Source organism: Nostoc sp. UHCC 0302 (genome assembly GCF_038096175.1).
In the GTDB taxonomy this organism is placed as follows: Bacteria; Cyanobacteriota; Cyanobacteriia; order Cyanobacteriales; family Nostocaceae; genus UHCC-0302.
On record NZ_CP151100.1, the window covers coordinates 57,672 to 383,299 of the forward strand.

A 325,628-nucleotide genomic window follows, 5' to 3' on the forward strand; every position below is an offset into this window, starting at 1 on the left:
TTTCAGCTATTTGCAATTCTTGAACTTTTTTCAACAAAGTTTGGTAAGTAGATTGAGCAACTTCTAGTTTACGTTCTAGCTCACGCTGTTTTTGTTCCAACTGCGGTATGATTTTCACTCGCTGTTCATAGGCAGACCTAGAATTATACAAAGAAGTAAGTTTTTGAGCTAAACCTAGACCCTGAACTTGTGATTGCAGAAAATCTTTAATTAAGTTTTGTTTTAGTTCTCCAATCTGCAATAATCCTTGCCGAACTTTTGTTGTTCCACCACTAATTTGTGCAACTTCTTTTTGTAAAAGAGTTGTTAAATTAGCTTTTTTTGCTTCTAGGTTAATAACTATGGGGGTGTTATCCAGGAAACGACTGCGTTCAGTTGCTAACTGCCGATCTATATCTTGAAGTTGAGTGAGAACTCCCTGCACAGCAGGGGATTGACTCAGAGCACTAGTATAGAGTGCTTGTTGGGAATTTATATTTACTTTCTGGTGAAGTTCATTAGTTTGAGCATTTGCCTGGTCTAGTTCAGCCTTAGCATTATTAATCTGACTATCTAAATTAGCAATAATTGCAACTGCTGACTTTGTCTCCTCTGATAGATTTACAACATTGTTCTTCTGTTTAAATCTGCGGATCGCTACTTCTGCTTCCTGAACCTCTGCTTTACTTTTAGGGAGCTGCCTTTCCATCAATTGTCGAGTTGCCTTTGCCTCCTCACGACTTGTCAGAATATCATTTTCTAAATAAAGTTTCATAATTGTGTTGACTACTGCCGCTGCCTCTTCGGGATAACGACTTTTATATGTAAGTTTCAACACATCTGTACCGCCAATAATTTTGAGAGTCAAGTTTTGTACTAGTGCTTCAACTTCTAGCGGTTCACCTTTTTCATCTGTGAGTTGTAGTTTGTTTATAGTCTGCTGTAATAGAGAATGAGAAGAAATAACTTCTATCTGAGTTGAGATAGGATTTTGAGTTGCTACCAACGGTCTCAAATCTCTTTTTTCTCCCCCTTCAGATTGACTAGGTAGGAGACTAGAACCTACTATGTTAAAAGAAGGAACTTTGAATAATACTTTTCCTCCTGCTTCATAGGATGGACTTATGAACATTGCAGTAAAGACACTAAGACCAACTGTAGTTGCAAAGATACTTGCTGCTAACCACCACCGCCTTTTCAGCATTAATAAGTAATGATTAAAATCCACATCAACTGATTCTCTAGCTTCCATAGTTGCATTAACCTCAAAGTTTAAATTGTATTAACGTTTAGGAGCCTGATCAAAAGCACGAGCAATGGCATTCCATGCTAACTTGCGGTTTATATCTGCATCAAGCGGTAGAGGACGAACTGGCAAACTATCTGGTCTGGCTTCAAATTCTGAAATCCATGTATATCGATCACTCAATCCCCAGGTAATGACTGCTGTCACTGCTGGCTCGTCTAGCACTACTGAAAGATAATCTTCATAAGTAGCAGCGACCAAGCGATCACGAATGTTAATATTCACAGGTAATTCTTTGTCTTTTACATCCAGCTCGCTAATTAGGATTTTGAGACCCAAACTGGCTACATCACTAAGGAACTTCTGGAGCTTTTGGGGATTAAAGCGAGTTTCACTGGCCGATAAGTGAGCTTGGATTCCGAGGGCATGAATTGGTGTACCCCTAGACTTCAATCTTTTTAGTAGTTTCAGCACAGCAGTTCTCTTAGCATCAGCTTCGGGAGTGTCATAGTCGAGTCCATAGTCGTTGTAGACTAACAATGCTTTAGGATCTGCTTTAGCTGCTGCCCGAAAAGCAAGTTCAATATAATCTGAACCCAAAAATTTCAGCCACGGTGTCTCTCGCAGTCCATCAGATCGTCCATCTTTGACGCTAATTGCCTCATTGACTACATCCCAAGAATGAATTTTTCCTGCATAATGACCTACAACCGTTGCAATATGTTCTAGCAATATTTGCCGAGCATTTTGACTATTAACAATTGAAAACCACTCAGGCAAAGCATGAGGCTCATGCCAAACTAAAGTATGTCCGCGGAATAGCATCCGATGAGTTTGTGCAAAAGCAGCCAACCAATCAGCAGGGGCAAAATTAAAAGTATTCGGTTTCGGGCGAAGGAAATTCCACTTTAGCTCCCATTCTGGTACTAGCATGGCGCACTCACGGGTAAACCTTGCTGCCAACTGGGCATCTGAAGATAAGGCATATTTTCTGACTGCTGCACCATAAATTAATCCTTTAGCAGCAGCTCGTCGAGCTAAAGGAAGGTTCCCACTTGCTGCAAAGTTTCTCTTTTGATGATTACTAGCTTGCTGAGGCTTCAATGTACTTCCTAGCGCCAGAGTACTCATACTAACAATGCTACCCAAGCCTAACAACAATGTCTGCCGTCTATTGAATAAATGTTTTTTATTCATAGATTTTTGTCCTTAAAAAAGTTAGTTATGTACAAATTTTATGAGTTCATGTTAATTCCTGAGCCAACGACGCTGGATACTTTTCCAGCCTTCAAGTAAAAATAGTTTCAATAAAAACCACGGCTCAATCAAGTAGCGTCGCCACAGCCGTCCTGGCTCAGCTACTAAGCGGAATAACCACTCTAAACAAGTTTTTCCTGCCCACCTTGGCGGAGTAGGAATTGCACCCGCAACATAATCAATAGCTGCTCCACATGGCAGAATAACGTTAGCTGAAATCTGTTCTAAATTATCTAATATCCAGTTTTCTTGTCGCGGCATACCCATACCAACCATCAGCACGTGGGGCTGATATTGATTTATTTGTTCTAATACAGCTTGATTTTCTTTGTTATCGTGACGAGCATCAAAATAACCATGTGCTGTAGTTATTCGCAAGCCGGAAAACTCTTCCCGTAAAATTTTTGCACCTTGTTCTGCTACCCCTGGTTTTGATCCCAGATAAAATATTCGCCAACCTCGGTATGCAGCTTCTGCCATTAAAGGAGCCATCCAATCTGCATATGTCACCCTTTGCTGCCTTTGTAAAGAAAAACCTAAAAGCTTTCCCAAAAATACTAAAGACATGCCATCTATATGTGTAAATTCAGCCTTAGCGTAAAAGGCACGCATTTTGGGATTACGATGGTAAAGATAGATGCTATGTAAATTTTGATGGGCAAATATCCACTTTTGTTTTTGTCTAACAGCTTCAGTAATTAAAGCATTAAGTTGAGAAATAGATAAAGGATGAATAGTAACATCTAACATCTGAAGTGCTTGAGGAATGTTAAATTCAATTAAAGAGTTCTTCATAAGATTCAACCATTTTTTCCAAAGAAAAAAGATATGCACGTTTTAATGAACATTCACGCATGTGATTGGCAAGTTTTGAGGAACCTAGAACCTGTCGAATTGCTTTAACTATTTCCTCCACGCTGTTGGCAGGTAAAAGTATACCTGCATCACCTAAAACTTCCTGCATTGCAGGTATGTCGCTAGCTACTATTGGTAAACCCAAACTCATAGCTTCTAATAAAGCCATAGGCATTGCTTCATATAAAGAAGGAAATATAAATATGTTGGCAATAGACAGTAATGCCAGAACATCGTCTGATTTCAGTTCCCCTAAGCAGTGAACTCTTTCTTTAAGTCCCAATTCTGCTATTCTATTTTCTAAAAAATTACGTAGTTCACCATCGCCTAAAAGTAGTAGATGGGCTTCTGGTATCTGGAGTAATGTTTCTAGAATAATAGCTTGATTCTTCTGTTTAGCCAGTCTACCTATATTGATAAGTAAAGGTACATTTTCTGGTAAACACCACTGGCTATGAACTTGTATAGGAGAGTTTCCAACTTTTAAAGCTGGAATGCCATTGTAGATTTTTTTGAGAAGCTTTTTATATCCAATAGGATAATTAACTACAGAATCTACTACTACTTGGGAAACAGCAATATTAGCAGAGTAAAAACCTGTAATACCCATAGTTAAATCAACCAAAGCTGCTATTTTAGGGTAGGTGAATACTGGATTATGCTGTACTGCTATTCGCTTACGTATGCCACATAAACGAGCAACGAACTGTCCTAATACATTGGCGTAATGAGTATGAGTGATCAACACTTGTGGCTGATAGGAGCGGAGATACTCATTTAGCTTAATAACTATCTTTATATAATCTAAAAGTGAGGGTTTATGCTCTAGTAAAAACTTTACACCATGAGAATCTAAATAAATAGGGCGTTTAATATATAAAAAACATATTTCTACTTCGTGTCCTCGGTTGCGTAGAGCATCAGCCAATAGCATTGCTACTTTTTGTGCTCCTCCAGCTTCCATCTGAGTAATTATTTGTAAAATTTTCATATTCTGACTGATTTTTCAATTAATGTGTAATTTTCTCAGTTGATTAAAGTTTGCTTGAGCTTGAGTTTATTTGATGAAAATTAACTTTTAATTTATACGGTGTTAAAGTTGCACAAGCTACTGATATATACAAAATCCAAACAAAGCTATTTGAACTCAACAAGGTAGTTTCACTTATATTTGCGATCACTATATATGTGAGATGTGCCACTGGCCAAAAGCTTTCTACTGTCTTACTTAAACGCACCCAGACTAATACTCTAATAAGACTTCTCCAAAACCCGATTAGATATATTAAGACTCCTAACAAACCTAAATCAAGCCAAAGGGCTAATAAACCGTTGTGAGGATGCGTTGGATTCCATCCTGTTGAGAACCATATGTAAGAAGATTCACCATCCCAACCTTGCCAAAATCCACCATATCCATAGCCTAGCCAGGGACGTTTTTGAATCATATCCCAAACAAACTCCCAGACAGCTGTACGTCCTGTAAGTGTCGGGTTTTTACCTATTGAAAGCAAGAGTGCATCTGCATTATCCATAAGCCATATAGATGAGCTTGTAGCTGCTATTGCTATACATATAAAAACAGGAATCATTAAAATAAAACGCAATCTTAAAATCTTAAATATTAACAATGCAATGAGAATTAGTACAAGATTTACTATAGATGCAGTTGATTTTGAAAGTAATAATAAGACTATCGATAAACCTAAAAAAAAACCTATACCTACAAGCAAATACTTTTTTTTATTATCTATAAGTAAAAATAAAAATACTATAGTACTAGTTACCATCCTTGCACCCAAAGCATTTTTATGTATATATATGCCTCGCCAAGCTCCAGTATGCAAATCACTCATAATCCCATAGTGGGGCATTAATAAGCCAAATATTATGCTTAAAAATATAGCTAAACTAAACATATAAGCAAGTAGTTGTAACTGCTGTTTGATGCTGTAACGTGTAGCTAAGTAAATTCCAAATATGCTAGATCCAACTAGAGCTACACCATCTTTCAGAGTTGTTGCCGGTGCAAAAGACCAAAATATAGAGATTACAGCTAAACTTGTCAATATCCAGATAAATATATCTTGATTGAGTATATAAACAACCTTCCGCCAACGTATGAGCAGTAAGAAAAAAGTTACTAAATATATTAAGAAATAAAAGATGCGAATAATAGAGGTATCATAGGTTACTTCTACGTCAGCCTGATTTGCACCTCCAGAGATAATTAGAGTTAGCGGTCCTCCTGAATAAATTAGTAGGGATATAATTGTAAATCCCTGTTCTATAAAACCTAGAATTTTTCTCATATTTTTCTTTAAGATGGTGTTTATTATGTATTGAGCAAGGTAAGAATGCTTAGTCAAAAGTTTATAAACACCTTCTAAAAGATATTTTTACTATTAATAGCTTTTCTATAAATTTCCACCGTTTGAGCAGCAATTTTTGACCAATTCAAATCTTCTTGACAGCGATTTAGAGCAGCTTTTCGGAGCCGATTTTGTAAGTCGCGATCGCTCAACAATCGAATGATACTATCAGCTAGTGCCCGAGGATCGCGAGGAGGAACCAACAGCCCGTCTCGTTCATGTTGAACCATCTCGCTTAATCCCCCTACATCAGAGGCTATTACTAATGTTCCCATTGCATAAGCAATTGCGGCTACTCCACTCTGGGAGGATTCAATATAGGGCAAAATTGTTATGGTACTGCGTTGAAATAAAGCTGCTACAGCTTCATCAGGGATAAATTTATTCAAGATTTCGTAATGTTCGCGATCGCAGACATCAGGGAGATATTGCTGTAGGTTTTCTCCCTGTCCAGCAATAATCAGTTTGACTTGAGGAATATGTTCAGCGATTAAGGGCATTGCTTGCAGCAAATATTTTAAACCCTTGTAAGGCCATATCCGACCAAAAAATAGAAGTGTGTAAGGCTCACGAGCTAGTGTAGTATTACCTGCTAGGCACTTGTACGAGCTACCTAATTCTCCATGCGCTATAACATTAACTTTTTGTTGGGAAACCCGGAATTGCTTAGTTAGAATCTGTTTCAGCGGTTGAGCGTGGACAATTAGCTGTTGTGAGCGATAAAAAGCGATACGCTTACTGTACTCTGTACCAGGGGTTGTAGCTCGATCTCCAGGGTGACGCAGTACATCATGTATAGTTGTAACTAAAGGTGGCATCTGATTAAGTAAAAGTGTCAAGTCATACCAGTAATTAAAAGTTTCCTGAACGTGTAACACATCCGGTCGTAACTCTCGAATAATTTTCATCATGCTCATCATCGAGCATACATTACGCAAATCGCGGCTTGAAGGTTTATCAAATGGTCGAATACGAATTCGTGAATCAGCTATTTTTTGACAAATACTAGACAGTTTTGCTGGATGAATCAGTGTGACGTCAGCGTAATCTATCAAGCCATTTGCTAATTCTACGCTATACTCTGTAAAACCGAAATGTAGTAAAGCAACTAACATAAAACTTCCTCCATTTATATAAAGTTACTATTAATTTTTTGGCAAACTGTACTTTATTTTAAAAAGCTAAAAGCCTTCTGTGTTTACTCAGAATCTAGAAAATATTTTTATTTGATTGCACCCTAATAATCTATTCATAGGACTTACTATATTTTCTGTATTTCATCAAAACTTACCTTATTCTAAAAAAATTTTTTTTAATTGCTTTAGCCTAGTTTTCCAGCGAAATCTAGTACTAACGCGTTTTATACCCCGCACTAAATCATTGCGATTTTGAGACTCAAACAAAGGTATCAAGCTAAGATAGTTTGCTTCATCATCTAAATCTTGAGGGTGTGCTTGCTTTAGTAGCAGTTCTTCAGAAATATAATGTAATGGAAAAACATTTGTCTTTTTTAGTGCACCCAAAGCTGCAAGTGCCGCCACTGTCACAGAACATTTACCACATTGACCACAATTTAAATAACCATGTGGCAAAGTTAACTGATCACAAACTCTAAGATTTTGCAAGCCGACGTCCCAATCCGCTAATAATTTAGTTTTATCTAGCCTTGATAAGGCTATATTGTCATGCTTAATCTGCAAATTGTAGCTACTGTAGTTTGGATCTAGTAAAGGATGTGTTCCCCAAGGGCTTACATAATTAATTGCAAAGCTAGAGGCGACATAGACTAAACCTAGCCTCTTATTAAAAGCATGGGCAACTGCTGCCAGAGCAGCGGCACTAAAATAGTATTTCCAAAACTTAAAATTGCTAGATTCTAAATCTTTAACATGTGCATAAATGTTGGTATAAACTGGAATCAAGTTTATTCCAGCATCTTTAGCTATTGGTGACAGCGAAATAATTGCTTTTTCAAAACTATCTAGAGTAGTATTTGCTATTCCGTAAATTATTAAACCATCTTTGATAGAAGCAGGATGCTCCAATCCAAATTTAAGACGGTTAGTGCGTAAAGTAGCTAGGGCATCAATGCCTCCAGAGAAGAACATACCTGCCCTATTAACTTTGGGTATAGTTGGTACATCCAGTTTAGTTTTTGCTTCAATTTGGACAAGCTGACGCTCTAATCCATACCAAGAGAGCATCCAACTCATTGCCGTAACTAGCCCATCATGTAACTCCGGGCAAATCTCTGCATCAATGAAAACCCTTTTTTCACCATAGTAAAAGGCCACCATAATGCAAGCCAGTAAAAAACTATTGGGATTGCAGGATAAATCTTGAGCAAATTCGGCAGTAGTTTCAATATAAATTTCTGCTACTGGGCGATCAATATCTTCCCAAACTACATTAGCTGAAACTCTTGTAAAATCTCTATTATTTACTAGTTTTAACTGTTCGATTTTCATAATTTGCCTTCTGTAGTAATTTCTCTAGTTCTAAATTTCTAAAAATTAAACTTCAACCTTGAAATGATGTTGTTTTTTGTTTTTTGTAAATATGTTTAAATATTACTATTTATTCTTTCTAAAAAATACTAAATATTTAAAACTGTTTCCATATTTTTTTAGAAAACTTCTCCAAATGTTCTTATCTTTTACGAAGATATTAATAATAACTACGCTTACAAATAAGCAATAAGCAAGAGTTAAGACAACTAATTTCACTAAAAAACTTATGTCCATTTTCTCTAAAATAATTAACACAAGCATTATCAAAGAGCTAACCAAAAGTGGACGACGGATAATACGCCATAAATTTAATGAAAACAAACGATTGTAAACAGTATACATAAATTGACTAAAAGCTGATAAGCTCATTAATAGCCACATTATGGCTGCACCTAATAATTTATATTGGGAAACTAAGAATGCTCCTAATAAGCATCCAAGTATAGTAGTACATATCACTTCACGTAAGTTAATTCTCTCCAAATCATTAGCAACAAGCAAATAACTAAGTGAGCGATTGAAAGGAGATAAAATTAGTGTTAATGCAGTTACTTTTAATGCTAGAGTTGCTTCTATAAATCTTAAATCATAAACAAATATTAGTAAATCTTGTCCCATAAATAATAAGCCAACCAAGAAAGGTAAAGCTATAATCATGAGCATTTCAATAAAAACTTCAGTTATCTGACGCTGTTTTTCCCGACCTGACTCTAGTGTTTTAGACATGGCAGGGAAAAAAGCTATAGCTACACTATTAGCAATAAGTAGAAAAGGTTGCATTAATTGTGTAATGCCACCAAAAAGACCAATTAGAAATTCGTTACCTAATAGGGAAAGGATCAAAATCTCAATTCTGTTACTAAATGCCCCTATCCCTTCAATCAACAAGAATGTACGAGCAGCTTGAAGTATATGTTCAATAAAATTTCGATTAATTTGCAGTTTAAGTTTAACTGTTCTAGTAAGCAAAAACCACTCAAACACAAAAATCAATGCTTCTGAAATAAACATTACTCCGGCTAAATGTACTGTATTATAATTCAGTTGCATTGCTCTGATCATTACTAGTACTCGGAGAATATAAACTGGTATTGTTAAAATAGCAATTATATGCATTTTTTCTTGAGATGTAAAAACTGCCTCCGTAATATTGGAAAGGGAAAAAGGAATAATTGTTAAACCCATTATGTAGCAGATATTTGAAGTGTCATCATTATAAGGAAGTAAAAACACTATAACAACTAGTACTATATAACCAATAATAGCAAAGATAAACTGCAATAAAGTCCCATTTACCAAGTAAACTGATGTGTCTAATTCCTTACGAGATAGTTCTCTTATAAAAAAGGTCTTTAGTCCTTGAGAGACAATACTCATAAAGATATAGTAGTAGCTAAATGCTAATAAGTATTTTCCTAATTCTTCTGCTCCTAATATACGTGCGATCGCTGCTGATAGTATAAAACTGGCAATGCTTTGTACTAGCCTGCTTAAGAGCATTGATATAGAATTTACTACTAATTTTTGTTTAGTTGACATTGTTCATTATCCTCTTACAACTATATAAATCGACCTAAATAAGACATGAATAGTTTTAGATTAGCAATTTTGGCGTAGGAGATAATCTTTGTTTCCAATCTAAATAAAGTTACTATAAACGTAATTACCAAGGTTTATTTAATCCGATATAACATACTAAATGCATATTTATCACCCAAGATATAATAGTTAAAACGACGACTTAAAATCGTTGATAGTTGTTTCATGAAATGTATAAAGAAATAAGGATTACGGATCATTTGTCTTAAAGAGATTAAAATTTTCTTCTGTTTTAAAGGTTCGATAACATTATAATAAGCTTTATACTTCTTAAGTACTGCCAAACTTTTATACAAACTGGCGACCAATTGAGGATTATTTTGTACGCTCTCTTGCTTTAGTAATTTTGTAATTACCTCAATAAACTCATTAATATGGCTCACTTTACTTTTAGTTACCAGTGAGCCTGGACGAGAGCGATAGAAATAATAAGGTTTAGGTGAGAAGATGAAACGAGCACCCTTAACTAAGCACTGCATGAGTAAATATAAATCTTGAATAACCGGAAAAGTTTCATCGTACTCAATGCCATACTTGATGAGAAACTCTCTTTTAAATAGAGGTTTAGATAGACCGAGGTGTAAGCCTGTTTGTCCATATATACCTGTTTCAACAACATATATCGGATCTATTTGTTTGAGTGCAGTAATTTCCTCTCCGCTTTCGTTTAGCAAAGTACTCCAGGGCAATTCAGCATTGTTTTGAACCAGATATAAATCCTCCGCAACTATATCTGCATCTTCTACTTCTGCAATCTGCAAAAGTTTTTCCAGTCGTTCTGGTGCATACCAATCGTCTGAGTCAAGAACAGCAATCCATTTGCCTTGCGCCTCTCTGAGAGCACGATTACGTGCACCACTCACACCTAGATTTTTTTCATTTACTAATACCTTTAGTCGCTTATCAGTAAAGCTTTTTGCTATCTTTGTGGTATCATCGCAAGAAGCATCATCTACGACGATAACTTCAATATTATTTAGAGTTTGTCCTAAAGCTGATTCTATTGCCTGAGCAATGTAAGCTTCAGTATTGTATGCCGGCACTATTACAGATACTTCGGGTTTCATAACTGTATCTCCAAGTGTAAAAAACGGTTAAAGATAGTAACTGAGACTTAGGAAGGATGAGGAAGATGGAAGAAAGTAGTTATCAAAAAGCTTCCTCATCTTCTTTATTTTCTATAAGCTATTTCTAAATGCAAGTTGGGATGAATTCCTCAGCAAAGGTTTGCCTTCAAAGTAGTCAGGAATAGGTGCCCCCATTAATTGCAAAATTGTCGCAGGCAAATCTACAGCTTCACTCTCTGGCAAATTCAAACCAGGAACAATATCTGGTCCCTTTACTATTACAAATCCTCGGTTCCAGTGAGATCCAGCGCGAAAGTAAGTTAGAGGGCCAATGCGTCCAAAGTCAGGACTATCAATGACATCAGTCATTCGCTCATGCCATACAACTATCACGTCAGACTCTGGCAGCTTAGGATCATTATCATGAGCAGATTGCCGTGTCCGCACTACTTGTTTAACCATGAGTTCTCCAGTTCTAGCGTCTTTGAGACGATATAGTACCTGGGTCAGTTCATCACACAGAGCCTGATACTCAGAAGCTTTAACAAAGCCTTCTGCTTCTCTTCCTTGTAGGTTGATGCGAATATGTCCGTTAGTAAAAGAGGGTAGAGCAAAAGCCTTCATTTGAGGCCAGAGAGGTTGATACCATCGAGCAGGCATCCAACCCATAGGAACTGACTGTTCCATCAGTGGGTAAGGAGAAGCCAAACCATTTTGGCTTGAATGTAAAAACTGACTGGGAGTCCAAGGTTTTAAAAGGTGTTTAATCGGATTGGGTTCGTAGTTCTTGCTCCACACTTCTCCCGGCCAAGAATTCCTAATGGGATTTGTAACTATTGGTGGAGGAGTAAGCCCCAATTTGCCTGGGGCAATTGCTACTTTTGTAGGGAAATTAAACCGATACAGTATTTCAGGTAAAAACGCTGCACTCAGCATATCGCTGTAGCCGGGCCCCATACCGTGAAGTGAAAAACATAATACATAAGCATCTTCAGGAACTTCAGTTAATATCTTTCCTATGGCTTGATCAATATTTTCGTAGGCTTCGAGTAATGGGTCAGAAGCAGTGGCATTTTTACTTAGGTAGGGATATAAAGGATGATCTGACTGACTGTAGTTGTATATGTCATGACCAGCAGTGTGCGACTCACCAAAAACTGCTAAAAACAAATCCCAAGGTTGTTGTCTCAGTAAGTCGCAACAAATCGCTGCCCGATTAGCAGTACTCTGTTTAAGTGCTTGCTTCAACCATTTGATGTAAGCTTTATCCCACCAAATACCATTATCATTAAAGAGAATCGGATTTTTGCCATATTGATGAATAATTTGTGGTAAAAGTTCAGGAGGTTTAGAATAGCTAGGTGTGTAGGGATAATGCCCTCCCCAACCTAGAATTTGAACGCCATTTACTTGTTCAGAAAGCCTTGTTACAGGTAAATCAAATACTGCTACTTTGTAACTATCTCCTAGAGCATAAAAGGGAGGATATTCTTTATAGTCATAACCACTAAGAGCTAGATCACATGCAATATCATATTTTTCTGGATGATAGTTAAAGCTCTCCCAGTAACCGGTTGTATTAGGTTTACAACCTGTGGAAAATGTTGCCCATAATGGCTCAGTTACCGAAAATTCTGTTGGATTACCGCAGTATTTGACTGTATTTTTGAGATTACTGTAAGTTCCTTGCTGTTGCAGTTTTCCAATATTTTTCAGATATCCTTGCGATATCCACTTTTTTATTAATACTGGATCTGCTGCATCTAACCCAATAGCAATTACAGGTTTTTTCATTTTTTTTCTGAATTGTAGTCAATTTTCAAGTAATTATTGATGACTAATGTTGTTCCATAGCATCCATTAGTTAGTACGCACCTTTTTTCTTAAGGATCACCATAACTGTTTTAAACAAAATATCCAAATCTAATTGAAGCGACCAATTTTCAATGTATCTAATATCCAAATCTATTACTTTTTCAAAGTCTATAATTTCAGAGCGTCCTGAAACTTGCCAAAGACCTGTAATACCGGGTAAAATTTCATGTCGGATGAAATGATGTTCAGAAAACTTATCTACATCTCTAGTTGGTAAAGGGCGAGGACCAACTAGGCTCATTTCTCCACGCAATACGTTAAAAAGCTGTGGTAATTCATCTAAGCTATAACGACGAAGGAATTTGCCTATACGGGTGATACGAGGGTCATCTTTAATTTTGAAGAGTATCCCATCTTTAGTTTCATTTAAAGCTTCCAATTCTTTTTGGAGCTTTTCTGCATCATATCTCATTGTACGGAATTTCCATACTTTAAATGGTCGTCCGTGCAAACCTATACGAGTTTGTTTGAAAAAGATGAGACCCGGAGAATCAAGCTTAATAGCTATAGCAATTGCTACATATACAGGGAACAATAACATCAAAAGCAGGGTAGTAGCGCAGATATCAAAAACCCTCTTGATTAAAAAATCTTTTCCTGGAATTATAGGACACGAAAAAGTTAGGCAATTTATTCCTCCTAACTTAGCAGACTTTAAGTCTCTGTTAGTTGGTTTTAATTCCATTGGTACAATATATATTGTTATACCATATGCATGAAATAGCCAACAGACAAACATTCTATTTTTTATGGCATCCCATGAGACAAAAACCTCTGTTACATTTAATTGCTTAAGCTTTTCTAAAGTTGCACGGCGAGAATTTTTGTCTAATGCTTTAGCGCCTGCTATTCCACCTATAGTATAACGGTTTTCCCTTCTAATCATACTAATAATTTCTTCGCTGCTTTCAGGATTACAAATTATAAAAGCAGGATTTAAATTAACCGATTTTTGCTTCTTCTTTAGATATTCAAGAGTAATGTTGAATACTACTCTGCCCGTGCAAATAAAAGTAATACTCATCCCTAAAGAAAATAATAGCTGTGGTTGATTTACCTCGATGATTGGTTTGTATAGACAAGAAATTAGTAGGATTAAGCCGTGAGCAAAAGTAATTGATTTGATGAGATTTAAATAATCATAGTGCTTTTGATCAGCTTGATAACTTCCCTGGATAAATAGTAATCCTATTTGAATAACGCTAGTTATTAACAAACGTATATAATTGTTTGGTGCATCCCAAGGTAAATGTACATAATCAGTATGATATTCAGCTAAAAGCCAAGCAAGGGATAGAAGAGTATAGTCTACTAAAACCAATGTTAGTAATTGCCATGCTTCTCTCCGCAGCATAAAAAATGCAGGCGCGCGTAAATCTAGATAAGCTTTGCTAGATTTGCTAATTTTATGATTAATTGCAATATTTTGATTGTTCATGATTAATGGCACTCTGTAGAGAGGATTCGACTATGGTAGATTTCCTTTTTTTAGGAGAATGTATGGAAAGATGAAAACCGTAAGCTTGAAGTATAGCTCTTAAAAAATAAGAGCATTTACAAGTTTGATAATCATTCTACTTTGTGGCTATACCCTTTTTAGGATAATCTAGGGAAAGGCTCAAAATCGGGAGCATCCCAGTCTTTTGCTAAGAGGGTAAGAATCAGGCATAACCTTAATTTCAGAAGCTTTTATAAATACACTACTGTAATGCCTGAATTATCAAATCTTCTAACGTGAATGATTAATTAACAGCTAGTTTAGACTAAGTTCAAACTAATTGTTAGTCTTATGCAATCTCGCTGCAACAAGAATTAAAGTTAATGCTTATATACTTATTATCTTACGTATTAAGTCTGGATTTTAACATACACTTGTAAAAGACTAAATACTAGTAATTTATAATGCTGATTACACTTTTGTAAAAGACTAAATACTAGTAATTTATAATGCTGATTAACACCTTTGTAAAAGACTAAATACTAGGAATTCAAAAAACTTCTAAGAGGATGTTTGAAAAGTTTTTAGAGGTCAGAAATTATGCTGAACGCCTCACCATGATACGGATCATGGCAATATAAATAAAAGTCTCCGATGTTTCAGGTAGTAGTTCATAATCTCGAACTAATCGGCGACATCCCATCAACCAACCAAAAGTGCGCTCGACAACAAGGGCGTTTTTTGAGCAAAATAAATCCCTTGGTTTGTTCTGGGCGCAAAACTACCTGCACAATCCAACGGCAAAAATTCATCACCCATTGCATAAATGGTTCGCCATCAAAGCCACCATCAACCCAGATAGTCGTCAAGCGAGATATCTTTTGATTGGACTGTTTAACCCGTTTGAGAACTTATTTTCCTCCTTCTCTTTCACCGACATTAGCTGCTGTCACTAAAACCCTCAACACTAATCCCAAGGTATCGACAGTCATAAATCGCTTACGTCCTTTCAGCTTTTTACCTGCATCAAAACCAACTGACTGACTCACCATTGCTGCACTTTTAACGCTTTGACTGTCAATGATTGCCTCGGATGGGCTTGGGTGACGTTCTATCTCAATTCGAGTCCAATCTCTGAGTTGATCGTGAATCATGAGCCAAGTCCCATCAATGCGCCAATGCTCAAAGTAATGTCAACGGGATTTGAGATACAAGAAGAGTAAAACTAAAACATCTTTTGCAGCCAGCGTAGATAGCTTTGATATTACCAGTAGGTTTCAGGAATACTTCACAAAAGTGAAAGACCCCAGAGTGGAAAGGACGAGATATCATTTACTCACTGATATCATTACCGTAGCGATTTTGGGAGTAATAGCAGGAGCGCAAGGTTGGGAAGATATCGAGGAGTATGGAATTAATAAACAAGAGTGGTTAGAGACGTTTCTAGAACTACCATTCGGAAAGTATGTAAATGCTCTGTGGCGTGGTAAAAGTCAAGTAACTGGTGTGTAGATTGTAAGGAGCAACCAAGGCGTTGTAGTAGCGGTGGGATATGTTGCCAAATCCACTTTGCACCCTTCGGGTTCGCCAGTTCGACGGGACGGAAACCGACACCGCCGACTGGACTCACCATCTGCAATTAATAAAACCTCAGATGCAAAATTGATTCCTAAACGTCAATACCTTAGCCAAAAGAAGAGGGTGAAGAGATAGGGCGCTTTGTAGTAGAGTTATTGTCTCTCACAACGACAACTCAAAAACTACAAGCCACCCATGCCAGACATCCTATCACTGTTACAATGCCTGCTACCGCAGATCAACGCGACGACGATGCGCCGAATGAACCAGATAATTCTGGCCATGTTACCAATGAGCGGCCGAGTGACCATGTTGGGAATTTCTCGTTGGGCAGGCGTTGGCGGTAGTTATAGGACGATGTTGAGGTTCTTCCATACAGTAATACCTTGGGCAACGTTGTTTTGGTTGTTTTTTCGCAAGCATTTATTTCGTGGGAATGAGGTATATTTGCTAGCAGGAGATGAAGTTGTAATAAGTAAATCAGGGAAACAAACTTATGGGCTGGATAGATTTTTTTCTAGCTTGGTTAGTAAACCCATATCAGGGCTATCTTTTTTTACATTATCATTAGTCAGTGCTGAGCAAAGGCGCTCATTTCCGATTCAGATAGAACAGGTGATAAAGAGCGATATAGAAAAAAGTAGCCTGTCACCAACCAAAGAAATAAAACCGCAACAGAAACGTGGGCGTGGACGACCAAAAGGAAGTAAAAACAAGAATAAAACCCAGGTAATTCTCACATCTGAATTACTCCGAATTCAGAAAATGATTAAGTCGTTATTTAAGTTATTAGCTAAATTTATTCCCCTTACTTACTTAGTCTTAGATGGTCATTTTGGAAACAATAATGCCTTACAGATGGCTCGACAAGTTAACTTACACATAATTTCCAAGTTGCGCCATGATTCGGCGTTGTATATACCCTATCAAGATCCTGACTCCAGTAAACGCTCTCGTCGTAAATACGGTGATAAGGTTGACTGCTTTAACATACCTGACAAGTATTTGTGTAAAAGTACTATTGAAGACGATATCAAAACTGATATTTATCAATGCACTCTCCTCCACAAAGAATTTGCCCAAGCACTGAATATAGTTATTTTAGTCAAGACCAATCTTAAAACTAATGCTCGTAGTCATGTAATTCTATTTTCCAGCGACCTAAAACTGTCATATGAGAAAATAGTTGACTATTACAAACTGCGCTTTCAAATCGAGTTTAACTTCCGTGATGCCAAACAATTTTTGGGATTGGAAGATTTTATGAATCTAAGCCAAACTGCTGTGACTAATGCTGTTAATCTAGCATTCTTTATGGTTAACTTATCCCATCATATTCTTGCAGATTTTCGTCTCCTTAATCCTGATGCCGGCATTCTTGATCTTAAGGCTCACTATCGCGGTTTTCGATATGTCCATGAAATTTTAAAAATGCTTCCTGAAATGCCTGAGCCTATTTTATTAACCCAGATTTTTACCAAGCTTACTTCTTTAGGACGTATTCATCCCGTTTCTACAGGCATTGAAACCTCGTAAATTGGCTAAGGTATTGAAACGTACCAGATGCATTTCTAACAGTGACAAGAAAGGTTGAAGTTTGCCATAAGTACCGTCATTGGTTACAGGAATTTCAGTAGTATTGACGCGTTGACCATCCTGATCTACTACATAAATAGTTAGTAGCTTTGGTTCAGTCCATTCACCTTTATAACCATGACGATTAGTTGTCTGATGACTTTTACCAACGTTGTTTTTCCGAATCCGAGTCCGTCCTCCATCTACAGAAATTACCACTCGATGACCTTTTAAAACAGGTGTAATTTCTAACGTCCTCTGTTTAAAATGGAATAATTGAGAGTTACGCACACTCAACCCTTGTTTATTGAAATGGTAGGTTAAACGCTCAACTCGTCTAATACTCATAGCTATGCCCCAATCAGCAAGTGTCTGCTGGGCAATCGCTTTCTTAACCACTCACTGACCCATTAAATGCCACAGTAGACCAAATTAAAGGCGTAATACCTTCTTTCATGCTTAACCATCTTAAAAACGGACAAAACCCCTGTCCTTTTGTTTTTCGACGTTTCAGTCCTACTTTTTTTGACCGTTCTACTACATAAGGTAGCCGCAAAGATACTATAACATTATCCAAACATAGTACTTGCCGTTCAACTCGCCCATTCCCTTGGCTTTTTGGATGCCGCCATCCTTGTGTTTGTTGTTTCGCTGTCTTTATTGCTTCAGGTGAATTTGACAGATTGTTTAATAGCAAAGCAATACATTCTCCTGCCAATATTAAGGCTGCTTGTCTAATTTTTTGTTCACGCTCACGCAGTGTCCGCCCATCCCACTGGGAAAGATCAGATAGTGACATTGCTTCAGCGATTGTTTGAGAGAAGTTTTTTAGGGATTGAGCTAGGTCTAGTGTTGTAGGTATAGTGTTATTACTTTTCAATGTAGGAACTCCTGGTCGCTTGGGTATCATCCCAAACATCGTTTCCAGGCATCCTACTTTTTTTTGTGCCTTTCACGCTACCCTTCATTACCCAACTTTTTGAGGTTGCACCCATATGATTTCTGTGTTGGCCGCTGCTGTCTCAAACTCTGATTCCGTACTATTATCCGCCTGTCAATAGGGTTTGAGACGCGCTAACCCTGTCTATTCATACCAGTAGTATTATCCTTGATAAACTTGAAGAATCGAGTGTCAGTGTCATCGCCATTCCCTCCCATGCTGTAAGAAATTCCTCTAACAATGGGAAATAGAAGGTTTCGGCGTTGGCTTTGGGATTATGAACACGCTCCATCTGGCTACGGGCTTTGCAGCCCCAATGAATCAGATAGGGCAATCAGTAGCTCAGACAGGTACTATGAGCTTGTAAAATTGCTGTCACATTTTTACAAAACACTTTTAGATGTCTTTGGTCTTGGGGATGAATCCATTGGCTTACTTGAGTTTGCAATTGGTGATAAAGATGGGGGACTGACATGGGGGGAGCTTTTTGTGTGGAAACTTGAGCATCCCATGCTGTCCCCCTCTACGTCACCCTTTTCTCCGTAAAATTCCCCATATATGAATCATCCAAAACTTTTTTGCACCATTAAGCGTTAGGACTATTTTGTAGAATGCAGATACAGTTTTTTATCGGATTTTAAACAACAAACTTTTACCGCGCACTACCTGTGGCCATCGCAATTTTTTCTAGATTAACTTTTTTGTCTTTTGTTCTCGTTCCTTTTGTCCTCGTTCCCTTCGAGCTATATTTGCCAGGGCTTTAATCCTACAAACCGCGTGATGTTTAGGATCTTTGCCTACATAGATTTCTATATCTTTATAAAGGTTAATCAAATCTAATTGAATAGAGTTGGTTGTACTTCGGTCTTTGAGCCACCGATAGTATTTTTTCACTGCTGTGTCTATGGCTTCTGTAGTGGTCAAAATTGCTAAATATTTACCAACAATCCTGTTAGTTTGTCTTTTTGATAAGCCTGTTTCTGATATGGTGATTTCGTCGATAAAATCTTTATTGGTTTCTTCAATTTCTAAAGAGTTAAGCGCGTCAATCCATGTTTTTTCTCTGTTTAAAATCACGAGAAACCTCACATCGTCTACGGTTAATCCGCTTTTCGCTGCTAATTTTTTGAGTTGGACAATCGTTGCTGTCTCAATTCATATTTTACTCGCGTAAAGCTTATAAAAAAGAAAAAAATTGATTTTTGAGTGGTTTTTTAAGCAGATGCCAAAGCCTTTCAATAGGGTTGAGTTCAGATGCTGATGGTGGTTGAAACAGAGGGATAATGTTTTCTGTACCACAAATCGCTGAACTTGTATGAGCAGGTGCTTGGTCGATCTGCAAAATAGCATGATCGTCACCTAATTGCAGGGATAGTCAATTTAAAAACTGTTGAAAGCACTCACCATTGAGTTTTGGGTACTCATAAAGAAAGTAGTCTCCAGTTAATGGTTCAATTGCACCATAAATCCAAAAGTTGTCCCTTGTCCATTTCACCTCAACAGTAGGTTTAACGCCTGAAACAGTAATCACTTTTCCTGTAAGAGTTTTGAGTCCTACTTTAGTTTCATCCTGATACAGGTAGCGAACACACTTTCCTTTGGAAAACAGTTTTGAGAAAGTTGATAAAATTATACCGAGTTTTTTTTATTCTGATATCAACTCTTCGTCCTGCTGGCAACTTTAAGGACGTGGTATGGCAATGGACAGGAAGCTTAGGACAACAATCAATTCACAATGTATGTTGTTGAAGGTGCGTTTATCGCTGACTTGTCCTAACTTTGATGGCTACGGCTATACTTTTTATTTCGCACCCCATCGATATCGAACCAAAACATAGACTGTCCCATACTCAACATCCAAACCATATTGCCGTTTCAACCACTCGACTCAAGAAAAGCTACAAAGGAAATACAAAAACTTTAGATGCCCACTTATTAAAAGACATTGCTTACATCCTTGCTTTTAGAAACTGCATTACTAAAATTTTCAAATTATCAAGTCTCATGACATGAATAATTGATTAATAACTACTTTATGCTAGCTTCAAGATAATTGCTAACCAAATGCAATTTTAGTGCAACAATAATTTCGTCTTCTCAATAAGCGACCAGCTTGATACTGTAAATAGTAGCAAATGACTATTAAACAAGATACTCATATGCATCAATTATGAAATATACCTGGCACTGTCAGCTGATTGTACAGACTCACTACTGTTCCCAATCAACCAACACCCCATCCACACAAGCAATCCCCCACTGCGGAAACTTCGTTACCAACTTCTTGACCACAATCTGCAAAGCAGGATCATCATTCCAACATTCCGCAAGAAACTCAAACCCTGTATTTTCCCTCAATACTTCCGCCAGCTTAAGTTTCTGCATCCGCCCTGGCCGAGCCTTAGACCGTGCTGCGATCGCTTCATTTGACCATTTGTCAGCACAGAGGGCAGACGCGGCGGAAACTGGGTCAACGTTATCTGCTTTGACTTCTACACGAAAAACCGAATTTTCAACCGTTAACGAAGTGGAAAGGCTAGGTGAGGCTGGTTCTTCAAAATCAGGGGCAACGGGCGCGGCAGAATAAGTGCCTTCATGAGGATTTTTCGCCTCAACACGACAATCCTGCTTTTCTCCCAGCAACAAAGCAGACTGACCTTGTACAGCATCCACGAGCGCGAGCGAAGTACAGTCCGTTACCGCAGGTAACTCTTTCTCTTCTTCCACGCTCTCGAGAGTCTGAGGCGACGCGCCCCCAAAAGGCGCGTCAGCCGTCACTTCATCACGCGTATTTTCCTTTTGCGTGGAAGAAGTACACCTCACCAACTCTTTTGGAGAGTTGGTGAGGTGTTCCTGAACAGTTCGTGAGGGTTCCTGAAACCCTTGCTCTGACTGACTTTGATCTGAGATAGATGCTCTGTACAAAGCACGTATTTCTTTAGAACCAGCATCCATCTCTGTATTCTCAGAATTTGGTGCTTGTTTTTCAGCATCTGTTTTTTGTGACGCAGAATCAATTCCCTCCCAAAACTCCTTCATTCTGCTGCCATGCAAATTCCGAATCATCCAACCAACAGTTTCACGCCCGTCCTGGATCGACTTGTCCGGCTTGAAAATGAATAGCCCACTGTCAGACAAAATTTTCTTCGCAGCGATGAAAGTACTGTAACCCAGCCCAGTAGACAAAGGCATCCACCGGGAACCGTAAGGGTCAGCCGTCCAACATTCCTGCCACAGTTGTGTAATTGAGTATTTTTGTTGGGAAGCCCATAACATGTCTTCTATTGGAATAATCACGTGAAACCTCTTGTATGGGGATTGGGGAATACTTGCGGCGGAAGACTTTTTGGACTTGGGACGAGTGATAGTTGCAGTCATATTTCAATCTCTTATTTATGTTGACACACGAAAGCTTGCCCCCTTTAGGGGTGCGAGTATTCATATTTAGTTGCTTAAAAAATCACTCTCTGCTTTGGCAGTACAACTAGCAAGTTTGTTAAAATGTTGCTGTTGTCTACCATTTGCGGCGGGGACACATTTCAAAGGGTGGTTGCAGAGTTTCTAACGCTTGCAATCGCTCTAGCCGATAACCTCTCCTACTCAGTTATGCGGTCGCCAGAATCGCAACTCGTCCCTGGAATAAGTCTCAGTCTTTTTTAACTCATTGCGCCAATGCTCCCAGGCGACAACTACTGTTTCCCCTAGCTCTTCCACAACTTCGCCCCTCTGCAAATACAGAGTTCGGTACGGGTCAGCGTGGGCGACAATGGAACCAACGCCAATGGTGCTCTTTTCAGTAGATGAGTTTTCTAGAGATTTGATTAACTCTGTTTCCTGAGTGGTCAATTCCGCCCAGTAATCCGATTTAATTACCTCATATTCTTGGGCAACGCTCCGAAAATCTTGCCACGTACATCCAGCCTTGGACAACACTCGCCTAATATCGCTAACTGCCTGGGGCAACATTTCTAATTGCTCGGCGCGGTAGGCTATCGCTTCGGGAGTTGGGCTACTCCCCAGAATTATTGCCGCAGCTTCGAGCGCTTGGGTGTTGTTCATCGCACTGGCGAGATTCTTCAAAGCCATACCCATGAGCCGTAGACATTCCTGGGCATTCTCTTTGGGTGGTTCCTGGGCGAGCGATCGCAAATCAATTGTCTTCTCCAGCACCTGTTTCACCTGCTTGTTCAGTGCCTTGGTAGCTTGAGTCGTCATGGTATTGCCCCACTGCTGGGCAGGGCGTTGTTCTACAGCGTTTTCCAATTCCTGAATACGTTGTTGCAATCGCTGATTCTCCAGTTCCAGTTGCCTCAACCCCTCCATTTCGTCTAAGCGCTGCTGTAACTTAATGTTCTCTGACTTTTGCTGCTGGTAAAGTTTTTGGGATGATTCAAGTTGTTCTCTTATTTGTGCTTCGGCTCTGGCATTAGCTTCTGTTTGCAAGCCAATCCTCAACTCCTGCTCTAGCCGCTCTAGCTCGATTCTGTGCTGAACTTTTAGCTCAGCAATTACTTCGGCGTATTCTTCGGGGTATCTGCGCTCGTTGGAAAATGACGCAATTGTGTCATTTTCATCAGTCAAATCACGATTGTTAACCAGCAGTCTCTCGCCATCGCTGAAAGTGACAATCTGCTGTGAAGTGTTTGGTGCATCTGCCTCAATCACCCCGGATTCACCATAACGGGGATGAGATTGTGATGAAACTTTGACCGTTTGGCACAATGGTTGCTGAGCGCAGTCGAAGCATTGCGTTTTAGACTTTTCCTCTGTTGTGTTACTGTTAGCAACTGGATTTGACGTATTTTTAGGTACTACCTCCCTTACTGCTTTAGCAAAATCTGCGGCAGTGGGGAACGGTTTTTCTTTAGAGGCGATCGCAACGACTTCCTGTAACTTGTCAGGTGTTTTGACCAGCCGGAGTAGGGGACGAGTTTGAGAGGGTTTGGTAATCTTTTCCCTAAGTGACTCTGGCAGAGTGTCAACAACCTTAGAAGCTGCGAGTAAATCCCTTACACGGCGGTATCCGCCATATCTGGTCAGTTCTTTCTCGCAATAGCTTTCAAAACTGGTGTACCCAGCATCCTTAAAATAGCGATTGTCCCTCATCAGTCGTAATTCCTCTATTGCCTGCCACTCGAAACGGTCGATGGCGGCTAAGGTATCGAGTATGCTGCTGTTAAGGCTGCTGTAGTCAAATTCTGGGGTTTGTTCGGGTTCTTGTGTCAGCATAGCTCTCTCCTGCTTTCAGAGATAGGAGAGGTGCTTGAAATCACCTTATGCGATAAGTATGCATCACCGTAAATAATACAATTTAACCCTGTGCATCCGACAAGAAGATTTGGTATCGTTAAGTAATTCATAGCCTTAAAAGTTGGTTATGTACTGTCCCCGCTGGTAGCCTCAGAAACTGGCCAGTGGGGCTTTTAATTTATTGGCTGTAGCTGCTCTCTTCCCTTAAGTATTTGGGCTTTCAATTCTCCTTTTGTACTTGGTAAACCCTGGTGTTTGTGGTAACCCTTTAACTTCAGTTCTTTAATAATCCTCCTTAACATTTTTCTCTTTTTAGGTTACCACGGTTAACCATAGGTTTACCATGTATTAGTGTTAAATGATAAACCCGCCTTACCTGTTTGGTTGGGGCGGGTCTTCCTTTGCAAATTGTTGTATCTGTTTTAGCTTTTGCCTCAGGAGGCGATTCTCGTCCCTGAGGCGATTAATTCCCCCGATCGAACTTGCTTTAATTCTCTGATTTCCTCTTCAAGCCTTTGCAGTCGAGTGTTAATATCGCTTTCTATTTCCACCTCTCCACCAATAAATTGCAAAACCAATGCTAATAACGCCTGGGATTCAGTTTTTCCTGACTTCCTAGCTTTTTCATTAAAAGCATCTTTTACGGTCTGTGTAACGCGCACGGCTAGACGTTTGTCTGCTTTTTCTTCTGTATTCATACTTCTACTGTCTATCTACTTTATCTGTTTACCAAGGTGGTAAACACGAGCATAGCACTGTAAACAGGAATATTCAGCTTTTTGGTAACCAGTGGTTGACATTTGGTTACCAAAAAGTTACCATGTATTTAGAAACAAAATAAAAGACGACCGCCACAGTCTCGTAAACAAAGCGATCGCCTTTTAGATTTCCCACCCTCTACAGATGGAGTAACCATAATAATGACACACGGAACGTATACCCAACAACAGCTGCAACTCAAATCCATAGCTCGGCTCAAAGAAATCTACAGTCAGATTGGTGCTACCGTTGAAGTTACAGACAAACGCTGCAAGGATGCCTGGATCAACGCAATCAACGCTCACCAATCCTCCCAACTCCACAAAGTCGATGAACAAGCGATTGCCCAAGCCCAACTAGAGCATCACATCGAAGCACAAGCGCAAGCTGTAGCACCGGAAGAATTTACAGTTGTTGAAATCAGCTTTTACGATCACGAAATATATTGCGCTTCAAAGTTGATTGCAACCATAAGCTACGACGACAATCACTTGACTCAACGTTGGGTGGTGATGGTCAACGGCAAGGAAGTATTCCGCCGTGGCTGGTGGCAAAAGTGTTTCAACGATATCTGCTGGCATTACAAGCGAGGAACATTATTCGCTCTGTTACCTGACACCGTTCAATCACCAGCTAGTGAAGAACTCACCCCGGCAGACGACACTACAGAAATAACCACAGCACAGCAACCCCTGGGTGAATGGGACTTCAGCATTCCCAAGTGGAATTCACCCGCCGCCATCTGCCCTACCTGCAATGGAAGTGGCTGCGGTAACTGCAATTATCACGGGATTCGTGCGGTGGACTTGTGCCAGCCTCAAGATGACTTTCGGCTCCACTACCTGGGACGTACTGATATTCAGACTGCTTACAATGTTTACAAGGGCGACGAACACCTGGGGATTGTGTTCAGAGTGCGTAACAGTGATTGCTTTTGGGAAAATGACTCAGCCGCGCATTATTGGCTGAGTCAAAAAGGTGTAAATTGTATCTCTGTAAAAGATGCTATCAAAGGTTTAAAACCAACGGAAGTTCATCTCGAACCTTGAGGGGGGACAAAAAGGGCTAGAATGCAGATAAAATAAGCCTCATAGCCCTTTCTCCTTGTTGATAATACTTACGCTTATTAGGAGCTAGTGTCATTAACTCAGCCACCAATTCATAAGAATTTTCCATGAAATCGACCCAGTTAGACCCCTTCGGGTTCGCAGTCGCCTGCGGAGGGAAACCCTCCCGCAGCGCTGTCTCACCATATAATCCAATATAAAAACTACTATGACGGCGAACTGTTCGCCCAGATTCTTTAATTCTACCGACGTATTTTTGAACACCCATGCGTTTAATTTTTTGACCAGATATAGTTGCAGCCGTATATGCGAGTGAGATTAATAATATTAGGGAAATTAGCCTTTGACCTGATACATTAGTATCTTCTAAATTATAACCACCGCTTTTAAAATCTTTAAACATTTCCTCAATATCAAAACGTTGTTTATAAGCCTTAATAGCCGAATCTAAATCATCTAAATTAGTCAGAATAAACCAGCCCTCTTCCGGCGCAACTCCAAAACGTTTGCGTTTCCATTTGCTAGCAAGATTAAAGCTAATAAATCCTGTAGACTTTGTATATTTAATACCTTGATAAAAGAAAGAAAGACCAGGTGCTAAACCCAAATCTCTTAGTTGCAGCCAAATTTCTGGTTCTATTTCTATAAATGCGTCCTTTTTTAAGCGTAAGCAGAAATATACTTTCTGCTCTGTGAGCCAGAAAGCGGCGCTTTACCGAACAAAATTCGCGGTCTCCTAACACTACAGTTTTATAATTATTAAAAAGCGGCAATGCTTTTTTGAATACTGCTTCTTGTTCATCAAAATTGCTTGAACCCAATTTGTCTAATAGCTTAAAATATATTGGGATAGACCTTTTATCCCAAACCACACTAATCATTAACAGATTAATACGCCCCCAGTTAGTCCGGTCAATTACTAAATAAATAACTTCATTTAAGGGGAAATATATTTCTAACCAGCTTTTAATAATTGGGAACCAAATTTCTTCAATATTGATGTAATTTAAAGATAAAAACCGCTGAATTCTTTTCCTTCTACTTTCAAATAGTATTGGTATTGGTAAAGCAGTCGCTAGCGCCTCAAGGCTAACAGTTTTAATAGATTGTAATAAATAAATGAGGAGTTTTAGTAATAAGTATTCAGTACGTCCAAGCTCTCGCTTGAGGTGTGTCTCGTAGAATTCAGGTAATATTATCATTAAATAGAGCTTATTGCGAATGGATGCTCTTTTTGTTTTACCATAAATTGCTACACTCGTTGCCCTGTATCTATCTCAGGGTATTTTGTCCCCCCTCAAGGTTTTTGTATTAGATAAAAACAAGCAACCACTCGACCCCTGCCATGCAGCAAGAGCGAGAGAATTATTAAAACAAGGGAGAGCAACAGTTTATAAACAGTATCCGTTCACAATAATAATTAAAGACCGAGAAGTAGGTCAATCAGTGATACATCCACATCAGGTAAAGATAGCTCCAGGCAGCAAAGTTACAGGTCTAACTGTACTCCAAGAAAATACGAATAGATGTGTATTTGCTGCTGAAATCAGCCATCGTGGGTTTCAAATTAAGCAAGCACTGTTATCAAGAAGGCAATTAAGACGTTCTCGACGCTTACGCAAAACACGTTATCGTAAACCACGTTTTCTTAACAGAAAACGTAAGAAAGGTTGGCTACCACCATCACTGCAATCTCGGATTGAGAATGTTTTAACTTGGGTAAACCGATTGCGTCATGTTTGCCCCATAACTGCAATTTCTCAAGAGCTAGTCAAATTTGACTTACAGAAACTCGAACAACCAGAGATACAAGGTGTAGATTATCAACGTGGTGAGTTATTTGGTTTTGAAGTTAAAGAGTATCTTTTGACCAAATGGGGGCATCAATGTGCTTATTGTAGTGTTAAAGATGTGCCATTACAAATTGAGCATATTGTCGCTAAATCTCGTGGTGGGACTAATCGTGTTAGTAATCTCACGTTAGCTTGTCAAAAATGTAATCAATCCAAAGGTAATCAACCAATCATCGAGTTTCTTAAAAAGAAACCTGAATTATTAAACCGGATTTTATCTCAAGCTAAAAAACCTTTAGTTGACGCTACTGCTGTGAATGTAACTCGTTGGGAATTATACCGAAGACTTCAACAAACTGGTTTACCAGTCGAAGTTGGTAGTGGTGGGCAGACTAAGTGGAACCGAACCAATCATAGAATTGAAAAATCTCACTGGGCTGATTCGCTGTGTGTGGGAGCTAGTACACCCAAAAAGTTGTTAATAAAGGGCATTAAACCTCTAGCGATTACAGCCAAAGGTCACGGTACTCGTCAGCGTTGCCGTACAAACAAGTTTGGATTTCCAAAAGCTCATGCACCTTCATCTAAATACTTTCAGGGTTTTACCACTGGCGATATTGTTAAAGCCAATATTCCAACTGGTAAATTCGCAGGGACTTATATAGGCAGAATTGCTATTAGATTCCGCCCTAGTTTTGTTCTATACTTTTTAGATAAAAAATTTGATGTTCATCCTAAATATTTGAATACTAGACAAAAGGCTGACGGTTATGAATATAAACAATAGTGATGTTCGATAAAACAGTTTTAATATTCTCGGAGATATTTACCTATAAAATTAACAGATATAGCAAAAATCTTCTTTTCATATTTAATATAAATAGCGCAATGTGTTAAAGTTATAGTAAATAAAAGTGTAAGACTATAGACAGATAGCGTTCATCAAACTTGCCAATTTTTATGCGGCAATAATAAAGATTTTCCTCTTACGAGTGACAGTAGTTTAATATTATAAATTAGAAATTATGCCATTAGTTTTAGAAGATTGGATAGGCCAATCCAGCAATCTCAAGAACCAATGTGAAAAGATTCGGGGAGCAACCATAAGTGAGCGCACTTGGCGCGATTGGGAGCGACTTGCGGGTGCAGTTTATCCCTTGAGGGGATACGAAATACCCTGAAATAGATATAGGGCAACGAGTGTAGCAATTTGTGGTAAAACAAAAAGAGCATTCATTCGCAATAAGCTCTATTTAATGATAATATTACCAGAATTCTACGAGACACACCTCAAGCGAGAGCTTGGACGTACTGAATACTTATTACTAAAACTCCTTATCTGTTTATTACAATCTATTAAAACTGTTAGCCTTGAGGCGCTAGCGACTGCTTTACCAATACCAATACTATTTGAAAGTAGAAGGAAAAAACTTCAGCGATTTTTATCTTTAAATTACATCAATGTTGAAGAAATTTGGTTTCCAATTATCAAAAGCTGGCTAGAAATAAATTTTCCTTTAAATGAAGTTATTTATGTAGTTATAGATCGGACTAATTGGGGATGCATTAATCTATTAATGATTAGCGTGGTTTGGGACAAAAGGTCTATCCCAATATATTTTGAGCTATTAGACAAGTTAGGCTCAAGTAATTTTGATGAACAAGAAGCAGTATTTAAAAAAGCATTACCGATTTTCAAGGATTATAAAATTGTAGTGTTAGGAGACCGAGAATTTTGTTCAATAAAGTTGGCTAACTGGCTCACAGAGCAGAAAGTATATTTCTGCTTACGCTTAAAAAAGGACGCATTTATAGAAATAGAACCAGAAATTTGGCTGCAATTAAGAGATTTGGGTTTAGCACCTGGTCTTTCCTTCTTTTACCAAGGTATTAAATATACGAAATCTCAAGGGTTTGTTAGCTTTAATCTCGCTACTAAATGGAAACGGAAACGTTTTGGAGTTGCGCCGGAAGAGGGCTGGTTTATTCTGACTAATTTAGATGATTTAGATTCGGCTATTAAGGCTTATAAACAACGTTTTGATATTGAGGAAATGTTTAGAGATTTTAAAAGCGGTGGTTATAATTTAGAAGATACTAATGTATCAGGTCAAAGGCTAATTTCCCTAATATTATTAATCTCACTTGCATACACGGCTGCAACTATATCTGGTCAAAAAATTAAACGCATGGGTGTTCAAAAATATGTAGGCAGAATTAAAGAATCTGGGCGGACAGTTCGCCGTCATAGCAGTTTTTATATTGGATTATATGGGTCTAACTGGGTCGATTTCATGGAAAATTCTTATGAATTGGTGGCTGAGTTAATGACACTAGCTCCTAATAAGCGTAAGTATTATCAACAAGGAGAAAGGGCTATGAGGCTTATTTTATCTGCATTCTAGCCCTTTTTGTCCCCCCTCAAGAGTTTATCCACAAGGCAAGAAGGTGTCCGAGCGCTCCTACACGCCGGAACAAACGGAATTACTGTTGTGCTTGGCGTGGTATCGCAAGTGCTATCCCCGCGTGAAAGTCACATATCGGAGCTTGAGAAACTACTGGCAAAGTAATGAATACAAACTTGATGAGGTATTTGATGCTTTCTGTGAAGCAGTAAATTCTCCACAAGAGAAACAACCTCCTACACCTGCTCCAAAACTCATAGCGTTGTCGAGCGTGAAAAAGTCATGTGATCAGATCATGAACCGCTGCATCTCTAGGAATTGCTGGGCTAGTTGGAAGCAGTTTTTGGGAATACCAAAGTATGAACGCTATGTGGAGGAGGGGCTAGCATCAATACTTGTGTATATGGCCTGCTGGAGGCATGACAATCCTACAAAAAAGTTTCCCTCAGTCAACCGTTTGATCACAATGATGAAACATTGGTCACGTCGAGCGATGACACTTGAAACCAATTCGAGTGGCAAGATGTATTATCGATGGCAGATGCGGGGGTGTCTTGGCAAAGATTTAGCTAAATACTTAGCAGCCTATGGGTACAAAATTTCAACACGCACACTATATAAGTGGGGTCATTTCAGCCAACGAAGGCATTATTCACCTTCAGAACTATCGGAGTGGAAGAATATAGCAGCTAAAAAAAGGTGTGCATGATTCGATTACTAGACGGACTTAATACAAGAATACATTTGTCAGAGTTGAGTCCTTCAGAATTGAGTCCTTCAGAATGATTAAATATCTTTACTGCTAAAGCCAGATTTTTGACGAATGTGTTCTGAATTCTAATCACTAAGGAGTAAAACATGGCACGTAAAGGCTCTGAATTGACAGTATCAACAGAAGAGACATCAATAGATAAACAACCCAAAAGCATTACTAAAGCTAAAAAGATAGAGATTAATGCTTATCAAGAACAAACCTCAGCACAGGCGATTGAAGAATTAGAAGTTGCCTTTGACTTTGACTTACGAATGGCAATTATTCAGAGATTAGTGCAAGACAAATACATAATCCTCCAACAAAAAGACAAAGAACGCTCAATTACAGAAGCACTAGAATTAGCCAGATTAGAAGCTATAGAGCTTGCGCGTGAGGAGGGGAAACAACAAGCTAGAGCTAAAATGGCTCAAAAGAAGGCACAACAAAAAGCTGCGGCACAACAACATTTTATTGATGTAGAGTTAGAGCAACTAATTGATAGTTGTGATTACTTGCCGTTTGAAACAATGAAACAGACCGTTAATACTTTTGCAAATCGTATCGGCGTAACTCTTGAGTGGAAAGATTTAGACGATGGACAATTCGAGTGCATACCTTACATCACCTGAAATTCAGGAGTTTATTGACACAGTAAACTCTGGCCGTGAAGTTGCTGGAATTACCCAAATCATCAGCCAGGAGGTACAACGACAGATTGAGACCCAGTTGGCGGAATTCCAGGCAGCGATCGCACAATCTAACTTAGCCATGATTGATGTGATGCACGGTGAGCTAACACGCCTCAAAGAAGAATCTGCAACGGTCAAAGGGGTAATGGAGCGATTGAAGACAGCTGTCGCTCCTGACATTCCATCTTCAGAGGATGAAGTTGTCAGCTTTCGTCAAGCGATTGAAAATCTGGAGAAGTACGGCAGCATAATTCCTACAGAGAAGGATATCGTTGCTGCCCAACTGAAATGGCGAAACCAACAAGCTTGGTCGTTGGTATGGCAATCTGTCGCCAAATTACTAATAAGAAAAATGGAGAAAACATTTTGCAAACCGCCCACTTCCACAGAGCATACTGGTGTTACGAAAACAACCTTGGAATAGCCAAGATTCATTACGAACAATTAGGAATTTTCGCCCTGTTGTTTGAAGAAGGTATTCCCAAGATTAATGTTAATTTCCTCGACAAGAAAGAATTCTCCTATTACTGGCAAAAATACAAGAAAGCGGGAGTAACTTTATGTCTGGGTGTGATGATTGACCGGGATGTTGAATTAACTAGGGTAATTGAAAAGGAGAACGTATTTAAGTTTCCTGAAATCAATCTGGAAGTCAAGCTAGAAAACAATATCCGTTACTTTCGTTCGATTGGAGGAGAATGGCTTGAGTTTGAAGATGATGTGTTTGTCGAATATAAGCCTTGTAATTCACTAATTGATGTTAGATAATAATGCCTAAACCAACACCTCAAAAGCCAGAATCGCCAAAAAATAACGGTTTAAATATCTCTGATTTAAACGGTGATGTAAGTAAAGCTCTAGTCTTTAAAGATTCTCACTTTGGTTTAGAATCAGCAATTTGGGAGAATGCCCAACGTATTGCTGATATGTTGCCTGTCGATATTAAAGTCTTTGGTGACCTCAGCGAAGAAGATGTGGCAACTGCTCTTGAAAAAGCCAAGGGTGCAGAGTTTCAAGCTAAAAACTGGGCAGAATATTCAACTGCTGTTAGTCGCTACCTCAAATCTTTCTACAAAGTTCGGGAGAAGCAAGCGGAAGTCTCTGAAAATATAGCTGAAGCGCGAGTGCAGAGCGCAGAACTAGAGAAAAACCTCTCGACTACTTTAGCTAATTTAGAATCCAAATTCCGCCAAACAATTGGTTCAAATCGTTCTGCTCTAGCCTCCGTTCAAGATGACCTGGCAATCAGCTTGGGGCGAATTGCTTCACAGTACTCAGAGACAAAAGCGAAGAAGCAAGAAAAAGTACAAACCGAAACCGCCAAGAAAGAACCTACGCCCTACGAAGAACAGACAACTTCTTTGGTTGATAGATTCCGTCAGCTTCGTGAAGCTCGTTATTCCGGCTCATCACTGGGAATTACACAACGTATTAAATCAGCTAACAGCTAACGAGGGGATAAATGTCACAAGTCTGTAAGTTACTCATCTGGATATGTGGCTTTTTAATCGCAAGTGCAACTGCACAACTTATCAGTCTACTGCCCTGGTCTTTCCTAGTGATTGGTGTGATATCAGTTATTACTTATACCAAAGGAAAGGCTGACAATTCAATGCTCTTGCAAATCATTACTGTTGGATTAACTTTTGGATGGTGCAAATGTTATTTCCTTGGTTAAAAATCGGGGGCAGTGGGTTAGTAGCTCTAACTTTAATGTTATCTACCAACCCCAAGGATTTGAAGTCGTTCATTCCTTTTAATATAAGTGCGATCGCTCTTGCTAGTTACGCTGGGGTCAAGCTGCGACAACTGGAAAAATTCTATAGCGATAAAGAGCGCGAAGAAGATATGTTAGCCGCCATGAAGGATACTCAGGCGGAGGAGCAATTGCAATTCCTTTCCTCAGCTGCCGAGAGGAAGCGGTCATTTGAGGAGGCGGATAAGCAAACCGAAAGGCAGCTCAAGCTCTTGCAACAGACAGCACCCTTGTTCAGTGATGTTCTTAATATTACCGGACGTAACGGTGCTATCGAACGCATGGCTTTAGGTATGCTGCAAAATGGAGAACCACTTGGTAATGTTTTGCTGGCGGCAAGTGAAGCAGAAATGCAGCTTGAAACTGCCAAGCTTGCTGCTCAGTTCAATACCAGACAGTTAGAATTGCAAACACAAGTGGCGCATCAACAACTGAAGAATGCTGATGTTGTATTTACCCCAAGCACTACAGCGGTTATAGAACCACCCAAATTATCAAAGATTGACGGGCTTACTAAAGCTGCAACCGTTGTTGGAATCAACACCCAATGCCTGCGTGTTGACATTGCCCCTAGCTATGAGAGATTAGTATTCTCTGTCAAAACAGAAGATTTCAATTTACTACCGAAATTTAAAGCAGCAAGCAAGCTGGCACTGGGCATTAGTGAGAAAGAAGATTTACCCTTTTACATTTATGCCCCAGAACAGATTGCTGTGGAAGTGCCTTTGCCACCACAGCAAAGGACTTATTATGATTTTCCCACTCGTCAGTGGAATAGCGGTGAGCGCCTGATTGTTTTGGGTCAATCCTTAGATGGCGAAGTCATCGTTAATTTAGCCTCGGAAGACACACCACAAATATTAGTGGTAGGCGTAACCGGCTCTGGTAAGTCCAACTTCCTTCGTGCTGCGGCTTATTGTCTGCTAATGCAGGGTGCAAGAGTCGATGTCTGTGGTGGTAAGGTCAGCGATTACGAAGATTTTGCCGAGCGCTTCCCTACTATCACTATGAACGATATGGGGAAAACTTTTGAATTTGTCGGTGAGTATTTTAATGAGTGCGATCGCCGTAACTCCATGACTAAAGCGCAATTAGACTTAGAACAGCCTTGGATATTGCTTATTGATGAGTATAAAGGCACAGTCCCGCTTGAAGATGCCTTACGTAAAGCATACGACCAACAGTTGTGTGAAGTCGGTCGCCGGGGCAGAGGTTTAAAAATCCACATCGTTGTTGGTTTACAGCGTGGAGCTAAACGTAGCAAGGAAGATCCACAAGGACTGCCACCTGATTTACGTGATAATCTGCCCTGCCGTATTGCGTTTCGTTGTGTTGACGCTACTTCGGGACGCATGATTTTGATGCGGCGGGGTGAAGCTGTCACTTCACTTCAAGGTCGTGGCGACGGTATTGTGCAGTCTGGTTTGTTGGATCAAAGATTTCAAGCTTATCGATTTGATACTATTCCCGCTTAGTTTTACCGGAGAAAATTAAATTATGTCGAATTTATTGGTATTCGAGTTTGAAGGTAGAGAAGTTCGTTTCGTAGGAACAGCAGAAAAATTGGAATGGATTGCTGCTGATATCGTAGCTATTCTCTATCCACAAGCAGATCCAAGAAATTATTCTAATTACTTGGGTAAAGTTCCGGCACACTGGAAGGATCATAAACCAATTATGACCCCTGGTGGAACACAGAAAATGGCTACTCTCTATGAACCAGGGCTTTATTATTTTATTAGTCGTTCCGATAGTCCACTGGCTGTACCATTTCAGCAGTGGCTTTACGAAGAAGTTCTTCCTTCTATACGTAAACATGGTTTTTATCAACTTCACCCATCTTCATCACCAACTCAAGCCGCCATTGTTCCTTCGCTCAATGAGCTTGTAGACATTGCACAAAGGTTACTTGCTACCACTAAGCTCAGTCCGGAATTACAAACCATAAAATAATTCGTAATTCGTAATTCGTAATTCGTAATTGTTGTACAGGTAGAAAAAGAAAATGTTTGATTACCTCGCAAGCAATATCTAATACACGCCTACACCCAAAAATTATGCTCCCCTCTAAATTTGTCGAAGCTGCCGGGTTTCCTATGCCCTGGCAAGAAAAACACCTGCAACAGTATTTGAGCGATCGCTTAACACAACGCGGTTTCCACACCCAAGTTGAAGCTCCAGCTAATGGCGGTAGGGCTGATATTGTTACCAGTTGGCAGGGAGGGGTGATCGCGGAAGTGAAGAAGTACCTTGACCGCGACACCATCTACCAAGCAGTTGGTCAACTCAACCTTTATGGACTGAACAATACCCATAAGCTGATTGTTATGGGTTTTCTTACACCTGATGCTAAGGCGCAACCATCTGCCCTCAAGACTGCTTCAATGGTGGAGCAAGATCCAAGAATTAGTGTCATCTTCGTGAATCTCGAATCGGAATGGTTACCAGGGAATAAAATTATGTTTTCTTGGTTTCCACGGTTTTTCTCATTACCAAAACTCTCGTTACCACATCTGCCCCTTCATGAATGGCGTTGGTGGTTGGGGATTACTCCCGGATTTCTCACAAAGCCGGAGAAAAGAGGAGTCAAAAACTGCCAAAATATCTATTGCACATGAATTCCAGCAGTTTTAAGCATGACCCCTCAGAAAACAGATTGTATACCGGAACAGTTCAAATTTGAACAAGTTAAATCATGTCCAGTCGTAGTTAATTTCAAGGGTGAGAGGGTAACATCAGATGCAGGATTGACTTTAATTGCGGAGCTAGACCGAAAAAGAGAAATTACATCGCGAGTAGCAAGATGTTTTAAAGATTACCGAGATTCCAATAGAATTGACCATTCAGTAGAAAGCCTAATCACGCAGAGAATATATGGTTTGATAATGGGTTATGAAGACTTAAACGACCACGAGGAACTGCGTCACGATCCAATGTTTATCCTGGCGCTAGGGAAAATAATGGGTTCAGAAAAAGAACTACCAGTCCTAGCAGGTAAAAGCACTTTAAATCGTATCGAACACTGTCCAGAAACTGTTGAATCAAGAGCATCAAGTCGATATCATCGCATTGGACATGATGCAGAAGCTATAGAGAAATTATTAGTTGAAATATTTTTAGAATCCTACTCCAAAGCACCACGACAGATAATTTTAGACTTGGACGTGACTGATGATTTAGTGCATGGCAATCAAGAAGAAGTGTTTTTTAACCCTTATTATAGAGGATATTGTTATGCTCCACTTTATATTTTCTGCGGTAAACATTTAATTGCAGCAAAGCTTCGTGCTTCTAATGTAGATCCAGCGTCGGGTGCATTATCAGAATTGCAACGAGTAATAAAACTAATACGTTTACGTTGGGATAATGTGAAAATTATTGTACGTGGAGATAGTGCGTATTCGAGAGAAGATATTATGAGTTGGTGTGAATCTCAAGTTGGAGTAGATTATGTCTTTGGGTTAGCCCAGAATAGTCGGTTAATTCAACTATCCCAACCAACCCAATACCGGGCTTATCTTGAATATTCGCAAAAACTGGAAACTGTAGTAGAGTTTTTTGAAACTTTATTTACTCCGTCAGATGACTTGAAAAAACAAGCAGCAGCCTTTGTTGATAACTCAGTTTGGTATTGTTCGCTTGATTATAAAACTTTAAAATCTTGGAGCCGTAATCGCCGTGTTGTCTCAAAAATTGAGTATAGTAAGTCAGGGGTAAGTACTCGTTTTGTTGTCACTTCACTCCCTACTAAATTAGTGCCTCCAGGACGACTTTATACCCAGAAGTATTGCCCACGAGGTGATATGGAGAATCGTTTAAAAGAACAGAAGTTATCACTAAAAAGTGATAGAACTAGTACTCATACATTTGCTGGAAATCAACTACGTCTGTGGTTTTCTTCTGTTGCTTATATTTTGATAAACGCTCTCCGAGAGCAATGTTTAACAACAAGCGAACTCAAAAATGCTACTGTTGGAACTGTTCGTACAAAGTTACTGAAATTGGGAGCCGTTATTACTGTTAATAGCCGATATATTTTAATCGCTATTAGTAGAGATTGTCCATACAAGAATATTTTTGCAACAGCTTACAGCTATTTATCTCGGCTAAACTGTTCTGGTTGATTTTCAGCTAATTGGAATTATAGTTATTAGCTTTAACTTGGGTAGATTTCATTGATTTAACCCTAGCTTTAGGCTGTCTATTTATCATTTTCAATAATCTTTGCTTTAGTATTTATTGTTTAGAATGTATCATATTTGTCTTTGTAGTTTCGGTTTACACGTTGTCATAATCTGTTGTTGATTATAGTTTAGTGTTGTATAAAATAATTTACTTTAAGTTTTACTCATCTCAATGATTTTTTCTCACTTGTGAGAAATCCGGGTACTAAGGACAATCCCTTGCTGTTGGTTTTAGCTGTAGCTTTGCTGTGTGTCACATTTGAGCAAATGAAGCGAGAGTATACCCAATGTCAGCAGACTGGGCAGTTGTTGAATTGTTTATTTTCTTCATCAAAGCCATAACCTTAAATTATCCCTGTTTTGTCACTTTGGGAGAATGCAATAGCCCAAAGGGTTGCGGGGCTTTAGTTTCCAGTTTTTGGCTATAAGTTTTAGTTTTTATTAGGAAATAAAGCCTCAAATGTTGATGAAATCAAAACCTCAGAGCAAGGCTTTGATTATTGTTTTCCGAGAGTGACAAAACAGGGTTATGATCTCTACTGCAATCCTTCATAATCAAGAGATAGCTGAAAACCTTGTTAAAATCTACTTAATTAACCAATAGATTAGTATTGACAAGAACTAGCCTTGAGTTCTGTTAAGCATTAACAGTAAAATAAGACAATGCAAGAAGTTGAATTTACTAAATCTGAATTGCTCCAATATTACTGGCAACGGCTCAATCTGATAAACGATCCACATATCAGAGCTAATCCAAATCTCAAAAAAGATTTTCCAGAAGTAATTTCAGACCCCCTAAAATGGTATACATTTGATATTGCTGTTGAACTTCAGAGAAATAACTCTAAGCTTTGGTTAGATTAACTCACTTTCATTTTTTTAATTCACTCTTTTAAAATTTTAAAAGGGTGAATATTTTCAATTAACATTATAATTTTCTTTTTATTTAAATGATTAACAAAATTCAAACCATAAAAACAATTGTGTTCTTCCTTGCAATCGCCACATCCACAGCCGCTTTGATTTTTGCTGCAAATAATGAAAACCTGACACCCGAAATGGCTTTGGCGTATCGGATATGCAACATCAATACGTGGATATGTGGCATGGTATATCTGGGATGCACTTTTGGGATTGAGTTTCTACAACAATCAAATATAGAAAATGAAGATTTTGACGGCTGAAAATAGGTAAACAAGATGGATACTGAACGAGATTTCTTATTTTACAACCCTCGAATAGCTACCAAATATAATCCTTTCTACGAGGGGGAGTATCTGATAATTCAGACTTATCCTCGTGAGCATAAGTTAATAGTTGAGCATCGCAGTTTTGATTATGTTGATGCTAAAAGCCATTGCGAACTAGAAAATTTAGCTAACGATTATACGTCATTTAGCTTGAGAATCTTCTGCGATTCAAAACTATGGGACGTGAACTACGAAGGCAAACGAGCGAGTATTTCCAAGCAACAGAACTGGAGAATTGCCCAAGAATATCTAGAAGCTCACTACGATCCGCATACTGATGGTGAGGTGGTCGTATGCCAATGCAGTTACCCTTATTTTTCGTCACTCACTAGTTATATTAACAACAATGGTGAGTCCACTACTTCGTGGCAACCGCTCACTTGTCTAGTTACAGGCAAGGGGCAAGATATCCAAACCTGCCCCAACTGTAATACATCCTTAGTTCGAGTAAATGAATCGGAGGATGATGATTTTGATTTTGATGATCAAGTTAGCCGACCAATAGCTTGTATCGGTTGTGCTAATTACCACGGTCAAGAGTACGGGGGCAATGTGTTAGTGTGCGCGATTCACGCGCATGGGTGGGATAACGAGAATTGCCCAGATTTCAATGAGAATATCTAATCTCACCCCAAGCGATGGCGCTGCTTCGTCCGCCTGTGGCGGGCGCTAATTAATTAAAACCGCTTAAAAATTGCTTTGGTAGACCCTTTAAGATTTCTCCAATTTCGCGAGTAATCGAATTCCAATCTTCCCCTTCTTTAGCTAAGGCGCGTGGATTGCGATTCTCCCAGTAATCAGTTTCATCTACAACTTCTTCAAGTATTCCCAATGACTGCGCTTTATCAAGTAGAGCCACAATCATAGTGTGAGCAAGTATAAAATTAGGAGTTCCACCATGTTCAGGCAGTTGAGCATACTGTGTTTTGCAGTTGGCGTGTGCAACCCAATCGTTAGAATCTTTATAGCGACACAGAAAAATGTCTAGCTCCTCTGCCCCTCGTCTTGGCAAAGATGTAAAACCGATAATGTGAACCGGGTATTCTTCGCGCTCAAGATTCGAGATATCAAACTTCATTGCTCGAATTTTCAGCAGACTCCACTTATCTTCACCCGAACCTGTCAAATGACATTCTTCTCCAACTAATTCAACAATTTCCTTGTCCAGAAATTCAAAAGGTAAATCAGCAGCAGTTGAATGGAGTTCTTCAATGAGGTGACGAATTTCGGTCAAAGGGCGAGAGCCTGCATCGAAGTGGTAGTGAATGGTGAGTCCCATGTAATTTATTGCATTTAATTTAATTTAATTTGAAATACCCTTGTTTTACCTTAAAATCATTACTTGTTCACACTGTTTGCATCCAAATTTGAAAATGCGAGTGTGAATTTTACGCTGGCGCGCTCTAACAGTATACTATTTGACTTCAATTATATTGCTGGGCATTAATTAGTAAAGTATCCTTGCTTCTTAACAATAGTTTTGTAATCTGAGTACATCATATTACTGAAACAGTAATAACTGCCTAAAGCATTTCTATTTAATCAAGTAAGTACTCTTGGATGTCATTGTGATGATGGCGAAGAATATTTATCGCCTTTATTTGAATTTGACGAATACGCTCTCGGCTGAGGTTGAGTTGTTTACCTATCTGAGCGAGATTGATTTGATGATCATTCTCTAGCCCAAAACTTAAAGTCAACACTTGACGTTGAATAGGTGTCAGGGGTGCTAACAGTTTAACTACGTCTTGGCGTAAAAGTTCAGTTGTAATCAGTTTTTCTGGCGAAACGCTCTCTGAGGCTAAAATTTCCCCTAATTCTGTTTCCTGCTCATCTCCCACTTGTTTGTTTAAAGAAATGGCTGTTCGAGAAACGCTAAGATACTCTCGGATCTGTTGAGGGGTTAAGTTTAAAGCTTCTGCAAGTTCTTCGGTAGTGCCAAAGCGTCCAAGCTTTTGGAACATTTCTCGCTGTACTTTCTTAATTTTATTAAGTATTTCAGTTAGATGAACAGGCAATCGAATAGTGCGGGATTTTTCCGCGATGGCGCGTGTAATTTCTTGACGAATCCACCAGTAAGCGTAGGTTGATAATTTATAACCCTTGTTCGGGTCAAATTTTTCTATACCCTTTTGTAAACCAATTGTGCCTTCTTGAATTAAATCAAGTAAGTCTAAGTTGCGATTTTGGTACTTTTTGGCAATCATTACTACCAAACGCAGATTAGCTGTCACCATTTTCTCTTTAGCGCGTTGACCGAGCTTCAGGATTGATTGTATTTCAGTTTCACTTTTGTTGACAGCAGCAGCTATTTCGGATAATTCAGGAGAATGTTGAAGTTTTTGAGCAAGTGTTTCTTGTTGATGAACAATTGCAATCATTTGCTGCACAATCCGTGCATACGAAATTTCTTCATCTGGGGTGAGCAGAGGGTAGCGACCAATTTCTTGTAGGTAACAACGAACTAAGTCAGGAGTTGGGCTAGCCATTATTGATTAGTGAATGGTTGATAAAGTTTCAACGAAAGGAACATCAATTTACAGCAATATCTAAACAGTTAGCAATGCTTGCTTAACTTAAATTATTCTCTTGCCAAAATTTAATGTTTTGTATTTAATAAATATCTGTAGATATCAAATGCAAAATATAAGTTTATTTAATATTTTTGGATTAACAATTGCGGCACATCGAAAATAAAATATCAGGCTGTATAATTTGCGATTGAGAGACCGAAAAGCTACTTTACTCAGAGAAGTTATATCACTTGTCACCAATAAAAGTACGGGATGTAGCAGTATTAGCTGAGCATTAAACTGCTAGTGACGGAACTTACATAGTATAAAAAAGTACAGTAATTTTATCATCTCCCTATACTCTACCCCAGACTCTAGTTTTGGTCAATTTATTGAGAGTGCTTCGTGAAAACCCTCTTCATCGGAAAATAAGGCTTGAACGCCCAAGGGCATTGAAGGCTGAAAACTATCCTAGTTTTTTAGAGAATTCACTGCAAACCTCAGATTTGTCAGCTCAAGATTATAAGCAATTAAATAAACTCGCTTACAAAAATACAAATTAAGCCAGTGTATTTTTTACGAATGGAGTCCAGGCACTTAAAAAAATACACATAGTAGCGATCGCTTAATAAAACGTGGTTTTCACACCCAAATTGAAGCAAGAGCTAACGGCGGCAGGGGGAGCAATCTGCTCCTAGCAATGCATTGGAGGTTTAAACTAAAAATAAAAACATGGATTATTCAACAGAATCGATTGAAGACTTAGCGCGGCGGCTCGAAGAAGTCAAGAATAAATTGTTTACCCTCCAGGATCAAATCGCGCTGGAAAAGAAATCTGGCACAGATTGCACAGAGGAAGACACAATACGCCTAAAGAATCTACGTACTGACTGCCGCAAGATTGTTCGCACAATCGAGCATATATTTGCCAACACAGGAAAAGAAAAACTAGAAAAAGAAACAGATATGATCTGTGTTTTTGCTCGTGGCGACATTGACGCGGATCACAGCGACGTCATGGACGAATGCATAGCAGAAGCAGACCAAGCTGGGCTTTCACCAGAACGACACGTGAAATTTATAACCAAAAGCTACAAATATTACCCTCAAAACCAAGCCGAAATAGGATTTGTTTTAATATCTAAGCGATTACAAACCTATCTTGACACCCTAGAAGATCCCTTTGATTAGTAGTTGACCAACCCTTGCATTGCTGTGTAGGTCGAGCTTTCTTGATCTGGCGTTGCGGGGTCAGCAGGGGAGGCATGAGAGGAATTGGGATCTCTTGAGGCAGGGGTAGAATTGGAGGAAATATTGAAGGCATTTTTTAATTCTTCTTCCATTTCCTCAAGAGCTTCCATTTCTCCCTCTGTCCCTCTTCTCCCCCTGCTTATCCGAACCGTATTGGCACGACCTTAACAAGTCTTAAACACAGCCCAATTATAATAATTGTAGGTTGAGTATTGAACAAAACCTAACACCATATCGACCTGTTTCGTTAGCTTTCAACCTGCTGTAAAACAGAAATACTATGACAAATGGCTACTACTAATACAAGTTATGTTAGCTTTGAAGCATTCGTAGCTGGCTATCTCGATGATGTACACTACGAGTTAATCGATGGAGAACTAATTGATTTGGAACCGACTGGACTCCATGAACAGGTGGCTGGGTTAATTAATCGTAAGCTAAATGTAGCAATTGACCAGCTAGATTTGCCTTGGTTTATTCCGATGAAATGTCTAATTAAACCATTAGGTTTAAATTCGGCTTTTAGACCTGACGTTGTAATTCTTGATCAGACAGCTTTGGCGAATGAACCATTATGGAAAACTGAGCCAGTAATTACGCTAGGTAGCTCTGTGAAATTGGTAGTTGAAGTTGTCAGTACCAATTGGCAAAATGACTATGCCCGTAAAGTAGAAGATTATGAAGCACTTGGCATTCGGGAGTATTGGATTGCAGATTATTTGGGATTGGGAGGTAAACGTTACATTGGCTCATCTAAACAACCTGTGATCACCATTTATGAGTTAGTCGATAACGTTTACCAAGCTCATCAGTTTAGAGAAACAGAACAAATCATCTCCCCAACTTTTCCCAACCTGAATTTAACTGCCCAACAAATATTTGCGGCTGGTCATATTTGATAAAGAATGCACAGTTGAAATCCCCACTCAAGTGTGAGTGATGTCAATCGACAAGCCAACAAAGGCGCGTCTACGCCTACCCTTTGACAAAATCACCCCGCTATACCTTTGCCACTCTTGTAGTTCATCGCTCTGGGCTTCCGTTTCTTTAGAGGGACTACTGTTGCTTTCTTGGGTGCTTGTGGTGCGCGGCATTTTTCACAGTAGAGCGGTCGCGGGCCAAAGGTTTCTCTTTGGGTGGGTTCTTGGCACTGCTGACAAATAAAGTTAAAAACGCGGGTGTGGATCTGTCTTTGATGCGCTCTGACGGTGTACTCTTTTACTTCAACTATTTTGCTGGGCATTGGCTAACTTTATGGCTCTACTTCTCTAATAATAGTTTTTCATCTAGGTTACGCAATATCCGTGCATCTAAATACTAAAACAGGGATAATTGCCCAGGCGATACCAATTCGCAATTCGCAATTCACAATTCGCAATTGAAAACGTAAATTGTGAATTAATTGGTTAGTTGCCTAGAAGCGAGTATAAACTCCACTACCATACTGTAGATTGATGGTCAACAGGAAAGTGCTGGGTACAAGCCCTCATTAATTATCTTAATTGCGAATTGCGTTAGCGGAGCGGGGCGTTAGCCCATTGCGAATTGCGAATTGGATTGGCAGCTACTGCACAACGGGGCAAGGTTTTCTGGACGGTTATCTTCGGGGTCGAAGTTGTAATGATGAACTTGAAGGTTATAAACCCGACGTTGGGATAAAGATAAACCAACAGGCTTTTCATCTGGGCGTAGACAAGGGCGATCACACCGAGAGCAACGCCAATCAGAAGAATTCTTTACAGCAGTAGCAATTGGTTTCCAGTTCGATGGATAGCGGCTTTGGCTCATAGCCTCTAGATTAGCCAAGTAAGCCTTGGGGTCTCTGCGAAATCGATACTGTTCAATTCTGGCAATGCTGGTGTTTTTGCAATTAAGAGCGGAATTCGAGCCAAGTATCTTATTGTGTTCTTTTCATAAATCAAATCGGATTCCTATATCTTAAAAAAGACTCAAAGATATAGTTTTTTTACGTTTTGCCCCAGAAACATCGTTTTGAGGTTTAGGAGTGTGAAGGTGTAACTGACCAAAACCTTACACTCCTATACCCTTATCCTCTAACACCCAGTCTCAATAAAGAAAATTCATGCGTAAGTGTTGAGCAGGTTGTCTAAAGATAAGGGAGATCCAAGAAATAAAATGTCCAGCCGTATCAATAATATTTTTGGCAAAACCGAGGTATCTAGGCGCTTTCGCCCTTCGGGGCGAAAGCGACGGCTGGACATTTTATTACTGGGAAGGGCCTAAATCAAATTGTTACGTAAAAAAGCTACAGATATTAGCGGCTACTGCTCTCTCAACTTAGGCGACAGTAGAACTAGAAAAGCTATGTTTGAGCAGGAATACAGCTAAGACGATGCCCACAATAGCTAATACTGTAGTCGGATAGAAGAAGACAGTGTAACTACCGAATATATCTCTAATTCTTCCAGCCAGCAAAGTTCCACCTAAAGCACCAGCACCATAAGCAGTGAAGACAATGCCATAGTTTTTGGCGTAGTTTGCTGATGAAAATAGGATTAGGGTAGTGGTAGGAGCGATCGCTAACCATCCCCCAAAGGAAAAGTAAAATAGGGAAAATGCAACTAAATAAGTAGTTACCGCGCCTTGGCCTGCTTTGAGCATCATTAAAGAAGCAATTAATACCAATGTAAAAGACACAATTGCCCCCAACTTAGGACTAAAACGGTCAGTAAACCAACCAAAAAACAAACGTCCCAAAGCATTAAATACGGCAAATAAGGAGACTGTACTAGCTGCTGTTGCCGCATCTAGTTTAATAATTTCTTGGGCTAATGGGCTGGAAATACCAATTGCTGCTAGTCCAGAGAAGGTGCCGATGCTGTAGCATAGCCACAAGCCGTAAAATCCTTGATTTTGTACCATTGCACCTTGATTGTGGTTAGATACATCGCCTTCTTTTGTGGTAACTGGATTCCATCCTACAGGTTTCCAGTCTTGTGGCGGTGTCTTTAATACAGTAGCGATCGCTAAAATAATCGCTGTAAAAGCTACGCCTAAAATCATAAAAGTCTGCCGCACTCCATAACTATCAATTAGAGATTTGGCTAATGGTGCAGTAATTAACGGCGACAAACCAAAACCAATGACAGTTAAGCCGACAGCAACACCTTTTTTATCAGGAAACCATTTAGCAACAACCGCTAAAGGAACTCCATAAACTATACCCACACCTACACCTGCAATCACACCGTAAGTAAGATTCAGTAATTGTAAGTTACCATTTATACTTGAAAAGATATAACCTAGTCCCACAATCACACCACCAACTGCTGTCACCACACGAGAACCAAAGCGGTTGATGTAAAAACCAGTAATTGGCATCAATATCGCAAACAGGACTAGCAAAACCGTAAATGGCAATAAACTTTCTGTGGCATTAATGCTCAATAATTTTTCTAGAGGTTTTCTGAAAATACTCCAGGAATAGACAGTTCCCAGGCAGAGTAAAACGGTTGCACCAAGGGGAATAAGCAGCCATCTGCCTTTTTCCGCGGGCATACCAAAAAGCTGCATATTTTGCATCTACTTTATGGGATTATTTTTCCCTTAGTATCTCACCTTTTTGGTTTTACAGATGTATTAGTTAATATGTTTGTACGCAAGTTAAATACTTATATAGGGCTGTAGGATTCATATTTAATTTTTGGAATTACGTAGGATTGCTATAGACACGATAGTGTCTATCTGACTTTTTAAATAATTAGGTTGGCATCCCCAATTATATCTCGTTACTCCAGGGCATTGTGTTTGTGATTTGCTAGCCTAATCCCAGTTGCAAAGTTTGCATTTCCATTTCTGGGAGGAGTCATTTTAAATAAGTCAATTCTAATTAATTAAGATACTCCTTAATGTCGCTTTGTTGACGACGAAGAATAGTAAGTGCTTTATTTTCAAGCTGCCGAATTCGTTCCCGACTCAAGTTAAGGCGTTCTCCAATCTGAGTTAAGCTCAGTTGATGGTCATTTTCTAACCCGAAACGTAGAGTTAGTATTTCTCGTTGTATTGGGGGCAGCGATGCTAGCAACTCTTTGAGATTCTGACGCATCAATGAAGAGTTTAATTCTTCCAATGGGGAAACGTTTTCGTCAGCTAAAAGTTCGCTTAATTCCGTGTCTTGTTCACTCCCAACGCGCATTTCTAAAGAAACTAGCTTTCGGTCTGCTTGAATATATTCTCGAACCTGCTCTGGTTTAATTTTCAATTCTTCAGCAATCTCTACTACAGTTGGTTTACGACCCAATGACTGAAACAATTCTCGTTGTATTTTCTTGATTTTATTTAGCTTTTCGTTAATATGACTGGGCAAACGAATAGTACGAGATTGCTGTGCAATGGCACGTGTAATTGATTGCGTGATCCACCAAAAAGCATAAGTTGAAAGTTTATATCCTTGGTTGGGGTCAAACTTCTCAACGCTACGGTATAAGCCGAGTGTACCTTCTTGAATCAAGTCAAGAAATTCCAAATTGCGATTCTAGTACTTTTTAGCGACAGAAACTACCAGCCGTAGATTAGCAGTAACTATTTTCTGCTTCGCACGTTCCCCCTGGTGAAGAATTGACTCCACTTCGGCTTCAGTTTTACCAAGAGCCGTAGCTAATTCTCCTGCGGTTGGTTGTCGGTTGAGTTGAAGTGCAATCGCTTGCCGCTGCTGTTCAATTGTCATCATCTCTTGCACAAGCCTAGCGTAGGAGATTTCCTGTTCAGGAGTCAGCAGAGGATAGCGAGCGATTTCTTTTAAATACGAGCGAACTAACTCAGTTCAGCTTGACGGCACAGTCCTTAAGACTCTCATTCTCGAAACAGAACTTCGTTTTCTCACCTTCTTGCTGCAAGGTGAAATTGAATGTCTCTTGGCTCGGCGCAAGTTTCTTAGTGTAATTGTACTGTCTGTTACAACTGTCTTCGCTGCTCGTTGTGCCTGCCTCGTAGATGAATGTGACGCTTGAGCCTTTGACGACAGTTCGCCCAGTCTTCAAAGTTTTTAGCCTTCTTGTACAACCGTATTGAGCTTGTTGAAGAAAGAAAGTATGGATCAAGCTACCGTCTGGCTTAATCTCGTATTCAGCAATCATACCATTTGCATCACCGATGGCACCACTGCTCGGATTTACTGGAACGAGGGAATTCATATGACTAACCTGCCATCTGCCTTGAAGTTCGGCAAGTACAGAGCCAGCACTATTTTTACCTGCCTGACTGGTACTAGAGTTAAGAACAAGGCTAACGCTGAGGGTTAAACCTATAGCATTCGTAGCGAAAATCCGGGCAGGTTTTATTAGAGAATGAAGTTGCTTGCTGAGCATATTTAAGTACTAATGATTTTTATACAAAATTTATTGACTCACTACGAGCTTGCTTTTTCTAGGTAGTTTCTAGATTTCCTCTTCGGTCAATGTTTTGAATTTAGGGAGCAATCGGGAAGAACTAGGGGAGAACGAGCGCAATTCCTCAAAAAATTTTCAGCAGCTATTAGGCAGGCGAAACTGCATAGTAAAGTCCTTACTAATTGCTAACTCTTATCTGAAGACAAGCGTATAGGCGACAATCGGCACAGTCCAAAAATTAAACTTAGCCCACCCATACTGAAAGCTGCCCAAGGTGTAAATGATTCAAATGATTGCACTTCATGCGCGGTAGTTGCTGGTTGCTTAGGATCGTAACGAACAGCTACTATTTTGCCGTTACTAGCTCTGTAGGATTCATACCGACCTGTAAAGCGAATCAGGGCGCCTTTAGCAGGAAACTCGATAATCGGCGCATAGGTGTCTTTTAACTTATCCTTACTATCGCGCTCACGATGATGGACGATATCTATTACTTTTCCCTGTGTTTGAGTGAAGGTAGCATGCTCATGTGTAATTTGGTTGTTTGCGTAAAAACCTGCGCCCATCATTAGTAATCCAAACAGCACAAGATAAACTCCATTCCATTTATCTTCAAATGTAATTTGGCGAAGTTTCACATTCATGGCTTTGACAATCTCGGAAAATAAATTTTATTACAGCATTTGGTATCGCTTGATTGCTCACGAGTGCTAACTATTCATTTAACGGTAAATTTATCATCAATTTAAACTAAAGCTGCGCTCCTAATAGTGCGCCAAGGAAACTTTGCATGGTAGTTAACTCCAGGGGCAGAGGGGCAAAGGAGCAGAGGGAAAAACTTTTATAATACTCTCTCCTGCTCCCCCGCCTGCCTCCACCTAATATTTTTGGGTTGGCAGACTACTAGCACGGTAGCGCAAACGCATCTCAAGTATAAGAATCTTGTAATGGTAAGGGTTTGAGCGTTTGATAATTTAGCCGATTTTTTAGTCAAATTCCTTATCTAGCAGGAGTTTCAGAAATGCCGTGCGAACGCACAGTGAATAGGGATTGAGCAATTAGAGCTAATCAAACTACTTCTAATTGCTTTTTTTTTACAAGATTTCACTGAGAAGTCAGCGTTAATTCTTCACGTTTACTGGCATTAACCATTCTCATTAAGCGTCCATTGAGATAACTTTGGGCAGAGATGTACAGGCTCTCCCAAATTTCATGATTACGGCAGATTTTTGCCCCGACTGTATTCCCGGCTGTTTTCTCTGCGATTAAGTATTTGCGGAAATAATTGTTCCACAGATGTTGTAGGAAATCTTCAGCGAACTCATCAAACGGTAGAATCCATTTGTAGTCTTTGTCTAGAAATACTCTATACGCCGCAACTATCGGCAACGCTAGTTCTGCTGGCGCTCCAAAACCAAATGAGTATTTGCTGTCTGGTAGCAGGGTAGTTTTCCTGGTATCAATTGAAGCTAAGTCATTGACACCTTTTCTTCTTGGGCTAGTGATGTGTTCTTGGATAATTTCGTATAATCTTTGCTCTATCCACAAACCTTGTTGCAGTAGTGGCAGTAGAGTTATGAACCTTTCTCGCTCTTTGTCTGTAATCACAGAAGGGGTTTTACTGACTGGCGGGTGTTTAGTTCTTGTTCTACCATCTGGGTTGTATTTGTTTCTATCTAAGCAGTTAAGCAGCTTAAACAAATGGTTAACGTTACATTGCCCATTTTTGGGAGCGCCACTTTGATTCTGGTAATAGGCAATGCGGAATTTTCTATTTTGCTCCCGCTCCAAATGAGCTAAGTACTGCTTGATAAATTTGTAATCACCTAGAGCGTTGACTTTGGAACGGGAATCTACAGGTGACGTTGTATTTGATGCCAGCGCTATGTCTTTTGCTTCTTCTTCGCCTAGCCCTATATGAATCGTAACTTTTACTCTTGCCTTACTGAGGTCACATTTATAATTTTTCGCTTGCTCAAAAGCTAAAACTGTATGACCTCCGTTGATGATGCCATCACTGCCTCCCTCTGATACTTCCTCTATCTCTAGCTCCAATGAAGTCTTGTTCTTATTGGGCTTAACTTGCGAGGCTGACAGCACAATCCCACCGTGACGCGAGAAAAATAATTCGGGTTGTGTCGTCAACGAGTCAAAGATTTGCTTATATGTCGCGCTTTTACGGTTAGGTTCTCTGATGTTGGGTTCTAACGGCAGGTCTGTTGGGAACGTGTCTACATGAGCAGTCGCTATCAGGCAATGGGGGCTGGCTTGAAAATATTTATCTATCTTAATATTCCAAGTCTTAGGCATAGTTTCTCTGGCAATAAAATTAATCGCTTAACGCTACTGTATCTCTAATCGTTCTCGAATTATGCCATCGCTGTTCCTGTTAACCAAATGGTTGACCCCAACGCTGCCAGTTTTCTTTATTAAACGGCGACTGCCATTTCAAAATTAAGTTTAACTCCAACTCTTGCCGAGAGCGTCGTTCAACTGGAGCATCCCACCAAAACGCTGCGTTTACTGCTGTCTTTATTCCATAGCGATAATGCAAGTCTTGGTACATGACAATGTAATCTTTACAGCCATGAATCCCTTTCCACCGTTTATTGCTACAGCTGGTTTCTCCTACATACAGAATCAGATCAGCAGCAGAGTCAATAATGAAATAAATACACGCTTCACCTGGGCTGTCTGCTGGCATCCGGTAAAACGACATTGGCACAAGGGGTAGTGAAAGTGGCTCTATTGCATCTGGGTTACAGTGTTTTGGCGCTAGAGCGAATAATGTTGCTTGAAGGGGTGGCTTGGTTTCCCTTATTTGCTGTTGATAGTTGAGAATATGAGATTTCCATTCCAAGAGCGATTGTTTGCTCATCACCAATGTCTCTGCCCGAACTGCTGGTGTCGGCGAAATATCAGAGAATAGGTTTAGTTGATGATTTTCCTGTTTCATCACTGTTAGCTGACAAGCACCTTTTTATGTTACAAAACCAAATGTAGTTAATCAGGCTTTCATCGTAGCATGGTTAAAAATAGCGTTAATAAAAATCCAAATAAAACACTTAAAAAGCGGCATCGCTTTTTTCTCAATCCTTATAGTGATTGTGCGTTCACTAAATGTCCTAAATGCGATAGTAAAACTAGGTTACGCAAGTTCCCTTTGGTAATCCACATTGAACCTAAACAGCTATTTTTACTAAACAAACAGTGTAAGTATTGCCCAGGCTGCGACTTAATTATTGCTAAAAAACAGGAAATTGAGCCATTGATGGCTGCTGCTTTTGTCCAAACAAATCCTCAAATTTTAGGTAATCACTATGTAGTTATGGGAACAGTTGATAAAAAAGATTGGAACGAAGGCGACAAAAACTTACTTTCTCCATCAGAAATGATCGGACGCGTATACATCTTCAAAGATGTTTGGAATTTTGAAGTCATTCCGGCAGGTTGGTATCCTAATGAAGGAAAACAATAACATTAAAGTTCTTTCCCTATTCCAGTCTAGCTATCTGCAATCATTGGTAGATATTGAATGAGGTTGAGATTGTGGCTTCTAATATTGTTCACAACAGGGAAACAAACATGAAGTCATTACAAAAATTTTTGATTACCTTAACTGCGCTCACCATAGCAAGCGCCATCACTGTAACGATTTTCTACAAATGGGATAATTCATCTATTTCTTTAACTGAAGAATGGGCTGTTACTGATGTGGCAGATGGAAACACAATCACGGTCAGACAAACCGATGGTAGTCAAATGGAAGTTAAGCTTTGTGGTATTGAGCTTCTATCGGTTAAGCAAGGTCAACTATTGAGCGATGAGGCTAATAAGAAACTACGAGCGTTGATTGCTGCTGCTGATAACCAAGTCATGATTATTCCAGTTGCAAGACATACTCAGGGACATACTGTTGCAGAAGTGGTGACTACTGGCAAGGATGGAATTGAGATTAGTGTCCAAGAGGAGATGCTAAAAAGTGGCTTGGCTTATCACGATAAAAATACGTTGAATTGCCCAAATGCTTTAGCTTTTTCCAAAGCTCAAGAAATAGCTAAAGCATCCAGAGTTGGAGTGTGGAGACAATCAAAATTAGCAGACACACCTTAAAATATTTTATTTAGGAGGCGCAATAGCCTTTATGCTTAGGCGGGAGCTTATCGCTATAGTTAGCAATACCACCTTTCTACAAATTCTATGTGTTTTCGTTTGATTCCTAACCAGTTGTAGAGCGGTGACTGAACCCTATTGAGTACTGTAGCAGTTATGTAGAGCGGGAGCTACAGCACTATGCTACAACTGGCTAAGAGCGGAACAAGTTATGCAGGGCTTTAACTGTGTTCCGCGCTTTTGATATCTCTATTAAAACTGCAACAGCATAATATCAGTTGCCAATTTGCCAAAATCTGTAATTTATCTAGCGCTTAAGTACAAGTAATCTCAGAAATTAACAGCGAGGATTTTCCTCGATAAAGGCTGCTAGTTGAGCTATTGACTCCATCCAGCCCAGTAAATCACATTTAACTGTGCTGCTAGCTAACACTTGCTTAGCGACTAATCATCAATCCCTTAGCTTTAGCCTCAATAAGCACCAGTGTTGTTTTCCTTAACCTAATTTTAGCAAACGAATGCTACTGTTCTGGGTGAAGTATTTTTTACTAAACCAGCTTTTATATCAATAGTCAGAAATTCCCTGCATTTATCTATCAAAAAAGTTTTATTAGTTTCTGACAATACAAAAATCTGTCATCAATTTATGTATTCTTGCTGACATCATTTAAATGAAATGACACCGATTATAGAACTAGACGCTCAAGCCTATGCCAGAACCTTTGCTAAATGTTGAGCATTGTTTGAAGAAATTATCTAAACAAAAAGCAACAATAATGGAAATTACATTGACGACATCAGAGATTCGGGAAATCCTTAAAGGATGCCAACAAACCCTGCGACAATCACAAACTATGCAAGACACTCATGAAGTTGAATCTTCTCAAGATTTTACAGCTTTGGATGCAATGATCCTAGACAAAACTGCTAATGTACTTTTTGAAGTTATTGAAGCTATTGATGACTCGAATGAAATAGTACTTAATGATACTGTAAATGTACTTTTTCAAGTCATTGGAGCTATCAGTAACTATGAGAGTGAGACTAAACGACAACTTCAACAAGTAGGAAATATTTAAAATAAATTCTCTGACTCAAAACAATTTTTATATTTTCAAACCGCAGTATTCTATTATTCCAATACCCTATACCCCTTCAGATAAATCCCTTTGCCTCTATCAAACTTTTGAACAAGTATCAAGATTAACAGTTAATAAAGATAATAGCTTTGTTCCCAATTCTTGAACACTTACAGCCGAGAGGAGGAGGTGTAGATAAGATTCTAGACTGCACGCATCTCAAACATCTCTTCCACCTACCTACTGTTTGACACCAGCCGTCAGCAGAAAAATCCTCTCTAAGCTACACCTAATTCTTCATCTGCTGGCTGTTGTTGCTCCTTTGCAGCACTCAATTCCTCAATAAAAGCGTCAATTGCCTTGGCTGCCGACTGCTTGCCTGTTTTCAACTTAGAAAGGATATTTTCGCGTATTGCTGAATAATCTGGTACGACTTGCTGTTCAACAGAACTGTCTTCTTGTATGGGTAGAGCAACTCCACCATTACGCTCATCTATTAAACCCTTTATCTGGGTGATCGCTTCGGCTAATTCCTGCCTAATCACCTGTTTTATCTCTTCCCCATCAGGTGTAGATGCAGCTAAAGCAATTACTTCCTGTTTAACTATTTCCTTAATCTCATCACCATCAGATAACGCCAGCCCAGCCTTTGACTGACCCAGGATTCCCTGGAGAAGTCTTGTCGCTGTGTGATTTAATGACTCATTTTCCGAAATCTGCATTGCCGATAAAGCTTTGATTTCTGCATCAGTTAGCCCAATTGAAATTGTCACCTTAGCCATAGTTTTGATTCCTGTAAATATTAATCTTACGCATCACCAATCTGGAATTTTACTGTTTGTATACAGTTTCTTTGACAGTAGTTCTCTTGCTTACCTAGAATCTGTGTGTGTCAGCAAGTTTTCGACTATCCTACTTACAAAAACTTCGCCACTTGACTACTTTTTATCTCAGATGGCTTGATCTCGTCTTAAATTAATGAAGTTGCCATTAGTTAAATTCTAACGCACACTTATTTAATAGTTATACTTAGTCAAAATATAGCTATTAAGGTTAGAAGCTACTCACTTTTTCTTAGAGCGATTTTTTCGACGAGATTGTGCCTGCATTTTTTTCTTGTTTTTAGCTTGAGTTTTAGCTTTTTTTGGTGTCCAGGAAATTAATTCGTCTGGGTTAATATAGAGGGTATCCAGTTGTGGAAACCTTGATTGTTGAAAACAGTCCCAATTTTTCGTTTCTGATATCACATCTTCAATAAAAGAGTAACGCGAATTATCCCGCAGTTTTTCTAAAGCCCCTTCTATCCCCAGTTCAAAATAATCATTGACATCTTCCTGCTCTATAAAAAACTGGTCAATTAAATCTTCTTCAAAAACTTTATCAATCTGTGGCTTAAGTTCAATTGCACAAAGCTGGGCGCTATTGGTTACTAAATTAGTCCAAATATAATCAAATTCTTCCCCAACTCCATTTGAGAAAAATTTGGCATAATATTGTATAACTTCTTCTCTAGGAGTAACTCTTTGAGCTACCAAAACTAGCAACGACTCTAAAGCAGCATTTCTCACATACTCGTTGACTTGTTGGTTTTCTATTATTTGTTTTAATGGTTCAATGTTTCCGTGACTAACAGAAGCAAGTATTCTCCCTAAATCTTCAGTCACTATATCTCCGATCAGATCCATTGAGATTTCACCTGGAGCCGAAAAAAACTTGATGATTAAAGGATATGCTAATGGTTCTCTAAATTGTGCTAGTAAATACAAAGCATAAATGTGTAGTATGTAATCATTTCTATCTGATAACTCTTCCGGGTTGTTACTGAACTTTTCTAAAGCTGTTAATAATATGGGAGTTATCGCTGTTCGTTCTTCAATAGCTCTTTCTAAAGCTAAACGGGGAAATTTCCCTGTATTGTTTTCTAATTGGGATAAAATTTCTTCTAGTTCCATCTTTTCAAATTTAGCTGTCTTTTTAATAAACGGCAGTGATTCAAGTCCTTAACTTTCCTCAAACTAAAACTAGTTTACCAAGGTTAGTATCTCCACAGTTCACACTTTTTGTATCAAAAATTCACTGACGTTGCAAGGGTGAGAACTTTATTAAACTCTTGCTTAGTTTGCTGTGTGCTAGGGTTAGTTCTTATCTTTTGGGCTAACTTTTACCTACAAAAAACCAACTGCAAGTCCAATTTCAGTATGATAATTGATGGTTGAGTACAGTCAAGGGACTATATATTGTCACTAACACGTTCTGATCTCGAATCTAGATGCTTGCAGCAGACTATCCTACGTTTACTGGCAGATGTCCCCAGTGTGACGGTGAATTTGACCGGAACTATACCTATTGGGTGCATTGGGACTGCGCCAACTCAGAATACGGGTTGGATGGATGATTCAGCGTAAGGTGCGATCACCCAGGCGCGTTGGTATAGCCATCCATCGCTTTTTCTTACTTCTTTGCACTTAATGCCTGTTGACTCAATTGCATCACAATATTTTGAGGCAATGGGTCTATGACAGCATCAGTTGGCAGTGATTGGATAAAAGCTGTCACCTCTTCTTGGGTTTTGTATTTCCCTTCACTCCAAGCTGAGGCTATTTGTTTAGCCAAGAGATTAGCCTCATCTCGATTGTTGTGGGCAGTAATACATTGAATATCATGTCCAGTAAATGATATCCATGTCTGCCAAAGTCCCGTTACTGGATGTTTTACAATCCCTGTGGTCAGTTCATTATCCTCAAGCACTGATTTTTTCTTTGGGCGACCGAATCCTTTAAACATGGCTATATTGAGTAAACGCTATCTTTTCAGAATGCCCGGAATAAATGCAGCGATCGCACTTTTTTTACATCTGCAACCCAACACCCACGTCCCCCCTGCCGTTGCCCCACGCTGTCTTGAGAAAATCGAGCGCGACAGCAGGAGCAGTGATTCGATTGCTTGACCACTAGCAATAATGCATCTATGGCGCTACTTTTTCTTTGAACAGCTTCCCTGGAGAAAATCCAGGAACTCTAGTAGCTGGAATAGTCATTGTCTCTTGGGTTTTGGGATTACGCCCCTCGCGCTCGGAGCGTTCACGCCGCTCAAATGAGCCAAACCCAACTAGCGTTATCTTCTCCCCATTCGCTACAGCTTCGGTCACGACTTCTAAAAAAGCACTAATGATTCCATCAGCTTGCTTTTTTGTGACGTTGGCCTTTGCCGCTACAGCATCCACTAATTCGCCTTTGTTCATAAATCACCCTGAAGCATTGCAGAAAATCTAGCATTATTACCCCTAGTTAGGAAAGGGGAAAATGAATAACAATCAAGCAGCATACCAAAGTTAACAATGCACAGCTACTGCTGTGGCGACTTTGAATTAATGGGTACAGCCAGTTGAGTTTTAGCAGAGCAGTTACTGTAGTCAAACAGTCAGCAAAAGATTGAGCTAGATTATTTGCGTTTTTCATACGTGCCGAACCGCAGATTTTGCACAATTATCTCTAAAGTTCTTGCTCCCAATCTTCAATTGCAAGTCCATTAACTCGACGAAACTCTTCTACATTGTGTGTCACTAGTGTTAAGTTATTCACTAACGCAATTGCTGCAATTTGCAAATCATAAGGGCCAATTGGTGTACCGAGTGCTGCTAGTTCTGCCCGTATTATGCCAAAAGTCCGAGCGGCTCGATCATCAAAGGGCAACGATATAAAATTATTCAAGAATGCTTCTTGTAGTCCTAAAGTCCGTGTTGGATTGTTACTTCGCATTGCACCATAAAATAGTTCAGCTTTTACTATTGAACAAACAGCAATATCTGCGGGTGAGAGCGACTCTAACCTTTGCCTTACACTAGACATCGGACGATTTAGATAAACAATACAAGCATTAGTATCTAACAAATATCTCACTCGAATTGCTCCCTAGTGTCATACTCACCTTGGGGATATCTTTGGATTGGATCATCTGCTAATGCTCCGGCTGTTTGCTCAAAAAATCCTGGTGGCCATCCCAATTCTTGAGGTGTTTTTGAGGGTGCTGATGGTTCTATCTGTTGATAAATCACCACGACTTCCATTTCTTTGTCTGTGATGCCAACGGGAATCTCAAGGTGCAAAATGCCATCAGCACCAACATGAGAACATAACTTAATACTTTGCATTACTACTTTCTCCTAGTCCTTGGTTGATTGAGAATTAAGTACTATCTCATCTATGTTGCCGTATTCAAACTCAATCAAATTCAACAGCTTCTCTTCAAACGCCGTCAAATACAGTCGCTTCACCTCACCTAAATGCTTTAACACAGTATGAGCAGCTTCTTCTAGTTTATCGCTCTCCTGTAATCTACTAATGCAATCAGCTCTGGCGCTTGCGTTCCGCCATCGCAAATCAAGCTCCTTGCCCCCAGGAATGGGGATGACTCCTCTTAGGTACAATCCATTCCACACATACTAAAAACTCCTTGCAGGGCTTTCTTACAAGGGGTGGGTTAGGGGGAATCTCCAGAAAATAAAATGCCCTGCTATCGCGTTGCACCTGGAGGCGCAACGCCCACCAGTCCTTGGGCTTATCCAAAATGTATTTGATAGAGCGGGACATTTTATTATTTGGAAAGGCAGGGGTGATAAGAGCAAAGACAGAGGCAAGATACCCTTGTTTTTGACTGTTAGCTTAAATTTCCAGTTTCCTGAACAACTCTCTTTAACTGCTCAAAGGTAATACTACCGTCTTTATCGCCGTGCATAGCTAGCAATTCCTGGGGACTACTCACACCCGTTTCTGCCGAAATGATCGCACTTAAGCCAGGGCTAAAAAAAAGCTCATTTTTAGAAATTTTGCCATCTTGATCGCTATCCAAGGTATTAAAAAGAGATTGAAGCTCTTGCTCAGTTGCCATAATTTTTTTATCTGAATTCATTTTTCAATTTAATATCCCAGAATTTTAACAAAGACACAAGAACAGTTAATAAAAACTTAATCACTTATTCTTAATCGCTTTTTAAGTTTGACTTCTATTTACTCACCTGTGCTTATTATCACACTAAGTTTTGTTCTCGTTTGCCTTAAGAAGTGCTAAAGAGCTTCGTCATCCTGGGGAGTGATGAGATAATGTATGGGGATAAGGTGATCAGGGCGATTAAGTGGTCTTAATTCGCCAAGCTAGTAGTTGTTTTTGATTCTATAAATCAATATTAACTCATATCTTGCACCTCTACGTACAACCCCAGGTAAAGTAAAAAGATGCGTGATAAAGCTACCTCATTTATATAAGTTTTTAACGCTAAATCAATGGTTTCAAATTTTTACTGAGTAGTAAAATTACATCAATTCTTCTTGGTGCAAGATGTGAGTTAAGGTAAAAAACTTTAGAATATTCTAATTGTTTTTCTTCAATGGCTTTTCTTGTTTCGATATTAATTAACTCGGAAAATCTTGTTTGACGCCAAGTTCTATTAATCATATTTTCTTCACTTAACTAAATAATAAAGCTAATAATAATGTCCTGGCATATACCTTGTTCCGGAAATTCTGGGTTATTCTAGATTTCAGGCATCTGAATATTCTTATCTGCGGGTAAGATTGTAGAATTTTTGTTAGTTAGATATTTACATTTAATGTTAATTAAATGTTGAAACTCTTATAATTTCGTTGATTATTCTAAAAGCATAATTTTTGGCAGTTCTCAAAACCTCACATGATAAGAGACGTTTTCAATTCATATTAGTCATTACTTATAATTCTAGAGGCGTTACGCTTTATGTAAGGAAATAAATTTAGTTAAGATTCCAAAATGTCCTCACCACAAATCCAATCCTACGGTTGTAATAGCTCTTTAGACCAGCCTTCATCCACTCTGCCGTCGTGGAAAATCAAACTGCTGTATGATGGTCAATGTCCCTTGTGTCTGCGTGAGGTTAACTTTTTGAAGAAGCGGGACGCAGGTCGAGGACTGGTAGCGTTTGTAGATATTGCAGCTGATGACTACAGCCCCCAAGCACATGGCAATGTTGACTATGAAACTGCAATGGGGCGTATTCATGCTGTGTTGCCAGACGGAACGCTAGTTAAAAATGTTGAGGTTTTCCATCGCATTTACGAAATTCTGGGGATGGGTTGGGTCTATGCTGCAACTTCCTTACCAGTTATCGGTGCTATTGCCGACTTCCTATATGGAATTTGGGCAGATTGGCGACTTTTCTTAACAGGACGACCAGATTTAGCGACTATTGTACGAGAGCGTTCTTCTCGACTTGCTTGCAAGACCCAAAGCCGTTGTCGCTTAATGGATGGAGATGACTAAGCCCAGTTTCACAATAAACGATGTTTTACTAAAACTGAAGTCACAGGTGAACAGGTGTAGCACATCATTGAGGCGCTGCTGGAAAAATTGGTAGTGATGGTGCAGGAGTAGGGGAATGTCGGGGCGATTGCTCTACTCCTACTCAAGCAGTTTTCCGTATTGCTTCAAGTTCCTCACCACAATTACACTACTGTGTTGGTTGGCTATGAGGCACAATGGTTACCTCGCCTCAGAGCGATACTACCAGACAAGCTGTTTGACTTTGGTGTGCGTAAACGGTTGAACCTGCCTTAAACCACAGCATGATTTAATTTGGTAACTAATTCGGAACTCCAGTTGCTCTCCACAGTAGCAATGTCTAGTATTAGGGGCTGGCTGGAGTTACAGATGGTGCTGAGGGTGATGGTGATGCTGGTGGTGTTGTTGGAGCCTCTGTAGTAGACTGACAGGCCCCTATAAGTACACTTAGCCCAAAAGCTGAAACTAGAAAAATAAATTTTTTGTTCATCATTCCTATGCGAATAACTTACTTGAGATGAGCAAATCATCTCTGAAAATATCGCTATGTAATGCTGAGTTTTTCATATTTTACGTCTCTGTGGTCAGTTCATTATCCTCAAGCACTGATTTTTTCTTAGGGTGACCGAATCCATTAAACATAGCTGTATTGAGTAAACACAATTAAATGCCCAAAATCAACACAGCGATCGCACTTGTGCAACATCTGCAATTCCACACTCACGTTGCCCCATGCTGCCTTTATAACAGTGCGACAGTGGGAGGAGCAATTGTGATTGCTAGTGGTAAAGCCAATGCATCTATGGTGCTACTTTTTCTTTGAACAGCTTACCTGGAGAAAACGCAGGAACTTTGGTAGCTGGAATGGTCATTGTTTCTTGGGTTTTGGGATTACGCCCCTCGCGCTGGGAGCGTTCCCGCCGCTCAAATGAGCCAAACCCTACCAGCGTTACCTTCTCCCCATTTGCTACAGCCTCTGTCACGACTTCTAAAAAAGCACTGATGATTTCATCAGCTTGCTTTTTTGTGACGTTGGCTTTTGCTGCTACAGCATCCACTAGTTCGCCTTTGTTCATAAATCACCCTGAAGTATAGCGATCGCTTGTGACAAAGCAGTACACTTGCTATGTACAAAAAATCAAAGAGTGCAATGGCGTACCCACCCGCCGTAGGCTATGAGTATTGTGTAGGGTGATTTATTTCTCTCATGCAAATTTAACCTTAACTTACCTGAATGCAACCTATACTTTAGCTGTATTTTCTAACAAAGAATTTTATGCTGAAGTTACATTCTTTCGCTAAGTTTTCTTTATTAACACTATTATCAACAATCCTGATTTGGCAGTACCCAGCTTTTGCTTGGAATAAGTCTGGACACATGGTTTCAGGAGCGATCACCTACAGCGAACTCAAGCAGAATCATCAAGAAGTAATTGAGAAAATGGTTGCCATTTTAAAAGAACACCCTGAATACTCTAAATTTGAGCAGCAGTGGAATTCCCTCAAACAATCTAATATTTCTGCTGAAAATAAAAATTTGTACTTGTTTATGTGGGCGGCAAAATGGCCAGATGAAGCCCGTGGCAATCAAACATTTGATCACCCTACTTGGCACTACATAAATTTTCCTTATCAACCAGGCAGTTCTTCAAATTCAATTCCTCGTCAAATTCCTGGTGAAGAAAATATTATATTTGCTTTTCAAAAAAATCTTGATATTGTTCAAAGTAATGCCACTAACAGCGAAAAAGCAGTTGCGATATGCTGGCTATTCCATCTAGTAGGAGATGTGCATCAGCCATTGCATACCACCAAATTAATTACTAACCAGTATCCAGAACCAGAAGGTGATAGAGGCGGTACACGTTTTTATATTAGAGTTAAACCAGATAGTCAAACAATTAGTTTGCATAAATTCTGGGATGACCTCATACTAGGCTCAGAAAATTTTCAAACTGTTCGCAACACCGCAACCAAGATAAGAGCCTCCTATCAACGCAGTAAATTACCAGAATTAAGAGAAACTCAATTTAATAATTGGGCAAAAGTAGAGAGTTTTAATATCGCTAAACAAAAAGCATATCTCAATGGGAAACTTTCTGGCAGTAGTGATAAAAGTGATGGAAAGCCGTTACCGCCAAATTATGCTGCTACCGCCAAACCAATAGCAGAACGTCGGATGAGCTTGGCAGGCTACCGTCTAGCTGATGTGCTTAACAAACTGTTCGGCAAGTGATAAAAGATATACAATCTCTTTTGCTCTCCACTTACATGATGTGGGTGGTTTTTGATTTTACTAGAGTGATCGTCTCACCCTAAAAATACAAGCGTTCGCATGATTGCGTCTCGTAGAGAGGAAAAATTGGGAGTGCGATCGCATCATCTGAGGTTTCCGCCAGAATCGTTAAAAAGTTCAGGAACGACGGGGTTGTCAAGTATTAAAAAGCGCTTACAGTAATCAAAGCTCTTACACCATGCTACAAAAAGCGGTGATGGTAAGTTTTAATTTCTTGGGCATACCGTTTCGTTTCTAAATTATTGGTTAACTAAAACTGCAACAGCACATTCGTGTTCTGGTATCCCAGTTGAGGGTAAACATTACGTTTATCCAGAAATGGCCAATAATCAACAAAAGCAATGCCAACTCTGCCAAAGACAGATGGAATATTTGACTGTCCATCACTTAGTTCCACGACAAAATACCAAACGCAAAAAACAAGACCCAGGCCCAACAGCAAATATTTGTTCTGCCTGCCATCGCCAGATTCATGTTTTATTCGATAATAAGCTGCTAGCCCTTGAACTCAACACTTTAGACAAGCTTAAAGATGAACCGCAAATGCAGAAATTTTTGGTTTGGGTAAGAAAGCTTTTCCCCAGGGAAGCGGGTATCAGTCCATCGCTAAAAAATAAGGTAGGATGGCGTAAGCGCGTTGCTCCCGGCGAATATGCGATCACACGACTTGTACCCTAATGATAGATACGCTCTTGAATTTAGAGTAGTAAGCAAGGGTGATATCAGTTATTGCAAACATTACTATGACTAACCCTCAACCTCTACTGCCACAACCCGAACTAGAAAGAGCAGGAATTACATTTGAGCAGTATGAAGAATTTACTCCCGAAAAGTTGGAACTCTGGGACGGATACCTGGGCTACAGCTCCCAAAATCAACTTGGGTTTCATTTGGCTATTTTGAGAAATATGGGACTACTGACAGCAATTCGTCACACAGAATTGTCACTGTGGATAGAAGCCCTAAACCGTCATATTCGAGAAAAACTACAAATCGTTGATGCCCCACCAGAAGTAATCGAAATAATGTTAGATCGCCTAAATCAAGCAGTGTCAGATTTGACCGCAGTGGCAGAGTATTTGGAGGAATAATGTGGCAGATGTCGGGGCAACCATGCTGGGTAAGGCAAAGACGTTTTAATATTGCTGTATTCTTATAGTCAATGTTTTTACTTTTAAATACCCACTTAATAATGCATCATTCATACATTGCATGGCTTGTCCCAGCAGTCTTGGCTTTAATTGGTTTTGGGCTAGATATAAAAAGTGCGACAGCACAAACTAATTACAAATTCAATGCCACTTATGACGTATTCTCCACATCTAAGCCTGTCACGTTGGATGTTTCAGCAACAACTATTTCAGGGCAAAGTATTGATGCTGCTTATGATTTAACGAAAGTTAGCGGTTTAACATACAGCCAAATTAACTTTGCTACTGGAGAGTTCCGTTTTAACACAGATGCTGTTACATTTGGCTTACAAGGCTTGCCAGTAGGCGAAGTAGTGTTGTTTGGTAAAGGCAGTAATAAATTGTTTGGCACAAATAACGCTACTGGAGTAATTGACTTCTTCTCCTCAAAAGGGACTGCTACAAATATTTTTACTATTACTAGTGGCGAAGGTTTATTTAAAGGCGCTGTCGGCACACTCACACTTGAGGAAGTTTATCAAATCAGTCTAGACCCAAATATTCCTACCACAGGCACATCGAAAGTAAATGGAACTATCCAGGTATTTGAGGAAACAGTTCCAGAGCCAAATACTGCCACTACCTCGGCTCTTATAGGCTTGATGGGGGCGGCTTTTTGGCTACGACGGCAAAGAAATACGCCCACTTCTAGCTGATAAAAGAACATAACCCTGTTCTGTCACTTTGGGAGAAACCAATGCCTAAAAGCCTTTAAGAGCCTGTCAAGAAACAACTTTTACAATTTGCTACCTAAAAAGCTTACTAAGAAAGCATTTCTAACTAAAAAGAAGGAAGGTTGTTTTGTGACAAACTCTAAGAGCTTTATTTTCCAGCTTTTTGCGGAAAATTTTAGTTCTAGGAGAAAATAAAGCTTTAAACTTTGACTAATTCAAAGTTTCAGAATCAGGCTTGGATAATGTTTTCCAAAAGCGACCAAGAAGGTTAAGTAACAAAATTCCTAGTTGAGTCTACAGCTTGCAGTAGGTTCTACATTCAAGAAAGTTCCTTCGCGGGATGTAATTGAACGCAACTGCTGGATAAAAGCCTTAAATCTGGCATCAGTTATGCCGAAGCCAGCTTCAGCACAAGCAGATAACCCACCTTCGATGGGAATTGGAGCGCCTTCTCTTGGGCTATATACAATAAATTTATCAACAGTACCAGTACCAACCGCAAACCCGATAACTTGGCGAACTGTTCGCAAAGCGGCATTATCTAATGCACCACCAATACTGCCAATACTGATATTAACCGCACGACTTTCAGCTAATGCTGGCGTACTCATCGACAATACTGCCCCGACAATCATCAAACAGGCATCAGTGAGAGGTTAGAGTGATTGCACTTTTGTCAAGAGGGTGCGGGAAAAGGCGATAAATCCAGCTTGGAGACTGGTTTTCGCAGGGCTTTAACTACTCCTAAATCTTGATTTTCTTTGGCAGCGAAGTACTTAATTGGGTCATCCGCCTTACCTTTATCATAGGCGACACTAAAATGATATAAACCACGAAAAATCATCTCTAAAGAAATGCGGTCAAATGGCAAAGATAATTCGTCTGCAACCGCATCTCCCAAGTCAACCAATACTGCATAAAAGAGCCAAGTTGCCCACACTTGTAACTTCACACCATTAATAGAACCAGTCCATAAATATGACAGTCCCAATAAACGCTTGACCACGTAAAAAGCTTCTTCAACTCTCCATCTTCGGCGATATAAATCTGCGACAACGTAAGGAGGTAAGATTTGTGGGTCGAGGACAGAAGTAATCCCGGATTTCTCACAAAGCTTGAAGGAATAGGGGTCAAAAACTGCCAAAATGTATATTGCAAAAGAGTTTCAGCAGTTTGAAGTATGACCCCAAATAAAAACGATTGTATACCGGAACAGTTCAGATTTGAACCTGTAAAGTCATGTCCAGTTATAGTTAATTTCAAGGGTAAACCTGTAACATCGGATGCAGGACTAATACTAATTGCGGAACTGGACAGAAAAAGAGAAATAACATCACGGCTGGCAGCATGTTTCAAAGACTACCGAGAGCCAAATAAAATTCTGCATCCAATTAATAGCTTAATTGCACAAAGAATATATGGCTTAATCATGGGCTATGAAGACTTAAATGACCACGAAACTCTACGCCATGATGCGATATTTGCACTTGCAGTTGGAAAAGTGATTAATTCGGAGCAAGAATCAATTACATTGGCGGGAAAAAGTACCTTAAATCGTATCGAGCATTGTCCAGAAAACGTATCATCAAGAGTGGATAGTCGATATCACCGCATTGAACATGATGCAGAAGCGATAGAAAATCTTTTGGTTGAAATATTTTTAGAATCCTACCCAAAACCTCCACGAGAGATAATTTTGGATTTAGATGTTACTGATGATTTAGTTCATGGTAATCAAGAAGAAACATTTTTTAATCCCTATTATCGGGGATATTGTTATGCTCCACTTTATATTTTCTGCGGTCAACAAATACTAGCAGCAAAACTTCGTGCATCTAACGTAGACCCAGCAGAAGGGGGATTGTCAGAATTACAACGGGTCATAAAAATAATACGTTCACGATGGAAGGATGTGAAAATTATTATTCGTGGAGATAGCGCTTATTCTAGAGAAGATATTATGTCATGGTGTGAATCTCAAACTGAAATTGATTATGTGTTTGGACTGGCACAAAATCCGAGGCTAATTCAGCTATCTCAATCAATAAAGCATCGTGCATCTGAAGAATACTCAGGAAGGCTTAAACCGATAGTCGATTTTTTTGAAACCTTATTCTCCCCATCACCAGATTTAACAAATGATGCAGCAGCATTTGTTAATAACTCAGTTTGGTATTGTTCTCTTGACTATCAAACTCTAGATAGCTGGAGCCATAGTCGTCGTGTTGTTGCCAAAGTTGAATATAGCTATGAAGAAGTCGATACTCGCTTTGTAGTCACTTCGCTCCCTGTTAATAAAATCCCGCCAGGGCGACTTTATACTCAAAAGTACTGCCCGCGCGGGAATATGGAAAATTGTTTAAAAGAACAAAAGCTAGGGTTACATAGTGATAGAACAAGTACCCATACGTTTGAAGGAAATCAATTACGTTTGTGGTTTGCGTCTATTGCTTATATTTTGATGAATGCTCTACGAGAACAATGTTTAGCAAAGACGGAATTCAAAAATGCAACTGTTGAGACTATACGCACAAAATTATTGAAGCTAGGAGCCGTCATTACTATTAGTCAACGACTAATTTTAATCGCAATTAGTAGTGCCTGCCCTTATAAAGAGATTTTCGCAATGGTTTATAAGAGTTTATCTCAATTACCTTGCCCTGGCTGATAATGACCTAATTGAATTCATAAGTAATAACTGATTTTGATTTTTAATAGCTGGTTTTTAGGGTTATTTTACTTGATTTAAACCCATGACTTGGCATATCAATTTTTATTACTAGAAGTTAGTCTTTTCAGTATTTATTGCTTTTGATGTATTTTATATATCTTTAATGGGGTCGGTCTTTACTTTGAGTTGCCCACGTTCTGGAGGTATTTTGATGATGTATTAATTAAATCATCTTAAATTTGGCTAATCCAAGCATTTTTTTTCTCACTTGTGAGAAATCCGGGTAATATAAGAATAGCTAGTTTTACCAACCTTAATTTCTATTAAACGTAAAGTAAGCACTGGTGCACCACGACGAACAGTTCCAAGTTGAATCAATCGGTCTTTAACTGAATGGTCATAGCTGAAAATTTTTAAGTACTTAATAGATGCTTTGGCTTTTAAACGAGTAATAAAATGAACTTCTTGGTTAATGAGTTGTTGTAAAAAGTGGAAATGATAAAAACCTCTATCAAGTAAGATCAGAGTTTTAGCAGGTAGTAGTTTCAGCAATGGAGCTTCAAAGTTAGTTTCTGATGCAGCAGGATTAGTGTGAAACCAAACTTCAATAGGTAAGCGATTGACTAAATCAATAACTGTACAAATCTTTCCTGCTAATTGACCTGTTTTCAAGTCTTCTAGGCTTTTTAGCTTTCGGAATAAGGCTTCTAATGTAGACCCGTCAGCTATCCAAATTCGTTCAAAATTAAGAAGTGCAAATTTAACACTATCAGGAAGTGGTCGCTTCAGCCGTCGTTGCCAATTAAGTTGTAACTGAGGTAGTAAATCTTTAAATACTCGCTCAAATAATTCAGATGGGAATACTAAAAATCTTTCAGAAAGAGATTGTTGAGCAATTATTCTAGAACGACACCACAATAAATCTTCTCTTGCTAAAAGCCTTGTTAATTCTTGAACTCCAGGAACTTGTCGCCACAATAAAGTTAATACTGCTGCTACCATGAAGGATAGGTTGATAATTCTATCTCGTAAACCTAACTGCTTATAGTATTTTTGTTGAGCAAAGATAGCTGGAGTTAGTAACTCTTCTAAATGCGACGCAATCGCTTCATTATCTATGGTAGGAGTATTATGCTTTTGCGCGTGGTCGGAGTTTCGTTTTGCAGCTTTGGGCATAGTAGTCAACAAGCACTTTTCATTACCGCATTTGATTACTGAATTTACAATAATAATGAAACTCACTTTTGAAAAATTTATTCTCTCGTTACAATACTTTTTTGCCTCACATTTTAGCCGTTAAAAACTTATAGATAATGATAATCAAATAGAGAGGAAGGAGGCGAGTGTCGCTCGCCTCCTTCCCCTCCCCCACGCACGATTATCATTTTCATTAAAGTTTTTTTGAGTATTTTAACTGATTGACAAAATTTACTTTATTCTAACCTCTCACCGATGTCAAACAGGTGAAACTCTTCATTTTCTTCCCTCATTCAGACTTGAACTTATGTATTTACAAAAACATAGACTTATTAGTTAATAAGTACTTAAGCAAAATTAATTTTATATTATGTAAATAGTAATTTAAAATATCTTCTGGTTGTCAATAAGGTCAAAAAATGCGATTTATTAAAGATTTAAATATTGATACAATCAAATTACTTAACAGAATATATAAACAAAGTTCTCATTATCAAGTAAAACAGAGAGCGCACTGTATTTTGTTGAGCTATAAAGGAAAAACAATTTCGGAATTGATGGAAATTTTTCAAGTCACTCGAGGAACCATATACAATTGGATGAATGATTGGGAAGAATACAGATTGTTAGGACTATATAATCGCCCAGGGCGAGGCAGGAAACCAATTTTTAATGAACTTCAAGAGCTCCAAATCAAAGAGTGGGTAAAACAATCACCAAAAAATTTAGGAAAAGTATTAGCTCAAATTGAAGAGCTCTGGGGAGTCAAAGTTAGTAAAGATACAGTAAAACGAATTTTAAAAAACTTTGAAATGACATGGAGGAGATTTAAAAGGGGATTAGCAGGAGAGCCAGACCCACTGGAATATAAGGAAAAACAGGAGGAACTCACTGTTCTAAAACAACAAGATAAATCTGGGGAAATTGATTTAAGATATTTAGACGAAACCGGATTTTGTTTAACACCTTATATACCTTATGGATGGCAAGAAAAAGGAGAAAATATTAAAATTGATAGTAGTCGTAGTCGTCGCCTAAATGTACTAGGATTAATGAATTGTGCTCAAGAATTAGATGCCTATATATTTGAAGGAAATGTTACAAGTGATGTCGTTATCTCTTGTCTTGATAAATTCGCTGGAAATCTTCAAATAAAAACCATTGTAGTTATGGATAAAGCGTCTTTTCACACAAGCAAAAAAATCCAGCAAAAAATTAGCGAGTGGCAAGAGAAGAAATTAGAAATATTTTGGCTACCATCCTACTCCCCTCAATTAAATTTAATAGAAATTCTCTGGCGTTTTATCAAATATGAATGGATAGAAATAGATGCATACTCTAGTTGGTCAAATTTAGTTAACTATGTTGAAAAAGTCATTCGAGATTTTGGAGAAAAATACATAATTAATTTTGCATAGATACTTATACGGTCATTATCTGAAGATAATCATTTATTAAAGCAGGGGTTAAGAAGCAGCTTTTTGACAGGTTTTATGGGTGGAACAGTACAACATTGGCATGGTTGCGCCAACGTTAAAGACGAACGCGCAATTGGACAAGTGCCTTAAAAGCCTCAAAAAATGCCTTCCTTCTCAACCTTTGCCTCTAAGTGCAAGGCAGAGAGCGAGCGCACTTGTCTAACATCTGCAATCCAAGACCCACGTCCCCCGCTGTTGCCCCACGCTGCCTTGAGAAAATCGAGCGCGACAGCGGGAGCAGTGATTGATGCTGGTAGCAAAGCAATGCATCTATGGTGCTACTTTTTCTTTGAACAGCTTCCCAGCAGAAAACGCAGGTACTTTGGTAGCCGGGATAGTCATTGGCTCATTGGTTTTGGGATTACGCCCCTCGCGTTCGGAGCGTTCGCGTCGCTCAAATGAGCCAAAGCCAACGAGCGTTACCTTCTCTCCATTTGCTACAGCCTCGGTCACGGCTTCTAAAAAAGCACTGATGATTTCATCAGCTTGCTTCTTTGTGACGTTGGCCTTCGCTGCTACAGCATCCACTAATTCGCCTTTGTTCATAAATTACCCTGAAGTATTGCAAGTAAAGGAAATTTACTCTACCATGACTAACTTCTGTGAGAAAAGGGGGAAAAGGATTAACAATCACTCAGCATACGAAAATTAACAATGCATGACTACTGCTGTGGCGACTTTGAATTGATGGGTACAGCCAGTTGAGTTTCAGGAGAGCATCTGCTGTAGTCGAACAGCCAATCTACAGTTTGCGCTTTTTTCAGGCGATTTCTGCGGCTTTGCACAAGGTTTACTATGGGAGCGACCAGTAGCAATCCCAAAGTCCACATCAGCAGGGCTTTCCATAACCTTGCGGGTGATTTGCTGCGGAATTAGGAAGGGAAATAAAGTTATTGCAATTGTCCAATAATAGGGAGTAAATGAAATTTCAACGTAACTGGGGTGTTTCTAGGGGATACTTAGAGGTTGTTTCAATCCCTAATAGGGAGTAAATGAAATTTCAACCCCACTCTTGGGACTCTAAAAAGCGGCGAAGGCGGTTTCAATCCCTAATAGGGAGTAAATGAAATTTCAACAAAAAAGGAATTCGGTTGACTCCAGAAGTGTTAAAAGTTTCAATCCCTAATAGGGAGTAAATGAAATTTCAACTGCGACCTTCATAAGTCACGATACCCTAGATAGGTTTCAATCCCTAATAGGGAGTAAATGAAATTTCAACCTGCGTCCGAGGGTATTTATGTTGCTAAGCCCGTTTCAATCCCTAATAGGGAGTAAATGAAATTTCAACTCATAAAGCATCCTTAGTCGATGCTTTAGATGATATTGTTTCAATCCCTAATAGGGAGTAAATGAAATTTCAACTTTTTGCTGTTTTTCCGCACAAGTTAACCTGCCAGTTTCAATCCCTAATAGGGAGTAAATGAAATTTCAACTTTACAAGCAAAATCTCATGCTTGGTGCAAAGAGGTTTCAATCCCTAATAGGGAGTAAATGAAATTTCAACCTTCCCTGCGAAGACGCGATCGCAATTTCCTTTGTTTCAATCCCTAATAGGGAGTAAATGAAATTTCAACCAGAAAAGCAGAAGGACAGGTCATTTCCTCACAAAGTTTCAATCCCTAATAGGGAGTAAATGAAATTTCAACCACCCAAGCCCCACAAGCCAAAGTCTAAGCCTTATCGTTTCAATCCCTAATAGGGAGTAAATGAAATTTCAACGCGATCGCGGTTTCTTTCCCATCTCGAACAATTGCGTTTCAATCCCTAATAGGGAGTAAATGAAATTTCAACTCCCTGTGTACAAGGAAAGCCACCGCAACATTAACGTTTCAATCCCTAATAGGGAGTAAATGAAATTTCAACTGTTCTTCTGGAGAGACAAAAGCTGGCTTAACCATGTTTCAATCCCTAATAGGGAGTAAATGAAATTTCAACATGGATCAGAGGTTTTTAATTCTCGAAACTTGTTTCAATCCCTAATAGGGAGTAAATGAAATTTCAACCAGCGATATTTATCTGATTATGAAATACATATCAAGTTTCAATCCCTAATAGGGAGTAAATGAAATTTCAACTTCCCCCAATGAAAGTTACGGACATGATGAACTATGTTTCAATCCCTAATAGGGAGTAAATGAAATTTCAACCCAACGTATCCAGTTTTGTTGGTCGAGTTGAGTCGGTTGTTTCAATCCCTAATAGGGAGTAAATGAAATTTCAACCCTCTAAGCCAAAGCTTGTTTCCTCTGCGCTGGATTTTGTTTCAATCCCTAATAGGGAGTAAATGAAATTTCAACTTATCGGTGACAGGGCTGAGGATGAAATTGCAGCGTTTCAATCCCTAATAGGGAGTAAATGAAATTTCAACAAATTTACTGGTTACAGCTTGAGTAGTCCCTAGCTGTTTCAATCCCTAATAGGGAGTAAATGAAATTTCAACGTGTGTACTGTTCATCAACACCAGATATGGTTTATGTTTCAATCCCTAATAGGGAGTAAATGAAATTTCAACTCTGTGGGAGATGGTTGCGCGATCGCAAATCACGGTTTCAATCCCTAATAGGGAGTAAATGAAATTTCAACTCCTTGTATTGTTAATGGTGCTGATGGTATTAAGCGTTTCAATCCCTAATAGGGAGTAAATGAAATTTCAACGTACAAGGAATACCAGGAAAAGACGGGAAGGATGGAAAAGTTTCAATCCCTAATAGGGAGTAAATGAAATTTCAACCTGTTTATCCTGGATATTGTTGTCTAGATTGTGCTGTTTCAATCCCTAATAGGGAGTAAATGAAATTTCAACCTTCCCGTAGCCCAGTTGTTCGCTCAAATAAGTTTCAATCCCTAATAGGGAGTAAATGAAATTTCAACCTGGATTTCCGCCAACGGCGACCTAATGCAGTGGTTTCAATCCCTAATAGGGAGTAAATGAAATTTCAACTTTATTTGTGCGATCAGTCCGACATTGATTTCAAGGTTTCAATCCCTAATAGGGAGTAAATGAAATTTCAACCATCTCTGCAATAGAACTAGTTACGCCAAAAATGTGTTTCAATCCCTAATAGGGAGTAAATGAAATTTCAACTGATAAGTGCGATCGCTCTCTGGAAAAATATCAAGTTTCAATCCCTAATAGGGAGTAAATGAAATTTCAACGGCAGAAGCCCAAAACACGTTATTTATTATGTTTTCAAGGTTCTGTTTCGCGGATGAGCTAATCATAACATGAAAAACTTAGATAGAGATTGAGGAAAATAGCTAAAAGCTAGGCTGTATAAGGTGCGCGGATGCTTTGTTAACTATTTTTCCAAAACCCTTACAGCGATTGAATTTGAAGTTCCTTTTACTCTATCTCGTTTTTACATCTACCCATCCGCGCACTCAGCAAAGAAAATAGTGTCATCACGAATTTTTTCACCACCGATACGTTCAACTTTACCCAGGCAGCAAGCACATAGGAAGTAAAAGAGGATACTATCGCTTTCAGGCTTTATTAACTTATTCAAACGCAAACGCAACCTTGCATACTGAGTATCACTCAGTTGACACTCAAATATACTGTACTGTACCCACTGCCCATAGGATTTGAGAACCTTGTGAACTTTGGTACGGCGCTTATCTTCTGAAATATCGTAGGACACAATAACATTCATTTCAACCTCTCCAGTATCTACTTCAAAACCAGTGGGGGATATTTCTCAATTTCACCCATTAAGTATTTCGCCAAGAGTCTAGCTTGAATTTCAAACGCTTCCTGATAACTACATTTGCGCCCTAGTACAGGATGTTTAAATTCGGATTGTTTCTTTTGTGTATATTGCTGCAAAAATCTTTTTCGTCCTTCTGGGATTAATGAAACTGCCCCACTCAAAGGTTCTGTGAGAAAATCTGCTGTTGTTAACAACTGTTTATTTAACGTAGATAATACTACTGCATCTACTATTAAGGGGCGAAACTCTTCCATTAAATCCAATGCCAATGATGCTCTGCCATAGCGTTCGCAGTGTAAATATCCTAAATATGGATCAAATCCTGCAATATTGACTGCACTTTGAATGTCATGCTTTAACAAGGAATAACCAAAACTAAGTAAAGAATTAACAGGATCTGTTGGTGGTCGCCGAATACGCTTGTTAAAAGTAAATTCTGTAGCCCGAATCAGCTGATTAAAGCAACCAAAATAAGCCGCGCTTCCAGCACCTTCTAAACCACGCAGCGAATTAATGTTTTTTGTAGTATCAATTGGTGCGATTGCCTGCTCTAAACCTGTTACATTCTTAGATAAATCTAAGCCTGAGCATTCACGTTGACGACGAATAAGCACATTTCGGTAGTTTTTCAGCTTCCCACGCACAAAGCTTTGTACAACATGAATTGCTTGGGCTGACTCACCTACTGCTTGCCATTGGGCTTTACGCACAAAAATATTTTTAGTTACTTCGGGTTCTATCCTTCCCAAGTAACGACCAGTTTCTGTGAGAAATGTAACAGGTATATGCCGCTCCAGTAATTCAGATATCACAGCAGGTGAAACCGTAGCTCTTCCTAAAACTACAACACCATCTACCTTAATTAGTGGTACATCTAAAATCGTCTTTTTCTCAAATTTGACGTGTAGTCGCTCATCTACTTTCCCAATAAAAGCATCTTCTTGAGTTACGTATACTGTACCCATAGTTGCATCCCAAAATTATTTGTTAGTGTTTACAAACTTCCGATTAACTAGCTTCTTTATAGCGTCCTACTTTTTCCACAGCTTGTGGCAGGCAATGTGAATATAGACTGCATCCATCACAACGCTTACTTTTAATGGCTTTTGGCATTGCACCTGTTAATAGCAATGCTTGAACAGCTTCAATAGTCGCGATCGCACTCTGGCGCAATTGTTCTGAAATTTCAACTAGTTGGCGTTGGTGAGAGTGTGCATAGTAAATGTAACCAGTACTAATTGATTGACCCGTCATTTCTTCTAAACATAAGGCTTGAGCGCAGACTTGCAATTCATCATTGTCCCACTCGCTTTTACGTCCCCGTTTGTACTCTACTGGATACCACTCTCCATTTTCTGATTCAATTAAGTCTGACTTGCCAATCAGCTTATATTTATCTGATTTCAACCAAATTGCTCTGATTTGCCAAGTCTGTTCCCGATTTGCTTCTCCAACTGTATGAACTCGCTCATGTAAACTTGTACCTTCTATTGTGTATTGGTTATCAATAAACTCGCCTGCACAAAACATTCGCCAGCAGCGATGTGAACAGTAAGCATATTGATTTAAGGCTGCGATAGAAATATAATCAGTGTCATTCATCAGTTTCAGGTTAAATTACAAATTTACAATCGGCGTACCATTCCCATCCCCATTGTTGTTTTACGCCCTAATCCTGCGTATAGTGCAAAGTCAGCCAATGCATTTATGCGTTTAATTGCTAATGCTTCAACATTCCCCAGCATTCGATAGCTAATTCCACCAACACAACCTATAAACTTACTCTCATAGTTACTAACAACTTCAGTGTTGATATTAAAAGCGCTTGGATAAACTGACTCAAGGGGAATACTAGCAATCTCAATTCCACTATATTTATTCCAACGGCTAAGAAGGCTATTAAACACATATTCTTTAACAGGGAGGACAGTATCATATCCTCCTTGACGGAAAGATACAGGTGTTGCAAAGCTAAAGTTCAAATTGCGCTCGCGGTCTGATGCTTTTTCATAAAGTTGTGTATAGGTACAAGCATTAGCCCAAGATTGCGTTAATTGTGGTGTACCTTGAATACTAGTAATGTGTAAGTTGGCCGAACCTAAATGCCAAGGGTGTTCTGGGTTAAGATTAAACCACAGTGGAGTTAATCTTTTAAATAGACTGTCATCAAGCAGAGAGATACGCCACCAGCAAGGAGTACCAGCCGTGATAGGTTTTTGATAACTAAATTGCAAAGTATGATGATTTTGCTTATATTCTTGTTGGATTTGCAATGGTGAGAGAGTAAAAGCTTTATCTGCGTTAGAGGAGTGTAAATAGTCTCCCAAAGATTTATCGACAAAACTGATTAGGGTTAGAAATAAAGCGTGGTAGTGCCTGCCAGTTAAAAATTCAGGGTATATGGGAGACTGAGGAATTATATTAAGTACGAGACTATGGGGCATACTTCTTAATCTTGGTAAAGTAGAGTTTGCTAGTATTTGGTATTGAGTTTAAGCAACATCATAAGTAAATAAATATTTAGAATTTATGATTCAGAGTAACATTAACCTTTATATCAGCCTAATAAACCTAGATATTATGCCTTACTTACTTGTAAATTGCTGTATAAGCTATTCAATCATCCTGCAATAAAAACCTCATCATCTGGGAGATGTAACTGTTTAAACTTCGTTGCCATTGTTAAGATTCCTGACAACCCTGCTAAAATTTCGTATGCTTTTTCGCCATCATTACAAACAGTAGTTATAGGATAAGAAACAATTCCTTGTTTATGTAATTGGAAAAGAGCAGCAGCATTAGTCCGAGGACAAATAATTACTCCTGGTAATAGATATTTTGATAATGCCTGTAATTCTGGTGTCGGGCGTACTGCTTCTCCAATACTACGGACAATTTTACAATTTTTAAAAGCTGTTAGCTTATTTAACTCTGTATTAGCAAACTCCTGCCTGCTACCAAGATAACGCATTCTAAAGCTAAGTTTATAAGTTTCAGTAGCACGGCTGGTGATTTCGATAAAATTACCATTTTGAGCAAATTCGTAATAACGCAATAAATGAAAAGGATCTAATTGTGTTTCTCCAAATTCATCTGTGACTAAATTGTAAGGATCACGAATAGGAAGGCTGTCCAATAGGCTATAGCGAAAACTAAATAACGGAGTATAGCTGGTACTAAAAACCTTAGCAAATTCTTTTAGTTCAGTTACTAAATCATCATCTTCTTTAAAAACATCCTCGTATACATCTAATTTTATACGTCCAGATTGTAAATCATCCCACTCTTCAGGGGATTTTATCTTAATATAGGTTTTTACGAAAGCTTGTCCACCTTTAAGATATTTCCAGCCTGTTTTTAAATTATCTAAAGATTCTTTAGCTATATTTTCCGCGCCGCGTAAAACTTTCATTCTGTGGCGGTAATATTCCCAATTACGTTTACCTTCCAGAACAGATTTTAACGTATTAAACAATTTAGGAACCAATTCTGCATCTGGTAAATTTTCAAAAACTTCTTCCAGTTCCAACAGAGGACGCGCAATTTCTAAAGATGCTTCTGAACGCCAATAGGCTGTCAAAAAAGGCTTATCCAAACATGGAAGGTTATCAACCATTTCTTTGAGTGCTGTACGTCCTCCAGTAGTGTCAAGAGAAGTTAAGCCTTCCTTCCATGCATTAGCAGGTAAATAAGTAATAACCTCTGAGTCAATGTTAGCTTCAGATTTACCCAAAACACGCCCTACTCTACCAATTCTCTGCCAAAATGCAGCGCGATCGCGCGCTGAAAAAATCAACCAATCTAAGTTTTGCCGTTTCGGTTCAGGATGTCTTTCAAAATTAAATCCTACATCTACTGTGCTAGTAGCTAAAATAATTTTACATTGCATAGCCCTTTGTCTATCTTTTTTGGGTGTAGGGCCTGTAATGCGTCCGATGTAATCACCAAGTCCTTGCTGTCTTAACAAAGTTGATAGACGATTAATATTATCAAGAGAGTCAAGGATTACAGCACCATTTTCATTAGGCCTTTCTCGAAAACGTTGGACGACTTCTGCTGTTAATTCTGCTAACCACTCTTCCTTACTTTCTGGCTTAGGTCTTAATTCCAGATTAACTGCTGTTTGTGATGGCAAAAAATTCTTATTACCTAATTCTCCATCAATTCTCGCTATCTTCACACCAGCTTGCTTTAAACTTTCTAATGCTAATTCACAAGCTGGTTCTGGTGTAGCTGTGAGTAATACTATCTTTCGTCCGTTCTGAAAAAAGCGAAAAACGTGAGAATATGCCAGATAAAACAGCATTCCTACTAACTGTTTCGCATCGTATAGGTGAAATTCATCAAAAATGACTGTAGAAAATTTGGTGTAAAAACCACTAGCAATATTACCTCTATCTAGCTGATTATATGCAAAGAAAGTTGCATAGTAAAAGATATCAGGATTTGTGACTAAAATGATGGGTGTATTAGCCCCAACATCAGGAAAAACTGTAGCTGGATTCCGCAAAACATTATACAGCTTCTCCCCCGAACGACTGCCAACTTTATCGTTAGACCAGCTTTTAATATCTTTAGCTGAAGCTGATTTGATAATATGGGGTAAGTTAGCATCACTAACAAACTTTTTTGCCGCTTCTGTTTGCTGTTGAATTAAAGCATTTGTTGGAGCAATGTAAACAGCACTTTTATTTGGCTGATGTTTTAATACTGTGAGTCCTGCATTGGTTTTACCTGTACCAGTTGGTGCTAAATCAAGGATAATATCTGCATCCTTAGATTGTTCAAATACATCAACTTGATGCTGAAGTGCATTTTTCATGAAAGATAGTTCACCTGGCAAAGATGCACAAGCTGAAATACTGCGCGGTTCTAATCTGATAACTAATCTTTGATTACTCATTGTTACTTTCTCTGCCGCAAAATTTTAAACCTGCTGGTACAACCATTTCTCCAAGTTGCCAAGCAGCACCCCGAAAACGAAGATTTTTAATGATGGGTGCAGGAGGGATAGAAATTAAATCGAACGCTAAAGCCTCTATTTGCTGGGGTAAATCAGCAGCATTTAGATAGTGTTGACTTTGATATTCACCTTCTGGTAGTAAAATCACAGGAAATTCATTAAGCACATTCACCTTGACTTTACTCATGAATTTACCAAGGCGAATATAATTGGGTAATTGATTATTTCCAAATACCAAAGTTTGAAATTTGTTTCTGCGTTCAATCATCCGTAGTCTTCCAGTTTGCGGAAAATTACTCGGTCTAAATGAACTTGGTTTTTTCCCTTGGCGTTGTAATGGTAAATCTTCCCGCGCCGTAGCAACACGGTTATTAGTCATTGCATACCAGTAAGAATCAGAAAGAGCATTGAAACGTTCAAATCTGAATGTCACACTACCTACTGGTGAAGCTGGTAAGATATAAAAATCCTGCGCTATGGGTTGTAAATCTTCTTTGTAGGTTGGTCGTCCGGTAGCCTGACCTTGGAGGCGATAGGGGGAATTTACTCTACCTAAAGCATAGGTAAGAGCATAATTCCCAATTACCCCCTCAGTGTAATAGGTATCAGACAACTCCCTAGAGGCAAAAAACACTGGTTCAAGACAGTATAATTCAACAAGTTTTGCCTGCTGAAAAGGAATTGTTGACATAACCTAAATCTCTACTTCAACTGGTGTATTCTTGCCTTTACCTTTGCCTTTGCTTTTCTCCGTATTTTTCTCAGGTGTAACCTGACGGAAAGGTTCATAAGATTGGCTTAATCGTTTTAGAAAAGTATCACGTTGATCTTCTGACCATTGGGTTTCTACATCAGTAATTAAATTTGTTAATTCTTCGTCAGATAGTTGCACAGAAACTCCTCTTCTGTTTTCCCAATGTGTAATTACTTGTTTGCTGATTCTAATGACTCGATTAATATTTAAAGGATGTTCTACTGGTTCATCACCTAACGCATCATAGGTTGCTTGTACAAGTTCCAAAGAACTAGGCAATTCTGTAATACTGCCAAAAATACCTAATATTTGATTTTCCATTCTTCCTACACGACTGGAAACAGCACCATAACGACTGGTAAAAAGAATATTTCCAATGACATAACGCAGTTCATCCGCAGTTACATCTTTCAGAGTTACTACATCTAAAAAATGAACTCCTGGTTTGATGTATTCGCCATCTGGTACAAGAGATTGTGATGCCTTTGTATCTTCTGCTCTTTTTAAACGCATCGTACCATTTTCATATATTGCGTTTATTGTCCGAATGCCTAAAATATCGTTAGCAGGTAAAACACTAAAAGCATCTTCAGTCCAAATGCGACTTTTCTGTGCGCCACCACCACCAGCAGCAAAACCGTAGAGGAAACAATCTATACACATTTCGCAAGGCTTATTTGTGTTCAATGAACAGATAATCTCTCCCTGTTCCTTAACTGTTTTGGTGTATAGAAGATTATGTGATCGTAAAAATTCGCGTCCGTATCTACGTTCTGGTGCTATTTGTTTGCGCTTCGTCATCACTAACCGAGGAATAATAGTTTCATTAGTTAATCCAGCTTGTACAAACTCGCTAGACATTGGTTCACCAGAACCTTCCGTACGAAAGATTGTTTCAGAATGAGTTGTTCTCAAAACTACTAAAGAAATAAACCTACCTTTAGGGAAGTTTTCGTAACCATCAGCAATAACTTTGTTAAGTTTTTCAAGTGACATAATTATCTCCTAATGAATTACTTTTGTGTGAGATTTGATTTATTAATCTTCAGAATCATCTTCAGATTTATTTTTTGGTAGTTGTTGATATGCTTCTTGCCAAAAAAATAAATATGCTGCCTCAAGATTTCTTTGGTCAGACAGAAGTTTCTCAGGACGACCTTGGTAAACTTCTTGATAAAGTTTTTTCAAAACTTCGTAATATTCCTTAACTTGTTCATATTTTGTTGCACCTACGCGATATTCACGGATACGATCTAGGCGATTATGATATTTTTGAGCTAAGGCAGCAAACATAAACTCCAAATCCATGTAAGATTTATGTGAACGAACTGCTGAAGTAAAAGCAGTAAATGGTTCTGCTAAAGATGTACGTTTGAAAGAACTTCCTTTAAGGTTTGCTTGTGCTGCAACTTGAGCAGCTTCTTTAAGATATTTAGTTAAGAGTGAGTTTTCATCCGGCATAAAGCTCTCCAGTAAAGTATTTAACGGTTCACAAATGCGACTCCAAATAACACTCAAATTTGGTTCGTCTTGTTCTCGCAGAGTCCAACGTAGCAAGACATAATAAAGTTCAATTGGTCTGACACAAGCACGAGCCAAATCATACAAACAATCATCAGCTTTCTGAATACTTGCAACAGATGTTGCAAGTTTGCCAATGCAACGTAGTCGCTCAAGAATTTTTTCTGCATCTTGGCGTTGCTGATATTGTCCATTTCCTAATAAAGTTTGCAGTGCAGAAGGAATTCCCTCTATTCGTCCGTAAACGTCACTAGATAACTCCACCTCTAGATTGCTACTCAAGGTAAAAGGAAAACCAATATCTAAAGACAAGGAAATTTCTAAAGCAAGCCTCAGTGATTTTAGTAAAGCTAAAGAATTATTAACATCTCCCCAAAGTAAAGGGTTAATGACAGATGTATGAACAAAATCAGGACGCTTTGGTAATGCCAAACCAACTACTTTGTTAGCTTTAAATTCAAGCTGATTATCTCTATATAATTTCAATTCATCAATAGTGACAGTACCACCTTCAGCATTTGTCGCTGCAAGTTGTTTTAAAAGTTCACGCCAAATTCTCAACAGTTCTGGAGCAGAACCTTTAGGTAATGCTAAGTGCAAATATAGCGGGTATTGTTTTTTAACAGCAGGAAAGTTTGCCCCGACTGCCATTAATTGGTAAGCTAAAGCTGCAATTGAATCTGCTTGTCTTTTAGGATCAGCACTGATACCACCCGGTAAGCGGTTAGAAAAAGCTTGTACTTTTGTACCAGGAGGCATATTATCTGAAATTAGCTCATCTATATCAGTAGAAGTAAAACCTAAAGAGCATCTTTGTCTGGGATTTGCTTCTACATAAGCATTTAAATCATTAGCTCCATTTAACCGAATAGCAAAAGGTAAATTTACCATTCGGCTAACGGCTGCAATCATTTCTTCAGATACTTCTGTTTCTTCAGATATGTGTGTACTTTCCTTTCTTAGTTGGAAAGATTCTTGTAGAGCTTCTTTAATGCCCTCAATTCCTTTAACAGCAGCTTTAGCAGCAAATAAAGGTCGCCCATATAGACCTTCAAAGGCTTCAAGAGCAGTCCTTTGTTGTTCGGATATTCCCGTATGAACAGCAATTTTATCCCAAATTTCTTTAGGACTTAATTCTGCTTTTCTATAACTGATGTAAGCCGCCTTTAACCCCTCAGATATGGCAAACTCTTCTCCATTGCTTACAGCTAGTAACCCAAGTCCAGCCGCTTTCTTTAGTGCATCTTCACCAGCATTATTTCCCCATTTAGTTACATCTTTAGCAACCTTATCTGATTTATAAGCAGCTTTTTTCTTTTCTAACAGAGCTAGAACATTTACTAATACTTCTTCAATATTTTGTTCAATGGCTTGATGATTAATCTTAATACCATTGTTGGTAGCTCTTACAAGTCTTTCGATATTATTCCCAAAAACTTGGTCAATTTTACTTTGCCAAACAGCAGCTATTTCTTTTGTCAAATCTACATTTGCTAAAGCTTCCCCTTCAAAAAGTTCGCCATCAGGGAAAATTGCTAAAGGATTTAACCCATACTTTTGTAAAACCTCTTCGCAAGCACCCAGCAATAGGGCTGTAATATAGCCTTTATCTTCAGATAGTCTAACCCTAAAAAGTTTACAACTTCTATCAAAAGCAACAGTTAATTCTGTTTCTAATTTCCGAAAGCGTTTTTCATCAGGAATTCCTAAATCAAACAAGTCCGCAGCAGTCAGCATTGCTGCCCATCGTTCAATATTCGGATCTTCTGGTAAAAACCTTGTTCCATCACTGACGTTGTGGCCTGAATGACGTTCAATTAACTTTCTAACTATTTCAAAGTCATCTTCTGTGACTACAAAACACAGTACACAAGCTTTTTCCAACTGCTGTTTTAAAAAATCCTTATCCCTAGCTAAAGTTTTTACTTTTCGTTCTTGAGTATCTAATTTATTTAGGTCATGAACAGCCGTTGCAGCTAGTAATAGAGGCCGCTTATCTTCAGCTACTCGTGCTATTCGGCTAACTGTCAAAATGAACTGACAAGCAGAGTCAAGATGTTCTGCAAGAGTTGTTCCTTTCCTAACACCATACTGATGATGGTGTGCATGATTTTCGTAAAGCTGAGGGCGAATTTTCGTAAAATAATGCTCCTCCAAAGTTTTAGGAGGACGATTTAAAAGCCTATTGCACTTGATCATATACAGTTGTTTCGATCCAAAACCGAGTCTAGATTGCCAAGCCAACTTTTGAGATGAGTGTTTATACTAATATACCCTTACAGATTCAGGTTATATCACTACACTTTTTACATTCAAACTATTTATAATTACATTTATGACTATGGCACAACTAATTTAAAAGTGCAAGTACATTTAACTAATGCCTAGAAAAAAAGATACGATTACACTGTCAATCCCATTTGGAGCCAAGGAAAAGCTAGAAAATATAGCCCGCAGCCTCAATATCACCTGGGGTAAAGACCCCAGTGTCTCCGGCTTAATAGTGGCGATCGCTGAACAATCCCTAGAGGTCGGAAAGCCATTTATCTTTGACTCGAACCAGGTTAATGCTTTGCAGCAAGCTATCAAAGCCCTTAATGATACAGGTCTTATTGGTGAAGCACAGACTATAATTACACTCTTACTAGAGCGAGGAAATTTAGATGCTGCAATGCGTCAGTTCTTACTCAAGCAAGCAAGTAAACTCATACAAGCATGGCGAAGCCAAATAGATGAATATCGCTTAAATCGCCAGCCTTTCTACCTGCTCTATGAAAACTCCCAAGGGCAAGAACTACAGTACACAGTACGTTATGCAGAACCACGCTTCTTTGAGAAACGCTTTTATTTAATGATTTGGTGTGAAGAAACAGAGGATGTAGAAAATTTGATTCCTGACCTACCTGAACTTTGGCACAACCGCAATTTGGTCTTTGATCGAATTCGCTCAATTGTGCCTGCAAACGGTGAATGGCGAGAGGGATTAGATTCTATAAAAGTGTACTTACACTTTCGGGGATGGATGGTAAAATCCTATCAACGCAGAGAAGATGACTTAGAAGACGAAGTTCTTGGAAATGTGCGGCAAGTTGTGCGACGGGTTGTAAACGAGTTTTGGCTGATTCGAGAAGTTGCACGTTATTGGGAAGATTGCGTAATTGTATCACCAGAGAGTTTGCGCGCTCGCTTAAAACAAAAACTATTTACTTTATGTGAGTTGTATGATGGTGAGACTAGGAGTTAAAGAAAAATATATTCATCATAATTCACTCCTCAAAGCCGGAGATGTTCCGCCAATGCGTCAGAATCAATTAGTGGGAGATTCAAAACTGCTGTTTAAAAGCTGAAATGGCAATGCGAGCCTGAACGTTTAGCCAGTTTCAGGTTAGTTTCAATCCCTAATAGGGTGTAGATGAAATTGCAATTTATCGAACTAAGATTAGGCAAAGCAAACATACTGTTTCAATCCCTAATAGGGTGTAGATGAAATTGCAATCCTGTTTATCCTGGATATTGTTGTCTAGATTGTGCTGTTTCAATCCCTAATAGGGTGTAGATCCCTAGCTATCTAATTGGTATTTCAGGGCTTGAGACTCAAGCACAGTCAGAAGTTCCGTATGTTGATCGACTAAAGCTTGTATTGTGGTAACTGGATGACGATGAAGGCGATGTTTTTGTTGACGGGGTGCTTCATCCATTGCTAATCTGCGACGTTGAGTGTTGTATTCCGCTACAGGCACTTCCCGAATTTGTGTCAGCAACATTTGTTCACTTTCGGCGAAGAAAAGAACTTGATATTGCCCAAAATCACGTAATTCGGCAGTTGATTTGCGCCCACTAATTCGCCGTTGATTGCGACGCAAAAGGCTAAACATAGCTTCCATTTTCAAGTTATCTGGCGGTAAGCCAGGAATGTCATAGCAGTGCAATAAATCAGTACCGTATTTATGCCATAGTTTTTGTAGCTTTTTCTTCAAGGCAAACTGTGCGGGATTTTGTTGAGGGTCGGGCTGAAATTGCTGTAATAACTCTTCCATTTCGCGCCGAACTTGAAAACTTGTTAAAGGTAATTTTACAGTTTGTGTAACATCGGTCGCGCAATCAATGCGTGGACTGGTTTGTTCAGGATAGTGCAAACATTCTGCAATTCGTTGCAACCAATTGTGTGTTTCTTCTAAGTCGGAGGCTAATGAACGATTGCTACTTAAGGCTTGGTCAATCCATACTGACAAGAGAGACAAATAATCTGTATCAAGTTCTCGACATGGTAAACTACGTAGTATCTGTCCAATAGTTTCTAATTGCTGGTAGCCGCTTAAACCGCCCCAGCGAAAAGGTTTGCGACTGGTGCGATTGACACAATCCCGAACCGCAGCCCGAATCTGGGATTCGATTGCCATTAACTCTATGTCTCGTGACAAATAGGGGATTCCTGAAAAAAAGGGAGACTGTCTTGCTGCTGTTCGGAGCCTGGGTGTTGGGCTCTTTCTGAGTACTCAGGGACTTTTGGCAGATCATCTAAATCTGCTTTTAATTGCTGTCTGAGCTTTGTGTCTAATGGCAGCACCACTTCACTTAAATTACTGAGAAAGTGGGCTTGACAACGTTGATGGGGTGCATCTGGCCAACTTGAATTCATTGCCGCAATGATTGATTTTTCCCCATCTGACAATGTTGCTAGCACTTTATACGGTAACTCTTTATATGGTTGCAGCCACTCAATTAACCTTTGTGCCTGTGCCTGTGGTAACTGAATTCCACTTACTGGTGTACCGCTTAATACCTCGTACAATACATACAGTAAGGTTCCGTGGCCTTCGGGCTGTAAGGCATCTATTGCCCAAATCAAGCCACCATGATGGACTGCTGTGGCAGCTAATTTCTCCTGTGTATGTGCAATCGTTCCACCCAATAGTGCCAGAAATTGACGGTATAGCTTACCTACATTGCTTTCGTTAATTTCAACACCACGCTGGTTTAATAAGCGCCGAATTTCTGCCAACTGTTGATGCTCATTTTCATGTTGCCAACCAATAAATGCCAGCACGTCTAGCCCATAAGTACTGTAAGGCAGACTGTATTTTAACACGCCAGTCGCGTAGTAATGTTTACCAAAATGTGTGCAACTATGATTGGTACATTCTTTACTCTTGCCTGCCACAAATACTGCACCATCCATTGTTTGAATGGTTTTACGCATGTGTCTTGGTCTGCGTAGCGCTAATTCTGCCCCACAATGCACGCACTCAATGAGTGAACATTCTAATACTATTCGTTTGATATTACTGAATTTTCGTTCTGGGCGATGGCGAGGCAACTTTACTATCACTAATTTTTTACTGCTGCTAGGTGCTTTCCTCAGTTTACCTGCTTTGTATACCAATTAGATAGCTAGGGGTGTAGATGAAATTGCAATATTGATTCGTATCATTTAGATAGTTTTTTGCTAATGTTTCAATCCCTAATAGGGTGTAGATGAAATTGCAATATTTGCGATCGCAATCAAAGAATCAATCTCATCCATGTTTCAATCCCTAATAGGGTGTAGATGAAATTGCAATTGGTTAGAGGGCGATCGGTTAAATGTGTTCTGCTAAGTTTCAATCCCTAATAGGGTGTAGATGAAATTGCAATGCAAAGAATATATCAATTAGCTCCCCCAAGTTTTGGTTTCAATCCCTAATAGGGTGTAGATGAAATTGCAATACATTGGGGGAGGAGAGCAACGAGTTGGAATCCGTTTCAATCCCTAATAGGGTGTAGATGAAATTGCAATTTACGAAATATCTTTGGAGATTGTGGAAAGCTATGGTTTCAATCCCTAATAGGGTGTAGATGAAATTGCAATAGAAGAAAGTTCAAAAGACAATCTACTGTCGCTTGTTTCAATCCCTAATAGGGTGTAGATGAAATTGCAATCTTGGTTCGATAGTTACTGGGGCAATTGATTTTATTGTTTCAATCCCTAATAGGGTGTAGATGAAATTGCAATCGCAGGAGCCTATAACACGCTCTATATTTCGTTTTCAAGGTTCTGTTGCGCGGATGGACTAATTGTAGCATACAAAACTCTAACTTGGTACTAAGCAAATGGCTAAAACCCTCTCTAGATCAAATGCGCGGGTACTTTAGTCGATGGATTTGTCAAAAGTCTCATCCTGCAAAGATTTCAGCCTCAGTTAACAGAAACTGATTTTCAACACCTACCCATCCGCGCATTAGCAGATAAAATATTACTTTTACCAGGTTATTAACTTGATTATAATGATATAGGTATAACAAGCAACTAGACTGAGACACTCCTAAATCTTAGTTAAAGCTGAGTGGCATTTTTAGAAACTTAAGAGCTGGTACTCCCAAATTCCTCATCAGATATTTAGCGTTACAGCAGTATTAGCACGTTATCATTTTTCTCTTTAATTCTCAATATGTGCGATGGCTTAAAAGGTATGCGGCGTTACAGCAGTATTAGCACGTTATCATTTTTCTCCGTATTCCAACTCCAGAACACTGAGCAATTTCTTTTCAACAGCCGTTAAATAAGGCCGATTCAATTTCCCCAACGACTGCAACAGATTTTTGACTGTCTCCTCCAGTAAGTCTGAATACACTCGACTGATGCGATCGCAAATCACCTGCATCTGCTGACATTCGTGGGCTAGGTAGTTGTAGGACTTCAGGTACTGCAACCCAACTGTGTACTCGCCATCCCAGGTTTTGACAGTACAACTGAATTCTCCAACGTGGTTGACAATGCCCCAACAACCGCCCTTACCTCGGAGTTTCGGGTTGTCCTTTGCAAGAATTTGACAGACTTCGCCTAGCTGATAGGTGTTTGGTATTCTGGTTCGCTCAATAATGCGCTGCACCACATCCTTCACAATCCTACCACTTGGGACTTTACCACCGGCAACCTCAACTGCCTTCTGCCAAGCTTCTCTTTGTACTTCCGGCTCTAAAGAAACCAAAGGGCGCACTTGACGTTCATTATTCGGCAGAATTTGTAAACCATTGGTTAACATTTTTGGAGTCTGTAATTCACCCGTAGCTATTTCCTCTTTTTGTAAACCATTGGTTAACAAATTGTCCATGACTGTCGCTGCGGCAATCTTGTAGCTGGCTGCTATCCGCGTGTAACCAAACCTTTGCTTGCAATATTCTTCAAAGGTTTTGTGAGTTGAACGGTACAGTTTGCGATCGCGCAATTCCGCTAATGCCTTTCCCGCCTCAAAAAACGCCCGTTCTACCTTGCGTTCCAAATGAAGGCGATCGCTAACTTCCTGCTCGGTTAATTCGGGAACTTCAACAGCAGTAACGGTAATTGTTGCTGTAGCAGGGTCTTCTGGCTCCAAAATATCCTCCGCAGAACTAGCAGGTGGCGTGTTGTCACTAGATGCGGCTGAGGTGGCTTTTTCACGTTTAGAAGGTGGTTTGCTCATGATTCCACCTCTTACGGTTTAATGGTATTTGCTTAGAGTTAATGGCTAATAAATTTTGAGTGTTGTGGATAGTTGCGATTGCCAAACAGCTAAGTTAATTTTTGTAAAAATAAAAGCATTCATGATGCCTCCTTATTAGGTAATAACCAGAATACCTGAGCAGTAGTGTTGTCTGATTTACCCGCATTAGGTGAATGCCCATTTTTGGGTTTTTCTGTAGTCACTGATTGAATATCAGCATATCCTGGATCACCATCGCCATCGTAAGTGTAGTCAAACAAATCTCCAGGTGTAATGATCCGCTCATCCCCTTTTGCGTGATAGGCCTTAGTTAAGCCGTTACACAAATTATTCAAAACTCTACCGCTAATCTGCTCAATCTCATCAGCGTTTTTCAGTTTTGAAATGGACGTTGGATGTATACCTGAAAGTTCAGCAAGTTCTTTGTTGCTGATTTTCTTCTCTGCCATTAATATTCTGAGCCGCCAACGAATCATCTTTTGAGAGTCTTTTTTTCTTTTTCTTACTCTCATAGTTTCCTCCACTAACGCTTTTATAGCTAGATCGCTTTTTACTTAAAGTGATTCATCTTAATATAGCAAGGAAAACAAATAAGATGCAAGCTTGACATAAATATAGCGAGCCTGCTATATTTATAGATAGCAAAAGGCGATCACCCCTCTCTCGCAAATTGGAAATGATCGCCCTCTGTTCCTAAAACAGGAGATTTCATTATGACTTATCCCAAATACACCCAGCAAGCCCTCTCGCGCTATACCATCCCGCACCTCAAAAGAATTGCCGCAGAACTCGGCGTAACCCCAGCAGGGGACAAAAGAGCGGCTGAGACTTGGGTAGACGCAATCATCGCCCATCAGTCCGCTCAGACTCAGAAAGTCACTGACGAACAAACCACAGCCCAAACCGAACTCGACAACTACATCACTGCTCAAGCCCAAGCCGTTGCACCCGAAGCACTCACCCCCGTTGAAATCTCCTTTGACCATCACGAATATTACGCTGGTAGTCAACTGATAGCCAGCATCAGCCATGACGATAGCCACTTAACGCAACGCTGGGTAGTCATGGTAAATGGTGTAGAGAAATTCCGTGCTAACACTTGGGCAAGATGCCATCGCTTCATAACTTGGCATCATAAACAAGGCACACTCAACACACTACCAATCCCACAAGGACAAGAACTGACATTTTTAGAAATCTCCTATTACGACCAAGAAGTACATATTGGTGATTATCATACTGATAGTTATCTGGTAGCCAGTATCAGCTTCGACCACGACAACTACGAAGATTTATACTGGCGGGTAATGATTAACAGGCAAGAGATTTTCCGAGACGTTACACCTGCGCTCTGCTACGAATACATCAAGCAGCAGTACTACCAAGGCACATTACCAGTACAGGAGCAGTTACCAGAGGAACTTTACACGACTGGTAACGAGGTAATGGCGCAGATTTGCACCGAATGTGAAAAATTCGGCTTTGAAATCCTTGATGACGGCATATACCACAACGACGTAAAACTGGGCGAAGCCGGGCAGACTAACGGCGGCTGGTGGTTCACACGAGCAGCAGACGAAACCCAACAGCGCATCCCCTGTGACTCCGCGTTAGATGCCGTGTGGTGGCTGTCGATGGTGGAGGACTTAACTGATGCAGAAATGGCTGACTGTGAGCAGCTGCTAGATTTACCCTTTGAGCAATTGACCCCCCAAGACTGGCAACGGCTACGGGAGTATGAGCCTGTAGCAGCCTAGAAGAGGCAGAGGGGCAAGGGTGCAGGGGGGCAGAGGGGAAAGAATCTGTACAACATCTCTCCTCTGCTCCTCCGCTCCTCTGCACCTCTGCCTCTTCATCCCTTCATTCACCACTCACAACAATGCAACCCACAATATCCATTCCCCGACACTGGGACTACCCTCGCTTTGCTTTGGAACAGCGGACACAGCAGGGCAATTCGCAACTCACAATTCGCAATTCGCAGTTAAAGATAATTGCGACTTGCGAACTGCGAATTGGTAATTGTTTCGGTTGGCGTTATGCCATGATGCCTAATCACAACTCTGACGAAATATCTTACTTACAAGAGAGTCAAATTCAGCCGCTCTCTCCACAGGAATTGTTCACACAAATCACAGCAGAGATTGACTTCTACCAACGTCAAATATCCATCCTACAACAACAGTTATCAATAGTCACTGGAGGGTTCACTAATGGCTAAAGTTGTTGATAATTATGTGGAACGTACTTCAGCTAGACTGTTGCGTTCGCTCCGCCGTTCTGGTGGTTCTGCTCCATTACATCGCATTCAGTTTTCGGAAACTATCATCCAATATCTACTCGATAAGAAACTAGTCCAAGTGCAGAACACTGGATACGGCTTTTTGCTAGAGATTGCTGAAGAATTTTAACAAATAGGAGCAATTGAAAATGCCTCATCCTCCTCTACATACGCTAGTTGATGCTGCAAAATTTATTCTGAACGAGATTGCAATACACCCTGATTTCAAAGCACTCAACTATCACCCTAATTTAACTATAGGGGATGCTCAAGCAGCACTGTCTTACCTCAAGTCCGAGCTAGAAGGTAATTGCATACATAACAAGATTCTGGATTAGTACAAAAGTAATTACTCGAATAACAGCGCTCATTCAAGTGATTACTACATACAGAGTTAATACTCCCTTCTTAACCAATTACACACTAAAGAAAAAGATGACTACTGAAATTCAACTAGGTCTTTGCAATCCACCTGAACCAGTTTACTTGTACGTCAATCAGGGAGAAGTAAATGGGGAATCTTACGTTTGGTACAAGTTTGATATTAATCAAGATAAGAAAATACCAGTTTCTCAACGTGCATTGGCTGGGTATTTGTCAGAGTTGCGATTGATAACTAAAGAATTTCAAGGCAAGGATAATATCAAACTTGAGATTGTTGTCAGCGCCGATGAACTTTATGTTATCAGAACTTCGGTAGAGACTAACTTTGCCAAAAGCTTTCTTCTGGCTGCATCATGTATTCAGAATTTTGAGAAACCATTAATTATTGCTGCTACTGCTGGAGAGAAGAATACAGTTTTCTGCAATCTTTATGATGCTGCAACAAAAACCAGAATTAAGAGAGAGTGGAGTAAAGATATCGATTGGGCAAGCATTATTCATGATATCCAATTTCTCTTAGGTGGCACATCCTCAACTATTCCACCAACACCGAAACTTAGTGTAGTTCCTCAAGCAATCCATCCACAGGATTTGCGAGTACGAAACATTCGTATATTGCTGGATTATCCAGTTGATTTAGTTAAAGAGTGGTTGCAGTTTCAAGACGTTGATCGTCCTAGTTTATTACCTGAAGAAAAGAGTGATGAACTCATCAAAACCATGTGTTTAGCTTGGTCATCGGACAAATGTGAGCATCCTAATTATGCCCAATCTTCGTATCAAAATCTTGTTGTTGATGCAGTAGCACAAGGAGCTGATGAGTTAACCGCAGTTAAGACGTGGATGCAAAAGTTGCAAACAGTAAAAGCTGGAGCAATATAACACGTTTCTGAATATAGGAGTCAGCAATAACTATAATCTCTGACTTCTATAACACTTTATTAATCACATAGGAATTACCAAAATGAAAGTCATCGTTGCAGTTGTTGAAAAGATTACTAGTGAAGCACACATCGATATTCCTGATGGGCTTGATGAATCTGCCATTAGACAATACATCACTGACTTATATAACAGTAGAGAAATGTTGGCTGATTTGAATATTTTTCAAGTAGAGTTTCAATCCATTAGCGCCCGAATTGTTAAAAGCTGTTTTCCCAATGATTCTATCTCTGCATAATTTTTGGAGAGTTATATATGATTATCAAAACTATAAAGTGGACTGAAGCAGAACTCACAATCCTTGAAGCAAAAGCTGAACTTTATACCCCCAAACAAATTGCCTCAATTCTCAAGAGACATGGCTATTTCCGCACTCCCGATGCTATTTCTACCAAGCTTTGGAGTTTGGGTTACTCCACACGTCCCTTTCTTGATAACTATAGTGCTGCTGAAATTTCTCGTATCCTTTGTGTTCACCGTACTACAGTTTCTGGCTGGGTGCGTCGTGGTTGGCTTTCTACTGGCAGGCATTCTGTTAGATATTACCAGATTCGCAAATGGCATCTGAAACGGTTTTTTGATAATCCACCACAACATCTAAAGAAGCGCATTGCCGAAATCGACCCAGAAGCCATTAACTACTTGTTGGGGAGACGTGCATCATGATTGACCAAATCAATTCACTGTATCTGTGCTGGTATATCTCGCCACCTTGGAGTGATACCTTCGGCACACCTGACGGTGATCGCATTCCACAACTTGAAGTCAATCTGCTCGAACGAGTTTACATCGGAACTACAAGGACATTCGGCTACTGCTGCGGGGTGAAGTGGAAACAAGACCGCTGGATTTATGCAATTGCCTGCACGGGTGACATCATCCACACCACTGAACACGAAATCATCGGCACTGGTGAAATGCAACTGGCTGCTATAGAAAAACCTGCTTTCATTCTCGGCGATCGCATCATGCTTCTTTGTGATGACCAGCGGACAAAGCAGCGGCTAATTCTGGGGATTCAACTGCTCAACAGGTCTTGGTTTTATGAAGTCGAGTGGATGCCCCCTGCTCTGGATGAAACCACCAGCCTGGACGAACGGCTGGCTTTTGTAGCCCAGAAAGATTTGGTGCGAGTGCTTTTTTGATGTGCTTTCAAGAATTAACTGTTTGAACAATAAGCAGAAGAACAAAATTTATGTTGACACATTTTTGGCAAGACTCCGAAATTAATCAAATGCCCCAAGAGGGAGTGCTAGGTAAATACAGTATTCCCAAGGGCTACGTGAATGGCACTCAAATGTGCAAGGCTAACGGGAAATTTTTAGCCGATTACATCAAGCTCAAGTCTACAAAGCAGTATTTGCAAGCACTTTCTAACGATATGAAGATCCTCATATCGTCTTTAATTGTTGAAATCGAAGCGTATGGAAAAGAACAAGGGACTTGGATTCACCCAGAAATCGCCATTGATTTAGCTCGCTGGGTATCTGTTGAATTCCGCATCTGGGCAAACAGAACCTTGATGAAGGTCATGCTAACAGATGAAGTTGAGCAAAAACCAGCACCTCAATCACATGAAGCACCACACACATTAGCCCCATCTCAAGAAGCTGCACAATTAGCTTTACTCTTAGGTGACTTTGCCGGATTAGACAAAGCCCTCACCGCCCAGCTTGCAGTCAACGCCGCCACTGCTGTCAACCCGGCTCTTAAGCCTGCTGCTGATGAACTAAAGACAGCGATCGCTTGCACCAATATTAGCGATGATGCCTATCTCAGACCAACAGACATTGGCGAAGTAGTTGGGCTTTCAGCAAGAGCCGTAAATAACTGGCTGACTAACGCTGGCTTACAGTACAGAACTGATGACAAGAAAATCCCCTATCGCCCCACTGAAACTGGTAAGCGGTGGGGGCGAATGGTTCCGACTGTTGCTAGACCTTCAAACCAGACTGTCTTTCAGCTGCGTTGGTTGCCTGAAATAGTAAAAGTCATCTCTCAATAATTCGTCAAAATTATGAACAGTCTACGAAAGGTTTTAGCAGATAAATATGGTCTTGAGGCTTTTCTGATGTATGACGATTTTTTCTTTGTTCATTTACCAGAAAATCAAGACCATACACTTAAGTTTCTAGAAAGCCGTCTACCAGAATGTATTCGGATTGAATTAGCAGAATGTTTCGCCGGTAGCGTGATTGCAGCTTGGGAAGTCCCGTTATTTTTACTACCTCAAGTGTTACAGCAAGCTCAAGATTTTGTTATCCAGTTTTGGGAACAGATATCCGAGCAAACATGAAGTATTTTCCATCAACCAAAACTCATAGTGATGAAGTGAAAGACACACGTTCTTTAGTTGGAGATAATTACCATGCAACAACTCGATTTATTTCCCCAAGCAGCCCTAGTATTACCTGTCACCTACTATCCCGATTTCTTGGGAGTTGAACAAGCGAATGAACTTTACCAACACTGTTTGAAACTGGAGTGGCAGCAGAATTACATCAGGATGGTTGGTAAAACTCTACCTGTTCCCCGTCTGGAATGTATCTACGGCGATATGGGCTGCAACTATCTTTACTCCAATAGTGTGTTTTTACGACCACTCCCTTGGACAGAAAAACTGCAAGAGTTACGGGACTCTATCACTGCGTTAACTGGCTACAACTTCCGCATCGTCATTGGCAATCAGTACCGTAGCGGACAAGACTCAATCGGCTGGCACGCTGACAATGAAGTATCAATGGGATTGGAGCCGGCGATTGCATCAATCAGCCTGGGGTCGTGTCGCAAATTCCAAATCAAACCTATCGGTGGCAGACCAACGGACTTCTGGTTAGAACACGGGAGTCTACTTGTGATGCACCCAGGCTGTCAGTCCACACATCTGCATCAGGTTCCCAAGACGAACAAAGTGGTTGGCACTCGGATTAATCTTACCTTTCGGCCACACACTGGGGGTAAATAATCCTGATTCCTAAATCATGTATAATGACATCGCTTAGTTCACTTGTACTACTAGCGAGAAGTGAGAAATTAGGATTGTGATCAGTTTTTGAGTCGCTACGAACAAAACATTACCAAACCATCGATTTGGTAGGAGCTTCAAAAAAAGTCTATTCATTCACCAGTAAATTGACCCCCCTAGCTATCTAATTGGTATTTCAGGGCTTGAGACTCAAGCACAGTCAGAAGTTCCGTATGTTGATCGACTAAAGCTTGTATTGTGGTAACTGGATGACGATGAAGGCGATGTTTTTGTTGACGGGGTGCTTCATCCATTGCTAATCTGCGACGTTGAGTGTTGTATTCCGCTACAGGCACTTCCCGAATTTGTGTCAGCAACATTTGTTCACTTTCGGCGAAGAAAAGAACTTGATATTGCCCAAAATCACGTAATTCGGCAGTTGATTTGCGCCCACTAATTCGCCGTTGATTGCGACGCAAAAGGCTAAACATAGCTTCCATTTTCAAGTTATCTGGCGGTAAGCCAGGAATGTCATAGCAGTGCAATAAATCAGTACCGTATTTATGCCATAGTTTTTGTAGCTTTTTCTTCAAGGCAAACTGTGCGGGATTTTGTTGAGGGTCGGGCTGAAATTGCTGTAATAACTCTTCCATTTCGCGCCGAACTTGAAAACTTGTTAAAGGTAATTTTACAGTTTGTGTAACATCGGTCGCGCAATCAATGCGTGGACTGGTTTGTTCAGGATAGTGCAAACATTCTGCAATTCGTTGCAACCAATTGTGTGTTTCTTCTAAGTCGGAGGCTAATGAACGATTGCTACTTAAGGCTTGGTCAATCCATACTGACAAGAGAGACAAATAATCTGTATCAAGTTCTCGACATGGTAAACTACGTAGTATCTGTCCAATAGTTTCTAATTGCTGGTAGCCGCTTAAACCGCCCCAGCGAAAAGGTTTGCGACTGGTGCGATTGACACAATCCCGAACCGCAGCCCGAATCTGGGATTCGATTGCCATTAACTCTATGTCTCGTGACAAATAGGGGATTCCTGAAAAAAAGGGAGACTGTCTTGCTGCTGTTCGGAGCCTGGGTGTTGGGCTCTTTCTGAGTACTCAGGGACTTTTGGCAGATCATCTAAATCTGCTTTTAATTGCTGTCTGAGCTTTGTGTCTAATGGCAGCACCACTTCACTTAAATTACTGAGAAAGTGGGCTTGACAACGTTGATGGGGTGCATCTGGCCAACTTGAATTCATTGCCGCAATGATTGATTTTTCCCCATCTGACAATGTTGCTAGCACTTTATACGGTAACTCTTTATATGGTTGCAGCCACTCAATTAACCTTTGTGCCTGTGCCTGTGGTAACTGAATTCCACTTACTGGTGTACCGCTTAATACCTCGTACAATACATACAGTAAGGTTCCGTGGCCTTCGGGCTGTAAGGCATCTATTGCCCAAATCAAGCCACCATGATGGACTGCTGTGGCAGCTAATTTCTCCTGTGTATGTGCAATCGTTCCACCCAATAGTGCCAGAAATTGACGGTATAGCTTACCTACATTGCTTTCGTTAATTTCAACACCACGCTGGTTTAATAAGCGCCGAATTTCTGCCAACTGTTGATGCTCATTTTCATGTTGCCAACCAATAAATGCCAGCACGTCTAGCCCATAAGTACTGTAAGGCAGACTGTATTTTAACACGCCAGTCGCGTAGTAATGTTTACCAAAATGTGTGCAACTATGATTGGTACATTCTTTACTCTTGCCTGCCACAAATACTGCACCATCCATTGTTTGAATGGTTTTACGCATGTGTCTTGGTCTGCGTAGCGCTAATTCTGCCCCACAATGCACGCACTCAATGAGTGAACATTCTAATACTATTCGTTTGATATTACTGAATTTTCGTTCTGGGCGATGGCGAGGCAACTTTACTATCACTAATTTTTTACTGCTGCTAGGTGCTTTCCTCAGTTTACCTGCTTTGTATACCAATTAGATAGCTAGGGATTGACCCCTGAAAAAAGGAGCCAAATATGGGAAGAGAAAAACGTCCTCGTCTATTAGCACCGAATTTGGCTAATCCTAGTCTCACTGCTCAAACCGAGATGGAAAAGTTAGAGGCGTGGATTAGAAATTTTGTCAAATCATTTGAGTTGGGCAAGCTACGAAGTATTTTATCAGATGCAAGATTTTTACGAAGACCTGCTGGTGTATGGCAAGAAAGCCCTTTCAAGGTCATTTCTGGTTTAGCTATTGTAATCACCTGTGACGGTTGGAAGGATTACAAGCAGCTTGTTGCAAAAAATAAACAACTCGCTTATAGAATCCGAAAACTAGACCCAGAAATAGACCTGTTAATGCTGCTATCACCTGATCAAACCATAGTGGAAGTCACAGTGATAGCAACTCTTGAAAAGCTTGTAGCTATAAACTCTTCAAAAGCAAAGATTGATCCTAAATTCAGCCTTAACTGAATTCTTCAACGCAATCACAAACAGTAACAACGATTCACTCTGATTGCATTGCCTGAAGGTCAAAAGAACACAAGCAGGGGTTTGGATATGTATGGAGTTCAATTCCACTTCTTAAACCTCTGCAATTGTGTTTCTTGCAATCAAGCTTCTTGTACTGCCGCTTCAGACCAATCCGCTCCATTTTCACTCGCTTTAAAGGAGTCAAAAATCATGGGAGAAAGCAAACGCCGCCGTCAGTTAGACCCCAACTACGGTAAACCGAAAACATCTGATAGTCCCGATACAAGCACAAATGAAAAAATCATAGAGCATCTTGAAAGAGAGATTGTATCAGTACACTACCGCCAATTCACAAACCATCTCAGCTTACCTCCACTACCTAAGCACAATAAAACTCGTCATCAAACAAACATTATCGATATAGATCAATATCCCAATTGTCAGTTAGAACCAAGACACTGGCATGAATGGGTTATTGGTTCCGCCGTTGACCCCACAATTACTACACTTAACGTCCGTTCTATAGAGGGAGATGAAATATACGAATACCTAATGTATGCCTTACCCCAAAGCGCCCGACGCAATGACGGACGACTGCGTGATGGCTACTTGAGACGATATGCTCACATCAACAGTGCATGGGGGGTAGGTGGACTAGATCCTCATAACAACTGGCAACCGATGGAGTGGGGACGTATCAAGCCTGACAACCCCCGACTCGAATGGGATAGTGAAACTCAAAGCTATACTCAGAAACACGTCAAATACGAATCACCGCCTAAAACTCCGAATCGTGTTACCTACCTAAGAGTACCCCTACACGTCTGGAAGTTGGTATCACTTCGCTATGATGTACCAATGCCAGAAAACATCGTCATTACCCAAGAAGGTGAAGCATTAGGATTCTGGGCTTGGGTAATGGCGCATCCCCAAATTCCTGTAATCCTTACAGAGGGCGAGAAGAAAAGTGGCTGTTTACTGACTCTTGGCTTCGTTGCGATCGCACTTCCTGGAATTTGGAACGGTCGCGTCGGCAAAGAAGACTTGGAACGACTCCACCCTGATTTAGTCCCGATGGCTCAAAAGGGGCGCAAGTTCATCATCTTATTCGATCACGAAAGCAAACCCCAAACCAAACAGCAAGTTTTCCAAGCCACACGTCGGACTGCTAGAGTTATCCTACAGCTTTCTTGTCAATGTTCAGTCGCAGTACTGCCAGGGCCAGAGAAGGGGATTGACGATTGGGTAGTAGCTCTCGGTAAAAAAGCTGAGAAAGCCGTCACCGCGATGATTGATGATGCTCTAACTCTCGGCGAGTACCAGAAAACCTTCTTCACCCATCGCTTCCGGGGACTGAACAAGTATAAGCCCAACATTGTAGTCAACAGCCGCTATCTTTCAGAGGTAGTTCGTTCTCTGCCTGAATCTGGAGTTGTTTGTCTAGTTTCCGATATGGGTACTGGCAAGACCGAAATCATGTCTCGGCTCAGAAGAGATAATCCAGACTTGAGCTTTTTGAACAATGGGCATCGCGTTAATCTGCTCAAAAATTTGAGCGATCGCTTACGAACTGCCATGTATTCGGCGATGTCTTCAGGTGACTGGGCAAAAGCTAAAGCACTGAGTATTACTGTAGACTCATTGTATAAAATGGCGAATAATTTACAGGCATACGATATCTTGTTTATTGATGAAGCCTGCCAGTATCTCGTTCACCTGCTCAAGTCCAAAACCTGCAAGGAACACCGGGGAGCTATCCTGGAGGTGTTGGAGTATCTCGTCTACAACGCCAAGCTGGTAGTCTTAGCAGATGCTCACCTCGATGATATTACCATTGAGTTTTTTATGAAAATGCGGCCAGAGGGAGAAAAACCATACATTATCAAAAATGAGTATCGCTCAGGTGGTCGTCAAGTTTACTGGTATGAAGGTCACAACAGCAGTGCGTTGGTTGCAGAATTACACGTCCAACTCATATTGGGCAAGAAGTTGATGATAGTCAGCGATAGTAAGCGATTCATCAAGAAACTAGAACGCGCTTTGAATGGCAAGACATCTATAAATGATAATGAGCATATACCAGAGTCCGAAGAAGACCGAAAGCTAAGAATATGGACTATCCATTCCGAAAATAGCGGCAGTGATGAGAATATCGTCTTCATTCGCGAGATTAACACTGCGATTAAGGATATCGATGCACTGCTTGTTACTCCCAGTCTCGGAACAGGTGTAGATATCTCAACTGAGCATTTTGATGCTATTTTTGGTGTGTTTCATGCCGTATCCCAGTCAGCTACAGAATGCGCCCAGCAATTATGGCGAGTTCGTCCCAATATTCCCATGTACGTTTGGGTGGCCCCTCGTCCTCCCTTTGGTTATGCTGAAACTAACGCTCGTCGTATCAAGGAGAAAATCCTTCAGAAAAACGAGATGACTGCTTTTCTGATTCGCATTGACAAAGAAACAGGTAAGCGTGGGGCAGAGAAAGACTGGATGTTGGATACCAGCTGTCAAATCGAAGCACAACGCAATTGGTCTATCAATAATTTACGCTCGGATCTGCGATCGCTCCTGGAGGAAATGGGCAATACGATTATTCCTGCTGGAGATAGTAATGATGATGGGGCGGCTCGTTGGCTCAAAGCAGCTGGTGATGTCCTCTCTTGGGAGCATTGTATTAAAGTTGCCAATGCCAAGGATATCGATAGAAGAACTTATAACAGTAGACAAAATCAAGACTACCTCAAGCCGGAGGAAGTGCTGGAGTGTGAGAAGTTCCGTATACAAGACACCTATGGGATGACTGTGACTCCTGAATTGGTTGAAAAGGATGATGGAGGGCGGTTGATAAAGAAGATTATCGCACTCGAAGGCTTACTTGCACAGCCGGGAGAGATTTTCACCTCGGAACAGGGGCGCGAGTTTGTTTCACCCCCCAATGTTGTGGCCGATAGGGATAGAGCAGAACGCGAGCGCTTGGCCATCTGCACTGACTGGGGCAATTATTCTACCTCGTGGTTGATGCGTCACCGGCTGGGGTTGAGGCCAGTGTTAATGGATTTGTTGGCCGGAATTGAGGTAACGGGAACTGAAGCGATTCTTCAAGCGATCGCACAGTTCTCAAAACGCAATGCACCTCATATCAAAGGCATACTCAACCTGACTATACCTCTCGACGAGTCACCGATGTGGATTTTGAGTCAGTATCTAGAGCAACTGGGTTTATCTACTCAGTCGAGGCGGCCTGTGTCAGACGGGAAACGGGTTAGGTATTACAGCCTTAATACTGAGGATGTTGTGTTCGCTCAACAGGTGTTGGAGTACCGCCAAAGGCAGCGGGAGGAGAGGGAAATCAAGCGGCAGGAGGAGCAGGAACGGAATGAGGCATATCAGGCTAGAATGCAGGCTCAGTATGGGATTAATGCCCCGTCCACACCCCCCACTAATAAAGATGGAAGTAATAATTGGGGGGGTATGGACGGGGAAGATAATCTCAGTAATCAATGGTGGAATAGAGTTAAATATTATGCTCGGCTGGCGATTGAACGGCTGGAACACGGAGTTGAGCAGGTCAAAGAATTGTTAAATACACTTACCACTAATGAGCGTTGGGGCGTGATGCTGGAATTTGAGGAAATTAGCCAAGACTTATTTGCTCAGTTGCTTGTAGATGCGCCACAGTGGGTGGAGTGGATGGGGTGAAAAGTTGGGTTTGACTTGCTCCCCCAACCACGAACACACCTTTGCTTCCTCCTTGGTGTCGGGTTGATTTGTCTTGGCTATTGATTACCTAAAAAGTGTCATCTCATCGTTGTTATGGACATTTACAACCTCATCGGTGATTGGGTCTTTTAAATTTGTCACCACTAAAACTGACCTGTCTTTAATGCTAGTTAAGCGAAGGTACGCAATAAATTCTTCTGGGTTAATTCCCGCCACCACAATTCTATCCATTGGGGTTAAATCATGATTCGTTGGCAATGCGTAGCTTGCTACTTTGAATAAAGCACGTGTTGTCGGGTGAGCTAAATAATTAATCACAACGCAACCAACCCCATATTTTTGGGACATCTGGCGATAAAATTGCCCTATGGTTAATTGTTGAAATTGACTGTCAAATTCACTTTGTTTACGTTTTTTGGCTAATTTAGATTTAGACATTGCTAGATTGTAATTGTTGGTTTTTCAGGAATATTTCAGTCAGTTAATACTATTTACGTCTGATTTTATCAAGACTAATCATAATTGCTCTATCTGGTTGTTTTCTCTTGAGGTTAACTCGTAAATTCGGTCTAATTCTCTAGTAAATAACTGCTTTTATTTTATCATTTTCCCTGTACAACTCACTTTTTAAAAGATAAAATTTTAATCTTTAGTATTAGAGTAATCAAGAATTTATTTCAAGTTTACTTTAGTAAGTTCAAGAAAAGTTGACATTTAAATATATTAGGTTATACCCAAAATAAAAGTAAAATGTTTCCCAACTTAATCGGAACGCGTTAGCGTTGGCAAAGCCTCTCTAAGAGTTGCGGGGCGGAAACGCACGTAGAACAGGGTATAGATTCAGTAAAAAACTACTCAATACACTAATAAGCGATCAGCGGTAGGGCGTAATGCTCTCCTTTGAAGAGATAAACCAAGACTTATTTGCTCAATTGCTTGTAGATGCGCCCAACTGGGTGGAGTGGATGGTTTGCAACGCTAGCCTCAAGAGCCTCAAGAGCCTCCCTTGTTGACCACAACGCTTGCGTAGTCTTGGCAGACTACTAGATTTCTCTTAAAGTTCACGCCAGCGATAATTTATTGGTACCCAGACATAACCCTGATCTTCTGCACGGATATGCCCCACTCCTGGGAAGGGCAAATGGGCACCTGCGACTAGGCAGCGTGACTTCTCTGCATGGGCGAACTGCGTCGCACGTTGTTCTGCTGCGGCACGGGGATCGACATCATAAGTGATCGTGGTTTCAGGAAGAGGAAATTGAACCGAGGCAACGTGCAAAATATCGCCCCAAAACTTAATACTCTCGCCTCTACTTTCAACGAGGTAGCAACTATGTCCGGGCGTGTGTCCAGGTGTGGGAAGTGCTGTAATTCCTGGTAGAATCATCGTCTCACCAGAAAACGGTTTCAGCTTGCCTGCGGCGAGATAGGGTTCAACCGTCTTGACTGCTCCGTCAAAAGACCTTTTGCTAGGGGGCTGTACTCTTTGTGCATTAGTCCGATTGAGCCAGAAATCGATATCAGGCTGACCGACATAAACTGTGGCAACTGGAAACATCATTTGTCCCTTTTCGACCAGACCACCACTGTGATCTGTATGAATATGAGTCAGCAGAACCACATCAATTTCGTCGGCTGCATAGCCTGCCGCCTTTAGCGATGCCTGTAGTCTTCCACCCAGCTTCGATCCAAACAATTCTCCTGCACCTGTATCTACCAACACGCGGTGGTCTCTGGTATCGATCACAAACACATTAATTGAGGTCTCGACAGGGTTTGCAAGGAAGTTCCGGTGAAGGAGGCTATCGATCTTGCCTGGGTTCGTATTGGTTAGAAGGGTGTAAAGATCCTGCGGTACTGTCCCGTCGCTCAGTACCGTAATCTCGAAATCACCTAGCTCGAATCGATAGAGGCTTGGCGCTTGAGTTTTCATTGGGCATTCCTCAAATGTGTTATCATGTTACACAATGCTTACATGATTTGGCGAACAAACAAACAATCATTTCGGGCGTTGTAGAATAGAAATACTTGCCCAAGCTGGATCACCCATAACTGATGATCAGGAGCGGGAATTTGTCACACCACCGAATGTTGTTGCACAACGGGATAAGCGCGAGAGAGAACGGCTAAGAATCTGCACGGACTGGGGCAATTATTCTACATCCTGGCTTATACGTCATCGGTTGGGGTTGAGACCAGTGTTGATGGATTTGTTCGCCGGAGTTGAGGTGACGGGAATTAAGCCAGTTCTTCAAGCGGTAAGCGTTAGCCATGCCGTCAGGCTTATCGCAGATTTCTCAAAACGCAATGCACCGCACATCAAGGGTATTTTGAATCTCACCATACCGCTTGACGAATCCCCTATCTGGATTTTAAGCCAATATTTAGAGCATCTGGGACTGTCTACCGAGTCGCGGCGGACTGTGCAAGACGGGAAACGGGTTAGGTATTATCGACTGAATACTGGGGATGTAGAGTTTGCCCAGAAGATATTGGAGTATTGCTAAAGACAACGTAAGGACAGGGAAAAAAACGCCAAGATGAACAAGAACGAAATGCGGCTTGTGCAGCTAGGATGCAAGCTCAGTATGGGATTACGTAGAGGAGCAGAGGGTAAAAGTAGTACAAATATCTCTTCTGCATCCCTGCTCCTATGCCTTCTTCATCGCCGTCCACATCCCCCAATGAAATAGATGAAAGTAATAATCGGGGGGAGTATGGATACAGAGGCAGAACTCAGTGATTCTGGGTTGTAAAGTATCTATTTATGTCTCGTAAAAACGTAAACTAAGTATTCCCAAAAATTTTGGGATTTGAGCATCTAGAGATGTGGTCTTCAGGGAGAGGGCATTACATAGATTAAAATCTATGGCATATTATCTTAGGCTCTTCCCAGTAATAAAATGTCCAGCCGTCGCTTTCGCCCTTCTCCCAGGGGGAGACGCTCCGCGAACGGGGCGAAAGCGCCTAGATACCTCGGTTTTGCCAAAAATATTATTGATACGGCTGGACATTTTATTACTTGGATCTCCCTTAATTAGATTTTTACTTGTACTAAAGCTCATCAGTAATCAAAAAGGGGTAAAAGTAGCAAAGACACATTTTGCCGCCATGTACAGTCTGAAACCCTTGCTGTAAAAGAGCTACAGAAAGAAAATTGCTCTTTTTACCAAAAAACGAAGAAAAAGCTTGTTTTGGCTGTACCAATTGAAGTCTAAGTTATTTGGCACAGCATTTGGTCACGTAGCTACAAGGATTTCAGGCTACAAAAATTAGAGGGGTTCAAATGGTACGGCTAAAAGTAGTGGATCTAGTCTGCCAAATCCTAAATTTTAGGTAAAAGGTAGTTTTTTTTATAAAACCTAGCCTCAGTCAGGTTTACAGACGACGCATGGCGGTAAAATGCGCTTTGGCTACTTTTACCCCAAAAAGTAAGCAATGAGATTTTCTGACTCGTTCCAAAACCTTGCTAACAAGGGTTTCAGCAGCCTACTCCTCGCATTTTTCTTGCGAGGTCGCACCTGTGAACGCTTGCAAGGGGAAATCAAGAAAAAAAAACGACTCCTAAAAATTCAGAAGTCGGTTAAAAGAAAAGTTAGTTGTTATTTAAGACAAGGAGGGCAAAAGGCTTAACTACACCGCCTTAAATTTTCATTTGAAGTGATCGGCTTGCTGCTTAGCCCACCGCAGAACATTGCTTCCATCGGCAGTTTTCTGTGGGGTAATTGATCCAACGTGACATTTTTTAAGGGTCACTAATCTACATCAGAGTTTGCAGAGTATTCTAACAGTTTACTAATCACGCCTTCGATAGCTTCTGGAACTGCTTCTTGAAGCCTTAAATCGGGCGGAAGTTGTTCACCATTTATAATGAGCTCTGTGACCTGTGATGGAAAGTCTAGTAAATCAAAGTATGCGTCTATATGTTGCTGTTTAGCTTGTGCCAAGAATTGCAGCAGTCCGTTGATATCTTGATCTGATACAGATACATTTTCTTTTGCTAGTGCTGATTTAAGAGCCTCTGATGACTGAACATTTAGCTCTACTTGATTAGAACTTGTTTCTGGAGTTTGCTCTATAGGGCGCAATGTCCCTTGTAATGGAGGGGTTTGCCGCTCAAGGTGGGTATAATATCTTCCGACTGACAATAAATTACCTATCTTTACGAACCGCTCAATAAGAGGGTTAGAGGGGATCTGAGGCTCGTAAAGACTAGGAATTTGATTCAGCAGTTCTGGTTTCCAGGCATGGGGAACAATATCGAGACTATTCCAAATGCGCGTTGTTGTGTTGCCAAGTTTGAGCCTATAGCGTTCTGCAAAATAATAATTGCCTGGTGTAGGGCCAGCAAATGTAACAACCTTTAAATTAGCTCGATTATTTGGATCCCATGTTGATTTTTTCTCATGCAAAGCAAGTGCTAGGACAGGAGACAATGCACCACCTAGACTAGCACCTGTTAGTAGAATCTCTATGTTTTCACCCATTTCCTTTAACAGGTCTGTGAGAAAGTCAATGATAGTTGTAGACGAGCCTGGATGTGGCCTCAAGAGATTGTCCAGACCTATCTTAGTTCCCATAGAAATTTTGGGACGAAATTGAGGTTCGTCTTCAGCATAGTCAGCCCAATCCGCTAGTACTGCAACGTACAAATCTTCAATCAACCAGTTCTGAAGAGACTTAGGATTCGTACCAGCAACACCAATAACGTATTTATTGCCTTGCTGTGCTACATAAATTGCATTAGTTGCATATTTATTGAACGGAGGCTGAGCCAGATAAACAAATGGCCCCCAGACCCGCTTCCATTTCCCAATTAATTCTGAAAGCTTCGAGCTTTCCTCTAGGTAAAAATCTATGCGGCGAGCAAGCAAGTCTTCCAAATCCTGAGCAGGATTTGGAAATATTCCAGGTTCGCCATCAGACGGCGGTACAAGTTCACTCGCAATGCCATTAATTATCCATCCAAGCGCCCACGCTGTCTGCTTCTCAACAAGAGCCAAATTTGATGCTGTTGTGGTTACCATAGTTTAACTGTTGAAATTTAGTAGATTTTGAACATGAGTCCGGCTTTTCCACTTTCTGTCAACGCATAGACAACTCAGCACAATATTTCACCACAAGACATTAGTCTGGGGCACTATGCTATTACAGTAGCTACAAGTAAGTGGCTGGCTTTATGTCAATACTGTTCAGTTACAGCAAAATACACAAAGCTATGTAGGTTAGGTTTTGTTGGGTTGTGCTCCGCTTAACCCATTCTCTCGTAAGCTACTTGCGTAGAGTAGCCAGTTTGGCAGATTTATCGCTATCCCCAGTATTTAGCCCTGTTCTGTCACTTCCGGAAAACAATAATCGTAGCGAAACACTAAAACTTTTATCTAATCAAGCTTTGAGCCTTTCTTTTTTAATAGAAACTAAAATTTGTAGCCAAAAACCCAAAAGTAAAGTTCCGAAAGGCTTTCAGGCACTGGTTTCTCCCAAAGTGACAGAACAGGGTTAGACGCAAGTGGCCAAGTATTTATGAAGCGTTACAAGATAGCAGACCACAGCGGCAGAAATTGATGCAGTTATACATCAAACAGATGCCTTCACAGGAGCGTCTGTTGTTAGCGGGCGATCATACAGCTTGGTCGCGGCCAGATGCGGTAACTCTACAGGAAAGGACAATTGAACACAGTATTGTCTCAATGGGGGGAGGCAAACCAATTACCGTTGGTCAGGGGTATAGTACGATTGCTTGGATACCAGAAGATTCGGGCAGTTGGGCGTTACCGTTGAGACATGAGCGCATTACCAGTTGGGAAAACCCGATACAAAAGGCGGCTTGGCAGCTACAACAAGTGTGTGAAAATTTACCAACTAGACCAATTTCGGTTTGGGATAGTGAGTATGGCTGCGCTCCTTTCGTTTTGAAGACGAGTAACATTAAAGCAGACATTTTGGTACGTTTGCGTTCAAATCTTTGTTTATGGGGCGCACCACCACCATATTCTGGCAAGGGATGACCCAGGAAGCATGGTGATAAATTCAAACTCAATGATCCATCTACATGGAGCGAAGTTACTCAAAGTTTAGAAGTCAACCATTCCAAACTCGGACGAGTCAAAGTGAGCTTGTGGTCAAATTTGCACTTTCGCAAAACCGCTACACGCCCGATGTCCTTAATCAAAGTTGAGCGTCTAGATGCGGAAGGCAACTTGAGGGTATCAAAACCTTTATGGTTGGCTTGGGTGGGAGAGGAAATGCCAACCTTAGAAGAAGTTTGGCAACTCTACTTGCGTCGCTTTACTGTTGACCACTGGTATCGTTTTTTGAAACAACGTTTACACTGGACACTTCCGAAACTAGCTACCCCCAAGCAATGTGACCGTTGGAGCGATAGTCGTGCCAATGATGACTTGGGAGTTGTGGTTAGCTCGTGATATCGTTACTGACAACCCTCTACCTTCTCCCAAAGGGAGAGGCTAGCGCCAAGGCAGAAGTTCCAGGGGAATTTGACCCCTGGAAGAGTCGCTCAAGCTATGGGAGGAGTTTTTGCGGCGATTGGTACTCCAGCTCAACCACCCAAACCCCGCGGAAAGTCTCCAGGCTGGAAGACTGATCAACCACGCAAACGTAGAATTCGTTACCCCATAGTTAAAAAAACTACAACTAGACCCCGTAAAAAACAACCAGAATCTGCTTAGTACTGTAGATTTTCATCCCTGAAGTCTATTTCTTTTCAACTCAGCGTTGCTAAGTCATTTCTTGTTGCCTAGTCTAAACTCCAATTATAAACTTTCTCCACGATTTACTTATGTCTAAATATTTAAATATCTAAACTTGAATATTAGAAAGTGCAGGCCATTTCTACCAAAAGCTTGTTAACTCATTGGGTGAGGCTGTTGGCTTTGCTGATGGTGAACCGCTATGGAATAGCTACTTGGCACAGTGGCAAGTGGCTGTTAACTTTGGGGCGATTGTAGGTCTATGGTGTGCTTAGGGAGGGCGGTGGTTTAGCTTATGTTCTCACAAAGCTTACCGGAATTACAGAGATTGACTGATTTGATTTTGGGTTAAAACTCTTCATCTAGCTGGCTAAGTACATCTGCCAAATCTCTTGCTCCATGAAATACCCTCAGAATCTCAATGGTAGTATCCCTAATACGGTAGAAAATCAGATAATCCTGAAAATCTTTGATGCGCCATTGTCGGATTTCGCCTAATCTCGATACTACCAACTGCGTTACCTTTCCCATACCAGGAGTCTTTGTCAACTGGGCAAACGCTTGAGGGGGGACAAAAAGGGCTAGAATGCAGATAAAATAAGCCTCATAGCCCTTTCTCCTTGTTGATAATACTTACGCTTATTAGGAGCTAGTGTCATTAACTCAGCCACCAATTCATAAGAATTTTCCATGAAATCGACCCAGTTAGACCCATATAATCCAATATAAAAACTGCTATGACGGCGAACTGTCCGCCCAGATTCTTTAATTCTGCCTACATATTTTTGAACACCCATGCGTTTAATTTTTTGACCAGATATAGTTGCAGCCGTGTATGCAAGTGAGATTAATAATATTAGGGAAATTAGCCTTTGACCTGATACATTAGTATCTTCTAAATTATAACCACCGCTTTTAAAATCTCTAAACATTTCCTCAATATCAAAACGTTGTTTATAAGCCTTAATAGCCGAATCTAAATCATCTAAATTAGTCAGAATAAACCAGCCCTCTTCCGGCGCAACTCCAAAACGTTTCCGTTTCCATTTAGTAGCGAGATTAAAGCTAACAAACCCTTGAGATTTCGTATATTTAATACCTTGGTAAAAGAAGGAAAGACCAGGTGCTAAACCCAAATCTCTTAATTGCAGCCAAATTTCTGGTTCTATTTCTATAAATGCGTCCTTTTTTAAGCGTAAGCAGAAATATACTTTCTGCTCTGTGAGCCAGTTAGCCAACTTTATTGAACAAAATTCTCGGTCTCCTAACACTACAATTTTATAATCCTTGAAAATCGGTAATGCTTTTTTAAATACTGCTTCTTGTTCATCAAAATTACTTGAGCCTAACTTGTCTAATAGCTCAAAATATATTGGGATAGACCTTTTGTCCCAAACCACGCTAATCATTAATAGATTAATGCATCCCCAATTAGTCCGATCTATAACTACATAAATAACTTCATTTAAAGGAAAATTTATTTCTAGCCAGCTTTTGATAATTGGAAACCAAATTTCTTCAACATTGATGTAATTTAAAGATAAAAATCGCTGAAGTTTTTTCCTTCTACTTTCAAATAGTATTGGTATTGGTAAAGCAGTCGCTAGCGCCTCAAGGCTAACAGTTTTAATAGATTGTAATAAACAGATAAGGAGTTTTAGTAATAAGTATTCAGTACGTCCAAGCTCTCGCTTGAGGTGTGTCTCGTAGAATTCTGGTAATATTATCATTAAATAGAGCTTATTGCGAATGAATGCTCTTTTTGTTTTACCACAAATTGCTACACTCGTTGCCCTATATCTATTTCAGGGTATTTCGTATCCCCTCAAGGGGCAAACGTCACCTCCGCAGCAGTTAAAAATTTACCTGCTACATCTGCATTGCCATTGACTAATATATAATTTGCTAGATATCGTAAATCTTGGGTTGCTCGGTCTTTGACAATTAAACGATACTTCATCTGTCGTTTGGGTTCTCCATGCTGTTCTGACCTAAAACGGTAGAACGCAAATTCTGCCAATATTCCGATGTTACTTCTTGCCCTTCTCCATCAATACCTTCAGCTAAAAGCGCTTCTAACTTGTCTTGTGCTTTACGTTTTTGGTCTTGCTGTACCAAATCCAAAAAATATTCGCCAATGCTGCCATAAGCACCTGCTATCACTTGTGCCTCTAAATAAACGCGTACCTCATCAGGTATATCAATACTGATATTCATTGGCGCTCTTGCATAACTACCCTCATTATTTTAGCTGACAAACCGTGATGTCAAAGGGGCTAAAGCACTTGTTGGTACAGGTGTTGATATTTCCACACCTTAAATTTAAGCCGTTTTCGGTGCATTTCACGCTGTTTCCCAATCTGCAACTGAATGCGCCCAACAATTATGGCGAGTTCGTCCCAATGTGCCGATGTACGTTTGGGTGGCCCCACGTCCTCCCTTTGGTTATGCTGAAACTAACGCCCGACGCATCAAGGAGAAAATCCTTCAGAAAAACGAGATGACCGCCTTCCTGATTCGGATTGACAAAGAAACGGGTAAGCGTGGGGCAGAGAAAGACTGGATGTTAGACACCAGTTGCCAGATTGAAGCACAGCGCAATTGGTCTATCAATAATTTACGAGCTGATCTGCGTTAGCGAAGCTTAACGAAGTTATCGCTTCTGGAGGAAATGGGCAATACCATCATTCCTGCTGGAGACGGTAGCGATGATGGAGCGGCTCGTTGGCTCAAAGCAGCTGGTGATGTCCTCTCTTGGGAGCATTGTACTAAACCCGGATTTCTCACAAGTGAGAAAAAATCATTGAGATGAGTAAAACTTAAAGTAAATTATTTTATACAACACTAAACTATAATCAACAACAGATTATGACAACGTGTAAACCGAAACTACAAAGACAAATATGATACATTCTAAACAATAAATACTAAAGCAAAGATTATTGAAAATGATAAATAGACAGCCTAAAGCTAGGGTTAAATCAATGAAATCTACCCAAGTTAAAGCTAATAACTATAATTCCAATTAGCTGAAAATCAACCAGAACAGTTTAGCCGAGATAAATAGCTGTAAGCTGTTGCAAAAATATTCTTGTATGGACAATCTCTACTAATAGCGATTAAAATATATCGGCTATTAACAGTAATAACGGCTCCCAATTTCAGTAACTTTGTACGAACAGTTCCAACAGTAGCATTTTTGAGTTCGCTTGTTGTTAAACATTGCTCTCGGAGAGCGTTTATCAAAATATAAGCAACAGAAGAAAACCACAGACGTAGTTGATTTCCAGCAAATGTATGAGTACTAGTTCTATCACTTTTTAGTGATAACTTCTGTTCTTTTAAACGATTCTCCATATCACCTCGTGGGCAATACTTCTGGGTATAAAGTCGTCCTGGAGGCACTAATTTAGTAGGGAGTGAAGTGACAACAAAACGAGTACTTACCCCTGACTTACTATACTCAATTTTTGAGACAACACGGCGATTACGGCTCCAAGATTTTAAAGTTTTATAATCAAGCGAACAATACCAAACTGAGTTATCAACAAAGGCTGCTGCTTGTTTTTTCAAGTCATCTGACGGAGTAAATAAAGTTTCAAAAAACTCTACTACAGTTTCCAGTTTTTGCGAATATTCAAGATAAGCCCGGTATTGGGTTGGTTGGGATAGTTGAATTAACCGACTATTCTGGGCTAACCCAAAGACATAATCTACTCCAACTTGAGATTCACACCAACTCATAATATCTTCTCTCGAATACGCACTATCTCCACGTACAATAATTTTCACATTATCCCAACGTAAACGTATTAGTTTTATTACTCGTTGCAATTCTGATAATGCACCCGACGCTGGATCTACATTAGAAGCACGAAGCTTTGCTGCAATTAAATGTTTACCGCAGAAAATATAAAGTGGAGCATAACAATATCCTCTATAATAAGGGTTAAAAAACACTTCTTCTTGATTGCCATGCACTAAATCATCAGTCACGTCCAAGTCTAAAATTATCTGTCGTGGTGCTTTGGAGTAGGATTCTAAAAATATTTCAACTAATAATTTCTCTATAGCTTCTGCATCATGTCCAATGCGATGATATCGACTTGATGCTCTTGATTCAACAGTTTCTGGACAGTGTTCGATACGATTTAAAGTGCTTTTACCTGCTAGGACTGGTAGTTCTTTTTCTGAACCCATTATTTTCCCTAGCGCCAGGATAAACATTGGATCGTGACGCAGTTCCTCGTGGTCGTTTAAGTCTTCATAACCCATTATCAAACCATATATTCTCTGCGTGATTAGGCTTTCTACTGAATGGTCAATTCTATTGGAATCTCGGTAATCTTTAAAACATCTTGCTACTCGCGATGTAATTTCTCTTTTTCGGTCTAGCTCCGCAATTAAAGTCAATCCTGCATCTGATGTTACCCTCTCACCCTTGAAATTAACTACGACTGGACATGATTTAACTTGTTCAAATTTGAACTGTTCCGGTATACAATCTGTTTTCTGAGGGGTCATGCTTAAAACTGCTGGAATTCATGTGCAATAGATATTTTGGCAGTTTTTGACTCCTCTTTTCTCCGGCTTTGTGAGAAATCCGGGTAAAGTTGCCAACGCCAAGGATATCGATAGAAGGACTTATGACAGTAGACAAAATCAAGACTACCTTAAGCCGGAGGAAGTTTTAGAATGTGAGAAGTTCCGCATTCAAGATACCTATGGGATGACTGTGACTCCTGAATTGGTTGAAAAAGATGATGGGGGGAGATTAATTCGGAAGATAATTTCATTAGAAGGGATACTTGCCCAAGCCGGGGAGATAATCACCTCGGATCAGGGGCGGGAATTTGTCACACCGCCGGATGTTGTTGCACAACGGGATAAATCGGAACGCGAGCGTTTGGCTATCTGCACGGACTGGGGCAATTATTCTACCTCGTGGTTGATGCGTCATCGCCTGGGTTTGAGGGCAGTGTTAATGGATTTGTTCGCCGGAGTTGAGGTAACGGGAACTGAGCCAGTTCTTCAAGCGGTAAGCGTTAGCCATGCCGTCAGGCTTATCGCACAGTTCTCGAAACGCAATGCACCGCACATCAAGGGTATCTTAAATCTCACCATACCGCTTGACGAGTCACCGATGTGGATTTTGGGGCAGTATTTAGAGCAACTGGGACTATCTACCGAATCGCGGCGGCCTGTGGAAGATGGAAAACGGGTTAGGTATTACAGCCTTAATACTGAGGATGTGGTGTTTGCTCAACAGGTGTTGCAGTACCGCCAAAAGCAGCGGGAGGAGAGGGAAATCAAACGGCAAGAGGAGCAAGAGCGTCACGCTGCTTATGCTGCTACGATGCAGGCTCAGTATGGTATTGAAGTAGATAGACCGTCATCTAATCTCCCGTCCACACCCCCCGCTAATAAAGATGGAAGTAATAATTGGGGGGGTATGGACGGACAGCAAAATCTCAGTAATCAGTGGTGGGATAGAGTAAAATACTATGCTCGGCTGGCAATTGAACGGTTAGAACACGGCATAGATTCGGTAAAAGAACTACTCAGTACCCTCACTAGTGATCAGCGTTGGGGCGTGATACTGGAGTTCGAGGAGGTCAGCCCAGAGAAATTTACTCAGTTGGTGTCAGATGCTCCACAGTGGGTGGAGTGGATGGGGTAAATCTTGCTGCTATTATAGGTAAAAGCTGAGTGCTAAATCTTCCACAATCTACTTGCCCTTGGTGGATATCGCTTTCAGTTAAATCTCAATAGTTAGCAATCTAACGTATTTTCCAGTTCCCAAGGAGTGATGCAGGTACTGTATTCATTCCATTGTTGATGCTTCAATTTTAAATAAGCAGCTGTTAATCGTTCTCCAAGGCTTTGGGATAGAACTATGTCTGCTTTTAAGCAGCGTAAGGCATCTAATAAGTTTGTCGGCAGCTGTTTGACCTGACCAAGGGGAAGCGGATCTGTATAACTATTATTATCATAACGTGGCTCAGGATTGCGCTTTTGGACAATTCCATCCAGTCCAGCGGCGATGAGTGCAGCAGGTAGTAGGTAGGGATTAGCCGCACCGTCAGCAAGACGAAATTCAAAGCGTCCAGCATCAGGAATGCGGATAGCATGAGTGCGGTTGTTGCCACTGTAGGTAATGGTGCTAGGCGCCCAAGTTGCCCCGGAAGTAGTCACGGGTGCGTTAATTCGCTTATAGGAATTAATTGTGGGATTGGAAAAAGCACACAGTGCCTCAGCAGAATGTAACACGCCTGCAATGAACTGGTACGCTAAAGGTGAAAGTCCCAGTTCTCCTTGCTGTTCGTGGAAGAGGTTAACTTTACCTGCTGTATCCCAAATAGAGAGATGAGTGTGGCAACCGTTACCAGTCAAATGGGAGAAAGGCTTGGGCATGAAGGTAGCACGCAACCCATGCTTTTCGGCAATTGTTTTGACCATATATTTAAAAAAGGCATGACGGTCTGCGGTCACAAGGGCATCGGCATACATCCAATTCATTTCAAACTGACCGTTTGCATCTTCATGGTCGTTTTGGTAAGCACCCCAACCAAATGTCAACATAGCATCGCAGATTTCGCGAATTACTTCATAGCGACGCATCAGGGCTTGTTGATCGTAGCAGGGTTTGCTTTGGCGATCGCGCAAATCAGATATACTGTTACCATCTGGTGAAAGCAGAAAATACTCACATTCTACTCCTGTGCAGACGCTATAGCCCAACTCAAGGGCTTGTTTGAGGACGCGCTTTAATACAAGTCTGGGGGTTTGTTCTATCGGTTGTCCACTCATAGTGTAGAGATCCGCAGGCATCCAGGCAACTTCAGTCTCCCAAGGTAATTGAAATAGACTAATAGGGTCGGGTATCGCTAAAATATCTGGATCTGCTGGAGTCATATCTAGCCAAGCCGCAAATCCGGCAAATCCAGCACCATTAGCTGCCATGCTGTCAATGCTTGCAGCAGGCACAAGTTTTGCCCGTTGTACCCCAAACAAATCCGTGAATGAAATTAGAAAATAACGGATACTCTTTTCGCGGGCAATTTCAGAAAGTGAGTTAGTCAAATTGCTTTGCTCCAATTAAAAATTCCAAATCGAACCATACCAAAGGTATATTTTGTTATTCTTCCAGCAATTTCTGTATTGCAACTCGGATGAAGTCTTCATCAGTAGGATTTTGATAGGGATTACCTGCTCTATGACCCCAAAGAGAAGGGATTGGTAAATATTTAGCTTGAGGAATCAGGGCAGCTTCCGCAGCACAATCTTCTGGAGTAAAGTATAAATCTGTTGTGGATGGCATTACCAGCGTTTTAGCTTTAATTGCACCCATAGCCTTTTTATAATCGCCTTGGTAGATGGAGTTATCGCTGACATCGCAGTGTAACCAAGTATCAATCATTGCCAGCAGATTATGCGGGTCGCGCTTTTTGTAGTTAGACTCCCAAGCACGTAGTAAGTAGTCTTCTAAAGATGTATAGCCCAGCTTGTAGTAAATGCCCTGGCGATAAAACGCTTGAGAAGCAGCCCAACTAGCATAAATCCGCGCAAAAGCTTTATATCCCCGCTCTGGAGGGGCTTCAAATCTACTACCATTCCAAGTCGGGTCAGCTGTCAGCGCCGCTCGAAGGCTTTGCAAAAAAATTCGATTATGGTCGGTAGTGCGAGCTGTACCGCACAACGCTGCAATTCGAGTGACGCGCTCGCTATACAATACTCCCCAGTGATATGCTTGCTGTGCGCCCATTGACCAACCGTAAATTAGTGCTAGATGTTCAATCCCAAATACTTCTCGTAACAATTGCTCTTGAGCGCGAACATTATCTACATGGCTAAACCAAAAGCCTTGTTCGCTAAGACCACAATCTTGGCAGTTGCTGGGCGAACTCGAAAGTCCATTCCCAAACATATTGGGAATGATCATAAACCAACGCCTGGGGTCGAGAATGCTATCGCCACGAATCAACCAGTCAATGTCGCAATGTTGCGCTCCGTAAGAAGTTGGGTAGAGAATGGCATTAGTGCGATCGCTTGCGAGTTCGCCGTAAGTTTGGTACGCTAACCTCGCCTTGGATAGAACTGCACCACACTCAAGCCTAAAGTTTTCTAGGGTTAAAAAACTTGGATATCTTGTCATATTGCTGATTATCCCAATTTAATTACCTGACTTTTTCCCTTATCTCTTTGACGGAGCGATCGCTTAGTATACCTCTATCCAAAAGTCCTATTCTCTGGTAATTTATTATTAAAACTAGTTTTTGAGAATAAAATCTAGTATGAAACCCTTGCTATTTCGTTGTTTCACGACTTAACAGCAAAAATCAGATTTAGTTACAAGTCACTAATAATATAGAGTTACAAACCCAAGTTAGTGACACATACGATTCTTCCCAAACATTAAATGAAACTGTTGGGGGCTGGAAGGGCTTGAGGTTGAAACTATTAATTTGGGTTTGGTAGCCTAGTTTTGTAGCGTATTTTAAAGTCCTCCAGTTACCTCCAAGTTAAATCCAGTGATATAGCTTGTCTCTTCGCTCATCAGAAACGCTACCCCATTCGCCACCTCCTCCAAGCTTCCTAAACGCCGCATTGGCACTGAATTAATCATCTGTTGCTCCACTACCTTGGGATTGACATCAAAGTACTGTGACCCTCCTGCTGCTTGCAATTCTGTTTGCCGCGTCCACATAAAACCAGGGCCGATCAATGCCGGAGAGAGTGCATTCACCCGAATGCTGTAAGGAGCCAAATCTTTCGCTGCTGTTTGAGTCATTCCAATCACCGCAAACTTGGAAGCAGCGTATGCCAGCATATTTGGTGGCCCAACCACCCCTGCATAACTTGCCATGTTGACGATCGCGCCTCCACCGACATCACGTAGGTGCTGTGCAGCTGCCTTGAGAACATGGAAAACGCCAATAACGTTGACATTTATCACCTTCTGAAAGTCATCATCAGGATATTCGTCAGTTTTAGCAAACACTCCTTGATAGCCCGCGTTATTAAATACGTAATCTATACGCCCAAACTTTTCAACAGCACTAGTAAAGGTTTTGGCAACATCGTCACTAGCTGTAACATCACAACGAAACGTGCTGACTGGAACGTTATAACTTTTTAGTTCCCCAGCCACATCTGCCATCTTCGCTTCATTTAAATCCAGCAAGGCTACACCTGCCCCATTAGCAGCAAAGCGGTGTGCAGTTGCTTTGCCAATATCTCCCGCACCGCCCGTAATCAGGATGGTCTTACCTGCAAACTGGTAGGTTGCTTTTGCTGTCACGTTTTCAACCTCTTATTGAAGAATGCCTGTGATTGAAATGAGATTGGTATAATTTTTATTTTTGAGCATTTGCCCAAAAATAGAGCATAAAATTAAAAATTTGTTTCGTTCGATTTTTTTTACTTTAAAGGAGCCATGCGATGTATCTACAGAGTCGCGTTCTGTGGAAGACGGTAAGCGTGTTAAGTATTATCGGCTGAATACTGATAAGTATCTATGCAAAATTAATTATGTATTTTTCTCCAAAATCTCGAATGACTTTTTCAACATAGTTAACTAAATTTGACCAACTAGAGTATGCATCTATTTCTATCCATTCATATTTGATAAAACGCCAGAGAATTTCTATTAAATTTAATTGAGGGGAGTAGGATGGTAGCCAAAATATTTCTAATTTCTTCTCTTGCCACTCGCTAATTTTTTGCTGGATTTTTTTGCTTGTGTGAAAAGACGCTTTATCCATAACTACAATGGTTTTTATTTGAAGATTTCCAGCGAATTTATCAAGACAAGAGATAACGACATCACTTGTAACATTTCCTTCAAATATATAGGCATCTAATTCTTGAGCACAATTCATTAATCCTAGTACATTTAGGCGACGACTACGACTACTATCAATTTTAATATTTTCTCCTTTTTCTTGCCATCCATAAGGTATATAAGGTGTTAAACAAAATCCGGTTTCGTCTAAATATCTTAAATCAATTTCCCCAGATTTATCTTGTTGTTTTAGAACAGTGAGTTCCTCCTGTTTTTCCTTATATTCCAGTGGGTCTGGCTCTCCTGCTAATCCCCTTTTAAATCTCCTCCATGTCATTTCAAAGTTTTTTAAAATTCGTTTTACTGTATCTTTACTAACTTTGACTCCCCAGAGCTCTTCAATTTGAGCTAATACTTTTCCTAAATTTTTTGGTGATTGTTTTACCCACTCTTTGATTTGGAGCTCTTGAAGTTCATTAAAAATTGGTTTCCTGCCTCGCCCTGGGCGATTATATAGTCCTAACAATCTGTATTCTTCCCAATCATTCATCCAATTGTATATGGTTCCTCGAGTGACTTGAAAAATTTCCATCAATTCCGAAATTGTTTTTCCTTTATAGCTCAACAAAATACAGTGCGCTCTCTGTTTTACTTGATAATGAGAACTTTGTTTATATATTCTGTTAAGTAATTTGATTGTATCAATATTTAAATCTTTAATAAATCGCATTTTTTGACCTTATTGACAACCAGAAGATATTTTAAATTACTATTTACATAATATAAAATTAATTTTGCTTAAGTACTTAATGTTGCGTTTGTACAGAAAGTATTGGATTATCGGCAGCAGCAACGGCAAGAGAGGGAACAGAAGCGGCAAGAAGAACAAGAACGAAACGCGACACATAAGACTAGAATCCACACAGTGTGGTATGCCCAATGTTTAATATTATCTAAAAATTTGGGTTAACTATCAAGTTGGTTGCTGGACTAAAGATAACGAATTGGTGGTTAAACCTTGTAAACAGCAACTTTGTCAGTTTTTTAAACTTAATTTTTCAAATAAATACTAACTTACTACCTGGAGCAATCTAGACTAAATTAAATCCATGTTTTGTAGGACAGTACAACTGAAGCAGACCTTTTAGATGCTGAATATGTAATATTTATTGAATAAAAATTTACTTTTGACAGACGAAGTTATGCTCAATATAGATTTAGAAAGACTTCTTTACACGGTAAAAATAGATTTCCAAACAGAGGTTACTAAAATTGCTGGACAAGTTTTTAGCGACACTCAGTTTCAGTTATCGGCTCGAAAAATCGGCAAGGTTCACGCAGCTTTAGTTGTACCACAAATTTATTTAAAGTCATTACATCAAGACTATCAAAACATTGTTGATAATAATTTGGCTATTACTTTCAAAAGTGGAAACCGTGCTATCGGAAATTTTCAACTGAATTATTTGCCGAAAATAAATATTTTAACTATATCTGGGTATTACAAACAGGGCATGGCTTATCTGTGTTATTCTCCAACGATAGATCCTGATTGGTACGATAGCAGAGGTTATAAAATCGCTCGCCCTGATTGTATTGGAGAAAAGTTTGAGCTGTTAGCGAACAAATTTTATCCATTTTTTGAAGAATTTTTCACAGGCAGATTTTAATTAAACGTATGCCCCTGATGCAAGCCGAAATCCCTTATCAAATTCATCTGTTTTCAGGATTGGTTAAAATAGCTTTGGGTTGATTAGCATTGAATAAAGAAGCAGACAAAAGAATAACCGATTTGTTTGTCTGATTTTCCCCATAATGAATCATTCCAGCAGTTTCAACTAAAAAGTCTCCAACAGTTAGCTGTATAGTTTTCCCTTGCTGAACAATCAATTTTTTGCCGTTAGCTTTTGTTACTTAAGCTTCTCCTTCCACAACAGTATAAGTTAAAGTTCCCGCTTCTACTCGTTCAATCTGCATTCCCGGATGAGTATGAGCAGGTAGCTTTGCTCTTGGCGCGATGGTATAACGTACAAGCTCAAGAACCTGCTTTTGATCTTCAGTCGGATAACCACTCGCTAAAACTTCACGAGTAACAGATTTAGTGTAAGCGTTGGGTGAAGAGGTTTCTTGGCTGTTAACAACTACGCTGCCAAAAGCTAGCATAGCTAAGGGGAGAATCAAAGACAGTTTTTTCATATTATAAGTTTTTTGTTGAGAGTAATTTCATCCCGTCCCGTTGAATTGGACAAGCGTGTTAGATATTATCGCCTAAATACTCTTGATGTTACGTTTGCTCAAAAGGTCTTAGAGTATCCGCGGTGGCGATGAGGAGGTAGAGACAGAAAACGCATTGAGGGGAGAAGCAAGAAAAGTAGTGGCTCGCACCTGCTTGTGGAACACCAGTGTTTGGTAAAGTAATTCTTGCAGCGCTAGCATTTCTAGACAATCCAGAGACATCCCAACTATGAAAATCCTTCATGGCACTTGGATACCAAATACGGAGACTGGCTTTATTGAGTCAGGGTCTTTTTACTTATGGGTAGAAACTTCCGCATTCAAAAAAAGCCGCACTAATGCTCAACGAATTCATCCGGGACATTTGGGGCAAGAGGAATTAATCGCTTTTTTAGTCCAGGAATTAGGAATTAAAGAACCATCAACTCAATTAAGCAAACGCATAGGAGCTAAATACTTTGCTTTGCCAACTATCAATAATCAGCCCTTACCCTCACCAGAATTAATCAAGTATTTAGAAATTGAGTATCCAGAAAGCTATGAATCATTTCAATATTGGCAAGTAGATACTTATGAAACCGTTACCCTCGCCAAAAATGAACAAGCGCTGAACGTTATTAAGTTGCTAAAGGATATTCATTTTTTAGCGCTATACAATGCTGAGACGTTTCAAATGGGTTCTGACCTGTTATTTTGGTATCATTATTCTCAAGCTTTCAAACAAGTAATTACTAAAGACCAATTTATTCCCGCACTAAAATATCGTCAGTTATTACCGAAAAAAACTACTAATAAAAAAGGTAAACAACAGAACTCACAGCCCAATCTGGAAATTTATGCTACCTGGGAAATTATTTCCGAGCAATATGAAGCAAATATTCAAACTTATGTTGACTATATGCCGCTCATTTGTGTGGCAGGTGCAACGAAACATAGCCCGAATATCGAGTTTTTTAGTAAAGAAACATTGTTGCGTCACTTTTCAGAATTTGTACTTGATAATTTAGTGACTCACACGCCGTCTACAGCTGCTTTTGATAAACAGATTGCTGATTCTCTGATTCAATATTGCTTTTATCCTCGTCAGCATAACCCTTTAACAATAAATACTGCCATAGAAGAATATCGGCAATGGTTGGCTTGGAAAACTAAAATTACTCGTACCCAAGCTGACTCACCTTTTCATCTCTGCTTCCAGTTGCACTCCCCCAACGCCGAACAAATAGACAATTGGCAGATTCAATTTTTAGTAGCTAGCAAACAAGACCCTTCCTTCAAGCTGGCGTTGACTGACTACTGGACAGGGAATCAAAAAACTAAAACTAGTATACATAAGAATTTTGGCAAAGATTTTGAAACTAATTTGTTGTTAAATTTAGGGTATGCAGCACGAATGTATCCTAAGCTGTGGCAAGGGTTAGAGACAGAGCGCCCAACAGCAATGCAGCTGACTTTAGAAGAAGCGTTCGACTTCCTCAAAGAAAGTGCTTGGGTGTTAGAAGATTCCGGATTTAAGGTGATTGTACCTTCTTGGTATACTCCTGCTGGTCGTCGTCGTGCCAAAATTCGTTTGAAAGCATCTACTCGTAAACTAGCAGCAACTAAGGGAGAAACAAAAAGCTATTTCGGCTTAGATTCACTGGTGCAGTATCAGCATGAATTAGCAATTGGAGAACAAGTTGTCACACCTATGGAGTGGGAACAACTGATTAACGCTAAAGCTCCTTTAGTGCATTTTCGCGGTCAATGGATGGAACTTGACCGAGAGAAAATGCAACAGTTAATTGAATTTTGGCACTCTCATGGGGATGAACAACCCCAAATGACTTTACTGGAGTTTTTGCAACGCAGTGCTGAAGCATCGGTGAGAGGTTAGAATAAAGTAAATTTTGTCAATCAGTTAAAATACTCAAAAAAACTTTAATGAAAATGATAATCGTGCGTGGGGGAGGGGAAGGAGGCGAGCGACACTCGCCTCCTTCCTCTCTATTTGATTATCATTATCTATAAGTTTTTAACGGCTAAAATGTGAGGCAAAAAAGTATTGTAACGAGAGAATAAATTTTTCAAAAGTGAGTTTCATTATTATTGTAAATTCAGTAATCAAATGCGGTAATGAAAAGTGCTTGTTGACTACTATGCCCAAAGCTGCAAAACGAAACTCCGACCACGCGCAAAAGCATAATACTCCTACCATAGATAATGAAGCGATTGCGTCGCATTTAGAAGAGTTACTAACTCCAGCTATCTTTGCTCAACAAAAATACTATAAGCAGTTAGGTTTACGAGATAGAATTATCAACCTATCCTTCATGGTAGCAGCAGTATTAACTTTATTGTGGCGACAAGTTCCTGGAGTTCAAGAATTAACAAGGCTTTTAGCAAGAGAAGATTTATTGTGGTGTCGTTCTAGAATAATTGCTCAACAATCTCTTTCTGAAAGATTTTTAGTATTCCCATCTGAATTATTTGAGCGAGTATTTAAAGATTTACTACCTCAGTTACAACTTAATTGGCAACGACGGCTGAAGCGACCACTTCCTGATAGTGTTAAATTTGCACTTCTTAATTTTGAACGAATTTGGATAGCTGACGGGTCTACATTAGAAGCCTTATTCCGAAAGCTAAAAAGCCTAGAAGACTTGAAAACAGGTCAATTAGCAGGAAAGATTTGTACAGTTATTGATTTAGTCAATCGCTTACCTATTGAAGTTTGGTTTCACACTAATCCTGCTGCATCAGAAACTAACTTTGAAGCTCCATTGCTGAAACTACTACCTGCTAAAACTCTGATCTTACTTGATAGAGGTTTTTATCATTTCCACTTTTTACAACAACTCATTAACCAAGAAGTTCATTTTATTACTCGTTTAAAAGCCAAAGCATCTATTAAGTACTTAAAAATTTTCAGCTATGACCATTCAGTTAAAGACCGATTGATTCAACTTGGAACTGTTCGTCGTGGTGCACCAGTGCTTACTTTACGTTTAATAGAAATTAAGGTTGGTAAAACTAGCTATTCTTATATTACTTCTGTCCTCGACCCACAAATCTTACCTCCTTACGTTGTCGCAGATTTATATCGCCGAAGATGGAGAGTTGAAGAAGCTTTTTACGTGGTCAAGCGTTTATTGGGACTGTCATATTTATGGACTGGTTCTATTAATGGTGTGAAGTTACAAGTGTGGGCAACTTGGCTCTTTTATGCAGTATTGGTTGACTTGGGAGATGCGGTTGCAGACGAATTATCTTTGCCATTTGACCGCATTTCTTTAGAGATGATTTTTCGTGGTTTATATCATTTTAGTGTCGCCTATGATAAAGGTAAGGCGGATGACCCAATTAAGTACTTCGCTGCCAAAGAAAATCAAGATTTAGGAGTAGTTAAAGCCCTGCGAAAACCAGTCTCCAAGCTGGATTTATCGCCTTTTCCCGCACCCTCTTGACAAAAGTGCAATCACTCTAACCTCTCACTGATGGTGCTGAAGTGGGAGAAGAATGGGAAATTGAACATGATGAAACTTTGGCAGACTTGCTCTGGAAACTACAAGATAAAAGTCGCTTAGAACCGATTGGTCAACTTGATAATCTGCAAGGCACTCTCCGAGAATATCAAAAACGCGGTGTTTCTTGGCTTGAGTATTTGGAACGTTTAGGATTAAATGGTTGTTTAGCGGACGATATGGGATTAGGAAAATCGGCACAGGTTATTGCCCGATTAGTGCAGGAGAAAAATGCACAACAGTCTCACTTCCCAACACTATTAATTGCACCTACTTCCGTAGTTGGCAACTGGTACAAAGAAATTGCCAAGTTTGCGCCTCATTTGAAAGCAATGGTACATCATGGCAGCACAAGATTACAAAATTCCGTAGATTTCAAAGCTGCCTGTCTACAACATGATATCGTAATTAGCTCTTTTTCCTTAGCTCGCAAAGATGAGAAGTTACTAGGTAGTATTGAATGGCAACGCTTAGTATTGGATGAAGCACAAAATATTAAAAATCCGAAAGCAGCCCAAACCAAAGCTATTCTCAAATTAAAAGCGAAACACAGACTGGCATTAACAGGTACTCCTGTAGAAAACCGCTTACTGGATTTGTGGTCAATTTTTAACTTTCTCAATCCCGGTTATTTAGGTAAAGAGGCGCAGTTTCGTAAATCTTTCGAGACTCCAATTCAAAAAGACAATGACCCAGCCAAATCAACTATTCTTAAAAAGCTCGTAGAGCCTTTAATTTTACGTAGAGTCAAAACGGATCAATCTATCATCAATGATTTACCTGATAAAGTTGAACAAAAGCTCTACACTAACTTGACTAAAGAACAAGCGTCACTTTATGAAGTAGTTGTCCTAGATGTAGAAAAACAATTGCAATCAACAGAGGGCATTCAACGCAAAGGATTGATTCTTTCCACCCTAATGAAACTCAAGCAGATTTGTAACCATCCAGCACAGTTTCTCCAAGATGGAAGTGAATTCTCCCCTGAGCGTTCCCACAAGCTCAGTCGTTTAGTATCTATGGTAGAAGAAGCAATTTCCGAAGGAGAAAGTTTACTTATATTTAGTCAATTTACTGAGGTGGGTGATAACATACTCAAGTATATAAAACACAATTTACATTGTAATGCTTATTATTTGCATGGTGGCACTAGTCGTCCGCGTCGGGAACAAATGATTACTGAGTTTCAAGACCCGAATACAGAACCATCTGTTTTTATACTTTCATTAAAGGCAGGTGGTGTTGGCATTACTCTTACTAAAGCCAACCATGTCTTTCACTTTGACCGTTGGTGGAACCCAGCAGTTGAAGACCAAGCAACTGACCGTGCTTTCCGTATCGGGCAAAAGAAAAATGTTTTTGTTCATAAATTTGTTGCTATTGGAACTTTAGAAGAAAGAATTGACCAAATGATTGAAGATAAGAAAAAGCTCTCTTCTGCTGTTGTAGGCAACGATGAATCATGGCTAACAGAGTTAGATAACGAAGCCTTTCAGCAATTGATATCATTGAACAAGAGCGCTATTTTGGAGTAAATAATATGGCGAAATTCAGCCGGACTTGGTGGGGCGATCGCTTTATTCAAGCACTAGAAGCTTTTACTGATGATAACCGACTCAAAAGAGGACGTTCTTATGCTAGCGGCGGCAAGGTAAAAAGCTTTGAAATTGAGCTAAATAAAATTACTGCTAAAGTCAAAGGTTCAGTTAACCCCTACTTTGGAGTTTATAAAGAACCAACTTACAATATAACAATTGAGATTACACCAATTTCCAATACGCGTTGGAGTCAAGTCATCCCAAAACTTTCATCTAAAGCTAGCATTGTCTCTCGTCTTTTACTAAATGAAGTTCCAGAAAATATTGAAGATACTTTTTCCGCTTTAGGACTGCACTTATTACCTCATAGTAGTAAGGACTTTCAAACCAAATGTTCTTGTCCAGATTATGCTAATCCCTGCAAACATATTGCTGGAGTTTACTATTTAGTAGCCTCACAACTTGATAATAATCCTTTTTTGTTATTTGAATTACGGGGATTATCAAAAGCAGAACTTCAGTCTAAATTAGCTGAGTCTCCCTTGGGGAAAGCTTTATCTGAAGAACTAAATGCTAAAGAAATTGCTTTAGACTCCTCTACTTCACTTTACACTAAACTAGAAAAGCAATCTCTTAGCCAAATGCCAAATGCTAGGGAGTTTTGGTTAGGGACAAAGCGCTTACCCTCAACTATAGAAGTTGCACCTATAAGCAGTGTCTCAGCAATTTTAATTAAAAAACAAGGTGATTTTCCTGATTTTTGGCATAATGATGCTTCCTTTATTGAAACGATGGAAGAACTCTATCAGCGAGTGAAAACCAAAAATCAGAACTTGATTTAAATTCTTATATAGTAATTAAGGCAATAAAAGTAATTGCGGCTTATGTCCCATCGCTTAGCTAAGTTCTTTTGACATTGACTTAAGTACTGTGACAGTGATATTTTAAACTTTAAACTTATATACAAGGTGACTTGCGCCTGGAGAGTCTGTAAAAAAGGGTGTAAATCAATTTCCTTTGAGTTATCTCTCAGCCCTATTTTTTGAAAGTGCCAACGCAATGATTTGCTACAACATAAATAAATCTATTAGAGCCAATCACAATTTGCAGATAGTATTTCTCATTGACTTAGTAATATCAATAATCGGTGTTGCTCAAGTAAAAAATCAATCGCGGTTTATACCGCAATCTAAACAACGCATACAAACAGAAAAAGCTGCTAAAACTTTGAATTAAAGTGCTGAGGTTTGAGTTGAGAGGAGATACCCGTAAGCGCTTTCTAACAAGTCAAGCAGTCTCCTGGCAGTTGATCATCCAGGGAATACCAAATTGATCAACCAACATCCCAAAGCGAACAGACCAGAAGGTTTGAGCAATCGGCATCTTCACTTTTCCTTTTTCTGCCAGGACATAGAAGACACGTTCTGCTTCTGCTGGCTCGTCAACGCTGATTTGTACATAGAAGCCTTGGGGTGTTTCAAAATACCCAGGCGGGCTGTCAGACCCCATCAAGAGGCGATCGCCTAGTTCAAGGCAGACGTGCATAATTTTGTCATGCCAATCGGCAGGTATATGTTCTGCTGTAGGAGCATCCCCATGAGTGAGCATCATCACGATTTTGCCGCCTAGACATTGTTCGTAGAATTTGAATGCCGTTTCACAGGTGCCGTTAAAATTGAGATAAGAATTGATTTTCATGTGTGTTGTTTTGATTACTTCATGATTGAGTTAATTCATGGGTTGAGCGTGAATACGGCTTGAGAGGTATGTGGATCAAATGGAACAGAGATATGTTCATGTAGAATCTGCCATTCGCCTTGATTATGCTGGCAAACAGCAGTGATCCGCATCCATGTTTGCATTGCCGGATGCTCTACTTCCATTGCTGTAAAGTGTGAGAGCCAGTGGGCAACCGCCAAGTCGTCATTGACTGTAATGTTGAGGTCTCGTGTTTCTATCTCAAAGGAGTCCGGGAAATAAGGCAAGCATTCTGGCCACATTTGGCGTAACGCTTCTTTCCCGTTTGTTTGGAATGGAGTAGAACTTACGCATTGACAAACAGAACGAAAAGTGCATAAAGAGAATGTAGAAAAATATCAGCGATCGCTAGCTGATAGAGGCATGAAAAACAGATAATTTACCTGTCTGTGTTTAGGGTTCGGACAATCAGAGCAATTACTAAACCATCAACCGCTAAATCCCGGATTTCTCACAAGTGAGAAAAAATCATTGAGATGAGTAAAACTTAAAGTAAATTATTTTATACAACACTAAACTATAATCAACAACAGATTATGACAACGTGTAAACCGAAACTACAAAGACAAATATGATACATTCTAAACAATAAATACTAAAGCAAAGATTATTGAAAATGATAAATAGACAGCCTAAAGCTAGGGTTAAATCAATGAAATCTACCCAAGTTAAAGCTAATAACTATAATTCCAATTAGCTGAAAATCAACCAGAACAGTTTAGCCGAGATAAATAGCTGTAAGCTGTTGCAAAAATATTCTTGTATGGACAATCTCTACTAATAGCGATTAAAATATATCGGCTATTAACAGTAATAACGGCTCCCAATTTCAGTAACTTTGTACGAACAGTTCCAACAGTAGCATTTTTGAGTTCGCTTGTTGTTAAACATTGCTCTCGAGAGCGTTTATCAAAATATAAGCAACAGAAGAAAACCACAGACGTAGTTGATTTCCAGCAAATGTATGAGTACTAGTTCTATCACTTTTTAGTGATAACTTCTGTTCTTTTAAACGATTCTCCATATCACCTCGTGGGCAATACTTCTGGGTATAAAGTCGTCCTGGAGGCACTAATTTAGTAGGGAGTGAAGTGACAACAAAACGAGTACTTACCCCTGACTTACTATACTCAATTTTTGAGACAACACGGCGATTACGGCTCCAAGATTTTAAAGTTTTATAATCAAGCGAACAATACCAAACTGAGTTATCAACAAAGGCTGCTGCTTGTTTTTTCAAGTCATCTGACGGAGTAAATAAAGTTTCAAAAAACTCTACTACAGTTTCCAGTTTTTGCGAATATTCAAGATAAGCCCGGTATTGGGTTGGTTGGGATAGTTGAATTAACCGACTATTCTGGGCTAACCCAAAGACATAATCTACTCCAACTTGAGATTCACACCAACTCATAATATCTTCTCTCGAATACGCACTATCTCCACGTACAATAATTTTCACATTATCCCAACGTAAACGTATTAGTTTTATTACTCGTTGCAATTCTGATAATGCACCCGACGCTGGATCTACATTAGAAGCACGAAGCTTTGCTGCAATTAAATGTTTACCGCAGAAAATATAAAGTGGAGCATAACAATATCCTCTATAATAAGGGTTAAAAAACACTTCTTCTTGATTGCCATGCACTAAATCATCAGTCACGTCCAAGTCTAAAATTATCTGTCGTGGTGCTTTGGAGTAGGATTCTAAAAATATTTCAACTAATAATTTCTCTATAGCTTCTGCATCATGTCCAATGCGATGATATCGACTTGATGCTCTTGATTCAACAGTTTCTGGACAGTGTTCGATACGATTTAAAGTGCTTTTACCTGCTAGGACTGGTAGTTCTTTTTCTGAACCCATTATTTTCCCTAGCGCCAGGATAAACATTGGATCGTGACGCAGTTCCTCGTGGTCGTTTAAGTCTTCATAACCCATTATCAAACCATATATTCTCTGCGTGATTAGGCTTTCTACTGAATGGTCAATTCTATTGGAATCTCGGTAATCTTTAAAACATCTTGCTACTCGCGATGTAATTTCTCTTTTTCGGTCTAGCTCCGCAATTAAAGTCAATCCTGCATCTGATGTTACCCTCTCACCCTTGAAATTAACTACGACTGGACATGATTTAACTTGTTCAAATTTGAACTGTTCCGGTATACAATCTGTTTTCTGAGGGGTCATGCTTAAAACTGCTGGAATTCATGTGCAATAGATATTTTGGCAGTTTTTGACTCCTCTTTTCTCCGGCTTTGTGAGAAATCCGGGTAAATGTGACCTGAATACTTATACTCTGTTTCTACTAGCAGAATCAAAGTATCCAGGTTGCACACGTCTGGCAGAAATAATGAAAGATTTGTCTCATGATAGCGTCAATAGATTTTTGCTACGTGAGCAGTACGAACCCAAGGACTTATTTGAAGAAATTAAGGCAAATATCAATTTAATTGGAGGTACTTTAAGCGGAGATGATACAGTAATTGATCAGCCTCATAGTGATCCAAAAATAACAGAATTAATTGGTTACTATTATTCAGGAAGGCATCATCGCGCCGTCAAAGGAATTCAGTTAATTACCTTATATTACACGGATTTATCAGGTAAGTCTGTACCGATAAATTATCGCATTTATAACAAACAGGAGAACAAGACTAAAAATGATTATTTACGAGAGATGATTGCGGAGGTTATGACTTGGGGATTAAGTCCAAAAACAGTAACTACTGACAGTTGGTATTCGAGCCAGAAAAACCTAAAGTTCTTTAGAGACAAGGGATTGGGGTTTTTAACTGGCATAGCAAAAAATCGTTCATGTTCAGTTGATGGTAAGAATTTCGCTCAAGTTCAAAATCTAGAAATCCCCGAATCGGGTTTAATAGTATATCTGAAAAATTTTGGTCAGGTGAAGGTATTTCGGAGAAGTTTCAAAAACGTTCGCGTAGCGTCTCGAAGAGAAGCTTACAGATATTACATTATGTACCTTTCTGAAAAGGACGCACTCTTTTCAATCTCTATAAAAGAATTTAAGGAATTACATTCGATACATTGGGGAATTGAGTGTTACCACAGAGCTATTAAACAAGTATGTGGTATAGGTCATTTTATGGTGAGAACAACTGAGGCAATTAAAACTCATTTTTTTAGTGCTATCAGAGCTTTTACACAATTAGAATTAATGCGGGCAGAAGAGTTAATTGAAAATTGGTATGAAATCCAAAGAAATTTATCTCTTCAAGTGGCTCGTGACTTTATCTTGTCACACCTAACGCAAGAATTAACCTTGTCTGCATAGTATCAGTTCTGTGTCAATGCGTAGGTTCTAGTAAAAATCGCGATCACCTCCATTTATCGCGCCGAGTGGGGTCGGATTGTTGCCACGCTCATGGGGCTGGTTGGGGATTTCGATGTGGCTGAAGAGGCGGCACAAGAAGCTTTTAGTGCTGCGGTGAATCAGTGGCAGTCTACAGGTATTCCCGATCTCCCCTGTGCGTGGATTATTAAAGCAGCGCGATACAAAGCCATTGATCGCCTGCGACGCCGGACGCGGCTAACAGAAAAATTAGAATGGTACACTGCATCTGGGTTAATCCCAATGAGCCAGGAGCCAACCTACGACAGCGATGAAATTCCAGATGATCGGCTGCGGTTGATCTTCACTTGCTGTCATCCCGCATTGTCCATTGAGGCGCAGGTCTTGCGGGGCTACAAAAAGGGCTAGGATGCAGATAAAATAAGCCTCATAGCTCTTTCTCCTTGTTTATAATACTTACGCTTATTAGGAGTTAGTGTCATTAACTCAGCCACCAATTCATAAGAATTTTCCATGAAATCGACCCAGTTAGACCCATATAATCCAATATAAAAACTGCTATGACGGCGAATTGTTCTTCCAGATTCTTTAATTCTGCCTACATATTTTTGAACACCCATGCGTTTAATTTTTTGACCAGATATAGTTGCAGCCGTATATGCAAGTGAGATTAATAATATTAGGGAAATTAGCCTTTGACCTGATACATTAGTATCTTCTAAATTATACCCACCGCTCTTAAAATCTCTAAACATCTCTTCAATATCAAAACGTTGTTTATAAGCCTTAATAGCCGAATCTAAGCTATCTAAATTAGTTAGGATAAACCAGCCTTCCTCCGGCGCAACTCCAAAACGTTTACGTTTCCATTTACCAGCAAGATTAAAGCTAATAAATCCTGTAGACTTTGTATATTTAATACCTTGATAAAAGAAAGAAAGTCCAGGTGCTAAACCTGAATTTTTTAATTGCAGCCAAATTTCTGGTTCTATTTCTATAAAAGCATCTTTTTTTATGCGTAAACAGAAGTAGACTTTCTGCTCTGCGAGCCAGTTAGCCAACTTTATCGAACAAAATTCCCGGTCTCCTAACACTACAGTTTTATAATCCTTGAGAATCGGTAATGCTTTCTTAAATACTGCTTCTTGTTCATCAAAATTGCTTGAACCCAACTTATTTAATAGCTCAAAATATATTGGAATAGACCTCTTGTCCCAAACTACGCTAATCATTAATAAATTAATGCATCCCCAATTAGTCCGATCTATAACTACATAAACAACTTCAGTTAAAGGAAAATTTATTTCTAGCCAACTTCTAACTATGGGAAACCAAATCTCTTCAATATTGATGTAGTTTAAAGATAAAAACCGCTGAATTCTTTTCCTTCTACTTTCAAATAGTATTGGTATTGGTAAAGCAGTCGCTAGCGCCTCAAGGCTAACAGTTTTAATAGATTGTAATAAATAAATGAGGAGTTTTAGTAATAAGTATTCAGTACGTCCAAGCTCTCGCTTGAGGTGTGTCTCGTAAAATTCAGGTAATATTATCATTAAATAGAGCTTATTGCGAATGAATGCTCTTTTTGTTTTACCATAAATTGCTACACTACTTGCCATGAATCTATTTCAGGGTATTTTGTATCCCCTCAAGGGCGCAGGTTGCTTTGCTTGAGGGGGGACAAAAAGGGCTAGGATGCAGATAAAATAAGCCTCATAGCCCTTTCTCCTTGTTGATAATACTTACGCTTATTAGGAGCTAGTCTCATTAACTCAGCCACCAATTCATAAGAATTTTCCATGAAATTGACCCAGTTAGACCCATATAATCCAATATAAAAACTACTATGACGACGAACTGTCCGCCCAGATTCTTTAATTCGTCCAACATATTTTTGAATACCCATACGTTTAATTTTTTGACCAGATATAGTTGCAGCCGTGTATGCAAGTGAAATTAATAATATTAGGGAAATTAGCCTTTGTCCTGATACATTAGTATCTTCTAAGTTATAACCACCACTCTTAAAATCTCTAAACATTTCTTCAATGTCAAAACGTTGTTTATAAGCCTTAATAGCCGAATCTAAATCATCTAAATTAGTCAGGATAAACCAACCTTCCTCCGGCGCAACTCCAAAACGTTTACGTTTCCATTTACCAGCAAGATTAAAGCTAACAAGCCCTTGAGACTTAGTATATTTAATACCTTGGTAAAAAAAGGAAAGACCAGGTGCTAAACCCAAATCTCTTAGTTGCAGCCAAATTTCTGGTTCTATTTCTATAAATGCGTCCTTTTTTAAGCGTAAACAGAAATATACTTTCTGCTCTGTGAGCCAGAAAGCGGCGCTTTATTGAACAAAATTCGCGGTCTCCTAACACAACAGTTTTATAATTATTAAAAAGCGGCAATGCTTTTTTGAATACTGCTTCTTGTTCATCAAAATTGCTTGAACCCAATTTGTCTAATAGCTTAAAATATATTGGGATAGACCTTTTATCCCAAACCACACTAATCATTAACAGATTAATACACCCCCAGTTAGTCCGGTCAATTACTAAATAAATAACTTCATTTAAGGGGAAATTTATTTCTAGCCAACTTCTAGCTATGGGAAACCAAATCTCTTCAATATTGATGTAATTTAAAGATAAAAACCGCTGAATCCTTCTCCTTCTACTTTCAAATAGTATTGGTATTGGTAAAGCAGTCGCTAGCGCCTCAAGGCTAACAGTTTTAATAGATTGTAATAAATAAATGAGGAGTTTTAGTAATAAGTATTCAGTACGTCCAAGTTCTCGCTTGAGGTGTGTCTCGTAGAATTCCGGTAATATTATCATTAAATAGAGCTTATTGCGAATGAATGCTCTTTTTGTTTTACCATAAATTGCTACACTCATTACCCTGTATCTATTTCAGGGTATTTCGTCCCCCCTCAAGGTTGCTTTGACACTGCGGATGCTGGGCGGACTTGAGACGGATGAAATTGCGCGGGCGTTTCTCGTACCCACGGCAACGATGGCGCAACGGCTGGTGCGTGCCAAGCGCAAGATTCGTGATGCAGGTATTCCCTATAAAGTGCCAGACATGGCCGAGCTGTCTGTACGGGTAGAGGCAGTGTTGACAGTAATCTATCTCATTTTCAACGAAGGCTACGCAGCGACAAGAGGCGAGATAATGGTGAGAGCTGACCTCTGTACAGAAGCTATTCGCCTAGGTCGCCTCGTAAGGATGTTGATGGCACCACAGCCACCAGCAGAAGTGACTGCACTCCTTGCGCTGATGTTACTGCACGACTCGCGCCGCGATGCCCGTCTTGATGAAGCTGGCGATCTTGTCTTGCTCGAAGATCAAGATCGTAGTCGCTGGAACCAACAGCAAATTTCTGAGGCACTGCCAATGGTCGAGGAGGCACTGCGGGGCGGAACTGGCCCATTTGCAGTGCAAGCAGCGATCGCAGCACTACATTGTCAGGCAACACGGGCGCAAGAAACAGACTGGTTGCAGATTGTCCGCCTCTATGATTTGCTCGAACGCTTACAGCCCTCACCAATCATATCGCTCAACCGTGCGGTGGCAATCTCAATGGTAGACAGTCCTCAAACGGCGCTTGGACTCATTGATGGGCTTGCCTCCCAGCTTGATGGCTACCATTTATTTTACGCTGCGCGTGCCGAGCTACTACGCCGTATTGGAGCCTACCAAGAAGCTGCACAGAGCTACACGCTAGCCCTCGCGCTGGTCACTAATGACAGCGAACGTCGCTTTTTGGAGCATCGCCTGCGCGAAGTTCAGTCCCAATGTCCAGCATCGCCGGACACAGGTACAAATTATTGACTAGGTATATCTTGTGCAGGCATGGAGTAAACTACCCCACACAATTCTAAAAAGAATCGACCACATTTATCTCTCAGTATATGATTTTTTTGGGGAGACATTCTACGACTTGGTGATGCGGAAGCTCGGACAACACAAGGGTGATAAGGTTATTACTGAAGAACCACACACTTATTACTTCAGTCTGCGATTTCAATTGACAATTCCATTTGCAAGGTCAGCATAAAAACCTTGCCAGGAGACAGGATATCCTAAAATGACTACATAATAAAGGATGTAGCTATTTATGGTAAAACAATTAGGCACATGATTTTAGGGGAATGCGAATAGAGGTAAGACTAATTCGCGGTCAAGATAACATAATTGTGGAAGCAGATTTAGTAAAACTTGCACAAAAGCACGTCGATGATTATATTTCCAGATGGAAAGACAAATTAACATTGTACGAACAAGAAGATAAATTTTGGGACTGGGAGTTTAAACTTCAATTTGTGATTAACAGGCAACCAAATCGTGAAGGCTATGCAATTGAGTATGAAGGCGAAACTCAAGGTCTGATGCTGATTGAAACTCAAATGCATGGTTCAAGACTGGTTGAAGGTAAGCGGTTAGTATATATTGATGGTATTGCTTCTGCACCAAGTAATCGGCAAATTCTCCAACGTCCACCACGGCTTAAAGGTGTTGGTAGCGTACTCTTGGCATTTGCCAGAACCCGTAGCATTGAACTAGGTTATGAGGGACGAGTTGGCTTACATTCATTACCAGGGGTAGAAAAATTTTATGAATCCCAAGGCATGATTGATTTAGGTGAAGACGAAGATTACGATGATTTAGTTTATTTTGAATATGGAGTTCGTCGTTCTCCCACATAAGGTATTAAAGGTAAATAAATGGCTCAGCAACAACCTAATTACAATGAAAGTACCTTGAATCAAGAAAATGCACTAAACTCAATAGATTTATTATTTGATGAAGAATGGTTACGAAAAGCTGTTATGGATGAGGAGCAAGTTAATAGTAACATTGGTGCTGGATTAGACTGGGGTTCGGCATTTGGCGAGCTAATTCTCAACCCCGAACTTTTAGGACGTTTCACAACTTTACGTATTTCTTTAAATAAAGAAGTGCGATTATTATTAAATAATTGGAATTTAGGAACAGCTACTAAAATTGCTTGTCAAACTGCTAAAGAGAGATTGCTTCAAAAATTCCGATTACCTAACCCAGAAGAGAGAAAATATATCCTCGCTACTTTAGTCAAAGATGAACTTTATGAGCAAGAATTTATTGAGAATCGAGAAATCTTGAGAGAGTTACTTGGATTATTATTAAAACAAGAAGATTGGGAAACTATTGCAGCCGTTGCTGCTGATTGTTTAAAAGAGCAAATTATGCATCAAGTGTCCATTGAAAGAATTTCGGCATAAATTTAGAAATTTAATTGAAAGGATTAGTATTTTTTTATATTATTAATTTGATAAAAGTTAATCAACTATTGCCATTGCCAATTGGTAACTAGAACTCTAACCTAAATTTATAATTTCAATGCAACATACTCTCCCTCAAATTTTGCAGCACAAATCCCAACATATATAATATCTGCATTTAGAATAATTTTACCTTTTCCTGTATTAGATAATCCCTCCACAAACTGCTGCCAGTTTTGTTGGACTGGAGATATACAATGTGACTGGAAATCTCCTTCAATAGGCTTTAAGTATTTGACTGTATTGCTTTTAATTACAATCCGGCTTTTTATTGATAACTCTTGAAGTCGAACATTAACTAAAGTCCAAGCTGATAAAATTCCTAAAGTCGATATGCTTCCACCAAATACGGTACTACTATGATTAATATTCGGTAACAACGGTGCTGATAAAATTATCCCAGTTTCATCAATTGAAACTACTGACACCGCCATTTGCTTAGAAATTGGTATGTGTTGATGAAGATATTCTTCAACTTCTGTCAAAATCATACTTACTTTTTTGAGATCAACTAATTTTAAAATAATCTGCTTCAGGTAAAATTATAGTCGGCTTAACATTGCAAAGTTGATTTTGAGTATTTATTATAATCAAGCTTTTAACCCTCTTCTTTATCTTCTAATTTCTGGTTAATCACTCATTTATGTTTTTTGGTTATGTGACTTGAATCTACCTGCAATAAATTCTCGCTTGCTTAGATGTTTTGTTGTACGTTTGTTAACTCGCTCTCGCCACATTTGGTAACTAGATTTTTTCATTTCACGCTTCATTAAAGCAATTACCTGTTTCTCAAGCAGTCCAAACTGAGATTCGATAGCTTCCATAGGCGTTCTATCTTCCCATGCCATTTCAATAATGCGATCAATCGTTTCAGAATTCAGTTCAGGTAATTTCATTTCTTTTGTAGCCTTTATTTAACTAGTTTTCTTTGAAAGTCTTTCTTAGAGTTCGTTACAGCCTGTAAATAGCAAGACTCATAGCTATGTTTTCTATATTTAGATGCTTAGTTGTTGAGTTGATGTCATAATTTTTATTCAGTTTACTGATTTCAAACTAGACAATTATCATAACTACTATGAATGTAACTGAACTATCAGAACTGGAGAAAGTTGCTGACAAAATCAAAAAACTCTTAGCACTATCTCAATCTCCTAATGAAGCAGAGGCAATGGCAGCTTTTGCCAAAGCACAAGAAATGCTAACCCGGCACAATTTATCCTTGGCAGACTTGGGTGATTCCAAAGCACAACAGGTGCAAGAAGAAATTGTTTTTGAATGGCAAAGGCTTGTATCGTGGAAAGTTATTTTAATGGCAGGAGTATGTCAGGCTAATTATTGCTTTGATTTTACGCGCAAAAATCATCATGGGTTACAATTAATCATTTTGGGACGACCCATTAATATCGCCTCTGCCAGAATTCAGTTTGAGTACTTGATGGAAACTATAGAGCGATTAGCAAAGCAAACAAAGGGTGATGCCTGCGGCGGGCAAAGCCTACGCAAATTCCAAAATGCTTTCAAATTGGGTGCAGCAAATAGACTTGCTGTGAGAATTATTGAAAACAGTGAACGGCAAAAAAGAGAGGGTATAGCTGCCACCTCTGAATCAGAGCAAGTGACAGCAATAGTTGTGCGCTCACTATATGAAAGGCTAGAAGCAGAACTCAAAGCTTACACCTCACGAAACCTCAAATTAAAGCATGGAACTCTTAAACCCTCTTGGGGTTCATTTGACGGATTCGAGGCAGGACAGTCCGCTGCTGATTCTGTTTCGCTTCACAAACAGGTTCCAGACAACAGGCAACGGTATTTGCCAAGCTAAAAGTTTTTTCATCAATGACAATCTTCGAGTTATGAATCCAAGGCTTGAGTTCTGCCATTTAATCATTAGTCACGTGAGGAGTATCTTCAATGGTAAGCCGTACATTTCGGGCGTACTAATTGAGTTATCATTTCACCTGACTGCCGACGGATTTATCTAAATAGCGATTACATTGCAATGTTAGTTCATTTGCTAGCGCGTATTATTAACTAAGCTAGATCATAGAGATAGCTAGATAAACTGTACCCAGAATGTTACTAGTGGGTTTGTCATAGTGCGTTGCAATCGGGATACTGCTTAAGTTTATTGCTCTTGTCTTACTACTAAGTCCAGTTCTGTGTTCAATTTCTGACAATCGCTTCAAGCTGACTAAGCAGATTCTCTAGCTGTTGAGTTTTTTTCGGATCGCTCCAAAGCATCTTGTTTTTTTTTGCCACCTCAATCGTGTTAGTTAAACGTTGTTTGAGGCTTACAGGTTCTGACTCAGATAGTGCCTTTTTACTACCGTTCAATACTTTAACTCGTTGCTTAATTTCAGAAAGGCTAAGGGAAGTGCTTATAGCTTCTTCTAAAAGTTTTTGTCTGCTGTCTTTATCTTTGACACTAGCAATCAAAATTCCTTTAGTGTAATGAATTTTACCTTGGCGAATAGAATTCAATATCTCTACTGGTTTTTTAAATAAGGGAAGTCGAGTTGCAACGAATGATTGCCAAGTAATTCGCCCAAATGAATCAAATACCTGTCGAACAAGCTTAGCTTCTTGACTAACCAAAACGTTTTGGTTAACAGTATTTTTTGTGGCGTTGTTCATTCGGTAAAGAAAACTAACAACTTGCTCAGTTTCGTATCCCAGTTGAATTTCAAGCACTCGCAAAGTATTGTCTAATTCCTCTAAAGCACTGAAATCACGGCGATTTGTATTTTCTGATATTGCGGCATAAAAAGCAGTACGATCATCCCAATCAAAAATCTTGACTGGTACGTTTTCCAGTTTTGCTATTGCTGCTGCTTTTAATCGTCGAAGTCCTGCAACTAGTTCATATTTTTCAGGTTGAGTGGGATGGGGACGTACCCATATAGGAGAACGAATTCCATTGGGTTGAATATCATTTAGCGCCCATTGTTGTAGCTCTTCTAAATCATAGTAATGCCGAACTGGTTTACCATCTGGAATAAATGTGAATGTACAAACAATTGCGTTGTGCGGAATGATTTGTTCTTGAGCTACTTCTGCTATTTGTACAAATTCCTGAGTAGTGGCTTGTCCAAAGACGAAGTTCAGTTCTTCATTGTTAGCAATATTATCCTTAAGTTTTCGTCGATTCATGATTCTGATTCAAATAACTTTAAAGCTTCTGTTAGGATTTTGACGTAAGCACTTGCCGCCGCTTTAGGAGCTTCTCCCTTCATACGAAATACTGTACTACCTTGTCCTGGTGCGTCCTTAATACATTGACGATCAGGAAGGGTAGTATTAAGCAAAGGTATAATACCGCTTTGCAAAGCTTCTCTAGCTTCTCGTAACAAAATCGTGTTGTCTTTTACTGCGTTCAGATAAAGCGCTGCTATTGGCAGCCCTCTTCGAATCTCCTTTGCTTGACGCACAAATTGTACAATTTTGCCTGTACTTGCTAAATCGATCATGGAGTCCCTGCAAGGAATAAGTACTAAATTAGAACGGATCAAAATTGCTTTTGTCACCTCGCTTGCATTTCCTGGGCCATCAACAATTACAACATCATAAGACTCTGCTAACTTTGGAAGTTCGTCAAATAAAACCTCTGGATCACCAATGACCTTGCAAGGCAAGTTCAGATCCTTCAACCAACTTGATGAGCTTTCCTGCCCATCTGCATCAACTAAGATAGTGGAATGTCCCATCTGGGTAAACCAATCAACAGCATGAACTGCTCCTGTTGATTTACCTGCTCCACCTTTCTGGTTAGCAAATGCCAAAATTTTAGGAAGCTTTTCAGATTTAGTCGTAGTCTTCGTAGGTTTGGATTTTGCCATAGGAGCAATTCTCACTTTGCAACAATTGTATTAGTCTTCATAGAATTGTCATTTCTTAGATAATTTTCGGGTACTTAGTAGAGTACCTATTATTGAAATAAGTTAATTGACGAAAATACATGGCTTGATGTTATCACTGATTCAAAAAAAAGGAATAAAAATAAAGTTAACCAAAACGTTTTGGTTAAATAAAAAATAGAAGTAAAGGCTTTAACAGAAATACTAATGAAATCTACCCAGCGTCCATCTAAATCACAACAGCCAAAGTCTAGCAACCAAATTCCTGAATTTCACCCTACTCCGGCTGATGACAAGTTGCTGGGAGAACTCACAACCGAGCAGCAGCCCGGTCATGCCTCTGTTGATGAAAACCCCTCAGAGCCACTAAAAGTTGAGCCACAGGCGGCTGGTAAGCGCAACAAGAAAAAAATAGATTCACCACCAGCAACCAAACCTTATATACCCTTTCAAGATCGCCCCGAAGAACCAGAATTACCGCCAGAACCTTGCCAGCACGTACAGTTCCTGGATTGTAATTCGGAGGTGGGGCGTATTATCTTCGAGTGCTATCACTGCAAACAGGGGATAATTAGCGAGTACACCGGGCAACCTGTAATGGGCGAGTACAAAGGGCGGCCTTCAGTGATTCTGGCGAAAGTTAAATGTCCCAATTGTGAGCAAACAGCGATTAGGTTGCAAGCAAGGGAAGTAATTTCGACAACAGCTATACCTTCACCTTGGAGATAGATGATTGGAGCGATCACCTGAAATTAAAAAAAGGGTAATGCAACAACAAACATTTTTGAAATTATCAGTAGTGACTGTCTTGGCAGCACTGACATTAACCAGTTGTACCAATGTTACGACTCAGCAGTATGAAGCTACAGCAACGACGAGTTATAGTTGGCAAGTGAAATATGCTGACTCACTAACTAATGACCCATCGCCGCGCTTAGAAACCTTCGCTACTAAATCTTTATTAACTCGTAATGGCTTGAAACCGAATGGAGAAGTGATTGGCCCAGATGAGCGAGGATTATGGTGGCCAACTTTACCCCCACGACCGAGCATTGATGAAGTCGAACAGCGTAAAAAGCCCCAATCACAAGCAAGCAAACCAGAATTACTCAAAGCCGAAAAGTATCAGATCAGCTATCAAGTGGGCGACCAAAAAATAACGCTACCAACTAATTATGATGTTTATCGACAGGTAGTGAAAGCTTACCCAACACGACAGGCTTTGCAGTTGACTTTGGGAGTAGACGATAATTCGGTGGAAAAAGCTGAACCCATAGGCAGCATTGAGAAATAAATATTATTCAATTCTAGATAGCTGCGATTTCGGCAGTCCAGTAGGGAGGAAATGAGAACCGCTACTAATTTATTAATCAAAGCAAAAAATTTTAGCTAATGCACAGTCTATTTATTTCGTAAATTCCTGATGGGGTATATATGGGTGCTATATGTACCCTAAGCCTTATTTAGAAATTTGATGACAGTTTAGCACCTATATAGGGTATATGTGGCGGCTTCTTAGGGTATCTTCTTTGAGATAATAATTTGTACCCCACTTGACACCTAAGAGGTTTATGATAAGCTCTTGAAACATTAATCAGTAATCAAGTTATTAATCGTCATTTGATTACTCCAAAAATTCTCTCGACTTAAATAACTCTGTTGACCTTACCGTGTTGAAAAAATAATTACGCGTTTGGTTATTGAATTACTCTCTTACTCTCTTATCTTGATTTGATCTCTATGTCGAACATTCACACGTTGCAAAGAATATTTCCTGCTGGCTTCGATAATGGCTACGGGAGTCTAAAACTTTTAGTCGATGGCTTTGAAGTCGTTCGTGTCCCCAGCTATATTTCTACGGCAGACATGGAAGATGTCCCCGGACGAGTTATTTTTAACGGTAATGCTTACACTGTTGGAGAATCTGCTTTCCGTACAGGTCATCATTTTGACCGCAACACAGATAGTAATGAAAACAAAATCAATAATGCGCTGTTGACATTATTAGGTGCATTAGCACATCTACCACACCGTAAGGCTTGGCATCTCAAGTTAGTCGTCAGCTTACATGATGTTGGTTTAGCAGAGGAGTTGCAACAAGTCCTAAACGGAGAATACCAACCAATCCTTGCTGGCAAAGAATCCGACGTGAAGATAGAAGTCCTTAAAGTTGTACCAGAGGGAATGGGTGCATTGTTCGGGCAGCAACTCCCGCCAAAATTAACCGTTTTGGATTTTGGCAATGGTACAACTCTCTATTCTCGTTATAGCAAAGGAAAGCGAGAAGTACATACCCCCTTCCCCGCAGGCGTAGAAGTTCTCATCGAAGATATTGCCCAAAAGATGAAACATTTAAATGGGGGAAAGATTGGGGACGCAGCCAAAATTCGATATTGTCTGGAAATGGGGCATACCAAGTACAGCCGTGACATCGATATTAGAGATGTTTACGGCGCTTGTCTGAAAGATTGGTACGACAAATATTTAAAAAAACCAGTAAGCATGACACTTGATGCCAAGCACACGGGAGATGAGATTTGGGCGATTGGTGGAGGCTGCCTCTTACCTGGATTTAAGAAGCTACTAGAGAAGAATGGGTTCAAAATCCGTGACAACCCGGTGGAAGCTAATGCGAATGGACTCTTAGAAATGGCAAAAGCCATCCTGAGTAAAAATCCAGTTCCTGCTCTCAAGTAAGTAATACAGAAGAATACGGAATTGGTGAATCACTGAATTGGGCAATCCACCACCCAATGTTCGCCTTACGCCCCGAAGGCAGCTTCGGGAGCCGATAAACTCCTGCTTAAACCTCCAGCGATCGCGCAGAGTAGACCACGCTTATCTACGAGCTTCCGTATGGTTTTCACCATTTATTCATCAGCTGCACAGAATTTATACCCAATTCTCGCTTCTGACTCTTGACAACTAACGCCTTTATTCTATAAATCTGGCAATGGCAGAAAAACTTGACTTACCCGCAGAAAAGGTTCGAATCAAAGATAGCTACCGCGAACGCATATTTGCAGAATCACAGCAGCTAGGTAAAAGTTACCTGGAGACGCTTTACTTTATCATTGATTGCTATTTTGCGTTCAAAAGAGGTGAACCTATCCCACTAATAAAATTCTATTAATCCAAATGTGAACTGTGGCTAGAGAAAGAAAAGCATTAAAACAGGCGGAAATTCGTTCCCATCGAACAACAAGCCTGCGATATTTTCGTTGAAACCACGCAAAACAGCGTTCCTGCTGAAAACGTGGAACTGAGATTTTAATTGGTCTACCCCGATTTTTCTTTTTCTTCCAAACCCGCTTAGGCCATTGTGGTCTGATACCACGTTTACGTAAAGCAGCACGTTTTTCCTTTGAGTCATAGCCCTTATCAGCAGCAAGTACTTTCAGGCGTTTACGCGGTCTACCGGGTCTATTAGTTTTGACTTTGACACTATCAAGCAGTGGAATCACTTGATCTCGTTCGCTACCATTGGCTGGTGTTGTGCAGTTAGCTAAAGGCATTCCATTCCCGTCAGTCAGAGTATGTATTAAAACTCCTTTACCTTTATGACCATATTTAACACCTTCACCGCCACCTTTTCCAGGGGGAAAAAGACCCGTCCACCGCGCCATAACCCCAATTAATTAAACCTCTCTCTTCTGCAATTCCTAATGTACGCGCTTGTAAATTTTCTAACGTTCCATCAGCTTCCCAACGCTGTAGCCATCTGTGCGCTGCACTTTTTGATGCCCAAATCTCTCCCTTTGGAACATCACACCACCGACATCCTGTTATCAATACATACAGTAAGGTGTTAAGTACATGGCGAAATGGTGCATGAGGCATTCCGCGTTAGCGAAGCTTACCGAAGGTATCGCGCTTTTCTGGTTCTTTAGGGAATATATCTTCAAACAGCCTCCATTCTAAGTCCGTTAACCCTTCAAACCGCCCAGCCATAATGTGATACACCCTTCCGTTTTTAGAAGCAGATTATCACATTTTTGACATTAGTGGGATAGGTTCATGGCATCAGCCCGCCCGTTTGTAATTGCTTCATCACCTCGTTGTCGATCAAAACCACCCACAGCCAGCAGTGTTCCTTGGTAAATGGGACGTAGCAGATCAATGGAATTAAAGTTCGGTGTAGCTCCTCTGGCGTAACCTCGGTCATACCCGACGTGCAAGTATGCCAAACCCAGTGGACTAAGTGCTTTTGCTACATAAGTGTAAGTTTCGGCAGGATCGTCATCGAATGTGTCGTTGACTGTGAAGCCAGGGGCAATCTTGACCCCAATCCGCTCCGCTCCCCGGACGCTACACAGAGCATTGACTACTACTTCTAGCGTGAAGCGAGTTCGATTCTCCAATGTGCCTCCATAGGCATCCGTGCGTTGGTTCGAGCCGCTGACTTGGAACTGATTGGGTAGGTATCCAGTTGCTGCATGAAGTTCCACCCCATCGAAACCTGCTTCAATAGAGAGTAACGCTGCGAAGCGATACTCCTCTACTATTTCGGGTATTTCGTCCAACTCTAACGGACGTGGTGTCTCGAAAGGGACTTTACCGTCCCAAACGTGAACTTCTTCAGACGTCAACGGGATAGCCGAAGGTGCAATCGGTCGCGCATGGTTAGGTAATAGCAAGGAGTGCGATACCCGTCCAGCGTGCATCAGTTGCACAAATATCCGACCTCCAGCAGCATGAACTGCATCTGTCACTTTTCGCCAGCCTTCAACCTGCTCCTCGTTGTGCAGCCCAGGGCAGGTTGTGTAACCCCGCCCCATCGGACTCGGATGCGTTCCTTCTGTAATGATCAGTCCTGCCGAAGCTCGCTGAGTGTAGTATTCGACCATTATAGAGGTAGGTACACAGTCAGTAGTAGCCCGCAGACGCGACATCGGAGACATGATGATGCGGTTAGGAAGGTCAAGCGAACCTAGTCTAACTGGCGTGAACAGTCCTGATTTTTCTGACATTGGCATTTTTCCTCTTCTAGAACCAGGGCGATCGCGGCCACCGCAAATCGACAACCTCAAAACATTGCCCTACAGATGACTTCAAAATAACTTAATCCGCAAAGCTGACATACAGCTCTTATTAATTGCCCCCATAGATCACCTTGCCACATGACTACTCAATTATATGGAAACATGAAAACTTTGCAGGCGTTGCTGTTTTGCTGTCGCTTAACAGACACCAACAGTAGTACAAGGCAATACCCTTTAAGTAGATTTCTGCATCTGATCAAGCGCTGTGCCATTACACTGCTTTGTTGCCCCATGCAAGCCGCAATGTTTTTCAGCAGCAATGTTCAAGCTATGTCCGGCGATATCCATTGCAACCAGTTTCAAGGGAGCAGCGTACAGGGCATAAATGATTAAACGCATATAAATCGAGAGCATGGAGACACCGCTAGGCGATGGCGTACCCGCCCACCATAGGTGATCGCAGTTTCAAACTCCCATAGCGTAACAGCTTAATCTGCCAGCTTTAATATGACCTTGCAGGCGTTGCACTTACTCTTGTTCAATTTCTTCAACACCTTGCACAGTTTTGAGAGCCTCGCTCCCAAACGCTCTTCATGACGAGCGTTGATGTGTAGCGCTTATCTGATGCGATAGATTTAGACTGAGCGAATCACACCATTTATCTCGACAAGACTCCAACTATACAAAGATTGAACTTTTTTAGGAGAAATATCAATGACCATTTCAATGTATCAAGCTTCAATACCAGTGTTTATTCACACACTTAATAATCTTGTAAGTATTCTTGAAAAAGGTAATACATACGCACAAACAAAAAAAATAGATCAGTATGTATTGCCCAATAGTCGTCTATTCCCTGATATGTTTCCATTGTCAAAACAAGTACAAATTGCTTCTGACATAGCCAAGAGAGGTGCTGCACAATTAGCAGGGGTAGAAGCACCCAAGTTTGAGGACAAGGAAACTACATTACCCGAACTTATTGACCGCGTTCAGAAAACTATCTCTTATTTACACACATTTAAACCTGAACAAATAGATGGTTCGGAAGATAAAACAATTACCATTACGCAGGGTGATAAGAGTCTATCTTTTGAAGGAATGCCATTTCTTCTATATTTTGTTTTGCCAAACGTTTATTTCCATGTCACTACAACCTATGATATTCTCAGACACTCCGGCGTAGAGCTTGGCAAAAAAGACTTCCTAGGCAAGCGTTAACGCTCGGTAATATAAGAGTAAACTGATTTTCATTCTCCGTATCGGGTGAGCGTATAGCGGCTAAGTTGTTGTTGCATCGCCCGATAATTCTACGCCAAATCGAATTTCCTGTTCAAAGTCTTCCAGGCTTTTCTGACGTTTTTTTGTAGGCGCAGACCCTGCCCAGTTCACTATCCCCGATTTCTGCCACATTAATGCACGTTGATGCAGCTTAAACTGTTCTATACTGGCATTCGTCACCAGATGAATGTTGCCCGATAAGCTAAAAGTGTAATCAGTATTCTCTAGAAAACCCAGAGGCTGAAGAAATGCTATAACCTGTATAATTTCTTGACTTCTAGACCTTAAAATTATCTCTCTTCTCTTACTCTTTAGGTTACTTGACTTTACAGATAGACTCTTGTTTTTATCTTTTGACTGACTCATGGGCAATTCTCATAAAGACATTTTTATTCACTACTCACACATCACAGAGTAAGGCACAAAGGTGAACCCGCAAGCTTTTACTTTCATTATCTTTTTGCCGACCACTGGTCGGCAAATATTTGTCAATATGGGAGTAGACAACTTCATAGCTATAGTTAAACCTATATTTACAACAGGCTAGACTTACACGTTCCCAGGGCGAACGCACGGTATTTCTGAAACCTTTGCTGGGCATGGATCTTGATGAAAAAATAGGCTAAATTAAAAAACGCCGAAACCCTTGCTATTAAAGGATTCTTATACTTTAGATGCGTTTGCCCTGTCATTGTTTTTTACAGGTAGAATTTTTGTCAGCAGATTTTTGATGCTGTTTTCTGGTGGGATTTTTGGTAACAATTGGATAAGACTATCGCTTGCTAAACACTGGTATACGGGGTCTAGTTCTCCTTTTTTCAATTTATCTAATGTGGTTTGCTGTGCTTGATTTTGAATTGCTGCATTGACTTCTGACACTTTCATACCCAGTTTTCGGGCTATTTGTTTGGGTGTTAAATTCAATGCCCGTAAATCCATTATTTCTTGTTGTTGTGTTCCTGTCATAAATTACTACTTTCTACAAACAACTGGGCAAAAATATATTAAACCAAAACAAGATTTTATTAATTTAATACCACAACCAATCACAGAAAGCATTGCTTCTTTGTTGCATTAATCTCTAATTTCCAACTCCAGAACCTTCAACAACTTATCTTCCACATCAGTAAGATAAGGACGGTTCAGCTTGCCCAATAACTGCAACAGACTTTTGACTGTCTCCTCCAGTGAATCGGAATACACTCGACTGATGCGATCACTGATTAACTGCATCTGCTGACATTCCGCAGGCAGGTAATTGTAGGACTTCAGGTATTGCAGCCCAACCGTGTACTCGCCATCCCAGGTTGCCACAGTGCAGCTAAATTCACCCACGTAGTTGACTATCCCCCAACACCCGCCCTTACCCCTGAGTTCGGGATTATCCTTTGCAAGAATTTGGCAAACTTCGCCTAATTGGTAGGTATTGGGTACTTGGGTACGTTCCATAATCTTTCGCACCACATCTTTGACAATTCTAGCTGGTGGCACTTTACCCCCTGCCTGCTCTACTGCTTTTACCCACACTTCTTGCTGTTGCTGGGATTCAAGCTTTGTCATTGGTCGGACTTGTCCCTCTGCTGTCGGCAAAATGTGATCAATTTGTTATATACACCACAGCGCCCACAACGTATAATGGATAAGCACTTGACGTTATGGATGGTTTACACAACGTTGAAATCCTGTTGCTGATTATTCTTTAAAATTACTAAATAATAATCAGAGCATATAACTCTACTAGCTACTTTCCTGCCCCTGCTTCCTCTCTCGAAAATATGCTTCCGCCAGCTTGTTATTCTTTTCTGAGGCAGAAATATCTTATACGTTGTTAGATACCTATGTAAATTATTTACACAACATTGCGAAAAGGTTTGTGAGAAGAACGTTGTTGTTGTTGTTTTATATATTTATTTAGGTGTATATAACAAATTGATCACAAATTTCAACCAAGTTATTAAAAACAACAGCCGCATCCATTAAAAGATAAGACTGGCGACGACTATGAGCAAAGCGATCGCGGCAATATTCTTCAAAGGTTTTATGCGTGGAACGATAAAGTCGGCGATCGCGCAACTCCATCAACGCCTTCCCCGCCTCAAAAAATGCCCGTTCAACTTTTCTCTCCAGGTGCAGGCGATCGCTAATTTCCTGCTCGGTTAACTCTGGAACTTCAACAGCAGTGACGGTGATTGTTGTTGTTACTGGATTTTCCTTAAGCAAGGTATCTTCAATTGCAGAGCTATCTGGTAGCTTACTGTCGCTAGATGCACCAGAAGTGGATTTTTTGCGCGAAGATGGTGGTTTAGTCATTATTCCACCTTTTTTAATTTATTGGCATTTGCTTAGAGCCGAGTGCAAATAGATTTTGAATGTGATGGTTAGCTGCTTAGGCGTAGCCCACCGCAGGTATAACTCATGAACACAGACGGAGCTAAAACTTGAGGATTGGCAATACCAGCATTAATTATCAAAGCTCACTCCAAAATTCACCCCTAAAACTTCTTCAATTTTGCGAAGGGTTGGTTCTGGCAAAACATCATTTTCTTCACGCTCAATCCGATACCAATTAGCACGAGTCATATCGGCCGCTTTTGCCAATTCTTCTACCGACCGTGGATCTCGCTCTCTGGCATCTTTAATCCTTGCTCCGATGCCAGGGGCATCAACCCGTATAACCCGCTCTATTTGCACATCTATAGACATGAACAATCCTCTCTATTCAATCATTTCGTAGATTCTATGTAAATTGTAGAGTAACACTTGACAAAATGTCTAGTGAGAGGATACATTAAAAATATAAAGAAAGCGCCCCGACTGCGAATCTAAGCGCTTTCCGTCCCGTTAGGAACTTATTTATTATGACTCACGCCTTTTACACAGCACAACAGCTGCAACTGAAATCCATTGCGCGACTCAAGCAAATCTACAGCGAAATCGGCTGCACAGTGGAGATAAGCGACAAACGCTGCAAGGATTCTTGGATTAGCGCGATTGTTGATTATCAATCCACCCAGGCTCAGAAAATCGCCCCTGCTACTTCTGACGAACAAGCCACAGCCCAAGCCGAACTCGACAACTACATCACCGCCCAAGCCCAAACTGTTGCACCCGAAGCACTCACCCCTGTAGAGATATCTTTTGACCATCACGAATATTACGCTGGTAAGCAACTGATAGCTACCATCACCCATGACGACGACCACTTAACCCAACGCTGGGTAGTTACGGTCAACGATAAAGAAGTATTTCGTGCCAACACTCCAATGCGCTGTCATCGCTTCATCTGCACTCACTACAAAGACGGCTCATTACCAGTGCAAGAACAGCAAGCAACATCACACACGACTGAGAACCAAATCATGGCGCATATCTTCAACGAGTGCCAGAATTACGGGTTTGAAATTCTCGACGATGGCATTTACCAAAACGAAGTGAAGCTGGGCGAAGTCGGATGCACTGACGGTAACTGGTGGGTAATCCTGGGTTCTTCAGATCAGCAACAGTGTTCTAACTCGGTGTTTGATGCAGTGCGCTCATTGTCGATAGTGGATACTTCACTGACTGAACCGACTCCTGAATACTTGCAATACCAATCCTTGGAACAACTGACTACCGAGGAATTACAGCAGTTGCTTGATGCAGAAGCAGCCGAATGTGAGCAATTGTTAGATCGACCGTTTGAGCAGTTAACAGCCCAAGACTGGCAACGGCTACGGGAGTATGAGCCTGTAGCAGCGTAGAAGAGGCAGGGGGGCAAGGGTGCAGGGGGGCAGAGGGGAAAGAATCTGTACAACATCTCTCCTTTGCTCCTCCGCTCCTCTGCACCTCTGCCTAATTCGTCCCTTCATTCACCAATCACAACAATGCAACCCACAATATCGATACCCCGACACTGGGGTTACCCTCGCTTTGCTTTGGAACAGCGAACTAATCAAGGTATCGTTTTAGGGCTTTACTGCTATCCGACTGGTACAAAATTGGCTGAACAATTTGGTGATGGGTGGCGTTACGCTTTGATGCCTAACCAAAACTCTAACGAAATATTGTACCTTCAAGAGAACCAAATTCAGCCGCTTTCTCCACAGGAATTGTTCACGCAAATTACAGCAGAGATTGAATTTTACCAACGTCAAATAACAATACTGCAACAACAGTTATCAATAGTTACTGGAGGGTTCACTAATGGCTAAAGTTGTTGATAACTATGTGGAACGTACTTCAGCTAGGTTGTTGCGTTCTTTACGTCGTTCTGGTGGTTCTGCTCCATTACATCGCATTCAGTTTTCGGAAACTATCATCCAATATCTGCTCGACAAAAAACTAGTCCAAATGCAGAACACTGGATACGGCTTTTTGCTAGAGATTGCTGAAGAATTTTAACCAATAGGAGCAATTGAAAATGTCTCATCCTCCTCTACATACGCTAGTTGATGCTGCCAAGTTCATTCTGAACGAGATTGCAATACACCCTGATTTCAAAGCACTCAGCTATCACCCTAATTTAACTATAGGGGATGCTCAAACTGCACTGTCTTACCTCAAGTTCGAGCTAGAAGGTAATTGCAGACATAACAATATCTCGGATTAAAACGAAAGCGATCGCTCGAATCATTACTTCTTTGAGTGATTGCTACATACGGAAATTTAATACTCCCTTCTCAACCAACTACACACTACAGAAAAACATGAACACTGAAATTAAACTCGGTCTTTGTAATCCACCTGAACCTGTTTACTTATATGTTAATCAGGGAGAAGTAAATGGGGAATCTTACGTTTGGTACAAGTTTGATATTAATCAAGATAAGAAAATACCAGTGACTCAACGTGCATTGGCTGGGTATTTGTCCAGGGCGGCCGCATCATGTCAATAAGCAAAGTCTGTTCTCAATAGAGCTAAAATTAATGTCATTAACTCTTGCTTGTTGCGAAAATTTTAGGCGATCGCTTTGAGGCATAAACAATAATCAAACGCGAAATCCTAATTTTTTCATTGGTTCTCAACCTTCGTTGTGATCAAGAGTAATTTAGATGCGTTTGCCCTGGGTATTTGTCAGAGTTGCGATTGATAACTAAAGAATTCCAAGGTAAGGATAATATCAAACTTGAGATTGTTGTCAGCGCCGATGAACTTTATGTCATTAGAACTTCGGTGGAGACTAACTTTGCCAAAAGCTTTCTTCTGGCTGCATCATGTATCCAGAATTTTGATAAACCATTAATTATTGCTGCTACTGCTGGAGAAAAAAATACAGTTTTCTGCAATCTTTATGATGCAGCAACTAAAACCAAGATCAAGAGAGAGTGGAGTAAAGATATCGATTGGGCAAGCATCATTCATGATATCCAATGTCTTTTAGGTGGCACATCCTCAACTATTCCACCTACGCCGAAACTTAGTGTAGTCCCTCAAGCAATCCACCCACAGGATTTACGAGTACGAAACATTCGTATTTTACTTGATTATCCGTTGGATTTAGTCAAAGAGTGGTTACGATTTCAAGGCGTTGAGCTTCCTAGTTCATTACCTGAAGAAAATATTGACGAGCTAATAAAAATGATGTGTTTAGCTTGGGCATCGGATAAGTGTGAGCATCCTAACCATGCCCAATCTACGTATCAAAAGCAGGTGATTGATGCAGTAACACAAGGGGTTGATGAGTTAACAGCAGTCAAGACGTGGATGCAGCAGTTGCAAATATCGAAAGCTGGTGTGGTGTAACGCGTTTCTGAATATAGAAGTCAGTAAAAATATCACTTCTGACTTCTATAACACTCTATTAATCACATAGAAATTACCAAAATGAAAGTCATCGTTACAGTTGTTGAAAAGATTACTAACGAAGCCCATATCGATATTCCTGATGGGCTTGACGAATCTGCTATCAGACAACACATCACTGACTTATATAACAGTGGCGAAATGCTGACTGATTTGAATATTTTTCAGGTTGACTTTGAATCAATTACTGCACTGATTGTCAAAGAACAGTTTCCAAATACTTCTATCTCTGCATAAATTTCGGAGAGCTAAATATGATTATCAAAACTACAAAATGGACTGAAGCAGAACTCACAATTCTTGAGGCAAAAGCCGAACTCTATACTCCCAAACAAATTGCCTCAATTCTCAAAAGACACGGCTATTTCCGCACTCCCGACGCTATTTCTACTAAGCTCTGGAATTTGGGTTACTCCACACGTCCCTTTCTTGATAACTACAGCGCTGCCGAAATCGCTCGTATTCTTTGTGTTCACCGTACTACAGTTTCTGGTTGGGTACGCCTTTTCCAATTCGCAATTCGCAATTCGCAATTCGCAATTTTGTTCCTCACATCTGAAACTGGATGCTTGAATATTAATTCTTTTTTTTATCAATAAACTGAGAGGATTATATGCCAAGTAAATCAATTATCCAATTGTATATTAATTGCGAATTGCGAACTGCGAATTGCGAATTGGAGAGGAAATGGCATCTGAAACGGTTTTTTGACAACCCACCACAACATCTTAAGAAGCGCATTGCTGAAATTGATCCAGAAGCCATTAACTACTTGCTGGGGAGACGTGCATCATGATTGACCACGTTAACACGGCTTTTCTTTGCTGGTACATCTCGCCACCTTGGGGTTCTTGCATCCCACCACTTGAAGTCAATCTGCTGGAGAGAGTTTACATCGGAACTGCGAGGACATTCGGCTACTGCTGCGGGGTGAAGTGGAAACAAGATCGATGGATTTATGCAATTGCCTGCACGGGTGACATTATCCACACCACAGAACACGAAATTATCGGCACTGGGGAAATGCAACTAGCTGCTGTAGAAAAACCTGCTTTTGTTTTAGGCGATCGCGTAATGCTTCTTTCTGATGACCAACGGACAAAGCAGCGGCTAATTCTGGGGATTCAACTGCTAAACAGGTCTTGGTTTTACTACGTCGAGTGGATGCCCCCTGCACTAGAAGAAGCTACCAGTTTGGATGATCGGCTAGCTATCGTACCCCAGAAAGATTTGGCGCGAGTGCTTTTTTGATGTGCTTTCAAGAATTAACTGTTTGAACAATAAGCAAAAGAACAAAACTTATGTTGACTCATTTTTGGCAGAACTCAGAAATTAATCAAATGCCCCAAGAAGAGGTAATAAGTAAATATACTATTCCCAAGGGCTACGTTAACGCCACTCAAATGTGCAAGGCTAACAGCAAGTTTTTAGCCGATTACATCAAGCTCAAGTCTACAAAGCAGTATTTGCAAGCACTTTCTAACGATATGAAGATCCTCATATCGTCTTTAATGATTGAAATCGAAGCGTATGGAAAAGAACAAGGCACTTGGATTCATCCAGAAATTGCCATTGATTTAGCTCGCTGGGTATCTGTTGAATTCCGCATCTGGGCTAACAGAACCCTAATGAAGGTAATGCTCTCTACTGAAATAGAGCCAATACAGGAGCAAGAACCGCCAAAAACCCTAGCCCCATCTCAAGAAGCTGCACAGTTAGCCCTACTGTTGGGTGACTTTGCCGGATTAGACAAAGCCCTCACCGCCCAGCTTGCAGTTAACGCTGCCACTGCTGTCAACCCGGCTCTTAAACCTGCTGCTGATGAACTGAGAACAGCGATCGCACTTACCAACGTTAGCGATGATGCATATCTCAGACCAACAGACATCGGTGAAGCAGTCGGACTTTCTGCACGAGCTGTGAATAACTGGTTGACTAATGCTGGACTGCAATACCGTACTGATGACAAGAAAATCCCATATCGCCCCACAGAGTCAGGTAAGCAATGGGGGCGAATGGTTCCAACTGTTGCCAGACCTTCAAATCAAACTGTCTTTCAGCTGCGGTGGCTACCCGAAATAGTAAAAGTTATTTCTCAATAAGCAAGAACACAGAAGTCAGAATCCACCAAATCAGAATTAATTACTCAAAACTTTGATTATCAAGCTCTAACAATTGTTTACTACTTTATTCTGAATTCTGACTCCTGACTCCTGAATTATCTACCTAATTCGTCAAAATTATGAACAGTCTAAGAAAGGTTGTAGCAGATAAATATGGTCTTGAAGCTTTTGCTATGTACGACGATTTTTTCTTTGTTCATTTACCAGAAAATCAAGACCACACACTCAAATTTTTGGAAAGCCAATTACCAGAATGTATTCGGATTGAATTAGCAGAATGTTTTGCTGGTAGTGTAATTGCGGCTTGGGAAGTTCCGTTATTTTTACTTCCTCAAGTGTTACAGCAAGCCCATGATTTTGTTGCCCAGTTTTGGGAACAGATATCAGATTGAAGAATTCAGAACCCAGAATTCAGAATTCAGAATCAATTAGTCGGGGATTCAGACCTGCAACTAAATTGTTGTACCTCCAAATCTACGATTTGGCTCAGTTCTTAAACCCACTTATTCATCCGCCAGTCACACAGAATTCATACGCTCATTCTGACTCCTGACTCCTGACTCCTGAATTCTATTTAGATACACGTTCTTTATTTGGAGATAACTACCATGCAACAACTCAACTTATTTCCACAATCAGCGCCAGTTTTACCCGTCACTTGCTATCCCGATTTCTTAGGAAAGCAGCAAGCCTCGGAACTTTACCAACACTGTTTGAAACTGGAGTGGCAGCAGAATTACATCAGGATGGTCGGTAAAACTATGCCTGTTCCCCGCCTCGAATGTATTTACGGCGATAAGGGCTGCAACTATCTCTACTCCAACAGTGTATTTTTACGACCACTCCCTTGGACAGAAGAACTGTCTAAGTTACGGGATTCCATCACTGCCCTTACAGGCTATAAGTTCCGTATCGTTATCGGTAACCAATACCGTAGCGGACAAGACTCAATCGGATGGCACGCTGACAATGAAGCATCAATGGGATTGGAGCCGGCAATCGCATCAATCAGCCTGGGGTCGTGTCGCAAATTCCAAATCAAACCTATCGGTGGCAGACCAACGGACTTCTGGTTAGAACACGGGAGTCTACTTGTGATGCACCCAGGCTGTCAGTCCACACATCTGCATCAGGTTCCGAAGACGAACAAAGTGGTTGGCACTCGGATTAATCTTACCTTCCGTCCGCACATCGGGAGTAAATAAATCACTAGCATTGCTAGTTTCTATGTTTTGAGTTCTCACCAAATTTCCAAAAATAGTTTATTATATTCGTGCTTTAGTTCAGGTGTACTACTGCTTGATTTACAAGTAATAACAACAAGTCCTGAACTTCGGGTTTTTTAAGCACTGCCTATTTTTTGAGTATTGCAAAGCGGTATCCAGCTATACCGCTGACTTTTCCATGCGTCTATAGGAGGGAATATGACCACAACAACTAATCTTGAATCTCATCATTTACAAGAATGGGTTAATAGTGGTGTTGATGAAGAAATCATTGCCCTGAATGTGCGCTCACTCTCTGGGACTGTACCACATGAATATCTGCTCTACAGTCCCAAAATCTCCCGCCGCAACGATGGACGCCTCAGAGATCGCGATTTGAATAAATACCAGCACATAGAACTAGGCGGCTGGTGGTGCAGTGGCGTTGACCCTCTTAACAACTATGTTCTAATGCTCTGGGGCTGCTTCAAACCTGACTTCCCCAGACGTGACCGCCAAAAGATTCATAAATTCATCAAATATGAACACCCATATAGAGAAGAAACACGCGCTTTCTTCCTGTTAGTGCCGAATCGCATCTGGGTGAAAGCTTCCAACCGTAGCGGTATCCCAATCACTCAAGAAGATTTAGAACACCCTGGCGGCTTCTGGCACTGGGTTTGGCGGCATAATGTACCAGTGACAATCGTTGAAGGCGTCAAAAAAGCTGCTTGCTTACTGACTGCTGGTTATGCAGCGATCGCTCTACCTGGGGTCAATAGTGGATACCGCACACCCCAAGACGAATATGGTAACGCTATTGGTAAACCATCACTGATTCCAGATTTGAAACATTTCGCAACACAGGATAGGCAGGTTAACATTTGCTTTGATCAGGACAACTTGCCCCAAACTGCCCAACGGGTGAGAACCGCCATCAGTCGCATGGGACGGCTGTTAGTAAATGAAGGTTGTTCCCTGCGAGTGATTGATTTACCGTTAGGGCCAGAGAAAGGAGTTGATGATTTTATCGTTGCTCACGGTCAGCCTGCCTTTGATGCACTCTACAATACAGCTGTTGCATTGGAATTATGGGAGATTAAGCTGTTTACATTGCTGACTTATCCGCCAGCGATCGCACTCAATCAACGTTTCTTGGGCCAGCTGATTGCACCCGTTGGGGAAAAGCTGCTCGTTCTCAAAGCCCCAAAAGGCACTGGTAAAACCGAGTGGCTGTCTACTGAGGTGGCCAAAGCCCATGAGCAAGGGCGGCGCGTACTCATCATCACCCATCGTATTCAACTGGGTGAGGCGTTGTGTAACCGCTTCGGTGTTAACTATGTCAGTGAAGTTCGCACGAATGATACTGGCGATTTGTTGGGTTACGGCTTGTGTATTGATTCGTTGCATCAGCAAAGCCTTGCTCGTTTCAACCCCAACGACTGGTCAAACGATGTCATCATTATTGATGAATGCGACCAAGTTTTCTGGCATTTGCTCAACTCTACTACTGAGGTTGCCAAACGGCGGGTATCTGTTCTCAAAAACCTCAAACAGTTGATTCAAAATGTCTTGGGTAGCAGTCAGGGTAAGATTTACCTATCTTCTGCTGATGTTTCCGATACCGATATTAAGTATGTTCTAACTCTAGCTGGAGAATATAGAGTTAACCCGTTTGTCATCGTCAACAACTATCAGCCATTCTCTGGCAAATGTTATAACTACTCCGGCAGTAACCCCAAGAATTTGATTGCCGCTCTTGATCGGGCGATTTCAAAGGGAGGACATCATTTATTATGTTGTTCTGCCCAAAAAGCCACATCTAAGTGGGGAACCCAAGCGCTAGAGCAACGGTTTCGCCGCAAATTCCCTCACCTGCGGATACTGCGAATTGACAGCCATTCTGTTTCAGAATCAACGCACCCAGCTTTTGAGTGTATTGCCCACCTCAACGAGATTCTCACGCAGTATGATTTAGTCATTGCCTCGCCCAGCCTGGAAACAGGTGTGTCTATCGATATTCAAGGTCATTTTAACTCTGTCTGGGGAATATTCCAGGGAGTTCAGCCTGTGAACTCAGTGCGGCAGACGTTAGCACGGTTGAGGGAAACTGTTGACCGCCACATCTGGGTTAGTCGGTACGGTATAGGGACTGTGGGTAATGGTTCAACTTCTATGAGTGGATTGTTGCGGAGTCAGGATATGGCAACCCAGGCTAATATTGCTCTACTATCGGCTGCTGACAATTCAGACTACAGCTTTATTGACCAAAACTTTCAACCCGAATCATTGCAAACCTGGGGTAAGCGAGGTGCTGTCATTAACGTAGAAATGCGCCGTTATCGTGAATCTGTACTCACAGGATTGTCGACTGACGGCTACATCCTTATTGATGCAGACGATTCTGACCCTGACCAAACCAAGGAAATTGTTAAAGAAGTTAAGGCAGCTTCCAAAGAATTATATAGGAGTGAATGCCTGGGAGTTTCTCAATCAGAAGATGTATCTGATACCGAACTCAAGAAGCTGCAATCCAAGCGGGTGAAGACCAAGGACGAACGATATCAGCAACGGAAAGCTGAATTGTCCCGCCGCTATGAAGTTCAAGTAACACCCGAATTAGTCGAGAAAGATGACGACTCTTGGTATCCAAAACTGCGGCTGCACTATTATCTGACTGTGGGGCGGCAGTTTCTTGCTAATCGTGATGCCAAACGTGCTTTGGCACAAGCCGAAGCTGGGGATAATGCGATTTGGAAACCCGACTTCAACAAGGGGCAGATGTTGTCTAGGGTGCTGTTATTAGAAGAACTGAATCTGTTGCAGTTGCTCACACCCCTTGAGCAATTGCGGTCTTCTGATGAGGCGATGCAGGAGTTCAAGGCGATCGCACTACAGAATCGCTATGTCATCAAGAACTATCTTCACGTGACTATTTCCGAGAAACTTACACCAATTGCGATCGCGCAAAAGTTACTCGACAAGATTGATTTACGGCTGTCATACATCGGGCGGTTAGGCCCAAGGGGGAAGCGGGAGTGTGTTTATCAGTTCGTTCCTGCTGATGATCGGCGTGATTCGATTTTTGATTCTTGGTTGGGTCGAGATGAAGCGTTAAATCGTGAATCCGTGTCAGTCACTAATAATATAGATATACAAACACTCATGCCTGACACCATATCGCTGCCAATCTCCCAAAATCCAGACTTTGTGTCAGTCACTAATAATATAGAGTTAAAAACACAAGTTGCTGACACACACGATATTCCCCAAACATTAGATGAGGCTACTCAGGGCTGGAAGGGCTTGAAGTTGAAGCTGCGGCAGGGGTTAGAAACTGCTGGTCGGTTTTACAATGAGCTAGTTGACAATGTGGGTGAGGCTGTTGGGGTTGCTGATGGTGAACCGTTTTGGAATGGGTATCTCGGACAGTGGCAAGTCTTGGTTGACTTTGCCGACGGGTGTAAATCTGTGGTTTGCGATTGGGTCGAGTGTATGGAGTAAGTTGTTGGGGGAGCAAGGCGAACGCTTGTTGCTTTACACTTGCAAGAAATTGACCCCGATAGCGTTCCCTGTCAAGGGTTGCCGCAGGCATCGCGCGAAAGTTATTGGACAAGGTTGATTTGCGCTTATCTGATATCGGTCGCTTTGGGCCGCGAGGAAAACGGGAGTGTGTTTATCAGTTTGTGCCATCCGATGACGAGCGTGATTCGATTTTTGATTCTTGGCTAAGTCGGGATGAAGTGTTAGATCGTGAATCTGTGTCAGTCACTAATAATATAGATATACAAACCAAAGTCAGTGACACACACGATATTCCCCAAATATTAAATGAAGCTGTCAGCGGCTGTCAGGGGCTGAAGTTGAAATTGCGGGAAGGACTCGACAGCGCTGGTCCCTAGCTATCTAATTGGTATACAAAGCAGGTAAACTGAGGAAAGCACCTAGCAGCAGTAAAAAATTAGTGATAGTAAAGTTGCCTCGCCATCGCCCAGAACGAAAATTCAGTAATATCAAACGAATAGTATTAGAATGTTCACTCATTGAGTGCGTGCATTGTGGGGCAGAATTAGCGCTACGCAGACCAAGACACATGCGTAAAACCATTCAAACAATGGATGGTGCAGTATTTGTGGCAGGCAAGAGTAAAGAATGTACCAATCATAGTTGCACACATTTTGGTAAACATTACTACGCGACTGGCGTGTTAAAATACAGTCTGCCTTACAGTACTTATGGGCTAGACGTGCTGGCATTTATTGGTTGGCAACATGAAAATGAGCATCAACAGTTGGCAGAAATTCGGCGCTTATTAAACCAGCGTGGTGTTGAAATTAACGAAAGCAATGTAGGTAAGCTATACCGTCAATTTCTGGCACTATTGGGTGGAACGATTGCACATACACAGGAGAAATTAGCTGCCACAGCAGTCCATCATGGTGGCTTGATTTGGGCAATAGATGCCTTACAGCCCGAAGGCCACGGAACCTTACTGTATGTATTGTACGAGGTATTAAGCGGTACACCAGTAAGTGGAATTCAGTTACCACAGGCACAGGCACAAAGGTTAATTGAGTGGCTGCAACCATATAAAGAGTTACCGTATAAAGTGCTAGCAACATTGTCAGATGGGGAAAAATCAATCATTGCGGCAATGAATTCAAGTTGGCCAGATGCACCCCATCAACGTTGTCAAGCCCACTTTCTCAGTAATTTAAGTGAAGTGGTGCTGCCATTAGACACAAAGCTCAGACAGCAATTAAAAGCAGATTTAGATGATCTGCCAAAAGTCCCTGAGTACTCAGAAAGAGCCCAACACCCAGGCTCCGAACAGCAGCAAGACAGTCTCCCTTTTTTTCAGGAATCCCCTATTTGTCACGAGACATAGAGTTAATGGCAATCGAATCCCAGATTCGGGCTGCGGTTCGGGATTGTGTCAATCGCACCAGTCGCAAACCTTTTCGCTGGGGCGGTTTAAGCGGCTACCAGCAATTAGAAACTATTGGACAGATACTACGTAGTTTACCATGTCGAGAACTTGATACAGATTATTTGTCTCTCTTGTCAGTATGGATTGACCAAGCCTTAAGTAGCAATCGTTCATTAGCCTCCGACTTAGAAGAAACACACAATTGGTTGCAACGAATTGCAGAATGTTTGCACTATCCTGAACAAACCAGTCCACGCATTGATTGCGCGACCGATGTTACACAAACTGTAAAATTACCTTTAACAAGTTTTCAAGTTCGGCGCGAAATGGAAGAGTTATTACAGCAATTTCAGCCCGACCCTCAACAAAATCCCGCACAGTTTGCCTTGAAGAAAAAGCTACAAAAACTATGGCATAAATACGGTACTGATTTATTGCACTGCTATGACATTCCTGGCTTACCGCCAGATAACTTGAAAATGGAAGCTATGTTTAGCCTTTTGCGTCGCAATCAACGGCGAATTAGTGGGCGCAAATCAACTGCCGAATTACGTGATTTTGGGCAATATCAAGTTCTTTTCTTCGCCGAAAGTGAACAAATGTTGCTGACACAAATTCGGGAAGTGCCTGTAGCGGAATACAACACTCAACGTCGCAGATTAGCAATGGATGAAGCACCCCGTCAACAAAAACATCGCCTTCATCGTCATCCAGTTACCACAATACAAGCTTTAGTCGATCAACATACGGAACTTCTGACTGTGCTTGAGTCTCAAGCCCTGAAATACCAATTAGATAGCTAGGGGCGCTGGTCGGTTCTATACTGAGCTTGTCTCCCAAGTTGGCGAGGCTGTTGGTGAGCCTTACCGGAATGAGTATCTGGGGCAGTGGTAATTTTTGGAGGCGGGTATGGGTCTGTGTGTGGTGTGTGTAGGGAAGGTGGGGGTGTAGGGAGCGAGTAGTTCACTGTTCCATCAAAACCGTTACTGTGAGTCGGTGATTGTGCAAGTTCTGAGTTTGGGGCAAACAGTCTCTATCGCCTTGCCCTTGAATAGAGCAACTGTGTGTTCGTTATCTTCTGAGTCGCTTCAAGTGACTTGTTTAGTTTGTCTTATCCCAAGATTGGGTCTGAATCAAGTTCCCACCGATGTTTGAGCAATTCTCGGTAAGTCGCTTCCCTTATCATCATGTGCTTATACAGCATCTGCAAAAACTCTTGAGCTTGTTCACGGGACATCTGCTGCACAAGATCCGCAAAAGTTCTGAGGCTAAATTCTTGTTCTAAAGATAATTCAATGGGTTGATTCATCGCTTTTATTAGTTACTCTTTTATTTGGGTTTGCTTATGTCAGCATATATTGCTTTATATAAACAAATGTTACAATAAATTTACAAAACCCAAGGGGGGTGTAAACCGTACTAAGTAGGTTAGAATGCCGTATCTGCTGCTAAAACCTTGATATCACTCCATTGTGGCAACCCAAGTAAAAACCTAAGTTCTAAAGTTTCTGACTTTAAGGTTTTTAAAAGCATTTTTAGCCTCTGCTTGCGGCTGGCGATCACCTACGGCGGGCGAAAAGCGCCATCGCTCAAAACAAGAGATGGGCAATTACAATTATTCCTTTGGGCAAGAGTGGTGAGCGTCGCGGCGTGATGCTGGAGTTTGAGGAGGCAAACCAAGACTTATTTACTCAACTGCTTGTAGATGCCCCGCAGTGGACTGAATGGATGGCTTGATTTGCGCCTGAGTTTAGCGCAAGACCAATTAACTATTGCTTGCGAGGTGTATCTACTACAAACGATATAGCTACGCCCTCATTACAAGTCGAACTCCTTGGGAGGCGCTGACGGGCGTTGGTAAATCCTCCTGCCGTGCGTGGGACAGAGTAAATCAAAGCGCTACACTCAATTACAATAATGATTAACGTAAGTGGCTTTATACCCAACAGTTCTAGTTTGATTTCAAAAACTCAAACCGACTCAAAAGGATGAAATCCGAAAAAACTGGAGCTGGGTGAGCTAAATTCCTGTAATGAATATGGCTAAAACTAAAAAATCAGAAAATGCTTCCAAAAAAGCGACTAACCCTTCTCCCAATGCGCTATATGTGCTGGAGGTGTTTTTAATTGACGGCCCAATTACAGAGGAATTTGCAGAGCTTAATCCAGTGGTGTCTCGAAAAATTGAGATTGAAGGCAGCAATACTTTAGCGCAATTGCATAAAATCATCTTCAAAGCATTTGACCGAGAAGAAGAACATATGTACGAATTTCAAGTGGAAGGAAAAGGGCCGCAAGATCCAAATGCAAGACGCTATTGCGTAAAACAAGCATTTTCAAGTTCCGATTTGACATCAAAGCCTACAGGAGATGTGTCTAGTACTTCAATTGCGTCTTTGGGCTTATCTATAGATGATGCTTTTGGTTACTGGTTTGATTTTGGTGATGATTGGTGGCACCAGATTGATGTCATCAGCATTGCAGACACAGTTCCATCAGGCAAATATCCTAAAATTACTCAGCGAGTCGGGGCTAGTCCCCCGCAATATGCGGATGAGGAGTAGGACAAAAATACAAGACACTACATTTCTATGTAATACTTTTGGGCAGTATGACTAGTACACCTGACAAGTCTCGTCTAGAAAACTCAATCAATGCAGCTTGTAAAGTAGCTCGGCAACAAGGTTTGAAATTTGATCAGGCTGTTGTTTTGCAAGACAGAAGCAATTTAGTTATACATTTGCGTCCTGCCCCTGTAGTAGCACGTATAGCAACCACAACAGGTACAGTGCGGCTTGGTGATACTTGGTTTGCAACAGAGGTTGCAGTGGCCAGTTATCTGACGGCAGCAGACGCACCTGTTATTGCACCAACCAATCTTATTCAACCAGGGCCTCATCAACATAATGGTTTAGTTTTAAGTTTCTGGGAATTTGTTGAACAGGTAGATGAACTACCGGATGCGGCTATTGCAGGTTTTGCATTGCGGCAGTGTCACGAAGCTTTAGTTGAATTTGTTGGCGAACTTACAGTTTTAGCTCCTTTAAGGGAGTCTGAACAGATGTTGTGTACTCTTATATCTCAAGGAGCATTTAGCTTTAGTGATAGCCAAATGCTGCAAGCTGTTAATCACAACCTTAAAAGCAGATTTGAGCAACTTCAGTTACCCATGCAACCGCTTCACGGAGATTCTAATTTTTCTAATGTACTTAACACGACACGCGGAGTGCTGTGGACAGACTGGGAAGATACCTTTATTAGACTTGTCCGAAAATTCCAAAGCCAGACTGTTCAAAGCTTTGGGGCAAAACTTTGATATCTTCGTAAATACGTAATTATAAGGCTTTGAGATAGTTAGTGATAATTTAGAGGCATAAAAATTAACTCCTAATTTCTAAAAATTTATGATTTTTGCTACTAGCTAAGTTGGCAGAACTAAGCTACCAATTCTTAACCTAACTAATCCGCAAACTGTTAAAATAATCTGCTCATACGTCTCAAGCTTTAAGCGAAATCTTTGTGAGGCTATGCGGAATATTTTAAGTAATCGAATCAAATGTTCAATGAATATCCGATTACTAGATAAAGCCTTATTTTCATCTTTTTGCTGTTGAGTTAATTCTCGTTTTGGTTTCTTTTTATGAGGAGTAGTGATATTCTCACCTCCTTGAAAGCCTTTATCACCTGAAAAGGGTTGAGATTTATCAAATTTATTTTGAGATTGACGAAACAATTTTATATCTGCTGTTGGCCCAGGAACACCTACTTCTACCTCTACAATATCTTTGCCTTCTGGTATGCCAATTATCAGACTTTTTAATGTATGTTGTCTCTTCTTTCCAGAAAAATATTTCTGTTGCTCTTTTTGGTCAGAATCCCTATATATTGGCTGTTCTAAGCTATCGACTAATAGCCTAAAATTTGTTAATACTTCTTGAACAAATAGTAAATCACTTTCATTATTTGATACTTGTTCTAATAAACTAGCAGGTAATATATCACGAAGAATTGGTATCCAGTCGTGAAATGTATCATTAGCTTCGGTTTTGGAAACACCAAATAGCATTCCTAATACTTGGAATGTTGGCATCTGTCTTAGATAAAATAGACATAAACATACTTGTTCTTCGGTTGATAACTTTTCGGGACGACCACCACCAGCCGCATTAATTCTAATTTTATGACTCTCTTGTTTAGCTTTGATGTATCGATTTCGTTTTAAGGCGCAATTTAGCAGTGATTGCAATTGTTCGTAACTAATCCCTAAAATCTGTTTTGTTCGTAGTGGATACTTTTGTATATAATCTAAAATCATAACTAATTGTGGAAAATGGTAGACGCCCAATCTAACGTTTTACCATTTTTCTTTTCCTAAGTTAATATTTCGGACAAGTTTATTGGTCACATTGGTTGGGATATTGCCTGTTTAGTTGCTTCTAGCTATGTCTTTAAAACAGATATTGAGCGTGCAGAAAACGCACTTACTGGCTATGGACTAAGCATCGATAACGAACTGTTAAATTTGTTTATCGAAGCACGTACTTTTCAAACTACTCTGTGGAATTTTATCATCGGGCAGCAACATCCAGAGAGTCTTGAGCGTTTAGAAACTAGGTTGCAATGGCTTCACACTCGTTTCCGTAATTGTTATTAATTTATAAGTTTTGAAACTGAATAATTATTTATGCTTATTGAAAAGGGTTCTGTCTTAAATCTTTTTGTTAAACAACAGCATAAGTCAGCAATGAAAAAAGTTGAGGAAATCAACTTAGAAAGAGGTCATGGTATTGAAGGAGATATCAATGCAAATTCCAGTAGTCCTAGACAAGTCTTAGTTGTGAGATATGAAAATATTGTAAATTTAGCAATTCCACCAGGAGGATTACGAGAGAATATTGTCATAGCTGAGATAAAATCTGAGAACTTTGTTCCTGGTTCTCTCATAAGTTTTAATAGTGGGGCTGCTGTTCGTTTAACTTTTTATTGTGAACCGTGTAAGCGCATAGCTCATTTAGTTGATTCCTTAAAAACTATTCAATATCAAAGAGGAGTTTTAGGTGTAGTTATTAATTCTGGTACGATTAATGTTGGAAATAATGTTCAGATTCAAACTGATAAATTTCCAGCATTATCTGAAAAACCTTATGAACGCTTCCTTGATTTTATAGCAAAAGTTCCATCAGGTAAATTAGTAAATTACAAGCAGATTATTCAAGCTATTGGAGTAGACAATAGTTATCTCAGGGCTATTCCAATATATATTAAAAAAACATCTGCCGATGATTACCCAATTCATAGAATTTTAGATTCTCAAGGTTATTTAATAAAATATGCTCCTAATCAAAAGCATAAATTAGAGTCTGAAGATATTCAAATTCTGAATAATTTAGATTTAGCTACTAGCTCAATTAGATATTCTGTAGATCCTAATAAATATTTAGACAAAGATATCAATCTTTATCTTGATTAAAAATATAAGTTACCTTTAAATATCGACCTTAGCTAATTTAGAGATATATAAAAATTTAATCATGGGGAACTATAGATAAGTTTGACTAATTCTACTTTTATACAATTTTTGTTTGCTAGGATTGAGACGATATTATTAAGATTGCTATAAATAAAATAGAAGAGAAAAGTATGATTGACCATGATCGCCTCTTTAAAGAATTATTATCTACATTTTTTGTTGAGTTTCTCGATTTGTTTCTACCTCAAGTAGCCAGCCAAATAGACCGGGATTCCATTCAGTTTTTACCCCAGGAAGTATTTACTGATGTTACCTCTGGAGAGAGAAAAGAAATTGACTTACTCGCACAGGTGCGTTACCAGCAGCAGGAGACTTATTTTTTAATTCACGTTGAAAATCAGTCTTCTACTCAGTCAGAATTTCCCAAGCGGATGTTTAAATATTTTGCACGTCTTTTAGAGAAATATGATTTACCGATTTACCCAGTGGTAATTTTTTCATTTGATGAACCACTACGCGCCGAACCTCAAAATTATCGTATTACATTTGCTGATTTAAATGTTCTGGAATTTCAGTTTGCAGCAATTCAATTGAATCGTTTGAGTTGGCGGGATTATTTAACACAGCCAAATCCAGTGGCAGCAGCGTTAATGGCGAAGATGAACATTCCTGCATCAGAACGTCCCTTTGTGAAGGCGGAATGTTTACGATTGCTAGCGACGCTTAAGTTAGATCCAGCGCGAATGCAATTAATTTCTGGATTCGTTGATACATATCTGCGCCTAGATCCAATGGAAGAACAAGCATTTCAAACAGTCATAGATACAATGGGGTTAGCACAACGGGAGGAAATTATGGAAATTGTTACTAGTTGGGAACAAAAAGCTGCCCAAAAAACAAGAGAAGAGATTGCATTAAATTTACTGCAAAGAGAAATGGTTATAGAGGAAGTCGCACAAGTAACGGGTCTAAATATAGAACAAGTACAGGAGTTACAGGCACAGGTGTCTCAAGAAAATCAATCACAGTAAATATTCTATTTTCACTTGCGATATACAATACTTGTCTGTTTCTTCTCAAACGATGTTATACAAAAAACCATCGCTTTATCTACTTACTTATGGTGCACACTCAGATGTTTTGATTAAAAAAACTATAAGAAGCTTAGTATTGGGCTGCGGTGTATGATCATTGAGGTGTCTTTTTTAGCATTGTCTTAAGTACTTTGACAGTTATATTTTAAACTTTAAACTTACATACGTGTTTCATGCCTCGAAAAATCACAGTTCCATCGCAATCGATTAAAGCAACTCCCTTGGCTCTGTCTGAGTTACATATCCGCTTAGAGTTTCTGGAAAAAGAACACCAATCGCTGCTTAAACAAATCAAGAGAAAGCGGACGGAACTGAAGAACTTTATTGAACAGATGCGTTCTTTCGGCACAGAATTTCTCACTAAAGCTACTCCCAATTTCCAAAAAATGGCTGAGTTAGACCAGGAAATCCATACTCTGTTTGAGGAGATTTTTACTACTAGAAAGTTCGGTAAACAAACCCTTAAGAATATAGAAGCAGTTTACCGTAACCTACAGGTAACTGGAGTCATCAGTGTCAAAGCCAACAGCAAACACGTAGATACAGAGTTAGACTCTTCATTTGAAAATGAAGATTCCCAATCAGATTTTTCAGAGGAAACTAGTCAAGAGCAGCATCAATATTGGCAATCGCAACAGCCTGTGGAATCTCCCTCTGTAGCCAGAACAGATGAGCAAAGAAAAATTCGTCAAACATTTCTAAAATTAGCTGAAATCTTTCACCCTGATAAAGCCAGAGACAGCGAAACACAGAAGTATCACACAGAAATTATGAAATCAATCAATAAAGCCTACCAAGAGGGTGATTTAGCAAGACTTCTTGAAATTGAACGAAGTCAACAAGTTGGGGAAGTAATTGACAATAAGGCCTTTCCCAGTAATAAAATGTCCAGCCGTCGCTTTCGCCCTTTGGGGCGAAAGCGCCTAGATACCTCGGTTTTGCCAAAAATATTATTGATACGGCTGGACATTTTATTTCTTGGATCTCCCTAATAGCGAGGATGATTTAACCCGTAGATGTCGAACTCTAGAACAACAAAATCAAATTCTTCTGGCTCAATACGAAAACTTGAAGCAGGAACTGCGTTTGACAAAAAATACTCCAGAAGGAACGATGGTTACTGATTCTCGAAAAGCTGCTAAAAAAGGTATTGACTCTGCGGCTGCAATAGTAGAAACAATGGAATCTCAAATTAACGTCGTTTCTGGGATTCGGGATTTTGTTAAGGATTTTAGAGAACAGAAAATCACTATTAAAGAATTTCTCGCTGGCCCACCACCTTTGTACTCCTTAGACGAGTCAATTATGGAAGATATTTTGGAGCAGATGTTGTCAGAATTAATGAGATAGTAATTGATTTTGACTAAAAATTTAGAGGAGTTTTAAAAGCGTGGGTTCTTGTAAAAAAGCTCACAATGCTTATGCTACAATTTTTAGATTTATTTTGAAGAGATTATTATCTTAATACCATTTCACGAATACCCACTCCTAACTTATTTAAAATTTGGCTAGTTTTGAAGTTTTTAAATGCTGTTTAAAGAACCAAGCGCTCGCACCAGCAGCCAAAATAGCAAGGCTTATCTCAGGTTCAGGGACTGGTTGACTATTGACTTTATAACTGACATTAAAGCTGACGCATACATTAGGTACACATGGGCCTCCCACCAACTCCCCATTGTATTTACCCTGAATCTGGACTGTATGTTCGCCAGGACTTAATGGCGAGAGGAAGGCAGCCAAAACAATAGTCGAATTCCCACCAAAAGGAAGATTTCTGGTAACTGGGCCTGCAAGATAATCAGAACCAATAGCTGTAGCTCGACCATCTACAATAATCGATAAATCTTGACCTCCAAGTTGGGTAGGGTCGAACCAGTAAAAAGCATTCTGGCTGCTATCAGGGGGAAAGGTTCCTAAAATTGGAGGCGAATTATTTACAGAAGACAGAGGAACATAGAAATAAGTGTTTGAAGTTACATTATAAGTGTTAGCAGCAAGCGTAAGTAGCTGAAATGGTGTATTCGGTAATAGTGAGGAGTCAGGCCCGATAGTTAATTGGTCTTGAAACGGAGCGATTGCCTTTGCAGCATCTGTTAATGAGAAGCCGTTAACTATTGTATTTGCAGTAAGTACATCGCCACTGATGGTAACAGCCCTAGCTTGCTCTGGTTTAAAGTTAAGAGTAGTAAAACATAAGACACCAGCAGTAGTAACTGCAAGCTTGTGAGCTAATTTCATGAATAAGTCCTACTTTCTGTGCAATTACAGCAAATAATAAGGGTTCACGTCTCATAACACTACAGATTAACCATAAAATTAATTTTAATTATTGGTCAAGCTATTAACTGTTGTAATTTCACTAAGCAGCAATGACACTCTTTTTGTGATAGGTCGATTACAGGCGTACAGTCGCTCATGGGGGAAACCCCCAACTCTTGGAGACGCTCCGCGTTTGCATAGCGTCTCCGATAGGAGAAGGCGTTAGCCTCTCACGAGTGGGAGAAGACCGCGCAGAGGAACGCTCGTTCCTCGCTAACGCTGCGCTAACACCGGATCAATAATATTTTTTGCAGAACCGAGGTATTTAGGCGCTTTTGCCCCAAAGGGCTTTCATCATTCGCGCTAGCGTCTCCAAAGGAGACGGTTGGGCATTTTATTACGGGTTCGGGATTTGACTGTTAGAAGAGCGCGAGCTGTCTGGATAGGTTCCTGAATTCTACTTGATGGCAAAGTTAGACGGGTCTTGATCTCGTCGATGCTCAGTGGGAATGGGGGCTGGTTGCCCATCACCTACAAGGGCTGCGGTTTTCTCCAAGGATTCCCTCAATCGCTTGGCTGCATAGATGGACATATCTCGCGGTACATTAATGCGATCGCGTAAATATCGTAGAGCAACATCAGATCCCGATGGAGGTACACAGTCTTCACCGAGCATCATGTGTGTTAAAGCACAACGTAGGGCTTGATCAAACAATTTATCATCTAAGGGGTTAACTCGGATAATGTTGATGCGATGTTCGATAGTTCGTTGAAGAGCTTCCATGCGGGAGTTTTCCGGTTCTGGATAACTAACATCTGGTAGCCCGAACCAGGGGCCGTTATCCACCCGCGCTTTATTGAGAAGCATCTGGGTTTCGCCATTTTCCCAGCAGCCCCCCATCTGGGGGGGCAAATCATGTACATGGGTGTGAAAGTCGCTCTGGGTACCGCAGTAGGTCGCTCGGCTTTCCATTGCCGCAAACCATGCGCTCAAGCGAGGGTTTTCCGAACGCAGCGAGTAGCCCTTGTAATAGTAAAGGCTCGCATTCATCCGTTCGAGATAGGGTGTAAAAATGACATCGACGATGCCGAAGCTATCTAAAAAGTAAGGGCTTGGGGTGCGACCCAGAGCTGACTCGACCCTAGCCACCACTCCGATAAATTGTTCTCGGTTACGTTGTTCTTGTTGAGAGGAAGCAGCTCTTGAACACAGCCAAACGCACCAAGCTCTAAATAAAAGTCGTTCTAATCGACGTAGAGGAAGCACCGTCAGGTCTTCCATCCCTTGGCTCAATGGAGCAAAAACCTTTTCTAAAGCGATCAAAATGTCATCACTTTCCTTAATAATCCGTCCATCTAGCTCGATCGCGGGAAGCATTCCTGATGGTACCTTACGTTTGTACCAACTCTCTTTCTCCCCATAGCAGAACATTGTCACTTTTTCGATCCGATAGGGGATCTGTTTTTCCTCTAGCCACAACCAAACTTTTTGGCAGTAAGGACACCAAGCGTGGTTATCGCGGTACAGCGTTACCCGCACATCAGATTCCGGTTGACCAAACAACCGCAACCGGGCTTTAGCGTTGGTGAGACCATTAACGCTATCTATTTGATAATCTGTGAGGCTTTCTAGTTCTTGCCAGCTTAAGGGTGCGATCGCCATAAGGAGGGTGAGTTACGTAGGGAAATATTGGAAACTTTTCTTGACTCTACAACATTTTTAATTACGTCAAGGCTTAATTTCTACTCTCAAGCTATCCTTTTGATTTCAAGAACTTGCTTAGTGAATAAACCTCAACTTCCGTTTCTAGTTACAAAGTTATCTAATTATGCCAGAATTCGTTTACACAACTAAAACAGGTATAACAAGAACAGCCTTTTATAGCGAAGTGGATCAGGACTTAGTTGATAATTTCAGATGGCGAATTGATAGTGATGGTTATATGCGGAGGAATAGCAAGCGAGATTGTGAGGGAAAACAACAAACAATTTTCTTTCATAAAGTAGTGGCTCAAAGAATCGGGCTTGATATGTCGCTTGAAATCCGTCACTTCAACAGCAATACTTTTGACCATCGACGCGAAAATCTCAAAGCACTAACTCGTCAACAAATTCAAATGAATCGAGGCAAGCACTGCAATAATAAGTCTGGATTTAAAGGTGTAGTGGCGTGTGATAGATGGCACGGGAAATTTCGAGCGCAAACAACACTTAATTCTCAATCAATTATTATTGGTTATTTTGATAGCCCACAAGAGGCTTATAAGGCGTATTGTGATTACGTCAAACCCATACATGGGGAATTTTTTAAAGGAGCCTAGCTCAGTTAAATCCTGATTCTGTTGCTTTTACTTTAAAGGTTTTTATAGGATCACCAGAAACACAGACAAGATAAGCAAAAACGTTATGGCTGATATGGCGTTTTTGAAGGTTCAGTTCGGCTCAATCCAGAGGATGTCACACTTGCCATAAAGATATTAGAGTATGAGTACGAGCAGAGAGAAAGAAACGGCAGGAAGAGCAGGAGAAACACGCTAATTATGCTGCTAGGATATATACACAGTAACGCGACAGCTTATCCTTCACTAATCAACTGTAATAAAACTTCTGTTGATATCTTGCCACTCATATCAGCACCTTCCAATAGGCTGTCTGCCAAATCTCGCTTGTGGTGATGCAATTCCACAATCTTTTCTTCAATAGTATTCTTTGCTACTAGACGATAAATGGTTACAGGGCGTTGTTGGCCAATGCGATGAGCGCGGTCTGAGGCTTGATCTTCCACTGCGGGATTCCACCAAGGGTCTGTATGAATGACATAATCAGCCGCAGTTAGATTAAGTCCTGTCCCCCCCGCCTTGAGGCTAATAAGAAATACATCCCCAGAGCCAGATTGGAAAGCATCTACCCGTTTTTTGCGCTCTGCTACTGAAGTGCTGCCATCTAGATACTGATAACTAATACCTTGCTCCTCCAGATAATTTTTGATAATGTGCAAATGGTCAACAAACTGGCTAAAGACCAACGCCTTATGGCGATTTTCCAGAAGTTCACCCAGCACCTCACCAAAAAGTTGCAACTTGGAACTTGGTAACTCAGTGTCAGGCATAACTAAACTAGGATTACAGCAAGCCCGACGTAGTTTCATAATCTCAGCCAAAACTTGCAAATGTTTCTTTCCTGCCTCTGCATCACTTTCGGTAAGTTTAGATATTGCTTGACGCCGTAATGCTTCATAGAATGCCATTTCCTCCCGGCTTAACTCCACATGAAGCAGAATTTCGGTACGTGAAGGTAACTCTTCTAAGACCTGATTTTTTGTGCGCCGCAGCAAAAATGGTTGAATAAGTTTTTTAAGTTTATTACGTGCTTGTTTGTCCTGAAACTTTTCAATAGGGATAGCAAAGCGTTGATTAAAACTTTCAAAAGAACCTAATAACCCAGGATTAGTAAAACGGAACAAATTCCACAATTCACCGAGGTGATTTTCAATTGGAGTCCCAGTAGTAATCAGCTTGAAGTTAGATTTCAAGTTCATAGCTGCCTGGGAACGTTTAGTAGTCATATTTTTGATAGCCTGGGCCTCATCCAGCACAATCGTTTGCCATTGTACCAGAGAAAGCATTTGGGCTACCTCTTCTTGTTGTAATAACCCGTAGCTACATATCAACATATCCAGGGGTTGCAACTCATCCAGTAATTTTTGACGGTTAACACCAGCAAATTGAATAATATTTAGTGTTGGGGCAAACTTCTGCGTTTCACTCACCCAATTCATGCATACAGAAGTCGGGGCAATAATTAGAGTTGGCCCCTCATGGGCATTTCTGAGGATGACAGCCAATGCCTGCACGGTCTTGCCCAATCCCATTTGGTCTGCCAAACAAGCTCCCACACCCCAATGTGCTAAACGCGCCAGCCAACAGAAGCCATCTATCTGATAGTCACGTAGTTCCGCTTGAAGCGTAGATGGGAGTTCTGGTTTTAGATTCTGCACTTCCTTGAGCCGCTGGATATGTGCCTTCCAGTGTTTATCTGCTTTTACCTTACCTACTTCGTCTACAAAATCTTCTAACCCTAATGTGGCCAAGGGGTGGAAACGGATACCTTTACTATGTTTTTCCGAAAACATCCGCAATTCATCTAGGCGTTTTCGGAAAGCTTGAGTTAAAGCCAGAAATTGACCATCGCCAAGGGGAATAAATCGGCTAGGGGTTTTCTCCAATAGTTCTAGTAGTTGCTGCATATCCAGTACTAGGTCATTATTCAATTTCAACTCACCAGTAGCTGCAAACCAGTCCTGCTGACGTTGAATTGATAAATTAAAGTCTTTTAGGTCTGCATTGTGGCCTATACGCAGTTTTTCTCCTTCTGGCCATGCCATGACGACTTTGCTTCCCAGCGCTTGCAATTCTAGAAGCAATTCTAAACAGTCCTCTGGATCTTCTATTGCCCATTCACCATCTTGTTCTTCAGTTCGCATCAAAGTGGGGCAGGCTGCTACAGCTGCTTTAGCAAGTTGCCTCTCTTCAGATAGATTGCGTTTAGTTTGCAGACGTTTACCGTCAATCTCGGCAATTACAGTTTCACCACCTGTACCAGGACGGTAGTAGGTACCACCTTGGACAAATGGGCGTGACAAAATGGTGACTTTCAATCCGGTGTTGGCGGGTAAGAGGTGAATATGGGGTAAAGTCTGGGCAGGTACTTCTTCTGCTCCTTCTAATCCACCACCAATATCAGAATGGACAGTAACAATGCCAGAGACAGCATTAATGGCTGCCAAAACTTGCTTATGGGCAGTGGCAGGAACGTTTAACTTATTTTCCTTGCCAAGAATCTCTGTAATGCGTCGGTGTTCAGGAGTAATTTCAATAACTTTGATGCGAGTTGGAGTTTCTTTGATATTTAAAATATTCTGTGATTCTGTTAACTTGGGAGAAAATTCTAAGGTAAGCCGCTCTTGTTTTCCCTTTTTAACCAGTAGTTCTGGTTCTCCTTTGACGATCTCTACACGGATATTGTGCGTATCTTCCCAAAAAACTAACGGGTGTCCAATTAAGGCAGAGATGGCTTTTTCATTGAAGGTGTACTCAACTTTCCCGTAATAAGAGCCATCATTATATGTCTCAATACAACTACATACCCGCATATCCTGGGGTGTGAGATACTTAAACTCACTTAGTCCATTACTCAGGCGCTTAAGAGCTATAGGGCGACCTTTACTCCACTCCCCCTTGGCATTCATTTTTTGTTCTCGTGGTTGCAAGTCGCATTTGCTGGGATAGAAGGTAATGAACCATGCTAAACGTAGTTCTGACTCTGCTTTTCCAGATATTTGTGGTTCTTTCTGAAGATTTGCTAAGGCATTTAGGCACATTTCCCAAGCTTCCTGGGGTCGAATTAGGTCTACTATCGTTTGGATGCCGCTATCTTCTCGCAGTGCCTCTGCTTGTTTTTTATAGTTACTACTTGCTTCGAGCCGAGATAGGAGTTCTGCTGTTTCCATTGCTAGCCAATGATAACCAGAAGCAAGCGATCGCCGATATAAAGGCTTTAATAAATTAGGTAAGCGTTTTTTAGCACTGTCAGAATCCATCCAGTAAAGGCATAGCGAGCAAAACAGTGTTTGTAAACTATTATTTTCTTCTACCGAAGCAATATAAGCACTTACTACAAGCTCTTTTTGGGCAATATTACCCTGATGGACTTGCAGTACCATTTTCAGCCTGTCGTAAATAAATGTTAGCCAATGATCTGATTGGCGGGAAATCAGACTGGCGTATTCTTCTGCCTCCCGGAGACGTTCTACTGAACCATCTTTTAACAGCGCTAAAATAAAAAATAAACCGTTAATTGTATTAAAATATACTTGGCGTTTACCCTTGGCTTTTCTTAGTGCTTTGAGGGCATCTGTATAATAAATGATTGCTTGCTCGTTCTCACCTCGTAGAAAACTCAACCAGCCCCAAAAGGCGGCGACATTATTTTGATATTCATCAGATATACGCTCCAAACTCTGCTGTGCTTCTTGGGTACAACCTCGTAGCAGCAGTTGTTCTGTCAAAATCAAGTGTAAATAATCTGAGCAATGTTTTCCATGTGTAGAGCATTCTTCTTCCAGCAGCGTAAATGCATCTTCAGACGCAGACAATTTTAATGCCGAATTGAGAAGGATGCTGGATATGCAACTTTCATATAATCCTTGTGGTAGGGTGTTAAACCAATCTGTATCAAATGGGTTATTACATATCTGCTCAGAAATATTTTCTATTGCTAATTTTTCTTCACCATAACCGTACTTCTGGTAATCTTCAATTTGCCTATTAATAAAACTATGGTCTTGGCGGTAAAGACCTATACGGATTTCTCTGATACACTGGCGGAGGTTTTGAAACATTCGAGATTCGTTTTGCCAGTGAGTGCGTATGGGTAGCTTTTCCTCCACTGCTGTGACTAGTATTTCTAACTGCCCAGTCTGTACAGCATGACGAGTTGCAATTTCTGTAAGTAACGGATGGCATTCATGACCTTGCCTGTTTTCTTTAATTAGCAGACCTGCTGCTAACAATTTATCAATTTGTTGACTGATGGTTTTAGTGTTAAAAGGTTTATTGTTTTCATCTAAGGCTCTAGTTTTACTGAGACAACTTAAGAATGAATTTTTGTCTATCGGTGCGTAAATCACCGAGAACAACTGAATAATCTTCTGTGCAAATAAGGGTAGAGCGAAGTATTTTTTAGAGAGTTGTATTTGTAGTTTTGTAGTATCAGTTGTCAAATTAGTCATACTATTTGTTCAGTTTTTCAAATCATGTCATTAATTTACCCGTCTGCACTGAAATATTTTGGCAAGGGTAAAAATGGTCTAAAGTGAGGTGTAGGGGCGAATCCTTAATGTTCCGTGGTGACATACTCCACAGTATACTCGTCGATTTGTTGCAGGAGGATGTCACTCAGATGAATTCTCATTTAAAAGCAATTCAATTTGAACAAGCAATTTTTCTAAAGCTTTTTGTTTTTTAGGATTCTCCCAAACAGGCGCTTTTTGCAATCTAGTTGATACCTGCTTGTAACGTTCCTTTAGAGAAGTTGGCTGTGAATCACTTGTGCGAAATGATTTAATTCGCTCATTAATCTGTACTAAAGATAGATTTTCTGTTATTGCAGCTTCCATCAGTGCCTTTCTTTCTAGGTCATTCTTGACGCGGGCAATAGCAGTTGCTTTAGTGTATTCAATTTTACCTAAACGTAACACATCTAACACATCTTGAGGCAGTTTAAGTAATGGTAAACGGCTGCTAACGAAAGATTCCCATGAAATTGTTCCTAACGTATTAAAAACAGATTGAATAGTAATTGATTCTTTGCTACCCAAAACGTTTTGGGTAACTTTACCTTTAGCTTCATTTTGCATCCGGTAGAGTAACGAAATTATATCCTGAGTATTTTGTTCTAAACGCAAGCTGATAAATTGAAGTATACCTTCAGTTTCTTCTACAGAATTTAGGTCTTCTCTTGCTAAATTTTCAATAAGCGATATTTGTAAAGCTTCTTGATCGTTAAGTTCCTTAACAATAACGGGTACTTTTTCTAGTCCACCCATTTTTGCTGCACGTAAGCGGCGCTCTCCAGCAACTAGTTCATATTCTTGACCTTGTGGACGAACAAGAAGCGGCTCAAGAATACCGTGTTCTTGAATTGATAGTGCAAGCTGTCTAAGTTTTTCACTATCGAAATAGCGCCGAGGCTGAGATGAAGGTAGCTTAATTAAATTGATAGCAATATTATATGGTGAACTATCCTGAGCTTCAGTTTGAACAAAGCCTTCACCAAGAAGCGCAGCCACACCTTTTAAATTGCTAGTATAAGGTTTTTCTTTTTTACTGGTACTCACTGTAGTTTTTCTAAATTTGAGGATATTTTTTTTAGTACACTAATGGCAGGATGCTTAGGATTATATAGTGCTAATGGGAGACGTGCCTCACTAGCATCAGCAAAGGCAATAGTTTTAGGAATTGGCTCGTAGACTGTTGCTAATGGTGACAATTGTTCAAAAATAGCCTTCATAGTTCTACTCTCTTGAGCAGTACGCGCATCATACATGGTTGGAACAAAACCGGCAATAGTAAGAGCTTTATTTGCTCCTTTACGAAGCGTTGCTACAGTTCTTAAAAGTAGATCAGTTCCTTGAAAAGATTTGAATTGGCACTGAATCGGAACCAAAACGTGGGTTGCTGCCACCAAACTGATAACGCTGAGAATGCCTAATGAGGGAGGACAGTCTATCAAAATAAAGTCATATTCATCTAATATAGAGGCAAGCGCATTTTTTAGACGCATTTCACGCATTAGCGCTACAACAAGTTCGAGTTCGGCAGCACTTAAGTTGATATTGGCTGGAACTAAACTCATGCCATGAATTAATTCAGGATAAATTGGTAATACTTCCTCACCTACTACTGCTTCGTACACAGTTTTCGTAAATTTTTCTGGGTCGAGTCCCATAAAGGTTGTTAGCGAGGCTTGTGGATCTATGTCTATAAGTAAAACGCGATTTTTCTTTTTCTGGCTGAGATGGTAGCCCAAGTTCATGGTTAAACTGGTTTTCCCTACTCCTCCTGACTGATTGAATAGTGCAATAATACGGGTTTTGCTCACAGTTATATTTCGCTTGATGTGGAGAATAATTAGAGTTCGCTATTAAAGCCTCTATTACGGCTGATTTTATACTTGGATAAACTTTAATACAACAAAAAATTCAAAGTAAGTTAAATTTTCTACTTTTGCTTGTATGCGAGGTATACATCTGTAGAAAAACCTTAGCTCGAAGACTTATGATAGAGGCGCTTCGGAGAAAGTGAAATGCTAAGAGCAAGCATTCTTCAGTTTAAAAGTTACATTAAAAAGAAGGTCTTTATCAAAGGTTCCCATGAAATCTACTAAGCGGCCACCCAAGCCACAACTGATTAAGCACATCCCTGTGGCTAATCAACCAATAACACAGGAATTGCGCGACAGTGATGCTCAAGTAGAATCATATCAAGATGTACTGGAAACAACTGCCTTTCATGAAGTCCCAAAAACAATAGCTAACTCAACCGAGAGCGCATCTAAACCACCAGAGGAACAAGAGCTGTTTCACCCTACCCTAGATAATGACAAGTTGCTGGAAGAACTCACAACCGAGCAGCAGCCCGTCCATGCCCCTGTTAATGAAAACCCCCCAGAGCCGCCAAAAGTTGAGCAGCAGACTACTGGTAAGCGCAACAAGAAAAAAATAGATTCACCACCAGTAACCAAACCTTATATACCCTTTCAAGATCGCCCCGAAGAACCAGAATTACTGCCAGAACCTTGCCAGCACGTACAGTTCCTGGATTGTAATTCGGAGGTGGGGCGTATTATCTTCGAGTGCTATCACTGCAAACAGGGGATAATTAGCGAGTACACCGGGCAACCTGTAATGGGCGAGTACAAAGGGCGGCCTTCAGTGATTCTGGCGAAAGTTAAATGTCCCAATTGTGAGCAAACAGCGATTAGGTTGCAAGCAAGGGAAGTAATTTCGACAACAGCGATCACTTCACCTTGGGGGTAAAAGGGGAATGCGGATAAACGAAACGACTTTTACTCAAAGCATTTGAAATTACGGAAGCTAACGCCTCAAACAAGAGATTTGGATGGTAGGATAATTCCTGACTTCTATAACTTCCATCAGTGATGTCGATGAACAAGGTAAGAGTCCCTAACTATACTATTTATATGTCTGAGCTTGAGTTTAACGCTCTGCTACGTGAGATGGAACAAGGTTTATTAGAAACTAAGCCAGGAGCAAAAGTTAGCCAAGACTTGCTCTATAGTGGTTCTGTCTCCTCTGCCACACGAGAAACACCAAGACCTCAAGACAAACCATAGACCAAAATTCCCCCAGTTAATGTTGAAATTGGGGGATTAGTTTTTAAACCGATAGTTTTTAAAACCAAAAGTACTGAGCATTTTATTGTTTGAATCTTCCTTCGATGAAATTTGTACTTTTAATTCATCGATAGAAATATTTCAAAAATTCTTCATGGGACACAAGTAGGTGCTATATGTACCCTAAGTCTTATTCAGAAATTTGATGACTGTATAGCCCCTATATAGGGTACACATAGCAGCTTTTTAGGGTACTTTATTTGAAATAGCAATTTGTACCCCACTTGACACCTAAGAGATTTATGATACGCTCTTAAAACGTTAATCAGTAATCAAGTTACTAGTCGTCATTTGATTACTCCAAAAATTCCTCGACTCAAATAAATTTCTTGACCTAACCGTGTTGAAAAAATAATTACGCGTTTGGTTATTGAATTACGAATTACTCTATAAATCCTTACTTGACCCTCTATGTCAAACATTCACACGTTGCAAAGAATATTTCCTGCTGGCTTCGATAATGGCTACGGGAGTCTAAAACTTTTAGTCGATGGCTTTGAAGTCGTTCGCGTCCCCAGCTATATTTCTACGGCAGACATGGAAGATGTCCCCGGACGAGTAATTTTTAACGGTAATGCTTACACCGTTGGAGAATCTGCCTTCCGTACAGGTCATCATTTTGACCGTAATACAGATAGCAATGAAAACAAAATCAATAATGCGCTGTTGACATTATTAGGTGCATTAGCACATCTACCACATCGTAAGGCTTGGCATCTCAAGCTAGTCGTCAGCTTACATGATGTTGGTTTAGCAGAGGAGTTGCAACAAGTCCTAAACGGAGAATATCAGCCCATCCTTGCTGGCAAACAATCAGACGTGAAGATAGAAGTCCTTAAAGTTGTACCAGAGGGAATGGGTGCATTGTTCGGGCAACAACTGCCGCCAAAGTTAACGGTTTTAGATTTTGGCAATGGTACAACTCTCTATTCTCGTTATAGCAAAGGAAAGCGAGAAGTACATACCCCCTTCCCCGCAGGCGTAGAAGTTCTCATCGAAGATATTGCCCAAAAAATGAAACATTTAAATGGGGGAAAGATTGGGGACGCAGCCAAAATTCGATATTGTCTGGAAATGGGGCATACCAAGTACAGCCGTGACATCGATATTAGAGATGTTTACAGCGCTTGTCTCAAAGATTGGTACGAAAAATATTTAAAGAAACCAGTGAGCATGACACTTGATGCCAAGCACACGGGAGATGAGATTTGGGCGATTGGTGGAGGCTGCCTGTTACCTGGATTTAGGAAGTTATTAGAGAAGAACGGGTTTAAAATACGGGACAACCCGGTGGAAGCTAATGCCTTTGGGCTTTTAGAAATGGCAAAAGCCATTCTCAGCAAGAATCCAGTAACCGCCTCTAAGTAAGTGATACAGAAGAATACTCATGCCTGGGCAATTCTGGATCTACTATCTACTGTTACCCTTAAAGCCCAATCCTGGCTCACCTCGGCTACGCTCGGCACAAGTACGCTCGGTGGTCGCCGAACGCAGTCGAGGTGCGACCTTCTGACAATTAATTCCTGAATTCTATATTAATCACAATGGCAGAAAAACTTGACTTACCCGCAGAAAAGGTTCGGATCAAAGATAGCTACCGCGAACGCATATTTGCAGAATCACAGCAGCTAGGTAAAAGTTACCTGGAGACGCTTTACTTTATCATTGATTGCTATTTTGCGTTCAAAAGAGGTGCATTCCCGATGCAGCAAGTGCTTACACAACAACCATCTTTGACGCCAATGACTACTGAGCAAAACCAGATAACAGAGCCTGCTCCCCAACCATCTACAAAAGAAAAACAATCAAATATTGAAGGCGAAACATTCAGCCTTAATTTTGATTTGTAACTAAGCCTGAGAGACGGAAATTTAGCTCTTAATCCTGTATTTTGGTATTTATGTACTATGTAGAAATCTCAATTTCTACTCCTAAATCCTGATTGACTCAAAAAAATAGACCAAACTTAGAGGTAATTGAATGAGTACAGCAGAATTTTGTTGGTGTGTTTCAGGAAGAATCGAGCAGGGTGAGTTAGTTACTGATTTCTGTGAAGCAATAAAAATTAAGAGCGGTCAAGAACTGGCTGCACTTGCACATCAGGGAATATGGAAGTGCATTCCTTCTACTGATTCTACAGGGGATGTCACAGGCGTTTCTTTGGTAGAAAAACTTGCAACATTTGTGCCATCTTATTGTGTTGGTCGAGTGACGCAAGCTTCCAAGCGCGGTGATACGGTGCTGGTAAAGCTATCCCCGACTTGCAAAATCACTTTTCGTAGTACTTATAAGTTAGCCGTAGCAGGACTATACAAGCTCTCGTTTGAATACCGCGATCGCGGATTACATATAGTAGCGGCACAAAGAGTAGATATAGCTGAACTACCTGCCGAGATAGAAATACAACCACCAGCAGCAGTCACGAAAACCGCACCCAGTATCGAGGAGTCATGGCAACAAAAACTAGAACCACTAATATATGCCCAATTTCCCAACTTCCGCCCGATTCATCAAAGGATTAACAATGGAGTTCTGGAATGGGAAGGGCTTGTAGAAAATAGAAAAATCCGAATTCAGGGAACCGTAGGAAGTGCTGCTCTCTTGATTCATGAATTCTCACAACCACAAGTCCAGCTAGAAGATAGCCAGTTAGATTTGTTAAGGGTAACGCCGTTGGGAGCAGCGCGTTCAATTGGAGCAAGCTGTTTTCGAGTCGAGATCGGCAATTATGAAATTGTCTTAGATGCAGGCACTCGTCCCAAGGGCAGCCAACCCTTACCCGCCTTTGAACATTTAAAAAACCCAAATCTGATTCTGATCACTCACGCACACTCAGATCACATCGGCGCACTGCCAGTATTACATTCATTGTTTCCGGCTTGTCCCATGATCTGTACCCCTGGCACACGAGAAATTGCCCAAGTTATGTTATCAGATTGTTTGAAAGTACAGCAGCGGAATGAGGATTTTCAACCCCTATTTGATGAAACTGAACTCAGGGAAACGCTTTTTCGCTTAGAAACTCAACCAATAGGTGTAGAGTTTGAACCACTGCCCGGACTCAAAGTAAAATTCATTAATGCTGGTCACATCGTCGGAGCAGCTTGCATATATCTCCAGTACGGTAATCGCACGATTTTATATACGGGTGACTATAATGTAGCCAACAGCCGGACAACCGAAGGATTACAACTTCATGATTTACCAACTGCTGATGTTTTGATTACTGAAGCTACATACGGCGCTAGCATTCATCCCAACCGCAAGCAACAAGAAACAGAACTCGTGCAAGCAGTTTTAGAAATAGTCAAAAGCGGTGGGAATGTTCTGATTCCAGCTTTTGCTTTGGGTCGCGCTCAAGAAATTATTCTCGCTCTCAAAACCAGCGCCAAATTCTCACAAACTAATATTCCTATTTATATTGATGGTTTAGTTAGAGCGATTACTGATGTCTTTAGTGAACACCTCAATTTTCTGCCGAAAGCTGTGCAAAACTTGGCGACTATCGGTCGAACACCACCATTTATTGATGGGGTAAGAGTAATACCGATAACTGACCCACAACAACGCCCACTAGCTCTTGCTAAACCGAGTGTAATTATTGCATCTAGTGGTATGCTCACTGGTGGCGCTTCAGTCTACTATGCACAAACACTACTAGAGAGAGAAAACGCTGCAATATTTATTAGTGGCTACACAGATGAGGAATCTCCTGGGCGATTACTGCAAGAGATGCAGACTGGAGAAACAGTCACAATTGATGAGAAAGACTATACAGTAAAAGCGCAAATCCGTAAGTTTAATCTCTCCGCACATACAGACCGGGTAGGCATTGGACAGGTAATTGCTAAAGTTGCACCACGCCACCTAATTTTAGTTCACGGCAGTTTCTCTGCTCTTAATGACTTAGCACGCACCGATTTGCAAAAACATTACATTATTCACATTCCTCGTGTTGGCGAGTCAGTAGAATATGGTGTCATGCCAACTTTCATTAGTGAAGCGACTCAAATAGAACTCAATAAGCCAAAAGTTATAGAGTTAGAAATTGTTAGTGAGCATGATGGTGCTTGGATTCGAGTTCCAAAAGATGTTGTAGACAGTGACCCCAGGTGGCAAGCACTTTCAACTGTTGGAAATATTCGTGCGGAACAATTCCTCATTGATTTTGATGCCTCTACGACCCCAATTTTTAGCACTTGATAAAGCAAAGGAATCTCTTAATGATTGCTGCGCCAAGTGTCAGTTTTTACAAGATGAATTATGTTGCTCACAGCAAAGTCCACTATATGGATTTACAGTTGATCCACAGGGAATATGCCCGGAATTTACTAAAGCCTAACTCTAAAGTAGCCTATTCCTCATCCTCTTGTTCGTACTCTTCGTCCTCGTCTTCATCTTCGTCATAGTCATATTTCTCATCCCCATGTTCTTCAAGCCACTTTCGTTCTTCCTCTTTAGCGAGTTCAAACATTATTTTTCTTCTCTCCTCCCTTTCCCTCTCTTCGGCTTCCTTCTCTTGTTTCTCCTTTTCTAACCGCTCTCTCTCAAGCCTTTCCCGCTCTTGAGTTTCTTTCTCTACCCTCTCCCTCTCAATTCTTATTAGCCGCTGCTCAATTCGCCCACAATAGAAATCTAATGCCTTGCCTGTTGCTGTTCCAGTAATTGCGCCACCTACTAGAAAGATAAGTCCAGTTTTCCAACCTTGGATTGGGCCACCGCTCCACTCTAAGCGAGGTTCATTGAAGTACACCAGTACGGCGAAAATCACAATTCCAACTATTGTATTAATCAGCGCAAAGATTCTCGGTGTCAACTCAGCTTTTCGCAGTATCAGCCACTGCCCCAGGCTAACAATGATGCTGAAGATGACAGCGGCGATGGCGCACAGAATAATATTGTCTGGAAATCTGAACGGGTCTACTCTTAAGTTGATAATCAGTGGGACGACAATAAAGGAAGAGAGCAATAAGCCAAGGAACAAGCTTGCAGAGCTCATCAACGCCCAATATCGCCCAAGATAACCAAGACGAAACTTCAGCACCCACTCCTGAATGCCAAACATTGTCATCCAAAAGGCGATTGCTGCGCTCACGTAATCAAGCATTGCCGTTGTTTTAACCCGTGGGTCGAAGAGGGTAATTTCTAGGATAAGCTAAATCAACTATGGTGTATGACTTTTAGCATTTGTTACGGCAATTGCTCAAGTCAGCGTACTGCCAATGGCGAGGTTAATTAACGTGAGTTCCGTTTCAGGCAATGGCAGTAAATTATGAGCATTTGTATTGCGCGATGCAACGATTGTGACATACCTTCAGACTGAATGGATGTTATTTATGACCTACAAACAAGAGGTTATCGATTTTTACAACGCTAGGACGAACTATGATAACGATGCCACTTTCAATCGCGCAATCACACTTTTTGACTATGCAACTCCATTTCCTGGGCAATCCGTTTTAGATGTTGCAACAGGAACCGGAAATATTGCCATCGAAGCTGCTAAAAAAGTCGGCACAAGTGGTTCTGTGATTGGAATTGATATTGCAACAGAATTACTCAAGATTGCTCAGCAGAAAATTCAAGCAGAAAACTTATCCAATATTGAGTTAATTGAAGTCGATGCACAAATATATGAGCCGGAATCGAATCAATTTGACGCAATCTATTGTTCTTACGCGCTCGTGCTTTTTCCCAACATTCCTACGATTCTCGGAAATTGGTATCGTTTTCTCAAATCCAGTGGATTCATCGCATTTACCTGCTCATCGGAAGATTCATATTCAGCATTGTCAATCGTAGAAGCCTGTACAAAACATGGAATCACACTTCCAAATCTGCATGAACCATTGGGAACACCAGAGCGAATTCAATACCTATTAACTCAAGCCAAATTTAATCAAATAGAAATTCATTCCCGACAACTGGGGACTTATTTGTGCTTAGAAAAAGCCCAGAGCAGATGGAATGGACAATTCTGGCTACATATCGATAATCCACTGCGCGAATTAAAACCGGAAAAAATTAGCCGGATTAAAGCGAGTTATGACGATAAGATCGCTGCGCTAGAAACTGAGGAGGGCGTATGGCATGAGGAATTAATTTACTACGTTGTTGCTCGTAAAGTATAACCATCAAAATAGGAACGATAGCGCTCCGATTCGAGTTGTGAGATTCATAATGCTCTGCAAACCCCATAATCTAAGGATTAAGCGCCCGAATATTAAGCCGAACTGGCTTTATCTAAATATATAGTGCAACAGAAACGCTCACGCCTATGCAGAGCATGAAGTTAATCATATAGTTGCATTTATATAGTACAATTGTACTTGTAAATGGTTAGATTGCCAAAGCTAAAAGTAAAACACACTCCACTATGCTTCTAGAAATTAATTTCTAGGGGCATTTTATACTCTTTTTAGTTGTGTAAATAGGCATCTTTGATGCTTATTTGTAATTTGTTAATTTAATTGCGCCGAGAGTCTTTGCATCTGTTGTTCTACAGACTTAATATGTTTATCATTTTTAGGCAAAAGGCGGTTGAATATCTCCAGTATCGTTTGGTAACACGAGAAGGCTTCTTCGTAACGTAATAATTGCTCAAAACAGTTAGCCAATTTTTGTATAATCCGAGCTTTATCGAACTCGTTAGCCCCAATGTATTTTAATTGAAGTGAAATATCGTAAAAAGCGATCGCTTGCTGATAGTTCTCAAGAGCCTGTGTATATTGCAACAAATTCAAGTGGAAATCAGCTATTGATATAAATACACTAGCTTTGAGTGCATAATTACCATAGTCATTCGGAGCAAATTTGATTGCAGTATCATAGATACTAAGCGATTGCTGGTAAGTTAAAAATGCTTCTTTTACATAGTCTTGCTTTGATAAAAGTTCAGCTAATCTTTCTACTACCATCCCGTAATATCCTAAACCAATCGCATCGTTAGGAATTAAAGAAAATACTCTTTCATACGTGGCAACTGCTTGCTTTAAACTTTCAAGCGCCTGGACTGATTGATTTTGCCGTAACTGTAACTCAGACAGCTTTTCGAGTGCAAAGCCTAAAAGTTTAAGAGTTTTGAAGTCATTGGGAGCGAACCTCAGCGCCGTGTTGTAATTCTTGATTGTAATCGTGTAACTTTCTATTGTTTCTTGCTGCTGCATAAAATTGCTCCAAAACTTAAATAGTAAGAATTCAGCACCCAAGAGTCAGAATCCAGAATAAAGATAGGAATTTATCAAGGTATTGATGCATGATTAGTATATTTATTCGTCAAATTTTCTCCTGATTTTTTAACTATTCTGACGAATGAATTCTGATTCCTGAATTCGTAAGGATTCAGGTGGCAGGGTATTGACAAAGGGGACACTTGAGGGAGAATATCGCAAATATGAACCAAAACCTGCCTCAAGAATTAGATCGAGAAAGCTTGAACCAGTTATCAAAAGAAGAACTGGTGGATATCATCATTGAGCAGAGCAAGGTAATACGTGATTTACAAAAAATCATTTTAGAACTACAGCAAGAAATAGAGCGTTTAAAAATCAGTAGGGATTTAGACAGTTCTAATTCGTCGAAACCACCATCTGGAGACATCCACAAAAAGAGCGAAAACAAAAAGGTACCCCTGCAAGAAGAATCAAATCAACCGAAAAAGAAACCAGGTGGACAGCCAGGACATCAAGGTAAAACTCGTAAGGGGTTTGGCAGAGTAGACCGTTATGAAATCTTACGTCCAAGTGATTGTATCTGTTGTGGTAACAAAGCATTTGCACCCCTAGCAGTAAAAGTAGAAAAACAGGCTGTAGCGCAATTAGTAGAACGTCCCATTGAAATAGTAGAATATCAACGCCATACCTGCGTGTGTGAGTGTTGTGGAAATGTACAAACAGCCTCATGGTCGCCAGATATCGTTCCAGGACAAGATTTAGGAGTTAGATTACAGGCGTTTTTAGGATGGGTAAACAATTATGCACACATGCCTTATGAAAAACAGCAAGAAATGTTGTGGGAACTGGGGCAAATTGAAATTGGGTTAGGAACGTTAGTTGCAACTAATGAACGAATCCAACAAGCGATTGAACCAAGCATTAATGAATTGAGCAATTGGGTAAAACAGACACAACCTAATGTTCATGTGGATGAAACACCTTGGTCAGTCAAAGGGATCAAAGAATGGTTGTGGGTAGTTGCCAATTCTGATTTCTGCCTGTTTACTGCTGCTGACACTCGTTCACGAGCCGAATTATCAGCCATTTTAGGGACTGAATATACAGGGGTACTCAGCAGCGATGATTTTAGCGTTTACAATGGTTATCCAGCTTTTGCCCAGCAGAAATGTTTGGCTCATCTACGCCGACACTTCAAAAAACTAATTATTCTTCCAGGTCTTCACAACCAAGCTATCGGTGAAACGTTTGTTAATTTAATTGATGAAGCCTTTAGGAATTACGCTCAATGGTTTGAGAGCCTTGACTCCTTGGGTTACAACGATTGGGTCAATCAATTTAAATCTAAGTTGCACTCCTCACTTAATCAGTGGATTGACAAGGCAGGAGCTACAGCTGGCAACCTTTTACGTTCTTTGCGTGATAAAGCAAATCAATGGTGGTATTTTCTTGATTATCCTGAAGTTCCTCCAGATAACAATCAGGCTGAACGATCGCTTCGTTTGGCTGTGACAAAGCGTAAGGTTAGCGGTGGTTCCCGTTCAATGGAGCGGTTTCAACACACTGCTAATTTGTTGACTGTGGTACAAACCTGCCGCCGTCAAGGTAGGTCTGTAATTGATTTTTTTGCACAAGCTCTACTGGTTGGTTCTCTTGACTATCAGTCTCGTCCGTCTCTACTTCCTGGATATTAGACCTGAATCCTTACCTGAATTCTTACATTAAATACAAACAAATCAAAGCAACTACTTAAGATTAATCACAAACCCTTTATTGCAGGGTAATAAGAGATTAGCTTTAATTCAATTTTTCTGAATTTGAAAATCAATTTCGCACCCTTGAATAATTACGTTATATACTGTTAGGGGTTGAGTAGATAGATGTGGTGGCAATAAATAAATCATTAAGTAGGTAGGCACCGAAATTTTCTACTATGTAACAAAATCTTAAGTTGATAATCTAGAGCTAAATTTTACACGATGTGTGTTGTGATTGTTTTTTTTTCCTCTAGCTTGAACACCATTGATGACGGCGTAAGCGAGATCTAGCTCATCATCAAATGCTTGCCCGGATAACTCATCTTTCTTGAGATGTTGCCATTCCAATTCAATTGGATTCATTTCTGAGCAATATTTCGGGAGAAAAAAGATGTACAAACCCTGACTTTCCCATTTTTTCCACAATTGTTGAACTTCTTGGCAGCGATGTATTGGCCCGTTATCTTGCACAATCACGCTGATACGTCCAGTTTCTTGGGCTTGTTTGGCTTCTTTCTCCATCATTTCTATATAAGATTTACGGTCAACACCACCGATAACTAAACCGTAAACAAAACTGATTAAAGGTTGGAGAAGCCCGATAATACTTAATCTGCGACCACGGCGTTTAGTCTGTTCTAACCGTTTTTGCTCACCTCTAAAGTAATATGTATAACTAGGTTCGCTCCACATACAGAACCCTGACTCGTCTAGGTATTTCAGGTCTATTTCACCAGTGGCAGCAGCTAATTCCAACATGTCTAGGTCTGCTTGCTTGTTTGCTCGTGCTACTGGGTCTTGTTTTCCTTTATGGCTTTTCCTTGTCCGTTTCCAATCGACCCCCTTTTTTTGAGTACCCGTCTTAATCTGTCGGCACTCATCTCAACGTTGCGTTCTGTTTTCAACTTCAAAGCTAACTGAGAACTATTGTATGTGCGTGGCTCGTTTCTGAGGCATTCTTCTAAAAATATCATGTCATCCTCAAGCCACTTTGGTTTCCCCCCTCGCCCAGGAGATTCCCAAAGCCCTTCTGTGCCCAGTTTTTGCCATTGATGCAAAACTTTTGTGACTGTTTTTTTGTGACAATCAAAGTGATCTGCTATCTTCTCTACATACCAACCATGTGCATTTAGCCTGATTATTTCCGCCCTGTCTTTGACTTTCTGTGGTACATCCTGTTTTCTCAGATTTAGTAAAGTTTGGTCTTGCTCAGGAGTCAGAAATACCCTTAAACGCGCACCCATACACCAACTACCTTGTAGATGCATTATCAGTCTTTACATATCTTAACATAGCTGACTTTTTTGGCACCTACCTACTTATAGAAGAGTTGCCAAGACTCGAATATCGTATTAATCAAGACTTGTTCTGTCTATTACTTGTCGGTTTCTTCAGCCTCCTGTTCTAGGAGGGCGATTAATTCAGACACTCGCATATTTTCACCAGTCCAGACTTGATCTAATAAGCGCAAATGTTCAATACTCAGATCGGTTTCCTTAATTATCGATACGTTAGTTTCACCCAATGCCCTCAACAAATCTTCAAATACCACTGAACCATTAAACTCAATTCCTTCAATCTCAACTGATGCTAAAGCTGATAACCGTTCACCACAGACATCAAACATAAACCAGTCACAAAAATCTTTTTCTATTTCTGGATGGCGACTACTAATACCTTGCATGAGCCAGAGAACGTAAATACTGGCAGTAGCATTATCCATCGTAGCTAATCGATTACCAGCCAGCTTACTAAGATTATCAAAGAATGGCACACCTAAAGTTTTTTCTAATATCTGCATTGAGCTTGGTTGCTCCTTAGATACTACAGATATTTCTGTATAATCTTCTTTTTTAGGAAAATTATTAACTAAGTATTTATTGGCTTGCTTTGACATGAACAGTCTTCCATCTGGGTGTAAGCTGAAATCTGACCCAGCTTTAAAACCACCTTTAATTAACTGTTGACTCATAACAACTGAGACATCGGCTACTGCTTCTTGGTAACGTTCCTTACCTGCATATTCTTCCAAAAACCAAACAAAATTTATATGGTCTACTTGTAAAAGTACTTCGTTGAGGAGTTCTGTAACAAGAGTAGATTCTACCTTGTTAAGGACTTCTTTGACTGATTGCATATTTTGAGAAGAAATCGCTGCAAATAACTGCTGTTTATTGTGTGCATTTTGCTGATTCATTTGTCTAATCCTACAATTTTGGCGTTACCCGGATTTCTCACAAAGCCGGAGAAAAGAGGAGTCAAAAACTGCCAAAATATCTATTGCACATGAATTCCAGCAGTTTTAAGCATGACCCCTCAGAAAACAGATTGTATACCGGAACAGTTCAAATTTGAACAAGTTAAATCATGTCCAGTCGTAGTTAATTTCAAGGGTGAGAGGGTAACATCAGATGCAGGATTGACTTTAATTGCGGAGCTAGACCGAAAAAGAGAAATTACATCGCGAGTAGCAAGATGTTTTAAAGATTACCGAGATTCCAATAGAATTGACCATTCAGTAGAAAGCCTAATCACGCAGAGAATATATGGTTTGATAATGGGTTATGAAGACTTAAACGACCACGAGGAACTGCGTCACGATCCAATGTTTATCCTGGCGCTAGGGAAAATAATGGGTTCAGAAAAAGAACTACCAGTCCTAGCAGGTAAAAGCACTTTAAATCGTATCGAACACTGTCCAGAAACTGTTGAATCAAGAGCATCAAGTCGATATCATCGCATTGGACATGATGCAGAAGCTATAGAGAAATTATTAGTTGAAATATTTTTAGAATCCTACTCCAAAGCACCACGACAGATAATTTTAGACTTGGACGTGACTGATGATTTAGTGCATGGCAATCAAGAAGAAGTGTTTTTTAACCCTTATTATAGAGGATATTGTTATGCTCCACTTTATATTTTCTGCGGTAAACATTTAATTGCAGCAAAGCTTCGTGCTTCTAATGTAGATCCAGCGTCGGGTGCATTATCAGAATTGCAACGAGTAATAAAACTAATACGTTTACGTTGGGATAATGTGAAAATTATTGTACGTGGAGATAGTGCGTATTCGAGAGAAGATATTATGAGTTGGTGTGAATCTCAAGTTGGAGTAGATTATGTCTTTGGGTTAGCCCAGAATAGTCGGTTAATTCAACTATCCCAACCAACCCAATACCGGGCTTATCTTGAATATTCGCAAAAACTGGAAACTGTAGTAGAGTTTTTTGAAACTTTATTTACTCCGTCAGATGACTTGAAAAAACAAGCAGCAGCCTTTGTTGATAACTCAGTTTGGTATTGTTCGCTTGATTATAAAACTTTAAAATCTTGGAGCCGTAATCGCCGTGTTGTCTCAAAAATTGAGTATAGTAAGTCAGGGGTAAGTACTCGTTTTGTTGTCACTTCACTCCCTACTAAATTAGTGCCTCCAGGACGACTTTATACCCAGAAGTATTGCCCACGAGGTGATATGGAGAATCGTTTAAAAGAACAGAAGTTATCACTAAAAAGTGATAGAACTAGTACTCATACATTTGCTGGAAATCAACTACGTCTGTGGTTTTCTTCTGTTGCTTATATTTTGATAAACGCTCTCCGAGAGCAATGTTTAACAACAAGCGAACTCAAAAATGCTACTGTTGGAACTGTTCGTACAAAGTTACTGAAATTGGGAGCCGTTATTACTGTTAATAGCCGATATATTTTAATCGCTATTAGTAGAGATTGTCCATACAAGAATATTTTTGCAACAGCTTACAGCTATTTATCTCGGCTAAACTGTTCTGGTTGATTTTCAGCTAATTGGAATTATAGTTATTAGCTTTAACTTGGGTAGATTTCATTGATTTAACCCTAGCTTTAGGCTGTCTATTTATCATTTTCAATAATCTTTGCTTTAGTATTTATTGTTTAGAATGTATCATATTTGTCTTTGTAGTTTCGGTTTACACGTTGTCATAATCTGTTGTTGATTATAGTTTAGTGTTGTATAAAATAATTTACTTTAAGTTTTACTCATCTCAATGATTTTTTCTCACTTGTGAGAAATCCGGGGTAAGGTAGCCCCCTCATCCCTTGTTATTCGTGGCTCTGTCAAACTTGCTTGTGCCATCGCTACTAAACTTCGTTCTTTTACCGCATCTGATTTAGCACAAGTTGATATCGTTACTTGGCTCGAATTACGCTCTCAATTGCAAAAACACCACAAAGCCAGAATTGAACAGTATCGATTTCGCCGAGACCCCAAGGCTTACTTAGCTAATTTAGAGAGTCGTCTTCTCTAGTAAGTTTTGCCACACTAGGATATTCCTTTACACGATTGGCTAAACGGTTGCTGCTTGCGTAGCGTGCCAATTTGAGGCTAAGGTGCGAATTGTCTGGAGTTCTGATGGTGAAATACGTTCTAGATTACGCAAAATTTGAGTCATGCGTGGTTGGTTTTTGAGTTTGTCATAATGACGAGCAAGAAAATCCCAATAAAAAAAGTTGAAAGGACAGGCATTTTCAGTAGTGCGCTCGCGGGGATTGTAAATACAATTCTTACAGTAGTCGCTCATGTTGTTGATGTAGTTAGCAGAAGCAGCATAAGGTTTAGAAGCGATCATTCCACCGTCAGCAAACTGCCCCATGCCAATGACGTTGGTTTGCATTACCCAATCGTAGCCATCAATAAAAGCGGCATGAAACCAGTCTTCAAGTTCTTGGGGGGAGATACCTGCAATTAAAGCGAAGTTGTTCAGTACCATTAAGCGTTGAATATGGTGAGCATAACCTATCTGTTTAACCTGAGTTAGAATTTGGTGCAGACAATTCATCTGTGTATTGCCAGTCCAATAAAAAGCAGGCAGTGGATGAGTGTGGTTAAACCAGTTACTTTCTTGGTAATCCTGTTGTAAGTAAACATAGACACCGTGCATATACTCTCGCCAACCAAGTACCTGACGGATAAAGCCTTCAACGCTGCTCAACTCCCAGTTGCTGCTGTTGTAATAAGCTTGTTGCGCTGCAATCACAACTTCTAAAGGATGCAGCAATCCAATGTTGAGATAAGGAGAAAGCATCGCGTGCCACATTGTCTGTTCGCCTGTCACCATTGCATCCTGATATGGCCCAAATGAAGACAAACGTGTTTCGATAAAAAACTTCAGTACAAGTAGTGCTTGCTGTCGGGTTACACCCCAGCGAAATGGTTCTAATTGCCAGTAAGAGCGATTGTCCTGGAATGCCTCAGATTGCTTAATGAAGTCAATAACATCTTGTGTGATTGAGTCTGGTTCAAACCATAAAGCTTCGGGTAAGGTGAGTTTGCCCTTTGGTGGTTTGCGATTTTGCTTGTCAAAGTTCCATCGACCGCCAACAGGCTGGTTGCCGGACATTAGAATGTTGAACCGTTGCCGTCCCTGACGATAAAAGTCTTCCATGATTAAACGTTTGCGACCACTGGCCCATTGTTGGAACTGTTGGTCACTCCAGATGAAGCGATTATTGGGTGTAAAAGTGACTTGAATTGTCAATTTTAGGTTTTGAATCAACACAGCAAAAGGGCGATCTGTTGGAGTCATCACCCGCAGTTCGGTAATTTGGTATTGCTCAATCCATTGAAGTAAAGGCGTGTTGAAGTCTTGGCTTTGAGCGTATGTTACTGCCCAGCCGAGCGAGCGCAATTCGTCCGCGAAGTGACGCATGGCTGACCAGACCAATACCAGTTTTTGCAAGTGATAAGGAAGTTGCCCTGCATGGGTTAGAGATTCAATAAAAATTACGGAAGTCTGTTGCTTTTGTTGCAAGCAACTTTGCAGTGCTGACTGCTGTGACCAAAGTTGATCTCCGAGAACCCAAACACCAATGGTCATCCTCTTGCTCCCTCTCATACCGTGCGTTGGCAACGTGACGACAAAATGTTACAAAAGCTTTCTCAATGAAAAAGCGGATGAAAGCCCAAAACTCGCGCTAGTGCTAGTGTACTATTATGGTGATAAGTTTCTCAAATATTCAGAGCGAATCACAAATTTACCAGAGATTATAGTCGTTCCCGCCGCTTGGTAGAAATGGTAATACTTCAACAACAATGCAGGCTAGAAAAATAGTTCACGTTGATATGGACGCCTTCTACGCATCAGTAGAACAACGGGACAACCCTAGCTACCAAGGCAAACCGTTAGTAGTTGGTGGCAGCCCGAATCAGCGAGGTGTGGTTACAGCAGCCAGTTATGAAGCCCGCAAGGGCGAATCGGGTTCGTAAGTCCGTTGGTGCAGAAACGAATGTCACGCTTGAAAACGTGAAATCTCGCGCTTGGCTATCTTGTTGGGGGTAGGGTGTAGGGTGTAGGGTGTGGTGTTTAAGACAATTAAACTTTAGTTGCGTCAAGGAGTTCAACATTTTCTTGATTTCCCAAACCTGCAACCCCACACCCCACACCCCACACCCTCTCATCCAGTTATATAAGGGGTTTACGCTTAACTTAGTGCCATTCGGTGCAGAAACCTCATTCGCACAGGACTTAAACGATGTCGGCCAGATGTTGCAGGAACTCGAAATTATTGCCCAAATAGTGGAGCAGCGGTTAGAGCAGCACGAAACACGGGGGCGCACATTACAACTCCCTTTTTTGGTCATGGTTGATCATGGAGATAAAGGATTGAGAAAATTCCGCCTCGGCAGCACAGAAGTAATCCTCGCTTAGTCAAAAAAACTCGTTCTAAATTTCCGTCTAAGAAACCTATTCATCGTGGCACTGGTACTCAACGTCAGCCACTCAATTTTTCCATTATCAACACTGCTTAATTCTTAACCAAAAAGTATTGGTTTTACTCGATTCAATCACTCAAACCATTCACTCTTTTAAAACCAGTACATAGGTTCAATCGTTCAATCATTCTATTAGCGCTATCTAGCAAGTCCATTACAAGATATAAACGATTAAAACGTACAAACTAACTTGAACGATTTAATGGGCTTTAATGGTCAAAATAATGCCCAAGTTCTGAAAGCCTGGGCAAATGATTGAATGATTTACTGGATTGGTTGTGTAAATCCAAATTCCAACTAAAGTTGGAATGATTTATCAATCATTCTATTGAGTAAAAATTTCAACTTTTAGGGGACGACAAGTTAGAGTTGATTGCATATTATTTGTACAGTATTCAGAATTGGTAAAAAAGGCGGAATACATTATGGATGTTTGGAATTTGGGTAAATTAGGAGTTGCAATCGTTGGTGCAATAGTTTTGTCTGGAAACTCTGCTATTGCCACAATCAATCCGGATGTGACTCTAGAGAATAATCTGAATGCACCTACCTTAAACACAGCGATAAAAAAGCACAATACATTAGGTAGCAATGCGCTGAAAATTAATTACAGCATTAAACAAACTCAATTTCAAAATAGAAATGCTGTAGATAAGAAAAAAGTTTTACTAGCAGGCTGCTGGAAACCCGGTACCCCCTACTGTTTTTAAGCTTTAGCGTTTTTTATTTCAACCTAATAAAAAAGTTGCTTAAATCACAGCCAGCTTTTTTATTAGGTTGGATTACAATACTGTCGATTATAATCGCTACAAAAAAAACGCTCCATTGACTACTATGGAGAAAGTTGATACAGCAAACTAATTCAGCAATTATTTAAGCTTTTAAAGCTAATTCATGATTGTAGATTCCGACAATCAGATTAGACCTTAATCCAAATCTGCGATGACGATTACGATATTGGTTAGATAAAATATTGAAAATCTTTAGACGACCATTAACGTGTTCGACAACAATTCTTAATCGATTCAGTTCTCGATTATATTCCTTCTGTTCTTTAGCTAACTTTTTTCCTTTTGGTTTCTTAATCGGTGTTTCACTTAATTTATGAACTTTAGCAATCCCTTGATACCCTTTATCCGCTATAACTTTTAGTAATTCACCAAACCTTACACCACTGGTTTTAAATAGTCGAAAATCATGAATTCTTCCCTTACCATGCCCTAAATAGATCAGGGCGAACGCATCTAAATATTGATGGAGATTAAAATAACACGATGAAAGCAGACAAGAACGGGATTTAGAGGGTAGAGAGCGAAAAAGAAAACAGTTGCGATCGCCCAGGATGAAAGATATGGCAGCAAGGATAGGCAAATGTGGTATCCTAACCTGGATTTAGGTGTGCTGTCATAGAAATAGATATTAAATAAACATGAAACTGAAGCCCAAAATTACAATAGCTGACCACTTTGGGGGAATAGAAGATCCAAGAATAGAGCGGACAAAAAGACACAAATTAATTGATATTCTGACGATAGCGATTTGTGCAGTGATATGCGGAGCAGAGGGTTGGATAGAAATAGAAATGTATGGATGTGCAAAACATGGTTGGCTAAAAACTTTTTTAGAATTGCCAAATGGGATTCCGTCTCCTGACGGAGACGCTACGCGAACACATGATACTTTTGCGAGAGTATTTGCCAGAATAAAACCAGAACAATTTCAACAGTGTTTTGTGAATTGGATGAAATCAATACAAAAGATAATAGAGAAAGATATAGTAGCAATAGATGGAAAAACATTGCGTGGTTCTTATGATAAGGGCAGTGATAAAGCAGCAATACATATGGTAAATGCTTGGGCTGTACATAATAGATTAGTACTAGGACAAGTCAAAACAAATGCCAAATCAAATGAAATTACAGCTATACCAGAATTACTGAAAGTATTAGAAATATCTGGATGTATAGTCACAATAGATGCTATGGGTTGTCAAAAAGAAATAGTGAAAGAAATAGTTAGGCAAGATGCAGATTATGTAATTACATTAAAAGAAAACCAAGGTCATCTATATTCGTATGTAGAAAACTTATTTAAAATCGGTATACAGACAGGATTTGAGGGATTAGATGAGGGAAGATACACAACAGAAGAGAAAGGGCATGGACGAAAAGAAATTCGTCATTACGTAATGATATCATCAGAAAAAGCACAGTTAAATTCTAATACAGACTGGATACAATTAAATAGTGTTGGTATGGTGGAGCATATTCGTCAAGAAAAAGGGAAAACAACAGTAGAAATTCGTTATTTTATTAGTAGCCTTCCGAATAATATTGAAAGGTTTACTAAGGCAGTTCGTAGTCATTGGGGAGTAGAGAATTCTTTGCATTGGGTATTAGATGTAGCATTAAAAGAAGATGAATGTCGCATCAGAAAAGATAATGCGCCAGAAAATTTTGCAGTATTACGTCAAATAGCAGTAAATCTTTTAGGTAAAGAAAAACGGATGAAAGTTGGGATAAAAAACAAAGGATTTTTAGCAGCAATGGATAACGAATATTTAGTCAGAGTATTAGCGCAACTTTAAGTAAAATAATTACTTAAAATTTGAAACATCAATAAAATATTTATATTTAGTAGTAGTGATGGTACGAATTCTCTACTTATATTGTAATATTTAATTTTATTGAGTTATCATTTAAAATTATTTTGAGTATCTAGGAATATAACTGTTAGTTATTATAACTAGAGATTGATTAAAGTTTACTATTTTATTAATAAAAAAATAGTTTTTAATTAATAGTCTCAATGTAGCTTGCTAAACTGTTAATAAATAAGATGCGTTTGCCCTGCTAAATAGATGATTTGACTGGTTTTTTGGTGAATAACTAATTGGTTTTTTAAAGTATGCTCCCTTTGTTTACCGCTGAAAAATTTCTTTTGACCTCTTTTTGGTCTTTCAATTGGGCTTTCAATAACATCCTTCCCTTCCAAATCTTCTTGACAGGACATTTTCAACAATTCTTTCTTACCAGGCAGGCTAAACTTTCTTGAGCTAATTAAAATGTTTTCAATTTTATAAACTGTCCGGCAAACAGCAGATTCTGATAGCCCCCAATCTAATCCGATATGGGAATAAGTACGGTACTCTCTCCAATATTGAATAACCATTAAAACTTGGTCTTCAATAATTAACTTAGGACGACGGCCTAGTTTCTTTTTCTTTTGAGCATCAGCTTTAACTACATCAACCATTAATTCAAAGGTTTTACGCCTCGCTCCAGTCAATCGCTTAAATTCTTTTGCACTTAGCTGTTTGGCTTTCTCTATTTTCACTGCTTCTCGATACTATTAAATGAATTCTTCGCTGTCATTTTGGCTTCCGATACTGTCATAGTTATTCTAAGAATTTTAACAAGAAAGAATTCTGTACGAGTGGCGGATGAATAAGTGGGTTTAAATCCCCATTAAATCTTCTCTTTCAGAGATCTGACTTTTCCCGTTATCTCCTTGATTGAGCGATAAGCGAAGCTTAAGCCTTCGGCTATCGCTTACTATACCCCTAGCCCAAAGCCCTATTCCCTCGTAATTTATTGTCAGTAATATTAGGCTATTGAGAATAGAGCCTAGTATGAAACTCTTGCTGCTTCGTTGTTTCATGACTTAAAGGGAAAAGTCAGATTGGTATCCAGGTACTTTGGCGAGGTTGGTTAAAATTACACGACCTCTGTGAGGGCTGGCAGCTTGCAAAAGAGACTTAACGGGAAAAGTCAGATACTGCTTGGCTTGCATAAGGCTGGGTTAATGCTCGTGTTTAGACCTTGTGTGTTGAAAAGTTATGGTCAGATAAAAAAGCTAAACAATGGCTAAACAATATCAAGTTATTTGCTGTAAGTTAAATGCGTATGTGAAAGTAACGTTTGAGCTGATGAGTATTGATATTTTAGACTTAAGTAGTTTGACGGCTATTATTAAAGCACTGAAAAGTTGCAATGATGATAATGTCTTTAATAATACTGAAAAACTGTTAAATCACAACAATAGCCAGGATATTGTCTTGTAAGGATTCAGGTGGCAGGGTATTGACAAAGGGGACACTTGAGGGAGAATATCGCAAATATGAACCAAAACCTGCCTCAAGAATTAGATCGAGAAAGCTTGAACCAGTTATCAAAAGAAGAACTGGTGGATATCATCATTGAGCAGAGCAAGGTAATACGTGATTTACAAAAAATCATTTTAGAACTACAGCAAGAAATAGAGCGTTTAAAAATCAGTAGGGATTTAGACAGTTCTAATTCGTCGAAACCACCATCTGGAGACATCCACAAAAAGAGCGAAAACAAAAAGGTACCCCTGCAAGAAGAATCAAATCAACCGAAAAAGAAACCAGGTGGACAGCCAGGACATCAAGGTAAAACTCGTAAGGGGTTTGGCAGAGTAGACCGTTATGAAATCTTACGTCCAAGTGATTGTATCTGTTGTGGTAACAAAGCATTTGCACCCCTAGCAGTAAAAGTAGAAAAACAGGCTGTAGCGCAATTAGTAGAACGTCCCATTGAAATAGTAGAATATCAACGCCATACCTGCGTGTGTGAGTGTTGTGGAAATGTACAAACAGCCTCATGGTCGCCAGATATCGTTCCAGGACAAGATTTAGGAGTTAGATTACAGGCGTTTTTAGGATGGGTAAACAATTATGCACACATGCCTTATGAAAAACAGCAAGAAATGTTGTGGGAACTGGGGCAAATTGAAATTGGGTTAGGAACGTTAGTTGCAACTAATGAACGAATCCAACAAGCGATTGAACCAAGCATTAATGAATTGAGCAATTGGGTAAAACAGACACAACCTAATGTTCATGTGGATGAAACACCTTGGTCAGTCAAAGGGATCAAAGAATGGTTGTGGGTAGTTGCCAATTCTGATTTCTGCCTGTTTACTGCTGCTGACACTCGTTCACGAGCCGAATTATCAGCCATTTTAGGGACTGAATATACAGGGGTACTCAGCAGCGATGATTTTAGCGTTTACAATGGTTATCCAGCTTTTGCCCAGCAGAAATGTTTGGCTCATCTACGCCGACACTTCAAAAAACTAATTATTCTTCCAGGTCTTCACAACCAAGCTATCGGTGAAACGTTTGTTAATTTAATTGATGAAGCCTTTAGGAATTACGCTCAATGGTTTGAGAGCCTTGACTCCTTGGGTTACAACGATTGGGTCAATCAATTTAAATCTAAGTTGCACTCCTCACTTAATCAGTGGATTGACAAGGCAGGAGCTACAGCTGGCAACCTTTTACGTTCTTTGCGTGATAAAGCAAATCAATGGTGGTATTTTCTTGATTATCCTGAAGTTCCTCCAGATAACAATCAGGCTGAACGATCGCTTCGTTTGGCTGTGACAAAGCGTAAGGTTAGCGGTGGTTCCCGTTCAATGGAGCGGTTTCAACACACTGCTAATTTGTTGACTGTGGTACAAACCTGCCGCCGTCAAGGTAGGTCTGTAATTGATTTTTTTGCACAAGCTCTACTGGTTGGTTCTCTTGACTATCAGTCTCGTCCGTCTCTACTTCCTGGATATTAGACCTGAATCCTTACATTGTCTTTATTGACCAGGCAGTTAAGAATTGCCAAGCTATTGTCCAAATAACAATCCCTGATGCTGAAGTTATTATACTGAATGATACGACTAATAAAGTTAATCAAATTACTGAGCTACTAAAACAACGCCGCCAGATCACAGCAATTCACATTGTCTGTAATGGAACTTCTAACTCGTTAAATTTGCTCACCATCCCGTTGCCAACCTACTACTCACACTAAATTCGTGAGCAAAGAGAGCTTCTTTGAGTTTTTTTGAGCAAGGGAAGGTCTTATACACAGAGATAAAAAATAAGTTTATCTAAGGCTGTTGTAGTAGTAAGAGTTATTAAGAATTACTCTTTTCTCCTCCATCGGGAGCGTCTCTTTTCAAGCGTACTATTCCAATATCAGCTAATGTATTTCTGTTGAGTCATGTTTTGTTAACTACTAACTTAGCAACCCAGGTATTACCGTCTCTTGCACTAGTGCTGTTGAGTTGGCTAAAAGTTCCACCTGTAATATAAATATTCCCTTGACTATCTACAGCTAAATCATTGCAGACGTCAAAGCTTGAAAAGCCAAGTTGTTGCAGCCAACGCAACTGCCCACTTGGCTCATATTTAGCAAGCCAAGCGTGACGGTTTAACTCACTACTGTTTAATTGACTCCATGTATATCCCGTAATATAAATATGACCAAAGTTGTCTACAGCAATACTTTTGGATACATTTACCTCTGAAGAAGGTAGTTGATGCTGCCAGTACAACTGCCCGTGGGAGTTATATTTAGCAATCCAGGCTGAACGATTGCTCTGACTGCTGCTGACTACTTGGTTAGAGATGTATCCAGTAATATAGATATAGCCGAAACTATCTACGGCAATGCCTTTAGCTACATCAGTCCAAGAAGATTGCAGTTGATGCTGCCAGCACAACTGCCCTTGGGGATCATATTTAGTAATCCAAGCTGAACGGCTGACTTCACCGCTGCTGGCTAATTCGCTAGCAGTATAACCAATATACACATAACCCTGTATGTCTAATGCAATTCCATTGGATGCGTCCGCTCCTTGAGGGAGTAATTGCTGATGCCAGCGTAGAGAGCATAGCTGTCCGTGTGGATCACATTTAGCTAACCAAACATCAACACCGCTTGTACTATTACTAGCTAATTGACCAAATATTCCACCTGTAATATGAACATAACTCTGGCTATCTACGGCTATGTCATTGAATACGTCATACCTTGAAAAGCCCAATTGATGTTGCCAGCACAACTGCCCTTGCGCGTCATATTTAACAACCCAGGCATTAACATTTCTGACATTGTTGCCTAATTGGCTCAAGGTATAACCCGTAATATAGAAATACCCCTGGCTGTCTACTGCAATACTTTTTGAGACATTAGCATCTGAAAAGGGCAGTTGATACTTCCATTGAACAACAATCTCTTCACCATTACTATTTTTTGTGTGAGTTTCTGGTTCCACAACTTTTTCAGTATCATGAAATTATGTTTGCTAAGACTTTTGGGAAAACCTAGCTTTACTATACAGCTACTTGCTTGATTTGTTCTAACTATTTTACTGGAGCAAGCGATGCCGTTCGCAAAGCGTCTCGTAGAGAAGGCGGGCGCTTACGCCATCGCCTTTGTAGAGCAACTGCCGATTGAGAAGTTTCACGGCATTGGAGAAGTAACAGCGGCTAAAATGCATTCGCTTGGCATTCATACTGGCGCAGATTTGAAAAGGCGATCTCTTTTGGAGTTAACACACCACTTTGGGAAAGCTGGTAATTATTACTACAAAATTGCCAGGGCAGAAGATGATCGACCAGTTGAGGCGAATCGGGTTCGCAAGTCGATAGGTGCAGAGACTTCATTTGCACAAGACTTAAACGATATCGGACAAATGTTGCAAGCAAGAACTCGAAATTATTGCTCAAATAGTTGAGCAGCGATTGGAGCAGCACGAAACACGGGGACGCACATTAACGTTGAAAGTCAAGTTCTCTGATTATCACCGCCTAACCCGCAGTAAGACTATGCTTGCTCCAATCACCGAACTGGATACAATTTTTGAGATAGCCAAAGCACTGTTTGAGTCGATAGACAAGAGAGAATCGCAGTATTAGGCTACTGGGCATTTCCTTGTCCAACCTGGATAACGCCAAACAAACCCAAGTAATTCAATTGCCACTATTTCAGAATGAGGGTGTCATTTTTTAATGATTGTGCTGTCTGAGCAGTGAAACCACATTTCTAAACTTTGGTAAATATTTATACTATACAAATATAAATATTTACCAAAAAATTTGAAGCACACCTTCATTTGAACTTACTCCATTTTTGCTACAGAAAATCGTCAGTAAGCTTGCTGTATATGCGTAAAAACTTAATACATATTTTTATTTTACATAGGAATAATAAAAATTATAGCTTTACTGTTTGTTAGAGCTAATTACCTTAGTTCGCTGTATAACTTAATGCTATCTTACCCACAGAAATCATCCACGCGGATATCGCGCCAGACATCAGACACTTGCCAGCCAGAGTTGCCCACAGAGCGCAGAGGACGATATTCGGGGATGTATGCAGCAGATTCAGGTACTTCGGTGTATGCGGGTGGTGTGGGTTCTTCAACAACTGGTTCTGACTCAAATAGGGATTCAGGAATTTGGCTCTCAGGTTGAACAATTTCGTCTTCTGGTGGCGGGATTACTTCTGTTCTCTTACGAACTGGTTTTTCAAATTTTTTGATGAGTCGGCGCATTTCTATAGGATTCATTCGGTTTACACAGAGTAGGGTAGGATATCCCAGAATACAGTAAGTTAGAACCAAATCCTCGCACATCTTGCCGTTTGTTGTATGGGTGTAGATTGCTTGAAGAGGAACGTGTAGGCGTAGCCTGCTATAGATATAGCTTTAACTATAGCTATGAAGTTGTCTACTCCCATATTGACAAATATTTGCCGACCAGTGGTCGGCAAAAAAATAATGAAAGTGAAAGCTTACGGGTTCACCTTTGTGCCTTACTCTGTGATGTGTGAGTAGTAAATGAAAATGTATTTATGAGAATTATCCATGAGCCAGTCAAAAGATAAAAACAAGAGTCTGTCTGTAAAGTCAAGTAACCCAAAGAGCAAGAGAAGAGAGATAAATTTAGAGGCGAGAAGCCAAGAAATTATACAGGTTATAGCATTTCTTCAGCCTCTGGGTTTTCTAGAGAATACTGATTACACTTTTAGCTTATCGGGTAACATTCATCTAGTGACAAATGCCAGTATAGAAAAACTCAAACAGCATCAACGTGCATTAATATGGCAGAAATCGGGAATAGTGAATTGGGCAGGGTCTGCGCCTACAAAAAAACGTCAGAAAAGTTTAGAAGATTTTGAACAGGAAATTCTATTTAGCGTACAATTATCGGGCGATGCAACAACTTAGCCGCTATACACTCACCCGATACGGAGAATGGAAATCAGTTCGCTATTAGATTGCTCCCGCGTTAACGCTTGCCTAAGAAGTCTTTTTTGCCAAGCTCTACACCGCAGTGCCTGAGAATGTCATAGGTTGTGGTGGCATGGAAATAAACGTTTGGCAAAACAAAATATAGGAGAAATGGCATTCCTTCAAAAGATAGGCTCTTGTCACCTTGCGTAATGGTAATTGTTTTATCTTCCGAACCATCTATTTGTTCGGGTTGAAATGTGTGTAAATAAGAGATAGTTTTCTGAACGCGGTCAATAAGTTCGGGTAATGTAGTTTCATTGTCCTCAAACTTGGGTGCTTCTACTCCTGCTAATTGTGCAGCACCTCTCTTGGTAATGTCAGAAGCAATTTGTACTTGTCTTGACAATGGAAACATATCTGGAAATAGACGACTATTAGGCAACACATACTGATCTATTTTTTTTGTTTGTGCGTATGTAGCACCTTTTTCAAGAATACCTACAAGGTTAGTTAGTGTGTGAATAAACACTGGTACTGAAGCTTGATACATTGAAATGGTCATTGATATTTCTCCTGAGAAAGTTCAATCTTCGTATAGTATCTGTATTTAATCATTTATAATGCCGATGTACGCTGCTCTCTCGAAACACGGTTGCAATGGATATCGCCTTTGCTTCCAAGTGCAAAGATATAAACTTTAGTTCCAATTGCAAAGATGTATTTATCAGTTTACTGTCAGCAAAACTGTTTGGAATTTGTGAGGTCACACTTAGCCACAATGTCATATCCTAATCAGTGATGTTTGATTGAGAGTCTAGAATTTGCGTTATCAATTGTGTTAAGTACAATCAACTTTGATGTGTTAAGTACAATCAACTTTGATGTGTTAAGTACAATCAACTTTGATGTGTTAAGTACAATCAACTTTGACCAACCAACGATGTAAAATCACCATTACAACTACTAAAGGAATCATCAAAACTGGAATAATTTCCAAACCCGTATGATTTGCAACAGCACCAATGACTGCTGGAATGAAGGCAGCCCCCAAACTTGCAACGCAAGTAATAAAACCAATTCCGGCTGGCACGAGTGCAATAGGTATTCGCTGCGGCATTAACCAGATTGTTAGCGGGAAGATGGGAGCCAAAGCAAAGCCGATTATCGGTAAATTGAGTAATTGTGTTGGTAGCAACCACCAAGCAATTAAACTGACTGCTAACAAAGTTAAAGCACTATCTAATGTACGAGTTGCACCAAGATATTTAACTACACGTCCGGTAACTAAACGTCCTAAAGTTAGTCCCAACCAATAAGCACTGATACTATAGCCTGCAAGAACTTCTGGCGTACCTCGGCTGACTGTCTGGACACTATAAGCCCAATTACCTATTGAAGCTTCCGTACCTACGTAAACTAGTAATAATAAGCCTGCTATTAATACCGCAGGTGTTTTCAAAACTACAGGTAGATTTGAGGTTGCATTTGAATTTTGAGACTTAGTAGGCTTAGTAAGTGGTCTGTAGTTAGATAGAACTGCCCAAAGCATCCCTAGCACTGTTAAAGCAACAATAGAAGCGAACACTAAGTAAACAGCTCGCCAATTGAGGTTCATTGCTAATAGCGTTGTGGCAAGCGTCGGGCCTAAAAACGCACCAAGTCCGTAAAAAGCGTGGAGTAAACCGATTAAATCAGCATTACCTTGGTGGTTAGCAATATAACTGTTGATGCCAGCATCAATTAAGCCAATTCCTAAACCAAGGAATGTACCTGCAACAATCATTAATAACCAGTAAGGAGAAACAGCGTAAGTCACAAGAGCGCAGGTAAGGCTAATAGATGCTAGCAATAACATCCGTGCTAATCCAATATGGTTGCCCAGAGAACCACTAGCCAATGCAGCGAACATATAACCAGAAACCTGTCCTAGGAAAAGTAAAGTAATAGTTGCATTATTCAAGTTAAATGTTGCTTGAATCGAGGGGATTAAAACACCTAAGCCGCCCTCAGCAATGCCAATTGCAATAAAAGCATAAAAAGATAGAGCGATACCAATCCAGGCTTGATTGTTTAAGCATCCCCGCTGGAATAAATTGAACAAACCTTCGATACCTCACGATTAATAGTGTTGACTTCACAGATACCCCAAAAAAGTTTGTTCAATTTATTTTTGCTCAACTCCTAAACGTGAGCGTGAAGATGACATAATTATTACTCCTATAGCCAACCATAGCAAAAGTTTCATGTTTAAAAGCGTGCCATTCCCTTTCACAGCCTAAGATTGCCAACTTGGGATAAAATGGCGCAGCGTTGAAGGAGCGAAGGGCAAACACTGGGCAAAGACTCATTAATGGAGGTCAAAAGCTCGTTCACGAGTACTAAAAGCTCATTTACAAGTCAACAATGTCGTGTGAGCGCTAATTTTTCTTGTAAAACGGGTGAGACACCTTGATTTACAATACACTCACAATAATAAAGCGCCCTTGATCACAAACCAAGCTGTTGGGGGTAAGCGTAGTCATGCCGTCAGGCTTATCGCTTTTGTTCACTCTTGTATAGTGCATCTAATTTGCATATCTTTCAGCAGGTGAGAGAGATATCTCCTTAGACTCTCTACTTTACTTTTTACTCTAAAATCTATGCGCGATCGCAAACTTAGTTTAACCGTATTAATCACTCTCATCTTGACTGTTTCACAACCCATCGCAAATTTGCCTCCACTATTCGAGGCGTCGCAGGTATTGGCGCAAACACCAGCAGACCGGAAAGCAGAAGCAGATCGACTGTTGCAGCAAGGTAATGAGCAGTTGCAAATTAGTCAAGTTCAAGCCGCATTACAATCTTGGCAACAAGCGCTAATTATTTATCGAGAAATCAAAGATCGTAAAGGTGAGGGAAATACCTTGGTTGCTCAAGGTGTTGCTTACCTTTTTCTGGGAGACAACGCTAGTGCGATCGCATCTTTAGAACAAGGTTTAGTCATTGCTAGGGAAACCAATAATCAGGATTTGGAGAAAATAGCTGAGGAAAGTCTACAGTATGCTAAAAATCGAAGTCCCCGCCGAGTAGAAGCTGATAGACTCTTGGCGCAAGGTATGGAGCAACACAAAATCAGTCAATTTGAAGCTGCATTACAATCTTTCCAACAAGCGCTAATTATCTATCGAGAAATCAAAGACCGTGTAGGCGAGGCTGCTACTTTGGGTAATCTGGGACTGACTTACTCTTATGTGGGGGACTACGCCAAGGCGATTGAATACCAGCAGCAGGCTTTGGCGATCACACGAGAAATTAAAGACCGCCAAAACGAAGGTCTAACTCTGGGCAATCTGGGAATTGCTTACTCTTTTCTGGGAGACTATAGTAAGGCCATTGAGTATTACCAGCAGAGTTTGGCGATCGCACGAGAAATTAAAGACCGCCAAAACGAAGGTCAAATTCTAGACAATCTGGGAAATGCTTACTCTTCTCTGGGAGACTATAGTAAGGTCATTGAGTATTACCAGCAGAGTTTGGCGATCGCACGAGAAATTAAAGACCGCAAAGGCGAAGGTCTAACTCTGGGTAATCTGGGAATTGCTTACAGGAAGTTGGGAGACTACACCAAGGCCATTGAGTACTACCAGCAGAGTTTGGCGATCGCCAGAGAATTTAAAGATCGTAATAGTGAGGGTGCTGCTCTGGGTAACCTGGGACTTGCTTACTCTTATTTGGGAGACTATGCCAAGGCCATTGAATACCAGCAGCAGAGTTTGGCGATCGCCCGTGAAATCAAAAACCGTTTAGGGGAGGGACAATCTCTGAGCAATCTGGGGCTTGTTTACCAAGAATCTGGCAAGCTCACAGAAGCAGAAACAACCCTCCGCACTGCGATTGAAGTCTTGGAATCTCTCAGAGAACAGTTGGGTAAAAATGATAGCTACAAAGTCTCAATTTTTGAAGAACAAGCTCGTACTTACCGCACATTACAACAAGTCCTAATTGCTCAAAATAAAACCAAAGAAGCGTTAGAAATTTCTGAAAGGGGGCGTTCTAGGGCATTTGTGGAGTTATTAACTTCACGCTTGTCTGACAAAAATATAGATCAAATCCCAGAAAAACCTACACTGTCGCTACTGCAACAAAGCGCTAAACAACAAAATGCTACCCTCGTTGAATATTCGATTATTTATGATTCTTTCAAAATTCAGGGTAAACAAGAAACTCAAGAATCAGAACTCTACATTTGGGTAATCAAACCCACAGGTGAAGTCACCTTTCGTAAAGCTGACCTCAAACCCCTGTGGCAAAAAGAAAATACAACTCTTGACAAGCTTGTTACTACCAGTCGTAACTTCATTGGTGCAACAAGTACACCTTTTCGCGGTGGTATTATCCCCAGGGAAAATCCTGATAAATCCAAAGCCAAACAAAAATTTCAGCAACTTCATAAACTGCTGATTGAACCCATTGCTGACTTGCTTCCCAAACAAGAAACTGAAAAAGTTATCTTCATTCCCCAAAGTAGCCTATTCCTCGTCCCCTTCCCCGCATTACAAGACGCAGACGGTAAATACCTGATTGAAAAACACACTATTCTCACATCACCATCAATTCAGGTTTTAGACTTCACCCACAAACAGAAACAACGAATCGGCACAAAACCCATAGAAGGGAAAGATACGCTGATTGTAGGTAATCCAACAATGCCTTTTCTTGCACCAAAAATCGGTGAAACTCCGCAACAATTAACACCTTTACCTGGTGCTGAACAAGAAGCGATCGCCATTAGTAAATTACTCAAAGCTGAACCTCTCATTGGCAAGAAAGCGACAATTGCAACTGTAGTGCAGCGTTTACCCCAAGCGCGATTTGTTCATTTAGCAACCCACGGTTTATTTGATGATATCCAAGGATTAAATAGCGGTATTGCTTTAACTCCATCGGGTAAAGATGATGGTTTATTAACTGCCTCGGAAATTCTCGATCTGAAGCTAAATGCCGAATTAGTCGTGTTAAGTGCTTGTGACACCGGACGCGGACGCCTAACTGGAGATGGGGTAATTGGTTTATCTCGTTCTTTAATTAGTGCTGGTGTACCCAGTGTCTTAGTGTCGCTTTGGTCGGTTCCAGATACGCCCACAGCCCTATTAATGACGGAATTTTATCAAAATCTTCAAAAAAATCCTGATAAAGCACAAGCACTGCGGCAGGCAATGTTGACGACGATGAAAAAGAGTCCAAATCCTGTTAATTGGGCGGCTTTTACTCTTATTGGAGAAGCAGAATAAGTTGTTTAAAATTATCTAGTAACCTGAAAAGCACTGTAATATGCTGCATAGCCTTACACAACCCAAAAATACAATCCTTTTAGGCAAAAGGCTTTTGACATTAAGTGAAGCGAGAGGTTCATGAATTAAGCCCAATCATTAATATTCTTGAGCGTTGTTTCCATAGATCCAAATATTGATCGGGAGCATAGCTCCATACACTCAAGAAGTTACGCTGCTTGGGACTGGTTCAACTGCTGCAACCAAAGAATAATTCTCTCCCTCTGGCTAGCACCAACCTTAGTACTAGCAATCTTCAGCGCTTGCCTGGGAAATATCTCTCGGAAATCCGCCAGCCGGAGCGAAATTCTCACACGCCTCCAGGCACTCAACAATATAGTCGATTGAGTCGAGGGCTAACCATTCCTTCGTCGCGTCTAAGTCACAGATATAATACTGCATAGCTTCGCATTAGCTTTGACCATTATTTTAATACAGCCTTCACTCACCAGGAGGATTTGAGCCGTTGCCACCTTGCCTAAAAGCTTTGGAAATCATCTGTTCCATGTGGTCAATTGCATAATCGATAGTATGTATGAGGTCAGCCACGCTATCTCCCAACTGCTGACATAACTCGCCAATTGCAGCATTATTTTGAGCGATTGCCTCGCTGTTCTGCTGGGTCACTTACTGTAACTCGGCAATCGCAGTACTATTCTGTTGAACAGTCTGTTGCAGTACTCCTTGGTTAGCAGCGACTTGCTTCAAAATCCTCTCAAGGAAGGACTAGGCAGTTGGCTGACTGTCGGGCGTCGCTCATGCTGGCCCTAGTTTCTACAGGTTACTCAAGAACATGAGAGAGTCTAGCTGCTGGGATGATAACTTATCATATCAAAGCTGACTAGCTCCTGAATTCTTCAAACCTTAATAAGTAATGAAAAGGTGGATTTCTGCTGCTGGCTGGGTGTCTCGCCTGAAAAGTTTTCGCGGGCGGACAGTTTCAGCTTTTGATAACCATTGGTTAACACGCATTGGGCCAGTGGTGTTGCATTGGGCGAATGGTTGAGAGCGTCTAATCCTTGCTTAATAAAGCTTTCAAGGTTTCTCGTTATTTTTGCGTAAATTACAAAAGTATAGCTGAAAAATATTACATGCCAAACTTTTCAAATGTAAAACAGGGACAAGATTTAAAAGGAGAAAAAAGTGGTAAAAATAGCTCGAGAAGAAGAATTGTTGAGAAATCAAGGGAATTTTAAACCGCCCAAAGTTGGCTCTCCTGACAATCGCCAAGGAGGAGCAACTCGTCAACTAGAAGTACCTGAAATCAAATTAGGATAATAATTGCTTTATTTTCTGTCTGTCCGGAAAGTCCAAAACTCTAGCTGTATCCTATTACATACCGAATCTCCTATATTTAGCCAGGGACAACAGCCTAAAAGTCCCTTATACAAATTCATTCCACTGCTTAAAACTGCCCTGATTCTACTTTCATGGGCAGTTTTTTCTTGCACTCTTGCTACAAGAGCCAGTACCCACTGCCAACAATAGAATCACACGTGCAGTGCGTTGTTTACTCGCTGTAAGAGGAATATTGCGCGGAGCGTCCGTAAAAGCGTTAACCTCAAGTGTATCAAACATAGACCCTGACCAGTAGTAAAACTCCTAGCACAGGAATTTAAGTAATGGCGAAGATTCAGCAGACTTGGCAACTTTGGATTTCTGGACTCCTTGGCAAATTGGTAAAGCGTGGAGAAACAGTAGAGTCGGGAGCAGAAGTTAGTAAACAGTTTGCGATCACAAACTCCAAATTCTTGTGGCGTGTTCTAATTACTATATCTATTGTGGCTACGCTTATTCCTGTTGTCTCAGGGACGTATTTGTATGGTACAGGATTTGGGACAGATTCAAATAAATCAGTAACCATAGAAGAAGTAATAAATCCTAAAGATGGAAAGATTATTAAGGTTAGGAAAGAAACTGAGCAGTTTCAATCAGGTAAGACTCTTTGGGACTGGTTAAGCTTAGCTGGTACATTAGCTATTCCGGTTATAGTAGCTATTTTAGGATATCAATTTCAGCGTAGAGAGCAAAAACGCACTGAGCAGCAAAGCAACCTTGAAAGAGAAATAGCAGAGATTAATTCGCGTGAAGAAGGTATAGAAGCTTATATTGACCGAATGTCAGATATATTGCTTGACAAGCAATTATCACAAAAAATCAAAACTTTAGATTTTAGTGATGTTAGAAAAATAAGAGAAAAGATAGAACAAGATTCAGAATTAGATACAGCAATTAATGTTGCTCGCGTCAGGAGTTCGTCAATATTACGGAGGTTGAGCGGTGACCCAGAGCGTCAAACAAGGGTTTTATATTTTTTACGTGATACTGAACTTTTGAAATTTATTTTTATAGAAGCAAAGCTCGAAAAGATTAACCTTAAAGAATCAGTACTAAACGATAGTAACCTCTCTGGCGCTTACCTCTATGACGCTAACCTCTCTGGCGCTTACCTCTATGACGCTAACCTTTCTGGCGCTTACCTCTATGACGCTAACCTTTCTGGCGCTCACCTCTTTGGCGCTAACCTCAGAGGTGCCAACCTCGAAGGCACTAACCTCTCTGGCGCTCACCTCATAGGCGCTCACCTCAAAGGCGCTATCCTCATACTTGCTCACCTCGATGGCGCTGACTTCTCTAGCGCTGACCTCTCTGAGACTTGCTTCTATAGCGCTAACCTCGAAGGCGCTAACCTCGAGGGCGCTAACCTTCTCAATATTATTTGGGATGAGCATACAAACTGGAAAGAAGTTCGGGGATTAGATAAAGCACGAAACGTACCTAAAAGCTTACTTTCCCAATTAAACTCAACTGCTCACCCCTTGCCCCCTCCAAATACTCCACCGTCAGCCTGACACAGCCGCCTCCGCTAGTGATCGCAGCAACCGCCTCCGATAGAATTCCTGTTGCAAAGAAGACAACACCCCAAGTTCCGACCAATCGCCCAACTCCTGCCCATCCAGAGATATCCGGTAGTAGCCACAGGGGATGTGATCGCACTTCACAGGAACAAGAGCATCTACACACTTGGTCAAATTTAGTAATTTACGGAATATTACCCTTGAGGGTACTACTGAGGGTAACCCATGACTGCAAGTATTTGAATATTCATGTCAAGGCATAAACACTTAAAATATGGGAGTAAAGATAAGTGTAGTGTCATTTAATAAAGTCTTGAAGAAGAATTCAGAATTCAGAATTCAGGAGTCAGAACAAGAAAGTGTGAGATTCAAATCCGCCACTAATTGTTCGCATGATTACGTCTCCCTTTCGGAGAAGACCGCTAAATCTCCAATAAGCGTGGGGGTTTTAAACCCTTGCAATTTATCTGCCAGTCGCACTCAGGTAAATTCTGACTCCTGACTCCTGACTCCTGACTCCTGACTCCTGACTCCTGACTCCTGACTCCTGAATTCTGTTTTAATAAAGTCTAATATTATTCTTTTTCTAAAAAATATTAATAATCAATATATTACTTATTTATGACCACAGATTTACTAGAGTTTTTCCAGCGAACAGACCCCAGCCGGACTTTACAGGTCAATCAAGGTTTAGATAAGAAGTACTACATTGATTTCTCTTCAGTCAGGGGTGGCGATATTATTGGCAAGCTGAAGCAGAAAATTACGTTTTTCAAGGCAAACGAACCGACCTGCACCCTGTTCACTGGTCATATCGGCTGTGGGAAATCGACAGAGCTAGTCAGGCTACAGGTGGAACTAGAGGCGCTGGACTTTCATGTAGTGTATTTCGAGTCAAGTGAAGACTTAGAAATGACCGACGTGGACATTGCAGATGTACTACTCGCGATCGCACACCGTGTAAGCCAAAGCCTGGAGAAAATCACGCTCTCTGAGCCGAACAAATTCCATGAACTGCTGCAAGGGGCATTGAGGGCGCTGGACTCCGAGGTGACAGGGTTCAAAGTAAAAACACCAGTTGGCGACGTTGGCTTGTCTACTGAAAAAGAAAAATTCTCCCTCGCGTTGGGTATCGGTGAAATCACAGCCAAGACGAAAAGTAATCCCATACTGCGGGAGAAACTCAACCAATACCTGGGGCCACAGAAAACCAGACTACTGGAAGCGATTAATCGGGAACTACTAGAGCCGGCGATCGCCAAACTAAAGCAGCAGGGGAAAAGAGGACTGGTGGTGATAGTCGATAACCTCGACCGCATAGACAACCGGATTAAGCCGTGGGGTCGTCCACAACAAGAATATATGTTCGTGGATCAGGGGGAGTTTTTGACAAAGCTCAACTGCCATTTGGTTTTCACAATGCCCCTGGCGCTGAAGTTCTCCAATGATTACGGAACGCTGACCCAAAGATTCCCGGAAGACCCGAAGGTACTGCCGATGGTTCCAGTGCAATGGCCAGACGGCAGCATACATGAGCAGGGGATGGGGCTGATGCAGCAGATGGTATTGGCTAGGGCATTTCCTGAATTGCAACCAGACGAGCGGTTAAACCACATAAGTAAAATCTTCGACAGTAGAGAAACATTAGAACGTTTGTGCAGAGCGAGTGGTGGTCATGTACGAGATTTGCTCAGGTTGCTTAACACCTGGATTCAGGAGGAAATGACACTGCCACTTTCCCGTAATACCCTGGAGCAAGTGATTCGCTCTCGACGCAATGAGATGACGATGCCGATTTCGGATTCGGAGTGGGAGTTACTACGTTATGTTAAGCAAAAGAAGAAAGTCAGCGATGACCAAGGATACCAAAAGCTAATCCGTAGTAGATTTGTATTTGAATATCGAGATGGGGGCGAATCCTGGTTTGATTTAAATCCCATTTTGGCAGAGGCAACGGAGTTGAGTAGTTGAGGGAGTAGTGAACTTTTTACTAGGGGGAAAGGGTAAAGGGAGCAAGTATAAAAGCTTTTCCCCACAAGGTATAGAACAAGTATTTTTAAATGTGGAGAACCTTAAAGAAGATGATGCCGCCATGTAGAAAGGAGAATTAGCGTATAACTACTTGAAATCCCTGTTTCCTAATTAATTAGTTCCCTTTCCCCTTTTACCTTTCCCCGTTTCCCTTCTTCAATTCTATGAGTACACCGCACCAATCAGATGAACCCCCAAATTATGAGCGATCGCTACAACAGCTAGCTTGGACGCTTCAAGCTTCGGTGGGACAATTTAAGTTGATTTGGGCGCGGTGTAACTACAGTGATTTACGAAGTCGCTTAATAGAAAGGTTAAGCGAAATCTGTAAAATTAAAATTCAGGTACTGCAACTTAAAGAATCAGAAAGAACGCTATTTACTGCAATCCGTTCAGAATTACAGCCAGATGCCCAAGCTCTAATGATTGTGGGCTGGGAATCATTGCAGGACTTACCGCAGATGCTGACAAGTGCTAATCAGGTGCGCGAAGAATTTCGCAAAAACTTATCTATTCCCGTAGTCGTGTGGATTAGTGAAGAAATCCACCACACCATCATGGAGATTGCCCCTGACTTGGAAAGCTGGGGAACTAGCAGAAGTTTTGCGATCGCGCCTGATGATTTAACCCAATTTATTAACCAACTGGCTAAGGAATATTTTGGGAGTAAATTAAGTATAAATGATTACTCTTTACTAGAGTTAGAATTAGAGGCAGCACAGAGAGAATTGCGGTCTAATGACCAGGAAACAGAAGCTAATTTAGCCTCTGTGCTAGGTTTTGTAAAACAAACTAACAAGAAAATAGACCATGCTTTAAAGTATTACCAGAAAGCCTTATTGCTATGGCAGCAACTGAATAATGCCAAAAAGCAAGGAAATACTCTTGGTGAAATAGCTTATTGTTATTATCTCAAAGCTTTCAAAAATAAAGATACCAGCCACCCAGACTGGCAAGCAACTCGGCAGTATACGCAAGAATACATTACATTTCTCAACGAAGCTAATAGTCCAGATTTAATTGCTAGCTCTATTACCAAATTTGGTTACATACTACGTGATTTGAAAGAGTGGGAGCAACTCAAAAATTTAGCTCAGCAGGCTTTACAAGTACACCAAGCTAACATTCAGCTTATAGAGTTAGCTTTAGATTACGGGTTTTTAGCCCAGGTTGCGCTGGCTCAGTCACGCTGGAGCGAAGCTAAACAATTAGCACTTCTAGCATTAGATGTCTTACCAATAAATTCTAGGACAGAGGTAGTACCTGACCTCTTGCAAGAATCTGTAGAATTACATAATTCGAGCTTTTATAAATATATTTTGGCACAGGCTGAATATGAATTAGGCGAACCCCAACAGGCAATTCAAAACTTAGAAGTTGCAAGAGATGGTAGCAGTCCTATTAAAGATTTACAGCTTCATCTGGATATTCTTAGTTACTTGCAGCGCGTCTACTTTGAGAAAAAAGAATATCTCAAAGCTTATGAAACAAAACAGCAGCAGAGGTCTATTGAGCAGCAGTTTGGGTTACGAGCGTTTATTGGTGCAGGTCGATTACAGTCCACAAAGCTTACTCAAATAGCCCTGAACAAAACTGACATTCAAGAAAACATTGCTCCTGAAATCGCTGCATCAGGTCGCCTATTGGATGTAGAGAGATTAGTAGAACGTCTGGGGCGGCATGATCACAAACTAATAGTTATTCATGGGCAATCAGGTGTAGGTAAAAGTTCGTTAGTGAATGCTGGGTTAGTTCCGGCTTTAAAGAATAAAAGCGTAGGCATTCAAGACTATCTACCTGTAGCAATGCGAGTTTACACCAATTGGGTGGAAGAACTTGGGCGCTCATTGCAGCAGGCTTTGCATGAAAGGAGGGGAGCCGTAAATGAGCAAGCTTTAGAATTTGAGGTTGACGCTTTAATTGCCCAACTGCGTGAAAATGAACAGCACAATCTCAGAACAGTGCTGATTTTTGACCAGTTTGAGGAGTTTTTCTTTGTTTACACCGAACCAAAGTACAGACAGCAATTTTTTGAGTTTTTAGGAGAATGCCTGAATATTCTATCAGTGAAAATAATTTTGTCACTGCGGATTGATTATTTGCATTATTTGCTGGAGTGTGATGATTTACCCAGCATGACAATTATTGGTAATGACCTTCTTGGTAAAAACGTACTTTACAAGTTAGGAAATTTCTCAGCTGATGATACCAAGTCAATTATCAAACGTTTAATAGGAACTACCAGTTTTCACTTAGATCCTGATTTAATTGACCAGCTAGTGGAGGATTTGGCCGTAGAATTAGGCGAAGTACGTCCCATTGAATTACAGATAGTGGGATCGCAACTACAAACAGAGAACATAACGACTCTGGCAGAATATCAACAGCGTGGAACGAAAGAAGAACTAGTTAAACGCTATTTGGCTGAGGTGGTTAATGATTGTGGTGTAGAGAACCAACAGATAGCCGAATTTTTGTTGTACTTGCTGACAGATGAAAAAGGGACTCGTCCACTTAAAACGCGTGTTGAAATAGAACTAGAACTACAAGCATTAGCCGCAGAGATAGCCACGAATAGCAATAGTTTAGATTTGGTGTTAGAAATTTTAGTCAAATCTGGTTTGGTGATTTTGTTACCAGAGAATCGGGCTAATCGTTATCAGCTAGTACATGATTACATCGCTGTGCTTGTTCGCCAGCAGCAGGAGCCGAAGTTAAATCAGTTGATGGCTCAACTAGAACAAGAAAAGCAGCAAAGAAGGCTCAGTGAAGAACAAAGAAGACTCAGTGAAGAACAAAGAAAACTCAGTGAAGAACAAAGAAAACTTGGTGAAGTCAAACTTAATAGTTTTTTGAAACGCGCTCTGTTTGGTTCAGTTGCAGCCGGAGTAGTCTTAGCTGTGCTGGCAGTTACAGCGTTCTTTCAAACACAGCAAGCCAAAGAACAGAAAAAACTTGCTCAAGAACAAAGAAATCAAGCCACAATTAACGAGATTAAAGCATTAGCTAATTCTAGTGAAGCACTTTTGCTTTCAGAACAAAACTTTGATGCTTTAATACAATCCTTAAAAGCAGGGGGAAATCTTAAGAATGCAGAAGTTTCAAAATCAAATAATATCCGGATGCAGACAATTATAGCGCTACGGGAAGCGAGCTATTTACAATTAGGCGAAAATCAATTTAGAGAACGTAACCGTTTAGAGGGGCATAGCGGTGCAATCCGGGGTGTAAGTTTCAGTCCGGATAACCAGACCATCGCCACTGCAAGTGATGACAGTACAGTAAAACTGTGGGATAGGAGTGGCAAGGAACTTAAAACACTCAAGGGGCATAGCGGTTTTGTCTTAAGTGTAAGTTTCAGTCCGGATAACCAGACCATCGCCACTGCAAGTTTAGACAATACAGTAAAACTGTGGGATAGGAGTGGCAAGGAACTTAAAACACTCAAGGGGCATAGCGGTGCAATCCGGGGTGTAAGTTTCAGTCCGGATAACCAGACCATCACCACTGCAAGTCAGGACGGTACAGTAAAACTGTGGGATAGGAGTGGCAATCTAGTTAAAACACTTAAGGGGCATAGCGATGCAGTCAATAGTGTAAGTTTCAGTCCGGATAACCAGACCATCGCCACTGCAAGTTATGACGGTACAGTAAAACTGTGGGATAAGAGTGGCAATCTAGTTAAAACACTCAAGGGGCATAGCGGTTATGTCAATAGTGTAAGTTTCAGTCCGGATAACCAGACCATTGCCACTGCAAGTTCTGACGGTACAGTAAAACTGTGGGATAGGAGTGGCAATCTAGTTAAAACACTTAGGGGGCATAGCGATGCAGTCAATAGTGTAAGTTTCAGTCCGGATAACCAGACCATCGCCACTGCTAGTTCTGACAATACAGTAAAACTGTGGGATAGGAGTGGCAAGGAACTTAAAACACTCAAGGGGCATAGCGGTGCAGTCTGGGGTGTAAGTTTCAGTCCGGATAATCAGACCATCGCCACTGCAAGTTATGACGGTACAGTAAAACTGTGGGATAGGAGTGGCAAGGAACTTAAAACACTTGAGGGTCATAGCTATGGAGTCAGAAGTGTAAGTTTCAGTCCGGATAACCAGACCATCGCCACTGCTAGTTCTGACAATACAGTAAAACTGTGGGATAGGAGTGGCAAGGAACTTAAAACACTCAAGGGGCATAGTGGTGCAGTCAATAGTGTAAGTTTCAGTCCGGATAACCAGACCATCGCCACTGCAAGTGATGACAGTACAGTAAAACTGTGGGATAGGAGTGGCACTCTATTTAAAACACTCAAGGGGCATAGTGGTGCAGTCAATAGTGTAAGTTTCAGTCCGGATAACCAGACCATTGCCACTGCAAGTTATGACAACACAGTAAAACTGTGGGATAAGAGTGGCAATCTAGTTAAAACACTCAAGGGGCATAGCGGTGCAATCCGGGGTGTAAGTTTCAGTCCGGATAACCAGACCATCGCCACTGCTAGTTCTGACAATACAGTAAAACTGTGGGATAGGAGTGGCAAGGAACTTAAAACACTCAAGGGGCATAGCGGTGCAATCCGGGGTGTAAGTTTCAGTCCGGATAACCAGACCATCGCCACTGCTAGTTCTGACAATACAGTAAAACTGTGGGATAGGAGTGGCAAGGAACTTAAAACACTTAAGGGGCATAGCGATGCAGTCAATAGTGTAAGTTTCAGTCCGGATAACCAGACCATCGCCACTGCAAGTTCTGACAATACAGTAAAACTGTGGGATAGGAGCGGCAAGGAACTTAAAACACTCAAGGGGCATAGCGATGCAGTCAATAGTGTAAGTTTCAGTCCGGATAACCAGACCATCGCCACTGCAAGTTCTGACAGAACAGTAGTTTTATGGGATTTAAATTTAGATAATTTATTAAAAGATGGTTGTAATTGGCTGAATAATTATCTAGCTATTCATCCTGATACCTTGGAAGAATTATCAGCTTGCCAGATTTCAGAAATTAAAAAACAAGCGGCTAGTGCGTTAGTTGCACAAGGTGAAAACTTAGCACGCAAAGGTAATATCCAAGCTGCTGTTACTAAGTTTCACAAAGCACAGCAGTGGAATGTTGATTTAAAACTTAACCCAACTGACCCAGGTAAAAAAGCGCAGCAATTAGCTGATTCTTCTTCTCTAGTTGCTCAGGGTGAAGAGTTAGCACAAGCAGGTGATCTTGAGAGTGCAGTTGTTGATTTTCAAAAAGCTTTGAAACTAGATTATAAATTAGAGATTGAGCCAAGGACGAAAGCTGCCTCAATTTTGATTGACACAGGTACAAGTCTTGTTTTCAAAGAAAAGTTTAAAGAAGCGTTAGAAGCTTATAATAAAGCCCAAGCATTTGATAGTAAAATAGAAATATCTGCTGAAAATTGGAACTCACTTTGTTGGCAAGGTAGCTTAAAAAGACAAGCCAACATTGTGTTACCTGCCTGCAACAAAGCCGTAGCACTTTCGCCAGATAATCGCATCCAAGACAGCCGTGGGTTAGCCAGAGCGTTGACAGGGGACTTCGAAGGAGCAATTACAGACTTTGAGGCCTACATTGTTCAGGCTGATGATAAAGATACTAAAGTACAACGGCAACGCTGGGTGAAAGAGTTACGGGCTGGCAAAAATCCGTTTACAGATGCAGAACTCAAGAAACTGAGTGGCGAGTAGATGATTTTTACAACTGCACAGTAGAGTTTGCTACAGCCTTCTCCACCTCACCAAACACCGCCACACACTCCCCGCTGAAGACCTTCTGCACCCGCCTCCCAAGCATACCACCAGAAACCCCCCTGGTTCCCAATAGTCCGTCACTACTCCGGGTTGTCATTGGCGGGAAGTGAGGTTGTAGACTTGCACCTGTGTTCCGATGCCTACGGCGGGCGGTTACGCCATCGCCACATCTGCAATAACCTCCACGTTCTTCCAGCCGGGAGGAAGGTAGTCGTAGCTCTTAACCCCGCCAAGCAGTTCAGGAATGGTCAAGTGTTCAGTAGTAGATTTGACTGGTGGAAGGGTACTCTCATTGCCAGTAACCAAAGATTCAACTGTAGATTGTTCCCTTGAAAGACAAGAGTTTGGGCAATTGCACCTTTACTAATGCTGGCTTGTGGTGTGATTGACTCTGTAATGTTACGCTTATAAAATTGTTGTAGAACTGTATCAGTATATTTTAGGGTATCGGTTAATCCGCTACCCTTATTTAATTGGGTAGGCGTGAGTATAAACCCATTTTGTGATCCATTTGTGGACATTTGGTCAGCCACTAACCCAACTTCTCCACCCCATAATTCCGGCAGCGATGCCTCCGGCAACGTCAAGGACGAACGCTCAAACACCTCCTGCCCAACGATATGGCTGTGACAGAAATCCCCAATTTTCTCAAAACACAACAAGGTAATATCTGCACACGAAAAGCTGCTGTCTCCGAACCCAAAGCTCAATCAACTGCTGCCGCTCCTGAAGAATCAGCAGAAACCAACGCTCATACTCAAGTTCAGGTAGTAGGATTGCTAGCACAGATAGCTTGCAGCAGGGACTCTGCACAAAATTTAAGAATATCTGCATTTGATTAAATGCTACTTCTTCGGTCTGTAATTGTATCTCAATCCTGCATACGCAACAGCTTTTTGTTTTGTAATGAGCTTGCTTTTTGTGAGTAACTATGAGATATTTTGCTTGAGATTTAAATGCTATATTCCTATCAACTTACTGTAAAAAACTAATAATTAGCAGGCTGTATCAGTTTTTTGACATGAAATTAAGTTTTTTGACAAAGCACCCACTTCTGTTTATTATCATAATTTTATTTGAGCTTTTTTCCAGTAGTAGAGTAGTTGCTGCTAGCTTCAAATTAGAATTTGCTGCCAAGAACTCTGGGTTGTTACAATCAGCAAATCCTCAAGATATTACAAGTGCAGAGCAACAATTACGTGTAGATAAATTACTAAAATTGATCCAGCAAAGATTGCTAATTGCACATGATGTAGCCCGATGGAAATGGAATCACAAACGTCCTATCGAGGATCGAAAGCGTGAACAAGAGTTATTATTAAAGGCTAGGCAACAAGCAATAATCCATAGCCTAGAACCCGATACAGTTGCAGCATTTTTTCAAGCACAAATAGAAGCAGGAAAACTTATCCAAGCAGTTGATTTTCAAAACTGGCAAAAGCAAGGCATTAAATCTTTTCCTCATGTGCCAGACTTAAACCAGATATTGCGACCATCTTTAGATAAATTAAATACAGAGTTTCTTTTTGCTTTAACAGAACTGACTCAATTTCTAGGTTGTCCGCAGATACGGGAATTAATTCAGTCACGTTCCCAGGTGATTATTCAGGGAGATGGTATTGTCAAGCAAGTGCAGTCTATTGCAATTTCACCCTTGTTGCAATTTCAAAGCACTTCTTGCTCCCGTCAGTAGACCGAAAAATTCTGCGACTGTCTTCTTCTAAATGAGACGATCGCCCGATCACCTCCCGCCCGACGATGTGCCTGTGGCAGAAATCCCCGATCTTCTCGAAACACAACAAGGTAATATCTGCACACGAAAAGCTGCTGTTTCCGAACCCAAAGGTCAATCAGCTGCTGCCGCTCCTGAAGAATCCCTCGGAACCGACGCTCGTACTCTCTTTTCAGCTTCAGCATCCTGGGCTGAAGACTTCCACCCCCTAGCTATCTAATTGGTATTTCAGGGCTTGAGACTCAAGCACAGTCAGAAGTTCCGTATGTTGATCGACTAAAGCTTGTATTGTGGTAACTGGATGACGATGAAGGCGATGTTTTTGTTGACGGGGTGCTTCATCCATTGCTAATCTGCGACGTTGAGTGTTGTATTCCGCTACAGGCACTTCCCGAATTTGTGTCAGCAACATTTGTTCACTTTCGGCGAAGAAAAGAACTTGATATTGCCCAAAATCACGTAATTCGGCAGTTGATTTGCGCCCACTAATTCGCCGTTGATTGCGACGCAAAAGGCTAAACATAGCTTCCATTTTCAAGTTATCTGGCGGTAAGCCAGGAATGTCATAGCAGTGCAATAAATCAGTACCGTATTTATGCCATAGTTTTTGTAGCTTTTTCTTCAAGGCAAACTGTGCGGGATTTTGTTGAGGGTCGGGCTGAAATTGCTGTAATAACTCTTCCATTTCGCGCCGAACTTGAAAACTTGTTAAAGGTAATTTTACAGTTTGTGTAACATCGGTCGCGCAATCAATGCGTGGACTGGTTTGTTCAGGATAGTGCAAACATTCTGCAATTCGTTGCAACCAATTGTGTGTTTCTTCTAAGTCGGAGGCTAATGAACGATTGCTACTTAAGGCTTGGTCAATCCATACTGACAAGAGAGACAAATAATCTGTATCAAGTTCTCGACATGGTAAACTACGTAGTATCTGTCCAATAGTTTCTAATTGCTGGTAGCCGCTTAAACCGCCCCAGCGAAAAGGTTTGCGACTGGTGCGATTGACACAATCCCGAACCGCAGCCCGAATCTGGGATTCGATTGCCATTAACTCTATGTCTCGTGACAAATAGGGGATTCCTGAAAAAAAGGGAGACTGTCTTGCTGCTGTTCGGAGCCTGGGTGTTGGGCTCTTTCTGAGTACTCAGGGACTTTTGGCAGATCATCTAAATCTGCTTTTAATTGCTGTCTGAGCTTTGTGTCTAATGGCAGCACCACTTCACTTAAATTACTGAGAAAGTGGGCTTGACAACGTTGATGGGGTGCATCTGGCCAACTTGAATTCATTGCCGCAATGATTGATTTTTCCCCATCTGACAATGTTGCTAGCACTTTATACGGTAACTCTTTATATGGTTGCAGCCACTCAATTAACCTTTGTGCCTGTGCCTGTGGTAACTGAATTCCACTTACTGGTGTACCGCTTAATACCTCGTACAATACATACAGTAAGGTTCCGTGGCCTTCGGGCTGTAAGGCATCTATTGCCCAAATCAAGCCACCATGATGGACTGCTGTGGCAGCTAATTTCTCCTGTGTATGTGCAATCGTTCCACCCAATAGTGCCAGAAATTGACGGTATAGCTTACCTACATTGCTTTCGTTAATTTCAACACCACGCTGGTTTAATAAGCGCCGAATTTCTGCCAACTGTTGATGCTCATTTTCATGTTGCCAACCAATAAATGCCAGCACGTCTAGCCCATAAGTACTGTAAGGCAGACTGTATTTTAACACGCCAGTCGCGTAGTAATGTTTACCAAAATGTGTGCAACTATGATTGGTACATTCTTTACTCTTGCCTGCCACAAATACTGCACCATCCATTGTTTGAATGGTTTTACGCATGTGTCTTGGTCTGCGTAGCGCTAATTCTGCCCCACAATGCACGCACTCAATGAGTGAACATTCTAATACTATTCGTTTGATATTACTGAATTTTCGTTCTGGGCGATGGCGAGGCAACTTTACTATCACTAATTTTTTACTGCTGCTAGGTGCTTTCCTCAGTTTACCTGCTTTGTATACCAATTAGATAGCTAGGGCTTCCACCACTTTAGGAGTTCTGGAGTTGGCGCGAACAGGGGAAGGTGTTTGCCTTTCCAGTTTTTGGGAGGGTACAGCGAGATGGAGATGCCCTCGCCTCGGATTTCGCCACGGTAGTATGAAGTGTACACTGTCATAATCGCACCCGCTCCAAATCATAGTCAGTCACCCGCGCAATAGAATCTCTGGAGGTAAAAACCTCGTCACCTTTTTCAGATATCCCCGGCGACATCCACTCCACACTGTAGAACCAGCAATCGGTAATCAAATGAATCCCCTGGACAATCCTTATGGGTGGCCCATCACCATGAAACCGAAACTCGACCAACTCACCCAAGCGAAACACAGGTTTTTCTTTAGTAACCGGTTGCAAATTTCCTGTACCAATAAGTTCGTGTCTCAAAACAGTAATATTGTCATTACCAGTAGCAATCTCGTATTTCCAACCCTGTTGTGACCATTCCACCCCACAGCAGTAACCGAATGCTTTGACTCTTTTGACGTACACCCGCTCAAGCAAACTTACCAGTAACGGCGGGATTCGTGGGCCCCACGGCGGGGAAATGTACCAGCACTGTTCTAAGTCGTGGACAAGATTAGTCATACTATGTCGGCTCCTTTTAATGTACTTTGTACTGATGCGAATAACTGACTTGCAAAACTGGGAGGGACAGAGTAGCCGATGATTGACCCCGCCGTAGCAGTTTTGTTGGGGAATTCGTACCAACTGGGAAACCCTTGCAAGATTGCAGCCCCTTCAATAGACAAGGATTTGACCGTACCATCCGGCAACCAGATATTAGCGAACTTACTACGGTTGCAGCCTTTGTGGTCGGTGAAATGTGATCGTAAGATAGTGTTACAGGGCAAGTGTGCAGGTTTATACTTTGACTCTGTACGTCCCCCAACTCTCTGTATTAGCAATGGCGTTGGTTCGTTAGCCATCAGAAATTGTTCTACCGCTTGCCGTTGTTTGGGGAGTAGTTGGGAATCGGTCATGGTGGGGATGAGGTGAGCGATCGCCTCATACCACCCTATTTGTTTTCTGTGAGTGGGTATTGCAACGCGAAACCCCCTACTGGCAACCAGAACTAACCGCCGCCGCGCCTGGGGTAGTCTAAATTTGTCCATGTTGACCACGCTGTAATCAACTGAGTACCCCTCTTTTTCCAAAGCTGACAGAATGATACTGAAACTCTGGCTATTCTGATAGCGCGGCACATTCTCCAGCGTGAACACCCGTGGCTGCAACTGTCGGATAGCTTCTGCTACAGCTAATGCTGCCGTCAGATCATCAACCGTTTCAATGCCCTTGCCTGCTTTGGCTGTGTGGGCTTGGCTGAAGTTGGCGCATACTGGGGAGGCATGGAGATAGTCAGGGCGGCGGGGAAAACCTATGAATCGTGACTGCGCTACTTCTTGAACTGTTAGCTGAATGACTTTGCAGCCGTATTCGCTGAAATTGCGGTGATGAGTTTTGGCGATCGCCTGACTTAAATCTGGTTTAGTCGGGTCGAATTCCACCGCGATGACCGGACGAATACCAGCTTCGACCATCCCCGCTTCTATCCCACCGCCACCCGCGAAAAGTACTACAGCGATGGGGGCATCATCTGGAAGTGTTGGTTTTAATTTTGTGTTATCAAAATTCTTGCAGACATCTAAAATTTTTGGTGATGTCTTTTTGGTTTTCGCTTTTTTGATAAAAGCGATAATATCTTCCCTGGTTGCCCCCTGCTGTTGTAGTGTCCGAATCATTGGGACAGCGCCAGGGGGAATTGAACCTATACTTCGTCCTTTCCAGACTCCATTGTGTTTTTCCTTCCAATTAAAAGCCCATCGCCAATGAAAGGGGTTATTTGGGTCACGTTCACTAATCACACGCGGATAAGAAACAGTCTCACTATTTTGTAGCTTTTTAGTTTCAATGTACGGATAAAGACATCCAACCGATTCCACCCATGCGGCTTTCATCCCTTTCTCTAAGAATTTTTCGGGTGTCGCAGATAACTCAATGCTTACAGGCTCATCGAAAGTAGGAACTGGAGAGTGTAGCCTGTTGTTACCGCCAGTTTTAGGCATAAATTAACTCTGGTAATGAATGACGTTTCCTTTTTCACAAAAATGCTTCATCCTATTTGTTATTGGTTCGGATTCCTGCTTTGATTTGCCACTAGATTAATTCTGAAGGTAAAAGAAATATGCTCTATAGTTTGAGGTAGGAGAGCATATTATGGACAAAAATTATTAAATATAATTTGCCAACATCTAAACAGAATTCTAGTTATGCAAAGTGTGTAATTAAATAAAGATAGGAGCTTCCACGAAAGAATTCCATCTTTTTTATGTGTTGTCATTCCGTTATACCAATGAATGCTTTTGCTCACTAAGTTTTACAAGCATTTAAACTAAAAATCGCTAAGTTATTTATTTTTCTCTCGTCGTGGTAAAGTTTCATCTGAGTTTAAATTAAAGGGAATTTATATAGGTGCGCGGAACTACATTTTTAACGCCGCGAACCTTTTTCTTTGTACTTTGCTAAGTTTGGAAGTTGACCACTGAGGTTGCTTCTGTTGTTACTTTCTTCACCAAATCGTCTGGTATTTCAAAAATCCCCAACTGCCCAATGTAGGGAATCGGTGTGATCTCTCGTGGATTCTCCAACAGCCAATGGTATTGCCCAGGCATCCCCCAGCCAGACGCAACTTGTGAGAACCGACAGTCAACTATTGTGACGATGCCGATGACTTGACCACGACGGAGGCTTTTTAACTCTGGAATAAATATACCTATGCTTTTACAGAAGATAAAGGCGCTTTCGTATTCTTTCTTGGTACACTTTTTCGCTGCATGGATGAGAATATCGCCTCGATAATTGATGGGCCAGCCACGATTTTCTATGTTTTTGGTGGAGTAGATAATTCCCCATGCCCAAGGCTGACGAACAGATATCGCTTTCATAGCAGCGCCTCTAAAAATTCAGTAGTTGAACATAAGCATCTAAAGCTGCAAGTGCCGGATGTGGATGTATTTGCGACTTCAGCCCGTTACAGATTGTGGCGATAGTTCCTTGCTCGGAGAAAGTGAAATTGATATTGACCTGTCGATCTGTGAAGTGGTAAAAAATTATGAGCAAGATAAAATTCAACTGCAACAAAGTAAAATCTTTTCCATTCGCTAAATGCCAAGTAAAGTTTTCGGTAGTAATTAAACGCCACGCTTCTGTAGAAGAACATTTTTCAACTGCTGGTAAGATTTTGACTTTGAATTTGTAATTTCGTTGCGTTTCTAAACATTCATCAGGGGCAAGAGCTGCCCATTGTTGTAAAAGTTGTTGGTAAGTTTCAACCATTTTCAGCTTCTTGCCTGGCGTAAAAGACAATTTTTACTTCGTCGGAACTTCTTTCAATTTGGAATGTGATCATCTCAATCTCATGTTCAGAATTTGTCAGATCCTTAAATGCTTTAGCGATAGCGGATTCAATTTGTAAGCCGGAAAAGTTTTTGAGATGTCCTGTTTTGGGTTGGTTGTGCATATTGTTGTATTTATTTACTGGTGTTTCTTACTTGTTCGAGAAAATCAGGCAGTAAAGATTTCAAAGAGTTATCTATCAGAAGTTCCTTGCTCTTTACTTGACGAAAGATAATTTTTGTAACTTCGCAAGCTTCTTCAAATGAACAATCAAGCTTGTCTTGAATCATCAAAGTTAACTTTGTAGTTTCGTTTAAAAGTTCAATGCTGTACTTCATAATCTTCAAAAGCCCCGATACTTAACCCATGACTTCCAAACATTGAATATTGGCTTGCCCAAGCTCTCGGCATAATTAACACAGTTACCAGTACCACTAGCCGCACCATTAAAAAGCGCTAATACTTCATCACAGTGATCCACCATATATTGATTACGCTTGTACATCTTCTCACTGCTATATCCTGATGATGATGCTGAATATTCTTCAAGGAGATCAACATAGATAATTGATGAAGTTTGAAACAGAATGTGTTCGTAACGTTCTTTATCTTGTGGCTGCCATTTATCATCTTGTCCTTTGAATGGGACTGCTGCAATCAAGGGGATTTGTAACTCAATTGCAGCCTCTTCATGGGCTTGGTCGAATCCCAATGCCATACCGCTAATGACTTCCGTAGCTTGCATTTTCTGGAGAGACACTTTGCATAAGGCTATTAATCGGATAAAAACTTCTTCGTTGTGTCCCCCAAGCTTTTCGGGACGGTGGCCTGTACCAGCAATGATTTTAGTCATGTGTAAGCCTCTTTTCTAATTTTTCAGTAATGATGATGGGTTTTTCACATGAATACTTTATCTGATTAGTTATTATTCCAGATTTCTCATAAATGCTTGAGTTTAGTAACAAAACTCTAATCTAAAAATGAGTTAAACTCTGTCTTTTGATAGAGTAGGATATATACCATTAAGTCAGGTATTTTTGAATGTAATGTACCACCATAGAGGCTAGTCTTAGATTCATGAAAGCCGAGGATTACGTCCGATTTTTCTCCGGCTTTTTTATGTTTATCAACTTATTTTTAATAAGACGGTAGAATATTAGAAATAGTTAATTGTGGTGTAATGCAGAGGTTTTTATATACCAACATCTGCATTAATTATTGAAATTCCCAAGTTTCAATAATTATAGACTTGGAGAAATGTCAGCTAAGATTAATCACCAACTATTTACTGTTTAACCAAGCTACTAAATCTTCAACTGATGAAAAATCTAGAAAGGCTTCTCCTAAAGCCTCTAATTGCTCAGTAGATAGCGCTCGAATTCGTTCAATTATGGATGTATCAATTTCTCCAAAGCGTCGATTTAATTGACGATAGAAAAACTTAAAAGCTTCCTTCTGAACAATATCTTGATAAATAACAGATTCTTGCATAATCTCCTCCTGTAAAAATTGGCGAATTAAGTCCTTACTAAACCTTAAACCAGCTAAAATCTCAGTACACCCGGCAATATTCTGTCTTTCATTCCTATCTGGAATTCTAACGAGTCTGTCAGCAATTTGCTCTAATAATCTTTGTGGAGAGTCAGTTCGAGTTAAAGGGGCTAGCGGCAACAGTGCTGGATTATCAAGAAACTGCGTAGAATCCTGTTCCCATAACCGTAAAACTCGATAGCGGTGAATCGTTCCTTCATCAGTATATTCTGTAGTAAAAGCAATTGAATCGTCAGTTTGTTGTAAGAAAACTACTACCTGTGTTACTGGTTTACCATATTGACGTTTCAACCTGACGTAATAATCTAGCATCCGCAATGGAATCGGAGGAGTAGATTTTGTAAGTGTTGGTAGAGTCGATGGGAGGTATTATCCTCCGCACCTCTCTGTTAAATCTGGACGTGCTGCTTTGACAGCATCCAGCTTCCGACATTCTTAAAGGCAAGAGTCAAACTGACTTGTAGTAATTTTCCGATGATTTTGCAAAGGTTCTCCTTAGCAAGAATCGACTGAGTTTACCACAGTTCCCGTATCTTCAATACCTTTTTTGCTCATGTGAATATAGTCATGGCAACTTTCATGTAAAACGGTTAGATTGACATCTTTCCAGTTATTATGATTGCCGTCTTTATGGTGTAGATTAACCCGTTCTCCAGGTATGATCTTATATCCACAATATCCACAAGTATGGCTTTGCTTTCTAAGCAATTTCGAGGTAATACCGTCATATAGTTTACTGTTTCTTTCGCTCCAGTAGACTAAATCTCCGTCGAATGGTGATTTATCCCCTCTGACTTTGATATGGCGATTTTCAGAGTAAGAAACTGACGGAAACGCTTTATCTAATATTTCTTTACTAGTTTGACGATTCTGTTTTGCTTCTTTGTTAAATACCTTAAAAGCTCTGTTTTTCATGAAGTATAGAGAGTATCTAGAACCATTCATTTTGCAGAACTTGTGGTAATTTCTCCAACCTCTTACTATTGGTGCCAGCTTGCTCGCTTTTACCTTAGCGCCATAATTCGAGTTGTTAACTACGTGTTTTACTTTCTTACGAAATGCTTGGAAATTTTCCACTGAGGGAATACATCGAAACTTTCCGTTTTTCTGGACACTTATGTGCCAGCCGAGGAAATCAAACCCGTCTGTCGATGCGGTTAGCTTTGTCTTCTTATTGCTAACCTTTAATCCCCTTTTTGCTAAGAACTGGCTGATTTTTACAAGTATTTCTTTCTCGTCATCTTTCGGTTTTAGGAAAAATACCATATCGTCAGCATATCTGACTGATGGATGTATTTCTTCTATTCCGTTGAGAGCGATATTAGCTAGTAATGGACTTACCACACCACCTTGACATGTTCCTTGTTCCGGGAATTCTGGATTAATACCAGATTTTAGACATCGGAAAATTCCGATTTTTAGCCCACAGGGAGCAATCAAGCTGTTCATGATGGTGGAATGATTAATCCTGTCGAAAGTGGGTAGCTAGCTAGCGAGGTTTCCAATTATTAGCTCCTTTTCTAACTAGCCCCCTCCGAACCGTGCTTACGAGATTTCCAGGTACACGGCTCTCCAGTACTCTGTTATCACGAGACTCGTTTAGATGTTGGTTTACCAGCGTGTATTGCATCATGGCATTGAGGGCAAACCATGAGAGTTTTCCTTCTACGTGCGGACATAATTTGCATCCATTGCGGTTTTTCCTTTCTACCCTTGGCTTTGAGGTCTTTAAGGGCACGAATATGGTGAACCTCAATATCACCTTTTGCCCCGCAAATCTCACATTCTGAAGCAAGAAGCCGTTTAATTAGTTCATTTCTGAACGCAGGCTTTCTATTTGTTGGCAGGTCTAGAATGGTTGCTTTTAGGTTGCGTTTTAATTGGATGCCGCCAAAGCGAGCCACCAGGGATTTCTTACCTTCTACCAGGACAGTTATTTCCACACACTTTCTCAAGCCTTGTGGAAGCTTTACCGTCTTCTTATACTTGGCGCAGATTTTAGCCACGCTAGTTTTGTGTTTACAGGCAAGGGTTTTCATCAGCGAACTCGACATAATCCATTGAAGTTTTCGCAGCCATGCAATATTTTGGGCAAGGCTATAGAATTGTACATACCCTCTAAATTCTGATTGGTAAATGTTGATAATAGTAAAATCATCATCATTTATTAATTCAGGGCGATGAATGGGTTTACCATTCCTCATGTATAGGGTACATTTTTCTTCTATAAATCTTGCTGGGATTCTTAGTGCAATAATTCCGTTGATTGAGCGTTTACCATTGGTATGCTTATCGTCAGAATATTGGACTAGAATTTTGTAACCTAGAAAGCTTGCTGCCTCATTCCTAGCATTAGTAATCAGGGTCTTTTCTGGTGACAGTTCCAACTGGAGATTTTCAGCTAAAAATGTCTTGAGTTTTTCCTTAATTTCTTTTGCTTCTTGGAACGAGCCAATAAAACCAAGTAGGAAATCGTCTGCATAGCGGACGTAATTTAACCTTCTGTATTCAGGGTCACGAACATTTTTAGAAGGCATTTTCTGGTATTTAATTTCCAGTTGACGCGCTTTATCAACTTGTCCGTTTTTCCTGTAATACCAAGCAAGTTTTACGAGTTTTGAATACTCTGGATTTTCTGCCCGATGTTTACCAAGCGTATATTCTGGGATGAGTATCTGTTCGATAAATTTATCGAATTTGTCAAGATAGATATTGGCGAGTATGGGTGATACAATCGAGCCTTGCGGCGTTCCGCTCAGGGTGGAATAATATTTCCATTGCTCACAGTAACCTGTCTTGAGTAAGTTTTCAATCAATCTCAAGAAACGATTATCTTGGATTGTCTCGCGTAAGATTGACATTAAGATTTTATGATCTATATTGTCAAAGCAACCGCGAATATCTCCTTCGATAAACCATTTAGTTCCTTGCCAAGTACGGTCTATTACTGTTAGTGCCGTATGACATCCGCGCTCTTGTCGAAAACCATGACTGCTGTTAGAAAATTGAGGTTCGTAGTACGCTTCTAATATTAAACGTATTACTTCCTGAATCAATTTGTCCTTCCAAGTGGGAATACCCAGAGGTCGAGTTTTTCCATTTTTCTTGGGAATATTAATTCGCCGTACTGGTGTCCACCGAAAACGTTCATAGCGAATATCCTCTATGAGGTTTTCAATCTTTTTGATGGACATCCCATCAGCAGTCTCTGATGTAATTCCTTGCGTCATTGTCCCATCATTTTTGTAGATGCGGCTGTACGCCAAGAGGTATAAATTGAGGTTGAAAAGTTGTCTGTAGATATCATCCAGAGGTAAACCACGGTAGCCTCTGTCTCGGATTACACTTAAAATCGTTTCGGCGTTTCGCATCTCGCGTACCTCTCGATACAAGTGTGAAGAATACCTGTTCCTCTTCGCCATGTAGACGGCTTTCCCGTCCTCGGACTACTATAGGAACTCTGTAACCATAGGGGTCGCCCCCCGTAGGTCATCCCGCGCTTTATTAACTCAGTACGTAATAGTGTGATTTAGGTGTCCCATTCATTCGTTAAGCCATCTCATCGCTGGCTGACTTCGTTTGAAGAAGTTGTGTGGTTCAAATGTTTAAAACTACACACAAACGATTATTCCTTTTTAGGCGTTGTAGGAATAGGCAATCGCGTATACCGTCAGAATTGGGCTTCAGGTAGTTTAACCTTCACCATGTCACACAAGTCTTGCCGGACTCTAGTTTTAACGCCTTCTCTCTATTTCCGGCTTTACCAACATGCTGTTGTCCCTTTTGTCTTTCAACTCCAGGTAAGTTGGTCGACTTAGAGACGTTCTTCTTAGTCTCTCCCAACTTGGTTGGGGATACCGCGTTAACTGTCACGGCGCACGCATTTCTCAATATCGAGTTCTATAACTCGTTTGGATATTCCGTTTACTTTTGAGCGTAGGTTGTTGAATATCTGTTTCTGAGCATCTTGTGCCGAGCGTCCAGTTCTAAACCCGTAACTGTGAGCATGGAATATTGCTTCATGCGCTGGTTCCAGTGCGAATTTTGCGAGACATTGCCAAGCTCTATCCGCCAGAGTAGGAATTTTCAGAAATCTGGTGGAGCCATCTTTCTTCGGAATTGGTATCAGCCGTAATTGTTGATGATGCCAATCTTTGACGTTATTCTTAAGTAGTAGCTCAAGGGTGAATCGTTCCTTAGATGAAAGGGACTTTTTACCATCAACGCCAGCCGTTTTTTTCCCAGCATTTAGCTGTGTAACTTGTCTGATAGCCAAAAACCTAGCAGCAAGAGATTTCAGAATCAGCTTTTGTAATGACTTTGCTTTACGCATATCACCAACTTGAACAGCTTTAAACACTCTTTTTTGTAAGCGGAAAAGGTTCACCCGAAATTTCTTCCAGGGTAATGATTTCCATGATTCACTAGTTTTTATACTGTGCCTAATCATGCTCTACTCCAAACAAGTGTTTTCTGAATACCTCAGAGCAGTTACGCTCTGTCCTACCCTATATACAGGTGTTCCGTAGCTCGTCTTACCTACTAGGGTTTTCGACCTTTTCCCTAGACCTGTATATAGTTTTTACTCGTTCCGTTCCTGAGATTGATTGATGACTTAGGGTAGTTCAATTTGCCTATCCTCTTCTCGGAGATTGCAGCTATCATTCCAGGAATGCTGCGAGAATATATGAGGATGAAATCTACATTTGTTACTCAGGTTGTCGTTTTCATCGTGAGACACTTTTCTAGAACTTGTTTGCCCATATCATCCCCCCATTAGCGCCAGTGTTGTTACCTGCTTGTTTTACAACTGGTTGCGCCCTGTTACCAGCTTCACTCTATAGGATTCCGAGCCTATTCGGTGTGGTCAGATTGGGAGTCACTTATCTCTTAAAGGGTGGGACTTTCACCCACATCAGAGGAACAGTTATACGTTTTGAGTGTTACCTTCAAAACATACTCTAGATTATGTATTTACCTAGAAACGAGCCGCACTGAAACTCAATATGTAAAATTCGGCTTTCCGTTTGCAGAAATATTACAGAATCAGCACGAATTGGTTCAAGAGAAAGTTCAGTTTTCAAAACTGTAACTTCTTGTGGCTCTGAGGTTAGTAACCACTTAGCAAACTCGGCGGGATATTTTTCAGCTAAATACTTAGCAGTGTTATCAAAACTCAATTTTTTTCATCCTTTTTAGTCGAATAATCCTAACATTTGGCAAGTGGACTCAGCTATATTCACATAGATTTTTTATTTATCTAATCGCGTCTAACTAAATTTTTAAACTTTATATACTGGGTATCAAAAAGCAGCTTGACTGTACCAGTAGGGCCATTCCTTTGCTTGACAACAATCATTTCCGCAATGCCTTTGTCAGGGCTCTTTGTTGGGGGTAGGGTTGCAGGTTTGTGTTTAAGACAATTAAATTTTAGTTGCGCGGCGGAGTTTAACATCTTCTTAATTCCCTACACCCCACACCCTCTCATCCAGTTAGATCAAGGGTTTGTGCTTAACAAGCGTGCCATTCGACTCAGATATCGCTGTCCATTATTGGAGGAGCCCTTGGTAGGTTCCGACTAATGACTTATTTTTGTGGAGTTATCTGCTGAAACAAACTATCAAGAATTCAGTTATTCCTTAAGAGGTAATTGAATATATTTCTTTCGGTGATGATTCCTTAATTTTAGTACATTAGCATTGAAAAAATAATCCTCGAGTCATAGACGTTTAATAGTTTGTCTCCAAGTGGAGGTTGCATATCTTCCTCCGCTTTTTATTACTGAAGTCCAATTTTTAATAAGGCTTGAGAACACTAGAGATAGTTAATTTTGGTTTACAAGCTTTTTCATGAGCTAAAACTCCACATCTTCATCTTGTGCCAACCATTCTCGTGCAATTGCTTTAGCATCAATTTGGGAAGTTGGAACTCGATAACCACTAATCTCATCAAAGACTGATGTTGCTGAACGCCACAAAGTCTTGTTTCTCATTGCAAAGCCAAATTTGGTCATAAACTGCTGTTTAGCATCTTTATCTAACTGTACAAAATAATCCAATCGTCCAGAATCAATTTGCCAATCATAACGAGCAAAAGCATTAATGCACGCTTGCTCTGGTGGAATATCAAGACCATTAGAACGTAAATTTAGAGTTTCCAACACTCGACGAATTGATGGGGACTTGGTTGATAAATCAATTGGTTTACTATCAGATGACTGTGGAATTACTTCAAGAGGATACTGCTTTGATGGTGGTGAAGGTGGTAAAAACTTGATGTTGTCATGAGTTGCACAATAAACAGTAATAAACTGTTTCTCCAACCTGTGTAGTTGCCATTCTTCAGCCATTGCAACTGGCTGCAATCCGCCAATAGCTTTAAGTGCAACATGAGCGCGTTCTTTGAGAGGTTGAAGAATTTCTAATTGCCATTGCTCATTAGAACTTTTTGCGGCTCTTATAATCATACGCCAATCAGCGATCGCTTGCACTTCGTAACTGGCAGTGGCAAACTCGACTAACTTCTTGGCACTGGGAAAGAAATCTAAAGTCAGAATTGCTTCTTTAACTGCACAAGTAAATTCTTGATCGTCAAGATGTTCATTGAGGTATTCTGACCAAATTGCGATCGCTTCTGGGCATAATTCACGGCGGAAGTGTTTTTCTAAAAGCGCAATGCCGTTATCAAACTTGAGTTTAGTAATCAAAACAACACTCCTACAATTCAAATTTGGTACTGGAAGCTTTAGAGATTCGGTCTAGTTGTTGCTGTCGAGCAAAGACATCCTCGTACTGAGCTTGAGATATACCCTCAACATTCGGCAGCATTCGCTTCAAGTCCATTGATGGCGCTCGACCTTCGACGCGTAAGCGGTAACTTGCGTCGTACTTCATTGCAGTGATGTGTTTATCGGCGTAGTCGAGAATTTTGCCATTGGTCATCAAATTGTTCAGGGAAAATTGTTTTTGTCGCCACCAACTATCGGATTGTTCTCTGACCCAGGTGAGTGCTGATACAAATATCTCAATAGCGGTGTCTGGAAAGTCCTTAAGAAGGTGTTTAATCTTCTTCAGGTGTTCTGGATTGATTTTGGTATGTTCGGTGAAATTAGACGGCTTGTGCGCGTTATAAGCTTCAAGGAATAAACGGCATATTTCTTCATCGCTGACTTTCACCATTCGTTTTTCAGTTCGGGCTAGTTTATTCGATTGTTCGAGATTGTCGAACTTGCTCGGAACTTTTGATTCAGAGTTAGGGTCATCGGTTTGTGCCAAAGACTCAGATTGATTTAACAAGAAAGTAAGTTGCTGGGGTTTTGGGTTTTTGTCTTGTTCTTGCTCTTGGGTAATTGGTTCCGGTTTTAATTTCTCGACTTCGATTTGTTCAGAATTTTTTAACTCATCTGACACAAAGTCACTTTGAGGGGTAGGGGTGTCTTCTCCCCTTTTTTCTTCTTTAATTTGGTTTTCTCTATATTGTTCTTCTTTATGAGGGTCTGATTCACCACCTCTGGCTGAACCACCTCTGGTTGATCCACCCCTGGTTGAACCACCTCCTGAAAACACGTCACTGGTTAATTCCTCTTGTGGTAAGGATTCTCGGAAAGCGATCGCATCTTCCGTATCTTTAAAGATATGGTATTCAAAATCAAATAGTCCACCTTCAACACGGATTTTTCTTCTAACTAAATAGTTTTGATTTTCCGCAGTTTTGAGGATCTTTCGTAGTTTATCTCGACCATAACTCAAGGCTTTTTGAATGCTAGCGAAGTTGACTTCCCAGCCTTCAACGTGTGATGTCATCCAGCAAATTAATCTGAATGTACCGTCATCAATTTCCGGATTACGAATTAAAGCATTAGATACTGGGGTATAATGCTGTTTAGGAGATTTGCCCGCTACAACTTTGCTCATAAAAACCTCCAGCAATTGTTTTGTAGTAACTCTTGATCTCTACTCATATTTCTCACCCCATATACGGGATTTATCTAGCCCCACACTGCGTTTACAGGTGGGGTTTTTGCTTTAGTCACACATAGGTAGAGGCAATTTGACCGCTAGCTATTGCATTGACAATGGTCAAAGCGGATTCAGGGCTAATCGCTTTGTCTGGGGTTTTGTAAAAGCCAGCAATTCTATTAGCAGGGCGTATAATAATTCGTTGTTGTGTAGTGCGTTTGTCCCAAACGAAGCACGAAATTGTAATGTTATCTGTTGCCCAGCGCTTACCTTTCTTATCCTTGCGAAAGCAGTAACGAGGCATGATCAGTACAAGTGACGGCGGATATTCTTCGAGGAATGCAGCCCGATCATCACAGGGTTCGAGAAAGCTGGTTAACAAGAACGCCGCAACCCCTACACGAGCTTTGTGATAGGCATTCTTGATAATTGGTGCAACGAGATCAGAATATGGGGGGTTAGTCACTACAAAATCCGATTCAGGGAATTTCTCCCATGACTGGGATAGCGTTGCGTCTAGGTGAAAATGAGCCTCTTTGTCGGGGTCAATATCGTTAGTCCAAACTCTATCGGTATCAGGCCAAACCCGAAGCAAAGAAGCAATCGCCCCCATCCCAACACATGGCTCCCCAATCACACCAGATAGCGGAACATGGCGCAGTAGTTCAGTTGTGAACCATGATGGAGACTCGTAGAAGTTCAGAGGATGCCTACTAATAGTTTGTGGTTGTGGTGTCAGAAGTTGTGCAACAGTCATACTGAGTCCTCTGGTGTTTGTTTAACAATTTTGGCGCTGATTGATTCAAAATCAACGTGGAAAATATTCAAATCAGTCAGTATTTCACCACTGTTATAGCGGTCTACAATGTGCTGCTTAATGCTATCTGTTGAGAGTCCATCAGGAACATCTATGTGGGCAACACTCTGGACTTTTTCAACTACTGTGACTACGACTTTCATATCTATTCCTCATCTTGTAATTTCTAATAAAGTACTTACAAAGGTGTACTACTCACGCTTTAACTGAACCCCTGGCAACAAACGTTCTTCAGGGAATAAACAATCGGTTTCATATTCGTCATCATCATCTTCATATTCTTCTGATAAACCATTGATTGATTCAAATTCTTCTACTGCAAAAATAGCCATTGCTACACACGCCCTTTCTTGCGGATGTGTGGCTAATTGCATCCGGTAGTCTTCAGGAACTACATAGCCTTGAATTGTGTAGAAGTTACGGGCTAACTTTTCAATGAGTACATCTTTCTGGAAGTATCCGAGTTGCATATATTTTCCTCTTACTTGTTAACGTGAAGCAGTTTAATTAGGGTTCAGTAAATCCTTCTTTAAATACCTTGAGATGATGTTTTTGTTCTAGATGAAGTGCGATAGCTTGGGCTAATTCTTTGTTGTTGTATGGGCTTTTGCCAATAAAAAAATAACCTTGATTTTTTCGGTAATCATGAACTTCTACGCCATCTTGTGCCAAAGAAAGAAGATCATTGACAATTTCGGAATCTACTTCTCGATAGAAATTGATTTCAATCCGAAAGTCGTGATAGGCATAAATTTTGCAATCATACTTATCAGAAGGTAATTTGATGTTTCCAAAGTTCATAAGCTTTCTCACTTTTTACTAGTTGTGTTCTAGCGTATTACCTCCACGGCGTAAAATTATTCCATTGAAACCAACTTGAGCCAGCCTTGGAATAAGTAGCAGTGCGTTGACACTCTGTGGTCTAATGATGCACAGATTCTCTAAGAGTTTTTGCCGTATCTCTTGGATTTCCGACTGTCAGCAACTGTATACTGTGTTAAATCAAACAGACTTAACTGAATAGCCAATTGCTCATAGGCATGGTTCCTGGACTCCCCACCCATCGGCAGTGATATCTTCACAGGCATAACTTTCCGAGAGTCCCCCGGTAGAGTCTTGTTACAAAGTTCGATTGGACGGGAACCGACCCCGCCGACTTCGCGCTTTTGATTTTTGGGAAAGACTAATCCTACACGTTTTGCAGTTGTTCTAGAAGCTTTGGTATCAGCGTGTTCTGTATATCTGCAATTAGTACATAAGAACTTTTCGCCACTGCGATTATGTTTGTCGATATGTCCGCATTTTGGACATTCTTGTGATGAATGTCGAGGGTTAACGACAAAAACTGGCTTTGCAGACTTAGCAGCTAACCAAGCAATTTTAGTAAATAAATCACCCCAAGCACAATCAAGGATAGCCCTGTTTAAACCAGCCTTGCGACTAGCACCATTTCTGTTGTATCCACCTTTGCCGTTATGTTTTGGTTTAGCACGTCTTACCATCGCTTTGATATCGAGGCCTTCACGTGCAATAGAGTCAGCAGTCTTAACAATTTTATTAGCAGCTTGCCAATTATACCCGCTTCGATGTTGTGCTAATTTATGTTGTATTCTGGCAAGGCTAGTGTATGCCTTTTTTTGATTTTGAGAATCTTGACACTTGCGGTTAGCAGCACGTTTACGCATCGCCAAACGCCTAGATGTCCTGGGGTTAGTTGTAACTCTAATATTTTCGACAAAACTCCCGTCTGAAAGAGCAACAAGCTTGTTGATTCCTACATCGATACCGACTACTGATTTAATTTCAGAGATCGGTTTTTCATCAGGTAATTCTTGGGGAGTTTTAACTAACATCGAGATAAACCAGTATCCACCTGATATGCTGACAGTGCAACTTCTCAAGGATTGAATGCTAGTGAAATCCCGGCTGTTGTGCATTTTGACATTGCCGATTCCTGGAAGATAAATAATAGCATAATTATCTTTAATTGCCCGAAGCTTGACTTGCCCTGGTTTGTACTCGAAACTGTTTAACTTCTGTAAATAACGTGGAAATCCCCTACCATGTTGCCAAAAGTTTGTGAAGGCAGCGTCTAAATGAGCAATATTACACTGCAAAACATCTGAATTAATCTCAGCAAAATTTTTCAGTCTATGTCTTAATCTTGTTGTAACTTTTATCTGAATATTAGAAGCGCTATCCCATTTGATAAGATTTTTAGATGTTTTGAGTGCAATGTTTAAATCATTTGGGATGCTTGAGGGGATACGAAATACCCTGAAATAGATATAGGGCAACGAGTGTAGCAATTTGTGGTAAAACAAAAAGAGCATTCATTCGCAATAAGCTCTATTTAATGATAATATTACCAGAATTCTACGAGACACACCTCAAGCGAGAGCTTGGACGTACTGAATACTTATTACTAAAACTCCTTATCTGTTTATTACAATCTATTAAAACTGTTAGCCTTGAGGCGCTAGCGACTGCTTTACCAATACCAATACTATTTGAAAGTAGAAGGAAAAAACTTCAGCGATTTTTATCTTTAAATTACATCAATGTTGAAGAAATTTGGTTTCCAATTATCAAAAGCTGGCTAGAAATAAATTTTCCTTTAAATGAAGTTATTTATGTAGTTATAGATCGGACTAATTGGGGATGCATTAATCTATTAATGATTAGCGTGGTTTGGGACAAAAGGTCTATCCCAATATATTTTGAGCTATTAGACAAGTTAGGCTCAAGTAATTTTGATGAACAAGAAGCAGTATTTAAAAAAGCATTACCGATTTTCAAGGATTATAAAATTGTAGTGTTAGGAGACCGAGAATTTTGTTCAATAAAGTTGGCTAACTGGCTCACAGAGCAGAAAGTATATTTCTGCTTACGCTTAAAAAAGGACGCATTTATAGAAATAGAACCAGAAATTTGGCTGCAATTAAGAGATTTGGGTTTAGCACCTGGTCTTTCCTTCTTTTACCAAGGTATTAAATATACGAAATCTCAAGGGTTTGTTAGCTTTAATCTCGCTACTAAATGGAAACGGAAACGTTTTGGAGTTGCGCCGGAAGAGGGCTGGTTTATTCTGACTAATTTAGATGATTTAGATTCGGCTATTAAGGCTTATAAACAACGTTTTGATATTGAGGAAATGTTTAGAGATTTTAAAAGCGGTGGTTATAATTTAGAAGATACTAATGTATCAGGTCAAAGGCTAATTTCCCTAATATTATTAATCTCACTTGCATACACGGCTGCAACTATATCTGGTCAAAAAATTAAACGCATGGGTGTTCAAAAATATGTAGGCAGAATTAAAGAATCTGGGCGGACAGTTCGCCGTCATAGCAGTTTTTATATTGGATTATATGGGTCTAACTGGGTCGATTTCATGGAAAATTCTTATGAATTGGTGGCTGAGTTAATGACACTAGCTCCTAATAAGCGTAAGTATTATCAACAAGGAGAAAGGGCTATGAGGCTTATTTTATCTGCATTCTAGCCCTTTTTGTCCCCCCTCAAGTTTGGGATGACACCATGTTTAAGCACAGGACAAGTAAGTGGACAAAATCCACCATACTCAATTTTAGTTGACAAATCACAGTAACTACCCCAAGCATAATTAACTGGTTCATCCGCGCCTTGGTTATTCGTTTTATATCCTATATCTCGTTCTCTCAGTGCATAGTTTCTGTGTTTCCTAAGAGTAGTTAACCACTGGGACATTTTTGCTTGTTGAGATTGAGAGGGTTTTAACTTAAAGTTCCATCGAACTAACACTATTATCACCTCCTGTTAAGATTTTGAATCTATTAATTTTCCAAAATATATAAAGAAAGATTCAGAATTAAGAATGCATCTAGAAAAATCAATTCTTGTAGTGTTCCGAATTTATCTAGAAATTAGTCAGGCTCAAATTCTGAATTCTGCTTCCTGATTTGATAAAGGTCTAGATTACCCCACAAGATAACTAATTGCTTGTTTATCCAATTCAGCAATGCGAGTTCTAACTTGTGGAGGTGGTTGCTTCAAAAACTTTTTCAAATCCCGTGATTTAACTTGCCAATGCCGAGCAGAACGGCGTATACCTTTAAGCCATCCTTTGCGTACCCAACGGCAAACAGTAGAAGAATCGAGATTGAGAACTTTAGCAATTTGTTGACAACTATAATTATCTAAAGAGGGTTTGCGAGAATAACCCAAAGTAAAAAGCTTTTGAGAAATGGCGGCTGGTGTACGATGAAAACCTTGTCTTTTTAGCCGATATGCTATTTGTTTGACTGTGTAGGCTTCAGACATAATATCGAGAGTATCTAATTCTTTTTCAGTCCATTTTCGGGTCACAGTTAACCTCCAAATTGTCCTTAAAAGATACTAATTCTATTTCTAGTCATTGACATTCGTCCCAATTCCTGGGATTATCAGGTGATGAGATTACTTGTTCAAAATCCCAGTTTTGGGAACTGTTATCGAATAGTTCAATGGCAGCATCAAAGCCACACTGCAAAAATCTGTTGTATGATTCTTCAGACCAGAGAATTGATTCAACAATTGCAGTTAACAACCTGAGATTGGTAGTACTGGTTGCATCTTCATCATCTAGCCATTCGATTGTTGCTAATAGCCGTTGTTTAGCACCCCTAGCTGTAGATTCTGGTAATGCAGCGATGGGAATAGAGCCTGTTAGTTGTTTCATGCTGTTGCTTGCTGTACGATGCTAATTGATTCATTCGTATATCTCCTCGCCTGTGCTTTAAGGGCGGGTTTTACTTTTGCAGTTCAACAACCCGCCCCATCAACTAAAGAATCTACGTTACTGCTTCTTACTCTGTGGCAACACCTGCTGGTTCTGCGGTTGCAGAGATGCTCTGGCTTCTGCTTCCGAAACTGCGGGTAGCGCTGATACAGTCTTGTTGGCGTTATCTGCCCAGCGTTCGTAAGTCTCGTTAGTGACCCAGTGCAGAGTTGTTCCATCTTCAGCACCAGAGCGAATCATTTCGGCTGCTTCTAATGCGTCCCTTTCAAAATCAGATTCCGGGTTGCGGTATGACCACTGAATGAACCAATACGTTCCCAGCGCACCGTCTACCTTCTGGAACTCGGCGCAGAAGATATAATTTTTGAGGACAGATGCGATCGCCGTATAGCAAAACTCTTTCGGATCTCCCGGCATCCCTTCCTCGCACCATTGCTGGAATGCACGATGGGCAAAGTGATTGTAGAGTCCAGCAAAACTGTCTTTGCTACGGCGGTGTATCAGAAAACTGAGCAGCATGGAAGCACTACCCTTGAACTGGTCTTTTAATTGCCCAGCCACAGGAACACCCCACAGTTCAGTGAATGGTTCATTGATAAAGTTTTCGTTAATAGTCATGGGGCGGTCAGGGCGAGAAATTGCAATCGCGAAGTCTGCTTTATTGCCTTTGAGATATCCCCCTGCTTGTGCTTCTAGAATTGTGAGTTTCGGGGGACAATCAAGTAAGAATTGCCCGTATTCTTTAGCACAATTAGCTTGAAGTTTAGGTTGTGATGGTGGAATGAGAAAAACGCTGTTGTTGATTTTGATGGTCTCCATGATTGCGTAGATTGTTGGTGTTGGGTTTGCGTTCTAGAGTTAGCTATTTATGACAATGCGAGGAATTGCTTTTAATTCGTAGGTCAGCAGTTCAATTTGATACAGTCGTTTCTTGATTTCTGCTTCTAAGAGCGTTTTTAATTCCTGTGGGGTTAGTAGTCGAAGTTGGTTCTCTGTGTGGTGTTGTTCGTTTTTGGAATTGTTATCAGGCATAACTGCATAACGCCAATCGTTGCCGTATTGATGGGCTAAAAGACTACCTTGTGGTAATATTTGATGCCGATAATCAATCCTTCGTCTGTACGCTGTCCCAAGGTAAAGTGCGGGTATTTCCAGCCTTGTGGAATTGATATTGTTGATTCCATCGTTGTAATTGGTGAAGTTGACTATGCTGCTAGGGGTTTATCTACTGCTCTGGATTTTCCGGCTACTTTCATAAAGTCATCCAACCCGATTGCTGCATCTAAAGCTTGGGCATAACGAATCTGATCCACAGCGTTAGACCAGTGGGTGAGGTGCTGAAAGATTACACCCAGCATGGAATGAGCAATGTATACTCGGTAAACTCTGGGGCAGGCTCCGTTGAAGTAAACGAGTATGTAACCAGGGATTTCGATGATATCTGCGTTTGGGTCTGTTGGCGGTAGCAGAATTTTTTCTAGAGATTCGTCAAAGCCGGCTACTTGAAGTCCGGGCGTAGTATTTGCCATGATTCTATTAACAAGTCTTGTTGTGAGTTGTGAGGCGATTGCACCTGCTAGTTGACAATCGCCTTTTTCATACCAGCTACTACGCAGCTACAGGTTGCCTGACTCCGAGCAATGCGATTGCAGCATCAACACTATCAGCTGTACGACTGCTCCCCAGTTGATTGCGGCGGCTGTACCATTGCCCGACTCTGTTGTATCCAATGAAGCCAATACACAGACGGTTCAGATATAAAGTCGTGCTGAAGGAGAGCCAGTCAATTTGTCCGTGTGTCAAACCAAACTTTGTGCAAGCTGCTTCCAATTCATCACTGAGGTGTTCGTTACGTTCCAGTGGGGTTTCTGGTAACGTGGCTTTAACTTCTGCAACTCTTTTTGCGAACCAGTTACGGTCAAAGGGTAAGCAGCCACCGTCTAGAAACCGCACCCATAATGTAATCCCGCCTTCAAGCCAGATTGTACGAACTGTTTCGGGTTTCACCTGAATAATCTCGCCAATGATGCGGCGGTCGCGAGTAGTCAGGGGGTCTTTGGTTGGGGCTACAGCTTCGGCTTGGGTTTCCAGATGGTTGTCGAGTTCTGCTTGTGCTAGGGCTTGCTCGTCAATGCAAGAGCCTGCAAAGCTGGAAATTGTTTGCTGTGCCAGTGTTTTGTAAGGCATAATGATTATCTCCTTAATTGGGGAAAAGGCGATCGCACTTGTTTGGTAGACCGGAGCGGTCGCCTTTGTTTTGTACATAGAGGGGAGTATAGAGTGCAGTGTTTAGACATAGCGCTCGACTCGAATCAGCAAAGCTTGTAAAAATGTTTTATTGCTTTAGGGCTTAGGCAGTCAAGCTTTCCTCTATGTATTAATACTACCTCCATTGAATGGAGGTGTCAATGAATGGAGGCATACCATTAGATGAGAGTTAGCTATCAAAATAGGTATGGTCAATCAATGTTGCTTATCATCTGATGATAGTGCCATTGAATGGAGGTAGTATATATATAGGAGTCATTTGGGGATGCCAATGATTAACGTTTTAAAGGAGTTCTTAGCAGCTAAAGGAGTAGAAACGGCTTATCAATTTCACAAAAAGACTGGTTTACCCCAAGCAACGGCTTATCGCCTCTATAACAAACGCAATGTTTACCCTGATCAAAAAACTCAGGAAATAGTTTGCAGAGTTTTTGATGCTCAACCCGGAGATTTCCTTCGGTATGAAAGAGATGATACACAAGAATCACCTAAACAGAATAGTCAAGAGCAAAGCCGTAAGGTAAACAACCTTAACACTAGACCACTTTCACCAGATGATGAATCTCCTAGTTTAATGAGAGAAGCAGCATAAGTATAAATACTGTTTAACAACCCATTAATACTAAAGTTAAATACTTAGCAAAAGTGGAGGTCTTGTTATGCAATTTCTCAACTTACTATTTGCTGTTTGAAACTATTGAACTTCAAGGACTTGGAGTTCTTCATTTGAAGTTGACAGTTACAAAGTTGTTGGAATTCTTCTTAAAGCGATCGCCTCCAGACAAGAAGCATGATAGCGCTTTTCGCCCGCCTTCTCTACGAGACGCTTCGCGAACGCGAACGGCATTGCTGGACTAATACCTAAACATAAAAATAGCTATGTCTAACTTATCAGTTTTTAGCTTTGAGTCTCAAGAAGTTAGATTTGTTGGTACAGCAGAAAAACCAGAATGGGTTGGGGCTGATGTTTGTGCTTGTTTGCAATTAAGCGATACAAGTAAAGCCCTAGAGACTTTGGAGTTAGACGAAAAGGGTACGAAGAATGTTCGTACCCCTGGTGGGGAGCAAGAAATGCTTACAGTCACAGAAGCTGGGCTGTATCGCCTCATCTTTAAATCGAGGAAGCCAATTGCAAAACGTTTTCAGCGTTGGGTATTCCATGAAGTATTACCCTCAATTCGCAAAACAGGCATATACTCTGTTTCTCAAGGAGCTATGACACAGATCCAGATTATTGCTGCTCTAGCTCAACAGATGGCAGAACAGGAGCAACGCTTACTGGAACAAGAGCGTCAGCAGGCTGAAGTACTAGCAAGGTTAAAGGCGGTAGAAGTCGAGCAAGACCGATTCAATACCCCTTGTGGTCATAAGTACACCATCATGGGTTTTGCTAAACTCCAGGGATTGGAGATATCACTCTCACAAGCTGGCAGCAAGGGAAAGAAGGCCAGTGCATTATGCCGTAAGCAAGGAATAGAAGTAGAACAGATACATGATCCACGTTTTGGTCATGTAGGTTTGTACCCCCAAAGCATTTTAAATCAAGTCTTTTCCACTAATACAAAAGATAAAGCTACAACTAGCAGTAAGTAAGCGATGTCTGCTTGAAGGGCTGTGCTTACGGATCAGTCCGGTAGCGATTGAGTATTCGTTACTAGTCTAACCATCAGTTTTCAAAAACAACCAAAGAGCATTGAGAGCGGCATGAGTTGATTGACCGTGATATTGCCTTGCGCTAAAAATTTGGAGTCAAGCATTATGCAACAACTTAACCTGTTTGAAGAACTAGCCCCTGCTTTACCAGTCAGCTATTACCCTGACTTCTTGAGTGTTCAGGAAGCAAATGAACTTTACCAGCACTGTCTTCAACTCGAATGGCAGCAAAATTATATCAAGATGGTGGGCAAGATTATAGCTGTGCCTCGTCTTGAATCCATTTATGGTGATGCTGGTTGTGATTATATCTATTCCAACAGTGTATTTCTACGACCATTGCCTTGGACGGAAAAACTAGCCCAACTTCGAGACTCTATCACTGCATTAACAGGTCACAAGTTCAACATAGTGATTGGCAACCAGTACCGTAGCGGCGAGGATTCGATAGGCTGGCACGCTGACAACGAGCCATCAATGGGTGTTGAGCCTGCAATCGCTTCAGTCAGTTTGGGGGCAGTTCGTAAATTTCAACTCAAACCAAAACAAGGTAAACCGACAGATTTCTGGTTAGAACATGGGAGTTTGCTCATTATGCATAGAGGTTGTCAGTCTACCCATCTCCATCAACTTCCTAAAACTAAAAAATTTGTCAGTACACGAATTAACCTTACCTTTCGCTCACACGTAGGAAAAACGGCGTAATCAGGGGCAGCAAATAGTTTTGACGACCGCATTGCAACTATGCCGCCTGGATTGTTATGGAAAAATTAGGGGAAAGAACATGACCACAGCATTAAAAGCAATTAACGGTGGTAGCAAACAGCGAAGCGAGCGCAAACAAGTAGACCCAGATAAATCAATTAGACCACATTGTAAAGTATCAATTGAGGATATCAACTGGGTTCGTCAGCAGCCCCCGTCTGTGCAGCAGCTTTGGTTAGATAGCGTTGCAGCAGAACAATTTGGCGGGGCAGCCCATAAACTCGATACTAACCTCACTTATAAATCGTTCCAAAAAGCAGGTGCGGCATTGACAGCCCAAGGATTGTTTCAGTTTGAGGAATTGTTTGGCCGCTTACCCTCCGGTAGACCTGGGCTGATTGGTTATCGGGTTCGTAACCTTCACGGTTACTACAATCGCTTTTACTGGGAATCGTCCACGTCTGAGGAAAGTAATTCTTGTGACGAGAAAGCTGTCCACGCTGGGGAGAAAATAAACCAGCCCGAACAGAATCAAAACCGCCCCAAAGTGGAACAAATCCACGCTGATTTGGAATCATTCCAAAAGAATGGTCAAAAAAGTGAGGATTTGCAAGGCTTCCAAAATCCTAACAACGTTTCTAACTACCAGTTAACTACCTACCAACAACCAACTAATGTTGTTGTTGGTATGGTAGTTGGTTCTGACGCACAAAGTGAAAATTTACAAGTTGAGGAGACGGCGATCGCGCCTTTTGGGGGCGCGTCGTCTCAAGTTATCGAAAGCGCGTCAGAACAAGAGAAATCGCCTACGGCGAATGACTGCACGTCGCTGACGCTCGTGGATGCTTTACAGGATGAATCTGCTTTTTTGAAAAAAGAAAGCCAAGATTGTGGTGATGAGCAGAAAGACTGTCTTGAAGACACTTGTTCCGCCGCGCCGCTTGCCCAGAATGAAAAATCCGCAACTGTGCTTGAAGAGCAAGTAGAACCGAGTCAGCCTGCTGAGTTGATAGTTGAAAACTCAGCTTCAGGTAAAGCATTGCAAGCGGATCGTGTTCGCGTAGCGTCTCGTAGAGAAGACAACTGTTCCGCTGCGCCTGTACCACAGCCTGAAAAATGGTCTCCTGAAGCAATTGTCGCGAGGTCAAAAGCAAGACCCTGGCGAATGGAGAAACTCAAAATGGCAGGAATTCTAAGAGAAGAACTTGATTTTGAGTTTCTTGTGGAATGTTGGGAGGATGACCCCGCTTTACAGATTGTGATCAAGAAATTACTGGTGAAGTTTCCGCAATGGGGTTTTGTTGTGACGGATGGGGTGCTGATGAAATGGAATGATTAGCAAGGAGAGCAGCAAATCTTTAGCATGGAAAGTGACAAGCCGATGCAGCGTTTTCTACCAGTATTTTTTTACCATTGTAAATTCTTTGCGATTACCAACTAAGTTATTCTACTAAATTTGCTCAATCTTTCTATCTAAAACTGTGAAAATACTTAAATATTAATTTAAGGGTATAATCAATAACCGTATATTAACGGCTTACAGTAGCCTTTTGCACTATTATGATGTAGCAAATTACATATTATTTGCTACTCAAGTAGTGGATTATGAGCTAAATGACTATCAAAAAACCTTTGGTAATCGAACAACCAAAACTAGGGCAGCTCATCCATGAACTCCGTACTGGAGCCGGTTTAACGCAAGAGCAGTTTGCGACACATTTGGGTGTTACTTATTCCACAGTTAACCGTTGGGAAAATGGACGCTCTAAGCTGTCACCTCTGGCTATGCAAAAGATTGAAAATTTATTGCAAGAGATGGGTAAACAGGGTCAAAAACTGTTGATAAAGTATTTGCCGACTCAACCCGACGAAAATAACTAGTTCTAATGTGACGAAGATTCTTGCTCAATCTTGATATTAGGATTGTAGTTTTGATGTGCCAACTACCAGTTCAATGAAATGATACTAAGTGCTTTTACAACTAACGCTAATCCTCAACAGCTACAAGCTATTCAGACTACTGAAGGTGCTTTGTTAATCATTGCTGGCCCTGGTTCAGGTAAAACTTTCACCCTAGTTGAGCGGATTGTTTACTTAATTACACAAAAAGGAGTAGCACCTGAGAATCTGCTGGTTGTTACCTTCACCGACAAAGCAGCCCAAGAACTGACAACCCGAATTTCTAATCGTCTCCTTGAACTTGGTGTACGCTTCAACCTCAACGAGATGTACTTGGGAACCTTTCACTCAGTCTGTTTACGCTGGCTGGATGAGCATCGGGAGTTCACCCGCCTCAAGCGCAACTTCATGATGATGGATCAGTTCGACCAGCAGTATTTTCTTTACCGCCTTTCGGAATTTCAAGCCATCCCTGATATTGAGCTTGTCATTGGCAGCCCTAAGCAATCTGCATGGGACAAGTCCGAGAAGCTGATGAAATGGATTAATACTGTTAGCGAAGAAGCTCTAAACTACCAGACGCTCATTAATGCTCCTGAACCAGAGGTAAGGGCATTGGGTCATTGCTATGCCCTCTACCAAAAACACCTGGAGGAAGAAAACGCGATTGATTTTTCTACCATCCAGTATGAAGCCCTCAAGCTCCTCAAGCAAAACCCGCAGATTCTTACAGAACTCCGAGACAAAATTAAATACCTGATGGTGGATGAGTACCAGGATACTAACACCATTCAAGAATTAATTTTGAATTGTCTTGCAGGCGATCGCCCAAACCTTTGTGTAGTTGGTGATGATGACCAGGGCTTATACCGCTTTAGAGGAGCCAGCATCCGCAACATTTTACAGTTTAAAGATCAATTCCCTAATGGAGACTGCAAACAGGTATATCTAACTACTAATTATCGTTCCCACCCAGATATTATCGACTTCTACAACCGTTGGATGAATGAGCAAGAGTGGAAGGATAACGGCAAAGAATTTCGGTTTCAAAAATTAATTAAAGCAAAGGAAGACAAATTATTTTCTGAAGTCCCGTGTGTGGTGAAACTTTCAGGTAAAACTCAACAGGCATGGCATCAGGAAGTTTTAGTGTTTTTGCACACCCTCAAAGACAAAGGAAATTTAACAGACTGGAACCAAGTTGCTTTTTTATTTCGCTCTGTTAAGAATGATAAAGTCGTTGCTCTCTCACAGTTCCTAGAGAAAAACGGCATTAACGTTTACTCCCCGCGCTCTAATCAGTTTTTTGAGCGGGAAGAAATTCGCTTAATCATTGGGGCGTTAATTTTCCTCTTCCCCCAGTACCCCAATATCCGCAAGTGGAATGATGATGCTCACCTCGAAATTTGGGATTATTACGATAATCAATGCTTCCAGCCATTTGCTGATCAAATTCGCCAGCCTGAGAATGCAGATTTGTGGAAGTGGGTAAGAGCGATCGCTAAAACGCATTTGACCCTTAACCAAAATGCTGACTATGCTTTCTCAGGTCTGTTTTACCGATTGCTACAGTTTCCTTTATTTAGTCGTTAGGGACTTCCAACTAAAAAAATATACAATCGCTTTGGTGAGTAGGGAAGGCAGGGGAAGAATCTAAAATGATATTTGCTCCCACCCATTGAATAATTTATTTTCTGGAAGTCCCTTACTTAGATGAAAACTTACTGCAACAAAAGGGCATTCAAAACAGCCGCTCTATGCGGAATTTAGCTATTTTCTCGCAGCTGCTCGATAAGTTTGAATATCTCTACAACATTGATGTATTAACTTCTGCTTACTTAGAGAAAAACCTCAAGGATTTGTTTAACCAGTTTTTCAGGTTCTTGGAGGATGGAGGCATTGATGAGTATGAGGACAAGTCAGAATATGCCCCTAGCGGCTGTGTGTCATTCCTGACGATTCACCAGTCAAAAGGGCTAGAGTTCCCAGTGGTGATTACAGGTTCACTGGAGGCTGTACCCCGCAAACAGTATACCCAATTGGATGAGTTACTAGAAAATAATTACCTGCTCCGCCCACCCTTTGAACCACTAGAGTTAATTAAGTTTTTTGACTTTCGCCGCTTGTTTTATACAGCATTTTCTCGTACCCAAAACATACTAATTCTGAGTTGTTTAGAGAAGGAAGGTAACCCGGATTTCTCACAAAGCCGGAGAAAAGAGGAGTCAAAAACTGCCAAAATATCTATTGCACATGAATTCCAGCAGTTTTAAGCATGACCCCTCAGAAAACAGATTGTATACCGGAACAGTTCAAATTTGAACAAGTTAAATCATGTCCAGTCGTAGTTAATTTCAAGGGTGAGAGGGTAACATCAGATGCAGGATTGACTTTAATTGCGGAGCTAGACCGAAAAAGAGAAATTACATCGCGAGTAGCAAGATGTTTTAAAGATTACCGAGATTCCAATAGAATTGACCATTCAGTAGAAAGCCTAATCACGCAGAGAATATATGGTTTGATAATGGGTTATGAAGACTTAAACGACCACGAGGAACTGCGTCACGATCCAATGTTTATCCTGGCGCTAGGGAAAATAATGGGTTCAGAAAAAGAACTACCAGTCCTAGCAGGTAAAAGCACTTTAAATCGTATCGAACACTGTCCAGAAACTGTTGAATCAAGAGCATCAAGTCGATATCATCGCATTGGACATGATGCAGAAGCTATAGAGAAATTATTAGTTGAAATATTTTTAGAATCCTACTCCAAAGCACCACGACAGATAATTTTAGACTTGGACGTGACTGATGATTTAGTGCATGGCAATCAAGAAGAAGTGTTTTTTAACCCTTATTATAGAGGATATTGTTATGCTCCACTTTATATTTTCTGCGGTAAACATTTAATTGCAGCAAAGCTTCGTGCTTCTAATGTAGATCCAGCGTCGGGTGCATTATCAGAATTGCAACGAGTAATAAAACTAATACGTTTACGTTGGGATAATGTGAAAATTATTGTACGTGGAGATAGTGCGTATTCGAGAGAAGATATTATGAGTTGGTGTGAATCTCAAGTTGGAGTAGATTATGTCTTTGGGTTAGCCCAGAATAGTCGGTTAATTCAACTATCCCAACCAACCCAATACCGGGCTTATCTTGAATATTCGCAAAAACTGGAAACTGTAGTAGAGTTTTTTGAAACTTTATTTACTCCGTCAGATGACTTGAAAAAACAAGCAGCAGCCTTTGTTGATAACTCAGTTTGGTATTGTTCGCTTGATTATAAAACTTTAAAATCTTGGAGCCGTAATCGCCGTGTTGTCTCAAAAATTGAGTATAGTAAGTCAGGGGTAAGTACTCGTTTTGTTGTCACTTCACTCCCTACTAAATTAGTGCCTCCAGGACGACTTTATACCCAGAAGTATTGCCCACGAGGTGATATGGAGAATCGTTTAAAAGAACAGAAGTTATCACTAAAAAGTGATAGAACTAGTACTCATACATTTGCTGGAAATCAACTACGTCTGTGGTTTTCTTCTGTTGCTTATATTTTGATAAACGCTCTCCGAGAGCAATGTTTAACAACAAGCGAACTCAAAAATGCTACTGTTGGAACTGTTCGTACAAAGTTACTGAAATTGGGAGCCGTTATTACTGTTAATAGCCGATATATTTTAATCGCTATTAGTAGAGATTGTCCATACAAGAATATTTTTGCAACAGCTTACAGCTATTTATCTCGGCTAAACTGTTCTGGTTGATTTTCAGCTAATTGGAATTATAGTTATTAGCTTTAACTTGGGTAGATTTCATTGATTTAACCCTAGCTTTAGGCTGTCTATTTATCATTTTCAATAATCTTTGCTTTAGTATTTATTGTTTAGAATGTATCATATTTGTCTTTGTAGTTTCGGTTTACACGTTGTCATAATCTGTTGTTGATTATAGTTTAGTGTTGTATAAAATAATTTACTTTAAGTTTTACTCATCTCAATGATTTTTTCTCACTTGTGAGAAATCCGGGTTGATGCCAAGCACACGGGAGATGAGATTTGGGCGATTGGTGGAGGCTGCCTCTTACCTGGATTTAGGAAGTTATTAGAGAAAAACGGGTTCAAAATCCGTGACAATCCGGTGGAAGCCAATGCGAATGGACTCTTAGAAATGGCAAAAGCCATTCTCAGCAAGAATCCAGTAACCGCCTCTAAGTAAGTGAGCAACCAGAATACTCATGCCTGACTCTATTCTGGATTCACTACCTACTGTTTCCCCTAAAGCCAAGTTCTGGCTCCTGAAAACTGAATTATATAAAGCTCACAATGACTGAGAAACTTGACTTGCCCGCAGAAAAGGTTCGGATCAAAGATAGCTACCGCGAACGCATATTTGCAGAATCACAGCAGCTAGGTAAAAGTTATCTGGAGACGCTTTACTTTATCATTGATTGCTATTTTGCCTTCAAAAGGGGTGCATTCCCCATGCAACAAGTGCTTACGCAACAACCATCTTTGACGCCAATGACTACTGAGCAAAACCAGATGACAGAGCCTGCTCCACAAACATCTAAACAAGAAAAACAAGACAATATCGAAGGCGAAACATTCACCCTTGATTTTAATTTGTAACGGAGCCTGGGAGCCGGAAATGTAGCTCTTAATCCTGTATTTTGATATTTATGTACTATATAGGATTTCTACTTCTAAATCCTGATTGACTCAGAAAAATAGGCCAAACCCAGAGGTAATTGAATGAGTACAGCAGAAATTTGTTGGTGTGTCTCAGGAAGAATCGAGCAGGGTGAGTTAGTTACTGATTTCTGTGAAGCAATAAAAATTAAGAGCGGTCAAGAACTAGCTGCACTTGCACATCAGGGAATATGGAAGTGCATTCCTTCTACTGATTCTACAGGGGATGTTACAGGCGTTTCCTTGGTAGAAAAACTCGAGCAGATTGCACCCTCTTATTAAAACTCTTGCATAAATATTTTCTGGTAGAATAGAAGATTATTTTTCTTCACGTTAGAGAAGTTCAAATAGCCACAATTTAAAAAATTTCTAATATTAACTGTCGCTGGAGAATACTAACTTAAAAATTTGACCGAACAATTCGCAATTGTGAATTGGTTTGACAGTCATAACTGGAGATTGGACTAATTTTAATTGTTAGGCTCGAACTGAGATAATTTCCTTAACGAAGCTAATATCTACTTTCTCAGGCGGCTAAGTCTCTCAGTTTCTCTTCTATTTTCTTGTCTAGTATGTCGTCTAGTCTCTTTTCTACTGCTTCTAGAATTACCTCCAGAGAAAGTGAAGACTGATTGGAAGACGGTTCTTCTTGCTGCCAACCTACAGAAGACTTTAAGGCATTGATAACAAAACTGTTAACACTGGTGTTTTGTCTAGCTGCCTCCGCCTTTACTGCCTCATATAGTTCTCTATAGCCGTCCAGACGCAAATTTAACTGTAGTCTCTCTTTTTCACTCATAGCACTAGCCTTGTAACTAGACATAATGCTAGCACTGATTGGCTATTGAAAACTACCTATAAGCTAGACAACTTGCTAGACAAAATTTGGATCAGAAATACTCATCATACACTAGACAATTGCGCTAGACACTGATACTAGACAAGTGATATTATATGTCTAGTGGTGGTGAAAGACATTGTTCACTAAAACTAATCAAAAGGGCGATCGCTCACCCTAGGAAAGTCTGCGATCACCCCTTCACCAAAACCGAAAAAGGAAATGATGATTACTACAACATTAGCACCAATTCAACAAGCACAGTCCACCGACGAAAACGCTGTTACTTCTTTGCGACTAGCTTATATAGAAGCCAGAGTGGACTACCAAATCCTTGAGCAGCAAATCATAAATACTCCAGTAGACCAGTTTAGTTTGTTGACACAACTTAACTCTGAATTAGCGGCAGTAGCACAAAAGATAGAAGCGGCGCTTGCGGCTTGGAGTGACGAGCTAGACCGCTTTTTAAACGTGCCATTCCAGCCAAATCCGCTACCCACACCAGGACTAAGGCTGATTGACGGGTGGTTGCACGACAGCCACGACGGGCGCACGTTAGTTCTGAGCTAACCCCAATAACAGCTAGAACTCATACCCCACAAAGAGTTTTAGTTCTCCTTTGTATTTTATTCGCTTCATTTATCAACGAGGTTTTGCAATGGAATTGTTAACCGCAGAGATTCGCGCTCAATTGTCTGCTCTTGATGCACAGTCAGAATCTTCAGATGCGATCGCTTATGTGAAATTCTTCACCCCTGATTCTAACTGGACTTGGTACGGGAGTGAGTTTGACGGTAAAGATTTGTTCTTTGGTTTGGTGCAAGGCCTAGATGAGGAATTGGGTTACTTCAGTTTAAGCGAACTTCAGTCGGTGCGTGGGCCAATGGGTTTGCCTGTAGAGCGTGATTTGCACTTTAAACCCACACCGCTTTCACAACTTCGCAGCGGCGACGACTAATCAATCATAATCCTTGGTAGTTTCCGGGGATTCAAACCGCATAGGGAGCGCATGAATCTACCTATTGTCGGGTTTTATACCTGTTTGGCGCTCCCTTGCCCGCTTCATCTACCAAAATTTGCATTTAGGCGAGGAAAACTGAATCATGGCTAAGAAAAAGTCTAACTTAGAAGCTAGGCATACATTAATCAACATTGGTAATATTGTCATAGACGGCTATGAAGTCCTTCCAGAGGGAAGTGGAGATTACGTTTGTGCGAAAGTTCAAGTTTCTTCCATACTTGAGATTGATCATAGACGGTTCGCGCAATTGATCCGTTTAAACCTAGCTAAAATCCTTATGCCAGAAGGGCTACAGGTTCGCGCAATTTCTACTGGTACAGCACAAATAGATGGCATTTCGCTAGAGCAGATCACAAAATTGTGGGCGCTGGCGGCATCAAGAGGAAATGAAAAAGCTGCGATTTTATTAGCTGCTTGTGGTACGGAGACATTAGAGCGCAGATTTGATAGAGCATTTAACAAACAGGTAGCAGAGAAGGAGCGAGATGATAAACTCACCTCTCGAATTTTGAATGCGCCACAGGCTTGGACAAGAATGTTTGAAAAGGAGTTCGAGGAGCATCTTGCACGGATTACCAAGTTGCATAAACGACACATTAAAAATGGATTTTTCTATTGGGAGTTCATATATGAATGGATGACAGCAGAAGAAAAAGCCAAGCTTGATATCGTCAATCCAGCGCTCCCTAACGGACGTAGGAAGTACAAGATACACCAAATGCTAGACGAGGAAACCAAAAAAAGACTATCCCCACACGTCACGTCAATTCTTATTCTGATGAAGTCCGCAAACACAATTGCAGAACTACGGCGATTGGTTAGCCGACAGTATGGGGTTGACCAACCAAACTTGTTCGATGGCTGGAATTTGGGATAATCAGCAATTGGGAAATTTGAGCCAACCAAAATTAGTGCCATTCAACCATGTACAAGAAATTAATGAGCCAGACTCTGCGAGCAATTTTTGTCACTTCTGCGATTAGCGCTGTCTATTTGCAAATATTGCTATTTGCATCAACGAAGGCGGAAAATATGAGCAGAACTCAACAATATATATTGCTGCAAGGAATGTGTGGGAGCATTGTGCTTTTATTTGGGAGCAGTTTGCTAGGCGCTTCTCTTAATTCTTCTCTCCATGAATGAGGTTTAGATTTGGGTGCAATCGCCGACCTGTACTAGTCCTAACGGCGAGGCGAACGCTCCCTAATTTCAAAGACTAATTCGCCAAATCTACACCATTCCTATAAGTCATAGCTCTGGGTTTTGTTTCCGCAGAGGAACCACAGAAGACTTTTTCGGTGCTTGTGGCGGACGGCATTTCTCGCAATATAGAGGACGAACCCCGAAAGTTTCTCTTTGTGTGGGTTGATCGCATTGTTTGCATACAAAATTGAATACGCGAATATGAATCTCGCGTTTATCAGAAGGATCGCGGTTCCAGTGATGAACTTGGAGGGTGTAGGCGCGGCGTTTTCCGGTCAACTCAGGTGGTTTTTCGCCAGGGCGCAAACCAGGACGACCGCACTTACTGCAACGCCAATTAGAGGATTCTTTAATAGATGTGGCTATTTGTTTCCAGTTATCTGGATACATACCCTTACTAATAAAATGTGACTAATCTCAAAATTAGCACACAGCACAAACGACAATTAATTACTTGGGACGTTTAGGCTTACTCTTATTGCGTTCATATTCAGCAATAATCTCCTTAGTCTGCTGAGGAAAAATCACAGTAGATTTATTGAATCGCAGCAAATGACATCCCCCTGAATAACTTTTGCAAACGATAGTAGTAGGCCAGTTAATTCCTCCTATTAGTCCAAGAGCACCAAAGCTAAAAATGCCACAGAAGAAAAAGAAAACACCAGAGCGACCTGAGCCGACCCAACCACCAATCCAGAAAAGAAATTCTTTGCATTGTTCAAAACGCTTGTGACGAAGCTTTTGGCGTTCTATTTGTGCTTCATTCCAAGCTTGCAATTTTTCCAGCTTATGGGCAGCAAGTCTAGTGGCTTTAGCATCAGAAGTTTTTTCTACTTGGATATCAATGGTGCGCTCTTTGGCTGCAATTTCTTGTTTCAGATGGTAGTCGTATCGTTCTTTGATTCTGGAAGTAATTCGGCTGATTTCATCAAAGAAGGGGGAAACAGATTCTTGTGAGTTCGTGCTTCCAGCATCGCTTCTAGAGGAGACTTTTTTCCAGACAGTTCCGCCAGAATTGTCTCTTCCAACTCCACGTAGAAATCACGAATCTCATCTTGACTCTGGGATAGCTTATCAGCAACCTTTTGAAGATACATCTGGTTGATAAAACCCGGAGCCTTACTAGCTAGATTATCTGTAATCTTGTCAACTAAATAAGCCAGTCCAGCTTCACTAGCCGTAGTAGTATTGCTGATAGTACTTTTTAAGTCTATAGGTTCACCTTGATTTTTTATTAAAGCTTCAACACGCTCGCACTCAAAAGGGGTATAGTCATCTTTTTCAGAAAGTCCACAAGCTTCAATGATTTGAAGCATTTGGGATAATGAAATCTTAGCGTTAAGCCATTCACTAGCCATTGATTTGAGTTCAATGATACTCGTGCTTTTAGATTCTGGCTCCAATAGATTAGCGGCTTTCTTTGGCTTGATTGAAGGCTTTGATTGTGTTGAAGAGGATGATTGAGAATGTTTCTGCGACTGAAACGTTTTTACAGCTGGCTCAAAAGAGTTCTTAATCTCGTCGTGACTGTACTCGTATTGATCTATGGGTAAGCCACAACTTATTAGGATAGAATCTACATCTTCAGTTGACAAACCGTATTCAGTTTTAAGGGATTCTCTATTATGGGGTGCGTTATCGAGAGCTTGATTGTTATCCATTTGTCTACCTTGAGGTATTTTTAGCTAAACATTTCTTGCAAAGAGTCGTCATCTTGGTGATGAATGAAGTCAACAGGTGTGAACTCGGTTCTAGTTTCTGAAGAAGAGGTTGAACATGGCTCAGTTTGCTCTGCTTGCTCAAGCATCTTTTGCTTCGCGTTGGTAATAGTCACAGCAACTTCTGGTGTAAGTCTTTCAATGTTTGTTTTTTGCCGTGGCATTAGTGAGTAGTTACTTAAAAACTGCTCGCTTTCTATTGCTTGCTCCCCTTCATCTAAAAGCCCAAAATTCTCCGCTAAATAATTTATATGCATTCTCAGCTTATAGATGGCGGCTCTGGCGTGCTGCTTGAGTTGGTCGTCGGAGTATTCCCCTTTCTCTTTCAGGGCAAAAGGAAGCCAGTAAGCTCTAGTTGCTCCAATAACCTTTTCCTTCTCTGTAATTGCCGCGTCTTTAGAACGTAAAAAATTAGTAAGAATTCCATCTAAACTCTCTACATCAATATCTGTACGAAAACGATAGGGTACACGTTTAGACATGAGTTAAACCACCCTTTAAAGTTGTAGGGTTATTTTTCGGCTTGGCTCCATAAAGGTAAAAAAATAATCCATACACATCTGTGAGGCGGTAATCAAGAGACTTGGTTGAAATTTGGTTAGAAAAGCTATTGAATATTTGCTTCTCTAAATGTTCGCACCAATTGACTCTTGAGAACGAAAACAAGCTATTTAACTCAGAGCGGAAAAAATTTGCAGTTCCGCCAGCAGTAATAACCTCGTCAGCAGAGCGGGTGACATGAAGTTTGAGCCATTGTGAAAGCATCATCCAGTACTCTTCTTTGGCGTTAGAGATTGCTTTGCGAATAGTTGATATTTCATGACTTTTGTAAGCTGAGTCTAATGATACTACCAATGGCTCTAAAGCTTTACTGGAGATATTCTTACCAGCTTTACACATCGCTGTAACCAGTTGATGTTGGTCTAGCCCAGAAGTTTGGCTTTTAACCCTATCAACCATCTTGGCAAACCCTAACGATTCGGTACGTCCAACTGACATCTCCCCACGTTCTACTAACAATATAGATATATCCCGATAACCCAGCATCACTACTGCTACTGTTTGGTCTTTCAAGCTCGAACCTGGGGTACGTCCTCTACTTAAGACTCCTCCACCTTCAGGTAAACAAATAAACGATTCTACTAAAAAAGACTTAGGCTGACCCCGAAATTTGTAATCAGCAAGCGCTTGTGTAACTAATGTACTAAATAAAGCTCTATCCTGATATTCCCCCCAAGGTAGTAGAATCCCCAACTTGATTGACGAGCCATTTGCTAGCTCATGTTTATCAGCGATCGCACCTACCATTGCTAATACCTTCGGAAGCGCTAGCTCAAACTTACGCTTCTGTAGTTGCAAATCAGCATAAAATCTTTTCCTGGCCAAGAAACCTACTGCCAGATGCTGTCCTTTGTATTCAATCCAAGCGTTATTTTCAGGTGAAGAGTTCCCAATCTTGGTTTGCTCATAAGCTTCCAGACTGTGAAGTGGCACGGCAGCTACTTCTGGCTCCATTAAAATCAATTCAGGTTTGAAAGTATTTAAAGTATAAAATCCTTTGAGGCCAGAGCCTCCCGGATCTACTCCTAAAGTCAAATCTGCCATCAACTTAATTTTCCTTGTGCGTCAAATACTCGTCAATTTTGCGTCAGTTTGATACTGCGTCAATCATGCGTCAAACGCTCGTCAATCTGAAGTCAAATACTCGTCAATCATCATTATTATATGACAAAAAACAGCTAATTATTCTCAACTTATTACTCCTATTGAGAATCCGTCAATAATGCGTCACATTTGCGGCTAAACTACGTCAATGTCGAGTCAATTCTACGTCATTTACTCGGCACTTCTGCGTCAACTATGCGTCAAACTGGGATATTCAACGATTAATCTACAACCACAAATAAATAGCATTTTCTGACGCACAGTACGCCAAATTTGGCGGAAAGTTTGAGGCGATAATTTGCTATATTTAAAAGCAATATAAGTGGTGAATAAAAAAATTGTTGCAGTCAAAGTCTCACCAAAAATTTTTAACTCGACATCAAGCTTGTTTTAGTTTGATGTCGGTGATGAACAATGACTTTAATAACTTTAATAATTGTTGTATTAAGTTATGTAAAGGGGAAGAGGGAATAGGGAACAGGGAACAGAAAAGAGAGAATGAGCAAGGAAGTGAACAGCTTGGTTTTAAGAGTTTCCTATTGCCTGTTGCCCGCGATGCACTGAGCAGTTCGACAAGCTCACTGTACCACTTGCCGTTGGCGCAGCCTCTCGTAGAGAAGTGTTCCCTGTTCCCTTCTTTGAGGTGAGCGATGCTAACAGCGGCTAACGTCTCCTCAGAGATGGCGGTGAACTACTTCGTCAAAAATTACTATCATCAAGGGAAGTCGCGGTGGAGTGGTCAAGGGGCTGAAAAATTTGGTTTGTCGGGAGAGCTCGATAACGAAGATGCTTTTAAAAATGTCATCGAAGGGCGATCGCCTGATGGTAGTGAGCAGTTAAATGCCAGAACAGTCAAAGGAAAAGAACGCAGGGCAGCGTTAGACTGTACGTTTTCTGCACCTAAGAGCGTGAGCTTGATGGCGTTGGTGGGTGGGGATGCTCGTTTAATCAATGCTCACCATCAGGCATTGAAACAAGTGCTGCAACTGATAGAGCAGCGTTACGCCTATACCAGAGTGACAGATGATAACGGCAGATATAGAGTCAAGACTGGTAATTTGGTCGTCGCCCAATTTGACCACATCGAAAGTCGGGAATTAGATCCACATCTGCACACACACTGTTTGTTGATGAATATGACTCAAACCCCAGACGGTAGGTGGTTGAGTTTGGGCAACAATGAGATATTCGCTAATAAGAAATTCTTGGGAATGGCATATCAAAGCTATCTGGCGCGTGAGGTACAGAAGCTGGGGTATGAGATAGAAAAGCGTAAACACGGGCAATTTGAGATTAAAGGGTTTAAGGAACAGGATTTAGAAACCTTTTCTAAGCGACGACAGCAAATCATCGCCAAAGCTGGCGCTAATTCCACTTGGGAAGAACGTGAGAAAATCTGGGATCAAACCAGACAGCGCAAGGAAAAGTTACCAGAGTCAGAGTTAAAAGCTTACTGGGTTGAAGAAGCGGCGGCTTTGGGAATTACCTTTATCAAGCCGGGAGAAGCCACCCAGGATATACCAGTCAATAACAAAAGTTTGGTCGATGCCCTAGAAGATGCCATCGCTCATTGTAGTGAGAGGAATGTAACGTTTAATCTTGAGGATTTAGAAAAATTCATCCTAGAGGAACGTTTAGCTTCTTCGGTGACGGCGATTGAGCCACTGATTAGAGAGCATCAAGAATTGATTGCTTTACCAGGATTAGAGAGGCAATACACTACATGGGATGCGGTAAAACGAGAACTAGCAACGATTGAGTTGATGCAGCGAGGACAGGGGAACGTTAACCCAATGTTGCATCCAGAGATAGCTGAAAGCCAATTAGAGAAAACCTCGCTCAACACCGGACAGCGCCAAGCGGTGCAACTAGCTACAACCACACAAGACCAATTCATCGCATGGCAGGGGGTAGCTGGTGCTGGAAAGACTTTCGCACTGTCTCAATTGAAAACATTAGCCACTGATGCCGGATACACAATTAAAGGTTTTGCTCCCAGTTCAGCGGCCGCCAAGGTGTTAAGTCAAGAGTTAGAGGTTCAGTCGGAAACTGTTGCTAGGCTTTTGGTAACAGAACCACCACCCCTAATAGAACCGAATCAAGTTTGGATTGTGGACGAAGCTGGTTTGTTAAGTGCTAAAGATGCTTATGCGCTGCTACAACGAGCTACTCAGGAACAAGCCAGGGTGATTTTTGTGGGTGATACTCGGCAGTTATCGGCAGTGGAAGCAGGCAACCCCTTTAAATCTTTACAACAGGCGGGGATTGAGACTGCATATATGAACGAGTCTTTAAGACAAAAAGACCCAGAACTGAAACTTGCAGTAGATTTGATTGCCGATGGCAGGATAAAAGCGGGCTTTGAGCGTCTGTTGGCAAACGGCTCTATCAAAACTGTAGATGCAGAATCCAAAACAGAAGCGATCGCCAGTGATTATATGGCGGCGAAACCGGAGCAAAGGGAGCGAACTTTAGTATTAGCTGGCACGAATGTAGAAAGATTAGCACTCACTCAAGCCATTCGCTCTCATCTCAAAGATGAGGGAACTTTAGGAGAAACTGCAACCATCACCCAATTACAAACCAAGAATCTAACACTCGTACAGATGCGGTTTGCCCATAACTTTGAAATTGGGGATGTAGTCATGCCGACACGAAACTACAAGCGTCGGGAGCTAGAGAAGGGCAAACTGTATGAAGTGGTAGGTCAAACTACTGACTCTTTAACTCTCAAAAGTGATGATGGCAAGCATTTAGAAGTCGATACAGCATTTGACAAAGCCGTATACCAAAGACAAGAGATTGAAATTGCGGTGGGCGATCATCTGCAATGGAAGAAAAACGATCGCCAACTAGAAAGGCGTAATGGGCAAGGATTTGTAGTTGCGGCGATCGCTGGTGGTCAAGCCGAGATTAAATATCTTGATAGTGACCGTACCGAATCCATCAGTTTATCCCAAGCACAAAACCTAGACTATGCGCTTGTCAGTACGACATACAGTAGTCAGGGTAAGACTGCGGATCGTGTGTTGATTTCGGCAGACCATACCATTGGGCAAGAGAGCTTTTACGTTGCTGCCAGTCGAGCCAGGCATGAACTAAAGATTTACACCGAAGATCCAACGCGCTTGGTGGAGTTAGCGCAAGAGTCGAAAGCCAAAGAAAATGCTTTAGAATTGCTACGAAAACAAGCTCAGAACTCAACACGGCAGGGACAAGAACAGCAACAGCAGCCGATAACTATAAGTATAAGTGCTGAACTAGACTCGCCAGAAATCAAACAACAGACAGTGGTCACTTCCCCAGTACTAAAAACTCAAGTAGTAGTTAATCCACCAGTACTAAAAACTCCCTCTTCAATATCACAGCCAGTTAAAAAACCAGTTTCAAAGAAGGAAGTATCAACACAGGTATCGGTAGCCAAGCCAGTATTAAAGAAAGTAAAACCAGCCGATGAGACTGCTGCCAATTTTGAAAAGCCAGTACTCAAACCTTCTATAGCAACAGAAGCATTCTGGATACCCCAAAAAACTGAAGCAATACCCAATTTTATTGAACCAAAGCACTGGCAAGAGCTTGAAAACAGCGCCATTCATCCAGCCATTGCGGCAAAAAACTTTGAGAGCCTTCAGTTCAGCTATGCAGGCGGTGAACATGAGGCTTGGGAGCGCCTCATGATCAGTGAAAAACTTAATCGCACAAATACAGGGCGGTTAACGGAGGGATTAATCAGAGCATATTCTCATCTTGATGCTGGCGGCTGGTGGTGTGATGCTGGAGTAGATCCACGTTCATTTGCTGATTTAACCCCAGGCGATAAAGCTTTGAGTAAAAGATGGGGATGCTACAAGCCAAATCAACCAAGACCCAAAAAAGATGAGAATAATCAAATAATTGAAGGGAAATTTATTAAATATGAGCATCCCCCCAAGATTGATTTAAGTATCTTCTTACTAGATGTACCCAAGGATATTGCCGAACGCATCTATCAAAAATCTGGTGTTAATCCCACCGAGTGCGATCGCCAATCGGGATTTTGGTACTGTGTATGGAAGTACAACATACCTTGTGCAATCACAGAAGGAGCCAAAAAAGCTGCTAGCCTGTTGAGTCAGGGTCATGCAGCCATCGGTCTACCAGGGATATCGGCAGGATACCGTTCTCCCAAGGATGAATTTGGCAACAAAATCGCTAAGTCTTACCTGCACGAAGAATTAGCGGTTTTCGCTACACCAAACAGAATTTTCAAATTCTGCTTTGACTACGAAACCAAGCCCCAAACGAAGCTTAATATTGAGCGAGATATTTCCCTAACTGGAAGATTATTACAAAAAGCCGGAGCTTGGGTCAAGGTCGTGACGCTACCAGGGCCAGACAAAGGAGTCGATGATTTCATAGCCGCCTGTGGGCCACTTGCTTACGAGAAATTGAACTATGAAGCGATTCGTTTAAGGGATTGGCAGCGGCACAATCAAAAACAACGTGCTTTCACGATAGAAGCACCTCGAAAGTTTACACCAGAAGAACATTCTTTACAACAAAACCAAACAAAGGAACAAACTGATGACCGACAGCAACAGCAACCCCAACCAAATACAGCTATTAACCCAGAAGATAGAGGAATTGATAACTGCTCACGAGAAACTAAACACGAAAATCGAGCAGTTACAAACCAGTCACGAGAACTTGAGCGAGAAAATTTTGCACATGGAAGTGAGCCAAGCTCAAAGCCTGAACGACACCAAAGCCAGTCACTCGAACTTCTTACAGCAATTAACCGATACGTTGAACTCCAAAAAATCTTCGAGCTTGGAGCCGACATTGCAAGAATTAACCAAAGCCTTACAGATGGTTGGCTTCGAGGTCAACGAACAGCGGACGAGCCAGCAAGCACTCTCCGACAAAATTCAGCAATTATTGACCGCACAAAAAGTAATCGACATACTCAACAACCAGCCAGTGAACAACTCCTAAACGCAATCGCTGATTTTTTAGAAACAGCAGCTATCGAATCTACTAACATTGTCAAAGATTTGCAAGCCCTAACTGAAAATTTGGAACATTACCAAAATAAGGACTCGGTTAGGGTGATCATCGCTGACTTCATTGACAAGTCGGCAGTTGAAACTACCTTAGTTGAAGGATTAACACAACTAACAGAACAACTCTCTCAGTATCAACAGCAGTTAGGCAACGGGAAAACTCCACTCAAACAGCTTGAGCAACTGGTAAGCAACAAACCAGTACAAAACCAAGCACTGGGAGCTATTACAGAGTTTCTGGAATTACAGACAGTTGAAATATCTACAGTTAAGATAGTATCCAAGCTAGTAGACCAACTCAAGCAATTACCACAGCCAGAAATTACCTCAAACCATCACCGAATAGTAAATGCGACCGCTGACTTCATTGACCAGTCAGCAGTTGAGACTACCTTAGTTGAAGGGTTAGGGTTAACACAACTAACAGCACAACTCTATGAGTATCAACAGCAGTTAACCAACGGAAAAACTCCACTCAAACAGCTTGAGCAATTGCTGTCCAATCAACCAACACAAAGCCAAGCTGTAGGAGCTATTACAGAGTATTTGGAATTACAGGCGGTTGAAGTACCTACGATTGAGGTCGCGTTATCCAAGCTGGTAAACCAACTCAAGCAATTACCACAGCCAGAAACTACCTTAAACAATCAGCCAATAGTAGGTGCTTTAGCTGACTTCGTTGACCAGTCAGCAATTGAAACTGTTTTAGTTAAAGCGTTTCCATCTGTAACAGAACAACTATCTCAGTATCAACAACAACTAGTTAATGCAAAAACTTCAGTCAAGCAGCTTGAGCATCTGTTAACCAACAAACCAGTACAAAACAAAGCTGTAGGAGCTATTACAGAGTATTTGGAATTACAGGCGGTTGAAGTACCTACGATTGAGGTCGCGTTATCCAAACTGGTAAACCAACTCAAGCAATTACCACAACGCCCAACGCAAGAAATTCAACAAACTACCAATAATCTTCTAAAAGCGATTTCTGAACATATAGAGCAGGATGCTATTACAACTTCTCTTGATGTATCAGCATTAGAGGAGATGAAAATACAACTAGGGCAGAGTCAACCACACGCTACTATTGTTAAAGACTTGCAAACCCTAATATATAAATTAGAGTATCACCAAAGCCAGCAGCTAGAGTTGGCAATGAAGGACATGATACTCAGTTTAGATAAGCAAAAGCTGATTAATTTAGTTTCACAAGTATCAGACTATTTTGAACAACCACATCAAGAGAATGACCCCCATCTGTTAGAAATGGAGGCCATTCGTCAATTAATTAGAGATGAAAAAACTCGGATTATAGACAAGTTGAATAGTACTAGTGAATCCGAATTAGAAGCAGAAATTTTGGAGCTATCTGAAGAAATTGAGCTATTAGAAGAAATTGAGCTATTAGAATCCGAAATAGAATCAGAGTCAATGCGTTTTAAGCGTTAGCGGGACATTCCTCTAGATAAATTATTTGACTCTTGAAGATTTTCTTGTGTTGGGTAAGTCAGGTATTCTTTTTCAGCTTTCAAATATTCCTCTTCAGTGTGTCCTAAATTAGCTTGAGCGCTTAAATACTCGTCAACGGCAGGCTGAACTTTTTCAAGTTGAGTAATTTGTTCTGCTGTCACTTCAGAGGCAATAACTCCGTCTTTGATGACCTCAACGCCATTACTATTAGCCTTAACATTAACAGTCTCACCTTTCTGCTCGAAATTAAAGTTTGTGCTTCGGAAAGTTATCGAACCATCAGGTTGTTTCTCCCCGAAAGTAGTGAGTAGAGCTTTAACGCTCTGTTCAATAGCCTTTTGCTTAACATCAGATATTTTGCTATCAACACTTTCACGAACATTATTAACACTGGTTTCGACTTGAGATTTAATCCCATCAACTTGAGATTGCATCTCATTCTTCAAAGTAGAAACCTGTTGACTTATCTGGTATTTAATCTCAGACATTTGTTGCGCTACAGAATTACGCAGCTTAACTATTTCAGGTGTCAGAGTATCTTTAAATTTATCAAACAAATTTTTGGATGTTTGTTTAACTTTGTTTTCTATTCCGCCTACAAAGTTTTGAAGCCTAGTATTTTGAATGCGAGGTAAAGAGTGTTTGCTAAGAGATGCTAACGACTGCTGTGTTTTCTCAATAGCTTTTTGCTGCTTCTCCAATGATTTAGACATTTCCTCAACTTGAGAGAACAACTTTGTAATTGATTCTGATGATTGAGGTTGCGTTTTGAGTTGATCTACAAGTGTCTGTTGTTCTTGCATCTTTTTTTGCAAAACATCAACTTGTTTCTGTAACGCCTCAACACTATAGACAGGTTCGGCTAGAGCTTTTTTTTGTGTTTGTTTTTGAGCTTGCGATAAGCCTAATTTATCTACCTTGTTTTCACCATCTTGTACACGGAATACTTCTTCTTTACCAATCCTAATTGACACCACGTTATTGAGTTTTTCCGGTGTGGTAAAGGCTTTTTCTAATTTGTCAACTAAATCCTTTGAGATCAAAGGATTAATGTCTTTAATTGTTTCGCTCGGCACTCCTTTGTAAACATTTTCTTGACCAACTTTAATCAATATTTGTTTGTCCGGTTTGTACTCTTTTTCTTTCGCTTTCTGGAAAATCTTTTTCAGTAATACTTCTAAAGTTTCAAGGTAGTCTTTCTTGATCTCTTTACCATCTGACGAGTCCATCATGATATATCTCCATTGATTATATTGTTTAACAAGACAGATGGATTAGCAATTACTTGTGGGAAGATAACTCCCCTAATTTTATTAAGAACCTCTTTTCCTTGAATTTCTATATAGACACAATTAGCATTCGCCATTATTGTTACAGAGGAGTTGTTTTCCTCAAATTCTGGGAGTTCATATTGTTTTAAAACACCATCAACTACGCATACTTGAGCTACGTTAGATGTGCCGTAATAAATTTCAAATGATTCCAGGGTATAACCTTCAGGGATTGGATCTTCATCCCAAGAATCAACTACATTTTTAAATTGATTGAAGTGCTTGACAAAATACTTATTAGCAAACTCTGACATATCAGGAAGAAGTTCAATAAACTCTTCTTGGTATCGTTGCAAGTATTCTTTCTGTTTATTATTCACAAAATTCTCCTAAAGATTGCAGACTTTTCTAGTAGACTGAATAACTTCAGACTGAGCTTTATTCTTTCGAGCTTTCGCTTCTGTCTTTTTGGCTAATAACTCAGCTTTTTTAGTTGATAACTCCGATGAATCACTTATTTCTCCTACTAATGGTAACAGTCTTTCAGCTTCTTTTCTACGTTCTGCCATCTCTTGATTTCCAGGGATTTTTAGCTGACTATTTTTCAGCAAGTTTTGTTGATATTTGTACCAAATAGCTGTACTTTCTTCCTGGACTTTTATATCCCTATCAGAAACATTAATTTTTTCTAAAATGGGCAAACTTATTTGCCCACAAGAAGAAAATCCTGGGTTAATAATGACGGCTTTCCCTACTGGTAAAGTAGTGAATTCATTAGATTCAAATAGCGCTCTTGTTGCATTTTGATTTGAAGTAGAATTACTTGCCCCACCCTTCCCACCAGAACTCCAAGAGCGCTGTGTATAATTAATATCTTTATTGCCTAAATATTCACTAAATCTTTTTGCTGAAATATCTTCTTGAGGATTAAAAAAGAATTTAGTTGCACATCCTCCAAAAATGGCGTTGGTGATGTTGTCACCATAGGATTCTTGGAGCATCGATATATTTTGTAGCCCTAGAATTGTCACCAATCCATCTTCTCTATTCTGGTTTAACCAGTTGACCAGCGCAGGCAGATAAATGGTCGGTACTTCATCAACACCTAAAACTAAGGGGGTTTTGCGTTTGCCTGCGACATTTCTAGTGACCAGTAAATGTAGAACTGATGCTAATAAGGGGCCAATAACATCGATTTTTTCTTTGTCCATCCCGAAAACTATCATTTGCTTCCGTTCTATATCTAAGGGGATATTGGTTTTTCCACAGAATGCCGCTAGCACATCCGGAACCATAAAGCGACTAAACAAACCACTAGCCGTACCCACAATACTTGAAGCAGTTTCTGGGCTACCTGCTACAGACACAAATTGAGCGAAAGCTTCCCTAACCATAAAGTTAAGCTGATCATAAGCTTGCTCAATCCGCTTCACTAATTTAGGTAGTCCCAGGATCGCTTGACACATCATGATATCTGGATATTTTGTACCCTTGGCAAACATAAAGACTGCTTGTACAAGCTGATCTCCGGCATTAGAGAAAAACGCATTACCGGAATCATCCGAACCGAGTTTAAAGTTACGATTAATAGTTATTGCCAGTTGCCGAGCCATTGACGAATCTTGTTGATTCTTTAAGAACTCTATCGGATTTACAATCGCTGAACCTGCAAAGCCTGGGGCAAAAATATGAACTTTATAACCCTGTTTGAGAGCCTGTCCTGCAAGTATCGGTGTTTGCCCTTTAGCTGATGCTGTTGCTGATTCTTGCAATGAAAATTTAAAGTCATACATTGCAAAAGCTAAACTCTGGCTTATGACTGCTGAAAATAAACGATTAAGACAAAAGAATGATTTACCGCTGCCAGGGCCACCGAAAACTATCACACCCTTTTGGACATCTGGCAAATAAATAATGCCAGGATCTTCGGGTATTTTGGTTTTTCTAACACCACCAATAACTTGAGAGCTAATATTTCTAGGAGTACCAATAAATAAAGCTACTCGGTTATGTCTGCGCTCTCGAATCTGTTCACAGGCCAGTTTACGAGCTGCCGTCTTCTCGACATTACCACCCCACCTTGCAGTTGCTAGTTTAGCCTTTCCTCCTTTGGCGTCAATACATTTAGCTGCCACAAGAAGAGCGCCACAAGCAAGTAAACCCAATCCAGCGGGTGAAACAAAAGCGTCAGTCAGTCCTGGGGGAATGAATTGGTTAGAATTCACTGATGTAGTGGTATTGTTCATCGTCCAGTACCCACAACTACTAAATTATTTTCATTCACAGGAATCCAAGGTATTGGCCCAAAAGCGTAGGGAGTACAGGTCTTCTGCATAAAGGGTGGGTGAGCGCAAATTCTAAAGAACAAACCAAAGTCTGCTGTACCTGTTGATTCATTAACTCCCGTCAGTACAACTTTAAACCCACTGCCATAAACTAATCGCCCTGTCGGTTCCTTGCCTCCATTTACCGCAGCCAAAAAACCATAACCACCTTTTACCTGCTGTGATGAACCACTGGCCCAGCGCTTACCGTATAGTCCACCACCAGAACCAGCAATATCTCCTAACTCCATGTAAGAACATTCTTTAAGAGATGAACAGGCTACTGGTGTAGTGGTATCACCTCGCACCACCCTACCAGAAATAAAGTAGTCTGACCCAACTGTTGAATCTCCATGCTCTGATGAACCAAAAACTGTTGATGCCACCCCAACTACACCAATTCCCTCAGCAATGGGTTTAGGCATTTTACTAAACGGAACTTGGTTCAAGCCTGGGACTTGATTAATGTAACTCTGCTGCCAAGATTTAAACTTATTCAACGGAGTTTTTGTTAGTCCTGGTACAGACTCAATTGCATACTTGCTCAGATCCAATTTTCCCAAGGGTAAATTTGCCGCCTGTGGATTTGACCGTAAAATTTGAGAAATCTTGCGACCATTGAATACACCATTTTTAGATAATAATGCTTCTAACGGTGGGACTTGCCTCAAACTCAGATTCCCTAAACCAGGGATGGCTTTGACTAATGATGCTGGAGTCTGCCACTGCATTAATCCAAAATCTTTTAGTGTAAGTTTTTTGGTCTGTGGTGCGAGCGCACTTATCGACTTCAGACTGAAGCTGGACATTTTGAATGCATCATCGGAATCTCCCAACATGACAACAGAACTCACTTTCTGTAGAGCTTTCCATGAGCGTGAGGGGTCATATCCAAACACTGATATGAGGTTTTGAGGAATACTTAGATATCCTGGCTGTTGCACAGGTGGTAAGTTATCCCATGTGATTCGTGACCAGTCTGGTGCTTGGGTTTGATATTTCCCTTGTGAATAAATAATTGTGGGAGTATCAGCCCTTGATGGAGCGGGTAAGACCAATGTCATCAAAGCTGTAACAGTTAATAAATATTTTTTAAACTTCATCTAAAACCTCCAGTAGACCCCACTATATCGGTACTCCAATTAGTAGTGGGTTGTTAACTTATTAATCTTGTGTACGATTCTTTGAATATTCTGAATTCTGACCAGTCCCTTACCGTTATTGCTAATTAACAGATAGCAGCATTAGCGAAAAATATATTTTGTAAAATGTAAATTATTAGTATTACCATAAACAAAATGAAGGGCGGCTGCATCTTCATAGCTGACATTGGCACTCACACGTAGACAGCAAATTTCCAGATACGGACTCAATTGATTACTGTTCGGGACTTCCAATTGCTGCGCCTGCTTGCTTGTTATTGGCAATTCTCCCAAAATACTTTTCAGTCGTCGTTGATATCCTGCGCTTGTGCCTGTAATCGTTTCGATAAAAAAACCCCTACTTCTGGCATGACGTGCTTCTGCATTTGACTTCGCACTGCCTCTTCAATTCCTGCAAGGTTTGTTAGCCTTTCTGGTGACGTATCTTCATACAATATTTTAGCGCTCGCCTGAATATGTTCTTGAAGAGCTTGCTTTTGTTCTGGGGTCATCGGTAAGTAAATACACTCGTCTTACCTATCCTGACTGATTTTCGCCTTCCTTGCAAAAAACTGGGATGCTCCCTTTTTATTGTCCCCATTTAATTAACTGATTAAAAATTTCTTTCTTGATACCAGAGCGCAAAATCGCTTCTTGTCTACTCTTACCAAGACGTAATAATCTAATAGCATCTTGAATTTTATTCCAAGTTGTTGAGCCTGATTTAATCTGGCCCTGATGAGAAGCGATCGCTAACCCATAAGCAACAGCGTTTGCATCACTTCTACGTATCGAATTGTTAATAGTGAAAGTTTTTTGAGGATTAGAAGCTTGGTTACTAATAGTGGTCTGAATTGGTGTAGTTACATCAGGCTTTTTTACTATCATTGGTGTTGCTGATTGTACTCTAGTTTGAATTAATGAAGGCTTGGTTGGTGTAACTAATGTTGAGACAGGCTGTACTTTAGCTGTGATTACTGGTGATGGTCGTTCCGAATCCGGTTTAATTACTAGACTGGTGTAAGCTGGTTTTCCTGTTGCTGGAGTCAATTTAAATTGATACTGCTTTTGCCCTCCATCACCGCTAGTAATCACGGTAATTTGTGTACTCCCATCACTGCTATTCGTCATGTTAGGAATACTAACAGACTTGATTTGGCGGAGGAATAAAACTGTTGCTACTGACTGTATACATTCAGTACTTGAATTGTTGGAATCGGCTTTCGGGCATAAATTCCCATTAGAAGTAAAACCAATTCTAGAGGGATCACCAATCCAAACATCTTTGATGACTTCACCAGTGGGAATAAAATTTATAGTTAGCCCGTAACCGCTCCAGACTTTGAGTTCTACTCCCGTTGAGTTCACGTTTTGGGCATCCTGTGAGTAAACAGCACGTGCGGGGATTGCTAAAGCTTCACCAGCGTGAAAAATTAAAATGCTAAATAGTAGGCATTTACCAAGAAGGGAGCAGGAAGCTCTTAGTAGGGAGCAGAGAGTAGAAAAATCAGAAAAAAACTTTAGTTGTGGGTTCCCCTGTTCCCTACTCCCTGTACTCTGCTCCCTCTGAATAAAATATTGAGAAATCAGAAAAGGAGAAAGAGAAAAATTTGAGCCTATAGATTTGACTCTTTCTCTTTTATCTAAAATCTGCAAGCATAATAATATATTAGCAAGTTTATACATAGTATTTAAAGATTAATTGATTGATTAACAAAGATTTGTACACTTTTACCTGCTTCAATAACAAATACTTTGTCTGTCCCTTGAAGTTGTTGATTTTGAGATTGAACTCCTTGAAGAATTTCTCCTAATACACCTTCAGTAAATCCAGCTGCTAAATCTTTATTATCGTTAGTTGTTGTGCTGCTTGAAAAACCATAAGAACTAGTCGTAATTTGACTAGTAGGATTATTTTGAATTTGAGCAGCTTTAGCCACCCCGGCTATTACTGATGAGAATAATGAGCCGCCTAAATCACTACCTTTACGAGATTCAGCTTTTAAAAGCTTGCCACTTTTACTTAATATCGAAATTACTCCTTCAGGCAAACTTTTTTCTTGTGTATTTCCATCACTATTTACTAGCGCCGAAACCGCTTGTAGCTGAACATATTCTAATTTACTGGCCCCAGAAACCTGAGCGACAATATAAGCACCTTTTGGTAATGCTTCGCTACCATCCGATGCTTTCAAAGGTTGAGATAATTGAATTAAATATTTTTGATTTGCTTGAATTTCATGCTCATTGCTCCAAGCTATGGGAGTTTCTAAGCTACCAATTGCACGACTACCAACTAAAACACGTTTAGAGTTGTAGGTAATATTCTCAGATTCAGTGCCTTGGAGTTGTTTATCTACTTTGTTTAATGCAACGGTTTTCGCTGTTAATGGTTTGGATGTTCCTGTGCCGCCCTCTATCCCTTTTACATCATTTAAATCATCAGATGCAGTGTCAGTTGTAGCACTCGCACTGAAACTACCTACGTTAGATGCTGCTAGCCATTGTTGATTTGGATCTACAGGAGCGGCTTGTGAGGGGGGAGAGGCTTTAGGTAGAACAGATGCAACAGGTGCTTGAATTCTTGGCGGTGGCGGCGGTGCAGTCTTTACTACCGGGGTACTTCTTGAGCTGAATCCAGAAGATTGTGACGGCTGTCTATTATAAGTCTGTCTTGGCTGAGGTCGAAGTGTCGGTGTCGGGGATGGGAATGATTTAGCGGGAGCATTTGTATTCGGTGTGCGTTCAAAATTTAAATTTTGAAGTTCACCTTTTTGACTGGTCAGTGCTAGAGCAGTTTTAGTTTCCCCGGTATCATCTTTGGGTTGATTTTGATTTTCTTCGTTATTTTGCGTTTCGGTAGCGGAAGTAATCTGAGGACTAGGGGCTGAATTTGTATTACTGATAGCATTGAAACCAGAATTAGCCATTAAACCCAAAATTCCAAAGATTAATAGCCCACCGGAGCCAACAACAACAGCTTTAATCCAAGGCTGCTGGAAGACTCCGCGAGTTGTAATGATTTCCTCTGGCTCTGGTGCTTCTGGTACTTCTAGTTGCAACTGTGTTGTTAATTGATCTTCTGTAGTGCGATCATTAACGCTAATGCCGTTCATTTGGGCAAAATCTTCTTCTTCAACTGGTATTGAGGCTTTGTCAAATGTCGAGTATTCTTCTTTAGAACTATCATTTGGCTCGCGAACACGAATTTCTGTAGTAGACATAAATGATATATAGATAAGGTTTATTACAATCCCAAGTCGATATCTTGAATTTTATAAATTTCTAATCCCGCCTTACGTGCTGAATATGGAGCTTGTTGCAAAGGTGAAGAATTTTTGGGAATCTGGGGGCTATCAACTGCACGAACAAATATAGTTTTGTTAAATGCTATTGCCTTCCCTAATTGTTCTCCATCTTGAAAAATTATGAGGTTGGCAACCATTTTTACAGTCCAACTACCTTCATTAATTTTCGTAGGAGTAGATAGGTGGTTAATAATCAAGATTGATTGAGTAGTACCAGTAAAAACTGAATCTGGTGTTATTGTTGCGAGTTCTTTAAGAAACGGCCCCCGGAAATCTTCACTTAATGCAAAGCCAGCAGCCCAAGAACGAGTAGTAATTTTATCCTCACCTGTTTCTACACCAGGGTCTAATTGAGGTTTGTTAGTAGGATTTAAATTATCTACCCCAACAGCATTCCAACTAAAAATCTCTACCATAGTTTTACCAACGAAGTCGTTGATAGCTTGTGGCGTGCGGCTATTGCTATCAGTTGCTATTGCCCTAATAGAACCTCCATCACTTAATTCAACCAAGGTTGGGGGTTTAGCCTTGACAATGCTATTAATGCTAAATGAATTTACTAAAGATACAATTAGTAGTAGGGAAAGTACAATAACATTCCCTATTAAAAAAATCGGAGTAAAATCTAACTGTTTCTTTTGAAGTATTTGCATATCTCTTACCGTTTAGACGCGCGGACTGTATTAAATATAGTTTTTGCAGAGCTAGTAACTCCGCTAAAGACAGCCATGCCACCACCAGTTGCAATAGCAATTGCAATGATTGGTGAGAAGATAGCAGCCATTAATTGATGAACTAATGGGTTAGTTGAGGGAGTATTGATAATTGAACTGGCGGTCATCCCGACCAAGATGGAATAAGATATTTTTAATAATCCCAAAGCTAGCCAGCCAGAAAGCCAAGCATGAATAGGTTTAGCGCCTAATGGTAATAACGAAAGTACTAAAAAAACAGGCCCTATATAAGCGTTGAGTAAGAATGATATTTGAATCACATATTGAAAAGCTATTTCAATCCCACTTAAAAGGACTTGTATTATAAACTGAACACTGTTGTTAACAATTTCATCCCCAAACTTTAAAATTCTCGAAAAGCTAAACCCCTTTTTAGGTTTAGGTGTTTTAGTTTCTTTTCCGTAGGCATCTACCGCCTGTTGCATTGTTTGTTGTTTTTCTTTAATACAAGCTTCACGTGGCTTTGTTTTAACTCCCTTATCATCTACTATTTCTTCAGGTTTCTTTTGGCATTCAGCAGAGGCGGCAACTACTGCTTGAACCGAAGTTTGATCTATATTGGCAATCAGTATAGAGTTTCTTAAGCTGATGCCATTGCGTGTCATATCTAGTACTTTTTCGTTCAATCCGTTAGATATTTCACGAAACATAAATGATGTTTTTGCAAGCATAATCCCATTATTTACACTTAGCATCAAAATCACGACTAAAGGGTAAATAATTTCGCCGCCCGTTTGTATAGACAGACCGTTCTCTGATATGTCCATATACCATTTAACTGACCAGAAGGCGACCAAAACTACAGCAATTAGCAAACTCGTACCAACAACAGCGCCGTAGATAGGACTATTCCCATTTAATAAATCTATCCAGTCTTGCTCAAATAGAGAATTGACGATTTTGGAGCCATCTACAGCACCCTTAACAATATCTTCGGCACGGTTTTTACCCGTTACTTGGCTGTAATCATCTTGCACTTTAGGCAATTGAGCTAATAAATGGCGAACCGAATAAAATCGCATATTTGTATATTTACTCTATTGTTTTTGCCAGTAACCGCTAGCTTGGGCAGCAGATTCAATTAGTTGCCTAGCACCAGCATTTGATTGCATATCTTCTACACGGGATTGACCGTCTAAAGTTTTGGATATATCAGCTAAGTTAATATTTGCTGCTGCTAATGCTCTAGATTGTTTCTGAGATTCAAGATGTTGGGATCTAGCAATATTTCCTGCTTGCACATTTTGAAGAGCTATCTTTTTGAGAATATCTTGCGTGACAACATCAGATTGTGCAGCTTCGGCTTGTTGTGAGGATATAGCTAGGGCTTGAGACGAAGCTTGCGCTTCTTGAGACTGAGCCTTTTGCCCCTCTCCACCCAATACTGATCGAGACTGCCCATAAGTAAAAGCACGATGCCAATCAGTCTCAGCATCAGTCCCTTGGGTAGAAGGACTTGTCTTAAAAGACTCAGCCTGATTTTTAGCGATCGCTTCTCTAATTCTCTCTCCTGAATCTATTGGATCTGGAGCATCAAGAGCGCCTGTTGTTGACAAAATAATCTGAATTAATTCATCTTGCTTTTCTTTGCTTAATCCGCCCTGAGACAAGGTAAATATCTTGGAATACTTATCAAAACTTTGCTTCCAAGTATTGTATGTTTTGAGAATATCATTGTAGGGCTTTAAAGTTTTCGACCAGAAAGACTGCTCATTGTCTTGAAGCTGCTCTACATTAGGCAGGTTACTTGAAGTATCAGTAGTTGCTGCTTTAACTAGAGATCCATGCGCTATTACTAATATAGTTATAGACAATAAAAGGCTAAGGGAAGAACATCGTACTTGGAAAACCGACATCATTTTGTTGGTTGGGGTCATAGAGGTTTTCGACAGATACAGTAAAAGTTTGTGGAGAACAAAATGTACTAACAGTAGCTTGCTTGCCTTGTATGGCTCGTGCTGTTACTGCTAGAGGTGAAATAACTCCTTCAGTAGTTTGTTTAGAAAGACCTTCAAAAAATTTCCCGTCATATCGGGGATTGTCTGGAACCAATCTTCCTGGAACTTTGTATATGAGAACATAAGTTTCACCAATTTTAAAAGGTTTATTAATACCTGGCTTTTCTATCCTCTCCACTTCATTTAAAGGTGAAGAAGGGTAGTTATAAAAAACATAGAGAGTTTTGCTGCTATCTATATAAGTATTGGCAAGATCCAGCTGTTTCTGACATTTAGCTGTTTGTTCTGCAATAAATTTTTCATGTTTCTCTTGGTTATACTTCCAAACTTGAAAACTACCTATTGCAGTCACTCCTGCCAAAATTGCCAACAGAATTTTATTTTGCACTAAGCCATTGACAATGCTACTCATAATTTTTCTCCCTGCCGGATGCGCTCAACATAATACTTAGAGAATTCTGATACCCATTTGAATTTGCTGCTGTAAATTTGTTTAAAGCGATCGCGGGCGGCTTGTTCTTCTCTACTATTGGCGACAAGGGCAATCAGTGGAGCTGAGGGATAGTAACGACAACGGACGTATTTATCTTTGTAATCCAGCAGCCACAGCGTGTACATCTGCTTTTGCTTGGGATAAAAAGATTGGTTCTTAGCAATAATCTGCTCTGGTACTCCTAGTATTTCTGTAATTTTTTTGGCAGCACCAGGAACTATTTTACCGATGAGTCGGCATGGCATATTTTCAAGTATTTTCGTGCCAGCCTCTGAATCAGCAATAGACGAAACATCCTGCCCCGCTAGAATTACACGAGAGCCAGACTTCCGGGCGGTTGCACATTTTCGTCCAACTAAGCTCCCCAAAGCCGGATAGCCCAAAAGAACACTTGCCTCGTCCATAAAAAATACACTTTTAGGACAAGAAAGTGATTGCCTTGATGCTGCCATATATGCAGACAATCCTAAAACTTCGGCAGCTTTGCCCGATTGTAAGTTGGTTAAGGCAAAAGTTATTAGCTTAGAATTGGTGTTGAAACTTGAAGGCTTACAAATCGCATTGCCGATAGAGCTTGCTTGCCAATAGCGTAGTCGCAGACGGATGAAATTAAGGGCCTCAACAGTTTTTTCTTCCTCATGTCGTAAATTAAGTCGCTCTTTGCTGAAAAACGGCTCTAAATCAACTAAAGTTGGAGTATCCGCCCAAGCACTAGATCCTATTCCTTGTTTTTGAGCTAATACAAAGCGTTGTTGAATCTCAGGATCTTGGTAAAATGCTTCTACTCCTAAAGGAATAAGTGACTCGATGGTTGATGCAATTAGCCCATCAAAAGACTGCGCTCCCAAGACAAGTTGCTCAACTATAGTATTGATATCATTTCTATGATTTTGAAGTCTGTAGTTTCTACCCTCAATATCATCTTCAGGTATTTCTGATAAATCTAAAGGTTGCATTAAATTATTTGATTCTTTAGAAATATCAAAATAAAACCCATTGAAGTAGGGGGTGTAATCGCCAAATGTACCTGTCCCGTCAGGGTTGGGGAAGTCGATGATGATCCCTGACATCCCTTGAGCTATACATTCGGTGAAAAGCGCGGCGATGATCAGAGATTTCCCGCAGCCAGTAGCACCTAAGACTAAAATGTTTTTAAACAGAGAAACATCAATTTTAATTGATGAGTGTCCTTCATCCGAAATTAATTCAAACCCTTCGGCGTCAGCAGGCGCAATTTGTATGGCGTTGGTCAGTCCTAGCAGTTCACTGGCAAAGAAAGTAAGCCGTCTGTTGTAGGGACGCAGCAGTATTTTCTCCTGTCTGACAAGCAACGTTTGTAGCCAGATAAACCAAGCATACTCCGTTTCACGGGTTAGTTCCGCAGGTTGGTTTATATATCCTTGAATCAGCCGACACGCCTCATCTACACGTTCTGGAGTGTCACGGTAAACCAATACTACCAATGCTAAGTTCAGCGGTACGTCACCTGTGTAAAGCTTTTCTTGGGCTTCAACTGAGCGTTTAACACTAATTTGAGAAGCAACATCAATTGTTTTAAACTTTTCAGTATTTAGTTCTGCTGCACGGGAACGCTTAGTAATTGTTTGTTGTGCCAATCGCGCCAGCTTACGATCTGCTGGATTAATCTCGGTGATCACCTCGACATCATAAATTGTATTCTTTGAAAAGACGTCCCACAGAAATCTTGCTTGCCCAGCGGTTGATGAAAACGCTTCTGGTTTTCGTGATAGAGTCATTACTCCCACATATTTTTTCCCGTGGGTTTGAGATGAATAGCACACCCAACGCCTGTCTGCATAAGGAACACCATTATTCAGCAAAACCGAGGTTGCATGAGCTTCATCTATTGTTTGAGATAGGTTCTTGAAGTCGGAATTTTCATTGAACTCTTCTCTAAGCCCAAGCTCATCAAAAACTAAAGTGTGAGGAACTTTAACGGGATTTGTTCCCACTTTGCTGCAAAGCTCCTTCCACAACTGCACCTCAGTTTTTGGCTGAGGTTCAAAACCCATTTCGTCCAATATTTGCTGATGTCTTGTTGATGCTTCTATACCATTATTGAGGATTTGGATTAACTGCTTTTTAGTAATCTCGCTAATACCTTCTTTACTAAACCTTTTTTGAATAAATACTCCTAGCTTATTAATCAGATTATCTAGAAAATCGCCACTTGTTCCGTCAGATGTTGTTGCTGTGTAAGTTGTATAAATATTCAGGACAATGTTTTTGCGAGAATGTTCACGCGTTAGTTCTTGAATCCTTGCCAATTGTCCATAATCTAAAAACTTGCTCTCTAAACTTACTGGGCTTTTTACACGCTTCCCAAAGTATTCTCTAGCCTCCGCATCATCACAAAAAGAACTCCAGCGAAAGGTAAACTTTTCTATCTGGGGCAGATCTTTACACCCATTTTCAAATGCTTGAGCGAGCGCCTCTACTTGTTCATCTGAATTGAATACCGGATGAATGCCCGTGCAACTATACCCGAAAACTAATTGTAGTGTGTTATTTGGGCTGCCAATTTGCTTTTTACTAAGTAAGTAAGCACCTGCTAAATGACCGCCTTTTTTCAATCGCACTAAGGTTGTTAGGTCAAGCCAATCTTCAAATGGGCTTAACTTTTTCACTGACTGCCGACTAACTTTTACTTTTTTGTTTCCAAGTTTTTGCTTCATTTGAGGTGAGATGTACTTGGCGTAACCACGAACCCAATAAGGTGCTGTTGGATAAATCTTCGACCAAAATAAATAAGGACGATCCCCCGATAAAATCAAGACAGTAGTGCTAGCCCAAAAGGCTGACACTAATGACCAAAGAATACTTGCTCCTAAAGTAATTACAAGGACGAAAACTAAACAAAATACAACCCCAAAAACAGCAAACTGAGTCGCGCTAAAAATCCCTAGCCGCGCTACATCTCCTATCGATTGATTGACTTGTTTGATTTTGGATGCTGAATTATTCACAATCCTTGATTAAAAAAATAATAAGCGCAAGGGAGCGACCGAACAATTCGCAATTCGCAATTCGCAATTCGCAATTATTACCCCATAACTAAAGTTAGGGGCTTGAATATTGATACTACGTGTTTTGCTTTTTTTCATAATTTAAATTAGGGGCTTTGACTCCAAGGTGAATCAATTATCAATCACGTCCGCAATTGCGAATTGCGAACTGCGAATTGCGAATTGGAAATGACCAATCTCTTTAGGCGCAAGCATTGCCTGTAAACAAAATGCTTTGAAATATGAACAGGATTAACAGAACGACGAAACCAACAAGAGGCATTTGAGCCACTTGAGTCAGTTCCTTTCCTTGTTGAACACCATCAAACACTTGATATGCAGCAGTCAAAAGACCAATAAATAATGTCAAGTTAAGTGCTGCAAAAATTACAGTTGGTAGCGCTTGAAGCAATGTATTCCCATTGGAAGTATTGAACATACACCGCATAGCTTGTTCTGCTGGGTCAAATAGACCAGCACGAGCCTTTGTGCCTTGAGTTAGGACACTAAAAGCTGCGGCTACTGCTACTAATGAGTTAAAGTTCTTGCCTATCCATTGAGCTAAAATTCCCGCCAGAATTTGTCCCTGTGTTTTTTGCTTGCTGTTTATCGAACAAGTATCAGGAAGTACAACAGTTGAACGAGTTCTCTTCATCACGTTTGAGTTGAATATTTCAAGTGAGAAACAGTCTTTGTTCTAGTAACAAGCAATCCCGCAATATTTAGCATTCAATTACCTGTTGCTAACTGCACAATCCTATCATATACAACTGAAATTACTAGGTAATTACAAACTTTCTCTGTGAAGTTTTTTCACGTTTGGAGGTTAAAAAACTCAAATAATCAAATAATATTTTAATCAGTTAATGGAGATCCAAGAAATAAAATGTCCCGCCGTATCAATAATATTTTTGGCAAACCGAGGTATCTAGGCGATGAAAGCCCCGAAGGGCTTTCATCGTTCGCGCTAGCGTCTCCTTTGGAGACGGCTGGACATTTTATTACAGGTTCGGGCCTAATGCCGCCGCTCGTGATGTGTAATTATTTTTTCTCTAATTAGTCTTTTGATTGTGTTTGAGAGGTTTGTACCCCACTTTTGGGCTATTTGTTCCAATTGCCGCCGCTCAAATTCGTCTAGGTAAACAGGTAGCGAAGTCTTTCTTTTCTTTTTACTATTCATGCTAAAAATTGATGCCTTTCTTGATGACATATTATGCCCTAATCAATAGCATTTCACCTATTTGTCACCTAATATATGCATGATTTTATGATATTATTTTAATATTAAAATAATCAAATACTCGCCAAACGCAACCATGTAATGTCGCTGAACAAAAAGGGGAATCAAAATGGCACGTCCGAAATCAGGTAGTCCTAATTTTGTCAATGTTACACTTCGTGTGGAAGAGGAGCATTTAAACAAACTCAAGCTTTATTCACAGGTGGTTGGAAAAAACCAGACTGAAGTCCTGCGCGAAGTAGTTATATCTGCCCTCAACTCCATCCCTGAACATCAAAGAAAAGCTATGGAAACCATTGCTCAGTGCAGAAGACAGAGCTGATTGGTTACTATATAGACCTTTCTGTAAGCACCCTCAACCTGACCTTTGTGTGAGGGCTTTTTATTGTCCCTCTATGTTTCTATCTGAGGACTATTGAGAAGGAGCTTCAACTGAAGAATCTTTAGATGACTATCCTCAGTGTTCTCGTGAGCCGCATTCTCCAAGTTGAGCGCCTGCTCCTGGAGCAAGGTCGGTAAAACTGTATCCTGGCTAAGATTATTCCAGTCCCGAGTATACCCATAAAATTCAATTACCTGTCCTGTAAATTCCACAATAAATTACCAGATTGAGCAATCACTTGAGTTTTACGCAAGTCTCCTGCTGTGCTGCTGATGCCACAGCATTATTCGTTCCATTGTAAAAAACGCGGAACCCTTTTATATAATCAACCTAGATAGTGAACGTCTAACAAAGTCATCAGTGACTGTAATTCCGAGTCTTGCCTATCACCTAACTCTTGTTTCAGATTAAATAGTTGATTTTCTAATATCTCAACAGCATAGAACATATTAGACTCTTGGGCGATCTTCAACTGGATTTCTCTAACTCTAATTTTCCTGAGCAATTCGTTGACAGCATCAATTGAATCAGTGTCTGAATCCATGATTGCTTCGCAAGATGTAGGAACAAATGGTGTCTTACAATATTTACACGTTAATCATTCCATATTTCATCATATAAACTAAACGAATCGAACCTACTACTGTAACTTGAAGTTTTATGAATACTCCCTTACCATTAGAGCCTCCTCAAAGTGCAATGATTGCACTTGTAACATTACGGGACTACTATGCCCCTCTTGTATCCGAGTATGAAAAGTTATATACCCAAGCTAAAACTAATCTCACCCATGTAGAAGCTTTATTGTCTAACTGGGCAAATACCGACGACGTTAAACAAGAGTCACCTAACCCAGAAAAACAAGATAAATCTTCCTTATCTGCTCTCAATGAATCTGTTAACGACGATTTGGCAGATACTCTCAATTATGCTCTCTCTGATCACGATTTATCATCTGTAGAAACAGAATTAGATGAATTTCTCTCGCCACCACAATTCCCACTTTTTGAAACCCGATTAGACCAGGGCGAAAATGCTCCTCAAAGAGTTCACCAAAGTGAACTGCCCCTATTTCCACTTATTGAAACTGGATTAGACAATGCCCTTGATGCTACTTCTTCTACAGATGACTCAACTGAGCCGCCCATATTCCCGCTGATTGAAACAGCAACGAATAGCGAGCAGCAATCGCTTCACAAAGTTGATATTCCCATGCTCCCCCAATACCAATCGCTGTCGCGCCCGGAAGCAATTGAACAAGTTCTGGCAGAACAGATTGGTCAAGTTGTCCATATTGATTTTATTGTCAAAACGCTTTATGGAGAGTTACTGCCAGATGTTTTTAAGGTGGTAAAAGGCAGAGTTCAATCTTCGCTCACTCAGGGCAAGGAGAGTAATAAATGGTTCAGTGTCCCTGGAAAACCAGGCTATTTTACTCTCTCTTTAACTTTGCTCTCCTCTTCTGGGACTCTAAATTCGTCTACAAAAGTCAAAGGCAAAAGTAACAAACAAGCGCCGCCACAGCCCAAAGAAATACCAATGCTTAAAGCATATCTTGGTCAATTCTTGATTGATGCTCTATCTGATTTTTTAGAGCAGAATGCTGGTAAAGTTTTTGGGATTGCAGAAATTATCAACGGAATCTATGGCGAACTCACTGAGACTAAGATTAGAGAAGTGAAAAACAAGGTATTGAATGAGTTATCACGGGGTCATCGCACAGGGCGATTCTTTAGAGTCCCTGACCAAATTGGAGTTTACACTTGGGATTTGGAATTGATCAACAAGTAGAAACTACTGATTATCCTAATCCAGCATCAATCATTTTCGCCAATGACTCTGAATTAAATCTCGTGAGCGATTCTGCCAACTGCTGAAAATATCGGTACTGCTCATCCGCGTTATCTCCTTCCCTCAAGCTCTAAAAGCTGACAAAACTTGAGGTAATCAACTTTCCAATTGAATTCGGCAATAGCAGTAGCAAACCTTTCAGCTATTTCTCTTGGAGAACTGCGCTTCTGTTGATGGCTTGCCGTTGTGTTCGTACTTTCCTGGGCGTTCCGTCATGTTCCCAGGTTATAGTAGGTTTGTATTAATAGCAATTTTAATCTCTTTCCATAGTTAACGGAAATAGAGCAGGAGTACAAGTACAACGCCACTTTTGATACAAACGTTTTGACGAGCGGATCTAGTAGGATTGTGGATTGAAACAGCACACTTCAAATGGCTTATAAAACTTTGATTGCCAAATTATTGACTGCATTAGTAAAGTGCCTGTGGTTTCTATTCTGTGCTGTCAACTCCATAATGATTCTCTAACCATTGCAACAACCCTTCCTCATTGGCGATGTGCTTCGGGTGAGTCGATTTTGTTCAGGTTTTCTGGTTTCACGTTAAATCTGGCATCATGAACGTCAACTTCCACGCTAAATTCACCAAGGGCAACAGCTATGCGTTAGTCATGGAGGATTATGGTGGGATCTCACTGCAAGGATACGTTAAAACAAATCGCTTAGAAATCACAGATATTCTATTAATTGCTTTACAAATCACAGATATTTTTAACGGCGACGCGGCTGGATAAAGTTCTACAGGCTGTCCAAGAAGAAGGAGCAGACCTAGTGATTATCAACACTGCCCCACACTCAGAAAGCGCGGCTCTTGCAGCAATCAGAGCTACTGATTTAATCTTGATTTCCAGCCGAACCAATATTCTAGATTTAAGAGCGATCGCCGACACAATTGAATTGGTGAATTTAGCGAAAAAAAAGCAACCATAATTCTAAATTGTGTCCCGACCAGAGGGTCGCTGGGCGATGAGTCCGCTGAAGCTATTCAAAGTTATGGGGTTACGCTCTAGTGATCACTAATAAGTAGGCTTTTATAGTTTTGGATAAGTTAATTTATTTTGACTGACTTTTGCGTGATTAATTACGGTATTCTATTAAAATTGTCCTTTTTCAGAAATTTTATTAATTCTGCTGTATATCCTCCATGTACTTGCTCCTTTATAAGAAATTAAATGAAATTTTATTATTCACTCACACCAGCGTTAATTGGTGTATCAATCGCTTTTGTGCAACCCCAAAATGCTTTTGCACTCTCCTCAGCTGAAGTTGCTAAAGTTGCCAAAGCTATTACTGTAGAAATTTCTAATCCTAATGGCTCAGGCACTGGAGTCATTATTAAGCGAGAAGGTAATAATTACACCATTCTCACTGCCAAGCACGTTGTCGAAGCTCAAGCTAAATACGAAATTGTGACTCCAGACGGAGCGCGTTATTCTCTTAATTACAGCACTGTCAAAAAGCTGCCACAAGTAGACCTAGCTGTTGTGCAATTTGCCAGCAATCAAAATTATCCTGTTGCCAAAATCGGCAACTCCGATTCATCAACAGAAGGAACAACCGCTTATGTAGCTGGTTTTCCACAAATCAGTGCTGCGATTTCTAGTTCAATTTATAACTTCACTAATGGGCAGATTACTGCTAATGCCTCAAAACCTCTGCGTGATGGCTATGCATTGGTCTATAGCAACGATACATTAGCAGGGATGAGCGGCGGCCCGGTATTGAACGACCAAGGGGAACTTATAGGAATTCATGGTAGAAGCGACACAACTGAAAACTTTAAAATCTCTGATAAAAATCCCAACGTGATTATCAAAACTGGTTTTAATTTGGGCATTCCGATTAACACCTTTTTGAGACTCTCAGCTAAAACTGGGGCAGATGTGGGCGTTAGTGCGCCTAACACACGAACAGCCACAGCACCGAAAGCTGATGACTTCTATATTCAGGCTGGAGATAAGTACAAAAAAGGAGACTTGCAAGGAGCACTCGCCGATTTAAACCAAGCCATTAAGATTAATCCCAACTTTGCCAATGCCTACAACAACCGGGGAGTTGTCCGCGATGAGTTGGGAGACAAACAAGGGGCAATCACCGATTTAAACCAAGCCATTAAGATTAATCCCAACTTTGCCAATGCCTACAACAACCGGGGAAATACCCACGCCCTATTGGGAGATAAGCAAAGGGCGATCGCCGATTACAACCAAGCCATCAAGATTAATCCCAACTTAGCCGATGCCTATAACAACCGGGGACTTGCCCGCGCCCAGTTGGGAGACAAACAAGGGGCAATCGAAGATTACAACCAAGCCATTAAGATTAATCCCAACTTAGCCCTAGCCTACAACAACCGGGGGGCTATCCGCTTTGAGTTGGGAGACAAGCAAGCAGCAATCACCGATTACAACCAAGCCATCAAGATTAATCCCAACTTTGCCTATGCCTACAAAAACCGGGGAACTGCCCGCGATGAGTTGGGAGACAAACAAGGGGCAATCGAAGATTTCAACCAAGCCATTAAGATTAATCCCAACTATGCCAATGCCTACTTCAACCGGGGATTTCTCCGCGCTAACTTGGGAGACAAACAAGGGGCGATCGCAGACTATCAAAAAGCTGCTAACCTCTTTCAAGAACAAGGAGATACAAATTCCTATCTAGACTTGATGGGCTGGATCAAGGAGCTTCAGCAATAGTCGATATTAGAAATTGTGAATAGTAACGGTTTGCTAGTACAAACTCGTGAAGGTAATACTATCAAAAGTCCCGATTGTCCTTACACATTGCTTCTTCACTTAGAAGGCGAGGCTAATAAACTTGCCTGACTGATTTGGCTAACAAAGCAATTGCCCGAAAGCAATATCTGCACTCCAAGAAAACCTGCTGTCAGTTTCAGAACTGCGGCTGAAAGCTTTATCTAGGAGCTGTCTAGGTAAAACTGCACGAATCAGTGCATAAAGGATTTAATACTACCTAGACAATCATCATAATGCAGCACGAGCAATGTCACTCGATAAGCTGCTGCTTCATCGGCAGTAGTTTGGTGCAGTGCTGAATGCTGCCGCCTACGCCAGGAGCTAAAAAACTTGGGTTACACACAAAGCCATTAAGCCACTAAAAAAAAATAAACTGAAAATGCCTAAATAGTTGTATGGCACAATAGCGATTAATAAGAGTGCTATTTGGGCAAGCGGTCACAAGCCATTGAACTCAACATCAGCCAAGGATAATTTTCTACAATCTCATTAAAATAAGCACCTTTGCACCTTTTGTTCAGCCCAAGCCTACACCTGTAATACTTGTGTAGTTAACTGCGAGTCGGGGAGCCTTTTAACCTCATATATCACTTATTAACTATTTAGGCATTTTCAGTTTATTTTTTGCATCTATTTTTAGGTTTTCAAAAATCATGCCCTTTTTACCACCCAAATCGGGAAAATGGGCTTGCCTTTATGTGAAGCGATTGCATCCGTGGTTAGTGCAATCGCCTCCCAAAGACTTACTTCGCTCCGGCGTTCAGTTGACGAATCTTTTCCAAGATAGTTTGGTGATAGCCTGTCTCACCCTGCTGCAAAAATAAACTATCGCCTTTCTTGTAATCGGCGATCGCACCTTTCTTATCCCCCATTTCCACCCTGAGTAAACCCCGATTTAAGTAAGCCCTGGCGTTGCTTGAATCAAGTTCAATCGCCTTGGTGTAATCAGATATTGCACCTTGATAATCCCTAATTTCCTTACGCGAGAGTCCCCGGTTGTTGTACGCTATGCTATTTTTGGGAGCCATTGTAATTGCATAGGTATAGTCTGCAATCGCTCCTCGGTGGTTGCCCAGGGCTGCATGAGCTGCACCCCGGTTACTGTAAGCATTGTCATCTTTGGGGGCCAATTTTATTGCTTGATCAAAATCAGAGATTGCACCTTTATAATCACCCAAATTGTATTTTCTGACACCACTGTTTACATAGGATTCAGAGTCCATTGCTCTCTGCGCTAGTTGCACAGGTACTTTCTCGGCATAGGCTATCGGTGCGTGGACTGTTGTAGCTAATACTAGTATTGCAATGATTACTTTCAATCCGTTCATTTTTAGTTCTCCTTCAGTATCGGTGAATTAATTAGGTTATCTTTATTACTGCTAGATATCAAATCCGATATCAAAACTGGAATTGCTATCTGCCAAATTTGCTTAAACGTGCTTAAGCAGACGTGGGAATTGTGTCAGCATTGATATCGAAACCGATATCAAAACTGCGGCTGGGCGGGGGGCGAGGCATTAGTACAGGTAATAGTACACCCTTGGGTAGTGAAAATGGCGGTGATTACATGAATGATTGCAAGCGCGTAAACTTTCAATTAATTCAAGTTAGCTACTTGGTTAAAAAGAACTTGGTATACAAAACTAATTGCGAATCACTAAATAATTACGCTCTTCGTAATTAATTTCCCAATTACGAACTTGTGCTGAGCTTGTCGAAGTATTACTCTGTTACAAATTATTTTGACGGAGCAAACGTAATACTATCTCTAGCTGAAAATGGTCAGTTCACGACAGTAGAGAAATTGCAGATCACTCGTTTTACTTCGGTAAGTAAAGCCCAGTACTATCGTTGGGTCGGGCATGAGTATAGCGACTAGTTTGGTTGAGTGATGAATGTCCCAGTGTAACTTGTAAAAGCTGCATAGGTGCGCCCCGTTCTAGACTATGGGTTGCATGACTGTGCCTGAGCCAGTGTGGTGAAACATGACCAGAAATCCCTGCGCGTTTTCCAGCATCCGCAACAAGAGAGCGAATCCGCCGTTCGCCCACGAAACCACCCTGGCGGCTAACAAACACGGGTGCATCTGGATTATTATTGGTTCTTTGTGCCAGCAATTCCTGGTAAATATTTTTTGGGATGATCACGGTTCTGGTTTTCTGTCCCTTCCCGTAAAGCGTAACTTGTCCGTTGCCATCGCGCCCTGGCTGTACCGAGTGCCATGTTAAAACAGCAATCTCGCTCACTCTAGCAGCAGTATAATAAAGCACTTGTATCACTAATCGGTCACGACCCTTGGGGGTCAGGGCAATCATTGTCATCACTTCTACCTCAGAAAGCAGGCGTTCGGCTAACTTATCTTTGGGTTCGGGTAACGACACTTGGGCGGCGACATTAAATTTTGTCCATTCCACTTTATTAGCAAACCGCAGCAGACTTTTAATCGCCGCAAGTCTCCTAGCACGAGTCGATGCCTCGTACTTCTTAGTTTCCAAATAATCAGCGAACCCTAGAACGTCGTTCATTGTTACTGTTCGCAAATCTAAATCATTGAGCTGTACAAGTTTTGGACTTACACCTAGCAAAAAGGACATGAAACAACGGATATCTGTATCATAAGAACGCCGGGTTTGGGGCGAACGCTTGCTACTCTTCCACAGCTCCACTATTTGGGCAGTGTTGGTCACATCTGCCATCCTCTGCACCGAGTTTTCTGCCCCTGGTGTTAGCATCGAGAGTTCTCAGGTTCCCACATCCAATCCAATCAGCCTCGAACACCAGCGGGGTGACGAAACTGTGTCCCTTTTTCAATTATCGATTCCAGGGGAGCAACATTTACTAAAATTTTCTAGACGTGAATTCACGCCTACATTTTTGAGTGAACTGGACTTGGTGCTAATTCGCGTATCTGTGTAAAGTAAAGAACTTCCCTCCGCTAAACAATCAACTTGGAAACACGACACAAAGCGACTGATAATCTCAAGATCCGATAAATATAGTTTTCGGATCTTATCGCCCCAAACCCTATATTTATCGTCGCTGTCGGGGGAGCAAATCAAGGGATAATTTGACGCCTAATTTGAAAATTTTGCTCCCTAATGTACTTAGAAGTAAGGGACAAAATAGTAACTAAGCGCAAACGAGCGCTCCAATGGGGAACGCGAATAATATTAGTTGGTTCATGAAATTAACCCTCGATTGGCAACACCTCCTCGGATAGCAAGGCGTAAAATTCCGGTACTGTCAACTCCAAAGAGCGCAATTCATTCGCCGCGATCGCTTCCAACTCCAGCACTGTCTCCCAGCGCAAATCGGAACACCATCGTTGAAGGGTATTTTTCAGTGCCGAAACTCCAAGGGTAATAGCAGAGCGAAGCATTTCAACGCAATGGAGCAGAGAAGTCCGTTCACTTGAGTGTGGTTCTAGCCGCGTAGTATCCCCCCCCTCATAATGGGAAATCCCTATAGCATTATGGGGGGGGGTGGATACGGGGTGCTGACTCGACTCAACGCCCGACTGGGAGTGTATTGCAGCCTGATATGGGTCGGAGGTTTGGGCAACGTAACAGATGTTCCCCTGTTTCAAAGTGCGCTGTTGTTGGCGGTGAGCAATAACTTGTTTTGCAAATTCTAATTCCTCCACAGATAGCGAGTAAATTTTCACCTGTTGACCGCGTTTGCCCTGCTTGCGACAGGCTAACTTTAGCCCCAGCTGTTCAAGCATTGTGGCGAGTAGCCAAATCGGTTCACAGTCACTAGGGACAGTAAACCCAAGAATTGCTTTAATATGAGCAGCGCAATTAAGAGCGATCTCCCTCATATTTAACAGCTCGCTGTCGCTGGCAGTAACTTCACCCCCGGCGATTAAACTAGTGAGGATGTGATGCAAACCCAAGTTGAAACGGGCCAGCCAATTCGCTGAATAATTACCCCAGTCGATGCACAAAGGTAAATTGTCGCGTTCGGTGCGGTCAAAGTCCGTGACAAGTTTTGGAGGACTTGGGTATTGTCTGCCAGTAATCGGGTCAACAATCTCGTCGCCTGGTTTTTCCAGAATTGCCTCAAGGGAAGCGATCGCTCGAATCAACCGACCACCCGCATCTTTTTCAACTAGCTCCGGCGTTACTTCTATACCGTAAGCTGACCAAATGCGGAATTTCTCACATTCAAAAACGTCTTGTGGAGAGAGATAATCCTTGCTTTGGCGGAGACGATATTCACTTGGGGTAATATTGTTAGCTCTAGCAACAGCTGAGTAATGGGCAGTGTTCAAAGCCTGTGCTGCTGATTTCAACTGCTCTTGGGCTTTAGTATCACTATCGCTGCCGAGGGGTACTATAGTATTGCCCATTTCAGTGAGGAGCGATCGCAGGTCATCGCGCAGATTATTCAGAGAATAGTGACGGTTAGCCTGAATTTGACAGAAAGCCTCTAGCGCCCAGTCTTTTTCTGCACCCCGCTTGCCTGTTTCACGGTCAATTCGCAGTAGAAAAGCAGTTATTTCGTTGGTTTGCAGTATGTGTTCTTTAATCTTGTCGGCGTTGGTATCCTTGTAACCGAAGGGAGGACGTGGGGCCACCCAAACGTGAAACGGCACTTTTGGACGATAGCGGTAGAGCTGTTGGGCGCACTCGGTTGCAGTTTGGGAAACTGCATGGAACACACCGAATACCAAATCAAAATGATATTGGGCAATGTCTACCCCAGTCCCCAGGCTAGGAGAAGTGAACAAAGCATCAAGGTTTTTGACGGCATTGGTGATATCTTTGATGAATGCAATGTTCTCCTCGCTGCCGGAGTTGTCTGAATGCACAGACCAAATGCGTAGTCCCGATAAATGATTGCTGGCTGAGTTGGAATCGGATGATTCTTCTATTTTTATTGTTAGAGACTTTTCAAGCTTCTTAATGAAACGCTTGGAGTCAGAAACCACCATAATTTTCTGACCTGCCATCAGTGCCGCCGAAATCTGTGCGACTATAGCGCTAGAATTATCCCCTTCATACCAGTAAATTGTGCGCTCTCCATTTCGCCACTCGTTTTTGACGATGTAGGGGATTTCGTCTTTGGGGCGCATGGAGCGAAAGAAATCTACGGTTAAATCGTCCATGTGTGCATCAGCGATGACAACCAGTGGGGCGTTGTATACTATATATTCCAGTACCTCCAAGATGGCTGCTCGATGTGCTTTGCAAGTATTACTGTGCAGTAGGTGAGTGAGGTATTGGCAAGCTTCATCAATAAATATGCAGCCGTATGTGAGGGCTTGAGTGTTGAGTTTGTACAAGCTGTCGATAGTAATCGACAGAGCTGTGGCTTGAGCTAAACCCATGTAACCTAAGTCTGAGTACATGGCAGTTCTCAAGCGATCACTGAGATTTTTGAGCAAGTTAACGCGATGCCCGTTGTTGAGGAACCGAGCGTCGGGGTTTTGGTCACGCCACCAACGCATTAATTCGGTTTTGCCCGTACCCATATCGCTCCATAAAACCACAAGTCCTAACTTGGGAAATCTAAATTGTGGGCGAGTATGAGTTTTTTCGTTTGAAATTCCGCCAGAATCCGTCTCTGACACCTCCTTTATCTTTTCTCCTTCAACAGAAGGTGTAAACAACTTTTCTTGAGCAATCTCATAAAGAGCCGGGACGTTGGAGCATTTTTCCTGCAAGTTAGGAATGTTGAGGGCAAGACTCAGATATTGAACGTTGACTGTCACATCGGGTTTATACTTGCTCAGTCCCCATTTTTTCGCCCGATAGCCGCGTTGGTAATCAGCAAGCGATTTGGCATCATCAATAATCGCAGTCAGTAATGCATTGGCATCTTCGCCGCGACCAACCACAAAATCATCCACACCTTTTTCTGGCCCTGGCAGTAATGCAACTTCACAACTAGCACCAGCAGCAACAATAGCCTTACCTGTCCTTACCGTTGCTTGAAAAACCGACCACCGGGTATTGCTTCTGGTTTCGTAGTCGAATAATATAATGAACTTGCGCCCTGGTTGTGCCAATGGTACTAAATCTGGGTGCAGTCGTTCATCAAAGTCCCGTTTGCCTACGCGACCATTCCAAATTCCTGGCAGCGCGATCGCCACATATCCCATACTGAGCAAGCAGGCCGCTTTTTTTTCGCCCTCGCATAAGATTACGGGAATCTCCAGGTGAGAGATCACCCACTCCCAGAACAGGCGTGGATTGAGTATATCTTGTAGCCGCAGCGCCAAGGGTGAGAGATGCCGCTTAATGTTGTGCCGCCGCGCAACCTGATCCCAAACTGGGTTAGCGACATCGAAGTAAGTGACACGGTTGGCTACTTTGGGGGGTGATTCGTACTTAACAGGCTTACCTTTCTCCCAATCAATGCGGGGAAAGTTCGGTTTTATGCGTCCCCATTCCATTGGTTGCCAGTTTTTGAACGGGTCAAGGGACTGAATCCACGTCCCACCCAACAGCAAATGCTGATATTGCCTGATGTATGCATCTGTGACTCGCCCTGCATTTTTCCGGGGTATCTTATCGGAGATAAACAGGTAGTCGTAAACCGCCTCTCCTTCAATGTGGAAAAAGTTGCGTTCAAGCAATGCCGGGTGAATCGCACTACCAACTGTTAGCTCATGGTAAACGGTTGCCGTGAGGTTGTTGGGATATTCAATTGGGGAATCACTCATTAGCTGACGCCCCTTGGAGTAATTAGAACTCTTGTTGTGTCAGGTAATGGGGTTACAAGCTTTGTGCTAACACCAGAAAAATTGCTTAATTGCCTCTCTGCTCCCTTTTCTCTAAAAAGAATATGGGTACTGAACATCTCCCCAGTTTCTAAAACTGTGCCAAATACAAAATCAAGCTCTGGGGAGATCAACAGCAATAGCTCGGCTTGCGGGTCTAACTCAATCAGCGCATTCGTTAACTGATACCGTTTTGTTAAGGCTTGTATGTAATCATTGGCTGTCACACTAATGATTGCCAGCGCTTTTTCACATAGCTGTGTTTTGTTTTTGTGATGCCAAAACCAACTTGTTTTCGGCAATATCCTCGCTCTTTTTAAGACATTCTGAAAGCGAGTTTCCGCAAATGAGCTAATGATCCACTTTTGTTGCACATCAAAGTTAGGCTGCTGGGATGGCACACAAACAACTCCCGACAGCCTATACCCGACACCCTCTTGTATGGGACGATCGCCATTTTTCACAGTATTTACCTCTGATAACTCGGTTTTTGAGTTTCAGAGGGGGTTATTCGCGCTACTGCTGTTTTCAGCTACAAAATTCTCAATCTTTCTTTATTAAACTTAATTTATCTAAAATTGAGGAATTTTGGCAGCCAAAATTTTCCACTAGAAATTGTGTAATTTCTGTAGACACCCTATATTATCTATATAATAGGGAAAGCAGCGCGGATTATACTCTCGGACAAATTTAGGGGTCGTCTGGGTCGCCAAACTTTAACAACCGCTTATTTTGTTCTTTCGAGATCAACCCCGCTCTGAGGTTATATGGAACTTAAGACCCGCACAAAGCGCTACTCCTTAGTGGCGCTTTGTGTGTTAAATGCGGGTATGTTGTTGTAAATTCACCTTTATCTCCTTTACATAACTATCAGCTTGAGTTTACATAACTTGTGACCTTTTGTTATCTAACGACATTCTGATCTTTTGTATATAACTCCTCCGTATTTACCAGTATTTTTCCAGCTTACCCTAGTTAGGTAATCACTTTTTCAAGCAGCACCTAACGCAGAGGTCGTCTCTGCCTTGGGCTTGCGCTCAAAAACTTGTATGCTGGGTTCCTCTAACACGAACCCATTTTCTGTTTGCTGACCGAGTTTACCAGCATTCGCTACTACCCACTGTGGGTAATTACTGGCTGCATCTGTCAGTTTTTTGTAAATTTTGGGCTTGACTGTAATTGAAATGATGCGACCATCACAGTCAATTTCAAATTGTTGCCAACCATTCTCCACTGTATTGGATTGTGGTAGTTCGTTGATTTTTACAGTAATCTCTAATTTGCCTGCAATCATAATAAATACCTCCCTCTTTTAAGATGCATTTGCTAATGTTGGGAAAGCATCACTTGTATGCACCAATCCTTGTGGATCAGTCAAAATATACTTTTTAATTACTGGCTGAAGAGTAAAGCTAATTTCTTTTGTAATTGGGTGTTTAATACTTTCTAATAATGACAGCCGTTCAAGTTTCTCTAATGCTTTAACTAACTCTGAAGTTGAAACGAATGTCTCCTGTTTCTGATTGATATTAGTTAATAACTTTAGAAAACTAACAGACTGAGAATTTGAATCTATTTCATTTGCTAAATGAATCATAATCTGCCGCTGAATATCGCTCAATACCTGACTAAACATCTTATCAAGTACCGCTTCAAGTTCGTCGCTAACAAACGTAGTTTGGTTTTTAAAAAATATTTCGGTATCTCCAGCGAAGAAGTAATTAATTCGCTCACCTACTGTTTCTAGTTCTAATGGATTACCGCTGTAAGTTTTAATCAAATGGTGGCACTTTTGTGGATTGGTCAAACCTTGGGCAGCTAAAAGCTGCATTGCAGCGTCTGTATCTAAGCCTTTAATTTTGAGATACTGAATAGGTCGTTTAGCTCTAATTAAACTATCGAATTCATTAGGAAAAACTCGACCAGTTAAAAGCAAGCAGCTTTGGTGCTGCTCCTCTACTAAGCGACGAAAAAAAGTTCTATACTCTAGCTGCTGCTCGAAGTTATTTTTTTGGTACAATGCGTCAAACTCATCTAAAACGATCAAACAGCGGCGCGATTGCAATTGCTTAATCAACATTGTAATCCTTGCTTGAGTATACTCAGGCAAGCAAGAAGAGGGTTCTACGGGTTGAATTAACTCTATTAGCTCAGTTACTAAGTCCTGAACAAGTGGTGCATGGGACACTGATTTCCAGATAAAGTAATCAAAGCTGGGTTGAGATTCTACGCTGAGTTCTGCTATTAGCTTTGCAGCTAGTGTACTTTTACCAACTCCTGGCATCCCTATTAGTGAAATGCAGCGCTGCTTAGTTACTAATTCTTTTAAATGAACCAGTTCCTGTGTCCGTCCATAAAAGCTAGATATGTTAGGTGGTTGACCTCCAGTGATTTGTACAAAGTTGTCGGGGGGGAGTACTTGTTTTACATTTGATGTAGATGGAGTATGATACTTTTTTGGGGTTACTACTTTTAAGAGATCCCGCAAATTCTTTTTGTAAACCCGTTCCCCATTTCCAATGGTGGCAGAAAGTACATCCCATAGCTGAGGAGCTAAACGTCGTTGCAGGTAATTGAGACTATAAGGCGAGTTTTCCGCTATCTCCTCGTAGTCGCAATCATTCCATGTTCCCTTCAAGATAATGATCTCAGCTTCCGATAAGTGTCTACCTATTTTGGCAAGCACTAGTTCATCTACTATGACCAAAGCTTCTTCAAAGGTTACTTTTCTGGAACAATTTTGTTCCAAAAAATCCTCTCCTGTTATCTTGAACGAGGAAGGGGAAGGATTTGATGGGAGATTTAGCTTTTGCCCAGCATTAAAATCCATGACTACCCTTGTCTTATTGGGACAATAGATGTTTTTAAGTGAGGTGCGATAGATAAAGGTTGTTTTAAGAGCGTGTCACAACAGACTTAATTTTACTAGACTTTTCCGCTTTTAATTGCTTCCTTGGGCAGAAGTAGCATACGAATTTCTAATGTTGTTACTAAACCTTCAATGTACCTAGATATATGCTTGTAAGCCAATCAAGGAGCCACGCAGCAATAAAATAATGTACTGAATTTGCTAACTTACAGGAACCAGCTATCGACCGCTTATATAAATTTTTCAAATATGTCATGCTATTGTATCAATCCCTTTTGCGATCATCGTCAAAATCCCAATAACACTGAAAATTGCCTGTCTTGTGGTACTTCGCTCTTGATTAATAACCGCATCCGCATAGTCAAACCATTGAGAGCGCTTAGTGATAACCCTTTTAATTATTTTGAAGTTTTTGAAGTAGACGACGCTGGTACTCAATGGAACCCTGTTCGTAAGCAGCGAGTCATGAAAGTTCTGAAATGGGATACTGCTAGATTAGTTAAGTTAATCGAGCAGGAATCTCTGGCTTTACAACTCATTCAACATCCCAACATTCCTGAAAGCACCTTGGACGATTTTTTCACATTTGTTCCTAAGAATAGTCGCCTAACATTATATTGCTTAGTGATGGATAAATTTGAGGGAAAAAATTTAGAGCAATGGTTAGAATCTAATGGGCCAATTTCGCAATCTTTAGCAATAGAATGGTTACGACAGCTAGTTGAAATTCTTGATGTAGTACATCATGCTGAATTTTTTCATAGAGATATCAAACCTTCTAATATAATTCTTAAATCAGATAAGCAACTAGCATTAGTTGACTTTGGAACAGCGCGAGGAGTTACTGATACTTATTTAGCTAAAGTTAGTGGAAGTGGAGGAACTAGTACAAGGTTAGGAAATTATGAAATTACTTCTATCGTCTCGCCTTGTTATACCCCAATTGAACAAATTAATGGTAAAGCAGTACCTCAGTCAGATTTTTACGCTTTGGGGCGAACCTTTGTACGTTTAGTCACTGGTACTTATCTAACTGACTTACCAACAGATGGAAAAACAGGAAACCTAATCTGGAGAGATAAAGCATCGCAGATTGATAAACCTTTTGCTGATTTTCTTGATGAGTTGATGGCTCCGATGCCAGGACAGCGTCCAGCAACTACTGAAGTAATTTTGCAGCGATTGGAGCGCTTACCACTTAAATCAAAGCTTAACAGAGTTATTAAATCAAAATCATTTAAAATTAGTGCGTTTGTATTAAGTCTGATGAGTATTGTTGGTTTAATATATGCGTCTCTACCTCTAGTAGCAAAATATTACTTAAATGAAGGTGCAAAAGCTTATAAAGATAAGCAATTTGATCAAGCTCAAACCGACTTTCAAAAAGCAATATATTTTTATCCCAAAGTAAAGCCTACAGTAGCAGATTATTTTTTAAATCAAGGTAAAGAAGCTTATAAAGAAAATAGAACTGGAGATGCTGAACGAGATTTTCAAAAAGCAATAAAATATGAGCCTAATTTAACTTTTTCAGTTGCAAACTTTTATTTTGAGAAAGCTTTACAGCATCAAAATGACCCTAAAATTGCTAGAGTAAATTATGAATTAACTATTAAATACAACCCTAAGAATGATACTGCTTATAATAATTTAGCAATAGCTTGTCAACAGTTACATGACTTTAATTGCGTTAATAATACTTACAAAATAATTTTTGAATTAAAACCTAATAAGTGGGAGTCACATTACGGATTAGGTTATTTTTATGATGGGCAAGGGAAATATAATTTAGCAGAAGAGCAATACGAAATTGCTATAAAAAGTAGTGATAAAGCAATATTTGCTGTTGCAGCTTTAGCACGGTTAAAAAATAGAAAAGGCGATTACAATGCAGCAAGTACTTTAGCTTTAAAAGGTTTGCAGAAAACTAATAATAAAGAGTTGCAGGCATCGTTATATAAAGATTTGGGATGGGCAAAATTAATGCAAAATAAGTTAACTGAAGCCCAAGTATATTTAGAAAAAGCGACTAATTTAGATAGTGAAAGAACAGATGCATATTGTTTACTGTCCCAAGTAGAAGAAGCATTAGGTAAATTAAATTATGCCAGAGCTTATATAGATGCTTGTATCTTAACTAAATCAAGCCTGCCAGAAGTATTTCTCTGGAGAGCAGATTTACTAGACCGTATACTTGATAAATGATAAAATACTAATTTATCAGTAATAGTTTTAGAAAGAATGAATAGATTAATATTTTTGAAAATAATCTGTTGTTTAGTTTTTATAACAGAAAGTAATCTAACATTGTTAGCAAGCGTACCTCTTATAAGGGTAAGAAGAAATCAGGTTCGTTGTGATCCACAGATGGGAAGGATAATGAGTAAAGGCGACAAACGCTTTGAAGTAGGAAGCTTAATTTGTAAAGAAGATAAATTAGAAGTTTTAAATGGCGGTTCTGTACAATTCTTATGTTTTAGTTCTGGAAACCTTTTAAATCTATCTAGTGGTAGTATTCCTCTTGATAAATGTCCAGAATCTAACCAAGCCTCATCTACTTGTAGTCAAAACAACGATGATGAGTGTCAAATACGAAAGGGTGGAACAGAAGAGAGCGATGAACCTACAATAATTTCTCCTTACAGCACTTCAACATTGAATCTTCGACCGGAAATAACTTGGACTCCTGTTAGGGGTGCTACTTCTTATAAAGTCCAAGCAAAAAGTTACGAGTTTGGGTGGGAAAAAATTGTAAGTCAAACTCGGATTGCCTACCCAAGTGATGAAAAGGAATTTCAACCAGGGAGGTCATATACAATATATGTTTTTGCTTACAAAGATGAGTCAGTTTTAAACTATGATGAAACGTTTGTGAACGTATTGCCTGTAGCCTCCCAAGAAAAAATTGCACAAAAGATTAAACGCATCAAAGATTTAGGACTACCTCCAGATGAAACTGTTCTTGATACAGATGCTATCTATGCGGCAGAAAATCTTTTGAATGAAACAATTGAGATATTAAAAACGGCAATAGCAACTCCTAGCCGAAATCCAACTCTTTATAGAGTGCTGGGCGATCGCTATATGAGGGCTAAACTGCCAAACGAAGCTAAACCCCAATATATCAAGGCAGCTGAGTTGGCGAAAAGTAGTAATAATTCAAGAGAGTTACAAAAGGCTCAATCAGGTTTGAAAACAGTGGATTTTTACAACCAGCTTCCAACGAGCAGGAAAGACGCCCAGTAGTAAGATTTCTGGTATTGGGGATTTGACAGTAAACTCAACTGTGCCTGACGTAGTGCCTCTGCTTTTGTCTTACCCTCTTTTAATCCTTTATAAAATTCTTGCATAAGTAAAGCAGTAGATTTGGCATCTACGCGCCACAAAGTGGCGACAGTACTACGCGCACCTGCTTGGGCAGCTATTCCTGCAATGCCCATCGCCGACTGTTTGTTGCCTCTTGCAGTTTCGCAAGCGCTGAGAACAAGTAATTCAATGGCATCTAAACTATTTTGAGTTTTACCTCTGATTAAGCTGTCAAAGTCTCTAATATTAATTAGCTTATCATAGGCTACTAATACTGTTTTGAGTGGGTCAGAACTGAGTTGACCGTGGGTAGTAATATGTACAATAGGAAAATTCTTTTGAATCAATTCTTGTTTGAACTTTTTCACGGTAAATTTATCGTCTAATAAAGCTAGTGAAGATTTAGTTTGTTTTTCTACATTTTTCGCTTCCTCTGTAGATTGTGGCAAATCATCCATATTTTTAGGTGCATTTGGATCTTGAGAACTAGGGCCAGGTTTTGATAGTCCAGCTATTAAAGCTATCATCTGGTTCTCATGTAATACTCTAGGTTGTCTAACTCTAGAACCTAAAGTTTCCGCAATACTATAATTCTCTACTAAATAATTCGCCCCATCGTAGAGCAAGGCCATTGGTAAACTTTGAAAAGATTTATCTAAAGTAAATACTAACGTTCCTGATGAAGGAAGATATTGCTTAATGGGTGCAATTAAAGTTTGATAAATTACTTGAGAATAATTAGTAATAGCACTCTCATCGATGTTATTAAGGTTTTTATTTTGTAATGCTTCTAAAAGAGAGTCTACATTCAATCTAACGAGCTTAGAGTCAACAGAATGATGGTGAAGTAAGCCATCTGTTGACTGGACAATTACTTCTATACTGTCTTCCAAGTCAATAATATTAATGACAGATGGAGCGTTCTTGAGATTTTGAAGCTCATTCAAAGCAACAAGATCAAGCTTACCGCAACGGAGGAAGTTTTCTAAACGTGCTATTTGCAGTCCTTCGTTAATCTGTATTACTTTTTTTAAATCAGGGTTTGGAGATGCTAGGAGTAGCCGCATATAATTGCGGTATGTTGGCTCCATTTTCTCCTGAAAAGAAAACTGTAAATCTGCATTAGATAATAAAAGACTATTACGAACTTGAGTCATGTTCGTGATTGCAGCATCATAATTCTGAATTGCTAACTCAGTTTTGCCCTGCTTCTGGTAAATTAATCCTAATTGCTGCTGCCATTCGTAGGCTATATTCCAAGCCCGGATTGACTGAGCTAATCCTAAAGCCTTCTTAAAATATGCCTCTTTTTGTTCTGTTTGAGTTTCTAATTTACCCAGAGTTCCGAAGCTTTGAGATGACCATCGCATACTATTAATGCTTTGAGCCATCTGGAGAGCCAATTTACTATATCGAACTGCCGCTGCTTTGAACTGTTCATCTGGAATTTGGCTCAGGCTATCAGCAAAGTTCAGCCGAGCATGAATAGATGGCTCAGGTGATAGATCGGAAAAAGCAGAAGAGTTTTCATCTATCTGATTCACTAAGACCCGGATCTGTTGATTGATTTGAGTATGAAGGTTCGCTTGGTTTGGTCTATTTTTCAACCATTTTTCCCAGCTAATCAGTAAAGTTAAATGATTCAGTTGAGCTTGCAGCTTTGCAGTGTTTGAGATATTTGGTAGGTTTTCCAGCAGTTGATAGTACTCTAATGATTTCTGCGCTTTTTGTGGAATAATCTTGGCAATCTGCTCTCTAAAAAGTGGTTCTTCTATCCAAGAATATTTATCTTGTAATTGCTGATAAATTACCTGTTCAATATTACCCAAAGATAGATAAATGTCACGACTACTCTCTGGAGATACAAGTTTTGCTAGTTTTAATGTTTCTTGTAAAACTTTTTCCGATTCATTTAACTTACCCAAAACCTGCAAAACCTCTCCTAAATTTTGCAATCCAAGCAAGTTAACTGATGTTGGTTTTTGTTTACCAATTACTGCCTCAAGCACCTCTTTTTTATCAAATGTGTTTTGCTCTGGTGTAGTTTTGCAAATCCACTCATTTCTATCCAATTCCAGAGATGATAAAAGCAGATAACAAGCTTGTTTATATAAGCCTAACGCTTGGAGAGCAAAGCTCTGATTAATTAGGCTTGTCTTAATCCCCTCTTGGTCATTCAACTGGCGATAAATTTTTGTAGATTCTTTCCAAGTTTCAAGGGCTTCATTTGCCCGATCTACAGCCAATTGCTCGTGACCCAATGAAGCGAGGGATGCCGCTTGAGTACGCTGTGACTGTTTATCTACAGCCTTGGTAGGAGAAGATGATTGAATTACAACTATAGACAGTCCTAGAACACTTGAAAAGAGGTATTTAAAACAACGTTGGGGTAAAGCCATTATTATTTTCATTGCTGTGGTACTGAAAAACAAGAATTTGCAGGCAAGGGAGCATTAGAATAAGCTACATTTGCTTGGTCTATCGTCAAAACTAAATCCCCTTGAGAATTCCGAGTTATACTATTGGCTTCTATGATTTCTATAGGTTGTTTGCTTATTGATAATTTTGGGTTTTGTGAATTATTGATGGGCTGCTCTTTTGCAACTAAGGTACTTTGTTTAACATTGTTATTTACCAGTTTGTTAGGGTAAGATTGCAAATTACCAGCGTCACTAACTACAAAATTGTTGCCTGCTGCACCAGAGGCATTTGGGCAAGCTGAAGTTATTTCTGGGGTTACTGGAATACCTTCTGCTTTTAGCTGAGTAGGGGAAAAGTGGGGATCAGCAATATTAAATTGAACAGTACCGTTAATTCCGAACCGAGAACTTGCTGTAATAAAGCTATCAAATGAAAAGAACAGTCCTTTAGCATTAATTGTAATATTTCCACCACGTCCCTCAAAGGCATCTGCGGTGATATTGCTATTTTTTGAGCCAGTCAATATATCTCCATTAATAGTGATATTTCCTCCATTTCCTCTACCTCCGGCAGTTGCTGAGATAGTGCTATTTTTCATCTGTAAATAGTCTGTATTAATAAAAATATTACCGCCATTATTAGACGTTGTTGATGCTATAATATTACCCTGATTTAAGCTGATGTCCGCAGCATTAATTAAAAGATTGCCTGATTGCCCAGTTCCTTGATTGCTAACACTAACAATACCACCATTTGTAACAATTAATCTTTTGGTATTAACTGCGACTTGCCCAGATTCGCCAGAAACACTAGGAGGTAAATTATATATTTTTTGAACAGCTAAAGGTGCAACAGTACCTTCTGAGGAAAGGATACTGCTAAAAGGAGATGGAGATCCTTGCAATACTCCTTTTACTTCTATAGAATTAGAAGCATTAACAATAAGGTTTCCTCCATTGCCTGATCCTGTAGCAGAAGTACTAACTACACCACCATCAGCAATTATGAGTTTTTGTGTATTGATTTCTAGTGAACTTGCATTTCCTTGATTGAAAGTTATATTGGAAAGAGTACTAGGACTGAATAAAGAAGACCCTCCAGTTACCTTAATTAAATCTGCGTATACCTTTATTTTTCCCCCGTTTCCTCTACCAAAAATTGCACTACCTACAGTTGCTCCGCTTTCAATAGTTAAATTTGGTGTGGATAATATCAAGTCCCCGCCATCTCCAGAACCATAGATAGAACTAGAAATAGTACTAGTAATTAAAGGATTTATCGATGGAAAGCCTGCTATTAATACAGAATCAGAAGCACTTATTATTAAATTGCCAGATTTGCCTACATCTCGTGTAACTGTTGCTATTCCTGAACCTCCTTGAACCCTTAATAGTCTAGTATTTATAATCAAATTACCTCCGTTCCCCTTTGCTCCTGGATACACCGTAGAAACAAGACCGCTACGGGCTTGACCGTCTGCTGAAGTACCACTAATATCTATCAAATCAGTGGTTTTCACATATAGTGTCCCTCCTGCCTTTTCTCCCAAAGTGCTATTTTCAATCTCAGAGCCATCTTGTATTGTTAATTTTCTAGCTTGAACTTGAATATCTCCCTGCCCCTCACCACTAGAGTCAACAGATGCTCCTTGGGATAGCTGAATGTCCCCAAAACTTTGTACAGGAGCATAGGCAAAAGTAAAACCATTGTTTGTAGAGTTAATTTTGATAAAATCTCCTGATCCAACGCTTCCTAGCTCTATCCGCCCTCCAGCAGTTTTAAGAGTCGCTCCTTCCAATATGATGTTGCCTCCTAGTAGTGCTAATGTTTGATTTGATTGCACTCTTAGGGCATTATTAGTATCAATCAATTCGTTTGTTTTCCTAATTCCTTGTCCATCGCCTTTTACTTGAATTGCGCCTGGATCAACGCCATATTGTAGCCCTATTGGAGTACTAATACTTAGTAAAGGTGTAGGCTGAGGATTTGTAGCACTAAAATCTAAATCACTCTGAAACTTCAAACTAGTTGCTGTACTGGCAATAAATGAACCGCCAATATTTAATCGTGCATTCTTCCCAAGAATAATCCCATTTGGATTAATCAAGAATAGATTAGCAATACCATTAGCCTTAATTGTTCCATCAATATTAGATATTGACTTTCCTGTTACACGACTAATAATGTTTTGAATATCTAAAGCATTATTAAAGAAAGCAGAGGAACCATTAGAAGTAGAGAATTCCTGAAAGCTATGATAAAGATTATGTCCTGCTCTAGTTCCTCCAGTGATTTTAGTAGTGTTACCAAAAACTGTAACGGATGAGTTTTGAGGCAATGTTGTATCTGGAACGATCTGTGCTATAACGATTTTACTAAATAAAATATCGCCAAAAATTCCTAAATTAATAACTAAATATATCTGTGCAAATTTTTTAGAAATTTTGAACATCACTTCTATTTGGTAATAATGTTATAGCTTTAATATGTTATTAGTTATAAGATAAATCAAAGCTCAGCATATTCTTTTTATCACTTTGTCCATACTGATTTTAACTATCCTGCTAAAATATGATATTTAGCAGGATAGTTAAAATTTTATAAACTTAGCCATTAGAATTTTAAAAATTATTTTGGGGCTGAAAAGCCTCAACGGAGAGATGACTAAATTAGTTATTCCTATGAATAAAACATTGAGTTCTGGAAACAATACAGTTCCTAAAATAAATTTTTGACTATACCATTGTATAAATTTGTTCAAGGCTCCTTGCTTTTGAATAGAAGGATAAGTAGAAGCAAAAGCAGAATCTTGAACTGTTGCTACATCCCAATGGGGAAAATTACTTTTAGCTAATTCTTTTTGAAATTCGGAAGACAAAAAATAGCCATCCTTTGACCAATTTTTTCGCTTTTCTAAACAACTACGTAAAACTAGCGCAGCAAGCGAACTAACAGTTAGCCCTTGTCCATAAACAGGGCATAAAGCACAAACAGCATCACCTAGAACTATAAAACCAAGTGGCAGTTGAATTTTTTCGTAATGGCGCAGTCGATTAGCGGTAGCACGATAAGCATATATCGGAGAGATAGGCTCGGCATCTTTAATAAGTTCATAAAACTTAGAATTCGGTAGATTACGAGCAAATTTTAAAAAACCATGCTCGTCAATTGGAGGAAAGTCTTGCCCATAACCTCCAAGAGTAGCAATCCATTCTCCATTTTCAATTCTTGCTAAATATCCCAAACGCTTATTATGTGGAGGTACTTGAGGAATTAACATCACTTTTCCTTCAAATGCTAAATCCTCATTTTTTTTATAACGTCTTGTTGCGTATCCCAAAAATGGATTAATTACAGTCTCAGGAGGACAATTAAATCCCAATTTCTCTAGCCATTTTGGAGCTAAAGAACGTCTACCACTGGCATCAACAACAAGGGAAGCTTCTTCAATTTTTTCCTTTGTTTTTCCAACTTGATATAGCAAAGCACCCGTGATTTTTTTTTCGTGATTACATACTAATCCTGTAACACGATGCCTATCTAACCAACACACATTTGCTAATTTGGCAACTCTTTTTCGTATAATCCACTCTAACAGTGGACGACTACAAGTATAAGAGATAAATTCTGAAGGAGATTCGGCAATAGCACCCCATCCTACATCTGGGACTAATCTAAAAAACTCCTGCGCCCAATCTATTGGCAAAGCACCATTCACTTGCAATTCCTCACCTATTCCAGGGAATAATTCTTCAAGAATTCTGTACCCTTTAACCAGTAACACGTGAGGCTGAACAGACTGTGCTACTCCCTTGCGAGGTATTGGTTCATCACATAATTCATCGCTATCAATAATTGTGACTTTAGAAAAAAATTCTGCAAGGACTCTAGCGCTAAGCAATCCTGTAATGCTTCCACCTATTATGACGGCGTGAGTTGAAGTGTTATTTTTAGCTTTTGTAATATTCACTATTCAATGTTATTTTACGCGCGTGGATTCATTATACCAATTGGATAGGAGACTTGAGCTAGTTTACCAGTATTGAAAGAATTAAAATCCTGAAGATAAAATAGTTTACAAAGTTTAATAATTCGATTATTTACGAGCTTATATCTAAAAGCATTGTTTATTTTTGAAATTAAATCAATTATTGTTTGATTAATTAAAAATACTTATTTAATCTGACTGAAGCTAAGGAATAACTAGCTCAAATATTAAAGTAAAAAGTATAATACTGTATAAACGAGGAATCAACTTCTCTTACAATGTTTCTTTGCTTAAATGGTCAATAAGTACTAGAAGAATGCCCAAATACAGGTTGCAAGATTAATGCTTCGTTGCTTGATACTAATCATTAAAAAATCAAAAAATATTGTGGTTTTAACGAATATATCTTTATTAATACTGATAGACTTTTAGTTAAAACAGGGTGATAAGACAAGATACATTTCCCAGTAGCTTGTTAAAGCTACTAAACTCGCGTGGTTTATAGTAAATTTTGTAATAATGATACCTCTCTAGAGAAGCCATAAGTAAAGCAATGCTCAAGCGAGGCTTAAAATAATCCGAGAGGCATTTGTGTCTAGTTTTGGTCAAAATCAAAGTAAAAAGCAGTGATCAGTACAACACCGCAAATAAGTATGCTTCTAAATCATGTATATGGTGTGTATCGCAAGGAGTATTTTTATCTCCATAAGCAGTGTAAAATAAGCAGCAATTCAGATGGATGATTGCGAAGAAGAATGCAGCGCCGGAGGAGATTGCCCAATACCGCAGGGGAGTCAGGCGATAGCCGTTCGCTGTCTTCGTCTCCTTTGGAGATAGGCAAAAGCTAGAGCTTACCGCTCTTAAGGTGGTCGAAAAGCATCATCGCTTCAATTATTGGCTATCATCTTCTGCGTATACAGGTGGTGTGGCTTCATTACGCTTCGCGTGATTTTCGTGAAAAACGTGTAGGAAGAAGTATATGTTCAGTAATGAAAGTTTCCGTGATGGGCTGTGGTTCATGAACCCGATGACCGCCGAAGACTTGCAGCAGCAGAGGTTACGCGAGTTGTTAATAGAATTGCCCAGCACGCCGGAAGAAATGCGGACGTTCCTGTCGCCGGAGAATTTGAACCGGAATCATCTGCCTTTCCCGGCGGCAGACTTTAATCTTCCAGGCATTGGCGAGTGTTGTGGAGAGGAGCTAGCGGTTTCGTATTCATCAGAAGACGAAAGGCTTTTTGTACGTTCATATAGTGGAGTTGTAGCAGCGATAAAGCGCTCTGATGTCAGGCTTGGTGAGTGGTTAGGGTTGTGGTTGATTGCCCTTGTGCCTAGAGAATAGATAAATTAATGCCTCCGATTGGGGGCATTAGTTTTTTTATTGAATCTCAATTGACTCCAAAGCGGGAGCGGAAACGTCCGTCGTAGGCGATAAGCTTTCGCGATCGCCTGACTCACAATTGGCTAAAATGAGTGAAGTCTAACCTCCTTTACCAGCGGGAGAAGCGTTTGAGCCAAAGTAGACCTACTGCTCCAAGCCGAAAACTGAAGATTACGATAGTAACAGTAGGTTCAAGGGGAGACTTGCAACCCTACTGCGCTCTGGCTATTGGTTTAAAACGTGCAGGGCATAGGGTAAAGCTCGCAACGAACGAAAACTTTGCATCATTTGTTAGGCAGTTTGATTTAGAGTTTGCACCCATAGCTGGAAATACTCAAGAACTATGGCAATCAAATGCAGGCATTCGAGCCATAAAAGGAGAGAAAGTAAAGCTTTTAAGTGACGAGCTATTTCAACAACAGTTGGAATCTGCTTGGATTGCATGTATTGGGAGCGACGTACTTATCTTCAACGTTTTGGCGGATTGGGGATATCACATAGCAGAGAAGTTAGAAGTACCATGCTTCATGGCATCAGTTCTGCCGTTGAGTCCGACAGGGATGTTTGGGTTTTTGAGATTTGGTCAAATAGCTAAAAACCCGTTAAAGAAAGTGATTAACTATAGTAGCTACTTGCTGGTAGAGTTCTTGTACTGGCAAAGATATCGAAAACTGCTCAATCACTTTAGAACCGAAACGTTGAAATTGCCGCCCCTGCCATTTCTAGGGAGACGCTTCCGTAAGAAAACTCCTGCGAATGTGCTGCAAATTCCAGTACTGTATGGATTCAGTTCGCACGTTATCCCAAGACCAAGGGATTGGCACAAGTGGTTGTATGTAACTGGTTACTGGTTTATTAACCAAGCAGATGACTATCAGCCGGATGAGGAACTAGAGGATTATCTGGAGCAGGGGCCACCACCAGTGTGTTTTGGATTTGGGAGCATGACTTTGCCAAATCCAGATAAGCTGGCATACTTTATCCTGGAAGCTTTGAAGAAAACTCATCAACGCAGCATTATATTGTCAGGCTGGGGAAACGTTGGGAGAACAGTAGGGATCAAAGACTCGTTACGGGCATTTGTTCGCAAAGAAGTTCCCCATGATTGGCTGTTTCCTCAAGTGTCAGCAGTAGTACATCATGGAGGTGCAAGTACGACTGCTGCGGTGTTACGTGCAGGGATACCATCAGTCACTCTACCATTTTTTGCAGACCAACCAATTTGGGGTGAAAAGTTAACCCGCCTGGGAGTCAGCCCACCACCAATCCCGTATAAGAAATTGTCTACTGAAACTTTGGCGGAGGCTATTGAAGTTGTACTAGGCGACGAGGTGATGAAGAAGAAAGCCCAAGATTTAGGACAGAAGATAAGAGGTGAAGATGGTGTAGCAAATGCTGTTGAAGCATTCCATCGGCATTTGGGGTTATTGCAGGATAAGTAGTGATGTGCGCTCGCTCTTAAGGCGATCGCAGGAGCTGATCGCTTGGCACAACTATACAGGCAGCATTAGAACACCCTGACGAAACAGCAACTATTTATACAAAAATCAAAAGTTTTTCCCAATTTTTTCAAGGCATATTTTTTTTCCCAAGTTAGACAGCGCTTTCAGCAGGGTCGCTAACGGGAGCATGAGTTTCTTTTGGTGCTGCCAGAATGAAAGTAAGTTCAAGCTGATGGTGAGAATTTAGTAATTCCCAATTCTTTCTTACTGTGCTTCAACTGTTTCCAAAGTGCCTTGATTTGGTTGTAAGACTCAGACGGGTCAAGTTTACCATTGGTTTGCAGCGCAGAGATGTAACCGACTTTTTGAGCAAATTCTTGTAAATTGGCATTGAAGACCAAATTCTCTGGCTTCATCTGACCGTAGTAACGACTACGAGGGTAAAGAAAATTGTATTTGTCTTCAAGATTAGCTTCATCCATTATTCCGCCCTGATTAATTTGAACCCACCAGAGTTAAGCAAGCGATGGCGCTGGTGAGGTTATCTCAAGATATTTATCTTTTATCTATTAATTCAGTTAGATGCGGTAAAGTTATGCCAGTTTGGCAAAAATATTCATTTTTTTTGGCTAAAAATACATTAATTAACAATGCACAGACGTGGAAAGCGATAAAGGAAGGATTCTGGTAGTAGACGATGAAGCTAGCATTCGCCGGATTTTAGAGACGCGGCTTTCCATGATTGGGTACAATGTAGTCACAGCAAGCGATGGCGAAGAAGCTTTGTCAGCTTTTCATGTAGCCGCTCCTGACTTAATAGTTTTGGATGTGATGATGCCAAAACTGGATGGCTACGGTGTCTGCCAAGAATTACGTAAAGAGTCAGGTGTACCAATTATCATGCTGACAGCTTTGGGTGATGTGGCAGATCGAATTACTGGGCTACAATTAGGCGCTGATGACTACATGGCAAAACCCTTCTCTCCCAAAGAGTTAGAAGCAAGAATTGCGGGTGTACTACGGCGATGCTTCCATAAAACTAGTGGCAGCGCAATTCATAATTCCGGGTTAATCCATGTGGGGAATCTCAAAATCGATACAAATAAGCGCCAAGTCTACAAATACGAGCAGCGGATTCGCCTCACAGGTGTAGAGTTTAGTTTACTAGAGTTGTTAGTGAACCACGCTGGGAAAGTTTTTTCCCGATTAGAAATATTGCAGCGAGTGTGGGGCTATGTACCAGGGCATCATGCAGACAGTCGCGTAGTAGATGTGCATATCTCGCGACTGCGGACAAAGTTGGAAGATGACCCCAACGACCCAGACATAATCATCACAGCAAGAGGTAGTGGTTATTTCCTACCGCGAGTTATTGAATCAGAAATCTAATAAGGTCTAATATTTAAAATAGAATCATCAAACATTAACGCAACTGAAATCATTGTAATCACCTTAAAATATTAAAGATATTAAGAAAAATAGAGAATTTAGTGCAAAGCGTAAATAAAATACTGATACTTTTGGTTGCTCACTCAAGGAGCAAGATGAGAGCAACACGTTCTCTTAGTAGATATATGCGTTGCTTTCGGCTCTTGCAGCATCGATAACGCAATAAAAACTTAGCGCACACACGCCTTATATAAGCTGAAGTATTTAAACATCGGACGTTTAAGTTAATAACGAGCAGCTAAAAAATGGTTGTGTGTAATAGAGTTAGCCTTCATTGTCTAGGCTATTCAGGCGCTGATAATGTCTGTTATTGGCAGAGAGCGAATTAACTCCCGAATCACATCAGTTGCTGGTCTACCTGTGCTTGCACAATATTGTTCAAGTCTTTCGCTTTCACTAGATGTGAGATTTAGTGTGATTCGTTTTACAGCCCATTTTTTGTTCATGACTTGCCCTAATAATCAAATTCAATAAATTATCTAGACTAATAATGCAGATGTTAACCACAGCATACTTGCCGTAAAACCATTTTTAGCACATCTTCTCCAGGGGATTTATTTATAATCAAAAACTTCACTGATAAATCATTTATATAAACTTCAGAACATTTGAAAGGAGCTTGTATTGTTTGTAAATATTGTTAAGCAAAGCGCGAGCGGAGTTAGCCTTGTAAGAGGCGTAGAATTAGCAAAGATTGCTAATTTAATTTACTAAACCTTGTCTTCATACAATTGCATCTAATATTCATTTGCTCTTTACCCAAAGGTGAAATTGATTAAGTACTCTGGTTATAGATATCAATTCAATCGCTATATTTAACTCTATAACTTAACGAAACCTTAAGCAAGAAGCGGAAATTTTCGCTTCTTGCTTAAGGTTTAATAATTTTAAGCAAGTGCTTGTGAGCATGAATGCTAAACATGGCGTAATGGGTGTTGAGGAAATGCCCAGTAAGCAACCATCCGTAATATCCAAATTGGTCACTCATAATGGTCAACAAGTGAAGGCTCCAGCTGCGCCAAAGCAAAAAGTTACTGCCTCGAAACAGAAACTTGCTCACTTTGTCTTGACTTGAGTATCGAATGGCACGCTTGAAAAGCTAAAAATAAGTCTAGATAAGCATTGCAGACCAGTAGGCAGTAAGGGATGGTGCTTTTCGCCCGCCGTTGGCGATAAGCTATCGATTAAGCCAACGGCTATCGCTACTATTGTTGAGAAACTTGACCTGTTCCATCACATACTGGACAGGATTCCCATTTATAACCAGAGCGATCGCCCTGGGGAACGATTAAGCGTCCATCGCTCCAGCAGTAAGGACAAGGAATATAACAGGTGTTTTTCGTCTGATTTTTATCTGTCAGCTTGTTCATGGTAGGCACAAAAAGCGGCCCTCAATTGTAGCGTTGCTAGAATAATGTCTTTAAAGAAAGTATCTGTAGTGTGTATCTAGATGAGGGGAGTATGTTTTGCTCCAGTCTCTAGTATAGAGAAGTGTAAATTCGGGAGATGCTTGTTATAAAGCGGACGAAGCAGCGCCATCACTGTGTTTTTTGCACAAGGGAGGAACTTTTCTCTTAGCAAAGGTAGAAAAAGACATAAGCTCAACAATTACGTCTAATATTTTCATCTAATCTGATTCTTTTCTCCAGCTAATTACCAAGATAGGTAGAAAATTTCACAAAAATTTAGTACTTTTGTAACTTCAATAATTTTCAGGATTATAATAACTGTTCAACAAAGAGCATAACAAAATCATTTACGTCTAAATTTTTAGTTTGATATTTAAGATTTTTAAACTAATTTGAAATTATAGCCAATCATAGCTTCCCTAAAAAGCCAGCTATTAAAATAAAGGATTATTTGAGATGTTTGATGCAAATTCTGCCAAATTAGTTGAAATCCTTGACCAATTTGGGTTTACGAATGGAAGTTTTACAGATGAATTAGAACGTATACTTTATCTGCTACCAGGATATGAGAATTATCGTTTAGGCTTTAGATGGATTAAAGATGATAATTTTTGTTCAGATGCAATTGAAGTCACTTTAAGTAAATGTTGGGGCGGATTAATCATGGTGCAGTGGCGTGTGGATTTATTTTTATTCGGGCTGGTTTTAAGGCAAGCTCAGATGTTTGCTTCTGAATTGGAATCACTTGATCAAGTGGAAAATAGTTAAGCGCAAAAAGAAGTTTATTGTTCCGGTTCCAAAGAATGTAATCGTACCCCTAAACCAGTTAACTTGGTTCAGTTTTGGGGGATAATCTATTGGGAAAGTAACTCCCAGTGATGACCTTGGAACCGAATCAGCTAGACCTCTTCTCAGATTTACCCCCAGCATCAGCACGTCGAACAGAGATGTTGGTTATAAGTGAATGGCACGCTTGAAAAGCTAAAATCCTTGCTAGGACTTTTTGTTGGGGGTAGGGTTGCAGGTTCGTCAGAAATTAAGAAAAATAGAACGGAAGTGCAAACATTAATAAACTTCTTGATCACTACGCCTCACACTCAAAAGCCTTATAAATAATCGGTTTGCCGTTATCAGGTGTGCCATTTGAGGCTCAATCTTGGGGATTGTGATGTTGCCCGATTTGGTAAAGTAACAGCAATGCCACAATAGTTCCAACTAATCCGGCTGAGATCGCATTAACCATCGCTTGAATCGCAATCATATTAGATGGGGTAATCATTGCTCCCTGGGTTAGCATTGTTGTAGTTGGATTGGGGGTAATCACGGTCGAACCTTGAGGTAAAATCAACATCTTAAAAGTCAATTCACCTACTCGCGACAAGGCAATTAACACTGCAAACACCATGATTGCAATATTAGCAATTAGTCCTAACTTTATATCTTGGCTCACTTGAGACTTGGCTGGACGCATCTGTGAAATTTCTAATTTTTTTGCCAATTGTGTATAGCGAAAACACCAGTAAATACTGAATATTAAAATCACCAAGCACACAATCGCCAACCCGATACCAAAAGAAAATCCGCTACTTTGCCTTCGTCCGGGATTAAATATAACAGTTGTAACTACCACAAGGAGTGGAATGAAGCCAAGTAAAGCTTGCAACCAGAAACCAATCCAGCCTAGCCAGCGTAAAGAACGGGCAATCTGCTGGGGAGTTGGGTTAGCCTCTTCAAGGTTAAGAAAATTAAACATAGGATAACTTGTTTTCAAATAAAGCATCAGATATTCAATGCTTCTAAGTAATTATGAGGTTTGGTTCAATATTGCCAGAGTTTTTGATAATCACTAATGAGTATATAGTCTGTTCTGGATTCCTTGGATTTCCTCCTATTTGAACAGCTTAATTTCCATCACTTGAGCTAAAGAAAAGAACATCAGGTTTACGCATTATCTAGCAAGGCTACATTCCTCCTCTTTATGCTATTCCAAATTAACTAAAATGGTGCAATATTTTGTTCAATCAATATTGCGTATTTAGATTAAACATAGAGTGTAGTGGATAATACGTTCCATTAACTTTTACTACCTTCAATCTATTTTTAACTAATACATAGGCTACTTACAAATAATATTAAAATTTACTCAGCGATGCAGAGGTAAGGTTTTGCATACCTATTTCTTCAAGCTTTGTGAGAAATTCGGGTTAAGAAGTACAAGCCTCAAAGAAAGTGCAACTACGAATTACTCTCTTATCAATTAGGAATTGCTTTGACTAAAAAGTTACTAGGTGAATGCGATAGCCATTCGCTGTCTTCGTCTCCCTTGGAGAAGGCTTAAGATTCGCTTATCGCTAAAGTGCGGGTGAAAAGCACCATCGCAATTATGTGGATCTTTAACCATCCCGCTTTTCGCTTGCTATGAAAGCGATAGCCTTTATGTTTAAGCGGCAGCTTATCGCTTTGCGAAGAAGATCACGGCAAAGGTCAGCCATCGTACAGCTTTATAAGATTCTAGAAAATTTAGAGAACTTATTTTGATTTAAAAAATCTTTTTAGGGAAAGATAACTTGTCCGTTTGCGATTAGAAGCATATGGTGTCCGTAACGGACAAGTTATCCTTCCAATGACAATACTTAAAATTTCCTGCTACTCAACCCTCACCCCTTTGATGCAGAGTATGTCTAATACTCTGTTATAATTTATCTAAGTAGTGTTTGATAGGCGATCGGATCTAGCCAAATCTAAAAAATTTATATACTTCTAACTAAACTATTTAAAGCTGTCTTTGCTACTAACTCTGCTCTAGCAGACGTTATTTTCTGATAGCGTAAGGTAGTTTGGATATTTTCATGTCCCATCAGCGCCCTTAGCTCTTCAATCGCCATCAGCCCAACCCGTTCGGTAGCAAAAGTATGACGCAGGTCATGTAGCCGAGTTTCTTTGAGTTCTTCATGTTGATCTACTACTTTCCTCCAGTCTGCATTCACTGTTCTGTACGAAACTGGGGTTACAACTTTAGTCGTCGGGTGCTGAGCAGTGAATAATGCTGTACTGTTTTTATGACGATAATATTTAATATAGTCTTGCAAAGCATTCTCTGCATCTTCACTATAAAAACACCAGCGTTGTTTGTTGCCTTTACCTACGACTTGAAACTTGCGCTGCTCAAAATTTAGTTCTGATAGCTGTAGAGATAGTAATTCTCCAATTCTGGCTCCAGTTCGATGTAGTAAGTAGACTATCGCCTCTAACCTTGCATTCGACTTCTTCACGCCTGCATACAAGACATCCAAGCCATCTGGTGTGAAATAACGTATAATTTCGTCTGTTTTATGCTCTCCTCGCGCACGTTCTGGTTTCCTCTGGCTTAATCGGCTAACAGGATTTGATTGGATATAACTTTCCTCAACAGCAAAATTAAAGAGGGCGCTGATTATTGCCTGGTGACGATTATGTGTTGTATATCTTAATTTGCCTAAACTTTCTAAGTAGTCTTTTATCAGTTGACGGTCTACTAGTTCTATAGGCAGCCTGCCATGTGCTTTGAGCAAAGAGAGTAGTGTTTGCTCGTAAGATTTGAGTGTACTTGTGGCTAATCCTTGCCGGGAAAGAAAAGCTGTAGTAACTTGTGCTAATGTAGTTGTCAAGTTTCACCCCTAAATTTGAATAGAAGCAGTAAAATTCATCTCAAATACGCACTTAAATAAAATAATTAGTTATATATTTTAATACACATTAAAAGTATGGACAACACCCCCCAAGCCCAAGAAACGCTGGCAGAATACGTTAAAAGAATACGCACAAGCCTTTCGTTAAGTCAAAATGATTTAGCGCTCAAAGCTGGTATTCACCTCCAGAGTATAGGTAAGATTGAACGAGGAATGACTACCAAGCTCAATAGCAAAAGTCAGCGTGGGTTAGCGGTTGCATTGCAGATTCCACCTGAGTACCTCGATGCTGTTGTCCGTGGTGTTGCTATAGCCACGTCAGATGTTCTGAAATTTTGCCCCCACTGTTGGCAAGCTGGTACTCCGCCAGAAGACATCTGGTTGCTGTCGCGCTCTAAGTTTTGTTTTCTGTGCGGTACGGGATTACGTAACAGTTGCGCTCAATGTAATGAACCGATTACGTCTTTGAAATTTCGTTTCTGTCCCTACTGTGGTTTTCCTTATAAAGAATCCAAGGACTCAAAAACGAATGTTTTCCATTAGCCCCTAAAATATTGATATCGTCGCTGATATCCTTATGCCAAAAAAGCCGGAGAAGGAAGATACAAAGCCGCTAAAAAGCAAAATGATTCGGGTTCCGGTTGCTTTGATATCAGCGGTGAGAGAACTATCGAGATTACACCGAGATGGTCATACAGGTGCTATTCTTCAGGGATTGCAGTCGTTAATTAGTGAAATTGATAGTCTTGATGATGCTTATGGCATTAATCCGAGTCAGCAACAATCGCAGCAAGAAAACCCTGATGTGAAACAGTTAGAGCAGCAAGTTTCGACTTTAAGCGAACGCATACAAAAACTAGAGACAGCGTATAACCAGTTGGCGACTTAGTAAGGATTCAGGTGGCAGGGTATTGACAAAGGGGACACTTGAGGGAGAATATCGCAAATATGAACCAAAACCTGCCTCAAGAATTAGATCGAGAAAGCTTGAACCAGTTATCAAAAGAAGAACTGGTGGATATCATCATTGAGCAGAGCAAGGTAATACGTGATTTACAAAAAATCATTTTAGAACTACAGCAAGAAATAGAGCGTTTAAAAATCAGTAGGGATTTAGACAGTTCTAATTCGTCGAAACCACCATCTGGAGACATCCACAAAAAGAGCGAAAACAAAAAGGTACCCCTGCAAGAAGAATCAAATCAACCGAAAAAGAAACCAGGTGGACAGCCAGGACATCAAGGTAAAACTCGTAAGGGGTTTGGCAGAGTAGACCGTTATGAAATCTTACGTCCAAGTGATTGTATCTGTTGTGGTAACAAAGCATTTGCACCCCTAGCAGTAAAAGTAGAAAAACAGGCTGTAGCGCAATTAGTAGAACGTCCCATTGAAATAGTAGAATATCAACGCCATACCTGCGTGTGTGAGTGTTGTGGAAATGTACAAACAGCCTCATGGTCGCCAGATATCGTTCCAGGACAAGATTTAGGAGTTAGATTACAGGCGTTTTTAGGATGGGTAAACAATTATGCACACATGCCTTATGAAAAACAGCAAGAAATGTTGTGGGAACTGGGGCAAATTGAAATTGGGCCCTAGCTATCTAATTGGTATACAAAGCAGGTAAACTGAGGAAAGCACCTAGCAGCAGTAAAAAATTAGTGATAGTAAAGTTGCCTCGCCATCGCCCAGAACGAAAATTCAGTAATATCAAACGAATAGTATTAGAATGTTCACTCATTGAGTGCGTGCATTGTGGGGCAGAATTAGCGCTACGCAGACCAAGACACATGCGTAAAACCATTCAAACAATGGATGGTGCAGTATTTGTGGCAGGCAAGAGTAAAGAATGTACCAATCATAGTTGCACACATTTTGGTAAACATTACTACGCGACTGGCGTGTTAAAATACAGTCTGCCTTACAGTACTTATGGGCTAGACGTGCTGGCATTTATTGGTTGGCAACATGAAAATGAGCATCAACAGTTGGCAGAAATTCGGCGCTTATTAAACCAGCGTGGTGTTGAAATTAACGAAAGCAATGTAGGTAAGCTATACCGTCAATTTCTGGCACTATTGGGTGGAACGATTGCACATACACAGGAGAAATTAGCTGCCACAGCAGTCCATCATGGTGGCTTGATTTGGGCAATAGATGCCTTACAGCCCGAAGGCCACGGAACCTTACTGTATGTATTGTACGAGGTATTAAGCGGTACACCAGTAAGTGGAATTCAGTTACCACAGGCACAGGCACAAAGGTTAATTGAGTGGCTGCAACCATATAAAGAGTTACCGTATAAAGTGCTAGCAACATTGTCAGATGGGGAAAAATCAATCATTGCGGCAATGAATTCAAGTTGGCCAGATGCACCCCATCAACGTTGTCAAGCCCACTTTCTCAGTAATTTAAGTGAAGTGGTGCTGCCATTAGACACAAAGCTCAGACAGCAATTAAAAGCAGATTTAGATGATCTGCCAAAAGTCCCTGAGTACTCAGAAAGAGCCCAACACCCAGGCTCCGAACAGCAGCAAGACAGTCTCCCTTTTTTTCAGGAATCCCCTATTTGTCACGAGACATAGAGTTAATGGCAATCGAATCCCAGATTCGGGCTGCGGTTCGGGATTGTGTCAATCGCACCAGTCGCAAACCTTTTCGCTGGGGCGGTTTAAGCGGCTACCAGCAATTAGAAACTATTGGACAGATACTACGTAGTTTACCATGTCGAGAACTTGATACAGATTATTTGTCTCTCTTGTCAGTATGGATTGACCAAGCCTTAAGTAGCAATCGTTCATTAGCCTCCGACTTAGAAGAAACACACAATTGGTTGCAACGAATTGCAGAATGTTTGCACTATCCTGAACAAACCAGTCCACGCATTGATTGCGCGACCGATGTTACACAAACTGTAAAATTACCTTTAACAAGTTTTCAAGTTCGGCGCGAAATGGAAGAGTTATTACAGCAATTTCAGCCCGACCCTCAACAAAATCCCGCACAGTTTGCCTTGAAGAAAAAGCTACAAAAACTATGGCATAAATACGGTACTGATTTATTGCACTGCTATGACATTCCTGGCTTACCGCCAGATAACTTGAAAATGGAAGCTATGTTTAGCCTTTTGCGTCGCAATCAACGGCGAATTAGTGGGCGCAAATCAACTGCCGAATTACGTGATTTTGGGCAATATCAAGTTCTTTTCTTCGCCGAAAGTGAACAAATGTTGCTGACACAAATTCGGGAAGTGCCTGTAGCGGAATACAACACTCAACGTCGCAGATTAGCAATGGATGAAGCACCCCGTCAACAAAAACATCGCCTTCATCGTCATCCAGTTACCACAATACAAGCTTTAGTCGATCAACATACGGAACTTCTGACTGTGCTTGAGTCTCAAGCCCTGAAATACCAATTAGATAGCTAGGGAAATTGGGTTAGGAACGTTAGTTGCAACTAATGAACGAATCCAACAAGCGATTGAACCAAGCATTAATGAATTGAGCAATTGGGTAAAACAGACACAACCTAATGTTCATGTGGATGAAACACCTTGGTCAGTCAAAGGGATCAAAGAATGGTTGTGGGTAGTTGCCAATTCTGATTTCTGCCTGTTTACTGCTGCTGACACTCGTTCACGAGCCGAATTATCAGCCATTTTAGGGACTGAATATACAGGGGTACTCAGCAGCGATGATTTTAGCGTTTACAATGGTTATCCAGCTTTTGCCCAGCAGAAATGTTTGGCTCATCTACGCCGACACTTCAAAAAACTAATTATTCTTCCAGGTCTTCACAACCAAGCTATCGGTGAAACGTTTGTTAATTTAATTGATGAAGCCTTTAGGAATTACGCTCAATGGTTTGAGAGCCTTGACTCCTTGGGTTACAACGATTGGGTCAATCAATTTAAATCTAAGTTGCACTCCTCACTTAATCAGTGGATTGACAAGGCAGGAGCTACAGCTGGCAACCTTTTACGTTCTTTGCGTGATAAAGCAAATCAATGGTGGTATTTTCTTGATTATCCTGAAGTTCCTCCAGATAACAATCAGGCTGAACGATCGCTTCGTTTGGCTGTGACAAAGCGTAAGGTTAGCGGTGGTTCCCGTTCAATGGAGCGGTTTCAACACACTGCTAATTTGTTGACTGTGGTACAAACCTGCCGCCGTCAAGGTAGGTCTGTAATTGATTTTTTTGCACAAGCTCTACTGGTTGGTTCTCTTGACTATCAGTCTCGTCCGTCTCTACTTCCTGGATATTAGACCTGAATCCTTACGCGACTTATATCAATACGCAAGGTTCAAAACGGCAATCATACTATCGCCAAGGCTCGACAGCAAAGCCGAAGCAACTAATACATACAGAAGTTGAATTAGCTTCCAGGTTGAAGGTAGATATTGAAACTTTAAAGAAAGTACGCAGTAACTCGAAAAGTATAGGTGAATTTATTAGCTGGAGTAAATCGAAAGACCCCAGTGGATTAGGCTGGGAGTATAACGAGAAAGACCAGCGGTATTATGTAATGCAGTAAACATTAACTACTTCGTTAAATTGTAAGAACTCAGCACTCACTCCTTCTGAAGTCAGAATTTTTATTTATGTTTGAGATCACAAGTATATTCATTCCTTCAAGTTATCTCCTAATCTTTCCATTATTCTGACTTCTGTATTCAGGAGAACTGAATTCTTACGTTAAATTTTCTCTAAACCCTCTATGAGCGAATGCCCTTGAGTGTCAATATCTAACTCTTCTCGACGAAGTGTTTCTTGTGATTCAACTGTTTGGTGGTCAATGACTTTCTTGATTGTAACTTCTTCTCGTACAAATGTATCTTTATGAATGTCAACGGTCTCTTCGTAGATTTCTATGCGTGCAATTTCACCTTGGCTGAAGCTAACGCTACTAGGAGCAACTGCTTCAACAGAAGCTGTTAAAGCCACTCGCTCAATTACAACTCGTTCTTTCTGAATGGGAATTGAAACCTGTGCAGTTTCAGTTTCAATGTGCTTACCAATTAGGACTTCTCCTGTTTTAATACGGGTTTTGTTTGCAATCAGCCGTTCTTGATATAGTTTGAAAGTTTGATGATCTTGCTGATTAAGCTCGTAAAGTAATGGCTCTTGTTCGTAATTGTAGCTACTAGGGTTGTAAAGACTGTCAAGCTCATCTAGAGTAGCTAAATTGGCTATATCTAGGGGTGTTGGAGGGCAATATATTCCTCTTACTAGCTCTTCATAATCATGATCAACTGTTTGATGTTCGCTAAACTCAGGTAAATTTTCAGCTTGCTGTTTAGTCATTCCAACTGCGTAAATGCGCTCAGAGTTCTGGTCAGTCCGAGAACGACCAACGGGTAAGAGTACTTTTTTACCAAAAATCCAAAAGCCTAAATCAATAACAAAATAGCGAAAAAGTCCGTCCTCATCGACTAAAACATCGCTGATTGTACCAATTTTATCATCTCCATCTATATAAACTTCTCTTCCCTTAATGTCATTGTGATTAAAACTTTCACGGTAATTAGGATCGAAATCTGCAATATTTAGAAGACCCATAAAATTTGTATCCTGATTTTTTCGAGTGAAGATTTGAGGCAAGCTGTTTATTGGTTCAAAATTTCTGAAAATCTTGAGATGATTGATAGGGTTTTTGTTACTTTTGAGTGAAAGCAAAAGCATTTTGATTTTACATTGAGCTATGCCATTCTTGTTTAGCTTGACTACAAGTGTATTGAGAGAAATTGAGCTTTTCTAATGACCAAAAGACTATATTTTTAAAACTGAGTAAATAAATCCACCTTTAGAACAAACTTAACAAATCTATAGGAGTCTTTCTCAGTGATAAAATTAGTTCTTTAGATAGAATGTATTTTTAGAGAATACGTTTTCTAGGTTTCTTAAGTAAATAATATTTTCGCTTGGAAAGCGTTGCCCCGACGGAAGTTGCAAGCTACCTCCTCGTTCCACATACTGCATCAAGAGAAGATTATTGCTCTTGATAAGTTTGGGGTTTAGCAGCGTTAGGCTCATAGTTGAATGTCACGCTTGAAAACGTGAAACCTCGCGCTTGGCAGGGTGTTGGGGGTAGGGTGTTGGGTGTAGTGTTTAAGACAATTAACCCTTGAGGGGGGACAAAAAGGGCTAGAATGCAGATAAAATAAGCCTCATAGCCCTTTCTCCTTGTTGATAATACTTACGCTTATTAGGAGCTAGTGTCATTAACTCAGCCACCAATTCATAAGAATTTTCCATGAAATCGACCCAGTTAGACCCATATAATCCAATATAAAAACTGCTATGACGGCGAACTGTCCGCCCAGATTCTTTAATTCTGCCTACATATTTTTGAACACCCATGCGTTTAATTTTTTGACCAGATATAGTTGCAGCCGTGTATGCAAGTGAGATTAATAATATTAGGGAAATTAGCCTTTGACCTGATACATTAGTATCTTCTAAATTATAACCACCGCTTTTAAAATCTCTAAACATTTCCTCAATATCAAAACGTTGTTTATAAGCCTTAATAGCCGAATCTAAATCATCTAAATTAGTCAGAATAAACCAGCCCTCTTCCGGCGCAACTCCAAAACGTTTCCGTTTCCATTTAGTAGCGAGATTAAAGCTAACAAACCCTTGAGATTTCGTATATTTAATACCTTGGTAAAAGAAGGAAAGACCAGGTGCTAAACCCAAATCTCTTAATTGCAGCCAAATTTCTGGTTCTATTTCTATAAATGCGTCCTTTTTTAAGCGTAAGCAGAAATATACTTTCTGCTCTGTGAGCCAGTTAGCCAACTTTATTGAACAAAATTCTCGGTCTCCTAACACTACAATTTTATAATCCTTGAAAATCGGTAATGCTTTTTTAAATACTGCTTCTTGTTCATCAAAATTACTTGAGCCTAACTTGTCTAATAGCTCAAAATATATTGGGATAGACCTTTTGTCCCAAACCACGCTAATCATTAATAGATTAATGCATCCCCAATTAGTCCGATCTATAACTACATAAATAACTTCATTTAAAGGAAAATTTATTTCTAGCCAGCTTTTGATAATTGGAAACCAAATTTCTTCAACATTGATGTAATTTAAAGATAAAAATCGCTGAAGTTTTTTCCTTCTACTTTCAAATAGTATTGGTATTGGTAAAGCAGTCGCTAGCGCCTCAAGGCTAACAGTTTTAATAGATTGTAATAAACAGATAAGGAGTTTTAGTAATAAGTATTCAGTACGTCCAAGCTCTCGCTTGAGGTGTGTCTCGTAGAATTCTGGTAATATTATCATTAAATAGAGCTTATTGCGAATGAATGCTCTTTTTGTTTTACCACAAATTGCTACACTCGTTGCCCTATATCTATTTCAGGGTATTTCGTATCCCCTCAAGCAATTAACCTTTAGTCGCGTTAAGGAGTTCAACATTTTCTTGATTCCCCACACCCCACACCCCACACCCAACACCCCACACCCAAAAGCCAGTTATATCAGGGGTTTGTGCTTAACAAGCGTGCCATTCGGCTCATAGTTCAAAGATTAATCGAAGCTTTGGCTGTATTTGATAACCGTTTGGAAGAAATAGTTGAGAGGAAATGATGACGGCTGAAGAACAACGGTTGCAAGAAGACCGAGAGTACCAAGCTTACTGGCGTCGCTGGGGATCTTATCTGAGTGAGCGGCAATGGGGAACAGTGCGCGAAGACTACAGCCCGGATGGCTCAGCTTGGGACTATTTTCCCCATGACCATGCCCGTTCGCGTGCTTACCGCTGGGGTGAAGATGGAATTGCCGGAATTTGTGACAATCATCAACGATTGTGTTTTGCGTAGGCGTAGCCCGTCGTAGACATCGCTCTGTGGAACGGGCAAGATCCAATTCTAAAAGAGCGGATGTTTGGCTTAACGGGCAGTGAAGGCAATCATGGTGAGGATGTTAAAGAATACTACTTTTATCTCGACAACACGCCAACTCATGCATACATGAAATGCTTGTATAAATATCCGCAGCAGGCATTTCCCTATACACAGTTGGTAGAGGAAAACTGTCGTCGCAGTAAGCAAGAGGCGGAATTTGAATTGATTGACACGGGAGTATTTGACGAAGACGACTACTTTGATGTGTTCGTCGAGTACGCCAAAGCCTCTGCTGAAGACATATTAATTCAGATCACAATTGCAAATCGCAGTTCCCAAGCCAAACCATTGCATCTGCTGCCTTCACTTTGGTTTCGCAATATATGGTCATTCGACGGCAATAGTGAAAAACCGATGCTTAAGGTGCTGAAATCCGAGGCAGATTTCAGCATCATTGAAGCCTCTCACCCCAGCATGAGCAATTATTGGCTTTACTGTCAAGGTGCAGCAGAACTTTTGTTTACTGAGAATGAAACGAATTTTGAGCGGCTGTACGGCATGAAGAATGCCTCACCCTACGTCAAAGATGGTTTCCATGAGTATATAATCCACGAGCGGCATTCGGCAGTGAATCCAAACCGCATTGGTACAAAATTTGCTGCTGACTACAAATTGGTCATTCCAGGGGGAGCAGAGCAAACTATACGCTTGCGGCTGGCGGACTCCTCTGAGATTGCCAAACCTTTTGGCAGTGAGTTCGAGCGCATCTTAGGCGAGCGAATCAAAGAAGCCGACGAATTCTATCAAAGAATTACGCCATTTCCACTACCTGATGAGGAGCGCACCATCCAGCGTCAGGCATTTGCTGGGATGCTGTGGAGCAAACAGTTTTATCTATATATAATCGAAGATTGGCTCAAAGGCGACCCAGCCACTTTGATTCCCCCCGATTCGCGTCGGAACGTTCGCAACGCTGATTGGGTGCATATATATATTAATGATGTTCTCTCCATGCCAGACACCTGGGAATATCCGTGGTTTGCTGCTTGGGATTTGGCATTTCATATGATTCCCTTGGCAATGATTGACCCAGATTTTGCCAAGCAACAACTGCAACGGCTGACGCGGGAATGGTATATGCATCCGAACGGGCAGTTGCCAGCCTATGAGTGGGAATTCAGTGATGTCAATCCACCTGTACACGCTTGGGCAGTGTGGCAGGTTTACCAGATTGAGCAAAAGTTCTACGGTCACGCTGATAAACAGTTTCTCGAAAGGGTATTTCAAAAGCTGCTACTCAACTTTACTTGGTGGGTGAATCGCAAGGATGCCGACGGTAAAAACATTTTTCAGGGCGGCTTTTTGGGCATGGACAATATTGGCGTTTTTGACCGTAGTGCGCCCTTGCCAACAGGTGGTGATTTAGAGCAAGCAGACGGCACAAGCTGGATGGCAATGTTTTGTATGAATATGCTGACCATTGCCTTAGAGCTTGCTGTGAATGAACCGATCTACGAAGACATTGCCAGTAAATTCTTCGAGCATTTTCTGCGAATTGCAGCTGCAATGGACGGGATTGGTAAAGATGAACTTGTCTTGTGGGATGAGGAGGACGGATTTTTTTATGATGCGCTGCGTTTTCCAGATGGACATCACTGTCCAATGAAAGTGCGCTCACTGGTTGGCTTAGTGCCACTGTTTGCGGTAGGAACGCTCTCACCCTCGACTATTGAAAAACTCAGCGGATTTGGCAAGCGTACCCAGTGGTTCATTGAACATCGACCGGATCTCACAACTGGGATTGCTTGTATGCATACCCAAGGCGAACATCAGCGCCGTTTACTGGCAATCTTAAACCGCGATAAGCTAACCCGTATTTTAAAGCGGATGTTGGATGAGTGTGAGTTTTTAAGCCCCTATGGCATTCGCTCTGTATCAAAATTTCATGCTGAGCATCCCTTTATCATGCACGTTAACAAGCAGGAGTACCGAGTGGACTACGAACCAGCTGAATCCACAAACAATTTATTTGGTGGCAATTCTAACTGGCGTGGGCCGATTTGGTTTCCGATGAATTATTTAGTAATTGAAGCCCTACAAGAATTTCATCACTACTTAGGAGATGACTACAAAGTAGAATGTCCCACTGGTTCTGGACAATGGATGACGCTCAAAGAGGTAGCGATTGATTTGTCAAAACGACTTAGACGAATTTTTCAACAAAATAATAGCGCACATCGACCTGTCAACGGTACTGTCGAGATTTTTCATCACAATCCCCATTGGCGAAATTTGCTGACGTTTTATGAATACTTTCATGGCGACAATGGTGCTGGCTTAGGAGCAAGCCACCAAACTGGCTGGACTGGAGTGATTGCACAATTAATTCATCGGTGCGGCGAAAGCTCATCGCTGGTTTAACCGAAGGACATGACTTCTGGAGCTTTGCTCAGGAAATTCTGCTGTTTTATTTGACACAAAAAGACTTATCCAAATTATGATTGCTAAGTTAGCAGTTGGGATTGGATAAAATTATAACCATGATCAAATCGCGGGATCATCCGGCATTTTAATTGATTTAGTTGCTCAACAATATCAGGACTATCAAAGTCTTTTGAGTTTCTATTAAGAAAACATCCTAACTGTGGTTTATACTGACGCAAGTGGTTCATAACTGATGCATAAACAATAGCATCTTGTGGGCTTAAATCATAAGTACTTTCACAGGATGCTGCCTGAATCAATATTTCCGAAGTAAGTGCAATAACTTCTGCAATATTGAAAAGCTGCTCTCGATAATAAATAAAGCGCTGTCGTTCCTCTTCATTGCTCTGCACCATCAAACTAGCAATATCTTGGATACTCCTGATCCGGCTGATATAGGATGCTGTACGTGAAAGTTGCTTTAACTCAGCATCAAGCAATTGTTGCAGATTTCTGCGGCTTTTTGCCTGACGGTTTAACTTCTCATGAGGTTCAGCAAGACTATAAGCTGGAATAATTAGCTTTGTCTGCCCTGCTGAACAAAGTTGTAGAATTTGCTCACAGCTGACACACTGTTCTTGTTCAAAGACGAGTTCTAAGAGAAAGTTGGTTTCAACATAAATATTCACGCAACCGCCTTATAATCAAACTTGCCTCCAGCTATAGCAGCATATAATCCTGAATCAATTAACCAGCGTTCAGATTCATCTATATGTTCAGGAGATTGAGAATAAATAATTTTTCCTAACCAGGATGCAATAATTAATTCAAGGCTTTCCCCACTGATTTGCTCAGCCGTCACTCCTGCCCGTTCTAAGTAGGGCTGAAGAATGGAATGTGCATCAACAGCATAGTCTGCTTCGCTCTGCTCCAATTGAACTTCAGCATTTGTCCATAAGTAAAACCGATCTGGAAAGACCATCAGAAAATATGGTGCTATTGGAAAAGTTCCATGTGCAAAGATATTACGTCGCAACGAGGCCGCCCACTCTGGCGATGCATTAAGTTTACTCTTGACCTCAACAACCAGAGCAAGTTGACCGTTGCGGTTATTAACCGATAAATCCCAAGCAGAATCAGAGTTAACAGCCATGATCTTGCTCACTTTAAAGACCAACTATTCAACATTCTGACACGGCTTGCTTATCTTTGAATAAATGAGATAGACATTTAATATAGAATCCATTCGTCTGAATCAATGAATGGGGGATTCAAACCCGCCACTTATTATTCACCCTATAGCCCTTTGGACGATGAAAGAGTAAATGGTGTAAAATCTACAGAGGATAGGGTAGCAATAGAAACTCTGGAGTCAAAAATCTGTACTATGAAATAGTACGCTCAAAGGTACTGCTGAAAAAAAACGTTTCTGCAATTATTTTAATATTCCAAATTCTGCATTGATATTTAGGAGTGTATTATGGAAAGTCTTGCTTACTCTTATATGTATATGGCTCATGAAGAGACAACCAAAAATATGGAATCTCTTCCAAAAATTAAATTTAATTGGAAAGGAATTTTTAAATCTTTTAATACAGTTATTCCCAATCAGCAGGTAATCAGAAACACCAAAAATCATCTCCCGAAATTTCAATTCAATTGGAAAAAACTCCTGAAATCTTCTGTCTGGTTAGCTTTAGCTGGTGTTAGCGTATTGGTAACTGCTGTTAGCCAAATTCAGATAGCCTCAGCAATGAACTATGTCAGTACAAACGGCAGATGTCTTAATATCCGTACAGGGCCGAGTTTGAATTCACAAGTGATTAGATGCGCTCCTTATGGTTCAAGCCTCCCAGGTGTTGTCAGGGGAGCGTCTAGTAACGGGTTTGCTACACTTGCAGATGGCACTTACGCCTATAGCAAGTGGATTAACGCTAGTCCTCCACGGGTTTATCGTCGTAGTTCTCGCATTAACGTTAGCAGTAGGATTTTTCTTCGTAATGGCTCACAAGGGACATCTGTTTCCCAACTTCAAAAAGCTTTAGGGAACGTTACAGTTGATGGATATTATGGCCCAGAAACCGAGCGCCAAGTTCGTAGTTTTCAAGTAAGAAATGGTCTACTTGTAGATGGCATAGTTGGGCCGCAAACTCGAAGAGCATTAGATGTTAGTTAGGCTATAAGCAGGCAAGTACTCCGGGAGCAGTGGTTGTTTGGTGACTAAAATCCCAAAGACCGTATACGAATGGCGCTAAGACTCATGTAAAACCTCGTCAGGGCAGTTCTTGAGCAGGGGAAGATGGGGGAGAAGAGAAGCAGGGGAGGCAGGGGAAGAATTGGAGGAAAGAAACTAAGCTGCAATTTTTTAAATCTGCCCCCAATTCCTCCCCTGCTCAAGAACTGCCTCCCTTGCTAACCACGACGCAAGCGTTGTCTTGGCAGACT

317 protein-coding genes, 30 pseudogenes and 2 CRISPR repeat arrays (1 of these 349 only partly in view) are annotated in these 325,628 nt (G+C 40.5%); of the genes and pseudogenes, 160 read left to right on the forward strand and 187 right to left on the reverse strand.

What is annotated here, in order from left to right; all coding sequences use genetic code 11:
• The 12 genes and pseudogenes from WKK05_RS36635 to WKK05_RS36690 all read right to left on the reverse strand — a co-directional run.
• Positions 1-1,231, reverse strand: partial view of a polysaccharide biosynthesis tyrosine autokinase gene (locus WKK05_RS36635; protein ID WP_341531519.1) — the 5' portion only. The gene continues 989 nt to the left of window position 1, outside the view; the window shows 1,231 of its 2,220 coding nt (coding positions 1-1,231); its start codon is at positions 1,229-1,231; its stop codon lies beyond the left edge, outside the window.
• A gap of 30 nt (positions 1,232-1,261) precedes the next feature.
• A complete protein-coding gene (locus WKK05_RS36640) occupies positions 1,262-2,422 on the reverse strand; it encodes an endo-1,4-beta-xylanase (RefSeq protein WP_341531520.1) in 1,161 nt (386 codons plus the stop codon).
• Between the two features lie 51 nt (positions 2,423-2,473).
• On the reverse strand, positions 2,474-3,277 hold the full coding sequence (locus WKK05_RS36645; protein WP_341531521.1) for a WecB/TagA/CpsF family glycosyltransferase: 804 nt from the start codon (positions 3,275-3,277) through the stop codon (positions 2,474-2,476).
• Positions 3,258-4,328 (reverse strand): glycosyltransferase, encoded by a 1,071-nt coding sequence (locus WKK05_RS36650; RefSeq protein WP_341531522.1) that lies wholly within the window; start codon positions 4,326-4,328, stop codon positions 3,258-3,260. The genes WKK05_RS36645 and WKK05_RS36650 overlap by 20 nt, the downstream gene beginning before the upstream one ends.
• 43 nt (positions 4,329-4,371) lie before the next feature.
• Positions 4,372-5,706 (reverse strand): O-antigen ligase family protein, encoded by a 1,335-nt coding sequence (locus WKK05_RS36655; protein WP_341531523.1) that lies wholly within the window; start codon positions 5,704-5,706, stop codon positions 4,372-4,374.
• Between the two features lie 17 nt (positions 5,707-5,723).
• Positions 5,724-6,824, reverse strand: a complete 1,101-nt coding sequence (locus tag WKK05_RS36660) for a glycosyltransferase family 4 protein (protein WP_341531524.1) — start codon at positions 6,822-6,824, stop codon at positions 5,724-5,726.
• Between the two features lie 177 nt (positions 6,825-7,001).
• Positions 7,002-8,177 carry a hypothetical protein gene (locus WKK05_RS36665; protein WP_341531525.1) on the reverse strand — a complete coding sequence of 392 codons (1,176 nt, stop codon included), beginning with the start codon at positions 8,175-8,177 and terminating at the stop codon, positions 7,002-7,004.
• Between the two features lie 105 nt (positions 8,178-8,282).
• The gene (locus tag WKK05_RS36670) at positions 8,283-9,758 is read right to left on the reverse strand and encodes an oligosaccharide flippase family protein (RefSeq protein ID WP_341531526.1); all 1,476 of its coding nucleotides are present in this window, start codon (positions 9,756-9,758) and stop codon (positions 8,283-8,285) included.
• 134 nt (positions 9,759-9,892) lie between these two features.
• Entirely contained in the window at positions 9,893-10,885 is a 993-nt protein-coding gene (locus WKK05_RS36675) for a glycosyltransferase family 2 protein (protein ID WP_341531527.1), read from the reverse strand.
• A gap of 111 nt (positions 10,886-10,996) precedes the next feature.
• Positions 10,997-12,679: an alkaline phosphatase family protein gene (locus tag WKK05_RS36680; RefSeq protein WP_341531528.1), complete on the reverse strand. Its 1,683-nt coding sequence runs from the start codon at positions 12,677-12,679 to the stop codon at positions 10,997-10,999.
• A 70-nt stretch (positions 12,680-12,749) separates the two neighbouring features.
• Positions 12,750-14,198, reverse strand: a complete 1,449-nt coding sequence (locus WKK05_RS36685; protein ID WP_341531529.1) for a sugar transferase — start codon at positions 14,196-14,198, stop codon at positions 12,750-12,752.
• A gap of 598 nt (positions 14,199-14,796) precedes the next feature.
• A pseudogene (locus tag WKK05_RS36690) lies at positions 14,797-15,388 on the reverse strand (IS5 family transposase); the annotation flags it as partial.
• Positions 15,389-15,461: 73 nt separating this feature from the next.
• Between WKK05_RS36690 and WKK05_RS36695 the strand changes: the two are divergent.
• Positions 15,462-15,659: pseudogene (locus WKK05_RS36695) on the forward strand (transposase family protein); the annotation flags it as partial.
• A 312-nt stretch (positions 15,660-15,971) separates the two neighbouring features.
• On the forward strand, positions 15,972-17,312 hold the full coding sequence (locus tag WKK05_RS36700) for a transposase (protein ID WP_341531530.1): 1,341 nt from the start codon (positions 15,972-15,974) through the stop codon (positions 17,310-17,312).
• Here the strand turns inward: WKK05_RS36700 and WKK05_RS36705 are convergent.
• From WKK05_RS36705 to WKK05_RS36745, 9 genes and pseudogenes are all read right to left on the reverse strand, one after another.
• The gene (locus WKK05_RS36705) at positions 17,268-17,750 is read right to left on the reverse strand and encodes a hypothetical protein (RefSeq protein WP_341531531.1); all 483 of its coding nucleotides are present in this window, start codon (positions 17,748-17,750) and stop codon (positions 17,268-17,270) included. The two genes, WKK05_RS36700 and WKK05_RS36705, sit on opposite strands and share 45 nt — an antisense overlap.
• Positions 17,743-18,231 (reverse strand): hypothetical protein, encoded by a 489-nt coding sequence (locus tag WKK05_RS36710; protein ID WP_341531532.1) that lies wholly within the window; start codon positions 18,229-18,231, stop codon positions 17,743-17,745. Before WKK05_RS36710 ends, WKK05_RS36705 begins: the two co-directional genes overlap by 8 nt.
• A gap of 232 nt (positions 18,232-18,463) precedes the next feature.
• Positions 18,464-18,766, reverse strand: a pseudogene (locus WKK05_RS36715) (IS4 family transposase); the annotation flags it as partial.
• A 212-nt stretch (positions 18,767-18,978) separates the two neighbouring features.
• Positions 18,979-19,368, reverse strand: a complete 390-nt coding sequence (locus tag WKK05_RS36720) for a hypothetical protein (protein WP_341531533.1) — start codon at positions 19,366-19,368, stop codon at positions 18,979-18,981.
• A gap of 100 nt (positions 19,369-19,468) precedes the next feature.
• Positions 19,469-19,633, reverse strand: coding sequence for a transposase (locus WKK05_RS36725; RefSeq protein WP_341531534.1), 165 nt, complete (start codon positions 19,631-19,633; stop codon positions 19,469-19,471).
• Between the two features lie 33 nt (positions 19,634-19,666).
• Positions 19,667-19,822: a hypothetical protein gene (locus WKK05_RS36730; RefSeq protein WP_341531535.1), complete on the reverse strand. Its 156-nt coding sequence runs from the start codon at positions 19,820-19,822 to the stop codon at positions 19,667-19,669.
• 680 nt (positions 19,823-20,502) lie between these two features.
• Positions 20,503-21,669 carry a hypothetical protein gene (locus WKK05_RS36735; RefSeq protein WP_341531536.1) on the reverse strand — a complete coding sequence of 389 codons (1,167 nt, stop codon included), beginning with the start codon at positions 21,667-21,669 and terminating at the stop codon, positions 20,503-20,505.
• Between the two features lie 222 nt (positions 21,670-21,891).
• Complete coding sequence (locus tag WKK05_RS36740; RefSeq protein WP_341531537.1) at positions 21,892-23,520, reverse strand: hypothetical protein; 1,629 nt, start codon at positions 23,518-23,520, stop codon at positions 21,892-21,894.
• A 455-nt stretch (positions 23,521-23,975) separates the two neighbouring features.
• On the reverse strand, positions 23,976-24,239 hold the full coding sequence (locus WKK05_RS36745; protein ID WP_341531538.1) for a hypothetical protein: 264 nt from the start codon (positions 24,237-24,239) through the stop codon (positions 23,976-23,978).
• A gap of 222 nt (positions 24,240-24,461) precedes the next feature.
• Here WKK05_RS36745 and WKK05_RS36750 point away from each other — a divergent pair, with 222 nt between their 5' ends.
• A complete protein-coding gene (locus WKK05_RS36750) occupies positions 24,462-25,349 on the forward strand; it encodes a hypothetical protein (RefSeq protein WP_341531539.1) in 888 nt (295 codons plus the stop codon).
• A 16-nt stretch (positions 25,350-25,365) separates the two neighbouring features.
• Here the strand turns inward: WKK05_RS36750 and WKK05_RS36755 are convergent.
• Positions 25,366-26,563 (reverse strand): annotated as a pseudogene (locus WKK05_RS36755) (IS4 family transposase).
• Positions 26,564-26,654: 91 nt separating this feature from the next.
• Between WKK05_RS36755 and iscB the strand changes: the two are divergent.
• From iscB to WKK05_RS36830, 15 genes are all read left to right on the forward strand, one after another.
• Entirely contained in the window at positions 26,655-27,947 is a 1,293-nt protein-coding gene (gene iscB, locus WKK05_RS36760) for an RNA-guided endonuclease IscB (protein ID WP_341531540.1), read from the forward strand.
• Positions 27,948-28,185: 238 nt separating this feature from the next.
• A complete protein-coding gene (locus tag WKK05_RS36765) occupies positions 28,186-28,341 on the forward strand; it encodes a hypothetical protein (RefSeq protein ID WP_341531541.1) in 156 nt (51 codons plus the stop codon).
• Between the two features lie 81 nt (positions 28,342-28,422).
• Positions 28,423-29,565 carry an IS4 family transposase gene (locus WKK05_RS36770; RefSeq protein ID WP_341531013.1) on the forward strand — a complete coding sequence of 381 codons (1,143 nt, stop codon included), beginning with the start codon at positions 28,423-28,425 and terminating at the stop codon, positions 29,563-29,565.
• A 43-nt stretch (positions 29,566-29,608) separates the two neighbouring features.
• Positions 29,609-30,274: a hypothetical protein gene (locus tag WKK05_RS36775; RefSeq protein WP_341531542.1), complete on the forward strand. Its 666-nt coding sequence runs from the start codon at positions 29,609-29,611 to the stop codon at positions 30,272-30,274.
• A 149-nt stretch (positions 30,275-30,423) separates the two neighbouring features.
• Positions 30,424-30,948, forward strand: coding sequence for a hypothetical protein (locus WKK05_RS36780; RefSeq protein ID WP_341531543.1), 525 nt, complete (start codon positions 30,424-30,426; stop codon positions 30,946-30,948).
• The gene (locus tag WKK05_RS36785) at positions 30,914-31,432 is read left to right on the forward strand and encodes a hypothetical protein (RefSeq protein WP_341531544.1); all 519 of its coding nucleotides are present in this window, start codon (positions 30,914-30,916) and stop codon (positions 31,430-31,432) included. Before WKK05_RS36780 ends, WKK05_RS36785 begins: the two co-directional genes overlap by 35 nt.
• Positions 31,375-31,776, forward strand: coding sequence for a hypothetical protein (locus WKK05_RS36790; protein ID WP_341531545.1), 402 nt, complete (start codon positions 31,375-31,377; stop codon positions 31,774-31,776). Before WKK05_RS36785 ends, WKK05_RS36790 begins: the two co-directional genes overlap by 58 nt.
• 2 nt (positions 31,777-31,778) lie before the next feature.
• Positions 31,779-32,459: a hypothetical protein gene (locus tag WKK05_RS36795; RefSeq protein ID WP_341531546.1), complete on the forward strand. Its 681-nt coding sequence runs from the start codon at positions 31,779-31,781 to the stop codon at positions 32,457-32,459.
• Between the two features lie 199 nt (positions 32,460-32,658).
• Positions 32,659-34,239, forward strand: coding sequence for an FtsK/SpoIIIE domain-containing protein (locus WKK05_RS36800; protein ID WP_341531547.1), 1,581 nt, complete (start codon positions 32,659-32,661; stop codon positions 34,237-34,239).
• A gap of 22 nt (positions 34,240-34,261) precedes the next feature.
• Positions 34,262-34,717, forward strand: a complete 456-nt coding sequence (locus tag WKK05_RS36805; RefSeq protein WP_341531548.1) for a BRO family protein — start codon at positions 34,262-34,264, stop codon at positions 34,715-34,717.
• A gap of 104 nt (positions 34,718-34,821) precedes the next feature.
• Complete coding sequence (locus WKK05_RS36810; RefSeq protein WP_341531549.1) at positions 34,822-35,382, forward strand: hypothetical protein; 561 nt, start codon at positions 34,822-34,824, stop codon at positions 35,380-35,382.
• 18 nt (positions 35,383-35,400) lie between these two features.
• Positions 35,401-36,888: an IS1380 family transposase gene (locus tag WKK05_RS36815; protein WP_341527375.1), complete on the forward strand. Its 1,488-nt coding sequence runs from the start codon at positions 35,401-35,403 to the stop codon at positions 36,886-36,888.
• A gap of 723 nt (positions 36,889-37,611) precedes the next feature.
• Positions 37,612-37,812, forward strand: a complete 201-nt coding sequence (locus tag WKK05_RS36820) for a hypothetical protein (protein WP_341531550.1) — start codon at positions 37,612-37,614, stop codon at positions 37,810-37,812.
• A gap of 119 nt (positions 37,813-37,931) precedes the next feature.
• A complete protein-coding gene (locus tag WKK05_RS36825; RefSeq protein ID WP_341531551.1) occupies positions 37,932-38,132 on the forward strand; it encodes a hypothetical protein in 201 nt (66 codons plus the stop codon).
• Positions 38,133-38,147: 15 nt separating this feature from the next.
• A complete protein-coding gene (locus WKK05_RS36830; RefSeq protein WP_341531644.1) occupies positions 38,148-38,822 on the forward strand; it encodes a hypothetical protein in 675 nt (224 codons plus the stop codon).
• A gap of 49 nt (positions 38,823-38,871) precedes the next feature.
• Here WKK05_RS36830 and WKK05_RS36835 read toward each other — a convergent pair whose 3' ends face one another.
• Together WKK05_RS36835 and WKK05_RS36840 are read right to left on the reverse strand one after the other, a co-directional pair.
• Positions 38,872-39,477 carry a hypothetical protein gene (locus WKK05_RS36835; RefSeq protein ID WP_341531552.1) on the reverse strand — a complete coding sequence of 202 codons (606 nt, stop codon included), beginning with the start codon at positions 39,475-39,477 and terminating at the stop codon, positions 38,872-38,874.
• 259 nt (positions 39,478-39,736) lie between these two features.
• A complete protein-coding gene (locus tag WKK05_RS36840; protein WP_341531553.1) occupies positions 39,737-40,687 on the reverse strand; it encodes an RpoD/SigA family RNA polymerase sigma factor in 951 nt (316 codons plus the stop codon).
• A 756-nt stretch (positions 40,688-41,443) separates the two neighbouring features.
• Between WKK05_RS36840 and WKK05_RS36845 the strand changes: the two genes are divergently transcribed.
• A complete protein-coding gene (locus tag WKK05_RS36845; protein WP_341531554.1) occupies positions 41,444-41,902 on the forward strand; it encodes a hypothetical protein in 459 nt (152 codons plus the stop codon).
• On the opposite strand, the gene WKK05_RS36850 is transcribed toward WKK05_RS36845, so the two are convergent.
• Complete coding sequence (locus WKK05_RS36850; RefSeq protein WP_341531555.1) at positions 41,899-42,072, reverse strand: hypothetical protein; 174 nt, start codon at positions 42,070-42,072, stop codon at positions 41,899-41,901. The genes WKK05_RS36845 and WKK05_RS36850 overlap by 4 nt on opposite strands.
• 177 nt (positions 42,073-42,249) lie before the next feature.
• Here WKK05_RS36850 and WKK05_RS36855 point away from each other — a divergent pair, with 177 nt between their 5' ends.
• Complete coding sequence (locus WKK05_RS36855) at positions 42,250-42,861, forward strand: Uma2 family endonuclease (protein WP_341531556.1); 612 nt, start codon at positions 42,250-42,252, stop codon at positions 42,859-42,861.
• A gap of 92 nt (positions 42,862-42,953) precedes the next feature.
• Here WKK05_RS36855 and WKK05_RS36860 read toward each other — a convergent pair whose 3' ends face one another.
• From WKK05_RS36860 to WKK05_RS36895, 8 genes and pseudogenes are all read right to left on the reverse strand, one after another.
• Positions 42,954-43,205, reverse strand: a complete 252-nt coding sequence (locus tag WKK05_RS36860; protein ID WP_341531557.1) for a hypothetical protein — start codon at positions 43,203-43,205, stop codon at positions 42,954-42,956.
• Between the two features lie 287 nt (positions 43,206-43,492).
• Positions 43,493-43,750, reverse strand: coding sequence for an HNH endonuclease (locus tag WKK05_RS36865; protein WP_341531558.1), 258 nt, complete (start codon positions 43,748-43,750; stop codon positions 43,493-43,495).
• 510 nt (positions 43,751-44,260) lie between these two features.
• On the reverse strand, positions 44,261-45,505 hold the full coding sequence (locus tag WKK05_RS36870) for an OFA family MFS transporter (RefSeq protein WP_341531559.1): 1,245 nt from the start codon (positions 45,503-45,505) through the stop codon (positions 44,261-44,263).
• Between the two features lie 307 nt (positions 45,506-45,812).
• Positions 45,813-46,742, reverse strand: a pseudogene (locus WKK05_RS36875) (RpoD/SigA family RNA polymerase sigma factor); the annotation flags it as partial.
• Positions 46,741-47,289, reverse strand: a complete 549-nt coding sequence (locus tag WKK05_RS36880; protein WP_341531560.1) for a hypothetical protein — start codon at positions 47,287-47,289, stop codon at positions 46,741-46,743. The pseudogene WKK05_RS36875 and the gene WKK05_RS36880, both read right to left, overlap by 2 nt.
• Before the next feature lie 206 nt (positions 47,290-47,495).
• Entirely contained in the window at positions 47,496-47,954 is a 459-nt protein-coding gene (locus WKK05_RS36885) for a DUF3592 domain-containing protein (RefSeq protein WP_341531561.1), read from the reverse strand.
• A 460-nt stretch (positions 47,955-48,414) separates the two neighbouring features.
• Positions 48,415-49,620, reverse strand: coding sequence for an AIPR family protein (locus tag WKK05_RS36890; RefSeq protein ID WP_341531562.1), 1,206 nt, complete (start codon positions 49,618-49,620; stop codon positions 48,415-48,417).
• Positions 49,621-49,699: 79 nt separating this feature from the next.
• Complete coding sequence (locus tag WKK05_RS36895; RefSeq protein ID WP_341531563.1) at positions 49,700-50,266, reverse strand: GIY-YIG nuclease family protein; 567 nt, start codon at positions 50,264-50,266, stop codon at positions 49,700-49,702.
• A gap of 69 nt (positions 50,267-50,335) precedes the next feature.
• On the opposite strand from WKK05_RS36895, the gene WKK05_RS36900 reads away from it, so the two are divergent.
• The 3 genes from WKK05_RS36900 (at position 50,336) to WKK05_RS36910 (ending at position 52,502) form a co-directional block, all read left to right on the forward strand.
• Positions 50,336-50,788, forward strand: a complete 453-nt coding sequence (locus tag WKK05_RS36900) for a hypothetical protein (protein ID WP_341531564.1) — start codon at positions 50,336-50,338, stop codon at positions 50,786-50,788.
• 107 nt (positions 50,789-50,895) lie between these two features.
• Positions 50,896-51,423, forward strand: coding sequence for a thermonuclease family protein (locus tag WKK05_RS36905; protein WP_341531565.1), 528 nt, complete (start codon positions 50,896-50,898; stop codon positions 51,421-51,423).
• Positions 51,424-52,133: 710 nt separating this feature from the next.
• Positions 52,134-52,502 (forward strand): hypothetical protein, encoded by a 369-nt coding sequence (locus tag WKK05_RS36910; protein ID WP_341531566.1) that lies wholly within the window; start codon positions 52,134-52,136, stop codon positions 52,500-52,502.
• A gap of 278 nt (positions 52,503-52,780) precedes the next feature.
• On the opposite strand, the gene WKK05_RS36915 is transcribed toward WKK05_RS36910, so the two are convergent.
• Both WKK05_RS36915 and WKK05_RS36920 read right to left on the reverse strand, forming a co-directional pair.
• On the reverse strand, positions 52,781-53,284 hold the full coding sequence (locus WKK05_RS36915) for a hypothetical protein (RefSeq protein ID WP_341531567.1): 504 nt from the start codon (positions 53,282-53,284) through the stop codon (positions 52,781-52,783).
• 282 nt (positions 53,285-53,566) lie between these two features.
• A complete protein-coding gene (locus tag WKK05_RS36920) occupies positions 53,567-54,454 on the reverse strand; it encodes a DUF1186 domain-containing protein (RefSeq protein ID WP_341531568.1) in 888 nt (295 codons plus the stop codon).
• A 285-nt stretch (positions 54,455-54,739) separates the two neighbouring features.
• Between WKK05_RS36920 and WKK05_RS36925 the strand changes: the two genes are divergently transcribed.
• The gene (locus tag WKK05_RS36925) at positions 54,740-54,907 is read left to right on the forward strand and encodes a hypothetical protein (protein WP_341531569.1); all 168 of its coding nucleotides are present in this window, start codon (positions 54,740-54,742) and stop codon (positions 54,905-54,907) included.
• A 46-nt stretch (positions 54,908-54,953) separates the two neighbouring features.
• Here WKK05_RS36925 and WKK05_RS36930 read toward each other — a convergent pair whose 3' ends face one another.
• Positions 54,954-55,286 carry a hypothetical protein gene (locus WKK05_RS36930; RefSeq protein WP_341531570.1) on the reverse strand — a complete coding sequence of 111 codons (333 nt, stop codon included), beginning with the start codon at positions 55,284-55,286 and terminating at the stop codon, positions 54,954-54,956.
• Between WKK05_RS36930 and WKK05_RS36935 the strand changes: the two genes are divergently transcribed.
• Positions 55,285-55,449 (forward strand): hypothetical protein, encoded by a 165-nt coding sequence (locus WKK05_RS36935; RefSeq protein ID WP_341531571.1) that lies wholly within the window; start codon positions 55,285-55,287, stop codon positions 55,447-55,449. The genes WKK05_RS36930 and WKK05_RS36935 overlap by 2 nt on opposite strands.
• 18 nt (positions 55,450-55,467) lie before the next feature.
• Here WKK05_RS36935 and WKK05_RS36940 read toward each other — a convergent pair whose 3' ends face one another.
• The 6 genes from WKK05_RS36940 to WKK05_RS36965 form a co-directional block, all read right to left on the reverse strand.
• Positions 55,468-55,743: an HU family DNA-binding protein gene (locus WKK05_RS36940; RefSeq protein WP_341531572.1), complete on the reverse strand. Its 276-nt coding sequence runs from the start codon at positions 55,741-55,743 to the stop codon at positions 55,468-55,470.
• Positions 55,744-55,993: 250 nt separating this feature from the next.
• Positions 55,994-56,401, reverse strand: coding sequence for a type II toxin-antitoxin system VapC family toxin (locus tag WKK05_RS36945; protein WP_341531573.1), 408 nt, complete (start codon positions 56,399-56,401; stop codon positions 55,994-55,996).
• The gene (locus tag WKK05_RS36950) at positions 56,398-56,652 is read right to left on the reverse strand and encodes a hypothetical protein (protein ID WP_341531574.1); all 255 of its coding nucleotides are present in this window, start codon (positions 56,650-56,652) and stop codon (positions 56,398-56,400) included. Before WKK05_RS36950 ends, WKK05_RS36945 begins: the two co-directional genes overlap by 4 nt.
• Before the next feature lie 12 nt (positions 56,653-56,664).
• Positions 56,665-56,940 carry a hypothetical protein gene (locus tag WKK05_RS36955; RefSeq protein ID WP_341531575.1) on the reverse strand — a complete coding sequence of 92 codons (276 nt, stop codon included), beginning with the start codon at positions 56,938-56,940 and terminating at the stop codon, positions 56,665-56,667.
• A gap of 218 nt (positions 56,941-57,158) precedes the next feature.
• Positions 57,159-57,389, reverse strand: coding sequence for an EF-hand domain-containing protein (locus tag WKK05_RS36960; RefSeq protein WP_341531643.1), 231 nt, complete (start codon positions 57,387-57,389; stop codon positions 57,159-57,161).
• Between the two features lie 384 nt (positions 57,390-57,773).
• Entirely contained in the window at positions 57,774-57,953 is a 180-nt protein-coding gene (locus WKK05_RS36965) for a hypothetical protein (RefSeq protein WP_341531576.1), read from the reverse strand.
• Between the two features lie 330 nt (positions 57,954-58,283).
• On the opposite strand from WKK05_RS36965, the gene WKK05_RS36970 reads away from it, so the two are divergent.
• The 4 genes from WKK05_RS36970 (at position 58,284) to WKK05_RS36985 (ending at position 59,634) form a co-directional block, all read left to right on the forward strand.
• Positions 58,284-58,793, forward strand: coding sequence for a DUF393 domain-containing protein (locus tag WKK05_RS36970; protein ID WP_341531577.1), 510 nt, complete (start codon positions 58,284-58,286; stop codon positions 58,791-58,793).
• 159 nt (positions 58,794-58,952) lie between these two features.
• Entirely contained in the window at positions 58,953-59,087 is a 135-nt protein-coding gene (locus WKK05_RS36975; RefSeq protein ID WP_341531578.1) for a hypothetical protein, read from the forward strand.
• 18 nt (positions 59,088-59,105) lie between these two features.
• Positions 59,106-59,231, forward strand: coding sequence for a hypothetical protein (locus WKK05_RS36980; protein ID WP_341531579.1), 126 nt, complete (start codon positions 59,106-59,108; stop codon positions 59,229-59,231).
• Between the two features lie 247 nt (positions 59,232-59,478).
• Complete coding sequence (locus tag WKK05_RS36985) at positions 59,479-59,634, forward strand: hypothetical protein (protein WP_341531580.1); 156 nt, start codon at positions 59,479-59,481, stop codon at positions 59,632-59,634.
• Here WKK05_RS36985 and WKK05_RS36990 read toward each other — a convergent pair.
• Positions 59,612-59,887: an HU family DNA-binding protein gene (locus WKK05_RS36990; protein ID WP_341531581.1), complete on the reverse strand. Its 276-nt coding sequence runs from the start codon at positions 59,885-59,887 to the stop codon at positions 59,612-59,614. The genes WKK05_RS36985 and WKK05_RS36990 overlap by 23 nt on opposite strands.
• A 200-nt stretch (positions 59,888-60,087) precedes the next feature.
• Here WKK05_RS36990 and WKK05_RS36995 point away from each other — a divergent pair, with 200 nt between their 5' ends.
• From WKK05_RS36995 to WKK05_RS37015, 5 genes are all read left to right on the forward strand, one after another.
• Positions 60,088-61,047 carry a S1/P1 nuclease gene (locus tag WKK05_RS36995; RefSeq protein ID WP_341531582.1) on the forward strand — a complete coding sequence of 320 codons (960 nt, stop codon included), beginning with the start codon at positions 60,088-60,090 and terminating at the stop codon, positions 61,045-61,047.
• Positions 61,048-61,146: 99 nt separating this feature from the next.
• Positions 61,147-61,269: a hypothetical protein gene (locus WKK05_RS37000; protein ID WP_341531583.1), complete on the forward strand. Its 123-nt coding sequence runs from the start codon at positions 61,147-61,149 to the stop codon at positions 61,267-61,269.
• Between the two features lie 156 nt (positions 61,270-61,425).
• Complete coding sequence (locus WKK05_RS37005) at positions 61,426-61,785, forward strand: HNH endonuclease (RefSeq protein ID WP_341531584.1); 360 nt, start codon at positions 61,426-61,428, stop codon at positions 61,783-61,785.
• A gap of 65 nt (positions 61,786-61,850) precedes the next feature.
• On the forward strand, positions 61,851-62,198 hold the full coding sequence (locus WKK05_RS37010) for a hypothetical protein (protein WP_341531585.1): 348 nt from the start codon (positions 61,851-61,853) through the stop codon (positions 62,196-62,198).
• 101 nt (positions 62,199-62,299) lie between these two features.
• Positions 62,300-62,953, forward strand: coding sequence for a hypothetical protein (locus tag WKK05_RS37015; protein WP_341531586.1), 654 nt, complete (start codon positions 62,300-62,302; stop codon positions 62,951-62,953).
• A gap of 302 nt (positions 62,954-63,255) precedes the next feature.
• On the opposite strand, the gene WKK05_RS37020 is transcribed toward WKK05_RS37015, so the two are convergent.
• Both WKK05_RS37020 and WKK05_RS37025 read right to left on the reverse strand, forming a co-directional pair.
• Positions 63,256-63,582 carry a hypothetical protein gene (locus WKK05_RS37020; protein WP_341531587.1) on the reverse strand — a complete coding sequence of 109 codons (327 nt, stop codon included), beginning with the start codon at positions 63,580-63,582 and terminating at the stop codon, positions 63,256-63,258.
• A 65-nt stretch (positions 63,583-63,647) separates the two neighbouring features.
• Positions 63,648-64,067: pseudogene (locus WKK05_RS37025) on the reverse strand (transposase); the annotation flags it as partial.
• A gap of 84 nt (positions 64,068-64,151) precedes the next feature.
• Here WKK05_RS37025 and WKK05_RS37030 point away from each other — a divergent pair.
• A complete protein-coding gene (locus WKK05_RS37030) occupies positions 64,152-65,639 on the forward strand; it encodes an IS1380 family transposase (RefSeq protein WP_341531588.1) in 1,488 nt (495 codons plus the stop codon).
• Positions 65,640-65,906: 267 nt separating this feature from the next.
• On the opposite strand, the gene WKK05_RS37035 is transcribed toward WKK05_RS37030, so the two are convergent.
• Positions 65,907-66,818, reverse strand: coding sequence for a transposase (locus tag WKK05_RS37035; RefSeq protein ID WP_341531589.1), 912 nt, complete (start codon positions 66,816-66,818; stop codon positions 65,907-65,909).
• 440 nt (positions 66,819-67,258) lie between these two features.
• On the opposite strand from WKK05_RS37035, the gene WKK05_RS37040 reads away from it, so the two are divergent.
• Entirely contained in the window at positions 67,259-68,257 is a 999-nt protein-coding gene (locus WKK05_RS37040) for an IS630 family transposase (RefSeq protein WP_341531590.1), read from the forward strand.
• A 330-nt stretch (positions 68,258-68,587) separates the two neighbouring features.
• Here the strand turns inward: WKK05_RS37040 and WKK05_RS37045 are convergent, their stop codons facing one another.
• The 10 genes from WKK05_RS37045 to WKK05_RS37090 form a co-directional block, all read right to left on the reverse strand.
• Positions 68,588-68,863 (reverse strand): HU family DNA-binding protein, encoded by a 276-nt coding sequence (locus WKK05_RS37045; RefSeq protein ID WP_341531591.1) that lies wholly within the window; start codon positions 68,861-68,863, stop codon positions 68,588-68,590.
• A gap of 116 nt (positions 68,864-68,979) precedes the next feature.
• The gene (locus WKK05_RS37050) at positions 68,980-69,147 is read right to left on the reverse strand and encodes a hypothetical protein (RefSeq protein WP_341531592.1); all 168 of its coding nucleotides are present in this window, start codon (positions 69,145-69,147) and stop codon (positions 68,980-68,982) included.
• 66 nt (positions 69,148-69,213) lie between these two features.
• Positions 69,214-71,473: a CRISPR direct-repeat array (repeat unit 37 nt; unit sequence GTTTCAATCCCTAATAGGGAGTAAATGAAATTTCAAC).
• A 209-nt stretch (positions 71,474-71,682) separates the two neighbouring features.
• Positions 71,683-71,970: a CRISPR-associated endonuclease Cas2 gene (cas2, locus tag WKK05_RS37055; protein ID WP_341531593.1), complete on the reverse strand. Its 288-nt coding sequence runs from the start codon at positions 71,968-71,970 to the stop codon at positions 71,683-71,685.
• Between the two features lie 17 nt (positions 71,971-71,987).
• A complete protein-coding gene (cas1d, locus tag WKK05_RS37060) occupies positions 71,988-72,992 on the reverse strand; it encodes a type I-D CRISPR-associated endonuclease Cas1d (RefSeq protein ID WP_341531594.1) in 1,005 nt (334 codons plus the stop codon).
• Between the two features lie 43 nt (positions 72,993-73,035).
• Complete coding sequence (gene cas4, locus WKK05_RS37065; RefSeq protein WP_341531595.1) at positions 73,036-73,629, reverse strand: CRISPR-associated protein Cas4; 594 nt, start codon at positions 73,627-73,629, stop codon at positions 73,036-73,038.
• Between the two features lie 23 nt (positions 73,630-73,652).
• Positions 73,653-74,471 (reverse strand): CRISPR-associated endoribonuclease Cas6, encoded by an 819-nt coding sequence (gene cas6, locus WKK05_RS37070; protein WP_341531596.1) that lies wholly within the window; start codon positions 74,469-74,471, stop codon positions 73,653-73,655.
• Positions 74,472-74,647: 176 nt separating this feature from the next.
• A complete protein-coding gene (cas3, locus tag WKK05_RS37075) occupies positions 74,648-76,930 on the reverse strand; it encodes a type I-D CRISPR-associated helicase Cas3' (RefSeq protein ID WP_341531597.1) in 2,283 nt (760 codons plus the stop codon).
• A complete protein-coding gene (cas5d, locus tag WKK05_RS37080; RefSeq protein WP_341531598.1) occupies positions 76,923-77,681 on the reverse strand; it encodes a type I-D CRISPR-associated protein Cas5/Csc1 in 759 nt (252 codons plus the stop codon). The genes cas3 and cas5d overlap by 8 nt, the downstream gene beginning before the upstream one ends.
• A gap of 3 nt (positions 77,682-77,684) precedes the next feature.
• Positions 77,685-78,740 carry a type I-D CRISPR-associated protein Cas7/Csc2 gene (gene cas7d / locus WKK05_RS37085; RefSeq protein ID WP_341531599.1) on the reverse strand — a complete coding sequence of 352 codons (1,056 nt, stop codon included), beginning with the start codon at positions 78,738-78,740 and terminating at the stop codon, positions 77,685-77,687.
• Between the two features lie 42 nt (positions 78,741-78,782).
• On the reverse strand, positions 78,783-81,464 hold the full coding sequence (locus WKK05_RS37090) for a CRISPR-associated protein Csc3 (protein WP_341531600.1): 2,682 nt from the start codon (positions 81,462-81,464) through the stop codon (positions 78,783-78,785).
• Between the two features lie 181 nt (positions 81,465-81,645).
• On the opposite strand from WKK05_RS37090, the gene WKK05_RS37095 reads away from it, so the two are divergent.
• Entirely contained in the window at positions 81,646-82,509 is an 864-nt protein-coding gene (locus WKK05_RS37095; RefSeq protein ID WP_341531601.1) for a transcriptional regulator, read from the forward strand.
• A gap of 316 nt (positions 82,510-82,825) precedes the next feature.
• On the opposite strand, the gene WKK05_RS37100 is transcribed toward WKK05_RS37095, so the two are convergent.
• The 4 genes from WKK05_RS37100 to WKK05_RS37115 all read right to left on the reverse strand — a co-directional run bounded on the left by WKK05_RS37100 (position 82,826) and on the right by WKK05_RS37115 (position 87,237).
• Positions 82,826-83,665, reverse strand: a complete 840-nt coding sequence (locus tag WKK05_RS37100; protein ID WP_341527843.1) for a hypothetical protein — start codon at positions 83,663-83,665, stop codon at positions 82,826-82,828.
• Between the two features lie 5 nt (positions 83,666-83,670).
• Positions 83,671-84,465, reverse strand: coding sequence for a hypothetical protein (locus tag WKK05_RS37105; RefSeq protein ID WP_341527844.1), 795 nt, complete (start codon positions 84,463-84,465; stop codon positions 83,671-83,673).
• Between the two features lie 179 nt (positions 84,466-84,644).
• Positions 84,645-85,257: a CRISPR direct-repeat array (repeat unit 37 nt; unit sequence GTTTCAATCCCTAATAGGGTGTAGATGAAATTGCAAT).
• A gap of 487 nt (positions 85,258-85,744) precedes the next feature.
• Complete coding sequence (locus WKK05_RS37110) at positions 85,745-86,704, reverse strand: hypothetical protein (RefSeq protein ID WP_341531602.1); 960 nt, start codon at positions 86,702-86,704, stop codon at positions 85,745-85,747.
• A gap of 119 nt (positions 86,705-86,823) precedes the next feature.
• Complete coding sequence (locus WKK05_RS37115; RefSeq protein ID WP_341531603.1) at positions 86,824-87,237, reverse strand: helix-turn-helix transcriptional regulator; 414 nt, start codon at positions 87,235-87,237, stop codon at positions 86,824-86,826.
• Positions 87,238-87,438: 201 nt separating this feature from the next.
• On the opposite strand from WKK05_RS37115, the gene WKK05_RS37120 reads away from it, so the two are divergent.
• The 11 genes from WKK05_RS37120 to WKK05_RS37170 all read left to right on the forward strand — a co-directional run bounded on the left by WKK05_RS37120 (position 87,439) and on the right by WKK05_RS37170 (position 93,297).
• Positions 87,439-88,482, forward strand: coding sequence for a hypothetical protein (locus tag WKK05_RS37120; RefSeq protein ID WP_341531604.1), 1,044 nt, complete (start codon positions 87,439-87,441; stop codon positions 88,480-88,482).
• Positions 88,483-88,604: 122 nt separating this feature from the next.
• Positions 88,605-88,946 carry a hypothetical protein gene (locus WKK05_RS37125; protein ID WP_341531605.1) on the forward strand — a complete coding sequence of 114 codons (342 nt, stop codon included), beginning with the start codon at positions 88,605-88,607 and terminating at the stop codon, positions 88,944-88,946.
• A complete protein-coding gene (locus tag WKK05_RS37130) occupies positions 88,939-89,136 on the forward strand; it encodes a hypothetical protein (RefSeq protein WP_341531606.1) in 198 nt (65 codons plus the stop codon). The genes WKK05_RS37125 and WKK05_RS37130 overlap by 8 nt, the downstream gene beginning before the upstream one ends.
• 19 nt (positions 89,137-89,155) lie before the next feature.
• A complete protein-coding gene (locus WKK05_RS37135; RefSeq protein ID WP_341531607.1) occupies positions 89,156-89,344 on the forward strand; it encodes a hypothetical protein in 189 nt (62 codons plus the stop codon).
• Positions 89,345-89,441: 97 nt separating this feature from the next.
• Positions 89,442-90,272, forward strand: coding sequence for a hypothetical protein (locus tag WKK05_RS37140; protein ID WP_341531608.1), 831 nt, complete (start codon positions 89,442-89,444; stop codon positions 90,270-90,272).
• An 82-nt stretch (positions 90,273-90,354) separates the two neighbouring features.
• Positions 90,355-90,570 (forward strand): hypothetical protein, encoded by a 216-nt coding sequence (locus tag WKK05_RS37145; protein WP_341531609.1) that lies wholly within the window; start codon positions 90,355-90,357, stop codon positions 90,568-90,570.
• Between the two features lie 17 nt (positions 90,571-90,587).
• Positions 90,588-90,998: a hypothetical protein gene (locus tag WKK05_RS37150; protein WP_341531610.1), complete on the forward strand. Its 411-nt coding sequence runs from the start codon at positions 90,588-90,590 to the stop codon at positions 90,996-90,998.
• Positions 90,995-91,477, forward strand: coding sequence for a DUF1392 family protein (locus WKK05_RS37155; protein WP_341531611.1), 483 nt, complete (start codon positions 90,995-90,997; stop codon positions 91,475-91,477). Before WKK05_RS37150 ends, WKK05_RS37155 begins: the two co-directional genes overlap by 4 nt.
• Before the next feature lie 50 nt (positions 91,478-91,527).
• Positions 91,528-92,337 (forward strand): KilA-N domain-containing protein, encoded by an 810-nt coding sequence (locus tag WKK05_RS37160; protein ID WP_341531612.1) that lies wholly within the window; start codon positions 91,528-91,530, stop codon positions 92,335-92,337.
• A 12-nt stretch (positions 92,338-92,349) separates the two neighbouring features.
• A complete protein-coding gene (locus WKK05_RS37165) occupies positions 92,350-92,628 on the forward strand; it encodes a hypothetical protein (protein ID WP_341531613.1) in 279 nt (92 codons plus the stop codon).
• A 72-nt stretch (positions 92,629-92,700) separates the two neighbouring features.
• A complete protein-coding gene (locus WKK05_RS37170) occupies positions 92,701-93,297 on the forward strand; it encodes an alpha-ketoglutarate-dependent dioxygenase AlkB (RefSeq protein ID WP_341531614.1) in 597 nt (198 codons plus the stop codon).
• Positions 93,298-93,473: 176 nt separating this feature from the next.
• Here the strand turns inward: WKK05_RS37170 and WKK05_RS37175 are convergent, their stop codons facing one another.
• Positions 93,474-94,313, reverse strand: coding sequence for a hypothetical protein (locus tag WKK05_RS37175; protein ID WP_341527843.1), 840 nt, complete (start codon positions 94,311-94,313; stop codon positions 93,474-93,476).
• A gap of 5 nt (positions 94,314-94,318) precedes the next feature.
• Positions 94,319-95,113 (reverse strand): hypothetical protein, encoded by a 795-nt coding sequence (locus WKK05_RS37180; RefSeq protein ID WP_341527844.1) that lies wholly within the window; start codon positions 95,111-95,113, stop codon positions 94,319-94,321.
• 49 nt (positions 95,114-95,162) lie between these two features.
• Between WKK05_RS37180 and WKK05_RS37185 the strand changes: the two genes are divergently transcribed.
• The 3 genes from WKK05_RS37185 (at position 95,163) to WKK05_RS37195 (ending at position 99,480) form a co-directional block, all read left to right on the forward strand.
• On the forward strand, positions 95,163-95,300 hold the full coding sequence (locus WKK05_RS37185) for a hypothetical protein (RefSeq protein WP_185592387.1): 138 nt from the start codon (positions 95,163-95,165) through the stop codon (positions 95,298-95,300).
• 37 nt (positions 95,301-95,337) lie between these two features.
• A complete protein-coding gene (locus WKK05_RS37190) occupies positions 95,338-95,778 on the forward strand; it encodes a hypothetical protein (RefSeq protein ID WP_341531615.1) in 441 nt (146 codons plus the stop codon).
• 210 nt (positions 95,779-95,988) lie between these two features.
• Positions 95,989-99,480: a plasmid replication protein, CyRepA1 family gene (locus WKK05_RS37195; protein ID WP_341531616.1), complete on the forward strand. Its 3,492-nt coding sequence runs from the start codon at positions 95,989-95,991 to the stop codon at positions 99,478-99,480.
• Between the two features lie 84 nt (positions 99,481-99,564).
• On the opposite strand, the gene WKK05_RS37200 is transcribed toward WKK05_RS37195, so the two are convergent.
• Both WKK05_RS37200 and WKK05_RS37205 read right to left on the reverse strand, forming a co-directional pair.
• On the reverse strand, positions 99,565-99,939 hold the full coding sequence (locus WKK05_RS37200; RefSeq protein ID WP_341531617.1) for a hypothetical protein: 375 nt from the start codon (positions 99,937-99,939) through the stop codon (positions 99,565-99,567).
• A gap of 616 nt (positions 99,940-100,555) precedes the next feature.
• Entirely contained in the window at positions 100,556-101,434 is an 879-nt protein-coding gene (locus WKK05_RS37205; protein ID WP_341531618.1) for an MBL fold metallo-hydrolase, read from the reverse strand.
• Positions 101,435-101,699: 265 nt separating this feature from the next.
• On the opposite strand from WKK05_RS37205, the gene WKK05_RS37210 reads away from it, so the two are divergent.
• A complete protein-coding gene (locus WKK05_RS37210; RefSeq protein WP_341531619.1) occupies positions 101,700-102,008 on the forward strand; it encodes a hypothetical protein in 309 nt (102 codons plus the stop codon).
• Positions 102,009-103,256: 1,248 nt separating this feature from the next.
• Here WKK05_RS37210 and WKK05_RS37215 read toward each other — a convergent pair.
• A complete protein-coding gene (locus WKK05_RS37215; protein WP_341531620.1) occupies positions 103,257-104,528 on the reverse strand; it encodes a hypothetical protein in 1,272 nt (423 codons plus the stop codon).
• Positions 104,529-105,002: 474 nt separating this feature from the next.
• On the opposite strand from WKK05_RS37215, the pseudogene WKK05_RS37220 reads away from it, so the two are divergent.
• Positions 105,003-106,190: pseudogene (locus WKK05_RS37220) on the forward strand (NF041680 family putative transposase); the annotation flags it as partial.
• 369 nt (positions 106,191-106,559) lie between these two features.
• On the opposite strand, the gene WKK05_RS37225 reads toward WKK05_RS37220, so the two are convergent.
• From WKK05_RS37225 to WKK05_RS37240, 4 genes are all read right to left on the reverse strand, one after another.
• Positions 106,560-106,805 (reverse strand): type II toxin-antitoxin system RelE/ParE family toxin, encoded by a 246-nt coding sequence (locus WKK05_RS37225; RefSeq protein WP_341531639.1) that lies wholly within the window; start codon positions 106,803-106,805, stop codon positions 106,560-106,562.
• A complete protein-coding gene (locus WKK05_RS37230) occupies positions 106,793-107,935 on the reverse strand; it encodes an IS4 family transposase (protein WP_341531013.1) in 1,143 nt (380 codons plus the stop codon). The genes WKK05_RS37225 and WKK05_RS37230 overlap by 13 nt, the downstream gene beginning before the upstream one ends.
• 101 nt (positions 107,936-108,036) lie before the next feature.
• Positions 108,037-108,171, reverse strand: a complete 135-nt coding sequence (locus WKK05_RS37235; RefSeq protein WP_341531621.1) for a hypothetical protein — start codon at positions 108,169-108,171, stop codon at positions 108,037-108,039.
• Positions 108,168-108,428, reverse strand: coding sequence for a type II toxin-antitoxin system ParD family antitoxin (locus tag WKK05_RS37240; protein WP_341531622.1), 261 nt, complete (start codon positions 108,426-108,428; stop codon positions 108,168-108,170). Before WKK05_RS37240 ends, WKK05_RS37235 begins: the two co-directional genes overlap by 4 nt.
• A 70-nt stretch (positions 108,429-108,498) precedes the next feature.
• Here WKK05_RS37240 and WKK05_RS37245 point away from each other — a divergent pair.
• Both WKK05_RS37245 and WKK05_RS37250 read left to right on the forward strand, forming a co-directional pair.
• Positions 108,499-108,846: pseudogene (locus WKK05_RS37245) on the forward strand (bifunctional DNA primase/helicase); the annotation flags it as partial.
• A 36-nt stretch (positions 108,847-108,882) separates the two neighbouring features.
• On the forward strand, positions 108,883-109,023 hold the full coding sequence (locus WKK05_RS37250; protein ID WP_341531623.1) for a hypothetical protein: 141 nt from the start codon (positions 108,883-108,885) through the stop codon (positions 109,021-109,023).
• 224 nt (positions 109,024-109,247) lie between these two features.
• Here WKK05_RS37250 and WKK05_RS37255 read toward each other — a convergent pair whose 3' ends face one another.
• Positions 109,248-110,735 carry an IS1380 family transposase gene (locus WKK05_RS37255; RefSeq protein WP_341527375.1) on the reverse strand — a complete coding sequence of 496 codons (1,488 nt, stop codon included), beginning with the start codon at positions 110,733-110,735 and terminating at the stop codon, positions 109,248-109,250.
• A gap of 46 nt (positions 110,736-110,781) precedes the next feature.
• On the opposite strand from WKK05_RS37255, the gene WKK05_RS37260 reads away from it, so the two are divergent.
• Complete coding sequence (locus WKK05_RS37260) at positions 110,782-111,891, forward strand: hypothetical protein (protein ID WP_341531624.1); 1,110 nt, start codon at positions 110,782-110,784, stop codon at positions 111,889-111,891.
• A 92-nt stretch (positions 111,892-111,983) separates the two neighbouring features.
• Here WKK05_RS37260 and glnT read toward each other — a convergent pair whose 3' ends face one another.
• The 4 genes from glnT to WKK05_RS37280 form a co-directional block, all read right to left on the reverse strand.
• Positions 111,984-113,294, reverse strand: coding sequence for a type III glutamate--ammonia ligase (gene glnT / locus WKK05_RS37265; protein WP_341531625.1), 1,311 nt, complete (start codon positions 113,292-113,294; stop codon positions 111,984-111,986).
• A gap of 55 nt (positions 113,295-113,349) precedes the next feature.
• Positions 113,350-114,366, reverse strand: a complete 1,017-nt coding sequence (locus WKK05_RS37270) for an alpha/beta fold hydrolase (RefSeq protein ID WP_341531626.1) — start codon at positions 114,364-114,366, stop codon at positions 113,350-113,352.
• 342 nt (positions 114,367-114,708) lie between these two features.
• On the reverse strand, positions 114,709-115,512 hold the full coding sequence (locus WKK05_RS37275) for an SDR family NAD(P)-dependent oxidoreductase (protein WP_341531627.1): 804 nt from the start codon (positions 115,510-115,512) through the stop codon (positions 114,709-114,711).
• Positions 115,513-115,726: 214 nt separating this feature from the next.
• A complete protein-coding gene (locus WKK05_RS37280; protein ID WP_341531590.1) occupies positions 115,727-116,725 on the reverse strand; it encodes an IS630 family transposase in 999 nt (332 codons plus the stop codon).
• A gap of 457 nt (positions 116,726-117,182) precedes the next feature.
• Here WKK05_RS37280 and WKK05_RS37285 point away from each other — a divergent pair, with 457 nt between their 5' ends.
• Positions 117,183-117,665, forward strand: a complete 483-nt coding sequence (locus WKK05_RS37285; protein WP_341531628.1) for a hypothetical protein — start codon at positions 117,183-117,185, stop codon at positions 117,663-117,665.
• A gap of 43 nt (positions 117,666-117,708) precedes the next feature.
• On the opposite strand, the gene WKK05_RS37290 is transcribed toward WKK05_RS37285, so the two are convergent.
• Together WKK05_RS37290 and WKK05_RS37295 are read right to left on the reverse strand one after the other, a co-directional pair.
• Positions 117,709-117,885, reverse strand: a complete 177-nt coding sequence (locus tag WKK05_RS37290; protein WP_341531629.1) for a hypothetical protein — start codon at positions 117,883-117,885, stop codon at positions 117,709-117,711.
• 24 nt (positions 117,886-117,909) lie between these two features.
• Positions 117,910-118,191, reverse strand: a complete 282-nt coding sequence (locus WKK05_RS37295; RefSeq protein ID WP_341531630.1) for a hypothetical protein — start codon at positions 118,189-118,191, stop codon at positions 117,910-117,912.
• 268 nt (positions 118,192-118,459) lie between these two features.
• Between WKK05_RS37295 and WKK05_RS37300 the strand changes: the two genes are divergently transcribed.
• The 4 genes and pseudogenes from WKK05_RS37300 (at position 118,460) to WKK05_RS37315 (ending at position 124,113) form a co-directional block, all read left to right on the forward strand.
• Positions 118,460-120,106 carry an SNF2 helicase-associated domain-containing protein gene (locus WKK05_RS37300; protein WP_341531631.1) on the forward strand — a complete coding sequence of 549 codons (1,647 nt, stop codon included), beginning with the start codon at positions 118,460-118,462 and terminating at the stop codon, positions 120,104-120,106.
• A 262-nt stretch (positions 120,107-120,368) separates the two neighbouring features.
• Entirely contained in the window at positions 120,369-121,676 is a 1,308-nt protein-coding gene (locus WKK05_RS37305; RefSeq protein WP_341531632.1) for an IS4 family transposase, read from the forward strand.
• Positions 121,677-121,711: 35 nt separating this feature from the next.
• Positions 121,712-123,268, forward strand: a pseudogene (locus WKK05_RS37310) (DEAD/DEAH box helicase); the annotation flags it as partial.
• Positions 123,269-123,273: 5 nt separating this feature from the next.
• Positions 123,274-124,113, forward strand: a complete 840-nt coding sequence (locus tag WKK05_RS37315; RefSeq protein ID WP_341531633.1) for an SWIM zinc finger family protein — start codon at positions 123,274-123,276, stop codon at positions 124,111-124,113.
• A 445-nt stretch (positions 124,114-124,558) separates the two neighbouring features.
• Here WKK05_RS37315 and WKK05_RS37320 read toward each other — a convergent pair whose 3' ends face one another.
• The 3 genes and pseudogenes from WKK05_RS37320 to WKK05_RS37330 form a co-directional block, all read right to left on the reverse strand.
• Positions 124,559-124,969 (reverse strand): VOC family protein, encoded by a 411-nt coding sequence (locus tag WKK05_RS37320; RefSeq protein ID WP_341531634.1) that lies wholly within the window; start codon positions 124,967-124,969, stop codon positions 124,559-124,561.
• A 35-nt stretch (positions 124,970-125,004) separates the two neighbouring features.
• Positions 125,005-125,316, reverse strand: a pseudogene (locus WKK05_RS37325) (nuclear transport factor 2 family protein); the annotation flags it as partial.
• 417 nt (positions 125,317-125,733) lie between these two features.
• Positions 125,734-127,220: pseudogene (locus WKK05_RS37330) on the reverse strand (IS1380 family transposase).
• A gap of 163 nt (positions 127,221-127,383) precedes the next feature.
• On the opposite strand from WKK05_RS37330, the gene WKK05_RS37335 reads away from it, so the two are divergent.
• Entirely contained in the window at positions 127,384-128,328 is a 945-nt protein-coding gene (locus tag WKK05_RS37335; protein WP_341531635.1) for a transposase, read from the forward strand.
• Between the two features lie 36 nt (positions 128,329-128,364).
• Positions 128,365-128,730: pseudogene (locus tag WKK05_RS37340) on the forward strand (sigma factor); the annotation flags it as partial.
• A 20-nt stretch (positions 128,731-128,750) separates the two neighbouring features.
• Here the strand turns inward: WKK05_RS37340 and WKK05_RS37345 are convergent.
• Together WKK05_RS37345 and WKK05_RS37350 are read right to left on the reverse strand one after the other, a co-directional pair.
• Positions 128,751-129,893 carry an IS4 family transposase gene (locus tag WKK05_RS37345; protein WP_341531640.1) on the reverse strand — a complete coding sequence of 381 codons (1,143 nt, stop codon included), beginning with the start codon at positions 129,891-129,893 and terminating at the stop codon, positions 128,751-128,753.
• A 143-nt stretch (positions 129,894-130,036) separates the two neighbouring features.
• Positions 130,037-131,180, reverse strand: a pseudogene (locus tag WKK05_RS37350) (IS4 family transposase).
• 103 nt (positions 131,181-131,283) lie between these two features.
• Between WKK05_RS37350 and WKK05_RS37355 the strand changes: the two are divergent.
• The 3 genes and pseudogenes from WKK05_RS37355 to WKK05_RS37365 all read left to right on the forward strand — a co-directional run.
• Positions 131,284-132,183: pseudogene (locus WKK05_RS37355) on the forward strand (DUF6596 domain-containing protein); the annotation flags it as partial.
• Positions 132,184-132,503: 320 nt separating this feature from the next.
• Positions 132,504-133,058: a GNAT family N-acetyltransferase gene (locus WKK05_RS37360; RefSeq protein ID WP_341531636.1), complete on the forward strand. Its 555-nt coding sequence runs from the start codon at positions 132,504-132,506 to the stop codon at positions 133,056-133,058.
• An 18-nt stretch (positions 133,059-133,076) separates the two neighbouring features.
• A complete protein-coding gene (locus tag WKK05_RS37365; RefSeq protein ID WP_341531637.1) occupies positions 133,077-133,613 on the forward strand; it encodes a hypothetical protein in 537 nt (178 codons plus the stop codon).
• A 107-nt stretch (positions 133,614-133,720) separates the two neighbouring features.
• Here WKK05_RS37365 and WKK05_RS37370 read toward each other — a convergent pair whose 3' ends face one another.
• On the reverse strand, positions 133,721-134,164 hold the full coding sequence (locus WKK05_RS37370; RefSeq protein ID WP_341531638.1) for a thioesterase domain-containing protein: 444 nt from the start codon (positions 134,162-134,164) through the stop codon (positions 133,721-133,723).
• Positions 134,165-134,314: 150 nt separating this feature from the next.
• A complete protein-coding gene (locus tag WKK05_RS37375; protein WP_341531307.1) occupies positions 134,315-134,569 on the reverse strand; it encodes a TIGR03643 family protein in 255 nt (84 codons plus the stop codon).
• 179 nt (positions 134,570-134,748) lie between these two features.
• On the opposite strand from WKK05_RS37375, the gene WKK05_RS37380 reads away from it, so the two are divergent.
• Positions 134,749-135,495 (forward strand): DUF2786 domain-containing protein, encoded by a 747-nt coding sequence (locus WKK05_RS37380; protein WP_341531308.1) that lies wholly within the window; start codon positions 134,749-134,751, stop codon positions 135,493-135,495.
• 341 nt (positions 135,496-135,836) lie between these two features.
• Here the strand turns inward: WKK05_RS37380 and WKK05_RS37385 are convergent, their stop codons facing one another.
• Positions 135,837-136,823 (reverse strand): ParB/RepB/Spo0J family partition protein, encoded by a 987-nt coding sequence (locus WKK05_RS37385; RefSeq protein ID WP_341531309.1) that lies wholly within the window; start codon positions 136,821-136,823, stop codon positions 135,837-135,839.
• Complete coding sequence (locus WKK05_RS37390) at positions 136,820-137,509, reverse strand: ParA family protein (protein WP_341531310.1); 690 nt, start codon at positions 137,507-137,509, stop codon at positions 136,820-136,822. Before WKK05_RS37390 ends, WKK05_RS37385 begins: the two co-directional genes overlap by 4 nt.
• Before the next feature lie 225 nt (positions 137,510-137,734).
• Here WKK05_RS37390 and WKK05_RS37395 point away from each other — a divergent pair, with 225 nt between their 5' ends.
• From WKK05_RS37395 to WKK05_RS37405, 3 genes are all read left to right on the forward strand, one after another.
• Positions 137,735-138,256: a hypothetical protein gene (locus WKK05_RS37395; RefSeq protein WP_341531311.1), complete on the forward strand. Its 522-nt coding sequence runs from the start codon at positions 137,735-137,737 to the stop codon at positions 138,254-138,256.
• A gap of 37 nt (positions 138,257-138,293) precedes the next feature.
• The gene (locus WKK05_RS37400; RefSeq protein WP_341531312.1) at positions 138,294-138,821 is read left to right on the forward strand and encodes a hypothetical protein; all 528 of its coding nucleotides are present in this window, start codon (positions 138,294-138,296) and stop codon (positions 138,819-138,821) included.
• Between the two features lie 446 nt (positions 138,822-139,267).
• Positions 139,268-140,224 carry a ParM/StbA family protein gene (locus WKK05_RS37405; protein WP_341531313.1) on the forward strand — a complete coding sequence of 319 codons (957 nt, stop codon included), beginning with the start codon at positions 139,268-139,270 and terminating at the stop codon, positions 140,222-140,224.
• Between the two features lie 410 nt (positions 140,225-140,634).
• Here the strand turns inward: WKK05_RS37405 and WKK05_RS37410 are convergent, their stop codons facing one another.
• From WKK05_RS37410 to WKK05_RS37425, 4 genes are all read right to left on the reverse strand, one after another.
• Positions 140,635-141,153 (reverse strand): transposase, encoded by a 519-nt coding sequence (locus tag WKK05_RS37410; RefSeq protein ID WP_341531314.1) that lies wholly within the window; start codon positions 141,151-141,153, stop codon positions 140,635-140,637.
• On the reverse strand, positions 141,107-141,367 hold the full coding sequence (locus WKK05_RS37415) for a transposase (RefSeq protein WP_341531315.1): 261 nt from the start codon (positions 141,365-141,367) through the stop codon (positions 141,107-141,109). The genes WKK05_RS37410 and WKK05_RS37415 overlap by 47 nt, the downstream gene beginning before the upstream one ends.
• A gap of 161 nt (positions 141,368-141,528) precedes the next feature.
• Positions 141,529-142,497 (reverse strand): alkene reductase, encoded by a 969-nt coding sequence (locus tag WKK05_RS37420; protein ID WP_341531316.1) that lies wholly within the window; start codon positions 142,495-142,497, stop codon positions 141,529-141,531.
• Between the two features lie 246 nt (positions 142,498-142,743).
• Positions 142,744-142,923 (reverse strand): hypothetical protein, encoded by a 180-nt coding sequence (locus tag WKK05_RS37425; RefSeq protein WP_341531317.1) that lies wholly within the window; start codon positions 142,921-142,923, stop codon positions 142,744-142,746.
• Between the two features lie 300 nt (positions 142,924-143,223).
• Between WKK05_RS37425 and WKK05_RS37430 the strand changes: the two genes are divergently transcribed.
• Complete coding sequence (locus tag WKK05_RS37430) at positions 143,224-143,730, forward strand: DUF1993 domain-containing protein (protein ID WP_341531318.1); 507 nt, start codon at positions 143,224-143,226, stop codon at positions 143,728-143,730.
• 60 nt (positions 143,731-143,790) lie between these two features.
• Here WKK05_RS37430 and WKK05_RS37435 read toward each other — a convergent pair whose 3' ends face one another.
• The 5 genes and pseudogenes from WKK05_RS37435 to WKK05_RS37455 all read right to left on the reverse strand — a co-directional run bounded on the left by WKK05_RS37435 (position 143,791) and on the right by WKK05_RS37455 (position 146,493).
• Positions 143,791-144,156, reverse strand: a complete 366-nt coding sequence (locus tag WKK05_RS37435) for a hypothetical protein (protein ID WP_341531319.1) — start codon at positions 144,154-144,156, stop codon at positions 143,791-143,793.
• 297 nt (positions 144,157-144,453) lie between these two features.
• On the reverse strand, positions 144,454-144,756 hold the full coding sequence (locus WKK05_RS37440) for a hypothetical protein (RefSeq protein ID WP_341531320.1): 303 nt from the start codon (positions 144,754-144,756) through the stop codon (positions 144,454-144,456).
• A gap of 108 nt (positions 144,757-144,864) precedes the next feature.
• Positions 144,865-145,380, reverse strand: coding sequence for a hypothetical protein (locus WKK05_RS37445; RefSeq protein ID WP_341531321.1), 516 nt, complete (start codon positions 145,378-145,380; stop codon positions 144,865-144,867).
• 345 nt (positions 145,381-145,725) lie between these two features.
• Positions 145,726-146,100: pseudogene (locus WKK05_RS37450) on the reverse strand (hypothetical protein); the annotation flags it as partial.
• 150 nt (positions 146,101-146,250) lie between these two features.
• Positions 146,251-146,493: a helix-turn-helix transcriptional regulator gene (locus tag WKK05_RS37455; RefSeq protein WP_341531322.1), complete on the reverse strand. Its 243-nt coding sequence runs from the start codon at positions 146,491-146,493 to the stop codon at positions 146,251-146,253.
• Positions 146,494-146,648: 155 nt separating this feature from the next.
• Between WKK05_RS37455 and WKK05_RS37460 the strand changes: the two genes are divergently transcribed.
• The 15 genes from WKK05_RS37460 to WKK05_RS37530 all read left to right on the forward strand — a co-directional run bounded on the left by WKK05_RS37460 (position 146,649) and on the right by WKK05_RS37530 (position 156,802).
• Positions 146,649-147,530, forward strand: a complete 882-nt coding sequence (locus WKK05_RS37460; protein ID WP_341531323.1) for a hypothetical protein — start codon at positions 146,649-146,651, stop codon at positions 147,528-147,530.
• Between the two features lie 123 nt (positions 147,531-147,653).
• The gene (locus WKK05_RS37465; protein ID WP_341531324.1) at positions 147,654-147,980 is read left to right on the forward strand and encodes a hypothetical protein; all 327 of its coding nucleotides are present in this window, start codon (positions 147,654-147,656) and stop codon (positions 147,978-147,980) included.
• Positions 147,973-148,170 (forward strand): hypothetical protein, encoded by a 198-nt coding sequence (locus WKK05_RS37470; RefSeq protein ID WP_341531325.1) that lies wholly within the window; start codon positions 147,973-147,975, stop codon positions 148,168-148,170. Before WKK05_RS37465 ends, WKK05_RS37470 begins: the two co-directional genes overlap by 8 nt.
• A 19-nt stretch (positions 148,171-148,189) precedes the next feature.
• Positions 148,190-148,378: a hypothetical protein gene (locus WKK05_RS37475; RefSeq protein WP_341531326.1), complete on the forward strand. Its 189-nt coding sequence runs from the start codon at positions 148,190-148,192 to the stop codon at positions 148,376-148,378.
• A gap of 97 nt (positions 148,379-148,475) precedes the next feature.
• A complete protein-coding gene (locus WKK05_RS37480) occupies positions 148,476-148,664 on the forward strand; it encodes a hypothetical protein (protein ID WP_341531327.1) in 189 nt (62 codons plus the stop codon).
• A 191-nt stretch (positions 148,665-148,855) separates the two neighbouring features.
• Complete coding sequence (locus tag WKK05_RS37485) at positions 148,856-149,512, forward strand: hypothetical protein (protein ID WP_341531328.1); 657 nt, start codon at positions 148,856-148,858, stop codon at positions 149,510-149,512.
• Between the two features lie 81 nt (positions 149,513-149,593).
• Positions 149,594-149,809, forward strand: coding sequence for a hypothetical protein (locus WKK05_RS37490; RefSeq protein ID WP_341531329.1), 216 nt, complete (start codon positions 149,594-149,596; stop codon positions 149,807-149,809).
• A 17-nt stretch (positions 149,810-149,826) separates the two neighbouring features.
• Positions 149,827-150,171, forward strand: coding sequence for a helix-turn-helix domain-containing protein (locus tag WKK05_RS37495; protein ID WP_341531330.1), 345 nt, complete (start codon positions 149,827-149,829; stop codon positions 150,169-150,171).
• 14 nt (positions 150,172-150,185) lie between these two features.
• Positions 150,186-150,368: a hypothetical protein gene (locus tag WKK05_RS37500; RefSeq protein WP_341531331.1), complete on the forward strand. Its 183-nt coding sequence runs from the start codon at positions 150,186-150,188 to the stop codon at positions 150,366-150,368.
• A complete protein-coding gene (locus WKK05_RS37505; protein WP_341531332.1) occupies positions 150,365-150,823 on the forward strand; it encodes a DUF1392 family protein in 459 nt (152 codons plus the stop codon). The genes WKK05_RS37500 and WKK05_RS37505 overlap by 4 nt, the downstream gene beginning before the upstream one ends.
• 50 nt (positions 150,824-150,873) lie before the next feature.
• Positions 150,874-151,674, forward strand: a complete 801-nt coding sequence (locus WKK05_RS37510; protein WP_341531333.1) for a KilA-N domain-containing protein — start codon at positions 150,874-150,876, stop codon at positions 151,672-151,674.
• 140 nt (positions 151,675-151,814) lie between these two features.
• Entirely contained in the window at positions 151,815-152,087 is a 273-nt protein-coding gene (locus tag WKK05_RS37515) for a hypothetical protein (RefSeq protein WP_341531334.1), read from the forward strand.
• 216 nt (positions 152,088-152,303) lie between these two features.
• On the forward strand, positions 152,304-152,900 hold the full coding sequence (locus tag WKK05_RS37520) for an alpha-ketoglutarate-dependent dioxygenase AlkB (RefSeq protein ID WP_341531335.1): 597 nt from the start codon (positions 152,304-152,306) through the stop codon (positions 152,898-152,900).
• 219 nt (positions 152,901-153,119) lie between these two features.
• Positions 153,120-156,404, forward strand: coding sequence for a plasmid replication protein, CyRepA1 family (locus WKK05_RS37525; RefSeq protein WP_341531336.1), 3,285 nt, complete (start codon positions 153,120-153,122; stop codon positions 156,402-156,404).
• A 119-nt stretch (positions 156,405-156,523) separates the two neighbouring features.
• Positions 156,524-156,802, forward strand: a complete 279-nt coding sequence (locus WKK05_RS37530; protein WP_341531337.1) for a hypothetical protein — start codon at positions 156,524-156,526, stop codon at positions 156,800-156,802.
• Between the two features lie 4 nt (positions 156,803-156,806).
• Here WKK05_RS37530 and WKK05_RS37535 read toward each other — a convergent pair whose 3' ends face one another.
• Positions 156,807-156,944, reverse strand: a complete 138-nt coding sequence (locus tag WKK05_RS37535; RefSeq protein WP_185592387.1) for a hypothetical protein — start codon at positions 156,942-156,944, stop codon at positions 156,807-156,809.
• Between the two features lie 49 nt (positions 156,945-156,993).
• On the opposite strand from WKK05_RS37535, the gene WKK05_RS37540 reads away from it, so the two are divergent.
• Positions 156,994-157,788, forward strand: coding sequence for a hypothetical protein (locus tag WKK05_RS37540; protein ID WP_341527844.1), 795 nt, complete (start codon positions 156,994-156,996; stop codon positions 157,786-157,788).
• Between the two features lie 5 nt (positions 157,789-157,793).
• Complete coding sequence (locus tag WKK05_RS37545; protein ID WP_341527843.1) at positions 157,794-158,633, forward strand: hypothetical protein; 840 nt, start codon at positions 157,794-157,796, stop codon at positions 158,631-158,633.
• A gap of 308 nt (positions 158,634-158,941) precedes the next feature.
• Here WKK05_RS37545 and WKK05_RS37550 read toward each other — a convergent pair whose 3' ends face one another.
• Entirely contained in the window at positions 158,942-159,139 is a 198-nt protein-coding gene (locus tag WKK05_RS37550; RefSeq protein ID WP_341531338.1) for an NblA/ycf18 family protein, read from the reverse strand.
• A 729-nt stretch (positions 159,140-159,868) separates the two neighbouring features.
• Here WKK05_RS37550 and WKK05_RS37555 point away from each other — a divergent pair.
• Both WKK05_RS37555 and WKK05_RS37560 read left to right on the forward strand, forming a co-directional pair.
• Entirely contained in the window at positions 159,869-160,393 is a 525-nt protein-coding gene (locus WKK05_RS37555) for a hypothetical protein (RefSeq protein ID WP_341531339.1), read from the forward strand.
• 47 nt (positions 160,394-160,440) lie between these two features.
• The gene (locus WKK05_RS37560; RefSeq protein WP_341531340.1) at positions 160,441-161,145 is read left to right on the forward strand and encodes an aminoglycoside phosphotransferase family protein; all 705 of its coding nucleotides are present in this window, start codon (positions 160,441-160,443) and stop codon (positions 161,143-161,145) included.
• 105 nt (positions 161,146-161,250) lie between these two features.
• On the opposite strand, the gene WKK05_RS37565 is transcribed toward WKK05_RS37560, so the two are convergent.
• On the reverse strand, positions 161,251-162,144 hold the full coding sequence (locus tag WKK05_RS37565; RefSeq protein WP_341525207.1) for a transposase family protein: 894 nt from the start codon (positions 162,142-162,144) through the stop codon (positions 161,251-161,253).
• A gap of 429 nt (positions 162,145-162,573) precedes the next feature.
• Here WKK05_RS37565 and WKK05_RS37570 point away from each other — a divergent pair, with 429 nt between their 5' ends.
• The 4 genes and pseudogenes from WKK05_RS37570 to WKK05_RS37585 form a co-directional block, all read left to right on the forward strand.
• A complete protein-coding gene (locus WKK05_RS37570) occupies positions 162,574-163,299 on the forward strand; it encodes an MGMT family protein (protein ID WP_341531341.1) in 726 nt (241 codons plus the stop codon).
• 170 nt (positions 163,300-163,469) lie between these two features.
• Positions 163,470-164,330 (forward strand): Rpn family recombination-promoting nuclease/putative transposase, encoded by an 861-nt coding sequence (locus WKK05_RS37575; RefSeq protein WP_341531342.1) that lies wholly within the window; start codon positions 163,470-163,472, stop codon positions 164,328-164,330.
• A gap of 236 nt (positions 164,331-164,566) precedes the next feature.
• Positions 164,567-165,256 (forward strand): annotated as a pseudogene (locus WKK05_RS37580) (J domain-containing protein); the annotation flags it as partial.
• A 127-nt stretch (positions 165,257-165,383) separates the two neighbouring features.
• Positions 165,384-165,743, forward strand: a pseudogene (locus WKK05_RS37585) (molecular chaperone DnaJ); the annotation flags it as partial.
• A gap of 147 nt (positions 165,744-165,890) precedes the next feature.
• On the opposite strand, the gene WKK05_RS37590 reads toward WKK05_RS37585, so the two are convergent.
• Both WKK05_RS37590 and WKK05_RS37595 read right to left on the reverse strand, forming a co-directional pair.
• Entirely contained in the window at positions 165,891-166,631 is a 741-nt protein-coding gene (locus WKK05_RS37590; RefSeq protein WP_341531343.1) for a hypothetical protein, read from the reverse strand.
• Positions 166,632-167,109: 478 nt separating this feature from the next.
• A complete protein-coding gene (locus WKK05_RS37595; protein WP_341531344.1) occupies positions 167,110-168,315 on the reverse strand; it encodes a glutathione S-transferase family protein in 1,206 nt (401 codons plus the stop codon).
• 166 nt (positions 168,316-168,481) lie between these two features.
• On the opposite strand from WKK05_RS37595, the gene WKK05_RS37600 reads away from it, so the two are divergent.
• On the forward strand, positions 168,482-168,973 hold the full coding sequence (locus tag WKK05_RS37600) for a hypothetical protein (RefSeq protein ID WP_341531345.1): 492 nt from the start codon (positions 168,482-168,484) through the stop codon (positions 168,971-168,973).
• A 254-nt stretch (positions 168,974-169,227) separates the two neighbouring features.
• Here the strand turns inward: WKK05_RS37600 and WKK05_RS37605 are convergent, their stop codons facing one another.
• From WKK05_RS37605 to WKK05_RS37615, 3 genes are all read right to left on the reverse strand, one after another.
• The gene (locus WKK05_RS37605) at positions 169,228-173,442 is read right to left on the reverse strand and encodes a DEAD/DEAH box helicase (protein WP_341531346.1); all 4,215 of its coding nucleotides are present in this window, start codon (positions 173,440-173,442) and stop codon (positions 169,228-169,230) included.
• Positions 173,443-173,604: 162 nt separating this feature from the next.
• On the reverse strand, positions 173,605-174,549 hold the full coding sequence (locus tag WKK05_RS37610; RefSeq protein WP_341531347.1) for a ParB/RepB/Spo0J family partition protein: 945 nt from the start codon (positions 174,547-174,549) through the stop codon (positions 173,605-173,607).
• The gene (locus WKK05_RS37615) at positions 174,546-175,313 is read right to left on the reverse strand and encodes a ParA family protein (RefSeq protein ID WP_341531348.1); all 768 of its coding nucleotides are present in this window, start codon (positions 175,311-175,313) and stop codon (positions 174,546-174,548) included. Before WKK05_RS37615 ends, WKK05_RS37610 begins: the two co-directional genes overlap by 4 nt.
• Positions 175,314-175,584: 271 nt before the next feature.
• Between WKK05_RS37615 and WKK05_RS37620 the strand changes: the two genes are divergently transcribed.
• The 6 genes from WKK05_RS37620 to WKK05_RS37645 all read left to right on the forward strand — a co-directional run bounded on the left by WKK05_RS37620 (position 175,585) and on the right by WKK05_RS37645 (position 180,830).
• Positions 175,585-176,250 carry a hypothetical protein gene (locus WKK05_RS37620; protein ID WP_341531349.1) on the forward strand — a complete coding sequence of 222 codons (666 nt, stop codon included), beginning with the start codon at positions 175,585-175,587 and terminating at the stop codon, positions 176,248-176,250.
• 128 nt (positions 176,251-176,378) lie between these two features.
• Positions 176,379-176,567, forward strand: a complete 189-nt coding sequence (locus tag WKK05_RS37625) for a hypothetical protein (RefSeq protein WP_341531350.1) — start codon at positions 176,379-176,381, stop codon at positions 176,565-176,567.
• Between the two features lie 471 nt (positions 176,568-177,038).
• A complete protein-coding gene (locus WKK05_RS37630) occupies positions 177,039-177,995 on the forward strand; it encodes a ParM/StbA family protein (RefSeq protein WP_341531351.1) in 957 nt (318 codons plus the stop codon).
• A 19-nt stretch (positions 177,996-178,014) separates the two neighbouring features.
• Positions 178,015-178,140 carry a hypothetical protein gene (locus tag WKK05_RS37635; RefSeq protein ID WP_341531352.1) on the forward strand — a complete coding sequence of 42 codons (126 nt, stop codon included), beginning with the start codon at positions 178,015-178,017 and terminating at the stop codon, positions 178,138-178,140.
• Positions 178,141-178,171: 31 nt separating this feature from the next.
• Positions 178,172-178,477: a hypothetical protein gene (locus tag WKK05_RS37640; protein ID WP_341531353.1), complete on the forward strand. Its 306-nt coding sequence runs from the start codon at positions 178,172-178,174 to the stop codon at positions 178,475-178,477.
• A 130-nt stretch (positions 178,478-178,607) separates the two neighbouring features.
• A complete protein-coding gene (locus tag WKK05_RS37645) occupies positions 178,608-180,830 on the forward strand; it encodes an MBL fold metallo-hydrolase (protein WP_341531354.1) in 2,223 nt (740 codons plus the stop codon).
• A 151-nt stretch (positions 180,831-180,981) separates the two neighbouring features.
• Here WKK05_RS37645 and WKK05_RS37650 read toward each other — a convergent pair whose 3' ends face one another.
• Positions 180,982-181,734, reverse strand: coding sequence for a hypothetical protein (locus WKK05_RS37650; protein ID WP_341531355.1), 753 nt, complete (start codon positions 181,732-181,734; stop codon positions 180,982-180,984).
• 229 nt (positions 181,735-181,963) lie between these two features.
• Between WKK05_RS37650 and WKK05_RS37655 the strand changes: the two genes are divergently transcribed.
• The gene (locus WKK05_RS37655) at positions 181,964-182,758 is read left to right on the forward strand and encodes a methyltransferase domain-containing protein (protein WP_341531356.1); all 795 of its coding nucleotides are present in this window, start codon (positions 181,964-181,966) and stop codon (positions 182,756-182,758) included.
• 330 nt (positions 182,759-183,088) lie between these two features.
• On the opposite strand, the gene WKK05_RS37660 is transcribed toward WKK05_RS37655, so the two are convergent.
• Positions 183,089-183,793: a tetratricopeptide repeat protein gene (locus tag WKK05_RS37660; RefSeq protein ID WP_341531357.1), complete on the reverse strand. Its 705-nt coding sequence runs from the start codon at positions 183,791-183,793 to the stop codon at positions 183,089-183,091.
• A gap of 227 nt (positions 183,794-184,020) precedes the next feature.
• Here WKK05_RS37660 and WKK05_RS37665 point away from each other — a divergent pair, with 227 nt between their 5' ends.
• Complete coding sequence (locus tag WKK05_RS37665; RefSeq protein WP_341530879.1) at positions 184,021-185,493, forward strand: IS66 family transposase; 1,473 nt, start codon at positions 184,021-184,023, stop codon at positions 185,491-185,493.
• 252 nt (positions 185,494-185,745) lie between these two features.
• On the opposite strand, the gene WKK05_RS37670 is transcribed toward WKK05_RS37665, so the two are convergent.
• A protein-coding gene (locus WKK05_RS37670; RefSeq protein WP_341525019.1) for an IS630 family transposase occupies positions 185,746-186,800 on the reverse strand; the annotation gives its coding sequence in 2 pieces (ribosomal slippage) (positions 185,746-186,405 and positions 186,408-186,800; 1,053 coding nt in all).
• 131 nt (positions 186,801-186,931) lie between these two features.
• On the reverse strand, positions 186,932-187,753 hold the full coding sequence (locus WKK05_RS37675) for a hypothetical protein (protein ID WP_341531358.1): 822 nt from the start codon (positions 187,751-187,753) through the stop codon (positions 186,932-186,934).
• A 111-nt stretch (positions 187,754-187,864) separates the two neighbouring features.
• On the opposite strand from WKK05_RS37675, the gene WKK05_RS37680 reads away from it, so the two are divergent.
• Complete coding sequence (locus WKK05_RS37680; protein WP_341527375.1) at positions 187,865-189,352, forward strand: IS1380 family transposase; 1,488 nt, start codon at positions 187,865-187,867, stop codon at positions 189,350-189,352.
• A gap of 532 nt (positions 189,353-189,884) precedes the next feature.
• On the opposite strand, the gene WKK05_RS37685 is transcribed toward WKK05_RS37680, so the two are convergent.
• Entirely contained in the window at positions 189,885-191,414 is a 1,530-nt protein-coding gene (locus WKK05_RS37685) for a cryptochrome/photolyase family protein (RefSeq protein WP_341531359.1), read from the reverse strand.
• A 215-nt stretch (positions 191,415-191,629) separates the two neighbouring features.
• Here WKK05_RS37685 and WKK05_RS37690 point away from each other — a divergent pair.
• The 3 genes and pseudogenes from WKK05_RS37690 to WKK05_RS37700 all read left to right on the forward strand — a co-directional run.
• Positions 191,630-191,785 (forward strand): annotated as a pseudogene (locus WKK05_RS37690) (DNA polymerase IV); the annotation flags it as partial.
• Positions 191,786-192,080: 295 nt separating this feature from the next.
• Positions 192,081-192,245 carry a hypothetical protein gene (locus WKK05_RS37695; RefSeq protein WP_341531360.1) on the forward strand — a complete coding sequence of 55 codons (165 nt, stop codon included), beginning with the start codon at positions 192,081-192,083 and terminating at the stop codon, positions 192,243-192,245.
• Between the two features lie 490 nt (positions 192,246-192,735).
• The gene (locus WKK05_RS37700; RefSeq protein WP_341531361.1) at positions 192,736-193,020 is read left to right on the forward strand and encodes a hypothetical protein; all 285 of its coding nucleotides are present in this window, start codon (positions 192,736-192,738) and stop codon (positions 193,018-193,020) included.
• 163 nt (positions 193,021-193,183) lie between these two features.
• On the opposite strand, the pseudogene WKK05_RS37705 reads toward WKK05_RS37700, so the two are convergent.
• Positions 193,184-193,543: pseudogene (locus WKK05_RS37705) on the reverse strand (transposase family protein); the annotation flags it as partial.
• Between the two features lie 196 nt (positions 193,544-193,739).
• On the opposite strand from WKK05_RS37705, the gene WKK05_RS37710 reads away from it, so the two are divergent.
• Positions 193,740-194,897, forward strand: coding sequence for an ISAs1 family transposase (locus WKK05_RS37710; protein WP_341531362.1), 1,158 nt, complete (start codon positions 193,740-193,742; stop codon positions 194,895-194,897).
• Positions 194,898-195,148: 251 nt separating this feature from the next.
• Here the strand turns inward: WKK05_RS37710 and WKK05_RS37715 are convergent.
• A pseudogene (locus tag WKK05_RS37715) lies at positions 195,149-195,646 on the reverse strand (transposase family protein); the annotation flags it as partial.
• Positions 195,647-196,172: 526 nt separating this feature from the next.
• Here WKK05_RS37715 and WKK05_RS37720 point away from each other — a divergent pair.
• Together WKK05_RS37720 and WKK05_RS37725 are read left to right on the forward strand one after the other, a co-directional pair.
• A complete protein-coding gene (locus WKK05_RS37720) occupies positions 196,173-196,373 on the forward strand; it encodes a hypothetical protein (protein WP_341531363.1) in 201 nt (66 codons plus the stop codon).
• 56 nt (positions 196,374-196,429) lie between these two features.
• A complete protein-coding gene (locus tag WKK05_RS37725) occupies positions 196,430-197,902 on the forward strand; it encodes an IS66 family transposase (protein ID WP_341530879.1) in 1,473 nt (490 codons plus the stop codon).
• A gap of 429 nt (positions 197,903-198,331) precedes the next feature.
• Here the strand turns inward: WKK05_RS37725 and WKK05_RS37730 are convergent, their stop codons facing one another.
• Complete coding sequence (locus tag WKK05_RS37730) at positions 198,332-199,390, reverse strand: SBBP repeat-containing protein (RefSeq protein ID WP_341531364.1); 1,059 nt, start codon at positions 199,388-199,390, stop codon at positions 198,332-198,334.
• Positions 199,391-199,498: 108 nt separating this feature from the next.
• Here WKK05_RS37730 and WKK05_RS37735 point away from each other — a divergent pair, with 108 nt between their 5' ends.
• Positions 199,499-199,852, forward strand: coding sequence for a hypothetical protein (locus tag WKK05_RS37735; protein ID WP_341531365.1), 354 nt, complete (start codon positions 199,499-199,501; stop codon positions 199,850-199,852).
• A 7-nt stretch (positions 199,853-199,859) separates the two neighbouring features.
• Positions 199,860-200,033, forward strand: a complete 174-nt coding sequence (locus WKK05_RS37740; RefSeq protein WP_341531366.1) for a hypothetical protein — start codon at positions 199,860-199,862, stop codon at positions 200,031-200,033.
• A 359-nt stretch (positions 200,034-200,392) separates the two neighbouring features.
• Here the strand turns inward: WKK05_RS37740 and WKK05_RS37745 are convergent, their stop codons facing one another.
• Positions 200,393-200,686 carry a hypothetical protein gene (locus WKK05_RS37745; protein WP_341531367.1) on the reverse strand — a complete coding sequence of 98 codons (294 nt, stop codon included), beginning with the start codon at positions 200,684-200,686 and terminating at the stop codon, positions 200,393-200,395.
• A gap of 297 nt (positions 200,687-200,983) precedes the next feature.
• On the opposite strand from WKK05_RS37745, the gene WKK05_RS37750 reads away from it, so the two are divergent.
• Positions 200,984-201,346, forward strand: a complete 363-nt coding sequence (locus WKK05_RS37750) for a hypothetical protein (protein WP_341531368.1) — start codon at positions 200,984-200,986, stop codon at positions 201,344-201,346.
• A gap of 61 nt (positions 201,347-201,407) precedes the next feature.
• Here the strand turns inward: WKK05_RS37750 and WKK05_RS37755 are convergent, their stop codons facing one another.
• Positions 201,408-201,914: a DUF1993 domain-containing protein gene (locus tag WKK05_RS37755; RefSeq protein WP_341531369.1), complete on the reverse strand. Its 507-nt coding sequence runs from the start codon at positions 201,912-201,914 to the stop codon at positions 201,408-201,410.
• Between the two features lie 348 nt (positions 201,915-202,262).
• Positions 202,263-203,453, reverse strand: a complete 1,191-nt coding sequence (locus tag WKK05_RS37760; RefSeq protein WP_341531370.1) for an MFS transporter — start codon at positions 203,451-203,453, stop codon at positions 202,263-202,265.
• Positions 203,454-203,991: 538 nt separating this feature from the next.
• Here WKK05_RS37760 and WKK05_RS37765 point away from each other — a divergent pair.
• Positions 203,992-206,622 carry a CHAT domain-containing tetratricopeptide repeat protein gene (locus tag WKK05_RS37765; RefSeq protein WP_341531371.1) on the forward strand — a complete coding sequence of 877 codons (2,631 nt, stop codon included), beginning with the start codon at positions 203,992-203,994 and terminating at the stop codon, positions 206,620-206,622.
• A gap of 209 nt (positions 206,623-206,831) precedes the next feature.
• Here WKK05_RS37765 and WKK05_RS37770 read toward each other — a convergent pair whose 3' ends face one another.
• Positions 206,832-206,975: a hypothetical protein gene (locus tag WKK05_RS37770; RefSeq protein WP_341531372.1), complete on the reverse strand. Its 144-nt coding sequence runs from the start codon at positions 206,973-206,975 to the stop codon at positions 206,832-206,834.
• 127 nt (positions 206,976-207,102) lie between these two features.
• On the reverse strand, positions 207,103-207,288 hold the full coding sequence (locus WKK05_RS37775; protein WP_341531373.1) for a hypothetical protein: 186 nt from the start codon (positions 207,286-207,288) through the stop codon (positions 207,103-207,105).
• 247 nt (positions 207,289-207,535) lie between these two features.
• On the opposite strand from WKK05_RS37775, the gene WKK05_RS37780 reads away from it, so the two are divergent.
• The 3 genes from WKK05_RS37780 to WKK05_RS37790 all read left to right on the forward strand — a co-directional run bounded on the left by WKK05_RS37780 (position 207,536) and on the right by WKK05_RS37790 (position 209,513).
• The gene (locus tag WKK05_RS37780) at positions 207,536-207,667 is read left to right on the forward strand and encodes a hypothetical protein (RefSeq protein ID WP_341531374.1); all 132 of its coding nucleotides are present in this window, start codon (positions 207,536-207,538) and stop codon (positions 207,665-207,667) included.
• Between the two features lie 137 nt (positions 207,668-207,804).
• The gene (locus WKK05_RS37785) at positions 207,805-207,939 is read left to right on the forward strand and encodes a hypothetical protein (protein WP_341531375.1); all 135 of its coding nucleotides are present in this window, start codon (positions 207,805-207,807) and stop codon (positions 207,937-207,939) included.
• A 344-nt stretch (positions 207,940-208,283) separates the two neighbouring features.
• Positions 208,284-209,513, forward strand: a complete 1,230-nt coding sequence (locus tag WKK05_RS37790; protein ID WP_341531376.1) for a pentapeptide repeat-containing protein — start codon at positions 208,284-208,286, stop codon at positions 209,511-209,513.
• Here the strand turns inward: WKK05_RS37790 and WKK05_RS37795 are convergent.
• Positions 209,505-209,693, reverse strand: a complete 189-nt coding sequence (locus tag WKK05_RS37795; protein WP_341531377.1) for a hypothetical protein — start codon at positions 209,691-209,693, stop codon at positions 209,505-209,507. The genes WKK05_RS37790 and WKK05_RS37795 overlap by 9 nt on opposite strands.
• 447 nt (positions 209,694-210,140) lie before the next feature.
• Between WKK05_RS37795 and WKK05_RS37800 the strand changes: the two genes are divergently transcribed.
• Both WKK05_RS37800 and WKK05_RS37805 read left to right on the forward strand, forming a co-directional pair.
• Entirely contained in the window at positions 210,141-211,490 is a 1,350-nt protein-coding gene (locus WKK05_RS37800; protein WP_341531378.1) for an ATP-binding protein, read from the forward strand.
• A gap of 224 nt (positions 211,491-211,714) precedes the next feature.
• Positions 211,715-217,249: a ribosome assembly protein 4 gene (locus WKK05_RS37805; protein ID WP_341531379.1), complete on the forward strand. Its 5,535-nt coding sequence runs from the start codon at positions 211,715-211,717 to the stop codon at positions 217,247-217,249.
• 7 nt (positions 217,250-217,256) lie between these two features.
• Here the strand turns inward: WKK05_RS37805 and WKK05_RS37810 are convergent, their stop codons facing one another.
• Positions 217,257-217,409: a hypothetical protein gene (locus WKK05_RS37810; RefSeq protein WP_341531380.1), complete on the reverse strand. Its 153-nt coding sequence runs from the start codon at positions 217,407-217,409 to the stop codon at positions 217,257-217,259.
• Positions 217,410-217,560: 151 nt separating this feature from the next.
• Entirely contained in the window at positions 217,561-217,917 is a 357-nt protein-coding gene (locus tag WKK05_RS37815; protein ID WP_341531381.1) for a hypothetical protein, read from the reverse strand.
• 15 nt (positions 217,918-217,932) lie between these two features.
• Between WKK05_RS37815 and WKK05_RS37820 the strand changes: the two genes are divergently transcribed.
• The 3 genes from WKK05_RS37820 to WKK05_RS37830 all read left to right on the forward strand — a co-directional run bounded on the left by WKK05_RS37820 (position 217,933) and on the right by WKK05_RS37830 (position 219,264).
• Positions 217,933-218,154 (forward strand): hypothetical protein, encoded by a 222-nt coding sequence (locus tag WKK05_RS37820; RefSeq protein WP_341531382.1) that lies wholly within the window; start codon positions 217,933-217,935, stop codon positions 218,152-218,154.
• Positions 218,155-218,333: 179 nt separating this feature from the next.
• Positions 218,334-219,005 carry a gamma subclass chorismate mutase AroQ gene (gene aroQ, locus WKK05_RS37825; RefSeq protein WP_341531383.1) on the forward strand — a complete coding sequence of 224 codons (672 nt, stop codon included), beginning with the start codon at positions 218,334-218,336 and terminating at the stop codon, positions 219,003-219,005.
• A 31-nt stretch (positions 219,006-219,036) separates the two neighbouring features.
• Positions 219,037-219,264: a hypothetical protein gene (locus WKK05_RS37830; protein ID WP_341531384.1), complete on the forward strand. Its 228-nt coding sequence runs from the start codon at positions 219,037-219,039 to the stop codon at positions 219,262-219,264.
• On the opposite strand, the gene WKK05_RS37835 is transcribed toward WKK05_RS37830, so the two are convergent.
• Together WKK05_RS37835 and WKK05_RS37840 are read right to left on the reverse strand one after the other, a co-directional pair.
• Positions 219,253-220,092 carry a hypothetical protein gene (locus WKK05_RS37835; protein WP_341527843.1) on the reverse strand — a complete coding sequence of 280 codons (840 nt, stop codon included), beginning with the start codon at positions 220,090-220,092 and terminating at the stop codon, positions 219,253-219,255. The genes WKK05_RS37830 and WKK05_RS37835 overlap by 12 nt on opposite strands.
• A gap of 5 nt (positions 220,093-220,097) precedes the next feature.
• Positions 220,098-220,892 carry a hypothetical protein gene (locus WKK05_RS37840; RefSeq protein WP_341527844.1) on the reverse strand — a complete coding sequence of 265 codons (795 nt, stop codon included), beginning with the start codon at positions 220,890-220,892 and terminating at the stop codon, positions 220,098-220,100.
• 49 nt (positions 220,893-220,941) lie between these two features.
• On the opposite strand from WKK05_RS37840, the gene WKK05_RS37845 reads away from it, so the two are divergent.
• The gene (locus tag WKK05_RS37845; RefSeq protein WP_185592387.1) at positions 220,942-221,079 is read left to right on the forward strand and encodes a hypothetical protein; all 138 of its coding nucleotides are present in this window, start codon (positions 220,942-220,944) and stop codon (positions 221,077-221,079) included.
• 144 nt (positions 221,080-221,223) lie between these two features.
• Here WKK05_RS37845 and WKK05_RS37850 read toward each other — a convergent pair whose 3' ends face one another.
• The 20 genes and pseudogenes from WKK05_RS37850 to WKK05_RS37945 form a co-directional block, all read right to left on the reverse strand.
• The gene (locus WKK05_RS37850) at positions 221,224-221,694 is read right to left on the reverse strand and encodes a DUF1392 family protein (protein WP_341531385.1); all 471 of its coding nucleotides are present in this window, start codon (positions 221,692-221,694) and stop codon (positions 221,224-221,226) included.
• Positions 221,691-223,172, reverse strand: a complete 1,482-nt coding sequence (locus tag WKK05_RS37855) for a DNA cytosine methyltransferase (RefSeq protein ID WP_341531386.1) — start codon at positions 223,170-223,172, stop codon at positions 221,691-221,693. The genes WKK05_RS37850 and WKK05_RS37855 overlap by 4 nt, the downstream gene beginning before the upstream one ends.
• A gap of 456 nt (positions 223,173-223,628) precedes the next feature.
• Entirely contained in the window at positions 223,629-224,051 is a 423-nt protein-coding gene (locus WKK05_RS37860; protein ID WP_341531387.1) for an ASCH domain-containing protein, read from the reverse strand.
• 10 nt (positions 224,052-224,061) lie between these two features.
• On the reverse strand, positions 224,062-224,442 hold the full coding sequence (locus tag WKK05_RS37865; RefSeq protein WP_341531388.1) for a hypothetical protein: 381 nt from the start codon (positions 224,440-224,442) through the stop codon (positions 224,062-224,064).
• Complete coding sequence (locus WKK05_RS37870) at positions 224,435-224,626, reverse strand: hypothetical protein (protein ID WP_341531389.1); 192 nt, start codon at positions 224,624-224,626, stop codon at positions 224,435-224,437. Before WKK05_RS37870 ends, WKK05_RS37865 begins: the two co-directional genes overlap by 8 nt.
• A gap of 10 nt (positions 224,627-224,636) precedes the next feature.
• Positions 224,637-224,840, reverse strand: coding sequence for a hypothetical protein (locus tag WKK05_RS37875; RefSeq protein ID WP_341531390.1), 204 nt, complete (start codon positions 224,838-224,840; stop codon positions 224,637-224,639).
• 5 nt (positions 224,841-224,845) lie between these two features.
• A complete protein-coding gene (locus tag WKK05_RS37880) occupies positions 224,846-225,355 on the reverse strand; it encodes an SLOG family protein (RefSeq protein WP_341531391.1) in 510 nt (169 codons plus the stop codon).
• 428 nt (positions 225,356-225,783) lie between these two features.
• Positions 225,784-226,401 (reverse strand): annotated as a pseudogene (locus WKK05_RS37885) (DUF4351 domain-containing protein); the annotation flags it as partial.
• A 147-nt stretch (positions 226,402-226,548) separates the two neighbouring features.
• A pseudogene (locus WKK05_RS37890) lies at positions 226,549-227,529 on the reverse strand (reverse transcriptase domain-containing protein); the annotation flags it as partial.
• Positions 227,530-227,639: 110 nt separating this feature from the next.
• Positions 227,640-229,424 carry a reverse transcriptase domain-containing protein gene (locus WKK05_RS37895; RefSeq protein WP_341531392.1) on the reverse strand — a complete coding sequence of 595 codons (1,785 nt, stop codon included), beginning with the start codon at positions 229,422-229,424 and terminating at the stop codon, positions 227,640-227,642.
• Between the two features lie 509 nt (positions 229,425-229,933).
• Positions 229,934-230,503 (reverse strand): annotated as a pseudogene (locus WKK05_RS37900) (reverse transcriptase N-terminal domain-containing protein); the annotation flags it as partial.
• A 544-nt stretch (positions 230,504-231,047) separates the two neighbouring features.
• Positions 231,048-231,233 (reverse strand): annotated as a pseudogene (locus WKK05_RS37905) (hypothetical protein); the annotation flags it as partial.
• A gap of 80 nt (positions 231,234-231,313) precedes the next feature.
• Positions 231,314-231,508, reverse strand: coding sequence for a DnaB-like helicase C-terminal domain-containing protein (locus tag WKK05_RS37910; protein WP_341531393.1), 195 nt, complete (start codon positions 231,506-231,508; stop codon positions 231,314-231,316).
• Between the two features lie 399 nt (positions 231,509-231,907).
• Positions 231,908-232,759, reverse strand: coding sequence for a hypothetical protein (locus WKK05_RS37915; RefSeq protein ID WP_341531394.1), 852 nt, complete (start codon positions 232,757-232,759; stop codon positions 231,908-231,910).
• A gap of 10 nt (positions 232,760-232,769) precedes the next feature.
• Positions 232,770-233,966, reverse strand: coding sequence for a hypothetical protein (locus WKK05_RS37920; protein ID WP_341531395.1), 1,197 nt, complete (start codon positions 233,964-233,966; stop codon positions 232,770-232,772).
• A gap of 115 nt (positions 233,967-234,081) precedes the next feature.
• On the reverse strand, positions 234,082-234,768 hold the full coding sequence (locus tag WKK05_RS37925; RefSeq protein WP_341531396.1) for a hypothetical protein: 687 nt from the start codon (positions 234,766-234,768) through the stop codon (positions 234,082-234,084).
• Complete coding sequence (locus WKK05_RS37930; protein ID WP_341531397.1) at positions 234,765-234,971, reverse strand: hypothetical protein; 207 nt, start codon at positions 234,969-234,971, stop codon at positions 234,765-234,767. The genes WKK05_RS37925 and WKK05_RS37930 overlap by 4 nt, the downstream gene beginning before the upstream one ends.
• A gap of 48 nt (positions 234,972-235,019) precedes the next feature.
• On the reverse strand, positions 235,020-235,298 hold the full coding sequence (locus WKK05_RS37935; protein WP_341531398.1) for a hypothetical protein: 279 nt from the start codon (positions 235,296-235,298) through the stop codon (positions 235,020-235,022).
• Positions 235,299-235,335: 37 nt separating this feature from the next.
• Positions 235,336-235,629, reverse strand: a complete 294-nt coding sequence (locus tag WKK05_RS37940) for a hypothetical protein (protein WP_341531399.1) — start codon at positions 235,627-235,629, stop codon at positions 235,336-235,338.
• A 140-nt stretch (positions 235,630-235,769) separates the two neighbouring features.
• Positions 235,770-237,161: a transposase gene (locus WKK05_RS37945; protein WP_341531400.1), complete on the reverse strand. Its 1,392-nt coding sequence runs from the start codon at positions 237,159-237,161 to the stop codon at positions 235,770-235,772.
• A gap of 29 nt (positions 237,162-237,190) precedes the next feature.
• Here WKK05_RS37945 and WKK05_RS37950 point away from each other — a divergent pair, with 29 nt between their 5' ends.
• The gene (locus WKK05_RS37950; RefSeq protein WP_341531013.1) at positions 237,191-238,333 is read left to right on the forward strand and encodes an IS4 family transposase; all 1,143 of its coding nucleotides are present in this window, start codon (positions 237,191-237,193) and stop codon (positions 238,331-238,333) included.
• Here WKK05_RS37950 and WKK05_RS37955 read toward each other — a convergent pair.
• The 7 genes from WKK05_RS37955 to WKK05_RS37985 form a co-directional block, all read right to left on the reverse strand.
• Positions 238,330-238,611, reverse strand: coding sequence for a helix-turn-helix domain-containing protein (locus tag WKK05_RS37955; RefSeq protein WP_341531401.1), 282 nt, complete (start codon positions 238,609-238,611; stop codon positions 238,330-238,332). The genes WKK05_RS37950 and WKK05_RS37955 overlap by 4 nt on opposite strands.
• Before the next feature lie 174 nt (positions 238,612-238,785).
• Positions 238,786-239,175, reverse strand: a complete 390-nt coding sequence (locus WKK05_RS37960) for a helix-turn-helix domain-containing protein (protein WP_341531402.1) — start codon at positions 239,173-239,175, stop codon at positions 238,786-238,788.
• Between the two features lie 46 nt (positions 239,176-239,221).
• Positions 239,222-239,527, reverse strand: a complete 306-nt coding sequence (locus WKK05_RS37965; protein ID WP_341531403.1) for a hypothetical protein — start codon at positions 239,525-239,527, stop codon at positions 239,222-239,224.
• A 117-nt stretch (positions 239,528-239,644) separates the two neighbouring features.
• A complete protein-coding gene (locus tag WKK05_RS37970) occupies positions 239,645-240,406 on the reverse strand; it encodes a hypothetical protein (RefSeq protein ID WP_341531404.1) in 762 nt (253 codons plus the stop codon).
• Between the two features lie 39 nt (positions 240,407-240,445).
• Positions 240,446-240,619, reverse strand: a complete 174-nt coding sequence (locus WKK05_RS37975; protein ID WP_341531405.1) for a hypothetical protein — start codon at positions 240,617-240,619, stop codon at positions 240,446-240,448.
• 173 nt (positions 240,620-240,792) lie between these two features.
• Positions 240,793-241,116, reverse strand: coding sequence for a hypothetical protein (locus tag WKK05_RS37980; RefSeq protein ID WP_341531406.1), 324 nt, complete (start codon positions 241,114-241,116; stop codon positions 240,793-240,795).
• Positions 241,117-241,195: 79 nt separating this feature from the next.
• Complete coding sequence (locus WKK05_RS37985) at positions 241,196-241,852, reverse strand: hypothetical protein (RefSeq protein ID WP_341531407.1); 657 nt, start codon at positions 241,850-241,852, stop codon at positions 241,196-241,198.
• Between the two features lie 274 nt (positions 241,853-242,126).
• On the opposite strand from WKK05_RS37985, the gene WKK05_RS37990 reads away from it, so the two are divergent.
• The 11 genes and pseudogenes from WKK05_RS37990 to WKK05_RS38040 all read left to right on the forward strand — a co-directional run bounded on the left by WKK05_RS37990 (position 242,127) and on the right by WKK05_RS38040 (position 251,081).
• On the forward strand, positions 242,127-242,447 hold the full coding sequence (locus tag WKK05_RS37990) for a helix-turn-helix transcriptional regulator (RefSeq protein ID WP_341531408.1): 321 nt from the start codon (positions 242,127-242,129) through the stop codon (positions 242,445-242,447).
• A gap of 287 nt (positions 242,448-242,734) precedes the next feature.
• Positions 242,735-243,448: a BRO family protein gene (locus WKK05_RS37995; RefSeq protein WP_341531409.1), complete on the forward strand. Its 714-nt coding sequence runs from the start codon at positions 242,735-242,737 to the stop codon at positions 243,446-243,448.
• 165 nt (positions 243,449-243,613) lie between these two features.
• A complete protein-coding gene (locus tag WKK05_RS38000; RefSeq protein WP_341531410.1) occupies positions 243,614-244,213 on the forward strand; it encodes an alpha-ketoglutarate-dependent dioxygenase AlkB in 600 nt (199 codons plus the stop codon).
• Between the two features lie 79 nt (positions 244,214-244,292).
• Positions 244,293-245,552, forward strand: a complete 1,260-nt coding sequence (locus WKK05_RS38005) for a hypothetical protein (RefSeq protein WP_341531411.1) — start codon at positions 244,293-244,295, stop codon at positions 245,550-245,552.
• Between the two features lie 275 nt (positions 245,553-245,827).
• Positions 245,828-246,094: a helix-turn-helix transcriptional regulator gene (locus tag WKK05_RS38010; protein ID WP_341531412.1), complete on the forward strand. Its 267-nt coding sequence runs from the start codon at positions 245,828-245,830 to the stop codon at positions 246,092-246,094.
• Between the two features lie 78 nt (positions 246,095-246,172).
• Positions 246,173-247,705, forward strand: coding sequence for an ATP-dependent helicase (locus tag WKK05_RS38015; protein ID WP_341531413.1), 1,533 nt, complete (start codon positions 246,173-246,175; stop codon positions 247,703-247,705).
• Between the two features lie 128 nt (positions 247,706-247,833).
• Positions 247,834-248,301: pseudogene (locus WKK05_RS38020) on the forward strand (3'-5' exonuclease); the annotation flags it as partial.
• 86 nt (positions 248,302-248,387) lie between these two features.
• On the forward strand, positions 248,388-249,875 hold the full coding sequence (locus tag WKK05_RS38025) for an IS1380 family transposase (RefSeq protein WP_341527375.1): 1,488 nt from the start codon (positions 248,388-248,390) through the stop codon (positions 249,873-249,875).
• A 262-nt stretch (positions 249,876-250,137) separates the two neighbouring features.
• A pseudogene (locus WKK05_RS38030) lies at positions 250,138-250,326 on the forward strand (hypothetical protein); the annotation flags it as partial.
• A gap of 107 nt (positions 250,327-250,433) precedes the next feature.
• Entirely contained in the window at positions 250,434-250,739 is a 306-nt protein-coding gene (locus tag WKK05_RS38035; protein ID WP_341531414.1) for a hypothetical protein, read from the forward strand.
• A 123-nt stretch (positions 250,740-250,862) separates the two neighbouring features.
• A complete protein-coding gene (locus WKK05_RS38040) occupies positions 250,863-251,081 on the forward strand; it encodes a hypothetical protein (protein ID WP_341531415.1) in 219 nt (72 codons plus the stop codon).
• Positions 251,082-251,325: 244 nt separating this feature from the next.
• On the opposite strand, the gene WKK05_RS38045 is transcribed toward WKK05_RS38040, so the two are convergent.
• A complete protein-coding gene (locus WKK05_RS38045) occupies positions 251,326-251,622 on the reverse strand; it encodes a hypothetical protein (RefSeq protein WP_341531416.1) in 297 nt (98 codons plus the stop codon).
• A 237-nt stretch (positions 251,623-251,859) separates the two neighbouring features.
• Here WKK05_RS38045 and WKK05_RS38050 point away from each other — a divergent pair, with 237 nt between their 5' ends.
• The 3 genes from WKK05_RS38050 (at position 251,860) to WKK05_RS38060 (ending at position 253,535) form a co-directional block, all read left to right on the forward strand.
• On the forward strand, positions 251,860-252,207 hold the full coding sequence (locus WKK05_RS38050; RefSeq protein ID WP_341531417.1) for a hypothetical protein: 348 nt from the start codon (positions 251,860-251,862) through the stop codon (positions 252,205-252,207).
• 88 nt (positions 252,208-252,295) lie between these two features.
• Positions 252,296-252,595 carry a DUF2958 domain-containing protein gene (locus WKK05_RS38055; protein WP_341531418.1) on the forward strand — a complete coding sequence of 100 codons (300 nt, stop codon included), beginning with the start codon at positions 252,296-252,298 and terminating at the stop codon, positions 252,593-252,595.
• A gap of 145 nt (positions 252,596-252,740) precedes the next feature.
• A complete protein-coding gene (locus WKK05_RS38060; protein ID WP_341531419.1) occupies positions 252,741-253,535 on the forward strand; it encodes a hypothetical protein in 795 nt (264 codons plus the stop codon).
• Between the two features lie 371 nt (positions 253,536-253,906).
• Here WKK05_RS38060 and WKK05_RS38065 read toward each other — a convergent pair whose 3' ends face one another.
• The 5 genes from WKK05_RS38065 to WKK05_RS38085 all read right to left on the reverse strand — a co-directional run bounded on the left by WKK05_RS38065 (position 253,907) and on the right by WKK05_RS38085 (position 257,184).
• Positions 253,907-254,251 carry a hypothetical protein gene (locus tag WKK05_RS38065; protein ID WP_341531420.1) on the reverse strand — a complete coding sequence of 115 codons (345 nt, stop codon included), beginning with the start codon at positions 254,249-254,251 and terminating at the stop codon, positions 253,907-253,909.
• Positions 254,252-254,311: 60 nt separating this feature from the next.
• The gene (locus WKK05_RS38070) at positions 254,312-254,638 is read right to left on the reverse strand and encodes a hypothetical protein (protein WP_341531421.1); all 327 of its coding nucleotides are present in this window, start codon (positions 254,636-254,638) and stop codon (positions 254,312-254,314) included.
• A 98-nt stretch (positions 254,639-254,736) separates the two neighbouring features.
• Positions 254,737-255,522 (reverse strand): hypothetical protein, encoded by a 786-nt coding sequence (locus tag WKK05_RS38075; RefSeq protein ID WP_341531422.1) that lies wholly within the window; start codon positions 255,520-255,522, stop codon positions 254,737-254,739.
• 20 nt (positions 255,523-255,542) lie between these two features.
• Positions 255,543-256,061, reverse strand: coding sequence for a hypothetical protein (locus WKK05_RS38080; RefSeq protein ID WP_341531423.1), 519 nt, complete (start codon positions 256,059-256,061; stop codon positions 255,543-255,545).
• Positions 256,054-257,184 (reverse strand): ParM/StbA family protein, encoded by a 1,131-nt coding sequence (locus WKK05_RS38085; protein WP_341531424.1) that lies wholly within the window; start codon positions 257,182-257,184, stop codon positions 256,054-256,056. Before WKK05_RS38085 ends, WKK05_RS38080 begins: the two co-directional genes overlap by 8 nt.
• Before the next feature lie 710 nt (positions 257,185-257,894).
• Between WKK05_RS38085 and mobF the strand changes: the two genes are divergently transcribed.
• On the forward strand, positions 257,895-263,732 hold the full coding sequence (gene mobF / locus WKK05_RS38090; RefSeq protein ID WP_341531425.1) for a MobF family relaxase: 5,838 nt from the start codon (positions 257,895-257,897) through the stop codon (positions 263,730-263,732).
• Here the strand turns inward: mobF and WKK05_RS38095 are convergent.
• The 14 genes and pseudogenes from WKK05_RS38095 to WKK05_RS38160 form a co-directional block, all read right to left on the reverse strand.
• The gene (locus tag WKK05_RS38095; RefSeq protein WP_341531426.1) at positions 263,729-264,985 is read right to left on the reverse strand and encodes a hypothetical protein; all 1,257 of its coding nucleotides are present in this window, start codon (positions 264,983-264,985) and stop codon (positions 263,729-263,731) included. The genes mobF and WKK05_RS38095 overlap by 4 nt on opposite strands.
• Complete coding sequence (locus WKK05_RS38100; protein ID WP_341531427.1) at positions 264,982-265,404, reverse strand: hypothetical protein; 423 nt, start codon at positions 265,402-265,404, stop codon at positions 264,982-264,984. The genes WKK05_RS38095 and WKK05_RS38100 overlap by 4 nt, the downstream gene beginning before the upstream one ends.
• A gap of 9 nt (positions 265,405-265,413) precedes the next feature.
• Complete coding sequence (locus WKK05_RS38105) at positions 265,414-267,270, reverse strand: TraM recognition domain-containing protein (protein ID WP_341531428.1); 1,857 nt, start codon at positions 267,268-267,270, stop codon at positions 265,414-265,416.
• Positions 267,267-268,451 carry a hypothetical protein gene (locus tag WKK05_RS38110; protein WP_341531429.1) on the reverse strand — a complete coding sequence of 395 codons (1,185 nt, stop codon included), beginning with the start codon at positions 268,449-268,451 and terminating at the stop codon, positions 267,267-267,269. Before WKK05_RS38110 ends, WKK05_RS38105 begins: the two co-directional genes overlap by 4 nt.
• A gap of 204 nt (positions 268,452-268,655) precedes the next feature.
• Positions 268,656-269,002, reverse strand: a pseudogene (locus WKK05_RS38115) (ISKra4 family transposase); the annotation flags it as partial.
• 76 nt (positions 269,003-269,078) lie between these two features.
• Positions 269,079-269,858, reverse strand: coding sequence for a hypothetical protein (locus tag WKK05_RS38120; protein WP_341531430.1), 780 nt, complete (start codon positions 269,856-269,858; stop codon positions 269,079-269,081).
• Positions 269,859-270,181: 323 nt separating this feature from the next.
• Positions 270,182-271,714 carry a hypothetical protein gene (locus WKK05_RS38125; protein ID WP_341531431.1) on the reverse strand — a complete coding sequence of 511 codons (1,533 nt, stop codon included), beginning with the start codon at positions 271,712-271,714 and terminating at the stop codon, positions 270,182-270,184.
• A 23-nt stretch (positions 271,715-271,737) separates the two neighbouring features.
• On the reverse strand, positions 271,738-272,451 hold the full coding sequence (locus WKK05_RS38130; RefSeq protein WP_341531432.1) for a hypothetical protein: 714 nt from the start codon (positions 272,449-272,451) through the stop codon (positions 271,738-271,740).
• 5 nt (positions 272,452-272,456) lie between these two features.
• Complete coding sequence (locus WKK05_RS38135; RefSeq protein ID WP_341531433.1) at positions 272,457-273,554, reverse strand: hypothetical protein; 1,098 nt, start codon at positions 273,552-273,554, stop codon at positions 272,457-272,459.
• Between the two features lie 15 nt (positions 273,555-273,569).
• Positions 273,570-274,409, reverse strand: coding sequence for a hypothetical protein (locus WKK05_RS38140; protein ID WP_341531434.1), 840 nt, complete (start codon positions 274,407-274,409; stop codon positions 273,570-273,572).
• Entirely contained in the window at positions 274,354-274,902 is a 549-nt protein-coding gene (locus tag WKK05_RS38145) for a hypothetical protein (RefSeq protein WP_341531435.1), read from the reverse strand. The genes WKK05_RS38140 and WKK05_RS38145 overlap by 56 nt, the downstream gene beginning before the upstream one ends.
• Positions 274,899-277,970: an AAA family ATPase gene (locus WKK05_RS38150; protein ID WP_341531436.1), complete on the reverse strand. Its 3,072-nt coding sequence runs from the start codon at positions 277,968-277,970 to the stop codon at positions 274,899-274,901. Before WKK05_RS38150 ends, WKK05_RS38145 begins: the two co-directional genes overlap by 4 nt.
• A 241-nt stretch (positions 277,971-278,211) precedes the next feature.
• The gene (locus tag WKK05_RS38155) at positions 278,212-278,664 is read right to left on the reverse strand and encodes a hypothetical protein (protein WP_341531437.1); all 453 of its coding nucleotides are present in this window, start codon (positions 278,662-278,664) and stop codon (positions 278,212-278,214) included.
• Positions 278,665-279,024: 360 nt separating this feature from the next.
• Positions 279,025-279,189, reverse strand: coding sequence for a ribbon-helix-helix protein, CopG family (locus tag WKK05_RS38160; protein WP_341531438.1), 165 nt, complete (start codon positions 279,187-279,189; stop codon positions 279,025-279,027).
• A gap of 169 nt (positions 279,190-279,358) precedes the next feature.
• Between WKK05_RS38160 and WKK05_RS38165 the strand changes: the two genes are divergently transcribed.
• Positions 279,359-279,571, forward strand: coding sequence for a hypothetical protein (locus WKK05_RS38165; RefSeq protein WP_341531439.1), 213 nt, complete (start codon positions 279,359-279,361; stop codon positions 279,569-279,571).
• A 385-nt stretch (positions 279,572-279,956) separates the two neighbouring features.
• On the opposite strand, the gene WKK05_RS38170 is transcribed toward WKK05_RS38165, so the two are convergent.
• Positions 279,957-280,175, reverse strand: coding sequence for a hypothetical protein (locus tag WKK05_RS38170; protein WP_341531440.1), 219 nt, complete (start codon positions 280,173-280,175; stop codon positions 279,957-279,959).
• 116 nt (positions 280,176-280,291) lie between these two features.
• Between WKK05_RS38170 and WKK05_RS38175 the strand changes: the two genes are divergently transcribed.
• The 4 genes from WKK05_RS38175 (at position 280,292) to WKK05_RS38190 (ending at position 284,180) form a co-directional block, all read left to right on the forward strand.
• The gene (locus WKK05_RS38175) at positions 280,292-281,422 is read left to right on the forward strand and encodes a hypothetical protein (RefSeq protein ID WP_341531441.1); all 1,131 of its coding nucleotides are present in this window, start codon (positions 280,292-280,294) and stop codon (positions 281,420-281,422) included.
• A 616-nt stretch (positions 281,423-282,038) separates the two neighbouring features.
• Positions 282,039-282,215, forward strand: a complete 177-nt coding sequence (locus WKK05_RS38180) for a hypothetical protein (RefSeq protein ID WP_341531442.1) — start codon at positions 282,039-282,041, stop codon at positions 282,213-282,215.
• 37 nt (positions 282,216-282,252) lie between these two features.
• Positions 282,253-282,411 carry a hypothetical protein gene (locus tag WKK05_RS38185; protein WP_341531443.1) on the forward strand — a complete coding sequence of 53 codons (159 nt, stop codon included), beginning with the start codon at positions 282,253-282,255 and terminating at the stop codon, positions 282,409-282,411.
• Between the two features lie 242 nt (positions 282,412-282,653).
• Positions 282,654-284,180 carry a tetratricopeptide repeat-containing serine protease family protein gene (locus tag WKK05_RS38190; protein ID WP_341531444.1) on the forward strand — a complete coding sequence of 509 codons (1,527 nt, stop codon included), beginning with the start codon at positions 282,654-282,656 and terminating at the stop codon, positions 284,178-284,180.
• An 803-nt stretch (positions 284,181-284,983) separates the two neighbouring features.
• Here WKK05_RS38190 and WKK05_RS38195 read toward each other — a convergent pair.
• The 6 genes from WKK05_RS38195 to WKK05_RS38220 form a co-directional block, all read right to left on the reverse strand.
• Positions 284,984-285,568 carry a tetratricopeptide repeat protein gene (locus WKK05_RS38195; RefSeq protein ID WP_341531445.1) on the reverse strand — a complete coding sequence of 195 codons (585 nt, stop codon included), beginning with the start codon at positions 285,566-285,568 and terminating at the stop codon, positions 284,984-284,986.
• A gap of 492 nt (positions 285,569-286,060) precedes the next feature.
• Positions 286,061-286,972 carry a tyrosine-type recombinase/integrase gene (locus WKK05_RS38200; RefSeq protein WP_341531446.1) on the reverse strand — a complete coding sequence of 304 codons (912 nt, stop codon included), beginning with the start codon at positions 286,970-286,972 and terminating at the stop codon, positions 286,061-286,063.
• Positions 286,973-287,427: 455 nt separating this feature from the next.
• Entirely contained in the window at positions 287,428-290,910 is a 3,483-nt protein-coding gene (locus WKK05_RS38205) for a plasmid replication protein, CyRepA1 family (protein ID WP_341531447.1), read from the reverse strand.
• Entirely contained in the window at positions 290,910-291,431 is a 522-nt protein-coding gene (locus WKK05_RS38210) for a hypothetical protein (RefSeq protein ID WP_341531448.1), read from the reverse strand. Before WKK05_RS38210 ends, WKK05_RS38205 begins: the two co-directional genes overlap by 1 nt.
• A 527-nt stretch (positions 291,432-291,958) precedes the next feature.
• Positions 291,959-292,261 (reverse strand): fertility inhibition FinO-like protein, encoded by a 303-nt coding sequence (locus WKK05_RS38215; RefSeq protein ID WP_341531449.1) that lies wholly within the window; start codon positions 292,259-292,261, stop codon positions 291,959-291,961.
• An 18-nt stretch (positions 292,262-292,279) separates the two neighbouring features.
• The gene (locus WKK05_RS38220; RefSeq protein WP_341531450.1) at positions 292,280-293,716 is read right to left on the reverse strand and encodes an NB-ARC domain-containing protein; all 1,437 of its coding nucleotides are present in this window, start codon (positions 293,714-293,716) and stop codon (positions 292,280-292,282) included.
• Between the two features lie 369 nt (positions 293,717-294,085).
• Between WKK05_RS38220 and WKK05_RS38225 the strand changes: the two genes are divergently transcribed.
• Both WKK05_RS38225 and WKK05_RS38230 read left to right on the forward strand, forming a co-directional pair.
• Positions 294,086-296,041, forward strand: coding sequence for a protein kinase (locus WKK05_RS38225; RefSeq protein ID WP_341531451.1), 1,956 nt, complete (start codon positions 294,086-294,088; stop codon positions 296,039-296,041).
• A gap of 36 nt (positions 296,042-296,077) precedes the next feature.
• Complete coding sequence (locus WKK05_RS38230) at positions 296,078-297,082, forward strand: hypothetical protein (protein WP_341531452.1); 1,005 nt, start codon at positions 296,078-296,080, stop codon at positions 297,080-297,082.
• Here WKK05_RS38230 and WKK05_RS38235 read toward each other — a convergent pair.
• From WKK05_RS38235 to WKK05_RS38245, 3 genes are all read right to left on the reverse strand, one after another.
• Positions 297,043-299,541, reverse strand: coding sequence for a CHAT domain-containing protein (locus WKK05_RS38235; RefSeq protein WP_341531453.1), 2,499 nt, complete (start codon positions 299,539-299,541; stop codon positions 297,043-297,045). The two genes, WKK05_RS38230 and WKK05_RS38235, sit on opposite strands and share 40 nt — an antisense overlap.
• A gap of 8 nt (positions 299,542-299,549) precedes the next feature.
• On the reverse strand, positions 299,550-302,015 hold the full coding sequence (locus WKK05_RS38240) for a filamentous hemagglutinin N-terminal domain-containing protein (RefSeq protein ID WP_341531454.1): 2,466 nt from the start codon (positions 302,013-302,015) through the stop codon (positions 299,550-299,552).
• Between the two features lie 138 nt (positions 302,016-302,153).
• Positions 302,154-303,533: a monooxygenase gene (locus WKK05_RS38245; protein ID WP_341531455.1), complete on the reverse strand. Its 1,380-nt coding sequence runs from the start codon at positions 303,531-303,533 to the stop codon at positions 302,154-302,156.
• Between the two features lie 997 nt (positions 303,534-304,530).
• Between WKK05_RS38245 and WKK05_RS38250 the strand changes: the two genes are divergently transcribed.
• Positions 304,531-304,893 carry a hypothetical protein gene (locus WKK05_RS38250; RefSeq protein WP_341531456.1) on the forward strand — a complete coding sequence of 121 codons (363 nt, stop codon included), beginning with the start codon at positions 304,531-304,533 and terminating at the stop codon, positions 304,891-304,893.
• 167 nt (positions 304,894-305,060) lie between these two features.
• Positions 305,061-306,374 (forward strand): glycosyltransferase, encoded by a 1,314-nt coding sequence (locus WKK05_RS38255; RefSeq protein WP_341531457.1) that lies wholly within the window; start codon positions 305,061-305,063, stop codon positions 306,372-306,374.
• Positions 306,375-306,598: 224 nt separating this feature from the next.
• On the opposite strand, the gene WKK05_RS38260 is transcribed toward WKK05_RS38255, so the two are convergent.
• Complete coding sequence (locus WKK05_RS38260; RefSeq protein ID WP_341531458.1) at positions 306,599-306,856, reverse strand: hypothetical protein; 258 nt, start codon at positions 306,854-306,856, stop codon at positions 306,599-306,601.
• Between the two features lie 178 nt (positions 306,857-307,034).
• Between WKK05_RS38260 and WKK05_RS38265 the strand changes: the two genes are divergently transcribed.
• Positions 307,035-307,763, forward strand: a complete 729-nt coding sequence (locus WKK05_RS38265; RefSeq protein ID WP_341531459.1) for a response regulator transcription factor — start codon at positions 307,035-307,037, stop codon at positions 307,761-307,763.
• A gap of 347 nt (positions 307,764-308,110) precedes the next feature.
• On the opposite strand, the gene WKK05_RS38270 is transcribed toward WKK05_RS38265, so the two are convergent.
• Positions 308,111-308,269 (reverse strand): CopG family transcriptional regulator, encoded by a 159-nt coding sequence (locus tag WKK05_RS38270; protein ID WP_341531460.1) that lies wholly within the window; start codon positions 308,267-308,269, stop codon positions 308,111-308,113.
• Positions 308,270-308,730: 461 nt separating this feature from the next.
• On the opposite strand from WKK05_RS38270, the gene WKK05_RS38275 reads away from it, so the two are divergent.
• Entirely contained in the window at positions 308,731-308,898 is a 168-nt protein-coding gene (locus WKK05_RS38275) for a hypothetical protein (protein WP_341531461.1), read from the forward strand.
• Between the two features lie 130 nt (positions 308,899-309,028).
• Here the strand turns inward: WKK05_RS38275 and WKK05_RS38280 are convergent, their stop codons facing one another.
• Positions 309,029-309,193: a hypothetical protein gene (locus WKK05_RS38280; protein ID WP_341531462.1), complete on the reverse strand. Its 165-nt coding sequence runs from the start codon at positions 309,191-309,193 to the stop codon at positions 309,029-309,031.
• A 495-nt stretch (positions 309,194-309,688) separates the two neighbouring features.
• Here WKK05_RS38280 and WKK05_RS38285 point away from each other — a divergent pair, with 495 nt between their 5' ends.
• Positions 309,689-310,000 (forward strand): hypothetical protein, encoded by a 312-nt coding sequence (locus tag WKK05_RS38285; RefSeq protein WP_341531463.1) that lies wholly within the window; start codon positions 309,689-309,691, stop codon positions 309,998-310,000.
• Between the two features lie 382 nt (positions 310,001-310,382).
• Here the strand turns inward: WKK05_RS38285 and WKK05_RS38290 are convergent, their stop codons facing one another.
• Both WKK05_RS38290 and WKK05_RS38295 read right to left on the reverse strand, forming a co-directional pair.
• Positions 310,383-310,985, reverse strand: coding sequence for a DUF3611 family protein (locus WKK05_RS38290; RefSeq protein ID WP_341531464.1), 603 nt, complete (start codon positions 310,983-310,985; stop codon positions 310,383-310,385).
• Positions 310,986-311,982: 997 nt separating this feature from the next.
• Positions 311,983-312,879 carry a tyrosine-type recombinase/integrase gene (locus WKK05_RS38295; protein ID WP_341531465.1) on the reverse strand — a complete coding sequence of 299 codons (897 nt, stop codon included), beginning with the start codon at positions 312,877-312,879 and terminating at the stop codon, positions 311,983-311,985.
• A 96-nt stretch (positions 312,880-312,975) separates the two neighbouring features.
• On the opposite strand from WKK05_RS38295, the gene WKK05_RS38300 reads away from it, so the two are divergent.
• From WKK05_RS38300 to WKK05_RS38310, 3 genes and pseudogenes are all read left to right on the forward strand, one after another.
• Positions 312,976-313,443, forward strand: a complete 468-nt coding sequence (locus WKK05_RS38300; protein WP_341531466.1) for a zinc ribbon domain-containing protein — start codon at positions 312,976-312,978, stop codon at positions 313,441-313,443.
• A gap of 34 nt (positions 313,444-313,477) precedes the next feature.
• Complete coding sequence (locus tag WKK05_RS38305) at positions 313,478-313,789, forward strand: hypothetical protein (protein WP_341531467.1); 312 nt, start codon at positions 313,478-313,480, stop codon at positions 313,787-313,789.
• A 59-nt stretch (positions 313,790-313,848) separates the two neighbouring features.
• Positions 313,849-314,493: pseudogene (locus tag WKK05_RS38310) on the forward strand (DUF6444 domain-containing protein); the annotation flags it as partial.
• Positions 314,494-314,503: 10 nt separating this feature from the next.
• Here the strand turns inward: WKK05_RS38310 and WKK05_RS38315 are convergent.
• Positions 314,504-314,641, reverse strand: a complete 138-nt coding sequence (locus WKK05_RS38315; protein ID WP_185592387.1) for a hypothetical protein — start codon at positions 314,639-314,641, stop codon at positions 314,504-314,506.
• 49 nt (positions 314,642-314,690) lie between these two features.
• Between WKK05_RS38315 and WKK05_RS38320 the strand changes: the two genes are divergently transcribed.
• The 3 genes and pseudogenes from WKK05_RS38320 to WKK05_RS38330 form a co-directional block, all read left to right on the forward strand.
• Complete coding sequence (locus WKK05_RS38320; protein WP_341527844.1) at positions 314,691-315,485, forward strand: hypothetical protein; 795 nt, start codon at positions 314,691-314,693, stop codon at positions 315,483-315,485.
• 5 nt (positions 315,486-315,490) lie between these two features.
• Entirely contained in the window at positions 315,491-316,330 is an 840-nt protein-coding gene (locus WKK05_RS38325) for a hypothetical protein (protein ID WP_341527843.1), read from the forward strand.
• Between the two features lies 1 nt (position 316,331).
• Positions 316,332-317,168 (forward strand): annotated as a pseudogene (locus WKK05_RS38330) (IS66 family transposase); the annotation flags it as partial.
• A gap of 430 nt (positions 317,169-317,598) precedes the next feature.
• Here WKK05_RS38330 and WKK05_RS38335 read toward each other — a convergent pair.
• Together WKK05_RS38335 and WKK05_RS38340 are read right to left on the reverse strand one after the other, a co-directional pair.
• The gene (locus tag WKK05_RS38335; protein WP_341531468.1) at positions 317,599-318,462 is read right to left on the reverse strand and encodes a DUF2382 domain-containing protein; all 864 of its coding nucleotides are present in this window, start codon (positions 318,460-318,462) and stop codon (positions 317,599-317,601) included.
• 585 nt (positions 318,463-319,047) lie between these two features.
• Complete coding sequence (locus WKK05_RS38340) at positions 319,048-320,190, reverse strand: IS4 family transposase (protein ID WP_341531013.1); 1,143 nt, start codon at positions 320,188-320,190, stop codon at positions 319,048-319,050.
• A 25-nt stretch (positions 320,191-320,215) separates the two neighbouring features.
• Here WKK05_RS38340 and WKK05_RS38345 point away from each other — a divergent pair, with 25 nt between their 5' ends.
• Together WKK05_RS38345 and WKK05_RS38350 are read left to right on the forward strand one after the other, a co-directional pair.
• The gene (locus WKK05_RS38345) at positions 320,216-320,434 is read left to right on the forward strand and encodes a hypothetical protein (protein WP_341531469.1); all 219 of its coding nucleotides are present in this window, start codon (positions 320,216-320,218) and stop codon (positions 320,432-320,434) included.
• 67 nt (positions 320,435-320,501) lie between these two features.
• Positions 320,502-323,180: pseudogene (locus tag WKK05_RS38350) on the forward strand (glucosidase).
• 83 nt (positions 323,181-323,263) lie between these two features.
• Here the strand turns inward: WKK05_RS38350 and WKK05_RS38355 are convergent.
• On the reverse strand, positions 323,264-323,872 hold the full coding sequence (locus tag WKK05_RS38355; protein ID WP_341531470.1) for a PIN domain-containing protein: 609 nt from the start codon (positions 323,870-323,872) through the stop codon (positions 323,264-323,266).
• Entirely contained in the window at positions 323,869-324,336 is a 468-nt protein-coding gene (locus tag WKK05_RS38360; RefSeq protein ID WP_341531471.1) for a hypothetical protein, read from the reverse strand. Before WKK05_RS38360 ends, WKK05_RS38355 begins: the two co-directional genes overlap by 4 nt.
• 327 nt (positions 324,337-324,663) lie before the next feature.
• Here WKK05_RS38360 and WKK05_RS38365 point away from each other — a divergent pair, with 327 nt between their 5' ends.
• Positions 324,664-325,359 carry a peptidoglycan-binding domain-containing protein gene (locus WKK05_RS38365; protein ID WP_341531472.1) on the forward strand — a complete coding sequence of 232 codons (696 nt, stop codon included), beginning with the start codon at positions 324,664-324,666 and terminating at the stop codon, positions 325,357-325,359.
• Positions 325,360-325,628: the final 269 nt, after the last annotated feature.

What these genes read in the sequence shown, in the direction of transcription:
- WKK05_RS37505 (WP_341531332.1), top strand. Translation starts at nt 150,365, where the DNA reads ATGATTGACCACGTTAACACGGCTTTTCTTTGCTGGTACATCTCGCCA.
- WKK05_RS38365 (WP_341531472.1), top strand. Translation starts at nt 324,664, where the DNA reads ATGGAAAGTCTTGCTTACTCTTATATGTATATGGCTCATGAAGAGACA.
- WKK05_RS37765 (WP_341531371.1), top strand. Translation starts at nt 203,992, where the DNA reads ATGCGCGATCGCAAACTTAGTTTAACCGTATTAATCACTCTCATCTTG.
- WKK05_RS36780 (WP_341531543.1), top strand. Translation starts at nt 30,424, where the DNA reads ATGGCACGTAAAGGCTCTGAATTGACAGTATCAACAGAAGAGACATCA.
- WKK05_RS38110 (WP_341531429.1), bottom strand. Translation starts at nt 268,451, where the DNA reads ATGAAGTTTAAAAAATATTTATTAACTGTTACAGCTTTGATGACATTG.
- WKK05_RS37675 (WP_341531358.1), bottom strand. Translation starts at nt 187,753, where the DNA reads ATGAATCAGCAAAATGCACACAATAAACAGCAGTTATTTGCAGCGATT.
- WKK05_RS37835 (WP_341527843.1), bottom strand. Translation starts at nt 220,092, where the DNA reads ATGGCAATCGAATCCCAGATTCGGGCTGCGGTTCGGGATTGTGTCAAT.
- WKK05_RS37215 (WP_341531620.1), bottom strand. Translation starts at nt 104,528, where the DNA reads ATGGTAACCACAACAGCATCAAATTTGGCTCTTGTTGAGAAGCAGACA.
- WKK05_RS37125 (WP_341531605.1), top strand. Translation starts at nt 88,605, where the DNA reads ATGCAACCCACAATATCCATTCCCCGACACTGGGACTACCCTCGCTTT.
- WKK05_RS37095 (WP_341531601.1), top strand. Translation starts at nt 81,646, where the DNA reads ATGCCTAGAAAAAAAGATACGATTACACTGTCAATCCCATTTGGAGCC.
- WKK05_RS37040 (WP_341531590.1), top strand. Translation starts at nt 67,259, where the DNA reads ATGCGATTTATTAAAGATTTAAATATTGATACAATCAAATTACTTAAC.
- WKK05_RS37875 (WP_341531390.1), bottom strand. Translation starts at nt 224,840, where the DNA reads ATGAAGTACAGCATTGAACTTTTAAACGAAACTACAAAGTTAACTTTG.
- WKK05_RS38300 (WP_341531466.1), top strand. Translation starts at nt 312,976, where the DNA reads ATGGACAACACCCCCCAAGCCCAAGAAACGCTGGCAGAATACGTTAAA.
- WKK05_RS37295 (WP_341531630.1), bottom strand. Translation starts at nt 118,191, where the DNA reads ATGAAAAAACTGTCTTTGATTCTCCCCTTAGCTATGCTAGCTTTTGGC.
- WKK05_RS37115 (WP_341531603.1), bottom strand. Translation starts at nt 87,237, where the DNA reads ATGAGAGTAAGAAAAAGAAAAAAAGACTCTCAAAAGATGATTCGTTGG.
- WKK05_RS36905 (WP_341531565.1), top strand. Translation starts at nt 50,896, where the DNA reads ATGAAGTCATTACAAAAATTTTTGATTACCTTAACTGCGCTCACCATA.
- WKK05_RS37550 (WP_341531338.1), bottom strand. Translation starts at nt 159,139, where the DNA reads ATGAATCAACCCATTGAATTATCTTTAGAACAAGAATTTAGCCTCAGA.
- WKK05_RS38035 (WP_341531414.1), top strand. Translation starts at nt 250,434, where the DNA reads ATGACTGAGAAACTTGACTTGCCCGCAGAAAAGGTTCGGATCAAAGAT.
- WKK05_RS38060 (WP_341531419.1), top strand. Translation starts at nt 252,741, where the DNA reads ATGGCTAAGAAAAAGTCTAACTTAGAAGCTAGGCATACATTAATCAAC.
- aroQ (WP_341531383.1), top strand. Translation starts at nt 218,334, where the DNA reads ATGAAATTAAGTTTTTTGACAAAGCACCCACTTCTGTTTATTATCATA.
- WKK05_RS37180 (WP_341527844.1), bottom strand. Translation starts at nt 95,113, where the DNA reads ATGCGTAAAACCATTCAAACAATGGATGGTGCAGTATTTGTGGCAGGC.
- WKK05_RS37455 (WP_341531322.1), bottom strand. Translation starts at nt 146,493, where the DNA reads ATGTCTATAGATGTGCAAATAGAGCGGGTTATACGGGTTGATGCCCCT.
- WKK05_RS37135 (WP_341531607.1), top strand. Translation starts at nt 89,156, where the DNA reads ATGCCTCATCCTCCTCTACATACGCTAGTTGATGCTGCAAAATTTATT.
- WKK05_RS37975 (WP_341531405.1), bottom strand. Translation starts at nt 240,619, where the DNA reads ATGCCTGATAACAATTCCAAAAACGAACAACACCACACAGAGAACCAA.
- WKK05_RS37925 (WP_341531396.1), bottom strand. Translation starts at nt 234,768, where the DNA reads ATGACTGTTGCACAACTTCTGACACCACAACCACAAACTATTAGTAGG.
- WKK05_RS38290 (WP_341531464.1), bottom strand. Translation starts at nt 310,985, where the DNA reads ATGTTTAATTTTCTTAACCTTGAAGAGGCTAACCCAACTCCCCAGCAG.
- WKK05_RS38010 (WP_341531412.1), top strand. Translation starts at nt 245,828, where the DNA reads ATGACTATCAAAAAACCTTTGGTAATCGAACAACCAAAACTAGGGCAG.
- WKK05_RS36990 (WP_341531581.1), bottom strand. Translation starts at nt 59,887, where the DNA reads ATGAACAAAGGCGAACTAGTGGATGCTGTAGCAGCAAAAGCCAACGTC.
- WKK05_RS37500 (WP_341531331.1), top strand. Translation starts at nt 150,186, where the DNA reads ATGCCAAGTAAATCAATTATCCAATTGTATATTAATTGCGAATTGCGA.
- WKK05_RS37640 (WP_341531353.1), top strand. Translation starts at nt 178,172, where the DNA reads ATGGCAGAAAAACTTGACTTACCCGCAGAAAAGGTTCGGATCAAAGAT.
- WKK05_RS37490 (WP_341531329.1), top strand. Translation starts at nt 149,594, where the DNA reads ATGAAAGTCATCGTTACAGTTGTTGAAAAGATTACTAACGAAGCCCAT.
- WKK05_RS37860 (WP_341531387.1), bottom strand. Translation starts at nt 224,051, where the DNA reads ATGAAAGCGATATCTGTTCGTCAGCCTTGGGCATGGGGAATTATCTAC.
- WKK05_RS37235 (WP_341531621.1), bottom strand. Translation starts at nt 108,171, where the DNA reads ATGAAGTATCGTTTAATTGTCAAAGACCGAGCAACCCAAGATTTACGA.
- WKK05_RS37735 (WP_341531365.1), top strand. Translation starts at nt 199,499, where the DNA reads ATGCCGTTCGCAAAGCGTCTCGTAGAGAAGGCGGGCGCTTACGCCATC.
- WKK05_RS38240 (WP_341531454.1), bottom strand. Translation starts at nt 302,015, where the DNA reads ATGTTCAAAATTTCTAAAAAATTTGCACAGATATATTTAGTTATTAAT.
- WKK05_RS38260 (WP_341531458.1), bottom strand. Translation starts at nt 306,856, where the DNA reads ATGGATGAAGCTAATCTTGAAGACAAATACAATTTTCTTTACCCTCGT.
- WKK05_RS36765 (WP_341531541.1), top strand. Translation starts at nt 28,186, where the DNA reads ATGCCATTAGTTTTAGAAGATTGGATAGGCCAATCCAGCAATCTCAAG.
- WKK05_RS37980 (WP_341531406.1), bottom strand. Translation starts at nt 241,116, where the DNA reads ATGGCAAATACTACGCCCGGACTTCAAGTAGCCGGCTTTGACGAATCT.
- WKK05_RS37565 (WP_341525207.1), bottom strand. Translation starts at nt 162,144, where the DNA reads ATGATTTTAGATTATATACAAAAGTATCCACTACGAACAAAACAGATT.
- WKK05_RS37665 (WP_341530879.1), top strand. Translation starts at nt 184,021, where the DNA reads ATGAACCAAAACCTGCCTCAAGAATTAGATCGAGAAAGCTTGAACCAG.
- WKK05_RS37560 (WP_341531340.1), top strand. Translation starts at nt 160,441, where the DNA reads ATGACTAGTACACCTGACAAGTCTCGTCTAGAAAACTCAATCAATGCA.
- WKK05_RS36805 (WP_341531548.1), top strand. Translation starts at nt 34,262, where the DNA reads ATGTCGAATTTATTGGTATTCGAGTTTGAAGGTAGAGAAGTTCGTTTC.
- WKK05_RS37105 (WP_341527844.1), bottom strand. Translation starts at nt 84,465, where the DNA reads ATGCGTAAAACCATTCAAACAATGGATGGTGCAGTATTTGTGGCAGGC.
- WKK05_RS37595 (WP_341531344.1), bottom strand. Translation starts at nt 168,315, where the DNA reads ATGGCGATCGCACCCTTAAGCTGGCAAGAACTAGAAAGCCTCACAGAT.
- WKK05_RS37810 (WP_341531380.1), bottom strand. Translation starts at nt 217,409, where the DNA reads ATGACAACCCGGAGTAGTGACGGACTATTGGGAACCAGGGGGGTTTCT.
- WKK05_RS36700 (WP_341531530.1), top strand. Translation starts at nt 15,972, where the DNA reads ATGCCAGACATCCTATCACTGTTACAATGCCTGCTACCGCAGATCAAC.
- WKK05_RS38175 (WP_341531441.1), top strand. Translation starts at nt 280,292, where the DNA reads ATGAATACTCCCTTACCATTAGAGCCTCCTCAAAGTGCAATGATTGCA.
- WKK05_RS37880 (WP_341531391.1), bottom strand. Translation starts at nt 225,355, where the DNA reads ATGACTAAAATCATTGCTGGTACAGGCCACCGTCCCGAAAAGCTTGGG.
- WKK05_RS38345 (WP_341531469.1), top strand. Translation starts at nt 320,216, where the DNA reads ATGAATGCTCTTTTTGTTTTACCACAAATTGCTACACTCGTTGCCCTA.
- WKK05_RS37745 (WP_341531367.1), bottom strand. Translation starts at nt 200,686, where the DNA reads ATGAATCCTATAGAAATGCGCCGACTCATCAAAAAATTTGAAAAACCA.
- WKK05_RS38320 (WP_341527844.1), top strand. Translation starts at nt 314,691, where the DNA reads ATGCGTAAAACCATTCAAACAATGGATGGTGCAGTATTTGTGGCAGGC.
- WKK05_RS37315 (WP_341531633.1), top strand. Translation starts at nt 123,274, where the DNA reads ATGGCGAAATTCAGCCGGACTTGGTGGGGCGATCGCTTTATTCAAGCA.
- WKK05_RS37415 (WP_341531315.1), bottom strand. Translation starts at nt 141,367, where the DNA reads ATGCCTCATGCACCATTTCGCCATGTACTTAACACCTTACTGTATGTA.
- WKK05_RS37420 (WP_341531316.1), bottom strand. Translation starts at nt 142,497, where the DNA reads ATGTCAGAAAAATCAGGACTGTTCACGCCAGTTAGACTAGGTTCGCTT.
- WKK05_RS37545 (WP_341527843.1), top strand. Translation starts at nt 157,794, where the DNA reads ATGGCAATCGAATCCCAGATTCGGGCTGCGGTTCGGGATTGTGTCAAT.
- WKK05_RS37205 (WP_341531618.1), bottom strand. Translation starts at nt 101,434, where the DNA reads ATGAAAACTCAAGCGCCAAGCCTCTATCGATTCGAGCTAGGTGATTTC.
- WKK05_RS36785 (WP_341531544.1), top strand. Translation starts at nt 30,914, where the DNA reads ATGGACAATTCGAGTGCATACCTTACATCACCTGAAATTCAGGAGTTT.
- WKK05_RS36650 (WP_341531522.1), bottom strand. Translation starts at nt 4,328, where the DNA reads ATGAAAATTTTACAAATAATTACTCAGATGGAAGCTGGAGGAGCACAA.
- cas2 (WP_341531593.1), bottom strand. Translation starts at nt 71,970, where the DNA reads ATGAATGTTATTGTGTCCTACGATATTTCAGAAGATAAGCGCCGTACC.
- WKK05_RS37170 (WP_341531614.1), top strand. Translation starts at nt 92,701, where the DNA reads ATGCAACAACTCGATTTATTTCCCCAAGCAGCCCTAGTATTACCTGTC.
- WKK05_RS38105 (WP_341531428.1), bottom strand. Translation starts at nt 267,270, where the DNA reads ATGAACAATACCACTACATCAGTGAATTCTAACCAATTCATTCCCCCA.
- WKK05_RS36860 (WP_341531557.1), bottom strand. Translation starts at nt 43,205, where the DNA reads ATGCCCAGCAAAATAGTTGAAGTAAAAGAGTACACCGTCAGAGCGCAT.
- WKK05_RS37725 (WP_341530879.1), top strand. Translation starts at nt 196,430, where the DNA reads ATGAACCAAAACCTGCCTCAAGAATTAGATCGAGAAAGCTTGAACCAG.
- WKK05_RS37680 (WP_341527375.1), top strand. Translation starts at nt 187,865, where the DNA reads ATGACCCCTCAGAAAACAGATTGTATACCGGAACAGTTCAAATTTGAA.
- WKK05_RS36850 (WP_341531555.1), bottom strand. Translation starts at nt 42,072, where the DNA reads ATGGAAGCTCTTGAGGAAATGGAAGAAGAATTAAAAAATGCCTTCAAT.
- WKK05_RS37655 (WP_341531356.1), top strand. Translation starts at nt 181,964, where the DNA reads ATGACCTACAAACAAGAGGTTATCGATTTTTACAACGCTAGGACGAAC.
- WKK05_RS37720 (WP_341531363.1), top strand. Translation starts at nt 196,173, where the DNA reads ATGGCTAAACAATATCAAGTTATTTGCTGTAAGTTAAATGCGTATGTG.
- WKK05_RS36950 (WP_341531574.1), bottom strand. Translation starts at nt 56,652, where the DNA reads ATGCAAAGTATTAAGTTATGTTCTCATGTTGGTGCTGATGGCATTTTG.
- WKK05_RS37540 (WP_341527844.1), top strand. Translation starts at nt 156,994, where the DNA reads ATGCGTAAAACCATTCAAACAATGGATGGTGCAGTATTTGTGGCAGGC.
- WKK05_RS37405 (WP_341531313.1), top strand. Translation starts at nt 139,268, where the DNA reads ATGTCGAACATTCACACGTTGCAAAGAATATTTCCTGCTGGCTTCGAT.
- WKK05_RS37160 (WP_341531612.1), top strand. Translation starts at nt 91,528, where the DNA reads ATGTTGACACATTTTTGGCAAGACTCCGAAATTAATCAAATGCCCCAA.
- cas1d (WP_341531594.1), bottom strand. Translation starts at nt 72,992, where the DNA reads ATGGGTACAGTATACGTAACTCAAGAAGATGCTTTTATTGGGAAAGTA.
- WKK05_RS36915 (WP_341531567.1), bottom strand. Translation starts at nt 53,284, where the DNA reads ATGGCTAAGGTGACAATTTCAATTGGGCTAACTGATGCAGAAATCAAA.
- WKK05_RS38335 (WP_341531468.1), bottom strand. Translation starts at nt 318,462, where the DNA reads ATGGGTCTTCTAAATATTGCAGATTTCGATCCTAATTACCGTGAAAGT.
- WKK05_RS37750 (WP_341531368.1), top strand. Translation starts at nt 200,984, where the DNA reads ATGAGCCAGTCAAAAGATAAAAACAAGAGTCTGTCTGTAAAGTCAAGT.
- WKK05_RS37995 (WP_341531409.1), top strand. Translation starts at nt 242,735, where the DNA reads ATGTCTAACTTATCAGTTTTTAGCTTTGAGTCTCAAGAAGTTAGATTT.
- WKK05_RS36965 (WP_341531576.1), bottom strand. Translation starts at nt 57,953, where the DNA reads ATGATTAATAGAACTTGGCGTCAAACAAGATTTTCCGAGTTAATTAAT.
- WKK05_RS37425 (WP_341531317.1), bottom strand. Translation starts at nt 142,923, where the DNA reads ATGCTCTCGATTTATATGCGTTTAATCATTTATGCCCTGTACGCTGCT.
- WKK05_RS36835 (WP_341531552.1), bottom strand. Translation starts at nt 39,477, where the DNA reads ATGGGACTCACCATTCACTACCACTTCGATGCAGGCTCTCGCCCTTTG.
- WKK05_RS37480 (WP_341531327.1), top strand. Translation starts at nt 148,476, where the DNA reads ATGAACACTGAAATTAAACTCGGTCTTTGTAATCCACCTGAACCTGTT.
- WKK05_RS36740 (WP_341531537.1), bottom strand. Translation starts at nt 23,520, where the DNA reads ATGCTGACACAAGAACCCGAACAAACCCCAGAATTTGACTACAGCAGC.
- WKK05_RS37385 (WP_341531309.1), bottom strand. Translation starts at nt 136,823, where the DNA reads ATGAATCGACGAAAACTTAAGGATAATATTGCTAACAATGAAGAACTG.
- WKK05_RS37110 (WP_341531602.1), bottom strand. Translation starts at nt 86,704, where the DNA reads ATGAGCAAACCACCTTCTAAACGTGAAAAAGCCACCTCAGCCGCATCT.
- WKK05_RS36675 (WP_341531527.1), bottom strand. Translation starts at nt 10,885, where the DNA reads ATGAAACCCGAAGTATCTGTAATAGTGCCGGCATACAATACTGAAGCT.
- WKK05_RS37620 (WP_341531349.1), top strand. Translation starts at nt 175,585, where the DNA reads ATGAAATCTACTAAGCGGCCACCCAAGCCACAACTGATTAAGCACATC.
- WKK05_RS37460 (WP_341531323.1), top strand. Translation starts at nt 146,649, where the DNA reads ATGACTCACGCCTTTTACACAGCACAACAGCTGCAACTGAAATCCATT.
- WKK05_RS36815 (WP_341527375.1), top strand. Translation starts at nt 35,401, where the DNA reads ATGACCCCTCAGAAAACAGATTGTATACCGGAACAGTTCAAATTTGAA.
- WKK05_RS38080 (WP_341531423.1), bottom strand. Translation starts at nt 256,061, where the DNA reads ATGTCTAAACGTGTACCCTATCGTTTTCGTACAGATATTGATGTAGAG.
- WKK05_RS36985 (WP_341531580.1), top strand. Translation starts at nt 59,479, where the DNA reads ATGCCCAAAATCAACACAGCGATCGCACTTGTGCAACATCTGCAATTC.
- WKK05_RS38155 (WP_341531437.1), bottom strand. Translation starts at nt 278,664, where the DNA reads ATGAAGAGAACTCGTTCAACTGTTGTACTTCCTGATACTTGTTCGATA.
- WKK05_RS37570 (WP_341531341.1), top strand. Translation starts at nt 162,574, where the DNA reads ATGAAAAAAGTTGAGGAAATCAACTTAGAAAGAGGTCATGGTATTGAA.
- WKK05_RS38160 (WP_341531438.1), bottom strand. Translation starts at nt 279,189, where the DNA reads ATGAATAGTAAAAAGAAAAGAAAGACTTCGCTACCTGTTTACCTAGAC.
- WKK05_RS37630 (WP_341531351.1), top strand. Translation starts at nt 177,039, where the DNA reads ATGTCAAACATTCACACGTTGCAAAGAATATTTCCTGCTGGCTTCGAT.
- WKK05_RS36910 (WP_341531566.1), top strand. Translation starts at nt 52,134, where the DNA reads ATGCCAGAACCTTTGCTAAATGTTGAGCATTGTTTGAAGAAATTATCT.
- WKK05_RS37400 (WP_341531312.1), top strand. Translation starts at nt 138,294, where the DNA reads ATGCAACAACAAACATTTTTGAAATTATCAGTAGTGACTGTCTTGGCA.
- WKK05_RS37685 (WP_341531359.1), bottom strand. Translation starts at nt 191,414, where the DNA reads ATGACCATTGGTGTTTGGGTTCTCGGAGATCAACTTTGGTCACAGCAG.
- WKK05_RS37145 (WP_341531609.1), top strand. Translation starts at nt 90,355, where the DNA reads ATGAAAGTCATCGTTGCAGTTGTTGAAAAGATTACTAGTGAAGCACAC.
- WKK05_RS37635 (WP_341531352.1), top strand. Translation starts at nt 178,015, where the DNA reads ATGCCTGGGCAATTCTGGATCTACTATCTACTGTTACCCTTAAAGCCC.
- WKK05_RS37090 (WP_341531600.1), bottom strand. Translation starts at nt 81,464, where the DNA reads ATGATCAAGTGCAATAGGCTTTTAAATCGTCCTCCTAAAACTTTGGAG.
- WKK05_RS38280 (WP_341531462.1), bottom strand. Translation starts at nt 309,193, where the DNA reads ATGAACAAGCTGACAGATAAAAATCAGACGAAAAACACCTGTTATATT.
- WKK05_RS37365 (WP_341531637.1), top strand. Translation starts at nt 133,077, where the DNA reads ATGGCTCAGCAACAACCTAATTACAATGAAAGTACCTTGAATCAAGAA.
- WKK05_RS38065 (WP_341531420.1), bottom strand. Translation starts at nt 254,251, where the DNA reads ATGTATCCAGATAACTGGAAACAAATAGCCACATCTATTAAAGAATCC.
- WKK05_RS38190 (WP_341531444.1), top strand. Translation starts at nt 282,654, where the DNA reads ATGAAATTTTATTATTCACTCACACCAGCGTTAATTGGTGTATCAATC.
- WKK05_RS38275 (WP_341531461.1), top strand. Translation starts at nt 308,731, where the DNA reads ATGAATGCTAAACATGGCGTAATGGGTGTTGAGGAAATGCCCAGTAAG.
- WKK05_RS37030 (WP_341531588.1), top strand. Translation starts at nt 64,152, where the DNA reads ATGACCCCAAATAAAAACGATTGTATACCGGAACAGTTCAGATTTGAA.
- WKK05_RS37155 (WP_341531611.1), top strand. Translation starts at nt 90,995, where the DNA reads ATGATTGACCAAATCAATTCACTGTATCTGTGCTGGTATATCTCGCCA.
- WKK05_RS37590 (WP_341531343.1), bottom strand. Translation starts at nt 166,631, where the DNA reads ATGAAATTAGCTCACAAGCTTGCAGTTACTACTGCTGGTGTCTTATGT.
- WKK05_RS37440 (WP_341531320.1), bottom strand. Translation starts at nt 144,756, where the DNA reads ATGACAGGAACACAACAACAAGAAATAATGGATTTACGGGCATTGAAT.
- WKK05_RS37935 (WP_341531398.1), bottom strand. Translation starts at nt 235,298, where the DNA reads ATGCAACTCGGATACTTCCAGAAAGATGTACTCATTGAAAAGTTAGCC.
- WKK05_RS37930 (WP_341531397.1), bottom strand. Translation starts at nt 234,971, where the DNA reads ATGAAAGTCGTAGTCACAGTAGTTGAAAAAGTCCAGAGTGTTGCCCAC.
- WKK05_RS37920 (WP_341531395.1), bottom strand. Translation starts at nt 233,966, where the DNA reads ATGAGCAAAGTTGTAGCGGGCAAATCTCCTAAACAGCATTATACCCCA.
- WKK05_RS37650 (WP_341531355.1), bottom strand. Translation starts at nt 181,734, where the DNA reads ATGCTTGATTACGTGAGCGCAGCAATCGCCTTTTGGATGACAATGTTT.
- WKK05_RS36870 (WP_341531559.1), bottom strand. Translation starts at nt 45,505, where the DNA reads ATGCAAAATATGCAGCTTTTTGGTATGCCCGCGGAAAAAGGCAGATGG.
- WKK05_RS38125 (WP_341531431.1), bottom strand. Translation starts at nt 271,714, where the DNA reads ATGTCTACTACAGAAATTCGTGTTCGCGAGCCAAATGATAGTTCTAAA.
- WKK05_RS38325 (WP_341527843.1), top strand. Translation starts at nt 315,491, where the DNA reads ATGGCAATCGAATCCCAGATTCGGGCTGCGGTTCGGGATTGTGTCAAT.
- WKK05_RS37430 (WP_341531318.1), top strand. Translation starts at nt 143,224, where the DNA reads ATGACCATTTCAATGTATCAAGCTTCAATACCAGTGTTTATTCACACA.
- WKK05_RS36735 (WP_341531536.1), bottom strand. Translation starts at nt 21,669, where the DNA reads ATGACTGCAACTATCACTCGTCCCAAGTCCAAAAAGTCTTCCGCCGCA.
- WKK05_RS38285 (WP_341531463.1), top strand. Translation starts at nt 309,689, where the DNA reads ATGTTTGATGCAAATTCTGCCAAATTAGTTGAAATCCTTGACCAATTT.
- WKK05_RS36745 (WP_341531538.1), bottom strand. Translation starts at nt 24,239, where the DNA reads ATGAATACAGAAGAAAAAGCAGACAAACGTCTAGCCGTGCGCGTTACA.
- WKK05_RS37820 (WP_341531382.1), top strand. Translation starts at nt 217,933, where the DNA reads ATGGCTGTGACAGAAATCCCCAATTTTCTCAAAACACAACAAGGTAAT.
- WKK05_RS38055 (WP_341531418.1), top strand. Translation starts at nt 252,296, where the DNA reads ATGGAATTGTTAACCGCAGAGATTCGCGCTCAATTGTCTGCTCTTGAT.
- WKK05_RS37370 (WP_341531638.1), bottom strand. Translation starts at nt 134,164, where the DNA reads ATGATTTTGACAGAAGTTGAAGAATATCTTCATCAACACATACCAATT.
- WKK05_RS37190 (WP_341531615.1), top strand. Translation starts at nt 95,338, where the DNA reads ATGGGAAGAGAAAAACGTCCTCGTCTATTAGCACCGAATTTGGCTAAT.
- WKK05_RS37525 (WP_341531336.1), top strand. Translation starts at nt 153,120, where the DNA reads ATGACCACAACAACTAATCTTGAATCTCATCATTTACAAGAATGGGTT.
- WKK05_RS36940 (WP_341531572.1), bottom strand. Translation starts at nt 55,743, where the DNA reads ATGAACAAAGGCGAATTAGTGGATGCTGTAGCGGCAAAGGCCAACGTC.
- WKK05_RS38235 (WP_341531453.1), bottom strand. Translation starts at nt 299,541, where the DNA reads ATGGCTTTACCCCAACGTTGTTTTAAATACCTCTTTTCAAGTGTTCTA.
- WKK05_RS38095 (WP_341531426.1), bottom strand. Translation starts at nt 264,985, where the DNA reads ATGATGGACTCGTCAGATGGTAAAGAGATCAAGAAAGACTACCTTGAA.
- WKK05_RS37195 (WP_341531616.1), top strand. Translation starts at nt 95,989, where the DNA reads ATGGGAGAAAGCAAACGCCGCCGTCAGTTAGACCCCAACTACGGTAAA.
- WKK05_RS37470 (WP_341531325.1), top strand. Translation starts at nt 147,973, where the DNA reads ATGGCTAAAGTTGTTGATAACTATGTGGAACGTACTTCAGCTAGGTTG.
- WKK05_RS37175 (WP_341527843.1), bottom strand. Translation starts at nt 94,313, where the DNA reads ATGGCAATCGAATCCCAGATTCGGGCTGCGGTTCGGGATTGTGTCAAT.
- WKK05_RS37510 (WP_341531333.1), top strand. Translation starts at nt 150,874, where the DNA reads ATGTTGACTCATTTTTGGCAGAACTCAGAAATTAATCAAATGCCCCAA.
- WKK05_RS37475 (WP_341531326.1), top strand. Translation starts at nt 148,190, where the DNA reads ATGTCTCATCCTCCTCTACATACGCTAGTTGATGCTGCCAAGTTCATT.
- WKK05_RS37280 (WP_341531590.1), bottom strand. Translation starts at nt 116,725, where the DNA reads ATGCGATTTATTAAAGATTTAAATATTGATACAATCAAATTACTTAAC.
- WKK05_RS37050 (WP_341531592.1), bottom strand. Translation starts at nt 69,147, where the DNA reads ATGTGGACTTTGGGATTGCTACTGGTCGCTCCCATAGTAAACCTTGTG.
- WKK05_RS37520 (WP_341531335.1), top strand. Translation starts at nt 152,304, where the DNA reads ATGCAACAACTCAACTTATTTCCACAATCAGCGCCAGTTTTACCCGTC.
- WKK05_RS37845 (WP_185592387.1), top strand. Translation starts at nt 220,942, where the DNA reads ATGAGTGAACATTCTAATACTATTCGTTTGATATTACTGAATTTTCGT.
- WKK05_RS37965 (WP_341531403.1), bottom strand. Translation starts at nt 239,527, where the DNA reads ATGAAACAACTAACAGGCTCTATTCCCATCGCTGCATTACCAGAATCT.
- WKK05_RS37940 (WP_341531399.1), bottom strand. Translation starts at nt 235,629, where the DNA reads ATGAACTTTGGAAACATCAAATTACCTTCTGATAAGTATGATTGCAAA.
- WKK05_RS36830 (WP_341531644.1), top strand. Translation starts at nt 38,148, where the DNA reads ATGGATACTGAACGAGATTTCTTATTTTACAACCCTCGAATAGCTACC.
- WKK05_RS38135 (WP_341531433.1), bottom strand. Translation starts at nt 273,554, where the DNA reads ATGCGATTTTATTCGGTTCGCCATTTATTAGCTCAATTGCCTAAAGTG.
- WKK05_RS37305 (WP_341531632.1), top strand. Translation starts at nt 120,369, where the DNA reads ATGCCCAAAGCTGCAAAACGAAACTCCGACCACGCGCAAAAGCATAAT.
- WKK05_RS38145 (WP_341531435.1), bottom strand. Translation starts at nt 274,902, where the DNA reads ATGAGTAGCATTGTCAATGGCTTAGTGCAAAATAAAATTCTGTTGGCA.
- WKK05_RS36895 (WP_341531563.1), bottom strand. Translation starts at nt 50,266, where the DNA reads ATGAAACAGGAAAATCATCAACTAAACCTATTCTCTGATATTTCGCCG.
- WKK05_RS36840 (WP_341531553.1), bottom strand. Translation starts at nt 40,687, where the DNA reads ATGGCTAGCCCAACTCCTGACTTAGTTCGTTGTTACCTACAAGAAATT.
- WKK05_RS37605 (WP_341531346.1), bottom strand. Translation starts at nt 173,442, where the DNA reads ATGACTAATTTGACAACTGATACTACAAAACTACAAATACAACTCTCT.
- WKK05_RS38075 (WP_341531422.1), bottom strand. Translation starts at nt 255,522, where the DNA reads ATGGATAACAATCAAGCTCTCGATAACGCACCCCATAATAGAGAATCC.
- WKK05_RS37375 (WP_341531307.1), bottom strand. Translation starts at nt 134,569, where the DNA reads ATGAAATTACCTGAACTGAATTCTGAAACGATTGATCGCATTATTGAA.
- WKK05_RS37010 (WP_341531585.1), top strand. Translation starts at nt 61,851, where the DNA reads ATGACTAACCCTCAACCTCTACTGCCACAACCCGAACTAGAAAGAGCA.
- WKK05_RS37645 (WP_341531354.1), top strand. Translation starts at nt 178,608, where the DNA reads ATGAGTACAGCAGAATTTTGTTGGTGTGTTTCAGGAAGAATCGAGCAG.
- WKK05_RS36960 (WP_341531643.1), bottom strand. Translation starts at nt 57,389, where the DNA reads ATGGCAACTGAGCAAGAGCTTCAATCTCTTTTTAATACCTTGGATAGC.
- WKK05_RS36795 (WP_341531546.1), top strand. Translation starts at nt 31,779, where the DNA reads ATGCCTAAACCAACACCTCAAAAGCCAGAATCGCCAAAAAATAACGGT.
- cas4 (WP_341531595.1), bottom strand. Translation starts at nt 73,629, where the DNA reads ATGAATGACACTGATTATATTTCTATCGCAGCCTTAAATCAATATGCT.
- WKK05_RS37100 (WP_341527843.1), bottom strand. Translation starts at nt 83,665, where the DNA reads ATGGCAATCGAATCCCAGATTCGGGCTGCGGTTCGGGATTGTGTCAAT.
- WKK05_RS37600 (WP_341531345.1), top strand. Translation starts at nt 168,482, where the DNA reads ATGCCAGAATTCGTTTACACAACTAAAACAGGTATAACAAGAACAGCC.
- WKK05_RS38000 (WP_341531410.1), top strand. Translation starts at nt 243,614, where the DNA reads ATGCAACAACTTAACCTGTTTGAAGAACTAGCCCCTGCTTTACCAGTC.
- WKK05_RS37535 (WP_185592387.1), bottom strand. Translation starts at nt 156,944, where the DNA reads ATGAGTGAACATTCTAATACTATTCGTTTGATATTACTGAATTTTCGT.
- WKK05_RS36930 (WP_341531570.1), bottom strand. Translation starts at nt 55,286, where the DNA reads ATGTTTAAAGGATTCGGTCGCCCAAAGAAAAAATCAGTGCTTGAGGAT.
- WKK05_RS36670 (WP_341531526.1), bottom strand. Translation starts at nt 9,758, where the DNA reads ATGTCAACTAAACAAAAATTAGTAGTAAATTCTATATCAATGCTCTTA.
- WKK05_RS37165 (WP_341531613.1), top strand. Translation starts at nt 92,350, where the DNA reads ATGAACAGTCTACGAAAGGTTTTAGCAGATAAATATGGTCTTGAGGCT.
- cas5d (WP_341531598.1), bottom strand. Translation starts at nt 77,681, where the DNA reads ATGTCAACAATTCCTTTTCAGCAGGCAAAACTTGTTGAATTATACTGT.
- WKK05_RS36685 (WP_341531529.1), bottom strand. Translation starts at nt 14,198, where the DNA reads ATGAACAATCAAAATATTGCAATTAATCATAAAATTAGCAAATCTAGC.
- WKK05_RS38200 (WP_341531446.1), bottom strand. Translation starts at nt 286,972, where the DNA reads ATGCTAACACCAGGGGCAGAAAACTCGGTGCAGAGGATGGCAGATGTG.
- WKK05_RS37360 (WP_341531636.1), top strand. Translation starts at nt 132,504, where the DNA reads ATGCGAATAGAGGTAAGACTAATTCGCGGTCAAGATAACATAATTGTG.
- WKK05_RS37850 (WP_341531385.1), bottom strand. Translation starts at nt 221,694, where the DNA reads ATGACTAATCTTGTCCACGACTTAGAACAGTGCTGGTACATTTCCCCG.
- WKK05_RS37270 (WP_341531626.1), bottom strand. Translation starts at nt 114,366, where the DNA reads ATGACAAGATATCCAAGTTTTTTAACCCTAGAAAACTTTAGGCTTGAG.
- WKK05_RS38305 (WP_341531467.1), top strand. Translation starts at nt 313,478, where the DNA reads ATGCCAAAAAAGCCGGAGAAGGAAGATACAAAGCCGCTAAAAAGCAAA.
- mobF (WP_341531425.1), top strand. Translation starts at nt 257,895, where the DNA reads ATGCTAACAGCGGCTAACGTCTCCTCAGAGATGGCGGTGAACTACTTC.
- WKK05_RS36845 (WP_341531554.1), top strand. Translation starts at nt 41,444, where the DNA reads ATGGATTATTCAACAGAATCGATTGAAGACTTAGCGCGGCGGCTCGAA.
- WKK05_RS37515 (WP_341531334.1), top strand. Translation starts at nt 151,815, where the DNA reads ATGAACAGTCTAAGAAAGGTTGTAGCAGATAAATATGGTCTTGAAGCT.
- WKK05_RS37185 (WP_185592387.1), top strand. Translation starts at nt 95,163, where the DNA reads ATGAGTGAACATTCTAATACTATTCGTTTGATATTACTGAATTTTCGT.
- WKK05_RS38130 (WP_341531432.1), bottom strand. Translation starts at nt 272,451, where the DNA reads ATGCAAATACTTCAAAAGAAACAGTTAGATTTTACTCCGATTTTTTTA.
- WKK05_RS37465 (WP_341531324.1), top strand. Translation starts at nt 147,654, where the DNA reads ATGCAACCCACAATATCGATACCCCGACACTGGGGTTACCCTCGCTTT.
- WKK05_RS38165 (WP_341531439.1), top strand. Translation starts at nt 279,359, where the DNA reads ATGGCACGTCCGAAATCAGGTAGTCCTAATTTTGTCAATGTTACACTT.
- WKK05_RS36640 (WP_341531520.1), bottom strand. Translation starts at nt 2,422, where the DNA reads ATGAATAAAAAACATTTATTCAATAGACGGCAGACATTGTTGTTAGGC.
- WKK05_RS37805 (WP_341531379.1), top strand. Translation starts at nt 211,715, where the DNA reads ATGAGTACACCGCACCAATCAGATGAACCCCCAAATTATGAGCGATCG.
- WKK05_RS38205 (WP_341531447.1), bottom strand. Translation starts at nt 290,910, where the DNA reads ATGAGTGATTCCCCAATTGAATATCCCAACAACCTCACGGCAACCGTT.
- WKK05_RS38170 (WP_341531440.1), bottom strand. Translation starts at nt 280,175, where the DNA reads ATGGATTCAGACACTGATTCAATTGATGCTGTCAACGAATTGCTCAGG.
- WKK05_RS37710 (WP_341531362.1), top strand. Translation starts at nt 193,740, where the DNA reads ATGAAACTGAAGCCCAAAATTACAATAGCTGACCACTTTGGGGGAATA.
- WKK05_RS36865 (WP_341531558.1), bottom strand. Translation starts at nt 43,750, where the DNA reads ATGAGCCAAAGCCGCTATCCATCGAACTGGAAACCAATTGCTACTGCT.
- WKK05_RS37985 (WP_341531407.1), bottom strand. Translation starts at nt 241,852, where the DNA reads ATGTACAAAACAAAGGCGACCGCTCCGGTCTACCAAACAAGTGCGATC.
- WKK05_RS37395 (WP_341531311.1), top strand. Translation starts at nt 137,735, where the DNA reads ATGAAATCTACCCAGCGTCCATCTAAATCACAACAGCCAAAGTCTAGC.
- WKK05_RS38025 (WP_341527375.1), top strand. Translation starts at nt 248,388, where the DNA reads ATGACCCCTCAGAAAACAGATTGTATACCGGAACAGTTCAAATTTGAA.
- WKK05_RS36820 (WP_341531550.1), top strand. Translation starts at nt 37,612, where the DNA reads ATGCAAGAAGTTGAATTTACTAAATCTGAATTGCTCCAATATTACTGG.
- WKK05_RS36995 (WP_341531582.1), top strand. Translation starts at nt 60,088, where the DNA reads ATGCTGAAGTTACATTCTTTCGCTAAGTTTTCTTTATTAACACTATTA.
- WKK05_RS38250 (WP_341531456.1), top strand. Translation starts at nt 304,531, where the DNA reads ATGTTCAGTAATGAAAGTTTCCGTGATGGGCTGTGGTTCATGAACCCG.
- WKK05_RS38195 (WP_341531445.1), bottom strand. Translation starts at nt 285,568, where the DNA reads ATGAACGGATTGAAAGTAATCATTGCAATACTAGTATTAGCTACAACA.
- cas6 (WP_341531596.1), bottom strand. Translation starts at nt 74,471, where the DNA reads ATGCCCCATAGTCTCGTACTTAATATAATTCCTCAGTCTCCCATATAC.
- WKK05_RS36660 (WP_341531524.1), bottom strand. Translation starts at nt 6,824, where the DNA reads ATGTTAGTTGCTTTACTACATTTCGGTTTTACAGAGTATAGCGTAGAA.
- WKK05_RS37990 (WP_341531408.1), top strand. Translation starts at nt 242,127, where the DNA reads ATGATTAACGTTTTAAAGGAGTTCTTAGCAGCTAAAGGAGTAGAAACG.
- WKK05_RS36970 (WP_341531577.1), top strand. Translation starts at nt 58,284, where the DNA reads ATGTCCTCACCACAAATCCAATCCTACGGTTGTAATAGCTCTTTAGAC.
- WKK05_RS36885 (WP_341531561.1), bottom strand. Translation starts at nt 47,954, where the DNA reads ATGAATGTGAAACTTCGCCAAATTACATTTGAAGATAAATGGAATGGA.
- WKK05_RS37200 (WP_341531617.1), bottom strand. Translation starts at nt 99,939, where the DNA reads ATGTCTAAATCTAAATTAGCCAAAAAACGTAAACAAAGTGAATTTGAC.
- WKK05_RS37575 (WP_341531342.1), top strand. Translation starts at nt 163,470, where the DNA reads ATGATTGACCATGATCGCCTCTTTAAAGAATTATTATCTACATTTTTT.
- WKK05_RS38005 (WP_341531411.1), top strand. Translation starts at nt 244,293, where the DNA reads ATGACCACAGCATTAAAAGCAATTAACGGTGGTAGCAAACAGCGAAGC.
- WKK05_RS37910 (WP_341531393.1), bottom strand. Translation starts at nt 231,508, where the DNA reads ATGTTAAACTCCGCCGCGCAACTAAAATTTAATTGTCTTAAACACAAA.
- WKK05_RS37005 (WP_341531584.1), top strand. Translation starts at nt 61,426, where the DNA reads ATGGCCAATAATCAACAAAAGCAATGCCAACTCTGCCAAAGACAGATG.
- WKK05_RS37855 (WP_341531386.1), bottom strand. Translation starts at nt 223,172, where the DNA reads ATGCCTAAAACTGGCGGTAACAACAGGCTACACTCTCCAGTTCCTACT.
- WKK05_RS36750 (WP_341531539.1), top strand. Translation starts at nt 24,462, where the DNA reads ATGACACACGGAACGTATACCCAACAACAGCTGCAACTCAAATCCATA.
- WKK05_RS37970 (WP_341531404.1), bottom strand. Translation starts at nt 240,406, where the DNA reads ATGGAGACCATCAAAATCAACAACAGCGTTTTTCTCATTCCACCATCA.
- WKK05_RS38215 (WP_341531449.1), bottom strand. Translation starts at nt 292,261, where the DNA reads ATGATTGCAGGCAAATTAGAGATTACTGTAAAAATCAACGAACTACCA.
- WKK05_RS36880 (WP_341531560.1), bottom strand. Translation starts at nt 47,289, where the DNA reads ATGCTCAGCAAGCAACTTCATTCTCTAATAAAACCTGCCCGGATTTTC.
- WKK05_RS37555 (WP_341531339.1), top strand. Translation starts at nt 159,869, where the DNA reads ATGGCTAAAACTAAAAAATCAGAAAATGCTTCCAAAAAAGCGACTAAC.
- WKK05_RS38050 (WP_341531417.1), top strand. Translation starts at nt 251,860, where the DNA reads ATGATGATTACTACAACATTAGCACCAATTCAACAAGCACAGTCCACC.
- WKK05_RS37120 (WP_341531604.1), top strand. Translation starts at nt 87,439, where the DNA reads ATGACTTATCCCAAATACACCCAGCAAGCCCTCTCGCGCTATACCATC.
- WKK05_RS37780 (WP_341531374.1), top strand. Translation starts at nt 207,536, where the DNA reads ATGAAAAGGTGGATTTCTGCTGCTGGCTGGGTGTCTCGCCTGAAAAGT.
- WKK05_RS37240 (WP_341531622.1), bottom strand. Translation starts at nt 108,428, where the DNA reads ATGAATATCAGTATTGATATACCTGATGAGGTACGCGTTTATTTAGAG.
- WKK05_RS38225 (WP_341531451.1), top strand. Translation starts at nt 294,086, where the DNA reads ATGTCATGCTATTGTATCAATCCCTTTTGCGATCATCGTCAAAATCCC.
- WKK05_RS37035 (WP_341531589.1), bottom strand. Translation starts at nt 66,818, where the DNA reads ATGCCCAAAGCTGCAAAACGAAACTCCGACCACGCGCAAAAGCATAAT.
- WKK05_RS38180 (WP_341531442.1), top strand. Translation starts at nt 282,039, where the DNA reads ATGAACGTCAACTTCCACGCTAAATTCACCAAGGGCAACAGCTATGCG.
- WKK05_RS37320 (WP_341531634.1), bottom strand. Translation starts at nt 124,969, where the DNA reads ATGAAAATCAATTCTTATCTCAATTTTAACGGCACCTGTGAAACGGCA.
- WKK05_RS37250 (WP_341531623.1), top strand. Translation starts at nt 108,883, where the DNA reads ATGGGCAATACCATCATTCCTGCTGGAGACGGTAGCGATGATGGAGCG.
- WKK05_RS37625 (WP_341531350.1), top strand. Translation starts at nt 176,379, where the DNA reads ATGAACAAGGTAAGAGTCCCTAACTATACTATTTATATGTCTGAGCTT.
- cas7d (WP_341531599.1), bottom strand. Translation starts at nt 78,740, where the DNA reads ATGTCACTTGAAAAACTTAACAAAGTTATTGCTGATGGTTACGAAAAC.
- WKK05_RS37495 (WP_341531330.1), top strand. Translation starts at nt 149,827, where the DNA reads ATGATTATCAAAACTACAAAATGGACTGAAGCAGAACTCACAATTCTT.
- WKK05_RS36800 (WP_341531547.1), top strand. Translation starts at nt 32,659, where the DNA reads ATGGTGCAAATGTTATTTCCTTGGTTAAAAATCGGGGGCAGTGGGTTA.
- WKK05_RS38315 (WP_185592387.1), bottom strand. Translation starts at nt 314,641, where the DNA reads ATGAGTGAACATTCTAATACTATTCGTTTGATATTACTGAATTTTCGT.
- WKK05_RS37870 (WP_341531389.1), bottom strand. Translation starts at nt 224,626, where the DNA reads ATGCACAACCAACCCAAAACAGGACATCTCAAAAACTTTTCCGGCTTA.
- WKK05_RS37830 (WP_341531384.1), top strand. Translation starts at nt 219,037, where the DNA reads ATGAGACGATCGCCCGATCACCTCCCGCCCGACGATGTGCCTGTGGCA.
- WKK05_RS37755 (WP_341531369.1), bottom strand. Translation starts at nt 201,914, where the DNA reads ATGACCATTTCAATGTATCAAGCTTCAGTACCAGTGTTTATTCACACA.
- WKK05_RS37140 (WP_341531608.1), top strand. Translation starts at nt 89,442, where the DNA reads ATGACTACTGAAATTCAACTAGGTCTTTGCAATCCACCTGAACCAGTT.
- WKK05_RS38270 (WP_341531460.1), bottom strand. Translation starts at nt 308,269, where the DNA reads ATGAACAAAAAATGGGCTGTAAAACGAATCACACTAAATCTCACATCT.
- WKK05_RS36810 (WP_341531549.1), top strand. Translation starts at nt 34,822, where the DNA reads ATGCTCCCCTCTAAATTTGTCGAAGCTGCCGGGTTTCCTATGCCCTGG.
- WKK05_RS37800 (WP_341531378.1), top strand. Translation starts at nt 210,141, where the DNA reads ATGACCACAGATTTACTAGAGTTTTTCCAGCGAACAGACCCCAGCCGG.
- WKK05_RS37895 (WP_341531392.1), bottom strand. Translation starts at nt 229,424, where the DNA reads ATGCGAAACGCCGAAACGATTTTAAGTGTAATCCGAGACAGAGGCTAC.
- WKK05_RS36680 (WP_341531528.1), bottom strand. Translation starts at nt 12,679, where the DNA reads ATGAAAAAACCTGTAATTGCTATTGGGTTAGATGCAGCAGATCCAGTA.
- WKK05_RS38230 (WP_341531452.1), top strand. Translation starts at nt 296,078, where the DNA reads ATGAATAGATTAATATTTTTGAAAATAATCTGTTGTTTAGTTTTTATA.
- WKK05_RS38085 (WP_341531424.1), bottom strand. Translation starts at nt 257,184, where the DNA reads ATGGCAGATTTGACTTTAGGAGTAGATCCGGGAGGCTCTGGCCTCAAA.
- WKK05_RS38040 (WP_341531415.1), top strand. Translation starts at nt 250,863, where the DNA reads ATGAGTACAGCAGAAATTTGTTGGTGTGTCTCAGGAAGAATCGAGCAG.
- WKK05_RS36665 (WP_341531525.1), bottom strand. Translation starts at nt 8,177, where the DNA reads ATGAAAATCGAACAGTTAAAACTAGTAAATAATAGAGATTTTACAAGA.
- WKK05_RS37255 (WP_341527375.1), bottom strand. Translation starts at nt 110,735, where the DNA reads ATGACCCCTCAGAAAACAGATTGTATACCGGAACAGTTCAAATTTGAA.
- WKK05_RS37695 (WP_341531360.1), top strand. Translation starts at nt 192,081, where the DNA reads ATGTTGCAGGAACTCGAAATTATTGCCCAAATAGTGGAGCAGCGGTTA.
- WKK05_RS36855 (WP_341531556.1), top strand. Translation starts at nt 42,250, where the DNA reads ATGGCTACTACTAATACAAGTTATGTTAGCTTTGAAGCATTCGTAGCT.
- WKK05_RS38140 (WP_341531434.1), bottom strand. Translation starts at nt 274,409, where the DNA reads ATGACCCCAACCAACAAAATGATGTCGGTTTTCCAAGTACGATGTTCT.
- WKK05_RS37390 (WP_341531310.1), bottom strand. Translation starts at nt 137,509, where the DNA reads ATGGCAAAATCCAAACCTACGAAGACTACGACTAAATCTGAAAAGCTT.
- WKK05_RS37150 (WP_341531610.1), top strand. Translation starts at nt 90,588, where the DNA reads ATGATTATCAAAACTATAAAGTGGACTGAAGCAGAACTCACAATCCTT.
- WKK05_RS37660 (WP_341531357.1), bottom strand. Translation starts at nt 183,793, where the DNA reads ATGCAGCAGCAAGAAACAATAGAAAGTTACACGATTACAATCAAGAAT.
- WKK05_RS36920 (WP_341531568.1), bottom strand. Translation starts at nt 54,454, where the DNA reads ATGGAACTAGAAGAAATTTTATCCCAATTAGAAAACAATACAGGGAAA.
- WKK05_RS36645 (WP_341531521.1), bottom strand. Translation starts at nt 3,277, where the DNA reads ATGAAGAACTCTTTAATTGAATTTAACATTCCTCAAGCACTTCAGATG.
- WKK05_RS36935 (WP_341531571.1), top strand. Translation starts at nt 55,285, where the DNA reads ATGGCTATATTGAGTAAACGCTATCTTTTCAGAATGCCCGGAATAAAT.
- WKK05_RS37335 (WP_341531635.1), top strand. Translation starts at nt 127,384, where the DNA reads ATGAAAGATTTGTCTCATGATAGCGTCAATAGATTTTTGCTACGTGAG.
- WKK05_RS37840 (WP_341527844.1), bottom strand. Translation starts at nt 220,892, where the DNA reads ATGCGTAAAACCATTCAAACAATGGATGGTGCAGTATTTGTGGCAGGC.
- WKK05_RS36890 (WP_341531562.1), bottom strand. Translation starts at nt 49,620, where the DNA reads ATGCCTAAGACTTGGAATATTAAGATAGATAAATATTTTCAAGCCAGC.
- WKK05_RS38045 (WP_341531416.1), bottom strand. Translation starts at nt 251,622, where the DNA reads ATGTCTAGTTACAAGGCTAGTGCTATGAGTGAAAAAGAGAGACTACAG.
- WKK05_RS37000 (WP_341531583.1), top strand. Translation starts at nt 61,147, where the DNA reads ATGATTGCGTCTCGTAGAGAGGAAAAATTGGGAGTGCGATCGCATCAT.
- WKK05_RS38360 (WP_341531471.1), bottom strand. Translation starts at nt 324,336, where the DNA reads ATGGCTGTTAACTCTGATTCTGCTTGGGATTTATCGGTTAATAACCGC.
- WKK05_RS37410 (WP_341531314.1), bottom strand. Translation starts at nt 141,153, where the DNA reads ATGGCGCGGTGGACGGGTCTTTTTCCCCCTGGAAAAGGTGGCGGTGAA.
- cas3 (WP_341531597.1), bottom strand. Translation starts at nt 76,930, where the DNA reads ATGAGTAATCAAAGATTAGTTATCAGATTAGAACCGCGCAGTATTTCA.
- WKK05_RS37380 (WP_341531308.1), top strand. Translation starts at nt 134,749, where the DNA reads ATGAATGTAACTGAACTATCAGAACTGGAGAAAGTTGCTGACAAAATC.
- WKK05_RS37700 (WP_341531361.1), top strand. Translation starts at nt 192,736, where the DNA reads ATGGATGTTTGGAATTTGGGTAAATTAGGAGTTGCAATCGTTGGTGCA.
- WKK05_RS37865 (WP_341531388.1), bottom strand. Translation starts at nt 224,442, where the DNA reads ATGGTTGAAACTTACCAACAACTTTTACAACAATGGGCAGCTCTTGCC.
- WKK05_RS37435 (WP_341531319.1), bottom strand. Translation starts at nt 144,156, where the DNA reads ATGAGTCAGTCAAAAGATAAAAACAAGAGTCTATCTGTAAAGTCAAGT.
- WKK05_RS37015 (WP_341531586.1), top strand. Translation starts at nt 62,300, where the DNA reads ATGCATCATTCATACATTGCATGGCTTGTCCCAGCAGTCTTGGCTTTA.
- WKK05_RS37130 (WP_341531606.1), top strand. Translation starts at nt 88,939, where the DNA reads ATGGCTAAAGTTGTTGATAATTATGTGGAACGTACTTCAGCTAGACTG.
- WKK05_RS38015 (WP_341531413.1), top strand. Translation starts at nt 246,173, where the DNA reads ATGATACTAAGTGCTTTTACAACTAACGCTAATCCTCAACAGCTACAA.
- WKK05_RS37300 (WP_341531631.1), top strand. Translation starts at nt 118,460, where the DNA reads ATGAAAATCCTTCATGGCACTTGGATACCAAATACGGAGACTGGCTTT.
- WKK05_RS37020 (WP_341531587.1), bottom strand. Translation starts at nt 63,582, where the DNA reads ATGAGTACGCCAGCATTAGCTGAAAGTCGTGCGGTTAATATCAGTATT.
- WKK05_RS36900 (WP_341531564.1), top strand. Translation starts at nt 50,336, where the DNA reads ATGGTTAAAAATAGCGTTAATAAAAATCCAAATAAAACACTTAAAAAG.
- WKK05_RS37945 (WP_341531400.1), bottom strand. Translation starts at nt 237,161, where the DNA reads ATGCTCTTTTTGTTTTACCACAAATTGCTACACTCGTTGCCCTATATC.
- WKK05_RS37045 (WP_341531591.1), bottom strand. Translation starts at nt 68,863, where the DNA reads ATGAACAAAGGCGAATTAGTGGATGCTGTAGCAGCGAAGGCCAACGTC.
- WKK05_RS37790 (WP_341531376.1), top strand. Translation starts at nt 208,284, where the DNA reads ATGGCGAAGATTCAGCAGACTTGGCAACTTTGGATTTCTGGACTCCTT.